Annotated in this window: 353 protein-coding genes, 1 tRNA gene, 1 other RNA gene and 65 pseudogenes (2 of these 420 cut by a window edge); 266 read left to right on the top strand and 154 right to left on the bottom strand. The window is 60.4% G+C overall.

Translation table 11 applies throughout. From position 1 onward, the window contains the following. The 7 genes from AB5K84_RS39595 to AB5K84_RS39565 all read left to right on the top strand — a co-directional run. Window positions 1–531, top strand: partial view of a sulfate ABC transporter substrate-binding protein gene (locus AB5K84_RS39595; protein ID WP_038965384.1) — the 3' portion only. It extends 471 nt beyond the left edge of the window; the window shows 531 of its 1,002 coding nt (coding positions 472–1,002); its start codon lies off the left edge, out of view; it ends in the stop codon at window positions 529–531. Window positions 532–601: 70 nt separating this feature from the next. Continuing rightward, a complete protein-coding gene (gene cysT / locus AB5K84_RS39590; protein WP_162494196.1) occupies window positions 602–1,408 on the top strand; it encodes a sulfate ABC transporter permease subunit CysT in 807 nt (268 codons plus the stop codon). An 11-nt stretch (window positions 1,409–1,419) separates the two neighbouring features. Then, on the top strand, window positions 1,420–2,331 hold the full coding sequence (gene cysW / locus AB5K84_RS39585) for a sulfate ABC transporter permease subunit CysW (RefSeq protein ID WP_011084300.1): 912 nt from the start codon (window positions 1,420–1,422) through the stop codon (window positions 2,329–2,331). After that, the gene (locus AB5K84_RS39580; RefSeq protein WP_011084301.1) at window positions 2,321–3,355 is read left to right on the top strand and encodes a sulfate/molybdate ABC transporter ATP-binding protein; all 1,035 of its coding nucleotides are present in this window, start codon (window positions 2,321–2,323) and stop codon (window positions 3,353–3,355) included. The genes cysW and AB5K84_RS39580 overlap by 11 nt, the downstream gene beginning before the upstream one ends. 209 nt (window positions 3,356–3,564) lie before the next feature. Beyond that, a complete protein-coding gene (locus AB5K84_RS39575; RefSeq protein WP_038965381.1) occupies window positions 3,565–4,068 on the top strand; it encodes a CAP domain-containing protein in 504 nt (167 codons plus the stop codon). Between the two features lie 78 nt (window positions 4,069–4,146). Further along, window positions 4,147–5,325, top strand: coding sequence for a DUF3734 domain-containing protein (locus AB5K84_RS39570; RefSeq protein WP_011084303.1), 1,179 nt, complete (start codon window positions 4,147–4,149; stop codon window positions 5,323–5,325). Between the two features lies 1 nt (window position 5,326). Then, the gene (locus AB5K84_RS39565) at window positions 5,327–6,115 is read left to right on the top strand and encodes a 3-hydroxybutyrate dehydrogenase (RefSeq protein WP_011084304.1); all 789 of its coding nucleotides are present in this window, start codon (window positions 5,327–5,329) and stop codon (window positions 6,113–6,115) included. Window positions 6,116–6,242: 127 nt separating this feature from the next. Here AB5K84_RS39565 and AB5K84_RS39560 read toward each other — a convergent pair whose 3' ends face one another. The 3 genes from AB5K84_RS39560 to AB5K84_RS39550 form a co-directional block, all read right to left on the bottom strand. Next, on the bottom strand, window positions 6,243–7,067 hold the full coding sequence (locus AB5K84_RS39560) for a sulfite exporter TauE/SafE family protein (protein ID WP_011084305.1): 825 nt from the start codon (window positions 7,065–7,067) through the stop codon (window positions 6,243–6,245). A 188-nt stretch (window positions 7,068–7,255) separates the two neighbouring features. Then, window positions 7,256–8,623, bottom strand: coding sequence for a flippase (locus AB5K84_RS39555; RefSeq protein WP_038965385.1), 1,368 nt, complete (start codon window positions 8,621–8,623; stop codon window positions 7,256–7,258). Between the two features lie 246 nt (window positions 8,624–8,869). Next, entirely contained in the window at window positions 8,870–9,712 is an 843-nt protein-coding gene (locus tag AB5K84_RS39550) for a protein-disulfide reductase DsbD domain-containing protein (RefSeq protein WP_011084307.1), read from the bottom strand. A 142-nt stretch (window positions 9,713–9,854) separates the two neighbouring features. Here AB5K84_RS39550 and AB5K84_RS39545 point away from each other — a divergent pair, with 142 nt between their 5' ends. Next, entirely contained in the window at window positions 9,855–10,499 is a 645-nt protein-coding gene (locus AB5K84_RS39545; protein ID WP_011084308.1) for a YqgE/AlgH family protein, read from the top strand. Between the two features lie 162 nt (window positions 10,500–10,661). On the opposite strand, the gene AB5K84_RS39540 is transcribed toward AB5K84_RS39545, so the two are convergent. After that, window positions 10,662–11,549: a TauD/TfdA dioxygenase family protein gene (locus AB5K84_RS39540; RefSeq protein ID WP_011084309.1), complete on the bottom strand. Its 888-nt coding sequence runs from the start codon at window positions 11,547–11,549 to the stop codon at window positions 10,662–10,664. 98 nt (window positions 11,550–11,647) lie between these two features. Continuing rightward, window positions 11,648–12,427, bottom strand: coding sequence for an SDR family NAD(P)-dependent oxidoreductase (locus AB5K84_RS39535; RefSeq protein ID WP_038965382.1), 780 nt, complete (start codon window positions 12,425–12,427; stop codon window positions 11,648–11,650). A 99-nt stretch (window positions 12,428–12,526) separates the two neighbouring features. Between AB5K84_RS39535 and AB5K84_RS39530 the strand changes: the two genes are divergently transcribed. Next, a complete protein-coding gene (locus AB5K84_RS39530) occupies window positions 12,527–13,264 on the top strand; it encodes an SDR family NAD(P)-dependent oxidoreductase (RefSeq protein WP_011084311.1) in 738 nt (245 codons plus the stop codon). A 72-nt stretch (window positions 13,265–13,336) separates the two neighbouring features. Next, window positions 13,337–13,711: a CsbD family protein gene (locus AB5K84_RS39525; protein WP_011084312.1), complete on the top strand. Its 375-nt coding sequence runs from the start codon at window positions 13,337–13,339 to the stop codon at window positions 13,709–13,711. A 68-nt stretch (window positions 13,712–13,779) separates the two neighbouring features. Here AB5K84_RS39525 and AB5K84_RS39520 read toward each other — a convergent pair whose 3' ends face one another. Together AB5K84_RS39520 and AB5K84_RS39515 are read right to left on the bottom strand one after the other, a co-directional pair. Next, on the bottom strand, window positions 13,780–15,489 hold the full coding sequence (locus AB5K84_RS39520; RefSeq protein WP_011084313.1) for an SGNH/GDSL hydrolase family protein: 1,710 nt from the start codon (window positions 15,487–15,489) through the stop codon (window positions 13,780–13,782). Between the two features lie 181 nt (window positions 15,490–15,670). Beyond that, the gene (locus AB5K84_RS39515; protein WP_370163494.1) at window positions 15,671–17,053 is read right to left on the bottom strand and encodes a lytic murein transglycosylase; all 1,383 of its coding nucleotides are present in this window, start codon (window positions 17,051–17,053) and stop codon (window positions 15,671–15,673) included. Between the two features lie 203 nt (window positions 17,054–17,256). Here AB5K84_RS39515 and AB5K84_RS39510 point away from each other — a divergent pair, with 203 nt between their 5' ends. Beyond that, window positions 17,257–18,132: a UTP--glucose-1-phosphate uridylyltransferase gene (locus tag AB5K84_RS39510; protein ID WP_011084315.1), complete on the top strand. Its 876-nt coding sequence runs from the start codon at window positions 17,257–17,259 to the stop codon at window positions 18,130–18,132. Window positions 18,133–18,265: 133 nt separating this feature from the next. Here AB5K84_RS39510 and AB5K84_RS39505 read toward each other — a convergent pair whose 3' ends face one another. Further along, window positions 18,266–19,762 carry a sensor domain-containing diguanylate cyclase gene (locus AB5K84_RS39505; protein WP_011084316.1) on the bottom strand — a complete coding sequence of 499 codons (1,497 nt, stop codon included), beginning with the start codon at window positions 19,760–19,762 and terminating at the stop codon, window positions 18,266–18,268. A 153-nt stretch (window positions 19,763–19,915) separates the two neighbouring features. Between AB5K84_RS39505 and AB5K84_RS39500 the strand changes: the two genes are divergently transcribed. Then, the gene (locus AB5K84_RS39500) at window positions 19,916–20,182 is read left to right on the top strand and encodes a DUF7662 domain-containing protein (RefSeq protein ID WP_028173458.1); all 267 of its coding nucleotides are present in this window, start codon (window positions 19,916–19,918) and stop codon (window positions 20,180–20,182) included. A 42-nt stretch (window positions 20,183–20,224) separates the two neighbouring features. On the opposite strand, the gene AB5K84_RS39495 is transcribed toward AB5K84_RS39500, so the two are convergent. Both AB5K84_RS39495 and AB5K84_RS39490 read right to left on the bottom strand, forming a co-directional pair. Beyond that, window positions 20,225–23,101 carry an EAL domain-containing protein gene (locus tag AB5K84_RS39495; RefSeq protein ID WP_028173457.1) on the bottom strand — a complete coding sequence of 959 codons (2,877 nt, stop codon included), beginning with the start codon at window positions 23,099–23,101 and terminating at the stop codon, window positions 20,225–20,227. A 139-nt stretch (window positions 23,102–23,240) separates the two neighbouring features. Next, window positions 23,241–24,239, bottom strand: a complete 999-nt coding sequence (locus tag AB5K84_RS39490; protein WP_011084319.1) for an NAD(P)H-quinone oxidoreductase — start codon at window positions 24,237–24,239, stop codon at window positions 23,241–23,243. 113 nt (window positions 24,240–24,352) lie between these two features. Here AB5K84_RS39490 and AB5K84_RS39485 point away from each other — a divergent pair, with 113 nt between their 5' ends. Next, window positions 24,353–24,544 carry a DUF1192 domain-containing protein gene (locus AB5K84_RS39485; protein WP_011084320.1) on the top strand — a complete coding sequence of 64 codons (192 nt, stop codon included), beginning with the start codon at window positions 24,353–24,355 and terminating at the stop codon, window positions 24,542–24,544. Window positions 24,545–25,115: 571 nt separating this feature from the next. Continuing rightward, entirely contained in the window at window positions 25,116–25,625 is a 510-nt protein-coding gene (gene rcdA / locus AB5K84_RS39480) for a protease adaptor protein RcdA (protein WP_011084322.1), read from the top strand. 208 nt (window positions 25,626–25,833) lie between these two features. Here the strand turns inward: rcdA and rpmE are convergent, their stop codons facing one another. Further along, window positions 25,834–26,061, bottom strand: a complete 228-nt coding sequence (rpmE, locus tag AB5K84_RS39475; protein WP_011084323.1) for a 50S ribosomal protein L31 — start codon at window positions 26,059–26,061, stop codon at window positions 25,834–25,836. 201 nt (window positions 26,062–26,262) lie between these two features. On the opposite strand from rpmE, the gene AB5K84_RS39470 reads away from it, so the two are divergent. Then, window positions 26,263–28,113, top strand: coding sequence for an ABC transporter ATP-binding protein/permease (locus tag AB5K84_RS39470; RefSeq protein ID WP_028173455.1), 1,851 nt, complete (start codon window positions 26,263–26,265; stop codon window positions 28,111–28,113). Window positions 28,114–28,309: 196 nt separating this feature from the next. Here AB5K84_RS39470 and AB5K84_RS39465 read toward each other — a convergent pair whose 3' ends face one another. The 3 genes from AB5K84_RS39465 to AB5K84_RS39455 are packed head-to-tail and all read right to left on the bottom strand — an operon-like array spanning window position 28,310 to window position 30,808. Continuing rightward, the gene (locus AB5K84_RS39465; protein ID WP_011084325.1) at window positions 28,310–28,756 is read right to left on the bottom strand and encodes a GNAT family N-acetyltransferase; all 447 of its coding nucleotides are present in this window, start codon (window positions 28,754–28,756) and stop codon (window positions 28,310–28,312) included. Then, entirely contained in the window at window positions 28,756–29,784 is a 1,029-nt protein-coding gene (locus AB5K84_RS39460; protein ID WP_011084326.1) for a peptidoglycan -binding protein, read from the bottom strand. Before AB5K84_RS39460 ends, AB5K84_RS39465 begins: the two co-directional genes overlap by 1 nt. Before the next feature lie 4 nt (window positions 29,785–29,788). After that, window positions 29,789–30,808, bottom strand: a complete 1,020-nt coding sequence (locus tag AB5K84_RS39455) for a hypothetical protein (RefSeq protein WP_038965387.1) — start codon at window positions 30,806–30,808, stop codon at window positions 29,789–29,791. 185 nt (window positions 30,809–30,993) lie between these two features. Here AB5K84_RS39455 and AB5K84_RS39450 point away from each other — a divergent pair, with 185 nt between their 5' ends. From AB5K84_RS39450 to AB5K84_RS39430, 5 genes are all read left to right on the top strand, one after another. Continuing rightward, entirely contained in the window at window positions 30,994–31,146 is a 153-nt protein-coding gene (locus AB5K84_RS39450) for a hypothetical protein (RefSeq protein ID WP_162494056.1), read from the top strand. After that, a complete protein-coding gene (locus AB5K84_RS39445; protein WP_038965388.1) occupies window positions 31,143–32,183 on the top strand; it encodes an SAM-dependent methyltransferase in 1,041 nt (346 codons plus the stop codon). The genes AB5K84_RS39450 and AB5K84_RS39445 overlap by 4 nt, the downstream gene beginning before the upstream one ends. A 347-nt stretch (window positions 32,184–32,530) precedes the next feature. Beyond that, on the top strand, window positions 32,531–32,938 hold the full coding sequence (locus tag AB5K84_RS39440; RefSeq protein ID WP_038965389.1) for a hypothetical protein: 408 nt from the start codon (window positions 32,531–32,533) through the stop codon (window positions 32,936–32,938). A 420-nt stretch (window positions 32,939–33,358) separates the two neighbouring features. Further along, window positions 33,359–34,552: an efflux RND transporter periplasmic adaptor subunit gene (locus AB5K84_RS39435; RefSeq protein WP_011084331.1), complete on the top strand. Its 1,194-nt coding sequence runs from the start codon at window positions 33,359–33,361 to the stop codon at window positions 34,550–34,552. Between the two features lie 6 nt (window positions 34,553–34,558). Continuing rightward, window positions 34,559–37,711, top strand: a complete 3,153-nt coding sequence (locus AB5K84_RS39430; RefSeq protein WP_011084332.1) for a multidrug efflux RND transporter permease subunit — start codon at window positions 34,559–34,561, stop codon at window positions 37,709–37,711. A gap of 130 nt (window positions 37,712–37,841) precedes the next feature. Here the strand turns inward: AB5K84_RS39430 and AB5K84_RS39425 are convergent, their stop codons facing one another. The 8 genes from AB5K84_RS39425 to tkt all read right to left on the bottom strand — a co-directional run bounded on the left by AB5K84_RS39425 (window position 37,842) and on the right by tkt (window position 47,382). Next, complete coding sequence (locus AB5K84_RS39425) at window positions 37,842–38,633, bottom strand: inositol monophosphatase family protein (protein WP_011084333.1); 792 nt, start codon at window positions 38,631–38,633, stop codon at window positions 37,842–37,844. Between the two features lie 97 nt (window positions 38,634–38,730). Further along, on the bottom strand, window positions 38,731–39,789 hold the full coding sequence (locus AB5K84_RS39420) for a tetratricopeptide repeat protein (RefSeq protein WP_011084334.1): 1,059 nt from the start codon (window positions 39,787–39,789) through the stop codon (window positions 38,731–38,733). 8 nt (window positions 39,790–39,797) lie between these two features. Further along, window positions 39,798–40,484, bottom strand: a complete 687-nt coding sequence (locus AB5K84_RS39415; protein ID WP_038965390.1) for a thiamine phosphate synthase — start codon at window positions 40,482–40,484, stop codon at window positions 39,798–39,800. A 3-nt stretch (window positions 40,485–40,487) separates the two neighbouring features. Next, the gene (locus tag AB5K84_RS39410; RefSeq protein ID WP_011084336.1) at window positions 40,488–41,513 is read right to left on the bottom strand and encodes a class I fructose-bisphosphate aldolase; all 1,026 of its coding nucleotides are present in this window, start codon (window positions 41,511–41,513) and stop codon (window positions 40,488–40,490) included. Between the two features lie 239 nt (window positions 41,514–41,752). Next, on the bottom strand, window positions 41,753–42,820 hold the full coding sequence (gene fba, locus AB5K84_RS39405) for a class II fructose-bisphosphate aldolase (RefSeq protein ID WP_011084337.1): 1,068 nt from the start codon (window positions 42,818–42,820) through the stop codon (window positions 41,753–41,755). Window positions 42,821–42,874: 54 nt separating this feature from the next. After that, on the bottom strand, window positions 42,875–44,071 hold the full coding sequence (locus tag AB5K84_RS39400; RefSeq protein WP_011084338.1) for a phosphoglycerate kinase: 1,197 nt from the start codon (window positions 44,069–44,071) through the stop codon (window positions 42,875–42,877). Window positions 44,072–44,210: 139 nt separating this feature from the next. Then, complete coding sequence (gene gap / locus AB5K84_RS39395) at window positions 44,211–45,218, bottom strand: type I glyceraldehyde-3-phosphate dehydrogenase (protein WP_011084339.1); 1,008 nt, start codon at window positions 45,216–45,218, stop codon at window positions 44,211–44,213. A 148-nt stretch (window positions 45,219–45,366) separates the two neighbouring features. After that, complete coding sequence (tkt, locus tag AB5K84_RS39390; protein WP_011084340.1) at window positions 45,367–47,382, bottom strand: transketolase; 2,016 nt, start codon at window positions 47,380–47,382, stop codon at window positions 45,367–45,369. Between the two features lie 366 nt (window positions 47,383–47,748). Between tkt and AB5K84_RS39385 the strand changes: the two genes are divergently transcribed. The 5 genes from AB5K84_RS39385 (at window position 47,749) to AB5K84_RS39365 (ending at window position 50,490) form a co-directional block, all read left to right on the top strand. Further along, on the top strand, window positions 47,749–48,069 hold the full coding sequence (locus AB5K84_RS39385; protein WP_020608063.1) for a DUF4164 domain-containing protein: 321 nt from the start codon (window positions 47,749–47,751) through the stop codon (window positions 48,067–48,069). After that, window positions 48,066–48,449 (top strand): cell division protein ZapA, encoded by a 384-nt coding sequence (locus tag AB5K84_RS39380; protein WP_011084342.1) that lies wholly within the window; start codon window positions 48,066–48,068, stop codon window positions 48,447–48,449. The genes AB5K84_RS39385 and AB5K84_RS39380 overlap by 4 nt, the downstream gene beginning before the upstream one ends. Window positions 48,450–48,723: 274 nt before the next feature. Further along, a non-coding RNA gene (gene ssrS / locus AB5K84_RS39375) (6S RNA) lies at window positions 48,724–48,884 on the top strand. A gap of 207 nt (window positions 48,885–49,091) precedes the next feature. After that, window positions 49,092–49,688 (top strand): 5-formyltetrahydrofolate cyclo-ligase, encoded by a 597-nt coding sequence (locus tag AB5K84_RS39370; RefSeq protein WP_038965392.1) that lies wholly within the window; start codon window positions 49,092–49,094, stop codon window positions 49,686–49,688. Next, window positions 49,666–50,490, top strand: a complete 825-nt coding sequence (locus AB5K84_RS39365; RefSeq protein ID WP_028173440.1) for a TIGR00282 family metallophosphoesterase — start codon at window positions 49,666–49,668, stop codon at window positions 50,488–50,490. The genes AB5K84_RS39370 and AB5K84_RS39365 overlap by 23 nt, the downstream gene beginning before the upstream one ends. A 207-nt stretch (window positions 50,491–50,697) precedes the next feature. On the opposite strand, the gene AB5K84_RS39360 is transcribed toward AB5K84_RS39365, so the two are convergent. From AB5K84_RS39360 to AB5K84_RS39340, 5 genes are all read right to left on the bottom strand, one after another. Next, window positions 50,698–52,041 (bottom strand): c-type cytochrome, encoded by a 1,344-nt coding sequence (locus AB5K84_RS39360; protein ID WP_441232748.1) that lies wholly within the window; start codon window positions 52,039–52,041, stop codon window positions 50,698–50,700. Continuing rightward, window positions 52,038–54,206: a xanthine dehydrogenase family protein molybdopterin-binding subunit gene (locus tag AB5K84_RS39355; protein WP_038965397.1), complete on the bottom strand. Its 2,169-nt coding sequence runs from the start codon at window positions 54,204–54,206 to the stop codon at window positions 52,038–52,040. The genes AB5K84_RS39360 and AB5K84_RS39355 overlap by 4 nt, the downstream gene beginning before the upstream one ends. Window positions 54,207–54,214: 8 nt before the next feature. Beyond that, window positions 54,215–54,679, bottom strand: coding sequence for a (2Fe-2S)-binding protein (locus tag AB5K84_RS39350; protein WP_028173437.1), 465 nt, complete (start codon window positions 54,677–54,679; stop codon window positions 54,215–54,217). A 705-nt stretch (window positions 54,680–55,384) separates the two neighbouring features. Then, on the bottom strand, window positions 55,385–56,809 hold the full coding sequence (locus AB5K84_RS39345; protein WP_011084348.1) for a methyl-accepting chemotaxis protein: 1,425 nt from the start codon (window positions 56,807–56,809) through the stop codon (window positions 55,385–55,387). 119 nt (window positions 56,810–56,928) lie between these two features. Next, on the bottom strand, window positions 56,929–58,677 hold the full coding sequence (locus AB5K84_RS39340; RefSeq protein ID WP_038965394.1) for a methyl-accepting chemotaxis protein: 1,749 nt from the start codon (window positions 58,675–58,677) through the stop codon (window positions 56,929–56,931). 205 nt (window positions 58,678–58,882) lie between these two features. On the opposite strand from AB5K84_RS39340, the gene AB5K84_RS39335 reads away from it, so the two are divergent. The 7 genes and pseudogenes from AB5K84_RS39335 to AB5K84_RS39305 all read left to right on the top strand — a co-directional run. After that, window positions 58,883–59,629: a YebC/PmpR family DNA-binding transcriptional regulator gene (locus AB5K84_RS39335; protein WP_011084350.1), complete on the top strand. Its 747-nt coding sequence runs from the start codon at window positions 58,883–58,885 to the stop codon at window positions 59,627–59,629. A 239-nt stretch (window positions 59,630–59,868) separates the two neighbouring features. Next, entirely contained in the window at window positions 59,869–60,396 is a 528-nt protein-coding gene (gene ruvC, locus AB5K84_RS39330; RefSeq protein ID WP_011084351.1) for a crossover junction endodeoxyribonuclease RuvC, read from the top strand. Window positions 60,397–60,581: 185 nt separating this feature from the next. Beyond that, window positions 60,582–61,199: a Holliday junction branch migration protein RuvA gene (gene ruvA / locus AB5K84_RS39325; protein WP_011084352.1), complete on the top strand. Its 618-nt coding sequence runs from the start codon at window positions 60,582–60,584 to the stop codon at window positions 61,197–61,199. A 20-nt stretch (window positions 61,200–61,219) separates the two neighbouring features. Continuing rightward, entirely contained in the window at window positions 61,220–62,251 is a 1,032-nt protein-coding gene (ruvB, locus tag AB5K84_RS39320; RefSeq protein ID WP_171463833.1) for a Holliday junction branch migration DNA helicase RuvB, read from the top strand. A gap of 93 nt (window positions 62,252–62,344) precedes the next feature. Beyond that, window positions 62,345–63,214 carry a DUF6869 domain-containing protein gene (locus AB5K84_RS39315; RefSeq protein WP_011084354.1) on the top strand — a complete coding sequence of 290 codons (870 nt, stop codon included), beginning with the start codon at window positions 62,345–62,347 and terminating at the stop codon, window positions 63,212–63,214. 85 nt (window positions 63,215–63,299) lie between these two features. Further along, window positions 63,300–64,217: a metallophosphoesterase gene (locus AB5K84_RS39310; RefSeq protein ID WP_011084355.1), complete on the top strand. Its 918-nt coding sequence runs from the start codon at window positions 63,300–63,302 to the stop codon at window positions 64,215–64,217. 39 nt (window positions 64,218–64,256) lie between these two features. Continuing rightward, a pseudogene (locus AB5K84_RS39305) lies at window positions 64,257–64,376 on the top strand (acyl-CoA thioester hydrolase); the annotation flags it as partial. Here the strand turns inward: AB5K84_RS39305 and AB5K84_RS39300 are convergent. Continuing rightward, window positions 64,349–66,052 carry a recombinase family protein gene (locus tag AB5K84_RS39300; protein ID WP_011084356.1) on the bottom strand — a complete coding sequence of 568 codons (1,704 nt, stop codon included), beginning with the start codon at window positions 66,050–66,052 and terminating at the stop codon, window positions 64,349–64,351. The pseudogene AB5K84_RS39305 and the gene AB5K84_RS39300 overlap by 28 nt on opposite strands. Before the next feature lie 1,661 nt (window positions 66,053–67,713). On the opposite strand from AB5K84_RS39300, the gene AB5K84_RS39295 reads away from it, so the two are divergent. Next, a protein-coding gene (locus AB5K84_RS39295) for an IS3-like element ISBj3 family transposase (protein WP_085973330.1) occupies window positions 67,714–68,849 on the top strand; the annotation gives its coding sequence in 2 pieces (ribosomal slippage) (window positions 67,714–67,972 and window positions 67,972–68,849; 1,137 coding nt in all). Here AB5K84_RS39295 and AB5K84_RS39290 read toward each other — a convergent pair. From AB5K84_RS39290 to AB5K84_RS39275, 4 genes are all read right to left on the bottom strand, one after another. Beyond that, window positions 68,846–69,082 (bottom strand): hypothetical protein, encoded by a 237-nt coding sequence (locus AB5K84_RS39290; protein ID WP_018646715.1) that lies wholly within the window; start codon window positions 69,080–69,082, stop codon window positions 68,846–68,848. The two genes, AB5K84_RS39295 and AB5K84_RS39290, sit on opposite strands and share 4 nt — an antisense overlap. A 13-nt stretch (window positions 69,083–69,095) precedes the next feature. Beyond that, window positions 69,096–69,509 (bottom strand): hypothetical protein, encoded by a 414-nt coding sequence (locus AB5K84_RS39285; protein WP_011084360.1) that lies wholly within the window; start codon window positions 69,507–69,509, stop codon window positions 69,096–69,098. A gap of 669 nt (window positions 69,510–70,178) precedes the next feature. Then, the gene (locus tag AB5K84_RS39280) at window positions 70,179–71,213 is read right to left on the bottom strand and encodes an IS110 family transposase (protein ID WP_011084361.1); all 1,035 of its coding nucleotides are present in this window, start codon (window positions 71,211–71,213) and stop codon (window positions 70,179–70,181) included. Between the two features lie 470 nt (window positions 71,214–71,683). Beyond that, window positions 71,684–71,887 (bottom strand): DUF6894 family protein, encoded by a 204-nt coding sequence (locus AB5K84_RS39275; RefSeq protein WP_131233107.1) that lies wholly within the window; start codon window positions 71,885–71,887, stop codon window positions 71,684–71,686. 498 nt (window positions 71,888–72,385) lie between these two features. Here AB5K84_RS39275 and AB5K84_RS39270 point away from each other — a divergent pair, with 498 nt between their 5' ends. The 3 genes from AB5K84_RS39270 to AB5K84_RS39260 all read left to right on the top strand — a co-directional run bounded on the left by AB5K84_RS39270 (window position 72,386) and on the right by AB5K84_RS39260 (window position 73,328). Beyond that, window positions 72,386–72,592 (top strand): hypothetical protein, encoded by a 207-nt coding sequence (locus tag AB5K84_RS39270; RefSeq protein WP_202557308.1) that lies wholly within the window; start codon window positions 72,386–72,388, stop codon window positions 72,590–72,592. A gap of 246 nt (window positions 72,593–72,838) precedes the next feature. Beyond that, the gene (locus tag AB5K84_RS39265; RefSeq protein ID WP_018646717.1) at window positions 72,839–72,964 is read left to right on the top strand and encodes a hypothetical protein; all 126 of its coding nucleotides are present in this window, start codon (window positions 72,839–72,841) and stop codon (window positions 72,962–72,964) included. Window positions 72,965–73,028: 64 nt separating this feature from the next. Further along, on the top strand, window positions 73,029–73,328 hold the full coding sequence (locus tag AB5K84_RS39260; RefSeq protein WP_018646718.1) for a hypothetical protein: 300 nt from the start codon (window positions 73,029–73,031) through the stop codon (window positions 73,326–73,328). Between the two features lie 694 nt (window positions 73,329–74,022). Here the strand turns inward: AB5K84_RS39260 and AB5K84_RS39255 are convergent. After that, window positions 74,023–74,202, bottom strand: coding sequence for a hypothetical protein (locus tag AB5K84_RS39255; protein ID WP_074077659.1), 180 nt, complete (start codon window positions 74,200–74,202; stop codon window positions 74,023–74,025). Window positions 74,203–76,048: 1,846 nt separating this feature from the next. On the opposite strand from AB5K84_RS39255, the gene AB5K84_RS39250 reads away from it, so the two are divergent. The 4 genes and pseudogenes from AB5K84_RS39250 (at window position 76,049) to AB5K84_RS39235 (ending at window position 80,862) form a co-directional block, all read left to right on the top strand. Beyond that, window positions 76,049–76,210 (top strand): Flp family type IVb pilin, encoded by a 162-nt coding sequence (locus AB5K84_RS39250; RefSeq protein ID WP_011084366.1) that lies wholly within the window; start codon window positions 76,049–76,051, stop codon window positions 76,208–76,210. Window positions 76,211–77,138: 928 nt separating this feature from the next. Next, window positions 77,139–77,951, top strand: a pseudogene (locus AB5K84_RS39245) (putative bifunctional diguanylate cyclase/phosphodiesterase); the annotation flags it as partial. 388 nt (window positions 77,952–78,339) lie between these two features. Further along, window positions 78,340–79,362, top strand: a complete 1,023-nt coding sequence (locus tag AB5K84_RS39240; protein ID WP_011084368.1) for a cytochrome-c peroxidase — start codon at window positions 78,340–78,342, stop codon at window positions 79,360–79,362. 507 nt (window positions 79,363–79,869) lie between these two features. Next, window positions 79,870–80,862 (top strand): hypothetical protein, encoded by a 993-nt coding sequence (locus AB5K84_RS39235; protein WP_038950797.1) that lies wholly within the window; start codon window positions 79,870–79,872, stop codon window positions 80,860–80,862. Window positions 80,863–80,866: 4 nt separating this feature from the next. On the opposite strand, the gene AB5K84_RS39230 is transcribed toward AB5K84_RS39235, so the two are convergent. Continuing rightward, on the bottom strand, window positions 80,867–81,226 hold the full coding sequence (locus AB5K84_RS39230) for a methylamine utilization protein (protein WP_011084371.1): 360 nt from the start codon (window positions 81,224–81,226) through the stop codon (window positions 80,867–80,869). A gap of 663 nt (window positions 81,227–81,889) precedes the next feature. Here AB5K84_RS39230 and AB5K84_RS39225 point away from each other — a divergent pair. Beyond that, window positions 81,890–82,726 carry a Crp/Fnr family transcriptional regulator gene (locus tag AB5K84_RS39225; protein WP_038950798.1) on the top strand — a complete coding sequence of 279 codons (837 nt, stop codon included), beginning with the start codon at window positions 81,890–81,892 and terminating at the stop codon, window positions 82,724–82,726. Between the two features lie 208 nt (window positions 82,727–82,934). Here AB5K84_RS39225 and AB5K84_RS39220 read toward each other — a convergent pair whose 3' ends face one another. From AB5K84_RS39220 to AB5K84_RS39205, 4 genes are all read right to left on the bottom strand, one after another. Then, entirely contained in the window at window positions 82,935–83,426 is a 492-nt protein-coding gene (locus AB5K84_RS39220) for a hypothetical protein (protein ID WP_011084373.1), read from the bottom strand. Between the two features lie 344 nt (window positions 83,427–83,770). Continuing rightward, window positions 83,771–84,103: an avidin/streptavidin family protein gene (locus AB5K84_RS39215; protein WP_225895092.1), complete on the bottom strand. Its 333-nt coding sequence runs from the start codon at window positions 84,101–84,103 to the stop codon at window positions 83,771–83,773. 367 nt (window positions 84,104–84,470) lie between these two features. Beyond that, window positions 84,471–84,947: a hypothetical protein gene (locus tag AB5K84_RS39210; RefSeq protein WP_225895088.1), complete on the bottom strand. Its 477-nt coding sequence runs from the start codon at window positions 84,945–84,947 to the stop codon at window positions 84,471–84,473. Between the two features lie 229 nt (window positions 84,948–85,176). After that, a complete protein-coding gene (locus tag AB5K84_RS39205) occupies window positions 85,177–85,371 on the bottom strand; it encodes a hypothetical protein (RefSeq protein WP_014498117.1) in 195 nt (64 codons plus the stop codon). Window positions 85,372–85,664: 293 nt separating this feature from the next. On the opposite strand from AB5K84_RS39205, the gene AB5K84_RS39200 reads away from it, so the two are divergent. From AB5K84_RS39200 to AB5K84_RS39185, 4 genes and pseudogenes are all read left to right on the top strand, one after another. After that, on the top strand, window positions 85,665–85,802 hold the full coding sequence (locus AB5K84_RS39200) for a hypothetical protein (protein WP_155256745.1): 138 nt from the start codon (window positions 85,665–85,667) through the stop codon (window positions 85,800–85,802). 43 nt (window positions 85,803–85,845) lie between these two features. Beyond that, a complete protein-coding gene (locus tag AB5K84_RS39195; RefSeq protein ID WP_014498116.1) occupies window positions 85,846–86,070 on the top strand; it encodes a hypothetical protein in 225 nt (74 codons plus the stop codon). Window positions 86,071–86,257: 187 nt separating this feature from the next. Beyond that, window positions 86,258–86,773: pseudogene (locus AB5K84_RS39190) on the top strand (TrbI/VirB10 family protein); the annotation flags it as partial. A gap of 5 nt (window positions 86,774–86,778) precedes the next feature. Continuing rightward, on the top strand, window positions 86,779–87,015 hold the full coding sequence (locus AB5K84_RS39185) for a DUF2274 domain-containing protein (RefSeq protein ID WP_011084436.1): 237 nt from the start codon (window positions 86,779–86,781) through the stop codon (window positions 87,013–87,015). Window positions 87,016–87,127: 112 nt separating this feature from the next. Here the strand turns inward: AB5K84_RS39185 and AB5K84_RS39180 are convergent, their stop codons facing one another. Beyond that, entirely contained in the window at window positions 87,128–87,322 is a 195-nt protein-coding gene (locus tag AB5K84_RS39180) for a hypothetical protein (protein ID WP_162131539.1), read from the bottom strand. Window positions 87,323–91,565: 4,243 nt separating this feature from the next. Here AB5K84_RS39180 and panB point away from each other — a divergent pair. The 3 genes and pseudogenes from panB (at window position 91,566) to AB5K84_RS39165 (ending at window position 96,898) form a co-directional block, all read left to right on the top strand. After that, window positions 91,566–92,452, top strand: a pseudogene (panB, locus tag AB5K84_RS39175) (3-methyl-2-oxobutanoate hydroxymethyltransferase). Then, window positions 92,406–93,271, top strand: a pseudogene (gene panC / locus AB5K84_RS39170) (pantoate--beta-alanine ligase). The pseudogenes panB and panC overlap by 47 nt, the downstream one beginning before the upstream one ends. Window positions 93,272–93,781: 510 nt before the next feature. Further along, the gene (locus AB5K84_RS39165) at window positions 93,782–96,898 is read left to right on the top strand and encodes an efflux RND transporter permease subunit (protein ID WP_011084444.1); all 3,117 of its coding nucleotides are present in this window, start codon (window positions 93,782–93,784) and stop codon (window positions 96,896–96,898) included. A 274-nt stretch (window positions 96,899–97,172) separates the two neighbouring features. Here AB5K84_RS39165 and fcl read toward each other — a convergent pair whose 3' ends face one another. Both fcl and gmd read right to left on the bottom strand, forming a co-directional pair. Continuing rightward, entirely contained in the window at window positions 97,173–98,180 is a 1,008-nt protein-coding gene (gene fcl, locus AB5K84_RS39160) for a GDP-L-fucose synthase (protein ID WP_011084445.1), read from the bottom strand. Further along, entirely contained in the window at window positions 98,152–99,237 is a 1,086-nt protein-coding gene (gene gmd, locus AB5K84_RS39155; protein WP_014498053.1) for a GDP-mannose 4,6-dehydratase, read from the bottom strand. The genes fcl and gmd overlap by 29 nt, the downstream gene beginning before the upstream one ends. Window positions 99,238–100,569: 1,332 nt before the next feature. On the opposite strand from gmd, the gene glmS reads away from it, so the two are divergent. Next, complete coding sequence (gene glmS, locus AB5K84_RS39150) at window positions 100,570–102,396, top strand: glutamine--fructose-6-phosphate transaminase (isomerizing) (protein ID WP_011084447.1); 1,827 nt, start codon at window positions 100,570–100,572, stop codon at window positions 102,394–102,396. Between the two features lie 320 nt (window positions 102,397–102,716). On the opposite strand, the gene AB5K84_RS39145 is transcribed toward glmS, so the two are convergent. Next, window positions 102,717–102,950, bottom strand: a complete 234-nt coding sequence (locus tag AB5K84_RS39145) for a cold-shock protein (RefSeq protein ID WP_038967990.1) — start codon at window positions 102,948–102,950, stop codon at window positions 102,717–102,719. An 839-nt stretch (window positions 102,951–103,789) separates the two neighbouring features. Continuing rightward, window positions 103,790–104,146: a hypothetical protein gene (locus AB5K84_RS39140; protein WP_011084449.1), complete on the bottom strand. Its 357-nt coding sequence runs from the start codon at window positions 104,144–104,146 to the stop codon at window positions 103,790–103,792. 340 nt (window positions 104,147–104,486) lie between these two features. Between AB5K84_RS39140 and AB5K84_RS39135 the strand changes: the two genes are divergently transcribed. Beyond that, window positions 104,487–104,933, top strand: a complete 447-nt coding sequence (locus AB5K84_RS39135) for a tyrosine-type recombinase/integrase (protein ID WP_018647864.1) — start codon at window positions 104,487–104,489, stop codon at window positions 104,931–104,933. Window positions 104,934–104,950: 17 nt separating this feature from the next. Here AB5K84_RS39135 and AB5K84_RS39130 read toward each other — a convergent pair whose 3' ends face one another. Further along, window positions 104,951–105,268 (bottom strand): hypothetical protein, encoded by a 318-nt coding sequence (locus AB5K84_RS39130; RefSeq protein WP_011084451.1) that lies wholly within the window; start codon window positions 105,266–105,268, stop codon window positions 104,951–104,953. 453 nt (window positions 105,269–105,721) lie between these two features. Here AB5K84_RS39130 and AB5K84_RS39125 point away from each other — a divergent pair, with 453 nt between their 5' ends. The 3 genes and pseudogenes from AB5K84_RS39125 (at window position 105,722) to AB5K84_RS39115 (ending at window position 107,183) form a co-directional block, all read left to right on the top strand. Continuing rightward, window positions 105,722–106,021, top strand: a complete 300-nt coding sequence (locus AB5K84_RS39125) for a type II toxin-antitoxin system RelE/ParE family toxin (protein WP_014498049.1) — start codon at window positions 105,722–105,724, stop codon at window positions 106,019–106,021. 51 nt (window positions 106,022–106,072) lie between these two features. Then, window positions 106,073–106,378 (top strand): annotated as a pseudogene (locus AB5K84_RS39120) (HigA family addiction module antitoxin). 592 nt (window positions 106,379–106,970) lie between these two features. After that, window positions 106,971–107,183 carry a hypothetical protein gene (locus AB5K84_RS39115; RefSeq protein ID WP_014498047.1) on the top strand — a complete coding sequence of 71 codons (213 nt, stop codon included), beginning with the start codon at window positions 106,971–106,973 and terminating at the stop codon, window positions 107,181–107,183. 954 nt (window positions 107,184–108,137) lie between these two features. Here AB5K84_RS39115 and AB5K84_RS39110 read toward each other — a convergent pair. Beyond that, window positions 108,138–108,335: pseudogene (locus AB5K84_RS39110) on the bottom strand (transposase); the annotation flags it as partial. Between the two features lie 505 nt (window positions 108,336–108,840). Between AB5K84_RS39110 and AB5K84_RS39105 the strand changes: the two are divergent. Beyond that, window positions 108,841–109,329, top strand: a complete 489-nt coding sequence (locus AB5K84_RS39105) for a hypothetical protein (RefSeq protein WP_026312792.1) — start codon at window positions 108,841–108,843, stop codon at window positions 109,327–109,329. Between the two features lie 85 nt (window positions 109,330–109,414). After that, window positions 109,415–109,977: pseudogene (gene tnpC / locus AB5K84_RS39100) on the top strand (IS66 family transposase); the annotation flags it as partial. 93 nt (window positions 109,978–110,070) lie between these two features. Here tnpC (AB5K84_RS39100) and istB (AB5K84_RS39095) read toward each other — a convergent pair. From istB (AB5K84_RS39095) to AB5K84_RS39085, 3 genes and pseudogenes are all read right to left on the bottom strand, one after another. Beyond that, window positions 110,071–110,781, bottom strand: coding sequence for an IS21-like element ISFK1 family helper ATPase IstB (gene istB / locus AB5K84_RS39095; protein WP_011084456.1), 711 nt, complete (start codon window positions 110,779–110,781; stop codon window positions 110,071–110,073). Window positions 110,782–110,789: 8 nt separating this feature from the next. Next, window positions 110,790–112,166 (bottom strand): annotated as a pseudogene (istA, locus tag AB5K84_RS39090) (IS21-like element ISFK1 family transposase); the annotation flags it as partial. A 128-nt stretch (window positions 112,167–112,294) separates the two neighbouring features. Further along, complete coding sequence (locus tag AB5K84_RS39085; protein WP_231166594.1) at window positions 112,295–113,083, bottom strand: hypothetical protein; 789 nt, start codon at window positions 113,081–113,083, stop codon at window positions 112,295–112,297. 322 nt (window positions 113,084–113,405) lie between these two features. Here AB5K84_RS39085 and AB5K84_RS39080 point away from each other — a divergent pair, with 322 nt between their 5' ends. Further along, window positions 113,406–114,182 carry an EAL domain-containing protein gene (locus AB5K84_RS39080; protein WP_014498043.1) on the top strand — a complete coding sequence of 259 codons (777 nt, stop codon included), beginning with the start codon at window positions 113,406–113,408 and terminating at the stop codon, window positions 114,180–114,182. A 336-nt stretch (window positions 114,183–114,518) separates the two neighbouring features. Here the strand turns inward: AB5K84_RS39080 and AB5K84_RS39075 are convergent, their stop codons facing one another. Continuing rightward, window positions 114,519–114,710, bottom strand: a complete 192-nt coding sequence (locus tag AB5K84_RS39075) for a hypothetical protein (protein WP_014498042.1) — start codon at window positions 114,708–114,710, stop codon at window positions 114,519–114,521. A 411-nt stretch (window positions 114,711–115,121) separates the two neighbouring features. Here AB5K84_RS39075 and AB5K84_RS39070 point away from each other — a divergent pair. After that, a protein-coding gene (locus tag AB5K84_RS39070; RefSeq protein ID WP_441232747.1) for an IS5-like element ISBj2 family transposase occupies window positions 115,122–115,903 on the top strand; the annotation gives its coding sequence in 2 pieces (ribosomal slippage) (window positions 115,122–115,469 and window positions 115,472–115,903; 780 coding nt in all). 540 nt (window positions 115,904–116,443) lie between these two features. Continuing rightward, window positions 116,444–117,766 (top strand): group II intron reverse transcriptase/maturase, encoded by a 1,323-nt coding sequence (gene ltrA, locus AB5K84_RS39065; RefSeq protein ID WP_342714084.1) that lies wholly within the window; start codon window positions 116,444–116,446, stop codon window positions 117,764–117,766. A gap of 98 nt (window positions 117,767–117,864) precedes the next feature. Here the strand turns inward: ltrA (AB5K84_RS39065) and AB5K84_RS39060 are convergent, their stop codons facing one another. Then, window positions 117,865–119,214: an IS701-like element ISBj6 family transposase gene (locus tag AB5K84_RS39060; RefSeq protein ID WP_011084462.1), complete on the bottom strand. Its 1,350-nt coding sequence runs from the start codon at window positions 119,212–119,214 to the stop codon at window positions 117,865–117,867. Between the two features lie 899 nt (window positions 119,215–120,113). Between AB5K84_RS39060 and AB5K84_RS39055 the strand changes: the two genes are divergently transcribed. Further along, complete coding sequence (locus AB5K84_RS39055; RefSeq protein ID WP_441232746.1) at window positions 120,114–121,652, top strand: DUF1521 domain-containing protein; 1,539 nt, start codon at window positions 120,114–120,116, stop codon at window positions 121,650–121,652. Window positions 121,653–122,366: 714 nt separating this feature from the next. On the opposite strand, the gene AB5K84_RS39050 is transcribed toward AB5K84_RS39055, so the two are convergent. Together AB5K84_RS39050 and AB5K84_RS39045 are read right to left on the bottom strand one after the other, a co-directional pair. After that, window positions 122,367–122,570, bottom strand: a complete 204-nt coding sequence (locus tag AB5K84_RS39050; RefSeq protein ID WP_011084467.1) for a hypothetical protein — start codon at window positions 122,568–122,570, stop codon at window positions 122,367–122,369. Between the two features lie 628 nt (window positions 122,571–123,198). Continuing rightward, window positions 123,199–123,441: pseudogene (locus AB5K84_RS39045) on the bottom strand (hypothetical protein); the annotation flags it as partial. A gap of 398 nt (window positions 123,442–123,839) precedes the next feature. Between AB5K84_RS39045 and AB5K84_RS39040 the strand changes: the two are divergent. From AB5K84_RS39040 to AB5K84_RS39005, 8 genes and pseudogenes are all read left to right on the top strand, one after another. Continuing rightward, window positions 123,840–124,647: pseudogene (locus AB5K84_RS39040) on the top strand (IS6-like element ISBj7 family transposase). Between the two features lie 288 nt (window positions 124,648–124,935). Beyond that, entirely contained in the window at window positions 124,936–125,742 is an 807-nt protein-coding gene (locus AB5K84_RS39035) for a glycoside hydrolase family 12 protein (protein ID WP_011084471.1), read from the top strand. An 81-nt stretch (window positions 125,743–125,823) separates the two neighbouring features. Next, window positions 125,824–126,002 (top strand): annotated as a pseudogene (locus tag AB5K84_RS39030) (IS21 family transposase); the annotation flags it as partial. Between the two features lie 63 nt (window positions 126,003–126,065). Beyond that, on the top strand, window positions 126,066–127,043 hold the full coding sequence (locus AB5K84_RS39025) for an IS110 family transposase (RefSeq protein ID WP_441232745.1): 978 nt from the start codon (window positions 126,066–126,068) through the stop codon (window positions 127,041–127,043). Between the two features lie 147 nt (window positions 127,044–127,190). Then, window positions 127,191–128,537, top strand: a complete 1,347-nt coding sequence (locus AB5K84_RS39020; RefSeq protein ID WP_011084757.1) for an IS5-like element ISBj5_B family transposase — start codon at window positions 127,191–127,193, stop codon at window positions 128,535–128,537. A gap of 439 nt (window positions 128,538–128,976) precedes the next feature. Then, window positions 128,977–129,177 (top strand): hypothetical protein, encoded by a 201-nt coding sequence (locus AB5K84_RS39015; protein WP_035668701.1) that lies wholly within the window; start codon window positions 128,977–128,979, stop codon window positions 129,175–129,177. 53 nt (window positions 129,178–129,230) lie between these two features. Then, window positions 129,231–129,605: a hypothetical protein gene (locus tag AB5K84_RS39010; protein WP_183117476.1), complete on the top strand. Its 375-nt coding sequence runs from the start codon at window positions 129,231–129,233 to the stop codon at window positions 129,603–129,605. Window positions 129,606–129,696: 91 nt separating this feature from the next. Continuing rightward, complete coding sequence (locus tag AB5K84_RS39005; protein ID WP_236842180.1) at window positions 129,697–130,764, top strand: hypothetical protein; 1,068 nt, start codon at window positions 129,697–129,699, stop codon at window positions 130,762–130,764. Here the strand turns inward: AB5K84_RS39005 and AB5K84_RS39000 are convergent. Both AB5K84_RS39000 and AB5K84_RS38995 read right to left on the bottom strand, forming a co-directional pair. Continuing rightward, a complete protein-coding gene (locus tag AB5K84_RS39000; RefSeq protein ID WP_244442029.1) occupies window positions 130,761–131,468 on the bottom strand; it encodes a hypothetical protein in 708 nt (235 codons plus the stop codon). The two genes, AB5K84_RS39005 and AB5K84_RS39000, sit on opposite strands and share 4 nt — an antisense overlap. 38 nt (window positions 131,469–131,506) lie before the next feature. Further along, window positions 131,507–131,953 (bottom strand): hypothetical protein, encoded by a 447-nt coding sequence (locus tag AB5K84_RS38995; protein WP_018648886.1) that lies wholly within the window; start codon window positions 131,951–131,953, stop codon window positions 131,507–131,509. Window positions 131,954–132,056: 103 nt separating this feature from the next. On the opposite strand from AB5K84_RS38995, the pseudogene AB5K84_RS38990 reads away from it, so the two are divergent. From AB5K84_RS38990 to AB5K84_RS38965, 6 genes and pseudogenes are all read left to right on the top strand, one after another. After that, window positions 132,057–132,664 (top strand): annotated as a pseudogene (locus AB5K84_RS38990) (IS5-like element ISBj2 family transposase); the annotation flags it as partial. Window positions 132,665–133,090: 426 nt separating this feature from the next. After that, window positions 133,091–133,918 (top strand): Wadjet anti-phage system protein JetA family protein, encoded by an 828-nt coding sequence (locus AB5K84_RS38985; protein WP_441232744.1) that lies wholly within the window; start codon window positions 133,091–133,093, stop codon window positions 133,916–133,918. Next, window positions 133,842–134,507 carry a Wadjet anti-phage system protein JetA family protein gene (locus AB5K84_RS38980; protein ID WP_038968076.1) on the top strand — a complete coding sequence of 222 codons (666 nt, stop codon included), beginning with the start codon at window positions 133,842–133,844 and terminating at the stop codon, window positions 134,505–134,507. The genes AB5K84_RS38985 and AB5K84_RS38980 overlap by 77 nt, the downstream gene beginning before the upstream one ends. Next, window positions 134,497–135,138 (top strand): DUF4194 domain-containing protein, encoded by a 642-nt coding sequence (locus AB5K84_RS38975; RefSeq protein ID WP_011084479.1) that lies wholly within the window; start codon window positions 134,497–134,499, stop codon window positions 135,136–135,138. The genes AB5K84_RS38980 and AB5K84_RS38975 overlap by 11 nt, the downstream gene beginning before the upstream one ends. Next, window positions 135,135–138,635, top strand: coding sequence for an SbcC/MukB-like Walker B domain-containing protein (locus AB5K84_RS38970; protein ID WP_011084480.1), 3,501 nt, complete (start codon window positions 135,135–135,137; stop codon window positions 138,633–138,635). Before AB5K84_RS38975 ends, AB5K84_RS38970 begins: the two co-directional genes overlap by 4 nt. Further along, window positions 138,632–139,837 (top strand): Wadjet anti-phage system protein JetD domain-containing protein, encoded by a 1,206-nt coding sequence (locus AB5K84_RS38965; protein ID WP_011084481.1) that lies wholly within the window; start codon window positions 138,632–138,634, stop codon window positions 139,835–139,837. The genes AB5K84_RS38970 and AB5K84_RS38965 overlap by 4 nt, the downstream gene beginning before the upstream one ends. Here the strand turns inward: AB5K84_RS38965 and AB5K84_RS38960 are convergent. Both AB5K84_RS38960 and AB5K84_RS38955 read right to left on the bottom strand, forming a co-directional pair. Further along, the gene (locus AB5K84_RS38960) at window positions 139,824–140,699 is read right to left on the bottom strand and encodes an ImmA/IrrE family metallo-endopeptidase (protein ID WP_011084482.1); all 876 of its coding nucleotides are present in this window, start codon (window positions 140,697–140,699) and stop codon (window positions 139,824–139,826) included. The two genes, AB5K84_RS38965 and AB5K84_RS38960, sit on opposite strands and share 14 nt — an antisense overlap. Window positions 140,700–140,701: 2 nt before the next feature. Further along, the gene (locus tag AB5K84_RS38955) at window positions 140,702–141,028 is read right to left on the bottom strand and encodes a helix-turn-helix domain-containing protein (protein WP_011084483.1); all 327 of its coding nucleotides are present in this window, start codon (window positions 141,026–141,028) and stop codon (window positions 140,702–140,704) included. Window positions 141,029–141,172: 144 nt separating this feature from the next. Between AB5K84_RS38955 and AB5K84_RS38950 the strand changes: the two genes are divergently transcribed. From AB5K84_RS38950 to AB5K84_RS38935, 4 genes are read left to right on the top strand one after another with little or no spacing between them, the layout of a single operon-like run. Continuing rightward, window positions 141,173–142,309, top strand: a complete 1,137-nt coding sequence (locus AB5K84_RS38950; RefSeq protein ID WP_011084484.1) for an adenylate/guanylate cyclase domain-containing protein — start codon at window positions 141,173–141,175, stop codon at window positions 142,307–142,309. Then, entirely contained in the window at window positions 142,296–143,777 is a 1,482-nt protein-coding gene (locus AB5K84_RS38945; RefSeq protein ID WP_011084485.1) for an adenylate/guanylate cyclase domain-containing protein, read from the top strand. The genes AB5K84_RS38950 and AB5K84_RS38945 overlap by 14 nt, the downstream gene beginning before the upstream one ends. Window positions 143,778–143,789: 12 nt before the next feature. Beyond that, the gene (locus AB5K84_RS38940; RefSeq protein ID WP_011084486.1) at window positions 143,790–144,551 is read left to right on the top strand and encodes an E2 domain-containing protein; all 762 of its coding nucleotides are present in this window, start codon (window positions 143,790–143,792) and stop codon (window positions 144,549–144,551) included. After that, window positions 144,548–145,726 carry a DUF1488 domain-containing protein gene (locus AB5K84_RS38935; RefSeq protein WP_011084487.1) on the top strand — a complete coding sequence of 393 codons (1,179 nt, stop codon included), beginning with the start codon at window positions 144,548–144,550 and terminating at the stop codon, window positions 145,724–145,726. Before AB5K84_RS38940 ends, AB5K84_RS38935 begins: the two co-directional genes overlap by 4 nt. Before the next feature lie 283 nt (window positions 145,727–146,009). Here AB5K84_RS38935 and AB5K84_RS38930 read toward each other — a convergent pair. Continuing rightward, a tRNA-Ile gene (locus tag AB5K84_RS38930) sits at window positions 146,010–146,085 on the bottom strand. Between the two features lie 524 nt (window positions 146,086–146,609). Between AB5K84_RS38930 and AB5K84_RS38925 the strand changes: the two genes are divergently transcribed. Next, entirely contained in the window at window positions 146,610–146,771 is a 162-nt protein-coding gene (locus AB5K84_RS38925; RefSeq protein WP_162131541.1) for a hypothetical protein, read from the top strand. Between the two features lie 115 nt (window positions 146,772–146,886). Here AB5K84_RS38925 and AB5K84_RS38920 read toward each other — a convergent pair whose 3' ends face one another. Next, entirely contained in the window at window positions 146,887–147,648 is a 762-nt protein-coding gene (locus AB5K84_RS38920; RefSeq protein WP_178372804.1) for an IS6-like element ISBj7 family transposase, read from the bottom strand. A 243-nt stretch (window positions 147,649–147,891) separates the two neighbouring features. Between AB5K84_RS38920 and AB5K84_RS38915 the strand changes: the two genes are divergently transcribed. Next, window positions 147,892–149,754: an NEL-type E3 ubiquitin ligase domain-containing protein gene (locus tag AB5K84_RS38915; protein WP_011084490.1), complete on the top strand. Its 1,863-nt coding sequence runs from the start codon at window positions 147,892–147,894 to the stop codon at window positions 149,752–149,754. Window positions 149,755–149,903: 149 nt separating this feature from the next. Further along, window positions 149,904–150,116 (top strand): annotated as a pseudogene (locus AB5K84_RS38910) (IS110 family transposase); the annotation flags it as partial. A 2-nt stretch (window positions 150,117–150,118) separates the two neighbouring features. Here the strand turns inward: AB5K84_RS38910 and AB5K84_RS38905 are convergent. Next, a pseudogene (locus AB5K84_RS38905) lies at window positions 150,119–150,386 on the bottom strand (transposase); the annotation flags it as partial. Between the two features lie 26 nt (window positions 150,387–150,412). Between AB5K84_RS38905 and AB5K84_RS38900 the strand changes: the two are divergent. From AB5K84_RS38900 to AB5K84_RS38880, 5 genes and pseudogenes are all read left to right on the top strand, one after another. Next, window positions 150,413–150,928, top strand: a complete 516-nt coding sequence (locus tag AB5K84_RS38900) for an ABC transporter permease subunit (RefSeq protein ID WP_028176066.1) — start codon at window positions 150,413–150,415, stop codon at window positions 150,926–150,928. After that, a complete protein-coding gene (locus AB5K84_RS38895) occupies window positions 150,925–151,587 on the top strand; it encodes an amino acid ABC transporter permease (protein WP_011084494.1) in 663 nt (220 codons plus the stop codon). The genes AB5K84_RS38900 and AB5K84_RS38895 overlap by 4 nt, the downstream gene beginning before the upstream one ends. A 165-nt stretch (window positions 151,588–151,752) precedes the next feature. Next, a protein-coding gene (locus tag AB5K84_RS38890; protein WP_110115815.1) for an IS5-like element ISBj2 family transposase occupies window positions 151,753–152,513 on the top strand; the annotation gives its coding sequence in 2 pieces (ribosomal slippage) (window positions 151,753–152,092 and window positions 152,092–152,513; 762 coding nt in all). Between the two features lie 74 nt (window positions 152,514–152,587). After that, window positions 152,588–152,989: pseudogene (locus AB5K84_RS38885) on the top strand (TrbI/VirB10 family protein); the annotation flags it as partial. Beyond that, window positions 152,986–153,276, top strand: a complete 291-nt coding sequence (locus AB5K84_RS38880) for a DUF2274 domain-containing protein (protein WP_011084496.1) — start codon at window positions 152,986–152,988, stop codon at window positions 153,274–153,276. The pseudogene AB5K84_RS38885 and the gene AB5K84_RS38880, both read left to right, overlap by 4 nt. Here AB5K84_RS38880 and AB5K84_RS38875 read toward each other — a convergent pair. Next, window positions 153,273–153,587, bottom strand: coding sequence for a hypothetical protein (locus tag AB5K84_RS38875; RefSeq protein ID WP_011084497.1), 315 nt, complete (start codon window positions 153,585–153,587; stop codon window positions 153,273–153,275). The two genes, AB5K84_RS38880 and AB5K84_RS38875, sit on opposite strands and share 4 nt — an antisense overlap. Before the next feature lie 7 nt (window positions 153,588–153,594). Further along, window positions 153,595–154,348 (bottom strand): annotated as a pseudogene (locus AB5K84_RS38870) (IS6 family transposase). Window positions 154,349–154,522: 174 nt separating this feature from the next. Between AB5K84_RS38870 and AB5K84_RS38865 the strand changes: the two are divergent. The 4 genes from AB5K84_RS38865 to AB5K84_RS38850 all read left to right on the top strand — a co-directional run bounded on the left by AB5K84_RS38865 (window position 154,523) and on the right by AB5K84_RS38850 (window position 156,809). Beyond that, window positions 154,523–154,711 carry a hypothetical protein gene (locus tag AB5K84_RS38865; protein WP_014498007.1) on the top strand — a complete coding sequence of 63 codons (189 nt, stop codon included), beginning with the start codon at window positions 154,523–154,525 and terminating at the stop codon, window positions 154,709–154,711. A 325-nt stretch (window positions 154,712–155,036) separates the two neighbouring features. Beyond that, the gene (locus AB5K84_RS38860) at window positions 155,037–156,416 is read left to right on the top strand and encodes an aspartate aminotransferase family protein (RefSeq protein WP_035668747.1); all 1,380 of its coding nucleotides are present in this window, start codon (window positions 155,037–155,039) and stop codon (window positions 156,414–156,416) included. A gap of 55 nt (window positions 156,417–156,471) precedes the next feature. Next, the gene (locus tag AB5K84_RS38855; RefSeq protein WP_244651854.1) at window positions 156,472–156,702 is read left to right on the top strand and encodes a dTDP-4-dehydrorhamnose 3,5-epimerase family protein; all 231 of its coding nucleotides are present in this window, start codon (window positions 156,472–156,474) and stop codon (window positions 156,700–156,702) included. Beyond that, window positions 156,612–156,809 carry a dTDP-4-dehydrorhamnose 3,5-epimerase family protein gene (locus AB5K84_RS38850; protein ID WP_018648901.1) on the top strand — a complete coding sequence of 66 codons (198 nt, stop codon included), beginning with the start codon at window positions 156,612–156,614 and terminating at the stop codon, window positions 156,807–156,809. The genes AB5K84_RS38855 and AB5K84_RS38850 overlap by 91 nt, the downstream gene beginning before the upstream one ends. A 331-nt stretch (window positions 156,810–157,140) precedes the next feature. On the opposite strand, the gene AB5K84_RS38845 is transcribed toward AB5K84_RS38850, so the two are convergent. After that, the gene (locus tag AB5K84_RS38845) at window positions 157,141–157,644 is read right to left on the bottom strand and encodes a type II toxin-antitoxin system YhaV family toxin (protein ID WP_011084500.1); all 504 of its coding nucleotides are present in this window, start codon (window positions 157,642–157,644) and stop codon (window positions 157,141–157,143) included. Next, entirely contained in the window at window positions 157,641–157,982 is a 342-nt protein-coding gene (locus tag AB5K84_RS38840) for a type II toxin-antitoxin system PrlF family antitoxin (protein WP_014498004.1), read from the bottom strand. The genes AB5K84_RS38845 and AB5K84_RS38840 overlap by 4 nt, the downstream gene beginning before the upstream one ends. Before the next feature lie 300 nt (window positions 157,983–158,282). Between AB5K84_RS38840 and AB5K84_RS38835 the strand changes: the two are divergent. The 5 genes and pseudogenes from AB5K84_RS38835 to AB5K84_RS38815 all read left to right on the top strand — a co-directional run. Continuing rightward, window positions 158,283–158,695, top strand: a pseudogene (locus tag AB5K84_RS38835) (transposase); the annotation flags it as partial. 98 nt (window positions 158,696–158,793) lie between these two features. Continuing rightward, window positions 158,794–160,170: pseudogene (istA, locus tag AB5K84_RS38830) on the top strand (IS21-like element ISFK1 family transposase); the annotation flags it as partial. Between the two features lie 8 nt (window positions 160,171–160,178). Beyond that, window positions 160,179–160,888, top strand: a pseudogene (gene istB, locus AB5K84_RS38825) (IS21-like element ISFK1 family helper ATPase IstB). A gap of 201 nt (window positions 160,889–161,089) precedes the next feature. Next, window positions 161,090–166,231 carry a Ulp1 family isopeptidase gene (locus AB5K84_RS38820; RefSeq protein WP_441232743.1) on the top strand — a complete coding sequence of 1,714 codons (5,142 nt, stop codon included), beginning with the start codon at window positions 161,090–161,092 and terminating at the stop codon, window positions 166,229–166,231. 362 nt (window positions 166,232–166,593) lie between these two features. Further along, window positions 166,594–166,915: pseudogene (locus tag AB5K84_RS38815) on the top strand (DDE-type integrase/transposase/recombinase); the annotation flags it as partial. Between the two features lie 50 nt (window positions 166,916–166,965). Here AB5K84_RS38815 and AB5K84_RS38810 read toward each other — a convergent pair. Continuing rightward, entirely contained in the window at window positions 166,966–167,223 is a 258-nt protein-coding gene (locus AB5K84_RS38810) for a WGR domain-containing protein (protein WP_011084508.1), read from the bottom strand. Between the two features lie 569 nt (window positions 167,224–167,792). Here AB5K84_RS38810 and AB5K84_RS38805 point away from each other — a divergent pair. Then, window positions 167,793–168,014, top strand: coding sequence for a hypothetical protein (locus tag AB5K84_RS38805; RefSeq protein WP_014497999.1), 222 nt, complete (start codon window positions 167,793–167,795; stop codon window positions 168,012–168,014). Between the two features lie 524 nt (window positions 168,015–168,538). On the opposite strand, the gene AB5K84_RS38800 is transcribed toward AB5K84_RS38805, so the two are convergent. Continuing rightward, complete coding sequence (locus tag AB5K84_RS38800; RefSeq protein ID WP_011084509.1) at window positions 168,539–168,883, bottom strand: hypothetical protein; 345 nt, start codon at window positions 168,881–168,883, stop codon at window positions 168,539–168,541. Between the two features lie 156 nt (window positions 168,884–169,039). Between AB5K84_RS38800 and AB5K84_RS38795 the strand changes: the two genes are divergently transcribed. The 3 genes from AB5K84_RS38795 to tnpC (AB5K84_RS38785) are packed head-to-tail and all read left to right on the top strand — an operon-like array spanning window position 169,040 to window position 171,391. Further along, window positions 169,040–169,414, top strand: a complete 375-nt coding sequence (locus AB5K84_RS38795) for a transposase (protein WP_011084510.1) — start codon at window positions 169,040–169,042, stop codon at window positions 169,412–169,414. Window positions 169,415–169,433: 19 nt separating this feature from the next. Beyond that, on the top strand, window positions 169,434–169,790 hold the full coding sequence (gene tnpB / locus AB5K84_RS38790) for an IS66 family insertion sequence element accessory protein TnpB (RefSeq protein ID WP_011090953.1): 357 nt from the start codon (window positions 169,434–169,436) through the stop codon (window positions 169,788–169,790). A gap of 53 nt (window positions 169,791–169,843) precedes the next feature. Next, window positions 169,844–171,391 carry an IS66 family transposase gene (gene tnpC / locus AB5K84_RS38785; protein WP_011084512.1) on the top strand — a complete coding sequence of 516 codons (1,548 nt, stop codon included), beginning with the start codon at window positions 169,844–169,846 and terminating at the stop codon, window positions 171,389–171,391. Between the two features lie 213 nt (window positions 171,392–171,604). Here tnpC (AB5K84_RS38785) and AB5K84_RS38780 read toward each other — a convergent pair. Next, window positions 171,605–172,606, bottom strand: a pseudogene (locus tag AB5K84_RS38780) (type IV secretory system conjugative DNA transfer family protein); the annotation flags it as partial. Window positions 172,607–172,876: 270 nt separating this feature from the next. Between AB5K84_RS38780 and AB5K84_RS38775 the strand changes: the two are divergent. Further along, window positions 172,877–173,941: an IS630-like element ISRj1 family transposase gene (locus AB5K84_RS38775; protein ID WP_011084514.1), complete on the top strand. Its 1,065-nt coding sequence runs from the start codon at window positions 172,877–172,879 to the stop codon at window positions 173,939–173,941. Between the two features lie 47 nt (window positions 173,942–173,988). On the opposite strand, the gene AB5K84_RS38770 is transcribed toward AB5K84_RS38775, so the two are convergent. Continuing rightward, entirely contained in the window at window positions 173,989–175,785 is a 1,797-nt protein-coding gene (locus AB5K84_RS38770; protein ID WP_011084515.1) for a recombinase family protein, read from the bottom strand. Between AB5K84_RS38770 and AB5K84_RS38765 the strand changes: the two are divergent. The 7 genes and pseudogenes from AB5K84_RS38765 to AB5K84_RS38735 all read left to right on the top strand — a co-directional run. Next, window positions 175,672–176,023: pseudogene (locus tag AB5K84_RS38765) on the top strand (DDE-type integrase/transposase/recombinase); the annotation flags it as partial. The gene AB5K84_RS38770 and the pseudogene AB5K84_RS38765 overlap by 114 nt on opposite strands. A gap of 181 nt (window positions 176,024–176,204) precedes the next feature. Next, window positions 176,205–178,457 carry a hypothetical protein gene (locus AB5K84_RS38760; protein ID WP_011084516.1) on the top strand — a complete coding sequence of 751 codons (2,253 nt, stop codon included), beginning with the start codon at window positions 176,205–176,207 and terminating at the stop codon, window positions 178,455–178,457. A gap of 272 nt (window positions 178,458–178,729) precedes the next feature. Next, window positions 178,730–182,299 carry a Ulp1 family isopeptidase gene (locus AB5K84_RS38755; RefSeq protein WP_441232742.1) on the top strand — a complete coding sequence of 1,190 codons (3,570 nt, stop codon included), beginning with the start codon at window positions 178,730–178,732 and terminating at the stop codon, window positions 182,297–182,299. 385 nt (window positions 182,300–182,684) lie between these two features. Beyond that, entirely contained in the window at window positions 182,685–184,199 is a 1,515-nt protein-coding gene (gene istA / locus AB5K84_RS38750) for an IS21-like element ISBj11 family transposase (RefSeq protein WP_038973741.1), read from the top strand. Continuing rightward, complete coding sequence (gene istB, locus AB5K84_RS38745) at window positions 184,196–185,005, top strand: IS21-like element ISBj11 family helper ATPase IstB (protein ID WP_018270204.1); 810 nt, start codon at window positions 184,196–184,198, stop codon at window positions 185,003–185,005. Before istA (AB5K84_RS38750) ends, istB (AB5K84_RS38745) begins: the two co-directional genes overlap by 4 nt. A gap of 113 nt (window positions 185,006–185,118) precedes the next feature. Next, window positions 185,119–186,630 (top strand): ISNCY-like element ISBj12 family transposase, encoded by a 1,512-nt coding sequence (locus AB5K84_RS38740; RefSeq protein ID WP_441232741.1) that lies wholly within the window; start codon window positions 185,119–185,121, stop codon window positions 186,628–186,630. Window positions 186,631–186,778: 148 nt separating this feature from the next. Continuing rightward, entirely contained in the window at window positions 186,779–187,324 is a 546-nt protein-coding gene (locus AB5K84_RS38735; protein ID WP_441232740.1) for a hypothetical protein, read from the top strand. A gap of 30 nt (window positions 187,325–187,354) precedes the next feature. Here the strand turns inward: AB5K84_RS38735 and istB (AB5K84_RS38730) are convergent. Then, window positions 187,355–188,064: pseudogene (gene istB / locus AB5K84_RS38730) on the bottom strand (IS21-like element ISFK1 family helper ATPase IstB). A gap of 8 nt (window positions 188,065–188,072) precedes the next feature. Next, window positions 188,073–189,365: pseudogene (gene istA, locus AB5K84_RS38725) on the bottom strand (IS21 family transposase); the annotation flags it as partial. Between the two features lie 39 nt (window positions 189,366–189,404). On the opposite strand from istA (AB5K84_RS38725), the gene AB5K84_RS38720 reads away from it, so the two are divergent. Further along, window positions 189,405–190,673, top strand: a complete 1,269-nt coding sequence (locus tag AB5K84_RS38720; protein WP_038968105.1) for an IS256 family transposase — start codon at window positions 189,405–189,407, stop codon at window positions 190,671–190,673. Between the two features lie 797 nt (window positions 190,674–191,470). Here the strand turns inward: AB5K84_RS38720 and AB5K84_RS38715 are convergent. The 3 genes from AB5K84_RS38715 to AB5K84_RS38705 all read right to left on the bottom strand — a co-directional run bounded on the left by AB5K84_RS38715 (window position 191,471) and on the right by AB5K84_RS38705 (window position 195,291). Beyond that, entirely contained in the window at window positions 191,471–191,857 is a 387-nt protein-coding gene (locus AB5K84_RS38715) for a response regulator transcription factor (RefSeq protein ID WP_014497989.1), read from the bottom strand. Window positions 191,858–191,941: 84 nt separating this feature from the next. Next, entirely contained in the window at window positions 191,942–192,625 is a 684-nt protein-coding gene (locus AB5K84_RS38710; RefSeq protein WP_011084526.1) for a response regulator transcription factor, read from the bottom strand. Next, window positions 192,622–195,291, bottom strand: a complete 2,670-nt coding sequence (locus AB5K84_RS38705; protein WP_011084527.1) for a PAS domain-containing protein — start codon at window positions 195,289–195,291, stop codon at window positions 192,622–192,624. The genes AB5K84_RS38710 and AB5K84_RS38705 overlap by 4 nt, the downstream gene beginning before the upstream one ends. 878 nt (window positions 195,292–196,169) lie before the next feature. On the opposite strand from AB5K84_RS38705, the gene AB5K84_RS38700 reads away from it, so the two are divergent. Together AB5K84_RS38700 and AB5K84_RS38695 are read left to right on the top strand one after the other, a co-directional pair. Then, window positions 196,170–197,234 carry an IS630-like element ISRj1 family transposase gene (locus AB5K84_RS38700; RefSeq protein WP_011084514.1) on the top strand — a complete coding sequence of 355 codons (1,065 nt, stop codon included), beginning with the start codon at window positions 196,170–196,172 and terminating at the stop codon, window positions 197,232–197,234. Between the two features lie 75 nt (window positions 197,235–197,309). Then, window positions 197,310–198,070, top strand: a protein-coding gene (locus AB5K84_RS38695) for an IS5 family transposase (protein ID WP_110115998.1) whose coding sequence is annotated in 2 segments (ribosomal slippage) — window positions 197,310–197,649 and window positions 197,649–198,070 — 762 coding nt in all. Because the reading frame shifts where the segments join, the coding sequence is not laid out codon by codon here. Window positions 198,071–198,192: 122 nt separating this feature from the next. Here AB5K84_RS38695 and dctA read toward each other — a convergent pair. After that, window positions 198,193–199,509 (bottom strand): C4-dicarboxylate transporter DctA, encoded by a 1,317-nt coding sequence (gene dctA / locus AB5K84_RS38690; protein ID WP_011084529.1) that lies wholly within the window; start codon window positions 199,507–199,509, stop codon window positions 198,193–198,195. Between the two features lie 1,107 nt (window positions 199,510–200,616). Between dctA and AB5K84_RS38685 the strand changes: the two genes are divergently transcribed. From AB5K84_RS38685 to AB5K84_RS38595, 19 genes and pseudogenes are all read left to right on the top strand, one after another. Beyond that, window positions 200,617–201,228: a molybdate ABC transporter permease subunit gene (locus tag AB5K84_RS38685; protein ID WP_011084530.1), complete on the top strand. Its 612-nt coding sequence runs from the start codon at window positions 200,617–200,619 to the stop codon at window positions 201,226–201,228. A gap of 645 nt (window positions 201,229–201,873) precedes the next feature. Next, window positions 201,874–202,965, top strand: a complete 1,092-nt coding sequence (locus AB5K84_RS38680) for a hydrogenase small subunit (protein ID WP_011084531.1) — start codon at window positions 201,874–201,876, stop codon at window positions 202,963–202,965. Window positions 202,966–202,978: 13 nt separating this feature from the next. Then, the gene (locus AB5K84_RS38675; RefSeq protein WP_011084532.1) at window positions 202,979–204,769 is read left to right on the top strand and encodes a nickel-dependent hydrogenase large subunit; all 1,791 of its coding nucleotides are present in this window, start codon (window positions 202,979–202,981) and stop codon (window positions 204,767–204,769) included. A gap of 4 nt (window positions 204,770–204,773) precedes the next feature. Continuing rightward, a complete protein-coding gene (gene cybH / locus AB5K84_RS38670; RefSeq protein ID WP_014497983.1) occupies window positions 204,774–205,466 on the top strand; it encodes a Ni/Fe-hydrogenase, b-type cytochrome subunit in 693 nt (230 codons plus the stop codon). 34 nt (window positions 205,467–205,500) lie between these two features. Beyond that, window positions 205,501–206,099: pseudogene (locus AB5K84_RS38665) on the top strand (HyaD/HybD family hydrogenase maturation endopeptidase). A gap of 2 nt (window positions 206,100–206,101) precedes the next feature. Next, window positions 206,102–206,392, top strand: coding sequence for a HypC/HybG/HupF family hydrogenase formation chaperone (locus tag AB5K84_RS38660; protein ID WP_011084536.1), 291 nt, complete (start codon window positions 206,102–206,104; stop codon window positions 206,390–206,392). A gap of 572 nt (window positions 206,393–206,964) precedes the next feature. Then, window positions 206,965–207,821, top strand: a pseudogene (locus AB5K84_RS38655) (hydrogenase expression/formation protein). An 835-nt stretch (window positions 207,822–208,656) separates the two neighbouring features. Next, window positions 208,657–209,010, top strand: a complete 354-nt coding sequence (locus AB5K84_RS38650; protein WP_014497978.1) for a nickel-dependent hydrogenase large subunit — start codon at window positions 208,657–208,659, stop codon at window positions 209,008–209,010. Then, window positions 209,003–209,344: a hydrogenase maturation nickel metallochaperone HypA gene (hypA, locus tag AB5K84_RS38645; protein WP_011084541.1), complete on the top strand. Its 342-nt coding sequence runs from the start codon at window positions 209,003–209,005 to the stop codon at window positions 209,342–209,344. The genes AB5K84_RS38650 and hypA overlap by 8 nt, the downstream gene beginning before the upstream one ends. 209 nt (window positions 209,345–209,553) lie before the next feature. After that, window positions 209,554–209,856 (top strand): hypothetical protein, encoded by a 303-nt coding sequence (locus tag AB5K84_RS38640; protein WP_014497976.1) that lies wholly within the window; start codon window positions 209,554–209,556, stop codon window positions 209,854–209,856. Further along, window positions 209,802–210,155 carry a hydrogenase nickel incorporation protein HypB gene (gene hypB, locus AB5K84_RS38635; RefSeq protein WP_011084543.1) on the top strand — a complete coding sequence of 118 codons (354 nt, stop codon included), beginning with the start codon at window positions 209,802–209,804 and terminating at the stop codon, window positions 210,153–210,155. The genes AB5K84_RS38640 and hypB overlap by 55 nt, the downstream gene beginning before the upstream one ends. Window positions 210,156–210,192: 37 nt before the next feature. Continuing rightward, a protein-coding gene (locus tag AB5K84_RS38630; protein WP_085967575.1) for an IS3-like element ISRj2 family transposase occupies window positions 210,193–211,322 on the top strand; the annotation gives its coding sequence in 2 pieces (ribosomal slippage) (window positions 210,193–210,445 and window positions 210,445–211,322; 1,131 coding nt in all). Window positions 211,323–211,584: 262 nt separating this feature from the next. After that, window positions 211,585–213,099: pseudogene (locus tag AB5K84_RS38625) on the top strand (Kae1-like domain-containing protein); the annotation flags it as partial. Between the two features lie 18 nt (window positions 213,100–213,117). After that, window positions 213,118–213,351, top strand: coding sequence for a HypC/HybG/HupF family hydrogenase formation chaperone (locus AB5K84_RS38620; protein WP_080588819.1), 234 nt, complete (start codon window positions 213,118–213,120; stop codon window positions 213,349–213,351). Beyond that, window positions 213,348–214,490, top strand: a complete 1,143-nt coding sequence (hypD, locus tag AB5K84_RS38615; RefSeq protein WP_028154318.1) for a hydrogenase formation protein HypD — start codon at window positions 213,348–213,350, stop codon at window positions 214,488–214,490. The genes AB5K84_RS38620 and hypD overlap by 4 nt, the downstream gene beginning before the upstream one ends. Then, on the top strand, window positions 214,487–215,533 hold the full coding sequence (gene hypE / locus AB5K84_RS38610) for a hydrogenase expression/formation protein HypE (RefSeq protein ID WP_011084546.1): 1,047 nt from the start codon (window positions 214,487–214,489) through the stop codon (window positions 215,531–215,533). The genes hypD and hypE overlap by 4 nt, the downstream gene beginning before the upstream one ends. 384 nt (window positions 215,534–215,917) lie before the next feature. Beyond that, window positions 215,918–217,030, top strand: coding sequence for an alanine dehydrogenase (gene ald, locus AB5K84_RS38605; RefSeq protein ID WP_011084547.1), 1,113 nt, complete (start codon window positions 215,918–215,920; stop codon window positions 217,028–217,030). Between the two features lie 538 nt (window positions 217,031–217,568). Continuing rightward, a complete protein-coding gene (locus AB5K84_RS38600) occupies window positions 217,569–217,763 on the top strand; it encodes a 4Fe-4S binding protein (RefSeq protein ID WP_011084548.1) in 195 nt (64 codons plus the stop codon). Window positions 217,764–217,906: 143 nt separating this feature from the next. Beyond that, entirely contained in the window at window positions 217,907–218,971 is a 1,065-nt protein-coding gene (locus tag AB5K84_RS38595; protein ID WP_183117478.1) for an IS630-like element ISRj1 family transposase, read from the top strand. Between the two features lie 186 nt (window positions 218,972–219,157). On the opposite strand, the pseudogene AB5K84_RS38590 reads toward AB5K84_RS38595, so the two are convergent. After that, window positions 219,158–220,184 (bottom strand): annotated as a pseudogene (locus AB5K84_RS38590) (IS3 family transposase); the annotation flags it as partial. A 598-nt stretch (window positions 220,185–220,782) separates the two neighbouring features. Between AB5K84_RS38590 and nifD the strand changes: the two are divergent. The 10 genes from nifD to AB5K84_RS38540 all read left to right on the top strand — a co-directional run bounded on the left by nifD (window position 220,783) and on the right by AB5K84_RS38540 (window position 231,151). Beyond that, window positions 220,783–222,285: a nitrogenase molybdenum-iron protein alpha chain gene (nifD, locus tag AB5K84_RS38585; RefSeq protein WP_011084552.1), complete on the top strand. Its 1,503-nt coding sequence runs from the start codon at window positions 220,783–220,785 to the stop codon at window positions 222,283–222,285. Between the two features lie 65 nt (window positions 222,286–222,350). After that, complete coding sequence (gene nifK / locus AB5K84_RS38580) at window positions 222,351–223,907, top strand: nitrogenase molybdenum-iron protein subunit beta (RefSeq protein WP_011084553.1); 1,557 nt, start codon at window positions 222,351–222,353, stop codon at window positions 223,905–223,907. A gap of 92 nt (window positions 223,908–223,999) precedes the next feature. Further along, complete coding sequence (nifE, locus tag AB5K84_RS38575) at window positions 224,000–225,643, top strand: nitrogenase iron-molybdenum cofactor biosynthesis protein NifE (protein WP_011084554.1); 1,644 nt, start codon at window positions 224,000–224,002, stop codon at window positions 225,641–225,643. A gap of 9 nt (window positions 225,644–225,652) precedes the next feature. Continuing rightward, window positions 225,653–227,062 (top strand): nitrogenase iron-molybdenum cofactor biosynthesis protein NifN, encoded by a 1,410-nt coding sequence (gene nifN, locus AB5K84_RS38570; RefSeq protein WP_011084555.1) that lies wholly within the window; start codon window positions 225,653–225,655, stop codon window positions 227,060–227,062. After that, window positions 227,059–227,454, top strand: coding sequence for a nitrogen fixation protein NifX (gene nifX / locus AB5K84_RS38565; RefSeq protein ID WP_011084556.1), 396 nt, complete (start codon window positions 227,059–227,061; stop codon window positions 227,452–227,454). Before nifN ends, nifX begins: the two co-directional genes overlap by 4 nt. Window positions 227,455–227,460: 6 nt before the next feature. Next, window positions 227,461–227,925, top strand: coding sequence for a NifX-associated nitrogen fixation protein (locus AB5K84_RS38560; RefSeq protein ID WP_011084557.1), 465 nt, complete (start codon window positions 227,461–227,463; stop codon window positions 227,923–227,925). A gap of 19 nt (window positions 227,926–227,944) precedes the next feature. Beyond that, on the top strand, window positions 227,945–228,139 hold the full coding sequence (locus AB5K84_RS38555) for a CCE_0567 family metalloprotein (protein ID WP_026312876.1): 195 nt from the start codon (window positions 227,945–227,947) through the stop codon (window positions 228,137–228,139). Window positions 228,140–228,149: 10 nt separating this feature from the next. Next, window positions 228,150–228,443, top strand: coding sequence for a ferredoxin III, nif-specific (gene fdxB, locus AB5K84_RS38550; protein WP_011084559.1), 294 nt, complete (start codon window positions 228,150–228,152; stop codon window positions 228,441–228,443). An 892-nt stretch (window positions 228,444–229,335) separates the two neighbouring features. After that, window positions 229,336–230,169 (top strand): host specificity protein, encoded by an 834-nt coding sequence (locus AB5K84_RS38545; protein ID WP_441232739.1) that lies wholly within the window; start codon window positions 229,336–229,338, stop codon window positions 230,167–230,169. 598 nt (window positions 230,170–230,767) lie between these two features. Next, window positions 230,768–231,151 (top strand): Rieske (2Fe-2S) protein, encoded by a 384-nt coding sequence (locus AB5K84_RS38540; RefSeq protein ID WP_011084562.1) that lies wholly within the window; start codon window positions 230,768–230,770, stop codon window positions 231,149–231,151. A 21-nt stretch (window positions 231,152–231,172) separates the two neighbouring features. On the opposite strand, the gene AB5K84_RS38535 is transcribed toward AB5K84_RS38540, so the two are convergent. After that, window positions 231,173–231,763: a hypothetical protein gene (locus AB5K84_RS38535; RefSeq protein WP_014497969.1), complete on the bottom strand. Its 591-nt coding sequence runs from the start codon at window positions 231,761–231,763 to the stop codon at window positions 231,173–231,175. A 259-nt stretch (window positions 231,764–232,022) separates the two neighbouring features. Between AB5K84_RS38535 and AB5K84_RS38530 the strand changes: the two genes are divergently transcribed. The 11 genes from AB5K84_RS38530 (at window position 232,023) to AB5K84_RS38480 (ending at window position 239,173) form a co-directional block, all read left to right on the top strand. Then, a complete protein-coding gene (locus tag AB5K84_RS38530; RefSeq protein WP_011084564.1) occupies window positions 232,023–232,343 on the top strand; it encodes an iron-sulfur cluster assembly accessory protein in 321 nt (106 codons plus the stop codon). A 33-nt stretch (window positions 232,344–232,376) separates the two neighbouring features. Continuing rightward, a complete protein-coding gene (locus tag AB5K84_RS38525) occupies window positions 232,377–232,670 on the top strand; it encodes a hypothetical protein (protein ID WP_131234256.1) in 294 nt (97 codons plus the stop codon). Beyond that, complete coding sequence (gene nifS / locus AB5K84_RS38520) at window positions 232,667–233,848, top strand: cysteine desulfurase NifS (RefSeq protein ID WP_011084565.1); 1,182 nt, start codon at window positions 232,667–232,669, stop codon at window positions 233,846–233,848. The genes AB5K84_RS38525 and nifS overlap by 4 nt, the downstream gene beginning before the upstream one ends. Then, window positions 233,845–234,069, top strand: a complete 225-nt coding sequence (gene nifT, locus AB5K84_RS38515) for a putative nitrogen fixation protein NifT (protein ID WP_011084566.1) — start codon at window positions 233,845–233,847, stop codon at window positions 234,067–234,069. Before nifS ends, nifT begins: the two co-directional genes overlap by 4 nt. Window positions 234,070–234,816: 747 nt before the next feature. Further along, complete coding sequence (nifB, locus tag AB5K84_RS38510; RefSeq protein WP_011084568.1) at window positions 234,817–236,316, top strand: nitrogenase cofactor biosynthesis protein NifB; 1,500 nt, start codon at window positions 234,817–234,819, stop codon at window positions 236,314–236,316. Window positions 236,317–236,326: 10 nt separating this feature from the next. Then, window positions 236,327–236,551 (top strand): 4Fe-4S binding protein, encoded by a 225-nt coding sequence (locus tag AB5K84_RS38505; RefSeq protein WP_011084569.1) that lies wholly within the window; start codon window positions 236,327–236,329, stop codon window positions 236,549–236,551. Window positions 236,552–236,801: 250 nt separating this feature from the next. Beyond that, window positions 236,802–237,116, top strand: coding sequence for a nitrogen fixation protein NifZ (locus tag AB5K84_RS38500; RefSeq protein ID WP_028153326.1), 315 nt, complete (start codon window positions 236,802–236,804; stop codon window positions 237,114–237,116). Beyond that, window positions 237,113–237,430, top strand: coding sequence for a hypothetical protein (locus AB5K84_RS38495; protein ID WP_014497965.1), 318 nt, complete (start codon window positions 237,113–237,115; stop codon window positions 237,428–237,430). The genes AB5K84_RS38500 and AB5K84_RS38495 overlap by 4 nt, the downstream gene beginning before the upstream one ends. Continuing rightward, window positions 237,369–237,728, top strand: coding sequence for a DUF3024 domain-containing protein (locus AB5K84_RS38490; protein ID WP_014497964.1), 360 nt, complete (start codon window positions 237,369–237,371; stop codon window positions 237,726–237,728). Before AB5K84_RS38495 ends, AB5K84_RS38490 begins: the two co-directional genes overlap by 62 nt. Before the next feature lie 33 nt (window positions 237,729–237,761). Beyond that, a complete protein-coding gene (locus tag AB5K84_RS38485) occupies window positions 237,762–238,106 on the top strand; it encodes a hypothetical protein (protein WP_011084572.1) in 345 nt (114 codons plus the stop codon). Between the two features lie 719 nt (window positions 238,107–238,825). Continuing rightward, complete coding sequence (locus AB5K84_RS38480; RefSeq protein ID WP_011084574.1) at window positions 238,826–239,173, top strand: (2Fe-2S) ferredoxin domain-containing protein; 348 nt, start codon at window positions 238,826–238,828, stop codon at window positions 239,171–239,173. Between the two features lie 405 nt (window positions 239,174–239,578). Here AB5K84_RS38480 and AB5K84_RS38475 read toward each other — a convergent pair whose 3' ends face one another. Both AB5K84_RS38475 and AB5K84_RS38470 read right to left on the bottom strand, forming a co-directional pair. Next, entirely contained in the window at window positions 239,579–240,322 is a 744-nt protein-coding gene (locus AB5K84_RS38475; protein ID WP_018647470.1) for an OmpW/AlkL family protein, read from the bottom strand. 209 nt (window positions 240,323–240,531) lie between these two features. Beyond that, window positions 240,532–240,957, bottom strand: coding sequence for an ArsC/Spx/MgsR family protein (locus AB5K84_RS38470; protein ID WP_011084576.1), 426 nt, complete (start codon window positions 240,955–240,957; stop codon window positions 240,532–240,534). Window positions 240,958–241,524: 567 nt separating this feature from the next. On the opposite strand from AB5K84_RS38470, the gene nifH reads away from it, so the two are divergent. From nifH to AB5K84_RS38440, 6 genes are all read left to right on the top strand, one after another. Next, window positions 241,525–242,409, top strand: coding sequence for a nitrogenase iron protein (nifH, locus tag AB5K84_RS38465; RefSeq protein ID WP_011084578.1), 885 nt, complete (start codon window positions 241,525–241,527; stop codon window positions 242,407–242,409). Window positions 242,410–242,513: 104 nt separating this feature from the next. After that, on the top strand, window positions 242,514–243,332 hold the full coding sequence (locus tag AB5K84_RS38460) for a nitrogen fixation protein NifQ (protein WP_011084579.1): 819 nt from the start codon (window positions 242,514–242,516) through the stop codon (window positions 243,330–243,332). A 654-nt stretch (window positions 243,333–243,986) separates the two neighbouring features. Then, window positions 243,987–244,328, top strand: a complete 342-nt coding sequence (nifW, locus tag AB5K84_RS38455) for a nitrogenase stabilizing/protective protein NifW (protein WP_011084580.1) — start codon at window positions 243,987–243,989, stop codon at window positions 244,326–244,328. Window positions 244,329–245,278: 950 nt separating this feature from the next. Then, a complete protein-coding gene (locus tag AB5K84_RS38450) occupies window positions 245,279–246,388 on the top strand; it encodes an electron transfer flavoprotein subunit alpha/FixB family protein (RefSeq protein WP_011084582.1) in 1,110 nt (369 codons plus the stop codon). Between the two features lie 11 nt (window positions 246,389–246,399). Beyond that, window positions 246,400–247,707 carry an FAD-dependent monooxygenase gene (locus AB5K84_RS38445; RefSeq protein WP_011084583.1) on the top strand — a complete coding sequence of 436 codons (1,308 nt, stop codon included), beginning with the start codon at window positions 246,400–246,402 and terminating at the stop codon, window positions 247,705–247,707. 38 nt (window positions 247,708–247,745) lie between these two features. Continuing rightward, a complete protein-coding gene (locus AB5K84_RS38440; protein WP_011084584.1) occupies window positions 247,746–248,042 on the top strand; it encodes a ferredoxin family protein in 297 nt (98 codons plus the stop codon). 211 nt (window positions 248,043–248,253) lie between these two features. On the opposite strand, the gene AB5K84_RS38435 is transcribed toward AB5K84_RS38440, so the two are convergent. Together AB5K84_RS38435 and AB5K84_RS38430 are read right to left on the bottom strand one after the other, a co-directional pair. Next, window positions 248,254–248,802 (bottom strand): carboxymuconolactone decarboxylase family protein, encoded by a 549-nt coding sequence (locus AB5K84_RS38435; RefSeq protein WP_011084585.1) that lies wholly within the window; start codon window positions 248,800–248,802, stop codon window positions 248,254–248,256. 6 nt (window positions 248,803–248,808) lie between these two features. Beyond that, on the bottom strand, window positions 248,809–249,363 hold the full coding sequence (locus AB5K84_RS38430) for a peroxiredoxin (RefSeq protein ID WP_011084586.1): 555 nt from the start codon (window positions 249,361–249,363) through the stop codon (window positions 248,809–248,811). Window positions 249,364–249,778: 415 nt separating this feature from the next. Here AB5K84_RS38430 and AB5K84_RS38425 point away from each other — a divergent pair. Then, window positions 249,779–250,539 (top strand): IS5-like element ISBj2 family transposase gene (locus AB5K84_RS38425; RefSeq protein ID WP_110115815.1). Its coding sequence is split into 2 segments (ribosomal slippage): window positions 249,779–250,118 and window positions 250,118–250,539, totalling 762 coding nucleotides; the frame shifts between segments, so codons are not numbered across the junction. A gap of 688 nt (window positions 250,540–251,227) precedes the next feature. On the opposite strand, the gene AB5K84_RS38420 is transcribed toward AB5K84_RS38425, so the two are convergent. Both AB5K84_RS38420 and modC read right to left on the bottom strand, forming a co-directional pair. After that, entirely contained in the window at window positions 251,228–252,496 is a 1,269-nt protein-coding gene (locus tag AB5K84_RS38420) for an IS256 family transposase (RefSeq protein WP_038968105.1), read from the bottom strand. Between the two features lie 56 nt (window positions 252,497–252,552). Further along, window positions 252,553–253,662 carry a molybdenum ABC transporter ATP-binding protein gene (gene modC, locus AB5K84_RS38415; protein WP_014497956.1) on the bottom strand — a complete coding sequence of 370 codons (1,110 nt, stop codon included), beginning with the start codon at window positions 253,660–253,662 and terminating at the stop codon, window positions 252,553–252,555. Between the two features lie 2,068 nt (window positions 253,663–255,730). Here modC and AB5K84_RS38410 point away from each other — a divergent pair. From AB5K84_RS38410 to AB5K84_RS38395, 4 genes are all read left to right on the top strand, one after another. Continuing rightward, window positions 255,731–257,077 (top strand): IS5-like element ISBj5_B family transposase, encoded by a 1,347-nt coding sequence (locus tag AB5K84_RS38410; protein WP_011084757.1) that lies wholly within the window; start codon window positions 255,731–255,733, stop codon window positions 257,075–257,077. Between the two features lie 182 nt (window positions 257,078–257,259). After that, on the top strand, window positions 257,260–257,556 hold the full coding sequence (locus AB5K84_RS38405; RefSeq protein WP_161170740.1) for a hypothetical protein: 297 nt from the start codon (window positions 257,260–257,262) through the stop codon (window positions 257,554–257,556). A gap of 1,088 nt (window positions 257,557–258,644) precedes the next feature. After that, window positions 258,645–259,034 carry a hypothetical protein gene (locus AB5K84_RS38400; RefSeq protein ID WP_014497954.1) on the top strand — a complete coding sequence of 130 codons (390 nt, stop codon included), beginning with the start codon at window positions 258,645–258,647 and terminating at the stop codon, window positions 259,032–259,034. Between the two features lie 66 nt (window positions 259,035–259,100). After that, window positions 259,101–259,562, top strand: a complete 462-nt coding sequence (locus tag AB5K84_RS38395; protein ID WP_074076604.1) for an NEL-type E3 ubiquitin ligase domain-containing protein — start codon at window positions 259,101–259,103, stop codon at window positions 259,560–259,562. A 546-nt stretch (window positions 259,563–260,108) separates the two neighbouring features. Here AB5K84_RS38395 and AB5K84_RS38390 read toward each other — a convergent pair. From AB5K84_RS38390 to AB5K84_RS38330, 13 genes and pseudogenes are all read right to left on the bottom strand, one after another. Further along, entirely contained in the window at window positions 260,109–260,828 is a 720-nt protein-coding gene (locus AB5K84_RS38390; RefSeq protein ID WP_011084599.1) for a hypothetical protein, read from the bottom strand. A gap of 54 nt (window positions 260,829–260,882) precedes the next feature. Then, window positions 260,883–261,632 carry a hypothetical protein gene (locus AB5K84_RS38385; RefSeq protein WP_011084600.1) on the bottom strand — a complete coding sequence of 250 codons (750 nt, stop codon included), beginning with the start codon at window positions 261,630–261,632 and terminating at the stop codon, window positions 260,883–260,885. Window positions 261,633–262,151: 519 nt separating this feature from the next. Then, window positions 262,152–263,557 (bottom strand): annotated as a pseudogene (locus AB5K84_RS38380) (M16 family metallopeptidase). A gap of 53 nt (window positions 263,558–263,610) precedes the next feature. After that, window positions 263,611–264,957, bottom strand: coding sequence for a M16 family metallopeptidase (locus tag AB5K84_RS38375; RefSeq protein ID WP_080586761.1), 1,347 nt, complete (start codon window positions 264,955–264,957; stop codon window positions 263,611–263,613). A 1,114-nt stretch (window positions 264,958–266,071) separates the two neighbouring features. Beyond that, window positions 266,072–266,494: a hypothetical protein gene (locus AB5K84_RS38370; protein WP_011084606.1), complete on the bottom strand. Its 423-nt coding sequence runs from the start codon at window positions 266,492–266,494 to the stop codon at window positions 266,072–266,074. Window positions 266,495–267,061: 567 nt separating this feature from the next. Then, window positions 267,062–267,652: a tetratricopeptide repeat protein gene (locus AB5K84_RS38365; RefSeq protein ID WP_011084608.1), complete on the bottom strand. Its 591-nt coding sequence runs from the start codon at window positions 267,650–267,652 to the stop codon at window positions 267,062–267,064. Between the two features lie 30 nt (window positions 267,653–267,682). Then, window positions 267,683–269,782: a type III secretion system export apparatus subunit SctV gene (sctV, locus tag AB5K84_RS38360; protein ID WP_011084609.1), complete on the bottom strand. Its 2,100-nt coding sequence runs from the start codon at window positions 269,780–269,782 to the stop codon at window positions 267,683–267,685. A gap of 9 nt (window positions 269,783–269,791) precedes the next feature. Next, entirely contained in the window at window positions 269,792–270,220 is a 429-nt protein-coding gene (locus AB5K84_RS38355; RefSeq protein WP_011084610.1) for a tetratricopeptide repeat protein, read from the bottom strand. A 2-nt stretch (window positions 270,221–270,222) separates the two neighbouring features. Beyond that, window positions 270,223–270,759: a hypothetical protein gene (locus tag AB5K84_RS38350; RefSeq protein WP_011084611.1), complete on the bottom strand. Its 537-nt coding sequence runs from the start codon at window positions 270,757–270,759 to the stop codon at window positions 270,223–270,225. Window positions 270,760–270,792: 33 nt separating this feature from the next. Next, window positions 270,793–271,686, bottom strand: a complete 894-nt coding sequence (locus AB5K84_RS38345; RefSeq protein WP_011084612.1) for a SctD/MshK family protein — start codon at window positions 271,684–271,686, stop codon at window positions 270,793–270,795. 116 nt (window positions 271,687–271,802) lie between these two features. Then, window positions 271,803–271,994, bottom strand: coding sequence for a hypothetical protein (locus tag AB5K84_RS38340; protein ID WP_014497948.1), 192 nt, complete (start codon window positions 271,992–271,994; stop codon window positions 271,803–271,805). A gap of 42 nt (window positions 271,995–272,036) precedes the next feature. Next, window positions 272,037–272,345 carry a hypothetical protein gene (locus AB5K84_RS38335; RefSeq protein WP_011084613.1) on the bottom strand — a complete coding sequence of 103 codons (309 nt, stop codon included), beginning with the start codon at window positions 272,343–272,345 and terminating at the stop codon, window positions 272,037–272,039. 97 nt (window positions 272,346–272,442) lie between these two features. Further along, entirely contained in the window at window positions 272,443–273,003 is a 561-nt protein-coding gene (locus AB5K84_RS38330; protein WP_014497947.1) for a hypothetical protein, read from the bottom strand. Between the two features lie 250 nt (window positions 273,004–273,253). Here AB5K84_RS38330 and AB5K84_RS38325 point away from each other — a divergent pair, with 250 nt between their 5' ends. From AB5K84_RS38325 to AB5K84_RS38315, 3 genes are all read left to right on the top strand, one after another. Beyond that, the gene (locus AB5K84_RS38325) at window positions 273,254–274,708 is read left to right on the top strand and encodes a DUF1521 domain-containing protein (protein ID WP_011084615.1); all 1,455 of its coding nucleotides are present in this window, start codon (window positions 273,254–273,256) and stop codon (window positions 274,706–274,708) included. A gap of 315 nt (window positions 274,709–275,023) precedes the next feature. Next, entirely contained in the window at window positions 275,024–276,370 is a 1,347-nt protein-coding gene (locus AB5K84_RS38320) for an IS5-like element ISBj5_B family transposase (protein ID WP_011084757.1), read from the top strand. Window positions 276,371–276,392: 22 nt separating this feature from the next. Continuing rightward, window positions 276,393–277,457, top strand: coding sequence for an IS630-like element ISRj1 family transposase (locus AB5K84_RS38315; protein WP_183117478.1), 1,065 nt, complete (start codon window positions 276,393–276,395; stop codon window positions 277,455–277,457). 570 nt (window positions 277,458–278,027) lie between these two features. On the opposite strand, the gene AB5K84_RS38310 is transcribed toward AB5K84_RS38315, so the two are convergent. Beyond that, a complete protein-coding gene (locus AB5K84_RS38310) occupies window positions 278,028–278,231 on the bottom strand; it encodes a hypothetical protein (protein ID WP_011084616.1) in 204 nt (67 codons plus the stop codon). Between the two features lie 416 nt (window positions 278,232–278,647). Here AB5K84_RS38310 and AB5K84_RS38305 point away from each other — a divergent pair, with 416 nt between their 5' ends. Next, window positions 278,648–278,824, top strand: coding sequence for a hypothetical protein (locus AB5K84_RS38305; protein ID WP_161966260.1), 177 nt, complete (start codon window positions 278,648–278,650; stop codon window positions 278,822–278,824). A 556-nt stretch (window positions 278,825–279,380) separates the two neighbouring features. On the opposite strand, the gene AB5K84_RS38300 is transcribed toward AB5K84_RS38305, so the two are convergent. Further along, complete coding sequence (locus tag AB5K84_RS38300) at window positions 279,381–280,073, bottom strand: secretin N-terminal domain-containing protein (protein WP_020608155.1); 693 nt, start codon at window positions 280,071–280,073, stop codon at window positions 279,381–279,383. A gap of 182 nt (window positions 280,074–280,255) precedes the next feature. Here AB5K84_RS38300 and AB5K84_RS38295 point away from each other — a divergent pair, with 182 nt between their 5' ends. Genes AB5K84_RS38295 through AB5K84_RS38245 form a run of 11 tightly spaced genes read left to right on the top strand, consistent with a single transcriptional unit; the run spans window position 280,256 to window position 288,679 of the window. Then, window positions 280,256–280,756, top strand: a complete 501-nt coding sequence (locus AB5K84_RS38295) for a nodulation protein NolB (RefSeq protein ID WP_026312858.1) — start codon at window positions 280,256–280,258, stop codon at window positions 280,754–280,756. 8 nt (window positions 280,757–280,764) lie between these two features. Beyond that, a complete protein-coding gene (sctJ, locus tag AB5K84_RS38290) occupies window positions 280,765–281,628 on the top strand; it encodes a type III secretion system inner membrane ring lipoprotein SctJ (protein ID WP_011084621.1) in 864 nt (287 codons plus the stop codon). Window positions 281,629–281,639: 11 nt separating this feature from the next. Continuing rightward, window positions 281,640–282,278: a nodulation protein gene (locus AB5K84_RS38285; RefSeq protein WP_011084622.1), complete on the top strand. Its 639-nt coding sequence runs from the start codon at window positions 281,640–281,642 to the stop codon at window positions 282,276–282,278. Beyond that, window positions 282,275–282,895 carry a type III secretion system stator protein SctL gene (sctL, locus tag AB5K84_RS38280; protein WP_011084623.1) on the top strand — a complete coding sequence of 207 codons (621 nt, stop codon included), beginning with the start codon at window positions 282,275–282,277 and terminating at the stop codon, window positions 282,893–282,895. The genes AB5K84_RS38285 and sctL overlap by 4 nt, the downstream gene beginning before the upstream one ends. Then, complete coding sequence (gene sctN / locus AB5K84_RS38275; protein ID WP_011084624.1) at window positions 282,892–284,247, top strand: type III secretion system ATPase SctN; 1,356 nt, start codon at window positions 282,892–282,894, stop codon at window positions 284,245–284,247. Before sctL ends, sctN begins: the two co-directional genes overlap by 4 nt. After that, on the top strand, window positions 284,223–284,759 hold the full coding sequence (locus tag AB5K84_RS38270) for a hypothetical protein (RefSeq protein WP_011084625.1): 537 nt from the start codon (window positions 284,223–284,225) through the stop codon (window positions 284,757–284,759). Before sctN ends, AB5K84_RS38270 begins: the two co-directional genes overlap by 25 nt. Beyond that, complete coding sequence (sctQ, locus tag AB5K84_RS38265) at window positions 284,756–285,877, top strand: type III secretion system cytoplasmic ring protein SctQ (protein WP_011084626.1); 1,122 nt, start codon at window positions 284,756–284,758, stop codon at window positions 285,875–285,877. Before AB5K84_RS38270 ends, sctQ begins: the two co-directional genes overlap by 4 nt. Next, on the top strand, window positions 285,870–286,535 hold the full coding sequence (sctR, locus tag AB5K84_RS38260) for a type III secretion system export apparatus subunit SctR (protein ID WP_011084627.1): 666 nt from the start codon (window positions 285,870–285,872) through the stop codon (window positions 286,533–286,535). The genes sctQ and sctR overlap by 8 nt, the downstream gene beginning before the upstream one ends. A gap of 2 nt (window positions 286,536–286,537) precedes the next feature. Continuing rightward, window positions 286,538–286,813: an EscS/YscS/HrcS family type III secretion system export apparatus protein gene (locus AB5K84_RS38255; protein ID WP_011084628.1), complete on the top strand. Its 276-nt coding sequence runs from the start codon at window positions 286,538–286,540 to the stop codon at window positions 286,811–286,813. 10 nt (window positions 286,814–286,823) lie between these two features. Continuing rightward, window positions 286,824–287,645 carry a type III secretion system export apparatus subunit SctT gene (gene sctT, locus AB5K84_RS38250; protein ID WP_011084629.1) on the top strand — a complete coding sequence of 274 codons (822 nt, stop codon included), beginning with the start codon at window positions 286,824–286,826 and terminating at the stop codon, window positions 287,643–287,645. Beyond that, window positions 287,642–288,679 carry an EscU/YscU/HrcU family type III secretion system export apparatus switch protein gene (locus AB5K84_RS38245; protein ID WP_011084630.1) on the top strand — a complete coding sequence of 346 codons (1,038 nt, stop codon included), beginning with the start codon at window positions 287,642–287,644 and terminating at the stop codon, window positions 288,677–288,679. Before sctT ends, AB5K84_RS38245 begins: the two co-directional genes overlap by 4 nt. Before the next feature lie 9 nt (window positions 288,680–288,688). On the opposite strand, the gene AB5K84_RS38240 is transcribed toward AB5K84_RS38245, so the two are convergent. After that, window positions 288,689–289,449 (bottom strand): IS5-like element ISBj2 family transposase gene (locus AB5K84_RS38240; RefSeq protein WP_110115815.1). Its coding sequence is split into 2 segments (ribosomal slippage): window positions 288,689–289,110 and window positions 289,110–289,449, totalling 762 coding nucleotides; the frame shifts between segments, so codons are not numbered across the junction. 129 nt (window positions 289,450–289,578) lie between these two features. Between AB5K84_RS38240 and AB5K84_RS38235 the strand changes: the two are divergent. Continuing rightward, window positions 289,579–290,372: pseudogene (locus tag AB5K84_RS38235) on the top strand (IS630 family transposase); the annotation flags it as partial. A gap of 254 nt (window positions 290,373–290,626) precedes the next feature. Here AB5K84_RS38235 and AB5K84_RS38230 read toward each other — a convergent pair. Next, window positions 290,627–290,956, bottom strand: a pseudogene (locus AB5K84_RS38230) (transposase); the annotation flags it as partial. 325 nt (window positions 290,957–291,281) lie between these two features. On the opposite strand from AB5K84_RS38230, the pseudogene AB5K84_RS38225 reads away from it, so the two are divergent. The 5 genes and pseudogenes from AB5K84_RS38225 to AB5K84_RS38205 all read left to right on the top strand — a co-directional run bounded on the left by AB5K84_RS38225 (window position 291,282) and on the right by AB5K84_RS38205 (window position 296,531). Further along, window positions 291,282–292,303, top strand: a pseudogene (locus tag AB5K84_RS38225) (IS110 family transposase). Window positions 292,304–292,537: 234 nt separating this feature from the next. Then, window positions 292,538–292,696 (top strand): annotated as a pseudogene (locus tag AB5K84_RS38220) (IS630 family transposase); the annotation flags it as partial. Window positions 292,697–293,020: 324 nt separating this feature from the next. Next, a complete protein-coding gene (locus tag AB5K84_RS38215; protein ID WP_011084514.1) occupies window positions 293,021–294,085 on the top strand; it encodes an IS630-like element ISRj1 family transposase in 1,065 nt (354 codons plus the stop codon). A gap of 1,003 nt (window positions 294,086–295,088) precedes the next feature. Beyond that, the gene (locus AB5K84_RS38210; protein ID WP_011084637.1) at window positions 295,089–295,490 is read left to right on the top strand and encodes a hypothetical protein; all 402 of its coding nucleotides are present in this window, start codon (window positions 295,089–295,091) and stop codon (window positions 295,488–295,490) included. Window positions 295,491–296,324: 834 nt separating this feature from the next. Then, window positions 296,325–296,531 carry a hypothetical protein gene (locus AB5K84_RS38205; RefSeq protein WP_011084638.1) on the top strand — a complete coding sequence of 69 codons (207 nt, stop codon included), beginning with the start codon at window positions 296,325–296,327 and terminating at the stop codon, window positions 296,529–296,531. Between the two features lie 129 nt (window positions 296,532–296,660). Here AB5K84_RS38205 and AB5K84_RS38200 read toward each other — a convergent pair. Further along, window positions 296,661–297,524, bottom strand: a pseudogene (locus tag AB5K84_RS38200) (IS5-like element ISBj2_B family transposase); the annotation flags it as partial. Window positions 297,525–297,714: 190 nt separating this feature from the next. On the opposite strand from AB5K84_RS38200, the gene istA (AB5K84_RS38195) reads away from it, so the two are divergent. After that, on the top strand, window positions 297,715–299,229 hold the full coding sequence (gene istA, locus AB5K84_RS38195) for an IS21-like element ISBj11 family transposase (protein WP_038973741.1): 1,515 nt from the start codon (window positions 297,715–297,717) through the stop codon (window positions 299,227–299,229). After that, window positions 299,226–300,035, top strand: coding sequence for an IS21-like element ISBj11 family helper ATPase IstB (gene istB, locus AB5K84_RS38190; RefSeq protein WP_018270204.1), 810 nt, complete (start codon window positions 299,226–299,228; stop codon window positions 300,033–300,035). Before istA (AB5K84_RS38195) ends, istB (AB5K84_RS38190) begins: the two co-directional genes overlap by 4 nt. An 81-nt stretch (window positions 300,036–300,116) precedes the next feature. Here the strand turns inward: istB (AB5K84_RS38190) and AB5K84_RS38185 are convergent. After that, window positions 300,117–300,650 (bottom strand): annotated as a pseudogene (locus tag AB5K84_RS38185) (transposase); the annotation flags it as partial. Window positions 300,651–301,275: 625 nt separating this feature from the next. Here AB5K84_RS38185 and istA (AB5K84_RS38180) point away from each other — a divergent pair. Together istA (AB5K84_RS38180) and istB (AB5K84_RS38175) are read left to right on the top strand one after the other, a co-directional pair. Then, a pseudogene (istA, locus tag AB5K84_RS38180) lies at window positions 301,276–302,652 on the top strand (IS21-like element ISFK1 family transposase); the annotation flags it as partial. Between the two features lie 8 nt (window positions 302,653–302,660). Next, window positions 302,661–303,370: pseudogene (istB, locus tag AB5K84_RS38175) on the top strand (IS21-like element ISFK1 family helper ATPase IstB). Window positions 303,371–304,162: 792 nt separating this feature from the next. Here istB (AB5K84_RS38175) and AB5K84_RS38170 read toward each other — a convergent pair. Then, window positions 304,163–304,603: pseudogene (locus AB5K84_RS38170) on the bottom strand (transposase); the annotation flags it as partial. Between the two features lie 371 nt (window positions 304,604–304,974). On the opposite strand from AB5K84_RS38170, the gene AB5K84_RS38165 reads away from it, so the two are divergent. The 4 genes and pseudogenes from AB5K84_RS38165 to AB5K84_RS38150 all read left to right on the top strand — a co-directional run bounded on the left by AB5K84_RS38165 (window position 304,975) and on the right by AB5K84_RS38150 (window position 308,521). Continuing rightward, window positions 304,975–305,625, top strand: a complete 651-nt coding sequence (locus tag AB5K84_RS38165; RefSeq protein ID WP_236842182.1) for a reverse transcriptase domain-containing protein — start codon at window positions 304,975–304,977, stop codon at window positions 305,623–305,625. Between the two features lie 151 nt (window positions 305,626–305,776). Beyond that, on the top strand, window positions 305,777–306,052 hold the full coding sequence (locus AB5K84_RS38160) for a ribbon-helix-helix protein, CopG family (protein ID WP_231088522.1): 276 nt from the start codon (window positions 305,777–305,779) through the stop codon (window positions 306,050–306,052). Window positions 306,053–306,192: 140 nt separating this feature from the next. Next, window positions 306,193–307,308 (top strand): annotated as a pseudogene (locus tag AB5K84_RS38155) (recombinase family protein); the annotation flags it as partial. Between the two features lie 520 nt (window positions 307,309–307,828). Beyond that, on the top strand, window positions 307,829–308,521 hold the full coding sequence (locus AB5K84_RS38150) for a reverse transcriptase domain-containing protein (protein ID WP_310473517.1): 693 nt from the start codon (window positions 307,829–307,831) through the stop codon (window positions 308,519–308,521). Window positions 308,522–308,813: 292 nt separating this feature from the next. Here AB5K84_RS38150 and AB5K84_RS38145 read toward each other — a convergent pair whose 3' ends face one another. From AB5K84_RS38145 to AB5K84_RS38125, 5 genes are all read right to left on the bottom strand, one after another. Next, window positions 308,814–311,129 (bottom strand): hypothetical protein, encoded by a 2,316-nt coding sequence (locus AB5K84_RS38145; RefSeq protein ID WP_011084646.1) that lies wholly within the window; start codon window positions 311,127–311,129, stop codon window positions 308,814–308,816. 195 nt (window positions 311,130–311,324) lie between these two features. Next, on the bottom strand, window positions 311,325–311,987 hold the full coding sequence (locus tag AB5K84_RS38140; RefSeq protein WP_011084647.1) for a CpaD family pilus assembly lipoprotein: 663 nt from the start codon (window positions 311,985–311,987) through the stop codon (window positions 311,325–311,327). Window positions 311,988–311,997: 10 nt separating this feature from the next. After that, on the bottom strand, window positions 311,998–313,452 hold the full coding sequence (locus tag AB5K84_RS38135; protein WP_018647881.1) for a type II and III secretion system protein family protein: 1,455 nt from the start codon (window positions 313,450–313,452) through the stop codon (window positions 311,998–312,000). 26 nt (window positions 313,453–313,478) lie between these two features. Further along, on the bottom strand, window positions 313,479–314,168 hold the full coding sequence (locus tag AB5K84_RS38130; RefSeq protein ID WP_011084649.1) for a response regulator: 690 nt from the start codon (window positions 314,166–314,168) through the stop codon (window positions 313,479–313,481). A 2,013-nt stretch (window positions 314,169–316,181) separates the two neighbouring features. After that, window positions 316,182–317,162: a hypothetical protein gene (locus AB5K84_RS38125; RefSeq protein ID WP_014497925.1), complete on the bottom strand. Its 981-nt coding sequence runs from the start codon at window positions 317,160–317,162 to the stop codon at window positions 316,182–316,184. A 685-nt stretch (window positions 317,163–317,847) separates the two neighbouring features. Here AB5K84_RS38125 and AB5K84_RS38120 point away from each other — a divergent pair. Then, entirely contained in the window at window positions 317,848–318,282 is a 435-nt protein-coding gene (locus AB5K84_RS38120) for a VirK family protein (protein WP_011084653.1), read from the top strand. Window positions 318,283–318,744: 462 nt separating this feature from the next. On the opposite strand, the gene AB5K84_RS38115 is transcribed toward AB5K84_RS38120, so the two are convergent. After that, window positions 318,745–319,653, bottom strand: a complete 909-nt coding sequence (locus AB5K84_RS38115) for a hypothetical protein (protein WP_014497924.1) — start codon at window positions 319,651–319,653, stop codon at window positions 318,745–318,747. Between the two features lie 1,406 nt (window positions 319,654–321,059). On the opposite strand from AB5K84_RS38115, the gene AB5K84_RS38110 reads away from it, so the two are divergent. The 7 genes and pseudogenes from AB5K84_RS38110 to AB5K84_RS38080 all read left to right on the top strand — a co-directional run bounded on the left by AB5K84_RS38110 (window position 321,060) and on the right by AB5K84_RS38080 (window position 329,436). Next, window positions 321,060–321,869, top strand: a complete 810-nt coding sequence (locus AB5K84_RS38110) for a pentapeptide repeat-containing protein (protein ID WP_441232738.1) — start codon at window positions 321,060–321,062, stop codon at window positions 321,867–321,869. Window positions 321,870–321,928: 59 nt separating this feature from the next. Next, window positions 321,929–323,058 (top strand): IS3-like element ISRj2 family transposase gene (locus AB5K84_RS38105; protein WP_085967575.1). Its coding sequence is split into 2 segments (ribosomal slippage): window positions 321,929–322,181 and window positions 322,181–323,058, totalling 1,131 coding nucleotides; the frame shifts between segments, so codons are not numbered across the junction. Between the two features lie 61 nt (window positions 323,059–323,119). Beyond that, window positions 323,120–323,386 (top strand): annotated as a pseudogene (locus AB5K84_RS38100) (pentapeptide repeat-containing protein); the annotation flags it as partial. A gap of 51 nt (window positions 323,387–323,437) precedes the next feature. After that, a complete protein-coding gene (locus AB5K84_RS38095) occupies window positions 323,438–323,908 on the top strand; it encodes a pentapeptide repeat-containing protein (protein WP_321175595.1) in 471 nt (156 codons plus the stop codon). Between the two features lie 184 nt (window positions 323,909–324,092). Beyond that, window positions 324,093–324,974 carry a pantoate--beta-alanine ligase gene (locus AB5K84_RS38090; RefSeq protein WP_011084658.1) on the top strand — a complete coding sequence of 294 codons (882 nt, stop codon included), beginning with the start codon at window positions 324,093–324,095 and terminating at the stop codon, window positions 324,972–324,974. Between the two features lie 550 nt (window positions 324,975–325,524). After that, entirely contained in the window at window positions 325,525–326,766 is a 1,242-nt protein-coding gene (locus AB5K84_RS38085) for a cytochrome P450 (protein WP_011084659.1), read from the top strand. A 426-nt stretch (window positions 326,767–327,192) separates the two neighbouring features. Continuing rightward, a complete protein-coding gene (locus AB5K84_RS38080) occupies window positions 327,193–329,436 on the top strand; it encodes a hypothetical protein (protein ID WP_011084660.1) in 2,244 nt (747 codons plus the stop codon). A 330-nt stretch (window positions 329,437–329,766) separates the two neighbouring features. Here the strand turns inward: AB5K84_RS38080 and AB5K84_RS38075 are convergent, their stop codons facing one another. The 3 genes from AB5K84_RS38075 to AB5K84_RS38065 all read right to left on the bottom strand — a co-directional run bounded on the left by AB5K84_RS38075 (window position 329,767) and on the right by AB5K84_RS38065 (window position 332,180). Beyond that, window positions 329,767–330,777, bottom strand: coding sequence for an IS481 family transposase (locus AB5K84_RS38075; RefSeq protein ID WP_011084661.1), 1,011 nt, complete (start codon window positions 330,775–330,777; stop codon window positions 329,767–329,769). Window positions 330,778–330,919: 142 nt separating this feature from the next. Then, on the bottom strand, window positions 330,920–331,213 hold the full coding sequence (locus AB5K84_RS38070) for an IS5 family transposase (RefSeq protein ID WP_011084662.1): 294 nt from the start codon (window positions 331,211–331,213) through the stop codon (window positions 330,920–330,922). A gap of 583 nt (window positions 331,214–331,796) precedes the next feature. Then, complete coding sequence (locus tag AB5K84_RS38065; protein ID WP_011084664.1) at window positions 331,797–332,180, bottom strand: hypothetical protein; 384 nt, start codon at window positions 332,178–332,180, stop codon at window positions 331,797–331,799. Window positions 332,181–332,407: 227 nt separating this feature from the next. On the opposite strand from AB5K84_RS38065, the gene AB5K84_RS38060 reads away from it, so the two are divergent. The 4 genes from AB5K84_RS38060 to AB5K84_RS38045 all read left to right on the top strand — a co-directional run bounded on the left by AB5K84_RS38060 (window position 332,408) and on the right by AB5K84_RS38045 (window position 335,170). Then, window positions 332,408–332,650, top strand: a complete 243-nt coding sequence (locus AB5K84_RS38060) for a hypothetical protein (RefSeq protein WP_441232737.1) — start codon at window positions 332,408–332,410, stop codon at window positions 332,648–332,650. Window positions 332,651–332,834: 184 nt separating this feature from the next. Continuing rightward, window positions 332,835–333,143 (top strand): transposase, encoded by a 309-nt coding sequence (locus AB5K84_RS38055; protein WP_158516560.1) that lies wholly within the window; start codon window positions 332,835–332,837, stop codon window positions 333,141–333,143. Next, window positions 333,140–333,493 carry an IS66 family insertion sequence element accessory protein TnpB gene (gene tnpB / locus AB5K84_RS38050; RefSeq protein ID WP_011084591.1) on the top strand — a complete coding sequence of 118 codons (354 nt, stop codon included), beginning with the start codon at window positions 333,140–333,142 and terminating at the stop codon, window positions 333,491–333,493. Before AB5K84_RS38055 ends, tnpB (AB5K84_RS38050) begins: the two co-directional genes overlap by 4 nt. A gap of 72 nt (window positions 333,494–333,565) precedes the next feature. Beyond that, window positions 333,566–335,170: an IS66-like element ISBj7 family transposase gene (locus tag AB5K84_RS38045; protein ID WP_011084592.1), complete on the top strand. Its 1,605-nt coding sequence runs from the start codon at window positions 333,566–333,568 to the stop codon at window positions 335,168–335,170. Window positions 335,171–335,287: 117 nt separating this feature from the next. On the opposite strand, the pseudogene AB5K84_RS38040 reads toward AB5K84_RS38045, so the two are convergent. The 3 genes and pseudogenes from AB5K84_RS38040 to AB5K84_RS38030 form a co-directional block, all read right to left on the bottom strand. Next, a pseudogene (locus tag AB5K84_RS38040) lies at window positions 335,288–335,428 on the bottom strand (transposase); the annotation flags it as partial. Between the two features lie 429 nt (window positions 335,429–335,857). After that, window positions 335,858–336,654: pseudogene (locus AB5K84_RS38035) on the bottom strand (IS1380 family transposase); the annotation flags it as partial. A 191-nt stretch (window positions 336,655–336,845) separates the two neighbouring features. Next, a complete protein-coding gene (locus AB5K84_RS38030; RefSeq protein WP_014498653.1) occupies window positions 336,846–337,385 on the bottom strand; it encodes a GNAT family N-acetyltransferase in 540 nt (179 codons plus the stop codon). A 556-nt stretch (window positions 337,386–337,941) separates the two neighbouring features. Here AB5K84_RS38030 and AB5K84_RS38025 point away from each other — a divergent pair. Beyond that, complete coding sequence (locus AB5K84_RS38025; protein ID WP_011084669.1) at window positions 337,942–338,148, top strand: hypothetical protein; 207 nt, start codon at window positions 337,942–337,944, stop codon at window positions 338,146–338,148. A gap of 389 nt (window positions 338,149–338,537) precedes the next feature. Here AB5K84_RS38025 and AB5K84_RS38020 read toward each other — a convergent pair whose 3' ends face one another. Further along, complete coding sequence (locus AB5K84_RS38020) at window positions 338,538–339,884, bottom strand: citrate-proton symporter (RefSeq protein ID WP_171463743.1); 1,347 nt, start codon at window positions 339,882–339,884, stop codon at window positions 338,538–338,540. Between the two features lie 326 nt (window positions 339,885–340,210). On the opposite strand from AB5K84_RS38020, the gene AB5K84_RS38015 reads away from it, so the two are divergent. The 4 genes and pseudogenes from AB5K84_RS38015 (at window position 340,211) to AB5K84_RS38000 (ending at window position 343,771) form a co-directional block, all read left to right on the top strand. After that, window positions 340,211–340,585 carry a transposase gene (locus tag AB5K84_RS38015; RefSeq protein ID WP_011084671.1) on the top strand — a complete coding sequence of 125 codons (375 nt, stop codon included), beginning with the start codon at window positions 340,211–340,213 and terminating at the stop codon, window positions 340,583–340,585. A gap of 19 nt (window positions 340,586–340,604) precedes the next feature. Then, window positions 340,605–340,892, top strand: a pseudogene (gene tnpB / locus AB5K84_RS38010) (IS66 family insertion sequence element accessory protein TnpB); the annotation flags it as partial. A 17-nt stretch (window positions 340,893–340,909) separates the two neighbouring features. Next, complete coding sequence (gene tnpC / locus AB5K84_RS38005; RefSeq protein WP_223154101.1) at window positions 340,910–341,584, top strand: IS66 family transposase; 675 nt, start codon at window positions 340,910–340,912, stop codon at window positions 341,582–341,584. Between the two features lie 1,425 nt (window positions 341,585–343,009). Continuing rightward, a complete protein-coding gene (locus tag AB5K84_RS38000; protein WP_233465590.1) occupies window positions 343,010–343,771 on the top strand; it encodes a hypothetical protein in 762 nt (253 codons plus the stop codon). 2,155 nt (window positions 343,772–345,926) lie between these two features. Here the strand turns inward: AB5K84_RS38000 and AB5K84_RS37995 are convergent. Further along, complete coding sequence (locus tag AB5K84_RS37995; RefSeq protein ID WP_304563723.1) at window positions 345,927–346,601, bottom strand: hypothetical protein; 675 nt, start codon at window positions 346,599–346,601, stop codon at window positions 345,927–345,929. Between the two features lie 236 nt (window positions 346,602–346,837). On the opposite strand from AB5K84_RS37995, the gene istA (AB5K84_RS37990) reads away from it, so the two are divergent. Together istA (AB5K84_RS37990) and istB (AB5K84_RS37985) are read left to right on the top strand one after the other, a co-directional pair. Then, window positions 346,838–348,352: an IS21-like element ISBj11 family transposase gene (gene istA / locus AB5K84_RS37990; protein WP_038973741.1), complete on the top strand. Its 1,515-nt coding sequence runs from the start codon at window positions 346,838–346,840 to the stop codon at window positions 348,350–348,352. Continuing rightward, a complete protein-coding gene (istB, locus tag AB5K84_RS37985) occupies window positions 348,349–349,158 on the top strand; it encodes an IS21-like element ISBj11 family helper ATPase IstB (protein ID WP_018270204.1) in 810 nt (269 codons plus the stop codon). Before istA (AB5K84_RS37990) ends, istB (AB5K84_RS37985) begins: the two co-directional genes overlap by 4 nt. A 17-nt stretch (window positions 349,159–349,175) precedes the next feature. On the opposite strand, the gene AB5K84_RS37980 is transcribed toward istB (AB5K84_RS37985), so the two are convergent. Continuing rightward, on the bottom strand, window positions 349,176–350,240 hold the full coding sequence (locus AB5K84_RS37980; protein WP_441232736.1) for an outer membrane protein: 1,065 nt from the start codon (window positions 350,238–350,240) through the stop codon (window positions 349,176–349,178). A 532-nt stretch (window positions 350,241–350,772) separates the two neighbouring features. Here AB5K84_RS37980 and AB5K84_RS37975 point away from each other — a divergent pair. Further along, a protein-coding gene (locus tag AB5K84_RS37975; RefSeq protein ID WP_236842183.1) for an IS5 family transposase occupies window positions 350,773–351,533 on the top strand; the annotation gives its coding sequence in 2 pieces (ribosomal slippage) (window positions 350,773–351,112 and window positions 351,112–351,533; 762 coding nt in all). Window positions 351,534–352,271: 738 nt separating this feature from the next. Here AB5K84_RS37975 and AB5K84_RS37970 read toward each other — a convergent pair. Beyond that, a complete protein-coding gene (locus AB5K84_RS37970) occupies window positions 352,272–352,688 on the bottom strand; it encodes an SET domain-containing protein (RefSeq protein WP_011084680.1) in 417 nt (138 codons plus the stop codon). Window positions 352,689–353,372: 684 nt separating this feature from the next. Next, window positions 353,373–354,701 carry a hypothetical protein gene (locus AB5K84_RS37965; protein WP_011084682.1) on the bottom strand — a complete coding sequence of 443 codons (1,329 nt, stop codon included), beginning with the start codon at window positions 354,699–354,701 and terminating at the stop codon, window positions 353,373–353,375. 1,406 nt (window positions 354,702–356,107) lie between these two features. On the opposite strand from AB5K84_RS37965, the gene AB5K84_RS37960 reads away from it, so the two are divergent. The 3 genes from AB5K84_RS37960 to rpoN all read left to right on the top strand — a co-directional run bounded on the left by AB5K84_RS37960 (window position 356,108) and on the right by rpoN (window position 362,355). Then, entirely contained in the window at window positions 356,108–356,722 is a 615-nt protein-coding gene (locus AB5K84_RS37960) for a J domain-containing protein (RefSeq protein ID WP_011084684.1), read from the top strand. Between the two features lie 1,099 nt (window positions 356,723–357,821). Beyond that, window positions 357,822–358,607 (top strand): helix-turn-helix transcriptional regulator, encoded by a 786-nt coding sequence (locus AB5K84_RS37955; protein ID WP_441232735.1) that lies wholly within the window; start codon window positions 357,822–357,824, stop codon window positions 358,605–358,607. A gap of 2,293 nt (window positions 358,608–360,900) precedes the next feature. Further along, window positions 360,901–362,355: an RNA polymerase factor sigma-54 gene (rpoN, locus tag AB5K84_RS37950; RefSeq protein ID WP_011084688.1), complete on the top strand. Its 1,455-nt coding sequence runs from the start codon at window positions 360,901–360,903 to the stop codon at window positions 362,353–362,355. Between the two features lie 684 nt (window positions 362,356–363,039). On the opposite strand, the gene AB5K84_RS37945 is transcribed toward rpoN, so the two are convergent. Further along, window positions 363,040–363,414: a di-heme-cytochrome C peroxidase gene (locus AB5K84_RS37945; protein ID WP_269465757.1), complete on the bottom strand. Its 375-nt coding sequence runs from the start codon at window positions 363,412–363,414 to the stop codon at window positions 363,040–363,042. A 36-nt stretch (window positions 363,415–363,450) separates the two neighbouring features. Here AB5K84_RS37945 and AB5K84_RS37940 point away from each other — a divergent pair, with 36 nt between their 5' ends. The 4 genes and pseudogenes from AB5K84_RS37940 to AB5K84_RS37925 form a co-directional block, all read left to right on the top strand. Beyond that, window positions 363,451–363,621 (top strand): hypothetical protein, encoded by a 171-nt coding sequence (locus tag AB5K84_RS37940; protein WP_014497906.1) that lies wholly within the window; start codon window positions 363,451–363,453, stop codon window positions 363,619–363,621. Window positions 363,622–364,178: 557 nt separating this feature from the next. Further along, the gene (locus tag AB5K84_RS37935) at window positions 364,179–364,523 is read left to right on the top strand and encodes a hypothetical protein (protein WP_014497905.1); all 345 of its coding nucleotides are present in this window, start codon (window positions 364,179–364,181) and stop codon (window positions 364,521–364,523) included. Further along, the gene (locus tag AB5K84_RS37930; protein ID WP_026312353.1) at window positions 364,520–364,882 is read left to right on the top strand and encodes a Wadjet anti-phage system protein JetD domain-containing protein; all 363 of its coding nucleotides are present in this window, start codon (window positions 364,520–364,522) and stop codon (window positions 364,880–364,882) included. The genes AB5K84_RS37935 and AB5K84_RS37930 overlap by 4 nt, the downstream gene beginning before the upstream one ends. Before the next feature lie 79 nt (window positions 364,883–364,961). Next, window positions 364,962–365,217, top strand: a pseudogene (locus tag AB5K84_RS37925) (IS5/IS1182 family transposase); the annotation flags it as partial. 44 nt (window positions 365,218–365,261) lie between these two features. On the opposite strand, the gene AB5K84_RS37920 reads toward AB5K84_RS37925, so the two are convergent. Then, window positions 365,262–365,480 carry a hypothetical protein gene (locus tag AB5K84_RS37920; protein WP_161966258.1) on the bottom strand — a complete coding sequence of 73 codons (219 nt, stop codon included), beginning with the start codon at window positions 365,478–365,480 and terminating at the stop codon, window positions 365,262–365,264. Between the two features lie 358 nt (window positions 365,481–365,838). On the opposite strand from AB5K84_RS37920, the gene AB5K84_RS37915 reads away from it, so the two are divergent. From AB5K84_RS37915 to AB5K84_RS37870, 10 genes and pseudogenes are all read left to right on the top strand, one after another. Continuing rightward, window positions 365,839–367,224: an ABC transporter substrate-binding protein gene (locus AB5K84_RS37915; protein ID WP_011084694.1), complete on the top strand. Its 1,386-nt coding sequence runs from the start codon at window positions 365,839–365,841 to the stop codon at window positions 367,222–367,224. Between the two features lie 69 nt (window positions 367,225–367,293). After that, window positions 367,294–368,256 carry a carbohydrate ABC transporter permease gene (locus AB5K84_RS37910; protein WP_011084695.1) on the top strand — a complete coding sequence of 321 codons (963 nt, stop codon included), beginning with the start codon at window positions 367,294–367,296 and terminating at the stop codon, window positions 368,254–368,256. A 12-nt stretch (window positions 368,257–368,268) separates the two neighbouring features. After that, window positions 368,269–369,129: a carbohydrate ABC transporter permease gene (locus tag AB5K84_RS37905; RefSeq protein ID WP_011084696.1), complete on the top strand. Its 861-nt coding sequence runs from the start codon at window positions 368,269–368,271 to the stop codon at window positions 369,127–369,129. Window positions 369,130–369,143: 14 nt separating this feature from the next. Further along, the gene (locus AB5K84_RS37900) at window positions 369,144–369,818 is read left to right on the top strand and encodes a ribokinase (RefSeq protein WP_441232800.1); all 675 of its coding nucleotides are present in this window, start codon (window positions 369,144–369,146) and stop codon (window positions 369,816–369,818) included. A 19-nt stretch (window positions 369,819–369,837) separates the two neighbouring features. Then, window positions 369,838–370,902, top strand: a complete 1,065-nt coding sequence (locus tag AB5K84_RS37895; RefSeq protein WP_011084514.1) for an IS630-like element ISRj1 family transposase — start codon at window positions 369,838–369,840, stop codon at window positions 370,900–370,902. A 21-nt stretch (window positions 370,903–370,923) separates the two neighbouring features. Next, a pseudogene (locus AB5K84_RS37890) lies at window positions 370,924–371,187 on the top strand (PfkB family carbohydrate kinase); the annotation flags it as partial. Next, window positions 371,184–371,954, top strand: a complete 771-nt coding sequence (locus AB5K84_RS37885) for an SDR family NAD(P)-dependent oxidoreductase (RefSeq protein ID WP_011084698.1) — start codon at window positions 371,184–371,186, stop codon at window positions 371,952–371,954. The pseudogene AB5K84_RS37890 and the gene AB5K84_RS37885, both read left to right, overlap by 4 nt. Beyond that, complete coding sequence (locus AB5K84_RS37880; RefSeq protein WP_011084699.1) at window positions 371,947–372,774, top strand: HAD-IIA family hydrolase; 828 nt, start codon at window positions 371,947–371,949, stop codon at window positions 372,772–372,774. The genes AB5K84_RS37885 and AB5K84_RS37880 overlap by 8 nt, the downstream gene beginning before the upstream one ends. Further along, window positions 372,774–373,886, top strand: coding sequence for an ABC transporter ATP-binding protein (locus AB5K84_RS37875; protein WP_011084700.1), 1,113 nt, complete (start codon window positions 372,774–372,776; stop codon window positions 373,884–373,886). The genes AB5K84_RS37880 and AB5K84_RS37875 overlap by 1 nt, the downstream gene beginning before the upstream one ends. Next, window positions 373,840–375,699 (top strand): sigma-54-dependent Fis family transcriptional regulator, encoded by a 1,860-nt coding sequence (locus AB5K84_RS37870; protein WP_011084701.1) that lies wholly within the window; start codon window positions 373,840–373,842, stop codon window positions 375,697–375,699. Before AB5K84_RS37875 ends, AB5K84_RS37870 begins: the two co-directional genes overlap by 47 nt. 240 nt (window positions 375,700–375,939) lie before the next feature. Here the strand turns inward: AB5K84_RS37870 and istB (AB5K84_RS37865) are convergent, their stop codons facing one another. Both istB (AB5K84_RS37865) and istA (AB5K84_RS37860) read right to left on the bottom strand, forming a co-directional pair. Continuing rightward, entirely contained in the window at window positions 375,940–376,749 is an 810-nt protein-coding gene (gene istB / locus AB5K84_RS37865) for an IS21-like element ISBj11 family helper ATPase IstB (RefSeq protein ID WP_018270204.1), read from the bottom strand. Then, a complete protein-coding gene (istA, locus tag AB5K84_RS37860) occupies window positions 376,746–378,248 on the bottom strand; it encodes an IS21-like element ISBj11 family transposase (protein WP_039185914.1) in 1,503 nt (500 codons plus the stop codon). The genes istB (AB5K84_RS37865) and istA (AB5K84_RS37860) overlap by 4 nt, the downstream gene beginning before the upstream one ends. Before the next feature lie 962 nt (window positions 378,249–379,210). Here istA (AB5K84_RS37860) and AB5K84_RS37855 point away from each other — a divergent pair. The 6 genes and pseudogenes from AB5K84_RS37855 to AB5K84_RS37830 all read left to right on the top strand — a co-directional run bounded on the left by AB5K84_RS37855 (window position 379,211) and on the right by AB5K84_RS37830 (window position 383,923). Next, window positions 379,211–379,444, top strand: coding sequence for a DUF2188 domain-containing protein (locus tag AB5K84_RS37855; RefSeq protein ID WP_018648284.1), 234 nt, complete (start codon window positions 379,211–379,213; stop codon window positions 379,442–379,444). A gap of 26 nt (window positions 379,445–379,470) precedes the next feature. Next, window positions 379,471–380,019: pseudogene (locus tag AB5K84_RS37850) on the top strand (IS6 family transposase); the annotation flags it as partial. 129 nt (window positions 380,020–380,148) lie between these two features. Then, a pseudogene (locus AB5K84_RS37845) lies at window positions 380,149–380,735 on the top strand (SbmA/BacA-like family transporter). A gap of 226 nt (window positions 380,736–380,961) precedes the next feature. Next, window positions 380,962–381,533 (top strand): annotated as a pseudogene (locus AB5K84_RS37840) (IS66 family transposase); the annotation flags it as partial. A 417-nt stretch (window positions 381,534–381,950) separates the two neighbouring features. Further along, window positions 381,951–383,696, top strand: a complete 1,746-nt coding sequence (nopM, locus tag AB5K84_RS37835) for a T3SS effector NEL-type E3 ubiquitin ligase NopM (protein WP_026312873.1) — start codon at window positions 381,951–381,953, stop codon at window positions 383,694–383,696. 56 nt (window positions 383,697–383,752) lie between these two features. Then, window positions 383,753–383,923 (top strand): hypothetical protein, encoded by a 171-nt coding sequence (locus AB5K84_RS37830; protein WP_018648285.1) that lies wholly within the window; start codon window positions 383,753–383,755, stop codon window positions 383,921–383,923. A gap of 170 nt (window positions 383,924–384,093) precedes the next feature. Here AB5K84_RS37830 and AB5K84_RS37825 read toward each other — a convergent pair. The 3 genes and pseudogenes from AB5K84_RS37825 to AB5K84_RS37815 all read right to left on the bottom strand — a co-directional run. Next, window positions 384,094–384,341 (bottom strand): annotated as a pseudogene (locus AB5K84_RS37825) (IS6 family transposase); the annotation flags it as partial. Between the two features lie 286 nt (window positions 384,342–384,627). Then, entirely contained in the window at window positions 384,628–385,215 is a 588-nt protein-coding gene (locus AB5K84_RS37820) for a GNAT family N-acetyltransferase (RefSeq protein ID WP_018648286.1), read from the bottom strand. Between the two features lie 249 nt (window positions 385,216–385,464). Beyond that, window positions 385,465–386,289: pseudogene (locus AB5K84_RS37815) on the bottom strand (IS6 family transposase). Between the two features lie 247 nt (window positions 386,290–386,536). Here AB5K84_RS37815 and AB5K84_RS37810 point away from each other — a divergent pair. The 7 genes and pseudogenes from AB5K84_RS37810 to AB5K84_RS37780 all read left to right on the top strand — a co-directional run bounded on the left by AB5K84_RS37810 (window position 386,537) and on the right by AB5K84_RS37780 (window position 395,623). Then, entirely contained in the window at window positions 386,537–386,797 is a 261-nt protein-coding gene (locus AB5K84_RS37810) for a hypothetical protein (protein ID WP_011084713.1), read from the top strand. Window positions 386,798–388,437: 1,640 nt separating this feature from the next. Then, window positions 388,438–389,502, top strand: a complete 1,065-nt coding sequence (locus AB5K84_RS37805) for an IS630-like element ISRj1 family transposase (protein ID WP_011084514.1) — start codon at window positions 388,438–388,440, stop codon at window positions 389,500–389,502. 17 nt (window positions 389,503–389,519) lie between these two features. After that, window positions 389,520–390,356 carry a hypothetical protein gene (locus tag AB5K84_RS37800; RefSeq protein WP_011084715.1) on the top strand — a complete coding sequence of 279 codons (837 nt, stop codon included), beginning with the start codon at window positions 389,520–389,522 and terminating at the stop codon, window positions 390,354–390,356. A gap of 398 nt (window positions 390,357–390,754) precedes the next feature. Beyond that, a pseudogene (locus AB5K84_RS37795) lies at window positions 390,755–391,537 on the top strand (IS5-like element ISBj2 family transposase). A 540-nt stretch (window positions 391,538–392,077) separates the two neighbouring features. Then, window positions 392,078–393,400 carry a group II intron reverse transcriptase/maturase gene (gene ltrA / locus AB5K84_RS37790; protein ID WP_342714084.1) on the top strand — a complete coding sequence of 441 codons (1,323 nt, stop codon included), beginning with the start codon at window positions 392,078–392,080 and terminating at the stop codon, window positions 393,398–393,400. A gap of 123 nt (window positions 393,401–393,523) precedes the next feature. Continuing rightward, window positions 393,524–394,874, top strand: a pseudogene (locus AB5K84_RS37785) (IS701-like element ISBj6 family transposase). A 416-nt stretch (window positions 394,875–395,290) separates the two neighbouring features. Then, entirely contained in the window at window positions 395,291–395,623 is a 333-nt protein-coding gene (locus tag AB5K84_RS37780) for a hypothetical protein (RefSeq protein WP_080668322.1), read from the top strand. A 137-nt stretch (window positions 395,624–395,760) separates the two neighbouring features. On the opposite strand, the gene AB5K84_RS37775 is transcribed toward AB5K84_RS37780, so the two are convergent. The 5 genes from AB5K84_RS37775 to AB5K84_RS37755 all read right to left on the bottom strand — a co-directional run bounded on the left by AB5K84_RS37775 (window position 395,761) and on the right by AB5K84_RS37755 (window position 402,086). Then, window positions 395,761–396,465 (bottom strand): competence protein CoiA, encoded by a 705-nt coding sequence (locus AB5K84_RS37775; RefSeq protein ID WP_011084720.1) that lies wholly within the window; start codon window positions 396,463–396,465, stop codon window positions 395,761–395,763. Window positions 396,466–396,576: 111 nt separating this feature from the next. After that, complete coding sequence (locus AB5K84_RS37770) at window positions 396,577–397,008, bottom strand: hypothetical protein (RefSeq protein WP_018648597.1); 432 nt, start codon at window positions 397,006–397,008, stop codon at window positions 396,577–396,579. Between the two features lie 46 nt (window positions 397,009–397,054). Beyond that, window positions 397,055–397,561, bottom strand: coding sequence for a hypothetical protein (locus AB5K84_RS37765; protein WP_080668323.1), 507 nt, complete (start codon window positions 397,559–397,561; stop codon window positions 397,055–397,057). Window positions 397,562–397,608: 47 nt separating this feature from the next. Then, window positions 397,609–401,394 (bottom strand): AAA family ATPase, encoded by a 3,786-nt coding sequence (locus AB5K84_RS37760; protein ID WP_018648595.1) that lies wholly within the window; start codon window positions 401,392–401,394, stop codon window positions 397,609–397,611. Between the two features lie 2 nt (window positions 401,395–401,396). Then, window positions 401,397–402,086, bottom strand: coding sequence for an exonuclease SbcCD subunit D (locus tag AB5K84_RS37755; RefSeq protein ID WP_018648594.1), 690 nt, complete (start codon window positions 402,084–402,086; stop codon window positions 401,397–401,399). Window positions 402,087–402,242: 156 nt separating this feature from the next. On the opposite strand from AB5K84_RS37755, the gene AB5K84_RS37750 reads away from it, so the two are divergent. Continuing rightward, a protein-coding gene (locus AB5K84_RS37750; protein ID WP_109866565.1) for an IS3-like element ISRj2 family transposase occupies window positions 402,243–403,372 on the top strand; the annotation gives its coding sequence in 2 pieces (ribosomal slippage) (window positions 402,243–402,495 and window positions 402,495–403,372; 1,131 coding nt in all). A 103-nt stretch (window positions 403,373–403,475) separates the two neighbouring features. On the opposite strand, the gene AB5K84_RS37745 is transcribed toward AB5K84_RS37750, so the two are convergent. From AB5K84_RS37745 to AB5K84_RS37710, 8 genes are all read right to left on the bottom strand, one after another. After that, the gene (locus AB5K84_RS37745) at window positions 403,476–403,997 is read right to left on the bottom strand and encodes a metallophosphoesterase family protein (RefSeq protein ID WP_011084725.1); all 522 of its coding nucleotides are present in this window, start codon (window positions 403,995–403,997) and stop codon (window positions 403,476–403,478) included. Window positions 403,998–404,005: 8 nt separating this feature from the next. Then, window positions 404,006–406,114, bottom strand: a complete 2,109-nt coding sequence (locus AB5K84_RS37740; protein ID WP_011084726.1) for an ATP-binding protein — start codon at window positions 406,112–406,114, stop codon at window positions 404,006–404,008. Between the two features lie 7 nt (window positions 406,115–406,121). After that, a complete protein-coding gene (locus AB5K84_RS37735) occupies window positions 406,122–407,426 on the bottom strand; it encodes an SIR2 family protein (protein ID WP_011084727.1) in 1,305 nt (434 codons plus the stop codon). Window positions 407,427–407,503: 77 nt separating this feature from the next. Beyond that, window positions 407,504–408,424 carry a nucleotidyl transferase AbiEii/AbiGii toxin family protein gene (locus tag AB5K84_RS37730; protein WP_018647871.1) on the bottom strand — a complete coding sequence of 307 codons (921 nt, stop codon included), beginning with the start codon at window positions 408,422–408,424 and terminating at the stop codon, window positions 407,504–407,506. Further along, on the bottom strand, window positions 408,414–409,034 hold the full coding sequence (locus AB5K84_RS37725; protein WP_026312796.1) for a type IV toxin-antitoxin system AbiEi family antitoxin domain-containing protein: 621 nt from the start codon (window positions 409,032–409,034) through the stop codon (window positions 408,414–408,416). The genes AB5K84_RS37730 and AB5K84_RS37725 overlap by 11 nt, the downstream gene beginning before the upstream one ends. A gap of 213 nt (window positions 409,035–409,247) precedes the next feature. Further along, window positions 409,248–409,994: a DCL family protein gene (locus AB5K84_RS37720; protein WP_018647872.1), complete on the bottom strand. Its 747-nt coding sequence runs from the start codon at window positions 409,992–409,994 to the stop codon at window positions 409,248–409,250. Beyond that, the gene (locus AB5K84_RS37715) at window positions 409,969–412,449 is read right to left on the bottom strand and encodes an AAA family ATPase (protein ID WP_231166584.1); all 2,481 of its coding nucleotides are present in this window, start codon (window positions 412,447–412,449) and stop codon (window positions 409,969–409,971) included. The genes AB5K84_RS37720 and AB5K84_RS37715 overlap by 26 nt, the downstream gene beginning before the upstream one ends. Continuing rightward, window positions 412,442–412,669 (bottom strand): hypothetical protein, encoded by a 228-nt coding sequence (locus AB5K84_RS37710; protein ID WP_131234255.1) that lies wholly within the window; start codon window positions 412,667–412,669, stop codon window positions 412,442–412,444. The genes AB5K84_RS37715 and AB5K84_RS37710 overlap by 8 nt, the downstream gene beginning before the upstream one ends. Window positions 412,670–412,914: 245 nt before the next feature. Between AB5K84_RS37710 and AB5K84_RS37705 the strand changes: the two genes are divergently transcribed. The 7 genes and pseudogenes from AB5K84_RS37705 (at window position 412,915) to AB5K84_RS37675 (ending at window position 423,841) form a co-directional block, all read left to right on the top strand. Continuing rightward, window positions 412,915–414,111 carry a hypothetical protein gene (locus AB5K84_RS37705; protein WP_011084732.1) on the top strand — a complete coding sequence of 399 codons (1,197 nt, stop codon included), beginning with the start codon at window positions 412,915–412,917 and terminating at the stop codon, window positions 414,109–414,111. 173 nt (window positions 414,112–414,284) lie between these two features. After that, a complete protein-coding gene (locus AB5K84_RS37700; RefSeq protein WP_028176021.1) occupies window positions 414,285–416,408 on the top strand; it encodes a ParB/RepB/Spo0J family partition protein in 2,124 nt (707 codons plus the stop codon). Between the two features lie 98 nt (window positions 416,409–416,506). Beyond that, the gene (locus AB5K84_RS37695) at window positions 416,507–416,920 is read left to right on the top strand and encodes a hypothetical protein (RefSeq protein ID WP_028176020.1); all 414 of its coding nucleotides are present in this window, start codon (window positions 416,507–416,509) and stop codon (window positions 416,918–416,920) included. Window positions 416,921–417,193: 273 nt separating this feature from the next. After that, window positions 417,194–419,351: pseudogene (locus AB5K84_RS37690) on the top strand (strawberry notch-like NTP hydrolase domain-containing protein); the annotation flags it as partial. 105 nt (window positions 419,352–419,456) lie between these two features. Next, a complete protein-coding gene (locus tag AB5K84_RS37685) occupies window positions 419,457–421,517 on the top strand; it encodes a strawberry notch C-terminal domain-containing protein (RefSeq protein ID WP_354269749.1) in 2,061 nt (686 codons plus the stop codon). Beyond that, on the top strand, window positions 421,517–422,584 hold the full coding sequence (locus tag AB5K84_RS37680; protein ID WP_011084736.1) for a DUF7146 domain-containing protein: 1,068 nt from the start codon (window positions 421,517–421,519) through the stop codon (window positions 422,582–422,584). The genes AB5K84_RS37685 and AB5K84_RS37680 overlap by 1 nt, the downstream gene beginning before the upstream one ends. Before the next feature lie 330 nt (window positions 422,585–422,914). Next, window positions 422,915–423,841: a DUF2493 domain-containing protein gene (locus tag AB5K84_RS37675; RefSeq protein ID WP_011084737.1), complete on the top strand. Its 927-nt coding sequence runs from the start codon at window positions 422,915–422,917 to the stop codon at window positions 423,839–423,841. 655 nt (window positions 423,842–424,496) lie between these two features. Here the strand turns inward: AB5K84_RS37675 and istB (AB5K84_RS37670) are convergent. The 3 pseudogenes from istB (AB5K84_RS37670) to mobQ all read right to left on the bottom strand — a co-directional run. Continuing rightward, window positions 424,497–425,329 (bottom strand): annotated as a pseudogene (gene istB, locus AB5K84_RS37670) (IS21-like element helper ATPase IstB). Between the two features lie 20 nt (window positions 425,330–425,349). Further along, window positions 425,350–426,653: pseudogene (gene istA, locus AB5K84_RS37665) on the bottom strand (IS21 family transposase). Window positions 426,654–426,960: 307 nt separating this feature from the next. Beyond that, a pseudogene (gene mobQ, locus AB5K84_RS37660) lies at window positions 426,961–427,943 on the bottom strand (MobQ family relaxase); the annotation flags it as partial. Between the two features lie 163 nt (window positions 427,944–428,106). On the opposite strand from mobQ, the gene AB5K84_RS37655 reads away from it, so the two are divergent. Further along, a complete protein-coding gene (locus AB5K84_RS37655) occupies window positions 428,107–428,247 on the top strand; it encodes a hypothetical protein (RefSeq protein WP_156149859.1) in 141 nt (46 codons plus the stop codon). 34 nt (window positions 428,248–428,281) lie between these two features. Here AB5K84_RS37655 and AB5K84_RS37650 read toward each other — a convergent pair whose 3' ends face one another. Then, on the bottom strand, window positions 428,282–430,627 hold the full coding sequence (locus tag AB5K84_RS37650; RefSeq protein WP_232675247.1) for an outer membrane protein: 2,346 nt from the start codon (window positions 430,625–430,627) through the stop codon (window positions 428,282–428,284). Between the two features lie 1,008 nt (window positions 430,628–431,635). Between AB5K84_RS37650 and AB5K84_RS37645 the strand changes: the two genes are divergently transcribed. Beyond that, on the top strand, window positions 431,636–432,076 hold the full coding sequence (locus AB5K84_RS37645; RefSeq protein WP_026312808.1) for a hypothetical protein: 441 nt from the start codon (window positions 431,636–431,638) through the stop codon (window positions 432,074–432,076). Window positions 432,077–432,111: 35 nt separating this feature from the next. Here AB5K84_RS37645 and AB5K84_RS37640 read toward each other — a convergent pair. Beyond that, window positions 432,112–432,795, bottom strand: a pseudogene (locus tag AB5K84_RS37640) (class I SAM-dependent methyltransferase). 446 nt (window positions 432,796–433,241) lie between these two features. Between AB5K84_RS37640 and AB5K84_RS37635 the strand changes: the two are divergent. Together AB5K84_RS37635 and AB5K84_RS37630 are read left to right on the top strand one after the other, a co-directional pair. Beyond that, window positions 433,242–433,448 carry a cold-shock protein gene (locus tag AB5K84_RS37635; RefSeq protein WP_026312807.1) on the top strand — a complete coding sequence of 69 codons (207 nt, stop codon included), beginning with the start codon at window positions 433,242–433,244 and terminating at the stop codon, window positions 433,446–433,448. Window positions 433,449–434,549: 1,101 nt separating this feature from the next. Then, window positions 434,550–434,876 carry a DUF736 domain-containing protein gene (locus tag AB5K84_RS37630; protein WP_011084751.1) on the top strand — a complete coding sequence of 109 codons (327 nt, stop codon included), beginning with the start codon at window positions 434,550–434,552 and terminating at the stop codon, window positions 434,874–434,876. A 108-nt stretch (window positions 434,877–434,984) separates the two neighbouring features. Here the strand turns inward: AB5K84_RS37630 and AB5K84_RS37625 are convergent, their stop codons facing one another. Continuing rightward, the gene (locus AB5K84_RS37625) at window positions 434,985–435,401 is read right to left on the bottom strand and encodes a hypothetical protein (protein WP_026312806.1); all 417 of its coding nucleotides are present in this window, start codon (window positions 435,399–435,401) and stop codon (window positions 434,985–434,987) included. 137 nt (window positions 435,402–435,538) lie between these two features. Here AB5K84_RS37625 and AB5K84_RS37620 point away from each other — a divergent pair. The 4 genes and pseudogenes from AB5K84_RS37620 (at window position 435,539) to AB5K84_RS37605 (ending at window position 441,377) form a co-directional block, all read left to right on the top strand. Further along, window positions 435,539–436,320 (top strand): annotated as a pseudogene (locus AB5K84_RS37620) (IS5-like element ISBj2 family transposase). 1,269 nt (window positions 436,321–437,589) lie between these two features. After that, a complete protein-coding gene (locus tag AB5K84_RS37615) occupies window positions 437,590–439,959 on the top strand; it encodes an LPS-assembly protein LptD (RefSeq protein ID WP_441232734.1) in 2,370 nt (789 codons plus the stop codon). A gap of 17 nt (window positions 439,960–439,976) precedes the next feature. Beyond that, the gene (locus AB5K84_RS37610) at window positions 439,977–440,168 is read left to right on the top strand and encodes a hypothetical protein (RefSeq protein ID WP_014497849.1); all 192 of its coding nucleotides are present in this window, start codon (window positions 439,977–439,979) and stop codon (window positions 440,166–440,168) included. A gap of 507 nt (window positions 440,169–440,675) precedes the next feature. Beyond that, the gene (locus AB5K84_RS37605; RefSeq protein WP_223153760.1) at window positions 440,676–441,377 is read left to right on the top strand and encodes a reverse transcriptase domain-containing protein; all 702 of its coding nucleotides are present in this window, start codon (window positions 440,676–440,678) and stop codon (window positions 441,375–441,377) included. Here the strand turns inward: AB5K84_RS37605 and AB5K84_RS37600 are convergent. Both AB5K84_RS37600 and AB5K84_RS37595 read right to left on the bottom strand, forming a co-directional pair. Beyond that, complete coding sequence (locus tag AB5K84_RS37600) at window positions 441,267–443,024, bottom strand: recombinase family protein (RefSeq protein WP_011084759.1); 1,758 nt, start codon at window positions 443,022–443,024, stop codon at window positions 441,267–441,269. The two genes, AB5K84_RS37605 and AB5K84_RS37600, sit on opposite strands and share 111 nt — an antisense overlap. Window positions 443,025–443,164: 140 nt before the next feature. Further along, window positions 443,165–443,419, bottom strand: a complete 255-nt coding sequence (locus tag AB5K84_RS37595; RefSeq protein WP_223153759.1) for a ribbon-helix-helix protein, CopG family — start codon at window positions 443,417–443,419, stop codon at window positions 443,165–443,167. Between AB5K84_RS37595 and AB5K84_RS37590 the strand changes: the two genes are divergently transcribed. Next, window positions 443,305–444,225, top strand: a complete 921-nt coding sequence (locus AB5K84_RS37590; protein ID WP_257784501.1) for a group II intron maturase-specific domain-containing protein — start codon at window positions 443,305–443,307, stop codon at window positions 444,223–444,225. The two genes, AB5K84_RS37595 and AB5K84_RS37590, sit on opposite strands and share 115 nt — an antisense overlap. 243 nt (window positions 444,226–444,468) lie before the next feature. On the opposite strand, the pseudogene AB5K84_RS37585 reads toward AB5K84_RS37590, so the two are convergent. Further along, window positions 444,469–444,798, bottom strand: a pseudogene (locus AB5K84_RS37585) (IS256 family transposase); the annotation flags it as partial. A 293-nt stretch (window positions 444,799–445,091) separates the two neighbouring features. Here AB5K84_RS37585 and AB5K84_RS37580 point away from each other — a divergent pair. After that, a complete protein-coding gene (locus AB5K84_RS37580) occupies window positions 445,092–445,829 on the top strand; it encodes a glycoside hydrolase family 12 protein (protein WP_014497847.1) in 738 nt (245 codons plus the stop codon). A gap of 695 nt (window positions 445,830–446,524) precedes the next feature. Here AB5K84_RS37580 and AB5K84_RS37575 read toward each other — a convergent pair. Then, window positions 446,525–446,731 (bottom strand): annotated as a pseudogene (locus AB5K84_RS37575) (IS256 family transposase); the annotation flags it as partial. Between the two features lie 75 nt (window positions 446,732–446,806). Here AB5K84_RS37575 and AB5K84_RS37570 point away from each other — a divergent pair. From AB5K84_RS37570 to AB5K84_RS37545, 6 genes and pseudogenes are all read left to right on the top strand, one after another. Then, the gene (locus tag AB5K84_RS37570; protein WP_162130978.1) at window positions 446,807–446,977 is read left to right on the top strand and encodes a hypothetical protein; all 171 of its coding nucleotides are present in this window, start codon (window positions 446,807–446,809) and stop codon (window positions 446,975–446,977) included. 116 nt (window positions 446,978–447,093) lie between these two features. Further along, on the top strand, window positions 447,094–447,234 hold the full coding sequence (locus tag AB5K84_RS37565) for a hypothetical protein (RefSeq protein WP_154694111.1): 141 nt from the start codon (window positions 447,094–447,096) through the stop codon (window positions 447,232–447,234). Window positions 447,235–447,661: 427 nt separating this feature from the next. Continuing rightward, window positions 447,662–448,242: pseudogene (locus AB5K84_RS37560) on the top strand (IS6 family transposase); the annotation flags it as partial. Between the two features lie 776 nt (window positions 448,243–449,018). After that, the gene (locus AB5K84_RS37555; protein ID WP_011084771.1) at window positions 449,019–451,337 is read left to right on the top strand and encodes a S9 family peptidase; all 2,319 of its coding nucleotides are present in this window, start codon (window positions 449,019–449,021) and stop codon (window positions 451,335–451,337) included. A 205-nt stretch (window positions 451,338–451,542) separates the two neighbouring features. Beyond that, window positions 451,543–451,842: a transposase gene (locus AB5K84_RS37550; RefSeq protein WP_011084772.1), complete on the top strand. Its 300-nt coding sequence runs from the start codon at window positions 451,543–451,545 to the stop codon at window positions 451,840–451,842. An 8-nt stretch (window positions 451,843–451,850) separates the two neighbouring features. After that, window positions 451,851–452,078: an IS3 family transposase gene (locus AB5K84_RS37545; protein WP_370091571.1), complete on the top strand. Its 228-nt coding sequence runs from the start codon at window positions 451,851–451,853 to the stop codon at window positions 452,076–452,078. A gap of 376 nt (window positions 452,079–452,454) precedes the next feature. On the opposite strand, the pseudogene AB5K84_RS37540 reads toward AB5K84_RS37545, so the two are convergent. Next, window positions 452,455–453,787: pseudogene (locus AB5K84_RS37540) on the bottom strand (IS5-like element ISBj2_B family transposase). A 392-nt stretch (window positions 453,788–454,179) separates the two neighbouring features. On the opposite strand from AB5K84_RS37540, the gene AB5K84_RS37535 reads away from it, so the two are divergent. Together AB5K84_RS37535 and AB5K84_RS37530 are read left to right on the top strand one after the other, a co-directional pair. Further along, on the top strand, window positions 454,180–454,398 hold the full coding sequence (locus AB5K84_RS37535) for a hypothetical protein (protein ID WP_223153707.1): 219 nt from the start codon (window positions 454,180–454,182) through the stop codon (window positions 454,396–454,398). A gap of 99 nt (window positions 454,399–454,497) precedes the next feature. Further along, a pseudogene (locus AB5K84_RS37530) lies at window positions 454,498–454,622 on the top strand (aldehyde dehydrogenase family protein); the annotation flags it as partial. A gap of 89 nt (window positions 454,623–454,711) precedes the next feature. Here AB5K84_RS37530 and AB5K84_RS37525 read toward each other — a convergent pair. The 4 genes from AB5K84_RS37525 to AB5K84_RS37510 all read right to left on the bottom strand — a co-directional run bounded on the left by AB5K84_RS37525 (window position 454,712) and on the right by AB5K84_RS37510 (window position 459,380). Then, entirely contained in the window at window positions 454,712–456,691 is a 1,980-nt protein-coding gene (locus AB5K84_RS37525) for a RiPP maturation radical SAM C-methyltransferase (RefSeq protein ID WP_011084777.1), read from the bottom strand. 700 nt (window positions 456,692–457,391) lie between these two features. Beyond that, a complete protein-coding gene (locus AB5K84_RS37520; protein ID WP_011084778.1) occupies window positions 457,392–457,784 on the bottom strand; it encodes a hypothetical protein in 393 nt (130 codons plus the stop codon). Window positions 457,785–457,830: 46 nt separating this feature from the next. Beyond that, the gene (locus AB5K84_RS37515; RefSeq protein ID WP_026312699.1) at window positions 457,831–458,298 is read right to left on the bottom strand and encodes a hypothetical protein; all 468 of its coding nucleotides are present in this window, start codon (window positions 458,296–458,298) and stop codon (window positions 457,831–457,833) included. 716 nt (window positions 458,299–459,014) lie between these two features. Continuing rightward, window positions 459,015–459,380 (bottom strand): Nif11-like leader peptide family natural product precursor, encoded by a 366-nt coding sequence (locus tag AB5K84_RS37510; RefSeq protein WP_011084781.1) that lies wholly within the window; start codon window positions 459,378–459,380, stop codon window positions 459,015–459,017. A gap of 213 nt (window positions 459,381–459,593) precedes the next feature. Between AB5K84_RS37510 and AB5K84_RS37505 the strand changes: the two are divergent. Then, window positions 459,594–460,588: pseudogene (locus AB5K84_RS37505) on the top strand (IS481 family transposase). Window positions 460,589–460,839: 251 nt separating this feature from the next. Here AB5K84_RS37505 and AB5K84_RS37500 read toward each other — a convergent pair. Next, window positions 460,840–461,373 carry the end of a type II toxin-antitoxin system HipA family toxin gene (locus tag AB5K84_RS37500; RefSeq protein WP_011084785.1) on the bottom strand. The gene runs 786 nt beyond the window's last position, so 534 of the gene's 1,320 nt are visible here — the last part of the coding sequence; its start codon lies beyond the right edge, outside the window; its stop codon occupies window positions 460,840–460,842.

The raw sequence follows: 461,373 nt of genomic DNA, 5'->3' as shown, positions 1-461,373 counted from the left end.
CGCTGGAACTATCTGGCGGCCTGGGGCTTTGCGCAAAAGAAATACGGATCGGCCGACAAGGCCAAGGATTTCATCGGAAAGCTTTACCAGCAGGTGCCGGTGCTCGATACCGGCGCGCGCGGCGCCACCGTGACCTTCGTCGAGCGCGGCGTCGGCGACGTGCTGCTCGCCTGGGAGAACGAGGCCTATCTCGCGCTCAAGGAATTCGGTCCGGAAAAATTCGAGATCGTGGCGCCGCCGCTATCGATCCTGGCCGAACCGCCGGTCGCGATCGTCGACAAGGTCGCCGATAAAAAAGGCACCCGCAACGCCGCCGATGCCTACCTTCAGTACTGGTACACCAGAGAAGGCCAGGAGATCGCCGCGCGCAATTTCTACCGTCCGCGCGATGCCGCGATCGCCAAAAAGTATGAAAACTCGTTCGCCAAGGTCGAGCTGTTCACGATCGACGACGTTTTCGGCGGCTGGACCAAGGCGCAGAAGGAACATTTTGCCGACGGCGGCATTTTCGATCAGATCTACAAGAACTGATCGGGCGCTGTCTTAGGAGGCTGTAGCAGGGGGCCTGGTGAGCGCAGTTGTAGCAGCACGACGCCGGACATTGCCGGGCTTCGGTCTCACCATGGGGCTGACGCTTTCCTGGCTATCCATCATCATCCTGATTCCACTCGCCGGCCTGTTCCTGAAATCGCTCGAGCTGAGCCCCGAGCAGTTCTGGAACATCCTCTCCAGCCGCCGCACCCTGAATGCGCTGCGGGTCTCGTTTGGGCTCGCCTTCGCGGCGGCCTGCGTCAATCTGGTCATGGGCAGCATCATCGTCTGGGCGTTGGTGCGCTACCGGTTTCCCGGCCGGCGCCTGTTCGACGCCATCGTCGACGTGCCGTTCGCGCTGCCGACGGCGGTCGCCGGCGTCGCGCTGACCGCGCTGTTTGCCGAGAAGGGCTGGCTGGGCGCGCCGCTCGCCGCGCTTGGCATCAAGGTGGCGTTCACGCCGGTCGGCATCTTTGTCGCCATGATCTTCATCGGCATCCCCTTCGTGGTGCGCACCGTGCAGCCGGTGCTCCAGGATCTCGACCCCGAGATCGAGGAGGCCGCGGGCAGCCTGGGCGCGAGCCGCTGGCAGACCATCATCCGCGTGATCCTGCCTTCGCTCGCGCCGGCGCTGCTCGCGGGCCTCGCGCTCGCCTTCGCCCGCGCGGTCGGTGAATACGGTTCGGTGATCTTCATCGCCGGCAATTTGCCGAACGTCTCCGAGATCGCGCCATTGCTGATCGTGATCCGGCTCTCCGAATTCCGCTACGCCGATGCGACCGCCATTGCGGTGGTCATGCTCGTCGTCTCCTTCGTCATTATCTTCGCCGTCAACCGGCTCCAGCGCTGGGCGCAGAGCCGGATCCCGGCGCGCTGAGGGCGGATGCGATGACGATGCAGATGGCAGATTCCGTCTCGCTCTCGGCCTCGGACGCCAGGGCGCGCGCGCATGCGGCGGCCGCGCAGGACAACCTTCGCACCGAACCGCGCGCGGTGCGCATCGCCATCATCACGCTGGCGGTGCTGTTCCTCTCCGTCTTCGTCGTGTTGCCGCTGGTCGTCGTGTTCGCGCAGGCGTTCTCGAGAGGCATTCTGGCCTATCTTTCCGCGCTCGCCGACCCGGAGGCGTTGTCAGCGATCAAGCTGACGCTGCTGGTCGCCGCGATCTCGGTCGGCCTCAATCTCGTATTCGGCCTCGTCGCCGCCTGGGCCATCGCCAAGTTCGAGTTCAGCGGCAAGACCTTCCTGATCACGCTGATCGACCTGCCGTTCTCGGTGAGCCCGGTGATCTCGGGTCTCGTCTTCGTGCTGCTGTTCGGCGCGCAGGGCTATTTCGGCGGCTGGCTTAGGGATCACGACATCCAGATCTTGTTCGCTGTGCCCGGCATTGCGCTCGCGACCACCTTCGTGACCTTCCCCTTCGTGGCGCGCGCGCTGATCCCCCTGATGCAGGAGCAGGGCACGCAGGAAGAGGAAGCCGCGATCTCGCTCGGCGCCTCGGGCCTGCAAACCTTCTTCCGCGTCACGCTGCCGAACATCAAATGGGGCGTGCTCTACGGCGTCCTGCTCTGCAACGCGCGCGCGATGGGCGAGTTCGGTGCGGTGTCGGTCGTGTCGGGCCATATTCGCGGCGAGACCAACACCATGCCGCTGCTGGTCGAGATCCTCTACAACGAGTACCAGTTCGTCGCCGCATTCGCGATCGCCTCGCTGCTGGCGATGCTGGCGCTGATCACGCTGATCGCAAAGACCGTTCTCGAACGTCATCTGGACGAAGGACAGGACGCAAGTGACCATTGAAGTCAGGAATCTCGTCAAGAAGTTCGGCAGCTTTGCCGCCCTCGATGGCGTCAACCTCAAGGTCGACAATGGCGAGCTGCTGGCGCTGCTCGGGCCTTCGGGCTCCGGCAAGACCACGCTGCTGCGCATCATCGCTGGCCTCGACTGGCCCGACTCGGGCGAGGTCTCCTTCAACGGCGAGGACGCGCTGGCGCAGGGCGCGCGTGAGCGGCACGTCGGCTTCGTGTTCCAGCATTACGCACTGTTCCGCCACATGACGGTGTTCGAGAACGTCGCCTTCGGCCTGCGCGTGCAGCCGCGCGCGGTCCGGAAAGAGGAAGCCAGGATCCGCGCCCGGGTGAAGGAGCTGCTCGATCTCGTGCAGCTCGACTGGCTTGCCGACCGCTACCCGAGCCAGCTCTCCGGCGGCCAGCGCCAGCGCATCGCGCTCGCCCGCGCGCTCGCGATCGAGCCGCGCATCCTGTTGCTCGACGAGCCGTTCGGCGCGCTCGATGCGAAGGTGCGGAAAGAACTGCGCAAATGGCTGCGCTCGCTGCATCACGAGATCAACGTCACCTCGATCTTCGTCACCCACGACCAGGAGGAAGCGCTGGAAGTCGCCAACCGCGTCGTGGTGATGGACAAGGGCAGGATCGAGCAGATCGGCTCGCCCGAAGACGTCTATGAAAGCCCGGCGACTGCTTTTGTCCACGGCTTCATCGGCGAATCCATCGAGCTCCCGGTCAGGATTGACGACGGCGTGGTCCGGCTCGGCGAGCGGCCGCTCCGGCTTGCGGCGGACGGACTTGCGCCTGGCGCGTCGCGACTGTTCGTGCGGCGACATGACATGCTGGTCGGTCCGCCCGGCACTGGCGCCTTCGAGGGCGCCGTGCGGCATGTCCGGAATTTCGGCCCGGTGCAGCGGGCCGAGGTGGCGCTGTTCGGCGGCGAAACCATCGAGATCGACGCTCCCCGCGACAGGGAACTCCGCGCCGGAGACAGGGTCGGCCTCGAGCCCCGCCGCTACCGGATATTCGCGGGTTAACGCCCCGTCGTTCCGGGATGGTCCGAAGGACCAGACCTCAGGTGCGCAGTTGCGCACCGGGGAATCTCGAGATTCTCAGGTGCGCAATTGCGCACCCTAGTTCGATGCTTCGCATCGCCCCGGAACGACTTGCGTCGATTTTCCTCAAAATTCACCTTTCAGCCACGGTTGGTATGCAACAACGGCCCTTCATTTGGGGGCCCCGATTCATGCGCGCTGCGGCCGCAATACTCATTACTTTGCTGCTCGCCGGCTGTGCCGGCAACGAAGCACCGGTCCAGCAGCCGTCGATGTATGCCGATATGGCGGTCCCGGGCGCCAAGCTCGACGCGCCGGCGGCCGCGGTGATGATCTCGCAATACCGCCAGAACAATGGGCTCGGCACCGTCGTGATCGACCCCGACCTGATGCGGCTCGCCGAATCCCAGTCCCAGGCGATGGCGGCGGCCAACAAGATGGACCATGACGTTCGCGCGCCCCTGGCCAAGCGCCTCAGTGCCGGCGGCTATCCGGCCAGCGTGGCGGTCGAGAACGTCTCGGCCGGCTATCATACGTTGGCGGAAGCGTTTTCCGGCTGGCGCGACTCGCCCCCGCACCGGGCGAACATGCTCAAGAGCGGTGTCACAAAATTGGGCATCGCGGCGGGCTATGCTCCAGGCACCAAGTACAAGGTGTTCTGGACCATGATCCTGGCCTCGACGGATCCCCGATAAGCCAGACTTGATCCCGGGATGCATTGACGCCGCGGCGAACTGTCGCCACGGTCGCTCGCCATCTGCTATTGTTCCCGTATGACAGATCATACCAGCCCGGAAACCGCCAGCGTCCCCGCAAATGCGCAACGTGTCCTGGTGTTGCAGGGCGGCGGTGCGCTCGGCTCCTATCAGGCCGGCGCCTATCAGGCGCTGTGCGGCTATGGCTTCGAGCCCGAATGGGTCGCCGGCATCTCCATCGGGGCGGTCAACGCCGCCATCATCGCCGGCAATGAGGGCCACACCCGCGTCAAGCGGATGAAGGAATTCTGGGAGATGGTCTCGGCGCCGGTGCCGTGGAAGCCGATCGGCAAGAGCGACCACAGCCGCGAGCTGTTCAACTCTACCAGCGCCGCGCTGATCGCGACCTTCGGCGTACCCGGCTTCTTCGTCCCGCGCGTCCCGCCCGCGCCGATGTGGCCGCCGGGCCATCCCGAAGCGGAAAGCTACTACGACACGTCGCCCCTGAAGAAGACGCTGGAGCGGCTGGTCGATTTCGACCGCATCAACGACCTCAAGACGCGCTTCTCCGTCGGCGCCGTCGGCGTCACCTCCGGCAACTTCAAATATTTCGACAATTACGAGTTCAAGAAACTCGGCAAGAAGATCGGTCCCGAGCACATCATGGCCTCCGGCGCGCTGCCGCCGGGCTTTCCGTCCGTCGTCATCGACGGCGAGCATTACTGGGACGGCGGCATCGCCTCCAACACGCCGCTCGACTACGTGCTCGATGCCGAGGTGGCTCGCGACATGCTGATCTTCCAGGTGGATCTGTTCAGCGCCCGCGGCGACCTGCCGAATTCGCTGTTAGAGGCCACCGAGCGCGAGAAGGACATCCGCTTCTCCAGCCGCACGCGGATGAACACCGACAAGAACAAGCAGATCCACAACGCCCGCAGGGCGGTGCGCGACCTGATTTCCAAATTGCCCGATTATCTCAAGAACGACCCTTCCGTCGAATTCCTTGCGAAGGCATCTCGTGAGAGCACGGTCACCGTGGTGCACCTGATCTACCGCAGCAAGAATTACGAATCCTCGTCCAAGGACTATGATTTCTCGCACGTGGCCATGGTCGAGCATTGGGAAGCCGGCGTGCGCGACGTGCATCTGTCGATGCGCCACAAGGACAGGCTCGATCAGCCGCAATCCGGCGAGACCATGGTGACCTACGATCTCACGGGGGACGTCTCCGCGCCCCCGGCAAAAAGGAGCGAATAGAATGGGTAGTCTGTCAGGCAAGAACGCCGTCGTGACCGGATCGACCAGCGGTATCGGGCTCGCCTATGCGCGTGCCTTCGCGGCGGCCGGTGCCAACGTCGTCATCAACGGCTTCGGCTCGGCCGAGGACATCGAGAAGGAACGTGCGAAGATCGAGGCGGACTTCGGCGGGAAGGCGATCTACTCGCCCGCCGACATGACCAAGCCGGCCGAGATCGCCGGGATGATCGCGCTCGGCGAGAAGACCTTCGGCTCGGTCGACGTCCTCGTCAACAATGCCGGCATCCAGTTCGTCTCGCCGATCGAGGAATTCCCGCCGGAGAAATGGGACCAGATCATCGCGATCAACCTGTCCTCGGCCTTCCATGCCATTCGCGCCGCGGTGCCCGGCATGAAGAAGAAGGGCTGGGGTCGCATCATCAACACGGCGTCGGCGCACTCGCTGGTCGCCTCGCCCTTCAAGTCGGCCTACGTCTCGGCCAAGCACGGCATCGCCGGTCTTACCAAGACCGTGGCGCTGGAAGTCGCGACCCACAAGATCACCTGCAACTGCATCAGCCCCGGCTATGTCTGGACGCCGCTGGTCGAGAAGCAGATCCCCGACACGATGAAGGCGCGCAATCTCACGCGTGAGCAGGTCATCAACGACGTGCTGCTCGACGCCCAGCCGACCAAGGAGTTCGTCACCTCCGAGCAGGTCGCCGCACTGGCGCTGTTCCTGTGCAGCGACGATGCCGCGCAGATCACCGGCACCAACCTCTCGATCGACGGCGGCTGGACGGCGGAGTAGGCACTCGATGCCGTAGGGTGGGCAAAGGCGCGTCAGCGCCGTGCCCGCCATACTTTCTCAGATTGACGAAAGGCGGTGGGCACGCTTGGCTTTGCCCGCCCTACGAGTTCTCGCACGACGTTTCCGTTCAATGCGTCCAGGCCAGCGCCGTCACGAACGCGGATGACAGGTTCAGCTCCGCAAACATGATCTTGCTGGCGACCACGAACAGCACGCTGGCAAGCGTCAGGCGCAGCACCGTCTCGGGGACGCGCGTCGCGCTGAAGCTGCCGACGATGATGCCGGGCAGCGAGCCCAGCAGCAGCACCCCCATCAGCCCCCAATCGACGTCACCAAGCGCCCAATGTCCGATGCCCGCGACCAGCGTCAGCGGCACCGCATGGGCGATGTCGGAGCCGACGATGGTCGCCATCGGCAGGCGCGGGTAGAGTAGCAGCAGCACGGTCACGCCGACCGCGCCGGCGCCGACGGACGAAATCGACACCAGCACACCGAGCACGATTCCCGTGACCACGGTCGCAATCGCCGTGGTGCGCTCGTCGACGCGCTCCCGCTTTCTGCGGTAGCGTTCCATGATCGCCTTGCGGAAGATCAGGGACGTTGCGGTTAGCAGCAGGGCGAAGCACAGCACCAGATTGACGAGGCTGCGCTCGGCATCGCTCCTGAGATCGAGCTGCCACAGCACGAGCAGCGTCAGCGCGCTTGCCGGGAGGCTGCCGCAGGCGAGCCGCAGCACCGCCGGCCAGTGCACGCTGCGCGACCAGCCATGCACCACGCTGCCGCCGGTCTTGGTGGCGGCGGCATAAAGCAGGTCGGTGCCGACAGCGGTGGACGGATGGACGCCGAACAGCAGGATCAGCAGCGGTGTCATCAACGAGCCGCCACCCACGCCGGTCATCCCGACAAGCAGGCCGACGCCAAAACCCGAGGCGACGTAAAGCGGATCAATCATGGTCTGGGGAATCTTAGGTTTATCTCGTCAGTTGGGCAATATGACGTAGAATAAATTTTCCCTGGGAAGCAACCTCTTGGATCAAATAAGAAAAATCATGCTACCGACCGGCGAATGGCAGTCGTTTCGCCTCGTTTCCGAGCCCGTTACGCAATAGGCGTTCCCCAAGGGGCAGGGCAGGCGAGCGGCTATTTTCCAAACGCCAGAACGTGCAGGCCGAGGCGCTGCCGCACGATCCAGAACAGCAGCACCGTCTCGAAGCTGAGCGAGATCGAGGTCGCGGCCGCGGCGCCATGGCCGCCGAAGCGCGGCACCAGCGCGACGCAGAGCACGACGTTCATCACGAAGGCCAGCGCATAGGCCAGCGCGCAGATCTTCTGCTGCCCGAGCATGTTGAGCAGCCGCTCCACCGGGCCGATGGCGGCGCGCACGACCAGCCCGATCGCGGCGACGAACATGATGTCGTAGCCGACCGTGAATTGCGGCCCGAACAGCCAGAGCAGCGGCTTGCCGAACGCGAGCAGCAGGATGGTCGCCGCCAGCGACGGCCAGAACGTCCAGTTGATGGCATGTGCGACATAGGCCGATAGGCGCGCCTTGTCGCCGCTAGCGTTGTATTCGGCGAAGCGGTGCGCGGTCGTCGCCGACATCGCGTAGTGGATGAACGAGACCAGCGCCAGCGTCTTCACCACCGCGAAGTAGACGCCGACCTCGTCGGAGGGGCGGAACTGCTGAAGCACCAGCACGTCGGTGTAGGACAGCAGCAGATAGAAGCTCTCCACCAGCAGGATCGGCAGCGAGACGGCGAGCCAGCCGCCGATGTCATAGGCCTTCGGCCCGGGCTCGATATAGCCGGCGAGCTTACGGTTCAGCACCACCATCTGCCCGGTCATTGCGATCCACACCGCACCCAGGCTCGCGACCATCGCGGCGACCGCGCCGATATGATAGCCGAGCAGGAAGGCAGAAGCCGTGATGCCGATGATCAGCGCCTGGCGGATGATGAATTGCGGCATCAGGCCGAGCTGCATCCAGTCATGCGAGCGGGCGATGCCGTCCTGGGTGTTGGCGACGACGAAGGCGGGCAGCGTCATGCAGCCGATATAAAGCGGCAGCGCCTCGGCCGGATCGATCCAGGGCGACAGCAGCCTGACGATGCCGGCGAGGCCGAGCGACACCAGCGCGGAGACGGCAAAGGTCAGCCAGCGGCTGCCGGAGAGAAAGCCGCGCAGCAGCGCATGCTCGCCGCCGGTGCGATACTCCGGAATGATCTTCTGTGCGGAGGCCGAGATGCCGAAATCCATCATGCTGCCGAGCAGCAGCACCCAGGTCCAGACATAGACGTAGATGCCGTAGTCGGACGTGCCCATCCAGCGCGCGAGCAGGACCTGCGAAAAATAGGCAAGGCCCGCGCTGATGACGCGGATGATGAAGATGGTGCCGGCCAGCCGCCGCGTCAGCGACGCTTCGCTCGATCCGCCCGAGAGCCTAGCCCGCAGCCGCGCGATCAGCCCGTCCGGTCCGGTCGTTGCGGGTTGTGCATCCATCACGGCCAATTCGAAAATCCCCAGGGCGTTCCGCATGCCGCGGCAGCCTTGCTGCAGCAACCTCGGGAATTAGCAACCATTCGTTAAGATTCGGTTGGGTGCTTTCCGTCGTCGTCCTGGCGAAAGCCAGGACCCATTACCCCAGGGAGAAGTTTGGCGAAGGCCCGGGGTTAGCAGCTTCGCGTCACGACTGCTCCCAGGGGTAATGGGTCCTGGATCGGCGCTCCGCTTCGCTACGCTTGTCCAGGACGACCATCACTCCAAATTCGTATTGAACTCGTACGACTTCTCCGGCCCGACCAGCGTAAACTTCAGCGCGGCGCCCTCGGGCTTGGCGCCCGGTGGCAGTCCGTCGAGCTCGAAGGAAAAGCGTTTCACGCCGGGCGGGCTGGGCTCGACCGGCGCGGGAATCGGCAGCGACCAATCCGGCGTCGGCCCTTCGACGAACAGATTGACCTTGCGCGCATCCGCCGGCGCGACGACGTCGACCACCACGTTCTTGGGCCCGTCGCGCTTGACGTCGCGAATGGTCAGCGGATTGGGGTCGCCGATATTGGCGGGCTTCGGCACGGTGTCGAGCGCTGCACGCAGGTTGGCGTCCTCGGTCGAGGCGACGCTGTTGAAGCCGAGCTCGGCGCTGGCCTCGACGGGAATGCAGAGCTTTTCGCACACCGCGTAGTTGATCTCGGCGCGCAAGGTCACCGGCTTGTCGGCGGCCTTGGCGACGATGCGCAAGGGCAGCACGATCTGGTCGTGATAGCCGATCGAATGGCCGCCCGCGCCGTCGTCGAACTTCAGCGGCGCCGGCCACATGATCGTCACAGCCTCGACATTCTCCGATTTCGAGAAGTCGAACCGCGGCGGTACACCGGAATCCCCGGGCGTACGCCAGTACGTCTTCCAGCCCGGCTGGAGCTGGAAGGCGATACCGCCGAGCAGCACGGCGCCGCTGCGTGATCCCGCCAATAGGCGCACCGCGGAATGTCCGTCGCGCTGCCAGGGCGAGGCGTCGTCGGCGCGGGCTGCGAGGGCCAGTGACGACGCAAGCAGGGTTGTCGCGACGCCGATCGCCGCACGCAGGGGAACTCTTGTGAGCATGGTACGTCTTTACAGGGGCAACCCGGGTCAAACCATTGAATTGCTTGTGATGGATGCACTCGAATCAGGTCTCTGCAAGCCTTGATTTGACAGCGGCCGGGCCCAACATCAGGATAGGAATTGAAACCGGAGTGCTTCACCGATGGCTCCCACAGGCAAGAGGACGGGCGAAAGCACCCGCAGCACGGGCCCCGCGCCCCCCAGTTCGGCCGGCTACCTCGACGGCCGCCTCCTGATCGCCATGCCCGTGATGGGCGATGCGCGCTTCGAGCGCTCGGTGATCTATCTCTGCGCCCATTCGGCCGAAGGCGCGATGGGCATCATCGTCAACCATCCCGCCGGCAGCATCGACTTCCCCGAGCTGTTGGAGCAGCTCGGCATCATCAGGAAGGGCGAGCACATCAAGCTGCCGGAGAACGCCGAAAGCATGAAGGTGCTGCGCGGCGGTCCGGTCGATACCGGGCGCGGCTTCGTGCTGCATTCCAGCGATTTCTACATCGAGAACGCGACGCTCCGGATCGACGACGGCGTCTGCCTCACTGCAACCGTCGATATCCTGCGCGCGATCGCCAACGGCTCCGGCCCCAAGCACGCCATCCTCGCGCTCGGCTATGCCGGCTGGGCGCCGGGCCAGCTCGAGACCGAAATCCAGAGCAACGGCTGGCTGCATTGCGATGCGGATGCGGACCTGATCTTCGGCGACGACGTCGACGAAAAATACGGCCGCGCCTTGCGCAAGATCGGCATCGATCCCGGCATGCTCTCGAACGAGGCAGGGCACGCGTAGCTGGTGTGCCGTCGTCGGCTGTCGTGCCTCAGCCTCCGCTGTCATGCCCCGGCTTGACCGGGGCATCCAGTACGCCGCAGCTTCTCGATTCTATCACTGCTGCCTCTGGAATACTGGATCGCCCGGTCAAGCCGGGCGACGACACCGATTGCTGAGTAGCACCTACTCCGCCGCCTGCTGCTGCACCGTCGGCTCCGTCCCCGCCACCGTCGCGCGGCGCATGTCGCGGGGCTGGGACTGGTCGTAGCGGCGGACGCGGTGCATGGTCTGGCGGTTGTCCCACATCACGAGGTCATGCAGCTTCCATTTGTGGACGTAGACGAATTCCGGCTGCGTCGCGTGCTCGTTGAGATCGCGCAACAGCAGCCGCCCCTCCGGCACGCTCATGCTGGCGATCTTGCCGGCATGCGACGAGAGATACAGCGACTTGCGGCGGTGGACCGGATGGGTGCGCACGAGGCGTTGCAGGACCGGCTTGAACATCTGCTTCTCTTCGTCGGTGTACTCGGTGAAGCCGAGCGAGCCGCGCGAATACATCAGCGAGTGCTCGCAGACGAGGTCCTCGATTTCGGCCTTGGTCTCGTCGTCGAGCGCGTCATAGGCGGCGCGCATGTCCGCGAATTCGGTGTTGCCGCCCGTCGGGTTCACCACGCGCGCCGACAGCAGCGAGAATTTTGCGGGAATGGGACGGAACGAGCTGTCGGAGTGCCAGAGGCAGTTGCCGAGATTGAACAGGTGCGTGCGGCTGTCCTTGGCCAGCGGCTTGCCGTCCTTGCCGAGATTGGAGACGTCGTTCAGGCCGGATTGCAGCCGGTAGTCCTTCTCCTTGGTGACCGTGCCGCCGCGCGCGTCCTCGCGCTGGCCGAAGTTCAGCGCGAAAGCCATCTGCTGCTCGTCGGTGATGTCCTGGTCGTGGAAAACGAGCACCGCGTATTTGTCCATGGCGGACTCGACCTCGCGGGCCTCGCCCGGCGTGAGCGGCTTTCGCAAATCGAGGCCGGAAACCTGGCCGACAAAATGCGTCTGAAGCTGCCGGATGGCGATCGTCATGGCGTTTTCTCCCGCGGACCGCGAGCGGTTGCTCCCGCTCTGTTGACAAAAAAGCTACTCCGGCAACCGCAGATGTCAACGCTTGCGCAGCATACCTATTACGCGTTGCGCGCCATCAGGCCGCCGTCGACCGGGATCACCGCGCCGGTCAGGAACGACGCGGCCGGCAGGCACAGGCTCAGCGTCATGTGCGCGACCTCCTCGGGATCGCCGTAGCGGCCGAGTGCCGTCCGACGCTTGGCGTAGATGGTCTTGTGCTCTTCCGAGATACGGTCGGTGATCGCGGTGCGGATCGGACCCGGGCAGATGCAGTTGACGGTGATGCCTTCGCGGCCGAGCTCGACCGCGAGCGAGCGGGTCAGGCTCGCCACGCCGCCCTTCGCCGCCGAATAGGGACTGTGCAGCGCGGTGGCGCCGAGCGCCTCGGTCGAGGCAATGTTGACGATGCGCGGGCTCTTCGATTTGCGCAAGTGAGGCAGCGCGGCGCGGATGATGCGCGGATGCGCCGTCAGCATCACGGCGATGCCCCTGGCCCAGGCATCTTCGTACGTCTCGTCATCGATCGCGACACGCACGGAGATGCCGGCATTGTTGACGACGATGTCGAGCCCGCCGAAATGCGCTGCAACGTCATGGACCACGCGCTTGATCTCGCCGCCGTCGGCGACATCGAGCTTCCAGGCCTTCGCCGACCCGCCGCTCGCTGCGATCTCCTTCGCGACGGATATCGCGCCTTGCTCGTCATAATCGGTCACCGCGACGTTCGCACCCTCGGCGGCGAACACGCGCGCCGTCGCGCGCCCCATGCCGCTGGCCGCACCGGTGACGAGAACGGTCAAGCCTTTCACGGACCGGCTCAGCTGTTTGAATTCGGACATGCTGTTTCCTCGCGTCCTTCTGTTTCTTGTTATGAGATTGACAAGGCTGGCATCGATCCGCAGACAGGTCAAACAAGCAAAATAAAAGGGGAGGTCGCGATGGCGAACGAGCTGGATTTTTCGGGCAAGCAGGTGCTGGTCGTCGGCGGTTCCAGCGGAATCGGCAACGGCATCGCGCAAGCCTTTCGCGCCAGGGGCGCGCATGTCGCGGTCTGCGGCACGCGTGCTCAACCTGCGGAATATTCGGCGGAGGATGGCTCCGATCTCACCGGCCTCGCTTACGCGCAGCTCGACGTCAGCAATCCCGCTGCGATCGAAGCCTTCAAGCCGTCCTTCGATCGTCTCGACATCCTCGTGCTTGCGCAAGGCGCTGTGATCTATCGCCGGGGCGAATTTGAAATGACCGGCTTCCGCAAGGTCGTCGAGGTCAATCTGATGAGCCTGATGGCGTGCGCGACGCGGTTTCATTCCATGTTGCGGGATGCGAAGGGCGCGCTGATCATGGTGTCCTCGACCGCGGCCTATCATTCCACCATGGGCAATCCCGCCTACAACGCCTCGAAGACCGGTGCGGTCGGATTGACGCGCACGCTAGGGGAGGCCTGGGCCGAGGACGGCATTCGCGTCAACGGTATCGCGCCCGGCCTCGTCGATACCAAAATGACGAAGGTCACGACCGACAATCCCAAGCGGCTCGAAGGTGCCTTGTCGCGCATTCCCCTGCGGCGATTGGGCACGCCGGCTGACATGGCGGGCGCGGCGCTGTTTCTGGCATCGCCGCTGTCGTCCTACATCATCGGCCAGACGCTGGTCGTCGATGGCGGACTCATTCTCTAGGCGATTGCTCTAGGCGATTGGAACTGCGCTGCGCCTGATCGGTTACTCCGGCTGACCCCTGAGGAGGACCACATGGACAAGGATCGAATTGTTGGATCGGCCAAGGAATTCGCTGGCCGCGCGGAAGGCGCAGTCGGAGATCTGGCGGGCGATGCGCAGACACAGGCGTCGGGCAAGGCGCGCGAGGCTGCCGGCACCGTGCAGAATCTCTACGGCCAGGCCAAGGACGCCGTGCGTGAGGCCAGCGAGACCGCGGCCGGCTACGCCAAGGATGCCTACGACAACAGCGGCGAGACCTTCCGCGATGGTTCGCAGGCGATTGCCAGGAAGGTGCAGGACAATCCGCTCGGCGCACTGCTCGTCGCTGGCGGCATCGGCTTCGCGCTCGCGCTGCTGATGTCACGGCCGGCACGCCGCCCGCCGCCGCGCTGGCGCTATTACGGCTGAGCCACCCCGCCTCGTCATTCCGGGCTCGCGCTTCGCGCGCCCGGAATCGCATCACATCAGAAATCCAGCTACCGGATAACTTCCGCCGATCGGCCGACATTGCCCGGCGGACGCGGGATCGCGGGGTTTTGGGCTGGATTGCGCGGCCCTGGTGCCGGCGCCAGCTGACGCGGTGCCGGCTGCGGCGAGCCGAAGCCGAAGAAATCACGGAACGACGGCGTCGCCTGGGCCGGCTGCTGCACCACCGGCGGTTTCTTCGGTGCGAGCTTTGGCGGCGCGATCGCAGCAGCCGCCGCGCCCGGCGCGCCGGGAGCAGCAGCGCCGCCGTCGGGCGTCGTCGTGGCCATCGGCGTATCGCCCTTGGCCTGCTCGCGGCCGACTTCGCGGCGCGGCCAGGCATAATCGTCGGCACGGCCTGCGGGGGCCGTCAGCGGCTCGCCTTTCACCATCGTCTTGGCAGCGAGCGCATCGACGGCAGCGGGACGCGAGCCCGGGCCGCCCAGCAATTGATCGGTCGAGATCGAGGCCGCGACTAGCGGCACGATCGGGCCGGCGAGCGGGCGCGGCGCGGGCTTGCCGGGCTCGACGCTGGTGTCGGGCGTCGCCGGCTCGCTCGGCAGCGCGATCGGGCCGGAGCGGCCTGCGAGCAGGCGCGTGATTTCGCGCTCGACATAATGCGCCAGCTTGCGCGCGCCGGGCTTGGTGAAAAAGACGCCATCATAGGTGCGGAGCTGACGGATCTGGCCTTCGAAGTCAGGACCCTTCTGGAGGAAGCGGCCGGCTTCGTCGACGAAGCCGTCCCAGACATCGACATAGGTGATGCCGGCCTTGGCCGCGCCCTCGCGATAGAGCGAATCCAGGAACAGCATGTCCGCCGTGCCCTTGGGGCCGCGGATCGCGGGCAGGCCGACCCAGAGCACCGGCACGCCCTTGGCCTTCAGGACGTTGGCCAGCTCCTCGATCTTCTTGGCGTAGAGCTCGACCCAGCGGTCGTCGCGGAATTCGTAGAGGCCGTTCGGGTTGCGTGCGGTCTTCTCGGGAGCAGCGACCTGCGGCGCGTCGGCGTTGTCGGCGTCATCCTGCGGCAGGTCGGCATCGGCCGGCTTGTCGTCCGGCTTCGCCGCGGTGTCGGGCTTGGCGTCGCCGGGTTTCGCGTCAGGCTTTCCTTGCGGCTTGGCGCGCGCGCCCTTGTCGTTCTTCTTGTCCTTGTCCGAAGCCTTGTCGGATTTCTCAGTCACCGGCTCGCGGATCGAGATGCGATCGTTGAGGCCGAGCATGACGACTATGACGTCAGGCTTCTCGGTCTCGAGGATGCCCTTGGCCGCCGCCGCCCAGTCCGAAGGTTCGCCCTTGGGCTGGTACTTGATCAGGCCGGACGTGGTCTTGTGCTTGCGGATCACGCCCATGTCGGGCTGCTCGCTGTAGGCATCTTCCAGGCCGTAGGCGAGCCAGTCCGCCATGGCGTCGCCGATCACCAGCACGTTCTTGTCGGGAATGGTGTCACGCTTGCTAGGTGCCGGCGCGCGCGAGAAATCCTGGCGCGGGGCCTGCGGTTGTTGCTGCTGGAACGGTGCGAAGAAGTCGCCGCCGAACCAGCCGCCACCTCCGCCTTGACGCGGCGGCGGGGCCGAACGTTGCGGCGGGCCGCCGAAGCCGGGGAAGTTGAAGAACTGCGCCGAGGCGGGCCCCGCGACCGATACCAGAATCGCAAGCGCCGTCCCCAGCGCGATCAGCGGGCCGGTCTCGGTCAGCGCCTTGAACAGGGACTTCTTCGACATGCGATCTCGGGCACCCGCAACGGGTCTGGAAGTGGCTCGATATAATAACGGAATCAGGCGCCAAACGGGCAGATTCTATTGCAGATTCTCTCGCAGATTCTTTGGCCATACACCGGGGAACCGCCGCCCCCGTCAAGGCCGTCAGGCGAAATCCCTGTCCAGGGTTACTTTCGGCGCGATTTCACCGTCCGCGCAGCCGTTCCAGCACGTCCGAGGAGGCAAAACCGTCCGCGGGGACCCCGATCGAGGCCTGGAAGTTGCGCAGGGCCTCCCGGGTCTGGCCGCCGAACTGGCCGTCCGGGGTGCCCTTGTAGAAGCCGCGCTGGGCCAGCAATTGCTGGAGTTCCAGCCGTTCCGTGCGGGCCAGCTCCCGTTCCTGCCGCGGCCAGGGCTGCACGAAGGGCTGCCCCCCACGCAGGCGGTCAGCGAAATGGCCGATCGCCAGCGCATAGGCCTCGGCCGGGTTGTACTTCATGATGACCCGGTAGTTCTGAAGCATCAGGAAGCCCGGCCCCTGCGCGCCCGCCGGCGCCAGCAGATAGGCTTTCTCCGCCGGATGCGGGAAGGGCTGGCCCGTCGGGCGCTTGAGGCCGAGCTTTTCCCATTGCGCGATCGTCATCGCCTTGGCGCGGTCCGCCAGCATGTAGTTGAATCCCTGGGGCACCACGACCTCAAAGCCCCAGGTCTGGCCGGCCTGCCAGCCGTCCTTCTTCAGGTTGTTGGCGGTGGAGGCGATCAGGTCGGTGGGATTGTCGACGACGTCGCGCCGTCCGTCGCCATCGCCGTCCACGGCAAAGCGCTTGAAGGCGGTCGGCATGAACTGGGTCGGGCCGAAGGCGCCGGCCCAGGAGCCGCGCATCTGCTCGGGCCTGAGATCGCCGCGGTTGAGGATCTCCAGCGCGGAGAGGAATTCGTCCTTGAAATAAGCCTGGCGGCGGCCGATGCAGGCGAGCGTCGCGGTCGATTGCAGCACGCTGCGGTCGCCCATCTGCGTCGAGTAATTGGACTCGATGCCCCAGATCGAGGCGATGATGTAGCGATCGACGCCAGTGGCCTTTTCGGTGGCGTCGAACTGCGCCTTGTATTTGGCGAGCACCTCGCGGCCCTTGGCGAGGCGGTTGTCGTTCACGAGAATGTCGAGATAGTCCCAGATCGACTTGGTGAACTCCGGCTGCGAGTCCATCAGGTCCATGATGCGCAGGTCGGGCGCGAGCCCTGCGGTGAAGCGCTGAAAATTCTCCTGGGTGATGTTGCGGCGTGCGGCATCGGGCCACATCCCCGCAACGCAATTGTTGAAATTGGAGGCGGCCTCGCGGATCGCGGCCGCCGTCATCAGCGGATGGCCGGAAGCGCCGTCCTCGCCGCTCCAGGGTTGCGCGCCGCCGGGACCTGGCGGGGCTTGCGAGGGAGCAGGGTTCGAGCCGGAGAAAATACCGCCGAACAGGTTCGACAGGCCGTTCTGCGCCTGTGCCTGCGCGCAAGCCGGCAGCAGCAAGGCAGCCGCAACCAACGCCACGCTGGTCACGGATCCAGCACGTTTTGCCAGTCCTGCCACTGATTGCATCATGTCCCACCTGTCAGGCCAAAAATCCGCCATCAGGAGGCCCGGTTGCGGTTGCCAATAGCTTAACAAAGATGAAATTTTGGTGTCGGCCTTTTTCTCAACTCTGTAACGGCGAGGCCCCACATCCGCCTTTGTTAGCGGTTGCAAACAAGCTAGCAAGATCACATTGCTCCGTTCACGTCCTCAGGTATTCGATCGATCCCATGAAAATCCGCAAAGCCGTATTCCCCGTCGCCGGCCTCGGCACCCGCGTCCTGCCCGCCACCAAGGCGATGCCGAAGGAAATGCTGACCATCGTCGATAAGCCGCTGATCCAGTACGTCTATGACGAGGCGAGGGAAGCCGGCATCGAGCACTTCATCTTCGTCACCGGCCGCAACAAGAATGTCATCGAAGATCATTTCGACAAGATGTTCGAGCTCGACGCGACGCTGGCTGCGCGCGGCAAGAAGGCCGAGCAGGAGATCCTGGCGCAGAACCAGCCGGAAGCCGGCGCCGTCAGCTTCACCCGCCAGCAGGCGCCGCTTGGTCTCGGTCACGCGGTCTGGTGCGCCCGCGACATCGTCGGCAACGAGCCGTTCGCGGTCGTGCTGCCCGACGAGCTCGTGCTCAACACGCCCGGCTGCCTGAAGCAGATGATCGAGACGGCGTCCTCGCTCGGCGACAAATCCAACCTGATCGCGGTCGAGGCAGTGCCCGACCATCTCACCCATCAATACGGCATCTGCGGCGTCGGCAAGCGCACCGGCAAGATGTTCGAGGTCGACGGCATGGTCGAGAAGCCGGCCAAGGGCACCGCGCCCTCCAACCTCTCCATCACCGGCCGCTACATCCTCCAGCCGGAGATCTTCAAGATCCTGGAGACCCAGGAGCGCGGCGCCGGCGGCGAGATCCAGCTCACCGACGCCATGATCGGCCTCGCCAGGTCGCAGAAATTCTACGGCGTCGAGTTCGAAGGCGAGCGCCATGATTGCGGCTCCAAGCCCGGCTTCCTCCGCGCCAACATCGCCTACGGCCTGAAGCGCCCCGAGCTGCGCGACGGGTTGATCGCGGAGATGAAGAAGTATCTGGGGCAGTGACATCGAAGGCGGACGCCTTCGATGTCATCCCGGGATGGTCCGAAGGACCAGACCTCAGGTGCGCAATTGCGCACCGGGGGATCTCGAGATTCCGGGTTCGGCTCTTCGAGCCGCCCCGGAATGACAGCCTAGATCACGCCACCAGCGACAGCTTCGGCAAGCTCGCGACCACGGACTGGTTACGCCCGCCCGCCTTCGCGGCATAGAGCGCCTTGTCGGCGGCGGCGACCAGGATCGACCAGTCCATGCCGGCGGCGGGGACGAGACTGGCGATGCCGCAGGAGACCGTCGAGGTCGCCGCATCGTCGGACCAGCCCTGCACCTTGCCGCGGATCGCCTCGGCGATCCCGAAGGCCTCGGTGGCGGAGGTGTTCGGCAGCAGCACGGCGAATTCCTCGCCGCCATAGCGCGCGGCGCAGTCGCCGGCGCGGCTCACCGAATCGGAAATGCAGATGGCGATGCCGACCAGCAGCTGGTCGCCGGCCTGGTGGCCGAACGTGTCGTTGTAGGCCTTGAAGTGATCGGCATCGATCATCAGGAGCGCGACCGGCGTCTTCTGGCGCATCGCGCGCCGCCATTCGACATCGATGACAGCATCGAACTTGCGGCGGTTCTTCAGGCCGGTGAGCGCGTCGGTTGTTGCCATCTCCTCGAGCTTGCGCTCGGCCTCGGCGCGTCGGTCGATCTCGCGTGCGAGCACGAGCGTCGATCCCAGCACGAACAGTGCAAGCGCCAGCACCACGGCGCCGATGCGATAAGCTTCCTTCTGCCACAGCGCGAACACGGCGCTCAGCGGCTTGCCGGCCACCACGAACAGCGGACTGGACCCGCCGCTGCGGACATAGAGCCGCGGGGTGGCGTCGACCGGGCCCTTGCCCGCAAAGGAGCCTCCGACCTGGAGGTTTTCCGGTTTCCAGTCCGGTCGCGTGCCGAGGTTCTTGCCAATGACGTCGAGATCGAACGGCCGCCGCATGATGATGGTGCGGTCGCGCCTGAGCACGGTGATGGTGTCTTCAGGGTCGAGGCTCAGGCGCTCGAACAATTCGTGGAAATAGCTGAAGCGGATCGAGCCGGCGACGACGCCAAGGAAGCCGCCGTCGGTGTCGCTGATGCGCCGGCTGAGCACGATGGAATAGGTGCCGCGGAACAGCATCGGCCGGCTGATGAAGAGGCCCGCTTCCGGATTGTCGTGATGAACCCTAAAGTAGTCCTCCTCGCTCCGGCTCTCCGGCAGGGGATCGAGCGTGGAAGCGTCGATGGTCAGCCTGCCCTCGGCATCGAACACCTGGATCGCGCCGAAATGCCGTGCCGTGGTCGCATGGTCGAACAGGATGAGGTGGCGGACCGTCTTGGAGACCATCGCGAGCTCGGGCAGCAGCATGTTGTTGGCGACCGCCTTCAGCGACAGGTCGTAGATCTCGATGTTGCGGCTGACGTCGGACTCGATGGTCGTCGCCAGGTTTTCCAGCGTCTGGCGGGCGAGTGCCTCCTCGCCGCGGCGCATGTCGAGCATGACGTTGACGCAAATGGTGGAAAAGCCGATCACCGTCACGACGGACGATATGATCAGCAATTTCGCCGAGATCCGCCACGGCCGGCGGGCCGTGACTTCGCGCCATCCAGACAGCATCGTTTGCTCCCGATCCTAGTGGATGCGCCCGAAAGCTTGAGTAGTGTTTAAGGTAGGACGGCACTGCCGCAATGAGTTAAGAAACGGTTGATGCGGCTCACGGTTTTGGGCAGGCCCGATCGGGCAAATCCGGCTTCGGACGAGAGGACGACGGTGAACGACTACGACGCGTTGCGCGACTATCTGCTGCGGCAGAAGCAGGACGAATTCGTGCTGAGCTTTGAACAGATCGAGGAGATCATCGGCGCGGCCCTGCCGCGTGCGGCGAATCGTGCCTCGTGGTGGGACAGCCTGCGCAGCCCCGACATCCAGATGCCGCAGCGCGAGGCCTGCCTCGCCGCCGGGTTCGTGGCGACACGGATGCCGGACGGCGCGAGCGTCAGGTTCACGAAAAAGAAGAAGAACGACCGGCGGCGGTGAAGCTGCCGACCTCGAGGTTGATGTGGCGCGCGAGTCGCGGGTTCAGCTCGCCGCTTCCAGCCGCACTTCCGTCAGCAGGCGCATCGCCGCATCGGCGTCCATCGGCTCGCCGAAGGCAAAGCCCTGCGCGTATTCGCAGCCCATCTGGTAGAGCTCGACCGCGTCGGAATCGGTCTCGGCGCCTTCGGCGACCACGTCCATGCCGAGGTCGTGCGCGAGCGCGATGATCGACTTCAGGATCACCGGGCGGGTGCCGCGGTTGGTGGTGCGCACGAACGACTGGTCGATCTTGATGGTGTCGAACGGGAATCGCTGGAGATAGGCCAGCGAGGAATGGCCGGTGCCGAAATCGTCGAGCGACAGCCCGGTGCCGAGCTCGCGGATCCGCGTCAGCATCTGCGCCGCGTGCTCCGGGTTCTCCATCACCAGCGATTCCGTCAATTCCAGCTTCAGCGTGCCGCGCGCCACCGACGAGCGCGACAGCACGGTGCGGATGTCGTGGATCAGGTCGTGGCGCAGCAATTGCCGCGAGGAGACGTTGACGGAGGCGAAGATCGGCTCGCGCGAGCGCATCGCGCGCTGCCAGATAGAGAGCTGCTTTGCGGTCTGGTCGAGCACGAACATGCCGAGGTCGACGATCAGGCCGGTCTCTTCGGCGATGGTGATGAATTCCGACGGCGCCATGCGCCCGAGCTTGGGGTGGTCCCAGCGCGCCAGCGCCTCGAAGCCGGCGACGGAGCGGTCCTCCAGCCGGACGATCGGCTGGTAGAGGATGGTGAGCTCCTGCCGCTCGATGGCGCGGCGCAGCTCGCTTTCCAGCGTCAGGCGGTCGGTCTTGCGGGCGCGCATCGCCGGCTTGTAGACGTCGATGCGATCGCCGCCGATGCGCTTGGAGTGATACATCGCCAGCTCGGCATCCTTGATGATCTCGTCCGTCAATTGCGTCTGAGGATCGGAAAGTGCGAGCCCGATTGAGGCCGTGAGAAAAATCTCGCGCTCGTTGAAGGCGATCGGCGCGCGGATGGTCTTGCGGATGGTCTCGGCGAAGGCGGTGATGCGGGCGGGATCCTGCTCCGACAGCAGGATCAGGCCGAACTGGTCGCCGGCGAGCCGCGCCAGCGTGTCCTGCGGCTTCAGGATGCGGGTGAGGCGGCGGGCCAGCGTCAGCAGGATGGAATCGCCGACCGCGATGCCGACGGAATCGTTGACCTGCTTGAAGCGGTCGAGGTCGATCACCATCAGCGTCGGCCGCAGCGTCGGCATGGTCTTGGCGAAATGCGCGACCGCACCCAGCCGGTCCATGAACAGCTTGCGGTTGGGCAGGCCGGTGAGGTTGTCATGCACGGAATCGTGCAGCAGGCGCTCCTCGGCATTGCGCAGCTCGGTGACGTCGGTGAGCGTGCCGACCACGCGCGAGACCTCGCCGTCGGAGCCGACCACGGGACGCGCCTTCAGCGCGAACCACATGAAATGACCGTCCGGGGTGCGCAGGCGGAAGTCCTGCACCAGGCGGCCGCGGCGCTGGTCGAGCACGCTGTCGAGCGCGGCGCGGAAACGGTCCTGGTCAAGCGGATGCAGCACTTCCAGCCAGGACGCCGCCGGGCCTTCCAGCGTGCCGCGCTTGAGGCCGAGCAGGGCTTCGGTCTCGGGGCTGGTGAAGACCTTGTCGGCGGAAACGTCCCAGTCCCAGATCAAATCGCCGGAACCGGCGAGCGCCAGTGCGCGCCGCTCGATGTCGGAGACGACGCCGGTGGTGGCGCCGCCGCCGGCGAAGGCGTGCTGCATCACCGTGAAGCCGATCAGCATCACGATCAGCACGAGGCCGCCGAGCAGCGCCGGGCCGACGATGTCGTTGGTGACGGAGCCCGCCACCGTCATGCCGGCCGCGACCACCCAGACCACCAGGAGGAACCAGGTCGGAATCAAGAGCACCGCGCGGTCGAAGCCGTGGGTGGAGAGATAGACGATGAGCGCGAAGCCGGCGAAGGCGATCAGCACCAGCGAGATGCGCGCGATGCCGGAGGCCACCGCCGGGTCGAACAGCGCCAGTGCGACCAGCGAGCCGAGGAAGGCGAGCCAGCCCACCGTGATGTGCGAATAGCGCACATGCCATCGACTGAGGTTGAGATAGGCGAACAGGAACACCAGCAGCGTCGCCGCCAGGATCGCTTCACCCGCCGCGCGCCAGATGCGCTCGGCGTTGTTCGACATGTCGAGCACCTTGCCCCAGAAGCCGAAATCGACGCCGATATAGACCAGCACCGCCCAGGCCAGCGCCGCGGCCGCCGGGAACATGATGCTGCCCTTCACCACGAACAGAATCGTGAGAACGAGCGCCAGCAGCCCCGAAATGCCGATCACGATGCCCTGGTAGAGCGTGAAGGAGTTGACCTTGTCCTTGTAGGCTTCCGGCTCCCACAGATAGAGCTGCGGCAGCTTGTCGGTGCGCAGCTCCGCGACGAAGGTGATGACGGCGCCGGGATCGAGCGTGACGCGGAAGACGTCGGCGGTCGGGCTTTCCTGCCGCTCCGGCCGGTCGCCGGTCGAGGGCGTGATGGTCGCGATGCGCGACAGGCCGAGGTCGGGCCACAGCAGGCCTGACGAGACGATGCGGTAATGCGGGGCGACGATCAGGCGGTCGAGCTGGTCGTCGGTGTTGTTGGCGAGCGCGAACACCACCCAGTTCTGGCCGCCCTCGCGGGCGCGCACCTCGATGCGGCGGACGATGCCGTCGGTGCCGGGCGCGGTCGAGACCTGGATACGGTCGGCATCGCTGCGCTGATGCTCGAGCACGCCGGTGAGGTCGATCGCGGGCGCGTCACCGCGGACGCTGACGGCGTCGAGCGCGCGCGCCGGAAGCGCGGCGACAAGAATCATGAGGCCCAGCGCGATGGGCGCGAGGCACCTGATCAGACGCAAGGTCAGTTCTCCGCGTTCGACGCAAACTTCGTGTGCAAGGCGATTTCAGACCGGACGGAATTGGTTCGGTGCGTCGCGATAGATGCCACGAAAGCAAGGAAAATCAAAGGGTTTCCGGCGTCCCCTATGGGTCAGAGGCCTAGGCCTCCAACACAATTTTGCCAATATGTGCGCTCGTCTCCATGCGCCGGTGGGCATCGGCCGCCTTTTCCAGCGGGAAAGCGCTGTCCATCACCGGTTTGACCCGGCCTTCGCGCAGAAGCGGCATCACTTTTGCCTCGATCGCGGCCACCATCGCCGCCTTGTCCGCATTACTACGGGGGCGCAGCGTCGAGCCGGTATGCGTCAGGCGCTTGACCATGACCTTGGCGATGTTGACGCTGACCTTGGGGCCGTTGAGGGTCGCGATCTGGACGATGCGGCCGTCAACCGCGGCAGCGTCGTAGTTGCGGTCCACATACTCGCCGGCGACCATGTCGAGGATCAGGTTGACGCCGGCATTGCCGGTCTCCGTCTTCACCACGGCGACGAAGTCTTCGGTCTTGTAGTTGATGGCGCGGTCGGCCCCGAGCTTGAGGCAGGCATCGATCTTGTCCTGCGAGCCGACGGTGACGAACACCTTCGCGCCGAACGCCTTCGCAAGCTGGATCGCCATGGTGCCGATGCCGGAGGAGCCGCCATGGATCAGCAGCGTCTCGCCGGCCTTGAGGCCGCCGCGCTCGAACACATTGTGCCAGACCGTCATCAGGGTTTCCGGCAGCGCGCCGGCTTCCTTGATCGACAGCGCCGGCGGCACGCTCATCGCCTGGGCGTCCTGGGCGATGCAGTACTGCGCATAGCCCCCGCCGGCGACCAGCGACATCACCTTGTCGCCGATCTTGTGCCGCTTGGCATTGCCGCCGACGGCGACGACTTCACCCGCGATCTCAAGGCCCGGCAGGTCGCTGGCGCCGGGCGGCGGCGGATAGGCGCCGGAGCGCTGCGCCACGTCGGGCCGGTTGACGCCGGCGGCCTGCACCTTGACCAGGATCTCGTCGGGACCGGGCTGCGGCAGGGCCCGTTGTTCCGGCACCAGCACCTCCGGTCCGCCGGGCTTGGAGATGGCGACCACGGTCATTTGCGCGGGCAGCTTGTCCATGATGTGTCCTTGAGCAAAGGTGCGGGAGGAAACGAGGCCATTGCTTAGCCAGCGCGGTCCGAACTGGCAACCGCCTCAGCCGTGTGCCCGGTGCGAACGCAGGAGGAACGATCATGGCGACGGAAGACGACGACCGCCCGCGCAAGAAGATCACGCATGAAATCGGACAGGATCTCTCACTGTTGTCCGTGGAGGAACTGACCGAGCGCGTCGCCCTGCTCAAGACCGAGATCGCAAGGCTGGAGGAAGCCGCCGCCAAGAAGCGCGCCTCGCGCGACGCGGCGAACAGCATTTTCAAGTCGTAGCGGCTGTCGCTCCACTCTCGTGTCCAGGACGTGGCGCCCGAACTCTCCTCGTCGTCATTCCGGGGCGGCGCGATAGCGCCGAGCCCATAACCACAGGCTTTTGCAGGGGGCAGGCTGACAGAGCCGGGTCGCCTCATCCGCTCGTGGTCATGGATTCTCAGATGCGCAATTGCGCATCATAGCTCGCGACTTCGTCGCGCCCCGGAATGACGAGGGGGAGTTTGTTCCGCAGTGCACTCGGCCACTGACCGACATGGCTAACGAACCCTCAAAAAATTCGCTCGTTTACCGTCGATTAAGCTTTCGGCTTTATGACTGGAACTGTCCTCGTTTGGACACCGAGTGGCTCCTGTCCACTCTGTTTGACGCCTCCCTGTTATCAACTTTCAAAGCCGCCGGTCTTCCGGCGGCTCTTTTTTGCGTCTCGTTGCGGTTGAATTCCAAGGAAAGACCCGCGGAAACCATATCCGAGCTTGTCGCTGGACTCCGCGTCCCGCCCGCGCAATGATTTGTTCATCATAAAGCCGGCGCAAAGCCGGACAGGTAAACAGTTGCGTAAGGGGCGTTAACCATGGAACGTTTGCAAGCCGACGGCGCTCTCGTTCAACTCAGCGAGCGGTTCACCAATTCGGCTGCGTTCGGCACGCTGTTCCGCGAGGGCATGGACCTCGTCGAAGAGACCGCCGCCTATCTCGACGGCGCCGGCCGCACCGAGGCCAAGGCACTCGATCGCGCCGTCAGCCTCACCTATGCGACCGAGAGCATGCGCCTCACCACCCGCCTGATGCAGCTCGCCTCCTGGCTGCTGCTGCACCGCGCGGTGAAGGAAGGCGAGATGACGCTGGTCCAGGCCAACCGCGAGAAGACCAAGGTCAAGCTCAGCGCGGCCGATCCCGGTCCCGCCGACACCATCGAGAAGCTGCCCTCGCAGCTGCAGGATTTGATCCATCGCTCGATGAGCCTGCAGACCCGCGTGCGCCGCCTCGACACCACCATCCACACCCCGCCGGCCGAGCACATCGCGATCGGCAACCCGCTGGTGCCGCACCTCAACGCGCTGAAGGCCGCGTTCGAGCGGTAAGCTCTATCGACAATCTCGGTCGTCATTCCGGGACGCGCCTCTTGGCGCGGGCCCGGAATCCATACTCCCGACCGTGGTTATGGATTCTCAGATGCGCAATTGCGCATCATAGCTCGCGACTTCGTCGCGCCCCGGAATGACAGCCGGAAGAAACAAAAACGCCCCCGGTCTCCCGGGGGCGTTTTTCGTCGCGGCCGAAACGGCCGGATCAATCCTTCTTGAGGAAGCCCGAGAACTTCTTCTGGAAGCGCGAGACGCGGCCGCCGCGATCCATGATCTGGGCGTTGCCGCCGGTCCAGGCCGGGTGCGACTTCGGGTCGATGTCGAGGTTCAGCGTGTCGCCTTCCTTGCCCCAGGTGGAGCGGGTCAGGTACTCGGTTCCGTCGGTCATCACGACCTTAATCGTATGATAATCTGGATGAATTTCGGCTTTCATGGCAATTCCTAGGGCGACCTGCGCCTTGCTTGAGTGGCTATCGAATGACGGATTTGGCCGGCTCTATACCCCAGCGGACCCTTCAAAACAAGCCATTGTGGGCAAAGGAGAACCGGGCCGTCCCCTAAGGGACATCCCGGATTTGCCACTCCCCCCGCACCGGCCTATGTGGAGCACATCTGTCTCCCTGGGTCCGATCTCATGAGCGCTGTGGAACGGCTTGACGACCAGTACCGCGACGAGCGCGATGCCGCGCCGCCTGAGGCCCCGTCCATCGAAGCCGAGCTGATCGAGCAGCCCGCCAAGGGCCGCGCCAAGCTGCGGCCGCTGCTCGCGCTCGCGCCCTATGTGGCCCGCTATCGCGGCCGGGCCGCGCTCGCCTTCGTCGCGCTCACGATCGCCGCGCTGACCACGCTGCTGGTGCCGGTCGCGGTGCGCCGGATGATCGATTTCGGCCTGACGCCTGAGGGCATCGAGCTGATCAACAGCTACTTCTCGGTGATGATCGCGGTCGTCGCCGTGCTCGCGCTGGCAAGCGCCGCGCGCTACTACCTCGTGATGACGATCGGCGAGCGCATCGTCGCCGACCTCAGGCGCGATGTCTTCGCTCATTTGCTGTCGCTGTCGCCCGCCTTCTTCGATTCCGCGCGCAGCGGCGAATTGATCTCGCGGCTCACCGCCGACACCACCCAGCTCAAATCCGCCGTCGGCGCCTCGGTGTCGATCGCGCTGCGCAACCTGATGATGTTCTTCGGCGCGGTGGCGATGATGGTCATCACCAGCCCGAAGCTGTCGGGCTTCGTGCTGCTGGCCATTCCCCTGATCGTGCTGCCGCTGGTCGCCTTCGGGCGCTGGGTGCGGCGTCTGTCGCGCAATGCGCAGGACACGCTCGCCGAGGCCTCCGCCTATGCGGGCGAGCTGGTCGGCGCGATCCGCACCGTGCAGGCCTATACCAGCGAAGGGTTGGCTGCGAAGCGCTTCGGCGGCGAGGTCGAGCAAGCCTATGAAGCCGCGCGCACCTCGACGCAGGCGCGCGCCGTGCTCACCGCCATCATCATCTTCATCGTGTTCGCAAGCGTGGTCGCGATCCTCTGGATCGGCTCGCATGACGTGCTCACCGGCGCGATCTCGCCGGGCCGGCTCGGCCAGTTCGTGCTTTATGCCGCGTTCGCGGCCGCCGGCCTCGGCCAGCTCAGCGAGGTCTGGGGCGAAGTCTCGGCGGCCTCAGGCGCTGCCGAGCGGCTGTTCGAGATCCTGCATGTGCAGCCCGACATCAAGGCGCCCGCCTCACCGCGCGCGCTGCCGGTGCCGGCGCGCGGCGAGGTCGGGTTCGACCAGGTCAGCTTCGCCTATCCGGCACGGCTCGACGTCAAGGTGCTCGACGCCGTGTCGTTCACCGTGCGGCCCGGCGAGAAGGTCGCGATCGTCGGTCCCTCCGGCGCCGGCAAGAGCACGATCTTTCATCTGCTGCTGCGCTTCTACGATCCGCGCAGCGGCGCGATCTCGCTCGACGGCGTGCCGGTCAGGTCCGCCGATCCCCGTGATTTCCGTTCCCGCATCGCGCTGGTGCCGCAGGAATCGAACGTGTTTGCCGCGAGTGCCCGCGAGAACATCCGCTTCGGCCGGCCCGATGCGACCGACGCCGAGGTCGAGCGCGCCGCCGAGCTCGCGCATGCCGCCGAGTTCGTCCGTCGCCTGCCCGAAGGCTTCGACACCCCGCTCGGCGAGCGCGGCGTGACGCTGTCCGGCGGCCAGCGCCAGCGCATCGCGATCGCGCGCGCGATCCTGCGCGATGCGCCGCTGCTGCTGCTCGATGAAGCCACCTCCGCGCTCGACGCCGAAAGCGAGACGCTGGTTCAGACCGCACTCGAAGAGCTGATGAAGCACCGCACCACGCTGGTGATCGCCCACAGGCTTGCCACCGTGCTCTCCTGCGACCGCATCCTGGTGATGGACCAGGGCAAGATCGTCGAGCAGGGCACGCATGCCGAGCTGGTGGCTGCGAACGGGCTCTATGCGAGGCTCGCGAGGCTGCAGTTCGAGGGGGCGTGACGAGCGAGACACCCGCCGGCTGCCCTAAATTCGGTGTCGTCCCGGCGAAGGCCGGGACCCATAACCCCAAGAAGAAGTTTGTCGAAGACTCGTAGTGAAGAGTCCTCTCACGGTACGGTCACCTGCGCCTATCGATAGATCACGCGGTATGGGTCCCGGCCTTCGCCGGGACGACGCCGGAGAGATTGGCGCGCGCCTACGGCCTCCACACCATCTTCAGCACCGGCCGTCCCGAGGTCGGATTCACGTCGTCGCCGGCATGCGCAAAGCCGTTGCGCTCGTAGAAGCGGATCGCGCGCGTGTTGTCCTTGTTGACGAGCAGCGTGACACCAGAAGGTGACAGGCGCTTGGCTTCCTCCACCAGCAGCCGCGCGGCATCCGAGCCCCAGGATGCGGGATCGACCACGAGCTGGTCGAGATAGCCCTCGCCGTCGATGGTGACGAAGCCGGTCAGCGCGCCGTCCGCTTCCGCAACCACGATCGAGGCCTTCGGCACCAGATCCTTGCGCCAGCGCTCGCGCCACCAGTCCAGCCGCGCCGCGAAGTTGATCTGCGGGTAGGCCTGCTGCCAGGTGCGATGCCAGAGGTCGATGGCGGCGGCTTCGTCCTCGGCGCGATAGGGGCGGAGGTGGAGGGCGCTCACTACCGCTCCGTCAGCTTCAGCTCGATGCGGCGGTTGCGCTTGTAGGCGTCCTCCGTGTTGGCGGTGTCGAGCGGCTGGAATTCACCGAAGCCGGCGGCGACGAGGCGCTGGGCCGGCACGCCGAGCGAGATCAGGTACTGCACCACCGAGATCGCGCGCGCCGCGGACAGGTCCCAGTTCGACTTGAAGCTCGCACCGCTCACCGGGCGCACGTCGGTATGACCGTCGACGCGCAGCACCCAGGCGATCTCGGCCGGGATCTTCTTGTCGAGCTCGATCAGCGCGTTCGCCACCGTGTCGAGCTCGGCGCGCCCCTCTGGCAGGAGCGTCGCCTGGCCCGTGTCGAAGAACACTTCGGACTGGAATACGAAGCGGTCGCCGACGACGCGGATGTCGGGGCGGTTGCCGAGGATGGCGCGCAGCCGGCCGAAGAATTCCGAGCGGTAGCGCGACAATTCCTGCACGCGCTGCGCCAGGGCGACATTCAAGCGAGAGCCCAGATCGGCGATCCGGTTCTGCGATTCCTTGTCGCGCTTCTCGCTGGCGTCGAGCGCCTCTTCCAGCGCGGCGAGCTGCCGCCGCAGCGCGCTGATCTGCTGGTTCAGCACCTCGATCTGCGCCAGCGCCCGCGCCGAGACCGCCTTCTCCGAGTCCAGCGCCTTGCCGAGTTCGGTGGACTTGCCCTGCGCGTCGTTGCCGGCGGCAGCCAGGCCGTCATAGAGGCCCTTGATGCGGTCGCGCTCGGACTCCGCCGAGGCGAGGCCGGCCTTCAATTGCGAGACCTGGTCGTCGAGCGTGAGCTTGCCGAGCTTCTCTAGCGAGAGCAGCTCGTTGAGCTGGGCGATCTTGGCGTTGAGCTGCTCCAGCGCCTTGTCCTTGCCGCTCACCTCCTGCGACAGGAAGAACTGCACGACCAGGAACACCGACAGCAGGAACACGATCGACAGCACCAGCGTCGACAGCGCGTCGACGAAGCCGGGCCAGTAGTTGAAGGCGCCGTCGCTGCGGCGGCCGCGCGCTAGAGCCATGTCGCTAACCCTTCTCGGGCTGGCGCGCGAGCCGCTCCAGCAGGCGCCGGATCTCGCGGTTCTGCTCGCCCTGGCCGTCGGCCCATTCGCGGATCATCTGCTGCTCGGTGCGCATGTGCGAGACCAGCGCCTGGATGGCTTCGGCAAGGCTCGCCATCGCCGCCGTGGTGCCGCGGCTGGCGCTGCCTTCCTCCAGCACGGAGCGCAGCCGCTCGACGGCCGCCTGAAGCTCGCCGCTGGCAACACCCCCGCCGGTGGCGGCCACGGTCACTTCGCCGCGGCCATATTCGCGCACGGTGGTGGCGAGCCAGTCCTCGAGGTCGGTGTAGAAGCGGTTCTGGGCCTGGCTCGATTGCAGGTCGAGGAAGCCGAGGATCAGCGAGCCGGCGAGGCCGAACAGGGAGCTCGAGAACGAGATGCCCATGCCGCCGAGCGGGGCGGCGAGGCCCTCCTTCAGCGTGTCGAACAGCGCCCCGGAATCGCCGCCGACCTTGAGCCCGTCGATCACCTTGCCGACCGAGCCGACGGTCTCGATCAGGCCCCAGAAGGTGCCGAGCAGGCCGAGGAAGACGAGCAGGCCGGTCATGTAGCGGGAGATGTCCCGGGCCTCGTCGAGGCGGGTCGCGATCGAATCGAGCAGGTGCCGCATCGTGGTCTGGGTGATCGTCATCCGCCCGGTGCGCTCGCCGCCCAGGATCATGGCCATCGGCGCCAGCAGCTTGGGGTGCCGGGCCGGGGCAAGGCCGGGATCGGCGATGCGGAAATTATTGACCCAGGACACCTCTGGGTAGAGCCGGATGACCTGGCGGAAGGCCAGCACGATGCCGATGAACAGCACCGCCCCGATCAGGGCGTTGAGGCCCGGATTGGCGAAGAAGGCCTGGATGATCTGCTTGTAGAGCACCACGCCCACCAGTGCGCAGAGCACCAGGAAGACCAGCATCCGCACCAGGAAGACGCTGGGCGAGGATAGCTTGGTGTATTCGATGTCCATGGGGGAGCGGGGCGAGGCGCCTGACGGCATGTCCGGTGTCATCCGTTACGAAAGCTTGCTTGCGGCGCGCACTATGGCACAGCGCCAGCCCAAAAAAAGCGCCGGATGCGCGGATTCCGTGGAGAGCTTCCGGAACCCAAAGCCGAAACCGCGCTTTGATAAGGACGTATTTTGCAAAACTTCGGCAATCCGCAGGCTTAGGTCGGATTTTTTGCATGGTGACGGATCTCGGGGGACTGGACGTCATCGCGCCGTTGCTCGCGGTCCTGATGGCGTTCGCCTGCATCCGGCCGGGCGGCAACGCCCGAACCTGCCCGTTGCTTCTTCCGCGTCCCGAACCAGACATGACCAGGGGAGTGGCCGCATGAGCGTCGTTTCCGCGATCATCGGGACTGCCGAACGCGTGCCGCTGCCTGATGTCGTGATCCGCGCCGCGATCCAGCGTCTGTGCTCGCGGACGGCGACCCGCATCTCCGCCCTCGGCGCGGACGACGAGGCCGCCTTCGCCGGGCGGATGATGCTGCGGCCGATCGCCGAGGACGTCGATGCCGCCAATGCCGGGCACGACGAGGCGCCCGCATCCTTCATCGCGCAGGCGCTCGGCCCCAACCGCAAATACTCGTCCTGCTTCTACACGACCGATGCGACCACCCTGCGGGAGGCGGAAGAGGAGGCGCTGCGCCAGACCGTCGCGCATGCCGGTCTCGCCGACGGGCAGACCATCCTCGAGCTCGGCTGCGGGTGGGGCTCGCTGTCGCTCTGGACGGCGCGGCAGTTTCCGCATGCCAAGGTGACGGCGGTGTCGAACTCGCAAGGCCAGCGGGCCTATGTCGAGGAGCAGGCGCGGCTGCGCGGGCTTTTGAACCTGCGCGTGGTCACCGCCGACATGAACGTGTTCGCGCCCGAGGGCCAGTTCGACCGCATCGTCTCGGTCGAGATGTTCGAGCACGTGATGAACTGGCGCAAGCTGATGACGCGCCTGCGGTCATGGCTCGCGCCCGAGGGGCGCCTGTTCATGCACATCGTTACCCATCGTTCCGGCTCCCATCTGTTCGACCGGGCCAATCGCGAGGACTGGATTGCGCAGCACGTCTTCACCGGCGGGCTGATGGCGAGCCATCACCTCGTCAGGCAATTCGACGACATCTTCACGGTCGAGAAGGAATGGTGCTGGAGCGGCACGCATTATCAGCGCACCGCCAACGACTGGCTCGCCAATTTCGATGCCCATCGCGACGCGATCGAGGCTTCCTTGCGCAACGTCCATGGCGACGAGACCGCCTTGTGGATGCGGCGCTGGCGCTGGTTTTTCCTCGCGACATCGGGCCTGTTCGGCTACGCCGGCGGAACGGAATGGGGCGTCAGTCACTACCGGATGAAGGCGGCGGATGAGGGGGTCTCATAGTCCCGCGTGCCCAGCGCATGCATGAGGTCCGCTGTGCCCCCATAGCGGCGCGATGGCGGACCTCATCCGAGGTCCGAATTGGGGCCAATTCCAGACATTCCTAGGGGGCCGCAGTGTCTTCGTGCGACGCCACCTGTTTCCCGGATGCGTCAGGTGACGTAGAATGTCGCTGCCCCTTGAAGCGGGACGTGCCGAAATCACCGTCCGGGCAAACGAGAGCACGGGTGCTATCGGCAGGCACACTCCTCTTAGAGACCGTTCTTTTTTCGGTCTCGCACCACCGTTCACCACGAACTTTGCGCGCTGCGTTTGCGGCGGCTCGTTCGAGTAATGTCGGGAGGAAAGCAATGAGCAAGGTCAATCGAAGGTCCGCACTGGGAATCGGGTTGGCTGCAGTTTCGGCTGCCATGGTCAAGCCAGCGGCCGCTCAAGCCACAAGCTACAAGGATACGACGCCTTGGCCAGGTGTCGTGGTGCGTGAATATGAAGGCGAAACACCATCCCTGATCCCAGGTTTTAAGACCGTCTCAATGCGCGATATCATTATGCAGCCGGGGTCGAAGACCATGGGCCCCCCGATGATGAATGCCATGGTCTGCCATGTCACCGAAGGGGAGCTTCGGCTTGAGCAGGAGGGAAAGACCTTTACGGGCAAGAAGAATTTTGTCTGGACCTGCAACAAGGAAACAAAAGAACAGGCGTACAACGACGGGAATGTGGTCGCGATTATGCGGATCACCGACCTGAAAGCTTAAGGCTCGTTTCTTCGCAAGAGATCTATTGTGGGAGCGGATGGCGCATGCGACGACGCGCCATCCGCGTGCAGGACCGCTTCGGGTCACGAGCGGTGATGCTATGATTGATCGCAAAACTTCCGCTTGGCCGTCAGTAGCTGAATGTCGTTTGCGCCCTCGTGAACGCACGTCCCGGCTCGAAACGTTTGATTGCGATGTTCTGTCGCAGCGCGCGGCGATGGAACTCGACTCACAATCCGGTGAGAGCCGGAAAGTGACCTGAACTCAGCACGATAGGTCATGTGACATTGGGCCGCCCGCGCCACGCGTTGCATCGCAGCAGGCGCATTCTATTTTGACGACATCAGCCGCGCGTGATTTGCCCAGAACGGGCCCGCGCGGAGCGTGACCAGTTTCAACAACTTCGGGGCACTTAACTTCATGTCAGGACTTCGTGCGCGATCGGCATGCGTTGCAATGATGCTCGCGGCCTTTGCGCCGCTGCTCGCGGGCTGCGAGGAATCCAGCTCGGCCGTGTCCGCCGCCCAGCCTGCCGATCCTGACGTCAGCATCGTCGTCGTCAAGCAGCAAGCCCGCGCCGTGGTGCGCGAATTGCCCGGCCGCATCGCGCCGACGCGCGTCTCCGATGTGCGGCCGCGCGTCTCCGGGATCGTGGTCGAGCGCCTGTTCCGCCAGGGCAGCGAGGTCAAGGCGGGTGATGCGCTCTATCGCATCGATCCGCGTCCGTTCGAGGTCGAGGTGATGGCCAACGAGGCGGCGGTCGCCAAGGCCGAAGCCGGATTGATGCAGGCCAAGCAGCAGGCGCACCGTATCGCCACGCTCACCAGCCAGCGTGCAGCGCCCGAAGCCGAGAACGAGAAGGCGGTTGCCGCCGAACGCCAGGCCCATGCCGAGGTCGAGGGCCGCAAGGCCGACCTCGCGCGTGCCAAGCTCAATCTCGACTATGCCACCGTGCGCGCGCCGATCGACGGCGTGGTTGGTGCAGCGCTCGTCAGCGAAGGCGCGCTCGCCGTGCAGAACGAGACCAACCTCGCCACCATCCAGCAGCTCGATCCGATCTATGCCGACTTCACCCAGTCGGTGAACGAGCTCAACCAGCTCCGCCGCGCCTTCGAGAGCGGCGATCTCGATCGCATCGAGGCCGATGCCGTCAAGGTGCGCCTCGTGCTCGACGACAACACCCTTTATTCGCTCGACGGCAAGCTGCTGTTCTCTGAAGCCAAGGTCGACGCCCATACCGGCCAGGTGACGCTGCGCGGCGAGTTCCGCAATCCGAAGCGCGAGCTGTTGCCGGGCATGTATGTCCGCGTCCGGCTCGACCAGGGCCTCGATAGCGACGCCATCGCGGTGCCGCAGCAGGCGATCCAGCGCAATGGCGGCGGCGGCAGCGAGGTGTTCGTCGTCAAGGACGACAACCGCATCGCGGTGCAGCCGGTCCGCACCGGCTCGGTGCAGGACGGCATCTGGTTCGTCACCGACGGCCTCAAGGCCGGCGACAAGGTCGTGGTCGAAGGCTTCCAGAAGTTCGCGGCCGGCGACAAGGTCAAGCCGCAATCCTGGTCGGAGGCGGACGCGACCGCGGACAACCGTCACGCCCAGAAGCTGACGCGGTAACGTGCCATGGCGAGTTTCTTCATCGACAGGCCGATCTTCGCCTGGGTCGTGGCGCTGTTCATCTGTCTGATCGGCGCGATCTCGGTGCCGCTGCTGCCGATCGCGCAATACCCGATCATCGCGCCGCCCTCGATCTCGATCTCGACCAGCTATCCCGGCGCCTCGCCGGAGAACCTCTACAACAGCGTCACGCGCCTGATCGAGGAGGAGCTCAACGGCGCCTCCGGCATCCTTAATTTCGAATCGACCAGCGACTCGCTCGGCCAGGTCGAGATCATCGCCAATTTCCAGCCCGGCACGGATACCAGCGCGGCGTCCGTCGAGGTGCAGAACCGCATCAAGCGCGTCGAGGCGCGGCTGCCGCGCGCGGTGATCCAGCAGGGCATTCTGATCGAGGAAGCCTCGAGCGCGGTGCTCCAGATCATCACGCTGAACTCGACCGACGGCAGCCTCGACGAGGTCGGCCTCGGCGACTTCATGATCCGCAACGTGCTCGGCGAGATCCGCCGCATCCCCGGCGTCGGCCGCGCCACGCTGTATTCGACCGAGCGCTCGCTTCGCGTCTGGGTCGATCCGGCCAAGCTCGTCGGCTATGGACTGACCGCCGAGGACGTCAACAAGGCGATATCGGCGCAGAATGCGCAGGTCGCCTCGGGCAGCATCGGCGCCGAGCCGTCGACGTCGACCCAGCGCACCTCCGCGCTGGTGCTGGTCAAGGGCCAGCTCTCGTCCCCCGATGAATTCGGCGCCATCATCCTGCGCGCCAATGCCGACGGTTCGACCGTGCGCCTGCGCGACGTCGCGCGCATCGAGGTCGGCGGCCTCAGCTACCAGTTCAATACGCGCCTGAACGGCAAGCCGACCGCGGGCCTGTCCGTGCTGATGTCGCCGACCGGCAATGCGCTGGCGACCGCGAGCGCGGTCGAAGAGAAGATGAAGGAGCTGTCGCGCTTTTTCCCGGCCAACATCTCCTACGAGATCCCCTACAACATCACGCCCGTGGTCGAGGCCTCGATCAAGAAGGTGCTGTCGACGCTGGTCGAAGCCGTGGTGCTGGTGTTCGTGGTGATGTTCCTGTTCCTGCAGAACATCCGCTACACCATCATTCCGACCATCGTGGTGCCGGTGGCGCTCCTGGGCGCCTGCACCACGCTGCTGCTCGCCGGCTACTCCATCAACATGCTCTCGATGTTCGGCATGGTGCTTGCCGTGGGCATCCTCGTCGACGATGCCATCGTCGTGGTCGAGAACGTCGAGCGCATCATGAGCGAGGAGGGGCTGCCGCCGAAGGAGGCGACGCGCAAGGCGATGTCGCAGATATCGGGCGCCATCATCGGCATCACGCTGGTGCTGATGGCGGTGTTCGTGCCGATGGCGTTCTTCCCCGGTTCGGTCGGCATCATCTACCGCCAGTTCTCGGTGACCATGGTGGCCGCGATCGGCTTCTCCGCCTTCCTCGCGCTGTCGCTGACGCCGGCGCTGTGCGCGACCCTGCTCAAGCCCGTCGCGGCCGGTCACGGCCACGCCAAGAAGGGCGTGTTCGGCTGGTTCAACCGCATGCTCGAAGGCGGCAAGGAAGGCTATTCCCGCACCGTCGGCTTCTCGCTGAAGCGCACCGGCCGGCTGATGCTGGTCTATGTCGCGCTGCTCGTCGGCCTGTCCTGGGCCTTCGTCAACTTGCCAGGCGGCTTCCTGCCCGTCGACGACCAGGGCTTCGTCACCACCGACGTGCAGACGCCGTCGGATTCGTCCTACGCCCGCACCGAAGCCGTGATCGAGAAGGTGGAAAAATATCTGGCGCAGCGGCCGGGCGTCGACAACGTCACCTTCCTCACCGGCTTCAGCTTCTCCGGTCAGGGCATGAACACCGCGCAGGCCTTCATCACCTTGAAGGACTGGTCGGAGCGTGGGCCGAAGGAGTCGGCCGCCGCGATCGTTGCCGACATCAACCGCGATCTGTCGTCGTCGATCCGCGATGCGAAGATCTCCGCGCTGCAGCCGCCGCCGATCGACAATCTCGGCAACTCCTCGGGCTTCTCGTTCCGTCTCCAGGACCGCGGCCAGAAGGGCTATCCGGCCCTGATGCGCGCCGCCGACCAGCTCATCGCGGAAGCCAATGCGAGCCCGGTGCTGCAGAAAGTCTATGTCGAGGGCCTGCCCGAGGCGGGCGTGGTCAATCTCGTGATCGATCGCGAGAAGGCCGGCGCCTTCGGCGTCACCTTCGAGGACATCAACAACACCATCTCGACCAATCTCGGCTCGAACTACATCAACGACTTCCCGAACCGCGGTCGCATGCAGCGCGTCGTGGTGCAGGCCGACGCCCGCGACCGCATGCGCACCGAGGACATCCTCAACTACAACGTCAAGAACAGCCGCGGCCAGCTCGTGCCGTTCTCGTCGTTCACCACGGTGGAGTGGGCACGCGGCCCGACACAGATCGCCGGCTTCAACTACTACCCGGCGGTGCGCATCTCCGGTGAGGCCAAGCCCGGCTTTACCTCGGGCGACGCCATCGCCGAGATGGAGCGCCTTGCCGGCAAGCTGCCGCGCGGCTTCGGCTATGAATGGACCGGCCAGTCGCTCCAGGAGAAGCTGTCGGGCTCGCAGGCGCCGTTCCTGCTCGCGCTCTCGGTGTTCGTGGTGTTCCTGTGCCTCGCCGCGCTCTACGAGAGCTGGACCATTCCGCTCGCGGTGCTGCTCACCGTGCCGCTCGGCATCGTCGGCGCCGTGATCGCGGCGATGCTGCGCGGCCTGCCCAACGACGTCTATTTCACCGTCGGCCTGATCACCATCATCGGGCTCGCGGCCAAGGACGCGATCCTGATCATCGAGTTCGCCAAGGATCTGCGCAAAGAAGGCAAGCCGCTGGTGGACGCGACCATCGAGGCCTGCCGCCTGCGCTTCCGCCCGATCCTGATGACCGGCCTTGCCTTCATCTGCGGCGTGCTGCCGATGGCCATCGCCCACGGCGCCGGCGGCGCCAGCCAGCAGGCGCTCGGCAGCATCGTCATGGGCGGCATGATCGCGGTGGTGATCCTGGCGCTGCTGATGGTGCCGGTGTTCTTCGTCTCCGTGCAGCGCGTGCTGGCGGGTGATCGGGAGAAGGTGGCGGCGGAGGGCGAGGCCTACGGGCCGCCGGCGCCGGTGAAGCTATAGGGCAAACTGTCATTCCGGGGCGCGCATCGCGCGAACCCGGAATCCATCGCGCCACCATTGACTCGGATCAATGGATTCCGGGCTCGCGCCAAGAGGCGCGCCCCGGAATGACCACGTGGGGGGCGGCGCGCTACGCAGGCTTCCGCAAAATCTTCACCAATTCCCCGTGCACGAACTCATTCCCGCACACCACGTGCCCGGTCACCAGCGCATCGCCTGTCGTGTCGATGTCGCTCACCGTTCCGCCTGCCTCGCGCACCATGATCATGCCGGCGGCGATGTCCCAGGATTGCAGGTTGCGCTCCCAGTAGCCGTCGAGGCGGCCGGCGGCGACGAAGGCGAGGTCGAGGGAGGCGGCGCCGAAGCGGCGCAGGCCCGCGACGCGGTCCTGGATCGCGGTCATCTCGCGGCGGAATTCCTCGTGGTCGCCGCGGCCGATATGGGGCAGGCCGCAGGCCACCACGCATTCGTTGAGCTGCCGGCGGCCGGCCACGCGCAGGCGCTGGTCGTTGAGGAAGGCGCCCTTGCCGCGCTCGGCGATGTAGAGCTCGTCATTGGCGGGGTTGTAGATCACGCCGGCGATCACCGTGCCCTCGCGGGCGAGGCCGATCGAGATCGCAAATTGCGGGATGCCGTGCAGGAAGTTGGTGGTGCCGTCGAGCGGATCGACGATCCAGGTGTGGCTCTTGTCGGTGCCCTCGCGGGTGCCGCCTTCCTCGCCGATGAAGCCGTAGCCGGGCCGCGCCTTGGCGAGGTCCTGGTAGAGGATCTCCTCGGCGCGCTTGTCGGCGAGCGAGACGAAATTCGCCGGTCCCTTCAGCGAGACCTGGAGATGTTCGATCTCGCCGAGATCGCGTTTGAGGCTGCGGCCGGCGCGGCGCGCGGCCTTGACCATGACGTTGATAGTGGCGGAATACAGCATGAGCTTCCGGTCTTGATCGGGGAAATGGCGCGAAAACGCGCCTGTTTGGGGGATTGGGTGCCCTGTGCGGGGCCCAACGTCAAGTCATTGCGTCAGGTCATTTGGCGCCGAGCCATTTCCTGGCGGCGGCCTCGGCCTTGGCCCGGTCCTCGGCCGGCAGATCGGACAATTGCTTGTCGAGCTCCGGATCGCCCTTGCCGGCGGTCTTGGCCACCAGGTGCCATTTGAACCCCTCGACCTTGTCCACGGGCGTGCCCATGCCGTTGATCAGCACCCAGGCCAGGCGGTTCTGCGCGATCGCGCTGCCCTGGCGGGACGCCTTGCGGAGCAGGGCGACGGCCGCCGGCTGGTTCTTCGGCGTGCCGGTGCCGTTGAACAGCGCGATGGCATATTCGACCTCGGCATCGACATTGTCGGTCAGCGAGGCCGCCTGGAGCAGCCGCACAGCGCGTTCCGGGTCCTTCGGCACGCCGGTGCCTTCCTTGTAGAAGGTCGCCAGCGCGTATTGCGCCTCGGGCAGGCCGGCGTCCGCCGCCTGCCGCAGCAGCTCGGCGGAACGCTTGACGTCCTGCGGCAGGGTCTGGCCGTCGAGATAGAGCAAAGCGAGGTTATAGGCAGCCTTGGGCTCGCCGAGCTTGGCGGCGGAAGCCATCAGCTTCACCGCCTCGCCCTTGTCGACCGGGCCGCCGCGGCCGGCGATGCGCATCATGGCGAGCGCGAACATCGCCTCGCGGTCGCCGGCGTCGGACGCACGCTTGTACCATTCGAGCGCCTTGGCGTAGTCGCGCTTGATGCCCATGGCGTTGGAATAGAGCTCGCCCAGCATGGTCATCGCCTTGGGATCGCCCGCCTGGGCGCGGGCGGTGGCGAGCTCGAACGCGGTCTTGTACTGGCCGCGCTGGTAGGCGCCGAACACCAGGTCGACATTGGAATTGTCGGTCGGAGGCGCCGGGATCACGGTCGCGGGCAGCGCCGGCTTGGGGGAGGCGGACGGCTTCGGTGCCGGCGCGGCCTCCTTCTTCTTGGGGGGCGGCTTGGCTTTCTGCTTCTCGGCCGGCGGGCTCGGCGTCGTGGCCGGCGGCGTGATCTGGAGTTGCGCGGCCGCGGGCACCGTGAGCAGCAGCGTGGCCAGGATGGTGATGCGCGGGAGCTTCATGTCGGGCGCTAGCCGTGCTCGCCCGCGGGATTTTGGCTTGCGAGCGCAGCCGCATGGGCCTTCTTGATCGTGGCGTCGGCCTCGATCAGTGCGGCCTTGGCCCCGCGCGGATCGGCCCAGACGAACTCGCCGACCAGCACGAAATCGGCGCCGCTGGCGGCGAAGTCGTAGGCCTCTTCCAGCGAGGTCGCAAAGCCGACGCAGGGCGGCTCGAACAGCTCGGCCCACCAGTCCAGCCGCTCGGCGATCGCCTCGGACGACGGACGCTGGCCCTTTGCATCGGGCTCGCCGAACAGCAAATAGTCCGCGCCAATTTCGCCCGCATCCATGGAATGGTGCCGTGTCGTCAGCCCGCCGACGCCGGCGATGCGATCGGGCTTGAGCGATGGCAGCGCCTCTTTCAGCGCGGCGATGCCGGGCAGGTGCGCGCCGTCGGCGCCGCCGCGCGCGACCAGTTCGGCATGGCCGTCGATCAGCAGCGCGGCGCCGGCCTTCTGGACCGGCGGCGCGAGTGCCTTGATGCGCGAGATCATGGTGCGCTGGTCGGTCTCCTTCAGCCGCACCAGCACGGCCGCGACGTCGGCGGCGGCGAGCAGGCCCGGCAACTCGGCGACGAGCGAAGCCGGGTCATCGACAACAGGCGTCGCGAGATAAAGGCGCGGCGCCGGGCGCGGCGGAGGCGATTTGTTCGACAAGGTCTAGGCCGCTTTCTTTTCCAGGCTGCTTTGCCATTCGCCTTTGGAGGCGAGGCCGTTCATTCGTGCACGATGGCTGAAGGCGCGCTGGCCGGCCGCGACGTTCTCGGCCTTGCCGGACCATGCCTTCTGCGGCGCGGCCTGGAGCGCGCGGCCGTAGGAGAAGGTCAGGCCCCAGGGCAGCGGGCCGAGCTTGTGCATGGCGTTGAGATGCGCGGTTGCCTCTTCGTCCGACTGGCCGCCGGAGAGGAAGGCGATGCCGGGCACCGCCGCCGGCACACAGGCCTTGAGCAGCCGTATCGTCTTCTCCGCGACCTCCTCGACGGGGGCCTGCTTCGCGCACTTCTTGCCTGAGATCGCCATGTTCGGTTTCAGCACCATGCCTTCGAGCGCGACGCGCTGCACGCGCAATTCCTGAAACGTCTTGTTGAGCACGCGCTGCGTGACCTCATAGCAGCGGTCGATGTCGTGATCGCCGTCCATCAGCACTTCCGGCTCGACGATCGGCACGATCTGCGCGGCCTGGCACAGCGCGGCATAGCGCGCCAGTGCGTGGGCGTTGACGCTGATCGCCGTCATCGAAGGAATGCCGCTGCCGATGTCGATCACCGCGCGCCATTTGGCGAAGCGCGCGCCGCGCTCGTAATACTTCTTCAGCCGCTCGGCGAGCTTGTCGAGCCCGACGGTGACGAGCTCGCCGGGGCACATCGGCAAGCCTTGCGTGCCTTCGTCGACCTTGATGCCCGGGATGGCGCCGCTACTCTCGATCAGCTTGACCAGGGGCGTACCGTCCTTTGCATCCTGCCAGATCGTCTCGTCATAGAGGATCACGCCGGAGATGTACTGGCTCATGGCTTCCCTGGATCGGAACAGCATCTCGCGGTAGTCGCGCCGGTTCGATTCCGTCGATTCCACGCCGATCGCGTCGAAGCGCTTCTTGATGGTGCCGGAGGATTCGTCGGCGGCAAGGATGCCCTTGCCGGGCGCGACCATGGCGGTCGCGATCCTGTTGAGCTCAGTCAGATCCATCGAGAGGTCCTCCCAAAACGATTCTGCCCTTGCCCGTGAAAATAGACCGTTCTCGGGCAAATGCCGAGTTAACGTTCGTCGCAGGGGTAAGGGGGTTCTCTGTCATTCCGGGATGCGCCGAAAGGCGCAGGCCCGGAATCCATAACCCCAGGCTGTGGTTATGGATTCCGGGCCCACGCTTCGCGTGTCCCGGAATGACGGGAGGGTGTGTCCGGAGGCCTTACGCCACCGCGCGATCGCTACGCGACGCGGGGGTCGAGCTCGCCCTTGGCGTAGCGCTTGGCCATCTCGGCGGTGGTCAGGACCTTCTTGATCTTGGAGGCCTGGCCGGCGGTGTTGAACTCCTGGAGCCGCTGCTTGCACAGCTTGGTCATCGCTTCCATCGCCGGCTTCAGGTACTTGCGCGGGTCGAACTCTTCCGGATTGTCCTTCAGCACCTTGCGGATCTGGCCGGTCATCGCCATGCGGTTGTCGGTGTCGATGTTGATCTTGCGCACGCCGTTCTTGATGCCGCGCTGGATCTCGGTAACAGGCACGCCCCAGGTCGGCTTCATCTTGCCGCCATAGGTGTTGATGATGTCCTGGAGGTCCTGCGGCACCGACGACGAGCCGTGCATGACGAGGTGCGTGTTCGGCAGCTTGCGGTGGATCTCCTCGATCACCTTCATGGCGAGGATGTCGCCGTCCGGCTTGCGGGTGAACTTGTAGGCGCCGTGGGAAGTCCCCATCGCGATCGCGAGCGCGTCGACCCTGGTCTCCTGCACGAACTTCACGGCCTCGTCCGGATTGGTCAGGAGCTGGTCGTGGCTGAGCTTGCCTTCGGCGCCGTGGCCGTCTTCCTTGTCGCCCATGCCGGTCTCGAGCGAGCCGAGCACGCCGAGCTCGCCCTCGACCGAGATGCCGCCGAGATGGGCCATGTCGGTCACGGTCTTGGTGACGCCGACATTGTAGCCCCAGTCGCCGGGGGTCTTGCCGTCGGCCTTGAGCGAGCCGTCCATCATCACCGAGGTGAAGCCGGCCTGGATCGCGGTCATGCAGGTCGCCGGCTCGTTGCCGTGGTCGAGATGCACGCAGACCGGGATGTGCGGGTAGATCTCGGTCACCGCGTCCATCATGTGCTTGAGCATGACGTCGTTGGCGTAGGAGCGCGCACCGCGCGAGGCCTGGATGATGACGGGCGCATCGACCTGGTTGGCGGCGTCCATGATCGCCAGCGCCTGCTCCATGTTGTTGATGTTGAAGGCCGGTACGCCGTAATCGTTCTCAGCCGCATGGTCGAGCAATTGACGTAACGTGATCCGAGCCATGTGTCTTTTTCTCCGGTTTGGGCCTTCAGGGCCCGCTAGCTACTTGTCGACTGACTACTTGATGCGCAGGACCTCGACGCCGGGCAGTGGCTTGCCTTCCATCCATTCAAGAAATGCGCCACCGGCGGTCGAGACATAGGTGAAGTCACCGGCCACGTGGGCCTGGTTGAGGGCCGCGACGGTGTCGCCGCCGCCCGCGATCGAGATCAACTTTTTCGCCTTGGTGCGCTCGGCGGCGTGCTTGGCGGCCGCGACCGTGCCGCGGTCGAACGGCTGCATCTCGAAGGCGCCGAGCGGCCCGTTCCAGACCAGCGTCGCCGCGTCGTCGATCGCCGCGTGCACGCGCGCGACCGATTGCGGGCCGACGTCGAGGATCATGCCGTCGGCCGGGATCGCATCGAGGCCGTAGGCGTGGGACGGCGCGTTGGCCGCGAAATGATAGGCGACGGTGGCGTCGACCGGCAGGATGATGGCGCAGTTGGCGGCTTCCGCCTTCTCGATGATGCGCAGCGCGGTCGGCGCGAGATCCTTCTCGGCCAGCGACTTGCCGATGCCGACGCCCTGGGCGTGCAGGAAGGTGTTGGCCATGCCGCCGCCGATCACCAGCGCGTCGACCTTGCTGACGAGGTTTTCGAGCAGGTCGATCTTGGTCGAGACCTTGGCGCCGCCGATGATCGCGATGACCGGCTTGGTCGGCGAGCCCAGCGCCTTCTCCAGCGCATCGAGCTCGGCCTGCATGGTGCGGCCGGCATAGGCCGGCAGCTTGTGGCCGAGGCCTTCGGTCGAGGCGTGGGCGCGGTGCGCGGCCGAGAACGCGTCATTGACCCAGATGTCGCCGAGCTTGGCCAATTCCGCGACGAAGGCGGGATCGTTCTTTTCCTCTTCCTTGTGGAAGCGGGTGTTTTCCAGGCACAGGATGTCGCCGTCCTTGAGTGCCGCCACGGCCGTGGCCGCGGGCTCGCCGATGCAGTCGTCGGCAAACGCGACGGGCTTGTTCAGGACCTTCGACAGCGCCTCGGTGACGGGCTTGAGCGACTCCTTGGCATCGCGTCCCTTCGGCCGGCCGAAATGCGCGAGCAGGATCACCTTGCCGCCCTTGTCGGCGAGCTCGGTGATGGTCGGCGCGACGCGCTCGAGCCGGGTTGCGTCGGTGACGCGCCCGTTCTCCATGGGCACGTTGAGGTCGACGCGCAGCAGCACGCGTTTGCCCTTCACGTCGACGTCGTCGAGGGTGCGGAATTTGTTCGCCATGGGATGGCCTCAACCATTTGGACTGTCATTCCGGGGCGCGCTTAGCGCGAACCCTGGTGCGCAGTTGCGCACCTGAGAATCTCGAGATTCCGGGTCTGGTCCTTACGGACCATCCCGGAATGACGAAACCGCTGCGGAGTTAGATCACCTTCGCGATCGCGACCGCGGTGTCGGCCATGCGGTTCGAGAAGCCCCACTCGTTGTCGTACCAGGACATCACGCGCACCAGCGTGCCGTTCTGCACCTTGGTCTGGTCCTCGTGGAAGGTCGAGGAGTGCGGATCGTGGTTGAAGTCGATCGAGACGTTCGGCGCATTGGTGTAGCCGAGGATGCCCTTGAGCTGCTGCTCGGAGGCGCGCTTCATCGCCGCGTTGATTTCCTTCACGTCGGTGGCGCGCTTGGCAATGATCTTGAGGTCGACGACCGAGACGTTCGGGGTCGGCACGCGGATCGCGACGCCGTCGAGCTTGCCCTTCAGTTCCGGCAGCACGAGGCCGATCGCCTTGGCGGCGCCGGTCGAGGTCGGGATCATCGACATCGCCGCCGCGCGGCCGCGATAGAGATCCTTGTGCATGGTGTCGAGCGTCGGCTGGTCGCCGGTATAGGCGTGGATCGTGGTCATGAAGCCGGTCTCGATGCCGACGAGATCGTTCAGGACCTTGGCGACCGGCGCGAGGCAGTTCGTCGTGCAGGAGCCGTTGGAGACGACCAGGTGATCCTTGGTCAGCGTGTCGTGGTTGACGCCGTAGACGATGGTGGCGTCGGCGCCGTCGGCGGGCGCGGAGACCAGCACGCGCTTGGCGCCGGCGGTCAGATGTGCGGAGGCCTTGTCCTTCGAGGTGAAGATGCCGGTGCATTCCAGCGCGATGTCGACGCCGAGATCCTTCCAGGGCAGCTTCGAGGGATCGCGCTCGGCGGTCACCTTGATCTTGCCGCCTCCGAGGCTGATCGAATCACCGTCGACGGTGACGGTGCCGGGGAAGCGGCCGTGAACGCTGTCGAAACGGAGCAGATGGGCATTGGTCTCGACCGGGCCGAGGTCGTTGATGCCGACCACCTCGATATCCTTGCGGCCGGACTCTGCAATCGCCCGCAGGACGTTGCGGCCGATACGACCAAAACCGTTGATTCCAACGCGGACTGCCATCTTTCGTCTCCTTCAATGACCGTTGTCGTCCCGTCGGACGCGCGGCTAACGCGTCAGCGAGGGTTTTTTAGGGCGGACGCCCGGTTCGGCCGGGCGGTGCTTGATCATATGGGACGTTACGTAGTCCTTTTTTTGGCAAGCTCAACTCTCAGGAAACGCGTTTCAGCACGGCGTTAACCGCAGCCTCGGCGGTAATGCCGAAATGCTTGTACAGGTCCTTCGCCGGCGCGCTCGCGCCGAAGGAATGCATGCCGACAAATTCGCCATCCTGGCCGATCACAGCATCCCAGCCCCAGCGCACCGCGGCCTCGATCGCGACCTTCACCGGCGCGTTGCCGATGATCTCGGCGCGCTTGGCTTCTGGTTGCGCTAACAAAAGCTCGAGCGAGGGCACCGACACCACCCGTGACGGGATGCCGCGCTCGGCGAGCTGCTTCTGGGCGGCGACCGCGATTTCGACCTCGGAGCCGGAGGCGAACAGCGTCGCCTTGGCTTCGCCCTGCGCCGGAACCAGCTCGTAGGCACCGGCCGCGCAAGGATTGTCGTTCGGCGCGGTGGTGCGGAGCTGCGGCAGGTTCTGCCGCGTCAGCGCCAGCACCGTCGGGCCGTCGATGCGGTTGAGCGCGAGCTCCCAACACTCGGCGACCTCGATCGAGTCGCAGGGACGGAACACGCGCATGTTTGGAATGGCGCGAAGCGCGGCCAGATGCTCGACCGGCTGATGGGTCGGGCCGTCTTCGCCGAGGCCGATGGAATCGTGCGTCATCACGTAGACGACACCTGTGCCCATCAGCGCGGCAAGGCGCATCGCCGGACGCGCATAATCGGTGAACACCAGGAAGGTCGCGCCGTTCGGCGCGAAGCCGCCGTGCAGGAAGATGCCGTTCATCGCGGCGGCCATGCCATGCTCGCGGATGCCGTAGTGGATGAAGCGGCCCTTCGGTGTCTTGGCCGAGAAGGCGGTCGCCGACTTCGCCTTGTTGTTGTTGGAGCCGGTGAGGTCGGCGGAGCCTGCGAGGAATTCCATCGGCATCGCGCCGGCAATGACTTCGATCACCGCTTCCGAGGATTTGCGGGTGGCCGCAACCAGCGGCTTTTCCAGCAGCTCCTTCTTGTACGCGCGCACCGCCTTTGCGAGCGAGGCCGGACGCTCATGGCGCAGGCGGCGCTCGAACTCGGCGCGCTTGCGGCTGCCGAGCTCGCCGAGCCGTCCTTCCCATTCCTGGCGAGCGGCAGCGCCGCGGCTGCCGGCCGCGCGCCAGGCTTTCAGCACGTCGTCGGGCACCGAGAACGGCTCGAGCGAGATGCCGAGATTTTCCTTGGCGGCCTTGAGCTCCTCGGCGCCGAGCGCCTCGCCGTGCACCTTCGACGTGCCGGCCTTGTGCGGCGCGCCGAAGCCGATGGTGGTGCGGCAGGCGATCAGCGTCGGCTTGTTGGATTTCTTCGCGCGCGTGATGGCCGCCGTGATCGCGGCCTGGTCGTGGCCGTCGATCTTCTCGGCGGCCCAGCCGGCGGACTTGAAGCGCTTCACCTGGTCGACGGAATCGGCGATCGAGGTCGGGCCGTCGATCGAGATGCCGTTGTCATCGTAGAGCACGATCAGCTTGTTGAGCTTCCAGTGCCCGGCCATCGCGATCGCTTCCTGCGACACGCCCTCCATCAGGTCGCCGTCGGAGGCGAGCACGAAGGTGTGGTGATCGACGATCTTCTTGCCGAACTCGGCGGCGAGCATCTTCTCGGCGAGCGCCATGCCGACCGCGGTCGAGATGCCCTGGCCGAGCGGACCGGTGGTGGTCTCGATGCCCTTGGTGTGGAAGTTCTCCGGGTGGCCAGGCGTCAGCCCGCCGAGCTGGCGGAATTGCTTGAGCTGGTCCAGCGTCATGTCGGCATTGCCGGTCAGGTACAGCAGCGAATAGAGCAGCATCGAGCCGTGGCCGGCCGACAGCACGAAGCGGTCGCGGTCCGGCCAGGCGGGCGCGGCGGCGTCGAATTTCAGGAACTGCGTGAACAGCACCGTGGCGATGTCGGCGGCGCCCATCGGCAGGCCGGGATGGCCCGATTTCGCCTTCTCGACAGCGTCCATCGAAAGGCCGCGGATCGCGTTGGCCATACGGGAGTGGTCGACCTGCGTATGGGCCATACGGGAGGCATCGAGCTGCATCATGATGAAAATCCGTCTGGAATGAGGTGCTTGATGGCCGTGTGCGCCGCGCTGGATCGAGCCTGGCGGTCACGGGAGGTTGGGGGCTGGATAGCATCTCGGTTCCGGGAGTCCAAGGCAATCAAACGCCGGTTTGGCCGCAAAAGTTGCTTACGGCATGATCCGGAAAAGCCGCAGCCGCGGATCATGCAGATCTGGAACCAGCCGGCCGCCATGCCGAGGGCCGATCTAGCGGTGCATAGTTTCGCGGCGACATTGCGCTGGGCTAGCTTGCCACGTAAATTTCTGCTTCTAACCGCTTGCCGAACCGAGTCTTTTGCCGGGCGGCAAGCCCCGATGCAAAGGCCACCAAGGTCCGCCGCTGACCGCATGAACGATCGCGTATCCAACAGTTCCGCCATGACGGAGTCCTCCGCCGTCGAGATTGAGATCGCGACCCGCAGGCTCATGGCGGCGCTCGACGCGCTCGAGAGCGCGGTGGAGCGCCGGCGCGACGCCGATCGCGACGAGAACGAGCTCGCCGCGCGAATCCAGGCGCTCGGCGCGGACCGCTCGCGGCTTGCCGATGAGCTCGATGGTGCGCTGGTGAAGGCGCGCAAGCTCGAGCGCACCAATCGCGAGATCTCCGATCGGCTGGATTCCGCGATCGTCACGATACGCTCGGTGCTCGATACCGGAGAGGATGGATGAGCCACATCAACGTCACCATCAACGGCCGGCAATACCGCATGGCCTGCGAGGAGGGGCAGGAGGTGCGGCTGCTCAAGCTCGCCGAAAGCCTGGAGACGCGGATTCAGTCGCTGCGCGGAAAATTCGGCGAGATCGGCGATGCGCGCCTGACCGTGATGGCGGCGCTGACCGTCTGCGACGAGCTGGTCGACGCCGGCAACCGCGTCCGCAGCATGGAGCAGGAATTGACCGAGCTGCGGGATTTCCGCAATGCCGCCGTCGAGCGCGCCAGGATGACGCAGACCGCGGTGGTGAACGCGCTGAACGCCGCAGCCGAACGCATCGAGAAGTCGACCCAGGTCCTGAACCGGACCATCGGAGGCGGAATCGCGATCGGGTAGGGACCGCGGAAGACTCGATCAGTTGGTCCGCTCGATGTAACCGCGGGCTCAACCTCTCCCGCTTGCGGGAGAGGTCGGCGCGAAGCGCCGGGTGAGGGCTCTCACCTCTTGGGGAATCTCAGTGTGGAGACACCCTCTCCCCAACCCTCCCCCGCAAGCGGGGGAGGGAGCGCACTTCCGCCGTGGCGGCAGGAAGGACTGATTTCATTGCACCGAAGCTCGGCAGCCCGTCGGCGGGCTGGTGGTTTGTCAGTATCGTTGTTACATTGCGTGGGCGAGGCTGCGACGCGCGTCCGGAGCCATATATCCCCGGGGCCTTATCGATCCTTTAGGGAACTGTCCCTGGCCGGGCCCGTGGGCCCGGACATATGGTGCCCACCTACTTTCGTAGGGAACTCCGGGATCGAGTGCTTCAACGGCGTCCGCGGCTTCGCACTTTTGTTTGCTTGGTTTGTGCTTGTCTAAATTGCGTCCCCGACACGCTTGCGGTTCAATTGAGTCTCGGTGTCATGCCCGCGAAGGCGGGCATCCAGTACGCCGCGGCGTCTCGGTTCTTGCAACTCGCGTCTCTGGAATACTGGATCACCCGCTTTCGCGGGTGATGACAGCGGAGCGAGGCTCTGCCTTCGGGGGAAAGCGCGCATGTCCAATTCGAAAGCCGAGCTCCGTGCCAAAGCCCTCGCCAAACGCGACGCGCTGAGCGAGAAGAAGCGCGCCGCCGCTGCCACCAAGCTCGCCAAGCGCGGGCTGCCGTTCAAGCTGCTGCCCGGCAGCATCGTCTCCGGCTATTCGCCGATCCGCAGCGAGATCGACCCGATGCAGCTCTTGAGGAAGCTCGCCGAGGAGGGCGCAAGGCTGGCGCTGCCCTGTGTCACCGCGCGCGGCCAGTCGCTGGTCTTCCGTATCTTTCATCCGAACGACCGGCTGATGCTCGGCCCGCTCGGCATTCCCGAGCCGTCGCCGGCAGCAAGCGAAGTCATCCCCGACATCATGCTGACGCCGCTCGCGGCCTTCGACCGGCTCGGCCACCGCATCGGTTATGGTGCCGGGCATTACGACTTCACCTTCGCTCACTTGCGCAAGACCAAGCAAATCGTCGGCATCGGGCTTGCGTTTGCCGCGCAGGAGATCGAGGCGGTTCCGGCACTATCCCACGACGTCGCGCTGGATTATGTGCTAACGGAATCGGACGTGTTCGATTTCCGGAGTTCTGAAGTTGCGCATTCTCTTCGTGGGTGATGTCGTCGGCCGTGCGGGGCGCACGGCCATCGCCGAATATCTGCCCGGCATGGTCAAGGACTGGTCGCTCGATTTCGTCGTCGTCAACGGCGAAAATTCCGCCGGCGGCTTCGGCATCACCGAAGCGATCTATCAGGAGTTTCTCGATGCCGGCGCCGACGCGGTGACGCTCGGCAATCACTCCTGGGACCAGCGCGAGGCCCTGGTGTTCATCGAGCGCGCCGACCGCCTGGTGCGGCCCGCGAACTATCCGCGCGGCACGCCCGGCCGCGGCGCGGCGCTGGTCGAGACCAAGAACGGCAAGCATGCGCTCGTCGTCAATGCTTTGGGCCGCGTCTTCATGACTCCGTTCGACGATCCCTTTGCGGCGCTGGAGCGCGAGCTCGGCGCCTGTCCGCTCGGCGTTGCAGCGGATGCGATCGTCGTCGATTTCCATTGCGAGGCGAGCAGCGAGAAGCAGGGCATCGGCTTCTTCTGCGACGGCCGCGCCAGCCTCGTCGTCGGCACCCACACCCATGTGCCGACCGCCGATCACCAGATCCTCAACGGCGGCACCGCCTACATGACGGATGCCGGCATGACCGGCGACTACGATTCCATCATCGGCATGCAGAAGGAAGAACCGCTGCGCCGGTTCACGTCGGGGATTCCCTCCGGCCGGTTCGAGCCGGCGGCCGGAGTGGCGACGCTCAGCGGCGTTGCGATCGAGACCGACGATGCAACGGGCCTCGCGCTGCGGATCGCGCCGGTGCGCGTGGGCGGCCGGCTGGAGCCGGCGACACCGAGGTTCTGGTTGAGCTGACGGTCGCGCTACACACTCGCTGTCGTCCCGGCGAAAGGCCGGGACCCATAACCCCAGGGAGAAGTGTGGGGCACAGCTCCCACTCCGAGTCTTCGCCACACTACTCCCTGTGGGTATGGGTCCCGGATCTGCGCTTCGCTTGTCCGGGACGACGGCGGAGATTGATGCGCGCGATTGCGCATCAATCTCGCGGCGGATGGCTGCGCGCTACTCCGCCGTCTGCTCCCTCAGCTCCGCCACATCCTTCGCCGTCAGCTTCGAGCCCTTCGCGCCGAACCGCGCCGTCACATAGTTCGCCACCGCCGCGATCTCGTCGTCGGTGTAGGCGTTGCCGAACGCCGGCATCGACAGCGCACCATCAGGCGTATGGCGCCTGGTGCCCGAGATCACGATCTGCGCGACGTTGGTGGCGGTGGGGTCGTTGACGGCCCAGGTGCCGGTGAGTGTCGCCATCGGCGACACCGGGCTCTCGCCGCTCCAGCCGTGGCAGCTGGCGCAGGCGCTGGCGAACACCTTCTTGCCGCGGGCGTCGGCCGTCACGCCGTCCTTGTGCGAGGCGGGCGCGACCGGCGCCGTGGTGGCGGGGAGGTCGGGCGAGGGCTGCGGCGGCACGCTGCGCAGGTAAGCAACGATGCTGCTTATGTCCTCGGGGGCGAACTGGCTGAAGCTGTGGTCGACGGCTTCACCCATCGGACCCGAGGCCGAGCCGTGGCCCGGCGCATGGCCGAGCGACAGATACGAGATCAGATCCGCGTCGCTCCAGTTGCCGAGACCTGTCGCCTTGTCCGACGAGATGTTGAAGGCGCGCCAGCCCGCCGTGATAGCGCCGGTGAACTTCTTGCGGTTATCCAGCGCGAAGCCGAGATTGCGCGGTGTGTGGCACTCGCCGCAATGCGCCAGCGCTTCGGCGAGATATGCCCCGCGATTCCATTCCGGGCTCTTCGACGTATCCGGCGCAAAGCGCGTGTCCGGATTGAACACGGCCGACCAGAAGGTCATCGCCCAGCGCTGGTTGAACGGGAACGACAGCGTGTTGTCGGGCGCCTTGGCGCGCACCGCCGGCAGGCTGAACAGATACGCTTTCACCGCGAGCACGTCCTCGTCGGTCATGAAGGTGTAGGACGTGTACGGCATCGCCGGATAGAGCCGCGCGCCGTCATTGCGTTTGCCGTGCTGGACCGCGTTCAGAAAATCCTGGTCGCTGTAATTGCCGATGCCGGTGTCCTTGTCCGGCGTGATGTTGGTCGAATAGAGCGTGCCGAACGGTAGCTCGAAGGCGAGCCCGCCGGAATAGTCCTCCTCGCCCGGCTTGGTGTGGCAGACCATGCAGTCGGCGGCCTTCGCCAGATATTCGCCGCGTTCGACCAGGCTCGCTTTCTCCAGCTTTGCCGGCACGCCGGTCGGCTTTCCGGCGCGGTAATCCGCCAGCGCCACTTTCGTGCCGCCGGCAAAGTCGAGCGGGCCGGGCCCGCGGATGAGGAAGACGCCAAGCGCCACCGCGACGATGGCGATCACAACGATACTTGTGAGGATACGCATCGTGCCGCTCATGCCTTCTTCCCCGCAGCCAGCAGTTTCCGGTCGATCGGCAGGCGCCGCAGCGCCACGCCGGTTGCGGCGTAAATCGCGTTGCGCAGCGCCGGTGGCCCCGCCGTCGTGCCGGTCTCGCCAATTCCGCCGGGTGCCTCGCCGCTCTTGACGACGTGAACCTCGATCTTGGGCGTCTGATGGATCCGCAGCATCCGGTAGTCGTTGAAGTTGGATTGCTGGACGCGCCCCTTTTCGATGGTGATCTCGCCGTAGAGCGCGGCGGTAAGGCCGAAGATCAGCCCGCCCTCGACCTGAGCCACGATCGTATCGGGATTGACGGCGATGCCGGTATCCACCACCGAGGTCGCACGGCGTAGATTGATCTCGCCTTGCTCGTCGACCTCAGCCTCCACAACGGTTGCGATGAAACTCCCGAAAGACGGCTGCAGGCACACGCCGCGCCCGACGCGCGCCGGCAAGGGTTGACCCCAATTGGCTTTCTCTGCCGCAAGATTGAGGACGGACAGGAAGCGCGGTTGATTGGCCAGCATTCCACGGCGAAACTCGACCGGGTCCTTGCCCGCCTTGCGCGCCAGTTCGTCGATGAAGCATTCGACCGCGAACACGTTGTTGTTGGGCCCGACCCCGCGCCAGAACCCCGTTGGTATCGCCGGCGGTTCGGCCCGCACATATTCGACGTGGACATTCGGGATGTCGTAGGGCACGTCGGTGGCGCTGTCGATCGCGTCGATATCGATGCCCTTCTGGAAGGCCGGCGGCAGCCAGCGCGCGATGATCGCAGCGCCGGCAATCTTGTATTTCCAGCCGACGATCTTGCCGGCCGACAAGGTCGCTGCGATCGTATCGCGATAGACCGGTCGATAGACGTCGTGCTGAATGTCCTCCTCGCGGGTCCACACGACCTTGACCGGCCCGTCGACCTCTTTGGCGATGCGAACGGCCGCGACCACCATGTCAGGCTCGAGCTTGCGGCCGAAGCCGCCGCCCAGCAGGTGCTGGTTGACGGTCACCTTCTCGACCGGGAGCCCGGCCGCCTTTGCCGCCTCCGACTGCACGCGCGCCATGATCTGCGTTCCGGTCCAGATTTCGCAAGAATCGGGCGTGCAATGCACCGTGGCGTTCAACGGCTCCATCGTTGCGTGGGCGAGAAACGGCAGCTCGAACGAAGCTTCGAGTTTTTCGCCGCTCGCGAGACCCTTGGCGATGTCGCCGGTGGATCTGGCGACCACGCCGTCCTTTGCGCTGGCGGCGCGCAAATCGTCCCAAATCGCCTTCGAATTGAGCTTTGCGTTCGGTCCCTCGTTCCACGTGATGTCGAGCGCATCCAGGCCCTTTTTCGCCGCCCACATGTGATCGCCGACGACGGCGACGAGATCGTCGAGCACGACGATCTTTCGCACGCCCGGAATCTTCTTCGCGGCACGATCATCGACCTTGCCGACCTTGCCGCCGAAAACCGGGCACTGCGCCAGCGTTGCGAACTTCATGTTCGGCACGATGGCGTCGATGCCGTAGACCGCCTTGCCGTTGACCTTCTCGGGTGTATCGAGCCGCTTGAACGGCTGGCCGATATAGACGAAATCCTTGGGGTCCTTGAGCGGGACGTCCTTGGGCGGCGTCTGGCCGCTCGCGGCAGCCGCAAGCGCGCCATAGGAGAGCGTCCGGCCGCTCGCCTTGTGGGTCACCTCACCCTTCGACGTCGTGCAACTGGCGGGATCGACGTTCCATTGCGCAGCTGCAGCCTGCACCAGCATGGCACGCGCGCTGGCGCCGGCTTCACGCAGCGGCTTCCAGAATGCCCGGACCGATGTGGAGCCACCGGTCGCCTGAATGATGAAAATCGGATTGCCGTAGAGCTTCTCGTTGGCCGGTGCGTGCAGCAGTTGGACTTTCGACCAATCCGCGTCGAGCTCTTCCGCCAGGATCATCGAGATCGCGGTGTAGATTCCCTGCCCCATCTCGACCTGCGGCATCACCAGCGTGGTCGCACCTTCAGGGTCGATCCGGATGAAGGCGTTGGGCGCGAACTTGCCATCGGTCGTATCCTTCGGCTGCACCGGCTCGTTGACGGCGGCGCGCAGCGGCAGGTGGAAGGCGAGCAGGAAGCCGGTGGCAAGGCCGCCGGTCAGGAGCGTGCGGCGGGAGACGCTGTTGTGTGCATTCATGGCGGACCTCACGACTGACGGCCGGAGGCCGCCTGCTTGATGGCCTCGCGGATGCGCACATAGGTGCCGCAGCGGCAGATGTTGCCGGCCATGGCGGCGTCGATGTCGGAATCATCAGGGTTGGGCGTTGCCGCCAGCAGTGCCGCGGCCGACATGATCTGGCCGGACTGGCAGTAACCGCACTGGATCACTTCGGCATCGAGCCAGGCCTTCTGCACCTTCGCGCCCGTAGGCGTGCTGCCGATATGCTCGATGGTGGTGATGGTGCGGTTCTGGACCGCGCTCACCGGCAGCACGCAGGAGCGCACCGCCTTGCCGTCGACATGCACCGTGCAGGCGCCGCATTGCGCGATGCCACAGCCGAACTTGGTGCCGGTCATCCCGAGGATGTCGCGCAGCACCCACAGCAGCGGCATTTCCGGCGGCGCGTCGAAGGATTTCGTTTCGCCATTGATGGTGAGAACAGTTGCCATATGCATCCCCTTGCTCGACGATCGCTTGCGGCGATCAATTCGGCGAATTTCCGCGCGACCATAATCATAACGACGCGAAACGATGAAGCGTCGAAATTCCCGGCAATGCATATTTGCGCGACTGACGCGTCAGGCCATGACGTTCACGAATTTGTGCGGCGGCTCATTGGTATGATAATCGTCATATTGTGGCGCATTTTCGCCGCGCGCGCCGTGAATCGCCGCAGATGATCGTGCGAATGCGCAAAATCATGCGATCACGAAATTCGTGCGATTGGGAAAAGCGAGCGACGGCAAGCACGGTGCACGGGATCAATTGCAACGGCCAATAGCCGGATGGCCGACGTGCGCGATGATGACATCATGCTCCTGTTTTGCCCGACGGAGCAATGGCCGCACTAGGCGCTTGGAACGTTCTCCGCAATCCCTGGCAATCCCGACGCGGAGACACCCCCACCCCAGCCCTCCCCCGCAAGCGGGAGAGGGAGCCGAGTGCCGATGCCGCCGCATCATGCACACCACATGCGATAGCCCTGCCCACAAGGGGGGAGGGAACGGAGAGGGTGCTGCTGTCGGCCGCACTAGCTTCGATCTCATCCCATGAGGCTTCTAAGCCATTGATTCCGCGTGCCCCGGCTACTGTGCATGGGGTTGTTTTTCAGGTTTTTGATTGAAGGGCCGCAGGAGCGGCCGTCGCGAGATCCTTCAGCCGTGCCGGAAGCCCATCCGGAACGCGCCCCAGTGCTTGCCGCGGATCATGATCGGCGAGGACAGATCCTTCATCAGCACGAACTGCCCGCCGCCCATGTCGCGGCGGTAGGTCTGGAGCAGGAACGGCTTGGTGTTCGCAGCGACCTTCTTCACCGCGCGATCGGTGAACAGGCGGCGGTTGCGACAATTGGCGTTGTTCCAGACCGGGTCCTTGCCCTGTGGCAGGCGGTAGTTCGGATTGTGGGTCGGCAGGTAGCCGCCCTTGGCCCAGGCGACGCAGAACACGATGCGGGGATCGGCTTTCTGGATCGGGTCCTGGATGGCGGGCAGCACGCGATCGGTGAAGTCGACGTAGCTGGTGAGATACTGCTTTGGATCGGTGCCGGGAATCTCGCGGTACTTCTCGTCCATGAGCTGGTCGAGCGTGATCTCGCCGCGATCGATCGCGGCCTCGAACTCGGCCGAGATCCGCTTGGCGGTCTCGACGACCGCGCGGATCAGCGGCGCGTCCGACGTCTCCACGCCGCTGTCGGCGATCATCGCGATCAGGCCTTCGGAGGTGTCGAGCAGCTTGGCCACCCGCTCGTCGGCGTATTTGAGGTCGCGCGAGGAGAGGTCGACGCCCTTGGCGAGCTCGTTGAGCTCGCTGATGACGGTGTCGCAATGGCCGAGATTGGAGGTCGCCGCGCGCGCGACGCTGTCGATCTCCGCTTCCACGGAGGCGAAGCCCTGCTGGACGCGCGAGATGATGCTGGAGATCTGCTGGGCGCCTTCGCCGGCGGTCTTCGCGCGCTGCGAGGCGTCGCTGCTCTCGCCGATCAGGCCTTCGATCTGGCCGTCGAGATCGCGCACGGTGTCGGAGATCTGGTGCGTCGCCTGGCGGGTGGCTTCCGCGAGGTTCTTCACCTCGCTCGCGACCACCGCGAAGCCGCGGCCGGCATTGCCGGCGCGCGCGGCTTCGATGGTTGCGTTCAGCGCAAGCAGGTTGGTCTGCTTCGCGATCGCCTCGATCGAGCCGGACACCTTGGCCACCTGCGCCAGCGCCGAGCCGACCGCGCTCAGGCGCGCCTCGATCCGCCCAACGGCGGCGACAAGCTCGGAGATGTGGCTGACGGCGGTATCGACCGCGCTGCGCGACTGCGCGATCTCGCCGACCGCCGCGGACGTCGTCGTTTGCACCGCCTGAGACGCATTGGCGATGTCGTGGTTGGCCGAGACCATCGTCTCCGCCGTCTCCTGGAGGTGATGGAACCGTTCCGACTGGTTCGCGACGCGGTTGGCGACTTCCTGGACGTTGCCCGCGATGTCGGCGAGCTCCACGCCGAGACCGCCGATGCGGTCGGCGAGCTGGTCGATCAGGCGTTCAGCCAGCGTCCGGTTCGACCCGGTGTCCAATACTGCAAGTTGTGCCAGAGACATGTACGGGTTTTCTCCAGTCAGAGCCGTGGATTGGCTCTCGGCGGCATTCCCATTCCAGTTTCGACCTTAGAGGATGATTCGCGAGCGGCGTCTTGCCCAGGAGTGCACGAGAGCGGGCACTACAGCTTGTAAGCTGTGCGGAATCCGCCCCAGTGCCGGCCCTGCACGCGGATCGGGACGTCGATTTCGCGCATCATCACCGTATTCCCGTTGCCCATGTCGCGCGCATAACTCTGGACCAGGTACGAGCGCAGGTTGCGCGCGGCCGCGAGCCCCGCCGGATCGTTGAAGATGCGCCGGTTGCGGCTGTTGGCCGTGTTCCAGGCGGCGTCGCCCGGCCGCTGCGGATGCGAATAGATCTTGTTGTGCACCGGCAGGAAGCCGTTGCGGTCGACCATGGCGCAGAACGCCATGCGCGGTTCCTTGGCGAGAAACGCTTCCTGGAACGGCGGCAGTGCGCGGTCGGCCCAATCCAGATATCTAGTGCGGTATTGCTGTGGATTGGTGCCTGCGATCTCCACATAGTCGGTGTCGAAGAGGTCGTCGATCCCGACCTCGCCGCGTGCAACCGCATGCTCGAAGATTTGGGTCAGCGCGTTGCCCGCTTCCATGGCGCGGGTGACGAACTCCGTGTTCTCCTCGTGGATCGACCACAGCCGGTCCTCGATCTTCTCGCGGAGCTCGGCATCGGGATTGACGAAATGCGCGCGGGCTCCGGCCTTGGACTGCTCGACGACGCGCAGGCGGCAGGCGCCGACCAGTTCGAGGCTGCCTTCGATGATCGCTTGCGGCGTCAGCCGGCCTGCATCCGCACCGCCGATCAGCACGCCGTCCATCGCGATCTCGTAGACCGGCATCACGCCGCGTGCGCTCTCGAATTTGAGATGGCAGGGCAGCCGCTCGGTCTTGCGGCGGTCGTCGTGCTCGCTCTGGCGCAGCAGCACCGCGCAGCGCGATTTCAGCTTCTGTGCGAAGGTGGTGACCGCCTTGCCGGCGCTGGCGACGTTCTCGCCATGGGTCTCGGCCGCCTTGGTCGCGGCGTCGATCTCGGCCGCGCTCTGGCCGACCGAGACGATGAACTCCGACGCGCTGGCGGCATTGCCGGAGACTTCGCTCGTGGTGGCGTTTTGCTCGGCGACCGCGCCATTGACGGTCTCGAATACCGGGCGGATCGCCTCGATCGCCTGCGAAATGCGGTGCACGGCATCGGCGGAGCCGGCGGCGTCGCGCTGCAGTGCATCGATCTTTTTGGTGATCTCTTCCGTCGCGCCCTGGGTCTGCACCGCGAGCGCTTTCACTTCGGTCGCGACGACCGCAAAGCCCTTGCCCGCAGCGCCCGCGCGCGCGGCCTCGATGGTCGAGTTGAGCGCGAGCAGCGTCGTCTGCCGCGCGATCTGCGCGATCAGATTGACGACGTTGCCGATGGCGGCGGAGGACTCGCGCAAGCGGTCGACATTGGCGCGGGCTTCCTGCGCCGCGGCACTGGCCTCGTCGGCGAGCTTGCCGGCCTCGCGAACCTGCGCGCCGATGCCCAGCGCGGACTGGGTAAACTTGTCGGCGGCATGGGCGAAGGTGGATGCGGTCGACTGTGCGGCGTTGGTGCGGCCGGTCAGGGCGTCGGTCCGGTCGCGGATGGCCGCAAGGGTTGTGGCGGTCGCTTCGGCGCCGCCGGCCACCGAATTGGCGGCGCGCTCGAGCTGGCGAATCATCGCGCCCAGCTCGAGTTCCAGCAGTTCCAGGATTTCCCTGGCAGAATCGCTCTCAGCGGCCGGGCCGGGCTCGGAATGGGCCGGCGGCGCCGCAGCCTGCGGGGCGGCCGCGGGCGCAGCCATGTCCGGCAGACGCTTCCGAAATAGTCCGAACGCCATCAGGTCTCTCTTGTCGGGGGACGGTCGTACGCTATTTTCGCAGGCCGGAATGAAGTCAGGGTTAACGATGCCTGACATCTGGGCAAGGGCCACTACGGTGTTACCTTAAAGTCGTAGAGCCTCTTTCATTCCGGTGGGTTGGCGGCCTATAAGGCCGCGCTTCCCACGCTCGCCTTAGGCGCACGATTCCTTTACGAGACCACGCATGGCCGGACACTCCCAATTCAAGAACATCATGCACCGCAAGGGGCGGCAGGATGCCCAGAAGTCGAAGCTGTTCGGCAAGCTGGCGCGGGAAATCACCGTCGCCGCCAAGCTCGGCACGCCCGACCCCGCCATGAACCCGCGCCTGCGCGCCGCCGTGATCGCCGCGCGCGCGGAGAACATGCCGAAGGACAATATCGAGCGCGCCATCAAGAAGGCGCTCGGCAGCGATGGCGAGAACTATGACGAGATCCGCTACGAGGGTTATGGCCCCGGCGGCGTCGCCGTCATCGTCGAGGCGCTGACCGACAACCGCAACCGCGCCGCCTCCGACATCCGCTCCTTCTTCACCAAGTCGGGCGGCAATCTCGGCGAAACCGGTTCGGTCTCCTTCATGTTCGACCGCACCGGCATCATCGAATACGACCGCAGCGTCGCTTCCGACGACGCGGTGCTCGATGCCGCGATCGAGGCCGGCGCAGACGACGTCGTCTCCGGCGAAGGCGGACACGAGATCTACGCCTCGACCGAAGGCTATCGCGACGTCGCCAAGGCGCTGGAAGCCAAGTTCGGCGAGCCGCGCAAGGCCGCGCTGATCTGGAAGCCGCAGAACACGGTCGCCGTCGATGACGAGACCGGCGAGAAGCTGCTCAAGCTGATGGACCTGCTCAACGAGCACGACGACGTCCAGAACGTCTACGCCAATTTCGAGGTGTCGGACGCGCTTGTTGCCAAGATGGGCGGGTAGGGGACACACGAACGGTGCGCGCCCTCGCCCCGCTCTGCGGGGAGAGGGTTGGGGTGAGGGGCTGTTTCCGCGTCGGCGGTGATAGAGGGACTCGTGGAGAGTCCCCTCACCCGGAATCCGCGCTTCGCGCGCATTCCGGCCTCTCCCCGCAAGCGGGGAGAGGCGAAGAGCGACACTTCCCCTGTTACTTCCGTTCTGTTTCTGTTTCCCCCGCCGCAGCCAGCCGCTATCACTGGCCCATGACTGCGCTCCCGATTCGTGGCCCCGTTCGCATCATCGGCATCGACCCTGGCCTGCGCCGTACCGGCTGGGGCGTGATCGAGGCTGAGGGCAACCGCCTGATCTATGTCGCCTGCGGTTCGGTGGAACCGCCGGACGACCTGCCGCTGTCCAGCCGCCTGCTCGCGATCCACGAAGGGCTCGCCTCTGTCCTGTCCGATCACAAGCCGATGGAAGCCGCCGTCGAGCAGACTTTTGTGAACAAGGACGGCGTTGCGACGCTGAAGCTCGGCCAGGCCCGGGGCGTCGCCATGCTGGCGCCCGCAATGTTCGGCATCAGCGTCGCCGAATATGCGCCGAACCAGGTGAAGAAGACTGTGGTCGGCGCCGGCCATGCCGACAAGCAACAGATCGCGATGATGCTGAAGATATTGCTGCCGAAGGCCGAACCGCCGTCAGCCGACGCTGCCGACGCGCTCGCCATCGCCATCACCCACGCCCATCACCGCCAGAGCACGGCGCTCAGGCTGAAGGTGGTGGGAGTTTAAGTTCGAGTCATGAGGCGCAACATGAGCCGCACGCACACTCTTCTCCCTCCCCCCTTGTGGGGGAGGGTTGGGGAGGGGGGCAGCCCCGGGCGCCGGCGTCTGTGGCTTACCCCCCTCCCGGATCGCCTTCGGCGATCCGACCTCCCCCACAAGGGGGGAGGTAACAAGAAGAGCGCTGCGCAATCATGATCGGCAAGCTGAAGGGCCTGATCGATTCCTACGGCGAGGATTTCGTCATCCTCGACGTCGGCGGCGTCGGCTACCAGGTGCATTGCTCGACGCGCACGCTGCAGCATCTGCCGTCGCCCGGCGAGGCCGCCGTGCTGTCGATCGAGACCTATGTCCGCGAGGACCAGATCAAGCTGTTCGGCTTCCGCACCGACCAGGAGCGTGAATGGTTTCGCCTGCTCCAGACCGTGCAGGGTGTCGGCGCCAAGGTCGCGCTCGCGGTGCTCGGCACGCTGGCGCCCTCCGACCTCGCCAATGCGATTGCGCTGCGCGACAAGGCCGCGGTGGCACGCACGCCGGGCGTCGGCCCCAAGGTGGCCGAGCGCATCGTGACCGAATTGAAGGACAAGGCGCCGGCCTTCGCCAATGTCGATCCCGCCGTGGTGCATCTTGCCGGTGCCGTCGACGACCAGCGCGCGCCGCGCCCGGTGGCGGATGCGATCTCCGCGCTGGTCAATCTCGGTTACGGCCAGCCGCAGGCCGCCGCGGCCATCGCGTCGGCCTCGCGCAGCGCCGGTGAAGGCGCCGAGACGGCGCAGCTCATTCGCCTCGGTCTGAAGGAACTCGCGAAGTGAGCGATCCCAAGGCCAACCGCATGGTCTCGCCAGAGCGCCGCAGCGACGATGTCGGCGACACCGCGCTGCGCCCGCAATCGCTGTCCGACTTCGTCGGCCAGCAGCAGGCGCGCAAGAACCTCTCGATCTTCATCGAGGCGGCGCGCAAGCGCGGCGAGGCGCTGGATCATGTGCTGTTCGTCGGGCCCCCCGGCCTCGGCAAGACCACGCTGGCGCAGATCGTGGCCAAGGAGCTCGGCGTCGGCTTCCGCGCCACGTCGGGTCCCGTGATTGCCAAGGCCGGCGACCTCGCCGCCCTGCTGACCAACCTCGAAGAGCGCGACGTGCTCTTCATCGACGAGATCCATCGCCTGAGCCCGGCGGTGGAAGAGGTGCTCTATCCCGCGATGGAGGATTTTCAGCTCGACCTCATCATCGGCGAGGGCCCGGCGGCGCGCTCGGTGAAGATCGAGCTGTCGAAGTTCACCCTCGTCGGCGCCACCACGCGTGCGGGCCTCCTCACCAATCCCTTGCGCGACCGTTTCGGCATTCCGGTCCGGCTGAATTTCTACACGATCGAGGAACTCGAAAGCATCGTCAGCCGTGGCGCGCGCGTGCTGAACGTCGGCATGAGCGCGGACGGCGCCAACGAGATCGCGCGCCGCGCCCGCGGCACGCCGCGCATTGCCGGGCGCCTGCTCCGGCGCGTGCGCGATTTTGCTTCCGCCGCGGATGCCGACACGATTGATCGCAAGATCGCCGATCACGCGCTGAGCGCGCTCGAGGTCGACGCCGCGGGCCTGGACGCCATGGACCGCCGCTACCTCACCACCATCGCAATGAACTATGGCGGCGGTCCCGTCGGTGTCGAGACGATGGCCGCAGCGCTCTCCGAGCCGCGCGATGCGATCGAGGACATCATCGAGCCCTATCTGATCCAGTGCGGCTATCTCCAGCGCACCCCGCGCGGCCGCCTGCTCACCTCGCACGCCTTCCGCCATCTCGGTCTCGCCGAACCCAATCGCGATGCGGCGCAGTTCGGCCTGTTCGGCACCGACGAAAGCGACGACTGATCGCCGAAGTCGATGAACCCGCAGGTTCCATCCCAGCACTAATCCGAACGCGCGGCGAACGGGATCGCCGTACACGGACTGGAGTGGGAAGGAATGGAGCCGACGGACGACACGAGGCTGCTCAAGACCATCGCGGCCGCGCCGCAGCTGCGCACGCCTGACGAAACCGAGGCGTTGCTGGATTCGATGCCGCTTGGCGAGCTGGCATCGATGTGGTGCGCGCTTCAGCGCGTCAGCCGTCGCGACCAGATCGGCAGCATCTGGGCCATCAAGGTCTATTTCGACCATCTGCCGCATCGCAAGCCGCAAGCCGCGCTCAATCTCGTGCTCGATGTGCTCAAGACCGAGGCCGACAAGCCGACGGTGATGCAGCTGAACGACAAGTTCCTGCTGGCGCTATTCTATGCGCATGGCAAGGAGATGATGGCGCGTGTCGAGCAGGAAGCCGCGCACAATGACAGGCTGCGCTGGCTGCTGGGCGGCGTGCATGTCGGTCCCGACGATCCCTTGATGTCGCGTATTGCAAGCCTGGCCGATCGCGAGGCGTGGCATGCCGACCATCTGGCGCAGCGCACGCCGCGCGAGCCGCTCGATTGCGCCAACATGTCGGTCGCCGAGCTCGCGCGCGCCTGGGTCGAGCAATATTCCAGATCCGAGCGCGACCAGGACGACAATCTGTTCGCGATCATGGATTTCGAGCGCGACCTGCGCGAGGACGATCCCGACAGGATGATCGACCTGATCCTGGAGATCCTCAAGATCGAGTCCAACCCGGTGCTGCTGTCGCTGCTGGCCGCCGGTCCCCTCGAAGACGTGATCAGCGTCGGGACGATCGACCGCATCGAGCGCGAGGCGCGCGCCGACGCACGTTTTCGCGACCTGCTCGGCGGCGTCTGGTACTACCGCGCGCCCGACGATTTGAAGGCGCGGCTGGATGCGCTTATCGGCGAGAGCCGATGGTAGCGCTTGTGCAGACGGTCTGCACAAGAGTACCCCAATTCCGCTTCAATCGGACCGCATCAAGACGCCGTAGCAGAAGCGGGCTTCCATGATCACGCGCCGTCATCTCATCCGTTCCTTCGGCGGCCTGTCCGCTCTCGGCTTCTCGACCGCCGCCTACGGCGTCGGTATCGAGCCCCACCGGCTCGGCGTCACCCGCTATCATCCGACCCCGCGGCAATGGCCGGCGGATCTGCCGCTCAAGATCGCCGTGATCGCCGACGTCCATGCCTGCGATCCCTGGATGTCGCTGGAGCGGATCGAGGCCATCGTCGACCGCGCCAATGGCCTGAACGCCGACCTCGTCGTGCTGCTCGGCGACTATGTCGCCGGTCTTCACCAGGTCACGCGCATCATTCCCGCGAAGGAATGGGCCAGGGTGCTCGCGGGCCTGAAAGCGCCGCTCGGCGTCCACGCCGTCATGGGTAATCACGATTATTGGGTGGACACGGCCGTGCAGCAGGCCGGGCATGGCCCGACGGTGGCGCATCGTGCGCTCGAGGCGGCCGGCATTCCCGTCTACGAGAACGACGCCGTGCGCCTCACCAAGGACGGCCGCCCGTTCTGGATCGCCGGCCTCGGCGATCAACTCGCTTTTCTGCCGGCGCGGCGCTTCCGGAGCACGGGGCGCTTCGGTGCCGACGATCTCACCGCGACGCTCGCCAAGGTCACGGACGATGCGCCAATCATCCTGCTCGCGCACGAGCCCAACATCGCGCCGCGCGTGCCCGCGCGCGTCGCGCTGCAACTGTCCGGCCACACCCATGGCGGCCAGGTTCGCCTGCTCGGCTGGTCGCCCGCCGTTCCGCGGCAGCACGGCCTCCGGCTCGCCTATGGTCATGTCAGGCTGAAATGCGACGTCATCATCTCCGGCGGCCTCGGTTGCAGCTTCATGCCGCTCCGTGTCGGCGTGCCGCCGGAGATCGTCGAGGTGACGCTGGGAAGGACGGGGCCGGCGGTGGCGTAACCCGCGCTTGCACGGCCGGCTGTTTTTGCGCAAAACGGGCTGGTTGCAAAAAGCGAAGAGGCTCGCGACGTGACTGCCCACCTCGACGGCGAGATCCGCGACGGCCGCCACCACATGCAGGTCCGCGTCTACTACGAGGACACGGATTTCTCTGACTTGACGTTATCATAGTAGACGAACGCACTGATCTCTCTCGTCTTGCGTCGATTTTCGGGGAAAAGATTCATGCTAGAAAGGGAAGCGCTGTTCAGGTACGGAGTATATTCGTAGGGCATCCGCTTGCGAACCGGATGCACCACGATGCTGTCGATCAAGTTGCGAAAGGCGACGCGGGTTTCGATGGCCTTCGGATTAATCCTCAGCGCGGTGACCAGTCTCTTGGCCTCCGAATGATATCGGTCACCGAACTTTGGATGGTCGAACGGGATCACGTTTTCGCTGCCACTACCCAGCAGCCGCAAGCGCTCCTTAACGGTTTCCCGTTCCACATCGCACTCATCGATCCGCTTGAGCAACTCATCCGGCTTGCGACGGCTGTTTGCGATGGCATATGACAAGCGTTCGATCTCAGTGGTCAACGTACGGAGTCTACGCTCTAAATTTGCGTGTTCGCTGTTCTTTTTCCGATCGTTCTTACGCTCCTCCTTCCAAGCACGCATCGCCTCTTCAATCGCTTTGGGCGAAAGCAATTTTAATTCCATTTTGCTTGAGACATCCTCAAGTAGCACGTCCATGTCAAAGCTCCGAGTGTGCTCACACGTGCCTCGTTGATGCGCATTGGCGCATGCGGCGCGCGGAGCGCCATTCCTGGAGGATTGAGCGATTCGCATATTCCCGTTGCAGACACCACACCGGAGGACCCCAGCAAGTGGGTGCTCATTATTGCGCGGGATCACAGGACGGCGCCGCGGCTTGCCCGTCGGTCCGAACATATGGATGGCGCGGCCGCTGCGAACCTTCTGCGCCCTGTCCCAAAGCACTTGCGGAACAATCCGCAACTCGGGCTTCTTGACAATGATGTGCCGGTCGTCCGGATTGCGGCGTTTCTGTTTCTTCTGCGTTTCCGGGTTCAGAATTGTTGATCGAACGTTCCAATGTATTTCGCCGATATACAGCTCGTTGCCGATAATGCCGCGACCGTGGCGACCGCCAGTTATGCACTGATGATTCCAGGTCGTGCGACCAGCCTTGTTCTTGTGACGGGTGGCGCCAGGCGAGGGCAAGCCTTGGCGCGTGAGATCGGCCGCAATATCTCGGGTTGAACGCCCCGATACATATTCGGTGAAGATGCGGACCACGATCTTCGCTTCGTTCTCATCGATCACGCGCTCACCGGGCGCGCCCGGCCTTGGCCGGTAACCGTAAGCGTATGAGCCAGGAATTCTTCCACTAGCGACAGCATTATCATGGCCACGCCGAACCTTGTCGGCGAGCTGCGGCTTATAAATCGTGTTGTAGAGACTTGCGATGCTGATGTCGGTGGCAGTCGCGTAAACGCCTTTCTGATCCATCAGCTCAACGCCATTGAACTCGAAAACTTGCTTGAGACGCTGGATGGTTGCGGGATCGCGCGACAGGCGATCGAAATGCTCAACGATCACAACATCAAAATCATGGTTTCGCACGCCATTGAGCAATTGCTGATAGCCGTCCCTCGCATTTTCGGTTAGGCCAGACTTCGCGGCATCAACAAATGCACCGATGACATCTAGGTCGTTGCGTGCCGCGATCTTCCGGCAGAGCAATAGCTGACCGTCAATCGAGGTCGCCTTTTGCATGTCGCTCGAATAGCGGGCGTATAACACGGCCCTCTTTTTTATTGGCCTCGTCATCATGCCCTTCCTCCTTTTGGCTGCTCCAAACCGTCGTTTTCGTCTCGTGCAATCTGCCGTCCGATGGCGCGCGCCAGCTCAAGCCAAACTTCCTCATTGTCAGGATTATCCCAACCCTGAGGGTGGGAAGGATCAAGCGGTCGGATGATCGCCTTCTGCCTCCGAGGCGATCGGATTCGAGTACGCATATGGACCGACCGGCAAACGTTAACGTAAATTGTCGCCCAGCGCGATAGCTGGGCTGTGATCACTTGCGGCGCCTGCTTCTGTTATTCGGAGCGTCGATCGCGCCGGCAGACACCCCCCGCTGATTTCACAATTTTCGTCGGCGTGGTGTTCAGGTTCAGATCGTCCTTCAACCACATCTTTCGTCAGCCTTGGCCGTGCGCCGACAGAAATCACAGAAGGTCCACACTTGACGTTTGCCTCTGGAGTGCTCACGGAAGTCTCGATCTGAGTAATTGTGGGTCCAATCATGTTGACCGCTGCAGCGGTTAATGAAAATGAGAGTTTTCTGGTGTCGCGGTGCTCCACATCGGGCGTTAGCGCATTCCTGCGATACCGGTCGTAGGCGAGAGAATTCTTGCCAAACAAGGCGGAGTAAAAAAACTTGCGCCTGACGGCGACGAAAGTCCGATGCCCGTGTCCATATTTAGCGGTGCAGTTATCCGCTCCGTCTGATGCCAGCGGTTGCCGCAGACGAGACGGCTTCATTGATCAGTGAAATCCGGCGGTCGGCCGACAAATCGTGGCGCACGACGCTAGATGCGGTTGTCCTGATCTGAGTATACGCACGGAGGAATTGCTGAGACGCCGCCTGTTTTAGCCACTACCTTCGACGCTTGGGGAGATATGGAAGACCACAAGGGAGGCCTTCTTCGGCCGGTGCCGCAAAATGCGGTGGAGTCTGAAAAGACAATCTTTTTGCAGGAGCCCATCCAATCGCGAAAATTTTCCACGAACCGGCCTCGCAAGCGCTGATCTTCACCGTGGAAACGCGTCTGATGGGCGATGCGGCGGCTTGTTGCTCCCGGTGGATTGCGTTGCTTCAATCCTTGTCGTCTCCGAGGAAGCGCAGGTCAGCAGATAATCGTTCGCCGCCTTCTGATCGTCGCCCGAACCAAGGAGCCGATTGGCCGCCGGCAGGGCACTCACAGCGGTGAGCGAGTAAGCAGTACCTGCTCTCCATTGTCCCCCACGTCCTCTATACAAGCCTTATTGCCGGCCTGGTCGGCGTGTTCTACTGGGGTCTCCCCGGACTCTGACACCATTGATTGGTGTGCTGTTCCCGGAAGTGGTGCGAGTGACTGTCTTCGTCGCCTCCGCCATCACGGGCGTCCTGACGCTGCGAGTTGAACCGACTAACGGGTAGTGTCTCAGTTTGAAATTTAGCGAGACTTTGTCGGGGGGCGCGGATGAAAAAGAGGAACTTTCTCAGTGACCGTCAATCTCGCGCATGAGCAGGTAGCGCCGTAGCACTGCCGCCGCCTCCTGCTCTGAGACTCCGCTCGTTTGCTTGCTGGGCTGGCCGTCGATGATCGGCGAGTAGGCTGCCGCCTGCCTGACCGCGTGAAGGTAGAGCTGGCTCCGGAAATCTGGACAGGGCGGTAAGTGGAGTTTCTGCCTGACGGCGGGCAAGATTGTCCCGCGAATCAGGAGAGACGATGAGCAGACGAGCCCGCCGGCAACACGCACCGGCATTCAAGGCCAAGGTGGCGTTAGCGGCGATCAAGGGCGAGATGACGCTGGCCCAGCTGGCTGAGCATTTCGACGTGCACCCGAACCAGATCACGCAGTGGAAGTCCCAGCTTCAGGAGGCGGCGGCCGAGGTGTTTGGTCCTGGCGGTGGCAACAGAGCGAGCGAGTCCGCGGTAGACGTGAAAACGCTGCACGCCAAGATCGGGGAGCTGACGCTTGAGAACGATTTTTTAGAAGGCGCGCTCAGCAAAGCCGGCCTGCTGAGCGCAAAGCGATGATCGACCGTGAGCACGACCTGCCGATCACCAAACAGGCGGAAGTTTTGAAGATCAGCCGTGGCAGTATCTATTATCTACCACGTCCGGTGTCGCCCGCCGACCTCGCGATCATGCAGCGGCTTGACCGGCTGCACCTGGAGTTTCCTTTCGCCGGTTCGCGAATGTTGCGAGACCTGCTGGCTGCCGAGGGGTGCAAGATCGGCCGCCGGCATGTCAAAACGCTGATGCGGCGGATGGGGATAGAGGCGCTCTATCGCCGGCCGCGTACCACCAAGCCCGAACCCGGGCACAAGATCTATCCGTATCTGCTGCGCGGGATGGAGATCACAGGCCCGAACCAGGTCTGGGCGATGGACATCACCTACATCCCGATGGCGCGCGGCTTCGTCTATCTCGCGGTGGTGCTGGACTGGTTCAGCCGCCGGGTGCTGTCGTGGCGCGTCTCGATCACTATGGAAGCCGCATTCTGCGTCGAGACGCTGGAGGACGCTCTCGCTCGCCATGGCAAGCCGGACATCTTCAATACCGACCAAGGCTCGCAGTTCACGGGCGCCGCGTTCACCGGCATGCTCGCCAGTCATGGCATCGCCATCAGCATGGACGGTCGGGGCGCCTGGCGCGACAACGTGTTCGTCGAGCGTCTGTGGCGCAGCATCAAATACGAAGAGGTCTATCTGCGCGCCTACGACACCGTGTCCGACGCCCGCGCCTCGATCGGCCGATACCTCGCCTTTTACAATGGCCGGCGTCCCCACTCGAGCCTTGACGGCGGCACCCCCGATCAAGCTTACTTCAGCCCGCTGCCGTTCCGCGCGGCAGCCTAACTCTGGCAGAAACTCCACTTATCGACGCGGAATTGCTGTTCAGATAACCGGGGCCAGCTCTGGTGCCGCATCTCGTCATCGGTCATGCGCCGGTTGAAGTAGAAGCAAAGCGTCTTCTCGCTTTCGGCATCGCGGCCAGCGGCGGGGCAGCGCAGCGGCTCCTGTTTCGCGCCGCTGACAAGCCGCAGCGCGGGCCCGGGGTGCGGTGTTCCGGTCTTGGGGGTGTCGGACACGGGACGATCTCTCTCAACGTGTGGGTGAGGCTACGGGCGGAGTTTTGGGCAGGCGGCAGGCGCGCTTCTCCGCATCCACGGCGATCGCCGAGAGCGTTTCGTTCTGATCAATGAGAAGAGAGATCGCCTTCGTCGCCCAGTCCTCGTAGGTCAGGGTGCCGGTTTCCCACAAGAAGACAAGCGCGCGGGCGACCGCGTTATGGCGGGATAGTTCCTGCAGCTTGCAGAAAAGCTCGGCGTTCATTTGTACGGGCATGATCTTCTCTTCGTCAGTGTCGGGGTTTTCAGTCGACACTAGTCCAAGCAATGCCGGCTCGAGTCTGTCGGCGCGATCTTTCGTGATCTCACGTTCGGCACGCGACACGCGCTCACCGAGTTCGCCGAGGGCTTTTCGCTGCCTAGCGAGCTGCTTCTGCAGATACGCCATGCTGATCTATGCTCGCTCTGCTTTGTCATCGCGGGCGATCCTGCGTCAGTCGTCGGTGTGTGAGCCGAGTATGCGGAGCCGGAGCATCTCCTTCGTTTCTGCCATCGTTTCGGGGCATTTAACACCACAACCGGTTCCATAATCGGCGCCGATGGGCCACCTTTTGCCGTCTTTCTGCATGATCGGCGGAGGGTTAATAAACCCGGGTGGCGCTCACCCTCATCTGGCGGTCCTTGCAGTTTTTCCAGTTGCGCCGGGTCCCAACGAAATCCCTTCAGGCGATAGGGCGGCGCGCGCGGGATTTCGGAGGCACAATGGTGGACCCAGTAGCTGCAACTCTCTGGTGCTTTTCGTGGTCTGTTTCAAAAACCGCTTGCATCTCGCGGGGCGTCCACAGATGGGTTCACGGCCTTCTGTAATGGGCCCGATGATGTCAAGCCTCCCGAGTGAACGTCTCGTCGCCGAGCTCATGCTTCTGTCCGTGGTCAACGCCTGGCCGCCACATCATGCTGTCAGAGGGAGCGGTGAGCCTATCTAGATGCGCGGGGTTCGTCAGATGACGACCACTGGCCGTGTAACGGCTTCACCGGATCCACCGTCCCGGCGACGGGACTTCGGGCACCGAGCTTCAGTTCAGCTCGGTTGCGTTCTTGATCTCCTAGACGTTTTCTATGCTGCGATCGGGCCGGCGTCAGTCCATCGGTAAGTTGTGCCGTCGATCCAGATCCGATGCAGGATCACTGCGAGCTTGCGTGCCAGGGCGACCTTTGCGCGCTTTGAGCCTCGCCGCTTGGCGACGTCCATCCCCCAGCGCTTGAGTTTTGAGAACCGCGTGATGCGCGACAGCAGAACATTGGCGGCTTCATACAACACCGTGCGCACCGTCTCGTCGCCGGCCAACGTGATCCCGCCTGTGACGTCCTTTTCTCCCGATTGATATTTCTTTGGCGTAAGCCCGAACAGCGCGCCTGCCGCCTTCGATTTTACGATGCGATGAGGGGCATCAATCGCCGATTTGTAGGTAACAGCCACCAGGGGGCCAACGCCCGGTACTGTCATCAGCCGGCGACAGACTGCATCGTCACGCACAATTGCCAGTACAGCCTTGTGCAGCCTTCCGTACTCTGCCTTCAAGGCCGATCGTGCCGAAAGCATCGCACTGGCAATACGCTCCAATGTCGCTTGCCCCGCAACCAACTCTCGGATCCGCGCTTCGAAACTCCTCCGCGTCACCGGGCCAACCTTCAGCCCGAAGCCGCGCAAAATCCCTCGGATACTTAATTCCACATCGATAAGTCGCCCGAGAAGCTGTTTGCGTGCGATCAGGAGTGCCCGGATCTCCTGGGCGCCGACCGACTTCGCGTGTACCGGCTGGAACCATCCCATCCGGATCAACTGGGCGATCCCGCGGGCATCCTTGCGATCAGTCTTCACCGTCATTGCAGACAATGCGGCCTTAACATGTCGCGTCTCGAGCAGGACTGCCTCGAGCCCCGCTCCTTTCAAGCCTGCATGCAGCCATTGCGACAGCGGCCCCGCTTCCAGCCCAATTCGCTTTGCTGCAAAGCCAAGCCTCTCGAAAAACTCGACTAAGGCGTCGGGTTCGCTCGCGACCTTCGCTTCCTTCAGGATCTTACCCTGGGCATCCACAACGCACACGCTCGACAGTTCCAATGACACGTCGATTCCGGCATAGTTCTCCACGGCTGTCCTCCGTCTCTAGATGCTTGGGGCCGACTCAAGTCGTGACCCCGTTTCATCATCTATCGGGGGACAGCCACCATCATGACCCCTTGCTCGAAGCAGGGCCCATTACGGCATCTAGTTCTACTTGGTGGGAAACAGGCTCTCCACGATTCGAAAGTCAGAAAGTTATTCGTCACGCAATCGCGCGAGACATCGGCACGACCACGCCGTCCGCAGCGCGCTTGCCATCGCAGAACGCGGCCCAATCAGCCATCATCGTGCGCCGCTTCGACCGCGCCGATATAGGTCTTGATGGACATGGTGCAATCGGGGTTCTTCGAAATCGTGCCTGACGGTGGCGTTGCAGGCAAGTCTAACTAGGGAAAACGAGCCCTCCCTCAATCGGCTCGGTGGTCCCACAACTCGGGGCGGCTGCCCCGGCAGATGATACGTCAGTAGTGGCCGAGACGTCTGATTTGGAAGCGCTGTCACACGCTTACGTAATAGGCCTCACCTCGGTCCCTGCGTGTAACGACCACGCAGGTTGTACCCCGCAGCAGAGGTTGAGCACTCGCCAGATCTTTTGCTAAGCGTTCTGCCGCACGGAAGGCTTGCAGCTCGTCTTCGAATGCTAACCCGCCGGGGTCGTCGACATTCTGCTTGCCTGCCAGATTAAAGTAGAAACGGGCCATTCGTTCGCTTCGTTGCCCCACGGGAATAATGATAGTATTGGGCAATTAAGCAGAAGTTCTCTGATGTAGGGCCTCATGATGCCGAAATTCTGCGAATGATTGGCAAAATGCGAAGCGCTTCCGTGCGTGGGCTTTGGAACGGATTGAGCCCGCACGAATTGCTGCCGACGCCGAGAACGCCTCGTTCTATGGTCCAGAGATGCAGTGCTATTTGTTCTGCTCGGCTGCGCTGGCCGAAACCGCTGCAAAGCGGATGCTGCGTCCTATCGGCTGGCGAAGGCTGTCTGCCAAGACGTCACCACGTTTCATGGCACAGAGCGAGATACGTTATCGATCGGATTCCACGGGGCGCGACAACACGGCCGGACCCAAGCTGATTGAGCAGAAAGACGGCGGATCACAACCATCAAACGCTGCTAAGCGTCATGGTTGCAATGCTAAAGTGCCTCGCCGACCGGCTGGGGGAACAACGTGGTTAAGGCAATTCGTAACACCGTCATGGCACTTACTTTTGTCGGCGTCGCCGGCAGCAACATGTTTTGGAATTTCATGAATGATTATATCGCCTGCGGCCTTGCGCTGGCGGCTTCAGTCACCGCCGGCTTTTGCGTTGAGCGCGTCTTCATCGAGCGGTCCCGTCGCGAGATGATCCGCCTCCACGGCGCGGACTGGCATTCGGCGGAGGACCGACAGCCCGGCGCATGAACGCCACTCCTCGCACGCTCGTCATCTTCATCATTGGATTCTTCGCATTCGATCCCAGGGACCTGCCCTGATGACAAAGCCGTCCCAGCCATTCCGGATCGCTCGCGTCGAGCGGCTAGTGGAGCTGCTTGAGGCAGACTACAGAATGGCAGTTGATCCGAATACCAGTGAGAGCAACACGAAATCGGAGGCGTCCGATCCGGAGGTGCTTGATTGCCAAGTGCTACCCGGTCCTGATCCAGGAGGATGCGAGCAGGCGCCTTCGTTGCGAGCGAACCCTACGGCATGGAGGTCTCGACCAAGGCGGTCGGCACGCCCGAGGAAGCGATAACGATCTGGAACGGCGACCGCCACAAGCTGACCCCGACGTAATCGAGCTACGCAATGACCAAGGGGCCGCGCTTGGCTAGAGCTGGTTTGTGCAGCAGCGCCAGGAGTGGATTCGGAAACCTTGCGCGTGTTCGGCTTCATCAACCGCGAGCACAAAGTCAAAATCTCGACGCCGCAGGGCTCGAGCGACGTGCAGTTGTTTCAGCGGCGGCGTTCGGGCGTGATATATTTCAGCACTTCCGCCAAGCGCTACCAGCCGGTGATCGAGTTTGCCTCCGGCATCGAGCCGGTGCAGCTGAGAAGGAGAGACGACCGTCAAGGCGCCGCGTTCGTCGAGAGAGTTGGCCGTCAGGGCGATGTGGACGGACTGCAAGTGATCCTTGGTCTTGGGCATGAGGAGCAGTGATAAGCGCTTCCTCCTTGGGCCACGTGACCTGGTTATCCACGCCGATCTGGAGAGGTGGGAGCCGTTGCGGACGCAGAGTGTTTCCGGCAACACTCCTGCTCGGCTTCCTCGGGGGCGTACTCTGAGGCGTCGCCGTCAAGCAGCGCGAAAAAGCGCGCGGGCAGCTCACACTCCCGAGCCAGCCGGCGAAAGTACTCTTGAGTAAACGACATTTCGCCCAATGCCGGCCCGCCCATCCGGTTGCGGTCAGGATCGAAATCCACTTCGCGCCCCATTGAGAGGAGCGAGACAGCTTCCCTTGGTACAAAATAGGCGCGCCGCTTTTCTCCGTTGCGGTGGTAGACTAGGCCTGCACCAATGGGCCTCACAACTCGCCGGCGCGGCGACGGCATTGCTTGCTGGCGTTGCCGTCGCAAATGCGAGCCACTGCTCTCGCAAGAATGTGCTCGGCACGTCGCGCGTGATCGCTGTCGATGCGAAGGAATATCCACGCGTCGGGCGACGCGCGATACGCCAAGCTCGATGCCGGTCTGAACCCTCAAAGTTCCGGCTATAAAATAGGAGCCTCGCCCCTATGGAGATAGGGGCGAGGCTGCTCCCTGCCCCCGGCGGGAGCCGCGCTGCAAAGAACAGCGCGCTACGGCGCAACGTTCGTTTCCCTCCGGGGCTGGTCGTTCGGTGGGCCGACAGAGACTCACGCGCGTTCCGATTTTCGGTCCTCGGCGGCTCTTACGACGTTGCGCAACGCAATTTCAGAAAGGCGAATAACCAGCTGTTTGAGACGAGCAATCTGTTGCTTGCAGTGCTCCAGTTCGAGCTGTTCGTCCGTCATCACAGATACTTCATGGCGATTTCCGTTGTCGTCATGATTCATATCGAACCTTTTCCGAGCAAGTGAGTACGAACGAAGAGTTTCCCTGTGCTCGCCAACCATTAATAGTCAAATCAGGGCGGCGGCGACAAACACAGCACGGGACGTACGAACGATCCCGTTACTCGCCCGAGCGTGTTGCTTCGGCCACAGATTTGAACGTTATGTACAAAATATCGTCCGCTCGGCTATGACTCTCGTGCTTTACGCAGCGGTCGCATCGCATTCTCCCCCATTAGAAGCTCGGAATCGCGCCCATGCCCCTTTTCCGGATATTGAATGAGACCTATTGCAAAATGCCTCGACACCGGAACTCTACTTTAACGCTGTACTGCGCCGAATTCGCATGCGGGATGCTATCAAGGCCTCTATCGCTTTGGTGCTTCCATCTCGGAGGGGGCGGGCACTTCCAAGCCCGGCGCAGCAGAACCTTGAAAACGTATTGATCAAATCTAGAAACTTATTGGGCGTCAGTTGCGATCGCAAACGCGACCGTCATTAACGAGAGGTGTGTGGGGTGTGCATCGAGATTGTTTGTTCCTGAATAGTGGCGAAGCTCCGCTTGACGATTATTCTCGAGCTTTCGAGCGAGCAGTACCTAATTATTCTAACACTGTGAGCGCGCTCGCCGAGCTGCGCTCGATTGAAACCCGGAGGCGCCATTCAACCCAGCCCAGCGCTTAAGTATTCATTACATTGGCCTCGGATTCTTGCGCTTGCAGCTAGCTTGATCAGTGGGTCGGCATAGTTTGCTGATCTGGAGGCTTGTTTGACATTCGGCAGTTGGCGCGAGTGGCAGCGGGGCAAACGGTCGACTGTCAGGCAACATCGGCAACCGTTCAGACGGGCGCCTTCCTGCCGATAACAGAGACGCAACTGCGCAGCAGGCCGAAACCACAAAAATGGTCGATCGCTTAGCCCTTCTCGCGACGGTACTGATCACTCCATCAAAGCTGGTCTCGATCTGTAAAGACGGAGTGGCAGATTGGGGAAGCACTTGTCGGATCGATGTAGCCAAGCTGAGAAACGTTGTCGCGATTGCGGAAGCTGGCGATAAGAGAAGTTCACTTCCTCGATGAAGTCGACGCTTCGGCGACCAACATGTGCCATCATAAAGCGGATCGCCGGCCGGTTTGACCACCTGCAATCTGCTACGGGCCTGTTCGGCTGCCTATTGCAATTATCGCCTGATCCGGTCGTCCGGCCATGAATGCACGGTGGCGGCGTCTCTGATCCTAAGGAAGCCTAGCGATCTGGTGAAGACGAACCGCCGGGACGCTGTTTCTCGCCCGAGTGCTACTCGCCGGCGAGGAAGCGTCCGGTCCCTGCACGTCGCGCAGCTCTGACAAGATTTCCCCAGCTTCCACGGCAGCAGTTCAACGAGGACGGTTGATCGAGTGTTCCGTCAACCATGCGGGGGTGACGGGTCATGCAGGTAGGCGGAGCCCAAACTCCCTAGCGTGCAGGTTTATGGCCACTGCCGAACTATCCCGAACCGTTCTCCAGGAGATATTGTGAGAGCACACGATGATCCCGATACTCTGCGGGAAATCCTTAGAAGGCCAGCAGGGGGCCTATCCTCGACCGGGCATCCGACCGCGCGGCCGTGTTCGGCGCGATACTCCTCGGGCGAGATGTCGATCGCCAACGCCGAGATCGCCACCTGCACCCGCCTGAGACTAGTAACTGGACGACGAGAGGTTCACCGCGACTTTGCAAAGTGTGCGCGTATTTGTACGTTCCGTACAAAGTTTTGGCGCCACACCAAACGGATTCTCGAATGAGATTCTGCCGGCTTTAACAAATTGCCGGTAAATCCCGAGCGTTAGATCTTAGAAGGGCACGCACCGTGAAAACGCTAGTACACTTTTTACGCGATGAGTCCGGGGCTACTGCCATAGAATATGGGCTGATAGCGGCGGGTATTTCGCTTGCAATCATCGCGGTCGTGAATGGGCTAGGCACTAAACTCAATACGAAATTCGCTTCGATCAGCAGCTCTCTGAAATAATCAAAAGCCGCCTCCCTTGGCGACCTCTTTTCTCCACCGCATGTGCAAGAACAGCTCTAGTCAGAGGCGAGCTAGTTCTCTGAATTCGGCGGAACTTGAGAATTGGTGCGGCGAGGGGGTGAACGGATCGTCTCGATGCTGCTGCTCGGAAATTCTTGTTTTAGCGAAAGACACCTGGATGAGTCTTTTGGTCGTCGGCAGATTTGCCAATCAATCGAAAGTGGTCCTTGAGGCATTTCAGTCCGTGACGGCCTGTTTCTCCCGCTTTGTCTCGGCTCGAGGGTCGATCCGAATTGCGATCTTGTGCTTTTGTCTTGCGATGAGCGCGATCGCAGTGAGCCTCGGAGGGTATTCCGTCCTTGGTATCCGGCACGCAGGCGACCTGGTTGCGCGGACTTTCGATGAGTCCTTGATGTCGATCAACTACGCACGTGCGGCTGGTGCCGATTTTGCCGCGATGCGCGTGGCATCTTCACACGTCACAAGGCAGCCGTCGGCCCGTCCTCGACTAGATGATGAAATCGACAAGCTGGCGAAGACGCTTTCGGAAGATGTCACTATTGCGGCTGAAAGGTCGCAATCAGCGCGAGCTGCGAAGGCAGCCGCAAAAGTTAAAGAAGCTGCAAACGCCTGGGTCGCGATTCATCGCCGTCGCTTTCAAGCTGATGGCACCGGGAATAATGAAGCGAGCGCTCGGGAAATCGATGACGTTGACCAGCTCTCAAACGTCGTAAATCAGCAGATTGAATTGCTGGTGAACTATACGGCCGGGGATGGTTTTCTATTCCGTCAGCGAGCCCTTGCCGCGATCAAACGGGATCTGCAACTGAATGTGGTGGCGCTGACCGTTGCGCTCCTTCTGTCCGGGCTTTTTTCGTGGTTGCTGGCACGGCGGATTATCGGGCCTGTCGCCATTGCGTCGAAAGCGGCAAGTTTGCAGAGCCGCCGCGCGCTCGAACTCGATCTTCGCGAGGCCATGGACAAGGACGAGTTCACTCTGTTCTATCAACCCATTTATGACCTGCGGATGGACCGGATCAGCGGCTTCGAAGCATTATTGCGCTGGCCTCATCCGAAGCGTGGCCTGGTGCCACCCGACCAATTCATTCCCATTGCAGAAGACATCGGTCTCATCACTCCACTGGGTGAGTGGGTTCTCAACCGCGCCTGCGAGCAGGCGGCCGGTTGGCCGAGCGAGCTCAAGATTGCCGTCAATGTCTCGGCGACTCAGATTCGGGATCCAAGATTTGCAGAGGTTATCGCCAACGCGCTTGATGCTTCAACGCTGGCCCCGCACCGGCTCGAATTGGAAATCACGGAGTCTGTTCTCCTTGGAAACAGCGCCGAGACGGTTGCAACACTGCACAAGCTGAAGGCGCAGGGGCTGAGCATCGCCTTAGATGATTTTGGTACTGGATACTCCTCGCTGAGCTATCTGCGCAGCTTCCCCTTTGACAAGCTCAAGATCGATCAGTCATTCGTCCGTGATGCAACAGCGACAAATGGATCTAAATTAATCGTAAGAGCCATTACCAGCCTTGGAAGAAGCCTTGGCATAACAATAACGGCGGAGGGGGTCGAGACGATTGAACAGTTGGATCAAATAAGGGCGGAAGGGTGCAACGAGGCGCAGGGATTCCTATTCAGCCGCCCGGTCCCTGCTACCGAGATCGCATCAACGATCCTGAATCTGAGAGGCGGCCTCGCGAGACGTCATTTAAGCGGTGCGATGACCGGCTAAGACGAACCAGGACTTTCCTGAGTGTTGTTCGGTCCTGAGTTCGCTCTCGCCGTTGGGTTTCAATGCGTTCAGGATCCACATGGTGCGTCGACATGTTAGCAACCGAGCCACAAAGGTTCCGATCGTCGGGCGCGATCATAATCAACGGCGCTATCAGCGCGCCGCAGCTCCTGCCTACGGTTTTGTTGAGCGCTCTGAAATGAAACTCATCGAGGGCTTCCATTATAATGTCACACGGGCCCACTTCATCAATTGTTGGCGCGCCCCAGTCATGGAGGCGCAAGGGTTCTCTGAAGGAGATTTCGATTAATCGCCAGCATCCGATACTTGCTATTAAGGCTTTTTTTCCGGGGTTGCCATATAGGAGCACTATATCGTCGAGGAGCCGATGAGGATCTGGGTCAGCTTAGCTTTGCTCGCGGCCCTTTTTCCGCTGGGCCAACCTTTTGCCTCGGCAGCGGCGGAGACATCAGCGGATGCCACGGCGCGCGCCAGCTATCGTCGGCCGGCGGCGATCCCTTTTCCCGATCGTAATCCCTACACGGTGCCGAAAGCTGCTCTCGGGGAAAGACTCTTCTTCGATGCGCTGCTCTCGAAGTCCCGCACCCGTTCCTGCGCAACGTGCCACAATCCGTCGCTTTCCTGGGGTGATGGCCTCGCGCGTGCGGTCGGCGAGGATCCCAGCGGCCTGCCATTGCGTGCGCCGACCCTGATCGACGTGGCGTTCACCGAACCGTTGGGGTGGGACGGCAAATTCAAGACTCTCGAAGCCGTCACGTTCGGGCCGATCACAGGCCGGCCCAACATGAATTTGACGGAATCAGAATTGATCGCGCGTCTCTCCGCTATCCCGGCCTATGCTGATGCATTCGCAGCCGCATTCGGGGACGGTGCGATCACGCGACCCAGGATCGAAGCCGCGTTGGCGACTTTTGAACGAACCATCGTGGCTGGCGAAGCGCCATTCGACCGGTGGATCATGGGAGACGTGACATCCGTCAGCGCCGCGGCAAAACGCGGCTTTGAGATTTTCAACGGCAAAGCCCATTGCTCAAACTGCCACAGTGGACCATCGTTCACTGACGGATCGTTTCACGATATTGGCGTCGCAAGGAACGACGACGTTGGACGCGGTCGGCTTTTTCCGACGTCGCAAAAGCTGCGGTACGCATTCAAAACGCCGACACTGCGCGATGTCGCGCGGCGTGCTCCCTACATGCATGATGGATCGGTCGCAACCCTCGAAGAGGTCATCGAACTCTATGACAAGGGTGGGATTGACCGTCCGAGCCGCTCGCCTTCAATAAAGCCTCTATCTCTGACGGAAAGCGAAAAGGCGGATCTGATCGCTTTTCTTCAGACGCTCACCGCATCCTCGACGGATACGACTTTTCCCAGGTTGGCGCGATGACCGGTACCCCGATCGCGCGGTCGGGGAGGCTCTCAGGGGAAGTGCGGCAATGCCGCTCCCAGCAAGCCCAACACGAGGATGAGGAAACCGCCCGCCCACGTCTCCAGGGTTTCACTGCATGCTGTGAGCCGCATCGCGGTGCGGGCCAGCGCAGAGCCGACTGGCACCCTCTTCGTACGAAACGCACCAAACATGGACTACTCCGGACATCCGTTTTTTGTCTGACATTCAGTACGACACTTGCATTGAAGGCCCGTCGTCAAAATCTGTAAAATTGAAGGGACGTGCGCGATAGTCTCGCCGCACAAATCCTTGCCGGCGTGTCCCCATTAACCCAGCAAACAACCTTCGGATGCGAGCGCCGTCACATCCTTAAGATTTGTGCTAAGTTGAACAAATCGTCAGAGGCGGGCGCTTTTCCAAAAGGGGTGGTTTTTTATGTTCAGGTCTCCGACGCGGGATGCCTTTGCGGCATTCCGGAGAAGCTCCCTTTTTGCAAGGTCCATCGTGGCACTTTCTTTCTGGTTCTTGGGAACACAAGGTGCCAGTGCCCATGTCAAATGGTTCTGTGCCTATGACGCTGCCGGCCAGCCCCGATGCCTCGAAAACGTACTGTGCCAGGATTTTGAACTGCTGTTGGCTCTTGCCCTGCTCTGGTTTTTTTCCGGCTGCATGGTTGAACGGACGTCTTTGGCTGAGCTGGCGGCCCGCTCCCTCAACCGCTTCACGGACGGATTGCGACTACACACTGAGGAAATCATCCGGGCTGTCTGCGGATTTTTCTTCATCTCGCTTTGGGCGGTGGGCGGTATCTTGCTGACCCCGGAATTGAAAACGACTTCGTCAATGGTTGGGCCTTTGCAACTCGCCATCGCAGCAGGCCTGCTGTCGCGCCGCACGATGCCCTTCTCCGCGGCGGGAATTGTCGTTCTGTTCGGGCTCGCCGTTCGAGATTACGGCACGTTTCATCTGGCCGATTATCCGATCTTTTTGGGCCTTGCGGCCTACCTCGCCCTCGCTGGCTTGCAAAAAGATCTGTTCGGCGTTCCGCCACTCGATGTCGTGCGCTACGCAACCGCCGTCACGTTGATGTGGGCTTCGGTGGAAAAGTGGGCCTACCCGGAATGGAGCTTCCCACTTCTGATCGAGCACCCCGGCATGACGCTCGGGCTCGATAGTGAGTTCTATATGCGCGCCGCTGGCATGATCGAATTCACGCTCGCGTTTGCCCTAGCTTGGACGCCCTTGGTCCGGCGCGTTGCGGCTGCCATACTGCTTGGAATGTTCATCAGCGCGTGCTTCGAATTTGGCAAGCTTGATGTGATCGGGCACTCGGTGATCATCGTCGTACTGGTCGCGATACTTTCCGATAATCAGCCGAGGGAAGCCGACTATCGCGCTCCCTGGCTCGCTCCGGCCGGACTATGTGCGGCGTTGACGGTTACGCTGTTCGCCTACTATGTCGGTCATGCAGCGATCTTCAACACCTCAATTCTGTAGGGCCCTACTTTTTGACGTGCACGCCAAGCTTCATCTTGGGATGAATGCCGCACAACACAGTGTAATCACCAGCCACAGAAAAGACGACGTCGAATTGGCTGCCTGGCTGTTGATCGCCAGAATCGAACTCGAAGGTGTCTGAGCTCAAATAGGTGTGGTGCATGAGCTCACCGTCATCGTTGATAAACCGTAGGGTCTCGCCGCGCTTTATTACGATTTCTTGGGGTCTGAATTCTCGGTCCTTTTGCGAAATTACATAGGGGGAGGCGCCTAGAGCGGCTCCAGCGAGGAGCCCTCCCACTATTGCGGCTATCATCTGAAAACCGAACTTGCCTGTGCGTGAAGGTATTAGCCTTTCTCTCATTCCGACCTCACTGAAGCTAAATTCTATAAAAATGCGACCTTACCGCGGACCGCCGGAGCCCGGGACTAGCGACACTTATGACAGATTGATCTTTATTTTGCGCCTCGGTTCCAATCATTATTAGAGGAAAACTGACGCGAGGCAGGCGGCCGGCTGTGTCCACGCAGCATGTTTGCGCTTTGGCGGTGCGAGGGGACTGCCAGTCGTCGCCAGGTGTCCCTGCGGCGAGACAAACGGTGCTCCCTCATGGCATCAGCGGTTGAAAAGGTTGATTAATTGTCTTGAGATCATCAGTGCAAAACTCGTGTGGGTCACAATGAATTTCGGCATAGAGGGAGCATGACTAAACTCTCGCCTGACATCTGAAATGTTCTCTGGCGAGGCGCGGTTGCCTTAGTGGTGCTGTGTTCGTCTCACGCAACGGACTTCGCAATCCCCGGCCAGGCGGTAACAGCGTGGCGCGCTGGTCTGACGGCGTTCCGGCGCCGACGAGTCCAAGGCGAGTTGCTCCACACCCCGGTCGGTCCCCGTCAGGCGTTGAAATTCGTCAAAGACGCCGTCTTAAGGCCGGATTTGTGCTCAACGCGCTGCACATTGCAGGAATCCGTATGGGTATTTGGCTACGTTTCCAGCAGATATCCACGCTGTGAGACGGACTGCACTATGACCAATCGGGTGCCAGCCGTCCTTGAACCGCGGGACAGCTCGGGTGACCCCGCTCTCGCAGGAGTTACCGGCACACAGCCGACGCTTCGTCGGCTCGATAGCCTGCGTCCTAATACGCGGCCCCCTGTCAGAAATGCTATCCTGTCCAGAATTTCTCCGGACGGCCTCGCGGCATTGGGGGAGTGCCTTGAGCCGATCGTCCTGAAAGAGCGTATGGTTCTGCAAGAGCCGAAAAGGCATGCAAAGCACGTCTACTTCGTGGAGTCGGGCCTCGTCTCGCTAAGGGTTGTCGCGGCGGGGAGCGTGCTTGAAACGGCCGTCATAGGATCTCGGGGTGTTGTCGGTGCTTCGTTCTTGTGCGGAGGACATCTTTCGACGCATCAATCTGTGGTGCTCTTTCCCGGAAGCGCGCACAGGATCCGTGTTGAGGAATTGCGCCGGCTAGTAGAAGAGCGTCCTGAGATCCGAGAGCATCTCTTTGAGTACGTTCAAGCGCTGACATTTCAGTGCGTTCAGACAGGATTGTGCGGGGTTCGGCACGATCGTGAACAGAGGCTCGCGAGCTGGCTTTGTTTGGCGAGTGATGCTGCTGACGTTTGTGTGCTGCCAGTTACCCATGACTACCTTTCGTCTGTCTTGGGACTTCGTCGCGCTGGGGTAACGCAGACTCTAAGCCGATTCGAAGAACGAGGGCTGATCCGCAAGATGCGCGGTGTCTTGGAGATTGATGAACCCAAGTGCCTCGAGAAAAGGGCATGTTGTTGTTACAAGCTCATTTCAGGCGCCTATGCCTCGTCTCAGTCCGCGATTCCAGCAAAAGAGCTGATGGGGTAACAACGTCGCATAGGCTTCACCTCTCCAGTTCATATCGAGACGACTTGCCGAACACGGTATTGCTGCGCGGAGCGAAGAGCCGAACAGCATTTGCGCTTGACTCCTACTCAAACAAAGCAAGTTTGAGGATAGAGGTTCTAACATCGATGGCGCCAGAATCGCCTGGCAAGTGCACCGTCGCGAGGATTGCGGGAGGTGAGGAGCTTTTTCAGTCTTGCGCCGGCCCGTAGTCGCTCGCCAGGAACTGATCTTGTGTCCACTGCCTCAACGCATCATCGTTGATTGTCGAGTTGACTAGGGCATTCCAGTTCTCACCTGCCTCTTTCCATTTCGTTCTCCGGTCCGGAAGGCTCCGCAGTAACCGGAATGCGCTCGTTGCAATCTTGCTTGCCTCTTTACCTTCAGCAGCCTCGCGGATCACGTCCTTGAAAGTTTGCTCCGGAAAGATCCACCCGGCGCCCGTGAAGCGCTCAGCAAAGATGTATTCGAATGAGGCCCGAAACGTAACGGCTGCTAGAGCATCCTCGTGTTCCGTGCCTTCACTACGCACGTCAAACCATTGCAACAGTCTTCGGACAGCGGCAGCGGGAGCAAGCTGGCGATCACCGAGAGTCAGAGATACGAACATGTACGCGATGTCTGATTGAAGTTCGTTGTCCAGGGACACGTACCAGTCTTTAATCGCTTGAATAGGTGACATAAAATAATCCCGAGAAAACGACGCCAAGGCACGTGCTGAGGATCTCCTCGAGAATGAACCTAGAGCTCAGGGATGACGCGCAGAGTAGCGCGCTTCGAACCGAAGTATTAGCGAAGTGTCTACCACCCGAACCGCCGAATGCAACTGCTCGGGACTGGATCGGTGCTGGTCAACCTGCCGCTCGAGCTCTTCTACGAGGGCGGAGAATAGGCCGAAATCCGCCGCGTCGGCGCGACGCTGGGCCCGCGCGCGCCGGGCTCAGCGTCACACGCCGCTTCGGAGTGCAGACGTCGCGAGAGCGATCTTCAAATCTTAGGTCGCTGCGTTTGCAGGAAGATTGAAAACTACCATACGCGCGTGAATATATCCCCACCCTTCAACCTGCTAGGCTTGCCTTTGTTATCAACGTAGAACAGCGTCCAAGACGTTGGCATCTGAGACCCCTTAATTGTTCCAACCCAGCGGGTAAAGGAATTGCACTGGGCAAAGGTAACAACAAAATACAAGCCGGTTGGACTAACGGATCCCGCTGCAGGATACGGGATGCCCTGGCACGCAAACCCTTGAGCATGGTTTGTGAAAGTCCCTTGTATCGTCCCGCTATTGGCGGACCAAATAAGCAGTTCCGAACCTCGTTCATTTTTCCAGTATGAGGGAGCGGGAAGCCCCTGCGCCATGGCCTCGGCGGAAAGCAAGAAGGATTGGGCGAGCAGCAAAAGCCCCAGAAGTCTCTTCATATTGAAGCCCCAAAATTAGTCGCTTAAAGATCATGTAGTGTGGTTCAACTTGAGGTCATGTTCGCTGCTCTTATCTCGCATTAGGCAACGGAATGCGGCGCATATGCGCCAGGTAGCGCTGGATCGCGGCGGAGTCGGACTCCGTCGAGCCCCCCGGCACCGTTACCCCGACATGGTTCCTGGCGGCCGCGCGCCGAGCCCACTGCTAAAAGTGGATCAATTCGCCGGAAAGCACCAATGCGACACGGGCGGCGAAACACTGACCGACTACGACTTAATGGGATTGAACATTCATCCCGAATGGTGGCTACCGACGGTTCTTGTCCTGGCCGGTCTCAACATCGGAGACTTCGTCAGCGTGCTGATCAAGGCTGTGATGGGTCGCCGAAGCGTTTCGTCTTGATCGGCGACGGTTAACGAACTCGTTGATAGCATCGTAAGCCTGAAGCAAAGGCGGCGTCAGCGAAAAGAAGACGCCCAGCCCGATCGCGATGACAACGTGGCGAAGAGAAGAGCTATCATCCTCTTCGCTTGATGGTTCGGCGTTCTCCTTAATTAATGCGGGTGAAAGCCTACCGGCGGTGCCGTTCTGACGGCTAGATTTCCGCGGTTTGCGCGGAGGAATCATGACTAGTACAAAGAGGACGTTGATCAACAACCAAATACTTAGAGCTATAAGAATCGTTCGCATCAAGTGTCCCAACCCGCTTGCCAAACAACGCTGCGAATGATCGATCCCGTAATCGGCCTCGATCGTGTGATTATCACATACCTCAGAAATCAATCGGTTAGCCTATCGCCTCGGAGGTGCATACAGCCACGATCGAATATGACGAAGCGCGTCTGCATGTTGTCACCGCGAAGTCCACAAAAATGCAACGGCAAGCGTGGTAGACGCCAGGAGACCTATGAGCGCCGTGAAATCTCATGTGCAAATCTCTTTAGTTGGGCTGTTGGCCGCGAGCTGCACGAGATTGGCCAGCGCGAATATCCAAGAAAGATGACGGTCCCGTTTAACGCGGAAGAAGCGGCGCAGAAAGACAGCGCACGAAGGCCCTCCTGCGCTGATTATCATCGCGACTGCCATCTACCGGGATCAGTATCATCAACCATAATTGGAATGCCGCCCGGATACTTGCTGCGGCATGTGCCAAATCGGCGACAAGGAGCATCAGCGCGGCAAAAAACGCGCATATGATGCGTTTCATGAAGTTTTCCTTCACGTTATGTGGGAAATGCGTGAAATCATTGCGCGGCGATTCTAGGTCGCTAAAAAATCGGGACCGGAAAGTCGGGAGATCTGTCTGCGCCGGCGGGAGACCCCTGCGGGGCTTACTCGCGGCGATTGTGTCGGCTATAGGATTGTCCCGAGCCGTCAGTAGTTCTGAACGCCGCACCCCAGAATGACCCACCCCACTCGTCGATGGCTGCTTGCCGCACTGGCCATCCTGGCGGCCGCCGGCGTGGTCTACAGAACAAGGCGCGTGACGAACTCACGGCCATGAAACTTCAGCAGGCTTCGATCGGCCGCGCTTTAGAGGTCATCAAACATCAGCAAGCATCTACCGGCCGTGATCTAGAGGCCGTCAAACATGAGCAGGCATCCACCGACCGTGATTTAGGGGGCCATCAAACATGAGCAGAAATCGACCGATCAAGCGATCGTTGCGCTGACGAACGCTTTGCGAACCTACCGCTCCGAGGTGACCGACTTCGCCGCGCAATATCAGGCGATGTCCACTCGGCTGATGCTACTCGATGTGGCGCACCGGCCGGCATCGGCCACTGCGCTGCGCCTGATGCGCGCGAAGCTTGACGTGATCGAGGAGGCCCTGCAGCGCCAAAGCATCCTGCTCGCGCAGAAACTAGCTAATCTCAGCAAGACACCTGCGCATGCTGACCCGTAGACACCTGCTGGCAGGTTTTTCCTTGCTGGCATGCCCGACGATCTTGCGGGCCGCATCCGCCGTCGTAGTACCCGAGCCATCTCAAAAGCGCATAACCTCACCAATCAGCGTCAGCCATGCCGGGATCGACGGCGCTCAGATCGGCCGCAAAGAACTGCTTGAGGCCCACCCCTAGCCAATTCGCCCGCGGTCGGACTGTCCACGTCTCACCTACCGGCTATACCGCCGCAACTTGGCTGATGCAGCGAGCGGCACCGATGTGGGAAGCCGCGGGCTTCTTGGGTATGAGCGAAATGACGCTTCGCGAAACCTTGGCCAGTCTCGCGTTCTGCTCGTCTGGACCCGGCTAATCATGCCGAATGGACGTTCTATAGTTCTCGAGCGGCAGCCTGGCGCTGACACCGCTGGCTATGCTGGCCTAGAAGACCAGGTGGACAATCACTGGGGCGAACTCTTCAAGGCTGCGGCACTATCGACGTTTCTCGCCGTCGGAACGGAACTGGGTGCCGGCTCGGACACTAACAGCAACGACAGCGCAATTATCCAGGCGTTGCGTCACGGCGCCTCGGACTCTCTAAACCAAACTGGACAGCAGGTAGTTCGGCGCGGTCTCAATATCCAGCCCACGCTGACGGTACGTCCTGGCTTCCCGATCCGCGTGATCGTGAATCGCGATCTGATCCTTCAGCCTTACGCGAGGTAGATGTTGTGTCGAAGTTGAAAATTGCTGCCGTTCCAGATGACAAACCGGTAAAGATCACTGCGGAGCTACCCGCAAGCGTACATCGCGATCTGCTTGCTTATGCGGATTTACTATCCGCCCAAAGTGGACAGATGGTTGACCCAGCGAAGCTTATCTCGCCCATGCTCTTCAAGTTCATGGCAACCGACCGCGGCTTCCTGAAGTCGCGGCGGCAGACTCGGCGGCTCGTAGAGAACGGATAGAGCTTCGCTAGATGACGTCATGGTCCCGGTCGCATCATCGTATGGCCAGTGTTGAAAAATGAGCTTCAGGCGACTGGCGGTAGTCGGGCCCTCTTCGTCGCGGCTCTATCATTCATGGCACAAAAACGGTCATATTCGTTGGATCAGATGAAAGACGAAACGCGTAGCTTAATCGCCAACGCCGCTGTAACAGCTCGGATCTTAGACTGGCCACCCGCAACAAGGTCTGGTACGGCGCATCGGCGCCGACGAAGTCGATAAGCGATTGGAGCGTCTCGCCGACATCCTCGTCGACTGCGTTGCCCACGGCGCCTCAGTCAGCTTTTTTGCCAGCGCTATCTCGACGACGTGCGTTGGCGTATTTGCGTAGCTTCGCAGCTCTTGGGCCGTCAGCGGGCAGCCGGCCGGGGCGACTTGCCGCTGAGCTAGGGCAACGGCTGTTCCTTCAGGTCGCCGTCGATCATGCGTTCGATGGTGGCTTCGTCGCAGCGCCGGTAATGTGGGTAGGCGCGCAGCATGTCGCTTCAGCGCGCCAGCGAACCGGCCGCGTACAAACCCGTGGCTTTCGATGCGGGTCACGGTGGTCTTGCCGCCCCGATAAGGCCCTTGAGGCCGATAACGATCATGGATAGAGGCTCCGATTGGGAGCCATACGGTCTCAATTGGTATAGATGCTTTCGAGCGTGTTTCGGTCGCACTTGGCGCCGCCCGATGACGAACGGACGAAGACATCAATTTCAGGCTCAAAAATAGCCGACCGGATTTTTTTCCTGAGCAGGCCCACCCCTGGGTTCCACGCCGATCCGAGAACAGAAAGTGCCTTTTGAAATTTTATATCTAGCAAAGTCGAGTGGTCGCGGGTCACCCGCGTAGGGGGGCCCGGAAGGACCCGCCGCTGCAAGAAGTTCGAGACCCGCGAAGGGGTAGAGATGCACTTCGTCGGACCGAGGGGGGACGCCATCTTTCCCAATGAAGACGCCATCGTGCACCTCAACTGCGGATCATGCTCGAACAGAACGAGGAATGCGCCGTCCAGCACGCCCGTTTCACGACGCTGGAAACAATCGCACCGTTCAGCGATGATCCAAGAGTCAGCCTTGCGGCTAACGCCCTCCGCTTGATCGGCGAGCTGCCCAAAGTCTTGTTGCCGTTCTTAACTCGGGCGGCTTCATGACGGCAGGACATCCCTGCTCGCCATCCGCGTTGTGACGAAATGCTGCGGCTGGCCAACGCTGTAGGGTGCGCTCGGTCTTTTTTCCTTGCGGCAGCTGAAACAGAAATATGGGGAGAAAGCGGCGCCCCTGGCGCCGCCTGATCGTTCTGGAGCACTAGGCACTGAACTCGCTTGGTCTTCAAGTTTGACCAACAGTTTCTCGATTAAGTGTGTATGACCACCAATGCTGGTAGGTCTCCCGAGGCCGCCTTGTCGCTAAAGTCCCGCTGTACCCTGAGGCGACGGGCCTCACGGGAAAGCCGGGTGGCTAGCCTTGTGCTCCCCGAGGCTGACTACTGTGCCAGCGGCGCTTGATAGGGACAGCGCCTTCCTTCCTCCATGGGAGGTGCCGAGTCATGTCGCTCCTGGCTCGCCGGCGAAGCGGATGCGGCAGAGATAGCGCATTTGTCCACCCTCCCCGGATGGATATGGGCGCCGAGCCGCATCCGCTGCTTTCCGTTCGCTTTGCGCCTCGCTGATGGGCCTGATGGAGCTTGGTAACGCATTTTGAGAAACGGGCACAATCGTCTTCAATACGACAAACCAACGTGGAGCTTGACCAACTGAACGCCACGGGCGTTTAGCGCGGAGCGGTTGCCGCTGATCGCAAGCGCGCCGAATGGCTATTGTCTGAGGCGTAAACGTCGTAATTGCTCTCAACTGCCAGCGGCCACATAGGCCGCCTTTCGTTGTAAATTGCTGCGCAGGTCTGTCAGCTTTCGGTAAGCCAGGCTCGATAAAGAATCGTTGGGTTTAACGGGAGCGTGGCAGGGACAGCGCATGAGCTGAAGGACCACCATGTGCTGAGTTACGCTTCCGTTAAGCTCATTGCAGTGCGGATGCGGCAGGGTTAGTGCCTCATGATGCCCCAGGCCGTCAGGCGCCGAACCGCGTTCGCACTGCTTCCAACTCACGAGTTAGTTCTCGTTTTTTGGCGGTTTCACTCGGTCCGCTGGCGATAAGCTCCCGATCAGCTTCTTGCCGCCGCTTGAAGCTGAGTTTGGAGCAGGTTAGCTGCAGGGACAGAGCGCTGCCCCTGTGTGTCCGCGGGGAGATAAGCGCCGAGCCAAGTTCTGCTAAGTTCAACTGGCGGGCGGGTAGGGACAGCGCCTGCTCCAGCGCAACCAAACGGCACCGGGTCGCGCCCGCACTGCTTCCGATCAATCATCAGCAATACTTTGGAAGGGAAGAAGACTGCGTGGCTGAATCCCCTCCACCCTTATCTTCGTGCCATTCTCTCCGCCAGGCGTGCCGACGAGCGACGCCGGCAGCGTCGCCCATTTTTCAACGAGGTACTCCTCATCGCGGTCTACGAGGGTCTCGGATAACTTTCCAGCGGCTTTCTATCGTGCTCCGCCTCGATTGACTCTGCCCACATACTTGCGTCGCTCATGTGCGATTGGCATGTTTTCTTGTTCATGCAACGTGCATGTGTCTGGTCGTGCTGGTGTCTCCAATTCAAGGCAAAAACTAGCTTAGAGAGTCGCCGACGAGGAGGGGAGCCACCGATTTTGGTAGGTGCCCCTTGGTACTTCTCGAAGATACAACTTTGTAGCCCTTTAGAATTGGAGCCTCTTGGGAGCAAAGGTGGCCAGCCCCAGTCTTTGCGACCGGGTTGGCCACCAGCGCTCGCGACATCATGCCCACAGGGCAGCTACAGGCCAACGAATGCATATATTCGAGCGGCATATTACGTCCTTGCGGCCGCAAGCGCTTGCGGTGCTTGCAGCCAATCGGGTCCGCGCCCCCCATCGGTCTCTGGGACTATCAGATCGCAGGGCGGCCACATTTAACGTCGACGAAGTTCTGGCGATGCTGGCCATACTCGATTGCGTGGAACCCAACCTGCGGCCGAAAAGCGCGACAGATCGCTGCGCGCATACGCGCGCCTCTAGAGGGGCCGCATGGGGGGGGCAACCAGTTCGGGTAGGATGTCTGTGAGACCATGAGGTGTGAGCTTTCAGTAGGTTGTCCATCCGGTCCTGAACGAGGAAGCAACCTGCCGAAGCTTTAGCCTACCCCTTAAGGATCGGATGAACGCCCCCAAGAATGCGCCATTGACGCCGAAAGGCCATGGCGCCAATCTTGATCGAGGCTGGCCTAACGAAGGCTGCAGTGCGCTGCAACTCGCCGTTTTCGGCGAGGACGGTCGCCAAGTTTAAGCGTTCGGCGAGGAAGGAGTGGATGGACCGTGATCGCTCCACAAGACCTCTTTTATCCAAGCCAAATCCTGCCTTCCCATGCGCAGAAGCCGGAACGTTGGGACGACAGCGCCACAGGTCAAACAGATCTCAATCGAGGCCGGTAGTGTCGCCGGCGACCTTCAGCCCTATCCGGCGCCGGCTGGGATTAAACCGATTGCGCAACCTGGGCCCGGCTGAGCCGGAGCGACGCTATGAACGTGAGCATTCCGGCGGACCCGATCCGGGTCGGTATCAAAAAGCTCGGCAAGGTGACCATATAGGCCAGCGGTTAATGGACCGGACAGGACAGAGCAGCCTGCGGGGGAGGACTGCCGAGACGGACGCCTCGGTCTCAAGCACATCGGTACAAAACTCTATAGGAGCTCTTTACCGATCAATCGGCTCAGAAATACAATCTGTTGCATGCCGCCTTATGCTCACCTCGGTGGATTTAACACTGGAAAAAATCGATGCATCAAAAGTGCGCTGTAGAAGTAAACCCGATCGGTCCGACGCGACAGCCGGCCCGCGAATCGGCCGAAGCCGAACACGCCCGCAAGACCTACAGCAAGCGAAGGAAGCCTTCTGGCGTTGATGACGCAACCAAAAGGAATTTTCACCATCTGCGGGTGATTTCCGAGAGGGTCTTTCCTTTCTTCTTGGCGGGTCGACAGATTTCTTCCGCTCTCACAGGGAAGTCGCGGGTGCGCAAAACACTTGGCGAGAAAAGTAGTCGCTGCGAAGGATGTGCTGGAGGCCAATCTTCATTGTCGCGGTTCCGCCACCCTCGATCCACATCCTTATTTCGAAGTGGCCATTCCACCGATGGGCTTGTGGAGATATGGAACAAGAACTCCTATGGGCGACTTCGACCTATGTCATTCTCGCGCACGTGCCTCGCGATGGTGTGTTCTCAACGGCGCTGGTGCGCGGATCCACCAAGCCCATACGCAACTCACTTTTTGCCCTTTGTCCTTCTTGGACAGCGACGAAGAGCGGATTGACGCTGAAGAATTGTAGCAACCAGACTGCTGATCGCGTGGGATACTCGATCAACTCGAGCGCTGGGGATCGCTATAACTTTGCAATAGGCGGCGAGTTGGTTGAAGTTCAAAGCTTTGTCAGTTCGCAGCTAAAAATCGAACTGAGTTCAAATGAGTCGCGTTTCGGAGCAACCGGTCGACCGCATCACAATTCCCCTCCTGCAGCGGTGGAAGCAGGACGGCCGGCGTCTAGTCATGACGACTGCCTACGACGCGGTTGCGGCGCCTATCCCGGATCCTTCCATCGATATCAGTCTCGTCGGTGACAGCGGGGGTAACGTCTGCCTTGGATTCGAAAACACGCCTCCAGTAAGTGTTGCGATGATGAACCATCACCTCGAAGCCGCCGTACGCAGCAAACCGCGTGCCTTGCTCGTCGCCGATATGTCCTTTCTTAGCTTCCACGTCAGCGTTGAGGAGACCATACGAAATGCTGGCGGATTTCTGCAGCGAGGAGCAGCTGCGGCGAGACTCGAGGGCGGTGGCAAAAGAATCGAGATGGTGCGTGCCATTGTCGATTGCGAGATTCCCGTGATGGGTCATCTCGGTCTTGTTCCGCAGAGCGTTAATGTCATGGGCGGCTTCAAAGTGCAGGGCCGCAAAGTGGATGAAGCGCTGCGTTTGCTCGATGATGCTCATCGTCTGCAGGAGGCCAGCTGTTTCGCTTTGGTATTGGAGGGCACTCCGGCTGAGCTTACTGCTCGAGTAAGCGATTCCTTGACAATACCGACGATCGGAATCGGCTCGGGCCCAGACTGTTCAGAGCAGGTGCTCTGTTTCATGACGTGCTGGGCCAAACCGAAGGTCATCGCCCCAAATTCGTTCCCGCCTATACGGAAGGCTTTCAGCAGTTCCATGATGCGCTTTCGCGCGGGGCAGCGGATGTCCGCCGTGGCGCGTTCCCCGGCCCGCAAGAGTCCTATCGGCTTCCCGAAGGCGTTGGGGAGGCAATTGCCAACTGGGCGCCATCCACCTCAAATTATCACGAGCGTCGCTGAACTTCGCCGCACTCTCGCAAAATCCCGCAGTGCCAATCAAAGGGCCGGATTGTGCCGACGGTGGGCTATCTCCACGATGGCCACCTGGCGCTGATCGCAGCGAGCCAAGCAAAATGCGATGTGACCGTCGTCAGCATCTTCGTTAACCCCACTCAGTTCGGAGCAAATGAAGATCTCAGCACCTATCTGCGCGACTTCTTGCGCGATGAAGAACTGTGCCGGGATCTGGTGTTGCGATCCTCTTCGCGCCCGATGCACAGGAAGTCTATCCGAGCAATTTCGAAACCTTTGTTGGACCTGGCGACCTCGCGAAACCTCTATGCGGCGCTTTCAGGCCCGGACATTTTCGCGGTGTGGCGACTGTCGTCTGCAAGTTGTTCAACATGGTGCAGCCCCACGTCGCTTTTTTGGCCAGAAGGATGTTCAGCAATGCGTAGTCGTGCGTCGCATGGTGGTTGATCTCAATGTCCCGATCGAGATCGTCACCGTACCGACGGTTCGTGAAAAGGATGGGCCCGCCATGAGTAGTCGCAATCGCTATCTCAGCTAGGAAGCGCGCAGCAGGCCCTTGCAATCAACCAGGGGCTGCCCGCGGCGCTCGATGATTTTCGGTCTGGAGAGTGCAACGTACAAAAGCTGATTGCGGCTGCCAAGGCATTTGGAGGCGGTTGACACATTGCAGTATCTTGACTTATCGACGGTGACACGCCCAAAACCGCCGATAGTCCACTGCGACTCCCCGCGGCGCTATGTACGGCCGCCTACGTTGGCTCAACGCGTCGGATCGACAAAGTGGTATTGGCGTTGCCAACTCGGTAGCGCAAGGCGTGGACAAGCCAGAGCGCAGCTTATTGAGCTGACAGAAACGCTCAAAGCACTGTTCCGAGAGGCATATCGAACTGGCAGCAGAGGGCAAGCCCCGAGACGGCTTTGTTCGGCGAGTTAGCGAAGCGATAGCGGGCGCGCACTGAATATGCGGGGCTAAAAATTTGTGTTTAGCAACTCCGCAAGTCTTGCGACGGTGATCAGCGGCGAACTCGATAAACCTTGGTATAGTGCTTTGCAGCCGATGCTATATCACTCACTTACCTTTGTAGAGTTGAGTACCGGTCAGGTCGTTTGTAATTCCGATGTCGAAGTGCGAAGCCTGAACTAATGCCCGGCTAGAAGTCGTTGCGTTCTAATCAACTATTCTTGTCGGGCCTTTCGCCGATAAACGCAAAAAGGGCACGAGCTCTACAGCGGGGGCTCTAGCACAGTCGCCGCATTGCTGACCATTGCCTTAAAGTTGGTGGCAGATTTACATCCCAATCCCGAATACGAGTTGACATGACATTTACCGCGCTTTTCATCAAACGTCCGGTATTGTCAATCGTCGTGAGTTTCCTGATCTTGCTGATCGGCTTGCGCGCCGCGGTCCTACTGCCGATCCGGCAATATCCGAAGCTAACCAATACGGTCATCAATATCACGACTGCCTATCCTGGCGCCTCGGCCGACATGATCCAGGGGTTCATCACCACTCCCCTGGAGCAAGCAGTCGCGTCCGCCGAAGGCGTCGACTACATCAGTTCCTCGTCTATGCTTGGTGTCTCGACTATTCTAGTTTACATCAAGCTGAACTTCAATCCAAACGAAGCGCTCACGGAGGTGCTCTCCAAGGTCAACTCAGTCAAATACCTGATCCCGAAGGAATCAAACGATCCAGTCGTCACGAAGTCGAGCGGTCAGACGAATGCTGTCATGTATATCGCTTTCTCCAGCGATGAGCTAGCGGCCAGTGCGATCACCGACTACCTCGCGCGCGTCGTGCAACCGGTTATCTCAACCGTCGACGGCGTTTCAGCGGCTGACATCCTAGGCGGCCAGAGTTTTGCGATGCGGCTATGGCTAGACCCTGCGAAAATGGCTGGGCATGGCATATCGCCGGCTGAAGTTTCGGCTGCAATCGCAGCTAACAACTTCCAGGCTGCGGCAGGCCAGACCAAGGGCTATTTCACTATCTCCGATGTCACAGCAAATACGGATTTGCGGAGTGTTGACGATTTCAAGCGTATGATTGTCAAGGCGAATGACGGTGGCTTTGTGCGCATGGAAGACATTGCGGTAGTCGAACTTGCCGCGCAGATGACGGACACTACCGTCACGATGAACGGCGACCACGCGGTCTTTGTCGGCGTGCAAGCGAGCCCGGAAGGCAATCCGCTAAACATAGTGCGAGGCGTTCGGGCGCTGTTTCCTGAAATGGAGCGTAACCTGCCGCCGCCGCTGAAGATGAAAGTGGCCTACGACTCATCCAAGTTTATTCAATCATCGATCGACGAAGTGAAGAAGACGCTCATTGAGGCCGTCGTGGTTGTGGTCGTCGTGATCTTTCTTTTCCTGGCCTCGCTGCGGTCCGTCATCATTCCTGTGGTTACTATTCCGTTGTCTCTCGTTGGTGTCTGCAGCATGATGCTGGCGCTGGGGTTCTCATTCAACCTCCTGACGCTCCTTGCGATGGTTCTCGCGATCGGCCTCGTGGTCGACGACGCAATCGTGGTGGTGGAGAATATTCATCGCCATTTAGAAGAAGGAGCGGCTCCGCTACAGGCTGCTACAAGGGGCGCGCGCGAGATCGTCGGTCCGGTTATCTCCATGACGATTACCTTGGCTGCGGTATATGCCCCGATCGGATTCCTTGGCGGCCTCACCGGTGGCCTGTTCCGCGAATTCGCGTTCACGCTGGCAGGAGCGGTGATCGTGTCCGGTGTGGTCGCTTTGACGCTGTCGCCCATGATGTGCTCTCTCTTCCTGAGGCGCGCCAAGGGGGGACGATTTGCAAGGCTTGTGAACCGCGGGTTCAGTGCCGTAACACGATGGTACGGCCGCAAGCTCGACCGTTCGCTCGACTATCGCCCAATTACCGGCCTATTTGCGCTGACCATGTTGGGACTTGTCGGCTTTCTCTATATGCATATTTCCAAGGAACTAGCGCCGGAGGAGGATCAAGGTATCATATTCGCGCTAACTAAGGCGCCGAAATACGCCAATATCGACTACCTCGACTATTATGGCACCAAGCTTGAAAGCGCGTTGAAAAAAGTTCCAGAGACTGACTTGAGCTTCGTGTTCAATGGCATTGGCGGCCAGCAGAGTGGCATGGCCGGCATGTTGCTCAAGCCTTGGGACGAACGCAAGCGATCATCGATTGTACTAAAGTCGCTTGTTCAGGCCGAGCTATCCAAAATCGAAGGCATCAACGCGTTTGCCTTTAGCTTGCCTCCGCTGCCGGGCGGTTCTGGTGGCCTACCAGTCCAGATGGTGATCAATTCGACTCTTGGCTTTCAATCCATCCACGAGCAGATGTCAAAGTTGAAGGATGCCGCGCAGAAGAGCGGCCTCTTCATGGTGAGCGACTCCGACCTCGAGTTCAACCAGCCGGTGGTACGAATCAAGGTTGATCGATCGAAGGCTAACGAGCTTGGCATCACCATGCAGATCGTCGGTAACGCGCTCGCCACCTTACTTGGGGGAAATTACGTCAACCGCTTCAATCTGCAGGGCCGCTCCTACGAGGTGATCCCGCAGGTGCCGCGAGAGGAACGGCTAGTGCCGCAATCAATCGGAAGCTATTATGTGAAGACTGCGACGGGATCGATGCTTCCGCTGTCTACCGTAGTCTCCACCGAGACTGCGACCGATCCGAATGCGCTCACCCACTACAACCAGCTCAACTGCGCGACCTTTCAGGCCGTGCCGATGCCCGGCGTCACGATCGAACAGGCCGTGGATTTCCTAGAAGCCGAGGCGAAGAAACTGCCCCCGGGCTTCAGTTACGACTTCCTGGCCGACGCCCGCCAGTACGTGCACGAGGGTAATCAATTGGCGATTACCTTCGCATTTGCCCTCATCATCATATTCTTAGTGCTTTCGGCGCAGTTCGAAAGTCTGCGCGATCCGCTCATCATCATGATCAGCGTGCCGATGGCAATGGTCGGCGCCTTGATTCCGCCGTTCCTCGGCTGGGCGACCATGAACATCTACACCCAGGTTGGACTGTTGACACTGGTCGGGTTGATTTCAAAGCACGGCATCCTAATGGTTGAGTTCGCCAATGAGCTGCAGTTCAAGGAGAGATTTGACCGTCGCTCGGCTATAGAGATGGCGGCGCGTGTCCGACTGCGCCCAATCTTGATGACCACGGCGGCAATGGTCACGGGCTTCATACCCTTGTTGACGGCAACCGGAGCTGGCGCCGCGAGCCGGTTCTCGATCGGACTCGTTCTCGCCGCTGGCATGTCTGCGGGCACGCTGATCACGCTATTCGTGCTCCCGGCGGTCTATGTCGCGATCGCGTCCGATCACCGTGGTAATGGGGGTGTCGTCCGCGCGAACCTCGCCGAGCGCGACTTCACCAGCGCTGCTGATGCCGAGGTAACAAAGCATGACCATCAAATCATCTAGGTTTGCTAGTGTGACGCGCGAAGGAGCTTAGGACCACTTCACGGTTCTTTACACATCGAGAACTTCGCGTGCTTGGTGCCAAACTGGGCGCATCTTTTCGGCGGTTAACAGTCGGAGATCCGCTGCTGCCGCCCCAGGTTTAAGCGGCGCCGGGTATTCACGGAGACCTGACGCCCAAGCTCGACCAAAGGAGAATCGGTGCTCTCTTGATCAAAAAGGAGGGCTGACAGATCATCGCAAGGCTCAGCCCCTTCGGAACATTGCTCGATATGATCTAGCCGGTGATGCAGGCTGCCTTGTCGAGAACGAGCAGATCACTCTGGAGCCGTCCGTCTCTCTCAGCGCAAAACACCCGGTATGCCAGCTGAATGCCTTCCGTGAGCGAGGTGGTGGCTCGCCAGCCGAGTCTGGACAGCCGACTAACATCCAGCAGCTTGCGCGGCGTTCCGTCCGGGCGCGACGTATCCAAGCTGATTTCACCGCGAAAGCCGACGGCGGCCGCGACCATCAGTGCTAAATCGGCGATGGTGATGTCCTCGCCGGTGCCGATATTGACCGGTTCCGGCGACGAATAGGTCTTCATCAGGTGCACGCAGGCATCCGCCATGTCGTCGACATAGAGGAACTCGCGCCGGGGCGTGCCGGTGCCCCACACGATGACGCGCTTCGCTCCCGAAACCTTCGCCTCGTGGAAGCGGCGGATCAGCGCGGCGACGACGTGGCTCAGCTCGGGGTGATAATTGTCGCCGGGGCCGTACAGATTGGTCGGCATCACGCTGATGAAGTCGCTGCCATACTGGCTGCGATAGGCCTCCGCCATCTTGATGCCGGCGATCTTGGCGATCGCATAGGGCTCGTTGGTCGGCTCCAGCGGACCGGTGAGCACGGAATCCTCGCGCAGCGGCTGCGGCGCCAGCTTCGGATAGATGCAGGACGAGCCCAGAAACATTAGCTTCTCGGCGCCGTTCTGATGCGCGGCCTGGATCACGTTCGCCGCAATCGCGATGTTGTCGTAGATGAACTCGGCGCGCAGCGTGTTGTTGGCGACGATGCCGCCGACCTTGGCCGCGGCGAGGAAGATCACTTGCGGCCGCGTCCTGGCGAACCAGTCGAACACGGCGGCCTGGTTGCAGAGATCGACCTCGCGCCGGTCGACCGTGACGAGCCGCACCTCCTCCCGTGCCAGCCGGCGCACCAGCGCGGCTCCGACCATGCCGCGATGGCCGGCGACGTAGACGCTCTTGCCCCTCAGCTCAAACGGTGCGTTTGCCACTGGCCGCATCCCGTTTTGTCTCCGCCAGATCGCTCGTCATCATCTCCTCGACGAGCTGGGCAAAGCTGCGCTTCGGCGTCCAGCCGAGCACCTCGCGCGCCTTGCTGGCGTCGCCGACGAGAAGATCGACCTCGGTCGGACGGAAATAGGTCGGATCGATCTTCACCACAATCTTGCCGCTCGTCTCGTCGACGCCGGTCTCCTCGACGCCCTTGCCGCGCCAGGCGATGCGACGGCCGACATGGGCAAAGGACAGCTCGACCATCTCGCGCACCGAGCGCATCTCGCCGGTGGCGAGCACGAAGTCGTCGGGTTTGTCGGCCTGCAGGATCTTGTGCATGCCCTCGACATAGTCCCTGGCATGGCCCCAGTCGCGCTTGGCTTCGAGATTGCCGAGATAGAGCGTCTGTTCCAGCCCGACCTCGATACGCGCGACGCCGCGGGTGATCTTGCGGGTCACGAAGGTCTCGCCGCGGATCGGGCTCTCATGGTTGAACAGGATGCCGTTCGACGCGAACATGCCGTAGGCTTCGCGGTAGTTCACCGTGATCCAGTAGCCGTAGAGCTTGGCAACGCCGTAGGGCGAGCGCGGATAGAACGGCGTCGTCTCCTTCTGCGGGATCTCCTGCACCAGGCCGTAGAGCTCGGAGGTCGAGGCCTGGTAGAACCGCGTCTCCTTCTCCATGCCGAGGATGCGGATCGCTTCCAACAGGCGCAGCACGCCGATGGCGTCGGCATTGGCGGTGTATTCCGGGCTCTCGAAGCTGACGGCGACGTGGCTTTGAGCTGCGAGATTGTAGATCTCGGTCGGCCGGATCTGCTGCACCAGGCGGATCAGATTGGTCGAATCCGTCATGTCGCCATAGTGCATCAGGAACGGAACGTTGCCGACATGCGGGTCCTGATAGAGGTGATCGACGCGCGCGGTGTTGAACGAGGACGAGCGCCGCTTGATGCCGTGCACGACATAGCCGAGCGACAGCAAATATTCGGCGAGATAGGCGCCGTCCTGACCGGTCACGCCGGTGATGAGAGCGACACGCCCCTTTGAGTTGCGAACCGTCATGGTCTTCCTTAGTTGCACCGGAAAGAGCTGCACTCTGAGAAATCATTGCGAAGCCGCTTCTCGAAAAGATCGATATGCGGATGCGCGCTCCATCGCAATTAAAGGATACGCTCGGCAAGCCAAGTCATACACCGGACTCAGGAAAACACACCATATACATTGATTTAGGTGGACTGAATGATGCCGGCGCATGAGCTTCAAAGATGAAAGTCGAGCGAACCCTCGCAACGGCGACGATCCCAAGCAGGCGGGATGGATGGTAGGCCCTGTTAGACGCGCTCGGGGGCGCTTTGCCTCCTCGCGATATTTCTGGGGTCCTTATCTTTCCACGCGCGCAGGTATGTTTTCCGTTTGGTCCCTCATGGCGCGGAAGAGTGACGTGGTGAGACTTCCGACTAGAAGACGTAGCCTTCGCGGCTCATAATCAGCGCCGCTTTGCTAATTGCGGGTAGGCAATGGACGGCCTGATGCAAAACAGAATGAGAAAGAAAGGCAAACGTTGGTATAGACTTTGTAACGTTTCGATATCGAAATCTTACGTTCGTACAATGGAGCTTTGATGCCAGTCCTCTAACTTGACCGGGCATAAGTTGCCTCTGTCCAATCATGAAAAGTCTCTTAAACCCTCATCGCAAGTGTGTTTCCAGCAAGTCGGGAGCAGCTGCGCAAAGAGATGAGCAGGGACTATGCGGAACGTGGGCAGATCTCATCTTTCTGTCTGAAATGGAGCGAAGCCCAGACGAAGCGTCACTCGCCCGGGAGAATGATTAGTGAGACGCGAGGACTCAGTTGTTGCCATATTGACCGTGCCCGGCAAGCTGGCATCGCTTCTCGCTTCTTCTGAGAACACAAACTGCGTCCTGAAATGGCTCCTCGGTGAGAGTGAGCCAAGCAAGATAACCTGCTTCACCGTAGGATAATTGGCTTTCCGTTCTGTTCGAATGCCCTCAATCTATGGAGCGAGACTATTTGATACATCTTGGCAGCGGCTTGTTGCGCCGGCGACAGTTAGTGAGGCCGTCGAGCGAGCCTGTTTGGGCGGACTTGGATGCGCCGTGCAGGCGCACTAGCGCATCTGATTCTGCTTCAGGCAGTCACGCCAATGGCGATGGCATCGCAGTGTTTCTTCGATCGGCCAGCCAAAAGCGGAATCTAGCTGGGCGAAGCGATGATGGCCGGGAGATCTAAATGAGGCCAGAGAATGCGGCGGTGATAAAGGCGCCCGCTGAAAATCCCGAACCTAAACCTGTTACCTTTGGGCAAACGAAGTTTGCGACGGTGCTCCTGTTGGAGGAACGTCAGACTTCTTGAAGCTGGGCTGCATGGATTGATATGTGTGGAATTGTTGGCATTTTGGGCCGTGGTCCGGTCGTTGATAAGTTGGTCGCGTCGCTCAGGCGATTGGAATATCGTGGCTACGATTCCGCGGGCCTCGCAACTCTCGAAGGAGTCCGGATCGAGCGCCGCCGCGCCGAAGGTAAGCTGAGGAACCTTGAGGAGCAGCTGCGCTATTGTCCGCCGTCGGGGCATGCTGGCATCGGTCACACCCGCTGGGCGACTCATGGAAAGCCGACCGAAAGCAATGCTCATCCGCATGCGACGGAGAATGTCGCGGTCGTTCATAACGGGATCATTGAGAATTTCCGCGAGCTGCGAGCCGAGTTGGAGCGGAATGGAGCCGGCTTTAACTCGGAGACGGACACCGAGGTAGTGGCGCATCTCGTCGATTCCTATCTCAAGAATGGCTACTCGCCGCAGGATGCGGTACAGGCGTCACTGCCGCGACTGCGTGGTGCCTTCGCGTTGGCATTCCTTTTCAAAGCGAACGACGATCTTTTGATCGGTGCTTGCAAGGGCTCGCCGCTCGCGATCGGACATGGTCGCGGCGAAGTGTATCTAGGCTCGGACGCAATTGCGCTCGCACCTTTGACCGACACCGTCACCTACCTTGAAGACGGCGACTGGGCCGTGCTTACGCGCGCAACGTGCGTGATTTATGGTGCAGACGGCTCTATCGTCCAGCGGGAAACATCAAAATCTGGCGTATCAGCGCTCCTTGTGGACAAAGCGAATTACCGCCACTTCATGGCCAAAGAAATTCACGAGCAGCCGACAGTGGCCGGCAAGACATTGGCGCATTATCTCGATGTTGCGGCCAAACGCGTCGCCCTGCCGCTCGCGTTGCCCTTCGACTTTAATTGCATTCAGCGCATTTCAATTACTGCGTGCGGCACGGCTAGCTACGCTGGGCACATCGCCAAATACTGGTTCGAGAGGCTCGCGCGTTTGCCTTGCGACGTCGATGTAGCCTCTGAATTCCGCTACAGGGAGGCGCCTTTGCGCCGAGGCGATCTCGCAATAGTCATCTCGCAATCGGGCGAAACCGCTGACACATTAGCTGCCTTGCGATACGCCAAGGGCAAGGGCTTGCATACGATATCTGTGGTTAATGTACCGACGTCGACGATTGCGCGCGAGAGCGAATCCGTTTTGCCTACCCTGGCAGGGCCAGAAATCGGCGTCGCTTCCACCAAGGCATTTATCTGCCAGCTGATGGTATTGGGGGTGCTTGCCGTCAGAGCAGCTAAGGAGCGGGGTAAGCTGTCTGAAATCGATGAATCGCAGCTCGTGCGCGAGCTCATTGAGGTGCCGCGATTGATTGCTGCGGCCCTGTTGGTCGAGCCCCAGATTGAGAAGCTCGCGCGTTATATCGCCGGCGCGAGGACAGTACTCTATCTCGGTCGTGGCACATCGGCCCCCTTGGCCTTGGAGGGCGCGCTCAAGTTGAAGGAAATTTCCTATATCCACTCAGAGGGCTACGCCGCCGGCGAGCTCAAGCACGGCCCGATCGCACTGATCGATGAGGCTGTGCCTGTGGTGGTGATCGCGCCTTACGACGAGGTCTTCGAGAAGACCGTCTCTAACATGCAAGAGGTGGCCGCTCGGGGCGGCAAGATCATCCTGATCACCGATGCGAAGGGTGCGTCTGAAGCGATGGTAGACACGCTCCTGACCATCGTGCTGCCGGCAATGGTCGCAAGCTTTACGCCGCTGGTCTATGCCATTCCGGTCCAGCTCTTGGCTTACCATACCGCGGTCGCAAGGGGGGCGGACGTGGATCAGCCGCGTAATCTTGCAAAATCGGTCACGGTGGAATGAGGCTGGAGAAGTTAGTATCAAAGCATTGAGGTCTCGGCCTCGAGCCATTCGGCGCGGGTTTGGTGGCCTAGGTTCTGCGGGGACGGAATCCGACAAGTTCCCAATCCGGGTCGCTCGTAGCTGTCGTGCGGTTTTGGTGAACTTAGCTGATGCTGCCATCAGCCTCGTATAGCAGAATCGACTAGCCTAGGGGCGATCCGGGATGTTGCACGACTGGGACGGCGTTCATCACGCCCGTCCACAGCCCTGTTGCCCTGGTCGCCATCGACCGGAACAGGTGGTCGTCATCGATCAGAAATGGTGGTCGCCATCAATCGGATTCACTGGTCGCCGTGCCCCGGAGCGCGCAGCCTGACTTCGACGGCTCTGTACTTCGAGCGCTGTTTATTGAAACGAATACCGAAAGTCACGCGCGTGCCGGACACCAGATCAGCCCCTGCGCAGCCGCGAAGGTCCGATATGTGCACGAACAAATCCTTGCCGTCGCCATAGTCAGGCCGAATGAACTCCCAGCCCTTTTCAACGCTGTACGACACTACTGTTCCGGTGCGCATGTTTGTTCCACGGTCTTGCGGCTCGATATCGCCGCCTACTACTCCGGAGCTGCGGGTGCACTTTCCGTTCCTAACTCGGCGGCGACGAGCGCGAGCGAAGATGAGCGCCACCACTTGAACATCCTGACTCACCTCGCCTCACAGCAAACCGGCGGGGCGGACCAGGCGCTAGAAGCGACGAGCCCGCCCCTAACATTACCGCATCTGGAGACTCGGTGATGCTGCCCAGGACCGAGCAAGGGTCGTGCCGAATCGAGAATCGGAGATTCTGCAGGCGCTTCGTGGCGGGCTACAGGGTCAAGGTGTTCGCTTTGGTCTGAAAACTGATGGCCGACGGGGGCACTGTCCGTCCCAGTTGGTCCCGCCGAACTTCGGACTGCAGGCTCACGCTCGCGCCGCCAAATTGCCCCGACAACGTGCTGCCCATCACGGCCCAGCGCATTCTCTTGCACGCCCGGCCTGTACGCGATGGCGGCATTCATCCGACCTGCTAAGCACACAGAAATTTCGCCGGCGTATTGAACAGCAGGCAAGCGGGCCTTTTAATCGATCGTCTCCCTTCGGACGCGCACCCGTTCTCCAACACGCTGTGCGCGATTGAGGCTCGAAAACTACGCAATCACGAGCTCGACCATCTCCATCTCAGAATCACTGAGCCTCACGAGGAGGAGCATTCGCATGGGTAGTCGAGCAAGTAGCGAAGCTGGACTGGGGTGATTGTCAGGCTTGCCAAAGGTGCGTTCACCTCGGAGGTAATAGAGCGCCATCGACCCTATTTCACGCTTGGCGAATTGCTCAGCTAGCCGCAGATGACGGCCCGCTCTAAATGATCTTATCTCTCAGCCTTTGCTGAACGATTTCGACCAGAACTGCTCCGCGAAATCCAGATGGCACTTCATCACGTCCGAGGGAGTTTTGGAATTGGCAAGATTCTTCAGAAGATTGACCTGAGCGTGCAGAGAGGAAGCAGCCAGCTTTGACCCGTCCTTCAACGCCGCAGCGAACAGGTCTGTTGTCTCTTCGAGGGATTTTTTCCATTCCGGAGACGCAAATGAATGGCTTGATGTAGCCCTCGCTGATTCTCCAACATCGTGCGTGGTGCCTCCCGCTTCAGAGGCTGAAGCCTGGGCGGCCCGTTCGGGCTCTGGATGGGTCTTCCGTTCGCGTTTCTCGTATTCGGGACCTCTCGCGGTCATTCAACGTCTCTCCGTCTAAACAGGATCGCAGCTCGCTGCGTGGTCTAGATCCGACCAAGAGCTTCGGAAAGTACCACAACCGGCAACATGTCGAACCTATCTCATTTGGTAGCACTTGCTCATCGGGATTGCTTAAGCGGATATCCGCACCATTTGCGGGGTATGCGAACGACCGCGAGATTTGACTGAGAATTTCCTGCACGGCATGAAGAAAGTTGGTGGCAAGGAAGTCGAGAAGGACCGCGTTCTAACACTCGACGAACTGAAGCCTTCTTTGCGATCCTCAACGATGAGGAAGCGGGCATCACGGATGGAACGCGCTTGGCGCTGAAAGTCCGTATTGCTGACAGCCCAGCGCCGGGGCGAAGTCGCGAGCATGATGCGTTCCGAGCTTCACGGCCTACACGGGGAAAAGCCCCACTGGATCATTCCCGCTGTACGGACGAAGAACAAGAAGGCGGAGCACACAGTCCCGCTCTTCCCGACTGCCGTCAAGTTGATCGAGGCGGCCTTGGAGATCGGCAAGCCAGAGAAGGGAGAGGACCAAGGCAACAGACCCGTCGTTGCCAGTCGCTTCGAAAGCGTTGGGGTGCTTGCGAGCCACTGTATGAGCCAGGCTGTGCGGCGCTTGTTGGAAGACAATGAGCTGGTAGCCTTTACGCCCCATGACCTCAGGCGTACAGCCGCGACCATCGTTCATGCGTCTATGCGCGATGGCATATGTTCGAAGAGAAGCGAGAAGCGATTCCAGCGGATTGAAAAGCATTTAATCACAATCACCGGTTAGCAAACTTCTGCGACACTTCAGCTCCCCTCTCGTCTGTATCGAGCCAGTGCTGTCCGCTCCTCTGCGCTAATGCCCATGAATGTTACGCCGTTGTACCCGCCGTTTGAAAGGGCAGATCGCACGTCATCCGTCGAAGCGCCGATATCGTAAGCGATGTTAGCGAACATATATTGCTGGGTGTCGCTCTCATTGTTCGCGATCTGGGTATTAAGGTGATTGGCGGCGCGATGCGCAACCGCGTTATAAACCCGCTTTTTTTGCGCTGCAACTTTCGGTTCACGCCACTGTAGTATCTGAGTTTTGGTTTGACGGGGAACCGAATCATGATCAGGCACCAAACACGCCAGCGCCCACGAGACGCCCTCTAGAAGAGCGCGTATGCGTGCAGCGATCTTGCCTGCCTCCTTCGGCCCAGGTTGAGTTTCACGCTATCGAGTATGCCCAACACTGCCTGAGCCTCCTCGGCATCAAACGTCGCGACTTGGCGATCTGCCGGGCTCAAAGACTGATCGGCGGCCCGGGCCTGATTGGCTGCAAGCACCTCAAGCGCTTGCGACCGCAGGGCTGTGATCTGCCGAAGATTTCGAGTGTTGATTGTCACCGCCCATTCGGACCCACAGTAGATAGCTGCACGTGACTCGGCGCTTTGACGTGAACCGAGGAAGCGCTGTCCCTACCACTCACCGCTAACTTCACCATGGTCAGCCCAAGCAGCGGAAGAAGCTAACCGGGATGCATATTCGGCGAACGCCCCTATCACAACTACCAGGATTGGTCGTAGCCAGCGCTTGGCGATCAGTTGTGATCTTAGGCAGTATGGCCGCGCCACTAGCGGCGAACCGGCTGCGTCGACAAGAGAATGCACAAGCGCATCGCGCTCTCATCCTGATTGTCGCGCTATAGGAGTTCGTCTCGATACGCTCAACGAAGCCGTCAACAGTTCCGAACTGAAGCTGACAGGCAACGATTTCCACAAGCTGGCCGGAAAGTCCGTGCGCTACACGATTCACATCAATGGCCCGTGGTGCATCACATTCGAGTTTGAAGGAGGCGATGCATTCAAGGTTGACTTTGAACAGTACCACTGAACGCAGAATACCGAATAAGCCATGAGGGCTCCGACATGCTGGAGAGCATCAATGGCAGAGCAGAAGGCTAAGCGCGATCCTAACCGCTGCCCGTCTCATCCGGGCGCCGTCCTTGATGAAATTCTACAGTACATCAGGAAGTCTAAGACCGAGATTGCAGAAGCGCTGGGATTCCAGGCAGCATCTGCACGACATCCTCGCGGAGAAGAAGCCGGTCAGTCCGAACGTGGCCGCCCGGATTGGAAAGCCGGTCGGCAACGGCCCGGCCATCTAGCTTCGTTTGCAGGCAGCCCCCGATGCGTGGCACGCCGACGCGAAGTTGATGTCAGCGAGATCAAGATGCTGGAACCGGCTTAGGGCGACGAGTCCGGGTGCGGGGTCGCCCAAACGGTGCCGCAAGCGATGGTAGCCAGCCCGTCCTCGAAGACAGGGGCTGGCCACCTTTACGCCCGAGAGGTTCAAATTCCCCAAGGTGCTACCATTGTATGGTGGAGAAGAACTGGAGAGCACCTACCAGTACCGGTGGGGTGCCGCGCCCCGCGTGCATGTCATATTGAAGCGCTCGGCCCGCAACTGTTCGAGCTGGCTCCGCTCATAGGAGTAACCGCCGTGCCTAGGACCGATGTGGGGGCGGCAATCCAAGCATTCACGGACTACGCCCGTAGGCCAAGCCATACCCCGGCAGAAGACACCTACGGGCCACAGCGAACTGAAGAGCAGCTGGCCGCTCGGCGATTCCGGGTTGAAGTTATCTGCTCAAAAATGGACGCGGTGGCGGAGTGCCCTCTTTCGACCTTAGCCGAATTCGAGGCGCTCAGACGCGAGATGGGAAAAGATTTTCCCCCAACGCCACCCGCTTTACTCAACCATGTAGTGGACGCATTTTTACGTTGTGGGTCCTACCCGCGCGGCCGGATGACCGACCCTTAATCGTGGACGGAGCCAAATGATGCTTGGCACGTTCTCGCTGCACAAGATCGACCACGCTATACGCGACCTGGAACAAAAAGTCGCCCACGGCGCGGAAATCAGCCGCGAGGAGCTTGCGAGCGGACTGCGGATTACGAAGCATCTTCGAGATGAACTCGAAGTGGCGCTCAAGGTGATCGATGGCCTAAAGGATCATACCGGTCCCGGGTCGACAGGCCGCACAAGGTGGTAGCCGCGACCTAAACAGCGGGAACGTTAGCGGCCACGTGGCTCGGCGCCCGCTTGGAGAAAAAGCGCTCTCCCTACCACGCGCCAGCCTCAAACAGCGGAAGAAGCTGACGGTGGGATACATTCATCGCAAAAAGCCGTGGCACAACTACCAGAACCGGGGTTGCAGCCTCGCGGGGCTCGGGGATCAGCCTCAGATCGCAGGCAGTGCGGGTGAGACTCGGCGCCGTTCGGTTGCGCCGGAGCGGACGCTGTCCCTGCCCCGCCCGCACTGCCGATAGTTAGCGGTCACGTGACTCGGCGCTCAAGTAACCCCCACGCATACACAGGGGAAGCGCTGTCCCTGCCACGCGCCGCTAACCCCCACACGGCCAGCCTCAAAGCAGCGGAAGAAGCTGACCGGGAGGTCATCGCTCGCAGAACGAGCGTAACTTACAGAACCGGGAATGGCCCGTGATTTAGAAGCAGTGGGCGCGACACGGTGCCGACCGACCAGGGGGGCTGAGTTGAAGCACCTGCCGCATCCGCACTGCTGGTGAGTTTAGCGGAAGGTGACACTCCACCCCACTGCTCTGGAAACCCCAGCAATGTCCGTGCCACCCCCGCTAAACCCAACAACCAATTATTGGGACTAGCTTACTGAAAGCTGACGAGACTGCGCGCCCATTCACAAAACGAAAAGCGGCCCACGGGGCCGCTTGCCGTGGAGACAATAAAGACGTTCAGGCCGCAGACGAAAGGCGTTCGGCTCGCTTACGATCAGCGGCAGCCGCACCACGACGACGGCCCGGATCGGCAGTTCTGTGCGTCAAGTTCAGCAAAATCGATTATGGGATCCGGCCGAGCCATCCCCTCGGAGCCGCCGTCGCTCGCTTGCGCAAAAGCGTAGCCCTGGCGAGCGACGGCGGCGGAGAGGGGGGCGTGCATCCCCTTGGTGGGCCTGAGCATCGTCAGGCCGCCGGCGTAGCGCCTCCTTGTGCTCCTTCGGCAGATCCATGTTTAGATGGCGATGGTCCTCGAGCCAGGCCTCATGGCGCTCGACGGTCAGCGCCCGTACCAGCCTTAAACAGCTCTCGGCATTGGGGAGGATTCGCACGACATAGGTTCGCCGCCTGATCTCCTCGTTGAGGCGATCGAGCAAATTGGTGAGATGTCTCGGTGCCAACGTTCCCGCTGCGGTGTTCTACATCGTGGAGTATGGTGCGACCATCGGGACAGCGGCACCGGGAGCACGAAGTGCGGGCAGGCCGATGTTATTCCAGAGCCGAGAGCTCGAGTTAGTAGCTGGCGGCCGCCTCCGTGATGGGCTCGAGTATCCCGAGGTCACGCGGGTCGAACTCGATCGAGCGGCGCCCCCTCCACCGGCGTATCGGCGCGGCCCGCGCCCATCTGCGCCATGTGCATCGCGATTCTCCGCGCGCGCTCACCTGCTGCGGACCTCACCATCGAGATCGAGCTCGGAGGGGGATGGCATCCGCTGCGAGACTCATGCCCAGGGCACGGCCGTCGAGAGGTGTCCGGGGCTGGAGAACATCTGCATTCTGCAGCGCGTCGTCGGTCATAAGGTCACCTGCAGGCGGTACGATCGCGCGAACGATGTTCTTGTCGATATCGCCCCTCCAGCCTGGAGGTCGGGAGTAATGAGATGGGGAAGTAATGACATGGATTGGCGCCGCGACCTCATGCTGTGGCACCCGCGTCTGTTCCTCACGACGGCCGAGGAGCCTAGTCGCTCGTTCGGCTACCCGCACTGCGAGCGAGGGTGGCAGGATATCCTGGTCCGGCTCTGTCGCAGGATCGAAGTCGCGCTCCGCGACGGCGAGACCTTCGAATTCGTCCGCATCAAGCAGAAGATGGGCATCCTGCTCGTCGACTGGGACACCGAAGCCTCGAAGTCCACCGAGTCCGCGATCGGCCATGCAGTTGACCTGGCCGTCGCCCGCTCCGCCTGCACCTGCGAGATTTGCGGCGCGGAAGGCCGGCTGCATGCCAACAAAGGGTGGCTCGAAACCCGCTGCGCAGAGCACGCGGCCGGCGATCCAGTGCCGCCCCACTTGGGGCAGGGCTTCGACAACGTCCGCCGGCTGCGCCGCCGGCGAGGCCAGGCCAGCGTTTACTACGCGCTTACGACCGCGACGCCGACACTTTGACCGAGGTGCCGCCGCCCTCGCCGCAGCAGGAGCGCTAAGATGGCCAGATTTCGCTGTAGCGCCTAGGACCAGCAAGGCGAGTTCACCTAGCCGCGCCGGCGAATGCGCCGTCCGGCATCTCAATGGCTATCGCGGCATCCTCCAAGTGGATGGCTACGCCGCCTATAACAAGCTCGCGCGATCCGATCGCGGCGATGATGGCATCACGTTGGCCGGCTGCTGGTCACACAGCCGGCGCAAGTTCTATGAGCTGCATGTTGCAGGGAGCTCGGAAGTGGCAACGGCGACGCTCGAGCGGATGGCGAAGCTCTGGCAGGTCGAGAAGACCGTGCGCGGTCAAAGCCCCGACGCCCGCGTTGCCGCGCGCCAGCAAGCCTCCGCGGCTGTCGTCGCAGATCTCTTCGATCTCTGGCAGCAGACCTTGCGGCGGATCTCCGGCAAATCAAACTGGCCGAGGCGATCCGCTATGCTGTCTCGCGCCGTGCCATCTTCGAACGCTTCCTGCTCGACGGCCGCATCGAGCTCGACTCCAACATCGTCGAGCGCGCCATCAGACCGCAGACAATTACAAGAAAGAATAGCCTGTTCGCGGGCAGCGACGGCGGCGGACGAACCTGGGCGACCATCGCAACACTGCTGCAGACTGCGGATTTCACGGATCGTGAGCATCGATTTCGCGCGATCGTGAGCACTGAATTCAGACGATCGTGAGCAGCCCGCTACGGCCGATGGGAGATAGAGTCAGTGTTCTGGTTGGCCGTCAAGGGTGATGGTTTTGGCGCTGCGTTTTCGCATGCTTTCTCCGGTGAGCTGGAGGCGGTGGGCGTTGTGGACGAGGCGATCGAGAATGGCGTCGGCGACCGTGGGGTCCCCAATGGCTCCATGCCAGGTGTCCACGGGGAGCTGACGCGTGACGATGGTGGATGCGCGGCCATGTCGGTCCTCGAGGATTTCGAGCAGATCGCGGCGTTCCGCGGCGGTGAGCACCGATAGTCCCCAATCATCCAAAATCAGAAGCTGAGCGCGGCCGAGGCTTTTGAGGAGCCGGGCGTAGCGTCCGTCTCCGCGCGCGAGCGCGAGCGCCTCGAACAGCCTTGGAACGCGATGATAGAGGACTGATCGGTTGTCGCGGCAGGCCTTGTGGCCGAGCGCGCAGGCTAACCAACTTTTGCCCAGGCCGGTTGCCCCGGTGACGAGCAAATTCTCGTGGCGATCGATCCAGCGACCTTCGACGAGTTTGGCGAAAACGGCGCGGTCGATGCCCCGCGGGGTGCGCAGATCGACGTCCTCGACGCAAGCAGTCTGGCGCAGTGCGGCGATCTTGAGGCGCGTGGTGAGCCGCCTGGTGTCGCGTTCGGCGGCTTCGCGGTCGACCAACAGGCCGATGCGATCTTCGAACGGCAGGGCTTCGAGATCGGGCGATCGGCGCTGCTCCTCGAAGGCCTTGGCCATTCCGGTCAGTCGGCGCCGTAGCTTTTGACGAGCGCCAGAATGCCAAGGCAGGTTCGAAAGCCTTGTTCTGGATGGGGCCGGGCGTCGATCACGGCCTGGAAAAACGCTGCTGTCGAAGGACCGATCCGCTCGCCGGCGGCGATCACCGCGGCGGGGGTCCATTCGCCGTAGCGGCGATGGGCGCTGGGCATGTGGTCGGCGATGGTGGTGTGTCCGCGTCGGTTGGGCGCGCGGGCATGGCTGGCGATCCGCTGGCCCTTGTGGAAGATCTCGACCGTCCGATCGTCGATACGGGCATCGACCAGCTCGCCAATCAGACGATACGGCGCGGAGTACCAATGGCCGTCGACCTCGACATGATAATCGGGAGCGAGGCGGCAGCGCTTCCAGCGTGCGAAGGCATAAGGCTGATCTGGCAGCGGGGTTAGCTTGGGTTTGTCGAGTTCGGCAAACAGTTCGGCGCGGCTTGAGCCGAAGCCACGCATTTGACGAGCATTGAGTTCGTCGACGAGTGTCTTGATGGCGGCGTTGAGCTCGGCCCGGGAAAAGAAGCGCTGATTGCGCAGCCGGGCCAGAATCCAGCGCTGGGCGATTTGCACCGCGACCTCGACCTTCGCCTTGTCTTTTGGGCGCCGCGGCCGTGCGGCGAGAATGGCCGTGCCGTAATGGCTCGCCATCTCGGCATAAGTGCGATTGAGGCCGGGATCGTAGCGGTCGGGGTTGCTGACGGCGGCTTTGAGGTTGTCGCAGACCACGAACGTCGGCGTTCCGCTCAAAAACGTGAACAAGTTGACGTGGGCCCGGATCCAGTCGGCCAAGCTCTCGCTGGGGCAGGCCTCGGCGTAGGTGTAGTTCGAAGCGCCCATCGCCGCGACGAACAGCTTCATCGGCTGCACTTCCCCGGTCAGGGGATCGACGATGTCGATGGTGTCGCCGGCGAAATCCACGAACACCTTCTCGCCGCCCAGATGAATCTGCCGCATCGAAGGTCGGACCCGCCCCTTCCAGGCCTCGTAGGTAGTGCAGAACCACGTGTACCCGAAACCGTCGGGATTAACGGCGCGATACTCCTCCCAGAGCAGGCGACGGGTTACGTTGCGCCGGCGGAGCTCTTTATCGATGTAGCTCCAGTCGGGCACCGGCCGCTGCGGGCTCTGAGACGCTGGTCGTGGGGCCGGGAAAAGCAAAAGCTCCAGGTCTTCATCGGTCATTCCCTCCGGAAGCGGCCAGCTCAACCCAGCAGAGCGGGCGCGGCTCAGGTAGCTGTGCACAACGCCGTTGCTGACGCCCACGCTCCGCGCGATGGCCCGCTCTGGCAGGCCTTGAAAATGTTTTAACCGAAGGACTTCCTTGATCCGGCGCATCGACAATCTCTGGGTAGGCATTGGACTTCCTCGTTAACCACGAGGTCATCCCTAAGCCGGTTGAGTTGTCGGCCGAAGCGCTGCAAGGCTCCGAAAGCCTTGCTCACGATCCCGCGAAATCGTTGCTCACGATCCCCTGAAATCCGCGCTCACGATCCCGCGAAACGCGCATGAAACTGACGAGAACCGCTTTGCTGGGCGATTTCCCGCCTGTTGCGTTGCGTAGCTTCGGCATTCACAACGAATTCGCCATTGGAAAGCATTGCGGGAATGCTGTCCGAGACGCTTGTCCCAGCGCCGGAGACGAAGCCGCCGGTGCTAAAGCTAGGTATCGACATAGAGCTGATCGCGGCGACCTTGGCCATACCGGCAGCGAGCACGCCCGCAGCCAACGCATCATTGAATGGCGGCACGGCCGATGCCAACGCCTTCGTGAAGGCGGTGTAAGTGTTGATCCTTGCCTCGACAATGCCGAACGCTTTAGCCGCCGTCGCCATAGCCATGCTGTGCTTGCCGAATTCCTGCGAGAGTTGTGCAAATTCGCCCGCCATGGAGGCGCCGGCGGTGTTCCACGTCGATTGGGCGTTCTCCGCTAGCCTTTGTTGCGCATCCAGGAATTGCTGCGCACTGATCGTATTGGCGTTGAATTGCGCTTGGATCTTAGGCTCCTGTAGGTAACTCTCAGAGGGAGTCAAGTTCGCTTGGATCGTCTGGAGCCCGGCCAGCGTCATGGCGTATTCCGAAGTCTTCTGCTTCAGCAGGTCGAGCTGCACCTGCTGCGCGGCGGTGATCGCGGTGTTGTTCGCCCGCGCGATCGACTCCGTTTGCAATTGCAGCTTCATCGCCTCCATTGCGCCGGGAAGCAGTCCATAGGTTGCCACCTCGGCCTTCATTCCCTCCGGCGACTTGCTTTGCGATGCAATGAACTGATCGACCACGTTTTTTCCGCCCATCACCGAAAAGTTGAAATCCTTCTGAGTCTTCGATGCCTTGTCCGTCGATGCAGCCGCGGCTTCCTGGGGACCGCGCTCACCGCAGTATCGACCGCGATGAAGGCGCTCGTCACCAGTGGGGTGATTGTTTCACGGCCGCCTTCGAGAAGGTGAAGGGCGGCATCGCTGGGATTGAGGAGATGGCAAGGCGCCGTGTTCAAAGTCGCTCGCCAAATACATCTCAACCGTCTCCGGTTGCGAGCCCTTCCACAAATTGTCGACGATTCTTGCGTCATTGATGCCGCTCGAGCCCGCACCGAGCCCGGCAGTGGATGTGCCCGAAGCGCTGAAAGCCAGCTCGCTCGAGCTGTGGTATCAGCAGAAACTTCATCTCCGGACATTGGTTCCGAGCGGCGCCGAGGCGCTGATCCGGATGCGCCATCCCGCATGGGGCGTCGTGCCGCCTGCCTACTTCATCCCCGACGAAAGCGATCCGCATTTTCATGCGCTGTCCGAGTTCGTGATCGCGCGCGCGATCGAGGACTGGCGCTATCTGCTCGGGCAGATCGGACCGGTCGATCTCTCGATCAACCTGCCGATCTCGTTTCTGGCCGACGATGCTGCGGTGCGCGAGCTTTGCTACCGGATTCCGGATCATGCGGCGTTCGCCGGCCTGCTGATCGAGATCGACAGCGCCGAGGTGATCGACAATCTCGACCTGGCGATCGATGTCGCCCGGCGCGTTCGCCTGCACAATATCGGCATCTCGATCGACAATGTCGGCGCGAAGTGGCCATCCTTGCTGGGATTGCCGAACTTTCCGTTCGTCCAGCTGAAGGTCGACCATCAATACGTCACCGGTTGCGCGGATCAGCGCCTCAAGCAGACGGTGTGCCGGCGTATCGTCGAGCTCGCACACGACTCCGGCGCGCAGGTTATTGCGCAGGGGGGCGAGACGCGCGCGGACTTTCTTGCCGCACATGAGATGGATTTCGATCAGGTCCAGGGTTACCTGTTCGGCAAGCCGATGGGCGTCAAGAAGTTCGCCCGCTCGCGCACGCACTTCTCGGAGAAAGAGCCGATCGTCCTGACGCATGGCGCCTAGTCAGGCGCGAGTGTCGCCATCGATCGCGCGCAGCGCTTCGCCGCGGGCGATCAGGCGCTTTGTGTGAATCGGCGGATGGAATGACCCTGCCCAGATTAATGAATTCAACGGCTTAACGTGCCGATCGGCGCCGGGCCCCGCGCCAACTCACATGCTGACGGCGGTCGTCTTCCCCTCGGCTTTGCTATGCACTTCAAACTCGAGAGATCGATTCGTTCAGGATAATGTCCTGAATAACGAGATAAGCCGTACGGCAGTTGCCGCACGGCTCTTCCGGAGTTCGTCATTCACTGCGCGGATCCGGTAGCGACGCGCTGAGCCGCCGTCTTGGCAGACTTATTGGACGCGCTCGTCGGCGACCTTCTTCTCAGAAGAGAGCTCGGTCGTAATTCTGCGCATTGCCACGGCCTGGGCCTGAACTTTTTGGCTAACACGCTCGAACTCAGCCATCTGGTTCTGGAAACCGGCATCCTGGGTCTGCTGGGTAGCAGGAGCGGCGCCGTTACCGCCAACACTATTAACCGCCATGTCTATTCACCTTTCTTTATGATAGTCGTTAGTTGTGGCCTGCTACGTCGGGCGGGCCGACGATACGAGGGGCAGGAATAGAAAGAAAGACGGTGCTCGCCCCCCAGACTTCTCAGGCTCAGTTCGGCGCTCTTGCCGAGACCAACGGTCTTGGGCTGTACGTTGTCCGTTTTGCCGGCGTTCTTGTTTTCGGCGGCCATCGCTTTCTCCTATGCTCGTCTTGTTACGTCTCAATAGACGTGCTCGCCTAGAGTTCAGCAGCCTCACGCTAGGCGCGCTACCTTTCGAGAAGCTGACGAGTCTCGGTCGGGGTGATTAGGTCGATCCTTTGCAGCAGCCCATCACCTGCCGGCAGCTGCAACCTCACCTAGGGTCTGTACCTAAATAGCGCCACGTGATTCTCTTGCCTACGTGTTGATTCGGGGGCGAGAGAATGCGCGCTGGTTTTTTTGGCTGAACGACAGGCAATGGGCGCGTATCGAACCGCATCTGCCGAGGGGACTGACGGGGCCGGATCGGGACGACGACCGACGCATCGTCAGCGGCATCATTCACATGCTGCAATCGGGTGCACGATGGCGTGATTGTCCACGTGAATACGGCCCTTACACGACGATCTACAATCGCTTCAATCGCTGGGCCAAGCGAGGACGATGGTGCGCAATCTTCGAAGCGCTGGCCAAGCCTGGCGAAGACGGCGTCGTACTGTCGCTCGACTCGACCTCGATTAAAGCTCACCGGTGTGCCTCCGGCGGAAAAGGGGGGAGCACAATCAAGCAATCGGCCGCTCGCGCGGAGGCCGCACGACAAAAATCCATGCGCTGAGCGATCCGCTCTGCCGGCCGGTCGTCCTGCATCTGACTCCAGGCCAGGATGCCGATATCGCTGCGGCTCCCGATGTCCTGGCGCTCGCGCCACCCATGAGCGTGCTCCTCGCCGACAAAGGGTATGATGGCGACAAGCTTCGCGGCGCAATCATTCGTCGTGGCGCCAAGCCCGTAATCCCCAATAAATCTAACCGTGTCGTCATCCATCGCTTCAACAAACGCGCCTACAAAGGACGAAATGTCATCGAACGCTGCTTTTGCAGGCTCAAGGACTTCCGGCGCATCGCCATGCGATATGACAAGCTCGCCCGTAATTTTTTGGCCGCTGTTCATCTCGCCGCTCTCGTCGCATATTGGCTCAATTGAGTCTGGACCCTAGCACTACTTTGGGTGCGCCGGGAGACCGGCAAGGAGGAGATGGTGAAAGTCCATTGCGATGAAGGTGTAGCGAACCACATCGGCCCCGAGCCGTGCGCAGGCGTCCGCGAGGGTGTCGGCGAAGCGTCGGTAGGGGAGCATGCAGGCCAGCCATTGAGCCGCGAAACAGTGTTATCTCGGGAGCCGACGCTGTCCAAAGAGCGGAAGGCAACATGGATGAGTGCGCAATTGCGAGCACCCGTCCAACCCGGCGTGGTCGTAGACCCTGGCATGCATGGAAGCTCCTTGTACGGGAACCGGGATATCTCCGGGTCGGCCATCTTCCTCCTCGGAGGAGGTGGTCCGCAGCGGGAAGGCGAGGAGCCGTAGCCGCTGATGCATGACACGGAGAAGTCTGACTCTGGCATAGTAGCTGAGAAGCCGACGAACAAAGCTGGATTACTGGCGGCGGAGTGGGCGGAGCCAAGGCCGGGGACCAAGGGAAACGCGGAACAGCAGCGCATGCACCGGACACAGGGCCGGGCTCGCATGACCCAGTCGCTGGACCGCGTACGGACAGCCGCAAGGCTGAGGAAGAAGGACCGGTTCACCGCGCTCTTTCACCACATCAATGTCGATACACTGCGGGCGGCGTTCTTTGCGCTCAGGCGTAGGGCTGCTCCCGGAGTGGATGGCATGACGTGGCAGGACTACGAGGAAGATCTCGAGCCCCGGCTCGCCGATCTGCACAAACGGGTCCAACGAGGAACGTACCGCCCGCAACCGTCTCGCCGGACGTACATACCAAAAGCAGACGGCAAGCAGCGTCCGTTAGCGATCGCGGCTCTCGAAGACAAAATCGTCCAGGGGGCCACCGTCATCGTGCTCAACGCCATCTACGAAGGAGACTTCTGTGGCTTTTCCTACGGGTTTCGGCCCGGCAGAGGACCACATGATGCGTTGGACGCGCTCTGCACAGCGATCGAGACGCGGCAGGTGAACTGGATCATTGACGCCGACATCCAAAATTTCTTTGGCGCAGTCAGTCAACCTTGGCTGGTTCGCTTCTTGGAACATAGGATCGGCGACAAGCGCATCATCCGCCTCATTCAGAAATGGCTGAAGGCGGGTATTCTCGAAGACGGCGTCGTAACCGCTGATGACAGGGGAACGGGTCAAGGTTCGGTGATTTCACCGCTCCTTGGCAACATCTACCTGCACTACGCTCTCGACCTGTGGGCCAAACGCTGGCGACAGCGCGAGGTCTCCGGCGGCATGATCATCGTGCGTTACGCGGACGATGTAGTAGTCGGCTTTGAGCGCGAGGATGACGCACGTCGTTTCCTTGACGCGATGCGCGCGAGACTGGAGGAGTTCGAGCTGACGCTCCATCCGGCCAAGACCCGCCTGATTGAGTTTGGTCGCCATGCGGCGGCTCAACGCAAGCAGCGCGGACTCGGAAAGCCGGAAACCTTTGCGTTCATGGGGTTCACGTTTATCTGCGGCAAATCACGCCGAGGGCGCTTCCAGCTTCAACGGAAGACCCGTGGCGACCGCATGCGAACCAAACTCCGCGAAATCAAGGAGGAGCTGAGGCGCCGAATGCACTGGCCGATCCCTGCACAGGGGAGATGGCTGAGGCAGGTCTTGACCGGCCACTTTGCGTACTTTGCTGTTCCGACGAATGGCCGAGCGCTCAATGCGTTTCGGTTCTACCTGACCGATCTCTGGAGGCGTACGCTTCGGCGGCGCAGTCAGCGGACCTGTCTGACCTGGGATCGCATAACGCAGATCACCGACGACTGGCTTCCCAAGGCTCGCATCCTTCATCCATGGCCGAAGCTGCGCTTCGCCGTCAAACACCCGAGGTAGGAGCCCGGTGCCTTAATTGGGCTCGCCGGGATCTGCGCGGGGGGCGCCCAGTGATGGGTGTCCCTACCGCGAACAGAATGTGTTTTGGCCGCTGTTTTTCAAGGATTTGCTTTCGGCAATATGGGCATTGCTGAGGCGGCGGCCGAAGGATGAGATCGACGATGGCATGGCGTACGGCGGGCATGGTTGGTTGAGGCGGAGGCCCGTTGATTCTTTTTTTTCCGCCCCGCGTATGCGAGGCGACGATGTTGCAGGAAGGCGTAGGCAATCATTGTCATAAGGGCGTGGCGATGAAGACCTTGCCATGATCGCCCTTCGAAGTGATCAAGTCCAAGCTCCTCCTTCAACTGTTGATGCGCCTGCTCACAAATCCACCGTGCCTTGATGGTGGCGGCCAGCGTGCGCAGATCCGTCGTCGCCGGAAGATTGGCGAGATAGTATTTGCTCTCCCCGGAGGCACGTTGCTCGCCAATGAGCCAGACTTCGTCGCCTGGGAGATGCTGCTGACCTTTATCCCATATCCGCTGCGGAGGGCCGTCGGCGGTGCGGACACGGAGGGCAGCAAATCGGGCTTTGAGCCGACCTTTCGTCCCGCTACGCCAACTCACGGTTTTCCATTTGGCGCTGGCCAGCATTTGTTCTGCCGCAATCGATAAGATATCGGGCACGTGGTGCTTTCGTGGTTTGCCACGGACTTTGGTGATCGGCCAAATGAGCTTCACATCGACGGGATACACTTTCTGGTGCCGAGGGATACCGACCGCCCAGGCCAGCCCGCGCTCTGTTAGCCCTTGTCGAAACGGTGCGCTGAGGCCGTATCCTGCATCCGCCAGCACACATCCAAAGCGCATGTTGGCTGCCATCGCGCGGTCAATCTCGGCCAAAGCGATCTCCGGCTTGGACCGTGGCGTTCGGTGTTCGATTGGCACGCGAGCGCGCTTCAAACGGGGCATGTCGCTTGTCCAGCTGTCAGGCAGAAAGAGACGTAACGCGACCATCACTGGCACTTCGCCGCGCGCAAGCGTTAAAGACACCAGCGTTTGGCAATTTGCAGTTTTACCGAGAGCCGATGCGTATTGCGCCGCAACACCGACCGGTCGCTCACCCTTCTTCGGCAGTGAGGTGTCATCAATAACCAGCACCGCATCCCTGCCGCCGACGAGTCGGTCCGCCTGGTTGAGCAGCTCTGTCTCCAGCGGCGTCGCGTCCCAGACACCGTCGGCAATGAAATGGTGCAACTGGTCGTAGTTGCTCGTGACAAGGCGTTCCGCCATCGGCTGAACGCTCTTGCGATCGCCAGGACCGATCAATCCCGCAACATACAGAGGACACATCCGCTGCCGGGTCTTATGACCCAGCCGGTCCAAGAACGGCATCAGCCAGCGTTCGAGTTCGTCTTCCCATCCCGGCATGGTCAGCCCTCCAAGAGCCGACCACCCATGAATCATTGAAAAATTGATTCGGGAATCCTATAAAACGCGGCAAAATCAACAATCTGCCAAAGTAGTGCTAGTGAGGCTAGCAGCGAAATTCTGACCTACGTGCGCGGTCAGGCGCGCACTTGGATCGATCGGCCAACAGGTTGGCTGTGGCGTTTGTCGATCAGCGCTGAGTCATCCAATCTGAAGTCTTTGGAGACTCATGGCGTGGGGCGGTAGCCTGGTTAGGGCCGCGCGCTGATGCTGTAGAGGCTGTTGGTGTGATCGCCCGTATCCCCACAGATCGCGTCCGGAATCTTCGGATCGCCGCTGGCGGCAATAGCGGCGTGGCCGGAGCGGTTGGAATGCTGCTTCCCAGATCCGCTGGAGTGACTGGCGGAATTGCGGCGACCGCGTCACTTATCGACAGAATGATATGCCTCTCGGTCCCGATGATTGTTGCATCAAGAGCAAGCGGCGTGAATCTCGCATGCAACAGGACCGATCGGCGCAGCCGACATCGGACAGTCGATCGATGTTAACGAAGCGACGTATCACATGTGATCGGCGGGCGTCGATAGTTGCCTGAGATGGTCCGTCGTGACGGCCGGCCGCCGCGAGCAACCATGCGATCCGCACCCCTCGGATGCTACGAGGGTTGCGATGCTCAGTCGGTGGTTCATTGTCGTCAGCTTTTCGACAGGTGCTGCAGGTAGAGTCCCTGCGAGTTCGATGGGCGCGATATGCTCGCGCCGAGCCGCTGCGAAGGTGATGAGAGAGGGGGCTCATCGAGGCTGCCGGGGCTGGTGGCGAGAGGCATTCATTCGCTCACCATCGGGCCAAGGGTGCGGCCTGAAATGCTTCCTGTTGATGCGCGCATAACGCTCGCAGTTTTACCGCTTTCTTCGATGCAATCAGGAGTGAACTAAATGGCGTATCTTCCCGTGGCCGGTCTCCCCGTGGTCGGCGCACTCGATTCGACGGTGAATGGGGTGGGGTCAGAGGGGGTGGTTGCCAGCCCAGCTTTCAGCACACTGTTGGGACAGTATGTCACGCCGGGTGCCTACCAGTACCTGCCGGCAGGCGCTGCCGTCGTTGTCGCTCCGGTGGTCGTTCCTGCAGGTGGCGTCACAACCGCTGTCGTGGCTCCGGCGGTCGTCACTCCAGTCGTGGCTGCTCCCGTGTACATGATGGCTCCGCCTCCTCCTTTCATGCTGTTGAGCCAGCAAAGTTCGGGTTCGGAGCCTTCCGTCGATCCGGTATGGACGCATGAGGTCAAGGATGGCAAGGCCACGATCAACCTCGGCGACAAATATACGATCACAGCCAATGAGAAGGATGGCACCTGGACCGTCCGCAACAACCAGACCGGCCATGTCACGAAGATCCATGGCGATCCCCATGTTGACGCTAACGGGGACGGCAAGGATGACTTCGACTTCAAGAAAGATATGACCTTCCAGCTCGACGATGGGACCAAGATTACCGTCAATAATGTCGACTACGGTAATGGTGAGACCATCTCCTCAAGGCTGACCATTACGAACGGCCACAACGCGATGGTTGTGGAGGGGCTCGGCGACGACAAGGATGGCAAAAACAATCTGAGGGTGACTCAGTCCAACGCTGGCATGACTCTTGATGAGCTGACACCCGATGGTGCCCAGACGATCCATGAGAGCGGCCAAGGCTGGGTCGATGGCGCCGGCGGCGTGGTGAATCAGGCGAGTATCGATGCCGGCGAACAGGGTCGCGCGCCGGGCAACTACCAGTCTGCAAGCGCAACGCCTGCCAGTGCAACACCCGTGTTCTTCGTTCCTCCTCCACCGCCGCCTCTTGCGATGGTTCCGTTTGCCGTCGCTCAGACGCCAGCGCCGTCATCTCAGCCAGCGCCAGTGTGGTCGCACGAGGTCAAGGACGGCAAGGCGACGATCAACCTTGGTGATAAGTATACGATCACGGCCGATGAGAAGGACGGCACCTGGACCGTTAGGAACAACCAGACCGGCCATGTCTCGAGGATCCACGGCGATCCTCACGTCGATGCTAATGGCGACGGCAAGGACGATTTCGACTTCAAGAAAGGTATGACCTTCCAGCTCGACGACGGCACGAAGATTACGGTGGACACGGTCAATTATGGCAACGGAAAAACCATCTCCTCGAAGCTCACCATCACCAACGGCGACAATGCCATGGTTGTGGAGGGACTCGGCGACGACAAGGATGGGAAAAACAATCTGAAGGTCACGCAGTCTAATGCTGGGCGAACGCTTGATCAGCTGACGTCCGATGGAGCTCAGACAATCCATGAGACAAATCAGGGGTGGGTTGACAACTCCGGACGCAAGGTGACGCAGTCGGTGATCAACCACAATGAGAACCCGGATGCGCCGCCGGATTTCAAGACGATGATGCGCGAGGCCATGTTCCGGCGCATTTTCGGTCGCGATGCACAGCCGGCATGAGGCCTGATCCCGGGGATGTCGGAAACTCGTGGAAGCGGGCGCTAGCGCCCGCCTTTCATTTTCGCCAAACGGCCGCGAGAAGGGCAGCTTGGCGATCTATCGATTTAGGATCGACGGTAACAGCCAGATTGTCTTGGCAATCGCAGCCTTGGCGCCGACAAACGGGCGGAGGGCCTCCAGGCCCGGCTACCCGGCTAGAATTGCTGCGGCGCGTTGCCGGCGATGGAGGCGCTGCACGGGAACGGTGCTCTCAGGTCTGTCTGCACGTCAACGTCCTGCAGATGCAGGCGTCGCAGCGAAAATCCCGGCCAAGATCGTAGATTGGATTGGGGACGGCCTCGGCGGCGCGATCTACCCTCGGCTCAGAAGCATAAGCCACTGTTTCGCGTTGAGCCCTGCCTGTCTTTAGCCTACGAAGCCGGGCGTGAACCCTTGCGCTCCCAGAACATCCATCATCCTCTCACGAAGCCGGAGGCGCCATGGCTTTGAGCATCACCATTTCCGTCAAAGTCTGCTGTTGGGGACGCCAAAGGGACGTCGCAGCAGCCCGCTGCCAAAAAGATCCAGGTGCATTCGGATTCGCGGAGCAGTTCGCAGCGGACCTGAAAGATCATAGAATGCGCATCTAACTGCTGGCGTGTGCCAAGTCTCACTTGGCACGTCTTCGATTCAATCACCAGGCGGCCGTATCGCTATCTGGCGCCGACCATCGGCTCATCCATCATCAAGCTCGCTCATGGCCTCATCCATATCCGACTGCGAATCGCTTATGACTTGCGTCGCGACGGAAACGAGAGCCTTTTCGAATGCTCGGCGCAGTAGCGCTGCACGCGTGTCATCGCCGCCGTTCTCGGCGGTGTCGGAGGGGGCGCCAACCTGCGACGCTGTTGCATTGATATCGGCTGCGTCTGCGTTCATGTCGTAACACCCGGATAGCGGCGTCGCCTAGATGACCTATCCTCTTCATGCTAGCAGGAGCAGCTTGCGAAAAGCTGACTAAGATCGAGCTTCCTTGGCGGCTTCATCCATGATCGAGAAGGATCATGAGCACGCGCCAGCGGAAGTGATGACATTCAAAGCGGCGCGCGATGCTGCTGTCGAGCTGGCTGCACGCAAGCGGGCCAATCTCGTCAAGGTGCTGCCTTAAAGCATTGCGGACTCAGGGCTTTACCTCCGACGGTTCAATCACGAAGTAGCATGTACCGGGGCGAAGGCCGCATACGTTATCGCAGGTGCACGGGCCGCCATCACATTCGTCTCCTTTTCCGCCAGTTAGCAATTCGTGGAACAGAAACGCGCCCTCTGCAAATTCCTTTGCGTTGCCTTGGCGAACTCCTCGGATACCGTTTTTCGATTGAGCGATTGCTTTCGTATACAGATGAAGTTTCGGGCAGTTCGCAGCAATGCCGAACGCCGCGCCCTGCAGAAATGCAACGCTTCGGCCATCGGCGTGCGCTGATGATGAGCACGGCCGTTGTTGGCGATTTGAACAACATCAGACCTCTTGTCCCCATAACACCATACCGATTGCGGCGCTAAAGCATCGCTACCCTGCTGTTGGCTGATCTTCCTTATCCGCGCCGCGCATCAGGATCTTCAGCGCATCATCCGGCAACGGCCGCTGCAGTGCCTTTGCTTCATCCCGCGGCGCGCGCATCCATACGTCGCGCTCCTCATCGGTCGTCAGGAAGCCATAAACGAGGTGAGGGCCGGGGGCCGGCTTGGACTTGGTGCCCCGGTCGCCCTTGAACCCGGTCCAGATGCCCGCGATCAGATGGGCATGGCGGCTACCGGCCGGTTGTACACGCCGCTCGCGGGAGAGATCGACAGGCGCGCAGCCAGCCAAGGAGCAAGGTTGTGTTCCAGCCAGCCATGGCAATCGCTGATGAGCGATCCTCATCAGTGGTCGCGTTGTCGACCGTGGTGAGGCATCCGGGCGAAACTTTGCGCCGCAATGCTGCTCGAAGAACAGGGAGTCGTCCAGAAACCTGACGGCGTTTGCCAATGAGGTTGGTGAGCGTGATTTTGGTTTGATGAGCGCTCATCCATGCGAATAAGTTGCTGAGAAACACGATGCCAGCAGGTCGGACAAAGCCGAGATTGCCGAAATCGTTGATGACCTCCGGCGGCCAGCCGTTGACGGCGTGCGCCGCAAGATCGGCCGCAACCTTCGACAGGGACAGTCCATTGAACGGTACCGTCAAATTAACGAATTGGAGCGGCGGAGGGGTAGACGACCGGCAGACCGCCCGGGACCCTCTTTATCGCCGCCATCGCACCGGAAGTGATCAGTTATCCCGTTTGGTTATATTTCCGGCTTCCCTTAAGCTTGCGGATGGTCGAGGAAATGCTGGCGGCGCGTGGCATTGGCGTGACCTATGAAACCGTGCGCCAGTGGGGACGGAAATTCGGCAAGCCGTTCTCCGATCGGATCCGCCAGCGCACTCCCCCTCGCGGTGACAAATGGCATCTGGACGAAGTCGTTATCTCGATCGCGGGCGAACAACATTGGCTCTGGCGCGCTGTCGACCAGAGTGGCTTCGTTCCTGACGTCTTGATCCAGCGCCGAAGAAACTCGCGCGTTGCGCAGCGGCTCATGAAGAAGCTCTTGAAATCCGCCGGCACGCCGCCGCGCGTTATGATCACGGATAAGCTGCGTTCGTACGGCGCTGCGAGGGCGAAGATGGGCTTACACGTCGAACATCGCCAGCACAAAGCTCTCAACAATCGGGCCGAGAATTCTCATCAGCCGACGCGGCGACGCGAGCGGATCATGACGCGCTTCAAATCGTCCCGTCAGGCTCAACGGTTTCTGTCCGTTCACGATCAGGTCGCGAACCTTTTCCACATCCCCTATCCCGGAGCCGCCACCGCCGACTTCCGTCGTGCTTCGCGCGAGCGAGCCTTTGCGACTTGGCGCGAGATCTCCATGACAAGCGCTATCGCCGACTCTCGACCTCTGAGAATCGCCTCCTTCGGCTCGGCGGTCGATTAAGTTGACGATGCCCCCTGATGAGCCAGAGCCTCCCTTCTCGAAAAGCCTGATCAGTCTCAAATTGTCTGACGACGGACAATCGTTGCCACTGTCTCAGCCAGGCTGCTGTCATCCGAAAGACGGCAAATCCGGGCGCGGGTCCACCCTTCTTCCCGAGCTCGTCAGCTTCTCGAAAGCCAACCTTCCTAGCATTCAAGCCCGGTCTCTAGATGCCGATGCCGCCCATGCTGAACTAGGGGGCCCGCTAGTGGATCTGCAGGAGATTTTGTTATCAGAAAGGAGAGCTTTATGGATTCCAATCGGATAAGCGGTGCCGGCGCGCAAGGGTCTCCAACGGGTTACGTCCGGACACAGGAGGATCATGATCTATTTAGGCAGGCCGCGAATGAAGCCCGGTCATTATCATCTGCCGGGCCTGTGTCGGCACAGACGCCGATTTGGCGTTCGAGCGCTCCATACGGAAGCTTTTCACGCGATGGCTACTCTTGGAACAACGACGTATGGGGCCCGCACCCTGGGCCTCAGACGATTTCGGTGAGTGCAGCCAACCGGTGGAGCGTGTGGTCGAACCAGCCCAATACTCCTGGCATCAAGAGCTATCCGCACGTGGCTTTCAATATCGGGAAACCGCTCAGCTCAATCAACACTCTGAGCTCGAGCTTCAATCAGGAAGTTCCCACTGGCGGCGCCTGGGATGTCGCCTACGATATCTGGGACAGCTCAGACCGACATGAGATAATGCTCTGGACAAACTACACCGGAAACTCGGACGGGAGCGGCAACGTTAAGCCCATTTCATATCATTATGCCCCTTCCGGTGCGGCGATTCCGGTCTACAGCAATGTCAATGTAGGCGGGGCGACTTGGAACGTGTTTGAAGGCGAAGGCTCCGATGGTCACAAGGTCATCTCATTGCTGCGCACTTCGAAGACCAACAGCGGGACAGTGGACATCAAGAGTATCCTGCAGTGGATCAAGTCGAAGGGGTACTTTGGCGACATAAACGTCGGTAGCGTCCAATACGGCGTCGAGATTACCTCGTCCCCGGGGGGAAAGAACTTCAATTTCAACAACTGGTCCGTGACTTCGAAGTGAAGTCCGCGCGGGCGGTAAGGTGAGCTGCGCTATGCCAATGAGCCACGCTGACTGACGGCCTTGGCTTGCCGCTCACATCCCGACCGCCACGATCCCGGCCTCAACCGAACCTATGCCGAGATGGCAAGCCATTACGGCACGGCCATCTCGCAGCCCGGCCGCGGCGCCCAAAAGATAAGGCAAAGGTCGAAGTTGCGGTGCAAGTCGCGCAGCGATGGATTTTGGCGCGGCTGCGCAACCAACGCTTCTTTTCGTTGGCGTGACCTGCCACTGAGCATTTCCTCCAGAAGGATTCAGAGTCCGCCCCGAAGAAGGACGGACAGATGAAGCGAGCAAGGTTCACGGAAGAGCAGATTATCGCAGTGTCGAAGGCGCATGAGGCCGGGGCGAAGACGGCCGACCTAGCTCGCAAGCACGGGGTCTCCGAAGCGACGATCTACAATTGGAAGGCCAGCTCGCAATGGTTGGCACGCAAGATCGCCGCGATGGGGCATACCGTCCGCATTATTCCGGCTCAATTCGTCAAGCCTTATGTAAAGTCCAACAAAAGTGACATCATCGATGCCGCAGCGATCGCGGAAGCAGTGACGCGACCAACAATGCGCTTCGTCGAAATACGGTCGCCCGAACACATTGACCTGCAAGCGCTGCATCGTGTTCGCGATAGGATGATTTCGCAACGGACGTGCCTCATAAATCAGATGCGCGCTTTTTGCCTTGAATATGGGATCGCTATTCACCAGGGCGCCGGCAAGTTCAAGGCAGATCTGCCGAGGGTTTTGGCAGATGAATCGAATGATCTAACGTCGGCCATGCGTCGCATTCTTGCATCTACATTCGACGAGCTGCGGCAGCTGGAGCTGCGGATTGCTGAAGTCAACCGCGAGATTGAGGCGATTGCCTCTCAAAGCGATACTGCACGTCGATTAATGACTATCCCGGGCATTGGGCCACTCGCGGCGACAGCGCTTTTGGCAGCAGCTGGATCTGCCCCACAGTTCAAAAAGGCCCGCGATATGGCAGCTTGGCTGGGTCTTGTTCCTAGAGAATACTCTACGGGAGGCAAAACGAAGCTCCTGGGGATAAGCAAGCGCGGCAACCGATATCTGCGCCGGATGATCATCCACGGCGCCCGCTCCTGCGTGACACATCTTGATCGCTCGCGATATCACCTTGGCGCCTGGCTTGATGGACTTCAGGCACGCATGCACACTAACAAGGTCACCGTCGCCTTGGCGGCAAAGATTGCGCGGATCGCATGGGTAGTGATGACTAAGCCGTCGTCCGTGAAGAAGGACTAAGCCACTGATCGGGAATCTCGATTTGGGCTAAGGGGCATTTCCAGATTGCAAGGTTTTGATGCTTTGGGCGTCAGAACCTTGCGATTTGGTTTTCGTGGATTCCCTCGAAGCGGGAAGCATGATTCCTTGTCTGCATCGGAGGGAACGATGCGGCCGAAGAAGCACAAGACGACGGGATCGAACGATCTGTTCCGGGCTCGGCTCGACCAGATCATCAATATGAAGCACGAGCTGGTTCTGCTCGCCGGCAAGGTCGATTGGGACTGGATCGACGGCGAGATCGCGCCGCTCTACAGCGAGAACGGCAGGCCCGGGATCGAGACGCGCTTCATGATCGGTCTGCTGTTGCTCAAGCACATTTACGGGCTGTCCGATGAGGAGGTGTGCGAGCGCTGGGTCCATGACCCATACTTCCAGTTCTTCACCGGGGAAGAGTTCTTTCAGCACACGTTCCCGCACGAGCGCTCGGACCTGAGCCATTGGCGCAAGCGGCTTGGCGACAAGCTGGAGTTGCTGCTGGCCGAGAGCTTGCGGGTAGCGCACGAGGCCGGTGCATTACGCAGCCAGGACCTCAAGCGGGTTACGGTCGACACCACGGTGCAGCCGAAGGCCATCACCTTTCCGACCGATGCCAAGCTGCTGCATGCGGCCATCAAGGGGCTCAACCGCCTGGCGATCAGGCACGGCGTCAGGCTGCGGCAATCCTATGCTCGCATCGCCAAGGCCGCCGCGATGATGGCCGGCCGCTACGCCCATGCCAAACAGTTCAGGCGGCATCAGCGGCAGTTGCGTATCCTGCGTAGCCGGCTGGGCCGGATCATCCGCGACATCCGCCGCAAGATCGAAGGCCAGCCAGCACTGGAGCAGGCGTTCGCCCTCCCGCTCGGCCGGGCCACGCAGATCCGCTCGCAGCAGCAGCGCCAGCGCGGCTGGAAGCTCTATTCCTTCCATGCCCCGGAAGTGGAGTGCATCGGCAAGGGCAAGGCCAGCGCGCCTTACGAGTTCGGCGTGAAGGCCTCCATCGTCACCAACAACCGCCGGGCTCCCGGTGGCCTGTTCGTGCTGCACGCCAGCGCACTGCCCGACAACCCCTACGACGGTCACACCTTGCGGGACGTCATTGACCGCACCGAGACACTCACCGGCTGTCCGATCGAGCGGGCCTATGTCGACAAGGGATACCGCGGCCACGACGCACAAAATCCCCGTCGCGTCTTCATCTCCGGCCAGAAGCGCGGCGTTTTCGGTGTCATCAAGCGCGAGCTGCGCCGCCGCTCCGCCATCGAGCCCATCATCGGACACCTGAAGGCGGAAGGCCACCTCGGGCGCTGCTACCTCAAAGGCCGCGCCGGCGATGCCGCCAACGTCGTCCTCTCAGCCGTCGGACACAACTTCCGCCGCATCCTCGCCTGGCTGAGATATCTCTTGTGCCTGTTCCTGGCCCAGCTATGGCGCACGCTCGCCCGGCCAGCCTCGATCAATCCGGCTTCTTAACGGACGACTAAGCCCGGCGCAAGCTACGAACGGCGGGATCCGGCCTTTAGCTGATCCCGTTTGTTCCAGACTGCGACCCTACCGTACGGTCTGGGAGTAAAAGGGGTGCAAAAAAGGATTTCAATATCAACTAGATGTACAATCGAATCGGTCTTGAAGCGGAAGTCGGGTCATCGAGTCGTTCTTAAAGTCGCAATCGAGTCGTTCTCAAAACGCGAGCTCCAGGAATATCAACGGGATAGCCGAGTCGTTTTCAAAGTGGCCTCACACAAATATGTGCGAACACTTTGAAAACGACTCGATTTCGTTTTCGAATCGACTCGATCTCAGAACTCCCTGATCAGCCTGCCGAATGGGGTCCGAAAAAGTGAGGGGGTCTAATCAGCTTCGTCGCGTCTGCAACGCCTGCACCTCCCATCCAATCGCCATCGAGGACGACATGAAGCAGCCAGCATCGACGTTCGTGTTCCATGAACAGGAAGTCGCCGGCGTCGCGTTTCGCGCCATGGTCGAGACCGGACGCGTGGTGCTGCAGATGCAGAACTCGAGCGGTCGCGAGTCCAGTGTTGACCTCATCGCGAGGCATTCGCCCTGCCGTGTCTCTGCTACGCCGAAGATGGCTGGCAGCGTCGCGGCATGATTTCAGGCCCGCGGGGCTGGGCCGTTTGTCACGACACCGCGCGCGAGCCACGTATGTTTCTAGGATACCTTCACTCCGACGACGTGCGCCTTCTGAACCACGAATTCGGCCTCCATCGAAGGAACTTCCTTGGTCATCAACTTCAGTTCAAGGATTCGATAGCTGGCCGGGCGCTGAAGCAGATCATGCTGCATGATCCGGTTCGCGCGGCCCTTTTCCGCAAGGCCGACGCGTCGCTGGATAACTGGGCCGAGCAAGTCGCTTCCGAAAAGCCGGCGTGCCCCACACGACTGGCGATCCAAAGACGCGAGCTTACTCGACTCGGGAAGCGTCCGAGGGAGGGTGTTTCCTCCCTTCGGCCATCACCTTATCCGTTGACCGTCGGCTACTTTTCTGACTCAATCAAGCCGTTTATGGACCGGTCTTAACAACCTCGGGGGCGGCATGGATTCGATCCTTCGCGTTCTGATGCCCTTCTTCGGGCCGAAGAACTATTCTGAGATGCTCTAGAAGAACGCTTTGGCGGATTTCTGGCTGACCTTAGCCTGCTCGTTCCTGGTGAGGTACGATCCTTGGATTAACGGTCTTTTCTTGCGAGTTGAGCATCTGCCCGGCGTCAAGGAATTCGCCACGGCTATTAAAGCTCCTGAGGTGAACGTGGGCGGCTTCGCGCTTGCTTTGCTGGTGCTCATCTTCAGCAGGGTCACCCGATTCCATGATCGGATTTCGGACATATTTAAGATCAGGGCGAGGTTCGACCGCGCTAACATCCTTCTCCCTCTGGCTGTCATGTCGGGTGCGCAGATGTCGGCCCGTCAGGTGGCAAATCTCAAACGCGACCGCCATCCCCTCGTGAGAGCGACGTTCTACAAATACGCGTCCAGCCGAAGCGAACATCCGCTCGTCGACAAGCACGACATCGAAAGCGCATTGGAGGCTTGGCACATATTGGGTTGCCTTGGAGTGGCTCTTCATACTCACAGGCTTCGCGGTCTTATCCGCCTTCGCCAGGGCAGCTTGGTTTCTGATCATTTTTTGGACCGCCTCGATGGCCGCGCTTCTATTTATACATCTTCGGTATGGATTGCTGGAACGAAGGGCGGATCCCCAGATCCAACAGATAGCCGGGAATGCCGAGGCAAGTGCAGGCAACCGCCAAGCATTCACAGAGGCGGCCATCTGATGTGGTACAAGATCGGGAAGGATATCATCGTCCGGAGCGAAAACGCAGCCAAGCCGGAAACACAGAGTTCGGCCTATCTTAAGAAGCTGATCTCGCGTCTCGAGCCAATTCATTCCAGCTTCGACTTTGGCTGCGGCAAACTGCGTTACGAACGGGCAATAGCCAAAACCACCGGCGAACTTGCGTTGGTGGATTCGGAAGTGCAGCTTTCAAGGGGTCAAATGATCCGCGGTCGTTCGACCACCATCCGCGATTACGTCGGCAAATCAAATCACGTCCACGCCCTCACCGTGGGTCAGTTTGCCTCCCATGACCGGAGATACGACCGCGGCTTCTGCATAAACGTTCTTTCTGTGATCCCATCGGCAAGCGTGAGACTTGGCATCGTTCAAAAGCTAAGCTAAAGCCAAACGGCACTTGCTTGTTTGTGACGCTCTATCGCAATTCTGATTTTACAAGGATGCAGAATCTCCCGAATTGTCAACCATACGGCAACGGCTTCCTCATGGACTCGCTTAGGGGCCATTCCTTCTACGGCCTCATCCCGCCGGACGATCTCGCCGGATTGGTTAAGCGTGCAGGCTTCTCGGTCGAGTCGATCGTGCTGGATGAAGGCTCCGCATACCTGTGGGCCCGAACTCCGGACGGGCGACCTGGACCGATCAATTTCGAAATCCGTGAAACTGCGGAGAACTTTCAGATTCGATCTCAGCCAAGCGTGAGCAACCGCAGCTCGGCAAGGTAGACCAGGCCGGCAGAGACGGCGCTTGGATCCTGAGCAGCAGCCGCGGGGGCTCAAGTCACATCGACGACCTGTCCCGCTTAGGTTCGTCTGCTTCCGATAGTCGGCGATCTGCTGTCTGTAGTGGCCGATGCTCGGCGCATCCGGAGCCACGTCGCTCTTCCAATCGACGACCGCGTCGATGGCGCCGGCCTCGTCGAACGCGATCGCGTCAACCTGTCCGGAGAGCAGGACCTTGCCGCCTTCGTGAGTCTGGCTTCCGAACAACGGGAGCTCGGGGGCGAGACGCGGTCGCGGCGTCACGACGTCCGGAAGAGCGAGCGTCCGCAGCACCGTGGCGGTCAGTTCGACGGCGCTGATGCCCATCTTCGGATCCTCCGCCGGTTCGTGCCCCATCTGCCGGATCAGTTCCGCAGCCCGCGTTTCAAGCCCGCCCTGGCGTCGCAGGCTTCTCCGGTCAGCACCTCCTCGATTAGCTTGTGAAGGATGGTGCCACGCGTCGAACTTCTGAGAACGGCAGCAGGCTCCGCAGCGCCGGTTTCCGGAATTTCCCCGCTTTCGATCTTCGCTTCTGGCTCGTCCACCTGATCAAGTTCGCTCCGGCTCGGGCGACGCCAGATCACGGTCTTGCGCACATCGAAGATAGCGGTCGCCTCGGCGGCGAAGGTCTCGCGGGTCTGCCCGTTCTCTAGCGGCGTGACGTTCCTTTCCTTCGCGGTGCCGACGTCGTTCGGGTTGATCGCCGGGAGACCAGCCAGGCCCAAATCGACGAGCTTCGCCCAGCACTTGTCCGACAGGTCGGCGGAGTGCCTAGGCAGGATCAGCAGGTCGCGCGCCCGGGTCGCGGCCACGTACCAGAGGCGTACGCGCTCGCGCCGCTGCTGCTGCCGCGGTGACGGTGTTGCCCCACGGATTGGCCGAGGAGACAATCACGGATTGAGCAGTTGCGGAGGCTGTCCACGTGAATACGGCCCTTACACGACGATCTACAATCGCTTCAATCGCTGGGCCAAGCGAGGACGATGGTGCGCAATCTTCGAAGCGCTGGCCAAGCCTGGCGAAGACGGCGTCGTACTGTCGCTCGACTCGACCTCGATTAAAGCTCACCGGTGTGCCTCCGGCGGAAAAGGGGGGAGCACAATCAAGCAATCGGCCGCTCGCGCGGAGGCCGCACGACAAAAATCCATGCGCTGAGCGATCCGCTCTGCCGGCCGGTCGTCCTGCATCTGACTCCAGGCCAGGATGCCGATATCGCTGCGGCTCCCGATGTCCTGGCGCTCGCGCCACCCATGAGCGTGCTCCTCGCCGACAAAGGGTATGATGGCGACAAGCTTCGCGGCGCAATCATTCGTCGTGGCGCCAAGCCCGTAATCCCCAATAAATCTAACCGTGTCGTCATCCATCGCTTCAACAAACGCGCCTACAAAGGACGAAATGTCATCGAACGCTGCTTTTGCAGGCTCAAGGACTTCCGGCGCATCGCCACGCGATATGACAAGCTCGCCCGTAATTTTTTGGCCGCTGTTCATCTCGCCGCTCTCGTCGCATATTGGCTCAATTGAGTCTGGACCCTAGTTCTCCCGCTGCCTACGATGTGAGAAGGTCGAACGGAGAGTATGGCGCAACGGTCAGAGACGGGATCGGGAAAACCAGATTATGGACACGCGCCTCGAGCGCGCATCACTGAATTGGACCCGCTCCGCGAACTCCCATACAGGCCGGCGGCATGTAACGGCCGCTTCAGAGGCCGGACACATGTCAGCACCCGATCGCGCGCTCCAGACTCATTCGAAAAGATTCTTCTTGCATCAACGGGGGAGGTTAAACCGGTCGTGGTCGAGGAGCATGCGGCCGGCTAGGATGTCATGGACCGGGCGGCCCGGAGTCTCCTCGTGGAGGAAAACGAACAGAACGCTCTGAAAATCCTCAGTTTTTCCTTGCGGTTGCGCAGTCGCCGCGGTTCAATCCGCGAGCCGAGGGCTGCTTAGATGAAGCTGTTTGGTTATCTTCCGGAGACCCTTTTCAAGCCCTTGTCCGGGCCGAAGAAGCAGGTCTATTCGCGCCTGCTAATGCGCCTTTATGAGCGGGTCTATTCCGCGCGCATTCTCGAGACGCCGCTTAGGGAAGAGATCGTTAAGCAGATCGAGATCGGGCTCTCCGAGTTCGGCATCGGATCGATGGGCGACCTCTCGGAAGGCGATCCTGAAGAGGATCAGACCACAAGCCAAGCCCATTACCTAGCCTATTATCGATTGCGCGATACCGGTTGGCTCACGGAGGAAACCGAAAAATGGCGAACCTACGTGGACATGAACCCGGACGCGTTCATGGTCCTCGGGGCGATCTCCGACTTCGGCAACAGCCGCGTCCGCGTCGCAGGCGCGGTGGTCGACGTCAAGAACAACCTGGAGGCCGCGCACCGTGAACCGGAAACGATGGCCCAAGGCTTGGCCAATGCACACGACACGGCATTGCGGTTTGCCCGCAGCATGCGTCGCATCTTGGCCGGAATGCGCGAGATCGAGGACCGCATTTTGGGGAATCCGAACGCGGCGGCCATCCTCCGTACGTTCTTCCAGGACTTCGTCGACGGCTTCCTGATAGCCGACTACAAGCAGCTCAAGACGTCCAACAATCCGTACCGTCATCGCCGCACGATCGCGACGCTCGCCGGCGACATGCTCGCGGATGCCAATCAGCTTGGCAAAATCGCGCGCGCCTTACATCGAGCAGGGTGTCATGGGCGCAGGCTCCACGGTTGCCACGGCAGAGGAACGCGTCGTCGCCGAGCTCGAGAAGATCAAGAGCGTCTTTGAGGACGTCGGCCCCTTCATGGACAAGATCGAAGATTTCCGCGACCGTCTCGAACGCCGCATCCGCACCACCGTCCACTACATGGACGTCATGGGAGAGGGATCCGCTGAGCGGATCGTCCGGCTGATCGAGCAACTCTCGAAGATCGGGCGCGATGAAGTGGAGATCCGTCTTGGGTCGCCGGATGTGGGCCTGCCGATCACATCGCTTGCGCTGTACACGCCACCGCCTCCGAAGGCACCACCGGAGCGGACGCGCTTCAAGGTGCCGAAGCAGGATCCATATCTGCGCGCCTATGTCGAGGCCACGACCGAATTCGACCGGATGGTGCGCGTGTCCGACCAGAGGCTGCTCGAGTTCGCCCGGCGGCAGATGCAGGGCCGCGATGCCGTGTCGTCCGCGGAGATCGAGATCGAGAGCATTCCGGACCTCTTCGCCTACCGGGCGCTCCCGAACCTGGCTGCGGTCGGCCGCTCTGTGCGACTTGGCGAATTCACGATCAGGCTCGACGAGGGGCGCACCGCCAACGACTGGATCGACGTGACCGCCTTCCGGATCGAAAGAACGAGGACCACGGCCGATGCTGCGTGATCTTTCTAAACTCATCGACGACGCGGACTCCGAGGGACACGACGGCGACCAGTTGCAGAAGGAACTGCGGCAGGCGGCACAGTCGCTTTGGCGCGCGCAGTTCATCTATGAGAACGACTGGGGCATGAAGACCTCCTACGAAGTGCTCCGTCGCCACATGGGGTATTTCGAGAATCTGTTCGATGCGCTCGGGTACCGGGTCGTGGGCAGGCCGAACGACGGCTACGTCGGCCTGGTGGCGAACGAGCTGCCCCCTCGTCAGAGCATGAAGCTCGATGAGAGCCTTCTGCTTCTGGTGCTGCGGCTCCACTACGAAGAGGCGTTCACGCGGTTCGAGGCCAAGGAATTCGGCGAGGTTGAGGTCGAGAGCGAGCAGATCCTGCAGATCTACGAAGATCGCACGCATCGCGAGCGTCCGAATTTCGGAAGGGTGAAGGAAATCCTGGCCGGCTTCCGCCAGCGCGGCCTTGTCCGAATCGAGGATCGGGACGACAGGAACTTCACTCTGTTCCTGCGGCCCGCCCTGCCGATCGTGGTCTCCAAGGATACGCTAGGATCCCTCGAAGAGTTCGTGTCGCGCTCCATCCCGGCGACGGCAAAGACCGACGCCGCGAGCGAGGTGCAGGCGTGATCGAACTTCGTCGCATCATCCTGATCGATTGGTACTTGTTCCGGGCGCAGCAGGTCGATTTGCGCGGCATGACCGCCATCATCGGTCCGAACGGTGCGGGTAAATCGGCGATCATCGACGCCGTCCAGACAGTGCTCTCGGGCGCAAGTATGGCCAGCATCCGCTTCAATCCGAGCGCCCAGAGCAATGTCAGGAGCAAGCGGACTCTCCGCGACTACTGCCTCGGCGTTGTCTCGCTCGACGAGAAGGGCGAGCGTTCGGAGCCGACGCGACAGCATGCCTACACCTACATCATCCTGGTCTTCGAGGATCTGGCCGATGGCTCGGCGGTGAGCCTGGGCGTGGCTTTTTCGGCTTCGGCTTCGAGAAGCGACGAGTCCTGCGAGGCGCGCTTCATCGCCAAGGGCGCCATGGCAAAGGACGACATACTCGCGGCGGTCGGCGACGACGAGGTCGAGACACTGCAGTGGCACGCCGTACGCACCGCGTTGCGAGCGCGACATATCGAGGTCGACGATGCGTTCTCAAGCGCTACCGACTTCGTGGCGGAATCGCTCAGAGCTCTATCGCCGGCAGGGTTTCCGCTCGATCCACGGCGCTTCCAGAAGGCATTCCGGAACGCGCTGCTGCTGAAGCCGGTGGACAATCCTACGGATTTCGTCCGGAACTACGTCCTCGACGTTCAGCCTCTCCAGGTCGACAGACTTCGGCTCGGAATCGAACACTGGCGGTCATTGACCCGTCGCATCGAGGAGTTGAGGGCCCAGAGCGCCAGCCTAGCCGGAATCCTTCGCATCGTCGGCCGTGCCGTGGAAAACGAGAAGGTTATCGCAACCAATAGCTGGCAGATCGCGCGCCTGGAATGGGAGAAGTTCTGCCGGGAAGCCAGGCGGCAGGAAGAGGTCATCGCGCAGTTTCGGAGCGTGGCAGGTAAGGCAGAGGTCGAGGCGGCCGCGGCCGCGGCCCGACATGCCGCGCTCGAGGCCGAGCATAAGACCGTCGAGCTGTCGATCAGGACCAGCGACGCCGAACAGCTTGCCCAGATGTACGAGTCGGACAAGGCCGCAGCGCTGAGCCAGCGTGCCAACGCCATGGCGCCGCTCAAGGACATCGAAGGCCTTATCGCGTCGATCAAGAAGGCCGTCGAACTCAATCTGCTGGTTCGTCGTGACGATCTCCTGCATGCGCTGCTGAGCGCGGTCGTAGTCGCTCGGGGAAGGGCGCCACTTTCCGAATGGGACAAGACACTGCCGGGCGACTGGAAAGATAGCGCTTCGCATCTCGACGCGGCGCTGGGCGCCGTGGACCAGGAGAGACTTGCGGCGGTCCGGAAGTCGTTCTCGGACGCTCATTTCACGGCCCGCGTCGCGACCAAGGACCTTCAGGATCGCATCGACCAGATCGACAGCAATCTGAAACGGATGGACCAAGGGCTCAGCCCTATCGAGCGTGGCACCCGGAATCTGATAGATCAGCTTCGTTCGCATGGCATCGAGGCCGAGCCGCTGTGCGATCTGGTGGAAATCCGCGACGACAAATGGCGGATGGCGGCCGAGGCCGTCCTGGGGCGCTCCCGTGAGGCGCTGATCGTCGAGCCCAGTCGGGCCGTCCGAGCCCTGGAGATCTACCGGCAAGGCGGCGAATATTCGTTCCAACACGCCGAAGTCATCAACACGACGAAGACCGACGGTACGCGCCCCGCCGAGAAGGGGTCGTTGGCGCAGATCATCAGCACGGAAAACCGGCATGCCCGGGCTTTCCTCAATTATAGGCTGGGCCGGCTGATGATGGTAGAGACCATGGACAGGATGGTCGCCGCCGAGAACGCCATCACGCCTGACCGGATGATGCAAGGTGGCCGTACGGTTCGAAGGCTTCCCAAACCTGAACACCTCAAGCTCGGGCGTGCCACACAGGGGCAAATGCGTCAGCAGCTCGAGACCGAGCGAAAAGACCTCACGATGCAGCTCGCTGAGCGGGCGCGCGAGGTTGGCCTACTGGAAGAAGAAGCACGGCTGTTCGAGGACATGTTTGCCCGCTTCCAGAAGACGATCGAAGCTGGCCTGACCTGCTCCGAATGCGGAGCCGACTTGGCTGCTTTCGACCGCAAGCTCGCCGAGATCGGCAAAAACATCGAGGATGCCAAGCGGAATCGCGACCCCAAGCTCGTTGCCGATCTGGAGCGTCTCGCGGGTGAAGTGGTGACGGCGGGCCGTAGGAAATTGGAGACGCAGAAGGCCTTTGACGCCGCGAAGAGCGCGCGAGATAAGGCCGAGGGCGCGTACGATGACTACATGCAAAAGAATAGCACCACCGCGCGTGGAGCTCGACGGGACCGTGCACGTCAGATGCGTCAAGATTTCCCGCAATCGACGGCGATGCGTGACTACCGTCCGGAAGTCGCCAGAATGGCGACGGAAGCGATACCGAACCTCATCGACGGGCTGACCGCGGACAGAGAGACTCGCTCTACGACAAGGCGATCCAGCCTGATGCGCGAAATGACCAACGCGATGAACAAGCACGGTCAGGATTTCCATGTCGTGCCGTCGTTCACCGCTGAAGAGGCAACGCCGACGGCAGTAGAGCAGTGGGCGGCGACCGAAAAGGAGCGGCTCGATGGGGACGAGCTAGTCCAGTATGAGGAGCAGTGCCGGAACGCCGCGACCGAGATGACCTCGGCCTTCCGAGACGATCTCCTTCATCGGCTGGATGACGCCTTCATGGGCATTCGAAACACCCTGAAGGAGCTCAATCGCCATCTGGAAGATCGCCAGTTCCACGGGCGGGACTACTACTCGTTCAAAGCGCTCGATGCGCCAACTCATGTCGACATGATCGAGCTCGTCGAAGAATCCCGAAAGCCTGAATTCAACCTGCCGCTCTTCGGCGACCGGAGCGGGGACGCGAATTCCCCGATGATGCGCGCGGTCCGCCAGATCGAGGAGATACTGTCGAATCCAGAGGCGCGGACGGAGGATATCGAGGACCCGCGCAAGTATTTCAATTTCGAGCTCTACATCAAGGATGCCCAGGGTACGATCCGGTCGTCTCTGACGAGCCGCGCGGGCACTGGATCCGGAGGCGAAGGCCAGTTGCCGTTCTACATCGCCATCGGTGCCTCGTTGGCCGCCACATACCAGAACCGGCGAACCGGGGAGAGCGGACTGTCTCTCGCGATCTTCGACGAAGCATTTAATCGGCTGGATACGAAGGCGATCGGCCAGTGCTCGGACTTCATGCGGGCCCTGGGACTCCAAGTCGTGTTGGCCACACCCGACGAAAAGCGTCACGTGTTCATGGAAGTGGTCGACACCGTCGTAAACGTGAATCGGCTGGGCAACCAGGTGATGATCGACACCGAATTCTTGACCGAGAAGGCTCGCGACGCGATCGTTGCTATCGACCCCTACCGCAAGGGCTTCGACGTGTTCAAGTCCGAGCGGATCGCGGCCGAGAAGGCCGAGGCTATCCCGCGGGACCAGGCCGCTGAATGACCGACGTTCGGATGACAGATGCCGGCGTCGAACTGCTCGAACGGCTGCTGGAGCGGAGCGAGCGCAACCCTTATCGCTCGTGGTCAGCTTCTGCAGCTCCAGACTATGACCGGCTTTCGACCGCGCAGCAAATGAGCCGCTTCCATGATCAGATCACCGCGGCCGAAAGGTTCGGTTCTGTCGAGGTGAAATGGGGCAAGAGGGACCAGGGCCATCTGATCGAGCGCGTCGTCGTCCGCGACGCTGAGCTGCTCGCCAGGCATCTCGGCCGCCCGACTGCTCCGGCGACCGCGCAGCGCGTCAGGGACGAATTGCTTCCGGTCGCGGCGACCGGAGAACCGTGGGTCATCACCTTGTTGGACGACATGACGGCTAGGTGGGCCCGCAGCGAGGCGGCTTATCGCCTGACGGCCGGCCAAGTCGATGCAGCCAAGGAGTTCTTCAGCTTGCTGGCGTCCATCTCGCGAGAGGAGGCCAGAGGGCTGGACGCGCGCACCTTCTCTAAAAAGGCGACGAACGACACCAAGGCCTTCGATAGGCACGCTTCGCGGCTTGCCGCGGTTCTCGGTGTCCGGATCGGGCAGCCGGGCGCGGCTGCCGATGTTGTCTGGACGCACATCGGACTCGAGCGGTTCAGCCATCCCATTCATTTGAGGGGGCCTGTCGCCGTTGGGGAGGCTGACGGTCGCCTGGTCGATGGCCGGGCAAGGCCGTTCGCGTCCATTCATCCGGAGATGCTGCAGCAACTCTCGGTCTTGGAGCGTCCGACGACGATCCTAACGATCGAGAACTATGCGAGCTTCAATCGGCAAGTCCGGGAGATCGAGGACGGCAGCCTGATCGTGTATACCGGCGGCTTCCCGGCGGCTGGAGTCGTCGAATTTCTGGCAAAGGTTCTTACGGCAGTGGCGGCCGAGGTGCCGTTCCTTCATTGGGGCGACGTAGACGCCGGCGGCGTGCGAATTTTCAGGTACCTTGAGGAAAACCTGCCGCGTGGGCCGCGACCGCACCTGATGACTAAGGATCTGGCCGAGAAATCGGGCCAGCCGGCGGATGCGGATCCGAGCTTGGCCTCGATCGCAAGGTCCGACAGCGCGCTGCGCGAGTTGGCGGATTGGCTTGCGTTCGGATCGGATGTGCGCCACTTGGAGCAGGAGGCGCTGGATCCGGAGCGCCCATGGGCCGACGTCACCGCCTCATGAATCGTTCGTACGTGTCCTCAAGGGGCGTTCCTTCAGACCACGATTTTGGCTCCGCATCTGCCAGATGGAGCAACGTGTAGGCGGTGTCGTACTTCTCGCTCCGGAACGAATGCTCTTTGACGCGTTGATTGAACCACACTCCGGCAGCGTGATCGACGCCGCTCCGGACTTCCGGCGTGAACTGCTGCTGCGCGACGGCGGATCCGGCTGGAAGCTCCACAGGGCCCCGGCTTGTGCGGATGAAGTTGCCGCTCTTGAAGGCCGCGTCGCTAGACCACGCCCAATTGACGTACCCGTCGATGGAGTTGACAAATACCGCTCGCCTCTCCGTGTACCTGAGCCATCGCAGGACCGCGGCGACCAATGAAACTTCGTAGCGCGTCGCGCAGTTGCCGATCGCGTCGAAGTCTGGCTTGTCTCTCGGCGCGATCTGCTTGCGGAAATCGTCCAACGGCATCAACAGCCATGAGGCGAACTCGTTCGCCTCGCGCTCGACTTCGATCTTCGTTCGGCCATCCACATCGGCTTCGCTTGAATGGATGCCGTTCGGATATTTCTTCCTGTGGAGCAGGAAATGGCCGAATTCATGGGCGATAGTGAACCTTCGCCTTCCCGGCGACTGTCCCTTGCCGTAAGCGATGCCCCAGCGAGTTCTGGATTCGGCTGGGACGAGAGCGCCAGCGAATCCCTCGAGGTCTTCTTCTTCTACCTTCACGATAGGATCGCCGGGAAACATCTGGGCGGTCGTTTCCATGGCGAGCCGGCCGACGTCGAAGCGGTAACGGTTGGGCGGGTTGGCCAGGTTCAACATCTGGTTGAAGTGGTTCGCCCACCTCTGCAGTCCCCAGCCCTCGGAGTTCATGGCTATTTATCCAATGCCTTTGCCAATCGGCGGAGCTGAGCGCGGGCCTCTGGCGACATGGCTTCGTATTCCCGAAAGAATGCCTTGTCCTCGGCCGTTTCCAAATTCTCGGTGGGATCCCCGCCAAGAAGATAGTCGACGGTGACGTTCAAAGCTTTCGCCAAGCCTGCAAGTTTCTCCCCGGAGGGGCGGGGGAGGTCGCGGTTCTCCAGTTCCCAAAGGTAAGATTTGCTCAGACCTGCCTGAGGCGCGAGCTGATCTAACGTCAGTTTTGCCTTCTTCCTCAATGTCTTAATGCGATCTCTGAGCGTCTCAGCCACGCGGTGCACCTTCGCTTTCGCATGTTCGGAGTAGCACCATATCCTGTCCTTGACTGGCAGCAAAGAGTTTTGTATGTTCGGAGTAGACGTACTTAATGTGGCGCGAAAGCAAATCAGATTTTTAGCCTTCCCGCCCAACCTGGAACCTGGACGATGGGCTTCGCCGCCAATGTCACGCGAGAGATCGACCGGTTTCTCCAGCAGTCCTGCCCGCAGCCGGATTTGATCCTGAGCGCGCTGGAGCGCACGGGCCTTTGCTCGGTCCGAGATTACGTGCCGGAGGAGCGTGTATGCGGACGCGGCGATCGGGTCGGCGGGTGCTGGCTGGTGCTCTCCGGGCGTGTCGAGGTCCGTTCTGACGAGCAGAACGTCGCTTTCAGGGATGCCGGAGAACTCATCGGCGAGCAGGGGCTCCTTCATTTCCTCTCCGGGAGGGCTGCCAGCCGCACCGCCGACATCAAGGCCGTCGGGCCCGTGCGGCTGCTGTGCATCGACGCGTCATTTCAGGAAAAGCTGCGGGACGACGAGAAGGTCGCGTGGATGCAGACGTTGGCGGTGGTCATCAACGACAAGCTCGAGCAGGCCACGCGTGCTCGCTCCGAGCTTCGCGGCTTGGCGACGGAACGAGAGCTGCTGCTTCGCCGGTTCGCCGACGGTGACGCGCTCGGTCTCGTCAAGATGGCCGCTGGCGGGGAGGCGCCGCCGGTGCAGAGCCGTCGGGCCATCGTCTATTTCAGCGATCTCGCCAACTTCAGCACCTGGGCCGCAGATAAGCAGCCGATCCAGGTGGCGCGACATCTGCGCGAGCTCGCCAAGATTCAGATCGATGCAATCCGCGATGCCGGTGGCCAGATCGACAAGTTGATGGGTGACGGATTGATGGGCTTCTGGTTCATCGACACGACCGATCGCGAGCGCGCCGAACCGTTGGCTGTGATGCGGTGCTCGACCCTCATCGCCGAGAAGTGCAGCAGCTACTTCGCCGAACATGAACTCGACCTTGCGATCCGCATCGGGCTGCACTGCGGAGACGTGGCGTTCGGCGATTTCGGCGCCGACAACAGGATCGCGGTTACGCTGTTGGGAGCCGCCGTGAACATCGCCGCGCGCTATGAGCAGGCCAAGTCCGCTGAGCTCGGTGGCATCCGCGTGAGCCCTGAATTGCGCGAGCTCATGATCGGATCAGGCGCGAAGCCCGACGGTTTCCGCAAGCCGGTACAGGTGGAAGTGAAGCACGGCGTCTCGCTCGACGTCTATTCGATCAAGGAGTCAGCAGATGTCATGGAATGAAGATCGCGCGAAATCCCGCATTCGCGAGCACGTCAAAACGGTGCCAGCAGTCGACCGCCATGTGGTCCTCGACAGCGCTATCGTGGAGAAGCGCGGGATGCTGAGCCGCATGCCGCTGAGCCAAGCGTTCCTTGTCGAAGGCGCGCATGTGTACGGCGAGCTTTTGGATTTCGAGACTCTGGTCGCCGATCGGGGCCAGGAAACCGAAGCGGCACACCGCCGGCTCCTGGCCTTCTTGCACATGCACTACCGCGTGTGGGATTCGCTTGTCGATGGGGACGATGGCGATCGGGTGGATTACCACGGCGCTCGACTGCACGCCGTCATCACGTCGCCGGCTGGCGACCCGGCCGCTCAGATAGAGCGTGCTGTAGCGCTCGCTCGGAAGCTCACCGAGGCGGCGCAACGGGTTGGTCAAGCCCATGGTTTCCCGTCGCGCATTCGTTTAGGCATCGACCATGGAAAGTGCCTGGCGATGACCACCGGCCGTGGGGCCCATGAGAAGGACACGCTGTTTCTCGGGCGTCCCGCAAATCATGCAGCTAAGCTCGTGGCGGCGGGAACCGAGCAGGGCATCTTTCTGACCGAGACGGCTCAGAAGCGGGTCGCGGCGGGAGCCGTGCGAAAGTCTGCTGGCGTGATGACGCTGGACGAGGCCTACGTTCAGGGGGCGGTGAGGAAGTACGGCTTCGACAGCCTCGACCGGACTGCGTCTGCGGTCGCTCTCGATTCCGCGGAGCCGATGTTTCGGTTCAAGCGTCCGGCGTTGCCGCTGTCCACAGTCAAGTTCAGCGAACTCGCGCCGGCGAATTCGGTCCGCATGGGCATGGCGTCGATCTTTGCGGACATCGATGGGTTCACCAATTTCGTCGACCAGGCAATCCACGGCGGATCCGACAAGATCCGTGAAGCTGTAAAGGTGGTGCACGTGATCAGGGAAGAGCTCAACGCCGTGCTCAAGGAGGACTTCGGCGGCAAGCGCGTGCGCTTCATCGGCGACTGCATTCACGGCTGCGTGGCGGAAGGCGAGCGCGCTGATGACCCGGCAAAGACAGTGCGGCGGGCCGCGTTGTGTGCCGCTGCGATGAGATCGTCCTTCGACCTCTGCTTGGGGATCGTCGGATCGGGAGCTGCAATCGATCTCGCGGTCGGCATCGAGTACGGGCAGACGCCAATGACGCGCCTAGGATCTCGAGGTGACGAGAGCGTGCGCTGCGCAGCGAGCAAGGCGACGATCGAGGCGGAGCGGACGCAGCAGGCCATTGAACACGGCGGAGTTCGCCTCGGCACGGTCGCGTCGAGCGTGGCGGATCAGGCAGTCCGCAAGCACTTCTCGTCCGGCCGGTTGATGTCGTTCGATTCGGCGTCCGATCTGCTTTGGACCGCGCAGGCGCCGGCCGTGCAGATCTTGCGGAATGAACCTGCAGCACGCCCGCATGCGGCACCGAAGAAGCCTTTTCGGGGCTGATTGGCGCAGAGCATGTCCCTGGTCGCGCTCGCTCGCTGCTGTCCGACGTGGGCGGATTTCCGCCCCGTCCATGCGTTTGAGGCGCAGGTGGACGTCGTCGCAACGCGTAGCAGTGGTGCGTTTACCAGGGTCTTCGAGCTAAGGGTCGTGCAGGTTGCAGACCAGATCGCGGTATTTGAGCGGCCAGTGGGCGGCACTTTGCCGGCCTGCTGCCCGGAGCGTCATATCAATCCCGACGGCTCCTTTTGCATCGGACTACGTGCGGGAGACGGCATAACGGGGGCCAGCGCCACTGCTTGGTGGGAAAAGCTGCACGTGTTCATTCTGTGCCAGGAGACCGCAGCAGAAGCCGGATTCTGGCCTGGCGAAGCGCAGCTATCTCACGGTGAAGCCGCCGAGATAGAACTCGCCGCCGAGCGTGCCGCCGACCAGCTCGGGCTACAGTCAGTCTACCGCGAAGCTGTCGCGTTCGGATCGGGACCAATCGCGTCCGGGCTCGCCAAGATCAACCAGAAGACCGGAATGCTGCGGAACGGACGAAGCGCATGTATCTGCGGTCGTACCGATCGGCACCGGCGACCTCTTCTTCGAAGAGAGTGCCATCGTTGTGGTCAGGGCTGTCCGGTCGTGCTCGAGCACTGGAGGCGCATCAAGGTCGCCGAATATTGGCGCGGGCTTCGCGGCCAAGCGTGCTGTGGTACCATGCGCGAATGTCCGTTGAAAAAGGCCGGACCGACTGATGGTACTGCGATCAGCCGAGGAACGGGAGCGTGATCAAGTTCGCCGAACTGACCACGACGGAAGCGGTGAGCACCGCAGAAGCTATTGAGACCCTTCGGCCGTTGCCTTGGGCGAGATTGCTCCTCAACCGGATCGAAGATGGCGGTGGTTTAACCACGGAAAATATGTCCGCGCTGTTCGAGGCGCGCTTCGGACAGGCGCTGCATGACTGCGGCATCACTCCGGTATACGAATATGCGGCGGGGGTCGGTGAGACTAGCGTTGATTTCGCCTGCGGAGTTTGGAACGTCGAACTTCTCTCGTTCGACGAGACAGACGCGGCGAAGGCCGCCTCCTGGGAGGAAGGATCGACCTTCGGCAAGTCGCTCTCTTCGCCTGCGCCGCCAACGGCTGACGAGGCTCAGCTCGACGAGGCGGAGCGGCAGCGCCGAAGTGATCTGCGGAAGCAAAGTCCCGAAGGAGAGACACTGAAGGGGATCGAGAGGATCGTCGGCAAAGCGCAGAATGACGGGCAGCCGTCCAAGTTCCCCGCGCCAGACGGCGCGAGGCGATCAATGCTGGTCGTTGATGCTCGGACTTTCGGACAGATTGATCGTTGGGATTGCCGGCAGATAGCCTATGGTGCGGACGCCGTGCCTGAATGGGCGAGGTATCGATGGATCGCCGATGACGGGCGAGAATTTCCAATTGCCGGCGCGTTTGATGCGCGCAACCGGATGCGGGGTGCGCGGCTCTTTCGAGAGCGAGTCCACTTCCTTGGTATCGTTTCCGAGGAAACCTACGAACGCGAAGAGCTGCAGTATTTCATTCGCTTCTATCACAACCCCGCGCTGTTCGCATCGAAGGAGGATGCGCTCGCAGCATTGCGAACTTTTCCGCTATTCCAGCCGGAAAAGACACGTGCTCGTCGTCCGGATCTGTTTGTCCACGAAGCCTTCGAGGCGCAGGGAGCGACGGTTCAGTTTGGCGTTGTGACCGACGGGAGGATTGTCATCTGCAGAGTCCACGGCGACACTCTTGAAGATATCGAAGAGCGCGGTCTTCGGCCTGGCTCCGAGGAGATGGTTCAAGCATTTGATCGACACAAGGACCTGCTTCGCCGGCTTGCGCTGGAGAAGGCTAAGCGAGATCTGGTCGAACGCGATGGCACCATTTTTCTGGTACCCAGGGATTTGAGCTTGCTTCCGGTCCGGGCGCCGCGCGCTTAAAATCGAGTCACTCCTAAAGCTTAAAGCTAGGGATCGAGTCACTCTTACCGGGGACTTGAGCTACGCGCACAGCGACCGCCAGGCGCATTTGACGCTGCGCAAAGTCAAAAAGACCCCCCTTGACTCCTTCGCGCTCGCGCCTGGTCGTCAGAAAAAATCAGTCGAAATAACCGTGCAGCATCAGCGGCCTATGAAATCGAGTCACTCTTAAAGGAGGCGATCGAGTCACTCTTATAGAGGAATCGAGTCGCTCTTTCGGTGTCCGCGCACAATTTGAACTCACTGGTGGGCCCGGCAGGACTCGAACCTGCAACCAGACCGTTATGAGCGGCCGGCTCTAACCATTGAGCTACAGGCCCCGCTGCGGGCGACCGCTCAAAGACGGCCGGCAACGGTGCGCGGCCCGTTTACAGGATAGCCGGCATTCCGGCAATGCCAATTGAAAGAGGCGATTGGGTCCCGCTTTGGCGCTCGCGTCGCTTTATCGGAGCAAAGCTGGAGGGGCCCTTAAGACGTACGGGCTGTCAAGCATGGAAGCGCTGAGCTGACCGAGACAGCCCAGCCTTGCGAAACGGAGTTGACACGGCTCAAAGAGATGCAGGCCAAAACTCGCGAGAGCGATCTTCAAATCTAAGGTCGTAAGGTTGTAAGAAAACGGCGCATTGAAAACTACCATACGCGCGTGAATGTAACCGACCATCTCTCGGACCACGGCTCCGTTCTTCTGTTCGACAAACGCCTGGTCGTTCTTGCGGTAAGGCCGGCATTCTAGGCCGGTCATTCCGACAAGATCGATCTCCTCCACGAGGCGTTCGGCCACGGAAGGTCCGATTGTCAGACGTAGACCATCGTCGGTTCGGGCAACGCGGAGTCTGAGGCCTTCGTGCCTATCCATGACATGGGCAAGGCCATGCTCGAGCACTCGGATATTCAGGATTCCGCCGGGCAAGAAGAACAGATCGCCGATGCACGTGGAGGCGAGCAGGCCAAGGGCTACATGGTGGCCTGGGTCATCGATCGCGCCGATGCAGGCGCCACCAGATGACATTGGTGATTCAAACTCATCGGTTCGACGCTGATCGTAAGCGCAGCTCTGCGGCGCTTTAATTGGCGCTTGACGTCTGTTTGATCACGGTGTGTCCTGGCACGGCATCGTCAACTTAATCGACCGCCGAGCCGAAGGAGGCGATTCTCAGAGGTCGAGAGTCGGCGATAGCGCTTGTCATGGAGATCTCGCGCCAAGTCGCAAAGGCTCGCTCGCGCGAAGCACGACGGAAGTCGGCGGTGGCGGCTCCGGGATAGGGGATGTGGAAAAGGTTCGCGACCTGATCGTGAACGGACAGAAACCGTTGAGCCTGACGGGACGATTTGAAGCGCGTCATGATCCGCTCGCGTCGCCGCGTCGGCTGATGAGAATTCTCGGCCCGATTGTTGAGAGCTTTGTGCTGGCGATGTTCGACGTGTAAGCCCATCTTCGCCCTCGCAGCGCCGTACGAACGCAGCTTATCCGTGATCATAACGCGCGGCGGCGTGCCGGCGGATTTCAAGAGCTTCTTCATGAGCCGCTGCGCAACGCGCGAGTTTCTTCGGCGCTGGATCAAGACGTCAGGAACGAAGCCACTCTGGTCGACAGCGCGCCAGAGCCAATGTTGTTCGCCCGCGATCGAGATAACGACTTCGTCCAGATGCCATTTGTCACCGCGAGGGGGAGTGCGCTGGCGGATCCGATCGGAGAACGGCTTGCCGAATTTCCGTCCCCACTGGCGCACGGTTTCATAGGTCACGCCAATGCCACGCGCCGCCAGCATTTCCTCGACCATGCGCAAGCTTAAGGGAAACCGGAAATACAACCAAACGGCATAGCTGATCACTTCCGGTGGGAAGCGATGGCGGCGATAAAGAGGGTCCTTGGCAGTCCGCATGCCGCTCGTCTACCCCCTCCGCCGCTCCAATTCGTTAACTTGACGGTACCCTCTGACCTCATCTGGCTCAAGCCGAAAGGCTGCACCGAATCGAAGCCGAACTCCTTCACAAATTGCGCAGATCGCTTCCTCAACATGGTTCAACGCTCGTCAGCTCGACGTAAGCTAAATGTCTTAGAGGCTGCAACGTTCGATGTGGGCCGAGAGGTCGCATAATTTGCTCAGTCCGACAAGGAGCAGGAAATGGATCCCTTTGATGCAGGGCAGGCTCAGCGCGGTAATGGCAGCACCGAATCTTCCGGCCGCGAGGACCGGGAAGGTGAGGAGGCGCAGTGGGTTGGAGTCTTGACCCACGCGGTGCTCGCCGCTGACGATCCGGCAAATCTCGGGGATTCTGCTCCTGCGGAGGGGGGGCACGACCAGATGCTGGAGGAGTGGGCTGCCGAAGAGGGGCAGAACCCGCTCGAGGATCGACAAGAGGCTGTAAGGCGAGTGAATGCTTGGAATCAGGGCGAGCTGAATCTTGCAATGCTGCGCCTCACCAGCCTGCCTCCACTTCCAGCCGGGCTCCACTCGCTCGACGCGTCCTTCAACCGGCTGACCAGTCTGCCCGAGACTCTCCCTGACGCGCTCAATTCGCTCAATGTTAATGGGAATCAGTTGGTCAGCTTGCCCGCGCTTCCGGCCGGGCTCGCCTTGCTGGACGTGTGGAGCAATCGGCTCACCAGCCTGCCTGAGACCCTCCCGGCCGCGCTCGAGGGCCTCAACGTCGGCAACAACCAATTGACGAGCCTGCCCGAGGCCCTCCCGGCCAGGCTCGAAAGCCTTGACGTTAGTGTAAACCAATTGACGAGCCTGCCCGAGACTCTCCCGGCCAGTCTCGGAAGCCTTGACGTTGGTGTAAACCAATTGACGAGCCTGCCCGAGACTCTCCCGACCAGTCTCGGAAGACTTTACCTTAACGATAACCAGCTAACCAGCCTACCCACGGGCTTGCTAACGCAGTTGGGGGCTGCTGCGGAGGTGGTTGTGTCTGGCAATCCGCTGCCCCAGGAGATGCTGATGAACCTGGACACAATCCAAAGTACCGATGGGTATGCCGGCCCGAGGGTCGTCTTTGATTTGTCTGAGACGCACGAAGATCAGTGGGAGGACGCCGCCGTTGCGCCGTTTCCTCTCGAGACAGTAGCTGCGGAGTCTCTTCCCGAGGCAGTAGCGGACTGGCTCAACGGGGATCCGAAGGAGGGCGATCCCGAGGTGGTGGCCAAGTGGCAGAGCTTTGCAGAAGAACCCGGTGCCCAGCAATACGCAGACTTCCTCAACGGGCTGCGGAATACCGTGAACTCTGGGAACGAAGGATTCCAGCAGGGGGTGGCCAATGATCTGCGGCAGGCAGCGGCCAACCCGCAATTGCGCGCGCAGTACTTCCAGCTTGCTCTTGACGCCAACGAGAGCTGCGCGGATCGCAGAACTTTGACCTGGAACGGCATGCAAACCGCGCGCCTGATCGCCAACGTCGAGAACGGGCTCTATGACAATAACGAGGGGGTAGCGGCCCTCGTTGATCTAGGCCGTGTCATGTTCCGCTTGGAGGCACTGGGGGGGATCGCGCGCGAGAAGGTCCAATCGCTCCGCACAGGCGGCACCATCAACAACGTCGACGAAATCGAGGTCTACCTTGCCTATCAGGCCACGCTGCGCGAGCGGCTGGGGCTGCAGCACATCGCCCCGGACATGAACTACTTCTACGACTCTCACCTCACCGAGGAAGACATTGACAGGGCTGAGACGTCTGTGCGGAGCAAGGAGGCGACGGGGTTCGCCGACTATTTGGCGACGGACTGGAAACCTTGGGACGATGTGGTGCTCCGCATTGAACCGGAACACCATGCCACGATGGAGGAAAAGCTCGCCGATGCCTTGGAGGAGGAGTTCCCGGGCCGACTGAAGCAAAAGCTCGTTGAAGCGGGACTGATCGGCGCTGAGGCCGATGTCGTTGCGGATGCCGAGCGGGAGTTCGGACCCCAGGTCAGCAAGGACATCGCTCGCGAGATCAAGGGTGCTCTGAGGGACACGGTGCTCAACAAACGCGGCCTCAGTCTGTGAAGCGGCGTCTGCTGCTTGACCACGCGGTCCTTCATCCAGATCGAAGGATCAAGCAACTGCCTGAGCGAGGTATTGGTTCAACCGCAGCGGCGGAAACTGAACTGCGACGGCTGATCAGCCATTATGCTGTGAAGCGGCAGTAGTGCTTTGGCAAGACCAAGGCCGTGACCGCCACGGCCCGGAAGATCGCAGTTCTGTTCTACAATGCTGTGCGATACGGAATGGACTATGTCGATCCCGGGGCCTCGTCCTACGAGACGCGCTACCGGACGCGAGTGGTCAACAATTTGCAGCGGCGTGCCAAGGCATTCGGCTTTGTTCACCTGCCCTTGGAGCCGAAAGTAGATGCTGCCGTTTCTTAGGAATCGTTCTCAAGCGTCAGCTCCCCGATCTTGGCGTGCAGCGTTTTCACGTCCCCCGCGGGCTCGCTCGTTCTGTTGCCACCGCGAGGACCAAAGACCTCGGCCGCCGCTTCCTGAAGCTGGGACTTCCACTGCGTGATCCGGTTCGGATGCATGTCGAAATGCTCAGCCAGCTCGGCCAGCGTCATCTCGCCCTTGATCCTTGATCGCCGCTAACGCCACCTTGGCCTTGAATGCGAGTGCGTGCTGCCGGCGGGCTCGTCTGCTCATCGTCTCTCCTGATTCGCGGGACAATCTTGCCCGCCGTCAGGCAGAAACTCCACTCATCGCCCTGTCCAGATTTCCGGAGCCAGCTCTTTCTGTTCTACGCGCTACCCGACATAGGCATCCGTCTGACGCCGTTCGAGACTTCCTGGCTAGCGCTCGCATTGTGGGGCGGTGCTTATCAAACGGAGGTCTTCAGGGCCGCATTCGAAGCTGTGCCGAAAGGCGAAGTGACGGCAGCTCGCGCTCTCGGCTTGCCGGCGTTCCAGACCTTTCTTGACATCACACTCCCGATCGCGTTGCGCATCGCGATCACCGGAACAACAACCACGGCGATCACGCAGTTCAGGTCGTCCTCCTTCATGATCGTCGTCGGCTATCAGGAATTGACCTATGTCGCCAACCGGATCGTGTCAGATACGTTTAAAGTGTTTGAGACCTTCGGAATCGCTTGTCTCATGTACCTGCTGGTGTGCAGCATCCTAAGCGCTTTGTCTCGTACGTTCGAGCGCAGGCTCGCGGTTCCGGGGCTGGGAGTAGTTAAATGACCAACTGGGTTTGGCCTGTCACCCTTTACCTTGGTAAGAGCCTTTTGGTTACTTTGTGGATCTCGCTGCTCACCGTCATTTTGGCGACAATCCTTGGTCTCCTGATCGCGGCGCTGTCGCAAAGCACGCTCACGTTCGCGCGCTTTGTCGGACGGCTTTACGTTGAGTTGTTCCGCGGCGTGCCGTCGCTTATGATACTCCTCTTCGTGTTCTTTGCCCTTCCGCAAATTGGTCTCCGCACGGGCCCACTCACGGCCGCAATAATCGGATTGGGGCTCTGGGGCGGGGCGAACATCGGTGAGGTCTTTCGAGGCGCCTTGGATTCAATTCCACATCGCCAAGAGCAGGGCGCCCGAGCGCTTGGCTTGAGCGCAACGGAAGCGCTTGTGTTCGTCATTTTGCCACAAGCATTTCGGCGTGCGTTGCCGCCCTACGTCGGGCAGCTCACCGTTCTCGTCCAGGCGAGTGCACTGACGTCCGTTGTTGGGGTGTCGGATCTCTTGGGATCGGCGCGTCAAATGATAGAAAGACTAGCGTATGTCGGAACCGGAGACTCACACGCCATCGAGATCTATCTGGGCGTGCTGAGCATATTCTTTGTGATCTGCTACGCGTTGAGCGGGCTGGCCAGTATGATCGAACGCTGTCTTCGAGTCTGAAAACAATTCCTAGTCGATCGAAACCTTCTAGGGAAAGGCAATTGCGCCGTTTGAGCGAACCCGCTCGACTCCATCGAGCGCTTTGCGCGGAGACATGTTCTAGGGTCTGTACCTAAATAGCGCCACGTGATTCTCTTGCCTACGTGTTGATTCGGGGGCGAGAGAATGCGCGCTGGTTTGTTTTGGCTGAACGACAGGCAATGGGCGCGTATCGAACCGCATCTGCCGAGGGGACTGACGGGGCCGGATCGGGACGACGACCGACGCATCGTCAGCGGCATCATTCACATGCTGCAATCGGGTGCACGATGGCGTGATTGTCCACGTGAATACGGCCCTTACACGACGATCTACAATCGCTTCAATCGCTGGGCCAAGCGAGGACGATGGTGCGCAATCTTCGAAGCGCTGGCCAAGCCTGGCGAAGACGGCGTCGTACTGTCGCTCGACTCGACCTCGATTAAAGCTCACCGGTGTGCCTCCGGCGGAAAAGGGGGGAGCACAATCAAGCAATCGGCCGCTCGCGCGGAGGCCGCACGACAAAAATCCATGCGCTGAGCGATCCGCTCTGCCGGCCGGTCGTCCTGCATCTGACTCCAGGCCAGGATGCCGATATCGCTGCGGCTCCCGATGTCCTGGCGCTCGCGCCACCCATGAGCGTGCTCCTCGCCGACAAAGGGTATGATGGCGACAAGCTTCGCGGCGCAATCATTCGTCGCGGCGCCAAGCCCGTAATCCCCAATAAATCTAACCGTGTCGTCATCCATCGCTTCAACAAACGCGCCTACAAAGGACGAAATGTCATCGAACGCTGCTTTTGCAGGCTCAAGGACTTCCGGCGCATCGCCACGCGATATGACAAGCTCGCCCGTAATTTTTTGGCCGCTGTTCATCTCGCCGCTCTCGTCGCATATTGGCTCAATTGAGTCTGGACCCTAGTTCAAGCAAAGCCCAAACTGCACCGAGAGCGCGCCCACGCCAGTCAGATCATCGCCTAAAAAGCGGCCGTGCGGACGGCCAGAGTCGAATCCTCTTGGTCTGGACTCGCATCATCATACCGGACGGCAACTCGATCGTGCTGGAGCGCCAGCCGGGCGCCGACAGTGGTGGTTATGCCGGACTCGAGGACGATGTCGACAACCACTGGGGCATGCTATTCAAGGCCGCCGTTCTCTCGACCATGCTCAGCGTCGGAGCAGAGGCGGCACGAGCCAAATGAGAACAACCTCGTTCAAGCGATCCGTAGCGGTGCGTCCATCAGCATCAGCCAGACCGGCCAATTGGTCGTGCAGCGTCAGCTCAACATCCAGCCGACGCTGACCATCCGGCCAGGTTTCCGGTCCGCGTGATCGGCACGCGCGATTTGGTGCTGGCGCCCTACAGCAATGGAGGAGCGCCATGACGAAGCTCAAGCTTGGGCCGCTTGAAGACGACAAGCCAGTCAAGCTCACGACCGAGCTGCCGGCGGCGGTCTTTAGGGATCTCAGAAGCTACGCCGAGATCCTGACGCATAGCGTAGGTCTGATGACGCGGACCGAGCCTGCTAAACTGATTGCGCCGATGATCGAGCGTCGCATGGCGACCGACCGCGCCTTCGCGAAAGCACGGCGAAATACACTCAGCTCGCACCTCGGTCATAGCGTTCACGACGCAGGTCAAGAAACGGACGCAACGATGGATTGCCGTTAGCTTGCCGCCAGTAAGCGCGAAAGCTGAGCACAGGGTTTGCCGGTTCGGGAAGGCAAGGCGTCCAGCCATAAGATGTATTGGCCGAACAATTCGGTCGTCAAATCGGCCGGCGCCTGAACCCTGCCGCTATCGGCGAGAAAGCGGGCAAAGAACTTCAGTGCTTTCCAGCATTGGTGACGCGTGCTAGGTGACGACGATGCATGATGCCCCCGGAACGCCTCGGCATAGGGAGCAACAAATTCGGCTGGAAGATTGGGTTGCCCGAGGTCGAACCGCTGCGCCGGTTCGCCCCACGCATCCCGGAACGGCATCGTCAACTTAATCGACCGCCGAGCCGAAGGCGGCGATTCTCAGAGGTCGAGATTCGGCGATAGCGCTTGTCATGGAGATCTCGCGCCAAGTCGCAAAGGCTCGCTCGCGCGAAGCACGACGGAAGTCGGCGGTGGCGGCTCCGGCATAGGGGATGTGGAAAAGGTTCGCGACCTGATCGTGAACTGACAGAAAGCGTTGAGCCTGATGGGACGATTTGAAACGCTTCATGATCCGCTCGCGTCGGCTGATGAGAATTTTCGGCCCGATTGTTGAGAGCTTTGTGCTGGCGATGTTCGACGTGAAAGCCCATCTTCGCCCTCGCAGCGCCGTACGAACGCAGCTTATCCGTGATCATCACGCGCGGCGGCGTGCCGGCGGATTTCAAGAGCTTCTTCATGAGAAGCTGCGCAGCGCGCGAGTCTCTTCGGCGCTGGATCAAGACGTCGAGAACGAAGCCATCCTGGTCGACAGCGCGCCAGAGCCAATGTTGTTCGCCCGCGATCGAGATAACGACCTCGTCCAGATGCCATTTGTCACCGCGGGCGGGAGCGCGCTGGCGGATCCGATCGGAGAACGGCTTGCCGAATTTCCGTCCCCACTGGCGCACGGTTTCATAGGTCACGCCAATGCCACGCGCCGCCAGCATTTCCTCGACCATGCGCAAGCTTAAGGGAAACCGGAAATACAACCAAACGGCATAGCTGATCACTTCCGGTGGGAAGCGATGGCGGCGATAAAGAGGGGCCCGGGCGGTCGGCATGCCGGTCGTCTACCCCATCGGCCACCCCTATTCGTTAACTTGACGGTGCCGGTTGGGAGTGAGCCTACAAGCTTTGGCAGGCGACCAACTCAACGAGTTAAGGTATTCTGGGGCAAACTCGGTCGCAGATCACCGCGCAAAGCCGGGACACCGACCAGATCAAGGAGATCACTGATGGCCCACAAGAAACTGGTCAATCAGAGCGGGTTGTTGCTTACAGTGTTACTCATCACGCGTGTTGGCTCGGAGCCCAACCAGTCCGTGACGACGCGCGGCAGCAGCTGGGATAACGTGCTAAACACACATGACACGCTGGCCTTTAGCGGAGCGGACGGCCTGAACGTGGTGGGCTCGAATACGTAACCGCGGTCCACGGCGCTACGACCACCGACTCTCTACGGCCTGAACGCCGCCGGCAGTTTGATGGAAGCTCCCGTCGGCGACTAACGCGTCCCGGAAATCCGACGCTTTGTCGTGCTGAACATCGTCACCTTTCTGTGATCACTTCCAGACAGTGCGTCGCGCCGCCAGTTAAGCCTGTGGTCAGGCATAGGCAAAAGCGAATCCCTTTAAAGCGATCGTCAACGACGACTATCGCAAGGCCCAGAGAAGCCGGAAACGGACCGGCGCTTCCCCACATGATGCTCCGGTCCCTATCCAATTCTGAACCGATGATGTGACGCCGACCATGCTGCCCAGTTCTCAACAGGCCCGAGATGTGGCCTATCAGCTTCACGCCTATACCAACGCGCGGTCGCACCAACGGGCCGGGCCGCTCATAATTGAACGCGGCGAGGGCCCCTACGTCTTCGACACGGCAGGAAAACGCTACCTCGATGCGATGGCCGGTCTCTGGAGTGCGGGTCTTGGCTTCAGCGAAAAGCGGCTTATCGAAGCCGCGCATCGCCAGATGCAAATCCTGCCATTCTATCATACCTTCGCATCACGATCGAATGGGCCTTCCATCGCGCTTGCCGAGAAGCTGGTGAAGATGTCTCCGGTGCCAATGAGTAAGGTGTTCTTCACAAATTCCGGCTCGGAAGCGAACGATACGGTGTTGAAGCTGATCGCCTATCGATCGAATGCAGCGGGCCAGCCTCAGCGCAAGAAGGTCATCAGCCGGTTGCGCGGCTATCACGGCGTCACGATCGGTGCGGCAAGCCTGACCGGATTTCCAGACAACCACCGCTCTTTCGATCTGCCGCTCCCCAACATTATGCACACGGGCTCCCCCCATTTCTACAAGGACAGCCGTGCGGGCGAATCGGAGGAGACCTTTGCTACGCGTCGGGCCGAGGAGCTCGAGTCGCTGATTCAGCGCGAAGGTGCCGATACCATTGCAGCATTCTTCGGTGAGCCTGTCATGGGCGCGGGCGGCGTCATCGTTCCGCCGCCGACTTACTGGGACAAAATTCAAAGTGTGCTAAAAAAGCATAGCATCCTTTTGGTCGCTGATGAGGTGATTTGCGGCTTTGGCCGGACAGGAAAAATGTTCGGTTGCGAAACCTACAACATCGCGCCCGATGTAATCGTGGTGTCGAAGCAGCTCACGTCCAGTTATTTTCCGTTATCTGCGATCATAATGAATGACTACATGTTCGAACCAATCGCGGACGAGAGCAATAAGGTTGGACTGCTGGCTCATGGCTTCACGGGCGGTGGTCACCCGGTCGGAGCCGCCGTAGCGCTCGAAAACCTCAAACTCATCGAGGAGCGGGGTCTGATTGCGAACGTTGGCCGCATCGGGGCCTACATGCAGGAACGGCTGCGCACGCTCGTTGACCATCCACTCGTTGGGGAGGTCCGTGGCGTTGGCCTTATTGCGGCAATCGAGCTGGTGCTGGACAAGAAACGGAAAGTCGCCGCTACTACTCCGGGCGATGTTGGCAGCATTGCGAGCCGGTTGCTGCACGAGCGAGGGATCATCGTGCGGAATGTAGACGATGCATTGTCGATATGCCCACCTCTGATCGTCAACAAGGATCAAATCGACGAGCTCATCGACGGGATCACGGGCATGCTCCACGATCTTAAGGCGACTGTAGTTAATTGTCGCGAGCCTCACTAGCGTTCACTCAACTCCGCTTAGTGCGCCGCGAGTCCGATTGTCTGGACATCCATCAATGAGGGGCAAGGTGCTCGACCTCGCGGTCGACGTCCGCGTCCGGAGCCCGAATTTCGGACGCTACGTTGCCGTCGAATTAAGCGAGCATAACCGGCGGCAACTATGGGTTCCGCGCGGATTCGCGCACGGTTTCGTTGTGTGCTCTCAGAGACCGCGGACTTTTTCTACAAATGCGATGATTTCTATAATCCGGAGAACGAGGTTTCGATCCGCTGGGACGACCCGGTGATCGGTATAAACTGGGGTATCAAAAAGCCGTCGCTCTCGGCCAAGGACGCGGCCGCGCCGCTGCTTGCCGACATCCAAAACTTCCATTGTACGGGCGGATACTGGTGACGGGAACCCGCGGGCAGGTCGGAGGTGCATTGATGCCCGCAGGTAAAGGGGATCGAGGCTGAAGTATTGGAAGGTTGAGGAACACGAACCGGTTCACCCGCATCGGAGGGCTGAAATGTCGCCTCCGTCTACACGGCTTAACAGGTGGAATGCTGATGATGATGTCGCCGGACAGTCGGCGCATTCGCCGCTGCCTTTGGGCGTAGCCGACAGCTGGATGGTGGGCATTTCACGGACTCTTCCTGGCCGAATCGTGTCTCTCGCTGCAGACCGGTGCCGGCGGCGCGGGCCGGATCAGCGGGCGGTCGCGGCCGAACGAGGCCAGCTGGGGTCATCTCCCGCGCGTCGAGCGCGATAGACGCGTCTTGGATTCGCCAGTCGAGGCCGCGGCTACGAGTTCGTTCCACGAGTCCGGCGGGTTCCCGCGGTCCAGCATCTTCCTGAACACGGCGTAGGCGTCGTTCGCGCTCTCGTAGGCGCGCAGCGTCGAGTCGTCGTTCACCCAGGCGAGAACGATGATCTTGGCGTCCGCCGATTGCTGATAGCGGAAGAACAGGCGGAACTGCTGCAGCAATTTCGCGCGGAACCAGTGCTTGTACTCGTCGCCGAGAGTGCCGCCCTGCCGATAGACGTCACGCGTTGGGTCACTCGGAATGTCGTCGAACGCCACCTTCAAGACAGCCGACAGGAGCTTCGCGGCGCGCTTCTTCTTGTATCCCTTCGGATCCTTCTTGCGCGCCTTCTCGACCGCCGCGATCATAGTCTCGAACTGGTCGAGAAATAGCGGATGGGCGTAGACCGTCCAACCGTTAACCCCGAAGGTGTCGTCGCTCACGTATCGTCTTCCGGCAGCGCCGCGTCGAGATCGACCTTAACACCCTTGACCAAGCCCTTGCCGCGCGCGACCAGCGACTTCGGCACCGGCCGGATCCGGGCTGGCTCGCTCCCCATGTCGCGGGCCAGGAACGCGAGGAACGTGCCGATCACCGGATCGCCGTGGTCGGCGCTCAACTGCTTCTTCGCGATCACAACGGTGCCGTCAGCGAGCCCCCGAAACACGACCTGGTCGCGCTTTCCCAGGGCCAGCATTTTGCGGATGGCGGCGGGCACGGTCGTCTGGCCGCGGTCTGTGATGGTCGCGGGGATCTCGAGGATTTCGGCGGTCTTGGCCATAGCGGCTCCTTGCGTCGTCACGACATCCCAATGTAATGCATCTGCATTGTAAGTCAAGTCTGCCTGGGTGCCTCGAGATGGCCGCAAACTGGCGATTCCGCCGTCTGGTGGAGTTGGCGCTGAAGCTCAACGAGAATGATGCACAATTGCCCGCCTCCAATGCCGCTGCTACAGCTGTGGCTCGGGGGTCTGCGCGAATGAATGGAAACTATAGAGCTGGCCCCGCAAATTCGGACAGTAGCTTGAGTGGATTTTCTGCCTGACAGCGGCGAGGATTCTTGCTGCGAATCAGGAGCGAAGATGACGAAGAAGAGCCGCCGGACGCATTCTCCGGCATTCAAGGCGAAGGTTGCTTTGGCTGCGGTCAAAGGAGACAAGACACTGGCGGAGCTGGCGCAACTGTTTGATGTTCATCCGAACCAGATCACGATCTGGAAAAACCAGCTCCTGGAAGGCGCCGCCGGCGTGTTTGGGCATGACAAGACATCGGCCGAGACGCCGGTCGATTTGAAGGCGTTACATGCCAAGATCGGCGAGCTGGCGTTGGAAAACGATTTTTTGTCCGGCGCGCTCACCAAGGCGGGCCTGCTGAGCGCAAAGCGATGATCGACCGCGGTCATGATCTTTCTATCGTGCGCCAGGCGAAGGTCCTGAAGCTGGCTCGCAGCACGGTCTACTATGAACCTCGGCCAGTTTCGGCCGAGGACTGCGCGTTTCGCGGGATCGTGAGCAAGGCTTTCGGAGCCTTGCAGCGCTTCGGCCGACAACTCAACCGGCTTAGGGATGACCTCGTGGTTAACGAGGAAGTCCAATGCCTACCCAGAGATTGTCGATGCGCCGGATCAAGGAAGTCCTTCGGTTAAAACATTTTCAAGGCCTGCCAGAGCGGGCCATCGCGCGGAGCGTGGGCGTCAGCAACGGCGTTGTGCACAGCTACCTGAGCCGCGCCCGCTCTGCTGGGTTGAGCTGGCCGCTTCCGGAGGGAATGACCGATGAAGACCTGGAGCTTTTGCTTTTCCCGGCCCCACGACCAGCGTCTCAGAGCCCGCAGCGGCCGGTGCCCGACTGGAGCTACATCGATAAAGAGCTCCGCCGGCGCAACGTAACCCGTCGCCTGCTCTGGGAGGAGTATCGCGCCGTTAATCCCGACGGTTTCGGGTACACGTGGTTCTGCACTACCTACGAGGCCTGGAAGGGGCGGGTCCGACCTTCGATGCGGCAGATTCATCTGGGCGGCGAGAAGGTGTTCGTGGATTTCGCCGGCGACACCATGGACATCGTCGATCCCCTGACCGGGGAAGTGCAGCCGATGAAGCTGTTCGTCGCGGCGATGGGCGCTTCGAACTACACCTACGCCGAGGCCTGCCCCAGCGAGAGCTTGGCCGACTGGATCCGGGCCCACGTCAACTTGTTCACGTTTTTGAGCGGAACGCCGACGTTCGTGGTCTGCGACAACCTCAAAGCCGCCGTCAGCAACCCCGACCGCTACGATCCCGGCCTCAATCGCACTTATGCCGAGATGGCGAGCCATTACGGCACGGCCATTCTCGCCGCACGGCCGCGGCGCCCAAAAGACAAGGCGAAGGTCGAGGTCGCGGTGCAAATCGCCCAGCGCTGGATTCTGGCCCGGCTGCGCAATCAGCGCTTCTTTTCCCGGGCCGAGCTCAACGCCGCCATCAAGACACTCGTCGACGAACTCAATGCTCGTCAAATGCGTGGCTTCGGCTCAAGCCGCGCCGAACTGTTTGCCGAACTCGACAAACCCAAGCTAACCCCGCTGCCAGATCAGCCTTATGCCTTCGCACGCTGGAAGCGCTGCCGCCTCGCTCCCGATTATCATGTCGAGGTCGACGGCCATTGGTACTCCGCGCCGTATCGTCTGATTGGCGAGCTGGTCGATGCCCGTATCGACGATCGGACGGTCGAGATCTTCCACAAGGGCCAGCGGATCGCCAGCCATGCCCGCGCGCCCAACCGACGCGGACACACCACCATCGCCGACCACATGCCCAGCGCCCATCGCCGCTACGGCAAATGGACCCCCGCCGCGGTGATCGCCGCCGGCGAGCGGATCGGTCCTTCGACAGCAGCGTTTTTCCAGGCCGTGATCGACGCCCGGCCCCATCCAGAACAAGGCTTTCGAACCTGCCTTGGCATTCTGGCGCTCGTCAAAAGCTACGGCGCCGACTGACCGGAATGGCCAAGGCCTTCGAGGAGCAGCGCCGATCGCCCGATCTCGAAGCCCTGCCGTTCGAAGATCGCATCGGCCTGTTGGTCGACCGCGAAGCCGCCGAACGCGACACCAGGCGGCTCACCACGCGCCTCAAGATCGCCGCACTGCGCCAGACTGCTTGCGTCGAGGACGTCGATCTGCGCACCCCGCGGGGCATCGACCGCGCCGTTTTCGCCAAACTCGTCGAAGGTCGCTGGATCGATCGCCACGAGAATTTGCTCGTCACCGGGGCAACCGGCCTGGGCAAAAGTTGGTTAGCCTGCGCGCTCGGCCACAAGGCCTGCCGCGACAACCGATCAGTCCTCTATCATCGCGTTCCAAGGCTGTTCGAGGCGCTCGCGCTCGCGCGCGGAGACGGACGCTACGCCCGGCTCCTCAAAAGCCTCGGCCGCGCTCAGCTTCTGATTTTGGATGATTGGGGACTATCGGTGCTCACCGCCGCGGAACGCCGCGATCTGCTCGAAATCCTCGAGGACCGACATGGCCGCGCATCCACCATCGTCACAAGTCAGCTCCCGTGGACACCTGGCATGGAGCCATTGGGGACCCCACGGTCGCCGACGCCATTCTCGATCGCCTCGTCCACAACGCCCACCGCCTCCAGCTCACCGGAGAAAGCATGCGAAAACGCAGCGCCAAAACCATCACCCTTGACGGCCAACCAGAACACTGACTCTATCTCCCATCGGCCGTAGCGGGCTGCTCACGATCGTCTGAATTCAGTGCTCACGATCGCGCGAAATCGATGCTCACGATCCGTGAAATCCGCAGATGCTCCCGGTGCGGGTCTATCGAGGGCTGTAAAGGGTGGTTTGTTGCTGATCGCCAGCATGCCAGATCGAAGCCCTGGTTCATATTTTGAAAGTGAGAACGGATGGATTTCCCCTCGACCAAGCGGGTGCGTGAACAATCGGACAGCACGGGCCCGCAAGAGAGCTCACCCGCGGCTCCGTCCGCAGCCGCGGCGACCTTTGAGCGGCAATTGAGCGAGATCGGCAGTTCAGGTGAAGGTGATGGAGCAATGCCGGCCGCCTCGACGCCGCAGCCGGCTCAGTCAAAAGGGATTCTGAGAAGGCTCAGCAAAAGCCCCCTTTATTCCCAGGATGCTCCCCTTATTTTGGGGCTTGAGAAGGCCCTCATCAAGGGCGGGGCCGCCAAAGGCACCGCACGAAATAATCTATATTCTCTTCGCAGCTTTGGCCAGTGGCTCTTCGCAAATAACAAAGATCCCATTGCTGCTCGGCTCGACGACGAAGAGTCGCTGACCGTTGATGCGCGCGTGTTCGAAAAGCGTCCCGCGACACTCCTTAGGGCAATAGACCATCTCAGGACCTCGCGGTCGACGGGCGGAATCGTGCCGATCGCAGGCCGCACTGAGTTGCATCCTTATCCCCAGGACGCAGCTCTGATCGAAGGGTACAAAAACGACGCAGCGACAGATACCGGCAAGAAGGATGCAAGCAAGAATGCAACTGCTCTTCGCAGTTTCAGCGACTACCTGCGTGAAAACAGCAAGAAGGGCATTGCTGCTCGTCTTTCAGACGAGGCGTTGGATGGAGATGTCAAGAGCTATAAGAGGGCCCCCGGTGCTGATTCAAGGATCGGTGCCGCTCTGGCTCATCTCCGAAAATCGCAGGCGGGCGCTAAGGCGATGGAGCTCGAGCGCCATATTGATTCCGAAGACGCGGCCCTGAAGGAGTCGAGGCGGGTCGGCGACGCTGCTGCGCAGCACAGTTCGTTGCAGAAAGCTGGCAGTTGGCCAGAGGAATTGCTTCCTGCGGAAGGCCATGATCAGAATTTGCTTTTGGGTCCGATGGACGAACCCGGCCCGCCGTCCTCGGCGCCGCAACCGGCTCAGTCAACTGGGGTTGCGATAGGGCACAAGAAGCGGCCTCTTCATTCCGAGGATGTTCCCCTTATTGCGGGGTTTGAGGAGGCCCTCCGGAATGGGAGCGCCGCCGAACGCACCGTCCGAAACTATCTATCTTCTCTTCGCAGCTTTGGCCAGAGGCTCTACGCAAATAACAAAAAGAGCATTTTTGCTCGGCTCGACGACGAAGAGTCACTGACCGCTGATGCGCGCGAGTTGTTCGAAAAGCGTCCCGCGACACTCCTTAGGGCAATAGACCATCTCAGGACCTCGCGGTTGACGGGCGGAATCGTGCCGATCGCAGGCCGCACTGAGTTGCATCCTTATCCCCAGGACGCAGCTCTCATCGAAGAGTACAAAAACGAAGCAGCGACAGATACCGGCAAGAAGGAAGAAGCCAGGAAGGATGCAACGGCTCTTCGCAGTTTCAGTGACTACCTGCGTGAAAACAACAAGAAGGGCATTGCTGGTCGGCTTTCAGGCAAGGCGCTGGATGGAGATGTCAAGAGCTATAAGAAGGACGCCGGTGCTGATTCGAGGATCGGTGCCGCTCTGGCTCATCTCCGAAAATCACAGGCGGGCCCTAAAGCGATGGAGCTCGAGCGCCATATTGATCCCGAAGACGCGGCCCTGATGGAGTCGAGACAGGTCGGCGACGCCGCTGCGCAGCACAGTGCGTGGCAGAAAGCTGGCAGTTGGCCAGAGGAATTGCTTCCTGCGGAAGGCCACGATCAGGATTTGGGCCGGATGGACGAACCCGGCCCGTCGTCCTCGGCGCCGCAGCCGGCTCAGTCAACTGGAATTTTGATAGGGCACGACAAGCAGCCTCTTCATACCGAGGATGCTCCCCTTATTTCGGGGCTTGAGGAGGCCCTCCGTAATGGGAACGCCGCCGAACGCACTGCCAGGGGCTATGTACGTACTCTTCTCAGCTTTGGCCACTGGCTCTTCGCAAATAACAAAGATCCCATTGCTGCTCGGCTCGACGACGAAAAGTCACTGACCGCTGATGCGCGCGAGTTCATCGGAAAGGGTAATCCCTTAAGGCTTCTTGCGGCGATAGTTCATCTCCGAACCTCGCAGTCGACGGGCGGAGTCGTGCGGATCGCAGGCCGCACTGAGTTGCATCCTTATCCCCAGGACGCGGCTCTCATCGAAGAGTACAAAAACGAAGCAGCGACAGATACCGGCAAGAAGGATGCAAGCAGGAAGGATGCAACTGCTCTTCGCAGTTTCAGCGACTACCTGCGTGACAACAACAGGCCGGGCATTGCTGCTGGGCTCGGCACGTCGTTTGATGGAGATGTCGAGAGCTATAGGAAGGTCGCCGGTGCTGATTCCAGGATTGGTGCCGCACTGGCTCGTCTCCGAAAATCGCAGGCCGGCGCTGAGGCGATGGAGCACGAGCGCCATATTGATCCCGAAGAGGCGGCCCTGAGGGAGTCGAGGCGGGTCGGCGACGCCGCTGCGCAGCACATTGCGTCGCAGAAGGGTGGCAGTTGGCCAGAGGAATTGCTTCCTGCGGAAGGCCATGATCAGGATTTGCTTTTGGGGCTGATGGATGAACCCGGCGCGTCGTCCTCGGCGCCGCAGTCAACTTGGATTGTGATAGGGAAGAGGAAGCAGCCTCTTTATTCCGTGGATGCTCCCCTTATTTCGGGGCTTGAGAGGGCCCTCATCAAGGGCGGGTTCAGCAAATCCGCTGCCGAGCAGCACGGAGGTTCTCTTCGTAGCTTTAGCCGTTGGCTTTTCGCAAAAGAAAAACCGAGCATTCGTGATCGGCTCGACAATAAGTCGCTGACCGATGGCGGTGAGGTGCTCGAGTTCACCGGAGAGGGTAATCCAAAGAGACTCGTTCAGGCAATCGACTATCTCCGGACCTTGCGGTCGACGGGCGAAGTGCCGATCTCACGACGCGCTAAGCTGAATCCTCACCCCCAGAACGTGGCCTTTATCAATCCCGAAGACACGGTACTGATGGAGCCGAGGCGCGTCGACGCCGCCGCTGCGCAGCACAGCGCGTCGCAGGAAACTGGCCGTCGGCCAGAGGAGCTTCCCGCGGAAGGCCGCGATCAGGATTTGCTTTTGGGGCTGATGGACGAACCCCGCTCGTCGTCATCTCTCGAGCCAGCCGCGCGCCATGACCAGGCACCGGATCCCGGAGAGCCCGACCGCCAGCAGTCCCCGGACGAGCCGATGGCTGCGCTTGCCAGGAGCAACCGCCTGCCAAGCGAGGAGGTCCTCATCAACGATGAGCATGACACAGCTGAGTTGAGGCCAGCGAAGAGGCAGAGGACCCTAAACAATCCGCAAGGCGTTGCCGGCGAGCGGCAGCTGAGCGAGATCGCCAATTCAGGCGGCCAGCCGACACCGGCGCCTACCCATCAACAGGGTACGTCGTCATGGGAGACGCAGCCGATGCTGCTGCGGAGCGGCTACGAAGATGTCACGGCGCCGCATGCGGTCGCGACGTACGTCGGGGGCGCCGCTGCGCAGCACAGCGCGCGGCAGCGAGCTGTCAGTCGGCCATTGGTCCTCCCGGAAGGTTACGATCAGGATCTGCGCTTAATGGTGGAAGACGGCCCATCGTGGCCCGAGGTTCCTCCTGAGCAGGCGCAGGACATAGTCCAAGCTGGGCAGGAACCTGCCCGGCCGACCGTGGAAGCAGCGCCAACGCACTCTGCCAGGGCTCGCTCAAATACCTACGGCGGTATTGAGGTGTCGTTTAATCCGAATTCGCCCGCATCATTTGAGTTGCGTGACAATGCTTGCAGCCCGGCGCCTGGCTTTCCGCCGCCGTTTGCCGGGCCGGTACCGGGGCATCACCAGGGCGCTCAACAGCTCGGCTCGCCGCAGGGGCTTTCTCCGGTGTCCGCCCACTCGGACGATGACGCTTTGGCGTGGTTGAGCGAGGAGCTTGCGCGGCAGATGCAAGAACCGGCATCACCATCAACTGCCAGGGCTCAGGATCTCTATCGTGGATTTAAGGCACTGCTTGATCCGGATGTGGCCGAGTTGGATGACAGTGCTCACTTTGCGCCAGCGCCTTCTGCCAGGGCTCGCTCAGACACCTACGGCGGTCTTGAGGTATCGTTTAATCCGAATTCGCCCACATCATTTGAGTTGCGCGACAATGCTTGGAGCCGGGCGCCTGGCTTTCCGCCGCCGTTTGCCGGCCCGGTACCGGGGCATCACCAGGGCGCTCGACAGCTCGGCTCGCCGCAGGGGCTTTCTCCGGTGTCCGCCCACTCGGACGATGACGCTTTGGCGTGGTTGAGCGAGGAGCTTGCGCGGCAGATGCAAGAACCGGCATCACCATCAACTGCCAGGGCTCAGGATCTCTATCGTGGGTTTGGGGCACTGCTTGATCCGGATGCGGCCGAGTTGGATGACAGTGCTCACTTTGCGCCAGCGCCTTCTGCCAGGGCTCGTTCAGACACCTACGACGGTCTTCCATTGGTTGATCTGACCGCGCCCGCACCGTCCCCATTGCGCGACGATATCGTGCGGCGGTTTCCGATCACCTCCTCCGATGCTCAGATCGGGGCGTTGAATCCGATAGCCTTGTCCCACAACCGCGGGCTGGTGCTCGAGCACACGGAATGGCTGGGCGACGAGCATATCCTCAGGGATTACCAGCTTCAGGAGCTGGATTTGCAGAGGAGCGATTCGGATCTCGCCGCCCGGACGCGGTTCGTAGATCCCCTCGAAGCGCTGCGGCTGCGCCTGGGCGCGGAGAGCGACGTGCTACGCGTATTCCATCGCATCGTCCATGATCGGCGTGATAACGATACAGCCGACTTCCTGTTGCTGCCAGTGAACGATGCCAGTGCTACGGACCGCGGCAGGCATTGGTCGCTGCTGTTCGTTGATCGCAGCAACCGGCAACGGCCTGTCGCCTATCACTACGATTCCTACGGGAGATACAACGAGACGCATGCAAGACAACTCGCAGAAAGGCTGAACCTCGCCCTGCAGCCCGCCGGCATGGCCCAGCAGCAGAACACTTATGATTGCGGCGTCTTTGTCGTGGACGGCACGCGGGAGCTGGTTAGGCAATTGGCGCAAGGACGGGAGCCAGACCAGCTGAACCTCAGCAACGTCGTTGCCAATCGGCAGGCACTGCAAGCGCGACTCAGGGGTTGATGTCGCCGTGGGCGGACCCTCGCGGCGCTTCTCTTTGAGCTTGAATGACGGCTGGAAGAAGTTCACCAGCAGGCGCGCCGCGGCGTAGAGACGTGCCATCACGCGGGCCGTCTCGCCCCCGTCGAAGCGCCCGTATCCGACGAGCCGCCGGACCACCGACAGCGCGATGCGGTTGTCGGCAAGGGCGAGCGCGCGACGCTGCGCTTCGGAAAGACCGGTCAGCTGACCGGCGCCTCGAGGAGACCGAGCTTTCGCGCGGCCAGGTATCGGCCTTCGCCCGCGATGATCGTGCCATCGCTGTCGACGAGCAGCGGGTACCGTCAAGTTAACGAATTGGAGCGGCCGAGGGGTAGACGACCGGCATGCCGACCGCCCGGGACCCTCTTTATCGCCGCCATCGCTTCCCATCGGAAGTGATCAGCTATGCCGTTTGGTTGTATTTCCGGTTTCCCAGCGGCTCATGAAGAAGCTCTTGAAATCCGCCGGCACGCCGCCGCGCGTGATGATCACGGACAAGCGTTCGCACGGCGCTGCGAGGGCGAAGATGGGCTTTTTCGTCGAACATCGCCAGCACAGAGCTCTCAACAATCGGGCTGAGAATTCTCATCAGCCGACGCGGCAACGCGGCGGATCATGAAGCGTTTCAAATCGTCCCGTCAGGCTCAACGGTTTCTGTCACTTCACGTTCCAGGCATCGTAAGTGGATCCGTAATCCCCGGGAAATTGACGAAACCTCAGACTCTCTCCTCAGCAGAGGTGTATCCGCGCCTGCGCTTGGCGCGCTCCAGCCGTCCGAATGCTTCGCCCGCTTCAGCGCTGGCATCGAAAGTCTGCACCATCGTCTGGCCGGTCGTGCCGATCCGGCCCCAGTCGCGGATCAGCGAGACCCCGCCGAACAAGGTCGGTTGGATCGAAAGCAAGTAAAACCGCCGCATGTTGCGGGTGGTGTCGATGCGGCGAAGGTGAAGCGGCCCTAGCTTAAGGTTCGGCATGCATGGATTCTCGCTTCCTGTGGAAGCGAGGTCCAATGCTTTCTATGAATCGATCAGGGCCAAACGATTCATTCTCTCGCTACATCAATTGCACCAGGCGGGTGTCTTCGGACTGTGGCGATGATGTGGAGGCTCCACGGCCCGATTTGAACCCCACCGTCTCGCGGCAAAACCGAGACCGCAGTCTGAACTGATCGAGAAGCTCACTGAATCGCGCCGGAGCTAGGTCCAAGCATTGTCGATCCAGCAGCCTCAGCAAGGTTTGAAAGCTGACTAGGTGACATCGGTGCAGCCGTTGAGCGATCGACGGAGCAATTGCGGACGAACGGGAAATCGAAGTCCGGACACGGGTGAATTATGGAATGACACCCGGGCACTTCTTTGCCGGTGCTGCTGCAGAGAATCAAGCGCGCGATGTGGTCGGACATCGCCGACCTGCGTCTGGCAGCCCGACCAACCTTATGGGGTGTTGAAGAAGCGCGCGGCCTCTTAAAGGCCGCATTCTCTGTGGTAGGGCAGTATCTGAAAGCGCGTATGGCCGCGCAACCTGAGGCGAGAGGAGGATTCCGATGTTCGAGGCTAAAGACTATCGCGTGTGCTGCCATCACTTTGTCACCCCGACCGACCGCGCCGTCTACCCGGCGCAAGAGCCCTTACTAACCTACTCTGAGGCCCTCCGGCAGGTGCAGACCGAGCAGGCCAAGGGCTACATGGTGGCCTGGGTCATCGATCGCACCGGAGCAGGCGCCACCAATGAGATTGGTGGTTCGAACGCATCGGTTCGACGTTGATCGTAAGCGCAGCTCTGGCCCTTGGATTGGCGCTTGACGTCTGTTTTGATTACGGTGTGAGCCGGCACGGCTTCCACTTTTCCGACAACGTTGACGCTGGCCTCAAGCGCCTGCCTGTCGTCGAACCACTTTTTAGAGCTTGATCACATGATCGCAGCCGCGCCGAAGATCGAAGAGGCTGCAATGCCGTTTCCACGCCGAGTCACAAGCAGAAGAAACTCAACCAGGACTCGCGCTGGTCAGCGTCATCAGAAACTGTGCACGCTCGACAGGACGATCGAGCCAGTGCGTCGAGGTCTATTCCTGCATAGGAGGACGCGGCGAGGCGGCGGGAAAGTTGGAAGGTTGGGATCCAGCAAGGTCCCGATTCGCGCGCTGTACCTCGGCGGTCCCAAACACGAGGACGCAGAGAGGTCTGTTTTGGGCGCGGGATTTTGGCTGGGACACGAGCCCGTCAGAGCGTTGCCGCCGCCGCTCTGAAATGGTCGGGAAACCTTCCGATCGTGCGAGACTCTTATCTAACCTCACTTGTGATCCGCTCCCCTCGAGACTTTTGGAAGATATCCCAACTGCCGTTCCAGAGCAGCTAAGGTTCGACGGGCCGAATCCAATCTCGCAGTCGCCTCGACCAGGTCGGCCCATGTTTTATCCGACCGTGCAACCGCCGTGGAGCCGGTCTCAAACAGGTTGTTGTTGAGATGCGGGGCCGCTTCGCCTCGCAGGGCACGCTCCAAATCGAGCAGGGTGCTCGTCAGCGCTCGATGCGCGCACGCGTCCTCTCGTTCCAGGTTTTCCGCCACGTCGAGCGCCGCACGATAGTGTCGTATCGCTGCAACGACTCTGCTCTCGAGGTCGGGCTCATCGCTCATCTGCTTTTCTCTCCACGAATCTTTGAGCAATTTGTGTCGGTCTGAACGAGCAAAAATTGTAAGCGGAGCTTTTCTCCCATTTGATTGACTGGTTTCGCTTCGGCATTCGCTCTGCGATCCTTGGCTTGTCAGAGAGCCGAGAGGAGACTGAAGGCGATGGAACAATCGGGGGAGGAAGCCGAAGCTGATGGCTTTGTGGGGAAGCTTACGCGCCGGACGCGTTCTGGATGCCGGTTATGGTCTGCGGAGATCAAGGGGCGCGCTGTTTTCGAGAGCATGAAGCCCGACGCCCGGGTATGTGATGTCGCACGGCGTTATGGTGTGAAGGCCCAGCAGTTGACGACGTGGCGCAGATTGGCGCGTGCTGGCCGGCTCGCATTGGTCACGGACGACGCGGCGGATTTCGTGTCGATCGAGCTGAGCGATCCAGTGGCGCCAGGCAAGAGCGAGGGCCCGTCGAGATTACGATTGGCAAGGTTTCGGTCCGCCTGGATGCGGACGTGTCGGCGGTGCGGATCGCGGAGATCGTGACTGCGATCGAGCGCGGCGCATGATCATTCCGGCGCAGGGACTGCGGATTGTGCTTGCTGTGCGTCCTGTTGACTTCCGGTGCGGGCACGACGCGCTGGCCGGTCTTGTGCAAAACACGCTTGGGCTCGATCCGCATTCGGGCCTGATCGTGGTTTTTCGTTCGAAGCGCGCCGACCGGCTGAAGATTTTGCTATGGGACGGCACGGGCCTCGTTTTGGTCTACAAGCGCCTTGGCCGCGATGGTCGTTTCGAGTGGCCGCAGATCAGCGACGGCGTCATGCATCTGACGCGCGTGCAGTTCGAAGCGCTGTTTGAAGGGCTGAACTGGAAGCGAGTGGGCGAACGGATTGTCGCGACGCCAGCTGCGGCGAACTGACTCAGACCCGACAACCTGTTTCGCGCGGGGCTTTGGGATGATAGCTTGCGGATGTGCCGCCGTCCCCCATTGATCCCGCCCGTCTTGCAGCGCTGCCCGCCGATTTGCGCGCGCTCTTCCGCGCGCAGGAAGCGATGATTGAAGCCGAGCGTCGTCGCGCAGACGATGAATGCTCGGCGCGCCTTCATGTCGAGAGTGAACTGGCTGCGTCCAAAGAGAGCGTCGAACGCCTCGAACTGCTCGTGAAGGAGTACGAGCGCGCACGTTTCGGTAAACGCTCGGAGAAGTTCAATCCCGATCAGATGCAACTGGTTCTCGAGGACATCGAGATTGCCATCGCCGAAGTCCAGGAACGCCAGGACGATTGTGCGCGCCGCGCCGGCACGGCGCCGTCCAGCGGCCGGACCAGGCGCGCTGCCCGTGCCTTTCCCGCGCACCTGCCGCGCATCGAGCAGGTGATCGAACCCGAGAACCTCGAGTGTCCCTGCGGCTGCGGCCGGATGGCCCAGATCGGCGAGGATCGCTCCCGCCGTCTCGATGTCATGGCCGCCCAGTATCGTGTGATCGAGACGGTGCGACCGCGCTACGCCTGTGCAAAGGGCTGCACCGGTGTTGCTCAGGCGCCGGCGCCCGCCCATCTCGTGGAGGGTGGCATCCCCACCGAGGCGCTGCTGGCGCAGGTGGCGGTCGCCAAGTTCAGCGAGCACATGCCACTCTATCGTCAGTCGCAGGTTCTGGCTCGGCATGGCATCTTCATCGATCGCGCCGTTCTGGCAGACTGGATGGGAACGGTCGCCTTCCACCTCGCGCCGCTGGTCGAGCGCATGAGCGTCGTGATGAAGCAATCGGGCCGCTTGTTCATAGACGAGACCAGGGCGCCTGTGCTCGATCCGGGCCGGGGCCGAACGAAGACCGGCTATCTGTGGGCTGTCCTGCGCGACGATCGCGGCCACGGCGGCGCTGATCCACCAATCGTGGTCTACCACTACGCGCCAGGACGCGGTGGTGACCATGCTGAGCGCATCCTCGAGGGCTTCGACGGCATCCTTCAGGTCGACGGATACCAGGGCTATCATCGGCTCGCACGGCCCAAGCGCAAAGGCGGCGTGCCGCTGCGGCTGGCCGCATGTTGGTCCCACTCAAGGCGCAAGATCATCGCAGCGACTCCGAAAGCCGGCTCACCCATCGCCGAAGCCGTTCTCGCGCGCATCGCCGCACTCTATGCGATCGAGAAGGAGATCCGTGGCGCCGACGCCCCGGCTCGGCAAACGACCCGTAACGAGCGATCACGGCCGCTCGTCGCTGAACTCGAGAGGTTTCTGCGCGAGCAAGCCGCTCGCCTGTCGCCGGGCAGCGAGATGGGCAAGGCGATCGCCTATCTCCTGAACCATTGGGATGGCCTCACCTTGTTTCTCGACGATGGTTGCGTTGAGATGGACACCAATCCCGTCGAAAATCAAATCAGGCCGCTGACTCTGACGCGTAAAAATAGTTCATTTGCTGGTCACGACGAAGGTGGTCGTTCATGGGCGCGCATAGCTTCGCTCATCGCCACCTGCAAAATCAACAGCGTGGAGCCCTACGTCTGGATCAAAAATTAGGCGGCTTACAGGTGGCGGGCGAGATGATGCGCCGGCTCGTACGACGAGCCGAGCATCGAGCCCGGTATGCCGTCGTTGCTGGATGCGCTCCGTCTCGGCTTTCCGTTCCCAGACAATACTGCCCTTCCACGTACGCCCTTTCTTTCTCTGCCTGGGAACCAGCCGGTCGTTTGTATGCCGCCCACGTCTTTCTCATCGCCGCGTTCGCGATAATCAGCGACGCCGACCAGCGTCTCTCCGATAGAACCTGTTTTCGCCGACGCAGGCGCGCATGTCGGTGCGCCGGAACCAGATGGCGCGTCCGCATCGCAGCGGTGGATTGCCCGCAATAAAGATGACCTGCTCGTCGGTTCGCATGCGCAAGACATCATGCGGCAGCATCAGCGGCCGGCGCGCGAGCTGCTTGGACCGCGTCCGGGAGGAACCCGACGTCTGCGAGGACAGGCTCAGCTGATCGACCTCGACCGTCGTGTCGCCGCAGCGCTTGGAGATGTAGTCCGCCGTCTCGGGGTCGTTGATCGCCGAGAAGGAGATCCAGGATGCGCTTTCGAACCACTTGCTGGTGGCATCGCGGCCGCCATAGGCCTCGCGCATCTGGCCGATTGACTGGTAGAGCATCAAGAGGGTGATGCCGTATTTGCGCCCCGCATCACGCGCGGTTTCGAGAATGCGTAAGTAGCCGAGACGCGCGACCTCATCGGGTAGGAACAGGGTCCGGCCGGTCACTTCGCCATTGCGATTGTAGATGGCGTTGAGCAGCGAGCCGATGATGACGCGGGCGAGGCCGGCATGGTTCTCCAGGGTCTTCAGGTCGAGATTGATGAAGACGTCCGTCCGGCCCTCCGCGAGCTCGGCCGTCGTGAAGCTCGATCCGGACACCAGGGCGGCATAGTTGCCATAGGAGAGCCAGTGGGTTTCCTTCACCGCATTGGCGTAGACGCCGCTGAAGGTCTCTGGCGTCATGGCGATGAAGGGCGCGACATTCTCCTTCACGAATCCGGACTCGGAGTTGTCGTAAATCGTCTGAAGCCGCTGGCGCAACTTCGGCTCCGGCTCCGACAGGTTGGCGCGGACCTGGCGGAGGTGCTGATCCTTCTTTTCCGTATGACCGGACAAACAGACATCGGCGATCAACGCCGTCAGCAGTTGCAGCGCCGAGGCCCGAAAGAAGTCATCCCGCGCCGAGCCCTGGCGCGGATTGTCGGTCATGATGAACATCCCTCGTTTTGAAAAGGAAACCTCATGTCTGAAAGTCGAAAGCCCACGCACGATGCCTTCGCTGTGGCCGGTGACGGCCGAAATTCTACATGGACGCGGATCGGCGCCGCTTGGCCGAACGATGACGGCAAGGGTTTCAATATCGTGATCGCGCCCGGCTTGGCCGTTTTGGGTAAAATCGTGCTGCGCGAACCGAAGCCCCAGGCCGACCAGGAGCCTGACTAGTACCCACTTTTCTTGGAACGTGAGTCGTGATTCAAGGTCGGGATGATACCCGAAGCAAGAGAAGTCCACCTTTCGAGGAAAGATCGCAAGGTGCTTGAGGCGTGCTGTCGCTCACCGGTGACGTTGCAGCGCGATTTGAAGCGGGCGCGGATAGTTCTGTTGGCGGCGGATGGGCGCAGCACCCGGTCGATCGCCAAGGAAGTTGGGGTCCAGCCGCGGATTGTCAGCCTTTGGCGGCATCGCTATGCCGACCATGGCCTTGAAGGGCTGCAAGACAAGCCGCGGCCTGGCAAGCAGCCGATCTATACGAAGACGACCGACAAGCGGATTCTGAAGCTGCTGGATAAGCCGCCACCGCAAGGGTTTGCGCGCTGGACCGGCCCCCTGCTGGCCGAGGCGCTGGGCGATGTCGATGTCCAATATGTCTGGCGGTTCCTGCGCAGCCACAAGATTGACCTGGTGGCTCGCAAGTCCTGGTGCGAGAGCAACGACCCGAACTTTACGGCCAAAGCCGCCGATGTTGTCGGCCTCTATGTCGCGCCGCCGGCGAAGGCCATTGTGCTGTGCGTGGACGAGAAGCCCTCGATCCAGGCTTTGGAGCGAGCGCAGGGTTATCTGAAGTTGCCCAATGGCCGCGCCTTAACCGGCCAAAGCCACGATTACAAGCGGCATGGCACCACAACATTGTTTGCGGCGCTCGAAGTCGCCACCGGAAAGATCATCGCGACCCATTCAAAACGCCGGCGCCGCGTCGAGTTTCTCGATTTCATGAACAGCGTCACCGCGACTTTTCCGAACCGCAAGCTTCACGTCATCCTCGACAACCTCAACACCCATAAAAAGAACGAGGACTGGCTCAAGGCCCACCCCAACGTGCAATTTCATTTCACGCCGACAAGTGCGTCATGGCTCAATCAGGTCGAAGTATGGTTTTCCATCTTGCAGGGGCAGTCGCTCAGCGGCACCTCCTTCACGAGCCTCAAGCAGCTTCAGGAACACATCGATGCCTACGTCAACGCATACAACGACAGAGCCGAGCCCTTCGTCTGGACCAAGAAAAAGGTCCGGCAACGCCGTTTCAAAGGCCGCCGTATCACTCAGCTCTGATTCCGGGTACTAGATTCGATAACCTGTTTTGTTGAGTAGCGTGATGGTCAAGGTTGCCAAGCCCCGAGCCATGGCTCGATCGCGTCCTCGGCGGGCTTGAACACCGGGATGTGGTAGTTCGAGCGCATTGATGTGACGCGCTCGCGGGTCCAGCGATTGCCGTTGCCGGTCTTGAGGCCGTTGCGATTGAGGAGGCCGGCAATCAGATCGTCGCTGGCGATCAGCACCAGTTGACGCACGGCCTGGACGATATCGGCAGAGGTGCTGTTGCGCTGTCCGCGCCGGCGCTTCGGCAAGCGCAACTCGCTGTGGGCGCCCCCCACCCAATGGACGATGAGAACGATCTCCGAGGCCGCGTCGTCGATATCGGCCACGACCTCATGGATGAGGGTGCGCACAATGCGCTTCTTGAGGCGAGCATCCGTCGTCGGCGCATCCCAGACCGTTTTGAGGTTCGAGGCCAGAACGCCGAGCGAGACTGGATCGGCAAGGGGTGCGGGCGTGGCCGCATCATGCATGGCGATCTTGGCCTCAACCTCCGCCGCGTGAGCGAGCGCCCTGTTCCAGCGCGCTTCCAGCTCACTGGCCACCAGCCGGTTCGCGGGATCAGCGGCATCGTATTGCCGGAAAGCCCTGTCGGCGGCATAGCGCGCCGCTTCGAGGTCGCGACTGAGAGCATCGCGTACCTGATCGCGCCGTTCCCTGGCTCCCTTGGCGGCAGCGGTTGCGGCGGCGACAGCGCCCGGACCGACGACTCCAAGCAGCGATTCTTCGATGGCGTCATCGACGCGCAGTCCGCCGAAGGCGATGCAGTGGGCCCAGCCATTATCCATCCAGGCACGGTTGCAGCTGTAGCGCGGGATATGGTTCTCCATGCCGGAGTACCGGAGTGTGAGCTTGCGACCGCAGCGCTTGCAGCGGATCAGACCGGCCAGCAACGCGTCACCATGGTTGGGCGCGCCGTGATGCCGACTGGTGGGAACATTGCTGCTGACCATGGTGCGAATCGCCTCGAACTTCTCCCAGCTCACATACCCTTCGTGAGTGTTGGGCTTCAGCGTCAGCCATTCGTTCCGCGCCTTGCGGCGGATCTTCAGGCTCACGCCAGCGGTGCTGTATCCCGCCGCCACAGCTGTCTTACCATAGGCATAGGCGCCGCCGTAGACCGGGTTCTCAATGATCCGGTGGATGGCAGAGTAGTTTGGTCGCCGCCAGGCCGTGTCGCCGTTGGTCTGCTTCACCGGCAGATCGAGATTGTACTCATGGAGCCAGCAGAGCGCCTGTCGCGCGCTGCCCAGTTCCTCGACCTTGTCGAACACCAGCTTGATCGCCTCCTGGACACGCCGATCCGGGTCTTTCTCATAACGGTCGCCGGCCTTCACGAAGCCGACGGGCGCTGTCACAACCAACTCGCCCCGGCGCGCCTTCTCGTAGCGGGCCGAGAGCGAGCGCTGGCGCAACAGATCCAGCTCGTACTCGTTGAGGCTGCCCTTGAGCCCGAGCAGCAGGCGGTCGTTGCCGTGCCTTGGCGCATAGATGGTCTCTTGATCGACCAGAACGGTATCGACCACGCGGCACATCTCGATGAGTTGCTGCCAATCCCGGCTGTTGCGGGCGAAGCGCGAGACCTCGCGGGCGCAAACCGCACCAACCCTGCCGAGGCAAACCTCCGCCACCATTCGCTCGAATCCGGCGCGTTGTATGCCGCCGGCGGCTGAACGACCATCTGACGACGGACAATCACGGACAAGCTCCGTTCGTACGGCGCTGCGAGGGCGAAGATGGGCTTTCACGTCGAACATCGCCAGCACAAAGCTCTCAACAATTGGGCCGAGAATTCTCATCAGCCGACGCGGCGGCGCGAGCGGATCATGGAGCGTTTCAAATCGTCCCGTCAGGCTCAACGGTTTCTGTCAGTTCACGATCAGGTCGCGAACCTTTTCCACATCCCCTATTCTGGAGCCGTCACTGCCGACTTCCGTCGTGCTTCGCGCGGGCGAGCCTTTGCGACTTGGCGCGAGATCTCCGCGACAAGCGCTATCGCCGAATCTCGAACCTTTGAGAAGCGCCTCCTTCGGCTCGCGGTCGATTAAGTTGACGATGCCCCGCTGCCTCCAGCAGCACGCCAGGCGCGATGGAATTGCACCCCACGGTGATCCGGGTTTTCCTGTGAATCGGGGAGAAGCGCCCTACGTCAGCTACTCGTCAGCCAGCCAGTCTATGCAGACTGGCTGCGCACTCTCGACTTTATCGGAGGTGGAATATGACAGGCATTGGCCGAGCTGGTAAATCGCACGTTGGGCCCGCAGGAGCCGACAGCGCATGGGGATCGAGTAGTTCGAGCCCGGAGCTCGGTCCCGCCCCCGGGGAGGGCGGGCAATCTTTCGACTCTGTCGTGGAGCGGATGCGCTCCGGGCCTCGAGATGGAACGGCTCCGCTCGTGAGCCTGCCACCAGCTTCGGCGGTGGCAGTCCAGATTTCCTCAAGTGGCGACGGAATCAAGGCAGCGAAGCAAAAAATGCGCAGCCTGCTTGCGGGGCTTGATGCTTCTAAAAATGCAGCCACACGAGCCCAGAACCCGAACCCGTCGGAGGCGCAAGAGCTGATCGATCAAGTCGTCAAGGCAGGCTCGGAAGTTCTGGGCTATTACGCGAGCCTCCCCCCGGACATGGCGCGCGGGCTTCTTTCCGACGGTCGGGCTCGCCGACTCCGCGAGGAAACTATCGCTGCGGGAAACGAATGCGACATCGTGGCCACCTGGATTATCGGCGACCTGGAGAAGAGCAGGAAGAAAGCAACAGCCTTGCTCAAGAATATGCGAGTTGCCAACGCTCAGCCTGACCAGCTGAGCCGAGCGGTATCCAGCGTGGCGAAGCACTACGAGGCCTGCATGGAGGGGTGGGGAAAGAAGGCATTGCGCATGGAACGGATGCAGTCCGTCTGCGCGGCCACCGCCAACTTGCCGAGCACCACGCCCGAGATGCGGCAGGCCGAAGAGGCCGCACTACGCCTGCAGACCGGCTGGGCACTTTATACGAAGTGCGTGTATCTGCAATCGCAGGTTGCTCTTGCTCAGCTTCTAATTGAGTCGCGGGCGAGCACGTTCGAACCAGCTGTAAGCGACGCCCTCATGGGTGAGGATGGGCGGGTGCGTCTGCTCGGGACCTTTATCGAGGATGTTTTTCCGGCATTTAACTCGGCGTCCGAAGCCGTTCTGAGCAGCAACGGAGCGGCACTCGACGCAGACCACTGCACCGTTCTGGAAGGAGTCATGGAGCGGCTTTCGGAATTTGCCTCAGGGGTGCACGGAATCGTTACCAGGCTAAGGGACGCCGGAACGGATGCCGACCTTCCATTAAAACTGTTGGGCCAGATCGCGGATGGTGCATGGGTCACCGCGGACGACGTCACGCGTCTTTTGGACGTGCAGCCAAAGACGCCCGCCGTGATTGAGCCGACGGCCCGGACTGCCGTAGTGGTTGAGGGGGGCGCGGCCCGCAGGGAGGGGAAGGGCAAGCGCGCACCGGCCGCAGGCGAGCGAAGTTCGGCGGCCGGGCCGCGCGAGCCGCAGCTCGCCACGCCCGACGCTGCCACGGCCCCGACAGTCAAGGTGATCGTACTCTCGGATCTGGGTACGAAGAAACTCGCGAGCGCGGAGGAGGCGGCACTCGCGAGGGCGTCATCGTCGGCGACCGGGCACCTGGAGATATTGCAGGCTCCGCCCTCCAGGAACGCACTGACCGGATTACTCAAGCGATTGGACGAACTTTTGCAGTTCGATCTGCCGGCTCAGCAAAGCGCGGTCTCGCAAGCGCGCCACGGGAAGCCCGAGGACGCCGATCACGCCGTGGATCTCGTCGTTAAGCGCCTGCAGACACAGGCCTCCGAGATTGAGGCCAGTGTAGCCGCGCTGGAGGAGCCTCGCCGACGTGTCCTACTCACGCCTGCGCAAGTGCCGGAAGTGCACGACAAAATAGCCCGGCTCAAGGCGATGTTGTCCGAGGTGCAGGGACAGGCAAACTCTTTCACGGCGCAAAAGGCAGTGATCACGATCGATTGCATGAAGACCTACGCGTTTCCGTCCCAGAAGTATCTTGAACAGTTGCGAGCGGCCGGGGAGTTGGCGGCTGTGAATTCACCGCGCGCCTTGAAGGATGATCCGGGGACACTGTTCGAGATCAAGCTGCAGCCCAAGGCCCTGCGCAATGGCGCGACGCCAAGCCCGATGTGGGTGCACATCCATACCAAGCGGCCGGTACATGCCAGGCAGTTGGCAACGCTGAGCGATGCCGGGTTCGCCGCTTGCCACGTGAAGTCCAATGACCAGCGCGGCTACAATCAGGACTGGCAGAGCGCTCGAGCTGCGACGGGGCGCGAGAACGTCGTGATCCACCGCGGCAAGCTCACGCCGGCGTTCTGTAGGTCCTTGTTGCGCACCGCAGCTGGCGGCCAGCCGTGGCATCCCCTTCCCGAGGCGGAGCACGCGTCGATGCAGTTCGCGCGCCTCGGGATGTAGTTACCTGGGTGTCCCGCGCCAGAGCGTCGCTGTGGTGACACGATCAAGTGGACCGTTTCTCACCGAGAGGAAATCCTCGATGAGCTCGAAGCCGGCGCGGGCTTCCTCGAACAGATCGACAACAGGGTCCGATTGAAATTCGATCGGGAGCGTCGTGACCCCAACTTCCTTTCGCTTGGCAGCTGAACCGTCAAATGCCGGCGATGTGTCGTCTCAAGTCCAGGCGCATGCGATCAGCGCTCCAGGCTCTTCATCTTCGAAAGTGAGTACACATGAAATTCGTCTCAATGAATCGGGGGGGGCAACAAACGGATAGCGTGGACGCGCAAGATGCCTCTCCAGCCGACTCGTCGGCAGAGGCGGCGGCCTTTCAGCGGCAGCTGAGCGAGGTCGCTGTCCTGTCCGCTCCCGTGCTCATGCAGGTCCGCGCCTATCAAGCGGATGCATCGCGATCTGAGGCGCGACCCATCGTGCGGGCGAGCGGGCAACCATATACGCCGGCTCCGCACGGTGAAGGCGGTGGAACGACGCTGAATGCGTCGGCGCTGCCGCTCGGCCATGCAAATTTGGTTTTCGCAGGAAGCGGCATGGATCCTGTTTATTCCGACGATGCGTCTCTTATTGAGGGGCTCGGGCCGGCACTCTTCAAGGCTGGGGCCACCGAGCGCACCGTCAGGCGCAATGTACGTTGTCTTCTCGGATTGGGGCATTGGCTCGTAAAGAACGGAAAGCCGGGCATTGCTGCCCGGCTTTCCGAAGAGTCGCTGGTCGAGGATGCCCTGGAGTTCGGCAAGCAGGAGGGGCAGGCCATCGCTACGCCACTGGTTCATCTTCGAGCCTCCCAATCGCCGGGCGGCATCGCGCCGATTGCAAGCCGGGTTGAGCTGAATCCCTATTCCCAAGATGCGGATCTCATCAAAGGGTACAAGGAAGATGCAGCGTCAGGCACCGCCAACACCGTCAGGAAGTATGCAACTCTTCTTATCGATTTCAGTGATTACCTCCGTGAGAACGATAAGCCCGGCATTGCTGCTCGACTTGGCGACGGCTCGCTGGATAATGATGTCAGCCAGTATAAGGAGGCGGACCCCCGTGGCCGCAGAAAAGCCGGGGCCGCACTGGCTCATCTCCTGAGGTCGCCGGCGGGTGCTAGAGCGATCGAGCTCCGGCCTCATATTCGCCCCGTTCCTGATTTCGAAGGCGCGGTTCGCGCTGAGCCGAGCCGGACCCGGGCCGCGACTGCACAGCACAGCTCGAGCGGAGCTATCAGCTGGCCGGAGACTCTGCCTGCGAACCAGCAGGATCTGCTTTTGGAGACGATGGACGGACCCAGCTCCTCGCCGCCTATCGAGACAATTGCGCACCATCAACAAGCAGCGGATGCAGGAGGGTCTTTTCGTGACTTGAACTTGCCCCGCGCCGACCATGGGGTTTCACCGCCGCATGGCCTGGCATTGGATGCTGCAGGGTCCCTGAACTGGCGCCACCATGACGACGAACTGACGGATAAACGTCACAGGAACCCGCTCGGGCCAGGCGAGCAGGTTCTCGTCATCAATGAGCATGATATAGGGGAGTTGAGATCAGCGAAGAGGCAGAAGACGCTAAGCAATCCGCAGGGCGTCGCCGTTGAGCGGCAGCTGATGCAGACGCCATCCCATCAACTGGCGGCGTCCCCATTGCAGATGCAGGCTCCGATGCTGTCGCAAAACGAGCTAATCGGCGAGCCGCTCCCGGGGGAAGACGCGGAGCTCTTGGCGAGGTTTCGTGTAGACGCCAAGCGGCGCAAGCTCACCCCAGGCGCCATCAATAACAGTGTTTCCGGGCTTGGGAGATTTGTTCGCTGGGTCAACGCAGAGCATGGGGGGTCCGTAGCTTCTCGGCTACGAAAAGGTACACCGCTGGATGAGGAAATTGCGGCGTACCGGAGATTGGGCCGTGACCCCCAGCACCGCATTACATCGGCCCTGGATGTTCTCCGGCGGCTCTTGCGTGGGGGTGAAGAAGCCGAAGCTCCCGAACCCCGCGTCCTCGGTGCCCCACGTCGCCTGGTTCCTCATCCAGAAGATGCGCCCCTCATCGAGGGCGCGCTGAGCCAAGCTCTGAAACATGTTAAAACTGCGAAGGATAAGGGGTCTGCGCAAAAGCGGGCGACACGTCTTCGCGCGCTGAGTGCGTGGCTTAAAGGGAATCGCAAAGGGAGCATCATCGGGCGACTTAACGGCTCTAGCAAGGAGCAGTTAACGCTGGACAACGATGTGCTGGCGTTCCAACGGACCGGAGGCGCAAGATACCGTCCCGATTTGTCGCATCTTCGCAGCTACTTAAAACTCATCGAGGCGAACCGAGAGCTGGGGCTGCCAGGCCCTGAGCAGCCGAGCTCGCCGGCCGCGTGGGGCGATCGGCATCCCGGCTCGGCGCAGGATCTTCCCTCAACGCCGGCAAGCCCAAGCGCGGGAGCTTGGGTTTGGTTGGGTGAACAGCTGCACGAACCAGCATCACCATCCAGGCCCCCGTCACATGCTAAGGGCAGGCTTGAGCCATCTGTTGATCTGAATGCGCCGACGCCGTCCGAGTTGCGCGACGATGCTCATTTTGCGCCAGCGCATCCTGCCAGGGCCCGTTCAGACACCTACGCTGGTCTTGAGCCATTTGTTGATCTGAATGCGCCGACGCCGTCCGAGTTGCGCGACGATGCTCATTTTGCGCCAGCGCATCCTGCCAGGGCTCGCTCAGACACCTACGCCGGTCTTGAGGCAGCGGTTAATCCGAATCCGCGCACACCATTCGAGTTGCGTGACAATGCTTGGGCCCCGGCGCCTGACTTTCGGCCGCTGTTTGCCGGGCCAGTACCGGGGCATCACCAGGGCGCTCGACAGCCCGGTTCGCCGCAGGGGCTTTCTCCGGCGCCAGCCTTCTCGGATGATGAAGCTTTGGCGTGGTTGCGCGAGGAGCTGGCGCGACGGCAGATGCAAGAACCGGCCTCACCATCAACCGGCAGGGCTCCCTCAGACATCTACGGCGGCCTTGAGTCATTGGTGCATCTGGATGCGCCCACGCCGTGGGAATTGCGCGACGATGCTCACTTTGCGCCGGCGCCCGCTGCCAGGGCGCGCTCGGACACCTACCGCGGTTTTCCATTGGTTGATCTGACTGCGCCCACGCCGTCCGAATCACGCGACGATGCTAATTCTGTACGGCCGTTTCCGATCACCTCCGCCAACGCTCAGATCGGGGCTTTAGATCCGACAGTCTCGTCTCACGGCCACGGGCTGGTGCTCGAGGACACGGAATGGCTGGGCGACGAGCATATCGACAGGGATTACCGGCTCCAGGAGCAGGATTTGCAGAGGAACGATCCGGATCTCGCCGCCCGGACGCGGTTCGTGAATCCCCTCATCGTCCTAAATTATCTGGGCTCTAACGACGATGGCGTCGTGCAAACCGAGTTCCAGCGCATCGTCCATGATGATGAATTTAATGATACAGCCGACTTCCTGTTCCTGCCCGTGATTAATGCCAACCCTGAAGATCCTAATAACCTCGGCAACCATTGGTCGCTGCTGTTCGTTGATCGCAGTGACCGGGGGCAGCCGGTCGCCTACCACTACGATTCCTACAGGGGACTCAACAAAAAGCATGCAGAGCATCTCGCAAGTAGGCTGCACCTCCGCCTGGAGCCAGCCGGCATGGCCCAGCAGCAGAACACTTATGATTGCGGCGTCTTTGTCGTGGACGGGACGCGGGCGCTGGTTAGGCAATTGGAGCAAGGAGGGCAGACAGTCCACCTGGACCAGCTCGTCGTCGATCGGCAGGCACTGCAAAACCGACTCAGGGGCTGATGTCGCCGTGGGCGAGATAGAGTTGGCTGTGAATCGACGCTGAACATTGACCCCCGTACGCGCGAAGTCAATCAAGTACTTGGGACGCCGATCGGCGTCCGGACCCCACACGATGACATAATTGCGGTCGGCGCCCGCGGGACGAAAGGTCCGCTATCTTCAAGCCTGCACGCAATCACACGAATCGGATGCCGCGCGGCGAACAGGATGGAAGTGGAGCGTCGACCATGATGAGAGGGCTACGCCGGGCTCGTGACGCAGGGAGGGCGTAGCCCGACCGGAGTTACGAGCCCGGCGTCGGCGCGATCCACAGCGGACCGCGCCGACTGGTGATCGCGGCCGGCTGGTTATGCAAGTGGTTCTTCCGCCAAGAGGAATCACTCGCGTGCCAGGCCGACACATTACCGATCACCAAATGAGGCTCTACATGAAGTACCGTCAGACCGATAGCCCACCCGTGGCCGCCGCCAAGGCTTCGTTCAGCACCTCGACCGCTTACCGGATCGAGAAGGATCGACGCCTTCCGTCGCAGAAGAAGGCTCCCCGCGGCCGTCGCCGGCCAGATCCCTTGGCCCGCGTATTTGAGACAGAGATCGCGCCGATGCTGAAGGCCGCCCCCGGTGTGCGGCCGGTCACGATCTTCGAGGAGTTGCTCCGACGCCATCCCGAGCTCGGCGCCGGCATCCGTCGCACGCTGGAGCGCCGGATCCGGGCCTGGCGGGCGATCCACGGCGAGGAGCAGGAGGTCATCTTCCGCCAGACCCACGAACCCGGTCAGCGCGGCCTGTCCGACTTCACCGACATGGGCGAATTGGGTGTCACGATCGCGGGCGTACCGCTCGACCATCGTCTCTATCACTTCCGGCTGGCCTATTCCGGGTTTGAGCACGCCCATGTCGTGCTCGGCGGTGAGAGCTTCGTCGCTCTGGCCGAAGGCCTGCAGAATGCCTTGTGGTCACTCGGTGGGGCGCCACGGGAGCATCGCACCGACAGCCTGTCGGCCGCCTTTTGCAATCTCGACCGCGACGCCAAAGACGATCTGACGCGGCGATACGAAGACCTCTGTGCCCATTACGGCATGCGGCCTTCCCGCAACAATCGTGGCATCGCCCACGAGAACGGGGCGATCGAGAGTTCGCATGGTCATCTCAAGCGAGCGATCGGCGACGCGCTGTTGCTGCGTGGCACCGCCGACTTCGACGATCTAGCTGCCTATCGTGGCTTCATCGATGAGATCGCCAGCCGCCGCAATGCCCGCAACGCCAAGCGGATCGACAGTGAACGTAGCGCACTTCAGGATCTGCCGGACCGCCGCACGTCGGACTATGAAGAGGTGATCGTCCACGTGACGTCGTCCGGCGGCTTCACCTTGCGCAAGGTGTTCTACACGGTGCCGTCGCGCTTGATCGGCCATCGGCTGCGGGTGCGCCTGTATGACGATCACCTCGACGTGTTTGTCGGCGGCACGCATCTCCTCACCTTGCCGCGCGGGCGGCCGCATCCCAATGGCAAGCACGATCAGGTCGTCGATTATCGGCACGTGATCCATTCCTTGCGGCGCAAGCCGATGGCGCTCCTCAACCTGGTCTACCGCGACCAGCTGTTCCCCCGGGAAGCTTACCGCCGAGCCTTCGACGTCTTGCGCAAACGCTTACCGGACAAGAAGGCCTGCCGGATCATGGTCGATCTCCTCGCACTCGCCCATGAGCGCGGTTGCGAGGCCGAACTCGCCAATCAGCTCACGGCTGACCTGAACGACGGCCGGCTGCCCGACCTCAACCGGCTACGTACTCACTTCGCCCCGGATCCCGCCCAGGTGCCGAACGTCGTGGTACGCCTCGCACCGCTCGCCACCTATGAATGCCTCATCGGTACCGCCGAGATCGGAGGCGCCGCATGAGCACAACCAACGTAGTCGACACCGCGCGCCTCAATCTGTTGCTCAACGAGCTGCGGCTGCCCGCCATCAAGGCGCTGTGGCCGCAATTTGCCGAGCAATCCGATAAAGAAGGCTGGCCGGCGGCGCGCTTCCTCGCCACCATTGCCGAGCACGAGATCGCTGAGCGCGGCCGCCGCCGCATCGAGCGCCATCTCGTCGAGGCGCGGCTGCCTACCGGAAAGACCTTTGACAGCTTCGACTTCGAGGCCGTGCCGATGATCTCCAAGGCGCAAATGACCGCACTCGCCGCCGGCGACGGCTGGCTCGGCAAGGGCGCCAATCTGCTGCTGTTTGGTCCGCCCGGTGGAGGCAAGAGCCACTTGGCGGCAGCAATCGGCTTGGCCCTCATCGAGAACGGATGGCGCGTCCTGTTCACCCGCACCACCGATCTCGTGCAGAAGCTCCAGGTGGCTCGCCGCGAGCTCAACCTCGAGGGCGCCATCAACCGCCTCGATCGCTTCGATCTCGTCATCTTGGACGATCTTGCCTATGTCACCAAGGACCAGGCCGAGACCAGTGTGCTGTTCGAGCTCATCAGCGCACGCTACGAGCGACGCTCTTTGCTGATCACCGCCAATCAGCCCTTTGGAGAATGGAACAAGGTCTTTCCGGACCCAGCTATGACCCTCGCGGCGATCGATCGCCTTGTTCACCACGCCACCATCGTCGAGATGAACGTCGAGAGCTATCGCAGGCGGACTGCCCTCGAGCGAAAGCGTGGTCCAGGGCGGCCACCGGAGCACGCGACACAAAAAACGCTCGCTTGATTGACGCTCCGCGACAATCAAAGCCGCATTGCCTCGCCTTAATTGTTACCGGATCCTAAGCCGTTGCCTCACGTAAATTGCTCCCCTGGACCGGGAACGAGCGAGGGGCGGAGATGGGGTGGCTAAGCATGGCAACGCGGAAGGAACTGACGGCGGCGGCAGGCGTGCGCTATCGGCGGTCGGATCGCGCGAAGAAGGCGCGGATATTGGACGAGTTCGTCGACATCACCGGATTCCATCGGAAGCATGCGATGCGTCTACTTCGAAACCAGGAAGGCGTACATCCGGGCCGACGGGCGCGACGTCGGATATATAATGAAGCAGAACACACCGCACTCGTGCTGCTTTGGGAGGCGTCAGACCGCATCTGCGGGAAGCGACTGAAAGCATTAATGCCCGCGCTGATTGAGGCGATGGAACGGTACGGGCACCTCGACCTTGCCCCTGAGATTCGCACCAAACTTTTGGCGATGAGCGCTGCGACGATCGACCGCGCCTTGGTGCGGGTTCGAGAAAAATTGGGTCGCAAGCGCCGGCGGCACGCGGGGCATTCCCTGCGTCGCAGTATTCCAATACGGACTTCGGCAGATTGGAATGATCCGGCGCCGGGATTCGTCGAGGCCGACCTTGTAGCGCATAGCGGTCCATCTGCGCGCGGCAGCTTCATCCAGACCCTCGTGCTCACCGACATTGCTAGCGGCTGGACAGAGTGCGCACCTCTGATCGTGCGCGAACAGACGCTGGTGAGCACGGTGCTGACGGAATTGCGCAAGCAATTGCCTTTTGCGCTGCTCGGCTTCGACACGGACAATGACACCGTGTTCATGAATGAGACGTTGAAGGCCTACTGCGAGGCGGCCAACATTGTCTTCACGCGTTGCCGTCCCTACCGGAAGAATGACCAGGCGTTCGTCGAGCAAAAGAACGGCGCCGTCGTGCGCAGGATGGTCGGCTATCGTAGGTTCGAAGGCCTGGAGGCGGCCAAGCTACTGGCGGAACTCTATCGGTCAGCGCGGCTGTTCGTAAACTTCTTCCAACCTTCGTTCAAACTGTTAGCCAAGCAGCGCGACGGTGCTCGTGTACGTAAGACATACAGCGCGCCGGCAACACCCCACCAGCGCCTGTCAGCGGACGCCCGCACGCCTGATGCGGTCCGCCACCATCTCCAGGAAATCTATACCGCTCTCGATCCGGTCACGTTGTTGCGCGACATCCGCGACGTGCAGGAGCGCCTCGCGGCGCTCGCGGATATCCAACCATCCGCCCATCCTGCTGCGGCATCACAATCGATTGATCGCTTCCTGGCAAGCCTGCGAACGGCCTGGAAGGACGGCGCCACGCGCCCGACGGATCGGCCAATCGTGAAGGCTAAAAGGGGCCGGCGTCGTCCCGATCCGCTTATCCGGGCAACGTCAGATTTGAGAAAATGGTTTGAAGCCGAGCCTTGGCGGACCGGCAGCGAACTGCTCTCGCGCCTGCAGGTGGAATATCCTGGAGACTATCCGAACAAGCTTCTTCGAACCCTTCAACGTCGGTTGAAATCCTGGCGCAGCGAGCAAGCGAATGCGCTGCTGTTTGCTTCAGAAAAAATGCCGCCAGGGCATGAGGTCACAACACCCCAATGACGTGCGAGGTGCCAGCGGAGGAGGCCGGGCGCTCCGAAACCCCGGCCATCTCCGCACCCGGCCTCCTCCTCAACTCAGGCCAGGAGCAAAATAAATGAGGCAACTGATCGCGCCCGGGAGCATCGATATGTGAGGCAATACGAAGGCCGTGCTGCAGACCTCGAGCGTTGCGGCCGTGGTCAATGCCAGGATCGTGACGTTGCGCTCGCCGATTGACGGCACCGTGAGCGCGAAGCCGCCGCAAGGCTCGACGCAACTCAGCGTGGTCCATGAGGGCGACGCGATCCTTCATGTCGTCAACGCGCGTGGCGATCGCGTGCGGCTCGACGATCTTCGGCGGCAGATGTCCCGGATGGAAAATGAGCGCCCGAGTTTCGCCGCCAAGCTTGCGGCCGCCGAGACGGCGCAACAGGACCTCGCCCGCCAGGCGGCCCAGTTCCGCGACGGTCGCATCCTCCAGCTCCAGGCGCGCATTGCCGAAATCCAGTCGGCGATCGAGGCCGCGGCCGCGCGACGGGAGAAGGCAGTGGCCGCCGTCGAGCGGGCCTCGTCACTGATCAAATCGGGCAGCGTCTCGACGGTCGAAATGGCCCGCCTGACGCGCGAGCAGGCGATCGCCCAGCAGACTGCGGATTTCACGGATCGTGAGCATCGATTTCGCGCGATCGTGAGCACTGAATTCAGACGATCGTGAGCAGCCCGCTACGGCCGATGGGAGATAGAGTCAGTGTTCTGGTTGGCCGTCAAGGGTGATGGTTTTGGCGCTGCGTTTTCGCATGCTTTCTCCGGTGAGCTGGAGGCGGTGGGCGTTGTGGACGAGGCGATCGAGAATGGCGTCGGCGACCGTGGGGTCCCCAATGGCTCCATGCCAGGTGTCCACGGGAGCTGACTTGTGACGATGGTGGATGCGCGGCCATGTCGGTCCTCGAGGATTTCGAGCAGATCGCGGCGTTCCGCGGCGGTGAGCACCGATAGTCCCCAATCATCCAAAATCAGAAGCTGAGCGCGGCCGAGGCTTTTGAGGAGCCGGGCGTAGCGTCCGTCTCCGCGCGCGAGCGCGAGCGCCTCGAACAGCCTTGGAACGCGATGATAGAGGACTGATCGGTTGTCGCGGCAGGCCTTGTGGCCGAGCGCGCAGGCTAACCAACTTTTGCCCAGGCCGGTTGCCCCGGTGACGAGCAAATTCTCGTGGCGATCGATCCAGCGACCTTCGACGAGTTTGGCGAAAACGGCGCGGTCGATGCCCCGCGGGGTGCGCAGATCGACGTCCTCGACGCAAGCAGTCTGGCGCAGTGCGGCGATCTTGAGGCGCGTGGTGAGCCGCCTGGTGTCGCGTTCGGCGGCTTCGCGGTCGACCAACAGGCCGATGCGATCTTCGAACGGCAGGGCTTCGAGATCGGGCGATCGGCGCTGCTCCTCGAAGGCCTTGGCCATTCCGGTCAGTCGGCGCCGTAGCTTTTGACGAGCGCCAGAATGCCAAGGCAGGTTCGAAAGCCTTGTTCTGGATGGGGCCGGGCGTCGATCACGGCCTGGAAAAACGCTGCTGTCGAAGGACCGATCCGCTCGCCGGCGGCGATCACCGCGGCGGGGGTCCATTCGCCGTAGCGGCGATGGGCGCTGGGCATGTGGTCGGCGATGGTGGTGTGTCCGCGTCGGTTGGGCGCGCGGGCATGGCTGGCGATCCGCTGGCCCTTGTGGAAGATCTCGACCGTCCGATCGTCGATACGGGCATCGACCAGCTCGCCAATCAGACGATACGGCGCGGAGTACCAATGGCCGTCGACCTCGACATGATAATCGGGAGCGAGGCGGCAGCGCTTCCAGCGTGCGAAGGCATAAGGCTGATCTGGCAGCGGGGTTAGCTTGGGTTTGTCGAGTTCGGCAAACAGTTCGGCGCGGCTTGAGCCGAAGCCACGCATTTGACGAGCATTGAGTTCGTCGACGAGTGTCTTGATGGCGGCGTTGAGCTCGGCCCGGGAAAAGAAGCGCTGATTGCGCAGCCGGGCCAGAATCCAGCGCTGGGCGATTTGCACCGCGACCTCGACCTTCGCCTTGTCTTTTGGGCGCCGCGGCCGTGCGGCGAGAATGGCCGTGCCGTAATGGCTCGCCATCTCGGCATAAGTGCGATTGAGGCCGGGATCGTAGCGGTCGGGGTTGCTGACGGCGGCTTTGAGGTTGTCGCAGACCACGAACGTCGGCGTTCCGCTCAAAAACGTGAACAAGTTGACGTGGGCCCGGATCCAGTCGGCCAAGCTCTCGCTGGGGCAGGCCTCGGCGTAGGTGTAGTTCGAAGCGCCCATCGCCGCGACGAACAGCTTCATCGGCTGCACTTCCCCGGTCAGGGGATCGACGATGTCCATGGTGTCGCCGGCGAAATCCACGAACACCTTCTCGCCGCCCAGATGAATCTGCCGCATCGAAGGTCGGACCCGCCCCTTCCAGGCCTCGTAGGTAGTGCAGAACCACGTGTACCCGAAACCGTCGGGATTAACGGCGCGATACTCCTCCCAGAGCAGGCGACGGGTTACGTTGCGCCGGCGGAGCTCTTTATCGATGTAGCTCCAGTCGGGCACCGGCCGCTGCGGGCTCTGAGACGCTGGTCGTGGGGCCGGGAAAAGCAAAAGCTCCAGGTCTTCATCGGTCATTCCCTCCGGAAGCGGCCAGCTCAACCCAGCAGACGAGCTATGCGGGAAACTGGGTGATGACGGAATGAGATAGGCGGCGTATCGAGGCGGGTGTCGAGCCTGCCAGAACCTCAAGGAGAGCGATACGCCATGAACGAGCATAGCAACATTGTCCCACTGCGTCAGCCCGATGAGATCGACGATCCACTGACGAATATTTTGCGATCTGGTGCTCGGCAGCTGCTTGCGCAGGCTGTCGAGATGGAAGCCGAGGCGTTTCTCGCCGCGATGAAGGGCTTGAAGCGTCCCGATGGCCGCGACCGCCTCGTGCGGCACGGCCATGGTCCAGTGCGGACGATCCAGACGGGGATCGGCGCCGTCGAAGTCGCCCGGGTAAAGATTCGCGATCGCGCGGTGACCAGCGATGGCGAGCGGATCCGCTTCACCTCGGCGATCCTGCCGTTGTGGGCACGGCGCACGAAGAGCTTGGATGCACTTTTGCCGGTTCTGTACCTGCGAGGCATCTCGACGGGCGACTTCCAGGAGGCGCTGGCGGCGCTCTTGGGCAAGGATGCGCCGAATCTTTCTCCGGGGGTGGTTTCCAGACTGACGACGGAGTGGCAGCTCGAGTACGAGCGTTGGCAGAAGCGCGATCTGTCGGCGCGCCGGTACGTATACGTGTGGGCGGACGGCGTCTTCCTGCAGGCTCGCATGGAAGACCACAGCGAATGCATGCTGGTGCTGATCGGCGCGACGCCGGAAGGCAAGAAGGAACTCATCGGCTTCCAGGTCGGCGTGCGCGAGAGCACGCAGAGCTGGCACGAACTGCTCGTCGAGGCGAAAACCCGTGGGCTGAAGATCGCCCCGGAAATCGCCGTCGGTGACGGCGCGCTCGGCTTCTGGAAGGCGCTCGACGAGGTCTTTCCCGCCACGCGACATCAGCGGTGCTGGGTGCACAAAACCGCGAATATCTTGAACAAAGTCGCAGTGTCGGTACAGGCCAGCATGAAGAAGGATCTGCGCGAGGTCTATTTGGCGTCCAACCGAGCTTCGGCCGAAGTGGCGATCGATGTCTTTGCCGAGAAATACGGAGCGAAGTACGACAAGGCGGTCGAGTGCCTGACGAAAGATCGCGACGCAATGCTTGCGTTCTACGAATTCCCCGCCGAGCATTGGGACCACTTGCGGACGACGAATCCCATCGAAAGCGTGTTCGCGACGGTCCGGCACAGAACGGTGCGCACGAAAGGTTCGTTATCGTCAACGACTGCCAAGTTGATGGTGTTCAAGCTGCTCTGCGCCGCATCAAAGACCTGGCGGCGGCTGAAAGGCACAAATCAGTTGCCGAAGGTCAGCGCAGGTGTCAGATTCGAAAACGGCATCGAGGTCATCCAAGTGCCGGAAAACCACGCCGCCTGATCGCCTCGTCACCCAAAATCCCGCATAGCTCAGACGAACTTAGGTTACGTTCTGACACAGGAGACATCAATGCTGTCTCCTCGGTCCTCCTTAGCTTAGCAGTTGCTGACTGATTTGTTTGCCCTAAGAAATTGGGGGCTACAGTACAAACCAGTTGCTGCCGATGCTCGCTGCGGCGAGGACACCTGTGTGATAGCCCGGCCGTGGTGGGGACGTGTTGCGCCGAGCACGTTTGACGGGTTGGACCAGAGGTCTGCCACACATGATGTGGGAGCTTGACGATAGCCGGAGCGCTGGGAATCGATAACGAAGCGGCGGCCCTATAGACAAGTCCAACCCGCACGCGTCAGCGGACGTAACAATTCCTTGGGCTGGGCATCGTTCAAAGCGCTTTCACCGGAAAAGCGGTGACCAAGACATGAGGGGCGTCCTGGCGAAGCTCCATTTCGTCGTCACCGCGGCTGGGCTGAGCACAACCAATCTCGTGCTTGCCGAGCGCTCTCGGGAACCGCTCTGCAATGGAGCATATAGCTTCGCTCCAGGTGGAGTTAAATGCTAGGGGCGCTGATCGCTCTGGGCCGGCATTACTTTGATCACGACCTGGAATGAATCGAGCCGGCGTACCCTCCGTCTCTCGCAAGGTCAAAGGTTGTTTTGCAGCCGACAGTAGCCGGTAATGCTTTGGCGGGCAAGAATTAGCTCCTAATAACGTTAGGGCAGGTCGCGGTTCCGGCCGCAAAGAGGTTGCCCGGTGCGTGATCGTCGTTAGATCGGACAAGAACGCGCAGTTGATCGAATCAGATGCGGCCTCGGTCGCCATATGCCTGCAGTGCGCTGTCGAGACACTTGAGTAACTCTTGTACGCCGAATGGTTTGGCGAGGAAGCCGATCGCTCCGGCGTCCAAGGCTGACGCGCGTACGCGCTCGTTGGGGAAAGCTGTAATGAAAATGAAGGGTGCTTGGTAACCACGCGTCCGCATCTCTGCCAGCAGCTCCAGCCCGCTCATCGCTGCCATCTGCACATCAGTTATGACGCAGGATATCTCGTTCAACCGCGGCGACCGCAGGAGCGCCTCGGCCGAGGCAAATATCTGCACGACGTAGCCACGCGATTTCAAAAGGTTTTCTGTCGCCGCACGGACCGAGGGGTCGTCGTCAACGACGGAAATCAAAGGCGTGGACAAGATGAGCCCTCCCGACGCAGTACAGCGGCTGCCAAACCGTCAGCCACTTTCGCGAAAGTGGGCTTAAGTGATGGAATTGTAAAATCATACTTGGGTTTGTTCAGTGTGATTGGCGCTAATTCCGAGCGTCTCGCTCATTCTGATCAAGTCAGCCAGCGAGCGGGCACGCATCTTTTTCATTACGTGTCCCCGGTAGATCTTGACGGTGATCTCGGCGAGCCCAAGTTCGGCGGCTACCTGCTTGTTCATCAGCCCCGTCGCGACCAGTTTCATCACTGCCTGTTCTCGCGGGCTTAGGGTCTCAAATAGAGATTTCAGGTTCGCCACGGTTCGCTGAGCTTCTCGTCTTTTGCGATCGCGTTCGGTCGCCGCAACGACGGCATCAAGCAGTTCCTGATCGCGGAAGGGCTTGCTGAGGAAATCGACCGCGCCTCCCTTCATGGCCCTGACGGTCATGGGAATGTCGCCATGGCCGGTAATGAAGATGATTGGGATGTGTATGTTCAACCTGGCGAGCTCGGTCTGGTAGTCAAGGCCGCTCAGGCCCGGCAGCCGGACATCAAGAACTAGACAGCTTGTGACGTCCGGCATTGTGCTCTGCAGCATTTCACGGGCCGATCCGAACGCCACGACCTCCAAGCCTACCGATCGAAAAAGGTTCGTAAGCGAGCGACGCATAGAGATGTCATCCTCGACGACAAAGACGATTGCCTTCGTCGAAGCCTCGGTATGTCCGCCTTGGCCTCTCCAGTCAAATCGTCCTGTCACGAGATGGCCTCCTTATGCAGCGGAAGGGCAAACTGGAACGTCGCGCCCGGTCCATTTTTCTGAACCACTGAAATTCGTCCTCCGTGAACTTCCACGATCGACCGGCAGATCGAAAGGCCCATTCCTAGGCCGCTCGATTTGGTGGTGAAGAAGGGGTCCAAGACGCGGTCCGCGTCATTCTCGGCGATCCCGACGCCGCAATCGGTCACGGAAAGCTGCACGTACCCCAGATCGTCCGTAGATGATTGAATCAGAAGTTCACGCGGCCGGTCTGTAACTGCGTCCATGGCCTCGATTCCGTTCATCACCAGATTGATGATCACTTGTTGTAGCTGAATTCGATCACCGAGGACCCTAGGCAGCGCAGACGCCAACTCGCTTCGCAACGTCACTTGGTGGCTCACCAGCTCTCGTGTTACCAGCGCGCTGACGTCCCTAACCACCTGATTAATGTCGAGCGGCACCATCTCGATCTCGCCCTTTTTCGCGAGTGCGCGAATACTACGGATCACCTCGCTTGCCCGGATTGCATCTTCTATGATCCATTCGACTGAAGAGCGCGCGGCTGCAAGATTGGGAACATCGCGAGCCATCCAGCCGAGGCACGCATCGGCGTTGCTGAGGATAGCGGCGAGTGGTTGGGTTATCTCGTGGGCGATAGAAGTTGTCATTTCTCCCAAGGTCGTTACACGCGTCACATGTGCAAGCTCCGCCTGTGCCTTTCGCAGCTCTTGTTCGGCCTGATCAGCGCGAATGGTAGCGGTGATGTCAGTGCTGACGCCGCGATAGCCCAAAAAATTTCCGTTTCCGTCGAAGAAGGGCTTGCCACTAGTGCGGACGTAGATCGGAGATCCCATCCTATTTACGGTACGGTAGATGAGATCCCGGAACGGCAGGTGTGCCTGCAACGTCGCCCGATGCTGACGCCACTTCTCCGGTTCTTCTTCCATGTCGCACGCGATGTCCCAGCGAAGCAGGCCCGTTAACCCTGTCGCCAAAATTCCCGCAGCGCTGGTGTGCTCGGACAAGTGAGTGACCCGATGATCTGGCCCGGTTTCCCAGAGCCAGTCGGAAGCAGTCTCGGCATAGTCGCGAAAGCGCTGTTCGCTCTCGCGCAGCGCTACAAGCGTGTTTTCCAAGCGTTCCCTAGCTGCGTGTTGCTCGGTAACATCCATATGTGTTCCGATCAGCTCGCTGACATTACCATCGCTGCCGACGACAACGTGTGCAACGGAGTGTATGCGCCTTATCCCGCCATCTGGCAGAATAACACGGAAATCATATTCGAACCGTTCGTGCTCCTGGTCAATCGCCTGACGCTGCACCTCCTGCAACCCTGGCAAGTCTTCCGGATGGATGCGCGATCGAATAGTCTCTAGCGAAACCGGCTCTTGTGGGTTAAAGCCAAACAGGCGGTCGACCTCAGCGGAGCGATAAACGAAATCTCGTGTGTGGACGTCCCAGGACCAGCTGCCTGTGTGAGTGAGATGCTGAGCCTCGGCCAGATAGGCCTCGCTTCGGCGCAACTGCTGTTCTGCTCGCCTAGCTGCCGTAATATCGGTGGCTGCCCCAACAAACTCAATTTCACCAGAGGCGGTTCGCGTGACTCGTGCCTGCGCATGGATGTGCTTCACGGAGCCGTCAGGTAGCAGCAGCCGGTACTCGTGCTCGAAATCCCTCAGGTCTCGCATCGCTTCATCGATAATCTCTTTGACAGAAGCCCTATCATCTGGGTGCGTGCGCTCAATGACGAGTTGTGGCGCCGGTGTCGTCTGAAGATCGATTTGGAAAATCCGAAATGTCTCCTTAGACCAGAAGGCCTCGCCGGTAGAGGCGTTCCAGCTGAAGCTGCCTGTATGACTCAACTCCTGCGCGTGAGCCAAATGCGCTTCGCTCCGCTGCAGCGCAAGCTCGGTCTGCTTGCGCTCCGTAATATCTTCGCACGCCATGAGGATGACGGGGCGGTCGCCGGCCCAAAGCATGGCCTTGGCGTTTTCACGCACCCACAATACAGAACCGTCCTTCCTGACTTTCCGGACGTCCCAAGTGCGCGATTGTCCAACATCCTCAAGACACGTCTGAATGCATTTGCGGACGAATGCGCGATCCTCCTCCAGAAATACGTCGAGCACGGATTGGCCCAATAGTTCTGCACAAGCAAATCCCAGTTGTGTCGCGCCCAACGTATTGACGTTGAGGACAATGCCGGCCTCATCGACCATGAAGTACATGGCTGGATTGTGCTCGAAAATTGCGCGCCACCGTTTTTCACGATCCTCCAAATCCGAGGCACTCCGCTGAAGCTTGGCCGCAGCCACACGTGCAGCCTCTCTTTCCTGGCGGAGTTTTCCAATCAGGTACGTTCCGACAACAGAGACAATAAGAAATGCAACAACCACAGGAACATCGCGGGGATCATCGATTCGTAAACTAAACGCCGGCGGCGCAAAGTAGTATGCGAGAGCAGCGATTGCGACGATGCAAAGCGCTGATGAAGCAATGAAGCTGCCCATCAACGAAAATAGTAAGACTACTAACAAATAGGCGAACGCCGCGGCGGCGAAATGCGCCTGAAAGTACACGCAAGTCAGTGTAACCGCGGCTAGCGCTATGCTGCCCAAGGTCAACTGAGGGGCTGAACGTTTGAAACTGCTGATCCTATACATTTTGAGACCGTCCGGCCTGTTATCCGGCGGGAGAGCTATAGCATTTTAGGCAAAAATGAGGCAATCTTGAACACTTGGGTCCGCATGATAGCGTGTGCAAGATCGATCATCGGCTGCCGAACTCAGCACGCGCGGGGAAAAAACGCATTATAAACATACGTATATTTGTCCTAAACCTTCAGTAGGTGTCGCTGACGCGACTTTAGTCGAAGCTGAAACGTCCGCTTTTGCGCATCGCTCGAGCCTACGGCCAATGCGCCCCATTAGGCCGCGGAATGAGGACAGTGGTTTCAGTTCAGCCGATAGGTTCGAAGGCGCGCCTCCGGACCGGCAAGGATCAGAAAAAAGCTGCCCAATGACTCGTCTCCCCGACTCAGCCGCTCCCGCGAAGAAAGCGCAAGTTCGCCTGCCGACACAGAAGCCGGAGTCGCGCGAGTCCTACGCGCGATGATGATTCGTTCCAATCTTATCGCGCTTTAGCTGCGAAAAACTGGTTCCGCTGGAAGCGAGCGGCGTCGCAGAACGCAGGGCAGCCTCGTATGACTCGCCACGGCTTTGTCGAGTGCCATTCACGCTGATCACACCCACCATGCTCTGCTAACGCAGCGCGCATCGTAACGAGAACGACAAGCTGCGTCCGCAGGATCCCTACGTCGTCCTTAATCGCGTGAGGCAAGTGGAGCGACGTGCATATGGATCTTCGTAGGCGGACCAATACCTAGTCCGTCAGTCCCGTCATCGGCTTGGCAAAAATGTTGCACAAGCGTTCAGATGGCCGGTAGCCCTTGAGTGCGAAAGCGAAACCCTGAAAAAGCTCCTGCCTCTTTTCTCGCTAGTACCCACTTTTCTTGGAACGTGAGTCGTGATTCAAGGTCGGGATGATACCCGAAGCAAGAGAAGTCCACCTTTCGAGGAAAGATCGCAAGGTGCTTGAGGCGTGCTGTCGCTCACCGGTGACGTTGCAGCGCGATTTGAAGCGGGCGCGGATAGTTCTGTTGGCGGCGGATGGGCGCAGCACCCGGTCGATCGCCAAGGAAGTTGGGGTCCAGCCGCGGATTGTCAGCCTTTGGCGGCATCGCTATGCCGACCATGGCCTTGAAGGGCTGCAAGACAAGCCGCGGCCTGGCAAGCAGCCGATCTATACGAAGACGACCGACAAGCGGATTCTGAAGCTGCTGGATAAGCCGCCACCGCAAGGGTTTGCGCGCTGGACCGGCCCCCTGCTGGCCGAGGCGCTGGGCGATGTCGATGTCCAATATGTCTGGCGGTTCCTGCGCAGCCACAAGATTGACCTGGTGGCTCGCAAGTCCTGGTGCGAGAGCAACGACCCGAACTTTACGGCCAAAGCCGCCGATGTTGTCGGCCTCTATGTCGCGCCGCCGGCGAAGGCCATTGTGCTGTGCGTGGACGAGAAGCCCTCGATCCAGGCTTTGGAGCGAGCGCAGGGTTATCTGAAGTTGCCCAATGGCCGCGCCTTAACCGGCCAAAGCCACGATTACAAGCGGCATGGCACCACAACATTGTTTGCGGCGCTCGAAGTCGCCACCGGAAAGATCATCGCGACCCATTCAAAACGCCGGCGCCGCGTCGAGTTTCTCGATTTCATGAACAGCGTCACCGCGACTTTTCCGAACCGCAAGCTTCACGTCATCCTCGACAACCTCAACACCCATAAAAAGAACGAGGACTGGCTCAAGGCCCACCCCAACGTGCAATTTCATTTCACGCCGACAAGTGCGTCATGGCTCAATCAGGTCGAAGTATGGTTTTCCATCTTGCAGGGGCAGTCGCTCAGCGGCACCTCCTTCACGAGCCTCAAGCAGCTTCAGGAACACATCGATGCCTACGTCAACGCATACAACGACAGAGCCGAGCCCTTCGTCTGGACCAAGAAAAAGGTCCGTCAACGCCGTTTCAAAGGCCGCCGTATCACTCAGCTCTGATTCCGGGTACTAGGGTCTGTACCTAAATAGCGCCACGTGATTCTCTTGCCTACGTGTTGATTCGGGGGCGAGAGAATGCGCGCTGGTTTGTTTTGGCTGAACGACAGGCAATGGGCGCGTATCGAACCGCATCTGCCGAGGGGACTGACGGGGCCGGATCGGGACGACGACCGACGCATCGTCAGCGGCATCATTCACATGCTGCAATCGGGTGCACGATGGCGTGATTGTCCACGTGAATACGGCCCTTACACGACGATCTACAATCGCTTCAATCGCTGGGCCAAGCGAGGACGATGGTGCGCAATCTTCGAAGCGCTGGCCAAGCCTGGCGAAGACGGCGTCGTACTGTCGCTCGACTCGACCTCGATTAAAGCTCACCGGTGTGCCTCCGGCGGAAAAGGGGGGAGCACAATCAAGCAATCGGCCGCTCGCGCGGAGGCCGCACGACAAAAATCCATGCGCTGAGCGATCCGCTCTGCCGGCCGGTCGTCCTGCATCTGACTCCAGGCCAGGATGCCGATATCGCTGCGGCTCCCGATGTCCTGGCGCTCGCGCCACCCATGAGCGTGCTCCTCGCCGACAAAGGGTATGATGGCGACAAGCTTCGCGGCGAAATCATTCGTCGTGGCGCCAAGCCCGTAATCCCCAATAAATCTAACCGTGTCGTCATCCATCGCTTCAACAAACGCGCCTACAAAGGACGAAATGTCATCGAACGCTGCTTTTGCAGGCTCAAGGACTTCCGGCGCATCGCCACGCGATATGACAAGCTCGCCCGTAATTTTTTGGCCGCTGTTCATCTCGCCGCTCTCGTCGCATATTGGCTCAATTGAGTCTGGACCCTAGCCTCTCAGGGGCAGCTGCCCTGGCTGCGGCGCGGAATAATGCTGTGCGCCGGAGAGCGCAGGGGGAGTATTCGTGTCCGAATGGCGGCGGTTCAGATCCGGGACCTACCTCATGTGCTTGTAGTGTCGATAGTAGTGGAAGCGGTGGACTTGTTGAGCCGAGTCTGCAGCGTCACGTGATCGAGCTCGCTTTCCCACCAGGATACGAACACAGCCGCGATGCCATTGCCGATGATGTTGGTGAGGGCGCGCACCTCGCTCATGAACTTGTCGATAGAAAACACGATTGCCATGCCCGGCACCAGAGCTGGGTTTACTACCGATAATGTCGCAGCGAGCGTGATAAAGCCTGCGCCGGTGACGCCGCTTGCTCCCTTCGAAGTTAGCATTGCTACTAGCAGGATCGTGAGCTGCTGGCCAAAGCTGAGATCGACACCGAGTGCCTGGGCAATGAACAATGTTGCAAGTGTCATATAGATATTGGTGCCGTCAAGGTTGAAGGAGTAGCCAGTCGGCACCACCAGCCCGACCACCGGCTTGGAGCAGCCCAGCCGCTCGAGCTTCTCCATCAATTGAGGGAGCGCGCTTTCGGAGGATGAAGTACCGAGCACGATCAGAAGCTCGTCTTTAATATAGATAAGGAACTTGAAGATTGAAAAGCCGACGAGGCGGGCGATCAGACCAAGCACGACTACTACGAATAGGGCAGCAGTCACGTAAAACAGCGCGATCAGACCGATCAGATTGCCGAGTGCTGCGGGCCCGAACTTGCCGACTGTGAAAGCCATGGCGCCGAAGGCGCCGATCGGGGCCGCTTTCATTACAATAGCTATTACCCCGAACACCGCGTGCGCGACGTCGTCAATCATGCCGCGCAGACGCTCGCCACGCTTTCCCAACGCCATCAGCGAGAAGCCAAAAAGGATCGCGAACAGGAGAACCTGCAGAACATCGCCGCGAGCGAAGGCGCCGACCACGCTATCGGGAATGATGTTGAGAATAAAGTCGACGGTTTTCGAGGCTTCCGCCTGCTTGACGTAATTGGCGACCGCCGCAGCATCCGGTTTGACCGCAAGGCCATGGCCAATCCGGACCAGATTGCCCATGGCAAGGCCCAACAGCAAGGCAAAGCTGGAGACGATCTCGAAATAGAACAGCGCCTTGACGCCGACGCACCCGACTTTCTTGGCATCTTGAATATGCGCAATGCCAGACGTGACGGTGCAGAAAATAATGGGCGCGATCACCATCTTGATGAGCTTGATGAACCCATCACCGAGCGCCTTGACCCAGTCGTTTGTGGCGACAGACGGCCATAGGCAGCCAACCATGGCGCCAATTAGGATTGCGATCAGCACCTGGACGTAGAGTATCTTATACCAAGCTTGCGACGCGCGCACAGGCGCCGCGGTTGCCATGGTGGTCATGACGCTTCCTTCCCGAATATACTCGAATGTGTGCCGCGGCTCGGTGAGAGGCGACAGTGTCATACGAGACTAATCATTATAGCCTTGCGCGATTGAAGACGCGTCCGAGAGCCGGCGCGTCTTTCCAAAGGCAGGCGTTTAGTTGCGTTGTCCTTTCTCGCTAAGCAAGATATGCACCAAATCCCAAACTGCGGCGGACTAAAAAGTCGCGGACAATGGCCTCCCTTCGGTGGCATCGGCTTGAGTGCTCTTAGCCGTGTTCGCAAGGTCGAACATTAGGCTGCAGCGTAGCGCGCATTAGCGGAATGCTGGAGTGTTGAGATCGTGCAGCAGTACGTGCAGTTGGTAAAATTGCTATTTTGGATTGAACGCATTTACCGAATGGAAGTCTGGCTAGGAGCTGCGTTGCCCGGGTAGGACCTCTGATGGATGACTGCGTTTTTCCGCAAGCGGCCAATCTCGTCGATGACGCGGCGTTTGTCTCCACGCCTGTGCTGACGATGTGCAAGCTAAGCCGGTCAGGGGAGCGGCCGTCGCTCGCGGCCCCTCGCGCCTTTGCCGCGTCGCCGAACCAGCCTTACGACGAGTTTTCAGCTACTTCGTTTGCGTAGCTGCCGACCGGCAGGCTTCTTGCGATCGGTTCAGCTACCGACCCTGCGAGCACGGGATTTGAGCCGCCGACAAACCAAACAGGCATTTCTCGAGTCGAGTCTGCCGTTTTCGTTGGGCGGCTGTTGCTGTCCGCTTGGAAACAAAGATGCCAGAAACCTGACAAAGCGTTAGGTCCACTCCACGGTGACGTCGGCGTCTACGCAAAGTGCTTTCACATAAGCATAGCGCCGCCGCTGTTCGCACGTGGCACTCGAATTGCTGATGACAAATGAGAAGCTGCCGCCGTCGGGTGGGACGAAGCGGACTTGTCACAGGAGTTGCCGATGAGCCTTGCGATGCTGCTCTTGCTCGCAGAAACGGTGCGCGTAAATTTGGGGGACAGAGCGAGCTGCCGCACGAACAAATGGCTATTCGCACCACATCGCTGGGCAGCCCGACGTGCAGGCAATCACTATCGCGATACGGCGACCTGCGCTCGTTGGCGGGCTGACGCACATGGATTTTGATTCGTCAGAGATCTCGCAATCCATTGCGCTCACGATAGAGCTCGCTAGCGTGACGACCGTGATCCTCCTCGTGATTGGTGTGCCCCTCGCCTGGTGGCTGGCGCGTTCAAAGACTTTTCTGAGCGAGGCTGTCGCTGCGCTAATTGCCCTTCCGCTGGTACTACCCCCAGCGGCTCTCGGCTTTTGCGTACTCGTTCTGCTCGGCCCCGACGGACCCGGCGGCGTTCTCGCCTCTTTCTGGGGCGAGCGCACGCTCGCTCTTACCTTCGTCGGGATCGTGGTCGGATCGGTGCTCTCGGCGCTGCCATTGGTCGTGCAGCCGATACGTAACGCCTTTCTTGCGGTTGGCGATCACCCGTTGGAAATGACAGGGCGTGTTTCGCCATTGTATGGCTTCGTTGCTATCATCGCACCGCTGGCGCGACTGGAGCTCGTTAAAGCGGCCGTGCTTGGATTTTCTCACACGATAGGCACATTCGGCGTCGTGATGATGATCGGCGGAAATATTCCTGGACGCACCAAGGTGTTGTCGGCCTATGTCGTGGACTACGTCCAAGAGCCGCGCTGGCACGAGGAAGTGTGGTTGCCGCTGGTATGGTGATGTTCGCATTTGCGACAATCTTCACCTTAGCCATCATCGACAGACATTGTACCGGGCGAGGCAACGAATCATCTTAGGTTTGCCAGGGCGATCGCTCTAAACGTCCAGCCTGTCGCCGCGCACAGCCCCGTAGGCGACGAGCCCCTTGGAACCAGGGGCAGATCGGATCAAATCAGACCTAAAGTCAAGCCAACGTGCGCACCACATTCTCAGTCCCTTGCGGGCTCTGTTCCTTGCTCGGCAACCGCGTTGGTACGTGCTGCCTGCATTAGGTTCGATTATGAGCGCTTTAACGCACCGTTGGTCAGCGATCGGCAAGTCTGATTGAGGCCGGGCAATGTGGTGCCCGTCGACTGAACCAATTCTATTCAACAATCGGCATCATGAGTGCCGCCTGCAGGAGCGTAGTTCCCTTCAGCGGTGAACGATCGGCTTGATTTGTTAAAGTGCTCACATCGACGTCGAAAACTGGACACCAATAGCGTAGCAGATCAATGGCCTAGCTTCTGGGACGCTGGCCGGATTCGACAAGCCGAAAATCTTAAAGCGGTGGCTTGTTATCTTTCAGGTGTTTCGCTCTGCTGGCTTGTTTCTTGCCGAACATCACCAATCGTAACGCTGGCGACAACTCGCTTGGAAGGTTTCATGGGTGATGCAACGGAAACCTTCTACGGCGTGATCAGACGACAGGGTATCACGCGTCGCAGTTTCCTTAAATTCTGCAGTTTCACGGCCGCGAGCTTGGGGCTTGGTGCAAGCAGTATTGCGCACGCCCTGGAAACCAAACCGCGAGTGCCCGTCATCTGGCTGCACGGGCTTGAGTGTACCTGCTGCTCGGAAAGCTTTATCCGCTCGGCTCATCCCTTGATCAAGGACGCGCTGCTGTCGATGATTTCGCTCGACTATGACCATATGATCATGGCGGCGGCAGGACACCAGGCTGAGGCCATCCTGGAGGAAACCCGTGCCAGGTACAAAGGCGGATATGTGCTTGCCGTTGAAGGTAACCCGCCCTTGAACGAGGGTGGCATGTTCTGCATTGACGGCGGCAAGCCGTTCGTTGAAAAGCTCACGTCGATGGCGGAAGAGTCCATGGCGATCGTCGCTTGGGGCACGTGTGCGTCCTGGGGATGCGTGCAGGCGGCCAAGCCAAATCCGACTCGCGCGGTGCCGATCGATAAGTTAATCACCAACAGGCCCTTCATCAAGGTGCCCGGGGGCCCGCCGATCGCAGAGGTCATGAGCGGCCTCGTGACTTTCATTACCACGTTCGGAAAGCTTCCAAAGCTTGATCACCAAGGGCGTCCAAGTATGTTTTATTCCGAGCGCATTCACGATAAGTGCTACCGGCGGTCCCATTTCGACGCTGGTCAATTCGTCGAAGAGTGGGACGACACCAACGCACGCAAGGGCTATTGCTTGTACAAGTTGGGCTGCAAGGGACCAACCACCTACAATGCCTGTTCGGCCCTTCGGTGGAACGGCGGCGTTTCATTTCCCATTCAATCCGGCCACGGCTGTCTCGGCTGCTCCGAAGATGGCTTCTGGGATAAAGGGTCATTTTACGACCGACTCACGACCATCAAGCAGTTCGGCATCGAGCAGAACGCCGACGAGATCGGCATGGCCGCTGCCGGCGTGGTGGGGCTAGCGGTCGCTGCCCACGCGGCGGTCACCGCCGCGAAGCGGTTGAGGCACCGGCCGGATCGCCCTGCCCACAAAGGCAAGCCGAGTTGAGGAGGTAACGACGGTGGCCGTCCAGACGCCGAATGGGTTCAATCTCGATCGTTCCGGCAAGCGAATCGTTATCGATCCGCTGACTCGCATCGAAGGCCACCTGCGCATCGAAGCTAATCTCGATTCCGACAATGTGATCCGCAATGCAGTCTCAAGCGGGACGATTTGGCGTGGCATCGAAGTCATCCTGCGTGGGCGCGATCCGCGCGACGCATGGGCGTTCACCGAGCGGATTTGCGGGGTCTGCACCGGTACCCATGCGCTCACCTCCGTGCGCGCGGTTGAAAATGCACTAGGAATTACGATTCCGGAGAATGCAAATTCGATCCGCAACATCATGCAGCTGTGCCTGCTCGTGCATGATCACCTCGTACATTTCTATCACCTCCATTCGTTGGATTGGGTCGACGTGGTCTCCGCCCTCAAGGACGATCCCAAGTCGACCTCTACACTGGCGCAATCTATCTCGCCCTGGCCGCTGTCATCCCCTGGCTATTTCAAGGATCTACAGATCCGGCTCGGCAAATTCTTCGGATCAGGGCAACTCGGTCCGTTCAAGAATGGCTATTGGGGGCATCCGGCCTACAAACTGCCACCGGAAGCGAACCTGATAGCGGTAGCTCATTATCTTGAAGCACTCGACTTCCAGAAGGAGATCGTCAAAACCCAAGCGATTTATGGCGGCAAGAACCCGCATCCAAATTGGCTGGTGGGCGGCGTGCCGTGCGCGATCAACATCGACGGAATCGGAGCGGTGGGCGCAATCGGCATGGAGCGACTGAACATTATATCCTCCATCATCGACCGTTCGATCGAGTTTGTCGAGCAGGTCTATCTGCCCGACATTGCCGCGATCTTTTCGTACTATAAGGACTGGCTCCACGGCGGCGGTCTTTCGAGCAAAAGCGTGATGTCCTATGGCGATATCCCCGAAAAGGCCAATGACTGTTCCGGCGAGAGTTTCAAGCTGCCGCGCGGGGTCATTCTTGATGGCAATCTCAAGGAGATATTGCCGATCGACCATGGTGATCCCGAACAGATCCAGGAATTCGTCGCGCATTCATGGTATAAATACCCCGGCCATTGCTGCGGACTGCTTCCCTGGGATGGTATCACCGAGCCGAGTTTTGAACTTGGGCCAAAACTCAAAGGCAGCAAGACAGATATTAAAGAACTCGACGAAGGCGGCAAATATTCCTGGATCAAAGCGCCGCGATGGCGCGGCCGCGCCGTGGAGGTTGGGCCGTTGGCCCGATACATTATCGGTTATGCGCAAGGCAAAGCCGAGTTCAAGGAGCCCGCCGAGAGACTGCTCAAGGGGCTCAATCTTCCCGTGACTGCGCTGTTCTCGACCCTTGGCCGTACTGCGGCGCGGGCGCTCGAATGCCAATGGGCGGCGCATCAGATGCGCCATTTCCAGGATAAGCTGGTAATCAACATCAAGGCGGGCAACACGGCAACTGCCGATATCAGCAGGTGGAGGCCGGAAACCTGGCGCAAGGAAGCCAAAGGCTACGGGTTCACTGAGGCGCCTCGCGGTGCGCTCGGGCACTGGATTACGATCAAGGACGCTAAGATTGACAACTATCAATGTGTCGTGCCGACGACATGGAACGGATCTCCTCGCGATTCAAGCGGCAATATTGGCGCTTTTGAAGCTTCGCTGATCGGCACTCCGATGGCCGATCCGCAGCGCCCGTTGGAGATTTTGCGCACCATCCACTCCTTTGATCCGTGCTTGGCTTGCTCGACGCACGTGATGAGTCATGAGGGTCAAGAAATGGCCTCAATTAGAGTTCGTTAGGCCCATGCGGAACAGGGCTCAGAAGTTTCTTGCCGCCGCCGATGCGGCACTGGCTGGTCGCAGCATCCGTGGGGGCACCGCCCACATTTATGCGCTGGTGCGACTCTGGCATTGGGCTAATGCAGCCGCGATTCTGGTACTGAGTTTAACAGGCTATCTTATTGGAACCGGGACACCGGCGATATGGGGAATGGCAAGCGGCGGTTTTCTATTCGGCTATATCCGCTTTGCTCATTTCTCGGCGGGATATGTACTCAGCGCCGGCTTTCTTCTGCGTATCTACTGGGCCTTGATGGGAAACGCGCACGCCATGCAGATCTTTTGCGTGCCGCTTTGGCGCCGGTGCTTTTGGCGGGAGTTGCACCACGAGATTCGCCGGTATTCGTTCCTTGCGGTTGAGCCTGAAAGGGGCCTCGGGCACAACCGCCTTGCTCAGCTAGCAATGTTCTTCATGTTTACGCAGACGATCACGTTCATGGTCGTCACCGGCTTTGCACTTTACGGGCAAGGTGCCGGTACTGACAGCTGGCAGTACAAGGTGTTCGGCTGGGTGTTTTCACTCTGGCCGAACAGCCAGGACTTTCACACCTGGCATCATCTCGGCCTGTGGGTGATCGTGATGTTCGCGCTGGTCCACATCTACGCGGTGCTCTGGGACGACGTCGTGTCGCGCCGCAGCTTCCCTTCTATCAAGTAGGTGAGCATTGGTTTGGCGATTGACTGGGAAGCGGATGCTCAATTCAACAGAGAAAAAGCGGATTTTGGTGCTCGGCATTGGCAATATTCTGTGGGCCGATGAGGGATTCGGTGTGCGTGCGGTCGAGGAGTTTCATCGTAGCTACGCGGTCGATGATACGTCACCGTTCTCGATGGCGGCACCCAGGGGCTCTACCTCGTTAGTTTTCTTGAGGGGGCCGACTGCCTGATCGTGTTCGACGCCATCGACTATGGATTGCTGCCCGGGCAGTTGGAGCTTGTACGAGATGACGAAGTGCCAAAATTCACGGGGGCCAAGAAGGTGAGCCTGCATCAGATGGGCTTCCAGGAGGTCTTGAGCGCGGCCGATTTGCTTGGCCGCCGCCCGCGAGAGCTCGCTCTTATCGGCTGCCAGCCGATGGATCTGGAGAATTGGGGCGGTCCGCTGACCGCGCCGGTGCGCTTTCAGATTCCCCCCGCGATTAGACTGGCCTGTAAGCTCCTAGAGCAGTGGGACTCGCCGGCAAAACCGCGGAGTGCGCCGCTGCCTGCATCAGAACGGCTGTTGGCGAACAATATTGACCATGCGAATTATGAAATGAAAGGCAGAGCCGATCTAGCGGCCTGCGGCTGATTATGTGCCTTGGCTTGCCAATGACGATTGTCGAGACCGACGGTGTCACCGCGTTATGCGAGTATGGCAATGAGCAGCGGCGCATCTCCGTCGTGCTGCTCGCTGATGTACGGGCCGGCGCCAAGGTGCTCGTTCATATCGACAGCGCAGTGCGGCTCCTGGACGAAAACGAAGCAAGGCTGATCTGCAAAGCACTTGACGGGCTTGAGGCCAGCCTCAACGGTCAGAGCTGCGATCGCTTCTTTGCGGACTTGATCGGTCACGAGCCGCAATTGCCGGAGCACCTACGCTAGCGCTTCCGCTCCCTTGCACCGGCTGGGGTTCATAGACCGGATTCCAGTCGCAGGACCATCGGCTTGGACAACGTCAGGCGCTACGCCGTTGGGTCGAACGCGACTCGCGCACCTAGAGATGATTGGCATGCGCCTTGCTAACCGCCATGCTGGCAGAACCGATCATGATCAGAGAGGAGTGTGATGAAGTTGCAGCCGGCTCAGCATGCTCTGACACGGCCCGCTCCGTCCGACGACGTGGAGGGCGTTAGCGCCGATGCGCGCCTGGTCGCGCACGTTCCCAGGAAGGCGACCTTGATGCCGCTGCCGGCGGCTGATCCCCTACATATTCTGCGGATCAGTGAAGCACCCTCGCGCGGCCCTGGTGGCACACTGACCGGCCGGCCCGGCCAGCGTAGACTGTCGACGCCGCGCCTATCCCCGAGGAACAATATACTCTGCCTGATCGGCAAGAGACCGGATCGTTTGCTCACGATCAACCGCATCTCCTCACCGATCCTTTGGGCACTCGCCGGCAGCACCGGCGCCGTCAAGTGCAATACCCCTCGACACAGACAATGGAACATCGCATCGTGAAAGCAGCGATCCCCGTTGTATCTGGCGGCGCCGGCCGCGCGGCGAGCGGCTTTACCACAGGTTCTGGAACTCTCGATGTATTCTATCGCGGCGCGACAAGTGCGCTTGTCAATCGCGTTTGGCGGGTTTGCGACGAACGTGCAAGGAAGTATCCGAACGCTGCCCTGCTAATGTCAAATGTCGCTGCTGCTGTTGGGGGTCAGAGAAGCGGTGATCCGACACAATTGTACGGACTCGCAAATTTCAGCGATGCCGAGCGCAAGCTGATTGACGAATTGCTCGGGGAAGGCGAGGTGACCGGGTGGTTGCGTTGCCGGACGGCAGTTTGGCACAAATCCGGGAGTCCGTGCATGCCGGAATCTGGCGCGTGCGCATCGGAACCGAACCGGCGCACGAATATGTCGAGGTTGGAGCGATTCCGCAGATTGTCCGGCGTGCCGCAACTGACCTGACATCAACCGAACTTCTGATTGACACGCCGCCGGATGGCGCGATGAACGTTCAACCGGTGCTGGCCGAAATACGCGAGCGGGCCAGCGTCTGGCAATTTTGCATGAATGCGCATGTCATCAATCTGACGTTACTGCCAATGAGCGTTGTCGACTTGACATTCCTGCAGCAAAGCTTGGGCAACGGACCCGTCCAACTCATGTTGCGGGGCTACGGTGCCTGCAGAGTGCAGGCAACCGGGACTAGGAATGTTTGGTCCGTGCAGTTCTTCAATTCTACGGACAACATCATCCTTGATACGGTGGAGGTCGGGGGCGTGCCGATTGTTGCGTTGGCTGCCGACGAGGATTTCCAGGACTCTGCCGGACGCGTGCAGGAAATTCTCGAGGCGTACTTCACATGATGCGCTCGGGCACTCGACATCAGTTGCGTTCCCACAGACGGCGCCTTCGGATGGATCATAGCTTGCGCGGGGGGAGGGGGCAGCATTGCGCATGAACCTCACTGCAAGCAACAAAATCCATGTCCGCGTATTGCTAGCTGCCGACGTAGTCGCCTCGGTCGAGATCCAGCCGCGAGTCCGGCCGCCGCTGGGTCGGATATTCGCCGGAAAGCAGGCCTCGTCACTGCTCAACGCAGTGCCGCGGCTCTTCGCGTTATGTGCCGCTGCGCAGCAAACCGCACTGTTGACCGCGATCGAAACGGCGCGCGACGAAGTGATCACCCTCGCAAAAAAAACAGCATCGTATTGCGCTGATCGTTACCGAGCGCATCATGGATTTGGCACGGGGCCTATTTGCCGGACATCTCACGCTAGAGGTCGCCAGTGCGGCAGCAATCCGCTCCCTGATGTCGGAATTGTCAGCGCTTGTTCGCTCCGCCCAGCGAGCCTCGTGCCCCCCCTCAACGGGAAGCAACAGCGCGGATCGCGGCGGCGCTGGCCGCGCTGGGCGTACCGAATGAGGGACGCGCGCTCAGGTCCGGCAGCCCACTGTCGCTTCGCGTCGCGGCGCTTCATGAGGCCGGCTTGAAGTCGGCTCCGGCAGCATACTCGTTCCTGTCCGCTGCTGACGACTTCAACATCGCGAAGCGATTGCTCGGGGATGATTCGACGTTTTGCGATTGTCCGGATCTGGAAGGACATGTGCCCGAGACGGGTCCTTGGGCGCGCCAAATGACCCGGGATCGGTTCTTGCTGAGACCCTTCGGTGCGGCCGAGCGGCTGATGGCCAGAATAGTTGAAATCGTCCGGGCTATGTGCCTGGCTTGAGGCCGGCGCTCAGCCGGATACCGCAGAGCATGGGATTATCGAAAGATATAAGCTTGGGCCCGGTCGTGCAGCGGCCGCGGTCGAATGCGCCAGGGGACGTCTCTACCACGCTGTTGAGCTTGACGCTCACGGCCGGATATCTCGCTTCGAATTCCTGGCGCCGACGGAGTGGAATTTCCATAAGCGCGGACCGCTTGTACGGAACCTGCAGGGCGCCGTGCTGACAGCTCCGCGGCGCTGTGATGCAGTCCACGCGGTGATTGCGTCGCTGGATCCGTGCGTCGGGTTCACTCTCAATTTTCGTGAATTTCACGATGCATGAAATGGCCATTTGCATGGGGATCATTCAGATCGTCGAGGAGAAGGTACGGGAGCGATCCTCTTCGCGGGTGCGGAGCGTCTGTTTGGAATTGGGAACGCTGAGTCATGCCGCGCCTGAAGCGATCAGGTTCTGCTTTGCTGTCGCTGCAATGCGGACCGTTGCCGAAGGCGCCGCGCTTAATATCGTTGAACTACCGGGCGTTGCCTGGTGCATGAGCTGTTCGAAGAGCGTTGAAATTGCACGCCGGGGTGATTGCTGTCCTTGCTGCGGCAGTTATCAGTTGCAGGTAACCGCGGGCGAACAGATGCGCGTGAAAGCGCTGGAGATCGATTGATGTGTACCGTTTGCGGCTGCACGGAAGGTACACCGACGACCAAACACTCGAGGACAAATGATGCGAAGAGCCACGAGCGATACAATGACCATGTGCGGGACTCTTGCGATGGCCATTCTCCTCTTCGCCGGCCGGCCCACCATCAGGCACATGGCATACAGCCGCTTCCGAGCGGCGGCGCCGGCTCGGCTGATTCAAGGGTCGGGGGCATGAGCGGAAAGCAGGTCATCGAGATCGAGCGCGATATCCTGGGCAAGAATAATGGGATTGCGGCGGTCAACCGGGCCCTCTTCCTTGCCGATGACGTTCTCGTGTTTAATCTTTTATCCAGTCCCGGTGCAGGTAAAACGACGCTGCTGGTCCGTGCCGCGTCCGAGCTCAAGCGCAGCCGCCCGGTCGGTGTCATCGAAGCGACCAGCAGACCTCGAACGACGCTGAACGTATTCAGGCTGTCGGCGTGCCAGCCGTTCAAATCAATACCGGCAAGAATTGTCATCTCGATGCTGCAATGATCGGCGGAGCTTATCGCCGCTTGCCCCTGCTTTCAGGCGGCATTCTCTTCATCGAGAACGTCGGTAATCTGATCTGTCCCGCTGCCTTCGATCTTGGCGAGGCCTGCAAGATCGTGGTGTTCTCGATTACGGAAGGTGAAGACAAGCCCCTCAAATGTCCTGATATGTTTGCTGCTTCATCCCTCGTGGTGATCAACAAGATCGATCTGGCGCCGCTGCTTGAATTCGATTTGGAAAAGACCATCGAGAGAGCTGGCCTCGCAAATTCGGACAGTAGCTTGAGTGGATTTTCTGCCTGACAGCGGCGAGGATTCTTGCTGCGAATCAGGAGCGAAGATGACGAAGAAGAGCCGCCGGACGCATTCTCCGGCATTCAAGGCGAAGGTTGCTTTGGCTGCGGTCAAAGGAGACAAGACACTGGCGGAGCTGGCGCAACTGTTTGATGTTCATCCGAACCAGATCACGATCTGGAAAAACCAGCTCCTGGAAGGCGCCGCCGGCGTGTTTGGGCATGACAAGACATCGGCCGAGACGCCGGTCGATTTGAAGGCGTTACATGCCAAGATCGGCGAGCTGGCGTTGGAAAACGATTTTTTGTCCGGCGCGCTCACCAAGGCGGGCCTGCTGAGCGCAAAGCGATGATCGACCGCGGTCATGATCTTTCTATCGTGCGCCAGGCGAAGGTCCTGAAGCTGGCTCGCAGCACGGTCTACTATGAACCTCGGCCAGTTTCGGCCGAGGACCTTGCCTTGATGCGTCGGCTCGATGAGCTGCATCTCGATTATCCCTTCGCGGGAGCGCGTATGCTGCGATCGTTGCTGCGGCGGGAGGGGGTATACGCCGGTCGCCGCCACATCGCGACGCTGATGAAGCGCATGGGGATCGAGGCGGTCTATCGTCGCCCGAACACGAGCAAGCCGGCTCCGGGTCACAAGATCTACCCGTACCTGTTGCGCGGATTGAAGATCGAGCGGCCCGACCATGCGTGGGCAATGGACATCACCTACATTCCGATGCGGCGTGGCTTCGTCTATCTCGCGGCGGTCGTCGATGTGTTCAGCCGACGGGTCCTGGCCCATCGCGTCTCGATCACAATGGAGGCGGCCTTCTGCGTCCAAGCGGTCCAGGAGGCGTTGGCGAAGCACGGCAGACCCGAGATTTTCAACACGGATCAGGGCAGCCAGTTCACCAGCCTCGAGTTCACCGATGTGCTGCTGGACGCGAAGATCGCCATCAGCATGGACGGCAAGGGCGCCTGGCGCGACAACGTGTTTGTCGAGCGGCTCTGGCGCACGGTCAAATACGAAGAAGTTTATCTCCGCGCCTACGACAGCGTGTCCGAGGCGCGAGCGTCAATTGCCAAGTATCTGGCCTTCTACAATCAGGGACGCCCTCACTCGAGCCTTGACGGGCGCACGCCCGACGAGGCTTACTTCGGCACGCAAGCTATGGTGATGGCCGCATGACCGTCGCCGACGATTTTGTCGTCGCTCTGGTCGGGCTACGCCCTCCCGACGCAACGACAAAATCGTAAAGCCCCGCGTTCAGCATAACCCGGCAGGAATCCACTTAAATCCAGCGCGGCGCTGTCCAAACAACCGGGGCCAGCTCTGAGTATGCCAGACGGGTCAACCCAAAGATTGACGTGCTTGTCGTTTCGGCTCGTACTGGCGAGGGCTTTGGCGCGCTCTACGCCTGGATCAACAGGCAGGCGCGCCGTCAGAGGCGCGCCTTAGAGGACGCAAGGCGATGAGCGCCGCAGCCACCTGCGATCGAAAGCGACTGCGCGTGCGCGTGAGTGGAGCAGTGCAAGGGGTTGGCTTTCGTCCCTACGTCTATGGACTAGCCATGCGGTACGGATTGGCGGGATTTGTCATCAATGGTCCCGAGGGCGTTCTCATCGAGGTCGAGGGGCACCGTACGTCTGAGTTTATTGCCGCGTTGCCGCAGCGTGGAGAGGCTGGCCCGGTCATCGTTGTCACCAGTGCAAATCTCTACGGCGAACCCCTGCTGATCGATAACGTGGAGGCGTTGAGACAGCTCAAGGGGGTCGCCGACCTGGTCGTGACCCATGATCGCGATATCTTGGCGTGCGCTGATGATTCCGTGGTTTCGGTGGCCGCTGGCCGGGACCAATTCATCCGTCGTGCTCGCGGCTATGTTCCCGAGCCAATTCGGCTTGCAAGGTCTGTCCCGCCCGTGCTCGCCGTCGGCGGGATACTGAAGTCGACCGTCACCATCACGCGGGACGACCAAGCGTTCGTCTCTCAGCATATTGGCGATCTAAATACGGCCGAAAGCATCCGTGCGTTCGAGAAGACGATCCGGCACCTCACATCGAGCCTCGGCGTGGAGCCTGTCGCCGTCGCCCATGATTTGCATCCCGATATGGCTTCTACCCGGTTTGCGGAAGCAAATGCTCGCGCGCTAGTCGCGGTTCAGCATCACCATGCACACGCTGCCGCAGTAATCGCTGAGCACGGCCATGCGGGACCTGCGCTTGCCCTGGTGCTCGATGGCCATGGCTTTGGCTCCGACGGCGGTAACTGGGGTGGCGAATTATTGTTGTGCGAAGAGACGTCGTCCCAGCGCATCGGGCACTTAGCGCCCCTGCAGATACCGGGTGGAGATCGTGCAGCCCGCGAGCCGTGGCGCATGGCCAGCGCAGTATTACACGGGCTCGGCCGGGGTAACGAAATCGGGCAGCGCTTTGCCGCGCAGCGGCAAGCCGGCTGTCTGTCGGACTTGCTCGATCAGCCGGGCGGGACCACCACGACCAGTGCGGGACGGTTGTTCGACGCGGCAGCGGCGCTGCTAGGTATTGCGAATCTGCAGAGCTATGACGGCGAAGCAGCGTTGAAGCTCGAAGCGCTGGTGCGGGGTACTACGATTCTGGAAGCCGGCTGGACGATCGAGGGCGGCGTGCTGTCCCTTGGTCCGCTATTTTCACGTTTGATTGCTGATGACATTGACGCTGCCGGAGGAGCCGGGCTGTTTCATGGCACGTTAGCCGCTGCCTGCGTTGACTGGGTCACACGCTCTGCGCGGACAACCGGCATCAATACCGTGGTTCTGAGCGGCGGCTGCTTCCTGAACGCGGTGCTGGCGGACAAAATCCCGCGGGGGTGCAGCGATGCCGGTCTTACCCCCCTGGTACCGCGACGGCTGCCGCCCAATGACGGCGGTTTGAGCCTCGGCCAGGCCTGGATTGCGGCTCTAAAGATTGCTCAACAGCCGCCCGCCGGGCAGGAGCTGCCTGATATGTGTCTTTCGGTTCCGGCAAAGATCGCGAAAATTCTTCCCAACGAAATGGCCCTCGTGTTCATCGATGGCGTCAACCTGGAGATATCGATTGCCCTCCTCGACGAGCTCGACGTCGGCGATTTCGTCCTGGTCCATGTCGGCTATGCGCTCGCTAAGATCGATCCGGCGGAAGCCAAGCGCACGCTAGAGCTCCTGCAGGAGCTAGGCGCTGCGAAGGAATGCCGATCGTGAAATATTCCAGCGAATTTCGCGACAAGACTATCGCGCAGGGACTTGCGCGAGCAATTGACGCTGAGGTCAGTTCACAACGAGCCTACCGGTTCGTGGAATTTTGCGGTGGACACACTCATGCAATCTCCCGCTACGGTCTTGAGGATCTGCTGCCCGCGAACGTTCGGATGATCCACGGGCCCGGTTGTCCCGTCTGCGTTCTGCCGGCGAGCCGTATCGACATGGCGATCCGGCTCGCCGAGCGGCCAGAGGTCATTCTGTGCGTCTACGGCGACCTGATGCGCGCGCCTGGGTCGCAAGGGCAGTCCCTGTTGCTTGCCAAAGCGCTGGGTGCCCACATTCGGATGGTCTACTCGACCCTCGACGCTATCCGGCTCGCCGAACAGACGCCGGGCCGCGAAGTGGTCTTCTTTGCCATCGGATTTGAGACCACGACGCCCCCGACGGCGGTCATGATCAGGATTGCCGAGCACAAGCGGCTCGAGGGCCTTAGCGTGTTCTGCAATCACGTTCTTACGCCCTCTGCGATGCACCGCATTCTCGAGAACCCGAAGATCCGCAACACGGGCGGGGTCCCCATTGACGGCTTCATCGGGCCTGCACATGTCAGCACCATTGTCGGTACGCAGCCTTACGAGCCCATGGCGGAACAATTCGAGAAGCCGATCGTGGTCGCCGGATTTGAACCCCTCGACGTGCTGCAGGCTGTCCTGATGCTGGTGCGGCAAGTGAACCAAAACCGCCACGAGGTGGAAAACCAATACAGCCGTGCAGTGACACGCGAAGGCAACCGGCGCGCCAAGGAGGAGGTCTCGCAGGTCTTCGAGCTGCGTGAGCAGTTTGAATGGCGCGGGCTTGGACTGGTACCCAACAGCGGACTGAAGCTGAAGCAATCATATGCAAAATTCGACGCCGAGACGCGCTTTGCGATCCATGACCTGCGTGTCGCAGACAATCCGGCCTGCGAATGCTGCGCGATCCTGCGTGGCGCCAAACGGCCGATCGATTGCAAGTTGTTTGGCAATATCTGCACGCCGGAAACGCCCATAGGAGCCTGCATGGTGTCATCAGAAGGAGCTTGTGCGGCGTATTGGACCTATCGCCGAGTTCGCGATGAGCAGGCGAGGCAGACGTCATGAGCGTGAAAGCCTATCAACGCAAGCTCGATGTGGAGAACGGACGCGTTGAACTTTCCCACGGGGCCGGAGGCCGTGCCATGGCACAGCTAATCTCCGGCCTCTTTCATCAGGCCTTCGGTAATGAATGGCTCGCCGGCTCCAATGATCAGTCGGCGTTCGATGTTACCGCAGGCAGGATGGTGATGACGACTGATGGCTATGTGATTTCGCCACTGTTCTTTCCTGGCGGCAACATCGGGTCATTGGCTGTGCACGGCACGATTAATGACATCGCGATGTCCGGTGCGCGTCCTCTCTATTTGTCGGCCAGCTTTATCATCGAGGAGGGTTTCCGGTTTTCGGATCTCAAGACGATCGCGGAGTCGATGGGCGCGGCGGCATGTGCCGCCGGCGTCTATATCATTGCCGGGGATACCAAGGTGGTCGAGCGTGGCAAGGCGGACGGTCTGTTCATCTCTATGACCGGGATCGGGCTGGTGGCCGATGGGCTCGATCTTTCCGCTGACAAGGCAAAGGTCGGGGACCGTGTGCTGCTGTCCGGTAGCCTCGGTGATCATGGGGTGGCGATCATGTCAAAGCGTCAGAACGTTGCATTTCAAACCGAAATCGTCTCCGACTCAGCAGCGTTGCATAGTCTCGCTGCGGCCATGGTTGCCGCTGGCGGTGGCGGCATCCGGGTAATGCGCGACCCTACGCGCGGCGGGCTCGCTGCGGCTCTCAATGAGATCGCGCTTCAATCAGAGCTCGGCTTCCATCTGCAGGAATCGATGATTCCGGTGAAGCCTGCGGTTGCGGCTACCTGCGAACTGCTTGGACTCGAACCGATCCATGTTGCCAACGAAGGCAAGCTCGTCGCGATCGTGGCGCCGGATTCTGCCGATGCCGTTCTCGCAGCCATGAAGGCGCACCCCCTCGGGTCCAATGCGGCCGATATCGGTGAGGCGGTGGCTGACGATCACAAATTTGTGCAGATGACGACCGATTTCGGCGGCCGGCGAATCGTCGACTGGCTGTGGGGGGAACAATTGCCTCGGATCTGTTGAACAGGCTGCGCAACGTCCATTTCTTGGCCGCCATTTACTGACAACGCCATTAGCCCTCAGCTCAACAAGCGTTTCGCTTGATAGGCAATCCTACCTAATTGGCAAATTGCTGTCTTTGCTGCTTGAGGAGTTCGGCGAGGCTGGATTTCGGTTGTTGGCTTTTCTGCGGGCCGCGACTGCAATTCGGAACGATTCACCGGCATCGCGCAGTTTTCGACGGCTAAGTTCAGCGAACAGGATCACACGATCTACCCAGCACCCCTGGGTTTGAAATCCTGCGAAGCCTCGCAAATATCGCTGAATTCCTGCGCCATTTTGCCCGGCTGCGTCGCGATATCGCTGCGCGCTTCCGATAAGAAGGCGCGTCAGGCAGGGAGTATTCAAATGAAGGTCGGAGTTCCAAAGGAAATCAAGGCGCACGAATATCGCGTGGGCCTTACCCCAGGAGCTGCCCGTGAATACGTGGCAGCGGGCCACCGCGTGATGATCGAGACCAATGCCGGCGCTGGCATTGGTGCAACCGATGGCGATTATCGCAATGCCGGCGCAACGATCTTAACTTCGGCAGCTGAGGTATTCGCATCGAGCGAGATGATCGTAAAGGTCAAGGAGCCTCAGCCGGCCGAATGGTCCCAGCTGCGTGAGGATCAAATCCTGTTCACCTATTTGCACTTGGCCCCGGACCCGGAACAGGCTGCCGGCCTCTTGAAATCTGGATGCATTGCAATCGCCTATGAGACCGTAACTGATGCTCATGGTGGTCTTCCACTGCTGGCGCCGATGAGCGAGGTCGCGGGCAGGCTTTCGATCGAAGCGGCGGGTAGCGCTCTAAAGCGGAGTACAGGGGGGCGAGGGCTGCTGATCGGTGGGGTGCCCGGGGTTCAGCCTGCCCGAATCGTGGTGATTGGAGGTGGGGTCGTCGGTACGCACGCCGCGCGCATGGCGGCTGGTCTGGGCGCAGAGGTGACCATCATCGATCGTTCGATCATCCGGCTCCGTGAGCTGGACGAGCTATTCGAAGGACGGGTTCGCACTAGGTTTTCGACCATCGAATCCGTGGAGGAAGAGGTATTTGCGGCGGACGTGGTGATTGGTGCGGTGCTCGTCCCAGGGGCAAGCGCTCCGAAGCTGGTCCGCCGGAGCATGCTGAGCTCAATGCGCAAGAGAGCCGTACTCGTGGACGTCGCTATCGATCAGGGCGGCTGCTTTGAGACATCGCGCCCAACCACTCACGCTGATCCAACATACGAAGTAGATGGCATCATTCATTATTGTGTGGCCAATATGCCGGGTGCCGTGCCGCTAACCTCGAGCCAGGCACTGAATAACGCGACCCTGCCGTTTGGTTTGGCTCTGGCCAACAAGGGTTTTTCCGCCGTACTCGAGAATCCACATCTGCGCGCAGGCCTCAACGTCCATCGGGGCCGGCTAACATACAAGGCGGTGGCCGAGAGCCTCGGGCTGCCCTTCTCCCCGATCGAACAGGCTGCGGCCTGATCCCAGAGGCCCTCATGGGCGTTTCCTCCCTGACTAAGGCCACCCTTCGGGGTGGCTCTTTTTTTCGGCTATTAATCAACTGACCTCCGCCAGTATTGATTAGGAGTGCGGAACGAAGCAGAGGATCACCGGACGAACGCCTGCCTCAACCGCCGCCAGGATAGGGAGACGATGTACCTTCCGGTCCCATTGAGTGAAGCCGACAAGATGCGCCGCGGGCGACCTGATACTTGCCCGGACAGCTCCATGATGTCGCGACACATCGATCATAGCCGCGGCAGGCGGCCTTAAGGATCTCGGATCGTTCCCTAATGCTGGAGAAGGTGGTTTACCTGATCGCTGACGGCCGTGACACCGATCATGCGCAAACCACAGGATCGAGATCAGATTGTCATGTTCGTTGTAGGATTTGCGACACCGTATCGGGTCGGCGACCTGCGTTATCGAAATTTCTTCAGATGAATCAAGCTCAAGATGTCTGGCACAAGACTTGATAGCAAGAAACTGTTCCGCACCTTTTGCTTATGGAATAGCACTGATGGCCTACAAGATAATCGCATCCCAATGCACGGTCTGCGGTGCGTGCGAGTTCGAGTGTCCCAATGCCGCGATTAGCCTGAAGAACGACATCTATGTGATCAATCCGTCCCAGTGTACCCAATGTGAGGGGCATTCTGACGCGCCAAAGTGCGCCGTGGTTTGCCCCGTGCCAGATACTTGCGTGCCCGCATAGGAGCGGCAGCCGATGAGAGGGGCTCCTGCACGAAGCATGATGAAGATAATATCCAAAACAGCCGCCTTTGCGACCCGTCTCCCGTTTTCCTCGCTCGCTAGTACCCACTTTTCTTGGAACGTGAGTCGTGATTCAAGGTCGGGATGATACCCGAAGCAAGAGAAGTCCACCTTTCGAGGAAAGATCGCAAGGTGCTTGAGGCGTGCTGTCGCTCACCGGTGACGTTGCAGCGCGATTTGAAGCGGGCGCGGATAGTTCTGTTGGCGGCGGATGGGCGCAGCACCCGGTCGATCGCCAAGGAAGTTGGGGTCCAGCCGCGGATTGTCAGCCTTTGGCGGCATCGCTATGCCGACCATGGCCTTGAAGGGCTGCAAGACAAGCCGCGGCCTGGCAAGCAGCCGATCTATACGAAGACGACCGACAAGCGGATTCTGAAGCTGCTGGATAAGCCGCCACCGCAAGGGTTTGCGCGCTGGACCGGCCCCCTGCTGGCCGAGGCGCTGGGCGATGTCGATGTCCAATATGTCTGGCGGTTCCTGCGCAGCCACAAGATTGACCTGGTGGCTCGCAAGTCCTGGTGCGAGAGCAACGACCCGAACTTTACGGCCAAAGCCGCCGATGTTGTCGGCCTCTATGTCGCGCCGCCGGCGAAGGCCATTGTGCTGTGCGTGGACGAGAAGCCCTCGATCCAGGCTTTGGAGCGAGCGCAGGGTTATCTGAAGTTGCCCAGTGGCCGCGCCTTAACCGGCCAAAGCCACGATTACAAGCGGCATGGCACCACAACATTGTTTGCGGCGCTCGAAGTCGCCACCGGAAAGATCATCGCGACCCATTCAAAACGCCGGCGCCGCGTCGAGTTTCTCGATTTCATGAACAGCGTCACCGCGACTTTTCCGAACCGCAAGCTTCACGTCATCCTCGACAACCTCAACACCCATAAAAAGAACGAGGACTGGCTCAAGGCCCACCCCAACGTGCAATTTCATTTCACGCCGACAAGTGCGTCATGGCTCAATCAGGTCGAAGTATGGTTTTCCATCTTGCAGGGGCAGTCGCTCAGCGGCACCTCCTTCACGAGCCTCAAGCAGCTTCAGGAACACATCGATGCCTACGTCAACGCATACAACGACAGAGCCGAGCCCTTCGTCTGGACCAAGAAAAAGGTCCGTCAACGCCGTTTCAAAGGCCGCCGTATCACTCAGCTCTGATTCCGGGGACTAGCCCCGTGTTCGAAGAGAGCTGGCCCCGGTTGTTTGGACAGCGCCCCGCTGGATTTAAGTGGATTCCTGCCGGGTTATGCTGAACGCGGGGCTTTACGATTTTGTCGTTGCGTCGGGAGGGCGTAGCCCGACCAGAGCGACGACAAAATCGTCGGCGACGGTCATGCGGCCATTGCGGAGATAAACTTCTTCGTATTTGACCGTGCGCCAGAGCCGCTCGACAAACACGTTGTCGCGCCAGGCGCCCTTGCCGTCCAACGCGCCTAGTCGTCGGGCGCGTCCCCTAGCCACAACGCAATGCTGATGGCGATCTTCGCGTCCAGCAGCACATCGGTGAACTCGAGGCTGGTGAACTGGCTGCCCTGGTCCGTGTTGAAAATCGCGGGCCTGCCGTGCTTCGCCAACGCCTCCTGGACCGCTTCGACGCAGAAGGCCGCCTCCATTGTGATCGAGACGCGATGGGCCAGGACCCGTCGGCTGAACACATCGACGACCGCCGCGAGATAGACGAAGCCACGCCGCATCGGAATGTAGGTGATGTCCATTGCCCACGCATGGTCGGGCCGCTCGATCTTCAATCCGCGCAACAGGTACGGGTAGATCTTGTGACCCGGAGCCGGCTTGCTCGTGTTCGGGCGACGATAGACCGCCTCGATCCCCATGCGCTTCATCAGCGTCGCGATGTGGCGGCGACCGGCGTATACGCCCTCCCGCCGCAGCAACGATCGCAGCATACGCGCTCCCGCGAAGGGATAATCGAGATGCAGCTCATCGAGCCGACGCATCAAGGCAAGGTCCTCGGCCGAAACTGGCCGAGGTTCATAGTAGACCGTGCTGCGAGCCAGCTTCAGGACCTTCGCCTGGCGCACGATAGAAAGATCATGACCGCGGTCGATCATCGCTTTGCGCTCAGCAGGCCCGCCTTGGTGAGCGCGCCGGACAAAAAATCGTTTTCCAACGCCAGCTCGCCGATCTTGGCATGTAACGCCTTCAAATCGACCGGCGTCTCGGCCGATGTCTTGTCATGCCCAAACACGCCGGCGGCGCCTTCCAGGAGCTGGTTTTTCCAGATCGTGATCTGGTTCGGATGAACATCAAACAGTTGCGCCAGCTCCGCCAGTGTCTTGCCGCCTTTGACCGCAGCCAAAGCAACCTTCGCCTTGAATGCCGGAGAATGCGTCCGGCGGCTCTTCTTCGTCATCTTCGCTCCTGATTCGCAGCAAGAATCCTCGCCGCTGTCAGGCAGAAAATCCACTCAAGCTACTGTCCGAATTTGCGGGGCCAGCTCTGTGTCCCTCGGCATGTACAACGCACGCGAAGACATCGATGTGATCGTGCGTGCCCCTTATCAAGGCGCGACGATGCTCGTGTGATCTAACGAGCCTAAGAAGTTCACGTGGCGTCGAGGTAGCTCGCCTTGAGATCTAGAGCGCGAGATCGCGCACGTCATTACATCGCAGGTGAGCACCTGTAGGTTTCAATAAGTATGAAGGATTGGAAGCCAGACTTGCGGCCTGCTTCCGCCTTACACCGCAGAGCGTTGCTGTCGCGCATAAACTCAAAAACTCCGCCGTGAATTTCACGCGCGGCCGCCTTGTTCCATTTCGAACACCGCCAAACCAAGAGTCCCTCGCAAAGGCGAGATGTCGGATTCGCAACAACAGCCCGTCACCGTACAAGTCGCGCTAAGAAACTGTTGTTGTTCTAGTTTTAGTGCTCATGAGACCCTGGCATGCCGGTTGCAAAGTCTTGGATCAAGAAGCCGCCCTCCCAACAGCTAACCTTTTAAAGGACACCAGATGAGTCTCGCCACGACCAACAGCGTCGCAGAAATCAGGGCTCGCAACAAAGAGCTGATCGAGGAGGTGCTGAAGGTCTATCCGGAGAAAACCGCGAAAAGGCGTGCCAAGCACCTCAACGTGCACCAAGCAGGTAAGTCGGACTGCGGGGTGAAGTCCAACATCAAATCCATACCCGGCGTGATGACGATAAGAGGGTGCGCCTATGCAGGGTCGAAGGGGGTGGTCTGGGGACCAATCAAGGACATGGTTCATATTAGCCATGGCCCGGTTGGCTGCGGCCAATATTCATGGGGCTCGCGGCGCAACTATTACGTTGGCACCACGGGCATCGATAGCTTCGTGACTCTGCAGTTCACCTCCGACTTCCAGGAAAAGGATATCGTATTTGGCGGCGACAAGAAACTGGACAAAATCCTTGATGAAATCCAAGAGCTGTTTCCACTCAACAACGGCATTACGATACAATCAGAGTGCCCGGTAGGGTTGATCGGTGACGATATCGAGGCGGTGTCAAGGGCGAAATCCAAAGAATATGGAGGCAAGACCATCGTGCCGGTCCGTTGTGAGGGCTTTCGGGGTGTGTCGCAGTCACTAGGCCATCACATTGCAAACGATGCGGTACGCGATTGGATTTTCGGGCATATCGAGGCCGAGGGCAAACCAAAGTTCGAGCCGACACCATACGATGTTGCGATCATCGGAGACTACAATATCGGCGGCGATGCTTGGTCATCGCGAATTCTGCTTGAAGAGATGGGACTACGGGTAATCGCGCAGTGGTCCGGCGACGGTTCACTGGCCGAGCTCGAAGCAACGCCGAAGGCAAAGCTCAACATTCTGCATTGCTACCGTTCCATGAACTATATCTCACGCCACATGGAAGAGAAGTTCGGCATCCCTTGGTGCGAGTACAACTTCTTCGGACCTTCAAAGATCGCGGACTCACTGCGCAGGATTGCGGGTTATTTTGACGACAAGATCAAGGAAGGCGCCGAGCGAGTGATCGAGAAGTATCAGCCGCTGGTGGACGCCGTGATTGCAAAATATCGCCCGCGCCTCGAGGGCAAGACGGTGATGCTGTACGTCGGCGGCCTTCGTCCGCGTCATGTGATTGGCGCGTACGAGGACCTCGGGATGGACGTCATTGGCACTGGCTACGAGTTCGGTCACAACGACGACTATCAGCGCACAGCTCAGCACTACGTGAAAGACAGCACCCTCATCTATGATGACGTCAATGGCTATGAGTTCGAGCGCTTCGTCGAAAAACTCCAGCCTGATCTTGTCGGCTCAGGCATCAAGGAAAAGTACGTTTTCCAAAAGATGAGTGTGCCGTTCCGGCAGATGCATTCGTGGGACTATTCGGGTCCATATCACGGTTATGACGGCTTTGCGATCTTCGCGCGCGACATGGACATGGCCGTCAACTCGCCAATTTGGAAAAGAACGAAAGCTCCCTGGAAGGAAGCGCCGAGCGCCAAGCTCCAGGCTGCAGAATAACGCAACTCGTCTCGCTCTCCGGGAAAGCCCGGGCGATTCCAATCTGATAGTGAAGGATTTCACCGATGCCGCAGAGTGCCGAACACGTGCTCGATCATGTCGAACTGTTCCGCGGTCCAGAATACCAGCAAATGCTGGCGAAGAAGAAGATATTCGAGAATCCGCGCGATCCTGCCGAGGTCGAACGTATCAAGGAATGGACCAAAACGGCCGAATATCGCGAAAAAAACTTCGCGCGGGAGGCGCTGGCGGTAAATCCGGCGAAGGCGTGTCAGCCGCTTGGCGCCGTATTCGCCTCTGTCGGCTTTGAGCGCACGCTGCCCTTCGTCCACGGCAGCCAAGGCTGTGTGGCCTATTACCGCAGTCATTTGTCGCGGCACTTCAAGGAGCCTAGCTCCTGTGTCTCTTCATCAATGACGGAAGATGCTGCCGTATTCGGCGGTCTGAACAACATGACCGACGGGCTCGCGAACAGCTACAAGATGTACAAGCCCAAGATGATTGCGGTTTCCACAACCTGCATGGCCGAAGTGATCGGCGATGACCTGAACGCCTTCATCAAGACGTCGAAAGAAAAGGGCTCGGTTCCGGCAGACTTCGACGTGCCGTTCGCCCACACGCCCGCATTCGTTGGCAGTCACGTCACCGGCTACGACAATGCCCTCAAAGGCATTCTGGAGCATTTTTGGGACGGCAAGGCCGGAACAGCGCCGAAGCTGGAGCGCAAACCGAATGGAGCGATCAACATCATTGGCGGGTTCGATGGATATACCGTCGGGAACCTTCGCGAGATTAAGCGCATCTTGGAATTGATGGGCATCCAGCACACAGTTCTCGCCGACAATTCTGAAGTGTTCGACACTCCGACAGACGGCGAATTCCGGATGTATGACGGTGGTACGACGCTGAAGGATGCGGCGAACGCGATTCACGCCAAGGCGACCATCTCCATGCAGCAATGGTGCACGGAAAAAACGCTGTCATTTGCGGCAGAGCATGGCCAGGACGTTCTATCCTTCAACTACCCGGTAGGCTTATCAGCAACGGATGACTTTATCGTCGCGCTGTCACGCATCAGCGGCAAGGAGATTCCGGAGCAACTCGCGCGAGAACGTGGCCGCTTGGTTGATGCCATTGCCGACTCAAGCGCTCATGTTCATGGCAAAAAGTTCGCGATCTATGGCGATCCGGATCTTTGCTATGGATTGGCTGCGTTTCTGCTCGAACTCGGCGCCGAGCCGACCCATGTGCTGTCCACCAATGGCAACAAAGCGTGGCAGGAGAAAATGCAGGCGCTGCTTGCAAGCTCGCCATTTGGACAGGGCTGCCAAGTCTATCCGGGGCGGGATCTCTGGCACATGCGTTCACTCTTGTTCACCGAGCCGGTCGATTTTCTGATTGGCAACACCTATGGGAAGTATCTGGAGCGTGATACCGCAACGCCACTGATCCGCATCGGCTTTCCGATTTTCGACCGGCATCACCATCACCGCTCCCCCATATGGGGCTATCAGGGCGGTCTGAATGTGCTGGTCAAGATCCTGGACAAGATCTTCGACGAGATCGACAACAAGACCAACATTCTTGGCAAAACCGACTACAGCTTCGACATCATTCGTTGATGAGCAACTACACGTGCCATCGTCCAGGACTGGACGATGGCACGAGCACATAACGGTTGAGTTTACAATTTGTTGCCCTGAGAGGAAGCAGGATGAGTTCACTGGCGGCCACGGTCCAGGATATCTTCGACGAGCCGGGCTGCGCCAAGAATGGCAGTAAGTCTGAGGCGGAACGCAGGAACGGCTGTACCAGACAGTTGCAGCCGGGTAGCGCTGCGGGTGGCTGTGCTTTCGACGGCGCGAAGGTTGCGCTGCAGCCGTTCACCGATGTCGCTCACTTGGTACATGGCCCGATCGCGTGCGAAGGTAATTCCTGGGACAATCGCGGCGCGGCGTCGTCCGGCTCGGATTTGTGGCGCACCGCTTTCACAACCGATTTGAGCGAAACCGATATTGTATTCGGAGGCGAGAAGCGGCTGTGCAAAGCGATCAAGGAGATCATCGACAAGTGCGATCCGCCCGCAATCTTCGTCTATCAAACCTGCATCCCGGCGATGATCGGCGATGACATCAATGCAGTCTGCAAGGCAGCGTCGCGAAGATTCTCAAAACCGGTGATCCCGATCAATTCTCCGGGCTTCGCCGGTTCGAAAAACCTCGGTAACAAGCTCGCGGGCGAAGCCTTGCTCGACTACGTGATCGGCACGCGAGAACCGGACTACACCACGCCGTACGACATCAATCTGATCGGAGAATACAACCTTTCAGGAGAGCTCTGGCAGGTGAAGCCAGTGTTAGACGAGCTTGGAGTGCGAATTCTCTGCTGCATTTCGGGCGATGGCAAATACCGCGAAGTCGCTTCATCTCATCGCGCGCGGGCGGCAATGTTGGTGTGCTCAAAATCCATGATCAACGTGGCACGCAAGATGGAGCAACGTTACGGGATCCCATTCTTCGAGGGGTCGTTCTACGGTATTCAGGATTCAAGCGAATCGCTACGCCAGATCGCCCGCTTATTGGTTGAGCGCGGCGCCCCGGCAGATCTGCTCGGGCGCACCGAAGCGGTGATCGCGCGCGAGGAAGCGCGGGCGTGGGCTGCCATCCAGCCGTACAAGCCGCGACTCGAAGGCAAAAGGGCCTTGTTAATGACCGGCGGTGTCAAGTCATGGTCGGTCGTCTCGGCGCTCCAGGAAGCCGGGCTGGAATTAGTCGGAACCAGTGTGAAGAAATCGACCATGGAAGACAAGGAGCGCATCAAGGAGCTCATGGGGCAGGATGCCCACATGATCGACGACATGACTGCGCGCGAAATGTACAAGATGTTGAAGGACGCAGAAGCGGACATCATGCTATCGGGCGGCAAGTCGCAATTTGTCGCGCTGAAGGCGGCGGTGCCATGGGTCGATATCAACCAGGAGCGTTGCCACGCCTATATGGGCTATGCCGGAATAGTCAAGCTGGTGGAGGAGATCGATAATTCGCTCTCAAGCCCGATGTGGGAGCAGCTACGTCGGCCAGCGCCATGGGAGGCTTTGGCCAAAGCGCGGGAGCAGATGCAGTCCATGGCCGCGATCGCCGGCGATCCGGTCCTCGCCGAAACAGCGCGCCGCGCGAGGAATATCTGCGTGTGTAACAGGGTTGATCTGGGCACGATTGAGGACGCAATCTCCGTGCACGGCTTGAGGAGCGTCGCAGCGGTCCGAGAGCATACCAATGCGGCCGGTGGCTGCTGTCAAGGACGCATCGAAGATATGTTGATGTCCGAGCCATCTGATATGCGACAGGCCGCAGAGTAGGGAGTCGCCATGGCCCTGGTCACGGCGCCGACAAAAGCCTGCGTTGTCAACCCGCTGAAGATGAGCCAGCCGATCGGCGGCGCATACGCCTTCATGGGGCTGCGCGGTGCGATGCCGCTTCTGCACGGCTCACAGGGGTGCACATCCTTCGGTCTCACGCTCTTTGTCCGGCACTTCAAAGAAGCAATACCGCTGCAGACCACCGCGATGAGCGAGGTCGCGACCGTACTCGGCGGATATGAAAATTTGGAGCAGGCGATACTTAACATCTCCAAGCGCGCTAAGCCGAAGATCATCGGAATCTGCTCGACCGGTGTCACCGAGACCAACGGCGACGATGTGGAAGCGTACCTCAAACTAATCCGGAGTGCGTATCCGCAACTCACAAAGTTGCCGCTCGTATATGTATCAACGCCTGATTTCAAGGGCGCGTTCCAGGATGGGTGGGAGAAGGCAGTTGCACGCATGGTGGAGGTGCTGGTGGACCGGCCAAGTGCCAATGGCCTGCGGGATCCCTCGAAGGTAAATGTTCTACCGGGGTGTCACCTGACGCCCGGCGACCTTGATGAACTCCGTGCCTTGCTGGAGGATTTCGGATTGTACCCCTCCTTTCTCCCTGACTTGGCGGGATCGCTCGACGGGCATATCCCCGATGAGTTTACGTCAACGACCATCGGCGGCATTGACGTCGACGAGATCGCGAGCATGGGGCGCGCAGGGTGGACCATTGCAATCGGTGCGCAGATGCAGCGCGCGGCTGAGGTCATGCAGACTAAAACCGGGGTGCCTTTTCGTGTGTTCGAGCGACTGTGTGGTCTTCATCCAAACGACGATTTCATGATGTTTTTGAGCGAGATTAGCGGGCGCCCGATACCCTCGAAATATCGACGCCAGCGCAGTCAGCTCGCCGATGCTATGTTGGACGCGCACTTCCATATTGGCGGCCGCAAAGTCGCGATCGGTGCCGAGCCAGACCTTCTGTTCGATTTATCCGGCATGCTGCACGATATGGGCGCGCAGGTGACCGTCGCCGTGACGACCACTCAGTCTGAGGTGATCGAGCGAATCAGGACCAAGGAGGTTCTCATTGGTGACCTCGAAGATCTGGAAGGATTTGCAAAAGAAAAGCATTGCGATCTGCTGATCACGCATTCGCATGGAAGGCAAGCGGCGGGGCGGCTGAAAGTGCCGTTCTATCGCGTAGGTTTTCCGATATTCGATCGGCTTGGCGCGGGCCACCAAGTATCCGTCGGCTATCGTGGTACCCGCAATGTGATCTTCCAAATCGCCAATCTCGTGATCGCGCATCGCGACGAGAACGACCGACCTACACCCGATAGGTGGCGGACCACGCCCGGACTGCCACAACACGTGGGGCATCGCCGCTCCACTGGCGCGCCTGAAAGGTCAATTGCATGAAGGTCGCTTTTGCCACTCAGGATCTGAGACGCGTCGATGCTCATTTTGGCTGGGCAAAGAATATTGCAATCTACGATGTCGCGCCCAGCGGGCATGTCTTTCTTAAAGCTATCGAGTTTGAGGGCGATCTTGAGGAGGACGGCAGTGGTGACAAGTTGGCGCCAAAGATCCAGGCGATCAAGGATTGCGCCATCCTATACGTCGCGGCCATTGGTGGTGCCGCGGCTGCGCGAGTGGTGGCCAGCAAAATTCATCCTATCAAGGTGAGCAAACCGGAAAGCATTCACGTGTTGCTGGAAAAGCTCGAGTCGGTGCTGAAGGGCACGCCACCTCCCTGGCTGCGCAAGGTCCTTGCAAAGGACCAACCGCGATCGTTTGAGTTCGACGAATGAGATGATATGACCGCAAAAATAGCGCAGCAGGGCAGCGTCGTCGACGCACCATTTCTAATCGAGTTAGTCAAGCTTTGGCGCGCCCAGGATACCAATGAAGCCTGGGAAGGGAAGAGCGACCTTGATCTGCTCGAACCCTATATCCTGAACAGGGAGAGACGACGCGCATTGCCGATCATCGGTGATCCCGATCCCAATACACTATGGCGGCTTGAGTTGTTCTTCAATGCGGTCGGCCTGTCAGTAGAGAGGGAGACCGGCATTATGGTTCAGCCGATCCTGAAGCTGCATCATGAAGGCTTCGGGCGCATAGTGCTCATCGCAGGGCGGTTGGTCGCCGTAAACAAGCAGCTGCGCGACGTGCATCGCTTGGGATTCGATAATTGCGTCAAGCTGGCTCAAGAGGGGGATAGATATGTCAGCGAGGGAATTGGCCTGATTCGGAAATTTCCAGACGTGGCTAACTATTGAGGATACTCACTCATGGGCGATCAGTGAAATACTGAAGGCCGAACTAAAGAAAGTGTCCGCCAAGGCGATACAGGCCAAGATGGATCTGCACGACCTTTCGGAAGAATTGCCCATCAACTGGACGTCGATTATGGCGGTGGCGCAGAAGGCGTACGATGTCTATGTCGAACTGGAGCGCAAGAGTCGCGAGCTAAAAGAGCTGGAAAATACTTGAAGGGCAATGCATGTCATTTGCAACGCGAGACGGCCGCGACTGGATGCCACAATACCTAGCCTCGATCGATGCCAAGAAGTGCATCGGCTGTGGCCGCTGTTTCAAGGTGTGCGGTCAAGATGTCATGACTTTGAAAGGCATCAACGAGGAGGGCGAACTCGTCAACCTTGACAATGACGCGGACGATGAAGTCGAAAAAAAGATTATGGTTCTGAACGATCAGGGCGCCTGCATCGGCTGCGGTGCGTGCGATAGGGTTTGCCCGGCCAGCTGCCAGACCCACGTCCCAGCCGCAGCTGCATGAGCGAAGGGGATCTATCTCCCGTTCGCCGCAGCGCGTGGAGGGAGGCCCCGCTGGATCAGGTCAATCCGCAACGGAGACTCGTGCCAGCCGGCCCGAATGGCCCGATTTTTTCCCTGAATGGCAAGACGGAACGAGCGGAGATGCGCATGGCCGAATGCTGCTCAGCCCCGAGGCAAGCCATACCGGCTGTCTGGCGCCTGCTTGCAAGTCTCGCTCGTATCGCAGGATCCGCGTTTTGTCGAAAAGCGACTTGGCCTTGGGCGGGCGATCATATTACCGTCGTGGTCGTCTAGTCGGTTTTCCGAATAGGCACTTCCTTCGGAGCCAGTCGTGCTCATCCTATCCTGTGGCCTTCGGTTGCGGGATCGGCAGGAGCGAAAGTCTGCCGCGGTCCACGGGTTTTACAATTGTCCGGCCGATCATAGCCGCCGATCGCGTTGAAGCGCATGTGATGGTGGCACCTGTGTCTTCGCGATTCTATCCTGGGACCGGATGGTGCTGCTCCGAATTGGATGACAGTGCAATAGCACGTGCGAGTCGCGGACGCCGCGACAAAAGCACCGGGCAGCAATTCTGCGCGCACGCCGCCGATCCTCGATAGACGGCTGCATTGGTCAATGGCAGCGACGACCGAAAGTAAAGGGCGGTGCTGCAGATCTGCGCCGTTGAACGTCACATTTTTGATGATCAAGCGCGGACAATATCGCACGCCATCAGCCTGCGATTGCTGGCCAGCGGGTGCGTGACTCGCTTGCGGATTGCGCAGCCGCAGCCTCCGAGCGCCGGCAGATGCTTAGGTCAGGTTGTGGTCAGTTAGGTTGTATATTATGAACGCGAGCTTGCGCGGCATGAGCTCAATCGCGTGCAATGTTGCCGATAGGAGAGCGATCTGATGTATGGCAGAGTCGTTGGCTCATCCAGCCAATCCACAAGCGCTAATCAAGTTGATGAACCGGGAGATAGCCCCCGCTTTGCGGAAACACTTGCAGGTATGGAGCCAGGCGGGTCGTCATCTGAAACAAGGGCGTACTATCTGAATTCCGGTCCGCCCATTGTTGAGATCGACCAGCTTTCCTTCGATCGAGGGCTGCAGAGATTTTTGGGCCGCGACATCATGAACATCGCCATTAATCCGCAAGAGTACTCAGACTTCGTATCAAAGAAAGCTGAGCGGGCAGCAACGGTTGCTGGCAGCTATAGCGCCACTCACTATGATCCAGCCAGGCCCGTGCGCTTCTTCAGCTATCAATTGGGTGACGAAACAGTTGGCCTGTTGAGAGCAGGAGGTCCGGTTCGGATCAAGGGGGAGACCTTCCGGGAAAAGTTTGGGCGCAACGATCTCACGTCCGTGGTGGACCTTCGGGTCACTCATCCCCTGGTTGAGAACGCGGGCGATATTTTGCTTGAGTACCAGCTGAGAGAGGATGGTGATGATCCCTTGATCTTGTCAAAACCAGGCTTGCCCGGCATGGAACCCCGCCTAGCAGAAATGGGTTTTGTTCATGTGGGTCGAAATCACTGGGTGCTTGATCCTCACCAGCATCCCGAGGTGTGGACGAAGAATGAGAACGACCAGTGGCAGCGAGTAGGCAAGCCTACGAAGTACCTTAGTAAGGTGGAGGATGATGATGCCGCCGCTGAATCGACGGTCCAGGCGGACTATTCTGACGAAGATGATCCGTCAGTCTATTTGGAGCGCGTTTTCACGGGGCTAAGCATGGAGTAACGCAACGGCGACCCTGAGCCATTTTTCGAAAGCTGAGAGCAGTGATATCGACACTCAGTTTCGAAAGCGAATTGTTGCACGATGAGCCGTCACCTTGCTTGAAGTGCATGTTGCCGAACGCGCATGGAGTAAGGTGGCTGCAATAGCAACACCGAACCTGAAGTGATGGGCGTTTGACCGTTCAAAGCGCGGGCGCAACAGTCTTAGTTCAAAGGGGGCGCGCGCTCGCTGCGCGCGCCCTGCGCCGGCTGGAAGCGAGCACATGGCTCTTCTGCGAAGGCCGCGACGCCGTGAGACATACGCCATCGGAGGGCACCGTGGCCCCGCTATGCGGCGTGGCCATTAACGAGCAGCAGCGACATCCGCCGCGTTTGGCCGTCCGGCAAGCCCGGAGCGCGGAGCAGCAGTTCTGCAGCTAGCACGGAGGGAACGAGAAGGCTCAATGTTCCTTTGTCTGAAATATACGCCGCTGTGCAACGAGATCTGCTGAAATAGCCAAGTTTGCGCGTCGGATGACCAGACACGATTCGTTTCGGCGCTCGTACGGTTATTGCAGGGGCAATTGCACAGCGACAATTAAGTCTTGCAAGAGCAACCTATGCAGCCAACTCTCGTCTATGCGATTTGCAGCTTTAACGACATTCCGAGCCGCCAGGCCATCGGATTTCATCTTATGGTCCTCGAAGATGACGGCAATCACCGGCCGTGGCCCATCATTGTGGTGCGATGGGGCAAGAAGGTGCTTGGCTATGTCAATAAATGCCCGCACCACAGCGTCAATTTGGACTGGGAGCAGAACGAATTCCTCGATCCAAACGGTATCCGGCTGATGTGCGGCAAGCACGGTTCGACCTTCGAACTCGGCACCGGGCGGTGCGTCGAAGGTCCATGTCAAGGTAGAGCGCTTACGCCGATCGCGTTGGTAGTTGTGGATGGCGACATCTGCGCCGTCGGTGTGCATCTCGCGGAGGACGATGCATGAGCCAACAACTGAAGACCGCCCTCAGACCGGGCGGTTCTCGTTGCGGTTTTTCACAGCCTCCATCCTCTTTAGTCCGTCGTCATACGAGATTTCCTCATAGGATAGATCGAGATCCCTTGTGGCATCGAGGAGGTAATCAAGCTTGCCGGCCGGATCGAGCTTCTTGATGTCGTCCTTGTTCAGCCCGACCAAGTCCATCATCTCCTTCCAAACCGTGGATTCATCGCAGGGTAAGACGTGGAAGTTAATATCGCCGAGCTTAACTCGATACTTCGCCAGCAAATCGATGTTGTTGCAGAAAATGAAATAGCTGCCGATTGGGCTCAAGGCACCGTCGAGGACGGTCGCGACGTCAACAAGATACGCGAAGGAATGTAGGTAGCCGGCCAGCACGGGGATAGTGCGTTCTCCGTTTTGGGCGATCGTCAGAACCTGCTCAATGGAATAGTCTGGCGGTCGTTTCTCGTCCGCGACCTGAGTCTGGAACTTTAGTGCGACGTCGCCGCGAAAGCCGAACCGGCCCGGCTTGGTGGTCGCGCCTTTGAATACGGCGTTGAGAAGGCGGCTCTCCTTCTCAAGTCTGCCGAGTGCAGTGTTCTCGATAGCGGTCATTAAATCTGTCCTTGATCTATGCTCTTCACCGACGCGTTGTCGGAGCCAGATGCGATGCAAATTGCCTGCCGTCGCCTGCGTGGCGGCGTTCAGTGAAGCTCGGAAAGAAAACGCGCCGGTGGCTGGCACCGCCTTACGTGCCTTGTCAGGAACCCGACATCCGTTGCCAGCCAAGGGGCGCGGAAATGAGCATCATCAGGCGTCTGCGCGCTGGCACGTGACTTGCTCTTAGCTGGGCCTAAGCTGACGAGGCAAAGACGTGATCAACCTGACCGATAGCGCAGTCAATGCAATCAAGAGCGCGATTTCATCTTCGGAGCGGCGGGCGGGTGGTCTGCGCGTCATGATCGAAGCAGGCGGCTGCAATGGATTCAAATACAAGATGGGCATCGCCGATGAGCCAAAGCCTGACGACACCGTGATCGACTGCGATGGGCTCAAGGTGTTTGTCGATAGCAAGAGCCGAGAGCATCTGGCCGGCACAACCATCGATTTCGTGCTGGCACCGGAGAGCTCTGGCTTTACCTTTCATAACCCGAACGCGGCCACCAACTGCTCCTGTGGAAAATCATTCGGCTGATGGAAACATTGATCAGGCGATAAGGAAAGGGCAATGAACCACACCGGCCGAACCAGACCGACTGAAGAACTCGTCGATCCCCACGATGCGAGAGGGTCCCGTTCGCTGCGCGAACGAAGAGATCGGACCCAATCGCCAAGCCGAAGCTGGCGCCTGTTAGCTGATCGGCACGATAGCAGCATGCTCTTGGCGCGGCTCGACAATGCTGGCAAGCCGTACAAGCTTCCGAGCGTGAGTCTAGAAGGGATTCAGGGGCACCTGGTAGGTAAGATCGGAGGTTTGGATCGCCTGGTCCTCGTTGTTGCTGCAGGCGGGGTGGTGCAGTGAGCGAGAATCGAGCGCCGATTTACCTCGATAACAATGCAACGACGCGAACTGATCCATCCGTCGTGCAAACCATGTTGCCTTTCTTCACTGAGCAATTCGGCAATGCCTCGTCCGCGCATGCCTTTGGCAACGAGGCCGCAATTGCGGTGAGGCAGGCACGGAGAAGCTTGAGCGGCCTGCTAGGTAGTGCATACGATCACGAAATCGTCTTCACCTCGGGAGGGACCGAAGCCAATAATGCCGCAATCCTCTCGGCACTTGCAACCCAGGAAGGTCGAGACGAGGTTGTCACCACTTCGGTTGAGCACTCCGCCGTACTTGCGCTAACGGAGCAATTGGCGGCAAGGGGAGTCAAGACGCGCATTATTGCCGTAGATGCTTGCGGCCGGCTCGACATCGAGGCGTTTCGCTGCGCGCTTGGGCCACGCACAGCGATTGCCTCGGTTATGTGGGCCAATAACGAGACCGGAACGATATTTCCCGTGAAGTGTCTGGCCGGGTGGACCCGTGAGGCGGGAGCGCTATTTCACACAGATGCGGTGCAGGCCATTGGTAAAGTACGCTTAAACCTAAAGGACAGCACGATCGACATGCTTTCACTATCCGCGCACAAACTGCACGGCCCGAAGGGGGTAGGTGCGTTATATTTGCGTAAAGGGACAAAATTCCAGCCGCTGATCTGCGGCGGATCACAGGAACGAGGGCGGCGCGCTGGGACCGAGAATATTCCCGGAATCGTCGGACTAGGAAAAGCTGCCGAACTTGCGGCGGAGCGGCTTGAACCCGAGCGCATCCGCATTGGCGCGTTACGTGACCGCCTTGAGCAGGGAATTTTGCGCAATGGCGAGTGCGTTGTGCTTGGCGACATTCGCAATCGTTTGGCGAATACGACTAATATTGCCTTCGACCATCTCGAAGGTGAAGCGATTGCCCACCGTCTTAACCGGGCGGGCATCGCCGTATCGCTCGGGTCAGCCTGCAGGTCGGGCTCAATGCAGCCATCGCATGTTCTGCGTGCCATGCAGGTGCCTGCGTGGCGGATGCACGGCGCCGTGCGCTTTTCTCTTTCGCGCGAAACCTCCCTCGCCGAAGTCGATGAGGCCGTGTGCGCTGTGTCAGATATCGTGACTCGCATGCGCGCCAGCTCCCGCGCCACGGTCAGGGAGCAGACCTCGTGAAAATCATGATCCGCCGCTCTCCGGACACGGGCTTGTCAATCTACGTGCCAAAAAAGGATATCGAAGAGTCAATCGTGGCCTCCGAGTACGAGACCCTATGGGGCGGCTGGATCAAAGTCGCTAACGGTTGGGTGCTCGATTTGCCCGAGATGGCGAGCGACACACGGTTACCGATCACAATCGACGCGAAGAAGCGGGATGAGAGCGGCGACGATCCATGAAGCGCTCACGGAGATGAGCGCTGTCGATGCGGCGGATGCAAAGGTTACTCTCGCCGACCTTGGCGCCCGCCCTGGGGACCGAGATCATTGTCGTCTCTCTCGTCCTGGCATCAGGGAATTGAAAATGCGATGTGCTGAGCACACCAGATGCATCGGTCGGCTTATTCGCCGGTAAGTCGGCGCTGTCTCGGGGCTTTGGGGGTCGACTGGCTGCGGCGCAGCATATCAAGATCAGCAAACGTCGGCCCGCCGCGACGGCATTGATGAGGCGGGGTTTACTCAGCCAGTCGGGACAAGGCGATTGCACCATCATCTTTGGCCCTCATTGCTGCCTGTCATATTCGGACGCGTGTTGCCCTAGTATTGGCCTTATGATGTCCGGCTTCCCCAGTTCGGATCGGGCCAATTGAGAGCGGCAGCGCGCGAAAGCCCGTTCAGATGAGCTGGATCGGGGCGAGCCCCGCGAGAGTGAAAAGCACACGAGATGGAGCCCCGAGTGAGAATGGCGACGCATCTGTCGCTTTGCCAACAAGCTCATCATTGCTGTCTTGCAAGTGCCAACGCTATCGCTGCGCCTACTCGGTGTACTGTGGTTGCATTCGCATCATCCTCGCCACGGCATGCAAGTTGCTAATCTTCCTGAAGCGCGCTCTAGGATGATCTGTGGGCGTCGATGCTTGCAGGGGAGTGATCTCGGTCGTGGAGCGCGGAAAATATATCAAAGCAGCGGTCAATAGCGGGAAGATCATGCAGTCCATAACCGAGCATAAGGGCTGCCGCGCTTCGGCGAAGACCGGGCGGGCGAGCTGCGGCTCGCAGGCCGGCCGAGGCGATCTGCCGGTCGAAATCTGGGAAAGGGTGAAAAACCATCCCTGTTACAGCGAGGATGCGCACCATCATTACGCTCGCATGCATGTCGCGGTCGCACCTGCCTGCAATATCCAGTGCAACTACTGCAACCGAAAATACGACTGCGCCAATGAATCGCGTCCGGGTGTGGTGAGCGAGAAGCTCACCCCTGAGCAGGCAGTGAGAAAAGTGATCGCGGTCGCGACGACCATTCCGCAGATGACGGTACTTGGCATCGCTGGTCCCGGCGATGCCCTGGCCAATCCAGCAAAGACGTTCAAAACGCTCGCGTTGGTCACCGAGGCTGCTCCTGACATCAAGCTGTGTCTGTCAACCAACGGACTAGCGCTGCCAGACTATGTCGATACCATCGTGAGGGCCAAAGTTGACCACGTCACCATCACCATCAACATGGTCGATCCTGAAATCGGAGCCAAGATTTATCCATGGATCTTCTTCAACCACAAGCGATACACCGGCATCGAGGCGGCAAGGATACTCACCAATCGCCAGCTTCAAGGGCTCGAGATGCTTAGCGAACGGGGCATTTTGTGCAAGATCAACTCGGTGATGATCCCCAATATCAATGATGACCACCTGGTCGAGGTCAACAAGGCGGTCACGTCGCGCGGTGCCTTCCTTCACAATATCATGCCGCTGATCTCCGTACCCGAGCACGGAACAGCATTTGGCCTCAACGGTCAGCGCGGTCCGACGGCTCAAGAATTGAAGACGCTGCAAGATGCTTGCGAAGGGAAGATAAACATGATGCGGCATTGCCGGCAGTGCCGCGCTGATGCGGTCGGTCTACTCGGCGAGGATCGCAGCGCGGAGTTCACCAATGATCAGGTGATGAAAATGGACGTCCATTATGACCTAGAGATGCGCAAGGCTTATCAAAAAAGGGTAGAGAATGAGCGCGTCTCCAAAGTCGCGGCCGGTCAAAAGGAGTTGGCGGGAGTCTCCGGAGAGATGAGCGCGATCACTGTTCTAGTAGCCGTCGCAACTAAGGGCTCGGGATTGATCAACGAGCACTTTGGACATGCAAAGGAATTCCAACTGTACGAGCTCTCCACATCCGGCGCCAAGTTCGTCGGGCTACGTCGTGTGGAGGGTTACTGCCAGGCCGGCTATGGCGAGGAAGATAGGCTATCCGTGATCATGCGCGACATCCGTGACTGCCACGCGGTCTTCGTGGCTAAGATCGGCGGCTGCCCCAAGAGCGGCCTGATCAAGGCTGGGATCGAGCCGGTCGATCAATTCGCCTATGAGTACATTGAGAAGTCGACGATCGCTTGGTTCAGGGCCTATGTCGGCAAAGTAAAGCGCGGGGAGATCCAGCATGTGCAGCGCGGCGTGCCCCCGCGTTGGCCTGGAGATCGGATCTCTGCGGCGTAAGGAGGAATATGTGCCATTCAAAATCATCGCCTCGCAGTGCACGAGCTGCTCAGCTTGCGAGCCTTTATGCCCGAACGTTGCTATTTCGGAGAAGGGGGGAAACTTTGTCATTGAAGCGGCGAAATGCAGCGAATGCGTGGGGCATTTTGACGAACCGCAATGTGCCGCTGCCTGTCCGGTCGACAACACCTGCGTGGTTGACAGGGCCTTGCCTCGCTACCAGGCGCCCGTCTGAAGTGTGGAGCCTGACCGGCAATGCAATCGCTGGTGCTGAACACGTCCCAAACGTCGCGCTGCGAACTGGCGGCTCCGCAGGCGCCGGCGTCTGCTCTTACGGACGGTGGCCGCTCTGGATTCCTGCGATGGGGCTGTTGCTGGCGGGCAGCACAGCCTGGCGACATTTCGGCGCTCGAGGGCGCCTCGTGATGCGGAGCAGAGTGTCCCCTCGGCGTGCCCCCGCGCCGTCGGTGCATGAGGAGCGAAATATGAACAGAATTCTCCGGGATAGCGACGCCGTCGAGCTAAGCGACCCACCCGCCTTCAGCTTTGGCCAAAAGCTTCGCGCCAATCGCGTCATCCGGAATGATGGCACCTATCCCGGCAAGGAGATCGGAGACGTCTTGGTCAAGAAGGGGGAGGTGGGCTACGTCGTCTCGATCGGCACGTTCTTGCAGCAATTCTACATCTACGGCGTGGAGTTTTTGGAAAGCGGCTACCGCGTTGGCATGAAACGCAAGGAACTTGAGCCAGTGGATGCAGGCGAGGAGGTCGATGATTTGCCACTACCGGAGGAGTCATGACTCAGCGAGGTTTTCCAAAATATTGGTGGGGCCAGCGGGGTAAACCGACAGCCGACCTGATCAAGCACCGCTCATCGGTCGATACGGAGACGGACGGAGCTTCGCTCGCCGCCAGGCCGAGCCGCCAGACCGTCATCGATACTCTCAACAACAAAGCGCATGAGCCTATCTTTATCGTTGATTTTGGTGAGGAGCTGCTCATCTGCTGGAGTTCAAGAGAACATCAAAAGGCATTGAAGGGAGGCTTTCATCATGAATTCCGCACTGATGAGGAAAGTAAAACCGGGGTTGGCGCGTCATCTCAACGAGCTTGATCGCAAACGGATCGAACGCGGCTTGAGCGCGCGGAAGCGCTATCTCTACGTCTCGCCAAACGTGACGCCCGTGTGGGGCGGCTACTGCATCGAGAGTCCCTGCTGCTCGCGCAATATCGACAAGGATGGCGCGCTCGTCGATGTCGCGCTGATCCTTTATGATGGCGTGACCGGGATCTGGAAGCTGTTTCGCAAAAATCATGCGGGGGGAGTCTGGGAATTTTACAGCCTCTATCATCGCTTGATCCCTGCAATCGACGAATTGAATGCGGATCCTGAGCGCCTGTTCTGGCAATGAAGGACCACCGTCCCCGAGGATAGAAGAACGACGATGGCGATCACGACCGAGGAATTGATCGAGATCGAACGGCTGCTTGCTGCCGATAGCGACGGCATGGGTCCCTTTGTCCAGCTGCGCCGCGGGCGGGGCGTGATGCGTGAGTTCGACACTCAACGCGGGCGACCGGGATCGCATTGGCCAAAGGAATGTTGGGCCGTGAGCAATGAGCCGGCCGAATACGGCGCAGTGCTGTGCAAGCCTACCGATGATGTCTTGGAGTGGTGTCGCATGGTCGAGCAGTGCTACGACGCGCATCTGCAATCACGTGAAGGAGTCCCGCTAAGATATTCGAAATCGACCACATTACAGTCGAGCTTGTCGGGTGTCAGCTCGTGATCGTAAGCGGCCAAAATAAGGAATCGGTATGAGCTTGTAACAAATCATCATCCACGTCCGCTTCGCCCCGAATGGGCGGGTGATACAAATCGGCCAGCGTCCAGGGAAGCTCACTCCGAACGGGTGGTTCGATGTCCTCAACACCCGTGCCAGCTCGGCTTATCAGCCGCTCGCTCGTGGCCGCGGGGTATTCCGGTTGAGCCGAACTGCTGTCGATACCTTAAAGCAGGAAACGACGGGGCCGGGTTGAGCGAACCGGTAACCGCGATTTGATGAGTGAACAGATCGAGGGCGACGCCGTCTCTCCGGCCGACATTATTGTTCTGAGCGAGGCCATGGGCATTCAATCGCTGATAGCGGCGAGAACGTCGGCATTGCCGCAACTTCCCTCAATTGTGAGGCGCGCTATGACGCATTTGGTGTGCAACTTGCTCTTCGAGAAAGTTGATCGGGGGGATTGTTGCATGAATGAGAGGTCTCGATGCCGGGAGAAGAGGTTGTCATTGATCAGCAGGCGACCTTCGGACGTGAAGGTGCCTATCGCTCATCTCAGCGACGACAGCGAGTAAGGCGCCCGACCATTCCGACTGCCTTCGCAAGCGGGAGTTGGTGTCAGCAGGTGTCCATGCGCCAATGGACGGTCATCGTTGGACATTGCGGGCGGCTATGCGCTCACATCTCATCCCGACAGCTGAAATTCACTATCAGAGGATAGGCGCGTGAACTCAGAAAAAGAATTTCATCTCCCTCAACTCTATAGGCACCATGTCTTTGCGTGCAACACGCAGCGTCCGCCAAACCATCCCCACGGCAGTTGTGGCGCCTCCGGCGCGCAAGCTCTGTGGGATCGAATGGGCAAGGCGATCGAAGCGCAAGGCCTCGACGATATTGGCTTCGCGACTGCGGGCTGCCTTGGCTTTTGTAACTCTGGTCCTTTGCTGGTTGTCTATCCCGACGGAGTCTGGTATCGCGCGACCACGCCTGAGGATGTCGACGAGATCGTCATATCCCACCTCAAGCACGGCCAACGTGTCGACCGGCTTGTGATAGTGCTCAAGCGAAGCTAGAGGCGTCGCTTGGCGGCCGCTTGCCGGGTTAGCTAGCATGGTCGGCTCGACGTTGGGGGGCGGATCGTCTGAGATTAACCGGGCACTTCGCGGCCAAGATTAGGCTGTCAGCGGCGTATCGCCTTCTTATCAGGCAAATGGGAAAATGGCTTCGGTCTTAAGCGTGGCGAAACAGACGTATGATCATATTCTGAGTCGACGTTTGTGTAATGTTACTCACGTGCTGCGCGATTCGTAACTTGCAGCGCGAGCAACGCCAGCGGTTCCCTCTCTTGCGAGCTGACGCGTCGATGGCGCGTCAGCCGGCTTTCCGTGTCAGTCCGGCGAGAGTAGGAGGCGAGCTCGATGATCCTGCTGGGATCCGAGTTTATCAAACGGCCTCTCCACTCTGGCTCTGCTCTAACGTCAGAACTTGTAAGCGACGCCGCCGCTGACGAGCCATGGATCAATATGGGCGCGGCCCGTAACGGCAATCGCATTGTTTAAGGTGGCCGAGTACTCCGGCCGCAGCCACAGCTTTTTAACGTCAAAGTTGAGGCCCCAGTGGCGATCGAGCATGTAATCGAAACCGAATTGGACTGCCGCGCCGAATTGGTTTTTGATGTTTAGATCCGTGACGGAAAGCCCGGCGAGCGAAGTATTGGCTGCCGATTGGTTGAAGAATACAGTGTAGTTGATGCCCGCGCCGACATAGGGCTTAAGCGGCCCAAAATCGGTGAAGTGATATTGCAGGGTCAGTGTAGGAGGCAAGAGCCAGGCTTTGCCGATATCGAGCCCTGTGAGCGCGCCATTGCCGCTGACGTGATGGCTGGTCACGCCGAGAATGAGTTCGGCGGCTAAGTTAGCTGTGAAGAAATAGGTGATGTCGAGCTCTGGTATAGCTTGATCGCTGATCGAAAGCCCAGAGTTGGGTGATGACAGCAACGGCGTCCCTGGAACGTTGACGGAACTGCCTGCGGTATCCGGCAAAACGCCAAGCACGCGCAGGCGGATCATCCACGGGTTGCGGGGTTCAATAGGGGGAGCTTTATAGTAGACCGGCGCCGGACCCAGATCAGCACCACGTACCGAGTTGCTGGCCAACGAGGTCGCTAGCGCGAAGACCGATACAGTTGCCAGGACTGTTCTTGCTCTCATCGAATTCTCCATTCCAAAAGTCGCGCGAGAAGCCGCGCAAGGTCTCTGTCACACATAAGGAACGGCGAAAGATTTGATACCAATCAAATATGGGAGCGATCGTGCCGCTCAGTTGCATCAGGATCACAGCTGCGAAACACGTTTTGCTAAAGGAAATACTCGCGCCAAGCAAGCCGCAAGTCGAGAACGTCATTCTTCTGGTGTGATCGTCCGGAACAGGCTCATTCGCTTGATCCCATCTTCGGGCAGCGCGTGCGAGTTGCTTGGTGCAGGCATCCCTGGAGATGCTCCTGCGTCTGGTGGCCAAGCAGCGACAGCGCGGGCTCGCGATCGAGCCCGGCACATCGTATTCCGTCTAAGTCGATCAACGGTCGTCGTATCAGGAGTGGATCACTCACCATCAATGCGAGTGCGCTCGCCGCGTCGATAGAATCGAGATTGACTTCGCCCGACTTGACACGAGGCGCGGCTCGGTTGAACCAGGAGCCGACGGGCATATTGCGAAAGAAGCTGCGCAATTCGTCCGCATGCCATGGCTCCTTCAAGATGTCCTGGACGACCACGTCATGACCGGCGGACTTTAGCGCTTGAATCTGACGCGCGTTCGTGGCGCAGCCGGGCTTCTGATAAAAGATGATTGTAGCCACGGCGTACCTATGTAGGCGTGCTATGCTGGGCGAATAGCACAGGGCTGCTGCTTCCCGGGAGCCATTCGAAGTTCTTGACAGTCAACGTCAATATCAGCGCATGGTGCGCCCTCAGCGAATTTGCAAAGCCGCTGGCCCGTCTCATTTTGACTCCGTCCGGCATCTTTACTCCTCACATGGCTGAGCTTGCGCGAGCGGCAGCAAGTTCTGTTCCACAATGGCGGCATCGGCTAAGTCAGCCTATTTGGCTGTTGGCGTTCATGTTTGCGATTGTTTGTTCGTTGTCTGACAGCCGGGCAGATCTTGTCAGATCCAAAACAGCCTACGATCGCGCGCCGGCTGGTTGCTTTTGGAAACGTAATCAGAAGCTTAAGGTGCCGGGTTAGACCTTGGCACGGCTGTTGCTGATAAGCGGCAGCAACACTGAGTGAGGGCTGAGTGCACGCCGACGTGTAAGGCGAGCGATGCGCTCCTTCCCTTGAACCCGTGTGCCCCCGTTTCTGCGAGGGAAGCAAAGCTCGCAAAAGAAGCGCGCAACGTTTGGCAAATCGGTTGATGGAGAGCAGCATGGCTTCACTAAGACAAATCGCCTTCTACGGGAAGGGCGGAATCGGCAAGTCCACCACTTCGCAGAACACGCTAGCGGCGCTGGCAGAGATGGGTCAGAAGATCCTGATTGTAGGGTGCGATCCGAAAGCGGACTCGACTCGCCTTATTCTGCACGCCAAGGCTCAAGACACGATTTTGAGTCTTGCCGCGAGCGCCGGCAGCGTGGAGGATCTAGAGCTCGAGGACGTAATGAAGGTTGGCTACCAGGACATTCGCTGCGTTGAGTCCGGTGGCCCTGAGCCAGGTGTCGGCTGCGCCGGCCGCGGTGTCATCACCTCGATCAATTTTCTTGAAGAGAACGGAGCCTACGAGAACATTGACTATGTTTCTTACGATGTGCTTGGCGACGTTGTTTGCGGTGGCTTTGCGATGCCAATCCGCGAAAACAAGGCGCAGGAGATCTACATCGTGATGTCTGGTGAAATGATGGCAATGTATGCCGCAAACAATATTTCCAAGGGGATCCTGAAATACGCGAACTCAGGTGGGGTGCGGTTGGGCGGCCTGATCTGCAACGAGCGGCAGACCGACAAGGAATTGGAACTGGCGGAAGCGTTGGCCAAGAAGCTTGGCACTCAACTGATCTACTTCGTGCCGCGTGACAATGTGGTGCAGCATGCAGAGCTGCGTCGCATGACGGTGCTTGAATATGCACCCGATTCCAAGCAGGCTGATCACTATCGGAAACTAGCGGCCAAGGTTCACAATAATGGCGGCAAGGGCATCATCCCGACCCCGATCTCAATGGATGAGCTCGAGGACATGCTGATGGAGCATGGCATTATAAAGGCCGTGGATGAATCAATCATCGGCAAAACCGCCGCCGAACTCGCAGCCTCGTAAAGGCCGCGAGTCGCCGCCTTGCGAAGGCGAGCGACAGATGCCGGTCTCCCTCACCCCCCTTCCCGGGGGGGCCGGCATACTGACGATCGGCCGCGAAAACCAGAGTGCGCCGTGACGAACCACGCATTGTGAAAAACCGCAGAGTTATGTCCGAGCCGCACGTCCTTCCGTTCACGACTGCCTGTGCTGCTGACGCCAATAGCCAGTTGCACAAGGGAATTTCAACCTACCGGCTGCTCACCGGTGAACATCCTGCAAATGCCGATATCGCCATCGACAGCAATCTCGATCGCCATGCCCTGGCGTCTATCCTGGCGGCTGCCACGATGGATGGTGGCTGTCTGTCTGAGAAAGTTGGCCTGTCCGGCGTTGAATTGGCGGTCTTACTGGAGCAGCACTTTCTCCCAACCGGGATCAGGGCCCCGGAGCAGGCCGCGCCCTTCAAGCGGGAAGAGGATGAGGAGATCGCAATGCTTCGCGATCTGTTGCTCAAGCATCGCTCGACGGAAGGGGATATCGGCCGGTGGCTGGCTGCGATGATCGCGCGCCGCGCCATGGAGCCGGACCATCTTTGGGAAGCTCTCGGCTTGCGTGATCGTGGCGAACTCTCGCTCGTGATGAGCCGGCATTTCGCGCCGCTCGCCGCGAGCAATGTCAACAATATGCGTTGGAAGCGCTTCTTCTACCGCATGCTTTGCGAGGACGAAGGCCTTGCGATGTGCACGACACCCGTGTGCAATCAATGTAACGAATTCAACATCTGTTTCGGTGAAGAAAGCGGTGAGAGCCGGATGGCCGAGCGTCGGCGCGATTTGCTGTTGCAGGCCGCAGCATGGCCGGCTGTGTCCAGCGGCCGGGCATCTGAAACGCCAGGAGAGACCGCAGTCGCATCGTTATCCGAAAAGGCTTCACCGCATTTGTAGGCCGCAGGTCGGAGGAGGGCGCGGATCACCAACTTGGATGCGAGCGGACGGCCGTGTGGTTAAGGCGGCAAGATCGAGTGCTAGGCTACAGTTCACCCGTGTTGGTGCGCCGCAACGGACCTGTCGCACCAAAGGGCAACGCGTTCGGCCTCATAGCGCTGTCGCATTTGCCACGATGCATTTGCTGAACAAGGTCATAAAGAGAAGCGTGACTTCTTGCACTAGGTCGGCCGTTAGGATCACAAAGACTGCGGCGGTAACGGCGGGCGCGGTCAACAAAAACATCGCGTCCGCGCAATTATCGAAGCAGATCTTCCGCTTACCATGATGGAGTGCCGCACGGACCCGGGAAAGAGGCGCCGACGCGAGGGTCGACGCAAGGGTGTCGATGAAATATGTGGTCCCTTGCCACAATATCCATGCCGTCTTCGGGCTGTGTAGTCATCAGGAGCTAACGATGGAAAAGGTCAACCAAGTGTTAGGATATACCGGGCCCGCGAACTTCAGGTGTCAGTCATGAGAAGTCTTTCCGCGCCGTCACCGAGTTCTCATCAGATTGAGCGCAACCGCAAAACCCGCGGGCGCGTTGTCGTTACTGTTTCGGATCCGCTCAATGTGGGCGCTCACCAGAGCTAAACCGAAGGAGAATATTCGATGATCAGCTCATCCCCAGCAACCGGTATTCTAGATCGACTCGGCAAGGCCTCATCGGCAGAGGAGTTTTTTTCGCTGCTTGGCGTCGAGTACGACCCTAAGATCGTGAATGTCGCGCGCCTTCACATTTTGAAGCGCATGGGACAATACCTCGCACAGGAGAAATTTGCTGGTGCCGCAGAGCCGGAAATCAGAACTCGATGCAAGGCGATGCTGGAACGGGCATATGGAGATTTCGTGGCATCGTCACCGATCGACGAGCGAGTGTTCAAGGTTTTGAAGGATGCCGTCTCAGACTCCAAGAAGGCTGCGGCCTTCGTTCCTTTGAGCGAGTTGAAGTGACCTAGCGTTCCACTGTAAGCGAAGTCTGTCCGGCGGACGCCGAGGCGCTCCGTTAATGCGGCTTTCTATTTATCGCGGCAAGTCTCTTAGTCATGGCCCGGCCAACGGCTGTCGTATTCCCGACCCATGTCCGGATTATTCGTGACCAGGTATCAGCAGCTGTTTGATGTGTGGCGCAAGCCAATACGTCCCACTGACTTCAATCGTCTTTGCAACTGGTACGACACTTGCTGTTGTCCTGCTGATCTGATCATCGATGCCGACAGATGGTGGCGCCCACGGTGAGTTTGAAGGAGGACCCATGATGCTGCTTACAGTGCCTGCCGAGCCCCCCTGCGGCATCATATCGAGGCCTACGATGCCGTCAGGTCTGTTCGCAACGGTCTTTGACGCGGTCGCAGTTTCGTAGTGACGGTGAGATGGTAGTCAATAATAGGTGTCCCCTTCGCGCGGCTCTTGCGGCGGCTATGCACAGTAGCGTCCGCATCAAATCGGCCCCCGATCCCGCTCAAATGTGTCTGCATCTCATCGCAGATAGAAACTGCGTTACGAAAAGTGGTGCCCTCCTCCCACACGGAGTGCCAGCGCTGGAGGCTCGGCACGGTCGCGTGACAGAAGCCTTGCCAGGACCTCCATCGATGGTACCGGCGAGGCGCCGCGAACGGACTAGTCAACTAAGGCATGGAAGTGGCCGGTCAGGATCACCTCGTCCTGGCCGGCCACGGTGGCGCTCGTCGAGCCCGGCACCCAAGGATTCAGTTTGCAAGATCCCTCCAAAGCCGGCCGAATGGGTGCGCCAATTGCGACGACGCGTATTGTGGTGCGACTGGTCCGAGCGCGCAGGCGGGCAGAGCAGCCAGCCACTTGCCGGCCAAAAGTGAACTTCGGTTAACGAAAGCGAAAAAGCAACCCGTGGCGCGGGCGCGCCTATCTCCAGAGGAATTTAGACTATGAGCAAGGTCAGCAAAACGGCGATGCCAGCAGGGGCCGGCCGCGGAGCAGCCAAAAAAGAACTGCCGGAGCACTTCAAGTCGTACAAGCACGTCTGGGTCTTCGTCGAGCTGGAGCGGGGCCAAGTGCATCCCGTTTCCTGGGAGCTCATGGGTACGGGGCGTGGTCTTGCCGACAGGCTAAAGGTGAATCTTGCCGCTGTCGTTGTCGGTCCGGAGGGGCAGCACACACGCAACGCCGCACTTGAAGCCTTTTGCTACGGCGCCGATCTGGCCTATCTCGTGAGCGACAATGTGTTGTCGGATTACCGCAACGAATCTTATACGAAAGCGCTCACCGAACTCGTCAACACCTACAAGCCCGAGATATTACTGTTGGGTGCCACGACGCTTGGTCGCGATCTCGCAGGTTCCGTGGCGACGAATCTATCGACGGGGCTTACTGCCGACTGCACCACGCTGGACGTGGACGCCGACGGTTCACTTGCGGCGACGCGGCCAACTTTTGGCGGCTCGTTGCTCTGCACAATCTATACCTTGAATTACCGCCCGCAGATGGCCACGGTCCGCCCGCGAGTGATGCCGATGCCTGCACGCGTTATGCGCGATGCCGCTCGTATCGTCGTTCATCCGCTCGGCCTTGTAGAAGACGATATAGTCACGAAAGTATTGTCCTTCCTACCCGACCGCGATGCAGAAACTTCCACTCTGGCCTATGCCGATGTTGTGGTTGCGGGCGGCCTTGGACTGGGATCGCCTGAGAACTTCCGGTTGGTACGCGAGCTCGCAGCTCTGCTTGGGGCTGAATATGGCTGCTCGCGTCCTCTCGTGCAAAAGGGCTGGGTTACGTCTGACCGGCAAATCGGTCAGACAGGCAAAACCATCCGGCCGAAGCTCTATATTGCCGCGGGCATTTCCGGTGCGATCCAGCACCGGGTCGGCGTCGAGGGCGCGGATCTGATCGTCGCCGTTAACACGGACAAAAACGCTCCGATCTTCGACTTCGCCCATCTCGCGATCGTCAGTGATGCTATGCAATTGTTGCCAGCCCTGACGGCTGCATTTCGCGCGCGGCTTCTGCCAGATTCGCGCGCCAGGATCGCGGTCTAGAGGAGATATTGATGATTGAAGAGAGATTCGATGCGATCGTGGTCGGAGCCGGTATGGCCGGCAACGCGGCGGCATTGACGATGGCCAAACAGGGCATGAAGGTGCTGCAGCTCGAGCGGGGCGAATATCCCGGATCGAAAAATGTGCAGGGGGCCATCCTCTATGCCGACATGATGGAAAAGCTGATCCCCGAGTTTCGAGAGGAGGCGCCACTCGAACGCCACCTGATCGAACAGCGGTTCTGGATGATGGACGATCGCTCGCATGTCGGCATGCACTACCGTTCGGAGGACTTCAACGAGCAGAGGCCGAACCGCTATACGATTATACGCGCCCAGTTTGACAAATGGTTTTCTTCAAAGGTGCGGGAAGCTGGCGCGATCGTGCTTTGCGAGACCACCGTCACAGAGCTCGCGCAGGACGATCGTAACAGGGTCGTCGGTGTTCGTACAGATCGCCGTGACGGCGAGATACATGCTGACGTCGTCGTTCTGGCCGAAGGGGTCAATGGCTTGCTCGGCACGCGTGCGGGCCTGCGCGCCCGTCCGGCACCCGATAACGTTGCGCTCGCGGTGAAGGAAATGCACTTCTTGCCCCGTGAAACCATCGAAGCACGCTTCAATCTTAAGGGGGATGAAGGCGTCGTGATAGAGGCTGCCGGTACCATTTCCCGCGGCATGACCGGGATGGGTTTCATCTACGCCAACAAAGAGTGCATTTCGCTTGGCATCGGTTGTCTCGTCGCCGACTTCCAACGCACGGGCCAAACGCCGTATGGCCTGCTCGATGAATTCAAAAGGCATCCCTCTGTGGCGCCACTGATAGCAGGGTCCGAAGTAAAGGAATATTCGGCGCATCTCATTCCCGAAGGCGGTTACAAATCGATCCCACAGCTTTATGGGGAGGGCTGGGTCGTCGTGGGCGATGCCGCCCAACTCAACAATGCCGTTCATCGTGAGGGCTCCAATCTCGCGATGACATCGGGCCGTATCGCGGCCGAAGCGATAGGTCTGGTCAAATCGCGCGGCGAACCGATGAGTGCAACAAATCTCTCAATCTACAAAAAGATGTTGGACGATTCTTTCGTCATCAAAGATCTCAAGAAGTACAAGGATTTGCCACCCCTCATGCATACCCACTCCGAAAATTTCTTTCTCACTTATCCGCAGCTTATCTCCAAGGCGATGCAGAACTTTGTGCGCGTCGATGGTACGCCCAAGGTTGAGAAGGAGAAGGCGAGCCTCAAATCCTTTGTCAAGACGCGGTCATGGTCAGGTCTGGTCGGCGATGCTTACCGTTTTGCCAGGGCCTGGCGGTGATCGCGACAGTGTGAAGTCCAACAGTGGAAGGCAAAAGCATGAATGTCGAACCCTCCGTGCGCGTCGAAGACAAGCTGTACTACAACCGTTATCTTGTCGACGCCGGGCACCCTCACGTCAGGGTACGTGCGCACAAGACGCCATCGCCGCAGCTCCTCACACTTTTGAAGGCCTGCCCGGCGCGATGCTACGAGCTCAACGACAACGGCCAGGTCGAAGTTACAGTTGATGGCTGCATTGAATGCGGTACCTGCCGCGTGATCGCCGAGCCGACCGGCGACATCGAATGGAGCCACCCGCGCGGCGGATATGGTGTTCTGTTCAAGTTTGGGTGATGACAGAGCGAAGGGTGGTGCGGCGTTAGCCGACGCAATCTCACTGTATCTGTGGCGCGCTCACTGTCACCTGCATAGCGCCGGGTTGTTTGAGAAGACACCCGTCATCGCAACGCGACGCAAGACGTGACATGCAGATAAGCAGCAAAAGGCTCGTTGTGGCGCCACTGAGTAGCGCCACGATGCCGTCGATCTGATGGCAGAGAAAAGATCAGTCTCCTGCCTGAGGGGAGGCAGGCCCAGCGGCCTCGAGTGCGATCGCCACTGACTGTGTGATCGCAGCAAAGCGCACGGCGGTCTGGATCGTCTCCGAATTGACGCCCGCGGCTCTCAATGTCCTCTCATGGGCATCAATGCAGATACCGCAGCCGTTTATGGAGGAGACAGCAAGCGACCACAGCTCGAAATCGGACTTGTCCACGCCGGGATTGCCAATCACGTCCATGCGCAGCCGCGGCGGCATCGTCTTGTATTCTGGGTTGGAAGCGAGGTGAACGAAGCGGTAGTAGACATTGTTCATTACCACTACGGAGGCCGCAGCTTTCGCTGCGGCGATCGCCACAGATGTCATCACGCCCGAGGCTGCCGATTCCACCGCGGCAATCAGGGCTGAATTGCGGGTGGCAACTGCACTCGCTACCAGCACCCCGTATTTTCGCCGCGGCGAAAGCGTCTCATCGGCCATCAAGGAGGTCAAGTTAATCCTGACATCCTTCGCGAAATCGGGAATCTTGTCGTAGATTTGTTCGATCGGCGACATGCTGCGTCACGCAACCTTCAGTGTTTCCCCGCCGATTTCGCGGTTGCAGGGACAGAGCTCGTCGGTTTGCAGCGCGTCTAGAACGCGGAGTGTGTCCTTAGGACTGCGGCCCACACTCAGATTGGTCGCATAGACGTGCTGAATCGTGTTTTGGGGGTCAACAATGAAGGTATAACGATAGGCAACCCCTTCGGGTGAACGCACCCCGAGGCCATCGACGAGCGTTCCCTTTGTGTCGGCAAATTGCCAGATTGGTAGATTGTGCAGGTCGACATGTGAGCGCCGCCAAGCAAGCTTGCAGAACTCGTTGTCAGTCGAGCCACCCAGTACAACCGCATCTCGGTCAGCGAATTCCTTGGAAAGCCGAGCAAATTCTGCGATCTCTGTCGGGCAGACGAAGGTAAAGTCCTTTGGGTAAAAGAAGATGATCTTCCATTTCTCCGGAAAGCTCATTTCGGTCAGCGTCTCAAACGCACTCTGCCCTTCCTCTTCCTGCGCTTGAAAACCGGGCTTCACGCCTGTGATGTCGAATGGCGGCAACTGACTTCCAATTCCGAGCATGGTGTCCTCACAAACTTGCTTTTGTAGATCGTGACCTCACTGGTGGAGCAAACCATATGCCACGCATTCTTAGACCTAGAATTGGCGCAACAAGACCAGCCCAGCGGCTTGGATACAGGCGCCTTTGAGCACGAAAGTACACGGGCGCTGGCTACGCGGTTGGCGGGAAGACGGCAGCCAGACCTAAACCGAAGCAATCTCGTCCCCGACCGGTAGGCACTGCACAGCCGGCCTGGCCGGGCTATGGCAGTTTGGCGCTCGCCGCTGGTAACTGCGACGTCGTGCCGTTCAAGGTCCACAATCGGCGCGTTCGCAAGGCATCGAGGCGGCGCAGCAGCGGACGCGGGAGCTAGGGTCTGTACCTAAATAGCGCCACGTGATTCTCTTGCCTACGTGTTGATTCGGGGGCGAGAGAATGCGCGCTGGTTTGTTTTGGCTGAACGACAGGCAATGGGCGCGTATCGAACCGCATCTGCCGAGGGGACTGACGGGGCCGGATCGGGACGACGACCGACGCATCGTCAGCGGCATCATTCACATGCTGCAATCGGGTGCACGATGGCGTGATTGTCCACGTGAATACGGCCCTTACACGACGATCTACAATCGCTTCAATCGCTGGGCCAAGCGAGGACGATGGTGCGCAATCTTCGAAGCGCTGGCCAAGCCTGGCGAAGACGGCGTCGTACTGTCGCTCGACTCGACCTCGATTAAAGCTCACCGGTGTGCCTCCGGCGGAAAAGGGGGGAGCACAATCAAGCAATCGGCCGCTCGCGCGGAGGCCGCACGACAAAAATCCATGCGCTGAGCGATCCGCTCTGCCGGCCGGTCGTCCTGCATCTGACTCCAGGCCAGGATGCCGATATCGCTGCGGCTCCCGATGTCCTGGCGCTCGCGCCACCCATGAGCGTGCTCCTCGCCGACAAAGGGTATGATGGCGACAAGCTTCGCGGCGCAATCATTCGTCGCGGCGCCAAGCCCGTAATCCCCAATAAATCTAACCGTGTCGTCATCCATCGCTTCAACAAACGCGCCTACAAAGGACGAAATGTCATCGAACGCTGCTTTTGCAGGCTCAAGGACTTCCGGCGCATCGCCACGCGATATGACAAGCTCGCCCGTAATTTTTTGGCCGCTGTTCATCTCGCCGCTCTCGTCGCATATTGGCTCAATTGAGTCTGGACCCTAAGGCGGCTTCCGCAAATGGCGAAGGGTTTCGATGGGCGTGCGCCGCCCGGTATCGTTCCGACCAATAGCCGCAGCTGGGGTTGAACGGCGCCGGCCGCAAGGCATGTTTTTCGGAACGTCTGTTAAGTCCGGTACGCCTGGCTATCGTAACGATTCGGCGCGCAGGTCCGGTCAGCTCATTCCCGTTGTTTGGCGAATTTGCTGATCGCAAGGAGATGGGGTCCTGCTGCGAAGCGCCCGGGAGACGGCGGGCGCAGCCTCGGCAACCGTTTTTGTCAAGACCGGATTGTTCTGCTGCCGAACGGTTGGGAAATCGAGATCTGTTCTCCCCTCGCAACGTTCGCTTGCGAGCATAATGTGTGTGCCCCCCTCGAGTGCCGCTGCACCTGTAAGGTGATGCCTTCCTCGCTGCGCGACATCCAAAGCGGAATCGGCAGGTAGCCTCAAGATCGTCTTTGGCAGGTAAAGAACTGCCCGGAGCGCTATTCGAATCTATCTCATCTAGACTATCGATGATGGCCGCGATCTTGCTGGTGTGTTTCTCGCGTCCAGACATAGCCGTCCAAGGTGCTCATGGGGATGTGGCAGGCCTTGCAAGCCACCGCTCGGCAGCCCGAGCGGAACGGCGCGCGCGACTTCCGCGAAGAGCTATGCGGGATTTTGGGTGACGAGGCGATCAGGCGGCGTGGTTTTCCGGCACTTGGATGACCTCGATGCCGTTTTCGAATCTGACACCTGCGCTGACCTTCGGCAACTGATTTGTGCCTTTCAGCCGCCGCCAGGTCTTTGATGCGGCGCAGAGCAGCTTGAACACCATCAACTTGGCAGTCGTTGACGATAACGAACCTTTCGTGCGCACCGTTCTGTGCCGGACCGTCGCGAACACGCTTTCGATGGGATTCGTCGTCCGCAAGTGGTCCCAATGCTCGGCGGGGAATTCGTAGAACGCAAGCATTGCGTCGCGATCTTTCGTCAGGCACTCGACCGCCTTGTCGTACTTCGCTCCGTATTTCTCGGCAAAGACATCGATCGCCACTTCGGCCGAAGCTCGGTTGGACGCCAAATAGACCTCGCGCAGATCCTTCTTCATGCTGGCCTGTACCGACACTGCGACTTTGTTCAAGATATTCGCGGTTTTGTGCACCCAGCACCGCTGATGTCGCGTGGCGGGAAAGACCTCGTCGAGCGCCTTCCAGAAGCCGAGCGCGCCGTCACCGACGGCGATTTCCGGGGCGATCTTCAGCCCACGGGTTTTCGCCTCGACGAGCAGTTCGTGCCAGCTCTGCGTGCTCTCGCGCACGCCGACCTGGAAGCCGATGAGTTCCTTCTTGCCTTCCGGCGTCGCGCCGATCAGCACCAGCATGCATTCGCTGTGGTCTTCCATGCGAGCCTGCAGGAAGACGCCGTCCGCCCACACGTATACGTACCGGCGCGCCGACAGATCGCGCTTCTGCCAACGCTCGTACTCGAGCTGCCACTCCGTCGTCAGTCTGGAAACCACCCCCGGAGAAAGATTCGGCGCATCCTTGCCCAAGAGCGCCGCCAGCGCCTCCTGGAAGTCGCCCGTCGAGATGCCTCGCAGGTACAGAACCGGCAAAAGTGCATCCAAGCTCTTCGTGCGCCGTGCCCACAACGGCAGGATCGCCGAGGTGAAGCGGATCCGCTCGCCATCGCTGGTCACCGCGCGATCGCGAATCTTTACCCGGGCGACTTCGACGGCGCCGATCCCCGTCTGGATCGTCCGCACTGGACCATGGCCGTGCCGCACGAGGCGGTCGCGGCCATCGGGACGCTTCAAGCCCTTCATCGCGGCGAGAAACGCCTCGGCTTCCATCTCGACAGCCTGCGCAAGCAGCTGCCGAGCACCAGATCGCAAAATATTCGTCAGTGGATCGTCGATCTCATCGGGCTGACGCAGTGGGACAATGTTGCTATGCTCGTTCATGGCGTATCGCTCTCCTTGAGGTTCTGGCAGGCTCGACACCCGCCTCGATACGCCGCCTATCTCATTCCGTCATCACCCAGTTTCCCGCATAGCTCTTCCGCGAATACTTCCGCTCCAATACTGAGCCGTAGGGCATCAAAGGAGCGGCGCGTGATGCGCGCCAAAAGCGGCACGCCAGAGTGGCCAGTTTCAAGGGTCAGAACCAAGGTGACCTCAGCATCGCCGTGCGGCAGAGAGGCCGTTATGCGTGCTCGAAATACATTGAGGATAGAGCTTGCGCGCGGAGGTTCGCACGCAATGCTGACGTCGCCGGCAGCGATGCGCAGCCGCAGCCTTGCGCCCGGCCTTAGCGGTACTGCTGGTATCAGAAAGCGCGCGGATTTGAGGCGGAGCTTGACCAGCCCGTAGCGCCCGTCATAACCGCCGACCATAGTATCCAGACAGATTGCCGCTTCACTGCGGCTGGCGAGCGCCGGGTCGCTCTGGGTGACATTGAGCGGACCGGCCGCAGTCACGGTGCCATCTTTCATCATGACGAGATGATCGGCGAGACGTTCGATATCGGTGATGTCATGGCTGATGTAGATCATCGGCAACGCAAGCGATTGCAGGATGCGTTCGAGAAATGGCAGGATCTCGCATTTGGCGGAGCGGTCGCGCACAATGAGTGGATCGTCCAGCAGGAGTAGCCGAGGCTGGCCTAGCAGCGCACTGCCAAGGGCAAGTCGCTGCCGCTCGGTCTTGGAAAGATGTGATGGCGTACGCTCGAGCAGTGGCGCCAAGCCGAGCAATTCGACCACACCATCAAAATCGATCAGTGTCGGTTCCGAGTTTGACGCGTTGTATAAAAGGGTGCGTCGTACCGACAAATGAGAAGAGAGGATCGGTAGCTGAAATACATATGCGACGCGACGCAGATGAGGCGGTCGAAACGTCGTCTCATCTTGCCAAATCTCCCCATCAATCGCACAGAAGCCATTCGGCAGACGCTGCACGCCAGCGATGCAGCGCGCGAGTGTAGTTTTGCCGCACCCAGGCGGACCAAAAATCGCTGTGACGCCTTTGGCCGGTACGCTGAACTGCGTATCAAGCAGAATGCTCGCGAGCGAGCCGTTGAAGGCAACCTCAATATAGCCCTTCTTGGCTTCTTTGGTGAACCCGCCCATGTGCTGTATCTTCCATCTAAGTGAGGAGCCTAGCGGCTGCACTGGAGGTGATCGTTATGCTGCTGGCCATCCAGTCTATTCCGCTCCAGCACGGCGCTGCTGCTCGCAAGAGGGTATAAAGTGGGAGGGAGGCGTGCAGAGCGGTTTCAAGTCCGGAGCCTTGTTGAGCAGCTCCACGCCGGTGGATCGTGGCAATCGGTACGGTGGCCGGCGCGCTTACCTTAAGAGTTAAGCGCCGCCTTTCCAGCAACGCGAGGTCTTTGGTCTGCTTGGCCGGGCCGAGGCCTTCTGGTGAATGTTGAATGGCGCGGCTTGAGAGGTTGGGGGGCAAAGATGCCGGCTCACGCCAAAGCTGAATACTGGCCCGCGGCCGGAAATCGGCATCAATGATCCCACAGCTTCGCGAGCCGATTTGAAGTCTGCCCAGTAGCTGATCGTAGCCTCTGCACTCTCAGGTGCGACCAGCATCAGCGCCAGGTCGATTAACATGAATCGAATAAGTCTCATTGGAACTCCGGCTCCGCCTGAGCCGCTTCCTTCCCGGCAACTAGCTGATACTTACCCAGCAATCCGCGTGCCGTTCGAAGTGATAACTGGGCGGTTAGCGGCAAGGGAGGCGTTTTATCTGTCTCCACTCCGCGTCTTAAATCGCCGCATCCTATTGTAGGACTTTGACGCTCGCGTCTCCAACCGCACATGCAGGGCCGTGAGGCGGCACCCAAGGATCATGCCAAGCCTCTCGCGTTCGAGATCGTGCTTTGGCGAATATGCGGCCGTAGAGCTCGTCAATGATGCACAACTCCATGCCATCCGACTGACGCGCCATCCGATCTACTCGGCGGAGAAGGCCTGTAGACGGTCGCTTGGCGAAAGCGCTGACCGAGATGATATGCGGTGCCCGCGCGCTCAAAGTGCTTGAATCGACCGTAACGTCAGGTTGTAGGCATGGCGAAGCAGAAAACCATATTGGGAGCCAACATGGGCACATAAGTGCTAAACGGCCGATCTCTGTTTGTCGCGGTCTTCGCAATGCGTGTTGCGAGTGGCGGGATAATGATTCGGAGCGCGGCAATCATTGCAGCCGGCCCGCGAGAAGCGAGACTCATGGCTGCCGAGGCATTCCAATCCGGTAAACAGATCACCTCTCGGGGCAAAGAAAAACAGAGAAGCACAGGCGTCTTATGAGGGGTTTGGTCAATCAAGAGCGACGAATGGGCTGGACTTGCAATGCGCATCGCTTTGCAGCCGTCCTCGCTGCGATCGCGATCGCTGCGACATGGTGCACAGGACACGCTCGCGCGCGAGATCGGCGAGCCGAGGAAGTCTTGGCGTCGTGCAAATCAGACGTGATCCGCTTCTGTGACCGCTTTACAGGCCGTAGCGATGTTGACGTGGCCATGTTTTGTCTTAGGGACAATTTCAAAAACTTGCACCGCGAATGCCGGCGCATGATGCCAACCGCGGCAAACGAAAACGATGCACCGAGACAATCGCTCAACAAGCGCCCGGTAGGCCCTCATCGAGAGACGCGGCAGTTGCGAACTCGAACGATAGTGAAGTATTCAGACTGACGGGCGGCGGGGTTGGCCAGCTTGGTGGCTGAAGGTCGACCGGGCTGGAGCATCAGCCTGCCGAGGCGCAGTCGGCTGGGTGGGACCGATCCGTGATTGGATTGGCTCGATTAGCGATACAGTTGCCCAGGCGTGGTGCGGCCTTGAATTTCGAGTTTCGTGCTGCAGCAGTTGCGCTTTGTTCAGCGCTGTAGCCATTCGCGGCTTCGAGGTTTTGTGAAGTTGCTTTCGTCTCTCTGTGGCTGGTCCCAAGGGCAATCAGCGTCAGCTGTGGAGGCAGTGGACCGTACTGTCATCAATTTATGGCATTGTGGCCCGCGACTACGTAGTCGTCCGTGAAGAAGGACTAAGCCACTGATCGGGAATCTCGATTTGGGCTAAGGGGCATTTCCAGATTGCAAGGTTTTGATGCTTTGGGCGTCAGAACCTTGCGATTTGGTTTTCGTGGATTCCCTCGAAGCGGGAAGCATGATTCCTTGTCTGCATCGGAGGGAACGATGCGGCCGAAGAAGCACAAGACGACGGGATCGAACGATCTGTTCCGGGCTCGGCTCGACCAGATCATCAATATGAAGCACGAGCTGGTTCTGCTCGCCGGCAAGGTCGATTGGGACTGGATCGACGGCGAGATCGCGCCGCTCTACAGCGAGAACGGCAGGCCCGGGATCGAGACGCGCTTCATGATCGGTCTGCTGTTGCTCAAGCACATTTACGGGCTGTCCGATGAGGAGGTGTGCGAGCGCTGGGTCCATGACCCATACTTCCAGTTCTTCACCGGGGAAGAGTTCTTTCAGCACACGTTCCCGCACGAGCGCTCGGACCTGAGCCATTGGCGCAAGCGGCTTGGCGACAAGCTGGAGTTGCTGCTGGCCGAGAGCTTGCGGGTAGCGCACGAGGCCGGTGCATTACGCAGCCAGGACCTCAAGCGGGTTACGGTCGACACCACGGTGCAGCCGAAGGCCATCACCTTTCCGACCGATGCCAAGCTGCTGCATGCGGCCATCAAGGGGCTCAACCGCCTGGCGATCAGGCACGGCGTCAGGCTGCGGCAATCCTATGCTCGCATCGCCAAGGCCGCCGCGATGATGGCCGGCCGCTACGCCCATGCCAAACAGTTCAGGCGGCATCAGCGGCAGTTGCGTATCCTGCGTAGCCGGCTGGGCCGGATCATCCGCGACATCCGCCGCAAGATCGAAGGCCAGCCAGCACTGGAGCAGGCGTTCGCCCTCCCGCTCGGCCGGGCCACGCAGATCCGCTCGCAGCAGCAGCGCCAGCGCGGCTGGAAGCTCTATTCCTTCCATGCCCCGGAAGTGGAGTGCATCGGCAAGGGCAAGGCCAGCGCGCCTTACGAGTTCGGCGTGAAGGCCTCCATCGTCACCAACAACCGCCGGGCTCCCGGTGGCCTGTTCGTGCTGCACGCCAGCGCACTGCCCGACAACCCCTACGACGGTCACACCTTGCGGGACGTCATTGACCGCACCGAGACACTCACCGGCTGTCCGATCGAGCGGGCCTATGTCGACAAGGGATACCGCGGCCACGACGCACAAAATCCCCGTCGCGTCTTCATCTCCGGCCAGAAGCGCGGCGTTTTCGGTGTCATCAAGCGCGAGCTGCGCCGCCGCTCCGCCATCGAGCCCATCATCGGACACCTGAAGGCGGAAGGCCACCTCGGGCGCTGCTACCTCAAAGGCCGCGCCGGCGATGCCGCCAACGTCGTCCTCTCAGCCGTCGGACACAACTTCCGCCGCATCCTCGCCTGGCTGAGATATCTCTTGTGCCTGTTCCTGGCCCAGCTATGGCGCACGCTCGCCCGGCCAGCCTCGATCAATCCGGCTTCTTAACGGACGACTACGTATTTTTGCGGAAGTGGCTAAGTCGGCTGCGACAGCCAATGATTGCCGGAATATCAGCGCGTTTGTTTCATCGCGGTTGCCTTAGATTTCTCAGGATTACCTTCGGCTAGACTGAGCTGTAACAGATTGGGCTAGGAAACCTCTTTTGTTAGCCGCTGATCGATTTCCCCATGCAACCGCTTGATACCATTGCGGCGTTCTCTATGGGCGCTTCAGGGGAGTCGCTTCGCCCGATTGTGGTGCTCCTGACCGAATACACTTTAGAGCTCAAGGCGAAAGGAAACGCCGTCGACGAGAGCCGTTCAAAGGCAGAGAGCTGTTCATGCAGACGCTTCTCAAGGGCCTTGCGTTCGGTGCCAGGCAGGTCGGTGTTAAGTAGCCGGCGGCAGCGCCAGATTCCGTTTCGCAGCCATCTGATCTCACTTAGCGTATCATCAATCGAAGTCATCACGGATGTTGATCCTTAAGTGTAAAACATGGCGATGCTCGTCGAGCGGTCGTTCCCTGGCTCCGCATTCCTGCCGGATAGTTGAGCCGACAACGGCGTATCGCCCGCTCGTGTCCGGAGGAGGCGAGAAGTCCGATGTATGCGACGCTTATAAGTCAATATTATCCTACGCCGCGCGTTTGGCGAGAAATCGCGGCAGATCCTCGCGGTTTCAATGCGCCGCGAACGTGTGTCCTGCACAATTCCAGCGCTCATAGGGTTAAGCGTGTTTAACGCGAGATCAACAAGGCGCACTAGCTGCTCGAGTTATTTGGTCGCGGCGCAGCTAGGCTACACTGAGCTCGACACAGAAAATCTGTCGTACCAGTGACAGATGCACCTGTCCGATTATCCAGTCGGAAGGATACCGTGAAGAGCCGCCCGATCGCCGTTTGCCGGTTCACGTGACCAATGTTAAAATGGCTGGGAACTCCGCGTCGAAGAGAATTAGCGAGCCCGCGGTGTTGACATCGGGGCGCGCTGCGTCTCGTAGCCAAGCGCGTTAGCGCGATAGGCTGCAAGCTTTTGAGCTCAGCTATCGCCCAAGCGTTTGACCCCGGGGAGAAGTATGGCCGCCTCGCCTCACGTCACAGCAAAGTTGCCGGCCTAAACGCGCTGCTGCCGGCGGACCGGCACCCGCCACCAGCCGGTCCAGCACAAAGTGATTCGTCTGCGGAGAGCTGAGCCCAAGGTTACGGAATTACAAACGCCATCCGTCATTTCGTCGCTCCGGACTGCGTCAGGTTATCGACAGGTGGCGCTCGTATCATGAGCGCCGCTACTCCCTTGCAGGCTTGGCTCAATGGGCGCAGAGCTCGCAGGCGAGACCGGTGGACTGCAATATCAATTGATCCGCGAGCGAAACGCCGTCTGGATTCGCTACACTGTCTGCAGTGGGTGCTAGTTGCAGAAGCGTATCCGGGCCATTCGTGCCTGTCGGCACGCTTGTGGGATCGCACCTCACTCCTTGTGGGCCGGTGGCGCGTCAGCCATAGTGGAGGATTGGCGGTTCTAAGATGCGCCGCCCCGGCGCATTCGCTTCATTTTGCTACCGAAGAAACGATATCGATGAACACAGAACAGCTCGTCACTCGTATTCCTTCCGCAACTTCCGATTTGGAAAGCTCCGAACCAGGCTCTCCGGCCGCACCGCTGTGGGGAGAGACCTTGGCCGGCGTGCACACGTCCGCTGCCGGAGCGGTTGCCTCGCCGGAGGAGGTGCTGGCCAACTGGGCTGCCGAAGACGGGCAGGGGCAACATGGGGATCGGCAACAAGCGGTAAGCCGAACGTCGGCTTGGCGGGGGACGGGTGATCTCAATCAGCCGCTAGATCTGTCGTCTCGGTCCCTTACCGCCTTGCCTGCGCCCATTTTGGCCGAGGTGCGCCGCCTGAATGTGGATCACAATCAGCTCGACAGCCTGCCCGAGACACTTTCGACCGGCCTCCAGCGGCTCTAGGCCATCAGCAATGGGCTGACGCGCCTGCCTGCAGAGACCGTGAACTACCATCACTAGGCGTTCCGCCTGGCGGTCGCCGAAGATCTGCGGCAGGCAGCCGTCAGGCCCCGTTTACGCGAGCAGTATTTCGAGTTGGCTTCGGGAGCGAACGGGAGCTGCGAAGATCGCGTTACTTTGGTCTGGAACGGCATGCAGACCGCACGCCTGAACGCTGATGTCGAGGACGGACTCTATGACGGGCGCCTCGGCGAACTGCTCCAGAACGATCGCGTCTTGTTTCGCTTGGAAGCGCTTGACGGGATCGCGCGCGAGAGGGTCAACTCACTTCGCCGTGCCGATCCCGACGCGGATGTCGACGAGATCGAGGTTTATCTTGCCTACCAAGCCCAGCTGCGGGACGCCCTGGAGCTGCGGCACAACGCTCCCGACATGCGCTTCATGAATGTGTCTCAAGTGACCGAGGCCGATGTGGCCAGGGCCGAGGCGTCGGCGCGGGACGGGAAGCGGCGGAATTTCGGGACTATTTAGCGACGCGATGGCAACCATGGAAAGCGTGGTGAGGCGTATGGTACCCCAAGATTATGCTGAAATGCAGGAGCGGCTCGTCGGCGTGATGGGTGTACAATTTGAAACCCGCTTGGATGAGCGACTGGCTGAGCATGGTCTGACGGGCGATGCCGATGCCGAGCCGGTCCTCGGCGCCAGATACGAAACGAGATTGCCCGCGCGATCAAAAGCGCGCTCCTGCATCAGGTCCTCGGGAAGCTCGGCCTTCAGCTATGAGCGCACCTCCGAAGGAGGGTCCGTCGATCCGCCTCGCCGGTCACAAAAGTCAAAATTTAATCGACGCCTTCCGGGACGGACTGCCTGCATGACGGACTGTCTGCATGAGCCATTGCCGAATGAGCTCTGTTAATTGCGCCCGTGCGTCCGTGCGGACGATCATGGTATAGGATGGACATCCAAGAGAAGATTAGCAAAACGCAATGCGTTCACGTTGCGAGCGCCGTTGAACTCAGCGCTCAACGGCCTCTCATAGGCCAGACAAATAGATGGGGGATCAGACCGATCTCTTCAAGTCGCCCTCGTGCAACGTAGGCTACCGATGTCCGTCCCCCGCGGCCGATCCCACCTTCGCAGCGTCACACTCGAATCCAGATCGCGAAACATGCCGTAATTCCGCCGGATCCATTGATGCAGCTCGGTGGACCAGTCCTTCTCGTTGCGCAGATACCCAGTGAAGGAAAAGCCAAGCCGATCTATATATCTCTTAAGGAACAGCGGTAGTGCGGAAATTCGAATCACCCGATCGCCGTCCATCGCTTCAGGTAATCCGCCGCGCAGTGCGAATTCATTGTGGATGATGACCAGCGAGGCCGGGGGAATTCGCCGCCGCAGCATCTCGTAACCACGAAAGGAGATGCGATCTGCGCCCGCGACGAAGAGTACGACAGGGGTGACACAGCACCGCGCCGTCTCCTTGACGAAGCCAATCTCCTCGCACATCTTGAAGAATTCGTCGAAGGCGTGAAAGCCGAGATCGATTACTTTGGGTACACGATCGTGAACGATGAGAGGGTCCATCAGCTGCATCTTGCCGTATGTGTCGATCACATCCGCGGTCTCCGTGATGTTGGGCAGGTAGTCGAGCAATGATGGCTCTTTCAAGTTGACGTCAAACGACAGCGTTGTACCGTCTTTCAGCAGCAAGAACTCGCTCATGGCCCGAGCGATGAGGGTTTTACCGACCTGCGGGCTAGGTGAGCAGATGATGTAGATGGGGGTCGCTAACATAGCCAGCAGATCAATTTCGTTCTGTGCGTGGGCTCGAGCTTGCCGGATATACGGCTACTTCTCGCCGGCCCGGGTGGCGGACTTGGCCCCGGCCAATTCCGTCAAGTTGATGCGATCAAATTCGCTCCAGACATTTGCCAGCCAGTGCCGGACATAGCCGCGCAGCACGAAGGAGTTGTTCGCGGGTTCATCATTGCGTCCCTTGTTCGCGACGAAGTCTATGAACGGGACGGACGCGACTTCCACCTGCTCATACGCCATCTCGTTAAGCTTCGGGATGGTCAACTCAGTCGCATGTTTGATGCGATGAAAATAGGAATTATAAGTGGCTTGATCCCACTGGAAGAATTGAGTGTCGTTGATGAAGTTCTTGACCAGGTAGTACTTTGCACCGGTCATGAAAGTCGCGGTTTCCTCGATCTCGTCTAGCGACGCGATAGATGATCCCAGGATGTGGAACACGGCAAATGTGATCTGGCCAGACCGTGCCGAGTCCAGAAAGCCGATGTTGCGCAAGGAAGCCAGCGCAGAGGACAGTAGGCCTGCGCGAGCATCGATGACAGTGACGGACAGCCCTGAGTTCAAGGTATCGAAGATCTTCATCTGGTCCGCCGTCGCAGTCATGTCGACGATCTCAGTGATCCCGGGGTAAAAGCGCTTCAGCGTTCCCCGGGGCGACTCCGTGTCGAACGCGCGTATTTGCACGTTATTGACGCTAAAGTAGTCCAGTAGCGTTCGTGATACGGTCGTCTTGCCGACTCCTCCCTTGTCCGCACCGACTACAATTACCACTGGCTTCACCATAGAAACATCTCCTGAGCTCTTGCTATTGCCGCGCGCAAAGTGCGCTATCGGCGCGTCACTGCTTTGGGTGCGAACATGGCGGAAAGAAGGGGCAATGAACCGCCGATGCGAGAGCTCTGCAACTGATAAGCGTTTTCAACATCTAGCGAGTAACGTCGCGTGATGATGCAGCTCCGGCAATGGGAGTAATCACTTGTACTGGTGATTTACGTGAGGTTTGTGTGCGGCTGGAATATGCGGGGCAAGAATCAAAGTCTGCCCATGGTGATCGTTGGATTGCCGTAGGTTCGCTATGGATGCTGTCGCTGCCGCTATCAAATTTTAATGGGAGACCGAGTCTTACGTAGCGTCAGATTGCGAGCTCGATGAAAGCGCAAATCGGGGGGATGCTAGGCGGTCCGACTATGGCTTCGCAGACCATCAAAGGTCTACTGGATCAGATCGCCGTCTTTTCGGCATGCCGAGGAATATCTCCACGAGCTAAAGGTGAGTGGCTAAAGGCCTCTCTGCGCGCGAGAGCTAAGCACATGGGCTGCTAGAAAATAAATTGGGCGGCGTCGTCGGGCCGGTGTCTAGCTGATCGGCGCCCGGCGGGGGTGTAGTCCTGGACGGCACAATGGCCGCCTGCGCTGCGTCCTTTGGGGCGCGGCCGACGATAATTGTGAGCAGACCCCCGCCCCACAGCCGCTGCGCTGCTCTCTTTGGCGTCTTCCAGCGTCACCGCATCGACGACGGCATTCTGGTTTTCGAGATAGTCGATAGGCAACTTGTCAAGCTGATGCTGCAGTAGCGTTCGCGCCAGTTTTGATGATGTGTTGAGAGCTACCAGTTGCGAGCCCTTCAGGTAGGACTTTGCGTCATCGAGCTCCTGCTGAGTCGGTCCTTCCGCGGCGATCTGTCGGACCTGCTTCTCGATTTCTTCAACCGTTTCACCGGCCCGATCGGCGCAGGTGCCGCTGGTACCGAGAAACATGGCTGAATGATCCAGCCAGACAAGCTGCTCACGGACTGAATAAGCCAGTCCGCGCTTCTCGCGGACTTCGCGGAACAGGCGTGACGTCAGGCCGCCGCCGCCGAGAATGTGGTTGACGATACAGGCGGGCATGAAACCCGGCTCGCTGCGACGGACGGCTGGACCGCCAAAAGTCACAACTGTCTGCGGCACATCGAGCTGAATAAAGACCCGCTGCGGCGGCTTTGCTGCGATGACGTCGGCGACCGGCATCGCTTCCGCGTTGCTCGGCAGGCTGCCAAAGGTCTTATCGAGCAGCTTGCAGACGGCCCCTGGATCGACCCCGCCGACCACCGCGATTTTGAACGTGTCTTTTTGCAATGACGCGCCGGACATAACCCTTGAGATCCTCGGCCTCTATCTTCGGCACGCTTTCCAAGTAGCCATCGACTGGGCGAGCATAGGGATGATCCCCAAAAGCGACTTCGAGGAACTTGCGGCGAGCCAGCGACGAAGGATCGGTTGAGTCGTGCCGAAGGCGCGCAAGCACAGCGGCACGGTTCCGTTCGACGTCGGCGGCCTCAAAACGCGGCGAGGTTAGCGCGATCCGTAAAAGCTCGAAGGCCTCCTCCGCGCTGTCATTGATCGTGCGCAAGGCACCGCGGAAGTGATCATGGGTCACGTGAAAACGCAGCTCAATGGCATGGCGGTCCAGCCGCTGATGAAAGGTCTTGAAGTCAAATTTGCCGGAACCTTCCTTGAGCAGCCCAGAAACCATGTGGGCTACGCCAGGTCTTTGAGCGGGATCCTGAGCCGCGCCGCCGGTGAAGGCATATTCCATCGAGATCAATGGGACAGTGGAGTCCTGCACGAACCAGGCTTCTATGCCGCAAGACGAAATCAAACGCTTGATCCTGGTCCGGTCCAGTGATCGTGGTGCGGCATGCGAATTTGACGAAGCGAGCACCGCCATGGAGAGGGAGGCTCCTCCAAGGAGGATCCCGCGTCGAGTGCAAGGATGGATCACTAGAGCGTCTCCCAGTGTTGCGGGGTAGACTCTTTGACGAGATAGCCGGTTACCGCTCGTTTCTTGTCGAGCCATATCCGCGCGGCCTCATGCACCTGCGGTGCGCCGACCGCTCGGATGTCGTCCGGCCAGCGTTGTACATCCTCGATGCATAGTCCCGTCGTCAGGGCGCGGCCATACCAGTGAGCGAGCAGTTCCTGACTGTCTTGGGCGTAGGCGACTTGCGCGGTTAGCCGCGTCTTCGCCCGCTGGAGATCTTCGGCACTCGCGGGATTACGGGCAATACCGGCGATTACCTCGTCGATGCAGCGCTCGATCAGGCTGAGGTTGGCGCCAGGCTTTGGTATGACGGAAATCTCGAATAGCGATGGATCGAGCGCGGCAGAGTGGTAGCTCGCCCTGGCGGTGACCGCGAGCTGCTTTTCGACAACCAGCGAGAGATAGAGATATGAGTTAATGCCGCCGCCCATCAACTGCTCGAGCACCTCAAGCGCTGGACCCTCGCCCGCGGCCGCGCTGCGAGTCGAGGGTACGAGATAATAGCGGCGCAGGGCCGGCTGCTCGACGCGGGCATCGGCCAGTGTCACTCTGCGCTGCGCGGCCGGCGGCGGTTCCTGCGGCCGCAGGCGTTCCTTGGGAATCGAAGGTTGCGCGGGGATGCCGCCAAACGTCTCCTTCACCATGGAGCGCATTTCCTTGGTGGCTACGTCGCCAGCAACAATCAGGATCGCGTTGTTAGGTGCATAGAAGCGCCGGTAGAAGGCAAGCGCGTCCTCTCGGGTAAGCTTTTCGATTTCCTGGCGCCACGCGATAATAGGGTGGCCGTAGGGGTGGTTGAGGTAAAGCGCCGCCATCATCTGCTCAGCAAGCCGGTTACCTGGATGGTTGGCGACCCTCATATTGAATTCCTCCAGCACGACGTCTCGCTCGGAGAGCACGTTCTCGTCCTTGAGAACGAGACCGGTCATGCGGTCGGCTTCAAATTCCATCATCTTGCCGAGGTGCTCTCGAGGCACGTGCTGGAAGTAGCTGGTGAAGTCGAACCCGGTAAAGGCGTTCTGGTAGCCGCTGGCGCGCAGCACGGCCTTGGAGAATTCATCCGCCGGATGTTTGGAAGTACCCTTGAACATCAGGTGTTCGAGGAAATGCGCAAGCCCCGATTTGCCGGGCGGTTCATCCGCGGAACCGACCTTATACCAGATCATCTGAGTGACGACTGGTGTGCGATGATCCTGGATCACAACCACCTGCAGGTCGTTCTGAAGCGTGAAGCATGCTGCTCGATCTGATCTGACCGTGCCGGCATAGACGCTAACCGCCGGAGTGGTGCGCGTCGTCGAGTCCAAGGCTTCAGGTGGCCAAATGTAACCGTCGACATGTCATGAACACAACCTTGCGCACAACGTCTCAGGAGAACTTGGCGTCTCTGGAGATTTGGGGGTAGATCAAGCGCGATATACGCTGGCACAACACTCAGCAGCTTGCCGTCACACATCTCGCTCTACACGATGAGCGGCTTGACGATTTGTCTGCCAGCGAGCAGCTCCTCTGAGTACACTGCGCCGAAGTAGTCCAGGATGAACGTGCGACAACAGCGTAGTTTATCGGCCGCGCGCATCAGGTGCCGCGGGGGAGCGCGATTGAGAAGATTTGCCGCAAAAGCCCATCGGTTGTTGACGCGCGAGGTAAACAAATGCTCAGCGATAGCTTCGATGAGACAGTGGAAGTCACTTGCCGGCCGTCGCGGTTTACGTAAGGCAAAGGGAAGCCGAGCGCACCGCTCACCGTCCTTAAATCACCTGCCAACAAGTCACTCAGATTAAGGATACCAAGGGCACCGCAGATCGCGGTCATGTGATTTGCGGTTGCAAGCCGGAGCCTGGTTGGCGCATGTTAACTACTTCGCTATTTCTCCTCTCTCTTATCTGAACGACAAGATGCCAGAAGGGCGTGGATGTAGCAGTGCCGAGCGGGTTTGATGAGGATGTGATCCTCCCGGAGGACGTTCATGCCGGCAAGATTCTGCCAACCAATCATGCCGTCCGCTGCCGGCGGCTAAAGGGCTGAAAACGGTTTGCGAGCAAGTTTTTTCCCGGGAAGGCAGAGGAGGAGATCCTCACATGGCAGGACCGGGTGTCATGGAGATCGTGCGCCGCCATCGCGCGCTGTAGCTTCGCAGTGCCGATAGACCGCGTCATTTCGGCTGATACAAGGAGGCTCTTTGCTGGCGCAAGCTGCAGATCAGGAGGAACACGAGGCTGCGGAGTCCGAGAGATAATCGATCTGCTGCTCGTCCGGCTTGATTCCGCCAGACGAAAGGACCCACAGCGCAGTCCAACTCCGCCTGCGGATACGGAAAAGATGTCGGTGCTCAAGAGTACATGCAGCAGGAAATGAGATAGAGGCCTGATCTTGCCCCGCCGATCCGGCCAATCGCTCTTCGTGTGATGCCTGTAGGCTCTACATAAAGTCATATTCCTCATCATACGGATCGTTCGCGGGCTTCGCTACACTCTCGGTATACTTGGCATTGCCGCTGTTGTCTTCAGTCGCGGCAAGATACAAAGGCGGCTTACCCGCCCGCTGCCAATTGCCGCCTTCGTTCTTCCATTTGTCATCGTGCTTGGTGGGATCTAGCACCATCATCGAGTCACTAACCTCAAGAAAGCCCAACGCTGCCGCGCGGGCTTTCGCTTCCGGATTGGAAGAGTGGGAGAGAACGAGCGGTTTGTTTCCGTCGATCTGGAGCTGATGTTCAAGCAAGATATCGCCCGCGTTCTCGACGAGCGGATGAGTAACCCGGAAAGCTATTGTTGAGGTGATTTCATCTCGTCCAGGAAATTGATGGCGCCAATCATTGTTGCCCTTGAACAGCTCACTCATGCGGCCTCCGGGTTCCGTTCTCAGAAGCCCGACGCTCTTGTTCCCAAGCTGATAGCTGAAAAAGCACGATTTCTCCGAAATAGACTTCGTGCCGAAGCGAAATGCAGTGTCCGCTGTGCGTGAGCCTTTTCGGAAACCCAGCGCGAGTATCGCTGCGGATTGGCAGCAATATCCTCTATGTCTCCTCCATAAAAATCTGCCAGCTTATTCTCAAACGAAGATTTTGAGATCTCAACCACCGGCCGCTCGTCAACCAGCGCGTATGGCGGGACTGCTGCCAAAGATGCATCAACGGAGCAGCTCGATGGCGCCAAACTCAGAGCAGAGAATACATCCAAGAATCTTGGGCTATCCGTGTGGGAGCCATCGTCCGAGCTCGTTCCCATTTCATCGAGCTCGGACGCACGTTCGCTGTTAGATAGAGCTTTAGTGTTTTGAAACATAACACGTCCTGTTATGTCGGCGAGGCCGCGCCGGAGTGGGGTTCCGCGCTCATAGTAAGCCTAGCTGTCGGCAAGCTGACAGCTAAGCATCACGCTTCGCTATTCCTGCCCGCTCTTGATCGCCTTATCTTGAACGAGCCAATGCTTTCCGGCTGCCCGCCTGAGGTGCTGCGCTGGCATCGCCGGCGTCCATCTTGCCTTGAAGGGCGAGGGACAGTCCGAAATTGTTGCGCAGCATCGGGTTTGCAGGTTCCGCCGCGAGAGCTTGGCGGTATAGCTCTTGGGCTTCCTGATGACGGCCCTCGTGATCGAGAACAACTGCTTTGGCATTTAATGCGCGCAGGTCGCCAGGGGTTGCCAATAACACGCCGTCGAGCACCTCAAGCGCATCATTCGGACAGTTGCGTGCCAGCAGGGCTCGCGCAAGAGGAATAGCCGCATCAATGTTGTTCGGCTGTTGCTTCAATGCGTCGCGCAGAGCCCCTTCATCAGCATCTCGGCCAAGCGCGTGCGAAATGCGCTCGCGCGCGGCGGGGTCGATCTCTTCGCTGTCTGCGAGGTCTGATGCGGACCTCTGCTGCGGTGAAAGGCCATGTTTGTCTGCGGTAGCGCAACCAGCGAGCAGCACAACAGTCAGCATCGCAAGCAGAGCCGGCCGCAGCCTTGGACTGGCGGAGCACAGATATCGGCGGAAGCTGGTGTCATTAGATTTCATCGGCTACTCACAAGGTAGTGCTGCGCACTCTTAGCTTGCAGCTGTTAGGAGCCCTCCTGAGGAAGGCGCCTTTGGAAGCTTGACGGATCCGATCGGCCGGACCGTGAAGTCCGCGGCGAGATCTTGATAGGACAGAACAGGCAAGTCGATTCCGTTGCGCGTGAGAAAACCGCGCACGAAACGCCGGATATCCATCGAACCGAGGACGACAGGCTGGCTCTTACTTTGCGCGATGGTCGCATGAATCTGACGAAATTGTGCAAGCAGCTTTTCGCTCTGCCATTCATCCAAGACGAGATATGGGCCTACGGCGGTTTCCCGTACTGCGCCGCGGATGATTTCCTCGCTCTCACGCTCGATGATAAAGGCGACCACGACGCGATGGGCATTAGCATACCGGAAGCAGATTTGGCGTTTTAAGGTAGCACGAACATACTCGGTGAGCAGGACGGCGTTTTGCTCGCGCTCGCTCCATTCTGCCAATGCCTCCAGAAGCAAGCGGGTATTGCGGATTGGAATGCCTTCATCGAGCAAGCGGCGCAGGACCTCGGCGATCCGAGGGACGGTGGCCGTACGCAGTACCTCCTTCACCAGATCAGGGTATTCCTGCTCCATCCGAGCGAGCAATTGGCGGGTTTCCTGAATACCGACCAGGCGCTGTGCAAAGCGCGTCAATGTGGAATGGAGACGTAAGGCAAGAACTTCGCTTAGCCGATGATATCCGATTCCGGCGGCCTTGAGAGCCGCTGCATGCCGTTCTTCGATCCAGACCCGATTCGTTTCAGGGTCTTGTTGAAAGGGGATGCCGCTCAATTCGATGTTCGCGACATCGTCGTTGAGTGCCAAGTGCCCGGGATTGATCACATCACGCTCAACTGGCACACTATCGACATCGACCCTGAACTGCGACGAGGACAAGCTGTCGCCAATCTGGGCAGGGATCCGCGGAATGGTGATGCCAAGGTCCGCCGACACGAGCCTTGAAACACGCGAAATGCTCTCTTCCAGCTCGTCTTTGTCGATCGAATCCGTCAGGTTTGGTGCAAGGAACAACGCGATCGGAAGCGCTTCCGCATGTGCGGCCTGCTTTTGGACCGCTGCAGGAACCGGCGCCGATGCCGCGGCGCTAGCTCCTATTTTGGCGGCAGGCTTGTCGTCTTTGGGGCCGACCTTGACGTAGCTTGCGGCAGCGAACAGGACGGCCAGCACGGCAAACGGGGGCAAAGGAAAGCCAGGAACGAGCCCCATGAATACCAAGACGCAAGCGGCTAGCCTAAGTGCCTCCGTACTTGCGGTAAGTTGGTGAACGATATCGGCGCCGAGTCTGAGTTTGGAGGGTCCGTTGACGCGCGTGACAATGGTCGCGGCGGTAATTGACAGCAGCAGCGCCGGAATCTGCGAAATGAGCGCATCACCAATCGTCAAAAGAGTATATTGATGCAGCGCTTCATCGAGCGACATGCCCTTGGAGAGCAGGCCGATGCTTATTCCGCCAAGCATATTGATGCAGATCACGATCAGCCCGGCGATCGCGTCTCCCTTAACGAACTTCATGGCACCATCCATAGCGCCATGAAGCTGACTCTCTTGTTCCAAGGCGGCACGTCGGCGGCGTGCTTCGTGTTGATCGATGTGGCTGTTGCGTAGCTCCGCATCGATCGCCATCTGCTTGCCTGGTAGCGCGTCAAGCGTGAAGCGCGCAGACACCTCTGCGACGCGTTCGGCACCCTTGGCAAGAACCATGAATTGGACCATGGTCACGATCAAGAATATGACAATTCCGACCGCAATATTCCCTGAAATGACGAAGTCGCCGAAGGTGTGAATGATGCTGCCCGCGTCGCCTTCGGCGAGGATCAGCCGTGTTGTTGCAATCGTCAGCGCCAGCCGAAATACGGTGGAGATCAGGATGACGCCCGGCAAGGACGAGAAATCAAGCGGTGTGCTGAGATAGAGGGCAACCATCAGCAGCAATATGGCAAAGCCAAGATTGAAGCCGATCAGCATGTCGATCACGATGATTGGGATTGGCATGATCATCATGCCGATCGCTAGAAGCAGCATCAAGGCAACCATGAAATCCGGGTGGGCCGGAGCGCGCACGACAAAGCCGCGCAAGGTGTTGGCCATGATAGATCCCTATTGCTTTCGGATGAGGGCTGTACTCGCGCGCAATGACACATAGGTCTGGAAGACCTCGCGAGCCTCGGCCATGCGGCCAGCGTGCCGTAGCGCGTGACTGCGCAACAGCGTCATCGGTATGCGAGAAGAGGGTTGCGTATCAAGTGCGTCCAGCCGGTCCAGCACATGGAGTGCTTCCTCGCCGAGGCCCTCGGCGATGAGCGTGTAGGCTAGAATGCGGAGTAGACCGACGTCGTTGGAATGCTCGCGAGCTGCAATTCGCAACAGAGCCAGGCTGTGTGCGCTCTGCCCGCACGCGAGATGGACATATGAGAGTGCGCAAAGCAGGTCGCGCTCTGGCCCGGAGATCGACGGAATATCGCCGGATTTTGAGACTCCTGGAGCCAGGGGAACGGCGACGCGATGCAATCCATCAGGATCGGCCATGGCTAACCCTTGATTAAGCTGTTTTGGTTTTGTCGGAGCATTAGTAACCGCTGCAGCTCCTGCTGCAGGATTGCCAAGCACTCTCGCGCCGTCTTGTCTTCCGGCGTCGCCTCCAATGTTCGCGTCAAGCGTTCCAGAAGAACACCATGCTTGTCAGCGCGCAGTACGTCGGGATGACGAAGGCGCGGAACTACGAAGGAGAGTAGTCCGCGGGACAGATTGGGACCATAAAGCGAAGCCAATCTCGCGCGTGCATCTACCTCATTCGCTCCTGCTTCGCTTTCGAATAAAGTGACGCGTGAGATGGCGCCGACGGAATCGACCCCGAGCGCCGCTTCGCTCGCGCCATCAATTGGCAGATCATACGAAGCCGCATCCTGCCACGACGCCCGCTTCGTGCCGCTATCCGCATGGGCGCCTCCGACTTCGAGCTTATCACCTCGCGAAGGAGGCGAGCCGATGACTGGTGCGTGCTGGCCCGCATCTAACCCCTGCGATGAGTTGCCGGGCCCTACGGAGTTCTGAGGCAGCCTAGCCATAGCCTTCTCCTTCTCTTTTGCAGGGTAGAGACCTTAATAGGGCAAAGCGGCAGATCGGCCGTTGCGGCTGAGCAGAACTCGTCCATCCTCGATTCGATCAACGGTCCATCCATTACTTAAGAGCGCGCCGACGAAATACTTCTGCCCGGCAATAAGCAGATAAGGTTCGCTTCCGCGCCAGACGGCTTGGACAGCAATCGAAGACGGCATCTTTTCCTCTTTCACCGCGACAGCGTTCACAAGGGTCGGGGTACCATTGCTTTGACGATCGAACCATTGCTGGATTTCTTTCCATTTTGCGACGAGGTCCGGCGCAATCGTCCCTTCCGCGGTCACGACGCCGGGCCCGTGCCCGATCTTGACGTCAGGAAGGCCCTCTCGTTCGATCTGTTGGCGCAGTGATGCGGCCATTTCATCAGCAGCTCTCGCGTCAAAATGATCGACGGTTGGTTTAGCGGCAATTTCGACCGCGTGCGATGATCCGGTGCTTGGCGCCACCGCCCTATCGCCGGGGGCAAAGATGATTGAGACGGTGCCGATCGCGACAGAGCTGAGCAAGATCAGGCTGAGTGCCACGATCGAGCGGCGAGATCGCTTGCTCGAAGCAATTGGTTGGAAATCCTCTGCCGACCAGCGGATGGACATCGCGCCGGCATGAATGATCGCGGGAAGCGGCACTCTGACGCGCTCACCTGTTGCAATGCTAGCGTGACGGTCAATGCTGATTCTGGCAGCGAGCGCTTCGAGCTCGATCGAATCGCGCTGCGGGATGACGCGAAGATGATGCGGTTCGAGCCCTTGTTCAACGAAGATCATGTCCGCATCGAGGCCGCTGCCCACAATGCTCTCGCCGCCCGCCGTCTTTCCTTTGAGCCCGGTATAGACCCCCGAAAGCACCTCGAACTCAAGCGAAACAGAGTCGTTCACGATAATCCCCCGAATAACGAGAGAAGCCGTACGGCGGTGCCGTACGGCTCATCCAGACTTCGTCATTCACAGCGCGGCGACGGTAGCAACTGCGGTGAGCCACCCGTCTTGCAGAATTACTGGACGCGCTCGTCGGCGACCTTCTTCTCGGACGAGAGTTCGGTCGTAATTCTGCGCATTGCCACGGCCTGGGCCTGAACCTTCTGGCTCACACGCTCGAATTCAGCCATCTGGTTCTGGAAGCCGCTATCGCCGGTCTGCTGGGCACCAGCAGCGCCGCCATTTCCGCCAACATTGTCAACCGCCATGTCTATTTGCCTTTCTTTTGGGATAACGCTGGTTCTGATTTGTTACGAGGTGCGGGCCGGCGAGACGATCGCAGGAATGGAAAGGAACATGGGCGTACCGCCGAGCGTGCTGAGCCCGAGGTTCAGCTCCGGGCTCTTGCAGGCAGTCTCGTGCTTGGATTGCACCTCGGTCTTTTCGCCGGCGTCTTTGTGGTCTTCGGCCTTATCATGGTGACCCTCGTCGGGCACCAAGGTGTGGACCACCTTGTCAAAGACCTTGTCCACGGTCCCGCCCAGTGCCGAACCAATTGCCGCTCCGGCCGGGCCGCCTAGGTAACCGCCGGCGGCGCTTCCAATCATTTCTCCGATCATTGCGTTCTCCTATGTTCGTCTTGTTGCGCAGACGACTGTTCGCCTAGCTTCAGCGGCCTCATGCTAGGGGCGCTAGCTTTCGAAAAGCTGACGAGCCTCACGTTGAGGCGAGTGATATTTTGCGGCAGGCTTGCATCTGCTCGCAATCATCGGATCGCCCTGTCGCTCCCAGCGGCGCCCTATAGCCGGCTTGGATGAAGGCGAGTTGAGCCGTGCTTAGCTGCGCGTTCAGGAATGATTTGACTTGGCGGAACCTTCGCAGGCGCGTGGCTTGCAGGGTGGAGCACGGAAGCGGGATAAGGTCATCGAGCCGTGCGGATCTCAGCCCTCGCTTGTCCCGTTTGGCTAAGATGGCGGCTTGCGAAAGCTCACCTTTCGCGAAGTCTTGATGTTTGGGAAAATGCAGCGAGAGTTCAAGCTGTTGATCGCTCCTCGCAGATGATGTGCAGTTCCGGCGGGAGCGCTGATTGCGGTGAGGATGAGATGATTGGCTGATAACCGGCAACGTCGTGTCATTTGCCTGAAGACATGGGAGCACCGCTGGTACCAGACGAATCTTGCCAGGAGGGAATATTAAATCTTGCGATACGTTCAGCGAAGGATGCGTTTCGGACATCCGATCGATGCCAAAGTGCGTGCGGCTTGGCTCGCTGATCATCGTCAGCTTTTCGACAGGTGTTCGGGCTACCGTATCTGTGAGTTGAATGCGCGTGATGTGCTCGTGCGGTTACGGTGATGGGGCGAGAGAGGATCTCCATAGGCTGCCGGTTCTGGCAAGGGAATTAGTCGTTCGTTCGGATGAGCTGATCAGGCGCTCTCATGCAGATCTGAAGCGGCGGATCTTGGGTGACTATGCGCGTAACGCTCACAGTTTTACAGATGTCGTCTATGCAACAGGAGTGAACTAAATGCAGTATCTTCCCGTGGCCGGCCTGCCAGTGGTGGGTGCGCCCGACTCGATGAACGGAGTGGCGCCGGAGGGCGCTGTTGTCACTCCCACCTTCAACGCCATGTTGGGGCAATATGCCCCGGCGAGCTACCAGTACTTGCCGGTAGCCTCACCAGCCCTCGTCGGTACGGCCGTTGGGAGTGTCGTTCCGGTCGTCGTGGCGCCAGCCGTCGTTACGACGCAGGCGTACATGATGGCGCCTCCTCCTTCCACCATGCTGATGAGCCAGCTGAATCAGAATGCCGAGCCTCCTGTGGATCCGGTGTGGACGCATGAGGTCAAGGATGGCAAGGCCACGATCAACCTTGGGGACAAGTATACGATTACGGCCAATGAGAAGGATGGCACGTGGACAGTCCGCAACAACCAGACCGGCCATGTCACGGTCATTCATGGCGACCCGCACGTTGATGCCGACGGAGACGGCAAGGATGACTTCGATTTCAAGAAGGATATGACGTTTCAGCTCGACGACGGCACGAAGATTACTGTGAATAATGTCGACTACGGCAATGGCCAGGCCATCTCTTCAAAGCTTACGATTACGAACGGCCACAACGCGATCGTTGTCGAGGGGCTCGGCGACGACAAGGATGGCAAAAACAATCTGAGGGTGACGCAGTCCAACGCTGGGATGACCCTTGACGAGTTGACGTCTGATGGTGCCCAAACGATCCATGAGAGTGGACAGGGATGGGTCGATGGCGCCGGACGCGCCGTGAATCAGGCGAGTATCGACGACGGCGAGCAAGGGCGTGGGCCGGGCAACTACCAGTATGCAAGCGGAGCGCCCACCTCTACGGCGCCCGTCTTCTTCGTTCCTCCTCCGCCGCCGCCTCTTGCGATGGTGCCTGTTGCGGCTGCCCAGGTGCCCACGCAGTCTTCTCAGCCGGCGCCAGTGTGGTCACATGAGGTCAGGGACGGCAAGGCTGAGATCAAGCTTGGTGATAAGTATTCGATCTTGGTCGACGAAAATGACGGAACAGTGCTCATTCGTAACAGTCAAACAGGCAAGATCACCTCGATTAAGGGCGATCCCCACGTCGATGCCGACGGTGACGGCAAGGTCGACTTTGACTTCAAGAAGAACATGACTTTCCAGCTCGACGACGGCACGAAGATTACTGTCGACACCGTTGATATCGGCAAGGGCAAAACGATGGCCTCGAAGCTGACCATTACTAACGGCGACAATGCCATGGTCGTCGAAGGGCTTGGAGACCGCTTTGACGGTAAGAACAATCTCAAGGTGACGCAGTCGAATGCGGGCCGTACGCTTGATCAATTGACTTCGGACGGAGCCCAGACGATTTATGAACAACCAGGCTCGGGCTGGGTTGACCGGTCTGGACGCCAGGTGAACCAGGAAATCATCGACAGCAATGAGAATCCAGGCACAACGTCCGATGCTTGAGTTGGCCTGAGGTCTGGCTGGTACTGCGAAGCGGTTCCAGCTTATGGGATAAGTCACTGAAGTGGGCGCTAGCGCCCGCTTTTCGTGTTCAGTGAGGAGATGAAGATACTAGTACCCACTTTTCTTGGAACGTGAGTCGTGATTCAGTCGTCCGTGAAGAAGGACTAAGCCACTGATCGGGAATCTCGATTTGGGCTAAGGGGCATTTCCAGATTGCAAGGTTTTGATGCTTTGGGCGTCAGAACCTTGCGATTTGGTTTTCGTGGATTCCCTCGAAGCGGGAAGCATGATTCCTTGTCTGCATCGGAGGGAACGATGCGGCCGAAGAAGCACAAGACGACGGGATCGAACGATCTGTTCCGGGCTCGGCTCGACCAGATCATCAATATGAAGCACGAGCTGGTTCTGCTCGCCGGCAAGGTCGATTGGGACTGGATCGACGGCGAGATCGCGCCGCTCTACAGCGAGAACGGCAGGCCCGGGATCGAGACGCGCTTCATGATCGGTCTGCTGTTGCTCAAGCACATTTACGGGCTGTCCGATGAGGAGGTGTGCGAGCGCTGGGTCCATGACCCATACTTCCAGTTCTTCACCGGGGAAGAGTTCTTTCAGCACACGTTCCCGCACGAGCGCTCGGACCTGAGCCATTGGCGCAAGCGGCTTGGCGACAAGCTGGAGTTGCTGCTGGCCGAGAGCTTGCGGGTAGCGCACGAGGCCGGTGCATTACGCAGCCAGGACCTCAAGCGGGTTACGGTCGACACCACGGTGCAGCCGAAGGCCATCACCTTTCCGACCGATGCCAAGCTGCTGCATGCGGCCATCAAGGGGCTCAACCGCCTGGCGATCAGGCACGGCGTCAGGCTGCGGCAATCCTATGCTCGCATCGCCAAGGCCGCCGCGATGATGGCCGGCCGCTACGCCCATGCCAAACAGTTCAGGCGGCATCAGCGGCAGTTGCGTATCCTGCGTAGCCGGCTGGGCCGGATCATCCGCGACATCCGCCGCAAGATCGAAGGCCAGCCAGCACTGGAGCAGGCGTTCGCCCTCCCGCTCGGCCGGGCCACGCAGATCCGCTCGCAGCAGCAGCGCCAGCGCGGCTGGAAGCTCTATTCCTTCCATGCCCCGGAAGTGGAGTGCATCGGCAAGGGCAAGGCCAGCGCGCCTTACGAGTTCGGCGTGAAGGCCTCCATCGTCACCAACAACCGCCGGGCTCCCGGTGGCCTGTTCGTGCTGCACGCCAGCGCACTGCCCGACAACCCCTACGACGGTCACACCTTGCGGGACGTCATTGACCGCACCGAGACACTCACCGGCTGTCCGATCGAGCGGGCCTATGTCGACAAGGGATACCGCGGCCACGACGCACAAAATCCCCGTCGCGTCTTCATCTCCGGCCAGAAGCGCGGCGTTTTCGGTGTCATCAAGCGCGAGCTGCGCCGCCGCTCCGCCATCGAGCCCATCATCGGACACCTGAAGGCGGAAGGCCACCTCGGGCGCTGCTACCTCAAAGGCCGCGCCGGCGATGCCGCCAACGTCGTCCTCTCAGCCGTCGGACACAACTTCCGCCGCATCCTCGCCTGGCTGAGATATCTCTTGTGCCTGTTCCTGGCCCAGCTATGGCGCACGCTCGCCCGGCCAGCCTCGATCAATCCGGCTTCTTAACGGACGACGATTCAAGGTCGGGATGATACCCGAAGCAAGAGAAGTCCACCTTTCGAGGAAAGATCGCAAGGTGCTTGAGGCGTGCTGTCGCTCACCGGTGACGTTGCAGCGCGATTTGAAGCGGGCGCGGATAGTTCTGTTGGCGGCGGATGGGCGCAGCACCCGGTCGATCGCCAAGGAAGTTGGGGTCCAGCCGCGGATTGTCAGCCTTTGGCGGCATCGCTATGCCGACCATGGCCTTGAAGGGCTGCAAGACAAGCCGCGGCCTGGCAAGCAGCCGATCTATACGAAGACGACCGACAAGCGGATTCTGAAGCTGCTGGATAAGCCGCCACCGCAAGGGTTTGCGCGCTGGACCGGCCCCCTGCTGGCCGAGGCGCTGGGCGATGTCGATGTCCAATATGTCTGGCGGTTCCTGCGCAGCCACAAGATTGACCTGGTGGCTCGCAAGTCCTGGTGCGAGAGCAACGACCCGAACTTTACGGCCAAAGCCGCCGATGTTGTCGGCCTCTATGTCGCGCCGCCGGCGAAGGCCATTGTGCTGTGCGTGGACGAGAAGCCCTCGATCCAGGCTTTGGAGCGAGCGCAGGGTTATCTGAAGTTGCCCAGTGGCCGCGCCTTGACCGGCCAAAGCCACGATTACAAGCGGCATGGCACCACAACATTGTTTGCGGCGCTCGAAGTCGCCACCGGAAAGATCATCGCGACCCATTCAAAACGCCGGCGCCGCGTCGAGTTTCTCGATTTCATGAACAGCGTCACCGCGACTTTTCCGAACCGCAAGCTTCACGTCATCCTCGACAACCTCAACACCCATAAAAAGAACGAGGACTGGCTCAAGGCCCACCCCAACGTGCAATTTCATTTCACGCCGACAAGTGCGTCATGGCTCAATCAGGTCGAAGTATGGTTTTCCATCTTGCAGGGGCAGTCGCTCAGCGGCACCTCCTTCACGAGCCTCAAGCAGCTTCAGGAACACATCGATGCCTACGTCAACGCATACAACGACAGAGCCGAGCCCTTCGTCTGGACCAAGAAAAAGGTCCGTCAACGCCGTTTCAAAGGCCGCCGTATCACTCAGCTCTGATTCCGGGTACTAGGTGCGGCGGCCTCGATGAGGATCTTAGCTCTTAGCGTGATAGGGGCAGTCTGAGCTTTGGCGCCAATTCGTAGCGACAAATACGCCATAACTCAGGATCAGGCAGCAGCAACATGCCTCGATGCTGAGGGGTAGCGGTCCCCGGAGTTCTGCAGATATGGGCGCAGCGAGCGCCAAGTCTGCCTATGTTCCGGAAAATCTCGGAGGATCTCTCTAGCGCACGATCTCGCGGGCGGCTGCAGAACCAATCGAGGATAATAGATGACGAAGTTCATCGGCGGGGAGCGCTCGGGCTCGCTTAGAACGTCTGGTGCCCTGGCTAAAGAGCGCTCCTGATGAACCCTCATCGAAGAATATGTGACACGGCGGCATGAGCAAGTCGCTGCGGCGTCTTCCGAAAGTTGCGAGGTCCTGCAGAACGGCCGCACCGCCTGCCTGGAGGATCACCTAAGACGGTCTAGCGGCTGCTGTTGCCAAGTCCGCCTGCTTCACCCGATCGTTTTCGGTTCGGCTTGCCGTCCGTCAGGTCCTCCCTGTGCGCGTCTGATAATCCGGCCTTCAGCCATCATCTAGCTCGCTCATAGCGTCATCCATGTCTGACTGGGTATCGCTTATGACCTGGGTAGCGACGGCAACCAGAGCTTTTTCGAAGGCCCGCTGCAACAATGCTGCGTGCGAGTTGTCGCCGCCGTTCGCGGCGTTATCGGTGTTTGTGCCAGCGTCTGGCGCCGTTGCTGCGATATCGGCTGCGCCTGTGTCCATGTCATAAAACTCAGATAGCGGCGGTGCCGCGAGATGACCTATTCCTTTCGTGCTAGCAGGGGCAGCTTGCAAGAAGCTGACGAAGAGTGAGGCCGGATTGATGCCGCGATTCGTGCCCCGAGTGATCTCAGGTGGTCCGGTGTTTGGAGGTTTGTGCGAAGAACTGTGCTGGTTCTAACAACCGGTATGTTGAAGGTATTTAGGGGGGCCGGTCATACCCAGACTATCCTGATCCGCAACGCGCTTACCTTCATCTCGACGACATGGATCGCCTCGCGGTCCTTTCTGGCGGAGCTTCAGAAGACCCAGGTTGGGGCGGTCCCGCCTGCAATGGCCGGGCATGCGAGGGGCCGGCGTGCGGCGGCTCATCCTGAAAAAGGGGCGGTGCGCGATGGTCCTGCATGCGATGTCCCCGCTTGAGGCTCACCGTGCCGTGGCTCGGCTTCCGATGGGCCGACATCCAGAGTCTGCCATATCACATCTTGATCGAAGCCGGGATGTTCCTCGATCGCCTGAGCTATGGCCTGCGGCGAGAGATGCTGCTGGCCGTTGTCCGGCTCTGGCGCAGCGACGGCCGCAGGCGCGGCATATAGATTATCCTGCCAACCCGAGTCTGGCCCAAGGGGATGCGCTAAATCTGGGTAAGGCGGATAGAGGTGTCCTGTCTCCAAGTATGGAGAGTAGGGATGGCCCGCGTCGAGATAGGGTGAATAAGCCTCGCCCTGCAGCACTGGATGGGCGACTCCCTGCGCCGAAGCGGGAGCCTCTGAACCGCTGAGCTGCCGCTCGAACTCGGTTGCATCTGTAGCCGTCCGTGCTGTGTCGGGCTCCGGGCTCGTATTCGCCGGGGCGACTGCATTGAAATCCACCCTGTCTCTCCTTCCAACTGATGACGCGCATTGAGCTATGCGAAGCCTCAGCTAGCTCGGAAGCGCGCGTGCGGAGGCCCACATTGATCTTTAATGCCTCGCACTGCGTGAAGGCAGCGCTACCCAATTTCCCTCGAGCATCCGGTCTCTTATCCATCTATCGGGCTGCCTCAAGCAGGGCAGCCGTCAAGACCTCGCAGGCTCATGCTGGGGGCTTTAGCTTTCGAAAAGCTGACGATCGGATGCGACTTCAGTCGGAGCGGTCTTGCATCTTCGACCATCACTTCTGGCCTGGACCGGCTTCGCGCACAGCGCCCCCATGAAGCGGCGTTTCGGGAGAAGCTTCCGGCCGCCCGTCCCGGAAGACCGTGCTCGAGGAGCCGCGAAACAACATCAAAACCGACTCGTGTTGTGACCTCTCGGCGGCGGGACTGCGCCGGGCCTGCGCTTCCGCCACAAGGCCCTTGAGGGTCTGGTCCACCAGCGCAACAAATCTGGGTGGGCCAGAAGCAAGGATGAGGCCCTCTCCCGGGGCAGGTTTCACGATATAGCGCTCATCCGAGATGTTGAGCGCGTCGAGCGCGGCCTTGAGCGCATCGAAGCTGATTGGGTTCAATACAATGAGCCGGCTTTGCGCCTCTTGGGCGGCGGAGATGTAAAGGACAAGTCCGTCATAGTACCACTGGAGATTGTACAAAGCAGTCAAACGGTCAAGGAATTCTCGTGGCGGCAGGTCCGGCATTCGTCCACGAATCCGGCCCCTGACGTCGGCGCTGACATTGACCCTGATATTGAGATTGTTTCCGAACTCCTGCAGCGCCGCAGCAAGATCCTGATCGAGAACGGTGTAGCTATAAGGGGCGGGCGGCAGCGAAAGGGATGCAGCAGACGTGCGCAAAATTCCGACACAGATGAGAACACCGGCACAAAAAATTCTTTTTAAGATATGTACCACCGTGGACCGCGCGAGCATTCCTTGACGCCTTCCGCTCATTATGAAGTTAGAGTTTCGCCGCAGCTTGGAAGCCAAACGTGATCATTAGATGACCAAGTCAACCTGATCTCCGTCAGGTTTTCGTCAGCTCGGCAGCCTATGAACTTGATCGGTTCATCGGCTAAAGCTTAGGTCATCAAACCAGCACAATGACACACTCCATGTTGTTAGGCGCAACGCCGATCCCTCCCAGTTCAGCCGGTTGTCTTTCCGGTGCCTGCTCTCCGGCAGCTGCTGGCGAGCAGGCGCGTTTCGAGCAGTCCCTGGCGCAAGTAGCTCCCAATCAGGGGTCTGCTTTCCCGACCGCGAATCCACCCGCAGCGACTCCTCCGATATTGGAGGTCCAGCGCACGAATGTGCTGGCAAGTCCGCCGGGCGACCGAATCCTCCAAACCCTTTCCGGCATCTACCAGGGTCGAGCCGTTTCTCCGGCGATTGCGCCGGCTGTCGTAAATGGGGTGCAGCCTGGGCCGGCTGCGCAGCCACTTTTGCCGGCGGATAACGCCGGAGCCAATGCGGCTGTTAAGCCGGTTGGAGCTGATTTCGAATCGATGATGACGAATCTGCGAGACGTCTACAAAGACGTTGTTCAGGTTTCCCTCGTCTCCAAGGGCACCAGCGCCGTCAGCTCGTCGCTAAACAAGCTGCTATCGGCCGGCTGAGTAAGCTGATGACTGGCGATATGAAGAGGGGGAGCTCCGGCGGCCGTCAATCGTGGCGACGGCTTCGCGTGTTTCTTGCTATGCCCCTTCTCCTCTCGCTGATCGGCTGTAAGACCGATCTCTACACCAAAATTCAGGAGCGCGAGGCTAATGAGATGCTCGCGCTTCTCCTTGGCAAGGGCGTTGATGCTGTCCGTGTTGTCGCCAAGGACGGAACCAGCACAATCCAGGTCGAGGAAAAGCAGCTCGCTTATTCGATTGACCTGCTCAATGTTGAGGGGCTGCCGCGCCAATCCTTCAAGAATCTCGGCGAGGTGTTCAAGGGATCGGGCCTCGTTGCCTCGCCGATCGAGGAGCGGGCACGATACGTTTATGCTCTAAGCGAAGAATTGTCGCGCACGATCAGCGATATAGATGGCGTCCTTTCAGCACGCGTTCACGTCGTTCTGCCGAAGAACGACTTGTTGCGGCAAGGTGCGACCCCATCCTCGGCATCGGTCTTCATTCGACATGGCTCCAGCGCGAGGCTTTCGGCACTATTGCCGCAGATCAAGATGCTCGTCGCAAACAGCATTGAAGGGCTGTCCTATGACAAGGTCGCCGTTGTCTTCGTGCCGGTCGAGCGCGCTCCAGTCGAGCAGTCTGCCGGTCCGGGAGTCCCTGTGGCTCAGTCAGCAAGAGCCGGCTCATCGCCGTTACTTGCGCTTGCTGTAGGAAGCGCCGGAGCGGTATTCGGCATCGTCGCTTGCGTATTGCTGGGCCCGCGCATGCGTCAGTTTGGAAAATCATCGCGTAAGCTGAGCGTGTTCGGTAGGGGCTCGCGCCTGTCTGCTGACCAAGCGGCGGGCAAGATGATTGCTGATGCGTCATAGTCTGGACGCTCATGCCGCCATCAATGTCAACCACAGCCACAAAAACCAATCGCTCGTTCACGCTCGCAGCCGATCGGCTGCGCGAGCTTGCTGCCTCGGCCGATCCCGGTCGTTTCGCCGGGCTTCTTGACCCGCTGCTTTCACCTTCCACTTTGGCTCGGCTACAGCAGAGTGCCAGGCTACAGCCAAGGCTCGCCGAACTGCTTTTGGGCAGCAAGGGGGAGGTGAGCTGCGGCGACTGGAGCGAAGATGCTCTCCTGGGGCATGATCCGCGGCGGGCTGCGCTGCTCGCGGGCGGCATTTGGCATGCACGCTCCATCCTCAAGCTGTTCTCCAGGCACGATCTGCCTGTGTTGGTGGAGTTGATCGGTGCCGAGGCGCATGCTTTCGCAGTCCGGCATTTATCCTGCGCCGTCGCAACGGCCCCGATCGCCGATCCAGAGCAATTGTCCCGACAGATCGAATATGACGGGCATGCTTGTCTCGGCGCTTGGCTCGAAGAGACTTCATCGCTTGCTCGTATCCGCGTGCTTCTACGCTTGCCCGCTGGGACGGCCGCCGAGAGCTCAACTGCCGAGCACCGTAGCGCAGCAGGCCCGCTGCTTTCCCTCGTCATGGCTCATTTGCGCACTGAGGATGCTGGGGCATGACGGCCGATGCCCTCGCACCACCCGCGGCCCCGAAGATTCGGGCTCTTGGACCGCTGATCCCAGCTGCGCAGCTTGAGATCTGGCACGATGCCATACAGGCGCTGGCCGCTGCCGAGCGGCATCTGCAGCGGGTTCGAGGGTGGGCACGCCTGGCTTATGAGCGGGAACGTGCGCAGGGCCGCGCCGAGGGTGCAAAGGCTGGCGCAGAGGAAATGGCCCGGCTGATTGCGCAGGCGACTTGTGAACTGGCCCAACGCAAGGCGGTTCTGGAGCGGGAATTGCCGCAACTGGTCTTTGAGATCGTTCGCGATCTGCTTGGCGCATTTGATTCGGGCAAGATGCTGGTCCAGTGCGTTCGTCATGCCATCGAGCAAAGATATAAAAACACGGAGGTCTGCCTTCACGTATCCCCACTGAAAGCCGACCTGCTAGCCAGTGAGTTCAAGGATTATGACGGACTTGAGGGCCGGCCGAAGCTCAGGATTGAGGCGGATCCGGCGCTGAGCGCGGACCAATGTGTTTTATGGAGCGAGTTCGGCAACGTCGATCTTGGGCTTGCCGCGCAGCTGCGCGCGCTGCGCCTCGGCTTTGGCTTGACGGAGGAAGCTGAATCGTGACCGTGCAACGACCGACCCATCATGCCGCGGCCGCAGAAGGAACCGTAAAGGCCGCACTCTCATCCTTAAGATCTTCCGCCAAGCACATCGATACACGCGCTGTCCGCGGCCGGATCACGCGGGCCGTGGGCACGCTGCTGCACGCCGTCTTGCCGGAGGCCAGGGTCGGAGAACTGTGCTTATTGCAGGATCCTCGCAGCGGATGGTCGCTCGAGGCCGAGGTAATCGGTCTGTTGCCGGATGGGGTGTTACTCACGCCCATCGGGGACATGGTGGGGCTGTCCAATCGCGCAGAGGTGGTGACGACCGGGCGAATGCAGGAAGTGGCTGCCGGCCCCGATTTGCTCGGCCGCGTGATCGACAGTTTTGGCCGGCCGCTCGACGGCAAGGGCCCTATAAAAGCCGGCGAAGCCAGACCGCTGCGCGGCAGGGCGCCTAATCCGATGAAACGGCGCGCGATTGAACAGCCGTTCCCGCTCGGCGTCCGTGTCCTGGATGGTCTTCTCACATGCGGAGAAGGTCAGCGGATCGGAATTTATGGTGATGCCGGTTGCGGCAAGTCGACGCTGATGTCGCAAATCGTAAGAGGCGCAGCGGCCGACGTCACTATCGTTGCGCTGATCGGCGAGCGCGGTCGAGAGGTGCGTGAATTCATCGAACGTCATCTTGGCGAAGCCCTTCACCGTTCCGTCGTTGTGGTGGAGACTTCCGACCGTTCGGCGATGGAGCGGGCCCAATGCGCCCACATGGCGACAGCGCTAGCCGAATATTTTCGTGATCAGGGCCTTCGCGTCGTTCTGATGATGGATTCTTTGACGCGCTTTAGCCGCGCCATGCGTGAAATCGGACTTGCCGCAGGAGAACCGCCGACCCGGCGCGGATTTCCGCCATCCGTTTTTGCACTGTTGCCGGGCTTGTTGGAGCGCGCCGGCATGGGCGAGCATGGCTCCATTACGGCCTTCTATACTGTGCTTGTCGAAGGTGACGGCACGGGTGATCCGATAGCGGAAGAATCACGCGGCATCCTCGATGGCCACATTATTCTCTCCCGCGCGTTGGCCTCCCGGGAGCATTTTCCGGCGATCGACGTGTTGTCGAGCCGCAGCCGCGTCATGGATGCGATCGTGTCCGTGCCGCATCGCAAGGCGGCATCCTTTTTCCGTGATCTGCTGTCACGGTACGCTGAGGCCGAGTTCCTGATCAAGGTCGGTGAATACAAACAAGGCTCTGATCCGCTGACCGATCGGGCGATCGCCTCGATCGAGCAACTGCGGGCCTTTCTGCGCCAGGGGCAGGGTGAGGCGTGCAGCTTTGAGGAGACGATCGCATGGATATCGCGTCTGACCGCCTAAGTCCCGTTCACGCCTCGAAGCTGCGGCTCGTAAAGGACATGCGGGAGCGAAGCGCCATTCGTGAATTGTCTAACATGGAAGCCAAGCGCCACCTTGCGATCCAAGCTGTCCAACGAGCTTTCGAGCATCTTACACATGCCGAAGAGCGCCGGGCAAAGCTCGAGGCAGAGCTCTATCGGGAGATGCTAGCAGCCGATGCGATGTCTGTTTGCGAGCTGCAGCGGCGCTATCATCTCATCATCGGCCGGCTCACAGACGAGATTGCAGCGGCGCAGCAGGTTCTTGAAAATGCCCGTGCTGCTCAGGCGCAAGCTGAGACTGCGGTTCTTGAGGCGAGGGCCGTTTGGGCCAGGCGTTCAGCGGCGAGCCAGAAATGGCGTGAGATTGATCAAGACGTTCGGCGCACCACGAGTGCTCATTTCGAAGCCGCCGCCGAAATCGAAGCTGATGATGAAGTCTTGCTCCGCTACCGGCGCGGCCCGTCAGGGCAGACGGGAGGTGAGCCAGCATGATTGCAGATCCTCTCACGCGCGAGCTCGGGGCCTGCGGCGCGGAAGCCGCACCGGCCTCGGACCGGCCGGCTGAGCGCGCAGCCTTCATGCCGTCGCTGATCCTGTCGCACGCAGTGGCCTCGTGGCTTAACGAGATCACAGCGTTGCGTGCGCCTCTACAAGGCCTCCTCGGCGAGAAGCCGCTATCTGTGCGCGTGAGCCGGACCGTCTGGCAGGCGGAGCCGGCTGCGGCACCGATGCTCGACTGCGTCTTCGAAGTAGAAGGTGAAACCTTGATCCTGTCCTTGCCGGGTAAGCTTGCGGAAGCGCTGGTTCGGACCGTGCAGAATGGGCTTACCTTACCTTCTGAGCCGGCGCGTTCGCTGGTCCTGGAACTTGCGCTTGAACCCTTGCTTGCTGCGCTGGAAAGAATGACGCAGCGGAATCTGCAGCTTGTTCGCACCGAGGAAGCGCGGAGTACGCAGCCTTATCTTGAATTTGACGTCGCCTATGGTGAGCTCGCCAGCAAGGCTCGGCTGCTTCTATTCTCTCCGTTCGACGGTCCGGTGCCTCCGGCTTTCACCGTCCTCGGCGAGCTGCTCGGCCGATTACCGCGACAGGCGGCCAGGCTGCTTTCCGAACTCCCGGTCATCGTTGCAGGCCATATCGGCTCGCTCCGCGTCGCGATCGGCGTTCTTCGCCAAGCAGAGCAAGGCGATGCGCTGCTCCCGGACACAATTCCACTCGCGCGAGGCCAAATTGTTCTCGTTGCAGACCGATTGTGGGCCCCTGCAGAGATTGGCGGCGACAGGCTGGTGCTGCGAGGACCATTCCGCTTGCGATCCCACCCTCTAAAAAGTGAAGATGTGATGCCCCAAAACCAGATGCAACAGCAGCCCCCGTCAGAGGCGGATATCGACAGCATCGAGATCACACTCGTATTCGAATGTGGCCGCTGGCCGATGCCGTTGGGAACCTTGCGAACCATCAACGAAGGCCACGTGTTCGAACTTGGCCGGCATCTTGACGGGCCGGTCGATATCGTTGCGAACGGCCAACGTATCGGCCGAGGCGACATCGTGCGGATCGGCGAGGAGCTCGCCGTCAGGTTACGCGGCAGGTTGGCGCTTAATGACTGAAATTCAACCCAGCATCCTGGCGCTTCTTGCAATAACGGTCGGCCTTGGTCTCCTGGCCTTTGCTGTCGTCACAACTACAGCCTTTATCAAGGTCTCGGTTGTTCTCTTCCTCGTGCGCAATGCGCTAGGAACTCAATCGATACCGCCGAACATCGTCCTTTACGGAGCGGCACTCATCCTGACCGTCTTCATCAGCGCTCCAGTCTTCGAGCAGACCTATAACCGCCTTACCGATCCGCAACTTCGCTACCAGAGTTTCGATGACTGGGTGATGGCCGCCAAGGAGGGACAGGAGCCGCTGCGTGTTCATTTGAAGAAATTCACCAATGAAGAGCAGCGCCGCTTCTTCCTGTCATCCACCGAACATGTCTGGTCGGAGGAGATGCGCGGCAGCGTAACGGCAGATGATTTCTCAATTCTTGTGCCGTCGTTCTTGATTTCCGAACTCAAGCGGGGCTTCGAAATCGGTTTTCTTCTCTATCTTCCCTTCATCACGATCGATCTGATTGTCACCACGATTTTGATGGCCATGGGTATGTCGATGGTATCCCCCACAGTGATATCTGTCCCCTTCAAGCTCTTTCTGTTCGTCACTATCGACGGCTGGTCACGTCTCATGCACGGGCTAGTACTAAGCTACACCACGCCAGGAGGTTGACCATGAACGAAGCCAGCATCCTTACGCACCTCAGTCAATCGCTCGTGCTCTTCATGATCTGGGTTCTGCCGCCGTTGCTCGCAGCTCTGATCTCCGGACTGATCATTGGCCTTATCCAGGCGGCAACTCAGCTCCAGGACCAAACCCTGCCACTGACGGTCAAGCTTCTGGTTGTCGTCGCCGTGCTCGCCGGTTTTTCCCCGGTTCTCAGCGCCCCGCTGATCGACCAGGCCGAGCGCATCTTCAGCGAGTTTCCGGCACTCACCGCAAGATACTAGCAGAGCTTGGATGGCTGGCCTGTCACCCGCAGAGGCGCAAGTTCTCGTTCAGGGCTCGATCGAATTCGTCGCCGCAACCGGCCTGAGTGCGGCCCGCGCCCTAGGCATCATGCTGGTGCTTCCTGTCTTCACCCGGCCGCGTATCAGCGGCCTCATTCGGGGAAGCCTGACGATTGCGATTGGCCTGCCTTGCCTTGCTCAGATCAAGCTCGGTCTGCAGGCCTTGGACCCGAACACGCGCTTGGTTAGCGTTACCATGCTTGGCGTGAAGGAGGTGTTCGTCGGTCTGATGCTCGGCATCCTGCTCAGTATTCCACTATGGAGCATACAGGCAGTCGGCGACATCATCGATACCCAACGAGGAATTTCAAGCCAAGTTGCGGGGGAGGATCCCGCGACGCACAGCCAAGCGACTGGAACCGGGCTCTTTCTCGGTGTTACGGCGGTGACGATCTTCGTTCTGGTCGGCGGGCTGCAGACCATGGTGAGCGGCCTTTATGGCAGCTACCTAGTGTGGCCTGTCTATCAGTTTTTGCCTGCCTTGACAGTGCAAGGGGCAATGGAGTGTCTTGCCCTTCTCGATCGTATCATGATGACGACCTTGTTGGTCGCCGGGCCGGTTCTGGCCCTGCTGTTGCTGGTGGATATCTCGGTCATGATGCTCGGCCGTTTTGCATCTCAGCTCAAGATGAACGATCTCTCTCCGATGATCAAGAATGTTGCATTCGGGGTCATTATGGTCAGCTACACCGTCTATCTGCTCGAATATGCCGGTTCTGAAATCCTGACCTCGAACGACATGCTCGATCATCTGAGGAAGCTGTTGAAATGAGCTCTACGAGTGAGGAGAAAAAGCTTCCTCCGACGCCCAAGAAGCTGCGCGATGCGCGCAAGAAGGGGCAGAGCGCGCGCAGCTCCGATCTAGTGAGCGGCGTCAGCGCCTGTGCCGGTTTCGGCTGTCTGTGGTGGCGAGCGGGTGCCATTGAGGACAAGTGGCAGGAGACGGTCCGGCTGGTCGATAAACTGCAGGAGCAGCCGTTCACAAGCGCGGTGCCACAAGCGCTCAGCGGCTTGCTAGAACTTTCGATTGCCACTGTCGCTCCGTTGCTCGCCGCTGCCGTGACAGCAGCTCTTCTGGCCAATGTCCTGGCCAATGGCGGCTTTATGTTTGCTTCGGAGCCGCTCAAGCCGAAGCTCGAGAAACTCGATCCCATCAAAGGCTTGAAGCGTATCGTCTCGAAACGTTCGGCCATCGAGCTTGGCAAGACCCTGGCTAAAGTGGTTTTGCTTGGTGCGATCTTCTTTTTAACCGTGACCGCGAGCTGGAAAGCGCTGGTGTACCTGCCAGTCTGCGGCATGGGCTGTTTTGGTTTCGTCTTCACCGAGGTTAAACTGCTGATTGGCATTGCCGCTGGAGCTTTTCTGGTCGGCGGATTGGCTGACCTTCTAATCCAGCGTTGGTTGTTTATGCAGGACATGCGCATGACGGAAACGGAGGCCAAGCGGGAGAACAAGGAACAGCAAGGCAATCCGCAGGTGAAGCGCGAGCACCGGCGGCTGCGGCAAGAGTCGGCAAACGAGGCTCCACTCGGCATCAGCCGGGCCACGTTGATATTGCGGGGACCGGCAACGTTGATTGGTCTGCGCTATGTTCGCGGCGAGACCGGTGTGCCGGTGTTGGTCTGCCGTGGCGAGGGTGAAGCTGCTTCACAGCTGCTTGGTGAGGCGCGCGCGCTTCGCCTCAACATTGTGGAGGACAATGTTCTGGCGCGTCAGCTGCTCGGCAAGGCAAGGCTCGGCAACCCGGTGCCTTCGCAGTATTTCGAGTCAGTCGCAAAAGCGCTCTATGCGGCGGGGCTAGTCTAGGGTCCAGACTCAATTGAGCCAATATGCGACGAGAGCGGCGAGATGAACAGCGGCCAAAAAATTACGGGCGAGCTTGTCATATCGCGTGGCGATGCGCCGGAAGTCCTTGAGCCTGCAAAAGCAGCGTTCGATGACATTTCGTCCTTTGTAGGCGCGTTTGTTGAAGCGATGGATGACGACACGGTTAGATTTATTGGGGATTACGGGCTTGGCGCCACGACGAATGATTGCGCCGCGAAGCTTGTCGCCATCATACCCTTTGTCGGCGAGGAGCACGCTCATGGGTGGCGCGAGCGCCAGGACATCGGGAGCCGCAGCGATATCGGCATCCTGGCCTGGAGTCAGATGCAGGACGACCGGCCGGCAGAGCGGATCGCTCAGCGCATGGATTTTTGTCGTGCGGCCTCCGCGCGAGCGGCCGATTGCTTGATTGTGCTCCCCCCTTTTCCGCCGGAGGCACACCGGTGAGCTTTAATCGAGGTCGAGTCGAGCGACAGTACGACGCCGTCTTCGCCAGGCTTGGCCAGCGCTTCGAAGATTGCGCACCATCGTCCTCGCTTGGCCCAGCGATTGAAGCGATTGTAGATCGTCGTGTAAGGGCCGTATTCACGTGGACAATCACGCCATCGTGCACCCGATTGCAGCATGTGAATGATGCCGCTGACGATGCGTCGGTCGTCGTCCCGATCCGGCCCCGTCAGTCCCCTCGGCAGATGCGGTTCGATACGCGCCCATTGCCTGTCGTTCAGCCAAAACAAACCAGCGCGCATTCTCTCGCCCCCGAATCAACACGTAGGCAAGAGAATCACGTGGCGCTATTTAGGTACAGACCCTAGTCATCCGGAACGCAAGTTCGTCGCATTGGTTGATAGCTTGAATCTCGAGAGAGGAGAGCGCTTGTGGCGAATGCAGGTGGGAAAGGCCGGCCGATCGCGCCGTTGGTGCTGAGTCCGCAGGAGCGGGCGTACTTGGAGAGGCAAGTTCGTCGTCATCGTGCTGCGCGGTTGCTTTCCTGAGCGATGCCGCGCGATCCTGCGGTGGGCGGATGGCTTGCCAAGCAAGTCTGTGGCTGCCGAACTCGGCCTCCACGAACACACCGTTGGCAAGTCGCGCCGCCGATTTTTGAAGGATCGCTGTGATGGCTTGCTTGACGAGGCACGCCCTGGCCGCCCTCGCACCATCAACGACGATCAGGTTGCCGCCATGATCGATCGCACGCTGCGTACGACGCCGGCCGAGGCGACGCAATGGTTGATCCGCTCGATGGCTGCGGAAACTGGCTTTTCCCGCACCACGATCCGCCGAATGTGGTCGGCGTTCGGCTTGCAACCGCACCGTAGCCAGACATTCAAGTTGTCGAGCGATCCGCGGCTCGTCGACAAGGCACGCGACATCGTCGGCTTTACCTGTCCCCGCCGAACCGAGCCCTTGTCCTCAGCATCGATGAGAAAAGCCAGATTCAGGCACTCGATCGCGAGCAGCCGGTCTTGCCAATGATGCCCGGCATACCGGAGCGTCGTACGCACAGCTATGTGCGGCATGGTGCGACCACGCTGTTTGCCGCGCTCGATGTCGCCTCGGGGTTCGTCATCGGCAAATGCTACAAGCGCCACCGGGCAGTCGAGTCTTGAAGTTTTTAAAAGAGATCGATGCTCAAGTTCCTGAAGGCCTCGATGTCCATATCGTCATGGACATGTGTAGACGCCCCCGTTGGTGCAAGAAGAATCTTTCGAAGAGTGCGGAGCGTGGTCGGGCGCTGACATGTGTTCGGCCTTTTGTTGCGGCTGCCACATGCCGCTGGCCCGTATGGGAGTTCGCGGAACGGGTCCAATTCAACTTCGCGTGCTCGAGGCGCGTATCCATGATCTGGTTTTCCCATTCCTGTCTCGTGACCGTGCGCCATACTCTCCGGTTGACCTTCTCACACTCACGGTCCCTGCCGCGGAACTACTTCGCCGCAGCCGGAGCCCGATAGGTTCCGCCTCTCGCCATCAATGCCCAGACGATGCGCGCCATCTTGTTAGCGAGGGCGACGATCACCAGCATGGGCGGCTTGAGGGCAAGCATGCGCGCAAGCCAAGAATCCGCTGTCGAGTCTTTGCGCATTGCCCAGCGCACGGCCGCGCTCGCGCCGATGATCAGTAGTCGTCGCAGGGTTCGTTCGCCCATACGTGACGTCTTGCCGAGCTTCTGCTTGCCTCCGGTGGAGCGCTGCAGCGGGGTAAGCCCCAGCCATGCCGCAAAGTCGCGTTGCGACCGTGCACGTCGGCTGCGCGGCAAGACATTTAAGGATCTGATCCCGGCGCAGCTTCTTGCGGAAAAGCACGGTTCCTGATGCATCCGCGCCGTGCATCTGGAACACATTCTTCGCCAGATCCAACGCGATTATGCTAAATTCCGACATGGACGCCTCCGTTCAAGTGATGGTCAACGACACCACTTTGGCACAGCGATGCCGTGAGGGGGCGTCCACATGGGGTAATCGCAGGAGCGTGTTGCCCTAAAGACAATCAATAGTCTTGGAGGGTGGCTGTTCCCCGATAGGATGGAAATACGGGCTCACGACTGGACGCCGGGCCCAAGCATCGAATGGAGAACAGCCATGGAAGAGTATATCGGTCTCGATGTGTCGATGAAAGAGACGGCGGTCTCGATCCGTCGAGCAGGTGAACGGATCTGGCGCGGCAAGTGTGCATCTGATCCCAGTGTCATCGCCGCGCTCATCCGCAAGCGGGCGCCGGCCGTGAAACGCGTGGTGTTCGAGACGGGACCGCTGTCGGTATGGTTCTATCATTCTTTGCGCACCGAAGGATTGCCGGCGATCTGCGTCGATGCGCGCCATGATAAAGCGGCGCTCGATATGGCGGCGAACAAGACGGACGCGAACGACGCCGATGGTCTGGCGCAGCTCGCGGAAGTCGGGTTCTTTCGTGAGGTGCGCGTGAAGGGATTCAACAGCATGCTGACCCGCACGCTTGTCGCGGCGCGCACGCGGCTGGTCCGGATCACCACCGAGCTTTCGAACCAGATCCGCGGCGTCATGAAGACCTTCGGTCTGCTTGTTCCCGCCGGAAAGGGAAGCACCTTCGAGAACGTCCGGAACCTTCTGGCTGATCAGGACGGACTTGCATCCATCGTGCTTCCGATGCTGGAAGCCTGGCGTGGCATTCGCATCCGCGCCGCCGAACTCGGTCGCCAGTTGGTTCGGGATGCGCGCGAGAGTCAGGCCTGCCGCATCCTCATGTCGATTCCGGGCATCGGTGCGATCACCGCAACCTCTTTTGCCACAGCTATTGAGGAGCCTGACAACTTTAGGAAATCCCGATCTGTTGGCGCGTGGATCGGCCTGACAACGCGCCGCTACCAATCCGGAGAAGTCGATTATGATGGCCATATATCCCGACGTGGCGACCGCCATTTGCGTGGGCTTCTCTATGAAGCGGCAGCGGTCATTCTGACGCGCAGCTCAACCGACAGCGCTCTGCGGACGTGGGGACGGCATCTCCGGGAGAGGATCGGCTTCAAAAGAGCCGCCGTGGCTGTGGCACGGAAACTGGCGGTGATAAGCATACGATGCTTAAGACCGGCGAGCTGTTCAATCCGAATGCCGGAGCTGCCGCATAAGCTCGGATAGCGTTCAGAACCTGAACGCCTAAGGTATCCCTGCCAGGACGTGAGCCGAGCCATTCCGCTGATGGGGTTGCACTGCTGACTCAGCAAAGTGCGTCGTCCACATTGAAGGCTCGTCCGCGAAGCTCCATCATGCGGCGACCAATGTCGACCGCGAAGACAACCACGCACCCGGCAGCGTCTCTTGACGAAACTAAATGCTTGACGTCCCAGCAGCGATTAGACGACACCTCCGTCGGGCAACTCGAGGCCGACATCTGCACCTTCATCCACCTGCACAACCAAAACCCGAAGCCCTTCAAATGGACCAAGTCCGCAGACCAGATTTTGGCTTCCGTCAAACGCTTCTGCCACAAAACCCAGCAGACTTTATGTGGCGAACATTAGATTCACGTGACTAGGTCGTCCTGTCCTGACGCTGCGATCTGCAGGCTGGCGCTCAATCGATGCTCGCATCTTCCGCGAGGCGCCGATGCGCTCGCCCGATAGCCTCTGGGCCGCGGCCTCGCCGACCGGATCACCGGATCAGCTGCGGCGCCAAGCGCAACAACTTGTTCGCCCATTTCGGGAGCTTCAGCGCCTACACCCTCGAGGACGTCGACTTGTACCACCTTGGCTAGGGGACCCTGCCACTCGGTTGACAAGCCGGTAGTGCTGATCGTCAACTAGTACCCACTTTTCTTGGAACGTGAGTCGTGATTCAAGGTCGGGATGATACCCGAAGCAAGAGAAGTCCACCTTTCGAGGAAAGATCGCAAGGTGCTTGAGGCGTGCTGTCGCTCACCGGTGACGTTGCAGCGCGATTTGAAGCGGGCGCGGATAGTTCTGTTGGCGGCGGATGGGCGCAGCACCCGGTCGATCGCCAAGGAAGTTGGGGTCCAGCCGCGGATTGTCAGCCTTTGGCGGCATCGCTATGCCGACCATGGCCTTGAAGGGCTGCAAGACAAGCCGCGGCCTGGCAAGCAGCCGATCTATACGAAGACGACCGACAAGCGGATTCTGAAGCTGCTGGATAAGCCGCCACCGCAAGGGTTTGCGCGCTGGACCGGCCCCCTGCTGGCCGAGGCGCTGGGCGATGTCGATGTCCAATATGTCTGGCGGTTCCTGCGCAGCCACAAGATTGACCTGGTGGCTCGCAAGTCCTGGTGCGAGAGCAACGACCCGAACTTTACGGCCAAAGCCGCCGATGTTGTCGGCCTCTATGTCGCGCCGCCGGCGAAGGCCATTGTGCTGTGCGTGGACGAGAAGCCCTCGATCCAGGCTTTGGAGCGAGCGCAGGGTTATCTGAAGTTGCCCAATGGCCGCGCCTTAACCGGCCAAAGCCACGATTACAAGCGGCATGGCACCACAACATTGTTTGCGGCGCTCGAAGTCGCCACCGGAAAGATCATCGCGACCCATTCAAAACGCCGGCGCCGCGTCGAGTTTCTCGATTTCATGAACAGCGTCACCGCGACTTTTCCGAACCGCAAGCTTCACGTCATCCTCGACAACCTCAACACCCATAAAAAGAACGAGGACTGGCTCAAGGCCCACCCCAACGTGCAATTTCATTTCACGCCGACAAGTGCGTCATGGCTCAATCAGGTCGAAGTATGGTTTTCCATCTTGCAGGGGCAGTCGCTCAGCGGCACCTCCTTCACGAGCCTCAAGCAGCTTCAGGAACACATCGATGCCTACGTCAACGCATACAACGACAGAGCCGAGCCCTTCGTCTGGACCAAGAAAAAGGTCCGTCAACGCCGTTTCAAAGGCCGCCGTATCACTCAGCTCTGATTCCGGGTACTAGGGACGGTGCCATCTGGAGCATGTCTCTGGTCGTCTATCTCGAGCCGCGCTGCTACAAGTTCATACGATCACAGCGTTTATACGTCTCAAGATCGGCCCGAGTGCCACATTGCGCCGCACACGTTCGAGAGCCACAGGACGTAAGCCTGCGTGCGAGAGAAAAAGCAAGCCTCCAGCTAAACTCGAGACGCAAGGGTATTGCCGCCATTGTCCATCAACGCCGTTTTCCCGCGCGGGGTGCTTGCAACGTCTATTGCTTCACCTAACCCAACCCGCTAGCTGACACCGGACAAGCTTCGCCGAACATCGCAAGTTTGCGCCGGCAGTTAGCTCGTCGTATCGAAGCATGGATTTCGCATTCGGTCGGCAAGAACCTCTGGATGATCCCGTATAGCGGTGCCGCGGCGGTTAAGTGCCTGGCGGTCGCCTGGTTGCGCGAGCCGCCGAGATGGTTCTAATAGATCATATACGCCAGCCGGCCGAATCGGCTTCCAGCCGTCGAGGGCATCCACCGCGATTCAAAGTCGCTTTCATGTGGCCCGTCCAGAAGCGCTCGTTGGCTCAGAGGGCAGGGCCGTCAACAGGCCGAGCAGGCTGCCAGTGAAGCCTTCGAAGCAGGGTAGAAGCGATCGCCCGTTCCAGCGGCTTGGAGAATCTTAAACAATTATTGAATGTTGATTGCTGCTCCATGTACGTGCGCTCACCGACTTTGCCGCCGCCAGCCATCTACGCGCAGCCGGCACCATCCTCCATCCGATCGCCCCAGTTCTCAGCCTCTGGGCCGGCACCGGTGGGCAAAGCGACAGCACACGGACGCGCGCTTTACAGCCTATGGGCTCTGGCCGTATCGCGTTCACTGCCTCCTTTGCTGCCACGTTACCAAATGAGGTAGGTATCGCGTGTTGGCAATTGTGGTACCTTGTAGGGGATGATCGAAATGAGCGGCGAACAACTTAGTACGTTATAAGCCCTTCAAGCTAGGAGATCTCGAATGGCACCGAATGCAAGCGAAGACGAGAAACGCGAGCGGCGGCCACATGTCGGGCACGACCCGGCTCTGATATCTGGCGCTTCCGCCGATGGCGCTGGGAAATCTACGACAGCCGCATCGCCTATTCCATTTACTTTTCGGGAATGGCAGAGCTCGATTGAAGCGACAAGCAACCTGTTCGCTGCGGCCCTGAAGGACGGACTAGGTTTGGCGGCTTCCTCCCTGCACGATCAGGCCACCTTTCTGAAGGATATCGCGGACTCCAAAACTTCCTCGGAGCTGTTGCGGTGTCACCTGGATTTTCTGGAGAAATTCTGGTCGAGGTCGTTCAGCGCCGGCTCGAAGATATTGGATCATCTCAAGCCACAGCCATCACCCGCGGGAAGGCAGGCGCTTCACTGAGCTTGCGATAAGAGCCCGATCGCAGCTACTTCCTCCAGAGCCGAGGGCATATGTCGCCCACTGACGAGGGTGTGGGTCGCTTTAGTGGCTTCAGCTCACCCGCCAAATCCCACGATTGCTCTGAACTCAAGATGCCGCGAGTTATCTAAGATTCGTTTGCCATAGATACCTCTCTTTTTGTCGAATAGAGCTTTTCTTAGGCGGAGGCAGGCAACCGCTGTCCGCTCAAGGGGGCGCAGATCCGGTTGGCGGCCGATGCCGGGATGAGTGATGACGTGATCGCCACAAGCCTGGGCGTCGGCCACTTGGCGGTCTCCCACCCTTCGACGTTTTTGTCGAAGGCAACCTGGCGGAGAACCAGAGCGAAGAGCCGCCTACCGGGCAGAGCGCGAACTCAACGACAAGGAAGAGGCCCTTCTGGTGGCCACCGCCTGCGGCCCTCCGGCAGGCCGGGCGCTGGACACCGGAGCTGCTAGCTGGCGAATGCTCAGGCTGACGTGGTACCAAGCGTGCCGCCGGAACGTCGTTCTCACGCTTGACTGCAACTTGCCCACACGGGCCGCTTTCGTTTTGGGAATTGCCGGGTCTCGTCAGCTTTCAGTAAGCCAGCCCGGATACAGAGCCGTTGTGGTTAACGGGACGTGGCAGGGACAGCGCTATCTATCCAGAACGGTCAGCGCCGAGTCACGCTTTCCGCTAAACTCAACGGCAGCGCGGAGCGGCAGGGATAGTGCCTTTATCCAGCCCCCCAGGTCGGTAGGCGCCAGGCCGCGCCCGCGCTGTTTCCTGTCGCTGACCTTCTGTAGTCGGCTTTAAGCGTTCAGGGGGTGGAACATGGACGGCTTCAACTCAACATCCTCGCCTTATGCGCCGCAAGTGCGGCGCAACCAGCCGCTGCCAAGTTTGTCTCTTTATGTGCCCCCGAGCTGGCAGCAGGGAGATCCGTGGGCGCCGGAAGACCTCAAGTTGCGAATGGGTTTGCACAAGCTTCTGCCCCATCCGGATCTGAGCCAAATAAAAGTCTTACTCTCGGGGACGTGAACTAAACAGCCGGTATCGGGCCGCCAGGCTCGGAACACGAGATTTTTTTCCGCAGAAACTGAACTAGCTCCCGATTGAAGTCAGCCAAGGCGGCGAGTCGCCCGCGCTGCCTGCGATCCGAGTCGATCGTTAATAAGCCGAATTGGGCTGAACTGGACAGTTGAGCGTTGGCCAGAGTGAGAGCAGGAAGAGGGACAAAAGGTCTCTGAGCCAAGCCAGGACACGGCGGAGGTTGTGGCCAACGGCCGAGAGGAGAACGTTAGCGGCATCTCCGGCGCGGCCTTTGAGATAGCAGCGGCCAAGGTGACCTTCGTTCTTCATGTGTCCGATGATGGGCTCGATGGCGGAACGGCGGCCTAGCTCGCGCTTGATGACGCCGAAGACGCCGCGCTTCTGGCCCGAGATGAAGACGCGGCGGGGATTTTGTGTGTCGTGGCCGCGATATCCCTTGTCGACATAGGCCCGTTCGATCGGGCAGCCGGTGAGGCTCTCGGTGCGCTCGATGACGTTGCGAAGGGTGTGACCGTCGTAGGGGTTGTCCGGCAGCGAGCAGGCGTGGAGCACGAACAAGCCGCCCGGAGCTCTTTGGTTGTTGGTGACGATGGAGGCCTTCACGCAGAACTCATAGGGCGCGGCGGCCTTGCCCTTGCCGATGCACTCGACCTCCGGAGCATGGAAGGAATACAACTTCCAGCCGCGCTGGCGCTGCTGCTGCGAGCCGATCTGGGTGGCTCGGCTCAGCGGCAGGGCGAATGCCCCCTCCAATGCGGCCTGGCCCTCGGTCTTGCGGCGAATGTCGCGGATGATCCGGCCCAGCCGGCTGCGCAGGATGCGCAGCTGTCGCTGATGCCGGTTGAATTGTTTGGCATGAGCGTAGCGGCCCGCCATCATCGCCGCGCTTTTGGCCACGCGAACATAGGATTGCCGGAGCCTGACCCCGTGCTTCCTCGCCAGGCGGTTCAACCCGCGGATCGCTGCATGCAGCAGTGCCGCGCGGCGAACAGGATGGAAGTGGAGCGTCGACCATGATGAGAGGGCTACGCCGGGCTCGTGACGCAGGGAGGGCGTAGCCCGACCGGAGTTACGAGCCCGGCGTCGGCGCGATCCACAGCGGACCGCGCCGACTGGTGATCGCGGCCGGCTGGTTATGCAAGTGGTTCTTCCGCCAAGAGGAATCACTCGCGTGCCAGGCCGACACATTACCGATCACCAAATGAGGCTCTACATGAAGTACCGTCAGACCGATAGCCCACCCGTGGCCGCCGCCAAGGCTTCGTTCAGCACCTCGACCGCTTACCGGATCGAGAAGGATCGACGCCTTCCGTCGCAGAAGAAGGCTCCCCGCGGCCGTCGCCGGCCAGATCCCTTGGCCCGCGTATTTGAGACAGAGATCGCGCCGATGCTGAAGGCCGCCCCCGGTGTGCGGCCGGTCACGATCTTCGAGGAGTTGCTCCGACGCCATCCCGAGCTCGGCGCCGGCATCCGTCGCACGCTGGAGCGCCGGATCCGGGCCTGGCGGGCGATCCACGGCGAGGAGCAGGAGGTCATCTTCCGCCAGACCCACGAACCCGGTCAGCGCGGCCTGTCCGACTTCACCGACATGGGCGAATTGGGTGTCACGATCGCGGGCGTACCGCTCGACCATCGTCTCTATCACTTCCGGCTGGCCTATTCCGGGTTTGAGCACGCCCATGTCGTGCTCGGCGGTGAGAGCTTCGTCGCTCTGGCCGAAGGCCTGCAGAATGCCTTGTGGTCACTCGGTGGGGCGCCACGGGAGCATCGCACCGACAGCCTGTCGGCCGCCTTTTGCAATCTCGACCGCGACGCCAAAGACGATCTGACGCGGCGATACGAAGACCTCTGTGCCCATTACGGCATGCGGCCTTCCCGCAACAATCGTGGCATCGCCCACGAGAACGGGGCGATCGAGAGTTCGCATGGTCATCTCAAGCGAGCGATCGGCGACGCGCTGTTGCTGCGTGGCACCGCCGACTTCGACGATCTAGCTGCCTATCGTGGCTTCATCGATGAGATCGCCAGCCGCCGCAATGCCCGCAACGCCAAGCGGATCGACAGTGAACGTAGCGCACTTCAGGATCTGCCGGACCGCCGCACGTCGGACTATGAAGAGGTGATCGTCCACGTGACGTCGTCCGGCGGCTTCACCTTGCGCAAGGTGTTCTACACGGTGCCGTCGCGCTTGATCGGCCATCGGCTGCGGGTGCGCCTGTATGACGATCACCTCGACGTGTTTGTCGGCGGCACGCATCTCCTCACCTTGCCGCGCGGGCGGCCGCATCCCAATGGCAAGCACGATCAGGTCGTCGATTATCGGCACGTGATCCATTCCTTGCGGCGCAAGCCGATGGCGCTCCTCAACCTGGTCTACCGCGACCAGCTGTTCCCCCGGGAAGCTTACCGCCGAGCCTTCGACGTCTTGCGCAAACGCTTACCGGACAAGAAGGCCTGCCGGATCATGGTCGATCTCCTCGCACTCGCCCATGAGCGCGGTTGCGAGGCCGAACTCGCCAATCAGCTCACGGCTGACCTGAACGACGGCCGGCTGCCCGACCTCAACCGGCTACGTACTCACTTCGCCCCGGATCCCGCCCAGGTGCCGAACGTCGTGGTACGCCTCGCACCGCTCGCCACCTATGAATGCCTCATCGGTACCGCCGAGATCGGAGGCGCCGCATGAGCACAACCAACGTAGTCGACACCGCGCGCCTCAATCTGTTGCTCAACGAGCTGCGGCTGCCCGCCATCAAGGCGCTGTGGCCGCAATTTGCCGAGCAATCCGATAAAGAAGGCTGGCCGGCGGCGCGCTTCCTCGCCACCATTGCCGAGCACGAGATCGCTGAGCGCGGCCGCCGCCGCATCGAGCGCCATCTCGTCGAGGCGCGGCTGCCTACCGGAAAGACCTTTGACAGCTTCGACTTCGAGGCCGTGCCGATGATCTCCAAGGCGCAAATGACCGCACTCGCCGCCGGCGACGGCTGGCTCGGCAAGGGCGCCAATCTGCTGCTGTTTGGTCCGCCCGGTGGAGGCAAGAGCCACTTGGCGGCAGCAATCGGCTTGGCCCTCATCGAGAACGGATGGCGCGTCCTGTTCACCCGCACCACCGATCTCGTGCAGAAGCTCCAGGTGGCTCGCCGCGAGCTCAACCTCGAGGGCGCCATCAACCGCCTCGATCGCTTCGATCTCGTCATCTTGGACGATCTTGCCTATGTCACCAAGGACCAGGCCGAGACCAGTGTGCTGTTCGAGCTCATCAGCGCACGCTACGAGCGACGCTCTTTGCTGATCACCGCCAATCAGCCCTTTGGAGAATGGAACAAGGTCTTTCCGGACCCAGCTATGACCCTCGCGGCGATCGATCGCCTTGTTCACCACGCCACCATCGTCGAGATGAACGTCGAGAGCTATCGCAGGCGGACTGCCCTCGAGCGAAAGCGTGGTCCAGGGCGGCCACCGGAGCACGCGACACAAAAAACGCTCGCTTGATTGACGCTCCGCGACAATCAAAGCAAACAAAACTCTTGCGCGCGACAATCATCGCGGCGATCATCATCGCGCCGCGACACTGACTCGCCATCCTGATCGCCGCGCTCTTCCGACCCAGATCGTCGCGCTATACAGCAGCTTGGCGTCGGTCGGGAAGCTGATGGCCTTCGGTTGGACGGTCGTGTCGACCGTGACCCGCTTGAGGTCCTGGCTGCGCAACGCACCGCTCGCGTGCGCCACGCGAAGGCTCTCGGCCAACAACCGCTCCAGCTTGTCGCCGAGCCGCTTGCGCCAGTGGCTCAGGTCTGAGCGCTCATGCGGGAAAACGTGCTGGAAAAACTCTTCGCCGGTGAAGAACTGGAAGTACGGATCGTGGACCCAGCGCTCGCACACCCCCTCGTAGATGTGCTTGAGCAGCAGCAATCCGATCATGAAGCGGGTCGCGATACCCGGCCTGCCGTTGTCGCTGTAGAGCGGCGCGATCTCGCCGTCGATCCAGTCCCAATCGACCCTGCCGGCGAGCAGAACCAGCTCGTGTCGCATGTTGATGATCTGGTCCAGCCGGGACCGGAACAGATCGTTCGAGCCTGTCGTCCTGTGCTTCTTTGGTCGCATCGGTCCCTCCGATGCAGCACAGAATCACGGTTCGCAGCGGCAGGGAAATCCAAAATCGAAATTGCAGGTTTTTGCTGTGAAGCCCCAATCCCCTGCAATCTCAAATGCCGCCGCAACCGGAAAACAGACTCTCAATCAAGTGCTTGGAGGCTTGTTCACGGACAACATCCGAAGCTGATCGCCGAGACACGTGAGGCGACTACCAGTCCTGGGGCGAGAGCTTCGTCGCCCTGGCCGAGGGTCTGCAGAACGCGCTGTGGTCGCTCGGCGGGCCAGCGCGTAAGCATCGCACCGGGCCAAGGCCCGAGCCCGTATCAGAGTCCCGTGAATGGTGTCGTAGTTCAGGTATCCCTGCAACACGCGGCGGAGCCACGCGCCGGTATCAACGATGAACGCCTGGCGGCGGTTCGTTACGCCGTGTCGTATCGTGCCATCCTGGCATTGCGGGAGTCGATTGTCACCCGTCGGATTGTGATGCGCGTTTCGCGGGATCGTGAGCGCGGATTTCAGGGGATCGTGAGCAACGATTTCGCAGGATCGTGAGCAAGGCTTTCGGAGCCTTGCAGCGCTTCGGCCGACAACTCAACCGGCTTAGGGATGACCTCGTGGTTAACGAGGAAGTCCAATGCCTACCCAGAGATTGTCGATGCGCCGGATCAAGGAAGTCCTTCGGTTAAAACATTTTCAAGGCCTGCCAGAGCGGGCCATCGCGCGGAGCGTGGGCGTCAGCAACGGCGTTGTGCACAGCTACCTGAGCCGCGCCCGCTCTGCTGGGTTGAGCTGGCCGCTTCCGGAGGGAATGACCGATGAAGACCTGGAGCTTTTGCTTTTCCCGGCCCCACGACCAGCGTCTCAGAGCCCGCAGCGGCCGGTGCCCGACTGGAGCTACATCGATAAAGAGCTCCGCCGGCGCAACGTAACCCGTCGCCTGCTCTGGGAGGAGTATCGCGCCGTTAATCCCGACGGTTTCGGGTACACGTGGTTCTGCACTACCTACGAGGCCTGGAAGGGGCGGGTCCGACCTTCGATGCGGCAGATTCATCTGGGCGGCGAGAAGGTGTTCGTGGATTTCGCCGGCGACACCATCGACATCGTCGATCCCCTGACCGGGGAAGTGCAGCCGATGAAGCTGTTCGTCGCGGCGATGGGCGCTTCGAACTACACCTACGCCGAGGCCTGCCCCAGCGAGAGCTTGGCCGACTGGATCCGGGCCCACGTCAACTTGTTCACGTTTTTGAGCGGAACGCCGACGTTCGTGGTCTGCGACAACCTCAAAGCCGCCGTCAGCAACCCCGACCGCTACGATCCCGGCCTCAATCGCACTTATGCCGAGATGGCGAGCCATTACGGCACGGCCATTCTCGCCGCACGGCCGCGGCGCCCAAAAGACAAGGCGAAGGTCGAGGTCGCGGTGCAAATCGCCCAGCGCTGGATTCTGGCCCGGCTGCGCAATCAGCGCTTCTTTTCCCGGGCCGAGCTCAACGCCGCCATCAAGACACTCGTCGACGAACTCAATGCTCGTCAAATGCGTGGCTTCGGCTCAAGCCGCGCCGAACTGTTTGCCGAACTCGACAAACCCAAGCTAACCCCGCTGCCAGATCAGCCTTATGCCTTCGCACGCTGGAAGCGCTGCCGCCTCGCTCCCGATTATCATGTCGAGGTCGACGGCCATTGGTACTCCGCGCCGTATCGTCTGATTGGCGAGCTGGTCGATGCCCGTATCGACGATCGGACGGTCGAGATCTTCCACAAGGGCCAGCGGATCGCCAGCCATGCCCGCGCGCCCAACCGACGCGGACACACCACCATCGCCGACCACATGCCCAGCGCCCATCGCCGCTACGGCAAATGGACCCCCGCCGCGGTGATCGCCGCCGGCGAGCGGATCGGTCCTTCGACAGCAGCGTTTTTCCAGGCCGTGATCGACGCCCGGCCCCATCCAGAACAAGGCTTTCGAACCTGCCTTGGCATTCTGGCGCTCGTCAAAAGCTACGGCGCCGACTGACCGGAATGGCCAAGGCCTTCGAGGAGCAGCGCCGATCGCCCGATCTCGAAGCCCTGCCGTTCGAAGATCGCATCGGCCTGTTGGTCGACCGCGAAGCCGCCGAACGCGACACCAGGCGGCTCACCACGCGCCTCAAGATCGCCGCACTGCGCCAGACTGCTTGCGTCGAGGACGTCGATCTGCGCACCCCGCGGGGCATCGACCGCGCCGTTTTCGCCAAACTCGTCGAAGGTCGCTGGATCGATCGCCACGAGAATTTGCTCGTCACCGGGGCAACCGGCCTGGGCAAAAGTTGGTTAGCCTGCGCGCTCGGCCACAAGGCCTGCCGCGACAACCGATCAGTCCTCTATCATCGCGTTCCAAGGCTGTTCGAGGCGCTCGCGCTCGCGCGCGGAGACGGACGCTACGCCCGGCTCCTCAAAAGCCTCGGCCGCGCTCAGCTTCTGATTTTGGATGATTGGGGACTATCGGTGCTCACCGCCGCGGAACGCCGCGATCTGCTCGAAATCCTCGAGGACCGACATGGCCGCGCATCCACCATCGTCACAAGTCAGCTCCCGTGGACACCTGGCATGGAGCCATTGGGGACCCCACGGTCGCCGACGCCATTCTCGATCGCCTCGTCCACAACGCCCACCGCCTCCAGCTCACCGGAGAAAGCATGCGAAAACGCAGCGCCAAAACCATCACCCTTGACGGCCAACCAGAACACTGACTCTATCTCCCATCGGCCGTAGCGGGCTGCTCACGATCGTCTGAATTCAGTGCTCACGATCGCGCGAAATCGATGCTCACGATCCGTGAAATCCGCATTGTGAAGTGCGGATTTCGTTGGGTGCACCGCGCAGATGTGCGTGAACCCGAGGAAGTCGAACGTCTTCGGGCGGCGTTGCCCCGGCGCGAGAGGCGCTCGGCCGCGTACCGTCCAAATTCAGAATCCGGGTCTTCTCCTCATTTAGCGAAAGACCGAACTCCGCTATTCGCTCACGCAGGGCGTCGAGAAGGCGTAGGACCTCGGTTTTATTTCGAAGCCCATAAGACTGCCGCCGGCATAGCTGCCGCTGCTTCTCCACTCGTGGGTCCAGAGGTCGAAGACGTGATGCACATTCATATTTACGAAGAGCGGCGGGAGCACCGCCCGTTGCCGCGTACTTACTCGTGCTACGGGCTTCGATGTGAATTTTCATTGCACGCAAGGAACTCGCAACTGACGGCATTTCTGATTCTAGAGTGGCCAAGTTCAGAAACATGGCGAAGAAGCCCGCGCACTACATCGCACAGGCGAATCGAAAAAGATTCGGGATTAGCGGGATGAAGGAGATCGTCACGTGACAACGCCAGCGGTCAGCCGCTTGCGTATCAAATCAATCGCAAGAGCCGGAGGTCTGACGGAAGATGAGTTCCTGCCCGCCGCCGTGCATTGCCCGTCAGTAGCGGATCCGGCGCTGCAAGGAAGGCGCCGCGCTTTGGCAGGGGAGCGGAGCTGGTCGGCGACGCAGCGCCATTACGCCCGCGCGTCCTCGGCATCGTCCTGGGCGCACACCGTGGCGATGAAGGCGGAGACGAGGCGCCGTGCGCTCTTGCCGGCACGTGCCAGCGCATTGCGCATGAAGTGGACGCGGCAGCGCTAGTGGCGTTGAGAACTTCGCCGACCGTGGCCGTGATCCCTCATGAGTATCGGAGACGACGAGCCCGTAGCCCCGCAGGCCGCGGCGGACGAGCTTGCGCAGGAGCGCGGCCCAGAACGTCTCGGCTTCGGATGGGCCGACGTCAATGCCGAGCGCCTCACGCCGGCCGTCGCTGTTAACTCGACGCGATGGTCACCGCGACCGAGACGATGCGCCCCTGCTGACGCAGCTTCACGTACGTGGCCGATCCACAGATAGGGCCGATCGCCCTAGAGCGGGCGGTTGAGGAAGGCCTTCACGTTGTCGCCGATCTCACTGCACATGCCGCGCCGGTCATGCCTTCGACCACCAGCGCCATCAGCCGGAGGCCGAGTGTGTTCCCTAGTCACGAAGGCAGCATGAGCATCGTCGTTATGCGAGACGATGCCGCTCCGTCGGGGTCGATGGCCGCATCACGCATGGAAGGCAATCATCGGAACATGAGAGGCCCGATCGGGTCCACTGGATTGGTCTCCAGTGGGGGACAGCGGCGAGGCACTGCCAGAGCCGCGGTCCGAGCTGAGGTCGGGAGTCGGACTGGTCCATAGTACCTGTGAAGTCGTCGAAGGAAACGAGACGTATGGAGGGAAGGGGCCAGCCCGAGGGGAGCCCGCGCGAGAAGGCCAGGGTCCGGACACAGAGCCGGGTTGCCTTGCCGCCGAACCTCGATCGGGTGAACGCGGCGGCCAAGCGGGCTGCCCAAACCCAGTTCACGGCCTTGCTGCACCACATCGACGAGGACGCTCTGCTTCGGGCGTTTCGACGACAAAAGCGGCAGGCCAGCGCGGGGGTCGATGGGGTAACGATGGCGAAGTACGAAGAGGGGCTCACGGATAACATCCGCGACCTCTGCGGACGGGTCCACACTGGTCGCTACCGGCCACAGCCGGTGCGGCGAGTCTACATCCCCAAAGCCGATGGCGGTAAGCGGCCTCTCGGTGTGCCGGCGCTCGAGGACAAGATCGTCCAAAGCGCGGTGGCCGAGGTGTTGAGCGCCGTCTATGAGGCCGACTTCCTTGGGTTCTCCTACGGCTTCCGGCCGGGGCGGAATCCTCATATGGCGCTTGATGCCTTGCATACGGCGATCATGAGCCAGCGTGTGAACTGGGTGCTCGATGCCGACATACGCAGCTTCTTCGACTCGGTCGACCACGAGTGGCTGTTGCGGATGGTGGCGCACAGGATCGCCGATCCTCGCATCCTACGGCTCCTCGAGCTGTGGCTGCGGGCCGGTGTTCTTGAGAGCGGCGAGAAGCGAGAGACGGACAGGGGCACGCCGCAAGGGGCAGGCATGGCTCCCTGAACGCAAAAGATAACTTCCGCTTTGAACGCGTCATCGTCGGCTGGCGTGATAGAGCCGTTGTTGATTTGAGACGCAAAAGGTAATACCGTTATGTCATATGATTCGATCGACGCAAGCGCAGAAAGCCGAGCGGCTGAGGGCGGCGCGACGCTTGCTCGCGAAGAAAATCGGCATGGCGGAGGCGGCCTTGGTGCTGTCGCGCGAAAGCGGCTTGTCGCTGCGGCAGGCCTATCGCTATCTCGAAGTGGCCAAAAGCAGGGAGCGGCTCCTTCCCGCGCCGCAGCCATCAGTGACGCTCTCCCTGAAGATGCCGGCCGATCTTGCCCAAAAACTCCAGACGCATGCGACGGCTTCCAGGCTTTCGGCAAGCGAGGTGATGCGCCGAGCGGTGGCCGCTTATCTCGCGTCTGTCCGCGAAGATGGCTGAGCGGCGAAAAAAACGCGACGTTCGACTCGAATTTGCGTTCGATCGCCTCGTCGCCGTCAAACTTGAACAGGTTTACGAAATTCTCGTTCCAGATCAGGTGCGCTTCGCGCGCGCTGGCGCCGATGTGACGGGAGGCGAAGATGAAGACCGCCGCGATTTACGCCAGAGTGTCGTCGGACAAACAGAAGGAGGAGAACACGATCGCCAGTCAGACGAGCGCGCTGATCGCTTTCGCGCGCGAGCAGAACTGCGACGTGCCGGCGGAATGGGTGATCGAAGACGACGGCTATAGCGGCGCGAGCTTGTTGCGCCCCGGACTTGAACGACTGCGCGACCTCGCCGCAGAAGGGCGGATCCAAGCCGTGCTCGTCTACGCTCCCGATCGGCTGAGCCGGCGCTATGCGCATCAAATCCTTCTTATCGAAGAGTTCGCGCGCGCCGGCGTCGAAGTCTTGTTCATTCGCTCGAGACGGGCAGCGACGCCGGAAGACGAGCTGCTGCTGCAGTTTCAGGGCATGATCGCCGAATATGAACGCGCGCAAATCCTGGAACGGTCGCGGCGAGGGAAGCGCCATCGCGCCCTTCAAGGCCAAGTGAGCGTGCTTTCCGGCGCTCCGTTTGGCTATCGCTACAAGCGCAAGACCGATCACTCTGCCGCCTATTATGAGATCGACGAGCGACAGGCCGGTATCGTGCGCTGGGTCTACGAGCTTTACACCGCAAAAAGCCACAGCATCGGCGCCATCACGCGCCTGCTCAATGAGCGCCAGATTCCGACAGCCAAAGAAACAGGCCGCTGGGAGCGCTCGACGGTCTGGGCGATGCTGCGCAATCCCGCGTATAAAGGAACGGCCTGCTTTGGCAAGACGCGGATCGCGCCGCGCATGCGTGTGACGCGGCCGTTGCGATTGCGCGGCGGCGTCGCTCCTCGCAATAGCGCAAATCATGAGCTTCCTCGCACAGAGTGGATCGAAATCCCTGTGCCGACCATCATCAGCGAAGAGACCTTCGCATTGGCGAACGAGCTTTTGGAAGCCAACAAGAAGCATGCCCCGCGACGCACGATCACGCCGAGCGCCCTGCAAGGATTGTTGAGCTGCGCCAAATGCGGCTATGGGCTCTATCGCACCTCGACCAGGTCGAGCGCTCGAACCATCCATTACTACCGCTGCTTGGGCTCGGATGGCTGGCGCCGGCTCGGCGGGCCGGTCTGCGACAGTCGCCCGACGCGCCAGGATTTGCTGGACGAGGTGGTATGGAAAGAGATCGCGCGTTTACTTGAAGACCGACAGCTCATCGAAGACGAACTTGAGCGCCGGCTCAAGGCGGCGCGCAACTCCGATCCCACACAGCGCCGGGAGGAAACGCTTCGCCGCGATCTTGCGCGCTCCCGGAAAAGCATCGAGCGTCTCCTCACGGCCTATCAAGAGAGCCTTCTCTCACTTGAAGAGCTGCGCAGTCGCATGCCCGATTTGCGTAGCCGCGAACAGGCTTGCTTGTCGGCGCTGCAGGCGATCGAAGACCAATCGCAGGAGCAGGAGGTTTGTCTGCGTCTCGCTGAATCCGTGACTAGCTTCCTCGAGCGCCTCCGCTCGTCCGTCGGCGCGCTCGATATAATCGAACGCCAACGCGTGCTGCGCCTTCTCGTGAAGGAAGTCCTCGTTGGCGACGACAAGATCGTCATCCGCCACTCCATCCCCCTCCCACCCACCCCTCCCGGTGGAAAGGCGCCCGGCGCCGCCAATAGCTCCGTGACCGCTCCCCCACCGCAAAGTTATCTTTTGCGTTCAGGGAACCATCAGCCCGCTCCTTGCCAACATCTTCCTGCACTACATCCTCGATCTCTGGGCCCACCAATGGCGTCGTCGTCATGCCCGCGGTCGCGTCGTGACCGTGCGCTATGCGGACGACTTCGTCATGGGCTTCGAGAGCAAGGCAGATGCGCAGGAAATGCTCTTGGCCCTCAAGGTGCGGCTGGCCAGCTTTGGCCTGATGCTTCATGAGGGCAAGACGCGGCTGATCGAGTTTGGCCGGTTCGCGGCCGTCTCGCGTCAGCGGCGCGGCGAGCGGCGACCAGAGACCTTCGCCTTCCTCGGCTTCACCCACTACTGCGGGCGGACCCGAGATGGCCGGTTCATCGTGAAGCACAAGACGGAAGGGAAACGCCTGACGCGCAAGCTGACGGCGTTGCGCCAGGACGCCTGGCGGCTCATGCACGCGCCACTGGCCACGCAGCACGAGCGGTTCGCCGCCGCACTGCGCGGGCACTACGGCTACTATGGCAGGCCGCACAATTATCCAGCGCTCAACGGCTTCTACCGCGAAGTGCGTCGGATCTGGCTACGTTGTCTGAGACGACGCAGCCAGAAAAGTCGGCGCATGGGCTGGTCGGAGTTCGACACCCTGACGGCACGCTTCCCTCTGCCCGTTCCACGCATCACTCGCACTTGGGCGCAGGCGCGGATATGACGCGGGTTACCCTCGGGAAGAGCCGGGTGCGGGAAATCCGCCCGCCCGGATCTGTGAGGGCGAAAGCCAAATGGCTGAGCTACTCGACCGCGCCTCTCTTGCTCTGCAGAGTGCGGTGCTGCCGAATGCTTACTTGATCGATAGCTGCTTGAGATCATGGTGGCACTGGAAAGGTCGGATTTGCTCACCGCCCGGCATCGTTGAAGCGTGCTTCTAAGATCTCCGGAAGGAGGATCAGACGTGGTTTTAGGTCCGCCTGAGCAGCTGTCCGAGGTGCCGACGAGCCCCTCATTCAGCCAAATTGTGGCTGATGGAAGAGAAGAACGCGGCTTCCCGGTAGGCTCTCTGCCGTGTAGAGCTGACCGTGGATAAAAAAAGCGGTCATTGGGACGTCCCGGCTCGGCAGAAGGCCTAGATTCTGCAATATGTCGATCACGGCGGGCGAAGCCTCTTGGGAGGCGTGCGTCCAGCCGTCGCCCAAGAACTCTCCCAGTTCAGGCACTTGCGGGACTGGCTGATGGCCTGATGCAGGTGCGGCAGACGGCAGAGGAAGGTTCGGCGCCAGCGCCGAGGGAGCGTCCCTACTCCATTCGAACGGAGCCGCCGAATCAAGCCCTGGCGCAAGACCGCCGTAGATATCTGAGGAAGTCCTCAGTGCCGCAGGCCTAGCTTCGCCCGGCAAAGCGGGCCGAGGGTGATGAATGAGCTGAACGTCCTTGGGCCCTTCCGGTCCCAAGATGGCCGTGTAGCGTTCGCCGCCGATCTCAAAGTTCATGATTGGATGTTCCACAACAGGCAAGAAGTCCCACTCGCCTAACTTGGACAGCATCTCGTCGGGGGCCGGCTGGGTGCGATGGGAAAAATTCTTGGGAACGGCGAAAGAAACATCAAACGTATCGCCGACAGCGGGCGACAGCAGATGGACGAGCTGAACATCGTTGAGCCCTCCCGGTCCCAAGACGGCCATATAGCGCTCACCTCGAATGTCGTAGGCCTTTACCCGCTGTGCTGCATCCGGCAAGAGGCCCCAGCGGCGAAGCCTGTGCATCATATTCGGCGCGGCCTGAGTCCCGTGGGAGAAATGTTCGGGAACGCTCAAAGACGCATCAAAGGCTTCGCCGGCTGCTGCGATCGTCTGCTCAAGGGTGGTCTGCGCCGCAGCGCCTTCGTTCATCATCTGTCCAGAGTGGTCTTCAGAGGCGAAATCGGGCTGCCGCAAGCTCGGATGCCAAGCAGGGGCATCGAAAGGCGCTTCTTGAGCAACACTCTGCGCTGGCGAGGGAACGGTTGGACTCATCGTTGGCCAAGGCATCAGCGCATCGAAGGTCGGCGTTGGCAAAAGGTTCTCGCGGTCCGCTGCATCGAAAAGCGCGTCCTGAGGGACACTTTGCACCGGCGAGTGGATGATTGAACTCATCATTGGACCAGGCACCAGTGCATCGAAGGTCAGCGCGCGAAAGAGGTTCTCGCGACCCTCGGCATGGAAAAGCGCGTCCCGAGGGACACGTTGCACCGGCGAGGGAATGGTTGGACTCATCGTTGGCCAAGGTACCGGCGCATTGGAGGTCGCCGCCGACAAAAGGTTCGCACGATCCGCGGCATCGAAAAGCGCCTCCTGATCGACACTTTGCACCGGCGAGTGAACCATTGAACTGACCGTTGGCCCAAGCATGGTCGCCGGCAAGAAGCTCTCGGCTTCTGCAGCATCGAAAAGCACGTCCTGGGCGACACTTTCCGTAGGCGAATGGACGGCCAACCCCACTCCATGCCAGACCTGCGGAGCATTGAACCCCGGCGGCCGTGAGCTGCGCTCATCTGCATCGTCCCCAATCGGCTGCTCATCGGCCGGCATAGCTGAGGGGGTGGACGGCTGGATGACCTGGCGCGAACTGCCTCCTTCTCCGCCTAAATTGGTCTGCAGGGTAATGGCGCGATAGTCCCGAAGGCCATTCAAGGCGGAGATGAGCATCTTGTCCTTCGGGAACAACCTATCCGCGTGTCCGAGCAGTTTATCATCACTGAGGTCGGCAATGGACAAGGGTCGGAGCGCTACCGCCAACTTCCGCAGTCCGCTCGCATAGCTCTCGGCCGTTTTCCTGCCGATCTGTCGACCAAAACCTGCCTCGGCGGCATCCCTGATAAGACCCTCATCTTCCCTGGAAGGACGATAATGTGTTGAGAGGGGGCGAGCGTTGGCGTCGGGCTCGCGGTACCGACTGATCATTAACAATGCTGGCGCGATGACCCTGTCGTTTGGCAGCAGCTTCCTAGCGTTAGCGAGTAAGGCATCGTCATCGAGCCCAGCAATTGATTTGCCGGACTTCTTCAGCCCCTCGGCGAATTTGCGAAGCCGACGATCATAAATTTTGACGGTGGTCTCACTCGGCGGCGGCCCTCCATTGAGAGCAGCGGCCGATGCCGCCTGGATGAGGTGATCGTCTTCCTCAGTGACATCATGAAGCGCCGCGTGCGGATATACAGGGCCCGCCTCTCGCACGCCTGCCAGGTGCTGCTCAAACGCCACATGCTTTTGATCCGGCTGTTCCACGGCGGCATCCGACGCAGCGGACGCCTTATCGGCTGGGTTGATCGTGTTGAATCGGTCCATGTTCAGTCCGCAGGGCTCGCTCTCTCGCTATTTCGCTACTCACGTTTGCTTTCCAAAACCTGACATCGCCAAGCGGAAAGGTAGAATGAAAGGATAAATGATGGCTCGCAATTGCCTTCTCTGCGCCTTGCAGCATCGCTCGTGCGCCTGAGCGCCAGGTGCTGCACAGTAGGTTCCGACAAGCGCTTAAAGCGCCTATCGGAGCGGCTGCACATTCTGTGTTGTTGGTCCCGCTGCGTCCGGCGCTGTCGTGCTTGCTCCATCTTCTCCGTTGCCCTTGTTGCGCGCTGCGAGAGTAGAGTGACTAGCAAGAGGAGCGGCGGCGCGATCGCCATTTACCGTGCTGACAGACCGATTATCAACCAGGTCGAGCGGATCGTTCACCATCACTCCCAGGTTGTTTTTGGTCGAGCAACCAAGAGTCGGTTCGAACGAATTGTCGTCCACTGCTGGTCCTGCGATCAAAAGCGACGGACAGTTCGGAAGATGCGCTTCAAACGTAATCGCCTCGATCCTGACGGCGGAACGGCCCGATAAATTGAGGGGAGAAGCGGACAGCCGGATGTTAGAGGGAACAACCCCCATGGCGCGTGCTTCGTGCGCCACCTGCGCAATGAGCTTATGGGAGCCGCTGACATCCACATGGAGCGCATCCCGCCGGCCACCACTTGCGTCGGCGATAAAATTACGCAGCTGAAGCTTTTCGAGGGCATGGAGGCTCTGCAGAAGCAAGACACGCTTTTTCTGTTCGACCTGGACTCCTTGTTCGGCAGGATTGGGATGGATCGACGCAGTATTTGCGCAGCCCCCCAATATTGCGGCAAGGACAATCGAATGGGACAAATATCGCATGTTCATATGTCGATCCTCATTCGATGATAAAGCCGGCGTTGCCCGTCAGTCCCGGTGCGCTCGCGCGCGGCGCATCGCGGCCTTGAGGCGGCCGTGCCACCGTGTTCGTCAAGATGCGGCCTGCATCTGATGGCGGTGCGATGCGGTTGGTCGGAATACTTATCTGGCTTGGATTTGATCCCGGCCGTACGATGTAAGGTGTAACAACGATAACTAGCTCGGTTTCGCGTTTTTGAAACGATGAAGAGCGAAAAAGCGCACCAAGGATCGGTACGTCGCCGAGCCAGGGAAACTCGCCGATATCAGTGTTGAAGTTGCGCCTGATGAGGCCGCCGATTGCAAAGCTCTGGCCGCTGGCGAGCTCGACCACGGTGCTCGCCCGCCGCGTCGAGAGGGCAGGAACCGCCATACCATTGATCTTGACTTCGCCTTCGGTCGATAGTTCGCTGACTTCGGGCTTCACACGGACAATGATCTGGTTGTTGCTGAGCACTGTCGGGACGAATTCCAAGCTCACGCCGAACTGCCGGAATTGGACCGAAACCTGCCTGTTGTCCTGCATGACTGGGATCGGAAACTCGCCGCCGGCGAGGAAGCTTGCGGCTTCGCCGGACATTGCCGTCAGGTTCGGCTCAGCCAGGATTGAGGCGAGGTGCTCACTGGCGAGAGCGTCGAGAACAGCGCTGAGGTTGATATTGCCGGTGCTAAACCCGATCCCAATCGTGCCGCCGCCGCCAGCCCTGCCGGACCCTCCCGGTTTGCCGGTGGCAAGGAAAGCGCCGTTTGGGCCCGAGGCGGTGAAGTTGATGTTGAGATCCTTGACGGCGGTGCGGGAGACTTCTGCTACGCGCACGCTGAGATTTACCTGCAGTGAGCCGGCGACCTGGATCTTGTTGACGACCGGGGCGCCCGCGCCAACAAATTGCTCAGTGACCTTCCTCGCAGCCTCAACGACATCGGCATTGGGCGCTATACCGCTAAGGATCGCCCCGCGCGGGGTATAGCTGACCTGAATTGGATAGTCGCCGACCTCGGCCTTGAGCGCGGCCCGTAGATCCTCGAGTGGTTGGGTTACGACAATACGCAGCTCGGCAAGAGCCTCGCCGTTTTCGTTGAGGGCGAACAGGCTCGTCCGCCCGGACTTTTTGCCGAACACGAAAATTGTACTGCTCGACGGAGCTTGATAATCGGCAATTGCAGGGTCGGCGACAAAAATGGTCGCCGCCGGTGCGCTCAAATGCACCGTCTTTCCCTGTGACGAGGTAATATTGAGCGTGCCCGTGGTGCTGCCGGGTGCCGCACGTGGCATCTCTCCTTTGCCGTCCCGCTTGGTCTCGGCTGAGGCCGCAAGCGGAAACAGCAAAGCAAATCCGCATAGGAGGTAGCAGAGACGATTGAGAGCGGCAGAGCGTTGTGGGTTGGTGATCGCAGGCGGCTGGGTAGCGCCGGCGGCATTATTAAGGACCTTCAAGCGATTGTTGCCTTTAAGTGACGCTGCTAGGCAGCCGATGCTGTGCCAACGAGTTCAAGAGTGTAACCGACGCCGCGCGCGGTCTTGATTCTGAGCGTCGCACCCGCCTGGTTCAAATGCGCGCGTAAGCGATAAATCCCGACTTCCAGCGCATTGGTCGAAACCTCGTCATCGAACGCGTACAAGCTATCTTCCAGCGAAGCGCGCGGCACAGTGCGGCCGGCGCGATTGAGCAGATGCTCGAGAATGCACACCTCACGCCGAGCAATCCTCAGGATCCGGCCACCCACCGAGACTTGTCTGGCGATCGGATCGAAATGCAGATTCCCGAATGTCACGACCGGCGCCGTCATTTGCGTTGACCTTCGCAAAATGGCCCGCATGCGAGCGATGAGTTCGTCGATCGACACAGGCTTGGGCAGGAAATCATCCGCTCCCGCATTGAAGGTCGCGATCCGGCGGCTGAGATCATTGAGACTGCTCATCATCATTGCCGGCATTGATCGTCCTTCGCGCCGCAACTGCTTCAACCAGTCCAAACTATCCCCATCCGGCAAGACGGACTCCAGCAGTACGAGGTGGTAGTTTGCGCAATCCAGCGCGGCTGACGCCTCATCCAGCGTGGGCGTCACGTCCACCGCGAACCCGCAATTCACGAGCGTTGCCTTCACAGCGCGGCCAAAGTCCGCATGATGATCAACCAGGAGAATTCGCATCCATCGCCTCTCGTCCGTCCTCGGCAAGACTTGAGCGTGTTAGGGTTGACCAAGAGATCCGGCGACTGGATGCTGCCGGTCTGGCATGAATTCGAAAAGCCGTAGACGACCCGCAAGAGCTTGTTGGCAGGCGACCGATGCATGCGCATCCATTGACATCGGATATGTGACGGCTCGCGGCGGGTCGCCTGGGCGGGCGGCGCAGCTCAACATATCCGTTATGTTGGCAAGAGCTCTGCGATGACTTACGGGGTTGAGAGCCCTGGCGGCGCACTGATGCATCTGTGGGCGGCACATAGCAATGCCTGCATGCGCTGCGCGAATGCTAGCGGTAGTGATCGCGCGAGACTGCCCCAGCGAAAGCAAGGCACGGGCGAGATCAGCTGTATTTGTCGTCGAACAGGCTTGCGAAACCGACATTGAATACTTCCCAGTTCGTCTTGATCCGCGGTCAGTCTTGCGAGGCTGTTGGCCGTAGTGCCGTCAAGTCGCGGCATTGCAAGTGTTCCGCGCTAAAGACACTTCGCGCGCTATGTGCCGGCCAATGGGGTGTAAAAGGCCGAGATGCGACGAAACGATCAACGCGTCCTTCGGGACAGACGTCCTCTCGTTTGCCGGCGTTATCCAAGTAAGATGTCAACCGTTCCAATGCTCGGTCGCTTCCGAGGCGTTCTCCGTCCCAACTGAGCTAGTGCTGCCAATGAAGGACAAATTACGTGCGGCATTGCTGTCGTGCCTTGTCTGAGGCGGCGACGCCGGCTCCATGTCGTCGGATCGGGTGCACGGCTCAGGAACTCTGCCTTTCGTCGGCATAGGCGAAACAAAGACTGCCCGCGTTGTTCTCGCGCGCTGGATCCAGGTCTGCCTGCGAAGACGGCGCTTCGCCCAGCCCTCACAGAGCAGATGAACGATGCAAGCTCTAAAAAGGAGGAGTTGGGTAGTGTGATCAACCGAATCGGCCGAGCATTGAGTTTTTGAGACGTTCGCAATTGTTGGTACCCGTCAGGAAGAGTTCACACGAGCGGACTGTGTCGCGAGACTGTCGGAAATCCTACAATCTGACGCGAGGTGAGATTCAAGTGCAATTGAATGCTCTTTGTCGGGGTGCCTTCAGTTTGGAATCGTTGTGAGGCAACGGCGACACAGTTCGACCATGCCGTCGAACTGCGCGCGGCGGTCCGTCTCGCTGTGTACAAAGCCGTGAGCATTCGTCCGTCCAATTAAACGTCTCGCAGAAGCGCTATTGAGTGCAGAAGAGGCAGGCGCTCTTGGCAAGCGGGGTAAGCCATGACACCAGGAGCGGGGCGATCCGATCCGCCTCATGCGTGTCAATTTAGCGGGGAGACCGTGGCGAGAGGTGGACGTCCACTTGATGAACAGGAAGCAACGTTCGAGGTGAAGACTGTCGATCGCTCGAGCCAAGTTGTTCGGCAAGGGATTGAGGAGAGAATCGATTGCCAGACGTCATCTTGAATGCGGCCTCCTTATATTGCGATCGACTATGAGCCTCTTAGGCGCGCTCCGCAAAATCGATTGTTTTGATGGAACGCATCCAGGTGACGGATCGGCTGTCTTGTAGCAGCGCGGCTTATCGCGGGGAGCGAATGCCCGATGCGATCGCGGCCGAAACACCTGTTGCTTGACCGCGCGGCCAATTTCAGACCGAGTACAGAGAGGGACGCAGCGCGTTCAGCGGCGTAACTCCACCAAAGCCGCCAGCCAGCCGTGAGCTCGTATGTCGTTCGAACTCACAATGTCCAAGGCGCCGGGATGCTCCAACGAGCGCGCACAGGAGGAGGATTGTCCGACATCCTCGCGTCGCCGGAAGTGCATCTTGTCGGAGACCCAACCGCTCTGCCGCTCGACCGGCGAGTTGATCGGGCCGCCGGTCGCCGCATAAGCTTAAGCTGTTCTGCGTGTGCGGAGTTGGTACGCCGCTTCAAGGTCTTTCTTTTGGGAGTTTGGGTGCTTGAAAACCAACGAACCAGCCCAACGGTTTGGCCGAGAGACCATCTACTCATTGCTCTCGCGCTTATAGGGATTTTCTTCTCTGCCGGTGCGGTAGCTTTCCAAGTTTCCGCCCAAGAACAGGCGCTCGGTCTCTTTCGTTGGCGTTCTGCCAAGTGAGCACATCAAATCGACGTCCGCATCGATGTTGTCGTAGTCTTCAGCATTCATTCTGAGCGCAATGCTGCTCATCACGTCGTCTGGCGTCCAGACACTGTGCTTCGGAACAGTGTAGGTGTGCAGTGCGTTCGCATTGTTGGCGATCGCCCTCGCCCAATGATCGCGAGAAACGGCGAGTTTCGCCGGATCTTCGACCAACGATACGAAGGGTGATGTTGTTGTCTTGCCGCGCATATGCCAGCCAGCTTGGCGCGCCCGGTCAATAGGATACCGCTCTGGATGATCTCCAATGGAAGAATGATCCCGAGCCGTGTTGCGAACATGCAATATGGCGCTTGTGTTTTCGTCCGTATGCGGCTTGCAGTCACTATTCTGATTCTGAAAACGCCGCAGTGTGACATAAGACGACCTCACGACGTCGTCAAATACGCCGTCTCGGTCAATGCTAGGTGCGCTCGCCGGTGACCAGCGCGCCGCCTGCTGCACGGCAAGGTCGATCTCATTGCGAAGCACTTCAAGATTGGCACCTGTCAGTGTTGCTGCAAGCTGAGCGCGGGCACTGACAAATGATGGGGCTGGGCAGCTACCGGGTTCCGAGGCGGCCTCGCCTGGCGCAGACGAGGACGTGGCAGTCGCGGAATTTGCCGCTAAGCAGAGTGAAGGCGGCGTCGGGTAGGCCGAATCGAGGTCGTCTATATCCAAGTCATTCAGCTGCTGCTCGAAGCTTGCTTGATCTTCGGAATTGTGTGCCGTTGCGCTGCTCTCGGCGCCAAGCTCATCCTGTTGTCCATGGACGCGGCGCGCCTGCTGTACCACGTTGTGAACCTCAAAGGGAGTGTCCACAGCATTTCGTGGATCAACGTTCATATCTCTCTCCCTTCGAAGTGCCGGATGCCAGCCTAGATTGTTGCAGGCGCAGCTTTCGAGAAGCTGACAGACCAGAGAGGGCGCCATTTAGTTTCAGCTCTTGACGGAGTCGAATTGAGTCAGTCAGCATGGCGAACAGCCAGCCGGAAGGAAGTCGCGCGAAGCGTCGGATCAAAATCGGTGCTGCCGTTTGCCTCCTGGCATTGGTGTTCGATTGGGCTGCTATTGGATGCCTGAGATTGTTCGGATCGGCACGCCAGGACGCGCCCACCACTTCATTGTGGACGCGTGATCTAAGGCAGACAGCCCGTGCACAGCAAGATGGACGAGCCGGTGCTTGAGGTGGCGAAAGGCGCGTTCGTAGATCGTCTACTTATGCAGAGGCGAGAACTACATTCTCTCGCTCGAGAGGCCTGTGGCGGACCAGCGCAACCGGTTTGGTTTGCTGTTTCCAAGCGGACGACGCTGGATCAAGCCGGTCTAGTCGACGCGCGGGAAGCTAAGCCACTTCCGCAAACCTAACATACGAGGTTGTGATGTCGGAATAGCCATTACAACGTCTTGCGCGTCGTTGCGACAGGCTGCTTTGTACGAGCGCGCTTGTTGTCTGGAATCAGCCAAACGCATCGCGAGCATCACGACTTGGAGGCCGCAATCGGCGGTACTTATCGAGGGAGAAGAGCATATGAAGGTTACTGGCCGAGGACTAACGATCCTGTTGTCCTTGCTTTCGGCCGCGAGCGCGCCGGCAAGAGCCGACGACCCCTCGCCGAAATACACTGAAGTACTCAGAGCCCTCCAAGCGGGGAAGAATGTGAAGCTCATCCTCGATATGACCCACTGTACCAACGCGGATGGTGGCAAACCTGCGTCGGCGACGCAGGCCGGTCTGGTCATCAATGCCTTCAGGGTGACCAGCCAGAGCGGCATCAGCTTCGCCAATGCTCATCAAACGGTCGACAGCTCCGGACATGCCGTGACCGAGTACATCCGCCATAGCCTTAGCCGCGAAGGCAAGCTGACGGTGCGAGCCTCCAAACTTGTCGTCGGGACCACCGAACTCGCGAATCAAGGCGAATTCATCTGCGAAGTGCCGGATGGCGCAAAGTTCATCTGGTAACGAAGAGCACAGAGCAGACGGGCGCTTCGTAGACTTGATCCTCCATCGTGTGGACAGCTTCGCCGGGCATGATACGGATCTTTTCGATCGTCAGGACTGCCAGACTCTTTCTAGCCGTCTTTTCGTCAGGGAAGGATCAAGTTGCCTGAACTTGTTGCTCAGCTAACTCATGAATGTCGCCGATCTCCATTCGATCTTTGAGGTGGAAGATCGGCGGCTCATGCAGTCGTCGTATGGGGCTGAGCCAATACCTCTCGGTTGAACGTCCAGATGATCTCGCTACGTCCGCGCGCTGCCCGCGGCCCTCGTGAGAACATCATATTTAAGCGGATCCAGCCAGGGCCGGCGTTGTTGACGCTCCCCCTCGCCGGGCAGACGGACCGGAGGATTATAGCATGAACGCTGTTTTCGACTTTTCCAAGCATCGGAAAAGGCAAATCACCCTTTCCGGAGCCTGCGTCATCAGCCTTTTGCTCCTGACTTTTTGTACGGATTCGATGCGCTGGCCGTCCGAAAGTCGTCCAGATTCCCACCCAGAAATAGTACCTCACGCTCTTCGGTTGGGGTAGCACTCACCCATGCCAGATCGGGTTCATCATTTTCGGTTCCATCCTCGAGAATACTGACGATGTCTTCCGCCGTCCAAGTTGTGACCCTCGGCACCGTGTAGGTGTGCAACTCATTCGCGTTTTCCGCGATGACTTTGGCGCCAAACTCCTTGTCGTCGTCCGGCGAAACGAGCAGTAGTGAGGCGTCCTCGGACAGTGACACAAAAGGCGAAGAATTGGTATCGCCCCTCATGTGCTCTGCCGCTGCGCGGCCCAGATCTAGTCGTTGGCCTCCCCAGATATTCCAGGGAGCTTGCTCGTAACGCAAAGCCGCCATGGAACGCAAATGGGCCATCGCGCTTTGACGGTCCAACACATGTGGCCTGCAGTGGCTGGCGTGGTTTTGAAAGCGCTGCAGCTCCGTGTATGACGATGCCAACACGTCGTCGTAAACGCGGTCACTGTCGACGCGATAGGCTGACGATCCAGTCGCTCTTGGCCATTGTGCTGATCTTTGCGCAGCGAGTTCGATGTCTCTTCTGAGTTCCGCAAGGTTAGCGCAAGTCAACGTTGCGGCAAGCTGACCGCGCGTTCTCACGAACGATGCAGCCGCGCACCGTTCGTTCTCAGGGATAGCTTGCGCTTTCTTGTTGCCGTCCGTTACCGTCGGGTTCGATCCAGCCGCGGGTGAAGCTAATGATGCGAGGATTGGCTGAGCCTCTCCAAGCCGATGCTCAAAGTCTGCTTGCGCCGTCTCTTCCTGTTGTGGATCGAGGTTATGCATCCGAGCCTCGGATGGGTTGACGTTGTCAAATGGGGCCATTCCGGTCTCCTTTTGTCGGCCTTCAATATCGTCATGCAAAAGTTGATCAGATCAGGAGCAGGAACTGAGACGGGCGCAGTTTGTATAAGATGCACCGGTCTGGTTCTCGAACGTTCGGTGTTGAGGCGTGCGGCAGGCCCCTGACCGGCAATCCAGCTCATGCTTCTCGTCCAGATATTTGTGTTCGAGTCGGGCTCCAGTCCGGATAAAGATGCTGTTATGCTAGAAAGCCTAGCTGTCGAACAGCTGACCAGACCCAATTGCTTGAAGAAAGCCCGTGGCCATTGCGTCTGTGCCGGCGAGCCTGTTGTTTATTGCGGAGCAGAGTTTTGGCGAGATGGGCCATTGTCGCTCTCCGCTTCATGGCAGTACCGTATGAAAGGTTATGGGGAAGCAGCCCGGGGGAGGGCCCGCTTACCGTAAGCTTGAGCCGCATGGGGCAGCCTGCCTGGACTAGCTTGCATCGGCTCCCCGTGAAGGACTTTGAAAAGCTCTTCAAGAAGCTGCTGGGGATGCTAACGCCGGATCATGCCGCGGCCATCGGGCTCTGACCGGGCCGCGTGGCATGAAGATCCATTGTTGGGAATACTGATGCGATGGATCGCGTCGGCGCGCCGAGCGTTAGTCGCAAAACAAGCCACGGGGGTGCGACTTCGATCGGCCCAACTCGTTCTCCCATAGATGGACCCGTCGGCTCGCGGAGCAGGCCTAGCCGATCGCGAGCTTTGGCTAACCAGGAGGCCGGCGATCCGCAAGTGTCGAATTGCAATTGATCGATTGCGTGCCCGTAAGGACTGCGGCTCTTGCCCTCCTGCAACCGAAGTCGGAATTTTTGCTTTCAAGGTGGCGTAGCGACCATAATGCGGTTTCTGTCAGCGGGACCGTGTTTGTCAGAATCAGAACATTCTGCGCCCATGTGGAAATTACGCTGCCGATTTAGCTCGACAATTCCGACTGATGCGGCTGGCACGGTTGTTGCTGCCGATGAGGTAAGGCCAGGCTGAGTGCAGAGCTAGGTGAACGATCACTGTTCCGCCCGCAAGCCGCGGGTCCATTCCGAACAAGAAGAAAGACCTAGAATGTTGCGCATTCGGGTTAATGGAGAGTGATGTGGAGTGTCGAAGAGCTGGCGAAAAGAAACACACTTTCGGACATATCAGCGCTGCCAAACAACGGATCAGGGTTGGTGGGTGTGGTAGACAATTGCACCGATTGGCAGTGGACACGCATGACAAGAATTCGGCTGACGTGGTCAAGCGTCGGCCGCCGCGGACAGCGACATGATAAGAGTCTCGTCGACACGTCGTGTCACCAAATCCCCGGCGAGTTCGCCACAAAGCCCGCAGCCTGCGTCCATGCCAAGCACAAAGAGGTCCTCGTAATCCTGGCAGTACGGAACTCTCGACATGTCGCAAAGGATCGGCGCTGATAGCGAGTGCACCGTGAATGAAGGGGCAGAGCACTACTCAGATCCGAAAGACAAGCTTTCATCAGATGGCGAGTTCGTTCGGTACTGGAGCCGGGCTGCCGACCGGCTGCTGGCGGTTGCTGCTGTTAGGAGGCGAACCGAGGAGGCAATCAGAAGGACCGGGATTGGCTTGCAGCTATCCTCCGAGAACCTTAGCGGTCATGACCTATCAGATTTCCCGCTGCGACGCTGTACCCTCAATCGCGCGCAGCTCTACGGAACAAAGTTGGATCGAGCAGATCTTTCTGAGGCGAACCTTATCTGTCCGGGGCTAGAGCGGGCAAGTTTCATGGGGGCCAAGCTCGATTTTGCCTATATGCATGCGATGGCAGCGCAGGTCTGCAACTTCGATGATGCCAGTCTGCGCAATGTAATCGATGCAACCGGCAGCCTTTTTCACGGTTGCAGCATGAAAAGAACACGCTTTGACAACGCGATGCTCAGCGGGCTCCTCGTTTACCAGTGCGACGCGAGTGATGCTGTATTCGACGGCGCGGAATTACAGGGCTCAACCATCAATGAATGCTTCCTCCCTTCAGCGTCCTTCCGCTTCGCAAAGCTGAGCCAGGTCACGATCACGAAGGCGCATCTGGCGGATTGCTCGTTCTTTCAGTCGAAGGGAGACTGTTTATCGATCGTGCGTCCCATCTCGATCGATGGTCTCGTCTTAGAGGGCGCTCATCTTCCGTATCTGAGACTCTCAAAGGTGAGCGGGCGGAAGAGCTGGCCCCGCAAATTCGGACAGTAGCTTGAGTGGATTTTCTGCCTGACAGCGGCGAGGATTCTTGCTGCGAATCAGGAGCGAAGATGACGAAGAAGAGCCGCCGGACGCATTCTCCGGCATTCAAGGCGAAGGTTGCTTTGGCTGCGGTCAAAGGAGACAAGACACTGGCGGAGCTGGCGCAACTGTTTGATGTTCATCCGAACCAGATCACGATCTGGAAAAACCAGCTCCTGGAAGGCGCCGCCGGCGTGTTTGGGCATGACAAGACATCGGCCGAGACGCCGGTCGATTTGAAGGCGTTACATGCCAAGATCGGCGAGCTGGCGTTGGAAAACGATTTTTTGTCCGGCGCGCTCACCAAGGCGGGCCTGCTGAGCGCAAAGCGATGATCGACCGCGGTCATGATCTTTCTATCGTGCGCCAGGCGAAGGTCCTGAAGCTGGCTCGCAGCACGGTCTACTATGAACCTCGGCCAGTTTCGGCCGAGGACCTTGCCTTGATGCGTCGGCTCGATGAGCTGCATCTCGATTATCCCTTCGCGGGAGCGCGTATGCTGCGATCGTTGCTGCGGCGGGAGGGGGTATACGCCGGTCGCCGCCACATCGCGACGCTGATGAAGCGCATGGGGATCGAGGCGGTCTATCGTCGCCCGAACACGAGCAAGCCGGCTCCGGGTCACAAGATCTACCCGTACCTGTTGCGCGGATTGAAGATCGAGCGGCCCGACCATGCGTGGGCAATGGACATCACCTACATTCCGATGCGGCGTGGCTTCGTCTATCTCGCGGCGGTCGTCGATGTGTTCAGCCGACGGGTCCTGGCCCATCGCGTCTCGATCACAATGGAGGCGGCCTTCTGCGTCCAAGCGGTCCAGGAGGCGTTGGCGAAGCACGGCAGGCCCGAGATTTTCAACACGGATCAGGGCAGCCAGTTCACCAGCCTCGAGTTCACCGATGTGCTGCTGGACGCGAAGATCGCCATCAGCATGGACGGCAAGGGCGCCTGGCGCGACAACGTGTTTGTCGAGCGGCTCTGGCGCACGGTCAAATACGAAGAAGTTTATCTCCGCGCCTACGACAGCGTGTCCGAGGCGCGAGCGTCAATTGCCAAGTATCTGGCCTTCTACAATCAGGGACGCCCTCACTCGAGCCTTGACGGGCGCACGCCCGACGAGGCTTACTTCGGCACGCAAGCTATGGTGATGGCCGCATGACCGTCGCCGACGATTTTGTCGTCGCTCTGGTCGGGCTACGCCCTCCCGACGCAACGACAAAATCGTAAAGCCCCGCGTTCAGCATAACCCGGCAGGAATCCACTTAAATCCAGCGGGGCGCTGTCCAAACAACCGGGGCCAGCTCTGGATTCGGGCGAGAGCCCTGAGCGCCCCATTCGCTGATCTTCACCTATCAAATCTTGCGGGAGCGGAGCTGGAACAGGCAGACTTGACCGAGGCGCGGCTTCTGTCCGTAGGCCTGTCCGACGCGAACCTCGTGGGTGCCGTGCTTACCGGTGCATCTATTCACTCCTGTCAGCTGAATGGGGCGGATCTATCTAGCGCATCAGGTGAAAGCATTTCGATAACAGAGAGCACAATGCGAGCGGCCAAATTCACCGGTTTTCGCGGCCGCTGCGCCTTTGTGCGCGACTGCGATCTGGAGCATGCGGACCTATCCCAAGCTTACCTCTACAGGTCGATGATCACCGGTGATCCGCCGCAATCAATGGCATTGAATCACGCAAATTTCGAGGGATCAAATCTCGTTCAGGCATATCTCGCCGCGGATATGACCGAAAGTAACCTGGAGGCAACGCGAGCCGCATACGTTCGCATGAACCAATCGTCCCTGCGCGATGCGAACCTGAGTGGGATATCGCCGTTCCAGGCCAGTTTCGTAAAGGTGGACTTTTCGGGCGCTAAGATAACCACTTTCGAGCCACCATTTTTCGCCGACCGTTGTCGGGGACTGCAGGTCGCTCTGGAGGGGCGGCAGCCGCGCGAACCATCAAGCTATCTGGCTGAATTCTCATCGGTGATCAGACGGGGTCGAGAAGGGTCAACCTGACTGCTTCGGAGCTGCAAGAACAGTGCGCGCGAGCTTTGGACAGTTCGTGCGGTGGTCGAGGTGTGAGAGGGCGTAAAACCTCTTTGGTGCTCGTTGGCGTGCGCGGCCCACGAGACGCTGGGCGGCGCGCCTTCCGAGATCCGAACGCGCCACTATTTTGGCGTTCAAAAAGCGGAGTAAGAAGATGCATCTGACAGGTCTTTCCGCAGGCAAGGCGTTCATCCGGGAGGTCGCGAGAACAGGTCAGACGATTGGAACGGTCCACACTCTCGGCGCCCTGCATCTTGGGCATGCAGAGCTGATTAGAAGAGCGGCATTGGAGAATGATGTCGCGATCGTCACAGTGTACCCGAACAAGATCCAGCTTAGACCAGGTGGGAGCTACGATTTCAATTTGGACGATGATATTGGACTTGCCCTACGTTCAGGAGCAACTGCCGTGATTTCGTCGAGCGACACCGAAATGTTCCCGGTCGGCTATCGAACGTATGTATCGCAAGGTGACTGTGATTTGCGTTTAGGGGGGCCTGAAACTTATTTGAAGGAAGCCGTTACTGGAGCAATCCGCTGGATCTGCTATTCGAGGCCAACTCGCAGTTACTTCGGCCTGAAAGATATAGGTCAGGCGATCCTGGTAAAGCGCGCCGTCGCAGACCTGCTTCTCGATTGCGAGATAAGGTTTGTGCCGACCGTGAGATACAAGAACGGAGTGCCCATTTCGTCGCGCTTGAGGCGATTTAACCGTTCCGAGCTTGATGAGCTGTCCTGTCTCTTCACGGCACTCAACCGTTCAAGAGAAGAGATCGCCCGAGGAGCGTCAAGCGTGAAGGATCTGGTCGCGTCGGCGACATCTCGGATAGAGTTTCGACAGTTTAGACTCGAGTTTGTTCGGATTGTCGACGCTGATAATTTCAAAGATTTAGAGCAGGTCAAGCTCCCATTCTTAATTATTGGGGCTGCAATGGCTCATGGCCTCACGGTTTCCGATAGCATCTATGTTCCAGATCAGGATACGCTCCTAAATGGTGCTCAGGATATCTGGATCGATTTGCCTAAGCAGTCGTAGCGAGTCGATTACTCATAGATCTTCGCCCGAAAAAGTAGACGGGGTTAGGTGGCTCTTAGCTCCATGTCGATTGGGGCGATATATGCGAGCGGAATGAAGCCAAGTTCGGTTGTAGGAGCCCTCAATGAAGGCGAAGTTTCGCGCTGGGCTCGCGCGGTAGCGCTCAGATAGCGATCGGGCAGCGCGATGACGTTCGTCGGCGGCCTCTGTTAGGGCGGCGCAGGACGGTGTCACTGGGAAGAACAGGACCTAGCCGCGGCAGCCGGACCAGCTCCTTCGCCGTCAGGGCAACGACAGCCACTATGTTGACGCCGATGCCGTTCCCGGAAACGGCGAGGCCAGCGGTGGTGACAGCTCTCAGCGATCCATTGAGTAGATGGAGCCGGAAAGTCAATGCGATCCTTACTGCCCGACATGGTAGGGCTGGCTAGCCGCACTTTGAGATAGTCTGTTCGGGTAGCTTGTCACAGCCAAACGCCACGACAGCTCAAACCGGTGAATCGTAAGTTTGGATCCGTAAGCTCTCGCGAACAAAATCTGCGGAGATGTTATGAACAGGCGATTGGAAATCCATAGAGCGGATGATGGATATATTATCCCGCTCAGCGAGCTGGATGTAAGCGAGGGCAAGCGCTTTCAAGACGACAGCATATGGGGTTGCTTCGAGCGGTTGCGAAGAGAAGATCCCGTTCACTACTGTCAAAATAGCGCTCATGGTCCATATTGGTCAATAACGAAATACCGGGATATCGTAGCGGTCGACACAAACCACCACGCGTTTTCGTCACAGCAAGGTGTCACCATTGTCGAGGTGCCTGATAAGCACTGGACCCCAAGTTTCATCAAGATGGGGCCTCCCCAGCACGCCGAGCAGCGCAACACGGTGAGTCCGATCGTCGGGCCGGAAAGCCTGACGAGGCTCGAAACCTTGATCCGCTCTCGGGTCCGGATGATTCTCGATGGCTTGCCGCGTAATGAAGTCTTCAATTGGGTAACCAAGGTCTCCATAGAGTTGACGACGCAAACGCTCGCCACGCTGTTCGACTTCCCATTTGAGGATCGGCGACTCCTGACCTATTGGTCGGACGCAGCTGTTACAACTCCTAAAGCAGGCTATGCCATCGACAGCTGGGACAAGCGAAGCACCATCTTGTCGGAGTGCCTGGACTATTTCACACGGCTTTGGAACGAGCGCATCAATGCCGAGCCACGCCTCGACCTGATTTCCTTGATGGCGCATTCACCCGTCACACGCCATATGGAGCCAACTGAGTTTCTTGGGAACCTCATTCTACTGATCGTAGGCGGCAATGATACCACGCGCAACTCGATTACCGGCGGCCTCCTGTTCATGAGCCAGTACCCCTCCGAACTGCGGAAACTAACTGACAATCCCAAGTTGATCTCGAGCGCCGTGTCTGAGATCATTCGATACCAGACGCCGATCGCACATATGCGCCGCACTGCTGCTATAGACAGCATCGTTGGGGGAAAACCGATCAGGACAGGCGACAAGGTCGTCATGTGGTACATCTCCGGCAATAGAGACGAAGAGGTCATTGAGAACGCCAACAGTTTCGTGATCGACCGCAAGAATGTGCGGCAACACCTCTCGTTCGGATTCGGAATCCATCGCTGTCTTGGCCGACACCTTGCGGAACTGCAGTTGAGAGTCCTCTGGGAAGAGATTTTGGATGGGGGATTGAAGATCAAGGTCGTCGGCGAACCCGAGCGAATTGCATCTAACTTCGTGCACGGCTATTCCGCTCTCCCCGTGCGGATTGAAGCTTAGGCCATGATCGGGACAGTCTCGACCGCCGGTGTGCGGTGGGTGTGGATTGATGTGAACTATCTTGGCTTCTTCAAACTGCGCAGATGAATGGATAGAAGCGAAGGTTCTGTCGGCAGCTATTTATAACCGGGCAGACGTTGAATCGCCCGTGAAGAACGATACGTGAGGCGAATGCTTGGTGCACGCGACTGTCATTTTTCTATAGCTGTCAGTTTTCTATAAGGGGGCGTCTGGCCTGTTCGCGTCTCAGCTGATGACACCGGAACTGACGCGGTTACTCCAGCAGCATGGAAGCTGCGATAGAAGTCGAACACAAGGCCGCATCTTCTTCCTTGCGCATCCGGATGAATGCTCTTGGTCAGCTAGTCGTCAGCCAGTCGGCCTATCCAGACAGGCTGCGCACCCTCAATTATCCGGAGATGAAGCATGAAAGGCATTGGCCGAGCTGGTCCATCAGAGCTTGAGGCCGCGGGAGCCGAAAGCATTAGGGAATCGAGCCGTTCGAGCCCGGAGTCTGGTCTCTTCCCTGGGGAACGCGATCAGTCCTTCGATGCCGTCGTAGGGCGGATACGGTCTGAGCCTGATGTGAGAGCGGCGACGCTTGCGAACCCGCCGCCAACTTCGGACGTAGCGGCGCCAACGAGGGAGGAGATAAAGGCAGCAAAGCGAGAATTGAGCAGCCTGCTTGAGGAACTTGAAGCTTGCCGCCGAGCGGCCGGGCATGCCCGGAACTTGCCGGAGAGACAAGATCTGATGGATCAGGTCGTCAAAGCAGGCGCAACAGTTCTGGCGTACTACGCCAGTCTGCCACCCGATTTGGCGCGCCGAATTCTGCCAAACGATCGGGCTCGCCGGCTCCGCGATGACACTGTGAGGGAGGCTGACGAATGTAATGAAGTGGCGACCCAGATTATCTACGAGCTGGAGGAGAGCAGAAAGAAAGCACAAGGCGTGCTCGACAGCCTCAAAGACATCGCCTCGCCTGCACAGCTGAGCCGCCTGTTTACAAGCGTTGCGAACCACTATGCAGCATGCATGGAGTTGTGGGGAAAGAAGGTGCTGCGCTGTGAGCGGATGCAGTCAGTCTGTGCCGCTACCGCCCACCTTCCAGGCAGCACGCCCGCCATGCGCACGGCCGAAGATGCCGCACTAAGGCATCATACGGGCTGGGCGCTCTTTACGAAGTGCATGTATCTGCAATCGCGGATCGCTCTCGTGGAGCTTTTAGTCAACTCGCAAGCGAGCACGTTGGAACCAGACGTGCGCGACGCCCTCATGGATGAGAGCGGGAGGGTGCGCCTGCTCGGGGCCTTCATCGGAGATGTTTTTCCGGCGTTCGTCTCGACGGCCCAAGCCGTTCTGTACAGCGATGGAGCGGCGCTCGAAGCGGAGCATCGCGCCGTTCTGGAAGGAGTCATGGAACGACTTTCGGAATTTGCATCGGGGCTGAGCGGCATGCTTGACAGCCTGAGGGGGACTGCAACGGAAACTGACCTTCCGTTGCCGTTGCTGGACCAGATCGTGGAAGCTGCGTGGGTGACGGCGAACGAAGTCATGCGGCTGCTGGCATTGCAGCCAAAGACGCAAGCCACGATTGAACCGCCGGCTTGGGCTGCGCTTCCGGATAATATTGGCCCAGCGGGCGGAGGCAGTCCGGCGCGCAGAACGGGCAAAGCAAGGCCCGCAGCAGCCGCAGGAGAGGGGAGTTCGACGGCCAGCCCCGCCACGCCGCAACTCGCTAGGCCCGATGCGGCGACGGCCCCGGCGGGCAAGGTCATCGTGCTCTCGGATCTCGGTACAAAGAAACTCGCCACTCCGGAGCAGGCACGCGCGTCATCCGCTGCGGCCGATAACCTCCAGATGTGGATGGCTCCGCCATCCAGGAAAGCACTGCCGGGATTACTTGAGCGATTGGACCAGCTGCTGCAGTTCGATCTGCCGGCTCAGCAAAGCGCCGCCTCGCAAGCTCGCCACATGAAGCCCGAGGACGCCGAACACGTGTTGGATGTCGTCATCAAGCGCATGCAGACGCAGTCCTCCGAGATTGAGGCCTGTGTAGCCGCGCTGGAGGAGCCTCGCCGGCGAGGCCTGCTCACGCCTGCGCAAGTGCCTGAAGTGCACGAAAAAATAGTCCGGCTGACAAGGATGTGGTCCGAGGTTCAGGGACAGGCAAGCTCATTGAACGCGCGAAAGGCAGCAATCACAAGCGATTGCACGAAGACCTATGCGTTTCCATCGCAAGAATACCTAGAACAGTTGCGGGAAGCGGGAGAACTGGCGTCAGTGGATCCACCGCACGCCTTGAAGGGAGAGCCGGGGACGCTATTCGAAATCAAGCTGCAGCCCAGGGCGCTGCGCAGCGGTGCGATGCCAAGGCCGATGTGGGTGCACATCCATACCAAGCGCCCGGTAAATGCCTGGCAATTGGCAACGCTGGGCGATCGCGAATTCGCCGCTTGCCACGTCAAGTCCGACGAACAGCGCGGCTACAATCGGCACTGGCAGAGCGCTCGAGCCGCCGAGGGGCACGACAATGTCGTGATCCATCGCGGCAGGCTCACTCCTGTGTTCTGCAAGTCCTTGTTAAGCACCGCCGCTGGCCAGCCGTGGCAGCCCCTCCCCGATCCGGAGCACGCTTCAGCGCAGATGGCTCGACTGGGGATCCGGTGAGGTATCGTCTTGCGGCGGTGAGCCATCCGGTGACAGCGCTCATGCCTCCATCGGCTTGGCGGACTGCCTGAGCAGCGCCGAGCCCCATCAAGCTCTATCTTACAAAAGCATGGAGCCTGGAGAGAACACTCCTTTCGGGAGGGTTATCAGCCCGCAGTCCGGAGGATCGCCAATCGGCGCGCAAGCAAGCTTGCCATTGCGGGGTGTGGCGAACATCGGCGCTCGGATGAGAATGTAGGCCGCTGAGTGTTGCAAGACGGAAAACTTTGTAAAAGAAGGGACTTGAGCTGACAGCGAGTGCTTTGTCGCGGCAGGTGTCCGACAAAGGTTTCATGTGCGACCCCACGCAGCCGGCAACAATTTTTCTCTCGACAGAGCACTTGCGTCACGCAAAGTTTGCATCGGCGTCTTGCCGTAGCACCAGCGCCCCTGATGTGGGCGCACCTCATTGTAGGCAGCGATCCACTCATCGAGATCGCTCTGCAAGGCAGTGATGCTCGGATAGATCTTCTTGCGGAACACGACGCGATAGAACTCCTCGAGCACGGTGCGGTGGAAGCGCTCGACAATGCCGTTGGTCTGTGGGCTCCTCGTCTTGGTGCGGGTGTGATCGATGTCTTCGACGGCGAGGTAGAGCTCATATTCGTGATGCTCCGGATTGCCGCAATACTCGGTGCCGCGGTCGGTCAGGATCCGGTTTAGCGGGATGCCCCGCGCATCGAAAAACGGCACCACGCGATCATTCAACAGTTCGGCCGCCGTGATCGGCGTCTTGCGATCATACAGCTTGGCGAACGCCACCTTACTGTAGGTGTCAATGAAGGTCTGCTGATAGATCCGCCCGACCCCCTTCATGTTGCCGACATAGAAGGTGTCCTGCGCACCGCAATAGCCGGGGCACTCGCTCTCGAACTCGCCGTGCGCCTCCTTCTCGGACTTGGCCCTTTCCAACGCAACGAGCTGGGCCTCGGTCAGCACCAGGCCGTCCTGGGCCATCTTGGCCTCCAGCGCCGTCAGCCGCTTCTTGACGTTGGCGAGGTCGTGACGCAGCCACACCGCCCGCACGCCGAACGGGGAGATCGACAGGCCGCGGCTCCTGAGCTCATTGCTGACCCGCACCTGACCCCAGGCCGGCTGGTCGATCCCCAGCTCAACGACGGCTGCCTCGACCTCCGGCGCGACACGGTTCTTCAGGACCGGTTTCTTGCGGCTGATCTCAATCAGCGCCAGCTCGCCGCCCTTGTCGTACAGTTCCTTGAACCGGTAGAAGCTGTCGCGGCTATAGCCCATCATCCGGCAAGCCTGGCTGACGTTGCCGAGCTGCTTGGCCAATTCCAGCATGCCGACTTTCGCGCGAATGACTTCTGTTCCTGGGTCATGGTAACGTCTCCCTGTGAGACGCCGCGGGCTGCGCGGGAGCGCCCTTTGGGTGAGCGCTCCTGCTCGCCCGCAGCTCCATTCCCTGCCAGTTCAAACCTTGCCGTCAGATTAAGTCGAAACTTCTACAGACCATGACATATTCCATGTCCGGCTCGTCTGAGACCGCATCAAACATGCGCTTCCAGACGCCCGCCTTCGCCCAGTCGCGAAAGCGCGTGTACGCAGTTATCCAGTTGCCGAAGGCGCGCGGAAGATCGCGCCACGGACTGCCCGTGCGGGCAATCCACAGCGCGGCTTCGACAAACAGCTTGCCGCTCCGGCCGGGATCGCCCGGCTTGCCAAGACACAGCGGCTCCATCTTCGCCCATTGGGCGTCAGTCAAAACGAATCGGTCCATCCCAAGCTTGAATCACAACCAAGCCAGGATGAGAATCCTAATAAAAAGCCCAATTCTAACAATCTGCCAAAGTAGTGTTAGGGCGCGGATTCATTAAGGCGCAGCCATAGCCTGACTGACGCGAGTTGAACGAAGGCAAGGTAGTTGTCCTGACATCTGCTCCATTTTTTGATCTTCGCATCCAATGCCGGCGAGCCCGGGTGGATGGTCTCGTTGCTCGATGAGTTGGCCCGACACTTCTCGAGACGCCTACGAAGAAAACGGCCAACGAAACCCTCCTCACCCAGGCAACCCGGAAAGATCCCGAGCCATTCTGATGGCGAGGACACAATGACGCTGGCGCCTGCCATAGGCAATCCGCTCCTCCCGCCCGGGCGGGAGTCGAAAACTCCGGCTGGAAGCCGGGGTTTTCTTTTGTGCTATTATAGGCACCAGCTCTCGTAAACCGCCGCCAGTACAGTGCACCTCACGGCTTGAGCCGAATTGGCTTGGGCTTCGCTCCGTCCAAGGCTCGATCGTAAGCCGCAGGTGTCGGTTGGTCTGCGCTCTGCTCCACCTCAAATGGATTGGTAGAGATCTCACGTCACATGAAGTCTCCATCCGAGTCGGGCTCTGATGAAGGTTCATCATCGCTCGACGCTTTGGAGAGATACATCGAAGAATTGGTTGCGCGCTGCCATTCACCATCCCTATATCTCCACTGTTTGGACTGGGTGGGATCAAGTACCATATCATCGGGATCCACATGAACGAAGCCCAGTTGTTCTGCACGGGCTCTCGCTTCGTCATTGGCAGGACGCCAGTTCACTAGCGGCCGTTCGCCGTCTCGCCCTAGTTGGTGCTCGAGCAGAATATCGCCGGCGTTACCGACGAGCGGATGTGCAACCTGAAAATCCACGATTGATGTGACATCAGTCCGTCCGGGAAACAGTTCTCGCCACCGCTGGCTGGTGAAACCAGTCGCCATAGGAAATCCGGCTTCCGTTCTTTGGAGGCCGACGCTCGTATTTCCTAGTTGATAGCTGTAGCCGTTGTTGCACCTTTACTCGCGTCGGATCATCCCCGAAACGACCCGTGATCGCACCTACCAGGCTTGGTGGGACGGCAAGGGTAATGGGCTGCTGCGGGCAGAACTGCTTGTGGTTGTCGCGTCTGCAATTGCCTGAGAAGAGCTTGGAGCCTGACGAGCTTGCAATGCGTTATGCCGAGAAGACCCCGTCCAATGCCAGGAAATGCCTGACGCACGTGCGAGGAAGAAGCAGCAGCACCGGGCGCGCCGAGGAAACCATGCACGAACTTCAGCCGCAGCTAAGAAAAGCGATTGGGCATGGCGGGCGACACCAAATCGGAACGGTGGGCGAGATCGAGCGGAAACCAGCACACCCATGGCATTCCCCATCCTTCATTCAAAGCTCCTGCATTCTTGAAGAAGCGTAAGCGGTGTGTCTCCCACACCTTGTTTGGCGTGAGCTGATCGGCAACATGCGAGCCGTCATATACAGTAAGGTTCGCATATATGGTTGACCATATAGTTGACGCTTCAGAGCCACGGGGCCGGGTGGATATCCAGGTCGGAGCGGGGCGTCGGCGGCGGTGGAGCGCCGTGGTCAAGGGGCGGATCGTGGCGGAGTCATATGCGCCGGGCACAGTTGTGTCCGAGGTGGCGCGCCGGCACGACCTCTCACCGCAACACCTGTTTGCTTGGCGCAAGGCCGCGCGTGCCGGTCTGCTGAGCTTGCCGGCGGAGGATGCACCGCTCTTCGTTCCGGTGGTGTCGGAGCTTCGCCCCGCTGGGATGTGCGTGGAAGCGGCAACGCGGAACGGGATAACGATCAGCATCGAGATTGGCGATGCGGTAGTTCGCGCAGCGGCGGGGGTCGATCCGACCTGGCTGCGCGATGTGCTGCGGGCCGTGAGGGCGACGACATGATCGCGGCTTCGGCGGGCGTGAAGATCATGGTCGCGACGCGGCCGGTCGACTTTCGTAAAGGTGCCGATGGTCTCGCCGCGCTGGTGCGCGAGCAACTCCACCATGATCCGTTCGCGGGAACGATTTTCGTCTTCCGTTCAAAGCGAGCGGACCGTTTGAAGATTTTTGCCTGGGACGGGTCCGGGCTCGTGCTGCTGTGGAAGCGGCTGGAGCATAGCGCGTTCCGCTGGCCGCCGATCAGCGATGGCGTGATGCGTTTGTCTGCCTCACAGCTCGCCGCGCTGATGGACGGCCTGGATTGGTCGCGCCTGCATGCCCGCGACATTGGTCAGCCGAGCGCAACGTCGTGAACCCTGTGACCAATTGAATCATGTCGGCTGCAGTCTTCCACAAGGGCCCGCGAATCAGCTTGAGTACCGGGCGTGAGCGAGACCACGGATCAACTTCCGACCGATATCGAGGCGCTGCAGGCGCTGGTTGCGGCGGCACGCGCGGAGCGCGACGCGGCGATCGCAAAGTGCGACGCGGCGATCATCGAACGCGATCAGGCGCTGTCGCAAATGGATCGCCTTCAGCATCTCTTGCGCCAGCTGCAACGCGCGCAGTTCGGTCGCCGCTCGGAGAAGCTCGACCCTGAGCAGTTGCAACTGGCGATCGAGGACATCGAGCAGGCCATTGCCGGCGATGAAGCGGTCCAGGACAGGAAGGACACGGCAGGCGCACGCCAGCGTGCTGAACGGCGCCGCGCCAGCCGTGGTGCGCTTCCGGCCCATCTGCCGCATATCGACGTCACGATTGCCCCGGAGGATACCAACTGTCCGTGCTGCCGCACGCCTCTGCATGTGATCGGTGAGGAGACCTCACGGCGGCTCGACGTCGTCCCGGCGCAGTTCCGCGTGATCGTCACCCATCGTCCCAAATATGCCTGTCGGGCCTGCACGGATGGCGTGGTTCAGGCGCCGGCACCAGAGCGGCTGATCAAGGGCGGCTTGCCGACCGAGGCGATGGTCGCCCATGTTCTGGTCGCCAAATTTGCCTGGCACCTGCCGCTGTATCGGCAGGCTCAGATGCTGCTGGCGCAGGGTATCGACATCAAGCGCTCGGTTTTGGCGTTCTGGGTGGGCTATGCAGGCGCAGAGCTTCGTCCGCTCTGGCTCAGGCTGCGCGAGATCATTTTGACCGCGAACAAGATCGCGGTGGACGAGACCACAGCGCCTGTGCTCGATCCCGGCCGCGGCCGCACCAAGAAAGGCTTCTTCTGGGCGATCGCGCGCGACGATCGGCCGTGGGGCGGGGCCGATCCGCCGGCAGTGGCCTACACTTATGCGCCTGGTCGCGGCGCCGTCCACGCGCTCAAGCTGCTCGACGGTTATCGCGGCATCGTGCAATGCGACGGCTACACCGTCTACAAGACCATTGCCGACACCGCGCCTGACGCGGCGATCACGCTCGCCTTCTGCTGGGCTCATCTGCGGCGGCGCTTCTTCGACGTTGTCCAGGACGGTCCTGCCCCGATCGCGAGCGAAGCGCTCGAGCGTATTGCCGCTCTCTATGCGATCGAGAAGACGATCAGGGGCCGCAGCGCCGATGAGCGTCGTGCCATCCGCCAGGAGCGCAGCAAGCCGCTGGTGCTGGCGCTCAAGGCCTGGTTCGAGCAGCAACTCACCCGCGTCTCGGGCAAAGCGACAATCGCCGAGCACATCCGTTACGCCTTGAACCACTGGGTTGGCCTGATGCGCTTCCTTGACGACGGCCGCATCGAGCTCGACACAAATATTGTCGAGCGAAGCATCCGTCCTCTTATCCTCAACCGCAAGAACGCACTGTTCGCGGGGCATGATGAGGGCGCGGAGAACTGGGCCTGCATCGCTTCGCTGATTGAGACCTGCAAGCTCTGCGGCGTGGAGCCGCAGGCCTATCTGACCGACGTCCTCACCAGACTCGTCAACCTCTGGCCGGCCTCGCGTCTGGACGAACTCATGCCCTGGGCGTGGAGCGCCGAGCAAGCTAAAAGCCTCGCCGCTTGATGAACTCGCTTCCTGGATCGCGACCGCTCCAGCCGGCCTCGTCGCCACCGGCTCCGTGTGTTCCGACAACGTCAACAACCCGTCGCGCACCGCCTTGCGCCAGGTCGACAAATGCTGCGGCGATAGACCGTGGCGCCGCGCGACGTCCGAGACGACCGCGCCGGGAACAAAGGATTCCGCGACGATCCGTCCCTTGACCTCGCCACCCCAGCGCCGCCGAACCCGTAGCTCCGATGCGTCGACAACACGCTCGATCATATATGCAAACCGTCCTCTTCAAGACGGAACGCATATTGCCGGTCTGCTCAACAGCAACAAGGTGCGGGAGACACGCCGCTTACGAAGAAGCCAGCAATCCTGAGAGTGCGACGAATCTGTACGATATCGATCAATCGGAGAGCCTGCAGCGAAGTCCGTCCAAGATTTCACGGACGTCTCCTATGGTCACGTCTCCGCGCCTGGCCGTCGTTCGAGTCGGCGCGCATCATGTGCACATGCACAAACCTCCTAACAATGCTAGCCCGTCCTATTCGTGAGAGTGCGGCTTTGGGGCCCGATTGATGCGGCCGAACATCTTGTCTGACGAGGCGCACAGGATTGCCTTCGGCTTTTCACCGCCTGACGACCCGTACTTTGCAACGCGCTTGAGGTATAGGTTGGGCGAACGGGGGGCGGACGCCCCGCCGGTCAAGGACCGAGCGGCAGCAGCGCACCTGGCAAGCAGCGGATCAGGTCGGCTTCCGGACAGGCCGCGGCGAACGCAAGGCGAATGCGGCTCGTGGTCTCGACCACACGGGCAGCGATTTTCAAGAGCCGAAGACGCAGCGTCGCGAACTCGGCAGCGGCCAATTCCCGGACTTTGGGAATGGCCTCGCGCACGGTCAGCATCAGCCAATAAGCGGCCGTATGGAGCACGAGACGGACCTGGTTGGCGAGCGCCGAACGGCAGCTGGTGCGGTCGGAGGCGAGCTGTGACTTATGCAGCTTGTCAGATTCTCGGCTTGGCCGCGCGCGCAATACAGGCTGTCGTAGATCCACTCGGCCGAGCCGACATCGAGGCTGGTGACGACGAAACGGATGTCGAGGCCGAGCATCGCCGCCTCAATACGGGCGACAGTGCGCCGTTCGCGATCCCAGGACTTTGCCTTGTGGCGGGTCTCGGTATAGCCACGCAGAACCGGCAGGTTCTCGATGGCGCGTCGGGTGCGGATGTCGTCGGCGACCTCGTCGACTTTTCTGGCGAGAGGCTTGGTGCCGGACAGACCGAAGATGTAGTCGATGCCGTTGGTCTCGCACCACGCCATTGCCTCCGGCCGGGCATAGTGCCCGTCGCCACGGAACGTAATTTGCGTGTTGTGCCATCGCGTGCGGATATGCCGTACCAGGCGGCGCAGATGGGCACGCACCTCGACGCCGCCCGGCGTCTTGCCGGGCCGCAGCACGACGGCCACGGGCCGGCTCTTATCCGTGTCGTAGACGTGGATCGACCGCCATCGAAGGCAGCTGTGACTTTCTTGGCGTGAACGGCTGGAAACGAGGATGGCAGAATCGTATCATCGGTCATGGCGGGCGTGGTTTAAGGTGATGGGGTGGCTTCGCAACCGAATCCTACGCCGCATCAGCGCTTTACACCACGCTCGCCAGCCCTCAGGCGCACTCTTACGAATAAGACGGGCTAGCGCTCCATCTCGCCCATAAGAATTTCATCTGAGACGTATCGTGGATTGGAAATGACAGTCCGCATTTCCGCATTCTTGCCCTCGTCCGCAAACCGGAATCCCTTCTTGTAGAAAAATGCTGAAGCTCCTTCATCTTGAGAGAGAAGGGATAGCTTGGAAAGGCCCGCGGACTGCCTAGTATGATCGGCGACTTCAATCATAGCCGTCCCGACCCCTTTGTACCTCGACCGGCCGAGATTTTCTATGCTGAGAATTCGCAAACTGTTGCGCCCCGGCGCCACGGTCATCGCTCCCACCTTATTGCGTTCATTGGCATCAGTAAACAAAGAAACACTTTGGGCGTTGCCAATATTGCTACTTACTCTGTGTAGGCGGACTGACACACCTGTCCTCTTGTCAAAAGCGGAAGACGCTGGTCCAGCAGCTAAAGCGGCCGTAAAAGCAGCACCATCTGCGCCAGAAGTGCCGGCCAGCGCATCGCGCTGCTGGTCCACACTTTGCCCGTCGGAGGGCCAGTTGTTGTAATTGGTTCTCATCACAACGAGCTACTATTTGGACGAGCTGACAGAAAGCTGACAAAGCCGACGCATGAGCCGGTCCTTTACGAATAAGACGGGCTAGCGTAATGATACTCATCGTAGGATGGAACATGCGACATATTGTTAACTCGATCGTCCATGACGACCACACTCCTATGCCGGTTGCATTGTGTTTCAGGTCGTTAGACCTGACTCCGCAGATAAGCAGCTTAGCTGTCCGTAAGCTGACGCCGAGAAATTAACGGAAAACTAGGTGTTTGGCCCCGGCATTTCTGCAGCGGATTGAGTTTGAATCGTTCCGGCTGGGAAGTTCAATCCTGAATCCAAACAGACCCTAGTCGGGTGCTCCGAGAAATGCATCGACGGAGGTGCGACGAGCATCCGATCATAAGTAGGTCTACAGGTTCCGAGCGGGTAGACGGAGCGATGCGGTGATGGCCGAACTTATCCATTCGGTCGATAGATCTGATCAAGAAAATCAATTTTACCGATTGTAGCGTCGTCATATAGACCGTCACCACGGCTGGGGCTAACCTAGGGAAGCGATCTCCCAATGAAGAAGTCAGTTTTGGTGACGGCGAGCGCCCTCGCACTTGCGACCGCGGCGGTACCTCCATTTGCTGCAGAAGTTGCCGCGCAACCGCTCACCTCCAGCGTGCAGGTAGCCGATACATCGTATCCTCAGTGCGCCGATGACCCATTGAATGGTATCTGCGATCTGTTTTTTTGCTTGACCGATCCCGCGTGCGTGCTGCACTGACGACGGAAAACAATCAAGCAGAGAATGAGGATCGAGCCTCGTGCGGCCGCTGCTCCGTCAGCGGCCGCATCCTTATGCCGTTCGTTTACGCTGGCGGATGGTGCGAGCCGCGCCTTCTTGTTCTCTAAAGATGATCAGAGTCATTGCTCACTCCAGCCGGCGGGTGACGGCAGCCCGATCGCTCAACTGCAGCATCGGCGAACGTTGGGTAAACGGAGAAAGCCGTTTCAGACCGCGACGCTGCCGTTACGGCCGGAACTCCTTCACGATGTCAAGCTGCGCCAGTTTTCAGGATAGATTGCTGTTCGGGCTAGCCCCATACCGTGCTCCTGCTCGATGTTCGCATTTCGGACGTCACAGATGTCATCCTTACCTGTTCGGCTAAGCTACTAGGGCGGCGATCGTGCCGTTACAGATGTTCGTCTATGGTTTCGCTCGAAATTGAGTGGCGCCGTCTCCGGCATCATCACCATGGCAAAGAGCCCGGCCGCGCTCGCGAAAAGCATGTACCAGGCGGGCGCGAGTGCGCTCCCGGTCAAGTAGATCAGCCATGTGACGACCAGTTGAGCTGTGCCTCCGAAAATGCCTATGGCAAAAGCGTAAGTCGTCCCGAAGGCGCCACCACGAATGTTCCTGGGCAAACTCTCGGCCATGCTTACGTAGAAGGCGCTATACGGAACCGTTCCGATAAGGGTGAGCGTGCCGAGGCCTCCTAAAAGTGCGAAGGCGCTGCGGCTCTCTGCAATCCACAAGAATACCGGATAGATCATCAGCAACGCAGCTGCCTGCGGCCATATCATGACGCGCCGGCGGCCTGCGCGGTCGGCGAGCAGGCCGCCCAACAGCGCCGCAGCAATGCCTGCCATATTGCTGATGAGCGTGGCGCCGAAGGCGAGAGGCGCGGATACGTGGAGGGTGTTCAAGGCGTAGGTGGTCATATATCCCGTAACGTAAGTAGTGATCGTGCAGCTGGCCAAGATGACGAATCCCAAGCTCATGATGCGGCGAGCGGCGGGCGATCGCCTTACAGGCCGGGTGACCAGAACCGGCGCCTCCGGGCGGAGAAACGTTTCGGGTAGGACGCTCCGCAGCCAAAGTCCGAACGGCAAAGTAACGGCGCCGAGCAACAGCGCGATCCGCCATCCGTATGCATTGAGCGCCTCACTTGTCATGGTGAGCGAGAGTATTTCTCCAACCAACGCTCCAGCCGTCGCAGCGACCTGTTGGCTCGCGGGCTGAAAGGAGACAGCAAGACCGCGGGCTTTGGCTGGTGCCGCTTCCATCAAGTAGGCTGTCGTTGGACCGACTTCGCCTCCGAGAGCAAAGCCCTGCAGCAAGCGTGCGAAGATGGCTAGCAACGGAGCGGCAAATCCTATTGTCTCGTACGATGGCGTAATGGCCAATAATAGGACCGCGACGCTCATCATAGCAAAGCTGGCGGTCATGGCAGGCCGGCGGCCAACCCGATCCGAATAGGAGCCGAGCACGATGGACCCGATTGGCCTGGTCACAAAACCCGCGCCGAAGGTTCCGAGTGACAGCATGAGGCTGGCGAACTGGTCGGTTGCCGGGAAGAACGCCTGACCGATCTGTATTGCGAAAAAGCTATAGGTGCCGAAGTCGTAGAATTCGAGCATATTGCCGATGGTGGCGCCCAACACCGCCCGGCGCGTTAAGCCTTCGTCTGCCGGACTGGGGACCGGCTCCAGCCTCTCTCGAGTTAATTGCCTCGCCATCCTCAACCTGATCTGGAGCGCGAACCCTGGCCCGAACATTTCCACCAGACACCGGTCGCGCAAAGTTGCAGTCCGCTTGCCCGAACTCGTCCTTCACGGCCATTGCGCCTGTCCACATGTAGCCTGAAGCGCGTCGCTACAAACCTCACGGTAACGTCTGCAATAAGAATGCCTGCCTTTCTGGGCCGATTTGACTTCTGGTCTGATCCCAGGCCTGGCCGGTAAGAGGTAAGCGGAGCTTTTCTCCCATTTGATTGACTGGTTTCGCTTCGGCTTTCGCTCTGCGATCCTTGGCTTGTCAGAGAGCCGAGAGGAGACTGAAGGCGATGGAACAATCGGGGGAGGAAGCCGAAGCTGATGGCTTTGTGGGGAAGCTTACGCGCCGGACGCGTTCTGGATGCCGGTTATGGTCTGCGGAGATCAAGGGGCGCGCTGTTTTCGAGAGCATGAAGCCCGACGCCCGGGTATGTGATGTCGCACGGCGTTATGGTGTGAAGGCCCAGCAGTTGACGACGTGGCGCAGATTGGCGCGTGCTGGCCGGCTCGCATTGGTCACGGACGACGCGGCGGATTTCGTGTCGATCGAGCTGAGCGATCCAGTGGCGTCAGGCAAGAGCGAGGGCCCGTCGAGATTACGATTGGCAAGGTTTCGGTCCGCCTGGATGCGGACGTGTCGGCGGTGCGGATCGCGGAGATCGTGACTGCGATCGAGCGCGGCGCATGATCATTCCGGCGCAGGGACTGCGGATTGTGCTTGCTGTGCGTCCTGTTGACTTCCGGTGCGGGCACGACGCGCTGGCCGGTCTTGTGCAAAACACGCTTGGGCTCGATCCGCATTCGGGCCTGATCGTGGTTTTTCGTTCGAAGCGCGCCGACCGGCTGAAGATTTTGCTATGGGACGGCACGGGCCTCGTTTTGGTCTACAAGCGCCTTGGCCGCGATGGTCGTTTCGAGTGGCCGCAGATCAGCGACGGCGTCATGCATCTGACGCGCGTGCAGTTCGAAGCGCTGTTTGAAGGGCTGAACTGGAAGCTGCTGAGCGCATCCTCGAGGGCTTCGACGGCATCCTTCAGGTCGACGGATACCAGGGCTATCATCGGCTCGCACGGCCCAAGCGCAAAGGCGGCGTGCCGCTGCGGCTGGCCGCATGTTGGTCCCACTCAAGGCGCAAGATCATCGCAGCGACTCCGAAAGCCGGCTCACCCATCGCCGAAGCCGTTCTCGCGCGCATCGCCGCACTCTATGCGATCGAGAAGGAGATCCGTGGCGCCGACGCCCCGGCTCGGCAAACGACCCGTAACGAGCGATCACGGCCGCTCGTCGCTGAACTCGAGAGGTTTCTGCGCGAGCAAGCCGCTCGCCTGTCGCCGGGCAGCGAGATGGGCAAGGCGATCGCCTATCTCCTGAACCATTGGGATGGCCTCACCTTGTTTCTCGACGATGGTTGCGTTGAGATGGACACCAATCCCGTCGAAAATCAAATCAGGCCGCTGACTCTGACGCGTAAAAATAGTTTATTTGCTGGTCACGACGAAGGTGGTCGTTCATGGGCGCGCATAGCTTCGCTCATCGCCACCTGCAAAATCAACAGCGTGGAGCCCTACGTCTGGATGAAAGCGACGCTCAAAGCGATCGCAACCGGTCACCCGCAGTCCCGGATCGACGAGCTCCTGCCCTGGTCGTTCGGCCGCACCTCGTAATTCTCCGTCGTTGCCGCCTCCATACCCCCCGCCAGCGATTTGCAAACACGTTGATCAACAGACTGCAATCCCCACGCCAAACCTTTGCGAGTGGGACGCGAACGTCGCTTACGGTAAGAGAAATATGAGAACCTGGTGCAGTTGTCGGGCGCCGCAGACATTACGTTGCTGTGGCGGGTTTGCGACAAGACTGGCTGGCGCCGAACATGATCGACGAGGACGCGAGCCACCTCAGCGTCACGCGTTGCGTCCGCTCCTTAAACAGCCAGTCGGGGCTGCGTCATCGCCTAGACGATGCTGCCAATCAACGCGCCCGAGGCGGTCTCTTGCGCGCGAGCAAGATCACCATTCACCAGTGCTCCACTTTCCGTCGCGGCCGGATCGCCAGCGGACGGGCAAACCGCTTTCCCCCGAGCCGCTTGGGTCTGGCGACCATCAGGACCGAGGCCGTCATGCGTTCCGCGCCGCTCGCTTGCATCTTGGCTATCGCCCGAGCGAGCGCGTCGTCCAGGACGTGAGAAGGCCCAGCTGTTCGGCCGCAACACCGACGAATGCCGATCTCAAGTCGTTAGGTGAGCGCGAGCTTCAGAGTCGCCCATCTGGTCAACCATGTGGAGAGCTGCTAAGGCTAATCGATAGCGCCACACGCAGAAGCTAGCGTTTGTGTGCCCGGGCGGGCAAGCAAGAAACGGCTACGCTTCTTCGCCAGCGGACGCTTAGAGGAAGACGGCCATTTCAGCGGCGGCTTCGCCAACAATTACAACGATTTGTCTTAATCAGGACACGAGTGAATCCTCTTTTCCAACAACAAGGCGCGAGCGCCATCTGCATGACGCGTAGCATCAATAGCAGCCGGATAAAGTTGGCGGATCGTATTGCCTCATCTGACGATGAAAATCTCAGCTTGGCCGATGTAGCTCCGGCTGACGGCCTGTCCGACGTTGCATCATGGCGCGCAGGATCGGACGCACTGGGGACATCGCGGAGTGCGCATTAAACGCAGCGGCAGCCGCAGTCCCGAGATCATCGGCCAGCGCCGCACCTTTAGCCGTGCGCGGGATGATCGTCTGGGCTGCTTTGCGTCTGAGCGATTTCTTTCTTCATTTAATCAGGTGAACAGATCGCTCCGCTCTTGCCGGACTCTCAGATCGCGCTCTCGTCTGTTCTCGCGTTGGCCCGGCTATCGCGGTCATTCTGCTTATCGGACCAAGCATAGGCTCAAGTGCAGGCCAGAACAACTGGTCGCGGACAGAGATCGAAATGCACATGTTCGGTATGGGACTGGGGCTGGCTGCGGTCAGCGTCGCCTGACCTCCTAACGAGCTTTCCGTCAGATGAAACGATGCAGGACGCAGAGCTGCGCGCCGACCGCGAGTTGAGGTGGAATGAGTTCAGGATCGGAGATGATCGCATCAGACGTGGTAGATGCAGCCGCGAGTTTGTCTTTCTTCTTCGACCTTTGTCAGCTTCTCGAAAGCCAGCCTCTCTAACACTCGAACTTGGCCTCTTGATGACGAAGCTGCCCATGCCGGAATTCGTGACGAACTTCAGCTCATTCCCTCTGGGAGATATTCTAGAGGCCTTTGGTCTCTTAACAAAAAGGAGGGCTTTATGGCTCCAAGCCCGATCGATAATGCCCGTTCACCAGAATCACCGACAGCGCACGTCTGGACACAGGAAGATCATGATTTGTTCAGCGAGATCATGAATGAAGCTGGACCATCATCGTCTGCCGCACCTGAGGAAGCGGTAGATGTCTCCTTCGCCGCTCCCCAGAGATTTTCACACGGTTCGCAAATCGCCCCTGACTCGATGGTCGATAGGCTGTTCCACCGGGGTCTCTTGCCGGACTCGGACCAGCCGACAATGACCTATGAAATCCAGGGTCACCGCTACACGGCCGGTTTGGATGAGTGTAATCGCGTTCTTCTTGTTCATAACCCTGCGGAAGACCAAGTGCTTGGGGCCGGCCGGGCGGGGGTACCGGACTTCGGAGCCTTCTTCGCGGAGAACCGACGCTATGGAAGGCCGCTACCACAGCAATGGGCCACACCTGCCCTCATAGACAAGCTGCGCGAAGAAGGTTTCATGCCGACCGCCAATAGCCCCACGACCATCCATCTTAACGGACGGGCCTACAAAGCCGAACTAGCCGAAGGAGGATTCGTTAAGCTTACGCGGGTATGAGACCAACTTGACGGTGAGCCGATCGCGCTGGGTCTGAGTCGTGCGGTCACTTTGGTTGTCCTTACCTGGATAGACGGTTCATCGCTTAGCAGTGGATTGTTCGAGCCGCCAGCGGGTACGCATCATCGGGCCCGCTGGCAGCGCTCGAGATGCACGGTCATCCTGGCCATTCGTCTGCGTGGTGCCGACCTGTCATCCGGCCGGCAATATTGTCGCCGTGTTGCTTCACTCGAGGATGTTGCTGGCGCTTGACCGATACAGCTCCGGCTGTGGGCCAGTCCGAGGTTGCACCATTGCGCGCGGGATCGGAAGAACCGGGGTGCGTCGCGGAGTGCCCAAGGCACGCCGCCGCGCCCCGGTCCCGGGATCACCGGCCAGCGCCGCACTGTTAGCCGTGCGCGGGATGATCGTCTTCTCGGCTGCTTTGCGTCTGAGGGATCCCCGTGAGCGCTGCACGACGGTGTGCCGCGGCCGAACTGCTCGGGGCGGTGCTTCGCGAGGTGACCGAGAATTACCAGGGCAAACGGGGCTCGGCCGCAAGCCAGCGCTCGATGTCGGCTGGGTTCGGCAAATTGGGCAGAAACCGGTGCCCGTTGAGCACTTGCTTGGAAACGGCGGAGGCCCTGCAAGTGCGAGGCTGGATTGTCTTGGCGGACGCGAAGGTATTCTCAAGGAGGTGGCAGCAAAGATCGCCTAGCCGCAAGGACCGTCGCAAGTGGCGCAGTCGCTTTGCGTAGCAGTGGGATTGCGTGAGCGTATTTGTCGAGGAAATCGTGTCAATTTAACACTACCAAATCTGGGCGTTCTGCAAGCAGTAGCTCCACCGTAGAGTCACGCAAGATCGCATGCACATAGGCGTGTGCAACCAGCCTCAAAAACCGGAAAAGAACGTCATGGCGAACATCAATCTCAGCTCCCAATCTATTGCAGGTGCACGCGCCGGACAGCGAGCCGCCACCGCCCGGAAAGTCATTGAATGGCGAGCGCCGGCCCCGAGACGCCGAGGCTTCCACATGATCCACGGAATGAAGCCCATGGCGCGGATGCTCGCAGCAATTAGGCGCGGGCTAGCCTTGTCCGATCTTGACCGGTGCTGCGCAATCTGGTGGCTCTATCGTCTCCATTTCGGGTTCACCGGCGACGTGATGTTGGGGCTCGCCGCGGTCAGGATTGCCCAGGAGAGATCCCGCTGCGGAATTTAGGAATCGTGGGGCGCGCCTTCCATACGGGCTCGGCGCCCTGCCGCCGGTTACGTGTTTGGCTGGCGAGGAAAAGTGGCCGAATGCCGATTGCCTTTAGTCTCCCCCAGCCAATTGGGCCGCATTCACTTCTAGCGCCGAGGATCTGCCCGTGGGGGTGGCACCAAAGTGCAGGCAAATACGATGAGCAGATTGCAAAAACTGAACTTGCGCTCGCCCTTCACACGATCAGTAAGCTGAATTTGATGTCGGATGATGCTGCTCATGAAGGTCCCAGCAGGGGCAGACGACCGGGCCATAGCGGGGAGTGTAGGAATCAGGACGGTCTGGAATCCTTGGTCACGTCTGGTGATCGGGGGCAAGGACGCGCGGCTCGCATTCCATCTGGTGATCTTCTGCTGTTACATGAAAGGAAATGACCCGCGTGAGTTCGCGTGGCGATGCAAGGGCGGGTAGCTCGCCAAGCAATACTGCCCGAGTCGTTGCGCTGGATGGATCCTCGCGCAGAACCTCACCGACGCTGTGTACCCACGGCTTGAATTCCTCTGTGAGCGGCTCGTCCGTTGCAGACCGCCAGCCGTTCAACTCTCCCCTCGGTGAATAAGCCGTTGATCTTTCGCCAGGCACTTTGCGCCCGCCTCCGGCCGCCGCGCGATGAGACAACGGCCGCGGCTTCCCGGTCGGTCGGCGCCTTCGCAATGGTACGCGGAATCGGCTTTGGAGCGAATTCCGGGTCAACGGATCGAGCTCTTATCACCAGAAACGAGCTCCGGTTCGCGAGCGGAGTTGCGCTCGCCTTGTCCATGCGGGCGGTTTGCAATCGAAGCAAGCCGGTGTACAGGCGTGATCGCGACATAGTCCTCGGCGGCGAATGGGCGCCGAGGACTGGGGCCATCAGCGAACTTCAGAACGGCCCCTAAGCATCTGCAGTTTGGAGCCTCGTAACAGTGAAGCCCTTAGTTGAGCTTGTAAGACGCCTGGAAGAACGTACCCCACCGTTCCATGCTGTAGTTCGCAAATCCTAGCGAGCCGCAGCCGTTTCCGCAGTCCGCGGAGTCCGCTTCCTTTTTCGTCCACATGGCCCAATAGCGGCCTCCAACGCCTAGGCTGATATTGTTGGTGACAAAGTAGGACAGAAGGCCTTCAACCTGGACGCCGCCGCCACCATTGCCGTGTTGCTCACTAAAGGTGGTCTTTTTGCGCAAGAGATGATTATCGCGGCCCTTGAAGTCGGTCCAGGGCAGGTAAGCGATGTCCGCATTCAGGCGCCAGCGCTCGGTCAGCATAGTTTCGGCGCTCAAGCCGATTCGAGGCGCATTCCATTGAGTATCTTGGCTGCCAACGATCCTATCGTCGCTCGGCTTGATACGACAAAAGTCCTGCGGATTTGTGAGCGGAACGCAACCCCTCGAGTCTGAGCTCTGGCTGTAATAGGCCCAGCCTATAAATCCGCCGATCTTGTAGTTCGTACTGCGCAGGACATCGTAACCGGCGTCGGCCGTGTAATATGCAAATCGCCCGTTTGACTCACCTGAACGAGTATTTAGGTAGGGGTATCCCTCGTGGGGCAGCCAATCTTCATCGTTCGATTTCCCTTTGTTGAAGAACCCGATACCAAGGCTACTCTTCAAGAACACTCCCCAGGGACTGTCGACACGGCCGAATACCTCCTGCCGCGCGGCGAACAGGATGGAAGTGGAGCGTCGACCATGATGAGAGGGCTACGCCGGGCTCGTGACGCAGGGAGGGCGTAGCCCGACCGGAGTTACGAGCCCGGCGTCGGCGCGATCCACAGCGGACCGCGCCGACTGGTGATCGCGGCCGGCTGGTTATGCAAGTGGTTCTTCCGCCAAGAGGAATCACTCGCGTGCCAGGCCGACACATTACCGATCACCAAATGAGGCTCTACATGAAGTACCGTCAGACCGATAGCCCACCCGTGGCCGCCGCCAAGGCTTCGTTCAGCACCTCGACCGCTTACCGGATCGAGAAGGATCGACGCCTTCCGTCGCAGAAGAAGGCTCCCCGCGGCCGTCGCCGGCCAGATCCCTTGGCCCGCGTATTTGAGACAGAGATCGCGCCGATGCTGAAGGCCGCCCCCGGTGTGCGGCCGGTCACGATCTTCGAGGAGTTGCTCCGACGCCATCCCGAGCTCGGCGCCGGCATCCGTCGCACGCTGGAGCGCCGGATCCGGGCCTGGCGGGCGATCCACGGCGAGGAGCAGGAGGTCATCTTCCGCCAGACCCACGAACCCGGTCAGCGCGGCCTGTCCGACTTCACCGACATGGGCGAATTGGGTGTCACGATCGCGGGCGTACCGCTCGACCATCGTCTCTATCACTTCCGGCTGGCCTATTCCGGGTTTGAGCACGCCCATGTCGTGCTCGGCGGTGAGAGCTTCGTCGCTCTGGCCGAAGGCCTGCAGAATGCCTTGTGGTCACTCGGTGGGGCGCCACGGGAGCATCGCACCGACAGCCTGTCGGCCGCCTTTTGCAATCTCGACCGCGACGCCAAAGACGATCTGACGCGGCGATACGAAGACCTCTGTGCCCATTACGGCATGCGGCCTTCCCGCAACAATCGTGGCATCGCCCACGAGAACGGGGCGATCGAGAGTTCGCATGGTCATCTCAAGCGAGCGATCGGCGACGCGCTGTTGCTGCGTGGCACCGCCGACTTCGACGATCTAGCTGCCTATCGTGGCTTCATCGATGAGATCGCCAGCCGCCGCAATGCCCGCAACGCCAAGCGGATCGACAGTGAACGTAGCGCACTTCAGGATCTGCCGGACCGCCGCACGTCGGACTATGAAGAGGTGATCGTCCACGTGACGTCGTCCGGCGGCTTCACCTTGCGCAAGGTGTTCTACACGGTGCCGTCGCGCTTGATCGGCCATCGGCTGCGGGTGCGCCTGTATGACGATCACCTCGACGTGTTTGTCGGCGGCACGCATCTCCTCACCTTGCCGCGCGGGCGGCCGCATCCCAATGGCAAGCACGATCAGGTCGTCGATTATCGGCACGTGATCCATTCCTTGCGGCGCAAGCCGATGGCGCTCCTCAACCTGGTCTACCGCGACCAGCTGTTCCCCCGGGAAGCTTACCGCCGAGCCTTCGACGTCTTGCGCAAACGCTTACCGGACAAGAAGGCCTGCCGGATCATGGTCGATCTCCTCGCACTCGCCCATGAGCGCGGTTGCGAGGCCGAACTCGCCAATCAGCTCACGGCTGACCTGAACGACGGCCGGCTGCCCGACCTCAACCGGCTACGTACTCACTTCGCCCCGGATCCCGCCCAGGTGCCGAACGTCGTGGTACGCCTCGCACCGCTCGCCACCTATGAATGCCTCATCGGTACCGCCGAGATCGGAGGCGCCGCATGAGCACAACCAACGTAGTCGACACCGCGCGCCTCAATCTGTTGCTCAACGAGCTGCGGCTGCCCGCCATCAAGGCGCTGTGGCCGCAATTTGCCGAGCAATCCGATAAAGAAGGCTGGCCGGCGGCGCGCTTCCTCGCCACCATTGCCGAGCACGAGATCGCTGAGCGCGGCCGCCGCCGCATCGAGCGCCATCTCGTCGAGGCGCGGCTGCCTACCGGAAAGACCTTTGACAGCTTCGACTTCGAGGCCGTGCCGATGATCTCCAAGGCGCAAATGACCGCACTCGCCGCCGGCGACGGCTGGCTCGGCAAGGGCGCCAATCTGCTGCTGTTTGGTCCGCCCGGTGGAGGCAAGAGCCACTTGGCGGCAGCAATCGGCTTGGCCCTCATCGAGAACGGATGGCGCGTCCTGTTCACCCGCACCACCGATCTCGTGCAGAAGCTCCAGGTGGCTCGCCGCGAGCTCAACCTCGAGGGCGCCATCAACCGCCTCGATCGCTTCGATCTCGTCATCTTGGACGATCTTGCCTATGTCACCAAGGACCAGGCCGAGACCAGTGTGCTGTTCGAGCTCATCAGCGCACGCTACGAGCGACGCTCTTTGCTGATCACCGCCAATCAGCCCTTTGGAGAATGGAACAAGGTCTTTCCGGACCCAGCTATGACCCTCGCGGCGATCGATCGCCTTGTTCACCACGCCACCATCGTCGAGATGAACGTCGAGAGCTATCGCAGGCGGACTGCCCTCGAGCGAAAGCGTGGTCCAGGGCGGCCACCGGAGCACGCGACACAAAAAACGCTCGCTTGATTGACGCTCCGCGACAATCAAAGCAAACAAAACTCTTGCGCGCGACAATCATCGCGGCGATCATCATCGCGCCGCGACACTGACTCGCCATCCTGATCGCCGCGCTCTTCCGACCCAGATCGTCGCGCTATAACCTCCCCCGAAAGTCCGTCCAGTGCATGATAAGTGAGCCTGGAAATCAGTATGCTGGGGTCTTCAGGCCAGCCATACGGGACTGCGCTTTGATCCCACTGGAATCTTCCCCGGCTCAGCCAGAGCCGCGAGCCCCCTTCGAACGACCAACCGGACGTGTAGGGAATGGGTGGTACGCTGCCGGCTGATCTCGCATGCAGCGGCGAATCGGACTTTGGTGCGGCTTCTGGGTCCGCACCAAAGTGGTAGTTCAGACCAATTTTCCCAATGTGATAGTTGCTGGACAGGCTGGTCGTGCTCGCCGGCAAAATCGTAGACGGAGATAACTTCGCGGTCGAAGCGGTCGCGACGCTCGGCCCGCCAAAATGCAGATAGTCATACTCGACGTTCACCGACCATGAAGGCGTAAGGGCTTGCTCCACACCGAGCCCGATGACGCCACCAACTTGGCCATAGTCGAAATGGGTTTTCTCCTGTGGCAGGTCGCCCCCTTCAAAGTTGTTGACGATGTCGCCTCGATTATTTTGCCAGGCTGCACCTGCCTTGAGATAGGCAAGCGTTTGCCCGAGCGAGCCGAAGGCGTAACCGATGCGACCGGTCCCGGTCGCAAAGAGGTTCGGAGCTGCGTTGCAGTTTGCGCTTACAATCAAGTCTGAGGCTGCGAGGCAGGTGTTTGAGCCGCTCGCGACAGCTGCGCTGGCATCCAGTTCGAGGCCGTACACCCAACTATTGTTCTGCCAATTGTAGCCGATTTGGCCACCTGCGACGAAGGAGGGAATATCGACGACGTCGCCGTAGATCGGTGGGCCGAACGGATTGGTGAAAGAGGTTCGACCGTACCCGCCGCCTACATGCCCGCCAATGTAGCCTCCGGACCAGTTCCACACCGACGGTGGCAGGGCTTCTCGCCCGAGGTTCGCCATAGATGTACCCGTTGTGGCGATCGCCATGGTCGCAGCCCCCAAAAAGAGAACTCTTGATCGCATAAAGATTGCCCTGAACTTTCCCGAGTTGTAGTCGCGCTCGCTAAGTATCGCCGCACGGCAAATCGTCGGAGCACCAGGCCCCCAATAACGAGCCGGGGCCGCTCCGAAGATCACCGCACGACGATTGGTGATGACGTCCTCAACGTAGCAAGCCGCGTGCCGGAGCAATTCCTTTGTTCTGCAGGAGCTTACTAAGAGCGTGCCGCGTCAACTTCCCTACATTGGGTGGAAGGCGGACGAACGAGTGTCGAGGTTCGCTGCATTGCGGAGCTAGCGTCCAAGGCACGTGCATGTGCCGGAACTTTGTGGTCTGCCCGGTGAGCACAAGCTGGTTCAGCTTGGATGAGCCGTGAGATTTCAAGCCTAGTGTTCTTTTCACTCCGCGAGCTGCCTGATGGCAACCAGCCGGCCGTTGCAAGTTCAGCTCGTACTAGGGTCTGTACCTAAATAGCGCCACGTGATTCTCTTGCCTACGTGTTGATTCGGGGGCGAGAGAATGCGCGCTGGTTTGTTTTGGCTGAACGACAGGCAATGGGCGCGTATCGAACCGCATCTGCCGAGGGGACTGACGGGGCCGGATCGGGACGACGACCGACGCATCGTCAGCGGCATCATTCACATGCTGCAATCGGGTGCACGATGGCGTGATTGTCCACGTGAATACGGCCCTTACACGACGATCTACAATCGCTTCAATCGCTGGGCCAAGCGAGGACGATGGTGCGCAATCTTCGAAGCGCTGGCCAAGCCTGGCGAAGACGGCGTCGTACTGTCGCTCGACTCGACCTCGATTAAAGCTCACCGGTGTGCCTCCGGCGGAAAAGGGGGGAGCACAATCAAGCAATCGGCCGCTCGCGCGGAGGCCGCACGACAAAAATCCATGCGCTGAGCGATCCGCTCTGCCGGCCGGTCGTCCTGCATCTGACTCCAGGCCAGGATGCCGATATCGCTGCGGCTCCCGATGTCCTGGCGCTCGCGCCACCCATGAGCGTGCTCCTCGCCGACAAAGGGTATGATGGCGACAAGCTTCGCGGCGCAATCATTCGTCGTGGCGCCAAGCCCGTAATCCCCAATAAATCTAACCGTGTCGTCATCCATCGCTTCAACAAACGCGCCTACAAAGGACGAAATGTCATCGAACGCTGCTTTGGCAGGCTCAAGGACTTCCGGCGCATCGCCACGCGATATGACAAGCTCGCCCGTAATTTTTTGGCCGCTGTTCATCTCGCCGCTCTCGTCGCATATTGGCTCAATTGAGTCTGGACCCTAGTTTTTGGGAGCGTGAGTACGCCAGGAAGCTAGGAGTCGTGCTCGGACCGCTTTAGGATCGACGCGCCCATTGTCTTGCGGCTTTCGTCCCTCGCGGCATCCTTGAGCGCGTAATGATAGTTGATCGGCAAGATCGGATGGACCTCGGCCGACGAAATCGATCACACGATAGTCGCTGATCTCTTATCTAAACAGGTCCTGATATGGCAGTATGTAGGATCGTGACCAGATGGGACGGATGCTCTCTGCATTGCGCGAAGCTAAATCGGAGGCGCAAAGATCGAGCCGCGATAAGCCCTCATCAAGTGCGTTTGTAACAGCACATCTGCTACTCTGACATCAAGCGGCACAATCGGCCTATCCTAAAGGTAATATCAGGATCGGTGCCCGGGCCATCTCAGGAAATATCGAGGATCAAGACTCAAAAGTCAGTGCGAGAACGGGCACATCCGCGGAGATCCGGCGTTGGGTAAGCTCTAGAGATGCAATGAAGTCCGCCTCGAGGAGATACCTCATCGAAAGCGCTCCCGCGACGGTGCGCCAAGGAGCTCTGCGCGCCAAGGGATGTCTGTCGAACAAGGCTCCGCTCGCAAATCTTCTTGCTCGGTAAGGCAGCTAGAAAATTGGCCGAGTCGGTCGATGGCCACAACGAGTTGCCGAAAGTCTTGCCGGCGTAATTCGCCAACGGATCAAGTCGTCAGACCGCGAACTTGAATCCACCGTCGCCTAGCCCGTTGGGGCATCAAGATTCATGGATGGTTCTTCATTCCACGATACGTCACACCGTGGATCGAAAAATAAGTAATTGCAGGTCAGTTCTTCACCGGGTTGTACGTCACGGGCTGTGAAAACTCGGCGGTCGTCTTGGTATGTGTTTGGGCGGCTGCTGTGGTTCATGAAGCGGGCATTGTCAGCATTGTACTCGATAACACCATCGTAAGCCTTGTAGTCTCTTGGATAGGCATGCTTATCAAGTAGCGCTTGGAATGTTGGAGCTAGGGCTTCGTATTGTTCAGGCGTCACCGTGATGTCAACGATTGGGTTGTGAATCCAGATCAACGAACCTTTGGGCAAACGAGTCGCGGAGAAAAGTCCAATACCGCCAAACCTGTCTGGCTTCAAAATTGTGTCGACGATCAGCATTGAAGAAGTCTCCCGGAGTTACTACCCAGCAAACTAACTGACGTGAGCTGCGAAATCTGCTGCACGAATTGGTAGGCTCGTTTATCCGCGCCTCCATCACAATTTATGTCTTCTCCAGGCGTATTGGGCCGCCTGCTGCGGATCGCCTCCAGCGACAAGGCCGTGAGCTGGGAGGGCTGCAAGTCAGTCGCATTCCGAGCAAAGATCCGTGTCGATTATAGCGGCGAGCTCGTGTCGCACGATCATGACCTGTTACCAGCGCGACGGCGCGCTCGATGCTCTCGCGGCCCGGCAAGCCGCCGACAAGCCCTTCATCGCAGCTTCAAGAGCCGCCCGCGGGTGAATGCGTCAGTGCGTGCCCAGGCAACTGTGGATGTGGAGCAGATATTGCAGGCAAAGTGCGCGGGAGGCCGGCACTCGACTGCCGATTTCGCTGCACAACCGCCTCGAGGCAATCAACGTGATCACGCCGTAGTTAGCAAGAAAACGGAGGTAGAAGTTCGGCCCAACGAGGAGTTGCTAAGCGATGATGCTGGCAAGTCATCGACGCGAGCAGCGGACATCTGTGCTGCCCAGAACCGCGCCAACCTCGCAGGAGCAGCCGGAGCAAGCTATGGTCCAATAACAAGTCCAATTCCGGAACTATCTGGACGGGCTCCATGCGTTTGAGATGTCCCTCGGCGTCTACATTCGTGGGTGATGGATGAGCCGAAGGTCATCGGAGCCTCCGGGTCCGAAAAGGGCGGTGTAGCGCTCACCATGAATGTCGTATTGTTTTGTCGGATGCGCTTCGTCCGGCAGAAGGCCCCACTGGCCGAGTTTCGCCCGCATCGTGTCCGGCGCGGGTTGGGTGCCGTGCAAAAAAGTCTCGGGAACGGAGAATGATGCAGCGTAAATCTCGCGGGCCGCGGGGTACGTCCTCTGAGCCCTGGAGGACGCCGGAGCGGCTTGCTCAATCGACCGTCCAAAAAGCGATCGGGCGGTTCGATCCGTTGGCTGCAGGCTGGGCGGCAGAACGTTTTCCGGTCGAGATCCGAATTGAATGGTTGAGCCTGGCGGATTGAGTGGGGTGCTTCGCCTCATCGCCCCCGCAGGCACGAACAGCGCCGTGTAACGGTCATTGTGAACGATAAAACTGGTAGGTCGGCTGTCCTGGCTCGGCGGGACGTTGCTGCGCTCGTGCGCAGCGGACGCGTGCTGGTCGCCGTGCTGCGCGTTGAACGGACCAACGGCCGCTTCTGAGTCCAGGGCTTGGTGATGACCCTCGTTTGGTTCGAGAGATGACGATGGGCGAGCGTTATCCACCATGGCCCACAGCAGATCCTGATCGTAGACTTCCTCAGGAAGGACGAACCGGCTGCTGGCCAGAAGCGGTGCGCCGGCGTCTTCAATTAACTCGCGACCGGTTGAATTGCCGGGCTCGGTGCGCTGGCGCGCAGTGGCATTTTCTTCCGCCAGGCTTAGTGTCCTCTGCCTCTTCGTAGGTTGGCCGGTGTAATCCTCATCCACAACGACTTCGTGACCTGAGCTGGAAGCGACCGAGGCTAGCTCGTTTGCAGCCGGCCGGTAGGCGCCGCTCCAGCTGAAGTAACGAACGGCTTCTTCGGGATCCGGTGCCAGACCACCCGGGGCTGGCCGGTTGAGAGACGATGCTAGGATCGCTTCGCGTATCGGCTCTTGCCACGGATCCTGATCGTGACCTTGCGCAGTCAGTTCCTCCGGCCCACCCTGCGGCGCGCGATGCTGCGCAGCGGCGTCCTCGCGTCTGGTGACTGCGTGTTCGGGATGAGGACGGTCCGTGCTCTGGTGCTCAAGTCCCAATGCCTGGGCCAGTCTAAGGCCTTCTTCAGACAGATGAGGGTAGTAGGGATCATGAAAAACGGGATTCTCTGCGATTGTCGAGGTATCAAGCTGGGGCACTTCATCCAAGTAAGGCTCAAACTCCGCTTGCTGCTGTTGCGGTGCCGCGGCGTGGTCACGGTCGAGTGGGTTGATGCGGTTAAAAGGGTCCATGTCGACTCTCCGGTGGTTTGAGTCGGCTCGCAATGCCGATCCAATCGTGTCACTGTCTCACTCTATTAGGATCAGCTGTCGACAAGCTGACGTGCTTAGAGACTAACCGGAGTGCGATCTCAGCTCAGTCATTTCGCCGCAATCGCGACTGGTGACGAAGCCGAGCAGGCGGCATCGTTTTTGCCTGTTTGGGACGGGCTCAAATACTGTCGGCACTCTGACGCCGCGATGATCTCGGCAACTGATTGTGGCTCTTCGGTCATCCCAACGTCTCACGCTTGCTCAGCTTGCACAATCTAATACGGTTGGTGGCCGACAACGGTTCCTGGCTCGCATGTTCGTGTGCCGTACCGCGGCGGATGCTCTCGCTCGGATTGTGGTTCTCTGCTGGTGCTCGGCCGGCAAGACACAGAAAGCCAATAGGCTTTATATCGGCGATCCTTGTCCGGTAATCGCGGCCACGCACATATTTGGTGCGCTCGCAGTAAAGATGTCGAGTGCATGCTCCGCGACCGCGCCGGCTGGGCGCCGTTGAGACCCTCCATGGCCTTCTTCTTGCCGCTCAGAACCAGCTCGGGCTCTCTTTGATCGCCGGCGGACTTGTGCTGCGGCGCACGTATTTGCCCCGCGATCGATTGTTCAGGCCCCAAAAATCGCTAATAGCAAAAGATTCGCCGCATCCTTTCCAGCAGGGCCGATCGTGCCTCCTGAAATCGCGAGTCAACATACGGCCCGGCTAAGCAGGGGATCAAAGCTCCTGGTCGCCGCGCTCGGCTGGCAAAATCAAGTACGTGAAGCGGATCCAACCGGCGAGAGTCGCGCGCCCGGTCCTCACCTTGGGCCCGGCCGCCTCGATTGCGCCGATAGCTTTTGCGGTGTTGCGCGGCCATCCTTGGCCGCTTCATCTCGCCGGCGTCTCTGGAACGATTCCGTCGCGGCACCGGGCGAGCAGAACACGCGCTCTGTTGCGCAGAATTTGTAGCACGCATGATCAACCGCAGGCGGCTGAGCGAAGGGCAGGATGTTGATAGTCTCATTCTGGCCATATCGCCTCGTCGAGAAGTTCTCGCAAATTCACCATCCGCGTTGCTCCGCTGCTTCCCTAAGCGCGTCATCAGCCAGATTCCTGCATAGCTCCCGCTTTGTTCGTATTCACCCGGTCCCGTTCAAGACCTCGATGTGCAGAGCCCGACAGCACATTGCAATTGAATCGATCTGAGATCGCAAAGAGATGATTGTCTGAACCAAGCGCGCGAGTCCTGGCATGTCGATTGCTGGGAAGTGCTTGCTACACCATGCACTGAACTAGACGCAAAGGCCGAGTCAGATCCAACTTGCCGTCGAAACCAATTCTCTAGCTTAGAAGCGGCGCTGCTTACTGCCGCTCCGCCCAACGGAGCCAAGTCATGCTGAGCGACACATCCAAATTCTTCGCCTCCATTCGCATCAACAAGCAGGAAGCGCAGGAGGAGCGCCGGACCGCGGTGCGATGCGAATGGCCTGATTGCCAGAACAAGGCAACCCATCCCGCGCCAAAGGGCCGCCACAATGCGCGCGAATATTGGCACTTCTGCATCGAGCATGCTCGCGAATACAATCAGTCCTACAATTTCTTCTCCGGGATGGACGCCGAAGCGATCGCGCGCTACCAGAATGACGCGCTGACGGGCCATCGTCCAACTTGGAAAATCGGCGAGCCCATCAGCGCCCGCAAGATGACCGGCAGCCCGGCCCATTCCGAGGACGACTGCGATGCTTTTTGCATGCTCGCTGAGCTGAAGGGACGCGCCCGCGCGGAGGCCAGGCCTGAGACGCGCAAGCTTTTCAATGCCAAGCGGAAAGCGTTGCAGGTGATGGGCCTGAATGTCGATGCGACGCTCGGAGATATCAAGGCGAGGTACAGGGCGATGGTCAAGAGGCACCACCCCGATGCCAATGGCGGCGACCGCTCTACGGAGCAGCGCCTGGTCGAGATCATCAAGGCCTACCATTACCTGAAGACCGTGGTGCGGGAGAGCTAACCCGGACACGACTTGAACGGCTTCACCTCACCCGCCATTCCATAGCCCTTCATCGTGTGAAGGCTGCACCCGAGCTGGCGTGTAACCCGCTTCAGACCCTAGGCCCGAGAGGCGCAACATTTCCGCCACGCCACAAGGAGTTCTATCAACCTGCTCCCGGACCGATCAACAACGAGCCTTTGTTTCTTTCCTCGTTCATTCGCTCTCTCCTCGGGTTTGCAAGGAGGGGGCAAGTCTTCACGACGCCGATGGGAAGTTCGCAAAGGCGAGCCACAGCGAAAGTTCGAAAGTGCCGTCCTCGACTGCTCGAAAAGCAGAGCCACACTAAACTGCTGCTCCGCTGCCCGCAGGAAGGTTGGTACTGGACTTGCCTCGCGCGTTAAGATGGCACTCAGGGAGTGCCATTCGCGCCCCGTCAATGCAGGTGAGACGGCAGGCCTTTAATCACGCTCTTGATCTATATCAAATTCTGTGTCGCGCATGAGACGTTGTCGCATGTTCGACGTATGTCACATCCGCTCAACCAGAGGAGACCATCTTTCTGCGAGTGCCCCTATTATGGGGGCAAGTTCTCCGATCGGCGAGTGGTGCGAGAATTGCTGTGCGCATCGGTGGTTCTTGGAAAGTCCTGAGGATCGCATGCACGCTGTCGTCCTCGTCAAGCAGCCATTTGTTGATGTCCGCGGGTGGTGGCCCAAAATGCGCAAGCACCTGAGGGCGCTGGACCCGTCCGGGTGTGGTGTGCCGAGCTGCGAACAGTTCCATGCCGACCTCGCTCCTTTGCGGTGGCGCTCGAGATGCCGGCATGTTCTTACGAGAAGTGCTGACCGTGTCCGCCGCAATCGTTGCATGATTTGCCAGCCGTTCTTTCGAGAGACTGGGGCACTGGCACCTCGGAGAGCAGCCCGACCGGTCAGCAGCGAACAAAGTCAGCTTCGCTTTGGCTCGACCTGCCAGCGTGCGTCAAGTCGCTCCGATTATCTTCTCGGAGCGTGCTGGGACCGTGTGAAACAGTTCTGGGCCGAGCTTTCCTTTCGCGCGCGAGCTTTCAGCTGCAAGAAGCAAAGCCAACATCTGTGTAAGCAAACGGAAATAGAAAATGGATGACCAGTCGCACGGCAAAATGCCACTCGCTTCAAGCAGACGGGAAAGCCGCGGGCCCGACCTATTCAGCTTCATCGAGTGCGCTATACAGACAAGATCAATCGCAGCGCTGTTCGATCTTCTTGTGAAGTTCGCGAGCAATGAAGGCTTTGATAAAGTCGCCTACGGAGCACTCTCCTGCTCCAATGAGCGTCGTTTGCCAGAGTATCTACCGCCCCCGCCAACTATAAACTTCCCGTCTGATTGGTGCCAACGCTATGCTGAACAAGAATATCAAGCGATCGACCCGGTGGTCCGGCGGACAGCAATGCTGCCAAGGCCCTTTCTTTGGGATGAACTAACCAGTCGATATGAACTACAGCCCCGTGAGCTGCGCGTCTTACGCGAGGCCAAAGAAGCAGGCCTTAAGCATGGCATGAGCGTGCCATTGTTTGGATCGCAAGGCCGATCGGCTTTCGTATCGTTTGCATCTCCTTTCGATGATGCCGATCCACAGGATCGCATGGCTCATCTCACGACATTGGCGTCGGCGTTTCACAACGCTGTCGCGCAGATTACACCGCCGCTTGATGAGAGTTGCGAGACAGACATTCCGCTAACACCGCGAGAAACAGAGTGCCTATACTGGGTCGCAGAGGGGAAGTCAGCCTGGGTAATCGGGCAACTTGTTAACGTCACTGATAATACCGTCAATTTCCACATGAAGAACGTCATCAGAAAGCTAGGGGCGGCAAACCGGACAAATGCTGTAGCCAAAGCAACCCGGCGCGGCATCATTTAGCTCCGTACGCCTTCAAAGGAACGATCAAGGACCCTGCGTCGGCGGGCTCTTCCTTTGCGATTCATCTGCTGCGGTCGGGATAGCCGATCTCTAGTGGATTCAACGATGTACTTCAACGGAATTGGCTCAAACCAGATGACGGGGCAAGCGCATCCGGCGCGCGTGTCCGGTGTTTATCAGTGGCTGGCGTGGACCTAGGGGCGTCGGCGCTTCATGCAAGTCTCGCTGCGTCAGACTCGCCTGAGGCTGGATTTCCTAGTTCGGACAATGCAGGTCCTAGGCGGTAAATCGCATGCTTTGTCATACCGACCACGCGATCCCGGCGCTATTGATATGAAGTTCCATCCGTTTCAGATCGAGGATGTCGATCTGTTTGCCAGGAATCGCGCTGTTATAGGTTTTTGCAAGTAAGTGTTGCTAAACAGGCTGCTCAACGCAATGAACGGGTTGAAGCAACAATGACAACATCTTCATTCTCGCCACCAACCGTCTCGAGGCTCTCGAGGCTGCGCCAGCCGGCCGTCCCGGCCATATCAATCAGGCAACTGAGGTGCCGCTGCTCGATGCGACCGCCCGCGAAAGCTGGTTCGTCCCTATGGCAGGGGCTTGCCGCTGGACGAAGCCGTGATCGCTGAAGCCAGGCCCTTCACCTGAGCGGCAGCGCGGCCCTTATCGAGAAGTTGATGCTTCGCGTTGTGCAATCGAGGCTTGCCAGCTGCGGCAATGTCGGCGCGATTTCCACTAACATGAAGCTACCTGCCCGTGCGCAGCGAGTTCAATCGCGATGCGCATTGCATTGTGGCTATGGTGCGCGCCCCACAACTAGGCGCGTCCCAAGTTACCTATCGAAGGATTTGTGGTGAGGGGTCTCCAGCCGTCGACCTTGCGCATGTTGATCTGGCCGGGGGTGAGCAGGCCAGGACGGCATTGCCGCGGCGGCCGCTGATGGCAAACGGTCTTGATCTTGATCCGTCGCTCGAACTCCTCACGCGGCCGCTCAATTGCGTCGGTAGCCGGAATAAGATGTCGCGGCGCCAACTTCCGCTGCGGTGTTCTACAGCGCGGTGTATGGTGCTACCATCGGCGCAGAGGCAGCGGGAGCGCGAATGGCAGGTACGACGACGCGGGCGATGAGCCGGGGTTCGGCTCGGGAGCTTGCCTCTGCGACCCGGTGAGTTGTACCAAGAGCGCGAATTCTTCTTGTCGTTTCGCCGCAGCTCAGATGCCACTGAGGCGAGTGATTGGGGGCGGCATCCCACCGAAGCTTCGGAGAGGTGTTGTTTGGGGAGGCGGCAGGCTTCACCGGCAGCACCGATATGGCGAGGAGTGGGCCAACGCGCTGGCAAGACCCCGCTGGCCAGCGATGAAATGTTGCTCGAGGTCGTAGGAACATCATGGCGGTCTCGCGCGTGCGGACGCCTCTCGCGGAGCGAGTATGTCGGCCGGCCGCTGCAAGCAAGGCGACTGGCGCAGGGCTCTCGACCAAACCGACAAGATCGTCCCGCTCAGCGGCCAAGCGGAGGAAACTAACTGTCCCAGATTTGATGCGTCAGAGGCCCCAGATTCGTCATCCCGAATACGTTGGAACTTTCGGCAGGATAAGCCGAAGAGCAGGCCAATATATGCCCGCTATTCGAACTTCTGCCGATTTGCGTCAGCAACCCGGACAAGAGACTCTTCTCGACGCACATGGGGCAGACGCTAGCGGCCAACAAGCGGCAGGCGTTGGGCAGCTGAATGGTGATCGCCTCGCAATCGCGTTTGACGCAATAGCGATCTTGCGGCCGGTTCAACCCGCTACCTCAACTATTTTCGACTGCCAGCCCTAGTGCCAATTCGTTTGGGCAACTTCCTTCCACGATCGGCTTCGAAGTTCGCGCTAATTCGAGCGTGCAGCAAGGCTCGACAGCGAGGGACTGTCTGAGTGGCGGCAGGCACTGATCCTGAGCCCCGCGCAGCTGTTGCCGGCGCTCCTGCGGGAGGGTGGAGGATCGCGGCTACGCGCAGAACTCACCGAAACTGCCGGGGACTGCAAGTCCTTGATAGGAGTATCGCCACGGGAAGCTGTCCTGTTTGTTGATGCCCTCGCGTCACAGTGCCGCATCCGAATTCCTAGTCCTCTCATCTCGCGCACAATGGGGATTGACGAGGGAGCTCCGACTGAGTGTCGGATTCCGTTGTTCGCTGCCTTCATCTCACCTCGCATCCGCTTTTGCGCGACATCAAAGCGCTTAGATCAGCTCCTGACTAGATGAGCAAAACGCAGACCAACTTCAGTAACGGTTCTTGCTTCATGGCGCTCACGCAAAGATTAGAGTTCCGGCAATCCCAGTCGCTGGTCATGTCGCCGCAGCTGATGCAGGCGATCAAGCTGCTGCAATTATCTAATCTCGACCTCATGACCTTCGTGGAGGAAGAGCTGGAGTGTAATCCGCTGCTCGAGCGTGCCAGTGACGATGCAGCTGGGGCCGAAGCCCCGACTGAGGTCGATCAGGTCAGCGGCGATCAGCTGGCCGAGGCCCAAGTGCGCGACGCCCGGGATGGCGCCATGACCACCTATACCGAATGGGGTGGCGGCGGCTCGGGTGACGAAGACTACAATCTCGAAGCGTTTGTCGCGTCCGAGACAACATTGTCCGACCACCTGGCCGAACAACTGTCGGTCGCATTCACCGCGCCGGCGCAGCGCATGATCGGGCAGTATCTGATCGATCTCGTCGACGAAGCCGGCTATCTGCCGCCGGATCTCGGCCAGGCCGCCGAGCGGCTCGGCGCAACGCAGGAGGATGTCGAGCACGTTCTTGCCGTCCTGCAGGAGTTCGATCCGCCCGGCGTCTGTGCGCGTAACTTGCGCGAGTGCCTGGCGATCCAGCTCCGCGAGCTCGATAGATACGATCCGGCGATGCAGGCCCTCGTCGAGCATCTCGATCTCCTCGCCAAGCGCGACATCGCGAGCTTGCGCAAGCTCTGCGGCGTCGACGACGAGGACATCGCCGACATGATCGACGAGCTCCGCCGGCTCAGTCCCAAGCCGGGCATGAAGTTCGGGTCGGCGCGGCTGCAGACGATGGTACCCGACGTCTATGTCCGTCCGGCTCCTGATGGCGGCTGGCATGTCGAGCTCAACAGCGACACCTTGCCGCGCGTGCTGGTCAACCAGACCTATTATTCCAAGCTGTCGAAGAAGATCGGCAAGGACGTCGATAAGTCCTACTTCAACGACGCGCTGCAGAACGCGACCTGGCTGGTGCGCGCGCTCGACCAGCGCGCCCGCACCATCCTGAAAGTTGCGACCGAGATCGTGCGTCAGCAGGACGGCTTCTTTACCCTTGGTGTTGCGCATTTGCGGCCGCTGAATCTAAAGGCCGTTGCCGAGGCCATCCAGATGCATGAATCCACGGTGTCGCGCGTCACCGCCAACAAATACATGGCAACAAATCGCGGCACATTCGAGTTGAAATATTTCTTCACGGCATCGATCCCTTCGGCGGATGGCGGTGAGGCGCATTCCGCTGAAGCGGTGCGTCACCGCATCAAGCAGCTGATCGAATCCGAAGAGCCGTCAGCGGTTCTGTCCGATGACGCGATCGTTGAGCGCCTGCGAGTCTCGGGCATTGATATTGCCCGCCGCACGGTCGCGAAGTACCGCGAAGCCATGCGCATTCGGTCCTCGGTGCAGCGCCGCCGCGACAATATGTGGTCAACGATGAACAGTAGAGCATCGGGCGGAACTGGCCTCGATAAATAAACCCCCAGCTGTCGATTTAATCCGGAAGCGTAGCTTTGGAGGTCTCTGAAAGCGGGCCTTTGGAGCGAGATTGTTGATGGTGATGGAAGGAAGCTTCTGGCGCGGCATTTGAGGAGAGGTAGTATAGGCCGACTGCCGTCTAAGAGGGGCGAGCGTTTTCAGAGGCTCCGTCGGCGCCAAGCTCTTATTCCTCCCAAGTCCTCGCCTTGGCTTATTGTCGGCCGATATACGGCCCCGATCGGTAGCAGCCGGCTGATCTCGCACGCCAATGATCGCCACCACCTCTTCCGCGATAACTTTCCGGTTCGTTGCTACGCTGCACAACAAGGTTGTAGGGCGAATTATTGGCTTAACCATAATAGCTCGGCGCTAAATGTTGTAAAAACTACACTTGGAGCGCCCAGATTTTGGAAAATGAACAGGTTTTCGAGTGCGCAACTGTAGCCGCGCCCAGCATCGCCAAGTGCGGTTGGGCGGGATCGTCAGGATTGCGCCAAGTCGGGGCTGCTTAGGACCGGCGAGCTCATGGCGGCTTCAAGACAATCGACGACGTCCCGGCAGGAGGGACACATGACCTGGCTGAGCAGGGACAATCTGCCGAATGGCACGTGTTCTGACGAGGCGCATTCGAACTCGGCGGAAGCTAGCGACGCCGGCACACAAGTCGGCGTCGAACGCCATCGCTCATAGAGTCTTGAGATATTCGACAAGCGCTCGCCGTTCGGCGTCGGTCAACTCTGGTCCGATGATGCCGGGCGGCAGTTTCCTTAAGTCGGTTTCCTTACCCTCGAAAGAATGTCCGCGATTGCTGTTCCCAAGCAGCGACACATCGAAGTTCGTCAGACCGGCCGCACAGCTTTCGGACGACTGTGCTTTCGTCGCGAGCCCGACGTTGACCGGGTCGAACGCACGGCTGCCTACGCAAAACGACATCGGCCGCTTGGCGTGCGGCACCAGCATGTCTCTCAGGGTCGGAACAGACCCGTTGTGCAGATAAGGAGCTGTTGCCCAAACACCGTCCAATGGTCGCGCCCGGTACTGAGTGAAAAGCTGTCCCAGCTATTTAGGTTCATCGAGGGTACGATCAAGCATGTCATGCCGACCATCGTTGCCGAGATCGCCTATCAAAGCCTTGGAAGCGAAAAGCTGGTTGATTTTATCGATGAGCAGATACGCAGCGAGAAGACATCTGCAATTCGCACGCTGCTCTGCTCTTTCATGTTGCTCGAGATCGACTCGTTCCCTAGCTATAACCAGGATAAGTGAGTTTTACGAATCGGAAGATACGCCACGGTGGGTGACAGCTCTCATAACCGAGCGCCTGTACAGCTATTATCGGCAACGACCTCTGGCGGGCGCAACACGCAAAAAATTTGAGGAACTTGTTGTGACGCTAGAAATGCGCTTGGCCGGTAAATCTCGTCCAAGAGTTCGAGGAAATTATTTATCCGCCTTGAAGAAGAAGGCATTCAAAGAACCAAAGTCCTAAACTCTTATTCTGGATGAAGCGCCTCCTACAGTCAAAGATCGAGCCATGTCGCTGGACTTGCGGCGCGGATGGGGCGGCGGACTCGATCATGGCCATGGATCGCCTCAAGGGTCGCGCATGGCAACCGAAAGGCTACCATACGCCGGCCAGCTGATCGTTAGGGTCGCGCCGGGCGGCGATCATGGTTCGATGAACGCCGCTGCGCGCGGATCACGCCCGGCCTGCCTTGACCAGATCGAACCACCGCTTCAGGTGCGGATGCGCGCACCAGTCGATCCGTCGTTGATCGACCGGGAGCGGTAGCCCGCGGGTCGCTTCGTCCGATGTCGATACGTTGCGCCACGCCTTCGATCTCGCCCAGGCCATCCTGGACAACAAGCATCTCGACGTGGACTATAAGACCTTCTCGCGACGGACGGTGAGGCACAGCAAGACGCTGGAACGCGTTGAAGGCGTCGTGGTTCGGCTCCTGAGTGGCGTCCTCGAGTTTCCTCCGGGCGCGCGGCCCCGCGAGGCACTGCGGGCGATCGGGCTGGAACGCTTTGCCCCGCCGCTGCTGATCGCGGGTAAGATCGATCTTCTTGGGGCCGATCTCTCCGGAGCCACTCCGCTCATCTCGGGATCGCGCCTAAGGAGGCAGATCATGTCCGCTTCCGGGAGCCGCCGGCGTATGTTTTGACGATCGAAAACTTGGCAAGCTTCAACAGGCACGTCGCCGAGGCCGACGCCGCTCGACTGGGTGCTACGCTGTATGTTGGCGGGTATCCCTCGCTTGCCAGCCAACAGGCCCTGCGCACGATCTCGGCAATGGTGTCCGAACAAACCCCGATCTTTCACTGGTCGGATATCGATCCGGACGGCACCTGGATATTCCACACGATGGAGCGCGCCGTCGGACGACCGATCCTGCCGCATCTCGGGGCGGGCGCCGACCAAAAAGTCCGCACCCGCTCGTTGCCCACCAAACTCCGGCATCGCTTCACTGGCGGCATACTTGGCCAAAGATGGATCCAAGATCCTCGAGCAGGAGGAGCTTGATCCGATTCTTCCTACGCCCACGTAGGCGTTCGGACTGACGAGGGCGCCAGCTTGCGTAACGGGCACGCTTGGCCATTGACGTAAGCGGCTCGGTGACAAGCTGGAGCTCTTGCTGGCCGAGAGCTTGAGGGGGCGCATGAGACCGGCGCGTTGCGGACGCGCGATCTCAAGCAGCGACGGTGGAGACCACCGTTCAGCCCAAGACCATCACCTCCCGACCGATGCCAAGCTGGAATATGCGGCGATTAACCAATCGGCTGGCCCGCGAGTGCGGCCTTAAGTTGCGGCAATCTTATCTGCGCATCGGCTCAGGCGCCTCTCAGTCATCGAGCCGTGAATGGCCACATGAAGAGCGACGGGCATCTCGGTCGCTGCCATCTCAAAGGGCCGGGAGGGGGACGCCGCCAACATCGCCTTCACCGCCGTCGACCACAATCTCCGCCTCACCCTCAGCCTGGCTGAGGCTTTCGTTGGGCCTAATCCGCAACGCCTTGTTGCTGATGCTCGCGGTCGCGCTCGAGCTTCGTCCTGCAATATGGCGGGTTGAGAGACCAGATTGTTTGCGGATCGAGAAAGGTTGCGGCAATGCATCAAGCACTCGTCCCTCTTAAAAGCAGCACAATCAAGAACAAGATCGAGGCGTCCGTGCCGCAAGGTGAGATTAACAGAGGGATTCGAACGAGCTACTATGCATCAGCTCGGGCGGTTGGCCCGGCTCGGCCCTCGTTTGTAGGCTGGCTGCGCGGGGTCTGAACATGGGCCTGCATTGATCATCTCCCCATGGCTTTTGCAACGGCTGCTGTAACGCTGTTTTCTTGACTTACCCAAAAATACCCAACTTCGATCTGAATGGGTGCATAAGGGCGGAAAATCACGGCTAGCGTTACCAACACTCGCGGCCCTGGAAGACGACAGGCACGTGAACTTGAGGGCCGAAGAGCCCAGAGGAGGGACCAATGCCAAGGACGCTAGCCGCACCGCGCGGCCATTCTTACCATTTCGTCAAAGCCGCTCTGATTTGCTCAACTCTCTTGTCCGGTGCGGCCGCATCTTTCGGCCAGGCCAAAGCGGAGGATATCAACTGGCGCCAGTTCGAGGGCGCTTCGATCGTTTGGGCTTACGACATCCATCCATATGCTGACGCGGTTGCAGCACAGCTTCCTGAGTTCGAGAAGTTGACGGGCATCAAGGTGACGCCCGAGCTTTATCCGGACGATGCCTATTGGAATAAGCTGACCATCCAGCTGAGCACAAAATCGCCCTCGTGGGATGTCGTCGGCACAGGAATTCAACCGGCTTGGGATCTTGCGCCCGGTCAACTGCTTGAGCCGCTCGACCGCTATCTGAACGACCCTAAGCTCACATCGGCAAGCTATGACTACAAGGACTTCTTCCCCGCATTGCGTGACGCGCTGACTTGGCAAGTCAATGGCGGGCAGATCGAACCGGGCCGGGGTCAGGTGTGGGCCATCCCGCACGGGTTCGAAAACATCCAATTGTTCTACCGTAAGGACATTCTTGACAAACACGGTATCAAGGTTCCGACAACCCCGCCGGAAATGTCGGCGGCATGCGAAAAGCTAAAATCTGCCGATCCCGCGATCACGCCCCTGGGTGTGCGAGGAGTGCGCTTTTGGAGCAGCATCCACACGGCCGCGATCTCAATCGCCAAGTCCTATGGTGTACACGACTTCGTCGTCAAGGACGGCAAGTTGGAAACCGGTCTCAATTCTCCCGAGTCGATCGCCTTCCACAAAGACTACGTGGAGATGATCAAGAGGTGTGCTGCCCCATCCTTTGCCAACGACAACTGGTACCAAGTGGTCGATGGCATCAATTCGGGTCGGACAGCGATGGCGATCGATTCTAACATGTTCGGGTTCTGGAACGATGTTGCCGGCAAGCCCGCTTCGGGCAAGATTGCCTTCGCTCCGCCACTGCGAGCTCCGAACGGCAAGACTTTCGAATCGAACATCTGGATCTGGTCCCTGGCCATGAATGCTGCTTCCCAGAAAAAGGGAGCGGCCTGGCTCTTCATTCAGTGGGCGACGTCAAAGCAGGTCGAGCTGAACGGTGCCATCGCCGGCAAGCTCGTCAACTCGCCGCGCGCTTCGACCTGGAGCGACAAGGTTTGGCTCGACTATGCGGCTAAACCGGAATTCACAAATTTCGTGGATACCTTCAAGAGTGTTCAGGACCGGGCTGCGCTCGCCTTTACGCCGCGCGTAGGGTTTGCCGAGGCCATGAACGCCTGGGCAGTTGCCATGCAGAAGATGGTTAATGGTGCGGACGTGAAGGCGACATTGGCCGACCTCGCCTCCGAGATTCGCTCCTCCATGTAAGGCAACCGGGGAGCGGCATCACCGGATTGCCGCCTCCACTACCCCCGCGTATCTTTCGAGAAGTGAGCGATGAACCTTCGAGGCATCGACGCAACCGTGATGCTACAATCATCGGTAGGCCAACTGGCACCGCCCAAAAAAGAGCAGGTGCAAAGCGCCGGGCAGCATGCTCTTGACTGGTGGAGCCTTGCTGCGATTGCTCCCGCGATCATCATACTGCTCGGATTTCTTTTTCTGTTTTTCTATGGCGTCTTCCAATCGCTGACCGATCTCAAGTTTGGCCGTCCCCTGGTTCGTTTCATTGGGGTCACCAACTATGAAGTGGCAATCAAGACTCAAGATTTCTGGAACAGCATGCGGGCGACCACGGTGTATGCCTGCTCCGCGGTCCTCGCGGAAGCGTTCTCTGGGCTTGCGCTCGCCAAATTGTTCGCAAGCCGCGTGTTTCTTGCACAATTGATGCGGCCTGTCATTCTCCTTCCGTTGGTATTGCCGCCCATGAGCGTCGCCCTGATGTGGACCACAATGATGGATCCACAAAACGGGATTCTGAACTATTTGCTTTCGCTCGTCGGGATCGGCCGCTTCGCCTGGATTTCGGACGCCGGTACGGCGATGTTCTCGCTAGTTCTCATCGACATATGGACTTACACACCATTTTTTGCGCTCATCATCTTCGCCGGTTTGCAGGGCATTAACGAGGAGATCAGAGAAGCCGCGCGGATCAATGGCGCTAAGGGTTGGGCGACGTTCCTCCATATTGAGCTTCCACTTATTGCACCGTATATCCTGATCGCCGCAGTCTTTCGGCTGATCGAGTCGCTCAATCAGTTCGATATCATCTTCGGAACAACCCAGGGCGGTCCAGGTGACAGTACCTCCGTGCTCTCGGTTCGCGCCTACATCACAGCCTTTCAAAACCTCGCCTTCGGGCGTGGTGCCGCGCTCATGGTTGTCAACTGGTTGATCGTGCTTCTCGGGACCTTGGCCATGGTAAAATTGTGGCGGTTGGTTCGGCAGCGCGTAAGCTAGAGGAGGCTGGCAATGCGCTTCAAACGCTTAACGCCCGCAAGCTTGTTCCTTAATGGACTGGTTGTTGTCTGTACGCTCATCCTGACATTTCCCCTGGTCTGGATCGTGATGATGTCGCTGAAGCAGCAGGCCGAGGTCATGACCTTGCCGCCGCGCTTTGTCTTCACTCCAACATTTGAAAACTTCCGCGTTTTGTTCGATGCCGCCCAGGCCGGGGCGACAAGCTACGGCACCATCAAGGTTGATTTCCTGACGCCGGTCGCCAATAGCGTCGTGATATCGCTTGGCGCGGTGCTCGTATCGCTGATCGCCGGCGTACCCGCAGGTTACGTCTTGGCAAGACGTGATATCCCTAGGAAGGAGGACATCGCGTTCTTCATTCTGGGCTTCCGCTTCGCGCCGGCACTCCTTGTCGTTATACCGCTGTTCAGCGTGTTCCAAACAGTTGGCCTTTATGACACTTATCTCGGCATGATCTGGGTTTATCAGGTCGTCACGCTGCCAATGATCATCTGGCTAAGCCGATCATATATCGAGGACATCCCAAAGGACATTGAGGAGGCGGCGGCCATGGATGGTGCAAAGCCGTTCCGTGTAGTCTGGCACATCGTTCTTCCGCTTCTAAAGCCCGGCCTAATCGGCGCTTCATTGCTCATTTTCTTGCTTGCCTGGCACAATTTCGCTCTCGGCCTGATCCTCAGTTCGACGAAAGCACCGGTCACCGTGGCCCTGCTCAAGCTGCTTAATCCAGGCGTTCAGTTCTATCCGGTCATGGCTGCGGGTTTGGTGGTGACCATGATTGTGCCGATCGTCCTGATTATCCTTGGCCAGCGTCATCTCGAACGTGGCCTTACCTTCGGGGCCGTGAAATGAGCCCCAGACCATTGATGTTCTTCGGAACGACCAATCTTGACCTCTGCTTCAACGTCGAGCGGCTTCCAACGCCGGGTGAAAGCCTGATGGGAAGCTTAAAGCAGAATGCGGGAGGCAAGGGCGCAAATCAGGCGGTCGCCGCCGCTCGATTGGGGCTTCGGCCGAGCTTCTACACCCGGCTTGGCGATGATGACGCTGGCCGATCGTTGCTGCAAGCGCTGCGTGAGGCAGGTGTCCGCCTTGATGCCATTGAGGTATGCCCGGGGGAGATATCCGGTTCTGCTCTTGTCCTCGTCGGCGACGACGGCTCCAACATGATTGTCATAGACCCGGGAGCCAATGCAAATGTCACTCCGAGCATGGTCGAGAAGGCGGCCGAATTCATTGAGCGGGACGCAATCGTCGTTGCCGAAATGGGCATGCCGGTCCCCGCGCTCAATCACCTTTTTGCATTGAAGAGCGTCAAGGAATTCGATCTTATTTTCAATCCGGCCCCCGTGAGGGCGGGCCTGTCGCCCGCGGCGTGGAGGAGTGTCGATTTCGTCACACCAAACCAGACGGAAGCTTTCGAGCTCACCGGTGTCGAGGTGCATGACTTCGACGGCGCCGCTCATGCGGCTGGAAAGCTTCTCGATCTCGGGCCGAAGGCAGCGCTGATCACGCTAGTACCCACTTTTCTTGGAACGTGAGTCGTGATTCAAGGTCGGGATGATACCCGAAGCAAGAGAAGTCCACCTTTCGAGGAAAGATCGCAAGGTGCTTGAGGCGTGCTGTCGCTCACCGGTGACGTTGCAGCGCGATTTGAAGCGGGCGCGGATAGTTCTGTTGGCGGCGGATGGGCGCAGCACCCGGTCGATCGCCAAGGAAGTTGGGGTCCAGCCGCGGATTGTCAGCCTTTGGCGGCATCGCTATGCCGACCATGGCCTTGAAGGGCTGCAAGACAAGCCGCGGCCTGGCAAGCAGCCGATCTATACGAAGACGACCGACAAGCGGATTCTGAAGCTGCTGGATAAGCCGCCACCGCAAGGGTTTGCGCGCTGGACCGGCCCCCTGCTGGCCGAGGCGCTGGGCGATGTCGATGTCCAATATGTCTGGCGGTTCCTGCGCAGCCACAAGATTGACCTGGTGGCTCGCAAGTCCTGGTGCGAGAGCAACGACCCGAACTTTACGGCCAAAGCCGCCGATGTTGTCGGCCTCTATGTCGCGCCGCCGGCGAAGGCCATTGTGCTGTGCGTGGACGAGAAGCCCTCGATCCAGGCTTTGGAGCGAGCGCAGGGTTATCTGAAGTTGCCCAATGGCCGCGCCTTAACCGGCCAAAGCCACGATTACAAGCGGCATGGCACCACAACATTGTTTGCGGCGCTCGAAGTCGCCACCGGAAAGATCATCGCGACCCATTCAAAACGCCGGCGCCGCGTCGAGTTTCTCGATTTCATGAACAGCGTCACCGCGACTTTTCCGAACCGCAAGCTTCACGTCATCCTCGACAACCTCAACACCCATAAAAAGAACGAGGACTGGCTCAAGGCCCACCCCAACGTGCAATTTCATTTCACGCCGACAAGTGCGTCATGGCTCAATCAGGTCGAAGTATGGTTTTCCATCTTGCAGGGGCAGTCGCTCAGCGGCACCTCCTTCACGAGCCTCAAGCAGCTTCAGGAACACATCGATGCCTACGTCAACGCATACAACGACAGAGCCGAGCCCTTCGTCTGGACCAAGAAAAAGGTCCGTCAACGCCGTTTCAAAGGCCGCCGTATCACTCAGCTCTGATTCCGGGTACTAGGTGCGCAGGGAGCCTACTACGCCGATGCCAGCGCGACTTTCGCGCTCCGCGCATTTCCTGTGAAGGTCGTTGATACGACCGCGGCGGGGGATGCCTTTAATGGAGCTTTCGCAGCCTCTCTTGCTCATCGGTTGCCGATACGAGAAGCGATCAAAAAGGCGCTCGCGGTTGCCGCCTTATGTGTGACGCGACGCGGCGCCCAAAGATCGATGCCTAGCAGTTGGGCCGTCGACGAATTTCTGAATTCTCAATCGATCTTGGAGTTGGAATGACCGAACAGTTCTCAGTTGCAGACAGGACCGTGCTTGTGACCGGTGCAGGTGGAGGCATTGGCTCAGCCATAGCTAATGCTTTCCGTCAAGGCGGTGCGAACGTCCTGGCAACCGACGCGAATTTGGAAAACCTGCGAGTCATTCTGACTCGTTTGCCGCACGGCAATGGCATCCTGCCGATGAGCATGGATGTGTCACGAGAAGATGATGTCGGCAGGGTGCTTGATGAGATCGCCAAGCGCTTCGGCAGGCTCGATGTCCTGATCAACAACGCCGGAATAAAATCGGCTCAGGCGCTTCTGACCGGAAATGCCGATCGAATCGAAAAAACCATCCAGATCAATTCCGTCGCAGTGCTTCGTTGCGCGAAGCTGGCGATCGAGCGCTTCATGAAGAGCAAAGGCGGCCGCATCGTCAATGTCGGGTCCTCGTTGTCATCTCAAGGTGCTGTTTTCAACTACCAGGCTGGCGGCGCCGACTATTGCTTGTCAAAAGCCATCGTGCACGATGTGACAAAGCTGCTCGCTTATGAATGTGCTCCGTTCAAGATCAACGTCAACGCGATTGCTCCCGGGATTATCGATACACCCTTGCACGGGCGTCCGCGGGAGGAAACCGAAGCGCGCCATAGTGGCCGAATTCCGCTGGGCCGGGTCGGACTGCCGGAAGATATCGCAGGGCTTGCGGTGTTCCTGGCCAGCCCCGCAGCTTCCTACATGACCGGGCAGATTGTCCATGTGAATGGTGGGATGCTGATGAATGGTTAGCCTCAGCTCTAAGATCAACTGGCCGCCGATAGAAGGGATTATCTCCGATCTGGATGGCGTCGTTTATCGTGGCGGCACCGCAATAGCGGATGCCATAGAGGCGTTTACGAGATGGCAGAAAGCAGGCGTGCCATTCTGCTTTGCGACGAACAATTCAACGCATACCCCGGAGGACGTCGTCGGCAGGCTGAGAGGATCTGGTCTTTCGATCGCACCGTCTCAGGTCGTTACAAGCGCTATCACCGCCGCAGAACTCGTTCGAACCAATTATCCGCACCTAACGCGAATCTATGTCATCGGAGCTTCCTCGCTTGTGACGGCCATGCGAGATGTTGGGCTGGAGGTCACGGACCGAGCGCCCGAAGCTGTCGTGATGGGGCTTGACCGGGACATCACGCATGAGAAGCTGCGAATTGCGGTTGAGTCGATCCTCAATGGAGCTGTGTTCATAGGAACCAATCCCGATCTTCTGCTGCCGACGGCCAGCGGGTTCGAACCTGGCGCTGGTGCGACCATTGCAGCTGTGGCCGCTGCTACGCAAGTGCGGCCTTCGATCGTTGGAAAGCCGCAAGTGCCGATGATCGAGACAGCGCTCTCACGCCTCGGTACGAAGCGCGGGTCGACCATCATGATCGGAGATCAAGTTCCTACGGATATTCAAGCCGGAAAGAGGGCGGGTCTTGCCACGGTGCTTGTTACAACCGGCGTGCCAACGCGTCAGGATCCGTCCTTGATGGCTCCCGACTTCATCGTATCGAGCTTGCGCGAGATTGAGGTAAGTGCTGCTCGCGCGGCTCAACCGCGACAGAGGAGGGCATAATGGCCGACGTTCGCCTGGAGGGCCTCAAGAAGACTTTTGGGACAATCGAGATCCTGAGTAATATCGACCTGACTATCGATCACGGCGAATTTGTCATCTTTGTTGGTCCGTCCGGGTCGGGCAAATCCACGCTTCTGCGCATGATTGGCGGGCTCGAGCCCATCAGCGGTGGGCGGCTCCTCATCGACAATGAGCTCGTCAACGACATCGATGCGGCCGATCGCAACCTCGGCATGGTCTTTCAAAGCTACGCTCTCTATCCGCATATGACGGTGAAAGAGAACCTGGCCTTTCCCCTGCGCATGGCCAAAGCCGGGAAAGCCGCGATCGCCGCCAAGATAGCCAAAACAGCATCGCTATTGCAGATCGACCATCTATTGGAGCGCAAGCCTCGACAACTTTCAGGAGGGCAACGCCAGCGCGTCGCAATCGGGCGCGCCATCATGCGAGAACCAAAAGTTTTCCTGTTCGATGAGCCGCTCTCCAACCTGGACACCGATTTGCGCGTGCAGATGCGGGTTCAGATCGCCAAGCTCCACAAGCAGCTCGGAAATACCATGATCTACGTGACGCATGACCAGGTGGAGGCGATGACCTTGGCTGACAAGATCGTGGTGCTCAAGGACGGCAACATCGAACAGGTCGGCAGCCCGCACGATCTGTATCACAATCCCGCTTCGCGCTTTGTTGCAGGATTCATCGGCTCGCCCAAGATGAACTTCCTGGGCGGCAAGGTCGAAGCAGCTCATGAACATGGCATGGATGTCCGGTTGGACGCCGGGCCCACGATCTCCGTTCCGGTCCAGCCGGACCAGATGCTGGTTGGCAAGCCGGTCACTGTTGGAATTCGCCCGGACGACTTCTCCTCGTCAATGCCCGGGCAGCAGGAGATCTCGATTGAACTTGGGGTCGATTTCGTCGAGCATCTCGGCAGCGTCACGTACATCTACGGTAATGCCGGAAACGAAGCTCTCGTCGCCAGGGCGCCACAATCCGGTTGGCCCAAAGGCGCCTCCAAGTTCACCCTCACCGCCGCTCCAGCCGATTGCCACTTGTTCATGGGCAATGGAAAGGCGGTATGGCGGTTGCACGCACCTGCGAGTTGGAGCTAGTCTTCACGTAGAGCCGTGCGATGATGCGCGGCTCAGGATCGACAGGCGGACGGCTGAGGTGAAGGGAGCCGGTATCAGGCAGTTCTTCCGCAATTCCCGTTCGTTTGTCCTTGGTGCGGGGATCGGGTCGGGCATGACCGCCAGAGCCGCCGAGCGGGCGGGGGCCGATTTCGTGCTCGCGCTCAATGCGGGCCGTTTTCGTGCCATGGGTGGGGCCTCGCCTGCCTCGATCCTCCCAATCCGCAATAGTAACGAATTCGTGGCAAGCTTCGGACGGACCGAAATTCTGCCCAGCACGAAACTGCCGGTCTTCTTCGGCACCTGTACATTCGACCCCGAGCTCGATGTTGATCGTTGGCTCGATCGGATCATCAAATGGGGATTTGCCGGCGTGACCAACTTCCCATCGGTCATACACATCGACGATGAGCGCAGGTCATTGCTCGAGAAGTGTGGTCTTGGTTACTCCCGGGAAATCGAGCTCCTCGTGAAAGCTGCAAAACGCGGCCTGATGACAATTGCCTATACGCGCAGTCAATCCGAGGCGCGTCGAATGGTCGAAGCGGGCGCCGAGGCCATTTGCATCAACTTCAATCTAAACCGCGCGATTGAAAGCGGAGCCGATCCGTCGGTCAGCCTGTCTGAACTTGCAGCGCGTACGAGCGCCGTTGCGCGCGTTGCTCAATCCGTCAACAAGAGCACCATCTGCCTGCTTGGGGGCGGCCCCATTACGAAGCCGGACGAACTCCTCGACATCTGCCGCGAGACCGGAATCCAGGGTTTCATCGGAGGCTCTTCGCTGGACCGCGTGCCTCTGGAGATGTCGGTCCTCGAGGTGACGTCGGGCTTCAAGACCATCCACCTGTTGCGCGAGAAGGTGGATCTACTCGAACGGCAGCTGCAGTTGAGTGGTTTCAGGCACGGCGTGATCGCGCAGTCCTCGGCAATGAAGCGCATCCTTGAGATCACCAGACGCGTTGCGGCGACCCCCCGCCCGGTCCTCATCTGGGGGGAGGCCGGCTCTGGCAAGCGTAGAATAGCAACCCTGGTTCACGCGTTTAGCGACCGCAGGCACGCCAAAACGGCGTTGTTTCATTGCCGCCCCGGTCCGGCGATGGATATACTTGGCCCGTTGTTCGGCGCCGAGCGTCTTGAGAGCGGCAGACGCCAATTGTCACTCCTGGAGGCGTCGAGTGACGGTGCCGTCGTGCTATTGCATGTCGACCAACTTTCGCGCGATGGACAGGAGCGCCTTGCCGATTACCTCGAGACAGGCGGATTTACCCCTCTGAACGGGGTAACTGTCATGCGTTCCAACGCCCGGATCATTGCCACCGCGACCGTGGCCCGAGGCGCTGGTCTTGAAACGGTTCTGTGCGCGCGGCTTCTCGACCTTTTTACCGGGCTGGATGTCCAATTGCCTTCGCTACCCGACAGGCTTGAAGATCTGCCGCAACTCGTTCAACACTTCACCGTCGAAGCCAAAGGAGATTCCAGCGCCCAGACGCTCACGATAGAAAACTCTGCATTCCTTGCGCTCGCCGGGCACGATTGGCCAGGCAATTTGCGCGAGTTGCGGCAGGTCGTGAACCAGCTCGTGACCTTGCCATCAAGTCACATCACCGGTGAGGTGCTAAAGCCGTTGTTGGAGCCACCTTTTGGCGCACGGCCCGCGGCCTCGCTGTCCGAGCGAGACTGGATCATCGAGGGCTTGAAGAGAAACCGGCTTCACCGCGGCAAGACTGCTCGCTCTCTCGGGCTTTCGCGCAAAACCCTCTACAATAAAATCAAGAAACTGCGGATCCTCGAATAAGGCCTCATGCCCGTCGTAGCGGCTGCTTGGCCGTGGCGGCCTGCTCCAGGGAGAACCTCGGTACCGACGACGATCCATGAGAGCCAAGGCTTACGAGCCCGATATCCGATCCAATCGGCAGCGCAAGCGCCTCGGGTCGCAGATAGACGGCCCCATCCAGCTGCGAACCAAGCCGTTGCTCCGCTGCTGTCATCGTCGCGCGCAAGAGTTTTGTTTGCTTTGATTGTCGCGGAGCGTCAATCAAGCGAGCGTTTTTTGTGTCGCGTGCTCCGGTGGCCGCCCTGGACCACGCTTTCGCTCGAGGGCAGTCCGCCTGCGATAGCTCTCGACGTTCATCTCGACGATGGTGGCGTGGTGAACAAGGCGATCGATCGCCGCGAGGGTCATAGCTGGGTCCGGAAAGACCTTGTTCCATTCTCCAAAGGGCTGATTGGCGGTGATCAGCAAAGAGCGTCGCTCGTAGCGTGCGCTGATGAGCTCGAACAGCACACTGGTCTCGGCCTGGTCCTTGGTGACATAGGCAAGATCGTCCAAGATGACGAGATCGAAGCGATCGAGGCGGTTGATGGCGCCCTCGAGGTTGAGCTCGCGGCGAGCCACCTGGAGCTTCTGCACGAGATCGGTGGTGCGGGTGAACAGGACGCGCCATCCGTTCTCGATGAGGGCCAAGCCGATTGCTGCCGCCAAGTGGCTCTTGCCTCCACCGGGCGGACCAAACAGCAGCAGATTGGCGCCCTTGCCGAGCCAGCCGTCGCCGGCGGCGAGTGCGGTCATTTGCGCCTTGGAGATCATCGGCACGGCCTCGAAGTCGAAGCTGTCAAAGGTCTTTCCGGTAGGCAGCCGCGCCTCGACGAGATGGCGCTCGATGCGGCGGCGGCCGCGCTCAGCGATCTCGTGCTCGGCAATGGTGGCGAGGAAGCGCGCCGCCGGCCAGCCTTCTTTATCGGATTGCTCGGCAAATTGCGGCCACAGCGCCTTGATGGCGGGCAGCCGCAGCTCGTTGAGCAACAGATTGAGGCGCGCGGTGTCGACTACGTTGGTTGTGCTCATGCGGCGCCTCCGATCTCGGCGGTACCGATGAGGCATTCATAGGTGGCGAGCGGTGCGAGGCGTACCACGACGTTCGGCACCTGGGCGGGATCCGGGGCGAAGTGAGTACGTAGCCGGTTGAGGTCGGGCAGCCGGCCGTCGTTCAGGTCAGCCGTGAGCTGATTGGCGAGTTCGGCCTCGCAACCGCGCTCATGGGCGAGTGCGAGGAGATCGACCATGATCCGGCAGGCCTTCTTGTCCGGTAAGCGTTTGCGCAAGACGTCGAAGGCTCGGCGGTAAGCTTCCCGGGGGAACAGCTGGTCGCGGTAGACCAGGTTGAGGAGCGCCATCGGCTTGCGCCGCAAGGAATGGATCACGTGCCGATAATCGACGACCTGATCGTGCTTGCCATTGGGATGCGGCCGCCCGCGCGGCAAGGTGAGGAGATGCGTGCCGCCGACAAACACGTCGAGGTGATCGTCATACAGGCGCACCCGCAGCCGATGGCCGATCAAGCGCGACGGCACCGTGTAGAACACCTTGCGCAAGGTGAAGCCGCCGGACGACGTCACGTGGACGATCACCTCTTCATAGTCCGACGTGCGGCGGTCCGGCAGATCCTGAAGTGCGCTACGTTCACTGTCGATCCGCTTGGCGTTGCGGGCATTGCGGCGGCTGGCGATCTCATCGATGAAGCCACGATAGGCAGCTAGATCGTCGAAGTCGGCGGTGCCACGCAGCAACAGCGCGTCGCCGATCGCTCGCTTGAGATGACCATGCGAACTCTCGATCGCCCCGTTCTCGTGGGCGATGCCACGATTGTTGCGGGAAGGCCGCATGCCGTAATGGGCACAGAGGTCTTCGTATCGCCGCGTCAGATCGTCTTTGGCGTCGCGGTCGAGATTGCAAAAGGCGGCCGACAGGCTGTCGGTGCGATGCTCCCGTGGCGCCCCACCGAGTGACCACAAGGCATTCTGCAGGCCTTCGGCCAGAGCGACGAAGCTCTCACCGCCGAGCACGACATGGGCGTGCTCAAACCCGGAATAGGCCAGCCGGAAGTGATAGAGACGATGGTCGAGCGGTACGCCCGCGATCGTGACACCCAATTCGCCCATGTCGGTGCCGCGCTGACCGGGTTCGTGGGTCTGGCGGAAGATGACCTCCTGCTCCTCGCCGTGGATCGCCCGCCAGGCCCGGATCCGGCGCTCCAGCGCGCGACGGATGCCGGCGCCGAGCTCGGGATGGCGTCGGAGCAACTCCTCGAAGATCGTGACCGGCCGCACACCGGGGGCGGCCTTCAGCATCGGCACGATATCTGTCTCAAATACGCGGGCCAAGGGATCTGGCCGGCGACGGCCGCGGGGAGCCTTCTTCTGCGACGGAAGGCGTCGATCCTTCTCGATCCGGTAAGCGGTCGAGGTGCTGAACGACGCCTTGGCGGCGGCCACGGGTGGGCTATCGGTCTGACGGTACTTCATGTAGAGCCTCATTTGGTGATCGGTAATGTGTCGGCCTGGCACGCGAGTGATTCCTCTTGGCGGAAGAACCACTTGCATAACCAGCCGGCCGCGATCACCAGTCGGCGCGGTCCGCTGTGGATCGCGCCGACGCCGGGCTCGTAACTCCGGTCGGGCTACGCCCTCCCTGCGTCACGAGCCCGGCGTAGCCCTCTCATCATGGTCGACGCTCCACTTCCATCCTGTTCGCCGCGCGGCACAGGCCACATTAGATCGGCACCAACCAATCCTGGTAGGTGCTTCCAGTCCTTCTCAGCGATACTGCTTGGTAGCACCCTTGGGAATTGAGCCTCTCGGGGGGCCGCGGTGGTCGGTCTCGCTTATCCAAGGGCGAAGGCTGGCCACCGAAGTTTGCAGCGCGTGGTAGGGATAAGCGCTTCCGGAGGCGTGAGCGCCGAGTCACCGCCGCCAACTTCACTGGCCGCGCGGGCGCGGTAGGGACAGCGTCGGGTTCTCACTCCCGACGGCGCCGAGTCATGTCCGCGTGCCTCCAAGTCCGCGTGTGCGCCGCGGAGTGGAGCAACCATGATGCCAAATTTATTGCCTCGTACGATCTAAAAGAGGCAAGGTCGGACCCGCACGAGCGCTTTCTTACAAATGCGATCGAGTGCGGCTGGTCTCCCGGGAGTTTGGACCATGACGACATTCTATTTGGAGGGTTCATTTGTCGATCAAACGCAAACGGTCGCAGCACTCAACCATCAATCCAGCCTTCGACTCCAACGAGAAAGAGAGACTTGCTAGCAGCTAGGCCACATCTACGACGATTGAAGCTGCTACGTTCCGGTTCTCGTGAATAAGGGAAACTAAGGCGCGGCAGTTGGTCTCCGCGGGTACAGCAAACAGGCCAGCCTACAAGGCGCTGCTCCTTGGAGCCCACCAAATCCGGTAGTTGAGGCGACCGCGGCAGATTTGCAGAGTACGACCCCGTTTATCGATCCCAGGGGCGATGCCGGAGCAAGCTTATGGCAAGCGTTCAGTACTTCGTCACGCGCCATAAAGGCCAGTGGATGGTTGCGCTCAATTGCGAGTACTCCGGCCCCTACGCCACTGAGGAAGAGGCGATCCGCGTCGCGGTCGACGCTGCCCACAAGGAGGGAAAGGTAGGACGCGACGCTCAGGTTCTAGTTCAGGGCCATGACCACAGGTTCAGACACGAGTGGACATATGGCCAGGACCCATACCCACCGTCCGGCTAAATCGGGCTGGCGCTGGCCTTCTGGGCCGATCTCGGACACGGCCCTCAGGTGGTCACCCCGTAGTTTTGCAGCAGCGCCTTCTCGATCGCGGGCAAACAACTTGGCTTTGGCGCGCTGTCGACCAGAAAATGGCTTCGTTCTCGACGTCTTGATCCAGCGCCGAACGCGCTGCGCAGCGGCTCATGAAGAAGCTGTTGAAATACGCCGGCACGCCGCCGCGCGTGATGATCACGGACAAGCTCCGTTCGTACGGCCCTGTGAGGGCGAAGATGGGCTTTCACGTCGAACATCGCCAGCACAAAGCTCTTAACAATCGGGCCGAGATTTCTCATCAGCCGACGCGGCGACGCAAGCCGATCATGAAGGGTTTCAAATCGTCCGATCAGGCTCAACGGTTTCTGTCAGTTCACGATCAATCAGGTCGCGAACCTTTTCCACATCCCCTATCCCGGAGCCGTCACCGCCGACTTCCGTCGTGCTTCGCGCGAGCGAGCCTTTGCGACTTGGCGCGAAATCTCCGCGACAAGCCGAATCTCGAACTGAGAAGCGCCTCCTTCGGCTCGGCGGTCGATTAAGTTGACGATGCCCGACGGTCTCCTGTAATCCAAGAGGCCACAGATGCTCGGACCTCTCGTTTTTCCCCCGACCCAAGCTGTTCTTTCTCTCGGCGATCGTTTGGACCGCACTGACGATGCTGGTCTGGTATGGCTTCGCGAGCAATCTGTTCGAAGCGCCGCAAAAGGCAGGTCGGGTTGGCGACGTTCTCGTCGGCGCCGGCTCTCTGGTTCGACCTCTATTTCGCCGCGTGCGCCGCGATATTTGCGGCTGGCTGGATGTTGGTTGCGCCGCACCCCTGGGCGACGTGGTCGATTCTTGGCTCCGCGCTAATACTGTTCACCTCCTACTTTCAGGTCCAGGTCAGCGTCGCCATCAACAGCTGGTATGGGCCATTCTATGACCTTGTCCAGGCCGCGCTTTCGAAATCGGCGCAAGTGATGGTCCAGCAGTTCTACAGCGAGTTGTCGACTTTTGCCGGCATTGCTCTTGTTGCGGTCGTGTCGGTGTGATGACGCGTTTCTTCGTCAGTCACTACATCTTCCGCTGGCGGACGGCGATGAACGATATCTATGTTGCAAGCTGGCCGCGGCTGCGCGCCATCGAAGGCGCCTCGCAGCGCGTTCAGCAGGACCCCATGCGCTTTGCCAGCGGTCGGATATTCCTTCCAGGCTGCGTTCCGCCACCGCTTCCGCGGCGCGACCAGAGCCTTCGGATGATCCAGCCATCCAGCTGATGGAAGGTATCCCTCCATTGAGGCCGCCTTGTTTGACGGACGCGAGCGCTGCAGGTCCTAGGGGTAATCCTAGCATTACAGTTGCCTTTTTAGGAGATGTCTGAATCTATGGACACCATGATTCGGAGGTCGTGGACGCCAGCAGCGTCGATCGAGGAGACGCTTGCGTTGTGGGCGGCGTCGCTTCCAGAGATCAAGAAATGGATACGTCCGTTGTTCACGCAAGAGAGATGGCGTCACCTTGGCTGGCTGCTGGTCACACAGCCGGCGCAAGTTCTATGAGCTGCATGTTGCAGGAAGCTTGAAAGTGGCAACGGCGACGGTCGAGCGGATGGCGAAGCTCTGGCAGGTCGAGAAGACCATACGCGGTCAAAGCCCCGACGTAGGCGTTGCCGCGCGCCAGCAAGCCTCCACAGCGGTCGTCGCAGATCTCTTCGATCTCTGGCAGCAGACATTGCGGCGGATTTCCGGAAAATCAAAACTGGCTGAGGCAATCCGCTATGCCGTCTCGCGCCGTGCCATCTTCGAACGCTTCCAGACTGATGGTTCGCATCGAGCTCGACTCCAACATCGTTGAACGCGCCATCTGACCACAAACAATTACGAGAAAGAATAGCCTCTTTGCCGGTAGCGACGGCGGCGGACGAACCTGGGCGAACCATCGCAACACTGCTGCAGACAGCAAAGATGAATAACGTCGATCCGTGCGCCTGGCTCAGCCTAACGCCTCAGCGTATCGCCAACGGCTGGCCGAGCGGCGAAATCGACGCGCTTATGCCATGGAACCACGCCGCCTGACGGCCGCAGCTTGCCGCTTACCCTTCGACCGAGTACGTGGCAACGAAGAGTGGCAGACGCTCCGAACGCGTAAGCGCTGGCGGTGCCCATGCCAAGGCAATGGGGGCCAAGCTGGTCTTTGCGAAGCTTGACCGGTTCAACCTCAAACCGGGCTTGCTTCGGTCACCGCTGGCAACCGGCGACCCGGGGTTCTGCAGCGACATTCGTCAGCTTATCGACAGGTAGGCCTGCTAAGGGCAGAACGCTGCCACGTTGACGGCCCTCCGGGACTTATCTGGTCAACGAAATGGCAGGAAGCCTCGCAGCAGTATCGATCCATTTGCGCGTTTGGGCTCGTGTGAACAATGATCATGACACCCGGCCTGCTTCGCGACCTTGAGGAGCGGGGGTATTCTTGTTTTGGCGATGGAGATATTGATGAACACAGGACAGGCTCAGTGGAGTGCAGGTTCTTCCTCGGCCGCTTCTGAAGAGGGGGAGCAGGAAAGTTACCTCAGCGGCTTCAGCCGAGCCGTGGCGGATTTGCTCGAAGCCATGACAGGATATCGGACCCCGGCCTCCGCGCGCGCGCAGTTGCTGGACAACTGGGCGGCCGAAGAGGGGCAGGGCGAAGCCGAGAATCGGCGACAGGGACGCGCACGAATTAGGGGGGCGGACAACACTGGCTCGCACTCGCTGGATTTGTCCTCCCTCTCCCTGACCGCTTTGCCCGCCGCCCTGCCGCCAAGATTGCTGGAACTGCGCGCCAGGCACAACGAGCTAAGCAGCCTGCCCGCTAGCTTCCCACCCGGTCTTCAGCATCTTCTCATTAGCCATAACCGGTTGATCAGTTTGCCGGACGCTCTTCCGGCGACCCTCTCTCGGCTGGAGGTGGCCGATAACAGCTTGACCAGTCTGCCGGCCAACCTTCCGGCTGGGCTCGAGATCCTGAACGCAAGCGACAACCGACTAACTAGCCTGCCGGACGCTCTCCCGAGCAGGCTCACCTCGCTCGCGGTTAGTGGCAATCAGCTGACCGACCTCCCCGACTACCTCCCATCGGGGCTCATTGAACTCGATGTCAGCAGCAATCAATTGGCCGACCTCCCCGCCCCCCTTCCGAGCACCCTCCAATCGCTCAATCTCAGCGGTAACCGGCTGACCAGCCTGCCTGAGGATCTTCTTGAGGGGCGTGTACCGAATCTTAGTCTCAGCTACCCGCATTTGGAGAACCTCGAGTTCGGGGATAACCCGCTGCCGGACGACGTCCTCGCTAATCTGGCGACGGCTGAAGCGCCACCGCAGCTTGCGCAGCAATCTCTATATGAGGCTGCCGCGCAATGGCTCGCAGACGACCCGGCGACGCTGGCCAAATGGCAGCACTTTGCGGATGAGCCAGGCGCCCAGGACTACGCGCAGTTCCTGGAGAGGCTACGAGAGACCGTGAACTACGGCAATGACGAGTTTCGGCAGGCAGTGGCTGATGATCTGCAGCAGGCGGCCGCCAATCCGACATTGCGCGAGCAGTTCTTTGCGCAGGCGTCCGAGGCCAACGCGAGCTGCGAGGATCGTGTCACCTTGCACTGGAATGGTATGCAGACCGCGCGCCTCAACGCTGACGTCGAGGACGGGGTATATGACGATCGGCTTGGCGATCTGATCCAGCGCGGCCGTGTCGCCTTCCGCTTGGAGGCGTTGGACGAGATCGCGCGCGACAGGATCAACTCGCTCGCCAGCGGCAACCCGAACGTAGACGACATCGAAGTCTACCTGGCCTATCAACATCGGCTGCGCGAGCCGCTGGAGCTCAGTCACGTCGCCCCTGACATGCGCTTCCTGGCGGTCTCTCACGTAAGCGAGGATGATGCGACGGAGGCGCTCGACCTGGTCCGGGAGCGGGAAGCAAGCCAGTTCACCGACTTCATGGCAAGCCGCTGGCAACCCTGGGAGACGGTGCTGAGGCGCATCGCTCCAGACGAACATGCAGCGATGCAAGACCGGCTCGTCGAAGCCATGGGCGAAGAGTTCCAAAGCCGTCTGGATCAGCGACTGGCCGAACATGGTCTGGTGGGCGACGTCGATGCCGAGCGGGTGCTCGGAGCCCAAGTCCGAAACCAAATCGCAGGCGAGATCAAAGGCGAGGTCATGCACCGGCTGCTCGCAGAGCGCGGCCTAGAACAATAAGACTTCCCAACAGTCCCGCGGGGATATTCTTCGTTGCTCTGTGGCGCTGCCTCAAGATGGATCCTGCAATCGACATCATCTTTGAGCTGACGATTGCCGATTGGCGCTCGAGCGAGGAGGCTGAGGCGCGGCCCGTTGAGGCAGCACGCATCTACCGCCGTGAAGATCGCACGGTGTGCGGCAGCATGAAATGGTCGGCGCGCAGCCTCATTGCCGATTCCTTGTAAGACGGGATGCCCGGGCCTTCTACCGGGCTGCGGAATGCTCCGCCGGAATTCTGTCGTGACCGCGCGCCGCCTTTGCTTCGTACTCGTCCTCGGGCGAGCGAAATCGACGCGTCAACAACCGGCTTTGATCATCGCGATTGTCGCGGTCGGTCAAGTGCATGCTCTCAGTCGTTTGAACGAGCGGGAGCGCGCGAGCGGATCCATCGGAGAACGCATTGCCGAAGTTTTCGTCTTACTGGCGCACGATTTCATAGGTCACGCCAATGCCACGCGCCGCCAGCACTTCAGCACGTCCTCGACCATGCGCAAGCTTGAGAGGAAGCCGGAAATACAACCAAGCGGCATAGCTGATTACTTCCGGTGGGAAGCGATGGCGGCGATAAAGAGGGGTCCGGGCGGTCGGCGTGCTGGTCGTCACCACCCCCTCGGCGGCTCCAATTCGTTAACTTAACGCCATCCAGAGTCTTCCGAAGCCGTCGACCAGATGTGTCTCGATCAGTCTGCTGTCTTCCTCATTTAGACGGCCCGGCTTGTCGAACAGCGTCAGCGGAATGGTAGCTTCCCGACATCATGGAGCATCGCCGCGAGCCCGAGTCGCCCCAATACTTGCTGGCGAAATAATCAGCGCCGCCGCAGACAATACGTAAGCAGTGCTGAAAGGTGGCCCTCGTGAGCCAATGCGAACACAGGCTTTGAATTTCGCTTTATTTGGCTGCTCGCAACATTGGCGTGAGCGGCGGCGAAGAACCATGTTGTATTTTGCCAATGACCTCGAAGCCGTGGCTTTGATAAAAGGGGATGTGATCGGGATTCGAGCTTTCCAGATAGGCGGTAATGCCCTGCTCATCGCATCGTTGAAGAGCGTATTTCATCAACAATGTGCCAAGTCCTTGTCCGACCCAGTTCGGATCGGCCGCGATGAGAGGCAGGTACCAATGCGGCTCGGACGGATGATGTTCGGCCATTTCCTGCCGCAGGAGCGCCATATCTTCGGTGATCGCCGGGTTCAGGGACAGCGCCATTATTTCGTCTAACGCGGACTCGTCTTGCTGCACGCCAGGCGGCAGCCACAGGGCTGCGGCGCGGATCCCTTCCGTGACGTATGCTGTGCCGTGCTCGAATGCTGGTCCACCAGAGGCGTTAACGAACCGAGGCATGCTCCGAAGATATTGGCCTGCGTCAGGCCAACTCCACCGCATCAATGGATCGGCGGCAAAGCCGAGCACAATTGTCCAGACGGTGCTTGTTCGAATGTTTGCATTCGCACATTTGATATCCGACTCCGCCGGCATAATGTGGGTTCCAAATTTTCTGTCTACCTGTCAGAGTTACGTGGCACGACATAAAGAAGACGTGGCCGATCACCAGATTCCTGATATCGACCGGCTGCACCTGGGTTCTGCCCGCTGATGGTCATGTTCCGTAACGACTCAGAATAGATCCATCGCCCGGCACCGGCTCGCCGTGCTCAGCTTCCGGAGCGCTTTTTCATCACTGCAATCCCTGTGCCATACTGAATGTCGAGCGACGGCATCGTCAACTTAACCGACCGCTGAGCTGAAGGAGGCGCTTCTCAAAGGTTCGAGATTCGGCGATAGCGCTTGTCATGGAGATCTCGCGCCAAGTCGCAAAGGCTCGCTCGTGCCAAGCACGACGGAAGTCGGCAGTCAGGGCTCCGGGATAGGGGATGTGGAAAAGGTTCGAGACCTGATCGTGAACTGACAGAAATCGGTGGGCCTGGAGGAGTTGAAACGCATCATGATCCGCTCGCGTCGTCGCGTCGGCTGATGAGAATTCTCGGCCCGATTGTTGAGAACTTTGTGCTGGCGATGTTCGACCCAAAGGCCCGTCTTTGCCCTCGCAGCGCCGTACGAACGAAGCTTGTCCGTGATCATCACGCGCGGCGGCGTGCCGGCGGATTTCAAGAGCTTCTTCCTGAGCCGCTGCGCAGCGCGCGAGTCTCTTCCGCGCTGGATCAAGACGTCGAGAACGAAGCCATTCTGGTCGACAGCGCGCCAGAGCTAATGTTGTTCGCCCGCGATCGAGATAACGATCTCGTCCAGATGCCATTTGTCACCGCGAGCGGGAGCGCGCTCGCGGACCGATCGGAGAACGCCTTGCCGAATTTCGGTCCCCACTGGCGCACGGCTTCATAGGTCAACAGTGCCACGCGCCTCCAGCATTTCCTCGACTATGCGCAAGCTTAAGGGAAACGGGAACTACAACCAAACGGCATATTGACGCCGCCCCGGTGGGCTGCGCCGACAGACTTTCAGCGGTTGCGCAAAAGTACGGTGCACTGCGTGAGCGGGCTGGTGAGCTCGAAATGACGCTGCAACGGAGCCGGACGGCGCGGTCGCGGCCATCTCGTTTGAGCATTCACGGTCGCAAATCGACGCAGAGCGCGGCCCAACCCAAACAACGTCGACTGGTAGAGAAGCGTTCGCCTGAGCTGAACTTCTTGACGGTGGGGCGACCGCGAGTCACCGGACCCGGATTAACGAAGGTCGTCGAACGGCCCACGAAACCCTCGCCAAGGCGTGGGAGGCGAAATCCGCTGCTGCTGGCGCGTTCCAGTCGGCGAGCGCTCGCTGCGAGGAAGCTGCCGCGGGAATGGAGGCCGCGAAGAATCGCCGCGCTTCAGCCGAAGGGGCCTTCAATATGGCCTGTCAGGATATCGCCCGGTCGCAGGGTCAGGTGTTCCCGCTGATTGCCACCGACCCGGCTGTGTCCAGAGCGCTACGAACACGAACTCAAGAGCTCGACCGAACCGTAAATGATACGGACGCCGCCGTCCTGATGCGTCGGGACGACCTGGAGAGATCGCTGGAAGGGCTGACGCGGAGGCATCGACTGACGCCGTTGCAACCCTGACAACGGAAATCGATGCTCAACGAGCTGCCGATTGGCGTGATGCATGTCCCGGGCGCGGGAATTCAGGACAATCTGGGCGACAAGGCGAAGAAGCTCGGCATCCCGGTCTGAAAATTCGGCGGCGCGTGAGCGCCGCAAATTTCTACTACCCGACTTGAGCGACGAAATCGCGCAACTTTCGCTCCGCTTCCTCCGCCGCCTTCTCTACGGCAGGAAAGATCGTGGCCCACACCTCAGCCAACTCCGGAAACTCCATTCGCGCCTCGGCCGGGTTTCAGCGGTAGGGAAATTTGTCGTACCACGTCACTCTTTCGACGCTTGAGGGTCAGAAGCGCTACGCTTCCGCTTTTCAGTTCAACAGCAGCAGCTGTGAGCGCCAGAACCTCTGAGACACGGCCGCCACTTTGCAATAGCACCGTATAGGAAAGTCGGCGTGCAGGATCGAGCCCTTGTGCCGCGCGACGGAAGCGACGGCGCTCCGGTAGTGTCAGGTATTGTCGAATACCCGATGTCGAAAAATAGAGCGAGCTCTCCGCACAAGGGAGCCGGGGGGCTCGCGGTCGAGCGGACGATTGATTTCACAGATGGTAGATGGACTGCCGCTGTCCTTAAATGAGGAGGGGAAATGTCGCGTCCCGGTAGGATTGATTGCAGTCTGCTCCTTCTTTCTTTGCCACCATAGACCGCAGCACAGGGACAGCTGTGCGATCCGTGCCTACGCTCAGGTGAGAAATGCTGCGGTCTGCGGCCGTCTGGTTCGGCGCGCGTTCAATGTAGCGTCGGTTATGGATACGAGCGCACCGGCGCCGAACGTCGCTGTCGCCAGAACCAGCGGAAGTGTTCTCGCCACTGACAGAGCGACAATACACTCCTGACGTGGTGCCTTGGAAAAAGATGCCCCATGAAAATGGGAGCGCAGTCCCCTGCGCTCCGGTCGTTCTTACCATATACGGAAACGGTCACGCTGCCCGTTGCATCACAGCTGTAGCTCTGATCATCGCTAAAGTTCTGATGACAATATTTGGACTATGGACCGGGATGCCACCCCTTCTTGCGCAGCGTGTTGTCAGAACTTTAACAGAGTCGATTGTCAGCTCTGAAACAATGTCTGACTTCCGACGCTACAAACATTCGTAGAAGACGCAGAGCAGCTGCGATTTTCATCGACACGTCCCTTGCTTGGTTCGCGGACGAACATCTCGGATCGCTTTTCCAGGGGGGGTGCTGAAGGTTGCCTTCTCGCGTGTCGCCACGAGCGCCGTGGTCGTCAGCTTACTCTGAGGCAACATGAAACTAGGCTTCAAGCAATAAGGTCGCGTTGGCTTGGCGTCTCCGCCCTCAGCGGTCGGACTTATCAGACGTGATGCCGACGGCCATTTGTTCTTAGGACATCGAGATTGTCGATCTGCTCAGCAAGGGGTTTATACCCGGACGTCGTTTGGCGAACGCAAGTGACAAGCGTCCGCAAACAACAGGGGCCTTTGGCATGAATGTGGCATCAGGGCTCAGTGCAGGGCGGACATCGGTTAGCATGTGATGCCCCATAACATCGGGGTGAAGGAACTTCTGATGAGGGCCGTATCGATTGAGTTCACTAGTACCCACTTTTCTTGGAACGTGAGTCGTGATTCAAGGTCGGGATGATACCCGAAGCAAGAGAAGTCCACCTTTCGAGGAAAGATCGCAAGGTGCTTGAGGCGTGCTGTCGCTCACCGGTGACGTTGCAGCGCGATTTGAAGCGGGCGCGGATAGTTCTGTTGGCGGCGGATGGGCGCAGCACCCGGTCGATCGCCAAGGAAGTTGGGGTCCAGCCGCGGATTGTCAGCCTTTGGCGGCATCGCTATGCCGACCATGGCCTTGAAGGGCTGCAAGACAAGCCGCGGCCTGGCAAGCAGCCGATCTATACGAAGACGACCGACAAGCGGATTCTGAAGCTGCTGGATAAGCCGCCACCGCAAGGGTTTGCGCGCTGGACCGGCCCCCTGCTGGCCGAGGCGCTGGGCGATGTCGATGTCCAATATGTCTGGCGGTTCCTGCGCAGCCACAAGATTGACCTGGTGGCTCGCAAGTCCTGGTGCGAGAGCAACGACCCGAACTTTACGGCCAAAGCCGCCGATGTTGTCGGCCTCTATGTCGCGCCGCCGGCGAAGGCCATTGTGCTGTGCGTGGACGAGAAGCCCTCGATCCAGGCTTTGGAGCGAGCGCAGGGTTATCTGAAGTTGCCCAATGGCCGCGCCTTAACCGGCCAAAGCCACGATTACAAGCGGCATGGCACCACAACATTGTTTGCGGCGCTCGAAGTCGCCACCGGAAAGATCATCGCGACCCATTCAAAACGCCGGCGCCGCGTCGAGTTTCTCGATTTCATGAACAGCGTCACCGCGACTTTTCCGAACCGCAAGCTTCACGTCATCCTCGACAACCTCAACACCCATAAAAAGAACGAGGACTGGCTCAAGGCCCACCCCAACGTGCAATTTCATTTCACGCCGACAAGTGCGTCATGGCTCAATCAGGTCGAAGTATGGTTTTCCATCTTGCAGGGGCAGTCGCTCAGCGGCACCTCCTTCACGAGCCTCAAGCAGCTTCAGGAACACATCGATGCCTACGTCAACGCATACAACGACAGAGCCGAGCCCTTCGTCTGGACCAAGAAAAAGGTCCGTCAACGCCGTTTCAAAGGCCGCCGTATCACTCAGCTCTGATTCCGGGTACTAGGCTGGTGTTTTTGTACTTCGTGAGCGTGCTTGCGGCCTTGCTTTTGCTGGTGGTGAGCAACCGCGGAGCCATGGCAAAACGCTCCGGCTATCGGAGTGATTGTGCCGGGATGCTGATTGTTTCTTCCATCCTACTTGTTGATAATTTTCAGTCGGAATGCCAAGCCCTCCATCTTTTCAGTGACAACCAGCCCATACGAGGGGAGCTCTTTGAGCGGGGTGCGGATCTGTTCAGCTTCAATGGGGCTAATGCGGGTGCACCGTGCAACGCTGTATTGGCTCCTGTGATTCTTCCAGCGCCCTCGCGTCTGCGCTATCGATCGATGACGCTGAGCAGTGACGAGCCGTCAAATTATCCCGACGAAGACGTTCTAAAGAGGAGAGCAGACAAAGGGCCTCGAGTGGCGTCGTTCGCTCCTGCAGGATCGTTCCGGCAGAATGGTCCGGCTCTCCGTGCGGAGGCGCCTGTCGGTTCGATGCTGATGCAGAGGCTAGTTTCTTTGGCATCTCATAGTTTTACGACCTCGGCCGGGGTCAAAATTAGCTTCACGTTGATTATGGCGTCAAACCCGAGCGGTACTGCTTTTGGTCCACAGGTCTTAATGGATGCCGACAGTAAAGCTTTGGTCTGCGAGATCTCGCCCATGGATGCGGAAAGCATCTCTGCGTTTCGGCACTCGCTGGCGCAAGCCTTTGTTCAACAAGCGGCGAATCCCGGTGGGGGGCTCCCGAGCAAGGATGTCGATGATTTGTTTGCGAACAACTGGGCTGCTAATGCAACAAATGGCATTATGGGCGGTTGCCTGCTCGGGAATAATAATGAAAGCGGAAGGATAGTGTAGCGCAGCACATGGGTTGTCACGAACTCCACGAACGAGTCCGGGCCGCCAGATCCGGAATGTCCCTCTTCAACTCCTGTAACAGGAGGGCGTAATTCGCCCGATATGCTCGTCGCCCAGCCATTCCATGTCGTCGAGCACCGCCCGCTGGCCGTGGAGCGAGCCGAATTGAAAAGTGCAGTGCCTGCCGTCGCTTGATAATCGTGTGGACGCGTCGGGTTGCGGGCCATTAGCGGACAACTGGCAGGCAGCTCTTCATAGCTTAGGCGTCGGCGATCGACCATCTGGTCCGTCCCATCGAACACAGGCGGCGCGCCCTCATCAATTGCCATCTGGGCTGACGAGCGCTTGCGCGCACTAGGGTCTGTACCTAAATAGCGCCACGTGATTCTCTTGCCTACGTGTTGATTCGGGGGCGAGAGAATGCGCGCTGGTTTGTTTTGGCTGAACGACAGGCAATGGGCGCGTATCGAACCGCATCTGCCGAGGGGACTGACGGGGCCGGATCGGGACGACGACCGACGCATCGTCAGCGGCATCATTCACATGCTGCAATCGGGTGCACGATGGCGTGATTGTCCACGTGAATACGGCCCTTACACGACGATCTACAATCGCTTCAATCGCTGGGCCAAGCGAGGACGATGGTGCGCAATCTTCGAAGCGCTGGCCAAGCCTGGCGAAGACGGCGTCGTACTGTCGCTCGACTCGACCTCGATTAAAGCTCACCGGTGTGCCTCCGGCGGAAAAGGGGGGAGCACAATCAAGCAATCGGCCGCTCGCGCGGAGGCCGCACGACAAAAATCCATGCGCTGAGCGATCCGCTCTGCCGGCCGGTCGTCCTGCATCTGACTCCAGGCCAGGATGCCGATATCGCTGCGGCTCCCGATGTCCTGGCGCTCGCGCCACCCATGAGCGTGCTCCTCGCCGACAAAGGGTATGATGGCGACAAGCTTCGCGGCGCAATCATTCGTCGTGGCGCCAAGCCCGTAATCCCCAATAAATCTAACCGTGTCGTCATCCATCGCTTCAACAAACGCGCCTACAAAGGACGAAATGTCATCGAACGCTGCTTTTGCAGGCTCAAGGACTTCCGGCGCATCGCCATGCGATATGACAAGCTCGCCCGTAATTTTTTGGCCGCTGTTCATCTCGCCGCTCTCGTCGCATATTGGCTCAATTGAGTCTGGACCCTAGCACTACTTTGGGTGCGCCGGGAGACCGGCAAGGAGGAGATGGTGAAAGTCCATTGCGATGAAGGTGTAGCGAACCACATCGGCCCCGAGCCGTGCGCAGGCGTCCGCGAGGGTGTCGGCGAAGCGTCGGTAGGGGAGCATGCAGGCCAGCCATTGAGCCGCGAAACAGTGTTATCTCGGGAGCCGACGCTGTCCAAAGAGCGGAAGGCAACATGGATGAGTGCGCAATTGCGAGCACCCGTCCAACCCGGCGTGGTCGTAGACCCTGGCATGCATGGAAGCTCCTTGTACGGGAACCGGGATATCTCCGGGTCGGCCATCTTCCTCCTCGGAGGAGGTGGTCCGCAGCGGGAAGGCGAGGAGCCGTAGCCGCTGATGCATGACACGGAGAAGTCTGACTCTGGCATAGTAGCTGAGAAGCCGACGAACAAAGCTGGATTACTGGCGGCGGAGTGGGCGGAGCCAAGGCCGGGGACCAAGGGAAACGCGGAACAGCAGCGCATGCACCGGACACAGGGCCGGGCTCGCATGACCCAGTCGCTGGACCGCGTACGGACAGCCGCAAGGCTGAGGAAGAAGGACCGGTTCACCGCGCTCTTTCACCACATCAATGTCGATACACTGCGGGCGGCGTTCTTTGCGCTCAGGCGTAGGGCTGCTCCCGGAGTGGATGGCATGACGTGGCAGGACTACGAGGAAGATCTCGAGCCCCGGCTCGCCGATCTGCACAAACGGGTCCAACGAGGAACGTACCGCCCGCAACCGTCTCGCCGGACGTACATACCAAAAGCAGACGGCAAGCAGCGTCCGTTAGCGATCGCGGCTCTCGAAGACAAAATCGTCCAGGGGGCCACCGTCATCGTGCTCAACGCCATCTACGAAGGAGACTTCTGTGGCTTTTCCTACGGGTTTCGGCCCGGCAGAGGACCACATGATGCGTTGGACGCGCTCTGCACAGCGATCGAGACGCGGCAGGTGAACTGGATCATTGACGCCGACATCCAAAATTTCTTTGGCGCAGTCAGTCAACCTTGGCTGGTTCGCTTCTTGGAACATAGGATCGGCGACAAGCGCATCATCCGCCTCATTCAGAAATGGCTGAAGGCGGGTATTCTCGAAGACGGCGTCGTAACCGCTGATGACAGGGGAACGGGTCAAGGTTCGGTGATTTCACCGCTCCTTGGCAACATCTACCTGCACTACGCTCTCGACCTGTGGGCCAAACGCTGGCGACAGCGCGAGGTCTCCGGCGGCATGATCATCGTGCGTTACGCGGACGATGTAGTAGTCGGCTTTGAGCGCGAGGATGACGCACGTCGTTTCCTTGACGCGATGCGCGCGAGACTGGAGGAGTTCGAGCTGACGCTCCATCCGGCCAAGACCCGCCTGATTGAGTTTGGTCGCCATGCGGCGGCTCAACGCAAGCAGCGCGGACTCGGAAAGCCGGAAACCTTTGCGTTCATGGGGTTCACGTTTATCTGCGGCAAATCACGCCGAGGGCGCTTCCAGCTTCAACGGAAGACCCGTGGCGACCGCATGCGAACCAAACTCCGCGAAATCAAGGAGGAGCTGAGGCGCCGAATGCACTGGCCGATCCCTGCACAGGGGAGATGGCTGAGGCAGGTCTTGACCGGCCACTTTGCGTACTTTGCTGTTCCGACGAATGGCCGAGCGCTCAATGCGTTTCGGTTCTACCTGACCGATCTCTGGAGGCGTACGCTTCGGCGGCGCAGTCAGCGGACCTGTCTGACCTGGGATCGCATAACGCAGATCACCGACGACTGGCTTCCCAAGGCTCGCATCCTTCATCCATGGCCGAAGCTGCGCTTCGCCGTCAAACACCCGAGGTAGGAGCCCGGTGCCTTAATTGGGCTCGCCGGGATCTGCGCGGGGGGCGCCCAGTGATGGGTGTCCCTACCGCGAACAGATTGTTGATTTTGCCGCGTTTTATAGGATTCCCGAATCAATTTTTCAATGATTCATGGGTGGTCGGCTCTTGGAGGGCTGACCATGCCGGGATGGGAAGACGAACTCGAACGCTGGCTGATGCCGTTCTTGGACCGGCTGGGTCATAAGACCCGGCAGCGGATGTGTCCTCTGTATGTTGCGGGATTGATCGGTCCTGGCGATCGCAAGAGCGTTCAGCCGATGGCGGAACGCCTTGCCACGAGCAACTACGACCAGTTGCACCATTTCATTGCGGACGGTGTCTGGGACGCGACGCCGCTGGAGACAGAACTGCTCAATCAGGCGGACCGACTTGTCGGCGGCAGGGATGCGGTGCTGGTTATTGATGACACCTCACTGCCGAAGAAGGGTGAGCGATCGGTCGGTGTTGCGGCGCAATACGCATCGGCTCTCGGTAAAACTGCAAATTGCCAAACGCTGGTGTCTTTAACGCTTGCGCGCGGCGAAGTGCCAGTGATGGTCGCGTTACGTCTCTTTCTGCCTGACAGCTGGACAAGCGACATGCCCCGTTTGAAGCGCGCTCGCGTGCCAGTCGAACACCGAACGCCACGGTCCAAGCCGGAGATCGCTTTGGCCGAGATTGACCGCGCGATGGCAGCCAACATGCGCTTTGGATGTGTGCTGGCGGATGCAGGATACGGCCTCAGCGCACCGTTTCGACAAGGGCTAACAGAGCGCGGGCTGGCCTGGGCGGTCGGTATCCCTCGGCACCAGAAAGTGTATCCCGTCGATGTGAAGCTCATTTGGCCGATCACCAAAGTCCGTGGCAAACCACGAAAGCACCACGTGCCCGATATCTTATCGATTGCGGCAGAACAAATGCTGGCCAGCGCCAAATGGAAAACCGTGAGTTGGCGTAGCGGGACGAAAGGTCGGCTCAAAGCCCGATTTGCTGCTCTCCGTGTCCGCACCGCCGACGGCCCTCCGCAGCGGATATGGGATAAAGGTCAGCAGCATCTCCCAGGCGACGAAGCCTGGCTCATTGGCGAGCAACGTGCCTCCGGGGAGAGGAAATACTATCTCGCCAATCTTCCGGCGACGACGGATCTGCGCACGCTGGCCGCCACCATCAAGGCACGGTGGATTTGTGAGCAGGCGCATCAACAGTTGAAGGAGGAGCTTGGACTTGATCACTTCGAAGGGCGATCATGGCAAGGTCTTCATCGCCACGCCCTTATGACAATGATTGCCTACGCCTTCCTGCAACATCGTCGCCTCGCATACGCGGGGCGGAAAAAAAAGAATCAACGGGCCTCCGCCTCAACCAACCATGCCCGCCGTACGCCACGCCATCGTCGATCTCCATCCTTCGGCCGCCGCCTCAGCAATGCCCATATTGCCGAAAGCAAATCCTTGAAAAGCAGCGGCCAAAACACATTCTGCCAAAGTAGTGCTAGGTGCGATGCGCGCGAAGATCCGCGTCCCTTTTCCCAGTTGGACATTCCGGCGCCGCTCTTCCATTGCATTGTTGCGAAATTCGAGCTTCTTCTCAGCCGCCGGCCAAATGGTCGGATCGCTACTGCTCGACGGTTGCCAGGAAATTGGGGGTGGTGGTGCCTTTACCGGAGCCTGCTCAGCCAGGATGGGCAGGATGCAGCTCTTCAGCACCTCCGCGAAGCGCCTCTGCTCGGCCTTGATCTCCTCCTTCGTGGCTCCATCCTTGAGGGTGTAGACCTTCGCGCCGCTTCGGTGACGCCAGTCAAAGGGAAGCGCCACGGGACCGGGATAATGCGCGCCGTTCGCTACGAGAATGATGCGGCCCTGTGAGAGCGCATGCTCGGCGTAGCCGAGTTCGGACATGATGTTCGGGTTCTGGAGGTATTTGGGCTCGGAACGCTTTTCGGCAGGTATGTTGGGCTGAAGTGCTGCAGGGGCGGTCATGCCCACCGGGGTCATGTCCGCGACAAAGACGTTCGCGCCGGCGATCTTCTCCAGGATGGTCTTCGTGATGTCCGGGGTTCCAGCGACATTCTTGGTATCGTGATCGACCTCGGGACGCTCCGCCTCCTCATAGTCGGGATCGATGGCGATGAGCTTGCAGGCGTCCTTCAGCGCATCGCGCACAAAGTAGTGATGCAACTTCGGATCGCGATCACTCTGCCATGACCAAAATATCTTCATTGGCAAACATCACCTTCTACTGTCAGCGAGCTTTGTCCCGAGCGCTCGCATTGTGTTTAATCAGGAATACCGGCAGCCATGCAAAGTGCTCTGGCGTGGCGCCGCTCAATACGAGCAAGCCGTCAAGAGGGAGCAGTATCCTCCCAGCGGACAGCTCGCAGAAACTCATCGCGGGTCAGGGCGCAGAGAGCGAATTCGCCGCGCTTCAAGGGGCCTCCAAGACGAGACGCTACGCCGGGGCCTGCAAGGTAGAAGATGTAAGGCCCTGCATTGAAGAAGACGTGGGCTACCGCACGCTTCCACTTCTCGATGAACTGCTTGTTCGGGCCCACCCAGCGCATGATCGCGAATTCCTTGCCGTCGAGATTTACGACCCGTGATCCGAAATCGAGCGACATATTGAAGTACGTCCCAAGGAACGAGCTTTCGCTGTGAATGTGGACCAGCCAGAACATCCGGTGCCCGCGCCGATAGAAGGCCTCCCGCGCGTTTCGCTCATCCTCGCTGATCGAGGAGTGCTGCAGCTCAAGGACGGTCGCGCGCGGGGTGCCGCTGCCGACGAGGACGTCGGCGCGGTGCAGCTCTCCTGTCGTCGGGTCGCGTAGAGCGATCTCGCGGCAGGACATGTCGAAGAGTTCTTTCCAGCCGAGGTGCCAGGCTCCCTCCGGCTCGCTCCAGGGATCGCAATCACCCGCCTTGTGCCGCCAGTGGGACGTGTTCTCGACGGGCATGACGGCGGTGAGCAAGCCGCCGCAGTCGCGACACGTGGTCCGTTCTCCCTTCGCGACGGGGGCGCGCTTCTGGTCGCCGACCCAGGCATAGAGCACGTTTATTGCTCCCCTTTACGCATCGCTAAACCCAACAAGCACGACAATGGCGCTGCCGCCAGCCGGTCGGCCGAGCCTTTGGTCAAAATGCATCCTCCCCCAGCAGACATCCTACCTCGCCGTCATTAGTCGACAGGCGAGCTCCTGCTCGCCCCAACGCGCAGCGAAAGTATCGGATACCTCGAACCAACTGCCGTCATTTCCGGCGCCGTGATAGAGGCCCATGCAGGAGCACTGGCACTCATGCCCAGTCGCATTCTGGCACGCAGGAGAGCATTTCTCCTGCTCACGGTAGGGCTGAATAACGTAGACCTTGCCATATTCGGCCAACGAGCGTTCAATGAAATCGTTGAACCAAGCTTTCGGCAGTTCCCAGTATTTCTTGCCGGCAATCCAAATAGGCGACGTTCGTCTATCATTCTGAAGCCACTGGCGATTCGCTTCTGCGAAGGGAAGTCGAACGCGCAAGCGCTGCCCTCTTCCCGTCCGCCGCAGTACGACCGGTATCCGCTCCCAGACATAGTTCAGCGTCAGTTTGTCCATATTCTATCGAATTTGTTTGACCGCCGCATGACGCTCTCGGCTGTCGTCAAGCTAAGCCCCATGTCGAGGCAAAGTTTAAAGAACTCTTCTGGTGCATCCGTCTTGTCCAGACGATATTGGCGGGTGAGATCCCGAGCATCCTTACCGATCGGAATGACATCACTAGAGGAAACCCACTGTGGGTTACCGACTTTCTCCTCAAATGCTGCAATGACGTCGTCGGGAAGATCGGCACCAAACAGAAAATATCGAAGATAACGGATAAAATGTGGATGCGTGTAAATGTCGGTACCTCTGCAACCATTCTCTCGAATAGACCCTTACGCGACGCTTTGATCCTCCCCTGATGGTATCGGGGGTCATTCCAGTAATTCAGTCTTTCTTGGGGAATTGCGGATCTATCGCTCAGAGATTGGAGCAAGGTAAGGATCGGCTGCGCATTGGCTTTATAAGCTGCGTGGCCCTCATCATGATTGCGATGAGATTCCCAGAGATCGACCTTCGCGAGTATCGCGGCCTCGCTCTCAGTCAGCTTGATATGATACTTCTCCATGTATCTCCTCTTCCGGCCTGAACACTCCGAGGTCGCTTCTCCTGATATTATTGTGCGCTACTCGTCGTAGGCCATGCGGCTCCCATGCTATTAGATACTCTAATTTCGGATCGGCCCGCACCGCGCTTTTCCACGCGCACCTGCACGGCAATCCGCTCGATCATGGCAGCGACATGTGTGATGACGCCAACCTTCTGACCTCTGCCCTGTAAGGTCTCCAGCGCATCTACTGCTAAGTCGAGCGTCTCCGCATCGAGCGATCCAAAGCCTTCATCGATAAACAGCGTGTCGACAAAGGACGATCGACCCTCAAGACCTGACAGCGCCAACGCCAGCGCAAGGGAGACGAGGAAGCGTTCACCGCCTGACAGGCTTCGGGTGCCGCGGACCTCGTCGCCCATGTCGCGATCAATAATATGCAGCGTGAGATCGGACGCAGCCCCTCGCGCGAGCCTATAGCGGGGTGTTAATGCGTGGAGATGATCATTCGCCAATTGCACCATGTGGTCGAGCGTAATGCCCTGCACAAAGCGACGGAAACGATCACCGCTGGCCGAGCCGATAGCATCGTCGACTGCATGCCAGATTACGAGTTCCGCTTTCGCAGTTTCGATTTGAGCGGATAGATTTGCGGCGGCGCGGCGCGCCTCGTCGTCTCGCGCGAGCGTAGCGGCAAGTCCACCTGTCAGTTGTTGCATGTCTCCGATTTCGGTTCCCAACGTCGCGACGACTGCGGCCAATTCCTCGACATCGGTGGTCTCGTTGAACCCTTCCAGCGCCCGGTTTAGGTCATTCTGACGCGTCAGCACTGCGGTGCCCGCATCGTTCACGCCTCGATCGATCTCCCGAATTCGGACCCGTAACGCTCCACTCAATGCTGGGTCGGTTGCGATCAGCGCCGCAACCTGATCCGGCGGGCGAGCAATATCCATGCAGGCGGCGTTGAATGCCTTTTCGGCTAACGCGTTACGGCCTTTGGCGGTCTCCAATCCAGCGGCGGCCTCGTCGCAGCGAGCGCCGGCCGCCTGGAACGCTGCATCTGTGGTCGATTTTGTCTCGCGCGCACGAGCAAGAGCTTCACGGGTGGTCTGGCAAGCCTCGGTGATCCGAGCCCGGTGACTTGCTGTCGCCTCGCCATCGAGGAGTTCTGCTCTGGCACGCGCCTTCTCTCCCTCGGCCAGGCGACGCTGATCGAGAAGAAGAGCCGCCGCCGTTACCTGGGCCTGCGCGTGCCGAAGCGAGGCGTCCGCCGCCGCACGCTCGGGCGCCAGGCGCTGGAGCGTCATTTCAAGCTGGCCAACTTGCTCGCGCAGGGCGGCGTACTCCGTCGCAACCGTTGACAGCGTGAGGCTAACACCGGCGGGATCGACATCGAGGTGGTCGACGGCCAGACCTGCGGCAGCAAGAAACGGCGTGATTTCACGGCTGATGGAAATGAGGCGCTCAGCAAGGCCCGCCGCCTGGACCGTGTACTCAGTTGCCTTTAATTGCGCAGCGTGGAAATTAGAACGTCTTTGGTCGATGGAGCGCGCGGTCGTCTCGATCACCTCACCGAGCGCGTCATGCTTCCGCTGCAAACTGTCGATCTCTGTCCGAAGACGCCGGGCGCTTGCGAGCGGAGACGCAATGGCGGATCGTTCTGCGATCGCGACTGAGATGAGGGCCGCCAGTTTCGACGCAGCCTGGTCATCGAGAACGGGAGGTGCGTTCCCCTCGATCCCAGCCTTCGTGCAGAGATCGTTCAACGACGACCACTGTTCGCCAAAAGCGCTGTTGGCAGCCAGAACTTGTCCACGTGCCACATCGATGCCGCGATTTGTCTCCGCCTGGCGCGCTTCTCCAGCGGAAAGCGCGCGCGTTGCAGCGTCCAAACGTTGGCCCGTCGCGGTCAACGCGGTATCAAGTTCTTCGCGCCGACGGCGAAGCCTAGCAGCTATTTCGTTCAGCGTGCTTGGATGCGCAAGATGGGGATGGTCGGTGCTGCCGCACACCGGGCAGGCCAAATTTGGAGCCAGCAGGCTGCGCAGATGAATGGCCTCAGATGAGACCGCCTCGTCGGCGAGCTCTGCGATCGGAACAATTTCCGCACGCGCGGTCCGATCGCGGAGCTGGTCCGCTTCAGCTTCAACGATCTGGCTTTTTGCTGTGCTTACCGCCTGAGCCGCCAGCGTGTGTTCCGATTCCCGCCGTGTTAGATCTGCCGATGCCCGAGTATACTGGTCGCAGACGGTGCTGGCCTCGCGCAGAGCCTCAAGCGCGCGTTGCAGGTTGACGTCTCGTTCGTGGAGCGTCGCCTCATCGATGCCGGCGAGACTAGCTCTACGATCACCGATTTCACGACTTAAGCCATCCTTTCGCTCGCGATCCTCGGTGAGCTTCTCCAGCAGCGCAGTTATTTCATTTTGCGACAGCGTAGCTGTTTCTTCCGCTCCAGCGGCCGTCACCCTAGCTGCAGCGTGCTCCTGTTGGAGCGCTCCCCGCTTCGCTAACAAGTCCATCGCATCGCCAAGACGATCAGCAAGAAGAACGCGATCCGATCGGCTTTTTAATTGCGCCGCAGTGGTGCGGTACGATTCTGATGTCTGACCGAGAGTCTCATCAATCGTTGCCAGCGCATCGGCCTTCTCGCGCAGTGTCGCTTCCGCCTGCTGCGATTTTTCCAGCGTATCATTAAACTCGGTCCGAGCTGCCGCCAGCTCGGCGTCGAGCCTTTCGGCTTCGTTCCAAAGGGGACCAAAATTCTTGAGGACCTCTTCTGCCGCTCCGTTGGCGGTTACCGCGTCCGCCAGTTGCGTTGTAGATTCCGAGTGTAGTTTCTGCGCTTCCTCGCGTGCAATAAGCAAACCGTCGAGACGGGTTTGGGCCTTCGCTGCCGTCCGCCGTGCATTTTGCAAATCGCCTGCTAGCGGACGAAGCGGCTCGCCAAGATCGAGTTCGGCAAGAGATTGATACTCATCAGCGGCTGCCTCGCGCGCCGCGTGCGCTGCGACCGCTTGAGCCTCAGCCCGCGCGAGGTCGCTGCGGGCGGCGGCCACGCGCTTGAAGTGATCTAACCGCTCGTTGTGTTGATCGCGCTCCGCGCCTTTCTGTGCAATGGTTGAAGCAAGCTGACTCTGCTCGTCCAACAGCGCCTGCCTGGCTTCGTCATCAAGAAGCCCGATGTCGTCTCGACGCCGCTCCAATTGCTCGACACTTCTTCGTCGAGCGTCCGTGCCGTCGTGAACGCGGACCGAGATCGCTGCGTAGATTTCAGTACCGGTGATCTTCTCCAGCAATTCTGCGCGCTCGCTCTCGGCGGCGAGCAGGAAAGCGTCGAACTCGCCCTGTGCGAGGAGCACCGTTCGCCGGAACTGGTCGAATGTGAGGTCGGTTCTCCTCCCCACCGCCTCACGGACCTGAGTCTTGCCAGTCGCCACCGCGCTGCCGTCGTCGAGTCGATACAACGAACGCTGCTCATTCTGCAGCCGCCCATTTGCTCGCCCTCGCGCCCGATTGGCCTCCCAGCGGACGCGATAGCGCTCGCCATCCTGCCCAACGAAATCCACCTCGGCATATCCGCTGCCGGCGCCTCGGCGCAGGATCGCTCGGCCATCATGAATTGAAATCGCCTCCCCACTGGGATCGGGCGCATTCTCCCGTCGACCGACAGAGACGCGTGGATACTCGCCATAGAGCGCGAGGCAGAGCGCGTCGAGGATGGTCGATTTCCCGGCGCCGGTCTCGCCAGTGATGGCAAAGAGGCCGGAACCTGCAAGAGGTTCTGCGGCAAGATCGATCTCGAAAGGAGCACCAAGACTTGCCAGACTCTCGCCGCGGATAGCCAAGATCCGCATGGCTATGTCTCCGCCTGTGCGCGGTGGAAGACATCGAGATGCGTGGCATCCGGGGCTACGCCGAAGGTGCGTTCAAATGCGAGCTTGAACAGATCCTCCGGATCTCTTTCCGCAAGGCGGATCATAGGATCGGCGGAAGTCACGTCGTTTGACGCCTCGGGTATTGCCGCGACACGGGTGTCGACGATGCGCGCCGGAAAGCTCTCCGCAATGCGGTCGACCTCCTCTCTGAACCCGGGCGATAACCCTTCCCGGGCAAGCCTGATCTGGACGAATGGCCGTTTATGAAGCGGCAGGTCCGATGAGAGGTTCATTGCCGTCAGATGATCACCAAGTTCGTTCAAGCGCATATCTCCCGCCTCAGGAAGGCGGACGAAGGCAACTGGCCGGTCGATCGGGATATGTTCGGATAGAACCGTTGTTCCGTCGAGGCTCACAAGAGTGACCCCGTGCGCGTAAGGCATCTCCGTCGCCGACAAGGGAATCAGTGAACCAGAATAGCGGATGGTATCACGACCGATGGCCTGAGCCTTATGCAAGTGGCCAAGCGCCACGTAGCTCGCTTCCGCCGGGAACACGTCGTGCGGCACAGCATGCTGGCCACCAACTAGAATTCTGCGCTCCGCGCCTTCCGACTCAATACCGCCCGCGACATGGAGGTGTCCCGTTAGGACGAACGGTAGACCATCCATCGGTCCCCGTAACGTGTCGACCAATTCAGCATAGAGGCTCCGCACGCCAGCGATGACGGGCGAGTCTAAGAGCTGGCCCCGCAAATTCGGACAGTAGCTTGAGTGGATTTTCTGCCTGACAGCGGCGAGGATTCTTGCTGCGAATCAGGAGCGAAGATGACGAAGAAGAGCCGCCGGACGCATTCTCCGGCATTCAAGGCGAAGGTTGCTTTGGCTGCGGTCAAAGGAGACAAGACACTGGCGGAGCTGGCGCAACTGTTTGATGTTCATCCGAACCAGATCACGATCTGGAAAAACCAGCTCCTGGAAGGCGCCGCCGGCGTGTTTGGGCATGACAAGACATCGGCCGAGACGCCGGTCGATTTGAAGGCGTTACATGCCAAGATCGGCGAGCTGGCGTTGGAAAACGATTTTTTGTCCGGCGCGCTCACCAAGGCGGGCCTGCTGAGCGCAAAGCGATGATCGACCGCGGTCATGATCTTTCTATCGTGCGCCAGGCGAAGGTCCTGAAGCTGGCTCGCAGCACGGTCTACTATGAACCTCGGCCAGTTTCGGCCGAGGACCTTGCCTTGATGCGTCGGCTCGATGAGCTGCATCTCGATTATCCCTTCGCGGGAGCGCGTATGCTGCGATCGTTGCTGCGGCGGGAGGGGGTATACGCCGGTCGCCGCCACATCGCGACGCTGATGAAGCGCATGGGGATCGAGGCGGTCTATCGTCGCCCGAACACGAGCAAGCCGGCTCCGGGTCACAAGATCTACCCGTACCTGTTGCGCGGATTGAAGATCGAGCGGCCCGACCATGCGTGGGCAATGGACATCACCTACATTCCGATGCGGCGTGGCTTCGTCTATCTCGCGGCGGTCGTCGATGTGTTCAGCCGACGGGTCCTGGCCCATCGCGTCTCGATCACAATGGAGGCGGCCTTCTGCGTCGAAGCGGTCCAGGAGGCGTTGGCGAAGCACGGCAGGCCCGCGATTTTCAACACGGACCAGGGCAGCCAGTTCACCAGCCTCGAGTTCACCGATGTGCTGCTGGACGCGAAGATCGCCATCAGCATGGATGGCAAGGGCGCCTGGCGCGACAACGTGTTTGTCGAGCGGCTCTGGCGCACGGTCAAATACGAAGAAGTTTATCTCCGCGCCTACGACAGCGTGTCCGAGGCGCGAGCGTCAATTGCCAAGTATCTGGCCTTCTACAATCAGGGACGCCCTCACTCGAGCCTTGACGGGCGCACGCCCGACGAGGCTTACTTCGGCACGCAAGCTATGGTGATGGCCGCATGACCGTCGCCGACGATTTTGTCGTCGCTCTGGTCGGGCTACGCCCTCCCGACGCAACGACAAAATCGTAAAGCCCCGCGTTCAGCATAACCCGGCAGGAATCCACTTAAATCCAGCGGGGCGCTGTCCAAACAACCGGGGCCAGCTCTTCTACTTCACCATCTAGCCGCGTCAGATTCGGAAGGCATGCTGCGGTTGGGTAGGAGACTGCAAGCACATGAGCAGCCACCGAACCGCTTGTATCAGCGATAGGAACGAGATGACGGGCCGCCTCGACTCGCCCTTCGCGCCGCCGCACATTGCCCACGACGCGGATGTTGAATGCCTCCAACAGAGGCCGCGGCGCTTCCAACCGACCAGCTGCATCATGGTTGCCAGCAGCGATCACCATAGCCATGCGCGGATTCGCGCGGCTCAGCCGCATGAGCGTATTGTAGAAGAGCTGTTGCGCTTCCCCAGAGGGGTTTTGGCTGTCAAACACGTCGCCAGCGATGATGAGGGCATCGACATCCCGCTCCACAACGATCTCTTCGAGCCGCTCAAACACCTTGCGGTGCTCGTGCTCCCGAGAGAACCCGCGTAAAGTTTGACCGATATGCCAATCGGCCGTGTGAAGGATACGGATCATTGTGTTTATTATTCCTCCGGATCATGCACCGGAGGAGCGCCCGACCATTCTTCGGAGATTGCGCCCCAATCGACGCCACGCTCTTCGGTAAGCGTCCACACCTTCCAGAAATCCGGGTCCGCCGACTGCGGCCGCTGCGCATCGGGCAATTCATCGACCTCAACCAGCACCGGGATCGGCGCTGCCCAGCCCAAAAGAACCGCTTGGCGGGACGGAAGACTCGGCAGTTCACGCAAGAGTCCACCTACATTGTCTGGGACAAGGCGTGCGACGAGGTTCTGGTCCGCGTCATTGACGATACGGTGCAGCACAAACGTGTTGCATTGGGCGAGAACCGTTGGAGAGAGCTCCGATGGTCGCTGCGACGAAAGGACGAGCCCGAGCCCGAACTTGCGCCCCTCTCGAGCGATACGCTCGAACACCTCGCGACAAAGTTGGGTTGGAGATGACGCAGGACCATCATCATCTTTACCGCGTCGAACGAATGTGTGGGCTTCCTCCAACACGAGTACGGTCGGCAAGGTCTGGCCCTTCGGATGGCCACGGCGATATCGCTGAAGCGATTCGAAGACCAGCCGCGCCAAAACTGAAACGACGATGTGGACGATTTCGGACGGAACAAGAGACAGATCGACAACCGCGATCTGGCCGTTACTCGCCCCGTCGTCGCCGATATAGTCCTTTAGCCAGGATTCAAAGGAAGTCGGTGGATCGCGACCGATCACGGCGCCGAGCCGCTGATCAGCGAGCATACCGCGAATCCGCAGCCCGAGCGTCGAGATAAACCCCGCGAGATTACCTCCTTGCTCGGTTGCCACCCGGTCAAGATGCTCGGCGAGAATATTTACGTCGAAGAACTGTGGGGCGTCCTCACTGATAAGGGTTGCGTGACCGATATCCGGCAGCGTTTGAGCCAATGTGTCCAGCGCACTGCGGATCGTTTCGAGGTCGGAAATCGTAAAATCGTTGAAGAAATTACCTGATCGCCGGCCATCTACAATTCCCGTGATCGTCGTGGAAATCGCTGCAAGAGCGCCACTAGCGGTACCGAGGGTCTCCCCGCCAAACTGCGAACAATCTGACGCGATCGTTTCAAGGAGCCGTGCGCACTCGAATCTTGCTTTTGCTGCGCCCCCGAAAGCCTGTGTGCCAGTGTTCAGCATCGCCGAGATCCGAATCGAATAAGAACCAAGGTAGCGCCGAATCATCGCCTCTCTGGGAACTCCCTCCGTTTGGCCGGCCTTCAGCTCCCTCAGCCCCTGCATCAGCAACGGGCGTTGTGCCCCTGGCTGGGCGTGAGCGACTGCGGTCCACTCGTGCCCGCTCCAGAGCCACGCAGGGACATCGAGCGGCCGCTCTCCTCCCGTCACGGGCGGAACACGAAACAACCGCAGCTCGTCTCCGCGATCAGCGAAAGCTCTGGCATATTCGCCATTGGGATCGAGAACGATGAACCGCGCGTTGGGCACCCCCGTCTTGCCAGCCTCCTTGAGGGACTTCTCTGCGGCCTCCATAGACCATCGAATCAGACCCGCCACCGTGCATGATTTACCGCTACCGGTGTTTCCCAATACGGCCAGATGCCGACCGAAAAGCTTGTCAGGGTCCACCATGATGGCCGCGCTCGACGCCATCGGCGACGATCCTATTCTGACTCTCTTATCGTCGTCCCTCGCGCCCACGATGGCTTCGATCTGCGGGGCGGTCGGGATAAGAACTTGGTCCCCCACTGACGGAAACGCGACCACGCCACGGGAGAGTTCGTATCTGGTCATACCCGAGGCGCGGTCGCGCCGAGAGGTCAGCGTTCCCACCGGCGATAGCGACATCTTTCGGAGCGGGAATGGAAGATCAATCAGGCCGAAGTCTTTCAGGCCAGAGCGCTTTGGATAAGGAGAGCGTTCGATCCCAATCCAGGTTATGTAGGCGACTGTCGCGCCCGCTTCATTTGGGATGAGCACATACCCATTGAGACGCGGAAACCCCGCCGGAACTCCAGTATTCAATGCCGTGGAGTGCGGAGCGTCCAGTTCAAGAAGCGCCCGAACTTCGTCAGGCGCAACCGATTCGACGACACCGACAACAAGGCCCGACAATCGTTCGATTGGAGTTGTCATGATCGCCTCATATCGGCCCGGTTGCAGTCGCTGAAAGCGGCACAGTAGCCGGATCGTTGAGTTTCGGATCGCCTGGGCGATGCTTCAACAATTCCGTCACTCGACCCGATATGTAGTCGAGCGCCGGTTTTGGCAGGTAGTTTGCGACCAACGTTGCAAGATCCGAGAAATGCGGCCCGATCAGCAGCGAGACCTGTGCATCGCGCGTCTTTTCAACAAATGCTTTGAGGCGATCGTCCGCCGCATAGGCCATGATCACCAAATGGGTCGACGGAATCGTGAGCATATCGAATAGCACCCGATTCACGTGATCGTCGCCGAACCCATATCCGTAGGTCACGACAACGGCGTTAGGTCGGCAAGCTGCGGCCGCAAAATCGCGAAAGAGCTCCGCATACGGATATTGCGTTGTTTCGACGTCCTTCGCAGGATTGGGGTAGATCATGACCGTATCGACGGGTTCTTTGGGAATGTCGGTATGATCCGCAGGCGCTCCGAATGGGATGCCCTTGCGATAGATCCGCCGTTCGTCCTTATCAAAAAACCAGTCCAGTGAACCATGGAGCTTAGTGAGGCGAATGACGCCCTCCATGAACCGCGGCTCACCCCGAATGCCGGGTGGATTGTAGTGGACATCAACTTCAACGCGCGACGCCCGGAAGACCGGGTTCAGGGCACCGACAAATCTATCGATGATCCGAAGACCTGCAAAATCGCAACCATGTTCGATCAGGCGGTCGTAGTTTGTTGTGAAGACGTGCAAACGTTCACGAGATGCAGCGCGGCTCGCAAAACTCAGCAGGAATGATTGCAGAGCACCTAGGGCAGCATCTTTTGAAGCGGGATCCTTTCCAGCAACAATCCCGCTTTCCGTCTTCAACAATGAAGTGAGAAAGCCAGACATCTGGGCGTCGATGCCCTTCTTGAGGGTGTTTTCTGCTCCCTTGTCGATGACCCCCAACCCCTCGAGCAGAGCAAGCGCACTTCGAAACTGATCTTCGATGTTTGCCGCACCTCTTTTCATCGCCGTCGCTCCGGCCTGGGCGTGCGCGTCGATCGCGGCGTCATATGACGTGCCAAATGTAACCTTGGCCATGCCTGTGGCCCCTACGCCCCCCAGGTAACCAACCGCTGTGGTGAACCCACTGCCGAGCAGCAGGTTGAGGTGCTCTGCTTGGAAAACAGCAGAGAGCCACGGCTCGATATGCTTTCGAGCGCTATTGGTCAGGGAATCCAATTCATCTGGGTCAGTGGGTAGATCGTCCCAGGCGCCTGAGTGACTGCCTACGCGATAAAAGTGCTTCTTATCCATACTTACCCCCAAACCGCGATCGCGGCTCTTTTCTTCGTCAATCGCGCCATGCGGAACGGAGTAAATTTATGATCCCGCTATGCCTCATCGATTGCTGCTCCCGGCGACCATGGCCCGCTCGGCGGCCAAATTCGTTCTTCTTTCAATCCGACGACCAGGGGCATCAAGAAGAGGCGGAGATCGGCGACGGTAACGGCAAAAGCATCCGGTGCGGCTGCCATCCGATCGCGCTCCAGGAAGGCGCGCCACTGGGCGGCCCATGTTTCCGCGAATTCATCGGTCAGACCGACCGGGACAACGGATGGGAGGACCGTTCCGCGTCGCTCGAAGGTCCGCTGAATTGCCTCGGCAAGAGCGGCCCGGCGAAGCTCGAATGTTCGGGAGATTACCCAGAGATCATAGAAATCCTTGAGCCGACTGTTGGCCACGCCGAGCGTCACGAGCGCTGCGAATTTCTCAGCTACCACTGTTTCGACCGGATATGCGCGAAGGTGCGGCGTTGGGGCGTCCAGCAGGGTGGGATAGTCGATCTCGACCGCCGCGGGTGTAATGGCGTCGCCGAAACCGATGTCGACCTGGATCGGAATACGCGCCCCGGCGATAGTTGCCGTTGTGCGGACCCGCACGCCACCATATTCCAGCTCCTCACGAATCGGGGTCGCCATCAGCGCTGCGACATCAAACGTCACACCGTCATCGACGACCGGCTGCGCACAAATGGCCCGGAAGGTTTCGGCAATGGCTTCGGTGTCGCGGTCGCCGTGGCCAAGCAGATCCAGATCGCGCGTAGGCCGAAACGGATCGGCTATCCAGGTCACGAAGAGCATCGCACCTTTGAGGATGAAGCGGTCGCGGTGCGGCGACGCGCTTAGCCGGTAGAGCAGACGCTCGAGCGCATATCGCGTCAGGAGAATCTGGAAGTCCGATCGCTCGGCACGTGCCCGATCGAGGAGCCGCGCTCGCACTGATGCGCCGATGTTGCGAGGCTCACGCGCCATCGGACACCATTGCTTCGACGTAGGGACGCATGACCGACCAGACCCGCGCCTTGCGAGCGTAATGCCAGAGTTGATCCGGCTTGCATCGGCGACGGCGGAGGCCTTCGCGCAGCCCCTCCATCGCGACGTCAAGGCCGATCTTGGTTCGGTAGCGAAAGCAATCGACAATTGTCCTCGCCGGATCCGTGATAGGAACGTCGACATTCTCAATGCGGTGACGCTCGATCCCTTCGGTAAGCGCCGATCCGGTGAATCGCACGAACCGGATAGGTGGATAATCGATCTTGGGTCGCCAGGCGGAGCGATCGATCGCCATCCATACAGCCGACGGCATCTGCAGCGTCAGTTCGTGGTATTGGAGGGCCGAGGTAAGACAGACCACACCCTTTGGAACCAGAACTGCTGCCTCGGCGAGGGTATGGGCAGCCTCGAGGTGGGCGTCGGGGAGTTGATAGAGCCCACGTGCTGGGCGGACGACTGCCTCCTCCCGAACAAGACGGGCAAGCGTCTCCGGGCCGATGCCTTCGGCGATGAAATCCTTCAGCCGGAGCATTCCTCGGGTCTTCAGGAGGTCGAGCGCGCGAAGTCGCTGGGCGCTGGTGGACGGCATGGAGTGTGACGTTTCCTCTGATCTGGAAAGATATAGCAGATGTTTTATCACAAGGTCGTTGGCTTGAAAATCCCCGAATCATCGCCCATCCCCATCCTTCCTCGAAGCTTGACCGAGTGGTGTCGGACGACGACGGCATCGTCGCCGACTTAATATTTTCCTAGTGCCCGGTGAGACGGGAACGCGCGGCGAAACGCTCATGACCGGCAGTGGCTATCCTGTCAGCGTAATCCGGCCGTCCTTCAGCCGATGCCGACTGGCTTGTGCCAGATTGACCGTATTCCGCACGAAATCGAGCCGCGCAATCCCAGCGTGGTAGGCTCGAAACGCCTCGCTCAGGGCATTATCCGTCACCTCAGGCGAGACTTGATCATCCTTGCCTGTCGTGAGCGGCACATTGTCGAGTGATAGCCCGCGCCCGCAAAGAAACGTCGTCACGATGACCTCGAAGGTCATCGGTGGACGGTGATCCATATGCCCCTCGTCCTGCGCGATGCGTTCGCCCGTCACGGCGCAGGAAACCAGACCGTCAGAACCGCTGTGGGTGGCGAAGAGATTATCGCGGGCCTTGTAGAGATCGAAGCGCACCGCGCGTCGAAAGGCTTGGGCGACCTCCTGCTTACGGCTGGGTGGTCGCTGGGAGATGCAGTGCGGATAGGAGAAATCCGTGCCGCTGCCGTCGGTGCGGATGATCCGGAAGCATTGCGTCCCATGCTCGGTCATCATAACCTGAAAATGGCTGACGCCACAGCCCACCTTGGCAACATATTCGGTGTGGCGTTCGAGAAGAGCGGCAACGTCGAGGCCATCCTCGTCGCTCACTCGCTCACCGGGCTGGTGGCGGTTCAGCATGGCCTTGAAGAACGCCGTTGCGTCGCCTTGCTTCTCGAAGCTGCGTGTCGCCAGCTCGACGGGTCTCGAACGCCCCCCCCATTCAAGCCGCCCCTGCTGCTGCCGCAAACTCGAACTGCGCCTCGCAGCCATTATGCGCACATACCGGCTTTTTGAGAGTAAAGGGCCGCTGGAATTTCGTTCGACTGCACTTCTTGCAGGCAAACTGGCTGCGGAAGGTCTTGAACTCCTCCCAGCGCGCTTTCTCGTCACCAATCGAACTGTCGCCATAGGGCCCGTCCTGGAAGTGGCTGCCGAAATTCTCGATCTCGCCCTTCACCAGACTGTCGAGGAAGCGGTTGTTGACGCCCGGCACCAGCGCCGGCACTAGCTTGGCATCCTTGAGCAGGCCGGCGAGCGCAGAGGCCAATTCGCTGCGTTCGTAGGAATAGGCCCTCTCCAGCGGTCGGATGCGGACGCTGACCCCGAAATCCCGACAGATGCCGAGAAGCCACTCCTCCTCCGCCTGGCGCATCTCGTTGGCCGCCGACTGGCCCGCCGCCCAACGCGCCTCGATCATCTCATCGCTGACCTTGTGATCAGCGAAACGCGGCCCGTAGGCCGGATCGAGGCCAATGATCCGGGTGAAGTGCCACGCTTTCGCCTCGAGCTGATCCTTCAAATAATTGAAGAACCGCTCGTCGTGCGTGGTGATCAGGATCTGGCAGTCTCCGAACATGGTGGCGATGAGTCCGGCAATAGTGCGCCTATGATCCGCATCGTAGGAGGTCACGATGTCGTCGAGCGCGATGATGGGCGCGCCTGCATTAAATTGCTTGATTGCAGCCATGCGCAACGCCAGCGCCACCGAATGGATCTGGGAGTCGCTCAAATAGCCACCCGGCTGCACGCCCGTGCGGTTCTTGGCGAAATCGATCAGGAGGTTGAGCCGCTGCTGGTTCGTGTCGTCTTCCGCCGGCAACTCCAACCGGATTGGCGCGGCGCCAGCGCCCTGGATCCGCTTGTAGATGTCGTTCATCGGCGTCTGAAGCTTGTCGAGCAGAGTCTGCACCTTCTTGCGGATCTCGGCCGAGATTATCGTCGCCTGCGCCGTCAACGCGTCGGAGAGTTTCCCCAGCTGTGTTCGCGTCCGTAGGGCGAGGTCCCGCTCGCTCTGTAGCTCCAGCAGCCGATCGATCTTCGTCTTGGCTTTGATATAGGTGTGGTCGCCTTGCTTCGACTCGATGTCGACGATGGCCTGATCGAGCATAGCGAGCAGCTTGGCGATCGAGGCAACGATATCGGCCGAAGCCGGCACGGCAGCCTGAGGCCAGCCGGCGATGCCAGTTTGATATGCGATGAGATCGGCTTTCAGTTTCGCTTCATCGTCGCCGAGGAGGCCAATAAGCCCCGGTAACGCCGCCACCAATTGGGTATGAGCTTTGGTCGCCGCGGTCTTGGCTGCGTCGAGCACCTTCTTGGCGGCGGCATAATCGGCCAGCTCTTCCAGATGCTTGGCGATATGTTCTCGGATGGCCCCGGCACTGCCCGCCGCCGAGTCGGTTACGGGCGTTTCACAGACTGGGCATACAGCAGGCGCCGGTACACCTTCGGCGAAAAGCGGCTCTGCGGCTTTCCACAAAGCCTGAAACATAGTGCTCGCCGCCTTGCCGCGCTCCTCCGCTTCCTCCGCGACGGCGGCCGACAGCGCCCCCAAGGCCGCATCAAAGGTCGGAATAGCGCCGCCGACGACGGTCTTGCCGCTCTCCGCGTCCGTTACCTCAGACCACAAAGCGGCCGCCGCATTGCTGATCTGACGCAGGCCTGCAAGCCCTATCTTGTTCTCTTCGGCCTTGGCTCGCACTTCCAGCTCGATATAGGCCGGATCACCAGCCGTCAGCGCCATCAGCACTAGCACCGCGTCGAGCGGAGCCAAGACCGACGTGTTGGCGTAAGCGAGGATCGCCACCGAATCCCAGGCTTTCACCACCTGGGCCGTCTTCCGAGCAAGCTGGGTGTCTGCGCGCTGCAGTGCCGTGCCGTCCTCTGAGGCAGCCTTCACCTGCGTGCGCAGCGCGCGAATATTCTTCTGCACCTCGACCAGCGGGCCAAGCTGCAGCCAATTGGCGACATCCGTGTAGCGCTGTTCGGGCGTGTGGATTTCGACGAACGTGCGCAGCGCATGCCCGCGGATGATCGGCGGCACCGCGAAGCAGGCGTTCAAAGTCGTGGCCACCGCCGGTATCGGTCGCTTCGTCCCCGTCGCCGGTCGGCTGCCGTTGGTGGCATCCTTGCCCGAAACGACGCCAATCGTGACCGCCGGAGCGATCTTCGCCTCCTCCGACAGATTGTGCGCCATTGCGACGGGGCCGGCCTGATTGTTGATAGTGCGCTGCCCGAGCCTTTCGAGTGTGCCATCCTTGGAGAACATGAATTCCAGCGCATCGATGACACTGGACTTGCCGCTGCCATTCGGCGCGAAGATCGCCAGACAGCGTTTTTTGCTGAAATCGAACGTCTTTGGTTGGAGATACGCGCGGAACCCGGAAAGTCCCAAGGATTGGAGGAAGTAAGGGTCAGCCATTGGCCACCTCCGGTTTTGGAGGATTGGCACGTTCGCCTGCGAGTTTCAGGATGGCATCCTTGGCCTGAGCGACGGGGTTCTGAGCGGGCGCCGCCTTCAGGATGTACGTCTTCAGGATCTCCGCTAGGCCGGCATCGACACCTTCTCTTTGCTTCAGGCTTTCTCCCAATGTCGTAAGAAATGCCTCCGGCGAATCTGCCGGCTCTGCTTCACCTTCCACGCATTTAGCCCCCAGTTGTTTGCTTCTGACAATACACCGCGACTAACCAAAGGAGAATGACGCTTCCTTGAAACTACGTGCCTTTATGGGGAAAGCTTTCCCCTGCGGCCGAGCCGAGGTCTCGGCCGACCCCTTCTGCGGGGAAACCCCGCAATGCCCCATTAGAGTGAGAGGGCGGACCGGCTTCGCCATGACGGGTTGAAGAACGGAGGAGAGGCCTCCGGCGCCTGTCGTGGAGATGAACCATGATCCAAGTCGAAGTTCTGAGCGCTGGCCGCGACCACGTCGGCGGCTACAAGGTGGACGTGACCCGCGGCGAGCGCGTCGGCCGCGTATCGTCGGAGTGGTTCTCGCGACCAGCGGATGAGCGTTATCTCTCGCTGTCAGACCTCTACGCCGCCGTGCACCGCCGGACCGAGCGTAGCCGGATCCGAACGGTCGACAGCGCTGCGATTCGGGTTGATGCCAACCGCGGCAACCCCGAGCGCCTGACGCTGACTCTGCCCGGCTCCGACGCGCCGATCGCACCGACGCACTGGAGCTTCGGCCAACTTGCCAGCCTGGTTGGAGCGCCGGCGGCTTACCTCCGTCAGCTGCCGGCGCCGCTGGCCGGCATTAACCTGCAATACGGCTTGACCTCTCGTTCCGCCGAGCAGATGAAGACGCTCGAGATCGAAGAGGGTCGAGTCGAGCTACGTGCAGTCACCGGGCCCACCTACGGGCGCATCTTTGACCACGAACTCGTGGCAGCCGTTCAGCGCATCGCCGGCAATGGCACGGGCGACACACGCTGGAAGGTGCCTGGCGTGCTCGACTGGTCGACTGGCGTCTACAATCCGAACGTTGATATCAGCCAGGATACGACGACGCTCTACGCGTCCGATCGTGATGTCTTCCTGTTCCTGGTCGACGATCTCAATCCGATCGAGGCCGGCCGGCTGCGCGACGGTTCGCCCGACCTCTATTTCCGCGGGTTCTACTGCTGGAATTCCGAGGTGGGAGCGAAGACGCTCGGCATGGCGAGCTTCTATCTCCGCGCCGTCTGCCAGAACCGCAATTTATGGGGCGTGGAAGATTTCGAGGAGATCACCATCCGCCACTCCAAATACGCCGCTTCGCGGTTTGCCCACGAGGCGGCCCCGGCGCTGGCCAGCTTTGCCAATTCCTCACCGATGCCCTTCGTCAACGGCATCAAGGCCGCACGGGAGAAGATCGTCGCGCGCACTGACGACGACCGCAACGAGTTCCTGCGCAAGCGCGGCTTCTCGAAGGCCGAGACGGCGAAGATCATCGAGAGGGTGTTAACGGAGGAAGGCCGCAAGCCCGAAAGCGTGTTCGATTTCGTGCAAGGCATCACAGCGGTTGCGCGGGGCAAGACCCATCAGGATGCACGACTCGATATGGAGGCGCGCGCGAAGACGCTGCTCGACCGCGCAGCCTGATACCCGGAAAGCCGAAAGATGCGGAAAGGCGTGTCTCCGGCTTCGTGCCTTTCCGTTTGTCCTGATCGTCGGTTTGCGACGCTGCCCTTGAGAGGAAGAGGGCGGCGCCGCGCTTCATGACGGGTTGGAGATCCAGAGAGAGACTTTGGGTTGCCCGTCGCGGAGTATCACCCATGGCTACTGCCGTTCAGAAGATCACCCTGTCGTCCTCGCGCGACATTCCCTTCAATAAGCTGGTGCTCAGCCAGTCAAACGTCCGGCGTGTGAAGGCCGGCGTCTCCATCGAGGAGCTGGCCGAGGACATCGCCCGGCGTACCCTGCTCCAAAGCCTCAATGTCCGGCCGGTCCTCGACGCGGAGGGCGAGACCGGCATGTTCGAGATCCCGGCCGGCGGACGCCGCTATCGGGCGCTGCAGCTGCTGGTGAAACAGAAGCGCCTGGCCAAGACCGCGCCGGTGCCCTGTGTCGTGCGCGATCCGGCGACCGGCATTCTCGGCGAGGACGACTCGCTCGCCGAGAACGTCCAGCGCGAGCCGCTGCACCCGCTCGACCAATTCCGCGCCTTCCTGACTCAGCGTGAGAAGGGCCGGACCGAGGAGGACATCGCGGCTGCCTTCTTCACCTCGGTCAACGTCGTGAAGCAGCGCCTGCGTCTCGCCTCGGTCTCGCCCGCGCTGCTCGACGTCTATGCCGACGACGGCATGTCGCTCGAGCAGTTGATGGCCTTCACCGTCACCGCGGATCACGGCCGCCAGGAGCAGGTCTGGCAGGCCATCTCTAGCTCTTGGCAGAAGGAGCCCTATCAAATCCGCCGCATGTTGACGGAGAAAACGGTGCGCGCCTCCGACCGGCGCGCCGTGTTTGTCGGCCTCGACGCCTACGAGGCGGCCGGTGGCGTGGTGCTGCGCGACTTGTTCCAGTCCGACGATGGCGGTTGGCTTGAGGACATCGCTCTGCTCGACCGTCTGGTCGCTGAGAAGTTGAAGGCGGAGGCGGAAACGATCGCCGCCGAAGGCTGGAAGTGGATCGAGGTCGCGATCGACTTCCCCTACGGCCATGCTCGCGGCTTGCGCGAGCTGGACGGCGTACTTGCCGATCTCACCACCGAAGAGCAGGCGGCCATCGAGGCGCTCGAGGCCGAATATGTCAGGCTCCAAGCCGAGCATGACGGCGCGGATGAGCTACCCGACGAGGTAGACCAGCGACTTGGCGAAATCGAGACGGCCCTCGGCGCCTTCAATGATCGACCCGTCATCTATCAGCCTGCCGACATCGCCCGCGCGGGCGTGTTCGTCGGCATCGACGCCGAAGGCAAGCTCTTGGTTGATCGGGGCTACGTCCGACCCGAGGACGAAGTGCCCGTGACGGAGCCAGAGCAGGGCAGGGGCAGTGAACCCGATGCCGCGGCCCTGGACGGTGCTGAACCATCAGCGCCGGCTATCCAGCGCGCCGTCATCACCATCGGCGGGCAGGATGAGGAGCCCGAGGACGAGGATGATGATGCGGTGAAACCGCTGCCGGACCGCCTGCTCACCGAGCTCACGGCGGAGCGGACTTTGGCGCTGCGCGACAAGTTGGCGATCACGCCTTCGGTCGCTTTCCAATCGGTGCTGCACAAATTCTGCCTCGACGTCTTCATCCGCTATTCCTCCTACGGAACGGCAATGGAGGTCTCAGTGCGCAACGCTAGCTTCCCGGTGCAGGCGCCGGGTTTAAAGGACAGCTCGGCGGCCAAGGCAATCGACGCGCGCCACAAGACCTGGGACGAGCGCCTGCCCAGGGACAAGGCCAATCTCTGGGACTGGCTCAGCGGCCTCACCGCCGACGAGCAGGCGGCGCTCTTCGCGCACTGCGCCTCATTCGGCGTCAACGCGCTCTACGAGAAGGGCGACCGCTACGGCGGCGGCATCACGCCGCACACCGTCGAGCACCGGATCACTGAGGCCGATCGCATCGCCCGGGCCGTCGATCTCGACATGGTGGAGTCCGGTTGGCGCCCGACCGTCGAGAACTATCTCGGCCGCGTCCCGAAGCTCCGCATCCTGGAGGCGGTGCGGGAGGGGGCCGGCGAGCAGGCCGCGCAGCTCATCGATCATCTGAAGAAGGGCGACATGGCCAAGGAGGCCGAGCGCCTCCTGGCCGAGGCCGGCTGGCTGCCCGAGCCCCTGCGGATGCCCGACGCCCAACTGGCGGCGGCTGTCGATGCCGCTGAGCCCGAGGGCGATGGCGAGGCGCTGCCGGAATTCCTCGCCGGCGACGACGAAGCGGACGAGTCGCGCATGATCGCGGCCGAATAGCTCGAGCACGCGGGGCGGCTTCGGCCGTCCCGCGTCTTTTCACTGCCATTCTCACCAAAGCCTGGCGCGAGCCGGGCTTTTGCATTCTGGAGGCTATCGTGCCCTTCTTCACCATCGAGACGACCTATCATTTGCCGATCTATCGGCAGCGAACCTACGAAGCCGAAACGCTCGACCAAGCCTGCGATCTCGCGATCGCCGACGAGGGCTGGGACGACAACAGGTCGGACGTTGAAACGTCTGGCGATACCTATGTTACCGGTGCCTGGGAAGGCCGCGACGCTGCCTTTAGCGGCCGGCGCCTGGCGTTTCCCTCACGTTTCGGCGAGCAGGTCCAGCGCAAGGCCGGCCATTTCGAGGTGCTGCTCGGTCTGCTCAAGATACTCATCCACGCTCCGGAGGAAGGCTCAGTGGATGTCGAGCTTTGGCGCCGACGCGCGGACGTCGCCATCGCAAAGGCCGAGGCCATTCTGGCGGGCGAAAATGATCCGATCGAGGGAGCTGCGTCGTGACGAAATACATCGTCATCTTCGTCGAAGGCGACGAAAACTACCGCGCGGAAGCGGTCGCCGTCGCTGATGACGGCCAAGCCTCGCCATCTTGGCTGCTCGGATACTGATGAATGCTCCGTACACGGCGCGCCGCCATCCGGGGGGCGCCGTTTCTCATGTCGGGCACCGCCTTGATGCTGAGAGGGAGAGGACGGCCGGGACGGGTTTGAGCCGGCGCGGTCAGAGAGAGCGCCGATCGGCTCGCCCGTTCCCGCTCTCCTGAAGGCTTCCTCCATGACTGACCTTTCCCCGATCGCGGCCGATCAGGCCGCGCCGATCTCGCCTGTTCGCGCTCCCGAGGGCGCCAGTGTCATCATCGCTGCCGCGAGTCATCTCCTTCCGCATCTCGAGCGTGGTCGGCGCATCGACGCCGCGATTCTCCGCGCAGCAATGGAAGCGGCCTCCGGCGCATCCGATGCGACGGGCGCGTGGGACTGGAAGATGACCTATGACGCTTGCGAGGTCGCCACCGTCTTGTTCCTACGCAAATACGGAAAGGCGCTCTTCCGCAAAGCCGCTTCTCCGGCTTCTCGACTTTCCGCCTTGGACAAGATCGCGGGGCTCCTGCCGACCCACACGCGCCGCTCTGTCGAAAGCGAGACTTTCCAGCAATTCTCGACACCGCTCCAGCTCGGCCTGACCGCGCTGACCGCGGCCGCCATGACGGCGGCCGATCGCGTGCTCGAGCCGTCCGCAGGCACGGGGCTACTCGCCATTCTTGCCGAGATCGCCGGCGGCGGCCTCGTTTTGAACGAACTGGCCGAGACTCGGGCCGCGTTACTTTCTTCCCTCTTTCCGGCCATTTCCGTCACGCGCTTCGACGCGGCCCAGATCGACGATCACCTCGATCCCCCGGTCGTCCCAGGTGTCGTGCTGATGAACCCGCCGTTCTCGGCGATGGCGAACGTTTCCGGCCGCATGCCCGATACCGCGTACCGTCACATCGCCTCGGCCCTGGCGCGTCTTGCCGATGGCGGCCGGCTCACGATATCAGGCGCAAACTTCTCACCCGACGCTTCAGCCTGGCGCGACGCCCTCGTCCGATTGCAGGAACGCAGCCGCGTGGTGTTCACCGCCGCGATCGCCGGCGCGGTCTATGCCAAGCACGGCACCACCATCGAAACACGTCTCACCGTTATCGACAAGGCGCCGGCCGATGACCCGAACGTGTTCCCTGAATCGCCGGGAGTGGCGCCCGATGTCGCGACGCTGCTCCGCTGGATCGGCGAACGCGTTCCACCTCGCCTGAGCGTCGCATCAACCGGCGCGCTTCCCATGTCAGTCTCGTCAGCGCCTCGCACCGTGCGCGGCTATCTCGCGCCGGCCACCACGCAGTCGGTCAGCGCGTCGGTCGCGGATCCCGAGGCCGTCGACCTCGCGTATGAGACATTCGACTGGATCCCGCCCGAGGGGGCGTGCCTCAGCGATGCCATCTACGAAGAGTACCGGCTCCAATCGATCCGGATCCCCGGCGCGCAGGCGCACCCGACCAAGCTGGTGCAGTCGGCTGCGATGGCCTCGGTCGTGCCGCCGAAGCCGAGCTACAGGCCCCGGCTGCCGGCCAGCCTCGTCAGTGATGGCATCCTCTCCGACGCCCAGCTTGAGACGGTCATCTATGCTGGCGAGGCGCATGTTGACTATCTTGCCGGCTCTTGGACGGTTGACGAGACCTTCGACCTGGTCGCGGCCGCCCGCGACGACGCGCCGAACGCGGTCCGTTTCCGTCGAGGCTTCATGCTCGGGGACGGCACCGGCGCCGGCAAGGGTCGCCAGTCCGCCGGCATCATTCTCGACAATTGGCTGCAAGGCCGGCGCAAGGCGGTCTGGATCTCGAAGTCCGACAAGCTGCTCGAGGACGCGCAGCGCGACTGGTCGGCGCTGGGCATGGAGCGTCTGCTGGTCACGCCGCTCTCGCGCTTCCCTCAAGGCTGCGAGATCCGGTTGGCCGAAGGCGTCCTATTTTTAACCTACACTACGGTCCGACGACCGCGGCGAGAAGCTTTCGCGCGTCCGGCAGATTGTTCAATGGTTGAGCTCCGACTTCGACGGCGTCATCATTTTCGACGAGAGCCATGCCATGCAGAATGCCGGTGGGGGCAAGGGCGAGCGGGGCGATGTCGCGCCCTCGCAGCAGGGTCGTGCGGGCTTGCGACTTCAGCACGCGCTGCCCAATGCCCGCGTTGTCTATGTCTCGGCCACCGGCGCCACCACCGTCCACAACCTCGCCTACGCCCAGCGGCTCGGCCTGTGGGGCGGCGAGGATTTTCCGTTCGCCACCCGCGCTGAATTCGTCGAGGCGATCGAGGAGGGCGGCGTCGCGGCGATGGAGGTGCTCTCCCGCGACCTTCGCTCGCTCGGTCTCTACACCGCCCGCTCGCTTTCCTACGATGGCGTCGAATACGAGCTCGTCGAGCACCAGCTCACCGACGAGCAGCGGCGCATCTACGACGCCTACGCCGGCGCCTTCAGCGTCATCCACAATCACCTCGACGCGGCAATGCAGGCCGCCAACATCACTGGCGAGACTGGCACGCTCAACCGCCAGGCGAAGTCGGCCGCGCGCTCGGCCTTCGAGTCAGCCAAGCAGCGTTTTTTCGGCCATCTGCTCACCAGCATGAAGACGCCGACCCTGGTCCGCTCGATCGAACGGGATCTGGCCGAGGGCCATGCCGCTGTGATCCAGATCGTGTCGACCGGCGAGGCGCTGATGGAACGCCGGCTTGCCGAAATCCCACCTGCGGAATGGAACGACGTGCGCGTGGACATCACGCCGCGCGAGTACTTGCTGGATTACCTCGCCCATTCCTTCCCGGTGCAGCTCTATGAGCCCTTCACCGACGCCGAGGGCAATCTCTCGTCGCGGCCGGTCTTCCGTGATGGCCAGCCGGTCGAGAGCCGCGAGGCCGTCGCCCGCCGTAATGAGCTGATCGAGCGGCTCGCTTCGCTTCCGCCCGTTCCCGGCGCGCTCGACCAGATCGTGCAGCGTTTCGGCACCGACCTCGTGGCGGAAGTGACCGGACGTTCGCGACGCGTGGTGCGCAGGGGTGACCGCCTTGCCGTCGAGAGCCGTGCCGCCTCCGCCAATCTCGCAGAGACCGCCGCCTTCATGGATGACCTGAAGCGCGTGCTTGTCTTCTCCGAGGCTGGCGGCACGGGCCGCAGCTACCACGCCGAACTCTCGGCGCGGAATCGCCGGCTTCGGGTCCATTATTTGCTCGAGCCGGGCTGGAAGGCTGACGCCGCGATCCAGGGTCTCGGTCATACGAACCGCACCAACCAGGCACAGCCGCCGCTCTTCCGGCCGATCGCGACCGACGTGAAGGCGGAGAAGCGCTTCCTGTCGACCATTGCGCGCCGGCTCGACACGCTGGGTGCGATCACGCGCGGCCAGCGCCAGACCGGCGGCCAGGGCCTGTTCCGGCCCGAGGACAATCTTGAGAGCCACTACGCCCGCGATGCGCTGCGCCAGCTCTATCTGCTGCTGGTGCGCGGCAAGGTCGAAGGCTGCTCGCTCCAGACCTTCGAGGACGCCACGGGCCTGAAGCTCATGGACGCGAACGGCATCAAGGACGAGCTGCCGCCGATCACGACGTTCCTGAACCGGCTGCTCGCGCTCACCATCGATCTGCAAGGTGTGCTGTTCACGGCGTTCGAGGAGCTCCTCAATGCCAAGGTTGAGGGCGCCATCGCCAGCGGCGTCTACGATGTCGGGCTGGAGACCCTGCAGGCCGAGAGCTTCATCATCACCGATCGGCGCCCGATCTACACGCACCCCCCGACCGGCGCGGAAACCCGGCTGCTCACCATCATCGAACGCCGGCGCAATCGCCCCATGACGCTGGATCAAGCGTTCGATTATCTCGCCGATGCTCGCGCGGTGCTACTCGTCAACGAGCGCTCGGGGCGCGCCGCGGTGCAGATTCCGGCGCCAAGCCTCATGCTCGATGACGGCGAGATCGAGAGCCGCGTGCGGCTGATCCGCCCGATGGAGCACCATCATGCTTCGATGAAGATGATGGACGAAAGCCACTGGCAGCCTGCAGAGCGCGAGACGTTCGCCGCAGCATGGAACGGCGAAGTCGTCGACGTCCCCGAGTTCGCCGAGAGCACCCTTCACATCGTCGCCGGCTTGCTGTTGCCGATCTGGAAGCGGCTGCCGAACGAGTCGACACGAGTCTATCGGCTCCAGACCGACGAGGGTGAGCGCATCATCGGTCGCAGGGTCTCACCAGCCTGGGCGGCGAACGCTTGCGCGACCGCTACCTGCAGCTTGACCCCACCCGAAGCCTTCGCAGCGCTGATGGAGGGGCGCACTGTCCTCGACCTCGCCGAGGATCTGCAGCTTCGCCGTGTCCGCGTGATGGGCGTCCATCGCATCGAGCTGTCCGGCTTCACTGATGCAATGCGTGACCGGCTGCGCGCCTACGGCCTCTTCAGCGAGATCATCTCGTGGAAGCTGCGCATGTTCGTGCCATCAGATGCGACGGGCGCCGCGGCGTTGGCAAAAGTGCTCGACCACTATCAGGTCGTGCGCATCGGCGAGCGGGAGGCCGCCTGATGGCCCGCGACAACGCATCTGAGCTGGCCCGCCGTCTCGCGCGTGACGCCGAGGCGGTGTGCCGCCATTATCTGTCCAACGGAAGGCGCCAGGGCCGCTACTGGACAGTGGGCGACGTCCGTAATACGCCCGGCCGGTCGATGTTCGTCCGGCTCAGCGGACCGGAATCCGCTCCTGGCGCCGCCGGCCATTGGCGAGATGCCGCCTCGGCCGAACATGGCGATCTCCTCGATGTGATCCGCGAGAGCTGCGGTTTCACTAGCTTTCGCGATGTCGCCAATGAGGCACGACGCTTTCTGAGCTTGCCGCGTCCAGAACTGGAGAATGAGCCAGATCGCATCCGGTCGAGAACATCGCCCGCGCCCCTCGGATCGCCGGAGGCGGCGCGGCGACTCTTCGGCATGTCGCAGTCGATCGCAGGCACACTTGTAGAAGCGTATCTCCGCAATCGTGGCATCACCGCTTTGCACGAAACCGGAAGCCTGCGCTTTCACCCACGTTGTTACTACCGGCCCGACGACCACAGCCCGACCGAGACCTGGCCGGCGATGATCGCCGCCGTCACCGATCTGAACGGCCACCTGACCGGCGCGCATCGCACCTGGCTTGACCCCGGAGGCTTCAGCGAGACGACGCTCGGCAAGGCGCTGATCGACACGCCGAAGCGGGCGATGGGTGACCTGCTTGGCCAAGCCGTTCGATTTGGCATAGCGGGTGAGGTCATGGCGGCCGGCGAGGGCATCGAGACAATGCTGTCGCTTCGCTGTGCTCTGCCGACCATGCCGATGGTCGCAGCCCTCTCGGCGGCGCATCTCTCTGCCATCCTTCTCCCGGACACGCTCCGCCGGCTCTACATCGCCCGCGACAACGATCCTGCCGGTGACGGCGCCATGGCAACCTTGATCGATCGGGCGCAGGAGGTCGGGATCGAGCCGATCGTGATCTCGCCACGGCTTGGCGACTTCAACGAGGATCTTCGCCTGCTCGGATTTGACGCCCTTCGAGCCGCGAGCCGCGTGCAGATCGCGGCGCGGGACGTCGCGCGCTTTATGGAACTGGCGGCATAGCCGGAACGGGGATGAGGTGCGACGCAGCCGCTTCGTTATCGCGAGGCCGGTGATCGTGTTCCCCTCAGCGCCGGAGAGGACCTCCCCACGGCCTTCTGAGAGGGCGATCGGGCGGCAAGCGGCCCGGACCGGCAACCTCCGTGGACCGACTATTTTCCGTCGGCGGCGGAGCCGCCTTTACATCGCGAGGCAAAATAGTCGGCCCCCTTCGGCCCTCCGCTAAGGCTGCGGCCCTCCGCTCGCGCTGCGGGTGCAAGTCCGTTCCGCCCGCCGCTTTCGTCGCCATGAAGGCCGCGATGGGCGCGGTCGATCCGACGAGGGAAAGCCGCAATGACCACCGACCGCGACAACAACTTCGAGCACCACGGCTCATCCCCAACCGACCACGTCCTCCAGGAGCTCCAGCTCTATGGCTACCGCCCCTTCCAGGACGAACCCGATCCGAGGCCGCTCCCCGAAACGCACATCCTCGCCGGCAGCATCGCCGACATCTTCGGTGCCCTGGTGGTGGCGCTGTCCGATACTCGCCTGGAGCCCGACCTTGAAGACCTGCTCTGGTCGACGGTGAACGTCTTCCATCGCGCTATCGACAGGATCGAGCGCGAGCTCGACGATAACGAGCTGGCGCAGCAGCGCTCGCAGCAGGAGCAGGACGGCAGCGAGATCAAATCCGTCGAGCTGGAGCGACTGACGGCGGAAGGGCAGACGCTGATCGAGCGACGAGGCGCCTTCGAGCTGATGCGCGACCACGCCGCCGACGAATTCGAACGCCACACCCACTCCGCTTGGCGGCCGCGCAACGGATCGAGGGTCAATCACCGCAATCTGACCTCAGCGATGATCGACAGCCGCGATTTCCTGGCCGCGAAGAAGCGCGCCGACAACCAGGTGCTCATGCCGCCCGGCCCGAAAGTCGCGTTGACAGGCGGTCTCGAATTCAACGATTACCGGCTAATCTGGGCTAAGCTTGACCAGGTGCACGCCAAGCATCCGGACATGGTGCTGCTGCACGGCGGATCGTCCAAGGGCGCTGAACTGATCGCCGCCAAATGGGCCGATAGCCGCAAGGTCCCGCAGATCGCCTTCAAGCCCGACTGGACGAAGCATGCCAAGCCTGCTCCCTTTAGGCGCAACGATGCGATGCTGGAGACGCTGCCGATCGGCGTGATGCACTTCCCCGGCACCGGCATCCAGGACAACCTCGCGGACAAGGCAAAGAAGCTCGGGATTCCGGTCTGGAAATTCGGCGACGCGTGAGCGCTGCCGCAAATTCTAGCGGTCAAGAGCCTCCGGCTCGCTCGATGCCGCTGATCGTGCGACCAGCGGCGGGCCCACATGCGTTCGCCGCAGCCTTGCACCGGGTTCGCTCGGATCACACGAAAAACCTGGCATGAAAGCCAGGGCTCGTGATGAAACGGCGCCTATCCGGCCGCGACGATCGACTGCTAGTTGGCATGAGGTTTTTTGAACAAAATATGACTCTGCGGCGTCCATTCTTGAGTGTCGCGCTGATATACGTCGCCACCATCGATCGTTGGCCTTGCGATGTAGGTTAAAGTTCTATGGGACTTTCTAGTCCCGCAATGAACCGTTGTTGGCTGCACGAGAGGCAGGCGCTTCGCAATAATTACCATAGGTCGGTGGGAGATTCTAGTTTGTTGAGTGCCACGAACACGCGATCGCCCGCAGCTTCTCATTTCCGAGCCAACCTGAAACGTTGCCGCGTTTCCTCAACTTGAGGACGCTTGCATTGAAACTAGAGCTGGCCCCGCAAATTCGGACAGTAGCTTGAGTGGATTTTCTGCCTGACAGTGGCGAGGCTTCTTGCCGCGAATCAGGAGCGAAGATTGCCAAACGCCATCCGGAACTGCCCCCTTTGCGTTATGAAGAACTGCCCCCACCATCTGGGTTATTATCTCGGTTGAAGGTTGTTTCCGCCGGTGACGGGCCGGAGGAGGCAGAGCCGACCGGAGGGCCGTCACCAGCGGGCGGCGGCTGGATGAGGCCGCTCTTGCGCTTGGCGCGGAGCCGGTAACTGTCGCCGCGGATCGTCAGCACGCGGCTGTGGTGCAAAAGCCGGTCGAGGATCGCGGTGGCGACCACGGGATCGGCGAACACAGTGCCCCATTCGGCAACGCTGCGGTTCGACTTGATCAGCATCGCGCCGGTTTCGTATCGGCGGCTGACCAGTTGGAAGGGCCGCGTCAGGTTCCAGCGGCAGGTAGCCGAGTTCGTCGACAATCAGCAGCTTCGGCTTGGCCAGCGCGAGCAGTTTCGCGTCCAGACGCCGTTCGCCATGCGCCTTGGCAAGACCCGCGACTAGCGTCGTCGCCGTGGTGAACTGCACCGTGTATCCGGCCAGGATCGCGTCTCGTCCGAGCGCGATCGACAAGTGCGTCTTACCTCAGCCTGGCGGGCCGAGCAGCAGCACGTTCTTTCCGTTGGCTATCCAACGTGATGCGGCAAGATCACGGATCTGCTTTGGATCGATTGACGGCTGCGCCTGCGCCTCGAAGTCGAAGCCAGCAAGCTCCTTCACGGCCGAGAAGTGTGCGAGCTTCAGCGCCATCTCTATGCGGCGATGGTCCTTGGGTGCGATCTCGCGCTCGGATAGCAGGATCAGCGTCTCACGCGCCGACAGTTTCGCGCGCGCCGCCTCGTCGAGCAGGCTGTCGAGCTGATCGCGGATACAGAGAGCTGCAGTCGCACCAGCATGGCATCGAGCGGATCGGTCGTTGCTTCCATTATCTTCTTTGCCCGCGCCATCAGAAGCTTCCTCCCACCACGGCTTCGTGTTCGGCAAGAGGGCGCAACAACGACAGCGATGAGGACGGCGTCAGGACCGCCGCCGCGATCTCAGCCCAGCGGACCGCGCTATTGCGACCAGCAACACCATCGAGATGGGGGCGGTGTCGATGATCCGCAGCCGGCGTCCATCCGATTGCTTGTGGATCGCAACCTGGTGCATGCCATGGCGGATGCGGACCTCGCCGGCCGCGACCGTCACCGCCACGCGCTCGCCGATCAGCCGCCACGGCACCGAGTAGCCGTTCGTGTCGATCTCGACGGCGCAATCATGGCCGACGACGCGGGTCAGTTCGCGCAACGATCCGAACGACGGCTGCCCGCAGAGCGGTTTCAACCGGTGTGCCTCGTCACGCGCGAAGCGGACGATCGGCGCCTCGCCGGTCGTGCCGTGGATACGCACGTTCGCTACCTCACGCTCCCACTCGACGAGATGCGCCTCGAATGCCTCCCAGCTCGCGAAGGAATGCCCCGCAATCGCGTTCTTCTTCACGTAGCCGACGCCGTTCTCCGTCTTGCCCTTCGTGCGCGCCCGATACGGCGCGCAAGCGCGAGGACGGAAGCCCCAATGCTTCGCGAACGCGATGAGCCTGTCGTTAAACTGAACCAACCGGCTCACCGCGTCATGGCGCACCACGAGCGCGCGGGGATTGTCCATCAGCACTTCCTCCGGCACGCCGCCGAAGATCGCGAATGCGCTCTCGAGCCCGGCGAACCAGTGCTCTTGCTTCTCGGCCCGGAACGCACGGACATGCAGCAGCCGCGAATGCCCGAGCGTCGCCACGAACACAAACGCCTTGATCTTCACCCCGCCGATCTCGACCAGACGCTCGCCGAAGTCGATCTGCAGCTGCCGGCCCGGGGCGTCTCGAAGCGCGTCGTCGCCAGCGCTTCGGCCTTCAGCGCCTGGCGATAGGGCTGCGCGGCGCGTTGCAGCGTCCGCCGGCTGACTGCCACGCCTCGCTCGGCCAACAAGTCCTGGCGCCCACGTCGGCATTGCCGCGATGCCGAATGAGCCTCTCGCGCAGCCAACCTTCAAGGCCGTCGAGCTGCTTCGGCCGCTCAGGCGACTTGAACGGCTTCACCCCGCCCGCCGCCACGTAGTCCTTCACCGTGTGATGGCTGCAGCCCAGATGCCGCGCAATCGGCTTCACACCCCACCCGCACGCCTCAGGCGCAACATCTCCGCCACGTCATCCGGCGTCTTCATCACCTGCCCCCGTGGATCGCTCCATGGCGAGCCTTCAGCTCGTTCTTGCTTCATTCACTCTCTCCTCAGCTATCCGAGGAGGGGGCAATTGCTCGTGACGCTGAGGAGGCAGCTTTCCATGGCGCGCGACACGAAGATGACGAAGAAAAGCCGGCGGGCGCACTCTCCGGCATTCAAGGCGAAGGTTGCCTTGGCTAACTAGCTCCTGGAAGGCGCCGCCGGCATGTTTGGGGATGACAATCATCACCGACGATCCCGACCTGTTGCCGGGAGTCCGCCTTCGCCGCAAGACTGAACCGGCTGGTGCTGCAGGGGCTCGGCAGCTAGTCCAAACACGTGCCACGCTCCACTGCCCGCCCTTGCGGGTAGCCACGAGGTCGGCGGCGCGCTGTAACCGCTGCTCGGCCTCGATCATGGCGCGGTTGGTAAATCGTGCCTCGCCCCGTTCGTCATTGCCGAGGTCCACGAGATCAGGCGAGGCAGTCACCGCATTCATCACCTGGTTGAATGGTCCAGTCCGTCCGAATGACGATGCGCGAACATCGCAAGGTCACGCCCGGTGAAGGGCGCCTGCTGGTGGGTGATGGCGTCCAGTGCAACATGAGGGTCCGCGATAATCCGCTCGCCATTCTCCCGCGCAATTCGTCGATAGTCCTCGGCGCCCTTGGCCTAAAGACCTTCCGTCTCCATCCGCTGCCGGGGCTGCCAATCTTGTGCTGCGGCTCAAGCGCGATGCCCTGGGCCTCAAGGCTGCGGTGATCGATCCGTGCCATCGATCGAGTTCAGCCAATCGCTCGTTAACATGCTCGGCCCATTGCTCGCGCCCCCGCTCGACAAGCTCCGTGCGATTCCACTCCCACAGCTCGGGACCGAACCTAGGCTCGCCATCCTCGCCAATACTCACGCCGCGCATGGTGAGTATGACATGGGCGTGGGGTTTCGCCATGCCGTCCGTGCCGATATATCCCAATGCAAAATGAGATCAGCGGTCATGCCGGCCTCCACGAACTCGGCCACTACGAAGTCGCGGGCCAGTGTGATGCCCTGTTGCTGGTTCATCTCCTGCGAAATGGCAAACTCCACCTCGCGGGCAAGCTGCGCATCCTTTCTGATCTCACGAGCTTCAACCTCGTTCCAAAGCTGTTCACGGTCGCGCCAAGCTTCCGGCGCGTGCTCTGGCAGCATCACTTCGGAATGGACAATGCCGCTCTTGTTGGAAAAGTGCTGATCGCGGTCGATACGCGCGTCATGCAACCGCGAGCCTGAGCGGTAGGCGGCCGACGCAATCGCGCGCTGTCCTTTCGCGCGGCTGATGACTTCGACGCTGAGGTGATAGATTGCCATGACGGCAATCCAGCTACTATCAACAAGCGCACGTCGGAACGACGTATAAGCGCCCCTTGAAAAAAATTCTCGGGACGGCTCACCATAGTTCGCAATCCACCGGCTGCCTCTCCACAGGCGCGTGGCTATTCTCAGGTGCATCATCAATCGATGGAGACCGAAGATGCGCAAACGACAGGACGTTGATGCGGAGTTGAAAGCATTCGCCAACAGGACGAAACAACTGAGGGAATTGCGCGTGCGGCTGCTCGGAGAACTCGTCGTGCCGGAGCGTCGGCCAGCAAACAAGAAGGCCCAGCCGTGAGGCCGAGCCTTCTTGCGTCAGTATCTCCCGACTCTTACCTCGCTCCAAGTATCGGCAGCTTGTAGTTCACGCCAAGGCTAACGGTCTGTACGGTCGTGCTGTTGGGTGAAAGCGGTACGCTGCCAAGCCCGGCGGTGGTAAAGACGGGCGACTTGCCGAAGTCGTAGTACTTGTACTCCAGCGCCATCGACCAGTTGGGCAGCAGCGCGTATTCAAGACCGCCGCCGACCGTCCAGCCCCAGTTCGTGTTGCCATTCGTCAGTATGGTGCCGGAAATACCGCCGGTGTTGAACTGGTTAGTCTGACGATCCCAGGCGGAGCCGCCCTTGACGTACAGCAACGTGCGGTCAAACGCGTACCCGACGCGCCCGGTCAGAGCGCCAAGAGCGTCGATCTGGCTGCCGCAGTTGAAGCCGGCAATCTGCGGGCTCGGGAATGCACCAAAGCAGGTGTTGGTGCCTTGGACGTTGGCCCAGTAACCCGAAGCCTCAAGACCCAGGACCCAAGAGCCCGTCTGGTAGTTGATGCCGATCTGACCGCCGAACATGGCACCACCCAGATCAGCGTAGTCGCCCGACACCGGCGTCGGGAACGGATCCGCATAGTGGCTTCTGCCCTTGCCCGCGCCGATCGTGCCGCCGAGATAGACGCCGGCCCAGTTCGTGGGCATCACTGGTGGGGGCTCCTTATCGATCCCGTTTGCCTTGGCCTGGGCGGTGTCGAGTTCGCCGGACTTGTAGGAGGCCTGCAGGAAGCCGCCATAGCGCTCCGAATAGAACTTCGTTGTCTGTGGTGAGCCACCGGGAAACTGGGAGTAAGCGCTATCGGTTGTAAAGAACCAGTAGCGGCCGCCCACACCAACGCTGAAGCGGTCGGAGACGGCATAGGACAGCACGGCCTCGAACTGTGTGCCCCAGCCGTGGCCCGGATCAGGCGTGGGATTGATATCGGCACGGAGCCAGTGGTTGTCGAAGCCGGAGCGGCTAGCGTAAGGCAGGTAGGCAGCATCGACTTCAAGCTTGAGCCTGTCGGACAGCCTCGCCTGTGCATTGATGCCGATAGCAGCCGCCCGCCAAGTCTCGGTTTCGCTTAGGACCAGGAAACTCTTCGAAGCCTCTAGCGGGGGCCCGTTGGTCGCCTGTTGTTGGATACCAAAGCCGTTGGCGCGCTCATAGAACGAGTGATAGCCGACGTACGCACCAAGCCTGCGGCCGTCGTCGTTGATGAAGTTGTAACCGACGTCCGCGGTGCCATACGTGAACCTACCACTCTTCATGTCCGAGTTCGTGTTGGAGTAGTTGATGTAAGGGAAATCCTCATCGTTCAGCTTGCCGTCGACGAGAGGCCCGAGGCCAAGATTGCCCCTGGCGAAAAACCCGCTCTTGTGATCGAAGCGGAAGAAGGTTTCCGCGGCATGTCCGGTCTGATCGCCATAGATCAGGCGAGAGACCAGGTGTGTGGGCCGCAAGCCGTACAGGTCCTTCTGCATGCGGCCCGTGCTGCCAAAATAGCGACTCCCGGCTTCAATCGTCCAGCCGCCAAGCAGCACTGGCGTCGTCGCCGCATCGGCCCTGGCATTCAGGATCGGCCCGCCAAGGCCATAATTGACGCCTGCCTTGATCATATCAAACCGTTGCCTGAAGCCGACGGTCGAGGCGTTGTTGAACTGGTCGACGTAGTTGGAGTCCTTGCTGCCGAAATCAAAATGATCGTATTCGACAAACGCTGACAGATTCGGGCTGAATGCGTACTCAAGTCCCAATCCTCCCATCCAACCCCAACGCGTGCCGCTCTGGTTGAACTTGTTGATGTAGTGACTGGTCCGGGCATCGCTCTCGTCGGTCGCCCACGCCGCGCCGGCCTTGCCGTAAATCAGCAGATTGCCCCAGGTCTGTCCTAGCCGGCCAGCAATCGTGCCGAGCGAGGTGACGCGATTGTCGCAGGTAAAGCTGATCACGCCGTAGCGGTTGTCCGCACGATTCGCGCATTTCGCAAAGCCGTCGACATCGGCGGCGCTTGCCGCGATCTCCAGTCCGGTCACCCAAGTGCCAAACTGATAGTTAACGCCGATCTGGCCGCCGCCAAGCAGACCTTCGGCGTTGCCGCTTCCGGGGAAACCTCTGTTGGAGAAATCCGCCTGCAGCCCGGTGGCGGTCTGCCAATCGCTTGAACCGAATGCGCCCCCGAGATGCGCGCCGACGTAAATGCCGGTCCAATTCCACAGGGTCGACGGCGCTGCCGTAATCGGCGGCGCGGTCTTGACCGGCAGGTCCGCCGCGTGAGCCGGACCGTAAAGGCCCGCCATCCAGCAAATTGAGTTGCTGGCAAGCAATGCCTTCAACCAGCACGGACGAGAAAAACGAAACCGATCATGCCCCATGGTTATTGGTACGTCCCTGGTAGACTGGAAAAGTGTGAAATGGATCCGCGGAGCGGGACCGGCCCTGTACGCTGCCGGCTGATTTCGCATACAGCGGCCCGTCGGACCATTGCGCGGCCTCTTGGTCCGCACCAAAGCGGTAGTTCAGGCCAAACTTTCCGATGTGATAGTTGCTGGTCAGGCTGGTTGTGTCCGCCGGCAGAATCGCAAACGGAAGTAACTGCACTGTCGAAGCCGTCGCGACACTCGTGCCGCCAAAATGCCTTGGCTGCGCTGCTCGCGACGAGCGCAATTGGTGTCGCTCCACAAAAGATAATTCTAGATCGCATCAAAGTTTGTCCTGCACTTCCCAGTTCACGACGCGCCTCCTTAAGTATCGCCGCACGACAAATCGTCGGAGCAGACCAGACCCGCGGCAACGCGCGCCAGGTCCGTCCAGAAGACCACCGCACTGCGATTGGTGATGGTGCGCGAATGAAGCAATGCATGTGCCAAACTGAATTCGCATGTTTTGCAGGGGCTTCGGAAGAGTTTGTCGTCAACTTGCCGACTGTTGTCTCAAATTCGACAATGTGAGCTTTCGGCAGTCTCTCCATAGCCCGACATTTGCGAGGGCAGATCCAATAGGCAACGTTTATAGTTGCGTGGAATAGTTGCGCGCCGCCAAAACGGAAAACAATCAGGGCTTTGGAGTGAGTGGCGATTGTGATCCCGGATGCTCAAAAGCAACCCATACGATGGGGTGGCCGCCGAAATGGAGAAGAACACAGGACTTCCTGAAACTGATTGCGCTAGGTGATTTCAACCGGTAGGCGCCCAGTTGAAGATCACAAAGGGTCAAACGCCGATTCCACGAGCCTTTTGGGCGCAAGCTCGCGCTAATGACAAAAAATGCGCAACTTGATCTGTGACGATTCCGTCGCCGCCGTTTGCTGCTATACTGCGTTCGCGCCGCGGTGGTGGTGGAAGGCGCGACCGTCAGACCTTTATCTCACGGAGCCCACCACCATGATCACCTTGGGACCACTGCTTGTTTTCCTCGTCATAGGGTTCTTCGCCTGGCTGCTCTTCACGCTTGCAGTCTTCGCGTTGCCCGTCTTCGCCGGGGTAACGATTGGTCTTTGGGCCTTCCACACGGGAGCCGGCGCTCTGGGCGGCATCGCTGTCGGCCCCGTGGCTGGCGCCGCAACCTTCGGCATCGGCCAGCTCGCACTCGCCCTCGTGACTTGGACTTGGCTCCGGCTCTTCGTCATCATCTTCTACGTCGCACCAGCCACCGTCGCCGGTTACAGCGCTACGCATGGAATTGCCCAGATGGCGATGTCTTCACCCACGTGGCAGACGGTTTTCGCGGTCGTCGGAGCCGTTGCCATCAGCATCACAGCTTTCATCCGCTTCACTGGAATAGCCGCGGACGGACCAGCAAGACAGCGCTTGCCGCGGGGCTGATATGTGTACTGGGGCGGCGGCCTAGTACGACCCAGTCACGACGGTATCGCTTCGCCGGCGATCGATGTGGACGCGGACACGATCAGCATCATGGGCCGTTCGAGTTCTTCGGCCAATTGCGGCATCTGCTGGATCTGCTCGTGTGTCGGGGCAAACTCCTCGACCCGCCGAACTTGAACCAATCCGTCCGACGTTCACCCTCGACGGAATTCGATTGACAGGCCAAGTCTTGCGGCCCTCCTCATCAGAAATCCAGTGCGGATGTGCCGCTGCCATGAAGATCGGATGCTCAATTGTAAAGACGAAATGCCGTCAGGAACCAGCGCCTTGCGGATCAAGCGCACGAGGCGGCCTAAATCCTGAACATAGTGAAAGGTCAGTGCGCTGTAGGCGAGGTCGAAAGCCGTCTCAGGTAGGTCCAGTGTGTCGAGATCGGCGATGCGATACTCGATGGCAGTGTCCGCTGTGTGCGCCCTGGCACGCTCGATCATGTTCCGCGACAGATCGAGACCAAGAACCGAGGCCGCGCCCTGCTCGCGCATCCAGCGCGAGGCCCAGCCGAAGCCACATCTTAGACCGACGACGCGTTTCCCGCCCAGATCGGGCAGCATAGCCCGGATCGCGGGCCATTCAGGAGCGCCGTCGCGTCCATACATCTGCCGGGGCAACTGGCTGTAGCCAGCGAAGAAATCGGGATTGTCGTAAATATTCTGCGCCATGTCTGCCTGCTATTCGGCTTTTCGCCTTGCCCGGGACGTTCCTGCTGATCCAAGCAGAATTGTCGCAGTGGGCTGCGACGCGTCATGATCCGAAATCAAGCTGCACAAAAAGACATCTTAAATCTTAAATCGGGCTTCTCGCGCCGAAAACGAAAAACCCCGGCATGAAAGCCGGGGCCACGTGATGCCACGGCGTACATCCGGCTGCGACAACCAGGCGACAGTTAGCACGCGGTTTTCGAAGAAAATGTGACCTTGCGTCGTCGTTCCTGAAGTCGGCCGATTTCAAGGTGCTTGAACTTCGCACGACCATCACGTGGGGCCTTCTGTCCAAGACCTGCGATCGAGCGAGACAACGGATTCCTTTCCACTTCGCGCAGAGACTTGCCGCCGGTTCGTTGATTGATTTAGATGAGAAGGTGGTTTTTCTTTTTGGAGCAAATGACGTGGCGTTAGGTACCGTTAAGTGGTTCAACCCGACGAAAGGCTATGGATTCGTTGCGCCGGACGATGGTGGCAAAGATGTTTTCGTGCACATCTCTGCGGTAGAGAAGGCCGGCTATACCTCGCTTGTTGAAGGCGCGAAGGTCGGCTACGAGCTGGTGACGAACCGCAGCGGCAAACAAGCCGCAGAAAATCTCCGCCTAGGATGAGGCGGAGCTCGAATGCTGGCATTCTTTGAGCTAGTCCGAATCTCGCGCTTTTGAGACATTTGGAATATATCTCAGTTGGCACTCGAGGGCGGCCAAAGTCGAACGGGCTGAATCCAAAGGTGCAGTCGCCTCGCTTAGGTTGGCCCACGATTCGTCCCGCCGCGAGACAGCTACCAAGCCAATCTCAATGCTATCCTTGAGAGACCTCGGGTCTTCGCTGCATAAGGCGCGCCCCAACTCAAGCAGTGTCCTGGTCAGTGCTCGATGCGCGGAACGTTCCTTTCGCTCCAGGCCGTCGACCACGGCGAGGGCCCCGCGATAGTGCCGTATCGCTTCGATGGTTCTGTTTTCGAGGTTGCTATTGTCGCTCATCCGGTTCTCTTCTCCCTCGAGCTCTAGCGGGCATCGTCCTGCGCGAGATCCTCCTTTTGGGCTGCGCGGCTAATATGTCGTAACCGCTGCAGGGCCGGCCGGGGAAAGGCCTGGCGACGGCTGATAGCGTCACATTGAAAGGGGTTGACCGGATCAGGCATTCAGCGTGCTCGCGATTCTTCCTTGAGATACAGTGAGAGCGGCCCAGGCGTCGAGGCTCGACCGATCATCGCAGAGTGGCAGTTTCGTGGCAGTCCTTGGGCGGCGTCGACCAAATGGCGACGGATCACAGATACGGCCAGCCGCTCTCGTCAACGGGGCGTCCAGCCGATCCGAGATCGCGGAAGCGGAGATCCGTCTACCTGCAATAAAGAGAGCTCATCACCATTAGATTCGGTTGCGCCAACTCTTTCAGTGGACTCGCAGATCGCCACGTTCTCTTTGATGTCAGCTCTGTTCGGACCGAGCGCACCAAACGGCCTCTTCGATGGATTGATCTGGCCGAAGGACGGCTGACGCCTCGACCGCCTATGGCGCAACGGCGCCGATCGACTTTCTTCCCCTGCCGGCTGCGCCGTCATTCCTCGCGAAACAAGAAAGTCGCTTGGCTGCCATCCTCCGCTGACGCTTCGGCCCCTTCGGGGTGCGCCGTCGATCGCCTCCGGCCTGTCGATCACCATCGAGGCCGCAAGGTGCGGGCTCGGAAAACAGAGATCAAGGAGAACTACCATGGCGACCATCGGCACCTTCAAGAAGACCGGCAACAACGAGTTCAACGGCGAAATCGTCACCCTCTCGCTGCAGGCGAGGAACGTCCGCATCGTCCCCGAAACCAGCCGCTCGGGCGACAACGCCCCCAGCCACCGGATCTATGTCGGCCGGGTTGAGATCGGGGCCGCCTGGTCCAAGCGCTCCAATGAGGGCCGCGACTATCTCGGCCTCAAGCTCGACGACCCGAGCTTCACCGCACCGATCTTCGCGAACCTCTTCGCCGATGAGGAGGGCGAGGGCTTCAGCTTGATCTGGTCTCGTCCAAACCGTCGGAACGGCGACTGATCCGATCCGCAATGCCTCGCCCGGCTGGCCCGGGCGGGGCATCGCTAAGCTCAAGAGCTGGCCCGTGCAGAGCTTGGCGAGCCGATACACATGCCGGATCAATCCCGATCAGCGAGCGCGAGTTTGCCCCGCCTTGATCGGCCGTCTTTGATTGGCCTCTAATACGGTATCGACGATGTCCTCCCAGTCGGGGCAAATTGCGACCAACTGATCCAGCACAGTGGGATCGCGCTCGATCTGGCCGAGCGCCTGAGCGCGCCATTGGTCGTTGAAGCTGATGCTCATCAACCCCAAACATTCGACGACCGAACTGTCAGGCGGCAAGTGTTCCAAGATTGCCGTCACTATGCCGGTCCATTGTTGAAGTAGACGCCGATACTCAGCGGCGGGTCCGCTCTCCAACTTCTCTTGAAGGAGATCAATCAGCAAGAGGAAGCGAATCCGCCAAGGTTGGGGCCTGAGGTCCCCGACGTAAGCGTCCATGACTTCGCGGATGTCGGCTGGCAAGTGCTCGGACAAGGTCATAAAGCTCACTCCATCTCACTCAGCACGCCCTTCCGTCCCTGGACAGGTATGCGTCTCTGAAGACAGACCAGATTTACATAAGTCGCCTATCAACTAGGGTCTGTACCTAAATAGCGCCACGTGATTCTCTTGCCTACGTGTTGATTCGGGGGCGAGAGAATGCGCGCTGGTTTGTTTTGGCTGAACGACAGGCAATGGGCGCGTATCGAACCGCATCTGCCGAGGGGACTGACGGGGCCGGATCGGGACGACGACCGACGCATCGTCAGCGGCATCATTCACATGCTGCAATCGGGTGCACGATGGCGTGATTGTCCACGTGAATACGGCCCTTACACGACGATCTACAATCGCTTCAATCGCTGGGCCAAGCGAGGACGATGGTGCGCAATCTTCGAAGCGCTGGCCAAGCCTGGCGAAGACGGCGTCGTACTGTCGCTCGACTCGACCTCGATTAAAGCTCACCGGTGTGCCTCCGGCGGAAAAGGGGGGAGCACAATCAAGCAATCGGCCGCTCGCGCGGAGGCCGCACGACAAAAATCCATGCGCTGAGCGATCCGCTCTGCCGGCCGGTCGTCCTGCATCTGACTCCAGGCCAGGATGCCGATATCGCTGCGGCTCCCGATGTCCTGGCGCTCGCGCCACCCATGAGCGTGCTCCTCGCCGACAAAGGGTATGATGGCGACAAGCTTCGCGGCGAAATCATTCGTCGTGGCGCCAAGCCCGTAATCCCCAATAAATCTAACCGTGTCGCATCCATCGCTTCAACAAACGCGCCTACAAAGGACGAAATGTCATCGAACGCTGCTTTGGCAGGCTCAAGGACTTCCGGCGCATCGCCACGCGATATGACAAGCTCGCCCGTAATTTTTTGGCCGCTGTTCATCTCGCCGCTCTCGTCGCATATTGGCTCAATTGAGTCTGGACCCTAGTGCAATCGTGCGTTCCACCAACTACCGATATCACTGCCAAGGACTCGATTGTCTGGTTCGGACCAATGTCCACAACCGGACGCATGTACCATGAACAAACCCGCTTGAGGATCTCCATCTTCGAGCGGCACGCAGCTTGCTTCGTTTGCGCAGGCGCTCGTTATTGGACAGGAAGGGGCAGCGGAGTGCATGATGCGATCTGGAGTTCGTCTTTGGGAAGCCACAACCATTGCGCTTCTAGCCCGCGGCAGGCCGGCCCGGCCGACTTTGGGCCAGCAGTGAAGCTGTGTCTGATCCTCTGGCACCAATCCGCAAACGGCGGAGCAGAACACAACATTGGCCTCTGGCCCCGACGGTTGCGTTATTCGCGGCTTCGGCCTGAGCCTTCCCATTCTGCACATCAACGGTTTCACCCGCTCGCGCTTCACCGCATGGCTCCCGGCCCGCATAATGGCCGTCATGCGCCGGGGGGCGTGAAACGGCCGATTAGCAAGCAGCTGGCATATTCGCCGCAACAACAACAGATCAGCATCCTTCGGAGTAGGTCGCAGCTGACAGATATCGGAACGACCCACGCGAACCAAGTGGCATGGTCGGCGGACCGACAGTTCGTCAAAGCTTTGGCCAATGAGCGCGGACTGCTCGTGTTCCTGATCCCTTTGCTGAAAAAGCTGCCGCCCAAGATCGCCTATCGGAGACGCGGAGTTTCTCCGCGATCGGCATTTCGCGCTCCGCCCATCGCGCTGCTGCTGCTCCTGGGCTCTCGCAGCTTGCTCCAGTAGCTGTGCTTCCAGGCATAGTTCGGTTCGGATGAACCTGATAACCCGTCAGATCAGCCATCACATGCTTCCGCAAACCTTCCAGCGCGACGCCTTCAGCACGAATTCCCTGGGCCGAAGCGAGGCCGACTTGAAGAGATTTCAGCGTAGCGGTTCGCGTCGATTGCCGAGGGTTTCTGCGCAACCGCAAGAGGGCTGGAGCCAGTGCCACGGCTCGATGCCGAGAATTTAAGGTAACGTGTTCACCATTTTCCTGCTCGCTGTTGTGGCTAGTTGTATCAGGACGTCAAGTAAGTGTGAGTTCATGCAACTGGAGACTTCGGTCTGGCCGCCAGTCTGCGTTGGCCGCTTCATCAGATTGTTGGCCTTGCTGACCCGACGGAAAGGTTAGTGGCTGTGGCTGCGCATCGTCACAAACTGACTGCGGTTGCGCCAGGGCACGATCCGTGGCTCTTCACGTCGCTAGTCTGCGACTGCTTGCTTGCCATAGCCGTTGTCATCGCGACTGGTTTCGGCCCCGTCGTAAAGGCATCGGCGCAGAACGTCTCCTACAATACGCAGCCGCCGCGTCCGAAGCCGCCGAAGGCCGCCAACGACAACCAGATGCTGGTTCAGGCGACCGAGGTCGTCTACGACTACAATAATTCGCGGATCTCGGCGGTCGGTAACGTCCAGCTGTTCTACAACGGCACCAGCGTCGAGGCTAACAAGGTCGCCTACGACCAGAAGACCAAGCGGCTCCATGCCGAAGGCAACATCCGCATGACGGATGCCGAGGGCAAGATCACCTATGCCGAGACGATCGATCTGTCCGACGACTATCGCGACGGATTCGTCGGTTCGCTCCGGGTCGATACCGCCGACCGGACACGGATGGCCGCAACGCGCGCCGACCGTTCCAGCGGCAACTACACCGTGTTCGAGAACGGCGTCTACACGGCCTGCGCTCCGTGCAAGGACGATCCGAAGAAGCCACCGCTCTGGCAGGTCAAGGGTGCCCGCATCATCCACGACCAGCAGGAGAAGATGCTGTACTTCGAGACGGCGCAGCTCGAGTTCTTCGGCGTGCCGATCGCCTACATGCCCTATTTCTCGACGCCCGACCCGACCGTGAAGCGCAAATCCGGCTTCCTGATGCCCGGCTACTTCCCCGGCACGACGAACACCGGCTTCGGCGCCGAAGTTCCCTATTATTGGGCGATCGCGCCCGACATGGACGCAACCTTCACCCCGCGCTTCATGTCGCGACAGGGCGCGCTGCTGCAAGGCGAATTCCGTCAGCGCTTGATCGACGGCGCCTATCAGATCCGCGCCTACGGCATCTACCAGCTCGATCCCGGAGCCTTTGCCGGGCAGCCCGGAGACCGCCAGTTCCGCGGCGCTATCGACACCAAGGGTCAGTTCGCGCTGAACGACAAATGGGTCTGGGGTTGGGACGGTGTCCTGATGTCCGACTACTATTTCTTCTCGGACTATCGCCTCGCCGCCTACAGGGACCCGCTCGGATCGTTCCTGAACCTGCCGACCGATGCGATCTCGCAGCTTTATCTGACCGGCGTCGGCAATCGCAGCTTCTTCGACGCGCGCACGATGTACTGGCTGAGCTTCTCGGGCAACCAGAACCAGGTGCCGATCGTCTACCCCGTGATCGACTACTCGAACGTGCTCAACTATCCGGTGTTCGGCGGCGAGTTCAGCTACAAGACCAACTTCGTGAACCTGTCGCGTGACACCGCCGTGTTCGATCCGATCACGACGCTCGCCAACACCAACAGCCTGTGCACGACGGCGTCGGCCGATCCGCTCGCGCGCACGCCGTCGCAGTGCCTGCTGCGCGGCTTCCCCGGCACCTATACCCGCCTGACGGCGGAAGCGCAGTGGCGCAAATCCTTCACCGACCCGCTCGGCCAGATCTGGACGCCGTTCGCCAGCCTCCGTGCCGATGCGATCAACTCCTCGGTCTCGAACCAGCCGGGCGTGTCGAACTACCTGCCGGTCGGCGACACCCAGGCGATCCGCCTGATGCCGACCGTCGGCCTCGAATACCGCTATCCCTTCATCAACGTTCAGCCCTGGGGCTCGACCACCATCGAGCCGATCGCGCAGATCATCATCCGCCCGAACGAGACCTATGCCGGCAAGCTGCCGAACGAGGACGCGCAGAGTATGGTGTTCGACACATCGAACCTGTTCAGCGTCGACAAGTTCTCCGGTTACGACCGCGTCGAGGGCGGCGGCCGCGCCAATGTCGGCGTGCAGGCCACCACGCAGTTCGACAGGGGCGGCGCCGTCAAGACGCTGTTCGGCCAGTCCTACCAGCTGTTCGGCATGAACTCCTACGCGGTCCAGGACTCCATCAACACGGGCGTGGATTCCGGTCTCGACAAGCCTCGCTCCGACTACGTGGCGAGCATCGCCTACTCGCCCAACCGCACCTACACCTTCAGCGTCCGCTCCCGCATGGACGAGCAGACCTGGAACGTCCAGCGTTTCGAGGCGGAAGGCCGCGCCAACTTCGATCGCTGGTCGATCAGCGTGATGTACGGCAACTACGCGGCACAGCCGGAACTCGGCTATCTGACGCGCCGCGAGGGCATCCTGACCTCGGGCTCGCTCAAGGTCGCGACCAACTGGGTGGTGTCGGGCTCGGCGCGCTGGGACCTCGAGGCCAACAAGATCAACCAGTATGTGGTCGGTGCCGGCTATGTCGACGATTGCTTGGTGCTGGGATTGAACTATCTGAAATCCTACAATTATACGGTAGGCGGCGTGCCCCCCGTCTTGAATGAGACCTACATGCTAAGTATAGGTCTACGAACATTCGGGACGATCGCAATCGGCTTCTGAGGCACGGATAGCGGCGCATGCGGGTCACGTCGGGGGACGTCACCACCACGACCGAGGCGCGCAATAGCGGGCAGGCGGTCACGGCTGTGCTGGGAAAGCTCGAGTTCGACGAACGCGCAGAACTGTTCCACTTCAGCCATGTCGGTTTTGGGCGCGCGAGATCGCGGCTTTGGGTCATGACGTCAAACTGCTGCTACCTCAATATGTGAAGCCATTCGGTCCGCCCCGACGGCGCGTATTACCAGTGGAGGAAGGATCCACCCAGAGAGTTGTCGATTGATCTGGTAGCTGACGAGCGGTTTGGACGAGCAATCGGACGGATCGAAGCCTCGTGACAAAGGTCGCTTTAGGCGGCCGAGCAATCCAGCGGGCCGTAACGTGAGTGAAGCCTGAGCACGCCTCGAAAGTTACGATGTGAATGCCGACCCGATCGTATGGCGGGGAAGGCCGTGCGGACAGGGAAGCAATCGACGCACGCACCTGTCTGGTTCACCGGGGTAATGGGCACGGCACGTTGGAAAGGTAGTACGGGTAATCGGGGGAGACCCGTCTTGGTCGAAGGTCGCGCCTTCAGCATTGAGTAGTCGATGGACCGGACGGGAGTCGGACAGGGTCAAAGGTACCGATGAAACCGGGTAATTCCGGCGGAGGAAAGGACCCTGACTTCAGGTGCGCTTTTGAAGATGGCGAGGGAAAGGGTAGATTGGCGATGAGCCTTGAAACGCCCGATAAGATCAGGAGCCTTCAGAGAAAGAAAGCTTTATTGTAAGGCGAAGGCGGAGCCTGCCTTCCGCTTCTACGTGCTGTACGACAAGATCTGCCGCGAGGACATTCTGAGCCATGCCTACAAGCTGGCCCGCGCCAACGCGGGTGCGCCGGGAGTGGACGGAATAACTTTCGAACAGATCGACGCGTCGGGACTCGAAGCATGGTTGGCTGGCCTGCGCGATGAACTCGTCACGAAGACCTATCGGCCCGATCCGGTGCGGCGGGTGATGATCCCGAAGCCCGGCGGCGGCGAACGTCCGCTCGGTATCCCAACAATCCGGGACCGGGTCGTCCAAGCTGCTGCAAAGATCGTGCTGGAACCGATCTTCGAGGCGGATTTTGAGGACGGAGCTTATGGATATCGCCCGCGCCGCAACGCGGTCGATGCCGTCAAGGAAGTGCACCGGCTTATGTGCCGGGGCTACACAGATGTTGTTGACGCCGATTTGTCGAAATACTTCGACACGATACCGCACTCGGACCTCCTCAAATCGGTGGCCCGACGCATCGTCGACCGGAATGTGCTGCGGCTGATTAAGTTATGGCTGCGAGTACCGGTCGAGGAGCGGGATAGCAACGGGAAACGGCGCATGAGCGGCGGTAAGAGCAACAAGTGTGGCACGCCACAGGGGGGTGTCATGGTTCCCTGAACGCAAAAGATAACTTTGCGGTGGGGGAGCGGTCACGGAGCTATTGGCGGCGCCGGGCGCCTTTCCACCGGGAGGGGTGGGTGGGAGGGGGATGGAGTGGCGGATGACGATCTTGTCGTCGCCAACGAGGACTTCCTTCACGAGAAGGCGCAGCACGCGTTGGCGTTCGATTATATCGAGCGCGCCGACGGACGAGCGGAGGCGCTCGAGGAAGCTAGTCACGGATTCAGCGAGACGCAGACAAACCTCCTGCTCCTGCGATTGGTCTTCGATCGCCTGCAGCGCCGACAAGCAAGCCTGTTCGCGGCTACGCAAATCGGGCATGCGACTGCGCAGCTCTTCAAGTGAGAGAAGGCTCTCTTGATAGGCCGTGAGGAGACGCTCGATGCTTTTCCGGGAGCGCGCAAGATCGCGGCGAAGCGTTTCCTCCCGGCGCTGTGTGGGATCGGAGTTGCGCGCCGCCTTGAGCCGGCGCTCAAGTTCGTCTTCGATGAGCTGTCGGTCTTCAAGTAAACGCGCGATCTCTTTCCATACCACCTCGTCCAGCAAATCCTGGCGCGTCGGGCGACTGTCGCAGACCGGCCCGCCGAGCCGGCGCCAGCCATCCGAGCCCAAGCAGCGGTAGTAATGGATGGTTCGAGCGCTCGACCTGGTCGAGGTGCGATAGAGCCCATAGCCGCATTTGGCGCAGCTCAACAATCCTTGCAGGGCGCTCGGCGTGATCGTGCGTCGCGGGGCATGCTTCTTGTTGGCTTCCAAAAGCTCGTTCGCCAATGCGAAGGTCTCTTCGCTGATGATGGTCGGCACAGGGATTTCGATCCACTCTGTGCGAGGAAGCTCATGATTTGCGCTATTGCGAGGAGCGACGCCGCCGCGCAATCGCAACGGCCGCGTCACACGCATGCGCGGCGCGATCCGCGTCTTGCCAAAGCAGGCCGTTCCTTTATACGCGGGATTGCGCAGCATCGCCCAGACCGTCGAGCGCTCCCAGCGGCCTGTTTCTTTGGCTGTCGGAATCTGGCGCTCATTGAGCAGGCGCGTGATGGCGCCGATGCTGTGGCTTTTTGCGGTGTAAAGCTCGTAGACCCAGCGCACGATACCGGCCTGTCGCTCGTCGATCTCATAATAGGCGGCAGAGTGATCGGTCTTGCGCTTGTAGCGATAGCCAAACGGAGCGCCGGAAAGCACGCTCACTTGGCCTTGAAGGGCGCGATGGCGCTTCCCTCGCCGCGACCGTTCCAGGATTTGCGCGCGTTCATATTCGGCGATCATGCCCTGAAACTGCAGCAGCAGCTCGTCTTCCGGCGTCGCTGCCCGTCTCGAGCGAATGAACAAGACTTCGACGCCGGCGCGCGCGAACTCTTCGATAAGAAGGATTTGATGCGCATAGCGCCGGCTCAGCCGATCGGGAGCGTAGACGAGCACGGCTTGGATCCGCCCTTCTGCGGCGAGGTCGCGCAGTCGTTCAAGTCCGGGGCGCAACAAGCTCGCGCCGCTATAGCCGTCGTCTTCGATCACCCATTCCGCCGGCACGTCGCAGTTCTGCTCGCGCGCGAAAGCGATCAGCGCGCTCGTCTGACTGGCGATCGTGTTCTCCTCCTTCTGTTTGTCCGACGACACTCTGGCGTAAATCGCGGCGGTCTTCATCTTCGCCTCCCGTCACATCGGCGCCAGCGCGCGCGAAGCGCACCTGATCTGGAACGAGAATTTCGTAAACCTGTTCAAGTTTGACGGCGACGAGGCGATCGAACGCAAATTCGAGTCGAACGTCGCGTTTTTTTCGCCGCTCAGCCATCTTCGCGGACAGACGCGAGATAAGCGGCCACCGCTCGGCGCATCACCTCGCTTGCCGAAAGCCTGGAAGCCGTCGCATGCGTCTGGAGTTTTTGGGCAAGATCGGCCGGCATCTTCAGGGAGAGCGTCACTGATGGCTGCGGCGCGGGAAGGAGCCGCTCCCTGCTTTTGGCCACTTCGAGATAGCGATAGGCCTGCCGCAGCGACAAGCCGCTTTCGCGCGACAGCACCAAGGCCGCCTCCGCCATGCCGATTTTCTTCGCGAGCAAGCGTCGCGCCGCCCTCAGCCGCTCGGCTTTCTGCGCTTGCGTCGATCGAATCATATGACATAACGGTATTACCTTTTGCGTCTCAAATCAACAACGGCTCTATCACGCCAGCCGACGATGACGCGTTCAAAGCGGAAGTTATCTTTTGCGTTCAGGGAGCCATCAGTCCGCTGCTCTCCGTCATCTACATGAACCGGTTCCTGAAGCATTGGCGTCTCAGCGGTCGGTGTGAAGCATTCCATGGCCAGATTATCTCCTATGCCGACGACTTCGTCATTCTCAGCCGCGGCCACGCGGAAGACGCATTGACGTGGACGAAAGCGGTGATGACCAAGCTTGGGCTGACACTCAACGAGACTAAAACCTCGGTGAAGAATGCCCGATTGGAAAGCTTTGACTTCCTTGGGTACACGCTCGGACCCCGCCACTTCCGCAATGGGGGGCGGTGGTATCTTGGCGCGGCTCCGTCGAAGAAAAGCGTGCTGCGGATCAAGAGGAAGGTCAGCGAACTGCTGACGCCGGGCAACAAGGGCGCTTGGCCCGAAGTACAAGCACGACTGAACCGCCTTCTGCGCGGCTGGTCCGCTTACTTCAGCTATGGCTCGCTTGCTACGGCTCATCAGGCCGTTGATCGACACGTCTTTGACCGCGTGCTCGCCTTTCTGCGCAGACGACATAAGACGCCAGGACGTGGCGTCAGACGGTTCTCTGATCAGATCTATGGGAACCCTGGCGTACTTGTGCTGAACCGCGTGCGCAAAGTGTCGCCGACGTGCGCCTTGTGACGAAACCTGTCGGAAAGCCGGATGCGGGAAAACCGCACGTCCGGTTTGATGAGCGGGGAGAGGAAACGGAACGCGCAACAAGCGCATCACCGCGCCTCTCCTCGACTCTACTCAAGCGCGGGAAGACTGATGCTGCCGACGCAGAGGCGATCAGCGAAGCTGTCGCGCGCAATACCATGCGCTTCGTCCCGGTTCGTCGAACACTGCAATCACGTCCGCTATCATGAGAGCATCGACAACCTCACTCCTGTCGATGTCTACTTCGGCAGGGCTGAGGCGATCCTTGCAAGCCCGCAGCAATTGGCTCTTCCATTCGGTCGTCCCCCATCGCGGGTGTCAAGCCGCGCACGCGGGACCGCGATTTTAATCGACCCGAAGCTACCGGTCAGCGACCGCGGCAGGCTGCCGTGTCGATGCCCGTAACGGGGCGTTCCCTCATGGCCGGCCTTCATGCCGCGTCCGTAGCGCGGCCGCGCAAGGGCCGCATCGAGCTCGCTGCGGAGCAATTCCTCTAATGAGTTCCCGCGTTGGTTTCCGCACCGCCGTTTCAACCGGATCGAACCAATTTCGAAAAGCTGCGGAGCCGTCTCTCTTTCACACGGCGGGGAAATGCATCTTTGTGACATTGCTGGTCATGGCATGGTCTCCGATCCGGCGCTCCAAACGGCGGATGATTCGAGGTTGATCACCTCAGAGACTACGCCGCTTTCAATTCCAACCAATCCTGCGGCGGGACCCTGTCTGAAATCCGCCAGCCTGTCGGGAACGCAACCCGGAGCGCGAGAAAAATAGCACGTCTGGCTCTGCGCATAATGGCCCAACTCTTGCGAGGGGCGAGCGGGCAAAGGTCAGGTTGGAGATTGAGAATGGCGAGCGTGTCAAAGCTAAAGGTGTTTGCGGCCCTGAGTGCGGCCAGTGTTGCGCTTGTGCCAATATCGGCAAAAGCTCCGATATGGAGTTCGAGCGCTCAATACGGGAGCTTTTCAATCGATGGCTACAGTTGGAACAACGACGTATGGGGCAGGGGCGCAGGACCCCAGACTATCTCGGTGAGTGCTGTCAACCAGTGGGGGGTGTGGTCGAACCAGCCTGATACTGGTGGCATCAAGAGCTATCCCCACGAGGGTTTCAATGTCGGCAAACCGCTCAGTTCGATCAACACTCTGATCTCGAACTTCAATCAGGAAGTTCCGACTAGCGGCGCCTGGGACGTCGCCTACGATATCTGGGATAGCTCAAATCAGTATGAGATAATGCTCTGGACGAATTACACCGGCAATCCCGATGGTGGCGGCAACGTCAAGCCCATTTCTTACAAGTACGCTTCTTCCGGGGCGGCGATACCGATCTACACAAATGTCGATGTAGGCGGAGCGACTTGGAACGTGTTTCAAGGAGAAAATCACCATAAGGTCATCTCATTCCTGCGCACTTCGAAGACCAACAGTGGGACGGTGGATATCAAGAGTGTCCTGCAGTGGATCAAGTCTAAAGGGTACTTTGGGGAGATAAACGTCGGCAACGTCCAATACGGCGTTGAGATCACCTCCTCTCCAGGTGGGATGAACTTCAACTTCAATAATTGGACCCTGACATCGAGGTGAGTACCCACGGTCGGTGAGGTGAAGTGGCCTCGGATTTTGGACCGGCGGCTCAGATGGTGCGGATGCCGTTTTGTTTTGATAAACGGAGACCATGAAGAAGAACGAGACGGAAAATCGAAGCAGCGCTGAAGGCAAAGATCGCCTTGGAGCCGCTGCGAGAACAATCAAAGGTGACGGATCTGGCGCTACCAGCGGTGGAGAGAAAATTACGTGAGGCAACAACTCAGTTCAGGAACATTTTCGGCCAGGCAATGCGACAGCTCCCTAGCAAACATGTGGAGCTGATCGCACCGGACGAAAATCGATTCGCACAATGCTCACGCTGCGTGGGCAGCCCGTCGGGGGCTGGGTGGTTTGTTGCGGGGGCGACGTCGAGAAGTGGACTCTTCGCCTAGTCGCCCTCGATCTTCGTTCGCAATCCCCCGAGGAGAGAAACATGTCGTGGGACGACCAGCAATTCTAACGGACGAAAGCTGTGCCGCCGCTCCTACCTTGCAGTGCGCCCGTTTTTCACAAGCTCAAAGAAATAGCGAGCGAAATACGCAATTTTGGATTTTCGCATCACCACCGAACTTTCGGCACTGTTCTTGAAACGGGCCATTCCGCACCTCGCCGAGTTGGGTGAGAACGATCAATGCCCGCTGCGCGACCTTTCGTGAGCGAAGGTAGCGGGAGATGTCCCGATCGCTGTTGAGCGCCGCGCTCGTGACGTGGGCAACGGGCTTGATCGTCATGCGATCGTGGTGAGCTTGAAGGGCCGCACGCAGAACCGACGATTTCTTATGCGCCTTCAATCATCGGAAACCCTTGTTGGCCTCGATCATGCCGGCCGCGACCCATCGCAAGGTCATACCGGCATCCCGCCGGCGTTTGACGTTGCGCGTGACCCGGCGAATGGTGCCCTGAAATGGACCCCGGTTTTGGGACGAGAGGCCAGGTTGGAAAAGGGCCGCTCCGTTTGATCGACGGAGGGCATGATGACGAAGAAGACGCGACGGAAGATCGACGCGGTGTTGAAGGCAAAGATCGCACTGGAAGCGGTGCGGGAGCAGGCGACGGCTGCCGATCTGGCCCAGCGCTATGAGGTTCACCGAACCAGATCTATGCTTGGAAGAAGCAGCTGCTGGACCAGGCGGCCCGGCTTTTGACGTGGGTGTCGGGCGCGAGAGCGAAGGAAACGCGCGAACGCGAGATCGAGAAGCTGCACGCCAAGATCGGACAAACTGACGGTCGAGCGCGAGTTTTTAGCGCGGAGGTCCGGAAGATGAGCACGCCGGACCGTCGAGGAATGCTCGAGCGCGTCGACCAGGCGCTGTCGATCCGTCGGCAATGCATGTTGCTCGGCATCGCCCGTTCTAGCGTCTACCGGCCGCTACAGCCGGCCAATTCAACGACCTTGCCCTGATGCAGCGGATCGACGAGCTGATCACCGCCTGGCCATTCCTGGGCTCGCGGCGAATGACCGCGATGCTGAGGCTGAGGGGCTTGCGGTCAATCGCAAGCGCGTGCAACAGTTGATGCGCAAGATGGGCATCGCCGCGCTGGGACCGAAGCCGAACACGACAAAGCCGGCGCCGGGCCACAAGATCTCTGTCCCGATCTGCTGCGCAACATGAACGATCGACCGGCCGAACCAGGTGTGGGCGGCCGACATCACGTATCTGCCCATCGGCCGCGGCTTTCTCTATCTCGTCGCCATCATCGACTGAGCGAGCCGTGCGGTTCTGGCGTGGCGGCTGTCGAATACGATGGACGTCTCGTTCTGCGTGGCGGCTCTGGACGAGGCGCGGCGACGTACGGCACGCCGGAGATTTACAACACCGACCATGGCAAAGGCGTTCTCCGATCGCATCCGCCAGCGCGCTTCCGCTCGCGGTTACAAATGGCATCTGGACGAGGTCGTTATTTCGATCGCGGGCGAACAACATTGGCTCTGGCGCGCTGTCGACCAGAATGGCTTCGTTCTCGACGTCTTGATCCAGCCCCGAAGAGACTCGCGCGCTGCGCAGCGGCTCATGAAGAAGCGCTTGAATCCGCCGGCACGCCGCTGCGCGTGATGATCACGGACAAGCTCCGTTCGTACGGCGCTGCGAGGGCGAGCATGGGCTTTCACGTCGGACATCGCCCGCACAAAACTCTCAACAATCGCGCCGAGAATTCTCATCGGCAGACGCGGCGACGCGAGCGGATCATGAAGCGTTTCAAAGCGCCCCATCAGGCTCAACGGTTTTAGTCAGTTCACGATCAGGTCGCGAACGTTTCCGCATCCCCTATCTCGGAGCTGTCGCCGCCGACCTCCGTCGTGCTTCGCGCGAACGAGCCTTTGCGACTTGGCGCGAAATCTCCGCGACAAGCGCTATCGCCGAATCTCGGACCTTTGAAAATCGCCTCCTTCGTCTCGGCGGTCGATTAAGTTGACGATGCCATCCATGCGTCGCCCACACGTTCTTCCTTGGCCTTCTTGCATCATGGCCGACGAAGACCGAGATGCAGCCCGCAAAGCTGATCGGCCGCTACGGCAGGACGTTCTGGTGTGTTCGAGGTCAGACATACGGCTTGCCTCAACAATCGCTAGCCTTGTCGCGTAAGCGACATAGCTATCGGAAGCCGTCGGGAATGCGCATCGCTTCGCTGGCATGGAGTCTGCTCACCACCAGGGGCGTAGAAGCGACGCCACGACATCGAACGTCGTTGCGGATGGCGCGCACATGTGTTGTTCGTGAGGTGATATGCGACCTGGAGTTCTTATACGGGGCGCGGCAGCAGTTACGCTTGCCGCTTGCGGTGGCGCGAATTCGGCGGATCTCGATCCAGCGGTGAAGGTTTCATCCGACACTGTGGAGCTGGACCGGGAATTATATTGGCGTGCACGGCGGTGGCGGCTATGCCGGACATCTTCAGTGACCCCTAGGCCCATCTATCTATGGCGACGTCGTCCATACCCCTGCATCCCTGGCCGGGGGCCAGAGCGGTGATCACAGCTTTAGACCGTGCCGCCCAGTCGCCCACTCAGGTGTCTGGGAGATCGGAGCCTGATTCTGGCCCAAGACTTGCGTGCAACGTTTAGGACGCTTTGTGCGCAAGGGTCAGTGCTGGGCTTTGGAGGAGACACTGAACGCAGCTGCGCCAATTTCGTGAGGTCAACCCCAGCCTCCGTTATCCCCACACAACGAGGACGAGTGAACGATCATGTACAAGCTCGGCGCTTTCATGCTTGCGCTGCTGGGTCAGCAGGGATTGGCAGCCGCGCAGGCTCCGGCCGACAACATTGCAAAGCCGCTGCTGGTGCCGTCCGATTACGAGCGAGCGCTAACGATCGGCGCTCAATATAACCAGCTCACTGTCAATATGCCCGACGTTCCGTTCTGGCTCGCAGAGGGCGAAGCGTTCGTCTACCGACGGACGACTCAAGGCAAGCACCAGTTCATGCAGGTCGATGCTGCCACTGGCGGAAAGCAGCCGGCTTTTGATCATACCCGCCTCGCGGCGGCGCTGGCCAGGGCAAGCCTCGAGAACTATAAGGCCGACAATCTGCCGTTCGACCGTTTCGAGCTGGCCGACGATGCTCGCATGATCACCTTCAACATCGACAACACCCGGTGGACATGCGACCTCGTAAGCTATGGCTGCACAGCCAATGCCATGCACCCGGACGTCCATCAACAGATGGGCTATGACCCCACTCCGCCCGCGGAGAACGATCCGGAGAACACAAGCATATCCCCTGACGGCAAATGGTTGGCCTATACTACAAAATACAATATCTTCCTGCGCAGCGAGGACGGCTTGCAGGACATCCCTTTGACCTGGGACGGATCGGAAGGCAACTACTATGCTTTCTCGACGCTAAGATGGTCTCCAGATTCGCGTCACCTCGCGGCTTACCGCATCCGTCCAGGCCACAAACGTCAGATCCACTACATCGAATCGTCCCCGACGGACGAGCTTCAACCTAGATATTCGACGATGACGTATCCGAAGCCGGGTGATGCCTTGCCGCTGCTCCAGCCGGTGCTGTTTGACATCATCATGCAGAGCAAGATTGAAATCGACAATGCTTCCTTTCCAAATCCCTACCACCTTTCGCCGATCAAGTGGTGGAAGGATGGTCGCGGGTTCACCTTCGAGTATAATCAGCGCGGGCACCAACTCTATCGACTTGTCGAGGTGGAAGCTGCTGCGGGTAAGGTGCGCTCTCTGATTGATGAGCGCAGCATTACCTTCATCGATTACCAGCCTCTGGTGATGGACCAGCAGAAAACTGGAAAGTTCTTCCGCTACGACGTTGAGGACGGAAAGGAGATCATCTGGGCGTCCGAGCGCGATGGATACGAGCATCTGTACCTCTTCGATGGCCGAACCGGCGAGCTCAAAAACCAGATCACTAGAGGAGATTGGGTGGTTCGCGCGGTCTACTACGTCGATCCGGTCAAGCGCCAGATTTGGTTTGGTGCGAGCGGGAGGGACAAAGGGGAAGATCCCTATTTTGTCCATGCTTACCGTGTCGACTTCGATGGGAACGGACTGACCGCGCTCACTCCTGAACCGGCCAACCATCACATTGAGTTTTCGCCTAACGGCCGCTACTATGTCGACCTGTGGTCACGCATCGATGTCCCGCCGCGCTTGGCGCTGTATCGCGCCAGTGATAATGCCGAGCTGATGCAGGTTGAGAGCGCCGATATCTCGGAACTCATCGCCTCCGGCTGGCAGCCGCCCCTCAGCTTCCATGCCAAGGGCCGGGACGGCGAGACCGATATATGGGGGGTTATTCACAAGCCCCTCAACTTCGATCGAAACAAGAGATACCCGGTGGTGGAAAACATCTATGCCGGCCCTACGGGTTCTTTCGTTCCGAAGTCGTTCTCGGCCTTGGTTGAGCCGCTCACCCAAATGGGGTTTATCGTCGTTCAGATCGATGGAATGGGTACGAACAATCGCTCGCGCGCGTTCCACGACATTGCCTGGAAGAATTTAAAGGACGCCGGCTTTCCCGATCGGATTCTATGGCATAAGGCGGCGAGCGCGAAGTATTCATGGTACGATATTTCGAACGTCGGCATTTTTGGCGGGTCCGCCGGCGGGCAGAACGCGGTGAGCGCGCTGCTCTTCCATTCTGATTTTTACAAGGTGGCGGTGGCTAACAGCGGCTGTTACGACAACCGGATGGACAAGATATGGTGGAATGAACAGTGGATGGGTTGGCCGGTTGGTATCGAATATTCGCTGTCCTCCGCCATCGACAACGCCCACAGACTACAGGGTAAGTTGATGCTCGTTGTCGGCGAAATGGACCGCAATGTCGATCCGTCCTCTACCTTCCAGATGGCTGATCGGCTCATCAAGGCAGGAAAATACTTCGACATGCTTGTGGTACCCAGTGCAGATCACGGAGCGCCCGGCAATTATAGCGAGCTCAAGCTTCTGGACTTCTTCGTTCGCAATATTCTTGGGCAGATACCACCTAACTGGAACGCCCTACCGATTGAGCTGCTGAAACCCAATTAAGGGCCATGATTGCGCGAAGAGCTATCATCATTTAGGTCCAACGCCGTGGCGACTCGAACGAGCGCCCTCCGATTTCGCTTGTCTCTCAGCATTAGTAAGCAAAAGCACAGTCATCTATGACTCTTTGGGAGTTTTGGGACAGGCGCTGAACCTCCTCCGAATGAGTGGACACCTGTAGTAGGCTCATTGAGCCCGGAGGTGTCGAATGGAACGTCAACGTCGGTCATTTACCGAGGAGTACAAGCGCCAGGCCGTCGAGTTGGTGGTGTCCAGCCGTCGCACGGTCACGTCGGTGGCCAAGGAGCTCGGTCTGCGCGACTCGGTGCTGCGGCGCTGGGTCGACAAGCTCCGGCAGGAGCCGGCATCGGCGAGGTGGCGCCCCACCACGCAGGTGACGCCGATGTCGGCGGACCAGGCTTCGGAGATCGCCCGGCTGCGCCAGGAGACCGAACGAGCGCGACATTTTAAAAAACTGTCCAGAGCCGTTGCACGCTGCGCGGGTTAGAAACAGCCTTGTGCTATTCTCTGCGGCCGGGAGGGCAGCGGCCGTCAGCTTATTGGAGGCGCAATAGCTTCTTCCATACCTTGAAGACCGAACTCGTTCATCATCGCAACTACAAGACCCGCGCCGACGCCCAGCGTGATATCTTCGCCTTCATCGAGGGCTTCTATAACCGAACAAGGCTCCATTCCGCCGTGGGATATATCGCCCCGATCGAGATGGAGCTAAACGTCGCCTAAACCCGTCTAATTTTTTGGGGGAAGATCATACGGGACATTCACCGTTCAGCTGTTGCTGCCGCTAGCACCCCTGCCGGTTAAAACTCGACGGCGTTCTCAACATCGAACCAAGCATTGGGCCGAGGCTCGTCAGCTTCTCGGAAGCTAGCGCCCCATTCTGAGATCTCTGGACACTTGACCAACGCAATGCCTTCGAAGCGGCTCTTGGCTCGGCCGGTAAATTGCAAAGGTGAGTGTCGATTTCGCCGGGCTGTTGTTTTCGAGCGCGTCAATCAGCTTCTCGAACTGAACCCTCCGTAGCTCGCGCGGAGGATCCGAGCTTAGCTCGGAGGTTGAGAAACCTCTACGTTCTCCAATGAGCGTGGTGAGTCGATCGTTAATAAGCCGAATTGGGCTGAACTGGACAGTTGAGCGTTGGCCAGAGTGAGAGCAGGAAGAGGGACAAAAGGTCTCTGAGCCAAGCCAGGACACGGCGGAGGTTGTGGCCAACGGCCGAGAGGAGAACGTTAGCGGCATCTCCGGCGCGGCCTTTGAGATAGCAGCGGCCAAGGTGACCTTCGTTCTTCATGTGTCCGATGATGGGCTCGATGGCGGAACGGCGGCGTAGCTCGCGCTTGATGACGCCGAAGACGCCGCGCTTCTGGCCCGAGATGAAGACGCGGCGGGGATTTTGTGTGTCGTGGCCGCGATATCCCTTGTCGACATAGGCCCGTTCGATCGGGCAGCCGGTGAGGCTCTCGGTGCGCTCGATGACGTTGCGAAGGGTGTGACCGTCGTAGGGGTTGTCCGGCAGCGAGCAGGCGTGGAGCACGAACAAGCCGCCCGGAGCTCTTTGGTTGTTGGTGACGATGGAGGCCTTCACGCCGAACTCATAGGGCGGCGGCCTTGCCCTTGCCGATGCACTCGACCTCCGGAGCATGGAAGGAATACAACTTCCAGCCGCGCTGGCGCTGCTGCTGCGAGCCGATCTGGGTGGCTCGGCTCAGCGGCAGGGCGAATGCCCCCTCCAATGCGGCCTGGCCCTCGGTCTTGCGGCGAATGTCGCGGATGATCCGGCCCAGCCGGCTGCGCAGGATGCGCAGCTGTCGCTGATGCCGGTTGAATTGTTTGGCATGAGCGTAGCGGCCCGCCATCATCGCCGCGCTTTTGGCCACGCGAACATAGGATTGCCGGAGCCTGACCCCGTGCTTCCTCGCCAGGCGGTTCAACCCGCGGATCGCTGCATGCAGCAGCTTGGCGTCGGTCGGGAAGCTGATGGCCTTCGGTTGGACGGTCGTGTCGACCGTGACCCGCTTGAGGTCCTGGCTGCGCAACGCACCGCTCGCGTGCGCCACGCGAAGGCTCTCGGCCAACAACCGCTCCAGCTTGTCGCCGAGCCGCTTGCGCCAGTGGCTCAGGTCTGAGCGCTCATGCGGGAAAACGTGCTGGAAAAACTCTTCGCCGGTGAAGAACTGGAAGTACGGATCGTGGACCCAGCGCTCGCACACCCCCTCGTAGATGTGCTTGAGCAGCAGCAATCCGATCATGAAGCGGGTCGCGATACCCGGCCTGCCGTTGTCGCTGTAGAGCGGCGCGATCTCGCCGTCGATCCAGTCCCAATCGACCCTGCCGGCGAGCAGAACCAGCTCGTGTCGCATGTTGATGATCTGGTCCAGCCGGGACCGGAACAGATCGTTCGAGCCTGTCGTCCTGTGCTTCTTTGGTCGCATCGGTCCCTCCGATGCAGCACAGAATCACGGTTCGCAGCGGCAGGGAAATCCAAAATCGAAATTGCAGGTTTTTGCTGTGAAGCCCCAATCCCCTGCAATCTCAAATGCCGCCGCAACCGGAAAACAGACTCTCAATCAAGTGCTTGGAGGCTTGTTCACGGACAACTGGTGAGGATCAGAACAATCGAGCCATGGAACCTGACAGGCACTCCAAATCCAGCGTTGACCAGCCCGACGAGAAGCTTCGCGGCCGAGCGAGGCCCTGACCCTACGCGTCGGCATAGCAATCGTGGACCGGTTCATCATATCGTTTTACAGCTTAAGGGAGATGCAGTGAATCGTGAGGGGCTCTATTCTTCGATGTCCGCCGGATAAATTTGGAAATGCGGCAAATGATGATCGAGGACGATAAGGGGATTCGCCCCGGCATCGAAACGATGCGCGGGTTGCCTGCATTTTATGATGGTGCAGTCGTGACGACATCGTCGCTCACGAATGTAAGTCTATGTGTCGATCTGGACGCGGCGAAGCAGTTGGATCGATTACAGCCGATGATCGAACCGATAAACTACACGACGCTTTGGCAGCTGCAACCTGTGTCAAACAGTTGAAGTTCGATGCGGTTTCTCCTTTTCGCCCGATGAAGTAGTCTACGAAAATCGAGCGATGCAGTTCGTAGCGCATATTTAAGCTATCTAATGCGGAACGAACGCCGCATAAACTTCATCGGCTCCACTAGGGTTGGCGCGATTATCGCCGCCGCTTCGGCCAAATATCTCAAACCATATATGTTGGAGCTTTGGGCTCGACGCCGTTGATTGTGCTCAACGACGCGGGCGAAAAAAATGACAAGGCTGGCGCGAGCGCCAAGCAAAGGAGACAGGCGAGGGGTGTGGCCCTGCGAAGTGCACACCGCAGTTTTCCTTATTCGCGCGGGAGGGCCACTGGCGTGGAGCGTCGGTCGAGATAGCCACCAGGGAACGCAGTCAGGGGAAGGATTGGCGTATATGGATGCCATAACGCGAGCCCAACCAGCCGCGCGTCAAGCCGTACGATCAGTTTGCGGGCGATCATGTTAGCTATCGCCTCATCAATCTCGCCCTGCATTACATTCGCCGCGCCCGGCCGATCGCACAGGCGAGTTTCAGGCGAGCCTTCGTCCGCGGCCAGAAGAATTTCTCGCTCGAGGCCTCTGACGCGGTGTTCGCGCTCGATTGCTATGGCTCGCGTGTCCTCGACTATGATTTCGTCGCCGTTGTCCTGCATCGACAGCATAGAGAAAGTCGGCCCCCTCCAGGCTTTCAGCCAGGCATCGATGCCCTTGGCGACGGCATTTAGCCCCGGGCGGTTTTCGTCGCGCGGTGTGAAATGGCCGCCGACATCGTGGTCTTCGCTGTCTTCGAAGTAGTATACCTGTTCCGAGAGATCGCGCTCCGACAGCGGATACACGTAGCGATAGGGGGCGGCCGGGAGCAGCTTCAGTCCATGTTTCTCAGCTGTGTAATGATAGGGGCTGTAGCGCTGGTATCGCAAGCGTACCGCAGGTCCCGGCTGCAGATGATGCAGCAACGGCAACCAAGAGGCCATTTCCGCATACCATGCATCACACTCGCCGGGAAAGCCCCACAATAAACTCCAACTGACCCGCACGCCGTACTGACGGCACCACTTCAACAGCTGAACATTGTGCGCTGAGGTCGTTCCTTTGCGCATCAGCTTCAAAACACGAGTATCCAGGCTCTCAATACCCGGTTGAATCCAGCGGACGCCGGCGGCAGCCAGCTTTTCCACTTCGTGGCGCTTCAGGTTGGCTTTGACCTCAAAGAAGATCGCGAGCTTCTCGGGTAGCGCGGTGAGGTGAGGGAGCGCCTTTTCAAGGTAGTCAATGGCCATAATATTGTCTACAGCTTCGATGCGCGACGAGCCGTAGCGCGCCGACATCTCAATCATCTCCGCTGCGGCCTGCCCCGCGGGCTTCTGGCGGTAGGTCATCGATCCGCCGTTCAGCCCGCAAAACAGGCAATGACTGCGCTCGCCCCACCAGCAGCCGCGAGAGAACTCCATCGGCAGCCCAGCATGGATGCGGTCGGCGTAGAGCGACGCCTCAACCTCCGCAAAATAGTCCGAGAAATCCGGCAGCGGCAGGTCACGCATGTTCTCGATCACGGCGCGGGGCACTAAGTCGCGCGTCGACGCCGCGGGATAGCCGGCCTCGCGATGCGTCGGGCCGAAAACGCCAAATGGCAGGTCAGCAGGCGGGATGTCTCTGCCGCGATTTAGGATGTCCCAACACAGCGGGCCGATCAGTGCGTCGGCCTCGCCCGACACGACATAGTCGACCCATGGGAAACGCGCGTGAGTGCTGCGCCCCATTACCGACTCGCAGTTCGCTCCACCCATGAGGGTGACAAGATCAAGTGAGCGCTCGCTCAGCCGGCGCAGCAACGCGAGCGAGGGGACATGCTGGGTGAAGGTCGAGCTGCACCCGACCATAGCCGGCCGCTTCGCCAATATCTTGTCAGCCGTCCAGTCGATAAACCCGCCGATGAGCGAGCGCAGCCTAAGGAAATTCGCGCGACGCTCGGCCATACCTTTGCCTGCGTGTATCGGGTTGCGCTCGAAATAGAGGTCGAGGAAGGCGTTTTGTTCGGGTTCGAAGCCGGGAAAAGCAATGCCCGCGAACAGCCAATCAACCAGTGCCTCCTCTGGCGGGCAATTCTCAAGAGGTCCATAGTCGGCGATGCCTATGTATTCTAGAAACCAGATGTTGGCATATGCTATGGTGGATTGCAGTCCAGCCTGGGTCAGCGCTGATTTCAGCAGACCAAGCGCCAGTGACGGCCTTTCGACTGCCGACACAGGCATGTTGACTAGGACGATTGGCACAGCGATACTCATAATCATTCCACGTTATTCATGATGTGCGCACAGGTGCGTTCGCCATGCCATAGTCTCATGCGCCGGACGGCAAAGTGAATTCTGCGCGACTCCTGACCGGAGCCGTGAACATGAAGTCGCTAATTCGGCTAGTGGGCAGCCCGCTTCGAGCCACGATTTCCGCGTCACGTTCGTTGCCCGGCGACTGGACGGCATGAGCAAGCAGAGAGTGCTGGAGCCGAACGGGGAATAATTGCCTGCACGCGGCTCCGCTCTGGTATTTAGCGGCGCCACCCTCGAGTGAGACTCGCTGTTTTTCATCATTGATGAACGGACTGACGTCGTCATTCACATGGACCTATCAAAGTTTCAGGCGCGTCGTCGTCCGCTAGCAGGGATCACCGCCAGTGCAAGTTGCAGTGGCGCGCCACGAAAAGCCACGACCTCTCCGGAACCAGCGGCACCGTCGTCTGGCAGAACCATTTGATTGACCACTGGGCGGGGCAAGCCATTCTCGACTTAACCGCGTGCGTCCCAGTCGTGCACCGCTGATGCCCGAAATGAGGGCTTGGCTCGAAGCCGCAAGCGCGGAACCCCGCTGGTCTTCTTTTGTCACGCCGGTTGTGCACGCCACGAAGCCAGGGACCGTGGATGCGGAGCGGCATGTCATCGCGCTCAGCACTGCTGGATGGTGGGATGCTGCTGTCGCTTGAGGCTAAGTAGTGCCTCAATGCGAATCGGCACAATCTGCACCCGTATGGGAGGACGCGTGTTTGACTCCTTCGATGCGCCTCGTCGTCCAGTCACCGGTCTGCCAGATGAAGCAGTCGTCGAGGTCTTCTTCGATCAGCCCGGTCATGTACAACTGATCGAGCAAGTCGGCGACCCCAAGGAGGGTTGTTCCGTCAGCTGCGACCCGAATAACCAGCTCCGACATTGTGCAGTTGCCGTCCGCGATCAAAGGGCCAACGGAAATCGGGGCGATGTCGTCGAGCACGCGGTGTTCCATGTTGCGTGAGCGAAGATGAAAGCACCGGTTCCCTGCCTTATATTGCAGGTCCCTGCGGAAGCGGATCGGCAGGTCATGGGCTGGGCTCTCGAGCATATACTGTTCGATCATGCTCTGCAGCCCGCCCCGGAAACCGTCAGGCGTGCTGAAGAAGCGTTCACCCAGAATGCGGGTACCCGAGAGGCCAGCGATCGCTACCCGGCACCGGCGTCACCAGTCGTAAACGCCCCTGCCGCATATTTACGAGGAAGCCGGAAACGCAGGCGATCGTCGTGTGATTGCGTTCCAGAAAGGCGATTGCACCGTCCTTGTTAGCGCCCCTGCGCTTCTCCTTCCGCTCGCGCGCGCGCCCGACCATGGCCTTTGCTGTCTGCGCCTCCTTGCCCTGCAGGATGAGTTCGACTCCTAGCAACTCCTCAGGCGAAAAGGCCGTGTGAACCTGATTAAGATGGGCCCTGCTCAGCACGGAGAAACGATTCGTCGTCGTGCGATATAGATTGAAGAGCCCGAGCACGTGCCTGGTGAGTGCCGGATCCTTGAGTGGGGCTGCGGTTGTTGTTTGCGGTAACGCGCCCGTAATCTGATAGTAGTCGAACAGAAAGCGATCGTAGTGTGGGTTGTCCATAGGATCTGTGGCCCAGTAGCAGAAGCCCGTGCGGACTGCAGAACCAAACATTTCGCTCGCGACACCAACCACGCCCCGCCAAAGCGCTGCATGCTCTTTGCTATGTCGTAATAGCCTGTAAAGCGATCGGCCGAGAGGCCACAGAACCAACAACCGACGCTGCAGCCTTCGCTTAGCTCGAAAGCGATTATGGGGTGCGTGAGCGACGCCGCCGACACGCCCAATTGGTCATTGCAGCGCCGGATTTGCCGCTCGCGCCAAGCATGAAAGCGAGGATTGATCGTCGACATCTCGCCTTCGTCGCGCAAGAGGTCGCGATGACGCATCATCTCGCGGAGATACTCATCCCACATCACAGCCAGCGGCCACGGCGCAGACTCCGGCTTGAAGCGGTATTGTTGGTAGCCACCGCGCCAGAGCGGCAGCACCTCCATTGGATCCACATTGATGCCGTACCGCTCTGTTACCGCTCGAGGGGTGGCGATTGCCTCCGCAAGCGCCCTGCGGAACTCCTCGTCACCGACTAACCGCTCCATGAAGCGTTTGAGATGCGATAGCGTGCGCAGTTGCTCCGGGGTACGCCGGTCAAAAATCTGTCGGTAGTGCTCGGCGGCAGCGTGTGTCATTGACGAAGCTTACTTCATGTTTTCATCGCACTTCATCGCACTTCATCGCCTCCTCGAGCAACCACCCGATGCGGTCAGAGCGAAGGCATGTCAGACCTCGGCCACGACCGCTACAATAACAACCACAACAACTGCAACGGGCTCAACTGCTGTGGCGTGGTCAGAGGCCGCTTCCGCGGCTTGCGCGCCGCTCGTGGCCACCTCTGCAAGGGCCTGAACAGCGCCGGTCGAGATCGTATCACTCGAATTAAAAGTGCCACCGGCGAGCGGTTTAGTCGTCAACTTCTGTCGAGCTCGAATGCAACTTTTAGCTTCATCAGGTGTGAAGCTGTAGCCGAGGCTCTTTCCGATCGCGACAATCGATGCAAGGCCGGTAGCAATTGGTTTTACGCGTTCAAGCAGACCACCGTCGTTCCCCAGATCGTTGACGAATCGCTCTACGTCAGTTCGCGACACAGCCAGTCTCCGTGCCTTTGCTCAAAGTCGCCAAATCATCCATCTCGGGCTCACAAGCGATTGGTGCCGACGCCGTTAACAGGGCAAGAGGCGTGCCGAATTGAAGATTGCTGATTTTTCGTTTTTCTGACCCTGCGTATCGTCCACTTGGTGACACTTTGTTGCCGAACTGACAATCGGCCCGCTACGCGGGACGAGGTTTTCGTTGACAGTATCCAAACGGAGCAGGTTCTTCACGGCTGCGCCACAACGACGGAGGCAATCCGTCGAACAATACAAAATAGTCAAGAGAGCCTGGGGGCGCTGTCCAAGCGTTATGGATCAATCCGAAGACCGTCGCAAAATGGAAGAAGCGCGGTTCGGTGGCCGATCTTCCGACCGGCCCGAGAGAGCCAAAATCCACCAGTTTGTCGCTTGAGAAGGAGGCCATCATCGTCGCCTTTTGCAAGCATGCGCTGCTGCCGCTGGATGACTATGACTGCCTTTATGCTCTCCAGGCGACAATCCCGCATCTGACACGCTCATCGCTTTATCGCTGTCTTCAGCGCCATGGCATCTCACGGCTTCCGACGTGGAGGATGGCAAGGGCGTAAGGCGCAAGTTCAAAAGCTATCTCGGATACTTCCACATCGACATCGCCGAGGTTCGCACCGCGATGGGAGGGCTTTATCTCTTCGTCGCAATCGATCGAACCTCGAAGTGCGCCTTCACCGAGTTGCACGAAAAGCCACGAGTGTCACAGCCGACTTCTTGCGGAACTTGATCAAGGCAGTCCCTTACAAGATCCACACCGTTCTGACGGACAACGGCACCCACTCACCGACCCAAGCGGTGGGAGTTGGACTGTGGCCGATATCAAAGCCATGATCGAACGAAAGCAACCATTTTGGGCTCATGCCTTCGAGGTGGCCTGCGCCCGCAATGATATCGATCGTTGCCTGACCAAGCCTAAGCATCCCTGGACCAACGGCCAGGTCGAGCGGATGAACCGCACCATCAAGGAGGCCACAGTCAAGCGCTTCCACTACGACACGCATGACGAGTTGCGCAGCCACCTCGCCGACTTCGTCCGCGCCTACAACTTCGCTCGCCGGCTGAAGACCCTGAAGGGCCTCACGCCCTACGAATACATCTGCAAATGCTGGACTTCCCAGCCAGAACGATTCAAACTTAATCCGCTCCAGCAAATGCCGGGACTAAACACCTAGTTTGGAAACGCAGTCGCTGTTGGAGCTTGCATACGGACGGCGCGGGCCGCTCGCCGTCGAAGGAGAGCGGCAATCGCCGTTCTTGAACCGGGCCCGTTTCTTGAGCCGCTGGTTGGCTGCTTTCGGGCAACGCTCCCTGTTGCTGATCGCGCTGCTGCTCCTCTGGTAGGCAGCTTCCAGGTTTGGTTTGGTAGATCCGGTCTTCCTGCCACCGTTCACGGAGGTCATCGTACGCTTGCGCAAACCGGCGATCATTCACTACTCTTGAGCACAGCCAGCGAATTCACACGGCGCTTTGCGCCATCAGCAATCGATATGGCCATCTTCTCCGGAAATCCTTTTGGAAGCGCATTCAGCACCTGATCTATGGCCTTTGCGGCTGTATCGCCGAGCTGCTGGATGACAACCTTGACTGTTTTGTCGGGTAGACCGCAGCTTTTCGCAGTCTGCACGAAATGTCGGCCGAGAACCGTGTGGACGATGTAATGCCGGTTGCTGCCGATCGCCATGGCCAGCTTCATTTGGTTTTGGCTGATCTGTCCAGCGTCCAAGCTCGGTTGGGTCGAAATGATGTCGTAAAGCGGTGCAAGATGAAAACGACCGCCCGGCGCCAAATGAATGCTAAAATTCTTCGCGTGGCCATCGGTGGCGGCAAGCAGCCAGAACACGATCTGCGCCTTGAAGAAAATGGCCTGGTCGTCCTCAGGCGTATCGCTGCCCTTGAGGAAATCCGAGATTTTGCGGATGCCGGGTCCGCCATCGGATTCATACTTTCGCGCGGGTGG

The sequence above is a fragment of the Bradyrhizobium sp. 1200_D9_N1_1 genome (assembly GCF_052075915.1).
In the GTDB taxonomy this organism is placed as follows: Bacteria; Pseudomonadota; Alphaproteobacteria; order Rhizobiales; family Xanthobacteraceae; genus Bradyrhizobium; species Bradyrhizobium diazoefficiens.
Note: the sequence above shows the minus strand (reverse complement) of the source record. Positions and strands in the feature narration are given on the sequence as shown.

Bases quoted from the DNA above. Each gene is read 5' to 3' on its own strand.
- cysW (WP_011084300.1), top strand. From the start codon at position 1,420: ATGACGATGCAGATGGCAGATTCCGTCTCGCTCTCGGCCTCGGACGCC.
- AB5K84_RS39575 (WP_038965381.1), top strand. From the start codon at position 3,565: ATGCGCGCTGCGGCCGCAATACTCATTACTTTGCTGCTCGCCGGCTGT.
- AB5K84_RS39570 (WP_011084303.1), top strand. From the start codon at position 4,147: ATGACAGATCATACCAGCCCGGAAACCGCCAGCGTCCCCGCAAATGCG.
- AB5K84_RS39565 (WP_011084304.1), top strand. From the start codon at position 5,327: ATGGGTAGTCTGTCAGGCAAGAACGCCGTCGTGACCGGATCGACCAGC.
- AB5K84_RS39560 (WP_011084305.1), bottom strand. From the start codon at position 7,067: ATGATTGATCCGCTTTACGTCGCCTCGGGTTTTGGCGTCGGCCTGCTT.
- AB5K84_RS39550 (WP_011084307.1), bottom strand. From the start codon at position 9,712: ATGCTCACAAGAGTTCCCCTGCGTGCGGCGATCGGCGTCGCGACAACC.
- AB5K84_RS39545 (WP_011084308.1), top strand. From the start codon at position 9,855: ATGGCTCCCACAGGCAAGAGGACGGGCGAAAGCACCCGCAGCACGGGC.
- AB5K84_RS39540 (WP_011084309.1), bottom strand. From the start codon at position 11,549: ATGACGATCGCCATCCGGCAGCTTCAGACGCATTTTGTCGGCCAGGTT.
- AB5K84_RS39535 (WP_038965382.1), bottom strand. From the start codon at position 12,427: ATGTCCGAATTCAAACAGCTGAGCCGGTCCGTGAAAGGCTTGACCGTT.
- AB5K84_RS39530 (WP_011084311.1), top strand. From the start codon at position 12,527: ATGGCGAACGAGCTGGATTTTTCGGGCAAGCAGGTGCTGGTCGTCGGC.
- AB5K84_RS39525 (WP_011084312.1), top strand. From the start codon at position 13,337: ATGGACAAGGATCGAATTGTTGGATCGGCCAAGGAATTCGCTGGCCGC.
- AB5K84_RS39520 (WP_011084313.1), bottom strand. From the start codon at position 15,489: ATGTCGAAGAAGTCCCTGTTCAAGGCGCTGACCGAGACCGGCCCGCTG.
- AB5K84_RS39515 (WP_370163494.1), bottom strand. From the start codon at position 17,053: ATGCAATCAGTGGCAGGACTGGCAAAACGTGCTGGATCCGTGACCAGC.
- AB5K84_RS39510 (WP_011084315.1), top strand. From the start codon at position 17,257: ATGAAAATCCGCAAAGCCGTATTCCCCGTCGCCGGCCTCGGCACCCGC.
- AB5K84_RS39505 (WP_011084316.1), bottom strand. From the start codon at position 19,762: ATGCTGTCTGGATGGCGCGAAGTCACGGCCCGCCGGCCGTGGCGGATC.
- AB5K84_RS39490 (WP_011084319.1), bottom strand. From the start codon at position 24,239: ATGGACAAGCTGCCCGCGCAAATGACCGTGGTCGCCATCTCCAAGCCC.
- AB5K84_RS39485 (WP_011084320.1), top strand. From the start codon at position 24,353: ATGGCGACGGAAGACGACGACCGCCCGCGCAAGAAGATCACGCATGAA.
- rcdA (WP_011084322.1), top strand. From the start codon at position 25,116: ATGGAACGTTTGCAAGCCGACGGCGCTCTCGTTCAACTCAGCGAGCGG.
- rpmE (WP_011084323.1), bottom strand. From the start codon at position 26,061: ATGAAAGCCGAAATTCATCCAGATTATCATACGATTAAGGTCGTGATG.
- AB5K84_RS39470 (WP_028173455.1), top strand. From the start codon at position 26,263: ATGAGCGCTGTGGAACGGCTTGACGACCAGTACCGCGACGAGCGCGAT.
- AB5K84_RS39460 (WP_011084326.1), bottom strand. From the start codon at position 29,784: ATGGCTCTAGCGCGCGGCCGCCGCAGCGACGGCGCCTTCAACTACTGG.
- AB5K84_RS39455 (WP_038965387.1), bottom strand. From the start codon at position 30,808: ATGCCGTCAGGCGCCTCGCCCCGCTCCCCCATGGACATCGAATACACC.
- AB5K84_RS39450 (WP_162494056.1), top strand. From the start codon at position 30,994: ATGGTGACGGATCTCGGGGGACTGGACGTCATCGCGCCGTTGCTCGCG.
- AB5K84_RS39445 (WP_038965388.1), top strand. From the start codon at position 31,143: ATGAGCGTCGTTTCCGCGATCATCGGGACTGCCGAACGCGTGCCGCTG.
- AB5K84_RS39440 (WP_038965389.1), top strand. From the start codon at position 32,531: ATGAGCAAGGTCAATCGAAGGTCCGCACTGGGAATCGGGTTGGCTGCA.
- AB5K84_RS39435 (WP_011084331.1), top strand. From the start codon at position 33,359: ATGTCAGGACTTCGTGCGCGATCGGCATGCGTTGCAATGATGCTCGCG.
- AB5K84_RS39430 (WP_011084332.1), top strand. From the start codon at position 34,559: ATGGCGAGTTTCTTCATCGACAGGCCGATCTTCGCCTGGGTCGTGGCG.
- AB5K84_RS39425 (WP_011084333.1), bottom strand. From the start codon at position 38,633: ATGCTGTATTCCGCCACTATCAACGTCATGGTCAAGGCCGCGCGCCGC.
- AB5K84_RS39420 (WP_011084334.1), bottom strand. From the start codon at position 39,789: ATGAAGCTCCCGCGCATCACCATCCTGGCCACGCTGCTGCTCACGGTG.
- AB5K84_RS39410 (WP_011084336.1), bottom strand. From the start codon at position 41,513: ATGGATCTGACTGAGCTCAACAGGATCGCGACCGCCATGGTCGCGCCC.
- fba (WP_011084337.1), bottom strand. From the start codon at position 42,820: ATGGCTCGGATCACGTTACGTCAATTGCTCGACCATGCGGCTGAGAAC.
- AB5K84_RS39400 (WP_011084338.1), bottom strand. From the start codon at position 44,071: ATGGCGAACAAATTCCGCACCCTCGACGACGTCGACGTGAAGGGCAAA.
- gap (WP_011084339.1), bottom strand. From the start codon at position 45,218: ATGGCAGTCCGCGTTGGAATCAACGGTTTTGGTCGTATCGGCCGCAAC.
- tkt (WP_011084340.1), bottom strand. From the start codon at position 47,382: ATGATGCAGCTCGATGCCTCCCGTATGGCCCATACGCAGGTCGACCAC.
- AB5K84_RS39385 (WP_020608063.1), top strand. From the start codon at position 47,749: ATGAACGATCGCGTATCCAACAGTTCCGCCATGACGGAGTCCTCCGCC.
- AB5K84_RS39380 (WP_011084342.1), top strand. From the start codon at position 48,066: ATGAGCCACATCAACGTCACCATCAACGGCCGGCAATACCGCATGGCC.
- AB5K84_RS39370 (WP_038965392.1), top strand. From the start codon at position 49,092: ATGTCCAATTCGAAAGCCGAGCTCCGTGCCAAAGCCCTCGCCAAACGC.
- AB5K84_RS39360 (WP_441232748.1), bottom strand. From the start codon at position 52,041: ATGAGCGGCACGATGCGTATCCTCACAAGTATCGTTGTGATCGCCATC.
- AB5K84_RS39355 (WP_038965397.1), bottom strand. From the start codon at position 54,206: ATGAATGCACACAACAGCGTCTCCCGCCGCACGCTCCTGACCGGCGGC.
- AB5K84_RS39350 (WP_028173437.1), bottom strand. From the start codon at position 54,679: ATGGCAACTGTTCTCACCATCAATGGCGAAACGAAATCCTTCGACGCG.
- AB5K84_RS39345 (WP_011084348.1), bottom strand. From the start codon at position 56,809: ATGTCTCTGGCACAACTTGCAGTATTGGACACCGGGTCGAACCGGACG.
- AB5K84_RS39340 (WP_038965394.1), bottom strand. From the start codon at position 58,677: ATGGCGTTCGGACTATTTCGGAAGCGTCTGCCGGACATGGCTGCGCCC.
- AB5K84_RS39335 (WP_011084350.1), top strand. From the start codon at position 58,883: ATGGCCGGACACTCCCAATTCAAGAACATCATGCACCGCAAGGGGCGG.
- ruvC (WP_011084351.1), top strand. From the start codon at position 59,869: ATGACTGCGCTCCCGATTCGTGGCCCCGTTCGCATCATCGGCATCGAC.
- ruvA (WP_011084352.1), top strand. From the start codon at position 60,582: ATGATCGGCAAGCTGAAGGGCCTGATCGATTCCTACGGCGAGGATTTC.
- ruvB (WP_171463833.1), top strand. From the start codon at position 61,220: ATGGTCTCGCCAGAGCGCCGCAGCGACGATGTCGGCGACACCGCGCTG.
- AB5K84_RS39315 (WP_011084354.1), top strand. From the start codon at position 62,345: ATGGAGCCGACGGACGACACGAGGCTGCTCAAGACCATCGCGGCCGCG.
- AB5K84_RS39310 (WP_011084355.1), top strand. From the start codon at position 63,300: ATGATCACGCGCCGTCATCTCATCCGTTCCTTCGGCGGCCTGTCCGCT.
- AB5K84_RS39300 (WP_011084356.1), bottom strand. From the start codon at position 66,052: ATGATGACGAGGCCAATAAAAAAGAGGGCCGTGTTATACGCCCGCTAT.
- AB5K84_RS39285 (WP_011084360.1), bottom strand. From the start codon at position 69,509: ATGGCGTATCTGCAGAAGCAGCTCGCTAGGCAGCGAAAAGCCCTCGGC.
- AB5K84_RS39275 (WP_131233107.1), bottom strand. From the start codon at position 71,887: ATGGCCCGTTTCTACTTTAATCTGGCAGGCAAGCAGAATGTCGACGAC.
- AB5K84_RS39270 (WP_202557308.1), top strand. From the start codon at position 72,386: ATGGCACTTACTTTTGTCGGCGTCGCCGGCAGCAACATGTTTTGGAAT.
- AB5K84_RS39265 (WP_018646717.1), top strand. From the start codon at position 72,839: ATGCGAGCAGGCGCCTTCGTTGCGAGCGAACCCTACGGCATGGAGGTC.
- AB5K84_RS39255 (WP_074077659.1), bottom strand. From the start codon at position 74,202: ATGAATCATGACGACAACGGAAATCGCCATGAAGTATCTGTGATGACG.
- AB5K84_RS39240 (WP_011084368.1), top strand. From the start codon at position 78,340: ATGAGGATCTGGGTCAGCTTAGCTTTGCTCGCGGCCCTTTTTCCGCTG.
- AB5K84_RS39230 (WP_011084371.1), bottom strand. From the start codon at position 81,226: ATGAGAGAAAGGCTAATACCTTCACGCACAGGCAAGTTCGGTTTTCAG.
- AB5K84_RS39225 (WP_038950798.1), top strand. From the start codon at position 81,890: ATGACCAATCGGGTGCCAGCCGTCCTTGAACCGCGGGACAGCTCGGGT.
- AB5K84_RS39220 (WP_011084373.1), bottom strand. From the start codon at position 83,426: ATGTCACCTATTCAAGCGATTAAAGACTGGTACGTGTCCCTGGACAAC.
- AB5K84_RS39215 (WP_225895092.1), bottom strand. From the start codon at position 84,103: ATGGCGCAGGGGCTTCCCGCTCCCTCATACTGGAAAAATGAACGAGGT.
- AB5K84_RS39205 (WP_014498117.1), bottom strand. From the start codon at position 85,371: ATGAAACGCATCATATGCGCGTTTTTTGCCGCGCTGATGCTCCTTGTC.
- AB5K84_RS39200 (WP_155256745.1), top strand. From the start codon at position 85,665: ATGAAACTTCAGCAGGCTTCGATCGGCCGCGCTTTAGAGGTCATCAAA.
- AB5K84_RS39165 (WP_011084444.1), top strand. From the start codon at position 93,782: ATGACATTTACCGCGCTTTTCATCAAACGTCCGGTATTGTCAATCGTC.
- fcl (WP_011084445.1), bottom strand. From the start codon at position 98,180: ATGCGGCCAGTGGCAAACGCACCGTTTGAGCTGAGGGGCAAGAGCGTC.
- gmd (WP_014498053.1), bottom strand. From the start codon at position 99,237: ATGACGGTTCGCAACTCAAAGGGGCGTGTCGCTCTCATCACCGGCGTG.
- glmS (WP_011084447.1), top strand. From the start codon at position 100,570: ATGTGTGGAATTGTTGGCATTTTGGGCCGTGGTCCGGTCGTTGATAAG.
- AB5K84_RS39145 (WP_038967990.1), bottom strand. From the start codon at position 102,950: ATGCGCACCGGAACAGTAGTGTCGTACAGCGTTGAAAAGGGCTGGGAG.
- AB5K84_RS39140 (WP_011084449.1), bottom strand. From the start codon at position 104,146: ATGACCGCGAGAGGTCCCGAATACGAGAAACGCGAACGGAAGACCCAT.
- AB5K84_RS39115 (WP_014498047.1), top strand. From the start codon at position 106,971: ATGCTTGGCACGTTCTCGCTGCACAAGATCGACCACGCTATACGCGAC.
- AB5K84_RS39105 (WP_026312792.1), top strand. From the start codon at position 108,841: ATGGATTGGCGCCGCGACCTCATGCTGTGGCACCCGCGTCTGTTCCTC.
- istB (WP_011084456.1), bottom strand. From the start codon at position 110,781: ATGGCCAAGGCCTTCGAGGAGCAGCGCCGATCGCCCGATCTCGAAGCC.
- AB5K84_RS39075 (WP_014498042.1), bottom strand. From the start codon at position 114,710: ATGGCGGTTAATAGTGTTGGCGGTAACGGCGCCGCTCCTGCTACCCAG.
- ltrA (WP_342714084.1), top strand. From the start codon at position 116,444: ATGACCCAGTCGCTGGACCGCGTACGGACAGCCGCAAGGCTGAGGAAG.
- AB5K84_RS39060 (WP_011084462.1), bottom strand. From the start codon at position 119,214: ATGATTCATGGGTGGTCGGCTCTTGGAGGGCTGACCATGCCGGGATGG.
- AB5K84_RS39055 (WP_441232746.1), top strand. From the start codon at position 120,114: ATGGCGTATCTTCCCGTGGCCGGTCTCCCCGTGGTCGGCGCACTCGAT.
- AB5K84_RS39050 (WP_011084467.1), bottom strand. From the start codon at position 122,570: ATGAACGCAGACGCAGCCGATATCAATGCAACAGCGTCGCAGGTTGGC.
- AB5K84_RS39035 (WP_011084471.1), top strand. From the start codon at position 124,936: ATGGATTCCAATCGGATAAGCGGTGCCGGCGCGCAAGGGTCTCCAACG.
- AB5K84_RS39025 (WP_441232745.1), top strand. From the start codon at position 126,066: ATGAAGCGAGCAAGGTTCACGGAAGAGCAGATTATCGCAGTGTCGAAG.
- AB5K84_RS39020 (WP_011084757.1), top strand. From the start codon at position 127,191: ATGCGGCCGAAGAAGCACAAGACGACGGGATCGAACGATCTGTTCCGG.
- AB5K84_RS39015 (WP_035668701.1), top strand. From the start codon at position 128,977: ATGAAGCAGCCAGCATCGACGTTCGTGTTCCATGAACAGGAAGTCGCC.
- AB5K84_RS39010 (WP_183117476.1), top strand. From the start codon at position 129,231: ATGTTTCTAGGATACCTTCACTCCGACGACGTGCGCCTTCTGAACCAC.
- AB5K84_RS39000 (WP_244442029.1), bottom strand. From the start codon at position 131,468: ATGGGCATCAGCGCCGTCGAACTGACCGCCACGGTGCTGCGGACGCTC.
- AB5K84_RS38985 (WP_441232744.1), top strand. From the start codon at position 133,091: ATGAAGCTGTTTGGTTATCTTCCGGAGACCCTTTTCAAGCCCTTGTCC.
- AB5K84_RS38980 (WP_038968076.1), top strand. From the start codon at position 133,842: ATGGGCGCAGGCTCCACGGTTGCCACGGCAGAGGAACGCGTCGTCGCC.
- AB5K84_RS38975 (WP_011084479.1), top strand. From the start codon at position 134,497: ATGCTGCGTGATCTTTCTAAACTCATCGACGACGCGGACTCCGAGGGA.
- AB5K84_RS38965 (WP_011084481.1), top strand. From the start codon at position 138,632: ATGACCGACGTTCGGATGACAGATGCCGGCGTCGAACTGCTCGAACGG.
- AB5K84_RS38960 (WP_011084482.1), bottom strand. From the start codon at position 140,699: ATGAACTCCGAGGGCTGGGGACTGCAGAGGTGGGCGAACCACTTCAAC.
- AB5K84_RS38950 (WP_011084484.1), top strand. From the start codon at position 141,173: ATGGGCTTCGCCGCCAATGTCACGCGAGAGATCGACCGGTTTCTCCAG.
- AB5K84_RS38945 (WP_011084485.1), top strand. From the start codon at position 142,296: ATGTCATGGAATGAAGATCGCGCGAAATCCCGCATTCGCGAGCACGTC.
- AB5K84_RS38940 (WP_011084486.1), top strand. From the start codon at position 143,790: ATGTCCCTGGTCGCGCTCGCTCGCTGCTGTCCGACGTGGGCGGATTTC.
- AB5K84_RS38920 (WP_178372804.1), bottom strand. From the start codon at position 147,648: ATGCGGACTGCCAAGGACCCTCTTTATCGCCGCCATCGCTTCCCACCG.
- AB5K84_RS38915 (WP_011084490.1), top strand. From the start codon at position 147,892: ATGGATCCCTTTGATGCAGGGCAGGCTCAGCGCGGTAATGGCAGCACC.
- AB5K84_RS38895 (WP_011084494.1), top strand. From the start codon at position 150,925: ATGACCAACTGGGTTTGGCCTGTCACCCTTTACCTTGGTAAGAGCCTT.
- AB5K84_RS38880 (WP_011084496.1), top strand. From the start codon at position 152,986: ATGACGAAGCTCAAGCTTGGGCCGCTTGAAGACGACAAGCCAGTCAAG.
- AB5K84_RS38875 (WP_011084497.1), bottom strand. From the start codon at position 153,587: ATGCCGTTCCGGGATGCGTGGGGCGAACCGGCGCAGCGGTTCGACCTC.
- AB5K84_RS38865 (WP_014498007.1), top strand. From the start codon at position 154,523: ATGGCCCACAAGAAACTGGTCAATCAGAGCGGGTTGTTGCTTACAGTG.
- AB5K84_RS38860 (WP_035668747.1), top strand. From the start codon at position 155,037: ATGCTGCCCAGTTCTCAACAGGCCCGAGATGTGGCCTATCAGCTTCAC.
- AB5K84_RS38855 (WP_244651854.1), top strand. From the start codon at position 156,472: ATGAGGGGCAAGGTGCTCGACCTCGCGGTCGACGTCCGCGTCCGGAGC.
- AB5K84_RS38840 (WP_014498004.1), bottom strand. From the start codon at position 157,982: ATGGCCAAGACCGCCGAAATCCTCGAGATCCCCGCGACCATCACAGAC.
- AB5K84_RS38820 (WP_441232743.1), top strand. From the start codon at position 161,090: ATGGATTTCCCCTCGACCAAGCGGGTGCGTGAACAATCGGACAGCACG.
- AB5K84_RS38810 (WP_011084508.1), bottom strand. From the start codon at position 167,223: ATGCCGAACCTTAAGCTAGGGCCGCTTCACCTTCGCCGCATCGACACC.
- AB5K84_RS38805 (WP_014497999.1), top strand. From the start codon at position 167,793: ATGTTCGAGGCTAAAGACTATCGCGTGTGCTGCCATCACTTTGTCACC.
- AB5K84_RS38800 (WP_011084509.1), bottom strand. From the start codon at position 168,883: ATGAGCGATGAGCCCGACCTCGAGAGCAGAGTCGTTGCAGCGATACGA.
- AB5K84_RS38795 (WP_011084510.1), top strand. From the start codon at position 169,040: ATGGAACAATCGGGGGAGGAAGCCGAAGCTGATGGCTTTGTGGGGAAG.
- tnpB (WP_011090953.1), top strand. From the start codon at position 169,434: ATGATCATTCCGGCGCAGGGACTGCGGATTGTGCTTGCTGTGCGTCCT.
- AB5K84_RS38775 (WP_011084514.1), top strand. From the start codon at position 172,877: ATGATACCCGAAGCAAGAGAAGTCCACCTTTCGAGGAAAGATCGCAAG.
- AB5K84_RS38770 (WP_011084515.1), bottom strand. From the start codon at position 175,785: ATGAGAATTCTCGGCCCAATTGTTGAGAGCTTTGTGCTGGCGATGTTC.
- AB5K84_RS38760 (WP_011084516.1), top strand. From the start codon at position 176,205: ATGACAGGCATTGGCCGAGCTGGTAAATCGCACGTTGGGCCCGCAGGA.
- AB5K84_RS38755 (WP_441232742.1), top strand. From the start codon at position 178,730: ATGAAATTCGTCTCAATGAATCGGGGGGGGCAACAAACGGATAGCGTG.
- istB (WP_018270204.1), top strand. From the start codon at position 184,196: ATGAGCACAACCAACGTAGTCGACACCGCGCGCCTCAATCTGTTGCTC.
- AB5K84_RS38740 (WP_441232741.1), top strand. From the start codon at position 185,119: ATGGGGTGGCTAAGCATGGCAACGCGGAAGGAACTGACGGCGGCGGCA.
- AB5K84_RS38720 (WP_038968105.1), top strand. From the start codon at position 189,405: ATGAACGAGCATAGCAACATTGTCCCACTGCGTCAGCCCGATGAGATC.
- AB5K84_RS38705 (WP_011084527.1), bottom strand. From the start codon at position 195,291: ATGTATAGGATCAGCAGTTTCAAACGTTCAGCCCCTCAGTTGACCTTG.
- AB5K84_RS38700 (WP_011084514.1), top strand. From the start codon at position 196,170: ATGATACCCGAAGCAAGAGAAGTCCACCTTTCGAGGAAAGATCGCAAG.
- dctA (WP_011084529.1), bottom strand. From the start codon at position 199,509: ATGACCACCATGGCAACCGCGGCGCCTGTGCGCGCGTCGCAAGCTTGG.
- AB5K84_RS38685 (WP_011084530.1), top strand. From the start codon at position 200,617: ATGGATTTTGATTCGTCAGAGATCTCGCAATCCATTGCGCTCACGATA.
- AB5K84_RS38680 (WP_011084531.1), top strand. From the start codon at position 201,874: ATGGGTGATGCAACGGAAACCTTCTACGGCGTGATCAGACGACAGGGT.
- cybH (WP_014497983.1), top strand. From the start codon at position 204,774: ATGCGGAACAGGGCTCAGAAGTTTCTTGCCGCCGCCGATGCGGCACTG.
- AB5K84_RS38660 (WP_011084536.1), top strand. From the start codon at position 206,102: ATGTGCCTTGGCTTGCCAATGACGATTGTCGAGACCGACGGTGTCACC.
- hypA (WP_011084541.1), top strand. From the start codon at position 209,003: ATGCATGAAATGGCCATTTGCATGGGGATCATTCAGATCGTCGAGGAG.
- AB5K84_RS38640 (WP_014497976.1), top strand. From the start codon at position 209,554: ATGAGCGGAAAGCAGGTCATCGAGATCGAGCGCGATATCCTGGGCAAG.
- AB5K84_RS38620 (WP_080588819.1), top strand. From the start codon at position 213,118: ATGTGTCTTTCGGTTCCGGCAAAGATCGCGAAAATTCTTCCCAACGAA.
- hypE (WP_011084546.1), top strand. From the start codon at position 214,487: ATGAGCGTGAAAGCCTATCAACGCAAGCTCGATGTGGAGAACGGACGC.
- ald (WP_011084547.1), top strand. From the start codon at position 215,918: ATGAAGGTCGGAGTTCCAAAGGAAATCAAGGCGCACGAATATCGCGTG.
- AB5K84_RS38600 (WP_011084548.1), top strand. From the start codon at position 217,569: ATGGCCTACAAGATAATCGCATCCCAATGCACGGTCTGCGGTGCGTGC.
- AB5K84_RS38595 (WP_183117478.1), top strand. From the start codon at position 217,907: ATGATACCCGAAGCAAGAGAAGTCCACCTTTCGAGGAAAGATCGCAAG.
- nifD (WP_011084552.1), top strand. From the start codon at position 220,783: ATGAGTCTCGCCACGACCAACAGCGTCGCAGAAATCAGGGCTCGCAAC.
- nifK (WP_011084553.1), top strand. From the start codon at position 222,351: ATGCCGCAGAGTGCCGAACACGTGCTCGATCATGTCGAACTGTTCCGC.
- nifE (WP_011084554.1), top strand. From the start codon at position 224,000: ATGAGTTCACTGGCGGCCACGGTCCAGGATATCTTCGACGAGCCGGGC.
- nifN (WP_011084555.1), top strand. From the start codon at position 225,653: ATGGCCCTGGTCACGGCGCCGACAAAAGCCTGCGTTGTCAACCCGCTG.
- nifX (WP_011084556.1), top strand. From the start codon at position 227,059: ATGAAGGTCGCTTTTGCCACTCAGGATCTGAGACGCGTCGATGCTCAT.
- AB5K84_RS38560 (WP_011084557.1), top strand. From the start codon at position 227,461: ATGACCGCAAAAATAGCGCAGCAGGGCAGCGTCGTCGACGCACCATTT.
- fdxB (WP_011084559.1), top strand. From the start codon at position 228,150: ATGTCATTTGCAACGCGAGACGGCCGCGACTGGATGCCACAATACCTA.
- AB5K84_RS38545 (WP_441232739.1), top strand. From the start codon at position 229,336: ATGTATGGCAGAGTCGTTGGCTCATCCAGCCAATCCACAAGCGCTAAT.
- AB5K84_RS38540 (WP_011084562.1), top strand. From the start codon at position 230,768: ATGCAGCCAACTCTCGTCTATGCGATTTGCAGCTTTAACGACATTCCG.
- AB5K84_RS38535 (WP_014497969.1), bottom strand. From the start codon at position 231,763: ATGACCGCTATCGAGAACACTGCACTCGGCAGACTTGAGAAGGAGAGC.
- AB5K84_RS38525 (WP_131234256.1), top strand. From the start codon at position 232,377: ATGAACCACACCGGCCGAACCAGACCGACTGAAGAACTCGTCGATCCC.
- nifB (WP_011084568.1), top strand. From the start codon at position 234,817: ATGCAGTCCATAACCGAGCATAAGGGCTGCCGCGCTTCGGCGAAGACC.
- AB5K84_RS38500 (WP_028153326.1), top strand. From the start codon at position 236,802: ATGAACAGAATTCTCCGGGATAGCGACGCCGTCGAGCTAAGCGACCCA.
- AB5K84_RS38495 (WP_014497965.1), top strand. From the start codon at position 237,113: ATGACTCAGCGAGGTTTTCCAAAATATTGGTGGGGCCAGCGGGGTAAA.
- AB5K84_RS38490 (WP_014497964.1), top strand. From the start codon at position 237,369: ATGAATTCCGCACTGATGAGGAAAGTAAAACCGGGGTTGGCGCGTCAT.
- AB5K84_RS38485 (WP_011084572.1), top strand. From the start codon at position 237,762: ATGGCGATCACGACCGAGGAATTGATCGAGATCGAACGGCTGCTTGCT.
- AB5K84_RS38475 (WP_018647470.1), bottom strand. From the start codon at position 240,322: ATGGAGAATTCGATGAGAGCAAGAACAGTCCTGGCAACTGTATCGGTC.
- nifH (WP_011084578.1), top strand. From the start codon at position 241,525: ATGGCTTCACTAAGACAAATCGCCTTCTACGGGAAGGGCGGAATCGGC.
- nifW (WP_011084580.1), top strand. From the start codon at position 243,987: ATGATCAGCTCATCCCCAGCAACCGGTATTCTAGATCGACTCGGCAAG.
- AB5K84_RS38450 (WP_011084582.1), top strand. From the start codon at position 245,279: ATGAGCAAGGTCAGCAAAACGGCGATGCCAGCAGGGGCCGGCCGCGGA.
- AB5K84_RS38445 (WP_011084583.1), top strand. From the start codon at position 246,400: ATGATTGAAGAGAGATTCGATGCGATCGTGGTCGGAGCCGGTATGGCC.
- AB5K84_RS38440 (WP_011084584.1), top strand. From the start codon at position 247,746: ATGAATGTCGAACCCTCCGTGCGCGTCGAAGACAAGCTGTACTACAAC.
- AB5K84_RS38435 (WP_011084585.1), bottom strand. From the start codon at position 248,802: ATGTCGCCGATCGAACAAATCTACGACAAGATTCCCGATTTCGCGAAG.
- AB5K84_RS38430 (WP_011084586.1), bottom strand. From the start codon at position 249,363: ATGCTCGGAATTGGAAGTCAGTTGCCGCCATTCGACATCACAGGCGTG.
- AB5K84_RS38420 (WP_038968105.1), bottom strand. From the start codon at position 252,496: ATGAACGAGCATAGCAACATTGTCCCACTGCGTCAGCCCGATGAGATC.
- modC (WP_014497956.1), bottom strand. From the start codon at position 253,662: ATGGGCGGGTTCACCAAAGAAGCCAAGAAGGGCTATATTGAGGTTGCC.
- AB5K84_RS38410 (WP_011084757.1), top strand. From the start codon at position 255,731: ATGCGGCCGAAGAAGCACAAGACGACGGGATCGAACGATCTGTTCCGG.
- AB5K84_RS38405 (WP_161170740.1), top strand. From the start codon at position 257,260: ATGCAACCGCTTGATACCATTGCGGCGTTCTCTATGGGCGCTTCAGGG.
- AB5K84_RS38400 (WP_014497954.1), top strand. From the start codon at position 258,645: ATGAACACAGAACAGCTCGTCACTCGTATTCCTTCCGCAACTTCCGAT.
- AB5K84_RS38390 (WP_011084599.1), bottom strand. From the start codon at position 260,828: ATGTTAGCGACCCCCATCTACATCATCTGCTCACCTAGCCCGCAGGTC.
- AB5K84_RS38385 (WP_011084600.1), bottom strand. From the start codon at position 261,632: ATGGTGAAGCCAGTGGTAATTGTAGTCGGTGCGGACAAGGGAGGAGTC.
- AB5K84_RS38370 (WP_011084606.1), bottom strand. From the start codon at position 266,494: ATGAGTGAGCTGTTCAAGGGCAACAATGATTGGCGCCATCAATTTCCT.
- AB5K84_RS38365 (WP_011084608.1), bottom strand. From the start codon at position 267,652: ATGAAATCTAATGACACCAGCTTCCGCCGATATCTGTGCTCCGCCAGT.
- sctV (WP_011084609.1), bottom strand. From the start codon at position 269,782: ATGGCCAACACCTTGCGCGGCTTTGTCGTGCGCGCTCCGGCCCACCCG.
- AB5K84_RS38355 (WP_011084610.1), bottom strand. From the start codon at position 270,220: ATGGCCGATCCTGATGGATTGCATCGCGTCGCCGTTCCCCTGGCTCCA.
- AB5K84_RS38350 (WP_011084611.1), bottom strand. From the start codon at position 270,759: ATGGCTAGGCTGCCTCAGAACTCCGTAGGGCCCGGCAACTCATCGCAG.
- AB5K84_RS38340 (WP_014497948.1), bottom strand. From the start codon at position 271,994: ATGGCGGTTGACAATGTTGGCGGAAATGGCGGCGCTGCTGGTGCCCAG.
- AB5K84_RS38335 (WP_011084613.1), bottom strand. From the start codon at position 272,345: ATGATCGGAGAAATGATTGGAAGCGCCGCCGGCGGTTACCTAGGCGGC.
- AB5K84_RS38330 (WP_014497947.1), bottom strand. From the start codon at position 273,003: ATGATCAGCGAGCCAAGCCGCACGCACTTTGGCATCGATCGGATGTCC.
- AB5K84_RS38325 (WP_011084615.1), top strand. From the start codon at position 273,254: ATGCAGTATCTTCCCGTGGCCGGCCTGCCAGTGGTGGGTGCGCCCGAC.
- AB5K84_RS38320 (WP_011084757.1), top strand. From the start codon at position 275,024: ATGCGGCCGAAGAAGCACAAGACGACGGGATCGAACGATCTGTTCCGG.
- AB5K84_RS38315 (WP_183117478.1), top strand. From the start codon at position 276,393: ATGATACCCGAAGCAAGAGAAGTCCACCTTTCGAGGAAAGATCGCAAG.
- AB5K84_RS38310 (WP_011084616.1), bottom strand. From the start codon at position 278,231: ATGGACACAGGCGCAGCCGATATCGCAGCAACGGCGCCAGACGCTGGC.
- AB5K84_RS38300 (WP_020608155.1), bottom strand. From the start codon at position 280,073: ATGCTCGCGCGGTCCACGGTGGTACATATCTTAAAAAGAATTTTTTGT.
- AB5K84_RS38295 (WP_026312858.1), top strand. From the start codon at position 280,256: ATGTTGTTAGGCGCAACGCCGATCCCTCCCAGTTCAGCCGGTTGTCTT.
- sctJ (WP_011084621.1), top strand. From the start codon at position 280,765: ATGACTGGCGATATGAAGAGGGGGAGCTCCGGCGGCCGTCAATCGTGG.
- AB5K84_RS38285 (WP_011084622.1), top strand. From the start codon at position 281,640: ATGCCGCCATCAATGTCAACCACAGCCACAAAAACCAATCGCTCGTTC.
- sctL (WP_011084623.1), top strand. From the start codon at position 282,275: ATGACGGCCGATGCCCTCGCACCACCCGCGGCCCCGAAGATTCGGGCT.
- AB5K84_RS38270 (WP_011084625.1), top strand. From the start codon at position 284,223: ATGGATATCGCGTCTGACCGCCTAAGTCCCGTTCACGCCTCGAAGCTG.
- sctQ (WP_011084626.1), top strand. From the start codon at position 284,756: ATGATTGCAGATCCTCTCACGCGCGAGCTCGGGGCCTGCGGCGCGGAA.
- sctR (WP_011084627.1), top strand. From the start codon at position 285,870: ATGACTGAAATTCAACCCAGCATCCTGGCGCTTCTTGCAATAACGGTC.
- AB5K84_RS38255 (WP_011084628.1), top strand. From the start codon at position 286,538: ATGAACGAAGCCAGCATCCTTACGCACCTCAGTCAATCGCTCGTGCTC.
- sctT (WP_011084629.1), top strand. From the start codon at position 286,824: ATGGCTGGCCTGTCACCCGCAGAGGCGCAAGTTCTCGTTCAGGGCTCG.
- AB5K84_RS38245 (WP_011084630.1), top strand. From the start codon at position 287,642: ATGAGCTCTACGAGTGAGGAGAAAAAGCTTCCTCCGACGCCCAAGAAG.
- AB5K84_RS38215 (WP_011084514.1), top strand. From the start codon at position 293,021: ATGATACCCGAAGCAAGAGAAGTCCACCTTTCGAGGAAAGATCGCAAG.
- AB5K84_RS38210 (WP_011084637.1), top strand. From the start codon at position 295,089: ATGGCACCGAATGCAAGCGAAGACGAGAAACGCGAGCGGCGGCCACAT.
- AB5K84_RS38205 (WP_011084638.1), top strand. From the start codon at position 296,325: ATGGACGGCTTCAACTCAACATCCTCGCCTTATGCGCCGCAAGTGCGG.
- istB (WP_018270204.1), top strand. From the start codon at position 299,226: ATGAGCACAACCAACGTAGTCGACACCGCGCGCCTCAATCTGTTGCTC.
- AB5K84_RS38145 (WP_011084646.1), bottom strand. From the start codon at position 311,129: ATGGACCGATTCAACACGATCAACCCAGCCGATAAGGCGTCCGCTGCG.
- AB5K84_RS38140 (WP_011084647.1), bottom strand. From the start codon at position 311,987: ATGAACATGCGATATTTGTCCCATTCGATTGTCCTTGCCGCAATATTG.
- AB5K84_RS38130 (WP_011084649.1), bottom strand. From the start codon at position 314,168: ATGCGAATTCTCCTGGTTGATCATCATGCGGACTTTGGCCGCGCTGTG.
- AB5K84_RS38125 (WP_014497925.1), bottom strand. From the start codon at position 317,162: ATGAACGTTGATCCACGAAATGCTGTGGACACTCCCTTTGAGGTTCAC.
- AB5K84_RS38120 (WP_011084653.1), top strand. From the start codon at position 317,848: ATGAAGGTTACTGGCCGAGGACTAACGATCCTGTTGTCCTTGCTTTCG.
- AB5K84_RS38115 (WP_014497924.1), bottom strand. From the start codon at position 319,653: ATGGCCCCATTTGACAACGTCAACCCATCCGAGGCTCGGATGCATAAC.
- AB5K84_RS38110 (WP_441232738.1), top strand. From the start codon at position 321,060: ATGTCGCAAAGGATCGGCGCTGATAGCGAGTGCACCGTGAATGAAGGG.
- AB5K84_RS38095 (WP_321175595.1), top strand. From the start codon at position 323,438: ATGCGAGCGGCCAAATTCACCGGTTTTCGCGGCCGCTGCGCCTTTGTG.
- AB5K84_RS38090 (WP_011084658.1), top strand. From the start codon at position 324,093: ATGCATCTGACAGGTCTTTCCGCAGGCAAGGCGTTCATCCGGGAGGTC.
- AB5K84_RS38085 (WP_011084659.1), top strand. From the start codon at position 325,525: ATGAACAGGCGATTGGAAATCCATAGAGCGGATGATGGATATATTATC.
- AB5K84_RS38080 (WP_011084660.1), top strand. From the start codon at position 327,193: ATGAAAGGCATTGGCCGAGCTGGTCCATCAGAGCTTGAGGCCGCGGGA.
- AB5K84_RS38075 (WP_011084661.1), bottom strand. From the start codon at position 330,777: ATGCTGGAATTGGCCAAGCAGCTCGGCAACGTCAGCCAGGCTTGCCGG.
- AB5K84_RS38070 (WP_011084662.1), bottom strand. From the start codon at position 331,213: ATGGACCGATTCGTTTTGACTGACGCCCAATGGGCGAAGATGGAGCCG.
- AB5K84_RS38065 (WP_011084664.1), bottom strand. From the start codon at position 332,180: ATGGCGACTGGTTTCACCAGCCAGCGGTGGCGAGAACTGTTTCCCGGA.
- AB5K84_RS38060 (WP_441232737.1), top strand. From the start codon at position 332,408: ATGCGTTATGCCGAGAAGACCCCGTCCAATGCCAGGAAATGCCTGACG.
- tnpB (WP_011084591.1), top strand. From the start codon at position 333,140: ATGATCGCGGCTTCGGCGGGCGTGAAGATCATGGTCGCGACGCGGCCG.
- AB5K84_RS38030 (WP_014498653.1), bottom strand. From the start codon at position 337,385: ATGAGAACCAATTACAACAACTGGCCCTCCGACGGGCAAAGTGTGGAC.
- AB5K84_RS38025 (WP_011084669.1), top strand. From the start codon at position 337,942: ATGAAGAAGTCAGTTTTGGTGACGGCGAGCGCCCTCGCACTTGCGACC.
- AB5K84_RS38020 (WP_171463743.1), bottom strand. From the start codon at position 339,884: ATGGCGAGGCAATTAACTCGAGAGAGGCTGGAGCCGGTCCCCAGTCCG.
- AB5K84_RS38015 (WP_011084671.1), top strand. From the start codon at position 340,211: ATGGAACAATCGGGGGAGGAAGCCGAAGCTGATGGCTTTGTGGGGAAG.
- AB5K84_RS38000 (WP_233465590.1), top strand. From the start codon at position 343,010: ATGCAGCCGCGAGTTTGTCTTTCTTCTTCGACCTTTGTCAGCTTCTCG.
- istB (WP_018270204.1), top strand. From the start codon at position 348,349: ATGAGCACAACCAACGTAGTCGACACCGCGCGCCTCAATCTGTTGCTC.
- AB5K84_RS37980 (WP_441232736.1), bottom strand. From the start codon at position 350,240: ATGGCGATCGCCACAACGGGTACATCTATGGCGAACCTCGGGCGAGAA.
- AB5K84_RS37970 (WP_011084680.1), bottom strand. From the start codon at position 352,688: ATGCTGATCGTCGACACAATTTTGAAGCCAGACAGGTTTGGCGGTATT.
- AB5K84_RS37965 (WP_011084682.1), bottom strand. From the start codon at position 354,701: ATGGACCCTTTTAACCGCATCAACCCACTCGACCGTGACCACGCCGCG.
- AB5K84_RS37960 (WP_011084684.1), top strand. From the start codon at position 356,108: ATGCTGAGCGACACATCCAAATTCTTCGCCTCCATTCGCATCAACAAG.
- AB5K84_RS37955 (WP_441232735.1), top strand. From the start codon at position 357,822: ATGGATGACCAGTCGCACGGCAAAATGCCACTCGCTTCAAGCAGACGG.
- rpoN (WP_011084688.1), top strand. From the start codon at position 360,901: ATGGCGCTCACGCAAAGATTAGAGTTCCGGCAATCCCAGTCGCTGGTC.
- AB5K84_RS37940 (WP_014497906.1), top strand. From the start codon at position 363,451: ATGCCGACCATCGTTGCCGAGATCGCCTATCAAAGCCTTGGAAGCGAA.
- AB5K84_RS37915 (WP_011084694.1), top strand. From the start codon at position 365,839: ATGCCAAGGACGCTAGCCGCACCGCGCGGCCATTCTTACCATTTCGTC.
- AB5K84_RS37910 (WP_011084695.1), top strand. From the start codon at position 367,294: ATGAACCTTCGAGGCATCGACGCAACCGTGATGCTACAATCATCGGTA.
- AB5K84_RS37905 (WP_011084696.1), top strand. From the start codon at position 368,269: ATGCGCTTCAAACGCTTAACGCCCGCAAGCTTGTTCCTTAATGGACTG.
- AB5K84_RS37900 (WP_441232800.1), top strand. From the start codon at position 369,144: ATGTTCTTCGGAACGACCAATCTTGACCTCTGCTTCAACGTCGAGCGG.
- AB5K84_RS37895 (WP_011084514.1), top strand. From the start codon at position 369,838: ATGATACCCGAAGCAAGAGAAGTCCACCTTTCGAGGAAAGATCGCAAG.
- AB5K84_RS37885 (WP_011084698.1), top strand. From the start codon at position 371,184: ATGACCGAACAGTTCTCAGTTGCAGACAGGACCGTGCTTGTGACCGGT.
- AB5K84_RS37880 (WP_011084699.1), top strand. From the start codon at position 371,947: ATGGTTAGCCTCAGCTCTAAGATCAACTGGCCGCCGATAGAAGGGATT.
- AB5K84_RS37875 (WP_011084700.1), top strand. From the start codon at position 372,774: ATGGCCGACGTTCGCCTGGAGGGCCTCAAGAAGACTTTTGGGACAATC.
- AB5K84_RS37870 (WP_011084701.1), top strand. From the start codon at position 373,840: ATGGAAAGGCGGTATGGCGGTTGCACGCACCTGCGAGTTGGAGCTAGT.
- istB (WP_018270204.1), bottom strand. From the start codon at position 376,749: ATGAGCACAACCAACGTAGTCGACACCGCGCGCCTCAATCTGTTGCTC.
- AB5K84_RS37855 (WP_018648284.1), top strand. From the start codon at position 379,211: ATGGCAAGCGTTCAGTACTTCGTCACGCGCCATAAAGGCCAGTGGATG.
- nopM (WP_026312873.1), top strand. From the start codon at position 381,951: ATGAACACAGGACAGGCTCAGTGGAGTGCAGGTTCTTCCTCGGCCGCT.
- AB5K84_RS37830 (WP_018648285.1), top strand. From the start codon at position 383,753: ATGGATCCTGCAATCGACATCATCTTTGAGCTGACGATTGCCGATTGG.
- AB5K84_RS37820 (WP_018648286.1), bottom strand. From the start codon at position 385,215: ATGCCGGCGGAGTCGGATATCAAATGTGCGAATGCAAACATTCGAACA.
- AB5K84_RS37810 (WP_011084713.1), top strand. From the start codon at position 386,537: ATGGAGGCCGCGAAGAATCGCCGCGCTTCAGCCGAAGGGGCCTTCAAT.
- AB5K84_RS37805 (WP_011084514.1), top strand. From the start codon at position 388,438: ATGATACCCGAAGCAAGAGAAGTCCACCTTTCGAGGAAAGATCGCAAG.
- ltrA (WP_342714084.1), top strand. From the start codon at position 392,078: ATGACCCAGTCGCTGGACCGCGTACGGACAGCCGCAAGGCTGAGGAAG.
- AB5K84_RS37780 (WP_080668322.1), top strand. From the start codon at position 395,291: ATGCTCGGCGTAGCCGAGTTCGGACATGATGTTCGGGTTCTGGAGGTA.
- AB5K84_RS37770 (WP_018648597.1), bottom strand. From the start codon at position 397,008: ATGGACAAACTGACGCTGAACTATGTCTGGGAGCGGATACCGGTCGTA.
- AB5K84_RS37765 (WP_080668323.1), bottom strand. From the start codon at position 397,561: ATGGAGAAGTATCATATCAAGCTGACTGAGAGCGAGGCCGCGATACTC.
- AB5K84_RS37760 (WP_018648595.1), bottom strand. From the start codon at position 401,394: ATGCGGATCTTGGCTATCCGCGGCGAGAGTCTGGCAAGTCTTGGTGCT.
- AB5K84_RS37755 (WP_018648594.1), bottom strand. From the start codon at position 402,086: ATGGATGGTCTACCGTTCGTCCTAACGGGACACCTCCATGTCGCGGGC.
- AB5K84_RS37745 (WP_011084725.1), bottom strand. From the start codon at position 403,997: ATGATCCGTATCCTTCACACGGCCGATTGGCATATCGGTCAAACTTTA.
- AB5K84_RS37740 (WP_011084726.1), bottom strand. From the start codon at position 406,114: ATGACAACTCCAATCGAACGATTGTCGGGCCTTGTTGTCGGTGTCGTC.
- AB5K84_RS37735 (WP_011084727.1), bottom strand. From the start codon at position 407,426: ATGGATAAGAAGCACTTTTATCGCGTAGGCAGTCACTCAGGCGCCTGG.
- AB5K84_RS37730 (WP_018647871.1), bottom strand. From the start codon at position 408,424: ATGGCGCGTGAGCCTCGCAACATCGGCGCATCAGTGCGAGCGCGGCTC.
- AB5K84_RS37725 (WP_026312796.1), bottom strand. From the start codon at position 409,034: ATGCCGTCCACCAGCGCCCAGCGACTTCGCGCGCTCGACCTCCTGAAG.
- AB5K84_RS37715 (WP_231166584.1), bottom strand. From the start codon at position 412,449: ATGGCTGACCCTTACTTCCTCCAATCCTTGGGACTTTCCGGGTTCCGC.
- AB5K84_RS37705 (WP_011084732.1), top strand. From the start codon at position 412,915: ATGATCCAAGTCGAAGTTCTGAGCGCTGGCCGCGACCACGTCGGCGGC.
- AB5K84_RS37700 (WP_028176021.1), top strand. From the start codon at position 414,285: ATGGCTACTGCCGTTCAGAAGATCACCCTGTCGTCCTCGCGCGACATT.
- AB5K84_RS37685 (WP_354269749.1), top strand. From the start codon at position 419,457: ATGCAGGCCGCCAACATCACTGGCGAGACTGGCACGCTCAACCGCCAG.
- AB5K84_RS37680 (WP_011084736.1), top strand. From the start codon at position 421,517: ATGGCCCGCGACAACGCATCTGAGCTGGCCCGCCGTCTCGCGCGTGAC.
- AB5K84_RS37675 (WP_011084737.1), top strand. From the start codon at position 422,915: ATGACCACCGACCGCGACAACAACTTCGAGCACCACGGCTCATCCCCA.
- AB5K84_RS37655 (WP_156149859.1), top strand. From the start codon at position 428,107: ATGCGCAAACGACAGGACGTTGATGCGGAGTTGAAAGCATTCGCCAAC.
- AB5K84_RS37650 (WP_232675247.1), bottom strand. From the start codon at position 430,627: ATGGGGCATGATCGGTTTCGTTTTTCTCGTCCGTGCTGGTTGAAGGCA.
- AB5K84_RS37645 (WP_026312808.1), top strand. From the start codon at position 431,636: ATGATCACCTTGGGACCACTGCTTGTTTTCCTCGTCATAGGGTTCTTC.
- AB5K84_RS37630 (WP_011084751.1), top strand. From the start codon at position 434,550: ATGGCGACCATCGGCACCTTCAAGAAGACCGGCAACAACGAGTTCAAC.
- AB5K84_RS37625 (WP_026312806.1), bottom strand. From the start codon at position 435,401: ATGACCTTGTCCGAGCACTTGCCAGCCGACATCCGCGAAGTCATGGAC.
- AB5K84_RS37610 (WP_014497849.1), top strand. From the start codon at position 439,977: ATGCGGGTCACGTCGGGGGACGTCACCACCACGACCGAGGCGCGCAAT.
- AB5K84_RS37600 (WP_011084759.1), bottom strand. From the start codon at position 443,024: ATGAAGACCGCCGCGATTTACGCCAGAGTGTCGTCGGACAAACAGAAG.
- AB5K84_RS37590 (WP_257784501.1), top strand. From the start codon at position 443,305: ATGGCTGCGGCGCGGGAAGGAGCCGCTCCCTGCTTTTGGCCACTTCGA.
- AB5K84_RS37595 (WP_223153759.1), bottom strand. From the start codon at position 443,419: ATGGCGGAGGCGGCCTTGGTGCTGTCGCGCGAAAGCGGCTTGTCGCTG.
- AB5K84_RS37580 (WP_014497847.1), top strand. From the start codon at position 445,092: ATGGCGAGCGTGTCAAAGCTAAAGGTGTTTGCGGCCCTGAGTGCGGCC.
- AB5K84_RS37570 (WP_162130978.1), top strand. From the start codon at position 446,807: ATGACGAAGAAGACGCGACGGAAGATCGACGCGGTGTTGAAGGCAAAG.
- AB5K84_RS37565 (WP_154694111.1), top strand. From the start codon at position 447,094: ATGAGCACGCCGGACCGTCGAGGAATGCTCGAGCGCGTCGACCAGGCG.
- AB5K84_RS37555 (WP_011084771.1), top strand. From the start codon at position 449,019: ATGTACAAGCTCGGCGCTTTCATGCTTGCGCTGCTGGGTCAGCAGGGA.
- AB5K84_RS37550 (WP_011084772.1), top strand. From the start codon at position 451,543: ATGGAACGTCAACGTCGGTCATTTACCGAGGAGTACAAGCGCCAGGCC.
- AB5K84_RS37535 (WP_223153707.1), top strand. From the start codon at position 454,180: ATGATGATCGAGGACGATAAGGGGATTCGCCCCGGCATCGAAACGATG.
- AB5K84_RS37525 (WP_011084777.1), bottom strand. From the start codon at position 456,691: ATGATTATGAGTATCGCTGTGCCAATCGTCCTAGTCAACATGCCTGTG.
- AB5K84_RS37520 (WP_011084778.1), bottom strand. From the start codon at position 457,784: ATGATCGAACAGTATATGCTCGAGAGCCCAGCCCATGACCTGCCGATC.
- AB5K84_RS37515 (WP_026312699.1), bottom strand. From the start codon at position 458,298: ATGGACAACCCACACTACGATCGCTTTCTGTTCGACTACTATCAGATT.